We start from the raw sequence: 348,391 nt of genomic DNA, 5'->3' as shown, positions 1-348,391 counted from the left end.
CCCAACACATAAGCGATACGACCCGAGGCAACACTGGCCGCACCACCGGTCAACCCATAACCCTCCACCTGAGCACCGGCCTCACCCAACCGAGGACCATATTCCTGACTCATCACACCGACGAACACACCCGACGGCGAACCCCGCAGAGAGTCAGGGGCGATACCAGCCCGTTCCAGGGCCTCCCAGGAAACCTCCAACAAAATCCGCTGCTGCGGATCCATCGCCAGGGCCTCACGCGGCGAAATACCGAACAACTCCGCGTCGAAATCCGCGGCGCCGTCGAGAAAGCCACCCAGCCGGGCGAATGAGCCCTCCATTTCCCACCCGCGATCGACCGGAAAGTCCCCGACCACATCACGGCCCTCGACGACGACCCGCCACAAATCCTCAGGCGAATCCACCCCACCCGGAAAACGACACGCCATGCCCACGATCGCCAACGGCTCGATGGCCTCCAGTTCCTGGACACGGCGACGGGCCTTGCGCAGGTCGGCGGTGACGAGCTTGAGGTACTCGCGAAGCTTGTCCTCGTTGTTCATCGCGTTCACCTTCCTGAACCGTCGGTGAATGGGTCGTGCGTGATGCCGAGTTCGTGCTGGAGGAACTCGTAGAGCTCGTCGTCGGAGGCCTCCAGCAGGTCGGCGTCGAGGTCGTCGGGGTCGCCGTCGGTGCCTCCGTCGAGCCGCGACAGCAGCGTCCGCAGACGATGCGTCACGCGGTGCTCGATCAGGTCGGCGGCGTCGGCGTTGTCGAGGACTTCGGTGAGCCGCTCGAGGCTCTCCACGACCGGATGCGCGTTGTCGGCGGACCTGTTGCCGTTGCCGCCGCCGAGGCGGATGTCGAGGTGATCAGCGAGCGCTGCCGGGGTGGGATGATCGAAGACGACGGTGGCGGGCAGGGTCTTCCCCACCGCGGCGGCAAGCCGGTTGCGCAGGTCGACGGCAGTCAGCGAGTCGAAGCCGACCTCCTTGAACGGCCGGTCCAGGTCGACCGCCTCGGGGCTGCCGTGGCCGAGGACGCCGGCAACGTGGGCACGCACCAGGTCACGCAACCAGCGCTGGCGCTGGGCCGGCCTGAGCGTGGCCAACTCCTGCTCCGCCACACCGGCATCCGTAGGCGCGATGGCACGGCGCCGGGTTGGGCCGCTTCTGTGGGTGAGTCGCCGGAGCATGGGCGGTGCCGGGTCGGCCACCCGGCTGAGGTTCAGGGTCGCCGCGACGACGACGGGTTCGACGCCGCTGATGGCAGCGTCGAAGAGGGTGAGCGCCTCGCCGGTCGGCATGGCTTCGACCGCGGACCGCTTGAGGCGGCTGCGGTCGCGGTCCCGCATGCCACGGGTCATGCCGGTCTGGGTCTCCCACAGCCCCCACGCGATCGACGTGACCGGCAGACCCATACCCGCGCGCAGCAGGGCGAGCCCGTCCAGGCCGGCGTTGGCCGCCGCGTAACTGGCCTGACCGGCGTTGCCGAGCACTCCGGCGACGGAGGAGAAGACGACGAACATCGCCAGGTCCCGGTCCAGGGTGAGCTCGTGCAGCAGCAGGGCGCCGCCCAGCTTGCCGTTGAGGACGTCGGCGACGCGATCAGTCGACAGCCCTTCCAGCACGCCGTCGTCCAGCACTCCGGCGGCGTGGACGACCCCCACGAGCCTGTCGACGTCGTCGAGAACGCGCTGCAGCTGCGCCCGATCGCTCACGTCGCAGGCCACCACCCGCACCGTCGCGCCAAGGGCCTCGAGCCGGTCCACGAGCGCGGCCACACCGTCGGCGTTCGGACCGGAACGGCTCAACAGCAGAAGCCGCGTCACCGCGTGCCGGCACACGAGGTGTTCGGCCACCAGGGCGCCGACACCGCTGGTACCGCCCGTGACCAGCACCCACCCGTCACCGAGGGTGGGCGCCTCCGCCGCCACCGGGCGCGCGGGTTGGAGACGAGGCACCAGAACGCCCTCGGCACGTAGCACCGCCTGCTCTTCCGCCGTGGTGAGCAGAGCGTCGAGGTCAGGCTCGACGTCCGTGGGTACGTCGCGCAGCAGGAACCGGCCCGGGTGCTCCGACTGCGCCGAACGCACCAGGCCCCAGACCGCCGCGCCGAAGACGCCGGCCGGGTCGACCTGGCCCTCCGCGGGTGCGACGAGGGCGTCGCGGGTGAGGACGAGCAGCCGCCCGCCGGTCTGCTCGGTCGAGCCGAGGAACCGCTGCAACTCAGCAAGGGTGTCGGCCACGGCGTTCCCGGCCGGCGGCGAGTACACGACCACGGGCGGGGTCGACCCTGTGGTGTCTGTTGCCGGGGCACTCTCCGGCGGTACCCAGGAAACGGTTGCCAAGGACGCGGCCATGGGGACTGCGGGCAGCGCGCGGAGGCGGAGTTCGTCGATGTCGACGATGGGACGGCCGTCGTCGTCGGTGAGTCTGATCCGGGCGCTGTCCGGGCCGGTCGGGGTCACGGCGACGCGCGCGCGGCGAGCGCCGGTGGCATGAACCCGGATGCCGGTCCAGGCGAACGGCAGTCGAAGTTCGTCGGCTGTCAGTAGCGGGTGCAGCGCGGCGTCCAGCAGCGCCGGGTGGATGGCCACGCCGGTGGCCGGTTCCTCGGCGGGAAGGGCGACCTCGGCGTGGAGCGTGTCGCCGCGCCGCCACAGTTGCCGCATGCCCTGGAACGCCGGCCCGTACTGATAGCCGGCGGCCGCCACGTCGGTGTAGAACGTGTCGATGGGTGCGGGCTGAGCACCCTCGGGTGGCCAGGGGCCCACGACGTTGTCCGCGGGCTCGTCGGTCGTGTCGAGACGGCCTTCGGCGTGCAGGGTCCAGTTGTCGAAGCCGTGACGCCGAGCGTAGACGCGGGCGGTGTGCGCGGAGCCGTCAACCGGCACACAGACGATGTGGATGTCGTGGGCGATGTGCCCGTGGACGGTGAGGGGCGTGTGGATGATGACATCGGCAATGCGGTTGTGGCCGAGGTGGTCGCCGGTGTGGACGAGCCATTCGATGAAAGCGGTGCCGGGGAGCATGGTGGTGTCCCTGACGGCGTGGTCGGCCAGCCAGGGGAGGGTGCGCGGGTCGAGGCGCCCGGTGAGGATGGTGGGTTCGTCCGCGGTGGTGTGGGTGCTGGCGGCAAGGACGGGGTGGTCAGGGTTGTGCTGGCCGGCCGCGGTGGTGGGGGTCAGCCAGAAGCGCTGGTGCTGAAAGGCGTAGGTGGGCAGGTCGGTACGGATGGCGCCGGGGCTGTGGACGGTGGCCCAGTCGACCCGGACACCGGCGGCCCAGGCTTGGCCGAGGGCGGTCAGCAGGTGGTTCCACTGCGGGCGGTCGCGGCGCTGGGAGGAGATGACCACGCTGTCGGGGGCGCATTCGGACATGGCCAGTTCCAGCACGGGGTGAGCGCTGACCTCGACGAAGACGCGGGCGCCGCGGCTGGTGAGGGTCTGCATGGCGGTGTCGAACCGCACCGTCTGGCGGAGGTTGCGCAGCCAGTAGTCGGCGTCCATGCCGGTGGTGTCGAAGACGTCGCCGGTCACCGTCGAGATGACCGGGATCTGCGAGGAACGCGGTGTCAGGGCATCGAGTTGCTTCATCAGCCGGTCGGCGAGCGCATCGACGGCGGCGGAGTGGGAGGCGTAGTCGACGGGGACCATCCGGGCGCGCACCCCGCGCTCCGCCAGTTGCGCGGCGAGCGTCTCCAGGACGGCCACGGGTCCGGCGACCACGGTCGACGCAGCGCTGTTGACGACCGCGATCTCAACGCCCTCGGGCAGTTGCGGTTCGATCTCGGTGCGGCCGAGCCCCACCGACAGCATTCCACCGGTGCCGGCCAACTCCCGCACCAGCCGGGACCGGACCACCACCACCCAGGCGCCGTCGGCCAGTGACAGGCCGCCGGCCACACATGCCGCCGCGACCTCGCCCTGGGAGTGACCGATCACCCCGGTCACCGGGACGCCCCAGGACAACCAGACTGCGCCCAGGGACACCATCACCGCCCAGAGCACCGGCTGTACCACATCAACCCGGGACAGCCACATCTCGTCCTCGCCTTGGAGGATGTCGGTGACGGACCAGTCGACGTGGTCGGACAGGGCCAGGTCACACTCGGCCAGACGATCGGCGAACACCGTCGAGCTGGTGAGCAGTTCTCGGGCCATGCCCGCCCACTGCCAGCCCTGACCGGGGAACACCAGCACCACGCCGGTCGCCCCCGAGGGGACCGGCGTGAGCGCCGTGGCGGCACGCAACGACGCCGCGACGGACTCGTGGTCGTCGCCGACGACGGCCACGCGGTGCTCCAGGGCCGCCCGCGACAACGCCAACGTCCGGGCCACGTCCGGCAACGGCACGTCCCGGCCCTCGTGCTCCAGCCAGTCCGCCAGCCGACCGGCCTGCTCCCGCAGCGCAGCAGCGCCACGCGCCGACACCACCACAGGCGTCACAACAGACCCATCGACCGGGGACTCGGCGGGAAGCTCCGGCGCCAGCGGCGGGGCCTCGACGATGACGTGGGCGTTGGTGCCGCTGATACCGAAGGAGGAAACAGCGGCACGCCACGGCCGCCCGTCACGAACCAGCTGCACCGGCTCGGACAACAGCCGCACACCGCCGTCCCAATCCACCAACGGCGACGGCTCGTCCACATGCAACGTCCTCGGCAACGCCCCCGCCCGCAACGCCAACACCATCTTCATCACACCAGCCACCCCGGCAGCGGCCTGCGTGTGACCCACATTCGACTTCAACGAACCAAGCCACACAGGACCCCGACCATTACGGGCCGCCCCATAGGTGGCCACAAGCGCCTGCGCCTCGATCGGATCACCCAACCGAGTACCGGTGCCGTGCGCCTCCACCACATCAACATCCGCCGCATCCACGCGTGCGGCAGCCAACGCCTGCCGAATGACCCGCTGCTGTGAAACACCATTAGGAGCGGTCAAACCATTCGACGCACCGTCCTGGTTGACCGCCGAACCGCGCACCACACCCAACACCCGCCGACCATCCCGGATGGCGTCAGCCAACCGCTGCACCACCAGAACACCGACGCCCTCGGACCAACCCGTGCCGTCAGCGGCAGCCGAGAACGCCTTACACCGGCCGTCCCCCGCCAAACCACCCTGCCGATCGAACTCCACAAACAAACCCGGCGTGGACATCACCGTCGCCCCACCCACCAACGCCAGGTCACACTCCCCCACCCGAAGAGCCTGACCCGCCAGATGAAGCGCCACCAGAGACGACGAACAGGCCGTATCCACCGACACCGCCGGCCCCTCAAGACTTAACACATAAGCGATACGACCAGAGGCAACACTTATCGAGCCACCGGTCAGCCCATAGCCCTCCACCTGGGCATCGGCCTCTCCCAGCCGGGGCCCGTACTCCTGACTCATCAGACCGACGAACACACCCGCCGGCGAACCCCGCAGAGAGTCAGGGGCGATACCAGCCCGTTCGAGGGCCTCCCAGGAAACCTCCAGCAAAATCCGCTGCTGCGGATCCATTGCGAGGGCTTCGCGCGGCGAAATGCCGAACAACTCCGGATCGAAGTCCGCGGCGGAGTCAATGAACCCACCGACCCGGGCGAAGGAGCCGTCGACCGTCCAGCCACGGTCGACCGGGAAATCCCCGACGACATCGCGGCCCTCGACAACGACCCGCCACAAATCCTCAGGCGAGTCCACCCCACCCGGAAAACGACACGCCATTCCCACGATCGCCAACGGCTCGTCGGACGGCAGGACCGTCGTACCGGAGGCGACCGCGGGTGCTCCGCCGATCCGGTCGGTGAGGTGGGCGACGAGCGCCGTGACGGTGGGGTGGTTGAAGACCACCGATACGGGCAGGGTGGCTCCGACGGCCGCGCCGAGGCGTCTGCAGAGTTCGAGGGAAAGGCTGGAGTCGAACCCGAGGTCCTTGAACGGCCGGTCCACGTCGATGTCGTCGGGTCGTTCGTGGCCGAGAACGCGGGCGGCGACGGCGCGGGTCAGTTCACCCAGGTCACTCGTCTGCACGGTGATCTCGGCGCCGCCGTCGGCCGTCCCGTCGTTGGCGGGTTCTGCGGTGAACCAGTGCCGAGCGCGCTGGAAGGCGTACGTGGGCAGGTCGACGTGGGTGCGATCGGATCCGAGAACGGTTGTCCAGTCCACCGGCGCGCCGACGGCCCAGACCTGGCCGAGCGCATGGAGCAGAGTCTCGTACTGCGGGCGGTCGCGGCGTTGCGAGGCGACGACGACGCCCGGAACACCCGCGGCCTCGACGCACTCGGACATGGCGAGTTCGAGCACCGGATGGGCGCTGACCTCGACGAAGACCCGGGCGCCCAGACCGACGAGGGTCTGCATGGCGAGGTCGAACCGCACGGTGTGGCGGAGGTTGCGCAGCCAGTAGCGGCCATCCATGCCGGCGGTGTCGAGCACCTCGCCGGTCGCGGTGGACACCAGCGGCACCGGCGACGATCGGGGCGTCAGCCCGTCCAGCTCCGCGACCAACCGGTCGGCGACGCTGTCCACGGCGGCGGAGTGGGAGGCGTAGTCGACCGGAATCAGCCGCGCTCGTACCCCACGCTCGGTCCACCGGGCAGCGAGCGCCTCCAGCACCGGGACCGGACCGGCGACCACGGTGGAGGACCCGCTGTTGACGACCGCTGCCTCCACGCCGTCGGGAAGTTCCGGTTCGACGTCGGCCCGGCTTAGACCGACCGACAGCATCCCGCCCGTGCCGGCCAACTCGCGGATCAGGCGCGAGCGGACCACGACGATCCGGGCGCCGTCCTCCAGCGACAGCCCACCGGCGACGCAGGCCGCGGCGACCTCGCCCTGGGAGTGGCCGACCACGCCCGTCACGGGGACACCCGAGGACTGCCACACCGCCCCGAGGGAGACCATGACCGACCACAGCAGCGGTTGCAGCACGTCCACCCGCGACAGCCAGGAGTCGTCCTCGCTCCCGAGGACGTCGATGACGGACCAGTCGACGAGGCCAGACAGCGCGCGGTCGCAGGCGGCAAGCCGGTCGGCGAAGACCGGCGACGCCCCGATCAGCTCGCGGGCCATGCCAGCCCACTGCCAGCCCTGGCCGGGGAAGACGAGCACGACCCCGCCCGGCAGGGTCCCGGAAGCCTCGACGGCCACCGAGCGCAGATCCGCGACGATCGACTCGCGGTCGGCGCCGACCACCACCGCCCGGTGCTCCAGGCCGGTCCGGGAGGCCGCCAGGGCCCGCGCCACCGCCGGCACCGGGGTGGCCCGGCCCGGCCCCTCCCACCAGTCGGCCAGCCGGCGCGCCTGGGCTCGCACCGCCGCAGCGGACCGGCCCGAGATCAGCACGGGCACCGGGCCGACACCGGTCGCCGGGCCGACACCGGTCACCGGGGCAGCGCCGGTTCCCGCGGTGCCCCGGGGCGCCTCGGCGAGGACCAGATGACAGTTGGTGCCGCCCATGCCGAACGCGCTGACCCCGGCGAGCAGTGGCCCACCGGCACCGGGCCAGGGACCCAGTTCCGTGCCGACCCGCAGCCCCAGTTCGCCGAGCGGGATCGCGGGGCCGGCGGAACGAAAGTTGAGGCTGGCCGGCAGTTCCCGGTGCCGCAGCGCCAGCACCACCTTCAGCAGACCGGCGATGCCGGCGGCGCCCTCGAGGTGGCCGATGTTGGTCTTCACCGAGCCCACGACCAGCGGATCACCTGCCGGGCGGGCCCGGCCCAGGACGGCGCCCAGCGCGGCCGCCTCGACCGGGTCGCCGACGGGGGTGCCGGTGCCGTGCAGTTCGACATAGCCGACCTGTGCCGGCGGGACCCCAGCGCGCTCGTAGGCACGGCGTAGCACCTGCTCCTGGCCGGCCTGGCTCGGTGCGGTGAGCCGGTCGCCGCCGCCGTCGTGGTTGGTCGCGCCGCCACGGATGACGCAGTAGACGCGGTCGCCGTCGGCCACGGCCTGGTCAAGCGGTTTGAGAACCACCAGTGCGGCGCCCTCGCCGCGGACATAGCCGTTGGCCCGCTCGTCGAAGGTGTAGCACCGCCCGTCGGGTGAGAGCGCGCCGAAGTCGGCGGTGTATCGGGCGGTGTCGGCGAGGAGGTTCAGGTTGACCCCACCCGCCAGGGCGATCTCACACTCGCCCGAGCGCAGGCTCTCGGCCGCGACGTGCACGGCGAGCAGGGACGAGGACTGCCCGGCATCGACGGTCAGGCTGGGGCCGGAGAAGCCGAGCCGGTAGGAGATGCGGTTGGCCAGGACGCTGCGGTGCAGGCCGGTCAGGACGTGCGGCGCGTCGCCACCCGCTCCGTGACCGTACACCAGCTTGGCGTAGTCGTCGGCCATCGCACCGATGAAGACTCCGACCGGGCGGCCGGTCAGTTGGTCGGCGGGCACGCCGGTGTCCTCGATGCCCTCCCAGGCCAATTCGAGCAGGAGGCGCTGCTGAGGGTCCATCATGCGTGCCTCGCGCGGCGAGATCCCGAAGAATCCGGCGTCGAAGCCGTCGACGTCGGGCAGGAAGCAGCCCCAGCGGGTCGGGTCGTCCGGGCCGGCGGGCCGCCAGCGCGCCGGAGGCACCTCGGTGACGGCGTGCCGGCCGTCGCGCAGCAGGGCCCAGAACGCGGCCGGGTCGGGTGCGCCCGGCAGCCGGCAGGCCAGGCCGACGATGGCGATCGGTGCACCACCCGGGGGCGGTACGAGCAGGTCAACGCTTGGTGTGCTCGACAACGTCTCTCCCCGTGGTGTCGGCCGGATGCGCCGCATCGTCGAACTGGACGGCGCAGAGTTGGGCGTAGAGCCCGCCGTGGCGCAGCAACTCGTCGTGGCGGCCGCGTTCGACGACCCGGCCGCGTTCGAGAACGAGGATCTGGTCGGCGCTGCGCACGGTGGACAGCCGGTGCGCGATGACGAGGCAGGTGCGTACGGCCATGACGTGCTGCAGCGCGCGCTGGACGGCCACCTCGGACTCGGAGTCCAGGTGTGCGGTCGCCTCGTCGAGGATGACGATGGGCGGTGCCTTGACGAGCAGCCGGGCCAGGGCGAGCCGCTGCTTCTCGCCGCCGGAGAGCCGGTATCCGCGGTCACCGACGACGGTGTCGAGCCCGTCGGGCAGGCGCCGCATCAGATCGGTCAACTGGGCCGCCTCCAGCGCGGCGTGCATTTCGGCGTCCGTCACGCCCGGACGGGCGTACTCCAGGTTGGCGCGGATGGTGTCGTGGAACAGGTGGGAGTCCTGGGTGACCACGCCGATGGCCGCGCTGAGCGAGGCGAGCGTCAGGTCGCGGACGTCGTGGCCGTCGACGCTGACGCTGCCGGACTTCACGTCGTACAGCCGGGGCAACAGGTTCAGCAGGCTGCTCTTCCCGGCGCCGGACGGCCCGACCAGGGCGATCATCTGGCCGGGCTCGGCTCGGAAGGACACGTCACGGACCACGACCGGGTTGGGCGCCTCGGCCGGGCCGCTCGCCGTCGCCGCGGACAGGTTACCCTCGGCGCCGTCCGGGTAGGCGAAGGAGACGCCGCGGAACTCGACCCGTCCGGCGGCGTCGGTCAGGGTCACGGCGTCCGGCCGCTCGGCGACGTGCGGCGCGAGGTCGAGCACCTCGAAGACCCGGTCGAAGCTGACCAGTGCCGTCATCACGTCGACGTGCACGTTGGAGAGCCCGACCAGCGGGCGGTAGAGGCGGGTGAGCAACGCGGCGAGCGCCACGAGCGCGCCCAGCTGGATCGCGCCGTCGATCACCTGGTAGCCGCCCAAGCCGTACACCAGCGCGGTGGTGACGGCGGCGAGCACGGTCAGCGTGATGGCGAAGACCCGGCCGTACATGAAGACGACGACGCCGGCGTCACGTAGGTCCCTGGCGTTGGCGGCGAACCGGCCCGCGTCGTCGGCTCGCCGGCCGTACAGCTTGGACAGCACGGCGCCGGCCACGTTGAACCGCTCCGCCATGAAGCCGCCGAGTGCCGCGTCGGCCTCCATCTGCCGCCGGGTCACATGTTGCATGCGGCGGCCGACGATGCGGGCCGGCAGGTAGATGAACGTCGGCAGCAGGATCGCGATGACGAGGGTCAGCTGCCAGGAGAGGTAGGCCATCGTGACGAGCACCGCCGCCATGCTGATGACGCTGGAGACGACGGACGACAGGGTGGTGGTGAGCGCGCGCTGCGCGCCGTTCACGTCGGCGCCGAGCCGACTGAGCAGGGTGCCGGTGTGGTTGTGCGTGTAGAAGGCGACCGACATGCGCTGCAGGTGCTCGAAGACCTGGATCCGCAGGTCGCACACGACGCCCTGGCCGATACGCGCGGAGAACCAGTGCTGGGCGAGATTGACGACGCCGTTGACCAGTGCGGTGACCGCGACCAGCGCGGCGAGCCCGAGCACCACGCCCACGTCGCGGGGCAGGATGCCGCGGTCGATGATGAGCTTGAGCAGCAACGGATCCAGCACGACGGCGATCGCGTCCAGCGAAACCAGCAGCAGCAGGATCAGCAGGTGCCGCCGGTAGGGGCCGGCGTAGCGCACGACACGGCGCAGGGTGCCCGGCCGCACGCGCGTGCGGGCGGCCGGGCGTTCCTGAAGCAGGGAGTGGATGCCCGGGTTGGTCATGTCGCGGCGGTTCCGCCGGCGTCCGGGGCCTGGACCTCGGCGAGCACGTCGTCGGTGTGCTCGCCGAGTTCGGGGGCGCGGCGGCGGAACGTGTCCAGACCGGCGCCGAACCGCACGGGGAACCGCACCTGCGGCACTGTCGTGCCGCCGGGGTCGGAGGTGTCGCCGACGAGCCCGCGCGCCTGCACGTGCGGGTCGGCCTGGAACGCCGCAGCGTCGTCGAGCACCGGCGCCCACGGCACGTCTACTGCCGACAGCCGGTCGTTCCACCAGCCCAGCGTCCGGGCCGCCACGACCCTGGTGAGCAACGCGTGCACGTCGACCTTGTGCCGGGTGCGCTCGCGGCGAGTGTCGTAGGCGTCCGTCCCGAGTTCGGGAAACTCGCGTGTCAGTGCCGTGCGAAAGGTGAGCCAGAACCGGTCCTCGAACAGCACCAGCGACAGCCGCTTCCCGTCGGCGGTCTCGAACAGGTCGTAGTCGCCCATCACCAGCGGGCTGTCGGCCGGTGTCGCGAGGTGCCGCAACGGCAGCAGCATGGGCGCCGTCCAGGCCGACGCGGCCTCGTGCGCGGCGACGTCGATGTGCTGGCCGCGGCGGGTGGCTCGGGCACCGGGCAGGGCGACGGCGAGGGCCAGCGCGGCGTACATCGCGGCGGCCAGGTCGGCGACCCGGCTGCCGACCCGGTCCACCCGCTCACCTGCCCGGTGCGGCAGGGCGAAGAAGCCGGCCAGGGCCAGGAAGTTGAGGTCGTGGCCGGGCCGGTGCGCGTACGGGCCGTCCTGTCCGAAGCCGGACAGCGAACAGAGCACGATGCCGGGATTGACGGTGCGTAGGCGCTCGTAGCCCAGGCCCATCCGGTCGAGTACGCCCGGCCGAAAGCTCTCCACCACCGCGTCGGCCGTCGCCACGAGCCGGAGGAACGCGGCCACACCGTCGGCGGTGCGCAGATCGAGCGCGAGCGACCGCTTGTTGCGGTTGATGGCGGCGAATCCTTCGGCGTCGACCCGCCGGCTCGGGTCGCCGCCGTCGGGCGACTCCACCTTGATGACGTCGGCACCCAGATCCGCGAGCAGCATGGTGGCGAAGGCGCCCGGAAGCAGTCTCGTGAGATCCAGGATCCGCGCCCCGTCGACCGCCGACCACGTTACCGTCATGTCGTACCCCTCGTGATCTCTCGCCGCGCCAACGGGCGCGGTTCGGTCGGTCAGCCGCCCATCTGCTCGATGAGGCTCTTCGGCCGCAGATCGGTCCAGTTCTCCTCGACGTAGGCGAGGCAGGCGTCACGGCTGTCTTCGCCGTGTGCGACCGTCCACCCCGCGGGCACCTCGGCGAAGTGGGGCCACAGCGAGTGCTGGCCCTCGTCGTTGACCAGCACGTAGAAACGGCCGTCGGGGTCGTCGAACGGGTTCGTCACGGTTTCCTCCCATAGGTACGTCGGTCAGGGTCGGGCAGCACGCGTCGGATCGCGTGCAGCGGAGCAGGCTGTCAGGTCGCGGTGCGTCGCGCGGCGGATCGACCGTCAGCGCACGGGGTGCCGCCAGCCTCGGGGGTCCGGGCCGTCGCCTCGCTGCGCGGCCGTCAGGGCGACACGCAACCGCTCGGTGATCGGGGCGCCTGCGGCGGCCCCGGCGTTCCACGCGCCGTCAGCGGTGACGATGCGACGGATGCGCGTCACACCCGCGGCGGTGCCGCAGGCAAAGGCCTCCGTGATCTCGCCGCGCGCGGCGCCGTCACGCCATTCCTCCAGGGCCAGGGGCCTCTCGGTGGCGCGCAGCCCGGCGTCGCGGGCGAGGGTGAGGAGCGAGTCGCGGGTGACGCCCGGCAGGATCGTGCCGGTGAGCGACGGCGTGACGATTTCGGCGGCGGCACCGCTGCCACGGACGACGAAGACGTTCATGCCGCCCATCTCCTCGACCCAGCGCCGCTCGTTCGCGTCCAGATACAGGACCTGCTGGCACTCGTGGTCGGCGGCCTCCTGCTGGGCGAGGTAACCGGAGGCGTAGTTGCCGGCACACTTCGCCTCACCGGTGCCGCCGAGGACGGCCCGGGTGTAGGTGTCGGTGACCCACACGGACACACCGTCCTCCGCGGCGCCGAAGAAGTTCTCCGTCACGAAGGCCATCAGCAGGTAGCGGTAGGTGGCGGCCGGCCGCAACCCGAGGTGCGGGTCTTCCGCGTACAGGATGGGGCGCAGGTAGAGACTCTGGCCCTCGGCGGCAGGCACCCAGGCCCGGTCTATCCGCACCAGCTCCTCGATGGACTCGGCGAACAGCGACTCCGGCAGCTCGGGCATGCTGAACCGGCGCGCCGAGCGCCGCAGGCGACGGGCGTGGTCGGCCATCCGGAACACCGATGTCTGGCCGCCGGGTGACTGATATGCCTTGAGTCCTTCGAAGACGACCTGGCCGTAGTGCAGCCCGACCATTGCCGGGTCCAGCGGCAGGCTGCCGTACGGGCGCAGGGACGCGTGGTGCCAGCCGCGGTCGGCGGTCCAGCGGATTGTCACCATGTGCTCGGTGAACGCCTGCCCGAACGGGGAATCCCGCAGCCGGGCGGCTCTCGCAGATGGGCTCAGCAGCTCCGACGTCGCGACGCCGAAACGGCTCCAGTCGGTCGTCGTCTCGGTGTCTGCTTCAGTGCCGGCAGGGTCCAACTGATCCGCGCGACGGGACATGCGCATCACACCATGGGGGCGAAGAAGTACGTGTCGCGCCGGCTGAACAAGCCGTCCGGCGCGACTTCGAAGAAGTCGGCGAACCTCAGCCGCACGTGTTCCCCCGACTTGAGCACGCCTTCGAAGTCACCCTGAACTGCAATGGTGGTGCCGTCGCAGACCGTCGCGCGCAGGGTGTGCCGTCCGTCGGCGATCACCCGATCCGCGCGGTAGAACTCGTCGAGCGCCGCACGGCCCTTGAACGTGTCGTATCCAGGCCGGTCATAGACCGCGTCGGGCGTAAACAGTGCGACCATACCCGCAACGTCGCGCTTGTCGACTAATTCGTAATAGCGGCGGACACACGTCAACGCCTCTTCCGACATGACCATGCAGGAACCACTCCCCCGTAAGACCTGCTATTGGTATGGCCCGGGCGAATCTCGGCTGCCCGCTTCATGCGGCACCACAACACCGGGCCTTGGAGCTTATCGATGCATCTGAGTCTCTCGATTGCCTGCGTCGAACTATAACGGCTGTCCGTACCGACCGGAACCCTTCTGGCGCAACGAATATGGCTTACATCGCCCTACACCGCGCGTGACGAGCGCAGCCGTGCCACGACGTCACGCACCAGATCCTCGGTTTCCTCGTGCAGGAAAAAATGCCCACCGGGAAAGACCCGCAGCTCGCTCGGACCGGCGGTGAACTCACGCCAGGCGGCAACCTCGTCCACCTCGACATCGGCGTCGGCGGCACCGGCGTAGACGGTCATCGGCGCGCTCAGCAGCGCACCCGGACGGTGCCGGTACGTCTCGATCAACCGCAGGTCGCTGCGGAACGCCGGAAGCACCAGCTGGCGGATGTCCTCGTCGGCGAGCAGCCACATGTCCGCCGCGCCGAGCCGGTTCATCTCCGCGACGAGCTCGTCGTCGGGCGCGCGGTGCAGTTGCCGGGTGGGCCTCCGGTTCGGCGCGGCGTTCGCCGACACGAACACGTGCGCCACCTGCACGCCGTGCAGGATCTCCAGGCGGAGCGCGACTTCGAAGGCGATCGCCGCGCCCATGCTGTGCCCGAACACGGCCACATCACAACCGAACTCACCCTGCAGCGCGCCGGTGACCAGGTCCGCCATGCGCGACAGGTCGTCGACGCACGGCTCGGCGAGCCGGTCCTGACGGCCGGGATACTGGACGGCGAGCAGCTCGACGTCGTGCGGCAGCAGCGCGGCCCACTCGCGGTAGGCCGCCGCGCTGCCACCGGCGTAGGGGAGGCAGACCAGCCGCAGTCGCGGCGACGGAACCGGACGGTAACGGCGCAGCCACGCCTTACCGGGTGATCGTACGGCACTGTCTGACATGGACTCCCCCGCGTTGGCGACGGCGGGCGCCGCGCGGCACCACACCGTTCTCCGTGAATCGTGTGGGTCCGTGACGCATCTGGTGCGATCAGCGCCTGGGCGCCAGCCCGGCCTCGTAGGCGGCGATCACGGCCTGGGTGCGATCCCGGACCTGGAGCTTCGCCAGCACACTGCTGACATGTGTCTTCACGGTCTGCCGACCCAGCACGAGTCTTGCGGCGATCTCGGTGTTTGACAACCCCTGCGCCATGAGACGCAGCACCTCGCGCTCGCGGGCGGTCAACGCGGCGACCGCCGTCAGGTCACCGCCGGGCGCGGGATCGGACTGCTCAGCCGGCGGGAGGTAGGTTGCGGGGACCACCCGCGAGGAGCCGCCGGCCGCCAGCCGGATCGCGTGGGCGATCTCGCTCGCCGACGCCCGTTTGAGCAGCAGGCCGTGTGCCCCCGCCCGTAGCGCGGCGTGCACATACGCGTCCTGCTCCAGCGTGGTGAGCATCAGAATGCGCGGCGGCGAGACGAATGCTCGCCGCACCTCGGCCGTGGCCTGGATGCCGTCCATCACCGGCATGCGCACGTCGAGCAGCACCACATGCGGCCGCGTCGCCCTGACGGCCGCCACGACCTCGTTGCCGTCGGCGGCCTCGCCGACCACGCGCAGGTCGTCATTGGCCTCGATGAGGACCCGTAACCCGGCGCGGACCAGCTCCTCGTCGTCGACAAGAAGGACGTCGATGCCCACGGGATGACAGTCTAGTGCGTCGTCGCCGCCATCTCGTCCCGCGGCGCGTGAGGCAGCCGGATGTGCACCCGCCAGCGCTGGCCGACGGGCCCGGCGGCGAGCACCTCGCCACCGAGCAGCACGACCCGTTCGCGGATGCCGCGCAGCCCACCGGAGCGCGGCCCGGCGCCGCTCGCCCGGCGGGCCGCCGGCGGCGAGCCGGGGTGGCCCAGGGGGCTGTCGACACACAGGTCCAGCCGGTCGGCAGCGATCTCCACGCATACCGAGACCGGCGCCGTGCCGCCGTGTCGCAGCGCGTTGGTGAGACCCTCCTGCACGATGCGGTACGCCTCGCGGGAGATCACCGTGGACAGCACGCCGACCGGACCGCTCACGGTGGCGTCGACCCGCGCACCGGTGGTGCGGGCGCCGTTCACGAGCGTGCCCAGCTCGGCCAGCGTGGGAGCGGGAGCGGCGGCGGCCGGGTCACCGCGCACCAGCGTCAGCACCCGCTCGAGGTCCTCCATCGCGCCGCGGCCGGTCCGCTCGATCGCGCCGAGTGCCTCGCCGACGAAAACGCTGTCACGCTCGCGGACCTCGCGCGCCGCCATCGCCTGGAGCACGATGGTGGCCAGCGCGTGCCCGATCGCGTCGTGCAGCTCACGCGCGACCAGGTTCTGCTCCAGCAGCCGCTCGGCCCGCGCCTCGGCGGCGGCCACCCGCTCGGTGGGCGACGGGCCCAGCAGCCGCCGCGCACCCGCTGCCAGCAGCCGGCCGGAGAGCGCCACCGGCCAGACCGTCGCGACCGCCAGCAGGGGCACCAGCGCCAGCCAGAGCGGCGACCGGCCGGCAGGCAGGGAGACCCCGAAGAGCACCACGTCGGTGGCGTCGAGCGGGGCGGAGAGCAGCACCACCGTGGACTCCAGCATCGCGGCGGTGAAGTAGGCGACGGCCACCCCCACCTCGAGGCGCAGGAGCAGCCACGCGACGGTGCGTCCACGCGCGGACCACGACGGCTCGCCGCCGGGCAGCACGGCCGCGTCGCCACCGAACAGCAGCAGCCGCGCCTGTGCCCGCTCCGCGTCACGCACCCGCGGCAGCAGGCCGGCCACCAGCAGCACCGGGACCGGCACCACCAGCAGCAACGCGGCGGTCCGCAGCGGCGAACCCTCCAGCCCCGGGATGACGGCCGTGCAGGCGGCGGCGAAGACGGCGGCGATCAGCATGTGCAGCCACCGGGCGTAGGTGATCGGCGTGAACAGCGGTGTCACGAATGCGGGCACGCCTCCATCATGTCATCTCCGGCCGGGCCGCCGGCCTGCGAAAACCACCCCGTGGCGGGAGCAATCTCCATCCCCGGGGGGAGCCGCGCGGCGGGCCGCTTCGCGACCATGGTGGGCATGTCTACGAGAGGCAAGGCACATGATCGAGGTACGTGAGCTGAGCAAGAGGTACGGCAAGACCCTGGCCGTCGACCGGCTCACCTTCGACGTCACCCCGGGCCAGGTGACGGGTTTCCTCGGGCCCAACGGTGCCGGGAAGTCCACCACCATGCGGATGGTCCTCGGGCTGGACCGGCCCAGTCACGGCGACATCCGCATCGACGGCAAGCGCTACGTCGACCTCGCCGAGCCGCTGCGGCACGTGGGTGCGCTGCTCAACGCGAAGGACGCGCAGGAGGCCCGGACAGCCTACGACCACCTGCTCGCCATCGCGCAGACCAACCGCATCCCCCGGCGTCGGGTCGATGAGGTGCTGGCCATCGTGGGCCTGACCGATGTGGCCGGACGGCGTATCGGTGGGTTCTCACTCGGCATGTCGCAGCGTCTGGGCATCGCGGTGGCGCTGCTCGGCGACCCGCCGATCCTGATGTTCGACGAGCCGGTGAACGGCCTGGACCCCGAGGGCATCCTCTGGATCCGCAACCTGATGAAGGGCCTGGCCCATGAGGGCCGCACGGTCTTCGTCTCCAGCCACCTGATGAGCGAGATGGCGATCACCGCCGACCACCTCATCGTCATCGGTCGCGGCAAGCTGCTGGCCGACACCACGATGGCGGAGTTCATCAAGGTCAACGCCCGGGGCGTGGTGCGGATCCGATCTGCCGCGCAGGACCGGCTTGTGTCGTTGATGCGCGCAGAGGGCATGGAGGTCGTCGCGCACCCCGACGGCCTGATCGAGACCGACGAGCGGCACACCGCGCGGGTGGGACAGCTGGCCGCCAACGACGCCATCCCGCTGCTGGAGCTCAGCCCGCAGCGGCCGTCGCTGGAGGAGGCGTTCATGCGCATGACCGCGAACGCGGTGGAGTTCTCCGCCGCGCCCCCCGCCGGCCGGCTGGCCGAGCGGGCTCGGCAGTTGACCGGCAGTAGCCGGGACGAGGGAAGGTGAGGATGTCCGCGCAGGCGGTTCTCAGGTCGGAGTGGACGAAGGTTCGCTCCGTACGCAGCCACGCCTGGACCCTGGCGGCCACGTTTGTCGTGGTGCTCGGGATCAGCGCGGCGGTCAGCAGCTTCTACGGCGAGGGCGAGAGCCTGAGCCCGGACTTCGACGCTACGGCGCTGGCGTATTTCGGCGTGAACTTCGGTCAGCTGGCGGTGATCGCGTTCGGTGTGATCGTGGTGAGCGGCGAGTACGCCAGCGGCATGATCCGCACCTCGCTGGCCGCGGTGCCGCAGCGCGGGCTCTTCCTGGCCTGCAAGCTGGCCACGGCGACCGCGGTGATGCTCGTCGTGGGCATGCTCACCAGCGTGGTGACGTTCTTCGTCACCCAGGCGCTGATGCCCAACCCGGCGTCCCTCGGCGATCCGGGCGTCGCCAGAGCGATCGTCGGCGCCGGGCTCTACCTCGCGCTACTGGCGCTGTTCTCGATGGCGGTGACGTTCATGCTCCGCAACGCGGTGCTGGCGATGGGCGTGCTGATGCCGATGTTCTTCCTGATCTCGCCGTTCGTCGCCTCGATCGAGCAGGTCGAGCCGGTGGCGAAGTACATGCCCGACCGGGCGGGCATCCTGATCACGCAGAGCAAGCCCGCGGCGGACTCGCTCGGCCCGTGGGTCGGCCTGGGCCTCATGGCCGCCTGGGTGGCCGTCGCGATCGTCGGCGCCTGGATCGTGCTCCGCCGCCGGGACGCATAGCCCTGCGGGTCCTGGGCCGGCTCTGCCTTCGCGTCCGCGTGACGCGAAGGCAGAGCCGCGCGGAAAGCTAGCGACAGACGACTATGTCTTGCTAGGCTCGCCCCCACGTCATGAAATGACCAACGGGGGCTCCACCGAAGCATGGTCACAGGTTGCGACCATGTGCTTCTTCGGCGTGGACTCCGAATTGTCCACTCCACGTGGCCTGACCAGGATCTACCGCGCCGATCTGCGTTCTCGGGCGACCTCTGTCCGCCGAGTGTCGGCGCTTCCGACATGGCGGGGAGTCATTGCAGGCTGCGCATTCTTTAACGGCGGTGAAATGGTCGTCTCGCATTTTCCGGTCAGTTTCGACGAAGAATACTCGGTCGGTGGCACCCCGCTGGTTTCCATCGAGGTTCCGGTGCGTGGCCGGGTGCGCCGCATCTGGCTGAAGATCGAAGCTGGCAACCAGTTCGGCTCGATCAAGGCCCGTACCGCACACGGGCTGCTCAGCACGCTGGAGACGACCGGGCGCCTCAGCCCCGGGCAGCGAGTCGTCGAGTCGTCCTCGGGCAACCTCGGCGTGGCCCTGGCCGGGCTGTGCGCGGCGCGGGGCTACCGGTGCACCCTCGTCGTGGACGCCACCGCGCCGCCGGAGAGTGTGCGCCGGATCGCCGCGTACGGCGCTGACGTCGTACAGATCGGTGACGTCAGTGGTGGCAACGCCGTGCGGGCCCGGTTGAGCAAGGTGCAGGACATCCTCCGGGCGGACCCGTCGGCGGTCTGGACCGACCAGTACCACAGCCCCGCCAACCCCGACGTGCACTACCGTTGGACGGCGCCCGAGCTGGTCGGTGATCTGAGCGGCGGGCTGGACGCGGCGGCCGTCGCGGTCTCCACCGGCGGCACGCTCGCCGGGGTGTCGCGATACCTGCGCGAGCAGCACACGGGCACCCGGGTGATCGCCGTGGACGCCGTCGGCTCGGCGGCGACCGGTGGTGACCCGGCCCCGCGACCGTTCAAACTCGCCGGCTTCGGCTCCGGCGTACGGTCGTCGTTCCTGGCCCCGGCGGACTGGGACAGGCAGGTGAGGATCGGCGACCTGGACGGAGCCTGGGCGTGCCGCATCCTCCGGGAACGCACCGGGCTCGCGCTCGGCGGCTCCGGCGGCGCCGCGGTGCTCGGCGCCGTGGTCGCGACCCTCAGCGATCCGGAGCTGCGCGACATCGCCTGCATCTGCCCGGACGGCGGCGAGAAGTACGCCGCCACCGTCTACAGCAGCGCGCTGCCCGAGCCGGAAGACACACCGTCCGAACTCGCCGAGGCACTCGCCTGCCTGCGGTTGGCCCGGCCCAACTGAGGACCCGGACAACCGCCCACCACCACGATCTGGCCGCGCCCACGCTCGGCCTGGAGGGGCGACGCCGGCCACATCAACCGTGTCGAAGCCATGACCAGGCTGATTGCCGCCCGCCTCGCCGGCGAGGACGTCGGACCGCAAGGCCCCGACCGGGACGGCAGCCCGACTCCTCGACGACGAATCCCACCCGAAGTCGTTCTCCGGTGACCCGACACTCACCGACAGCTCTTCGGCGCGAACGCGGAACGGCCCGCCATGGCCCGTCCCGCGTCGCGCTGTTCAGCCTGTCTGCCCAGGTGCCGACGCACCGATCAGCACGGCCATGTTCCCCGGCTCGTGCCGGTTCTCGTACAGGGCCTGGTGCAGCGAACCGATCTCGCTGATCGGCTCGGCCACCGTCACGCACGGATCCAGCCGGCCCGCGCCGGCCAACTGGACCATCGCCGCCGTCTCACGGACGTTCGCCGCGTGCGAGCCCTGCAACCGCTTCTGGTGCATCCAGAGGAACCGCAGATCCAGGTCCCCGTTGTAGCCACTCGTTCCGGCGCAGGTCACCACCATGCCCGCGTTGTCGCACAGGTACACCGACGTCGGCAGCGTGTCGCGGCCCGGGTGCTCGAAGACGATCCGCGGGTTGCGGCGCTCACCGAGCACCTCCCAGAACCTGCGCCCGAAGGCCCGCACGCCGGCCATCCACCTCGCGTACTCCGGCGTGTCCTGGTCGGGCATCCGGCCCCAGTGGTCGAACTCGGACCGGTCGATCACCCCGACCGCGCCCAGCCGCCGGCAGTGCTCGGCCTTGGCCTCGCTGGACACCACAGCGACCGGCCGGCCACCGAACTGGCTCACCAACTGGATCGCCATCGACCCCAGACCGCCCGCGCCGCCCCACACCAGCACCGGGTCACCGGGTTGCACCGTGTGCGGATGCCACCCGAACAGCTGTCGGTAGGCGGTCGCCGCGCAGCCGATCATCGCGCCGGCGCCCTCCCACGTGAGAGCGGGCGGCTTGGCATAACACTGGTACTCGTCGACCAGGCAGTACTGCGAGAAGGCCCCGAAGTTGCTCTCGTAGCCCCAGGCGACCTGGGACCGCGATGCGGTCGGATCCACCCCGAGACGGATGTCGGGCGCGGACTCGTTCCACTGCAGGCCACCGAAGATGACATGGTCGCCCACGCGGAACTGGGTGACCTCGGAGCCGACGGCGTAGACCACACCGGAACCCTCGGTGCCGGCGATGTGGAAGTCGTGCGGGTCGCCCTTCTTCTGCCGAAGGGCGATCACGTCGGCGGGTGCGCCGAGCGCCGCCCACACGCCGTTGTAGTTGATGCCGGCCGCCATGACCGAGACCAGGACCTGCTTCGGGCCGACCGGCGGCACCTCGACGACCTCGATCTCGAACGCCTTCGCCGGCTGGCCGTACCGGCTGCGGCGGATCAGCGCCGCGTGCATGAATCGCGGGACCTCGCCCAACGGCGCGGTCGTACCCAGGTCATGAAGCTCCTGCATCGGTCACATCCCTTCTCGTACGGTGTGGAAGCCGGTCGCCGAGCCTCTCGACGACGACGGCGAGAGCTTCCGGGCGCAGCAGGTCGCTGTGCGCGAACGGCAGCGCGTGGCTGGTCGTCCGGCCGGTGACGAACGGCTTCCACCGGGCCACCGCCGCGCCCGGGTCGGTCCCGTCCGCGACGAACAGGTGCAGATCGCCGTCGAAGACCTCTGGTCGGTACGACCGGCGAAGGCGCAAGCCGGTGCGGAACGTCTTGAGCACGGTCTCCACCCGGTCGGCGAGCAGGTCGCCGAGCGGCCCGCCGCGCTCCCGGAGTTCCTCGGCGGCCCGGGCCACGGTCAGCCCTTCCGTCCCGGTGGGGTCGAGTGTGACGTCCGCGGCCTCCAGCAGCACCGGTAGGACATCTTCGGCAGCGGGCACGACGATGTCGTCGCCGTCGCGCGCCGGGAACGCGTCCAGCAGCGCCAGCAGCTCGACCCGCTCCCCCGTCGCCTGCAACGCCGTCGCCATGGCGTGTGCCACCAGGCCGCCGAAGGACCAGCCGATGAGGTGGTAGGGCCCGTGCGGCTGGACCGCCCGCAGCTGCGCCACGTAGTCGGCGGCCATCTCCGCCACGTCGGCCGGGTGGTACCCGGCAGTGCTGTAGGCGCGGGCCTGGAGCCCGTACACGGGCTGACCGGGCGGTAGGTGACGCAGCAGCCCGTAGTAGCGCCAGCTCAGGCCACCACCGGCGTGCACGCAGAACAGCGGCGGCCGGTCACCCGCGGCCCGTAGCGGAAGCAGCACGGCGAAGCTGTCGGCGGTGCCGGCCGCCGAGTCGTCCAGCGCCTCGGCGACCCGCGCCGGGGTGGGCCCGGCGAACAGCGCCTGGATGCTCAGCCCCGCGCCGAAGACCGTTCGCAGCCGGGTCAGCAGCGCGGCGGCGAGCAACGAGTTGCCGCCCAGCGCGAAGAAGTCGTCGTCCAGCCGCACCCGCTCGATGCCGAGGACCTCCGCGAAGACCGCGCACAACAGCACCTCGCGTGGGGTACGCGGTGACCGGCCAGCCCCGCTACCGGCCGACGGCAGCGGCAACGCGGCGCGGTCCAGCTTGGCGTTGCTGGTCAGCGGCAACCGGTGCAGCGTCACGAACGCCGAGGGCACCATGTAGTCGGGCAGCGACCCGCGCAGGTGCTCCACCAGCACCGGTGACTCCGGCACCGTGGCGCCGGGCGCCGCCACCAGGTAGGCCACGAGCCGCCGGTCGCCCGGCCGGTACTCCTGGGCCAGGACGGCGGCCTGCCCGATCGCGGGGTGGCCGGCCAGGGCGGTCTCGATCTCGCCGGTCTCGATCCGGAAACCGCGGATCTTCACCTGGTCGTCGACCCGGCCGACGAACTCGAGCCGCCCGTCCGACCGCCACCGGACCAGGTCGCCGGTCCGGTACATCCGGGTGCCGGGCGGCCCGAAAGGATCGGCCGGGAACCAGCGCGCCGTCGTGGCCGGATCCCGCTCGTAGCCCTGCGCCAGACCGGATCCGGCGAGGTACAGCTCTCCCGCGACGCCGACCGGCACCGGGCGGACGAACGCGTCGAGGACGTAGCCGCGCATGTTGTCCAGCAGCCGGCCGATCGGCACGGTGTCGCCCACCGGGTCGCCCTGGCGCATCGCGTGGTGTACCGCGAAGACCGTCGCCTCGGTCGGCCCGTAGCCGTTGGTCACCACGGTCTGCGGGCACGCCGCGAGCACCGCGCGTACCGCGTCGGCGGAGACCACGTCGCCACCGGTGCGGACCTCGCGCAGACCCGCGAAGCAGGCCGGATCCTCCTCGGCCAGCAGCCGGAACAGCCCGGCCGACAGCCACAGGCCGGTGATCCGCTCGCCGACGATCAGGTCGCGCAGCACCGCGGTGTCCAGCGCTTGTGGCGGGGCGACGACGACCTCGCCGCCGTTGAGCAGCGGCACCCACCATTCCAGCGTCGAGGCGTCCCAGGCGTGCGGTGAGTGGAACAGCACGCGTTCCTGGCTGCCGGTACGCCAGCACCGGTCGGTCGCCAGCTCGACGACGTCGCGGTGGGTGACCGCAGCCCCCTTCGGCAGCCCTGTCGAACCCGACGTGTACATGACGTAGGCGACCTGGTCCGGCGCGACCGGCGGCAGGGCGTCAGGACCGGACGTGTTGCCGGTGGCGGCGGGATCGTCGAGCGTCACCGGGACGACCGTCACCCGGCCGTTCAGCCCGGCGAGCCAGTCGTCTGTGCGGTCGGCGCCAGTGAGCAGGAACGGCGCCGCGGTCTCGCCCAGGATCAGCCGCTGCCGGGCGGCGGGGTGTTTCGGGTCGAGCGGGACGTAGGCACCGCCTGCCCGGCCGACCGCGAGCGCGGCGACCACCAGCTCGACCGAGCGCTCGAACAGCAGCCCCACCCGCTGGTCCGGCCGCAGGCCCAGGCCGACGAGGCGGCGAGCCAGCCGGGTGGCGGCCGAGTCGAGTTCCCGGTAGGTCAGGGCCTGCCCGCCCAGCTTCAGCGCGGGCGCGTCCGGCCGCTCTGCCGCCGCCCGTGCGAAGGCGTCGGTGATCGTCTGCGGGCCGTCGCCGGCCGGCTGTCGCGTGGCGTTCCACTCGACCAGCAGGGTGTGCCGTTCGGTCTCGTCGAGCAGGCCGAGACGGCCCACCGGCTGGTCCCAGTCGGCCGCGGTGGCCGCGAGCACTCGCTCCAGCCGTCCCAGCAGTTCTCTGGCGGTCTCCACAGAGAACAGGTCGCACCGGTAGTCCAGCCGCAGCCGCAGCCCGCCACGGGCCGGTGAGGCGGCCACGACGACCGGGTAGTGCGCGGAGTCACGGCCGTCGACCCGGGTGACCCGGAGGCCCTCCGGGGTGCCCGTGGCGTCGTCCCCCGCGGCGTCGATCGGGTAGTTCTCGAACACGAACGCCGTGTCGAACAGGTCACCGATGCCGGCCAGCCGCTGGATGTGCGCCAGGCCGAGGTACTGGTGCGGGGTCAGTTCCGACTGTTCGTCCTGCACCCGCCGCAGCGCCTGCGGCCACGGCGCGCCCGGGTCGAGGCGCACCCGGACCGGCACGGTGTTGATGAACAGACCGACCATCCTCTCGATGCCGGGCAGCTCCGGCGGCCGGCCGGACACGGTGGCGCCGAACACGACGTCCCGGCGGCCGGTCATCCCGCCCAGCACGACCGCCCAGGCGGTCTGGAGCACGGTGTTGAGGGTCACCCCGGTCGCGGCGGCCCGGCGTTGCACCGCCGTGGCGACGTCGGCCGGCAGGTCGGCGAGGAGCCGCTCGGGCAGCCGGTCGGCCGGGCCGGGATCGGGCCGGCTGAGCCGGGTCGCCTCGGTGACGCCGGACAGCGCCTGACGCCAGGCCGCCTCGGTGCCGGCTCGGTCCTGCCCGGCGAGCCAGCGCAGGTAGCGGCGGAAGTCCACGGCCGGCGGCAGACCGGCGGCCGACCCTCCAACGGCGTAGAGCCCGACCAGGTCGCGCAGCAGCAGCGGCGCCGACCAGCCGTCGAAGAGGATGTGGTGGTTGGTGAGGACCAGTCGGTACCGCCGGTCGGCGATCCGCGCGAGCAGCAGGCGCAGCAGCGGTGGACGGTCCGGGTCGAAACCGGCCGCGCGTTCGGCGGCCGCCAGCCGGTCCAGCGCGGCGTCGCGCTCCCCCTCGGGCAGGGATGTGACGTCGACCTCGGTCCACGGCAGCTCGACACGCTCGCGCACGTACTGCACCGCGGCGCCATCGATCAGGTATCGGAATCCGGCGCGCAGGTTCGGGTGGCGCTCCAGCAACGCCGCACCGGCCGCCCGCAGCGCCGCCGGGTCGAGGTCACCCTCGCAGTCCACGGCGAGCTGCACCAGGTACGGGTCCGGCCCGTCGCCGCGGTGGTGGAGGTGGAAGAGCAGGCCCTCCTGCAGCGGCGCGAGCGGCAGCACGTCGGCCAGCCCGGCCGGGTCTTCCTGCAGCGCGTCGAGGTCCTGCTGGGTGAGGTCGACGAGCGGGAAGTCCGATGGGGTGTGCCCACCGCCGCCGGGCCGGCCGGCGCACTCCACCAACGCGGTGAGCGCCGCGTGCCACAGCTCGGTCAGCTCCCGCACCTCGGCGGCGTTGAACATGCCCGCCGGCCAACTCCAGCGGGTGAGCAGCCGCGGACCGCCGGCCTCGTCGCGGGTGATGGCGCTGATGTCCAGTACGTGCGAGACGGCCAGGCCGGGATCGCTGCCGGGCAGTCGGAGTTCGTCGGCGGGGGCCGGCGACCAGCCGGTGTCGGTGCCGGTGCCGACGGACGCGGCACCGCCGGAACGGCCAAGGTAGTTGAAGCCGATCTGCGGCCCGGCGAGCGGGGCGAGCACCGCGGCGGTGTCCGGGTTGAGGTGGCGCAGCAACCCGTAGCCCAGGCCGTTGTCCGGCAGCGCACGCAGGGTCTCCTTGACGCGCTTGAGGAGCGTGCCGGCGTCGGGCGCACCATCCGGGTCGATGCCGCCAAGGTCCACCGCGACCGGGTACATCGTGGTGAACCAGCCCACGGTGCGGGTCACGTCCAGACCCGCACCCACACCCGCGTCCTCGCGGCCGTGGCCCTCGACGTCGACGACCACCGCCGACGCGACGGTGCCGCGCCGTTGCCGCCACCGGGCCACGGCCAGGGCGAGCCCGGTCAGCAGGACCTCGTTCGGCTGCGCGTGGAACGCGGCCGGGACGGACGTCAGCAACGCAGCGGTGACCTCGGCCGGCAGCTCGGCGGTGACGGCCTGCGCCGTGCCGCGCACGTCGCGGCCGGGATCGAGCGCCCGGGCACCGAGCGGCGGCTCCGGACAGGCCAGCATCCGCGACCACAGCGGCAGTTCGGCCACCCGTCGCGGATCGTGCGCCGCCTCGCGCAGCGCCAACGCCCAGCGGCGCAGCGAGGTGGGCACCGGCGGGAGCACGACGGGCTCGTCACCGGTCGCCGACCCCCACGCCGCAGCCAGGTCGGGCAGCAGGACGCTCCAGGAGACCCGGTCGACGACGAGGTGGTGCGCAACGATCAGCAGCCGGCCCGGCGTCTGCGGCCCGGCGTCGAACCAGACGACCTCGGCGACCGCTCCGGCGTCCGGGTCGAGCCGGCGGCGGGCCGCCTCGCCGTGGGTGCCGAGCGCCTCGCGCAGGGCCGCCGTGTCCAGGCCCGCCACGTCGACCCGGCGCACCCGGTCGGTGGCGGCCACGCTGCCGCGCGGCCCGACCGACAGTTCCCAGGCGTTCGGACGCCGGTGCAGGCGGATCCGCAGCGCGTCGTGGTTGTCCACGACGGCCTGCACCGCGCGGGTGAGCCGGTCCAGCCCGACACCGCCCGGAACCCGCAGCAGCCTCGACTGGTTCAGGCCCTCGATGGGGCCGGTGAGCCCGCGCAGCCACGACACGATCGGCGTCGGCGGCACCGTGCCGGTGCCGTCGTCGGCCGCCGCGTCCGGCGGGTCGGCCTCGGTGACGACAGCGGCGAGGGCGGCGACGGTCTGGTGCCGGAAGATGTCGCGCGGGGTGAACAGCAGTCCGGTGGCGCGCGCCCGGCTGACCAGCTGGATGGCGACGATGCTGTCGCCGCCGATCGCGAAGAAGTTGTCGTCCACGCCGACCCCGTCCAGCCCCAGCACGCCGGCGACGAGCGCGCAGAGCTGCGCCTCGCGACCGTCGGCGGGCTCCCGCCGGGGGCCGGAGGGGTCACGGGGCGCGGGCAGGGCGGCCCGGTCGACCTTGCCGTTGACCGTCAGCGGCAGTTCGGGCATGCGCACGAAGGCCGACGGGACCATGTAGTCGGGCAGCATTCCGGCCAGGTGGGCACGCAGCTCCGGCTCACCCGGGTCGGCGCCCGGGCGCGCGACGACGTAGGCGACCAGGCGCCGGTCGCCGGCAGCACCCGTTCGCACCAGCACGAGCGCCTGCGCCACACCCGGCGCGGTGGCCAGTGCCGCCTCGATCTCGCCCAACTCGATCCGGAAGCCGCGCAGCTTCACCTGGTGGTCGGCCCGGCCGAGAAAGTCCAGCTGGCCGTCGGCGCGCCGGCGGACCAGGTCGCCGGTGCGGTACATCCGCTCGCCCGGCCCGCCGAAGGGATCGGCGACGAACCGGTCCGCGGTGAGCCCGCTCTGTCCGAGGTAACCCCGGGCAAGGTTGATGCCGGAGAGGTACAGCTCGCCCGGGACCCCGGCCGGGACCGGGTTCAGCTGGGCGTCGAGGACGTACGCCCGGGTGTTGGGCAACGGCCGTCCGATCGGCGGCACCCCCACGCGCGCCTCGAGGGGTTCGGTCATCGTCGCGCAGACCGTCGCCTCGGTGGGTCCGTACGCGTTGAACATCCGCCGTTCCGTCGCCCAGCCGGCCGCCAGATCGGCCGGCGGTGCCTCGCCGACGACGGCCAGCGTGCGCACCGACGGCAGGCTGCCGACGGAGAGCCTGCTGAGCACCGCGGGCGGCAACGTCACGTGGCTGACCTGCCGCTCGGCGATCAGCTCCGGAAGGTTGGCCAACTGCACGAGCCGGTCGGCGATCCCGAGCACGATGCACGCGCCGGAGACCAGCGGCGCGCACAGCTCCGACAGCGCGGAGTCGAAGCTCAGGGATGCGAACTGGAGCAACCGTGCGCCGGGACCGAGGTCGTACGCGACCTTTCGGGTCAGGACCAGATTGGGAATGCCTCGATGGGTCAGCACGACCCCCTTGGGGCGACCGGTCGACCCGGAGGTGTAGATGACGTAGGCGGGATGGTCGGCAGTCAGCGGCGCCGTTCGGTCGGCGTCGGTCAGGTCGCTGTCCGCCCGGGCGGCGAGGTCGGCGCGCACGCCCGCGTCGTCGAGCAGGAGCCGGCGGGCGGCGGCGACGGGCAGCTGCCCCGCGACCGCTGAGGTGGTGACCAGCACGGCCGGCGTGGCGTCGGTGAGCATCAGTGCGATGCGCTCGGCCGGATAGTCCGGATCGATCGGCAGGTAGGCCGCACCGCTCTTGAGCACCGCCAGCACGGCGACGACCATGTCGACCGAGCGCGGCACGGCGAGCGCGACGAGCTGCTCCGGTCCGGCCCCGTGGTCGCGCAGCAGGCGGGCGAGGCGGTTGGCGCGGGCGTTGAGCTCGGCGTAGGAGACCACCTCGGTGCCGAACTCCACCGCCGGCGCGTCCGGCGTGCGGGCGGCCTGCGCCTGGACCAGGTCGGGCACGAGGACGTCCGGTGCCGGGCTGGCCTCGTGCTGCCACTCGGCGAGCAGTTCCCGGCGCTCGTCGGCGTCGAGCAGGTCCACCGCGCCGATCCGCTGATCGGGTTCCCGCAGGACGGCGTCGAGCAGGCGTACGAACCGGGAAGCGATCGTCTGTGCGGTGCCGCGTTCGAACAGGTCCTCGGCGTAGGCGAGGGTGCCGGTCATCCCGGCGGGCCGGCCGTCGGGGCCGGAGCTCTCGGCCAACCGCACCGACAGGTCGAACTTCGCCGACGTGGGTCCGGTTGCGGTGTCGAGCTGATCGCTCTCGGCCTTGAGGCCGGCGGAGTCGAGGCTGGGCGCGACGGCGGCGGGTGCGCTCGCCGGTTGCAGCGACAGCATGACCTGGAAGAGCGGATGCCGCGCCAGGGACCGCACCGGGTTGAGCACCTCCACCAGACGCTCGAACGGCAGATCCTGATACCCGTACGCCGCCAGGTCGGCCTCCCGCACCCGGCCCAACAACTCCCGGAACGACGGATCCCCACTCGTGTCCGTCCGCAACACCACCGTGTTGACGAAGAACCCCACCAACTCGTCGAGCGCGTCGTCGGACCGGCCCGCCACCGGCGTACCGATCGGCACGTCCGACCCCGCACCCAACCGGGTCAGCAACGCCGCCAGCGCCGCCTGCACCACCATGAACACACTCGTCCCCGTCGACCGCGCCACGGCGGTCACCCGGGCGTGCAGCCCGGCGTCGAGGACGAGCGGGACGGTGCCGCCGCGGTGGGACAGCGCCGCGGGCCGCGGGTGGTCGAAGGGCAGCGTCAGCTCCTCGGGCAGCGCGGCCAGGGTCTTGGTCCAGTAGGCCAGCTGCTGGGCGATCGGGCTGTCCGGGTCGCTTTCACTGCCCAGCCACCGGTGCTGCCAGAGCGCGTAGTCGGCGTACTGCACCGGCAACGGCTGCCATCCGGGGGCATTCCCGGTGCGCCGGGCGGCGTAGGCCTCCGCCAGGTCACGCGCGAGCGGCCCGGCCGACCAGCCGTCGGTGGCGATGTGGTGACAGGTCACGACGAGCAGGTGCTCGAGCGGGCCGAGGGCCACCACAGCGGCGCGCACCGGCGGTTCGGCCGCCAGGTCGAAGGCGCGGTCGAGTTGTTCGCGGACGCAACGATCGGCGTCGCCCGGCGCGGGGTGCAGCACCGGAAGGGCGGGGACGGCCGCCGTGGCAGGCAGGACCACCTGGAACGGCTCCTGATCGATCTCACGGAAGACCGTTCGCAGGCTCTCGTGCCGGCCCGCCACGTCGGCGAATGCCTGCCGCAGCGCGTCGGCGTCGAGGTCGCCGCGCAGCCGCAGCACCATCGGCACGTTGTAGGTGGCGCTCGGCCCCTCCAACTGGTTGATCAGCCAGAGCCGACGCTGGGCGTAGGACAGCGGGATCCGCTCCGGCCGCGCCACCACCTCCAGGGGCGGGCGGGCAGGCGCCCCACCGGTCAGCCTGCGGGCCAGCGCCGCCACCGTGGGGGTCTCGAAGACCTGACGGACCGGCACCTCCTCGCCGAAGGCCGAGCGGATCCGGCTCACCAGCCGGGTCGCCGCCAGGGAGTGACCGCCCGACTCGAAGAAGTTGTCGTCGACGCCGACCCGGGCCACACCCAGCACCTCGGCGAACAGCGTGCAGAGCAGGTCCTCGCGCGGATCGGACGGGCCCCGCCCGGCCGGTGCGGACGGCAGCTCGGGTACGGGCAGGGCCTTGCGGTCGAGCTTGCCGTTCGCGTTGAGCGGCAACGCGTCCAACCCCAGGAACACCGCGGGGACGAGCTGCTCCGGCAGCGTGCGCCGCAGGTGCCGGCGAAGCTCGGCCGGCGACGGCAGCGTGGCGCCGGCCGCCGGGACCGCGTAGCCGACGAGACGATCGGCGTGCACGGCGACGGCGGCCCGGTCCACCGCCGGGTGCGCGGCCAGAACCGTCTCGATCTCGCCCAGCTCGATCCGCACACCGCGGACCTTGACCTGGTCGTCGGCGCGGCCGGCGAAGAAGAGGTCACCCTCGGCGTCGCGTCGCGCCAGGTCCCCCGTGCGGTACATGCGGGCGCCGGGCGGACCGTAGGGGTCGGCGACGAACCGACCCGCGGTCAGACCGGGCCGCCGGTGGTAGCCACGGGCGACCCCGACGCCGCTGATGTACATCTCACCGACGACCCCGGCGGGTACCGGCTGGAGGCAGGCATCGAGCAGGCGTACGGTGACGCCGTCGTTGGGCCTGCCGATCGGCGTGCCGCCCGCGTTCGCCGGCGTCAGCCGGCCCAGCGTGCAGTGAATCGACGCCTCGGTCGGCCCGTAGGTGTTGAACATCCTCCGGCCGCCGGCCCACCGCTGCGCGAGCGCGGGCGGGAGGGCCTCGCCGCCGACGAGCAGCGTGTGCAGGCCCGGCACCCGGTCCCGGTCGACCAACGCCAGCACCGACGGCACCAGGACGGCCAGGTCGACGCCGTGACGCTGGATGAGCTCCGCCAGGTCCTCGCCGGAGACCATCGCCTGGGCCGGGCCGAGGCACAGGGTGGCACCGGACCCGAGGGCGATGAACGTCTCCCAGACGGAGTTGTCGAATCCGGCCGAGGCGTGCTGGAGCACGGTCCGGCCGGGACCCGCGCCGAACGCCCGCACGGACGCCTCGATGATCGGCACGACAGTGCGGTGCTCGACGACGACGCCCTTGGGGCGGCCGGTCGAACCGGACGTGTAGATCACGTACGCCGGGTTGGCGGGGTGCCGCGCGACCGGGGGTTCGGCGGTGGGCAGCCGGGTCAGATCCTCACGGTCGAGGACCAGGACCGCACGGTCCGCGATCCGCGGCCACCGGTCGGCGACTTCGGCGGCGGTGACCAGCAGGACGGGATCCGCGTCGGAGAGCAGATAGGCGATCCGCTCCGGCGGGTGCTCGGTGTCCAACGGCAGGTACGCGGCGCCGGTCTTCAGCGTGGCGAGGATGGCGACCACCAGGTCGACCGAGCGGGGCACGGCGACGGCGACGGTCTTCTCCGGCCCGGCGCCGCGGTCGGCAAGCGCGTGCGCCAGCCGGTTCGCCCGCCGCACCAGCTCGGCGTAGGTCACCTCGGTGTCGCCGTACACCACGGCGACCGCGTCGGGCGTGCGGCTGGCCTGCGCGGTGACGAGGCCGTCGAGGGTCGACGTCCGCTCACGCACCGCTTCGGCCGCGGCGGTGAGCAAGTCCCGCTCCGGTGCGGTGAGCACGTCCAGCGCGCCGATCCGGGCGGCCGGGTCGGCGACGAACGCGCGCAGCACCCGGACGTACCGCTGGAGCATGGTGTCCACGGTGGAGGCGTCGAAGAGGTCGGCGCTGTACTCCACGACGCCCTCGATCCCCTCGGCCTGCCCGCCGGCGCCCCGCCGCTCCCCCATCGCGAACGACAGGTCGAACTTCGCCACGTCGGCAGCTCCGGCCACCGCGCTGAGGCTCAGCCCGGGCAGCTGGATGCTCGCCTCGGGGGTGTTCTGCAACGACAGCATGACCTGGAACAACGGGTGCCGGGAGAGGGAGCGTGCCGGGTTGAGCACCTCGACGAGCCGTTCGAAGGGCAGGTCCTGGTGCTCGTACGCGGCCAGGTCGGTCTCCCGGACGCGGGCGATCAGCTCCTGCGCGCTCGGGTTGCCGGCGGTGCTCGTGCGCAGCACCAGGGTGTTGATGAAGAAGCCGACGAGGTCGTCGAGGGTGCTGTCGGTCCGCCCGGCGATCGGGCTGCCGACCGGGATGTCGGTGCCGGCGCCGAGCCGGGTCAGCAGCGCGGCGAGGCCCGCCTGCAACACCATGAAGAGGCTGGCCTTGTTCCGCCGGGCCAGGACGCCGAGCTGCTTGTGCAGCTCCGCGTCGAGGGTGAATCGGATCTTGCCTCCCTGGTACGACGACACGGCCGGACGGCGCCGGTCGACCGGCAGGTCCAGTTCCTCGGGGAGCCCGGCGAGGACGGTGGTCCAGTAATCGCGCTGCCGGGCGATCGGGCTGTCCGGATCGTCCTCGTCGCCGAGCCACTCCCGCTGCCAGGCCGCGTAGTCCGCGTACTGGGCAGGGAGCGCCGGCAGGTCGGGGACCCGGTCGTCGCGCCGCGCGGTGTAGGCGAGGGCGAGGTCGCGGGCCAGCGGCCGCATCGACCAGCCGTCGCCGGCGATGTGGTGCAGCACCGCGACGAGCACGTGCTCGCCGGGGCCCATGGCCAACAGCACCGCCCGCAGGGGCAGCTCCTCGGCGAGCCGGAACCCGCGCCGGATCAAGGCCTGCACCTCGGCCGCCACGCCGCCGGGCCCCGGCTCGGCCAGCGGAAGCGCCACCATCCCCGCCGCCCGTGCCGGGTCGAGGATGAGCTGCCGCGGCTCGCCGTCGGCCTCCGGGAACAGTGTGCGGAGACTCTCGTGCCGCACGACCACGTCGCGCAGCGCGGCGAGCAGGGCGTCGCGGTCGAGATCGCCGCGTAGCCGCAGCACCATCGGGATGCTGTACAGCGGGCTCGCGCTCTCCAGCTCGTTGAGGAACCACAGCCGGCGCTGCGCGAAGGACAACGGCACGGTGCCCGTGCGCGGCACGGCCACGACCGGCGCCCGACCCCGCCCGGCCGACTCGGCGAGCCGGCGGGCCACGCCCGCGGCCGTCGGCGTCTCGAACAGCGCCCGGATCGGCAGCTCCGCGCCGAACGTGGCCCGGACCCGGCCGACCAGCCGGGTCGCCGACAGCGAGTGCCCGCCCAGCTCGAAGAAGTTCTCGTCCACGCCGACCCGGCCGATGCCGAGCACCTCGGCGAACAGACCGCAGAGGATCTCCTCCTGCGGGTTGCGCGGCGGGCGCGCCTCGGCCAGCCCGCCCACGACCGGCACCGGCAGGGCCTGCCGGTCCACCTTGCCGTTGGGGGTCAGCGGCAGCTCGTCCAGGGCGACCACGGTCTGCGGCACCATGTACTCGGGAAGGCTCTCACCGACGAACCGGCGGACCTCGGCGGCCACCGGCCGGTGCCCGTCGCGCCCGACCACGTACGCCACCAGGCGCCGGTCGCCCGGCAGGTCCTCGCGCACGATCACGGCGGCGCGGGCGATGCGGGGATGGCGGCTCAGCGTGGCCTCGATCTCGCCCGGCTCGATCCGGAAGCCGCGCACCTTCACCTGGTCGTCGACGCGGCCGACGAAGTCGAGCGTGCCGTCGGCGTTCCACCGGACCAGGTCGCCGGTGCGGTACATCCGGGAGCCGGCCGGCCCGAACGGGTCGGCGACGAACCGTGCCGACGACAGGGCGGCGCGGCGCAGGTATCCGCGCGCGACCCGGTCTCCGGCGAGATAGAGCTCACCGACGGCGCCGGCGGGCAGCAGCCGAAGGCCGCTGTCGAGGACGTAGCAGCGGGTGTTCGGCAGCGGGCGGCCGATCGGCACGGCGCCCGCCGGGACCGGCGCACCGGCCGGGATGCGGTGCTCGGTGGCGCTGACGGTGGTCTCGGTCGGGCCGTAGACGTTGAGGACCGCGACGTCCGGGTGCCGCTGCCGCCAGTCGTCGAGCTGAGCGCCGGTCAGCGGTTCGCCGGCCAGCAGCAGCTCCTGCGTCGGCGCCAGGTCGACCGCCGCGGACTGCATCAGCGTCAGGTGGCTCGGGGTGCCCTTGAACAGCGTCCAGCCGGAGGGCAGGGTGGGGTGCGCGCGATCCGGGACCGCGTCCTCGATGGCGGCCAGGCGGACGCAGCCACCCGTCACCAGCGGGGTGTGCAGTGCGGTCACCGACATGTCGAACGACACCGACGAGTGCAGCAGCGCCACCCCGGCTGCCGACGGGTAGGCGGGGGCGGCGTGCCCGAGGTAGTCGGCCAGCATCCGGTGCTCCACGACGACGCCCTTGGGCCGACCCGTCGAGCCGGAGGTGTAGATCACGTACGCGGGGTGCCGGTCGAGCAGTGTGGCGGTGCGGTCGGCGTCGGTCAGGTCATCGTCGTCCGCGGCGTCCACCTCGGCCGCGACGGCGGGATCGTCGACGGCGACGACGGGCACGTCGGCCAGCCGCCAGCGGGCGGCGACCTCCCGCGTCGTGAGGAGCACGACCGGCGCGGCGTCGGCGGCCATGAACGCGACCCGCTCCGCCGGGTAGTCCGTGTCCAGGGGCAGGTACGCGGCGCCGGTCTGGGTGATCGCGTGCAGCGCCACCACGAGGTCGGTGCCACGGGGTACGGCGAGCGCGACGATCCGCTCCGGTTCGGCGCCGCGGGCGACGAGTACCCGCGCCAGCCGGTTCGCCCGGCGGCGTAGCGCGTCGTAGGTCACGGCCTCGGCCGCATCGACGAGCGCGATGGCGTCCGGGGTGCGGTGGGCCTGGGCGAGCAGCAGGCCAGGCAGGGTACGGCCCGGGCTGTCCACGCGCGACGGCCCGGCGCCGGCGTCGAGCATGCGGCGGCGTTCGACGGCGAGCAGCGGCTCGATGGCGGCGACCCGGGCGGCGGGATCGCCGGCGAAGCGGGACAGCACCCGCACCAGCCGGTCCAGCAGCCCGTCGACGGCCTCCGGTGTGAAGAGGTCGGGCCGGTAGTTCATCCGCAGGTGCAGCCGGGTGCCCGGTACGGCGGTGAGGCTGAGCGGGTAGTGCGAGACGGTACGGCCGGGCACCGCCTCGATCCGCAGTCCGGTGTCCGCGATGTCGGGAGCCGTCGGCAGGGCCGGATAGCTCTCGAACGCCACCGCGGTGTCGAAAAGCTCCTCGGCTCCGACCAGCTGCTGGATGTCGGCGAGGCTGAGGTGCTGGTGCGCCATCAGCGCCGACTGCTCCGCCTGCACCCGCCGCGCCAGATCGCCGAGGGTGTCCGCAGCGTGCGGCCGGATCCGGACCGGCACGGTGTTGATGAACAGGCCCACCATCCGCTCGACGCCGGGCACCTCCGGCGGGCGTCCGGCCACGGTGGCGCCGAAGCAGACGTCGTCGCGGCCGGTGGCCGAGCGCAGCAGCAGCGCCCAGGCGCTCTGCACGACGGTGTTGACGGTGACGCCGAGCCCGCGGGCGACCGACGCCAGCGCCTCGGTCTCCGCCTCGGGCACCTCGATCGAGGTCGACTCCGGGCGCAGTGGCCGACGGGCCCGGTCGGCGGGCGCGAGCAGGGTCGGCCCGTCGAGGCCGTCGAGGGCCTCCCGCCAGCGGGCTTCGGCCTCGGTGCGCTCGTGACGGGCGAGCCAGGCGAGGAAGTCGCGGTAGCGGCCGGCCGGCGGCAGTCGCCGCCCGTCGCCATGCCGGTACAGCAGGAAGAGTTCCTCCATCAGGATGGGGCGGGACCAGCCGTCGACCAGGATGTGGTGGGTGCTGACGATGAACCGGTGCTGCTGCGGGCCGGTGCGCAGCAGGGTGAACCGCAGCAGTGGCGCCCGCCCCAGGTCGAAGCGGGTCCGCCGGTCCTCCCGGGTGAGCCGGTCGGCCTCGGCCGCGATCTCCGCTTCGGGCAGGCCGGTCAGGTCGACCTCGCGCCAGGGCGTGTCCACCTCGGCGAGGATCACCTGCACAGGCTCGCGCAGACCCTCATGGCAGAAGGCAGCCCGCAGGTTGTCATGGCGGCGCAGCACCACGCCGGCGGCAGCGCGCAGGGCGGCGCTGTCCAGCGGCCCGGTGATGTCCAGGACCGTCTGCACCAGGTAGACGTCAGGCGCGTTCTCGTCGAAGAGCGTGTGGAACAGCAACCCCTTCTGTAGCGGCGCCAGCGGCAGCAGGTCGGCGGCGCCCGGGTGCTGGCCGAGCAGCTGGGCGATCTCGTCGGCGCCCAGCGTGACGAGCGGGAAGTCCGACGCGGCGCGGGCGGCGACGCCGACGCCCGGCGCGGCCGCCCGGTCCACCAGCGCGCGGGCCGCACGCTGCCAGAGTTCGCCCAGCTCGCGGACGTCCGCCTCGCCCAGCAGCGTCTGCGGCCAGGTCAACGAGGTGATCAGCCGGGGGCCGTCCGACCCGTCCTGGGCGAAGAGGTTCAGCTCGATCGCGTGCGCAGGAGGCAGCTCGCCGCCCCGGTCGGTGCCGAGCGCCGCGAGCGCCGGGTCGGGCTGCCATTCCCCGCCGCCGTCCGCGGGGCCGGAGCCGATGCGGCCGAGGTAGTTGAAGCCGATCTGCGGGCGCGGCGAACCGGCGAGCCGCGCGCCGGCGGCCGCGCCGCCATAGCGGAGAATGCCGTAGCCGAGGCCGTCGTCGGGCAGCCCGGCCAGCAGGTCCTTGACCGCGGCCACCGTACGGTCCAGCGCCTGCGGTGCCCACCGGCCGGTCGTGTCGGCCGGGGCGCCGGTGAGGCGGACGGGGTACAGCGAGGTGAACCAGCCGACCGTCCGGGACAGGTCGGCCCCGGGCAACAGCTCACCGCGTCCGTGCCCCTCCAGGTCGACCAGCACGCCGGCATGGCTGTCCTGGCCGCGGGAGCGGCGCCACTGCGTGACCGCGAGGGCGAGGGCCGCCAGCAGCACGTCGTTGACCCGGGCGTGGAGGGCGGCCGGCACCGAGCTGAGCAGCGGCCCGGCCACCGCCGGTGGCAGCTCCAGGTTGAGGGTGCGCAACGTCTGCGCCGTGTCGCGCGTGAAGTCCAGCGGCCGGCCACCGATCAGGGGCTCCGGTTCGCGGAGCATCGCCGCCCACCGCTCGGCCTCGGCCGCCCGCGCCGGATCGGCCGAGGCGGCCTGCAGCGCGGTGGCCCAGCGCCGGAACGAGGTGCCGCCGGGCGGCAGGACGACCGGCTCCCCCGCCGCGACCGCGGTCCACGCCTGTGCCAGGTCGGGCAGCAGCACCCGCCAGGAGACCCCGTCGACGACGAGGTGGTGCAGCACCAGCAGCAGCCGGCCGGGCCGGTCGGGGCCGGCGTCGAACCAGACCGCCCGGACCATCCGCCCGTGCGCCGGGTCCAGCTCGCCCTTGGCGGTCGCGGCCTGTCCGGCCAGGAGCGCGACGGCGTCCGCGTCGCCGAGGGCCGCGACGTCGACCCGGCGCAGCAGCCCGGCGGCGTCGACGCTGCCGGGCGGCCCGATCCGCAGCACCGGCCTGCCGTCCTGACCGTCGGCGAGCCGGGCGCGCAGCACGGGATGGTGGTCGAGCACCGCACGCAGGACGGCGGCGAGCCGGTCGGCGTCCAGGCCGGCCGGTACGCGCAACAGCATCGACTGGGCCAGCCGCTCGAACGGCCCGCCACGCTCGCGGAACGCGTGCATGATCGGGGTCAGCGGCGCGTCGCCCGTACCGTCGTCGGCGGGCTCCGTATCCGGGTGCGTCTGCTCGGCGGCGACCGCCGCCAGCGCGGCCGCGGTGGGGTTCTGGAAGATGTCGCGCGGGGTCAGCCGCACGCCGGCCTTACGCAGCCGGGCCACGAGCGCGATGGCGAGGATGCTGTCGCCGCCGAGGTCGAAGAAGTTGTCGTCCGGGCCGGCCTGCGGGACGCCGACGACGGCCGCGACGGCCGCGCAGATCACCGCCTCCTCGGGCGTGCGTGGTGCGCCGGTCGTGGCGGGACCGGACGTCGGCGCGGGCAGGGCCCGCCGGTCCAGCTTGCCGCTCGGGTTGAGCGGGAACTCGTCCAGCGTCACCAGCGCCGTCGGCACCATGTACTCCGGTAGCCGCCGCCGCAGGCGTTCCTGGAGGCCTGCGAGGGCCGGGGTCGGGCCGTCGGGAACCACGTAGGCGACCAGCCGTTGGCCGCCGGAGCGGTCGGCGCGGAACAGCACCACCGCGCGGGCCACTCCCGGGCACGCGGCGAGCGCCGCCTCGATCTCGCCGAGTTCGACCCGCTGACCGCGCACCTTCACCTGGCCGTCGGCCCGACCGAGGTAGTCGAGGATGCCGTCGGCGCGCCAGGACACGAGGTCGCCGGTGCGGTACATCCGTGCGCCGCCGCCCGCGAACGGATCGGCGACGAACCGGTCGGCGGTGAGGCCGGGCCGGCGCAGGTATCCGCGGCCCAGCTGCGCACCGGCCAGGTACAGCTCGCCGGTCACCCCCGGCGACACCGGCCGCAGCGCGGCGTCGAGCACGTACACCCGGCTGTTCCACACCGGGCGGCCGATCGGCACGGCCTGGCCGATCGCCTCCGCCGGGACCTCGCAGGCGATGATCTCCACAGCGGCCTCGGTGGGCCCGTAGAGATTGTGCAGCTCGGCGTCGACGGTGCGGTGGAACCGCTCGGCGACCTCGGCGGGCAGCGCCTCGCCGCTACACAGCACCCGGCGCAGCGTGCCGAGCCGGGCGGCGGCCGGTTCGCGGAGGAAGACGTCGAGCAGGACCGGCACGAAGTGGACGGTGGTGATCCGTTCCCGGTCGATGAGCTCGGCCAGGTAGGCCGCGTCGCGGTGACCGTCCGGCCGCGCTATCACCAGGGTCGCGCCGGCCTGGAGCGGCCAGAACAGTTCCCAGACCGACACGTCGAAGCTGACCGGGGTCTTCTGCACCACCCGGTCCTCGGCGGTGAGGGGGTAGCGGTCCTGACCCCACCGCAGGCGGTTCGCGACGGCCTCGTGCGCGACCACGACGCCCTTGGGCCGCCCGGTCGAGCCGGAGGTGTAGATGACGTACGCCGCATGGCCGGGCAGCAGCGCCGTGACCGGATCGGTGGCGGGCTGGGCGGCAAGGTGCTCGTGCAGCGCCGGGTCGTCCAGCACGACCGTAGGCGTGCCGCCCGGCAGCGCACCGGCGACGGACCCGACGGTGAGCACGCACACCGGTGCGGCGTCGGCGAGCATGAACGCCAGCCGCTCGGCCGGATAGCCGGTGTCCAGCGGCAGGTAGGCGCCACCGGCCTTGTGCACGGCGTACAGCGCGACGAGCAGGTCGATGCTGCGCGGCACGGCGACCGCGACGGTGCGCTCCGGCCCGACGCCGCGCGCGACGAGCAGGTGCGCCAGGCGGTTCGCCCGCTCGTTGAACTGCGCGTACGTGAGGGTCTCGCCCTCGAACACCAACGCCGGGTGCTCCGGGCTGCGCGAGACCTGGGCCTCGAACAGCGCCGGCAGGGTAGCCGGCGGCAGCGGGTGCGCGGTGTCGTTCCAGCCGGTCAGGATCCGCTCCCGTTCGGCCGGTTCGAGGGTGTCGATGCGGGCGAGGATCAGGTCCGGGTCGGCGGCCATCGCCGTCAGTGCGCGCGTCAGCCGGTCGAGGACTCCTTCCGCGACGTCCGCGCCGATCAGGTCCGCCCGGTGGTCCACCCGCAGGACGAGGTCGTCGCCGGCGTTGGCGGCGACCAGGGTGAGCGGGTAGTGCGTGGCGTCGCGCCCGTGCAGCCCGACCACCCGGAGGCCGGGAGCGACCTCCGCGTCGCGGTCGGAGACCGGGTAGTTCTCGTAGACGAACGCGGTGTCGAACAGTTCCCCGCCGACGACCTGTTGGATGCGCGCCAGCCCGAGGTGCTGGTGCTCGCGCAGGCCCGCCTGCTCGTCCTGCAGCCGCGCGGCGATCCGCGTCCAGGCCCGCGCCGGGTTCAGCCGGACCCGGACCGGGACGGTGTCCAGCAGCAGGCCGATCATCGTCTCGCTGCCCGGCAACTCCGCGGGCCGGCTCGCCACGATGGCACCGAAGACCACGTCGGTGCGCCCCGTGAGCCCGCCGAGTACCGTTGCCCACGCGGTCTGGAGCACGGTGCCTACCGTCAGCCCGGCCGCCGCGGCGCGCTCCCGCAGGGCGCTGCTCAGGTCGGCCGGCAGCGGCCGCACCAGCCGCTCCGGCATCGCGCTGCGCCGGCCCGGGTCCGTCGGCGCCAGGCGGGTCGGTTCGTCGACCCCGGCGAACGCCGTCCGCCAGGCCTGCGCCGCAGCGTCCCGGTCGCGACCCGCGAGCCAGCTCAGATATTCCCGGTACGGCGTGGCGGGCGGCAGCACAGCCAGGTCGCCGCGCGAACCGTAGAGCGCGAACAGCTCCCGCAGCAGCAAGGGCATCGACCAGCCGTCGAGCAGAATGTGGTGGATCGTGACGACCAGCCGGTGCCACCCGACGCCGCGGGCGGCGAGCACGAATCGCATGAGCGGCGGTGCACCGAGGTCGAAACGGTGCGCCCGCTCGTCGTCAGCCAGCCGCCGCAACTCCTCGTCGGCCTCGGCCTCCGTCAGTCCACCGAGGTCGCGTACGACCCACGGCAGCACCGCCTTCTTGGGTACCACCGCGAGCATGCGGTCCGCCCGCTGGTAACGGAACGCGGCGCGCAGGTGGGGATGCCGGTCCAGCAGGGCCTCCGCCGCCGTCCGCAGGCGCTCGGCGTCGAGCTCGCCGGCCAGGTCGAGGGCCATCTGCACCGTGTAGACGTCGGTCCCGTCGTCGTACACGCTGTGGAACAGCAGGCCTTCCTGCAACGGCGACAACGGCAGAATCTCCGAGATCCCTGACTGCATCGCGGTGGTGTGCCTTCCGGTCGATGGGTGGCGGCGGTGGGAGGGCGGCTCAGTCCGACATGGCGACGAGCACGCGGCGCTGGCCCGCGTACGGCCGGCGACCGTGCCCGACGAGCACGTTGTCGATGACCATGAGGTCGCCCTCGCGCCAGTCGACGTCGACCGCATGCTTCAGGCCGGCCTGCTGGATGTGGACGATCCATTCGGCGGGGATCGGACTGCCGTCGGCGAACTGGGCCGACTGGGGCGCCTCGTCCTCGCTCAGCAGCTCCATCAGGTCGGCGGCCTCCTCACCGAGACCCGCGACGTGCCACTGGTCGGCCTGGTTGAACCAGACCTCGAGGCCGCTGACGGGGTGGCGGATGGTGGCCGGACGGACCTGGCTGATCCAGAGCGCGTCGTCGGCCCGCCACTCCCACTCGGCGTCGGTGTCCTTGAGGAACGCCTCGACCTCATCCCGGTCGTCGGTCTCGAAGGTGGCCTGCCAGCTCTTGCCGAGCCCGAGGCCGCCGTGCAGATTCTGGACGTAGCGGACCCCGCCGGCGAACGCCTCGCGCACCTCTGGGCGGATGGCGTCCAGCCAGAGCCGGCCGTCGACGACCGGGGTGGCGCCGCCGCTGGTGGGCGCCTGCTGGCAGAAGAAGATGAGCCGGGCGGGCCAGCGCGCGGCGTACGACATCTCGTTGTGCATGGAGATGGTGAACTCCGGCGGGTAGTCCGTCGAGGTGTACAGGTTGTCACCGACCTTGGTGCGCGGCGAGTTGCCGTGCACGTAGGCCAACCGGTTGGGCAGCAGCATGTCGATCACCGGGTTCAGCGTCGCCGGGGCGACCCCGAATCCGCGGAACACCAGTGCCTTGTGCTCGACCAGCAGACCCCCGACGTCCTGAGCGGACAGCCAGGCGAGCAGGCCGTCGGCACCCGGCTGGGCTCCGATGTCGGACGGGCTGATCTCCAGCGGCTTCCACAGCTCGCTATCGGTCATGGCGGCACTCCTCTTCGTAGAGTCCGTGCGGACGGTGGTGGCGTCAGGCGCCCCATTCGGCTTCGAGCTCGTCCAGCTCCTCCTGGCTGAGCTGGACGAGGGGGTGGTCCGACGGCGTCGAGCCGCCGCTGCCGGGGCGGAGGGCGTGCGTGGCGATCGCGTCCAGCACGTTGACCCAGAGCTCGGCCAGTGCCCGCACCCGCTCCTCGTCGAAGAGCCCGTCCGGCCACACCCAGGTGGTGCTGAGCCTCGGGCCGTCCGCGCCGTCGTAGGTCGCCGCGCTGACTGCGAGCGCGTACGCCACCGGCTGGTCCGGGTCGGTCGCCGCGACGTAGGGCCCGCCGGCCACGCCGGTCCAGCCGGTCGCCTCCGGTCCGCCGTCGCCGCCGGTGCGCAACCGGCCGAGGTAGTTGAACGCGACCGGCGGTGGCGGTGCGGCCGCGAGCCGGGCCGAGGTCTCCGGGTTGAGGTACCGCAGGAGCCCGTAGCCGATGCCCTTGTCGGGGAACGCGCGCAGTTGCTCCTTGACCCGCTTGAGGGCTTCGCCGAGGTCGGGACCGGCCGTCTCGACCGCGTCCGGCGCCAGTGCTCCAGGGTCGATCCGCACGGGGTGCAGCGAGGTGAACCAGCCGACGGTGCGGCTCACGTCGAGCTCCGGGTCCACCGCCTCCCGGCCGTGTCCCTCCACCGCGACGACCACCGAGGTCTCGTCGCCGGCGTCGGGAACCATTCCGTTCCGCCATCGGGCGACCGCGATTCCCAGCGCGGTGAGCAGGACGTCGTCGATCCGGGCGTGGTAGGCCGCGGGCACACCGGTCAGCAGGTCCGCGGTGAGGTCGCCGGGCACCGGCACCGTCACCGACCGCACGCCGCCCGCCCGGTGGCGGGCCGGGTCGAGCGGATAGGCCACGGCGAGGGGGTCGGGTCGTTGCGTCACCCCGCTCCACAGCTCCAGCTCGGCGAGCCGCTCGGGGCGGTGGGCGTGCTCGGTGAGGGTCTGCGCCCAGCGGCGGAAGGAGGTGGCGACCGGTTCCAGCCGCACCGGCCGGTCGGCGGCAACGGCCTCCCAGGCCGCCGCCAGGTCCGGCCCGAGAATGCGCCAGGAGACCCCGTCGACCACCAGGTGGTGCATGACGAGCAACAGCCGGCCGGGCCGATCCGGGCCCGGGTCGAACCAGACGAACTGCGCCATCACCCCCGCGTCGGGATCGAGGCGGCACCGGGCGCGCTCGCCCTCGGCGGCCACCAGGTTGCGGAAGACCGAGCCTTCGACAGCTTGGACGGTGACGCGGCGCACCCAGTCGTCCACCCGCACCGCGCCGACCGGCGGCACAGCCAGGCGCCAGGCCGAACCGTCGCGCAGCAGCCGGGCGCGGAGCAGGTCGTGGTGATCCGCCAGCGCCTGCACCGCCACCGTCAGCCGCTGCAGCCCGAGCCCAGGGGGCACCGCCAGGAGAACGGACTGGTTGAACCCGGCGATCGGTCCACCGAGTTCGCGCAGCCAACCCATCACCGGTGTCTCGGGCACCTCGCCGACACCGTCGGCCGCGGCCGGACCGGTCCCCGCGGGGTTCTCGTCGACACGCGCGACCCGGGCGAGGTCGGCGACGGTCTGGTGCCGGAACACGTCCCGTGGGGTGATCACGATGCCGGCGGCGCGGGCCCGGCTCACCAGTTGGATGGCGACGATACTGTCGCCGCCGATGGCGAAGAAATTGTCGCTCGGCCACACCGTTGGCCGTTGCAGCAGCGTTGCGACGATGGCAATCAGCACCTCTTCGGTCTGAGTCTGTGGCTTGCGGCCCTCGGCGGTCGGCATCACCGTGGGGGCCGGCAGCGCCGCCCGGTCGGCCTTGCCGTTGGTGTTGAGCGGGATCCGGGGTACCGCGATCAGTACCGCCGGAACCATGTAGTCCGGCAGCGCCTCGGCGATTCGGTCGCGGATGACGGCGACGTCGGGCATCGTCGTGGCCCCGGCTCCGCGGGCCGGCGCCACGTAGCCCACCAGCGCCCGCTCACCCGGCCGGTCCTCGCGGACCAGCACGGCGGACTGCCCGACGCCCGGGCAGGCGGCGAGGGCCGCCTCCACCTCGCCCAGCTCGATCCGGAACCCGCGCACCTTCACCTGGTCGTCGGTGCGGCCGAGGAACTCCAGCTCGCCGTCGGACCGTTGCCGCACGGTGTCGCCGGTGCGGTACATCCTGGCGCCGACGGCACCTTCGATGGCGAAGGGGTCGGCGACGAAGCGTTCAGCGGTCAGCCCGGCGCGGCCCAGGTAGCCACGGGCGAGCCCCTCACCGGCCACGTAGAGCTCACCGGGCGTACCGGGCAGCGCGGGCGCGAGCCGGTCGTCCAGCACGTACAGCCGGGTGTTGTCCATCGCGCGGCCGATCGGCACCGGACGCTCGGCGGTCAGCGGCCGGGTCAGCTCGTGGTGCACGACGGCGAGCGTGGTTTCGGTCGGACCGTAACTGTTGGTCAGCCGCAGACCGGGGTGGGCGGCGAGCACGCGCGAGGCGATGGCCGGCGCCATCGCGTCACCGCCGACGTAGACATCGCGCACGCCGGCCAGCGCATCGGTGTGCTCGGTCGCGAGCAGACGGAACAGGCCTTCGGCCATGAGCAGCCGGGTGACGCCGTGCCGCACGATCGTGTCCGCCAGCGCCGCCAGGTCCATGCCGTCGCCGTCGGCCACGACGACCCGGCCGCCGGTGAGCAGCGGTCCCCACAGCTCGTAGGTCGAGGCGTCGAAGGCGTACGGCGAGTGCATGAGGACACGGTCGTCGGGTCCGTGCCGCCACCACCCGTCCGCGACCAGGTCGACAACGCTGCGGTGGGTGACCGCGACGCCCTTCGGGGTGCCGGTGGAACCTGAGGTGTAAAGCACGTAGGCGAGCTGCCCGGGCCGGACCTCGACCGGCAGTCCGTTGTGGGCGTCCGGACCGGACTCGTCGGCCAGCAGCGTCCGCGGGTGCAGCGGCGGCTCGTCGACCAGGTGTTCACGGTCGGTGATGAGCGCCACCGCACCGGTCTCGGCGATCATGCGGCGCAGCCGCGCGGACGGGTTCCGGGGGTCCAGCGGCAGGTAGCTCCCGCCGGCCTTCAACACGCCCAGTACGGCCACGGGGTACTGCCACGAACGGCTCATCAGCACCGCCACCCGGGCCTCGGGGGGCACTCCGCGTGCGGCCAGCGCGGCGGCCAGCCGGTCGGAGCGGCGGTCGAGTTCGGCGTAGGTGAGCGTCGTGTCGCCGTGTACGAGGGCGATCCGGTCGGGCTCACGGGCGGCCTGGGCGCGGAACAGCGAGGGCAGGGTGCCGTCGGGCACCGGCCGGGTGGCGCCGCTGCCGCTGACCAGCAACTCGTCCCGCCCCTCGGCGCCCAGCAGGTCGATGGCGCTGATGCGGGTCTCGGGCTGGGCCACGACGGCATCGAGCAGCCGGGCCAGCCGGGCCGCGACGGTCTCGACGGTCGCGCGGTCGAACAGGTCGGTGGCGTACTCCACGAGGCCGTGGACGCCGGCCGGGTTCGACTCGGCGTCACGCTGCTCGGTGAGGCTGAAGGACAGGTCGAACTTGGCGGTGGCGGCCTCGACGTGGATCGGTTCGATCTCGAACCCGTCGAGGTCGAAGCTGACGGGTGTGGCGCTGTGCAGGATCAGCATGACCTGGAAGAGCGGATGCCGCGCCAGGGACCGCACCGGGTTGAGCACCTCCACCAGACGCTCGAACGGCAGATCCTGATACCCGTACGCCGCCAGGTCGGCCTCCCGCACCCGGCCCAGCAACTCCCGGAACGACGGATCCCCACTCGTGTCCGTCCGCAACACCACCGTGTTGACGAAGAACCCCACCAACTCGTCGAGCGCGTCGTCGGACCGGCCCGCCACCGGCGTACCGATCGGCACGTCCGACCCCGCACCCAACCGGGTCAGCAACGCCGCCAGCGCCGCCTGCACCACCATGAACACACTCGTCCCCGTCGACCGCGCCAGGGCCAGGAGGCCGTGGTGGACCTGCGGGGAGAGGGCGAACGGCACCGAGTCACCGCGGTGGGTCGGTACGGCCGGCGGTACCCGGTCGGTCGGCAGAGACAGCTCCTGGGGTGCTCCGGCGAGCGCGATCGTCCAGTAGGCCAACTGCTGCGCGAGCGGGCTTTCCGGGTCGTCCTCGTCGCCCAGCCACCGGTGCTGCCACAGTGCGTAGTCGGCGTACTGGACCGGCAGCGGCGCCCAGGTCGGCACGCCACCGGCCCGCCGGGCCCCGTACGCGTGCGCCAGGTCGCGGCCGAACGGCCCGAGGGACCAGCCGTCGCCCGCCACGTGGTGCACGACCACGACGAGCACGTGTTCCCGCGGGCCGAGGGCGAGCAGCGTGGCACGCAGCGGGAGGTCGGTGGTCAGGTCGAAGCCACGGTTGACCAGCCCCGCGACGGTGGCGGCGAGTTCCTCGTCGGGGCAGTCGCGCACGGCCAGCTCGGTGGCGGCCGCGGCCGGCGACAGGACCACCTGCCGGGGAAGGCCGTCGACTTCCGGCAGGACGGTACGCAGGCTCTCGTGCCGGGCCACCACGTCGGCCAGCGCCGCGGTCAGGGCGAGCCGGTCCAGGGCTCCGGTGAGGCGCAGCACCAGCGGGATGTTGTACGTCGCGTTCGGCCCTTCGAGCCGGTTGAGGAACCACAGCCGGCGCTGCGCGTAGGACAGCGGCACGACCTCGGGCCGTTCGGCGGCCGTCACGGCGGGACGGGTGCGGCCACCGGCGGCCTTGAGCCGTTCGGCGAGCGCGACCACCGTCGGCGCGTCGAAGATCGCCCGGATCGACAGCTCCGCCCGGAACACCGAGCGGATCCGGCTGAGCAGTCGCATCGCCAGCAACGAGTGCCCGCCGAGGTCGAAGAAGTTCTCGTCGATGCCGACGTCGGCGACGTCGAGCAGCTCGGCGAAGATCCCGCACAGGATCTCCTCCTGCGGGCTGCGCGGCCGGCGCCGGTGGGCCCGGCCGGTGGCGACCGGCGCGGGTAGCGCCCGGCGGTCCAGCTTGCCGTTGGCGGTCAGCGGCAGTGCGTCGACCGGCACGACGACGGCCGGCACGAGGTACTCGGGCAGCCGTTCGGCCAGGTGCGCGCGCAGCTGCTCGGGATCGGCCGCCGTCACGGCGTAGCCGACGAGCCGCTTCTCCCCCGCCTGGTCCTCGCGCACGACCACCGCGGCGGCCGACACCGCCGGATGCGCGGTGAGCACGGCGGACACCTCACCGGGTTCGATCCGGAACCCGCGCACCTTGACCTGGTCGTCGGTGCGGCCCAGGTATTCAACGGTCCCGTCGGCACCGCGTCGTACCAGGTCGCCCGTGCGGTACATCCGTTCGCCGGGCGTGAACGGGTCGGGAACGAAGCGTTCGGCGGTCAGGCCGGGTCGCCGCAGGTAGCCGCGGGCGAGGCCGGTCCCGCCGAGGTACAGCTCACCGGCGACGCCGTCGGGCACCGGGTTGAGGAACGCGTCGAGGACGTAGGCGTCGGTGTTGGTCATCGGGCGGCCGATCGGCACCGGTCCCGGCCCGGGCGTGACGCCGGGCGGGATGTGATGGTCCAGGCAGCCGATGGTCGCCTCGGTCGGTCCGTAGTGGTTCACGACGGTGACGTCCGGGTGCCGTTCCCGCCACTGTCGCAGCAGCTCACCGGTGAGCGCCTCGCCGCCGAGCATCAGCGTCGCGGTGGGCGAGCAGGCCTCCGGCAGGGTGGCCAGCAGCGGCAGGTGGCTCGGGGTGGCCTTGAGGAACGTGTACCGGCCGGTCGGCGGCACGGCGGTGTCGTCCAGGTCGGCCACGTGCAGGCAGCCGCCGGCCAGCAGCGAGCCGTAGAGCGTCGTGGCGACCAGGTCGAAGGCGATCGGTGAGTGCAGCAGGGTCACGCCGTCGATTCCCGGGTACGAACCGGCGGCGCGCCTGGCGTAGTCCACGACGGAGCGATGCTCCACCACGACGCCCTTGGGTCGTCCGGTCGAGCCGGAGGTGTAGATGACGTACGCGGCGTGCCGGTCGCCGGGCGGCCCGGCCGGCCAGGGCGCGTCGCCGCCGTCGGCGTCGTCACCACCGAGGACCAGCGTGGGGAGGTCGGCTGCCCATCGGTCGGCCACCTCGCCGGTGGTGAGCAACAGGCACGGCGCCGCCTCGGTGAGCACGGCCGCCGCCCGTCCGGCCGGCAGCGCGGCGTCCAGCGGCAGGTACGCCGCGCCGCTGCGCAGCACCGCGAGCACCGCCACGACCTGCTCGGCCGAGCGGGGCACCGCCATCGCCACGACGCGCTCCGGTCCGGCTCCCCGCGCCACGAGGGCATGGGCCAGCCGCCCGGCCCGCTCGTCCAGCGCCGCGTACGTCAGGCTCTCGGTGCCGCAGACCACGGCCGGGGCGTCCGGCGTGCGCGCCACCTGGGCGGCGAACAGGTCGACGAGAGTCTCACCGGTCACCGGCTGCCGCGGACCGGCCGCCGCTGCCAGCGCGGCGCGGCGTTCCTCGTCCGACAGCAACGGCGCCGAACCGATCCGGGTCGCCGGGTCGGCCACGAACGCGCGCAGGAGCCGCAGGTAGCGCTCCAGCAGCAGCTCGACGGTGGCCTCGTCGAACAGGTCGGCGGCATAGCTCGCCGCGCCGTCGACGCCGAGCGGGGTGCCGTCCGGCGCGGCCCGCTCCACGGCGGTCAGCAGCAGGTCGAACTTCGCCATCTCCGGATCGACCGGGTCGAGTTCGACGTCGAGACCGGCCAGCTCGAAGCTGGACCGCACCACGTTCTGGAGGATCAGCTTCACCTGCACCAGCGGGTGGCGCGACAGGGTCCGGGCCGGGTTGAGCATCTCCACGAGGCGCTCGAACGGCAGGTCCTGGTGCTCGTAGGCGGCCAGGTCGGTCTCGCGAACGCGGGCCAGCAACTCGGTGAAGGCCGGGTCGCCGCCGGTGTCGGTGCGCAGGACGAGGGTGTTGACGAAGAACCCGATCAGGTCGTCGAGGGCCTCGTCGGTGCGGCCGGCGACCGACCCGCCGATCGGCACGTCGGTGCCCGCGCCGAGCCGCGTGAACAGCGCGGCGAGCGCCGCGTGGAGCACCATGAAGACCGTCGTGCCGGTCGACCGGGCGAGCGCGGTGACGTCGGCGTGCAGCTGCGCGTCGAGGGCGAAGCGGAGCAGGCCCGCGCGCTCCGACGGCACCGCCGGCCGGGACCGGTCGACCGGCAGGGCCAACTCCTCGGGCAGGTCCGCGAGGGCCCGCGTCCAGTACGCCGTCTGCCGGGCGATCGGGCTGTCCGGGTCCTGCTCACTGCCGAGCCACTCGCGCTGCCAGAGCGCGTAGTCGGCGTACTGCGCCGGCAGCGGCGTCCACCGGGGCGCGAGGCCGGAGCGGCGCGCCGCGTACGCGATGGAGAGGTCCCGGGCCAGCGGCCCGGTGGACCAACCGTCCCCGGCGATGTGGTGCAGCACCAGGACGAGGACGTGCCGGTCGGTGCCGGTGGCCAGCAGCCAGGCCCGCACCGGCGGTTCGGCGGTGAGGTCGTAGCCCGCGCCCACCAGTTCCGCGACCTCGGCCGTGACCCGGTCCGGTGCGCAGTCGCGCACGGGCAGGTCCGGCACACCGGCGCCGGGCGACAGCACCGCCTGCCGGGGTGCCCCGTCGACCTCGGGGTAGAGCGTCCGCAGGCTCTCGTGGCGACCCACGAGGTCGGCGAGCGCCGCCCGCAGCGCGGCCCGGTCGAGGGCGCCGTCGATCCGGACCACGAACGGGATGTTGTACGTGGCCTTGGCTCCTTCGAGCCGGTTGAGGAACCACAGCCGGCGCTGCGCGTACGACAGCGGCACCACGTCGGGGCGGGGCCGGGCGGTCAGCGCGGGCCGGGCTCGGTCGCGGGTCGTCGCGGTCCGGCCGGCCAGGGCGGCGGCGGTCGGCGCGTCGAACAGCGCCCGCACGGGCAGCTCCACGCCCAGCACCTGCCGGAGCCGGCTCATCACGCGGGTGGCCAACAGGGAGTGCCCGCCCAACTCGAAGAAGCTGTCGTCGACGCCGACCCGGGAGATCCCGAGGACGTCGGCGAAGACTCCGGCGATGATCTCCTCCACCGGCCCGCGACCGGACCGCCCGCTGGTCCCGGCCACGACGGGCACCGGCAGTGCCGCCCGGTCGAGCTTGCCGTTGGCGGTCAGCGGCAACGCGTCGAGCGTGACGAACACGCTCGGGACCATGTGCTCCGGCAGTTCCCTGGACAGCTCTTTGCGAACCTGCCCGTAATCACCGGGACCGACCAGGTAACCGGCCAGGCGGTCGCGCCCGTCGGCGTCGCGGACCACCGTCACCACGGCGTCGGTGACCTCCGGCAGCGCGCGCAGGTGACTCTCCACCTCACCGAGCTCGACCCGCTGGCCGCGGATCTTGACCTGGAAGTCGTCGCGGCCGAGGAACTCCAGCGCGCCGTCGGCCCGGTAGCGGGCCCGGTCGCCGGTGCGGTAGAGCCGGCCGCCTGGTTGCGTGGCGAACGGGTCGGCGACGAACGTTCGCGCCGTGGTCGCCGGGTCGCCGAGGTATCCCCGGCCGACGCCGACGCCGCCGACGTAGAGGTCACCGGGGATCCCGGCGGGCAGGACGTCGAGGCTCGGTCCCAACACGTACAGCCGAGTGTTGCGAATCGCGGTGCCGATCGGCACCGAAGCGTGTCCGTCGAGCGACGCCGAGGTGAGCCGCGCGTGCGTCACGTCGTCGGCGCACTCGGTGGGACCGTACGCGTTGACCAGGTCGATGGCCGGGTACCGGGCGAACCACCGGTCGCAGAGGTCGTAGGCGAGCTCCTCGCCGGTCACCATGAGCGCGCGCAGCGCCGGCAGTGCCGGCGCCGGGTCGCCGTCGTCCCAGGCGTCCAGCGCGACCCGCAGTACGGAGGGCACGACCTCCAGCACCGTCACCGCCTCGTCCGCGGTGAGCCGGAACAACGCGACCGGGTCGGTGACGGTGTCCCGGTCCGGCACGCGTACCCGGCCGCCGACGACCAGCGGCGCGAGCATCTGCCAGATCGAGATGTCGAAGGTGAGCGGGGCGTTCTGGATCACGATGTCGTGCCCGGTCAGCCCAAGCTCCTCGACTTTCGCCTCCAGGTGGTTGGCCATGCCGGCCCGGTGCACCATCGCACCCTTCGGACGGCCCGTGGATCCGGAGGTGAACAGGACATAGGCGAGACCGAGATCGTGCCGGGGCACCGCGTTCGCGGGGCCGCCGGCGGTCCGACCGTCGAGGTTCAGCACCCGCACGTCGCATCCGGACAGTGCCACCACGCGCTCGGCGTACTCACTCAGCGCCGGGTCGGCGAGCACGGTTCCGGCGCCGGTGTCGGCGAGCAGGGCGGCGTTGCGGGCCTCGGGTGCGGCCGGGTCGAGCGGCACGTACGCAGCACCCGCGCCGAGAGCGCCGAGCAGTGCGGTGATCACGCCGGTGCCACGGGGCGCGAGGACCGCGACCCGCCCCTCCGCAGGGGTACCGGCAGCGAGCAGCTGTCCGGTCACCGCGTCGGCCCGGCCTACCAGGTCGCGGTAGGTCACCGGTCCCGCCGCGTCCTCCACCGCCACCGTGTCGGGACTGCTCCGCGCGTGCGCCCGCACCGCCTCGACGACGTCGGTGAGCTCGGCCGGGCGGCCGGTGTCGTTCCAGGTGTGCACCAGGCGCTCGTGCTCGGCCGGCGCCAGCAGCGACAGCGCGCCGATCGGGCGGTCCGGTGCGGACGCCGCGGCGACGAGCAGCCGCACCAGCCGGTCGGCGAGTGCCTCGGCCGCGGCGGGTTCGAACAGGTCGAGGCTGTACTCGACGCCGATCGTGATCCCGCCCTCGGGCAGCTCCCGCGCGTTCAGGGACAGGTCGTACTTGGCCACGCCGGCGTCGATCACCGACACCTCGGCGGTGAGGTCCGGCAGGTCCGGCGGTGCCGCCGAGGAGCTGTCCAGGGCGAGCATAACCCGGAACAGCGGGTGCCCACCGGCCACCCGGGCCGGGTTGAGCAGGCTGACGAGCGTCTCGAACGGCAGCCGCTGGTGCGCCAGGGCGTCCCGGCCGGTGTCACGGACCCGCCGGAGCAGCTCGCGGAACGTCGGGTTGCCCGCGGTGTCCGCTCGCAGCACCACGGTGTTGACGAAGAGCCCGACCAGACCGGCGACGGCGTCCTCCGTGCGCCCGGCGACCGGGATACCGAAGGGGATGTCGGTGCCGGAGCCGAGACGGGTCAGCAGCGCCGCGAGACCGGCCTGCAACACCATGAACTGCGTGGCGCCCTCGGCGCGGCCCAGAACGAGCAGGTCGCCGTGCGCCGCCGGATCCAAGCGGACCATCGCGGTGGCGGCGCGACCGGTGGGTTCGGCGGGCAGCGTGCGGGCACCGGGCAGGTCGATCTGTTCGGGCAGCCCGGCGAGGGCCTTGCGCCAGTAGCCGGCATCCCGGGCCGCGATGCTGGCCGGGTCGGCCACGTCGCCGAGGATCTCGTGTTGCCAGGCTGCGAAGTCGATGTAGCGCACCGGAAGCGGCGGCCACGACGGCAGCGTGCCGCTCACCCGCGCCTGGTAGGCGTACGCCAGATCGGTGACGAGGGGCCCGATCGACCCGGCGTCCGCGGCGATGTGGTGCAGCAGCACCAGCAGCACGTGGTCGTCGTCGGCGACCGTGAACAGGCGCGGTCGCAGCGGCGGCTCCGTCGCCAGGTCGAAGGGGTGGGCGGCGGCCTCGGCCAGGGTGGCGGTCAGCTCGCCGTCCGGCACGGTCACCGCCTCGGGCAGCGCGACCGCGGAGGCCGGCAGCACCCGCATCCGCGGCTCGCCGCCGTCGTCCGGGAAGACCGTCCGCAGCGGCTCGTGTCGCTCGGCCACGTCGGTGACCGCAGCGCGCAGGGCGGCGACGTCGAGCCGACCCCGCAACCGCACCAGCAGCGGAATGTTGTACGCGGCGCTCGGCCCGTCGAGCTGGTAGATGAACCACAGCCGCCGTTGCGCGGACGAGACGATGCCGGCACCGCGCAGCGCCGCGACCGGCTTTCGAGAGGGCTGGCCGTCCAGACGCGCGGCGAGTCGGCGTACGGTCGGCGCGTCGAACACCGCCTCGATGCCGACGTCGACGCCGAACTCCTCGCTGATCCGCCGGACGAGCTGCGCGGCGAGCAACGAGTGCCCGCCGAGCCGGAAGAAGTCGCTGTCGACGCCGACCTCGGGCACCTGCAGCACGTCGGCGAAAACCGCGCACAGGGCCGCCTCCCGTTCCGTGCCGGGGGTGGCCGCCGCCGAGGCCGGGCGGTCCGCGTACGGCGCAGGGAGGGACTTGCGATCGACCTTTCCGCTGGGCGTCAGCGGGAAGCTGTCCAGCTCCACGAGTACGGCCGGCACGAGGTGGGTGGGAAGTTCCTCGGCGAGCGCGGCGCGCAGCGCGTCGGTGTCCAGCGGGCGGCCGTCGGCCGCGCGCAGGTAGCCGACGAGACGGGGGCCGGCGCTGCCCGGCCGGAGCGCGACGGCGGCCTGCCCGACTCCGTCCAGCCGGCTGAGGGCCGCCTCGATCTCGCCGAGTTCGATCCGGTGGCCGCGCACCTTGACCTGGTCGTCGACCCGGCCGAGGAATTCCAGTGTCCCGTCGGGGCGCCACTGCGCCAGGTCGCCGGTGCGGTACATCCGGGCGCCGCCCGCGGAGGCGGCCTGTTCCGCCGCACCCGCGAACGGGTCGGCGACGAAGCGCTCCGCGGTCAGGCCGTGGCGGCCCAGGTAACCGCGGGCCAGGCCGATGCCGCTGACGTACAGCTCGCCGGGGACGCCGTCGGGCACCGGCCGCAGCCGGGCGTCCAGGACGTAGACCGCGGCGTTCCAGATCGGGGCACCGATGGGCGCGTCGGCGCTCATCGGCTCGCTCATCGTGGCGCAGACCGTGGTCTCGGTCGGGCCGTACCCGTTGACCATGCGTCGGCCGGGCGCCCAGTGGGCGGCCAGGTCCGGCGGGCACGCCTCCCCCGCCACCAGGATGGTGACGCGGCCGGGGACCTCGGTCGGGCGCATCACGGTCAGCGCCGACGGCGGCAGGATGACGTGCGTGATGCCGCCGTCGGCGAGCAGGGACGTCAACGGTGCACCCGGCCGCAGCCGCTCCTGCGGTGCCAGGACGAACGTCGCCCCGGCCAGCAGGCCCATGCACATCTCGGGTACGACGGCGTCGAAGCTCGGCGAAGCGAACTGGAGCACCCGGTCGCCCGGCGTGACGACCAGCCGCTCGACGAACGCGCCGGCCAGGCTGGCCAGCCCGGCGTGCGAGACGACCACACCCTTGGGCAGGCCGGTCGAGCCGGATGTGTAGATGACGTATGCCGGGTGCGCGACGCCGGGCGGCGTGGGTGCCGGTGCGCCGGGAGCGGCGGCGAGCAGGCCGTCGGTGAGCGCCACGTGCGGCACGCCGACACGGTCGGCCAGCTCGCCCACCGGACCGGTGGTGGCCGCGGCGGTGATGACCGCGGCGGGTTTCGCGTCACGGAACAGGTACTGGATCCGCGGCGCCGGGTACTGCGGGTCGATCGGCAGGTAGGCGGCGCCGGCCTTCATCACGCCGAGGACCGCGACGACGAACTCCGCCGACCGGGGCGTGACGACGGCGACGACGTCCTCGGCACCGATGCCCTTGGCGGCCAGCAGTCCGGCGAGACGGTCGGTCCGCTCGGCCAGTTGCCGATAGGTCAGCCGCGTGCCCTCGTACTCGACCGCGGGCCGGTCACCGAACCTGTCCACCGCGTCGGCGAAGAGCTCAGGGAACGTCCGCGGTGGCGCGGGGCGGCGGGTGCGGTTACGACTCACCAGGATCTCGTGCCGCTCGGCGTCGTCGAGCAGCGGCACGTCACCGACGGCCGTGCCGTGCTGCTCCGGGTCGGCGACGGCGGCGGCGAACCGCTCCAGGAAACCGATCAGTTGCCGGTGCCGGACCACCAGCGTCGCCTCGTCGTACAGCGCCGGGTTGGCGTCGCACTCGACCTCGATCGGGCGTCCGTCGTCGCGGTCGTAGACGGTGACGACCAGGTCCTCGATGAGCCGCCGGGACATGTTGTACGCCGTGCTGGTGGCCGCGCCGAAGCGCAGGTCCGGCCCGAGGGGGATGACGTTGACCATCGGCCCGAAGTACCGGTGGTACCCGGTCGGCAGCGCCAACTCGCGGCGCAGTTCCTCACCACGGAAGCGCTGACGCTCGACCACCTCGCGGATGCGGATCCGGGCCTGCGCGACGAGGTCCGCCACCCCCGTCGACGGAGTGATCTCCAGTCGTAGCGGCAGCACGTTGGCGAGCATGCCCGGCGTCGTACGGCCGGCGCCGCCACGCCGCACGGCCACCGGAAACCCCAGCACCACGCTACGGGCGCCGGTCAGCCGGTGCAGATAGGCGCCGATGGCCGCGATCACGATGCGGGCCGCGCCGACACCCGCCGTCTCCGCCGCCCGGTCCAGAGCGGCCTGCCCCGGCGGGGAGAGCCGGTCGCGGTGCCGCACGAACTCCGCCGAGCGGTGCAGCTTGCGCGAGGTCAGCGCCAGCGGCGGCGGTGTGTCGGCGAGTTGCTCCAACCAGAACCTGCGATCGGCCAGGTATGCCTCGGAGCCTTCGTACTCCCGCTGTTCACGGTGCAGGTCGAGCACCGAGCCGAACGGCGACGGCGGCACCGGCCGCCCCTCGGCGAGCGCGGTGTAGACCTCCGCGACCCGTCGTTCGAGCAGTGCGCCACCGGCACCGTCGATGAGGATGTGGTGGTAGGCGTGGTACCAGAACCACCGGTCAGGCGCGACGGCGAACAGCGCCTGGGTGAACAGCGGCCCGCGGGTGAGGTCGACCGGCCGGGTCAGGTCGGCCCGCATCCATTCCTCGGCCGCCGCGCGCGGATCAGGGGCGTTGCTCACGTCGACCCGGTGCAGTGTCCACTGCGGACATCCGTCCACCGATTGTCTCGGCCCGTCGGTGGTCTCGGCGAAGCGCACGTGCAGCGCGTCCGCCTCGCCCACCACGGTACGCAGCGCCCGCTCGAAGACCTCGGGATCCACGGCGCCGTGCATCTCCAGGTACTCGCTGGCTCGGTAGATTGCGCTTTCCGGCTCCAGTCGTTGGGCGAACCAGATCCCGGACTGGGCCGAGGACAGCGGAAGGCTGGTCGCCGGCCGGCTGGCTGCCGCCGAATCCTCCATACGAAGCACTAATCTACCCCCGTAAATCTTCGAACCGTGGGTAATTGCCTTGCGGCAGGCATGCAGGGCACCCAGCCCCACGACCTGCGAAGGTCGGGGTCATTCAGCAATTTCGTCGACGAGCAGAGAACATTCCTGCGCCGGTCACATAACGGGCCGTTAACGCTGCGTGAAGAATGCAGAATCAGTGGTCAGAACCCGCGGGCAAGAAATCCCGCAGGCCGACGCGACCGATCAGACCAGGAGGACCTGACGTCGGTTGCGGACGACGCCATGCACAGCTGACAGCCCCAAGCAACTTCCCGCAGGCCGCCTCGAGGCAGAGTTTGCGCAGGCCAACACGACTCAGCGCGCATCCGTCGCACTGGAATCACACGCAGTTCGCGCCGACGGCGGCGACACCGACGCGACACGAAAAGCCCGGCGCCAGCCCGCCTGGGGCCCGCACCGGGCTGCAACAGCCATGTTGATCACGAACAACGTCCCCCGTTTCGTTGCCTGGCAGGCGGCCGGATGATCATGATCATGCGAGGACCGCCAATGTTCTGGAGAGCAGTACAACCGACGTCACTATGGAGCGTCAAGGCCCAATGACGCATCGGGACGCGTTTATTTCGAGCAACTCACTGAGACGTCCATCCATGCTTGACGCAGACCCGAGGCACACCTAGGGTTGTGCCCACACATCCTCCTGCGTCTATGGCGCTGCCGGCTGTTGCGGCTCGTTAAGCGTGGCGCCCGCAGGATTACCGGGTGTTTCGACCGCACTTCGTCATCCACGTCGGATGATGCGACCGGCTGACCGGCGACCGCATTCTGGTCCTGCCCCGCCCGCCGCGGCCTGCGACACCGCCCCCACCCCACGACACCCTTCCGGACAGGGCTTTGAGGAGGATCAGTGCAGAACGAAACAGCATCCGATCTGCTTGCGCGGCACGGCGTGGACACCGAGCGCGGCTTCCTGCCGACCGAGGATCCCGTGCGGCGACTCCCGGAGGCCTATCAGGCATGGGAGGACCTGGCCGTCGAGCTTCCGAAGCTGCTCAGCGCCGGCCGGGTGCACGAGTGGATCGAACGGCTGCCCGAGCTCGACATCGCCGATCTCGACCGCAACGAGCTCAACCGGGCGATGCTCCTGCTCTCCTATCTCGGACACGCCTACGTCTTCGGCGGCGAGGAACCCCGCCACCGACTGCCGGCCTGCGTCGCCAAACCGTGGTACGAGACGGCGACGAAGCTGGGCCGCCCGCCCGTGCTGTCCTACGCCTCGCACGCGCTCTACAACTGGCGCCGGCTGGATCCGGACGGCCCGATCGCACTCGGCAACATCGTGCGGCTGGAGAACTTCCGCGGCGGGCTCGACGAGGACTGGTTCGTCCTCGTGCACGTGGCCATCGAGGCGTCGGCGGGCCCCGGCATCTGCGCGGCCGCGCTGGCGCAGGACGCCGCGGCGGCCGGTGACGTGGCGGCCGTTGCCACGCACCTCGACACCGTCGGCCAGACGCTGGAGAACATGATCGCCATCCTGCGGCGGATGCCGGAGAAGTGCGACCCGTACGTCTACTACCACCGGGTACGCCAGTTCATCTTCGGGTGGATGGACAACCCCGGACTCCCCGACGGTGTGGTGTACGAGGGCGTCACCGCCTACGGCGACCAGGGACAGAAGTTCCGTGGCGAGACCGGCGCGCAGAGCTCCATCATCCCGGCGCTGGACGCCGTGCTGGGCATGGACTACAGCCAGGACACCCTCGGCGCGCACCTGATCCAGCTCCGCGACTACATGCCGCCGTCCCATCGTGCGCTGATCGAGGAGTTCGGCAAGCGGACGTCAGTACGCACCTTCGTCCTGGAGCATGCCGACGACGCGGCGCTCGTGGCCGCCTACGACCGCTGCATCGAGGGGGCCACCGAGTTCCGCCGTCAGCACATGGAGTACGCGGGAACGTACATCCGTGGCCAGCAGCAGAACTCTTCGGCCAACCCGGTCGAGACCGGCACCGGAGGCACCCCGTTCATGCGTTACCTGGCCCAGCACGTCACCGATGCGCACCAGTACCTCGTCGGCCCCTCGACGAACTGATCTCCCTTCCATCGGACACTACTGACCGGAGCCCATCACATGGTCCCTGGAACCCGTGTCGACGTCCGGGCCACCCCGGACACGGCGGCGGTCGCTGCTCGATGCGCGGCCGCCGCCGATGGCCTGACCGTGCCGGCGCTGGTGCAGCGCAACGCCGACGCGTTCGGTGACCTTCCCGCGCTCAGCTGCCTCGGGCAGGAGGAGACCCTCACCTGGGCCGAGCTCTACCAGCGGGTGACCGTACTGGCCCGGGGCTTCTCGGCCCTGGGCGTGCAACCAGGCGACCGGCTGCTGCTCATGATGGGCAATCGGCCGGAGCACTGGCTGGCCGACCTCGCGGCTGTACACGCCGGCGCGGTGCCGTGCAGCGTCTACCCGACGTCAAGCCCGGAACAGCTGCGCCACGTCGCCCGGCACAGCCGGGCCCGCGCCCTCGTCGTCGAGAACGCCGCCATGCTCGACAAGTGGAGGGACCTGCTGAGGGACCTGCCCGACCTGCGGCTGGTCGTCGTCGTGGACGCCCTTGCGGAAGAGCAGGGGGTCGTCACCCTCCGTCAGGTCGCCGCGGCGGGGGACCGGGCGCACCGCGCCGACCCCGCCGCGTTCCGGCGCACGTGGAGCGCCATCCGGCCGGAGGACCCGGTGACCCTGCTCTACACCTCGGGAGCCACCGGTGACCCCAAGGGCGTGGTGCTGAGCCACCACAACGTCATCTACCAGGCCGCCGTCCTGGAGGAGGCGGTCAGCCTCACCCCACACCCGCACACAGTCGCCTACCTTCCACTCGCGCACATCGCCGAGCGGATGCTGAGCATCTACCAACCCGTCTACCGCGGCGCACACGTCACCGCCTGTCCCGACCAGTCGCAGCTCACCGCCGCGCTGCGTGCGGTCCGTCCGGTCCAGTTCTTCGGCGTACCGAGGGTGTGGGAGAAGATCGCCGCCGGAGTGCAGGCGCAACTGGCGGCTGCCGACGCCCCGATCCGCGCGGCCTACGAAACCGCGAGCACGGCAGCCCGGGCTGCCTTCGAGCATCGCGCCGCCGGCCGCCCCGTGCCGCCCGACCTGGCGGCGCAACTGGCGGCCCTCGACGCGAAGGTGCTCAGCCCGATCCGCGCCAAGCTCGGCTTGGACCGGCTGCAATGGGCCACCAGCGGCGCCGCGCCCATCCCGGTCGACATTCTGTTCTCACTTGCCGGACTGGGCATCGACGTCCTCGAGGTCTGGGGCATGACCGAGACCACCGCGACCGCGACGGTCAACCTCCCCGAGGCCTTCCGACCCGGCACGGTCGGGCGGCCCAACCCCGGCATGGAGCTTCGACTGGCCGCCGACGGCGAGATCCTCGTACGCGGTCCGCTGATCTGCCTCGGCTACCTCGGCGACGACGGCGAGGTGGAGCCGCTGACGGACGCCGACGGCTGGTTCGCCACCGGCGACGTGGGCACTCTGGACGGCGACGGCTACCTCACCATCACCGACCGTAAGAAGGAACTCATCATCACCTCCACCGGCAAGAACGTCCCGCCGACCCGCGTGGAGAACCTGCTGCGCCTGCACCCGCTCATCGGGCACGCCATGGCCGTCGGCGACCGCCGCTCCCACATCACCGCCCTCGTCGCCCTCGACCCCGAAGCCCTCGCCGCCTGGGCCGTCCGTCACAACGCCGACCCGTCGGACGTCGCCGCCCTGTTCGAGGACGAGAGGGTCAGTTCGGAGATAGCGGCGGCGGTCGCGGCAGCGAACGCCAAGCTCGCCCGGCCCGAGCAGGTCAAGGCTTTCAGAGTCCTCCCATCCCCCTGGACCCCCGAGTCCGGCGAGCTCACCCCCACCCTCAAACTCCGCCGCCGCGTCATCGCCGACCGCTACGCCACCGACATAGAGGCGCTCTACGCCGACAGCCGGTGAAACGTACGAGACAGTCTTCACCGGGACCGGGTAGCACGCCGGCCGACCAGGCCACGAGGGACGCCGCGACGCACCACGTAGTCCTGTTGATCAGGCGGCGAGTGGTTTCCGCAGGCGCTCGGCTGGGGTCTCCCCGCCGAGCGTTCTGCGTGGGCGCAAGGCGACCGAGGCGCGGCAGCGAGCTCCGTAAGGAGGCGGCACACAAGATCCAACCGGTCGGATTGTGGCTCCAGCGGTTGAGTCGGTTGCCGCACTTCGGACTGTACGGCTCACCGCAACGGCCAGTCTGGTGAGGACGGTGTAACAGGTACCCACGTTCGTTGCGCTTGTGCTGGCAGGGGGTGGAAGCCGCGCCGGCCACACAGCCGGGGGCCAGACCTGCGTACCGGGCGGGATCTTCATCACGCGCCAGAGCGACACGTCCGGGTGGAAGGGGCTAACTGTGCATGATCTTTCTGCGATCGCCCGCGAGCGGGAGGTGCTTTCCGCCGTCGCCGATGCGATCGCAGCCGCGGCGGTCGGCAGGAGTTTGCGTGTGGCGGTCACATGCCCCGATTCGCACCTCACCTTCGTCGGTCAGCTCACGCGGGCGCTGCACGCTCGCGGTCTGGCGTGCCGCTGCGTGGTTTCGAAGCCGAATCCGTCCGTCGCCGGCTTGCCGCCCGAGGACGGAGAGCCTGAGTCGACGCTTGCCGTGATCACCAGCGAACCGTTTGCGCAGACCGACGCTGACGTGCAGCGCGTGAACATCGACGTGATCGCTGGCGCGTCACCGGCACCCGGACGGGTCGCCAGTCACGGCCAGGCAGGTGACGGGACCCCGGATGCCGACAAGCAGCCCGACGTCGTCCTCGAATATCACGAGCCAGCTCGGCTGATCCTCCGCCATATGGCGCCCCACCTGTCTCGTGCCGTGGCCGCATAGGTTCGCCGGGTTAGGCAAAACCCCTTCACCACGCAGGCCGATGGAGCCCTGAGCGCACACGCGGGGTGCCTGGGTGGCGGCCACACGCGGGAGTCACCGAGGGTCGGGCGAAGGACCGCTGTGTCGGGGACGGATCGGGCACGAGCCTCGGCCTGCCTGACCACGCTCAATCGCTGTCGGCGCCTCCTGACCGTCGCCGCTCCTCGCGCCACAACTCGTGTCCTCGCATCAGCCACCCAACCCAGAAGACCGCAAACAGGATCAGGAAACACGCGAACAGCACGATGGCGAGCACTGCCGCGATCGGCTGGATGCGGCCTCCGTCACCGTTCCATCCGCTCGCGGCGACCGTGCCGAGACCAGCGCACACGATCATGAGGAGGACAGGACCCGGCCGGTCGACCGGGTGCGGCTCACGGGGCAGGCGCAACTCCGACTCCTTGGTGGCACAAGAGGCGTCCATCACCGGCTATCGCCAGCAGTGTTGCAGCCGGCAACCGCTGGCGGGGTCCGCCGCAGCCCTCGACCTTGAACCGCCGAGCGAATGATTTCCATCTTTCGATGATGTTGGTACTGTGCTGCGGTGTCTCCCCCTCGCACCGTCAGCGCGCCACCGGGCGACCGCTCCCTGACCGTCAAATCCACGCGTTCCACCTCCCGACGCGTGCAGCTCGCACGCTTCGGCGAACCCGGTCTCGCGTGGCTGATGCTGGTGCCTTCAGTGGCGATATTCGCCCTGTTCGTGTTCTGGCCGCTCGGGCGAACCCTCTATCTGTCCGTGCACGGAAACGACATCTTCGGCGCCCCGTCCGAGTACGTCGGCGGGGAGCACTACCGGGAGATGCTGTCCGGGGAGTTCGGCAAGGTGCTGGCCACGACGGCGCTGTTCACGCTGTTCTCCGTGGTGCCGGCCGTGCTGGGCGCGCTCTTCGTGGTGCTGCTGCTCGAGGCGCGCATCCGCGGGGTACGGGCGCTGCGCACCGCGTTCGCGCTGCCGTTCGCGTTCTCGGTGGCGACCGCATCGGTTGTCTTCGCCGTCATCTACAACCCGGCGATCGGAGTGGCGAACGGCCTGCTCGGATATCTCGGGATCGACCGGGTCAACTGGCTCACCGACCCGTCGATCGCGCTGCCCGCCGTCTGCGTCGCCACGGTGTGGATGAACTTCGGCTACAACATCCTCGTGCTCTCCGCCGGAGTGTCGGCCATCTCGCCCGAGGTGATCGAGGCGGCGCGGCTGGACGGCGCGACCGGCTGGCGGCTGGCGTCGCGGATAACCGTGCCGCTGCTCTCCCCGCAACTGTTCTTCCTCGTCGTGGTGTCCACGATCCACGCGTTGCAGAGCTTCGGGCAGATCCACATCCTGACCAAGGGCGGGCCGGACCAGGCCACGACGACGCTGGTCTACTCGATCTACGAGAAGGCGTTCGCCTTCGGTTCCTCCGACTTCGGCGCGGCCAGTGCGCAGGCCGTCGTGCTGCTGGTCATCATGCTCGGCTGCACGGCCGTCCAATTCGGCATCCTCGAACGGCGGGTCCACTACCGATGAAGAAGCCCAGCCTCGGGCAGGCCACCGTCTACGTCGTGCTCGGCCTGGCCGCGATCCCCGTTCTGTTCCCGGTCTACTACGGCTTCGTCGGCGCCGTCATGGGCCCCGGTGACCTGGCGACCTACCCGCCCGCGCTGGTGCCGCAGGAACTGCACTGGCAGAACATCAGGGACGTGTTCCGCTCGGTGCCGCTCGGCCGTTTCTACGTGAACTCCGCCGTCCAGGCCGGGGTCATCACGGTGGCACAGGTCGTCACCAGCATCTTCGCCGCGTACGCCTTCGCGTTTCTTCGCCTGCCCGCGAAGGCGGCGACCTTCGGCCTGTTCCTCGCCACCCTCATGGTGCCGTGGGAAGCGATCATCATTCCCAACTACCTGGCTATCTCCGGCTGGGGCCTGACGCGGGGTGGGCTGACGTACCTCGGCCTGGTGCTGCCCTTCCTCGCCTCGGCGTTCGGCACGTTCCTGCTGCGTCAGGCGTTCCTGCAGTTCCCGACCGAGTTGCGGGACGCCGCGGTAATCGACGGGTGCGGTCACTGGCGCCTGTTGTGGCGGGTCGTCGTGCCCCTGTCCAAGCCCTCGATCGCGGCGGTCGGGGTCTACGTCTTCCTCTCGGCGTGGAACCAGTACTTCTGGCCGCTGATCCTGATCCGCGACACCGAATTCCAGACCCTTCAGATCGGCATCTCCCAGCTCAACGATGCCGAGGCGGCGCAGCCGGGTCTCGTCCTCGCCGGCGTCGCGCTCTCCCTGCTCCCCACGCTGGCCGTCGTGATTCTCGGTCAGCGCCACATCGTCCGCGGCCTGACCGCCGGCGCGCTGCGTTGAACCTTCGAGAAGGAGAGAACCAATGAGAAGACCTCGGCTCCGCCGGACCACAGCGGCGCTCGTCGCCCTCGTGGCCGCCGCCGCGCTCACGGCCTGCGGCGACTCCGGATCCGGCACCGACAGCGGCGGTGACGCGCTCGACGCCCCCGGTGCCGAGGTGCTGGAGAAGGCCACGGACAAGACCACGATCGAGTTCTGGCATGCGATGAAGGGGGCCAACGCCACCGCCGTCGACCAGCTCGTCGCCGACTTCAACGCGCAGAGTGGGGGCAAGGTCGAGGTCAAGGCGGTCTTCCAGGGAAGCTACGACGAGACGATCGCGAAGTACAAGGCCTCGGTCCAGCAGAAGAGCACACCGGCCCTGGTGCAGATCTACGACATCGGCAGCCGCTTCATGGTCGACTCCAAGCAGGTCGTGCCCATGCACAGGTTCATCGAGAAGGACGGCTTCAACGCGGCCGACATCGAGCCGAACATCGCCAGCTACTACTCCGTTGACGGCAAGATGTGGTCGATGCCGTTCAACTCCTCGACTCCCCTGCTCTACCTCAACAAGGAGGCGTTCGAGCGCGTCGGCCTCGACCCGACGAAGCCACCGAAGGACCTCACCGAGATCGGCGATCTGGCGAAGAAGCTGACGGTCAAGGACGCCAGCGGCAAGACGGTCCAGTACGGCTTCGGCGCCGCCATCTACGGGTGGCTGTTGGAGCAGTTGCTGGCCACCGACGGCAAGGAGTACTGCGACAACGGCAACGGGCGTACGGGCCTGGCCTCGAAGGTGCAGTTCGACCAGGAGACGGCCGTGCGTGTCGCGCAGTGGTGGACGGACCTGGTGAAGGGCGGCTACGCGACGAACACCGGCCGCAAGACCGACGACGCCCAGGCGGCGTTCAAGGCGGGCACGGTCGCCATGCACCTGGAGTCCACCAGCGTGTTGCGCGGCTACGTCGACGCCGCGAAGGGCAGGTTCACCGTCCTCACGGCCCCGTACCCGAAGGTGAGCAGCTCGTCCACGGGCGGGCCGATCATCGGTGGCGCCTCGCTGTGGATCAACGGCGTCGGCCACGGCGCGAAGGAGAAGCGTGCCGCGTGGGAGTTCGTGAAGTTCGCCTCCACCCCGGTCCAGCAGGCCAAGTGGCACACCAGCACCGGGTACGTGCCGATCAACGCCAAGGCGCTCGACGAGCAGATCGACAAGGACTGGATGGCGAAGTTCCCCCAGTTCCGCACCGCGGTCGACCAGCTTCACGCGCTGCCGCCGTCGGTCGCGTCGGCCGGGTGCCTGCTGGGCGTGATGCCGCAGGCCCGCAAGGCGTCCGAGGACGGCCTGGAGGCGGCGATCGTCGGTAGCAAGCCGGCCGACCAGGCCATGAAGGACGCCGCGACGAGCGTGCAGGGCGCCATCGACAGTTACAACAAGTCGGTCAGCTGATCATCGCGCCACCACCGGGGGTCACGGGGAAGGGCCAGCTCCGACGGCGCTGGCCCGTTCTCGGTGCCGGTCGCCTGCTCGGGCGGGGGCGCGGCGCCTCGCCACGTCCGGCACCGCCCGGGTCACCCCGGGTGCCGGCACCCGGCTGCGCTACCGCCCACGGCGCTCGCAGGCACGGGGAGTCGCCTCGACCAGACGCCGCGTGATCCACAGTGGTGAGGTGACGGCGTTGCCCATGACGACGGCGTGGGCCCCGGCCTCAAAGGCCTGCCGGACCTGCTGCGCCGTGCGGTAGCGACCCTCCGCGATCACCGGCACCTGCAGCCGCTCGGCGAGCTGGGCGACGAGCCGTAGGTCGGGGCCCTCCGTCGGCGGGCTGGTCGGCGTGTAGCCGGAGAGTGTCGTGGCCACCGCGTCGGCACCGGCGTCGACCGCGGCCAGGCCCTCGGCCAGGGTGGAGATGTCGGCCAGCACCAGTGCGGCGGTGCGCGAGTGCACCGCGCGTACCGTGTCGGCGAAGCTGCCCGCGTCCGGGCGGGGCCGGTCGGTGGCGTCGACGGCCACGACGTGCGCCCCGGCCGTGGCGGCCTGCACCGCGTGTGCCGGGGTCGGGGTGATCATCACTCCGGTGGTGCCGTGTTTGACCAGGCCGATCACGGGCGCGTCGACGGCGGCGCGGATCGCCCCGATGTCGTCCGGCCCGTTGGCGCGGATCGCCACCGCACCGCCCGCCGCGGCCGAGGCGGCCACCCGGGCCTGCACGTAGGCGTCCCGCATCGGGTCGTCGGGCTCGTCGGGCAGCGGCTGGCAGGACACCACCAGACCACCCCGCATGACGTCGAAGACCGTCACCTGTCCTCCATCGCCATTCGGGCTGCCCCGATCGCCACGGCGGTGTCACCGAGCGCCGACGGCAGCAGCGGTACGTGGGACCAGGCCGGTAGCACTTCCGCCTGGTAGGCGCGGGTCGCCGCGGACAGCACCGCCGGCGCCGCGCCGCCGGCCAAGACGACCGCCTCCGGGTCGAGCAGCGCGACGAGTCCGGCGAGGGCCGCGCCCAGCGTCTCGCCGGCGTGATCCAGCACCCGCTGGGCGGCGGCATCGCCGGCTGCGGCCCGGGCGGCGACCTCCCGCCCGCTCACCTGCTCACCGGCGGCCAGGGCGTAGGCGGCGGCGACCCCGCTGCCGGACGCCACGGCCTCCAGGTGCCCGCGGCGCCCGCAGCCGCAGCGCAGCTGCTCCGCGCCGGGTACCGGCAGGTGGGCGACCTCGCCTGCCGCCCCCTGGGCGCCACGTTCGAGGCTGCCGCGCCGGATCAGAGCCCCGCCGAGGCCGGTCCCGACGGCGAGCACGAGCAGGTGCTCCCGGCCGCGCCCCGCGCCCGTCCACGCTTCCGCGAGCGCGGCGGCGTTCACATCGTTGTCGACGTGCACCCGGCGGCCCAGTCGGGCGCCCAACTCGTCGGCGACCCTGGTGCCGGCCCAGCCGGGCAGGCTGTCCGTGGCGTACCGGACGGTGCCGGTGGCCGGATCCAGTGTGCCGGCGGCACCCACCCCGACACCCGCGACCCGGCCGCCGTCCAGGAGCCGCCCGGCCAGTTCGGCGGCCGTGTCGAGCACCATCGCCGGCCCGTGTCGGGCGGGTGTGGGGGCCTGGACCCGGGCGGCCACCTGCCCGTCGGGGGTGAGCAGCAGGGCGATCGTCTTCGTGCCCCCGATGTCGATGCCGAGATACGCGACGTCCGCGTTCCCCGTGGCGAAGCTGTCGATCATGGTTCCGTTTCTCGGGGTGACCGGTGATTGTCGTGTCGTCCTGGTTGAACTCTCGTAAGCCCTGGTTTCGGCCTAGACCGCAAGCTACGCTACGGCGGATCAGAGGCATGTACCGGGATCGGGTGCCCGCCGCCCGCCTGCTGCGACCCGCCCGCGTCCGGCAGGGCGTCGCGTCGCCGCCGGCGCTGGTCGAGGTTCTTGATCCGGGGCGGCCCTGGGCAAGTTACGGCCCTGGCCGCAACGTTTCGAGCCACACTCCATCGATCAGTGAAGGAGACCGATGAAACGGACAGGACTGCGCTCCGCCGCCCTGCTCACCGCCGGCGGGCTGCTCGCCGGCTTCCTCGTCGTCACCGCCGGCGGCGCGGTGAACGCCGCCCCGCCGCCCGCTCCCGCCCCGATCGTCGGTGCGGAACAGGACCTGGGCCACGCCATCAACTCGCGGGTGCTCTCGCAGTACCAGGCACAGGGCGTCGACCAGCAGGGGCGTCCACAGGCCTACTGGGTGACCGCCGGCAACAGCGAGGTCACGGCGATGTTCCAGGTCACGGACATCCGGTCGGGGAAGGTGGTCTTCGGCCAGCGACTGCCCTCCGGTACCGGTAGCTGGGCGGTCACCTTCGCCAGGCCGCAAGGCGCCGTCTACTTCGGCATGACCAACGGCGCCGTCTACACCTGGTCCCCCGGGGACACCTCGGTCACGTCGCTGGGCGTGCCGTACCCGGACGAGCAGATCTGGCGGATGGCTGCGGCGCCGGACGGCGTCGTCTACGGCGGGACGTACCCCAGCGGAAAGCTCTTCTCCTACGACCCCGCCACGAAGCGGTTCACCGATCACGGTCAGATCGCCCCCGGGGAGACCTACGGCCAGGCGCTCGCAATCGACGACCGGTACGTCTACTTCGGCACCAAACCGAACGCGAAGCTGGCCCGCTTCGACCGCGCCACCGGCGAGGTGCGGCCGATCGCGCTGCCCGCGCAGTACGCGGACGAGGAGGCCGTCTACGACCTCACCCTCGCCGGGGGATACCTGTTCATCCGGCTCGACCACTCCAGTGACCTGCTCGTCTACCGCCTCAGCGACGGGGTCGTCGTGAACATCGTCCCCGCGATCTCCGGTCGGATGGTCTCCGAGACCGATGCCACGGGCCGGTACGTCTACTTCCGCATGGTGGCCGACGGCATCGTCCGGTACGACCTCCAGACCCACGCCTACACGCCGGTCGGTTGGAAGCCGAACGCGCTGCCGGGCAGTTGGGAATGGGTCGACCTGGCCGACCCGGCGTGGCCCGGACCGACCCTGTCGATGACGTACTACTACGGCCGCGTCTACCTGTGGAACCCGCAGACCCGGCTGACCCGGTACATCGGCGAGCAGGACCTGGAGGGCGCCCCCAACCCGATCCAGGCGATGGGGGCCGGGCCGGACGGATCGGTCTACATCGGCGGGTTCCTGTCCCCGCCCGGCATGGCGCGCTTCGACCCGGCCGACGACTCCATGACCCTGCTGTCCGGCGCCGGACAGGTGGAGGGTTTCGGAATCCGCGGCGACCACCTGCTCTACGGTCGCTACCCGGACGGCAACCTGCTCTCCTACGACACCACCAGGCCGTGGGCGTACGGATCCAACCCGGCTCCCAGGGCAGTCCTCGGCGACGAGCAGCAGCGGGCGCAGGCCTTCGTCGACCTGGGTGACACGGTCGCCGTCGGCAGCATCCCCCGCGCGGGGCGCCTCGGCGGCGCACTGAGCTTCTGGACGCCGTCGACCGGTGCCGTGCAGACCTACCGGGACGTCGTGCCGCAGCAGAGCGTGGTCAGCCTGGTCGAGCACGACGGACTGCTCTACGGCGGCACCTCCGTCAACGGCGGGTACGGCATCGAGCCGACCGCCACCGAGGCCGAACTGTTCGTGTTCGATCCGCAGACCCGGCAGGTGGTCGAGCGCGTGGTTCCCGCGCCCGGCGGCTCGGCCGTGAACGCGCTGGTCGTCGACCCGGCCGGCACCATCTGGGGCCTGTCCGACGGCACGTTGTTCACCTTCGATCCGGCGACCCGCACGGTCACCAGGTCCGAGCGGCTCTTCCCGAACGAGACGACGATGTACGGCCACGAGCGGGGTCTCGTCCTCGCCGACGACGGCTTCTTCTACGCGTCGGTGTCCGACAGCCTCTGGCGGATCGACCCGGCGACGTGGAACGCCGTCGAGCTGGCCGCCGGCCGGGTGGCCTTCCTCACCAAGGGCGGCGACGGCAACCTCTACTACGGCCGGGTGTCCCGCCTGTACCGGTGGAACTTCGCGCTTCCCGCGGTGTGCAGCCGCGTCGTCAGTGGCAGGTACGCGGGGCCGCTCGACGTCACGACGGGGACCACCTGCCTGCGGGACGCCACGGTGTCCGGGCAGGTTTCGGTGGGCGACGGGGCGGCGCTGGTGGTCCGGGACAGCACCATCGAGGGACCGGTGGTGGCCCAGCGGGCCGCCGGCGTGACCGTACGGGACAGCTCGGTGGTCGGGCCGCTCTCCGCCACTGGCACCACCGGTGACTTCAGGCTGGTCGACTCGTCGGTGGCGGGGCCGGTGACCGTGGTCGACGGACGAGGGCCGTCGGTTCTGGCGGGCAACGTCATCGAGGGCCCCCTGCGCTGCACCGGCAACGATCCGGCGCCGCAGGACGACGGTCAGCCGAACGAGGTGACCGGCCCCGTGCAGGGGCAGTGCGCCCAGCTCTGATCTCGCATGGTCCCGCGGCGGCCGGCGGGCTGCCAGGATGGGCTGGACGCCCGCGAGGCTCGGGAGACGCGTCTCCTCCCCAGGGAGGAGACGCGCTCCGACCGTCGGCCGTAACCCGGGCTTGAGGTCGGGCGAAGTCAGCCAGGCCTCGCACCAGCATCTACCGGTATGACAACCACACTTCGTCGGGCCGCACAGTGGAACCGCCCACTGATGATCTTCGTCTGGGCGATGGCCGTCCTCGCCGTCGTCTCCGCGGTCGGCATCGTCGCCGATCCGCGGGTCCTCACCGGCGTGCCGATCTGGCTCAAGCCGTTCAAGTTCTCGGTGTCCTTCGTGCTCTACGGCACCACCCTGGCCTGGATGCTCTCCCTGCTGCCGCGCCGCAGCCGGATCGCGGAGTGGGCGGCCACCGTCGTCGTCGCCATGGGCGTGGTGGAGATGGCGATCATCGTCGGGCAGGTGCTGCGCGGCACGACCAGCCACTTCAACGAGACCAGTCCGCTGAACGCCACCCTGTGGCAGCTGATGGGTGCGACGATCATGGTGCTGTTCGCCGCCCACGTCGTCATCGGGATCGTGCTGCTCCGGCAGCCGATCGCGAACCGGGCCGGCAAGACCGCGATCGGGTGGGCACTCGGCCTTACGCTGCTCGGCATGCTGGTGGCGATACCGATGGCGCTGCCCGACCAGGCCCAGAGCATCGAGGGGGTCGCCGGGGCGCACAGCGTGGGCGTGCCGGACGGCGGGCCGGGGCTGCCGCTGGTCGGGTGGAGCACCACCGGTGGGGACCTGCGGATCGGGCACTTCGTGGGGCTGCACGCGTTGCAGGCGCTGCCGATCCTGGCCATGCTGCTGGCCCGGTTCGCCGGCACGCGACTCGACGAGCGCACCCGGGCGCGGCTGCTGGTCGTCGCCGCCGTCGCGTACGGCGCGCTCACGCTCCTGCTCACCTGGCAGGCGCTGCGCGGGCAGCCGCTGCTGCGGCCGGACGCGCTCACCCTGACCGCCGCGGCGGCCCTGGTGGTGGCCACCGCCTCCAGCGCCGGCGTGGTGGCGGCCCGTCGGCGCCGACCGGAGCTGGTGCTGGCCGCATGACCGGGACGCTGTTCACCCTGACGTTCGCGGTGGCCACGCCGTTCTGGGCGCTGATGATCCTGCTGCCGCACTGGTCCGTGACCGGCCGGGTCATCAGGTCGCCGCTGATCGTGGCGCCGGTCCTGGCGATCTACGCGATGCTGGTGATCCCGGCGCTCGCCGAGGTGCTGCCGGCCGTCGCGTCCCCGACCCTGGCCGGCATACGCGACCTGCTGGGCACCGACGACGGCGCGGCGGCGGCCTGGGCGCACATGATCGCTTTCGACCTGTTCGTCGGCCGGTGGGCGTGGCTCGACAGCCGGGAACGCGGTGTCCCGTCACTGGTCATGGCGCCGGTGCTGGTGCTGACGATCCTGCTCGGGCCGCTCGGCCTGGCCGCCTACCTGGGCGTCCGGACCAGGTGGGCGAGCAAGGTATCCCGCCCCGACCCGCAGCGCCTAGGCTGACGCCGTGAGGTGGGTGGGGCGGCTGTTCGACGCGCGCGACACGCTCGTGCGGATGGTGCTACTCGACCTGAGCGGCATCGGCTACCTGGTCCTCGGCAACCCGGCCAGCGGAAACACGCCGCCCGCCAGGCAATGGATCCTGGCCGTGGCCGCGTGCGCCGGCGCGCTGGTGCTGCACCGCCGGCCCCTGGTGAACCTGGTGGTGCAGGCCGCCCTGCTGGCGGTGGCGATCGGCCTGATCGACGACATCACGATCAACCAGGTGGGCGCCAGCTGGGCGTTGCTCGAGCTGACCATGCGGGCGCGCCGACCGCGGACCATCTGGCTGGCCGCCGGGCTGCTGACCGTGGTCGACCTGACCGACTCGATCGGCGACCCGTTCCGACGGGTCCTCTCCGGCGTCTTCGGGCTGCTGGTGGAGGTCGGCGTCCCGCTGCTGCTCGGCCTGGTCATCCGGACCACCCGGGAACTCGCCCGACAGGCGCAGGAGCGGGCGGCGGCGGAGCAGCGCCGGCGCGAGTCGGAGAGCCGCGCCGCGCGCGCCGACGAACGCAGCGCCATCGCCCGGGAACTGCACGACGTGGTCGCGCACCACGTGGCGTCGATGGTGCTGCGGGTCGGCGTCGCGCGGCACGTGCTGACCGACCTGGACCCACGGGTGCACGAGGTGTTCGACGACGTGCACGGCACGGGGAGCGCGGCCCTGGCCGAACTGCGCCGGCTGGTCGCGGTCCTGCGCGACCCCGACGGCGTACGCGGCGACGCGGCCCTGACCGCGATCGAGCCGTCGGCGCTTCCGGCCGCCCTCGGCGCGGCCGTCGACCGGGCCCGCCAGGCTGGCGTAACCGTGGAGGCCGACATCGACCCGGCGATCGGTTCGCTCGACGCGGTCCGGGGTCTGGCGGTGTTGCGCCTGACCCAGGAGGCGCTGACCAACGTGGCCAAGCACGCCGGCACGTCGGCGCTGGCCCGGCTGTCGGTCAGCGTGGTCGACGGGGCCGTCCACTGGGAGGTGTCGGACGACGGGGGCGGCGGGGTGCCGGCGCCGGTGCCGTCCATCGGGGGCCACGGCGTCACCGGCATGCGCGAACGCGTCGAGGTCCTCGGTGGGCAGTTGGAGGCCGGGCCGACGGGCGCGGGTTGGCGGGTGCGTACCGTCCTCCCGGCCGCGGCCACCGCGCCGGCGCCCGCTCCCCACTCCCCTGCCGCCACGCCGGCCTTGTCGGTGCCGCACGAACGCGAGGCCCCGGTGGGGCCGCGCACGGCCGAGCCGGCGTGATCCGCGTCCTGCTGGTCGACGACCAGCACCTCATCCGCGCGGGCCTGCGCATGCTCTGCGACGCCCAGACCGATATCGAGGTCGTCGGCGAGGCCGACAACGGCCGCGACGCGATCCTCCTCGCCGCGCGGCTCATTCCCGACGTCGTCGTCATGGACCTGCGCATGCCCGGCGTCGACGGGATCACCGCGACCAGCCGCATCCTCGCCGACCGCCCCGCCACCCGCGTCGTGGTACTGACCACGTTCGGCGACGACGACCACCTCTACCCGGCCCTGACCGCTGGCGCCTGCGGATTCCTGCTCAAGGACGCACCCCCCGCCGACCTGCTGGACGGCGTCCGCCGGGCTGCCGCCGGTGACAGCCCGTTCAGCCAGGAGGTGCTGCGGCGCCTCGTGCAACGCGCGGTGCACGCCCGCGCCGAGACGCCTCGGCCGGTCGAGGGGCTGACCGCCCGGGAGCAGGACGTGCTGAACCTGGTCGCCGAGGGTTTCTCCAACACGGAGATCGCCGAACGGCTCCACATCGGCGTCACCACGGTCAAGACCCACATCACCAGCCTGATGACCAAGACCGGCAGCCCCAACCGGGTACGCCTGGCCCTGTTCGCCCGCGATGCCTGAGTCAGGGCCGGCACGCCTTAGCGACACGCGTCGCCGTGCGGTCCGAGGGCCCACCACGGCGTGGACGACCTCATTCCCTGGTGAGGGCACGACCTGAAGCGACCTCGCCAGCCAGTGCGTCAGATGGTGATGACCACTTTGGCCCGCGCGTGTTCACCTTCGAGGTAGCGGATGGCTTGGGGCACCTCGTGGAGCGGATAGGTCCGGTCGATGACCGGGGTGAGACGGCCGGTCTCGGCGTGGGCGCGGAGCGTGTCGAGGTGCTGCCGGCTGGGTGCCGTTGTGAGGGTGACGATGCGGTGTCGAACGAAGGGCGCCAGCAGCCGCCCGCGCGCGAGGAGCCAGATCGGTCCGATGAGGCTGCCGCCGCGGTACACGCCGCCGCCGGAGAGCACCAGCGTCCCGGTCGGGGTCAGCGCCCGCCGGAGCGCGGTCAGTGAGCGGTTGCCGACCAGGTCGAACACGACGTCGTGGCGGCGGGCGTCGCGGGTGAAGTCGTCACGGGTGTAGTCGACGACGTGTTCGGCGCCGAGGGAGCGAACCAGGTCGATGTTGCGGGTGCTGCACACCCCGGTCACGGTCGCGCCGAGCGCCTTGGCCAGTTGGACAGCCAGGGTGCCGACGCCGCCGGAGGCGCCGTTGACGAGAACGCGGTGGCCGGGCTCGACCTGCCCGACGTCGCACAGTCCCATGAGCGCGGTGACACCGGCCAGCGGCAGGGCGGCTGCCTGCTGCGGCGTCAGGTTCGCCGGCTTCGGCGCGACCAGGGTCTCGGGCACGCATACGTACTCGGCGAACGCGCCGTTGGCGTCGCCGAGGTCACCGAAGACGGCGTCACCCGGGCGCACCTGTCGAACGTGGGTGCCGACGGCCTCGACCCGGCCGGCGAAGTCGCGGCCACGGATGCGCGCCCGGGGCCTCGATCGGCCCATGGCCAACCGCGCCATCCGTGGATCGCCACGCATGGCGTGCCAGTCGTACGCGTTGAGCGCGGCGGCCTCGACCCGCACGAGCACCTCGTCGGCGGCCGGCACCGGCGCGTCGACGTCCGCGAGCGTGAGCGTCTCCGGCGGGCCGTACCGGTCCTGGACGATCGCTTTCATCTTCCCTCCCCTCATGGTGTACGGCGTACACCCAATGGAAGCAGCGTAGGTGTACGCCGTACACCCGTCAAGGCGGTTATGGTTTCAACCGTCGCCGGAAGACGAGGACCGAGATGGCTGAGCAGGCTGACACGCTGCGCCGGACGCCGCTGAGCAGGACCCGCGTCCTGCGCGCCGCCGTCGCGCTCGCCGACGAGGCCGGGATCGAGTCCCTCAGCATGCGCAACCTCGCCCAAGATCTGGGCGTCGTGCCGATGGCCCTCTACAAGCACGTGGCCAACAAAGACGAACTGCTCGACGGCATGATCGACGTGGTCGTCGGCGAGATCGATCCGCCGGTGTCCGACGGCGACTGGAAGCACGTGGTCCGCGGGCGCATCCTCTCGGCGCGGCAGGTGCTGCGGCGCCACCCCTGGGCGCCGCTCGCGATCGAGTCGCGGAACATGGCGACGCCAGCCATCCTCGCCTACCTCGACTCGGTGGTCGGGACGTTGCGGGCCGGCGGGTTCTCCGCCGACCTCGCCCACCACGTGATGCACGCGATGGGCAGCCGGATCCTGGGGTTCAGCCAGGAACTGTTCGACGCCTCCCGGCGCGCCGGCCGGTCCGGCATCACCGACCCAGACCCGCCGGCTGGCCTACCACCGGAGGCCGCGGCCCGATTCCCGCACCTGGCCGAAATCGCCGGGGCGGCATCCCACGACGACGCGTCGGTCGTGGGGCAGGGCTGCGACGACCAGTTCGAGTTCGAGTTCGCGCTGGACCTGCTGCTGGACGGCATCGAACGGCTGCACCAGCAAGGCTGGACGTCGTCGCGCCGACCCCGGTGAGACGGTCAGCGGTTCTGGCTCGGCTGGCAAAGCCAGCAATTCACACATGGTTCTCGACTCGTTGGGCGTGGGCGTGACCCGCCGTCGATAGCGTGCTCGCGACTTGACGTGAGAGGAAGAACATCCATGACAGAGCACATCGATCCGGGTCTGGCCCGTCGCGGCCTTCTCAAGCGTAGCCTCGTGACCGCAGCCGCACTCGCCGCGCTCGGCCCCCTGGAAGCTCTCGGTGCGCGTACCGCCGGCGCGGCACCGATGAGCAAGCGCCCGTCCAGCCCCGACTACGGTCCGCTCTACCCGACCAAGGACCACACCACGGGTCTGGAGTTGCTGGCCCTGCCCAAGGGCTTCGAGTACATCACCTACGGCTGGACCGGCGACCTGATGTCGGACGGCGTGGCAACCCCGGGTTCGCACGACGGGATGGCCGCGTTCCGCCGCCCGGACGGCAAGATCGCGCTGGTCCGCAACCACGAGCGTGGCGGCTACACCGGCGCGTTCACGACACCGGCGTACAACCCGGCGGCCGGTGGCGGCACCTCCAACCTGGTGTTCGACCCGGAGAACGGCAAGTTCCTCGAGTCCTGGGGCAGCCTGTCCGGCACGATCCGCAACTGCGCTGGTGGGCCGACGCCCTGGGGCACCTGGCTGACCTGCGAGGAGACCACCGAGATCGCCCCGGACGGCACTCGCCACGGGTACGTCTTCGAGGTCCCCTACGACCGCAAGGGTGACCCCCGTCCCATCAGGGCGATGGGACGGTTCAGCCACGAGGCGGTCGCGGTCGACCCGAGGACGGGGATCGTCTACCTGACCGAGGACGCCACCCCGTCCGGCTTCTACCGCTACCTGCCCAACAAGGCCGGCGAGTTGTCCGCCGGCGGCGAACTGCAGATGCTCGTCGTGCAGACCCCGGACGGATCTTCGTACTCGACCTACGCCGACGGCACCGGCGTGGAGTACCGGACCTCCTGGGTCACGGTGCCCAACCCCGACTACGCCCCGGGCGAGACCCGCCCGGCGGTGCAGGGCGCCGCACTCGGCGCCGCCGTGTTCAAGCGGCTCGAGGGCGCCTGGTACGGCAACGACCGGGTCTACATCGTGTCCACCAGCGGCGGGCCGAAGGGCCAGGGCCAGGTCTTCGAGTACGACCCGCAGGCCGAGACGATGCGAGTGCTCTTCGCGTCGCCGGATGCCAGCGTGCTGAACAACCCCGACAACATCTGCGTCAGCCCGCGCGGTGGCATCGTGCTCTGCGAGGACGGCAGCGAGGGCGAATACCTGCACGGCCTGACCACCGACGGCGAGATCTTCCCGATCGCGCTGAACCAGGTCGTGATCCCGGCCGGCGGAGTCCCCGGCAAGTCGGTCGCCCCCGGCGACTACGCCGGTTCCGAGTGGGCCGGGTCGACCTTCGATCCGAAGAACGGCAACTGGATGTTCGTCAACGCGCAGAGTCCCGGTATCACGTTCGCCATCACGGGACCCTGGCGCAACGGTTCGCTCTGATGCGCTGATCGCGCCGGAAAGGCGGGTAGCCGCACGGGGGGTTGTCCGGGAACATCCCGGGCAACCCCCGCACGGATCACCCAAGCCCGGAATCCTGTGGCGTTCTGCGCGGTGCTGCTCTGCCTGCCCGTGCCGACCAGCCCCGCGCAGGCCCGTCGCCTCCTGCGCCCGCTGTGGGCAGCCACCGCCGGGGTGACCGTCCTGAGCCTCGGCTACGCCGCCCGGGCAGTACCCGAACTGACCAAGCGGGTCTCCGCGCTCGCCGCGCAGGGCCCCGTGGTCATCTCCGGGCACAGCCACGGCTCGGTCCTGGCCGCAGCCACCGTCCTGCAACTACCGCCGACCGCCCTGCCCAGGGTCTCCCTGCTGACCCACGGCTCCCCGCTGCGCCGCATCTACGCCCGCCTCTACCCGGCCTACCTCGGTCAGCAGGCGCTGTGCGACCTGGGCGAGCGACTCGACTGGCGGTGGCGCAACCTCTGGCGGGACACCGACCCGATCGGTGGACCCATCTTCGGCCGCTGGGGCACAGAGCCACCATGCGACACCCCGGCAGCCGAATCGGTGGACATGCGGCTCCGTGATCCCCACGCCGTGACCATCGACCCGGCCGACACCGTGCCACCGCCCCTCGAACGCCACTGGCCGTACCACATGCGACCGCAATACCAGGCGGCCGTACGTGACCTCGCCGACCGAGCTGCCAGCGGCAGCCGCTCGCTACGGTCACCCCCTTGAGTCGGCTCGGGTTCAGTCCGGCGCGAGCGAACGCCATATCCGGTCGGGCAGAACGCGCGCAGCCTGCCCGAGATCGATGCCCGGCACGCCGGCGAGCCACCGGCGCGCGGTCTCCGCCACCGGGCCGATCAGCAGCATCTCGATCAGGGGTTCCGGCAGGGTGGCGATCTCACCGGCCGCCATCCGTGGCCGCAGCCAGCCAGCGACGGCCGCCATGCGTGGCGCCTTGGCCGCCGTCACCTGTTCGGCGTGCCCGGCCAGGTATCCGGCGTAGGCCGAGGCGTGGATGAAGCGCGCCGCGGCCGGGTTGTCCTCCGTGAAGCGCAGGTAGGCCGCCACGATGGCGCGGACGCCGGTGCGGGCGGTCCGGGCCCGCCTCAGCGCCGTGATCAACTCGTCGAACAGCGCCGCCATGCACCGGCTGTACAGCGCCGCGGCCAGCCCGTCGAAACTGCCGAAATGGTGGTAGAGACTGCCGAGGCTGACCCCGCTGGCGGCAGTCACGGCGTTGACCGTGAAGCCGGGCTGGCCGGCCGAATCGAACACGTCCAGCGCCGAGGTCAGCAGCCGCTCCGCAGTCGCCTCACCCCGCTGCTGCTTAGGCGACATGAGCCATCCCCTGATCCCACAGCCGTCGAGCCAGGGCCGGATCGTCCGCCACGGGCGCGAGCGGTACCGGATGGTCACCGTCGAAGTAGCGGCCGGATCTCTCACCGGGCGCGAACGCCAGGCGCATCACCGGCGCTGCGCCGGCCTCCGGAGCGTCCCACCGGCGCTTGATCACCTTGAGCAGCAGGCCCTTCACGCCACCGGGGTCCCCCAATCCGGTCCTGACCACGCCGGGATGCACTGCGTCGATGGTCACCCCGGTATTCTCCCAGTGCTTCGCGAACAACGGCACGGTGAGCAGGTTCGCAAGCTTGGTGTCGCAATAGGTACGCATCCAGTGGAAGTCCTCGCCCCTGGGTGTCCGATCCGGGTCCACCCTGCCCTTGACGTAGAGGCCGGCGCTGACCTGGACCACCCTCCGCAGCCGCTTCTCGAGCAGGTGGTTGAGCAGGAACGGCGCCAAGTGGTTCACCACGAACGACTGCTCGTACCCGTCTTCAGTGCGTACCAGCCGGGTCGGCCAGACACCGGCGTTGTGCACCAGCACGTCGATTCGATCGCAGCGACTGTCGAGTTCGACCGCGACCGCCCGAATGGACGACAACACCGAAAGGTCGCCCACCACCAGTTCCGCCGAGCCACCCGCGCCGCCCGGCCACGCCCCCAGCGCCGCCACCGCCTGCTCGCCCCGCGCCCGGTTCCTGGTCACCAGCACCACCCGGCAGCCCCGCCGCACCAACTCGGTGGCCACCGCGAACCCGATGCCGCGATTGGCTCCGGTCACGACCGCCGTCACCGTTTCCGCCATGGCCGCCAGCCTAGACCAAACTAGAGCGACGTTCTAGAACAAGTTTCGGTGTCCATGAAACACATCCGCAAGGAAGTCGACTCGATCATCAACACCATGGAGCCGATCGGCTGGCAGTGTGTCAGCGTCGACCGACGCGGTGGCCCTGTTCCAGGACCGGGCCCGGGCGGTCGACCCGGACTTCGGCGCGGACCCAGCGCTCGTCGCCGAACTCTGCGCCCGGCTCGACGGGATGCCGCTGGCGATCGAGTTGGCCGCCGCTCGCAGCGCGTCGCTGGGCGCGGCGGGCCTGCTGGCCGCCCTGGACGACGTGCTGCGCCTGCTGGCCGGTGGGCGCGGGGCCGACGAACGGCATCGCTCGCTGCGCGCGGTGATCGGCTGGAGTCACGACCTGCTGGACGACGAGGAACGTGCAGTGCGTCGCGGTCTGGACCCGCTCGAACGGGAACACCGCAGCGTGGTTCGAGAAGGCGATCATCGCCACCGGGGAGGGGCTGCGTGCCTGAGGAGGTCGACTCGTCGCCCGGGGCACGGCACGCTCGCCGCCCCGCCCCCAGCGTCCCTCGCAACCGGTCTCGCGACCGCCATCGGGGTACTGATCGCGGTTCCACCGGCCTATCGACGATGTCGGTGGAACGATGGAAGGCGTGGGAACTGCGAAAACTGCCATGCCTGCTGTCTCGCCGCTTGCTGGTGAGCCGATCAAGCGTGCCGATGCCGAGCGGCTCGCGGGAGTGCTGAAGGCATTCGCCGACCCGGCCCGGCTGCGACTGCTCAGTCTGATCCAGTCCGCTCCGGAGGGCGAGGCGTCCGTCAGTGACCTCACCGCCCCGCTCGGTCTCTCCCAGCCGACCGTGAGCCATCACCTTCGGATCCTCACCGAGGCCGGCCTGCTCGAACGCGAGAAACGCGGCGTCTGGGCGTACTACCGCCTGGTGCCGTCCGCGATCGCGGCGATAGCCGACCTGTTGACGCCGCCCCGCAAGCGGGCGGCGAAGAAGGCCCGCTGAGCGGCGCTGTCGAGGACCGCGCCGTCGTGGAGCGCTCGCAGGACGATCCGGCGCGCGTCACCCCTCGCCCCGTGGCAGGGCACCGACTGAGGCCGTTTGCTCATGGCCGACCCGGGAAGACGACGAGCGGAGTGGCGCGCGGAGCCGCCCGCGCCACGCACCACGGGGAGGCCGACATGGGTGACCGGGAACGGCTGCACGAACTCCGCCAGCAGGCGCACAACGCGGGCATCGAGGGTAACTCCAAGATGACCGAGGAGCAGCTGCGCGAGGCACTGCGGAGAGTCGGCAGGGGCGAACAGCCGCAGATGGCCAAACACCAGGCCAAGCGGTGACAGACGCGAACGGTGCCGGCACCCGTTGAAAGGCGGGCCGGCACCGCTCGCCGTTCTCAACTGATCGTTTTCCGGGTTCCCTTCCGCCCTACCCGAAGACTCCCGACACACACCTCACCGGCCGCCCTCGGCCTGGTGCGGGCACGAGCGGGAACCGCCCCCGCTCGGTCAATACGGGCGTTCGAACAGGCATGACCCGCCCGGCGGGCCCCTGACCCAGCACCCGTCCCCCGCCCGGACGGCGCCCATCCGTCGCGGCAGGAACGTGAAGACGACGCCCGGCTCAACACCTGGCCCGCCCCGCGTGCCGCCTGCGGCACCGGCGTGGTCGCCGCCGCCGTCCGTGGCTCCCGTTCGGCCGGCTGCTCGCCGACCTCTGGTCCGGCTCGCCGTCGTCACCGTGACGACGGTTTTCCCCTCAGCCGAACGCGACAAGGATCGGGCCGGGCGACCCTGCGGTTTCGGACGCAGCCAGGCCACCTGGCCAGTAACTGGTCCGTGGAAGCCGGACCTGCGGAAGGCCCAGGACGGCCGGAGGCCGCCCGCAGGGCAGGCCACAAGCGCCGAGGAGTGGTTCACGGAGCCGGACCGTCCTCATGCCCGACTTCCGGTACGGTCCCGCCGTGGACCTTCTCGGCGAGCTGCCACCACGCGAGCAGTAGGCACTACCGCTCTGCTGTCGGGCCTGCTGATCTCCGTGCTCACGATCTCCAGCGACTCGGGGATGGCCGAGCCGCACTTCCTCGCCGGGCTCCTTGTCCTCGCAGGCATCGGACTGCGCATCGAAGCGGCGATCATGGCTCCCCGGGCGTAGCGCGAGCCCGGTTGGCCGCGAGCGACCGATGCCGCGGAGGGCGCCAGCGGGCCGAGTGCGGCCGGCTTGCGCCGCACTCGCGCGGCGCCTTGATCCCGAAAGATCGTGTCGGCGCTGGTGGGCGTGTGCCTCCTGTCGGTCTCCGAGACGCCGGGGAAGTTCCGTTGCATGAGCGACGCCGCGCTCCTGCGCGCGGCCCTGCGGCAGCTCCGGGGCACCCAGATCATGACCACCCGGTTGAGCTGCAACCACCACCCGATGATCACGTCTGAAGCCGACTTTCGCCTCTCCATCCAAAAGTTCCGATAGATCGATGGAAAGTGATAACGTCGTCCATCGATCTTTTGCTCGCGGGAGCATATCGACCGGTCCAGGGGAGAAAAGTTGCACGGCTCTTCCCGCATGGGAGCCGCACCACCAGGAGGAACCATGACCGCACCGAGACAACGGCGGCGTGCCGCGCTCGCGGCCGCAGCTGCCGCTGTGGCGACCCTGCTCGCCGCGGCCCCCGTCACTCCGGCCACTGCCGCACCCGCCACCGCCGATGTCCCGCCGCAGGAGCCAGGCGTCACCCTGCGCTCGTACGACATGGGTGTCCCGCTGTCGGCGCTGTGCACCCTGAAGCCCGCGCAGACGCCGAACGTCGACAAGCTCATGCCGCAGATCAACTGGACCGCTACGGACGAGTTCGGCCTGTCCGACCGGTTCATCAGCCACGTGATCGCCAACCTCGCCGTGCCCACCGGCGGTGACTACACGTTCCGGCTCACCAGCGACGACGGGTCACGCCTGACGATCGGCGACCAGCTCGTCGTCGACCACGACGGCCTGCACGGTGAGACCTCCCGGGAGGGAGTGATCACCTTGAGCGCCGGCCTGCACCCGTTGTTCGTCGAGTTCTTCGACAACGGCGGCGGCCAGGTGTTGCGGCTCGAGTGGCGGCGCCCCGGCGCCGACGGCTTCGAGCTCGTGCCGACCTCCGCGCTGAGCACCGACGCAGGCGTCGTACGTGTCACCGCCCCTGGGTGGAAGTACTGCGAGGGGGCAACCGACTCGGCCGGCGACGGCCTGCCCCTCGACCGGGTGCACCCGGGGTACACCCTCACCGACCTGCGTCCCGAGGGCTTCCGGCCGCAGGTCACCGGCATGGACTTCATGCCCGACGGGGACCTGGTCATCTCCACCTGGGGCGGCACCGACAACACGACCGGCGAGGTCTACGTGGTCGAGGGCGTCACCGGGAAGAGCGGCTCCGAGCAGGTGACCTACCGCAAGTTCGCGGAGGGGCTGCGCGAGCCCCAGGGGGTGGCGGTGGTCGACGGGACCGTCTACGTCAGCCAGAAGCACGAGCTGACGGCCCTGCGCGACACCGACGGCGACGGCGACGCGGATGACCACCGGACGGTTGCGACCTGGCCGTGGGGCCGCAACTTCCACGAGTTCGCGTTCGGCCTGCTCCACCGGGACGGGTACTTCTATCTCAACCTCTCGGTTGCCATCAACTACGGTGGCGCCACCACGGTGCCCCAGCCCGCGCCGGACCGCGGCACCTCGATCAAGGTGAACGCCGCGACGGGCGAGATCACGTATGTCGCCGGGGGGCTGCGCACTCCGAACGGGATCGGTTGGGGTCCACGCGGCGAGGTCTTCGTCACGGACAACCAGGGAGGCTGGCTGCCGGCGTCCAAGCTGGTCGAAATCCAGCAAGGAGCGTTCTACAACCACTACACGACGCCCACGGGTCGGTTCGACGACAAGCCGGTGACGCGTCCCGTCGTCTGGCTTCCGCAGAACGAGATCGGAAACTCACCGTCCACTCCCGTGCTGCTGAAGCAGGGCCCGTACGCGGGGCAGTTGGTCGTCGGTGACGTGACCTACGGCGGCCTACAGCGGGTGTTCCTCGAGAAAATCGAGGGGCAGTACCAGGGTGCGGTGTTCCGGCACACGCAGGGACTGGAGTCCGGCATCAACGAGGTGACCCTCGGCCCCGACGGCGCGCTCTACGTGGGAGGCCTGGGCGCCGGCGGCAACTGGGGTCAGGAGGGCAAGCTGACGTACGGCCTGCAGAAGCTCACGCCCAACGGCACCCCGGTCTTCGAGGTCAAGCGGATGCGCGCGTCGCATGTCGGGTTCGAGCTGGAGTACACCAAGCCGCTGTCGGCCGAGACCGCACAGAAGCTCGCCGACGCGTACCAGGTGACGCAGTGGCGCTACGGTGCGACGAGCCAGTACGGCGGGCCCAAGCTCGAACTGGAGACGCTCAAGGTGACCGAGGCCGAGCTGTCGGCCGACGGCCGCACCGTCAAGCTGCGGATCCCGGGCCTGAAGGAGAACCGCGTCGTGCACGTGCGCTCTCCGCGTCCGTTCTCCTCCACTGGTGGCGAGGAGCTGTGGAACACTGAGGCCTGGTACACGCTCAACGAGATTCCGGGCCGGGTGGTGCAGCCGCAGACCTTCTTCGAGGCCGAGGAGGGCCGCACGGTCGCTGTGGGCATGGCGACCGACCACGCCGCCTACTCCGGCGCCGGCTTCGCTGCCGGGTTCGCCCAGAACGGCTCGTCGACCAGCATCTCGGTCGACGTGCGGGAGAGCGGGACGTACGACCTGGCGATGCGTTACAGCAACGGCCCGAACCCCTACTCGGGTGAGAAGCAGCTGAGCCTGTACGTCAACGGTGAACGGGTGGGGCAGACGGTCTTCCCCTCCACGGTGACCTGGAAGGAGTGGGGCACCGTCACCACGACCGTGCATCTGAACAAGGGTCGCAACCTGGTCGAGTACCGCAAGGAGGCCGCGGACTCCGGGCACGTGAACCTCGACGTGCTCGCCGTCCGGCCGCACGGCGAGCGCATCACGCTGTTCAACGGCGGAGAGCTCACCGAGTGGCAACACAGCGACGGGCGCGAACCCGGATGGACGGTCTCCGACGGCGCCATGACGGTGCACAACGGGGACGTGCGCACGGTGCAGGCCTTCGGCGACTTCCGCCTGCACGTCGAGTTCAACCTGCCGCTGTACCCGCCGGACGTGACCGGCCAGGCACGCGCCAACAGCGGCGTGTACCTACAGGAGCGCTACGAGATCCAGGTGCTGGACTCGTTCGGCATCAACCCGCCGCAGATCAACGACGCCGCGGCCATCTACAACCAGAAAGCCCCCGACGTGAACGCGGCGCTGCCGCCACAGACCTGGCAGACGTACGACATCGTCTACCGGCAGGCCCGCTACGACGCGGCCGGCAACAAGGTCAAAAACGCGCGGGTCACCGTCGTGTGGAACGGCGTCACGGTGCACGACGACGTCGAGATCCTCGGCCCGACAGGGGGCAACCGGCCGGAGGGCCCGGCGACGGGCGCGATCCGGTTGCAGGACCACGGCAACCCCGTCCAATACCGCAACATCTGGATCGAGCCGCTCGACCTGTAGTTCCAGCGGCCAGAATGCGGACGGCCGGGACCGGTTCGCCGGCCCGGCCACCCGCCTGGCGGCCGCAGCAGCCACCCCGACGGCGCGGGTCGCCGTTCGTGTTGAAGCCCAGCGGCGGGCCGGTCCGACGACTCCGAGCCGTCGGACCGGCCCGCCACGCTCGGATCACCCGTCACGCGGACACGTGCGCCACCCCGGGCCGTCCGCTCTGCACGTAGACGCTCGCCCGCGTCGACACCGGCGCGCCCGGCGCGTTGACGAACGGCACCACCCGGTAGTCGGTGCGCATCTCGTCACGGCCCAAGTGGCACATCTGGTACCCACGCTGGGAGTTGTGGAACTTCATGTGCGGGTTCTCGGCCAGCCAGGTCACGCCGAGGCTGTCGTGGTCGGTCCCGTTGCCGCCCGAGCTGATCGACGTGCCGAGGAACTCGGTGCCGATCGTCCGCGACCCCGGGTCGGCGAAGTCCAGCTTGAGATCGGCGGCCACGCTGCGGTGGGCGTCACCGGTGACGACGAGGAAGTTCTCGACGTTCCGCTCCGCCACGCCGTCGAAGAGCCGCTGGCGCGCGGCGGCGTACCCGTCCCAGGTGTCCATGCCGTACCGCTCGCCCGGGCCGGCGGTGTGGTCGGCCTCCATGGCGAAGATCTGGTTGCCGAGCACGTTCCACCGTGCGGTGGACGCGGCGAGCCCGGCCAGCAGCCATGCCTCCTGCTCGGCGCCGAGCATCTGCCGTTTCGGGTCCCAGCGCAGCGACGCGTCGGTGAGCTGCCGGTCACGGAACCGCCGGGTGTCGAGCACGTCGAGCTGCAGCAGGTCGCCGAACTGCAGGCGCCGGTAGACCTGCATCTCCGGGCCCTGCGGCATCGACGACGCCCGCAGGGGCAGGTTCTCGTAGTACGCCTGGTACGCGGCGGCCCGGCGGAGCCGGAACACGGCTGGGTCCTGGTCCGGCTCGGTGTCCGGCTGGGAGTGGTCACCGGCCCAGTTGTTCTCCACGTCGTGGTCGTCCGGCGCCACCACCCAGGGCGCGGCGGCGTGCGCGGCCTGCAACGACGGGTCGAGCTTGTACTGGGCGTACCGGATCCGGTAGTCGGTCAGGGAGAACGTCTCGACGGCCGGGTAGTGGGCGCGGCCGATCGAGCCGGCGCCGCCGCCCTCATAGATGTAGTCGCCGAGGTGGACGACGAGGTCCAGGTTCTCGCGGGCCAGGTGGTCGAACGCGGTGAAGTAGCCATCGGTGTAGGCCTGGCAGCTCGCGAACGCGAAGCTCAGCGACTGGAGCGCAGTCCCGGGGCGCGGCGCCGTGCGGGTGCGGCCCACCGGGCTGGCCTGGTCGGCGATCCGGAACCGGTACCAGTACACGCGGTCCGGCCGCAGGCCGTGCACCTCGGCGTGCACCGAGTACCCCCAGTCGGCCGTGGCGCGTTCCACGCCGCGACGCACGACCCGGCGGAAGCTCTCGTCCTCCGCCATCTCCCACCGCACCAGGACGGGGCGATCGGGCATGCCGCCGAGCCCGTCGAGGGCGAGCGGGTCCGGTGCCAGGCGGGTCCAGAGCACAACACCGTCGGACGTCGGGTCGCCGGACGCCACGCCGAGTGTGAACACGTAGCCTGGCAGGGTGACCCGGCTCTCCGAGGCGGTGGACGTCGCCGAAGCGGGCTCGGCGGCGAGTACCGCCGCGCCCGCGGCGATACCGCCCAGAGCGAGAAAGCGACGTCGGGGCAGCATGAGTGGGGACTGTGACATGAGGCGTTGCCTTCCGGACGGGTCGGGCATCTGTTCCTCGACATCCCAACGGCCCGGCCTGACGCTCCCGGGAACGGGTGGTGAACGGAACGCATTCTGATGTGGGGTTTCTGATCACATCGCTCCCCGAGCGGTGACAGCCGACAACGGTCGTGCAACGTTCTCGTGTCGGTGGCCGGACGCCGCTGGAGGATCGAAGGATCGCTCCAAGCCGCGACGACCAGCCGCGGACCGGAATTCGGTTCCGCCGTTCGGCTCGCGGGGCGCGCCGATAGGGCCAGCGAGCCTCGGCCGATTTATGTATGGTGCCCGCCATGATCCGCACGCCCACATTTACCGCCGCCGCTGCCATACTGCTCGCCCTGACCGGATGCGGCGAAGACGGGGACAGCAGCACCTCTCCTGCGTCGGCACCGACCACACCCGCCCTGCTTGCGTGCAGCGACCTCTTCAAGCCAGGTCAGAAGATCGAACAGGCGGAGGCCGAACGCGGCTGTCTCGACCGTGCCGGCGGCGTCCAGGTCGTCGGGGGGTTCCGTTGCGACGACGGCCGCGACCTGTGGGTGATGGACTCCTCGACAGGCGCGCCGGCCGGGTGGGGGTTCGGTGACGGCGAGTTCGTTGCGGTGCAGGACGCGGCGAGCGAATCCGGCTTCCGGAAGGCATACCAGATCTGCAAGCCGTAGCACCGCAAGCAGCACCGTGCATCCGCTGACCGAGGGCGTCACCGTCACGGTGACGCCCTCGACACCTCTTCGGTCCTACTTGGTCGCGGTCCCTCGCGGGCTGCCACCACGGCATGGCGGGAAGACCTACAACCGCACCGTCAGCGGCCCTGTGCCGGCGCGGCGATGCCCTCCTCGATCGCCAGCCGGGTCAGCTCCGGCCGCCGACGACGCCCCGTCTTCTCCCGGATCCGGTCGAGGTGGGATCGGACGGTACGGACGCTGATCGCCAACGCCTCCGCGATGTCCTGGTCCCGTTCGCCGGCCGCCAGCAGCGACAGCACCTGACGTTCCCGGTCGGACAACGGCACCCGGTACAGCGGCTGCCGTCCCCGGGAGGAGTCCAGCAGGATCGAGGCCAGGGTCGGCGACACGTAGGTGTTGCCGGCGGCGATCTCCCGTACCGCCCGGAGGATCTCGTCGGCATCGGCGTCCTTGGTCAGGTAGCCACGGGCCCCGGCGGCGATCGCCCCGAGCACGTCGGACTGGTCGCCGTGCGCGGACACCACCAGCACCCGGTGGCCCATCCCGGTGACCGCGACCACCGCCGCCGCGTCGCGCACCCCCGGCAGCCGCAGATCGAGGATCGCCACTCCCCCGCCGGGCTGCCGGTACGCCGCGAACTCCTCCACCGACTTGGCGGTCACCCTGACCTGGACATCCGGTGCGTCCCCGAGCGCCCGGACCAGCGCGGCCCGATAGAGGGGATGGTCCTCCACCACCGACACCTCGATCGTCGGCACGCCGGTCACCGGGGCTCCCCCGCGCCGGTGACCGGGGTGGTGATGCCCGGCGTGGCTGGCCGTCGGGCGGCGGCCGGGTCCAGCACGGGGCCGACGGGAAACAGCGCCAGCACGGTCGGTGGCACCGGCGTGGGCCGAACCGTCCCGTACCCGAGCGCCTTGAGCGCGTCGCCGTCCGGTACCGGATACCGTACGCCCTGGTCGGTGAGGAGGAAGACGGTGCCGAGGGCGGCCTGCGGTGTCGGCCGCTCGCGCACCACCGCGGCCCGGCCGGCCGGTACGAACACTCTGTCGGCTCGCGTGCCGCCGCCGGCTGCCAACGGCTCCGCCCCGGCCGGCACACCGGTGGCGGCGCCTAGCCTGACCACCGCCCGATCGCCGTCCACCGTCGCACACACCGCGGCCCCTTCCTGGGGCGCCTCGGCCGGCGGGGCGAGCCGGGCCGGATAGTCGGCGGCCTTACCGGCCACCGGCCGCGACTGCGCCACGTCGGCCGGCGTCACCGGAAGCTCGCGCGCCGCGCCACCCGGGTAGGCCGCGCGGTTGGCCGGGTTGCCGAGCACCAGCGCCGCCTCGGTCTGTCCGATCGGCAGCAACCCGTCGGCGTGGACCAGGTAGTAGCGGGGTTCGGTGCCGACGGTCGTGGCGGCGAGCACCTGGCCGACCCGGGTGCTCCGGTCACCGATCCGGGGCCCGGCGGCGCCTACCCCCGCCACCGTGATCAGTCGCAGGTCCGGGCCAGCGATCACCGCGCTCAGCCAGGCCGCGCTGACCGGCAGCGGGCGTACCGCGTCGTAGCCGAGGGCCACCGCCGTGGCCGAGTCGGTGATTCGGTGCCGGCGACCGGCCACCAACGCGTGCTCGGTGCCGTCCGGGCCGGCGACCAGCAACGCGGTCGCCGCGTCCACCTCGCTGCCCACCGGCGAGACCCCGGCCAGCGCCGTGGTGACCGGCGCGGTGCCCGCCGGCCGACCGTCGGCGGTCTGCGCACAGACGGTGAACGGCCCGGTCGTCAGCCGATCCCGGCCCGGCAACGACGGCGGCGCGCCGGGTATCCCGAGCGGGACGCCGCGCGGCGCACGCGCCAGCGACTTGCTCGACACCCGGCTGGTGGCGGTGCCGTCACCGCCCGCGAGCAGCCGCGCGGAGGCGTAGTTGAGCATCGGGTGCAGCAGCCCGTCGGCGCCCATCACGTACGCCGCTCCGGTGTCCTTGTCGATCACCACCTGGCCGGGCTTGCGCCAGTCGGTGTTCGCCCCGGGCCGCAGAAAGCCGTACACACCGAAGCCGGCGGTCACCAGCAGGGCGACCGCCGCGCCGAGCGCACACCCGATGACCAGACGGCGACTCGGCGACACCGGGTGGTTGGCGTCACCGACCTGCAGCGCCGAGACGAGCCGACGGCGAAGGAACTGGTACGCCTGTAGTTGGTCCCGCTGTGTCCACATCAGTTCGTCCCCGCCATGGTGCAGTGCACGCCCGGTGCACTAGAACTACGGATATAAGGTACGGATCGCCGACGAGATCGAGCCCAAGGAGCCGAGCCATGCCGCCAGCCGCACCGGCCACCGCACCGCCCCTCGATTCCACACGGCAGCGGAGTGCGCCGCCGCTGCCCGTACCACCGGTGGGACCGCGCACACTGCGCGGGCTCGGCGTCGGCCGGCTGGTGCTCTGGCAGACCGCGGTGCTGGGTGCGGTCGCGGCCGGCGGGCCGTCCGGCGCGGTCGGCGGCACGCTCACCGGGGTGGCGGCAGGCGTGGTGCTCGCTACCGGGGTGCGCTGGCGCGGCCGGTGGCTGTCCGACTGGGTGGTGGTCCGGCACCGCTTCCGGCGCCGCGCCGGAAATGCCCTGCCCGCCCTGCCCGGCCTGCGAACCCGGACCGACGCGGACCGGGCGGGTAACCGGATCGGGTTGGCCGGTGACGGCACTTCGTGGAGCGCGCTGCTGCGCGTCGAACCCGACGGCGACCTCGACGACCTGCTGCGCCGGCTGCTGTCCCGCTACGACGACCCCGATCTGCCGCTGGCCGGCGCGCAGCTGGTCGACTGGACCTCGCCCGGCACCGGCAACGCGGCGCGCTGGATCGCCATCCGGCTCGACCCCGAGACGGCCACCCGGGCGGTACAGGCCCGCGGCGGCGGCCGGATCGGTGCGGTACGTGCCGCGGGCACCGCCGCGCTGCGGCTCGCCGCCGAGCTGCGCGCCGGCGGGCATCAGGTCACCGCGCTCGACGGCGGTCAACTGCGCGACGCATGGGCCGCCGTGCTCGGTGTCGATCCGCGGCGCGCCGCCGATCCGGGCACCGAGACCTGGCACTACTGGTCGCTGGGCATGCTGCACCAGGTCTGCTTCCGGCCACGCCGACCCGCCCGGAGCCTGAGCGAGGTGGCCACGCTGCTTCGCCGGCACGCCGTCGCACCGGCGCTGGTCAGTGCCGTGTCGGTACGGTGGGACCGGCAACGCGGCGGCGGTACCCGCAGCACGGCGCTGATCCGGCTCGCGGTGCCCGCCGGACCAGCCCGGGAGGCGGTCGCCGAGGCGGTCGGGAAGGCCACCGCCGGCTTCGACCGGGATCTGGTCCCACTGGACGGGGCGCATGCCGAGGCGGCCTGGGCCACGCTGCCGCTGGCTGGCCTGCCAGTGAGTTAGCCGCCCCATGCGCGTGCCGCGCCGTAGATGTCGAGCACCGCGCCCGCCACCGGCACCAGACTGACCAGCGCCAGGAACTCGACCACGTCGAGCAGCCGGCCCCAGTACGGCGACGGTGTCTTGGCGGCGGCCCGGACCGCGTACGTCCCGCAGACCACTCCGGTCACCAGGAGCAGCCCGGCGAGGAGCAACCGCGTTCCGGGTCCGCCGGCCAGGCTGGCCCGAGCCGTCAGGCCGAGCACCGACGCGGCACCGGCCAGCAACAGGGCGGCCCGCTGGCCGACGCCGACGTAGGCTCGGGCGCGGAGCAACAGCGCGACGCCGGCCAGACCAGCCAGCGCCCACGCCCAGCGACCACCGCTCCACAGGAGTATCCCGGCGCAACCGGCGACGATGACCGCCAGGCCGCAGAGCAGACCGCTCAGGATCCGTTCGGCGGCCTCGGTGTCCGCGACCACCTCGGGTCCGAGCGTGGGCCGCTCGTCCCCGCGGAACGCCTCGATGTCGGTGGGGACCCCGGGCAGCGGCAGCCGGCCGAGCCGAAGCGCGAGCATCGGCAGCGCCGGACTGGCCACCACGGCCACGCAACAGGTGACCGCCGCGACCGAGGCGGGCGAGGAGGCGGTGAGCAGGTCGGCGAGCGCGCCGAGACTACCCACCGCGGCAGCCACCGCGGCGGCGGCGAACCGCTGCTCCGCCACCACCACGGCGGCCACCGCCGTGTAGAGAGTGGCCGCCGCGCCGGCCAGCGCCAGTCGACCCGCGGTCAGCTCCATCGCCGCGCCCAGGCCACCGATCGCCGCCAGCCCGCCGATCATCGCGGCCGGTACGCCACCGGCGGCCACCGCCGCGCCTATGCCTCGCTCGCCGAACGCCCGCGACAACGCTCCGCTGGCGAGCAGCAGTATCAGGGCCAGGATGCCGGAAAACAGCGCCACGGTCGACGCGGCGAGCCCGCTGAAGCCGACCGCGACCGCGACCGCGGTGAAGGCCAGCGCGGCGACCGCACCGCCGACCTTCCGGGACGCCGCCGCGCGCCACACTCCGGGCCGGTCCGCGGCGGCGCTCGCGATGGCGTCCACCACGTCGTCGAAGAGCATCGGGGTGGCCCGCCGGTCGACCGTGTCCAGGTAGAGCACCTCGCCGTCGCGCACCCCGGCGCCGCTGACGGTGACCGCGCCGTCCAACGGCGGCCCACCGAAGCGACGCAGTTCCCAGCCGACCCCGCCGGCCCGATCGGCCCGGTCGGCGTTGGTGGCCAGCAACCGGACCAGTTGCGGAAGCAGCTCCGCCACCGTGCTCTGTATCGGCAACGACACGTCGAGACGGGCGTGGGGGGCTACCACGGTGACCCGCCGAGGGGCAACCGCAGTGGTCACTGCTGCGCCTCGCCGAGCAGCGGGGCGTACCTCGCCTCGTTGGCCGCCGCCAGCTTGGCCAGGCCGTCGTTCACCGCCTCCAGCACCAGTTGGCCGAGGGTCTGCGCGTCGTAGCGACGCAGCACCTGCGGGTCGATGGTCACCTCGGTGAACCGGCCGTCTCCCTTGAGCTTCACAGTGACGTCGCCGTTGCCGGCGTACGCGGTCAGCTCCATTGTCGCCACCGAGCGCTGGATCTCCTCGATCCGCTGCTGCTGCTCACGCACCTGGGCGAGCAGATCCTCGATCGCCGGTTCCATCTGTCGTCTTCCCTCCGGTGTCACCGCTACTCGCCCGTGCCGTGGCCCGCCAGTGGACTACGGCCGCCGCCCCTGCACGTCGTATTGGATCGACTCACGGGTATGAGTCGCAAGGTTTGCGAGATACACGTACTGCGCGGCGGTGGTGTAGGCGTCCATGTAGTCGGCCCGGCCCGGGTCAGCCCGGGCCCACCGTACGGCCTCCTCCTCCGCGGCCGCGCCATGCAGCGCGCCAACCGGTACGGCCGGGGCCGATCCGCCGTTGCGTAGCTCGAAACTGGCGAGGTCGCCCGCCGCCGTGTAGACGGTCCCGTTGCCGGTGAACTGCGGATGGTGGAACACATCGGTGGGCACGCTCTGTGGATGCACCGGGGCGGGTGCCTGCAGGGCACCGGTAACGACGTCGGCCGCCTGCCCGAAGGCGAAGCCGGCGAACTCGCCGACCTCTGGCAACTTGCCGACCCCGAACCCGACCACGTCCTTGACCGCGTTGGCGATCGCCACCTGCCGGGCGTACGCCTCCTGCGCCGTACGGGTGGCCTGCTCGGCGTCCTGCACGTTGGCGTACCAGATCGCGTTGGCGGCCGCGGCGTTGGTCAGGCCGTCGACGTTGCCGGCGTACCGGCCCGCCTGTTCCATCGGGATCGTGCCGGCGTCGGCCTGGCGCAGCAGGTACTCCTGGTACAGGTCCGCGGCCGCGCTGATCTCGTCACGACCGTCCTGGGTGACCTGACCGAGCATCAGCATGTGCCGGGCGTCGGTGCTGCCCAGGCGCTGCGCCGCCGGATCGGTGTCCAACCCGTCGAGCGGCTGGGCGTACAGATCCAGGTTCGGCACGGTGGCCCGGGCGATCGCCTCGGCGAAGTGCGGGTTCTCCCGCATCGCGGCCAAGGTCTGCGGGTACGACGCCGGGTCGGTCATCGTCTGCGTGAGGTTGACGTACGCACCGCGGGCCAGGTCGTGCTCGGCGGGATCGGCGGTTCCGGCACCGATCCAGTCGACGACCCGGCCCGCGGTGCTGCCGTCGTCCGCCCACGCGAAGCCGGCCAGTCGGCGCAGTGTCTCGCCGTCGCTGGCCAGCGCCGCGTCGGCGACGTGGTTCCGGGTGGACACGTCGAGCAGCGTGGTCATCGTCGCATCCACCCGGGGCTTGTCCCAGAGCACCGCGTCGTCGGTCGACACGTAGTACCCGGGCTGGTCGGGGCTGTGCCGGGAGAGGTCGTCCAGTCGCTGGGTGACGTCGGCCATCTCGCCGACCCGACGGGTCACCGCGGCGGAGTAGTCGGCTCCGGCGACGAGATCCCGGTCGGCCGCGCCGGTCAGCTGCGACAGCGCCTCCCACTGGGCGTAGCGGGGCACGTCGAGCCGGTTGGTGTAGACCGTCTCGCCGAGCACCCCGGTCAACGGTGCGCGACCCGGCGTCGCCGGCACCTCGTGGGTGAAGCCGAACGAGTTGGTGCCGATGTTGGTCTCGGTGGCCGCCCGGGTGTGCACGAGGTCGCGGACCGCGGCAGGCAGGTCGGCCGGGTCCTGCGACAGGGTGAGGATGCCGTTGCCGACAGTCCGCAGCATCTCCTGCCGGTCGGCGGGGGCGAAGCCCGGGGCGGTCTCGCCGAAAATGCCGAACAGACTGGTCTGGTAGCGGTGCTCGGTGGCGTTGACGTAGCCCGGCAGGTCGAACACCCGGTCGCCGAGTGCGCCGTAGAACGACGTCAGGAAGGCCTTGTCCGCAGCGGACGGTGGTTGGCCGGTGCGTACCCGGTCGGTGATCACGGCGAGTTGCGCCATGCTCTGGCGGAACTGCGTTGGCGAGGCGTCTCCGGCAAGCGCGGCCCGCACCGACTCTGCCGCGAGACGTCCGTCGGCGCCGGCCGCGGCGGCCGGACCGGCGGCCCCGACCGGGTGCGGCCCGCCGAGCTCGGTGGCGACCTGCGCCAGCACCACGCCAAGCCGGTCCCACACCCCGCGCATCGCATCCAACGCCTGCTCACCGATGTTCCGGGCGTGCCCGAGCAGAGCGGAGACCTGACTGCTCGGCACCGCCCCGGCCGCGGCCACCAGGAGCTGGGCGTTGGCTCGGAACCGGGCGATGACCGTGTCGGCGGTGCTCGCGGCGGCCTCCAGGCCGCCGGCTGCGCGTTCCAGCGCGGCGGCGTGCCGGCGCAGCCGCGCCTCGGTGCCGTCCAGCCCGGTGGTGACCCGGCCGGCGGCGACGCCGAACGCGTCGTACGCCGAGCCGTGCCACTGCGCCGAGAGCCCGGTCCGGCGCCGGACCAGCTCGCCGGAGACGCCCGCCGCCTGGTCGGCGATCGCCAGATAGGAGTGGGCCACGGCCCGCAGCCCGGCCGGGTCGCCGGTCATCTGCCGGCGGTATTCGGCGAGCACCGTGGCGTACCGGGAGAGCAGCCAGGACAGCGCGCCCGACAGATTGACGGTGTGGCCGACCAGAGCGGGAGAAACGCCGGTCACCGGTCAGTCCACCTTGATCGAGCCGTCGGCGCCGACGCTGATGTCGGCGTTGACGCTCTGCCCACCGGAGCTGGCGGTGACCTCGATGTCGAACGCGCGTCCGGTGTCCACCGGCACCTCGACGGTCAACGTCATGTCGCCCTTGCTGGCCGTGATCGTCACGTCGTCGTCGCCGTCGTCGCCGGGCCCGGACGGGGCGGACGACGCCGGCCCGTCAACCGGCGCGGCCGGTGGGATCGGCAGGGTCTGCACCGGGCCGTGCGGCGTCATCGTCACCGGCGCCGCACCGTTGGGGAGCGAGGGCTGACCGGGTTGCACCGCGATCCACTGGTCGGTGCCGAGCGCCGGCGGGATGTAGTTGCTCATCGAACCGCCGGCCGGGTAGCCCGCGCCGGTGAACGACGGCATGCCGTAGCCGCTGGTGCCGTAGCTGCCGCCCAGGGCCACCTGTCCCGCGCCGGTGGCGACGCTGGCCATCGGTGGTGGCGCGAGCACGGGGTTGCCCGCGCTCCCGGGCGGCAGCGCCGGAGCGGGCACCGAGCCACCGTCGTTGTTCTTCGAGAACAACTGCTCGACCTGGCCGACGATGGTGGCCAGACCGGTCAGGATCTGGCCGAGGTTGGTCACCCCGATGGCGGTGAGGATGCCACCGATACCGGTGAGGAACGCCTTGAGGATCCCGGTGGTGCTGACCGCCAGGGCCCGACCGGCCGCCCGGGTGTACGGATTGGACATCAGCGCGGCCACCGTCGGGTTGACCGCGCTGACCACTGCCCGGTAGGCCGCCTGCGCGGTGGTCAACTGCGCGGCGGCACCCTCGAGTTCCCGAACGCCGGCGTACACGGTCTCGATGATCTGCTGGAAGCTCGCGAAGGACTTGTTCAGCTTCTGCACCACGGAGTCGCTCGCCGACCCGGCGGACCACACCTCACGCAGTTGCTCGCGGGCCCGCTCCAGGTCGGCCAACAGAGTGACCAGCCGGGCCACCCGCGCGGTCAACGCCGCAGAGTGGGCAAGGATGGCTTGCGGGTTACCGCCCACGATCGTGGGCAGTGCGACTGCACCGGGCCCGCGACCGCCGGCGGCGGCGTCCATCGCGCCCGAGTTGGGGATGTCAAACACGACGCACCTCTCTCGGCTTCAGGCCGTCGGGGTTCACCACAGCGAGGTCGCATCCGTCATCGGGCGGTAGACGCGGACGCGTCCGAACTCCGCCGCCGAGCCGACCGCTCCGTGGTTGTAGAGCTGGCCGCCCGCGCCGGCGACACCGATGACCGGGCCACCGTCACCGGCGACGGGCTGTACGACCACCACGTCGCCGGGGTGCACCAGGCCGGACACGTCCCGCCCGCTGCCGGAGTAGACCGCCAACAGGCCGACCCGTTCCTGGTTGGCCGGGCTGCGGTCGAGCCAGTCGGCGAAGTCCCGCGCGTCGCGGAAGGTCACCTCGGTCAGGGGCCGGGCCGAAAGCTCACCGAGCCCCGCCCGGCCCAGGTAGTCCAGGATGTTGCCGACCGACCCGGGCTCCCCCGCCGCGCCCGCGCTGTCGTTGATCGCGTAGCCGGCGAGGGCGGCGCTGGGCGCCGCACCAGTGCCGGTGGGCGCCCCGCCCAGCGCGGCGGCGACCGCCCGGTCCGCGTCGTCGTAGTCGTTGGCGCTGCGGTGTACCAGGTCGTTGATCTCCTGCAGCAGTTGCAGCAGCGTCCGCATGGTGCCGACGACCTGCCCCTGCATCGCGATGTTCGCCGACGCGACCGGCGAGCCCAGCTTCGCGAACGACGTCGGCGCGAGGGTGAGCCGCTCCAACTCCATCACCGTGCTGTAAGCCTGGAGCAGAATGCCGACGACGTTGCCGACCACTCCACGTACGGCATCCGGCCGCACGTTGTACGACGAGCCTGTCGTCATCGTTCGCACCTTCCCGCCAGATCGCCCACGCCCCGGGGCCGGGCAACTCGACCGCGCTGAGGCGGTTCCCGGATGGTTGCGGGTCATCGTAGGTTGGTGCGCGCAAGCCGTTAAACGGCAAAACTACCCACGACCTGCTCTGTCAAAGTGACCACGGGTCCCGATTCTTCGGGCCGAGGAGGCACCGCCGGATGTCCGCCGACACCTTCCGCCGCCGGGCTGTACTGCCCGAACCACCACGCGGCGAGATCATGCTGCAGTCCCCGCCCGCCCTGCCCCGCGGGTCCGGCCAGGCCGGCATGCAACTGATGTTCATGCTGCCGATGATGCTCGGCATGGGCGCCATGTCGTTCGTCTACATCGGGCGGTCCGGCGGGGCGATGACCTGGATCTTCGGCGCCCTGTACATCAGCGCCATGGTCGGCATGCTGATCATGAGCCTGTCCCGTGGCGGCGCCTCGAAGAAGGCGCAGATCAACGACGAACGACGCGACTACCTGCGCTACCTCGGCGGCCTGCGCGGCCAGGTCCGTGAGGTGGCGGTCCGCCAACGGGAGACGGCCCTGGCGGCGCTGCCCGACCCGGCCGACCTGTGGTCGTTCGCCGGCACCGAGCGGCTCTGGGAACGGGCCCGCACCGATCCCGACTTCGGCCGGGTCCGGGTCGGCACCGGGCCGCAGCGGCTGGCCACCGCGCTGCGGGCGCCACAGACCGCCCCGCTGGAGGACCTCGATCCGGTGGCGTCCACCTCGCTGCGGCACTTCATCCGCACCTACGCGACCGTCGGAGGGCTGCCGGTGGCGGTGTCCCTTCGTTCCTTCCAGCGGGTCACCCTGGCCGGCGACCGCCCCGAGATCCTGGCCCTCGCCCGGGCCCTGCTGGCCCACCTGGTCACCTTCCACTCCCCGGACAACCTGCGCGTCGCCGCCTGCGTCGGGCCGGACCGGCAGGACGGCTGGGACTGGCTGAAGTGGCTGCCCCACGCGGTGCATCCGGGCCGGGCCGACGCGAGTGGACCGACCCGGTTGGTCGCGCCCACCCTCAGTGAGTTGGCCGCGCTACTGGCCGACGATCCGGCCGACCCGGCGGCCCGCGGCCCGTTCAGACCCGGTGCCCGGCCCGAGGCACCGCATTTGCTGATCGTGCTCGACGGGGCCGGCACGCTGCCCGATGCCGGGCTGGCCCCACCCGACGGCCTGGCCGGCACCACCATGCTGGAGATCGGCGGCGGGTCCGGTGGCGCTGACGCGCTCGATCTGGTGATCTCCGAAGGTCGGCTCGGCATGCGCACCCTGGACGGCGTCTCGCTGGTCGGTGTGCCCGACCGGCTCAGCGTCGCCGGCGCCGAGGTGGTCGCCCGGCAGCTCACCGCGCTGCACACCGGCACGGCGGCGGCCAGCGAGCAACCGCTGTCCACCACCTTCGGCCTGGCCGACCTGCTCGGCATCGGCGACCCGCGCCGGCTCGACCCGGTGGTCACCTGGCGCCCCCGGTCGGCCCGGGACCGGCTGCGCATCCCGATCGGGGTGGATCCCGACGGGCGCCCGGTCGACCTGGACCTCAAGGAGTCGGCCGAAGGGGGCATGGGCCCGCACGGGCTGGTCATCGGGGCCACCGGGTCCGGCAAGAGCGAGCTGCTGCGCACCCTGGTCACCGGGCTCGCCGCCACCCACTCCTCGGAGACGCTCAACCTCGCGTTGATCGACTTCAAGGGTGGCGCCACCTTCGCCGGCATGACCGGCCTGCCGCACACCTGCGCGGTGATCACCAACCTCGCGGCCGACCTGACCCTGGTCGACCGGATGGCCGACGCGCTCCGCGGCGAGCTGGTCCGCCGCCAGGAACTACTGCGGGCCGCCGGGAACTACGCCTCGGTACGCGACTACGAGCGGGCCCGAACCGAGGGCACGCCGCTGCAACCGCTGCCCTCGCTGCTGGTGATCATCGACGAGTTCAGCGAACTGCTGTCCAGCCGTCCCGAGTTCATCGACCTGTTCGTGATGATCGGTCGGCTCGGCCGCAGCCTCGGCGTACACCTGATGCTCGCCTCGCAACGGCTCGAGGAGGGGCGGCTACGCGGCCTGGACAGCCACCTGAGCTACCGGATCGGGCTGCGCACCTTCTCCGCGGCGGAGAGCCGGGCGGTGCTCGGGGTGTCCGACGCGTACGAACTGCCGCCGGTACCCGGCTCGGCGTACCTGAAGTGGGACACCACCACCCTGCAACGGTTCAAGGCCGCGTACGTCTCCGGCGAACTGCCGCCCGAGCAGGCCGCCGCCGTGGCCGAGGAGATCCCGTACGAGCGGCGGGTGCTGCCGTTCGGGCTCGCCCCGCTGGCGCCGGCCGAGCCGGTACGCGCGCCGGCACCGGCGAACGGCCCCGACACCGCGACGACCAAGGGCGAGACCGTGCTGAGCGCCATGATCGGCCGGCTGCTCGGCAACGGGCCCGCCGCGCACCAGATCTGGCTGCCGCCGCTGGCCGAACCGCCCGCCCTGGACCAGCTGCTGCCGCCTCTGGGCATCGACCCGCAGCGCGGTCTGACCCCGGTGGGCTGGGCCGGCAACGGGCAGCTCACCGTGCCACTGGCCATCGTGGACAAGCCGTTCGAGCAGCGCCGGGACCTGCTGTGGGCGGAGCTGTCCGGGGCGGCCGGGCACGCGCTCGTGCTCGGCGCACCGCAGAGCGGCAAGAGCACCCTGCTGCGTACCCTGGTGACCGCGCTGGCACTCACCCACACCCCGACCGAGGCGCAGTTCTTCCTGCTCGACTTCGGTGGCGGCGGCCTGGCCACCCTCGCCGGCCTGCCGCATGTCAGCGGCTACGCCAACCGGATGGACACCGAACGGGTCCGCCGGATCATCGCCGAGCTGACCGGCCTGCTGGCCGAGCGGGAGCAGTCGTTCGCCGCGCACGGCATCGACTCGATCTCCGACTTCCGGCGCCGCCCACCGCCCAGCCCGGACGGGCGGACGTTCGGCGACGTGTTCCTCGTCGTCGACGGCTGGATGACCCTGCGCCAGGAGTTCGAGCCGCTGGACGAGTCGGTCACCACGCTCGCCGCCCGCGGCCTCGGGTTCGGCCTGCACGTCGTACTGTCGGCCAACCGGGCGATGGAGATCCGACCGGCCCTGCGCGACCTGATCGGCACCCACGTCGAGCTGCGCCTCGGCGACCCGGCCGACTCGGCGTACGACCGGCGGGCCGCGGCCGACGTGCCGAAGGGGGCTCCGGGACGCGGGCTCACCGCCGACAAGCTGCACTTCCTCGGCGGGCTGCCCCGCATCGACGGCCGCACCACGGTCAGCGACCTGCCTGACGGCGCGAGCGACCTGGTCAAGCAGGTGGACGCGAGCTGGCACGGCCCGCGCGCTCCGCAGGTGCGGTTGCTGCCCAGGCTGGTGCCGGCCGCCGACCTGCCCGGTCCGGTTCCCGGTGACCGGCGGATCCCGATCGGGCTGGCCGAGGCGGATCTGGGACCGGCCTACCTGAACTTCGACGCCGACCCGCACTTCATCGCCTTCGGCGACGTGGAGTCCGGCAAGACCGGGCTGCTGCGGGTGCTCGCCCAGCAGATCGCGGCCCGCTATCCGGTGGCCGAGGCCGCGGTCATCGTCGCCGACTACCGGCGCGGGCTGGTGGACGCCCTCACCGGCCCGCACCTGCTCGGCTACGCCGGCAGTGAGCCGGTGCTCGAGCAACTCGTCGCCGAGGCCGCGGAGGGACTGCGGCGGCGCCTGCCCGGTCCGGAGGTGACCGCCACCGAGTTGCGCGAGCGCAGCTGGTGGAGCGGCCCCGAGCTGTTCGTCCTCGTCGACGACTACGACCTGGTGGTGTCACCGAGCCGCAACCCACTCGCGCCCCTGCTGGACTTCCTGCCCCAGGCCAAGGACGTCGGCCTGCATCTGGTGCTCACCCGCCGGTCCGGCGGCGCCAGCCGAAGCCTGTTCGAGCCGGTCGTGCAGCGGCTGCGCGACCTGGGCACACCGGGCCTGCTGCTCTCCGGTTCCCGCGACGAGGGCGCACTGCTGGGCGACGTCAAGCCCAGCAAACAGCCGCCCGGACGTGGGCAGTTGGTGGACCGGCGGACCGGGGTGTCGCTGGTGCAGCTCGCCTGGGCGCAGACCGACCCGGCCTGATCCGAACCGGTCGGCGCACGGACCCGGCGGCCCCGGCCGCCGGGTCCCTGTGGGTAATAGTGCCGTGTCGGCGACGGGTACTTGTGCCGTACTACCAAGGGTGACGGATGCATAGCATCCCCAGCGTGTACGGCGCCGCAAGTCGGCGCGCGACCCTGCCAAGAGGAGGTGACCCGACGTGGCCAGTCCTGGATACCAGAGTGATGCCGCCGCGATGACGCGAGCGGTCAGCGGGTTCGACGAAGCCGCCACCAACACGGCTCGGAGCATGGCGCAACTCGAGAGCGAACTCGTGTCGGTACTGAGCCGGTACGCCGGTAACCAGGCCACCGCTTTCTGGCAGCTGCAAGGCCGGCTGCAGGAGAGCATGCGGGTTGCGTCACGGGAACTGCAGACCATGTCCGGTCTGGTCAACGAGAGTTTCCGCAACTACAACACCGGTGACATGGCGGCCGCCGATTCCCTGCGGGGCCTCACCGGCGCCGTGGGCGAGGGCAGCCCCGTACTCAGCCGGCTGGCCGGTGCCTAATCTGCCCGGAAAGGGGTGATGTGAGATGACCGCCGATGTGATCAATGTGGAATTCGGCGCGCTGCGGGCCGCCGCCGACTCGCTGCAGGTGAAGGCCCAGGCGTTGAACGGCCACGTGGAACAGCTACAGAGCAGCCTGGCCCCCATCAAGCAGACCTGGTACGCCTCCGGCAGTGCCGCCGGTCAGGCCGCGGAGCAGTCCGAGACGCGGCTGCGCGCGGCACTGGCCGACATCATCGCGGTGATCGGTCAGTTCTCCGGCAAGGTGAACGAGGCGCACGACACCCAGTTGGCGCTGGAGAACAGGAACACCAGCTTCTTCGCCTGAGCCGGTGCGATCAGCGGCGGCGTGGGGTGGGGCGGGATCCGCCTCCACCCGACGCCGCCGCCCCGCTGGCCGGCGTTGTTCTCAGCCGAGCTCCGAGACAGGAGAGCGCGACGATGTCCCACGAGGAGTCGTTCCGGGTCCACCTCGAATCGCTGCTGGCGTTCGCCCGCGAGTTGGAGGACCAATTGGAGGCGATGCGCAAACCGACGGACGGCCTCGGCCAGTTGCGCATCCGGCCGGTCCGGCTCGGCGAGTTCGGCGAGGCGGCGTCGCTGGCCGAGCGGCACCGGGCCGCCGCCGAACAGATGCACGAACTGCTGCACACCGTGCGGGAGGCGATCGCTTTCGCCAACGACGTGACCCGCATGATCGCGGACGGGTACGCCGACTACGACATCGGCGTCGCCACGTCCTTCCGGGCACACGGAAGGGACTGACACGATGCCGCGTGGACACGGTCGGGCGCGTAGCGACTTCAGCCAGTACAGCCATCACGAGCTCATGCGAATGCTGCACGCCGGCGAACCGAAGTCGGTGACCGAGGCGGCGGAGGGCTGGGGAGCCGCCGGCACCGCGCTGCACGAGCGCGCCGGCGACATCGAACGCCAGCTCCGCGAGTTCGAGCAGTGGTGGGACGGCGGCGCCGCCCGGCAGTACAAGTTGATGATCAATGATCTGACCTCGGGTATCCGGCAGGTGGCCAGCACCGCGTTCACGGTGCGTGACCTGGCCTACTCCTCCGCCGAGGCGCTCACGACGGCCCAGAAGTCGATGCCCGCCCCGGTCGCCGTACCCGATCTCGCCCCCTCCGTCGTCGCCGCCGCGACCACGCCCCTGGTCGTACCCGCGGACACCCCGGCCAGCACGGTCGACACGCTCCGCCAGCACCAGGCCGAGGCGGTCGCCGAGGTCCACGCCCAGCAGCGGGCACAGGCCGCCTCGAACGCGGCCCACCAGCAGGCGGTGCAGGTGATGTCCACCCTCGCCACCGAGTACGTCACCACCGAGGACGCGATGCCGGTCACCCCGAGCGCCGCGTCCCGACCGGCCACCGGCGCACCGATCGAGGAGCCACCGCCGGTCACGCCAGCCCCACCGCTGTCTCCACAGCCCGGTGGCGACCCGCCGTCCGTACCGGCCGAGACACCGGTCGACCCGGACAAGGCACCCGTCGACCCGGACGCGGCACCGCCGGCGACCCAACCCCGGCCGCTGTTCGGCACGATGTTCACCGCCGGGTTGGCCGCGGCCGCCGCCGCGCTCGGCGGGCGGTTCGCCACCGTGCCGCCTGGCCTGGGGGCCAAGCCGAAGGACGAGAAGAAGGAAACCGCCCCGGTGGCCACGGCCAACGACAAGGCCACCGCCGGCGGCGCCCGGATCCCCGCCGGCGGCGCGGGTGGCGGTGTGGGTGGCGGTTTGGGTGGCGGCGGAGGCGGCGTCGACATGTCGCCCGTGGCGAACCAGTCCTTGACTGGTCAGGCCGGCGGCCCGACGGCGAGCGGGCTCGCCGGAGCCGCAGGGGCCGCCGCCGGGGTAGCCGCGGCGAAGGGTATGGCCGGCGGCTTCATGCCGGCGATGCCCTTCGCCCCGATGGGCGCGGGCGACGCCGCCGGCGGCCGGCGCATCCCGCCCTGGCTGGTCGAGACCGAAGACGTGTGGGGCGAGCAGTCGGTGGTGACGCCGGCGGTGATCGGCGAGGAGCCTGAGTCGGACCAGCCGGGGAGCCGGTCATGGAGGTGACCACCGCCGGATTCCGAGCCGTCCCGACCGCACTGGACGCCGCGGCGGCCGAACTCACCGGAAGCGCCGACCGGTTGAACACCATCCGCGGGCAGCTCACCACGCAAGCCATCGACGGCAAGGCGTTCGGGTTGGTGCCGCAGTCCCAACGCGCCATGCAGGCACACGGCAACAGCCTGCAGCTCAGCAGCACCGAGCTGGAGTCGGCGGCGACACAGACCCGGCGGTTGGCCACGGGGGTGACCGCGACGGTGACCAACTACCGGCGGGGCGACACCCAGGTCAGCCAGGCATTCCGACAGCTACTGGGTGGTCTGGCCGGTGGCACCACCCTGGCCGCCACCGGGGCCACCGGGGCCACCGCGCCCGCCGGCACCACCCCGTTCGGCACCCGGATCGCGGCCAACCGTTCGGCGATCACCGCCGAGTTGGCCGCCGAACGGCAGCGCCTCGCCGGCTATCAGGCCCAGCTCACCGGGGACCCGGCCGTCGACCACCGTCTGCAGGAGACCATCACCCGGTCGCAGGCGCGCATCGAACTGTACGAGAACGTCATCGCCGAAAACCGCAAGATCCTCTCGTTCGACCCGTCCGGTGACGGATCGATGGTCGAGCTGGTCGGCGACATCGACGCCGGCACCCGCAACGTCGCCGTGTTCGTTCCGGGCACCTTCTCCGAGCTGGCCAATTTCGAGCGGTACCGCGACGCGGCGGCCGGTTTCGTCGACGCCGCCCCCCGGCGGGACCTGGCCATGGTCACCTGGATGGACGGCGACCTGCCCTCCAACCTGTTCCCGCAGGCCCCGTCGGCCAGCTACGCCGACAACCTCGGGCCCCGGCTCGCCGACTTCTCCCGTGAGCTGCGTGCCGAGATCGCCGGTTCCGCCGCGGCCGGCAACGACGTGCAGGTCACCTTCGCCGGCCACTCGTATGGCGGCGCCGTGGTCGGCACCGCCGAGCAGCACGGGTTGGACGCCGACCGGGTCCTGCACATCGAGTCGGCGGGCATGGGTCACGACGTGGACGGCCCGGAGGACCTGCGCCCGGCCCAGCCCGATGTGCAGCGCTACTCGATGACCGCCCCGGGCGACCCGATCGCCTGGGTCCGGGACATCAACATCTTCAACTGGGGGCACGGGGCCGACCCCGACGAGTTCCCCGGTGTGGTCCGGCTGGAGACCGGCAACTACCCCGACGGCCGACCGCTGGAGGGCACCTCCGCGCACTCCGACGTGCTGACCTACCACAGTGACGCGTGGTGGAACATGTACCAGGTGTTCACCGGCGGCCCGGTGGTGACGGTACCGTCGACGCCATGACCAGCCCGATCGACTACGAGCCACTGGCCGCCGTGGCGGGGCCGCTGCGGGCCGTGCTGCACGCGGTCGCCGCGCGGTTCGGCGCCGACGCCCGGGTCAGCCGCGACGAGCAGCTCGACTGCGACCCGTTCCGGCCGGCCGGCGTACCGAGCGAGTCGGTGCGCTGGGAGTACAACCTCCGGGTTCCCGTCCCGCCCGGCGCCGCCGAGATCCTGTTGACCGAGGTGGTGCCGGAGCTGCGCGCGGACGGTTGGCGAGCCACCGACCGCAGCGGCGAGACCGAGGTGGCCTACCAGTTCCAGCGGGACGGGGCGAACCTCGGCGTACACATCTCCCGGGACGGCACCGGCGAGGTGGTGGTGGGCGGCTCCAGCCGCTGCGTACCGACCGAGGTGCCGTAGCGCCGGCCGCACCACGGGTGGGGCGGTCAGCCGCCGGGACGCCAACCGCGGGCCCGGCCTCGACGCGCCACGGCCGTGCCGATCCCGAGCAGCAGCGCCGCCCCGAGTCCCGCCGACGCCAGCGGCAGCACCAACGGATCCACACGGGAGCCAGGGTTCGCACGGGCCGCGGCGACCGGCTGCGCGCTCGCGCCCACGGCCCCCGGCGGATCCTCGACACCCTCGGCGGCCACCGCCCGGTACGGGTCCACCATTCCCCAGCCGAGCTGCGGGTGGTGCCCGTCAACCGCGGTCCGGTGCGCGGTCGACTCGATCCGCCGCACCACCTCGGCGGCGCTGAGCTCTGGCCGGTAGGACCGCAGCAGCGCCGCCGTGCCCGCCACGTACGCCGCCGCGTAGGCCGGATCGTCAACCGTGGGTGAGTGTCCCAGCCGACCGTCCGCCCCGGCGGAGAGGCTCAGCAATTGTCTTCCCGGGGCGGCCACCCCGATGTAGTCACCGGATTCGGTAGAGGCCACCGCGCCGTCCGGCCCGAACGCACCGACCGCCAGCACCCCGGGCAGGGCGGTCGGGTAGCTGGTCGCACCCTGGGTCCGCGCGCCGGAAGCGGCCGGCGACACCACCACGATGTCGGCCGCGATCGCCCGTGCGGTGGCGTCCCGCAGCTGGGCGCTGTTCCTGGTTGCCGGCAGTACCACGTAGATCACTCGGGCGCGGGCGGTGACCGCGTAGTCGATGGCGGCGGCGAGGCGGCCGGGGTCGACGGCCCCGTCGCCCTGCCTGGTGGTCTGGGTGTAGCGAACCGGGAGCACGGACACGCCGGGAGCCAGACCGGCGAAGGTGGTCTTGTCGTGTGGCCGGGCGGCGATCAGGCCGGCGGCGAAGGTGCCTCGGCCGTCACAGTCGTCGGTGGCCCCGGCGCTGTTGGCCAGGACGTCCCGACCTTGCTCGACCTGACCTGGGCGAAACTGTGCGTTACGGGCGTCGACGCCGGTGCCGAGCACCGCGGTCCGCACCCCGGAACCCGTGCTCAGTGGCCACACCCGGCGCGGCCCGAGCAGTTCCATCGCCCACGGGGTGCCGGCGGTGTGCACTCCCACCGGTTTGGCGCAGCCGGCCGGCGCGCCGTAGCTGGCCGGCGCGGCTACCGGCAGCGCCCCGATCAGCGCGCCGACGACGCCCGCCAGTGCGCCGAGAGCGGGTCGCGGGCCAGCCGGCCCCGGCCGGTCCGCGCCACGCCTGGGACTGCCCGACCGGATCATGCCGGCACCCGCAGGGTTACCCGGGTGCCGCGACCGGGCCAGGACTCCACGGTCGCTTTGCCGCCTACCTCGCGCAACCGGGCCACGATCGACTCCCGGATGCCGAACCCGGGTCGGCCGGCGACATCGAAGCCACAGCCGTGGTCACGGACCACCACGACCAGGGCGTTGCTCTCCTCGTCGGCGCGGACCACCACGTCCTTGATCCCGGCGTGCTTGGCCACGTTGCCCAGTGCCTCCCGCACGCCACCGAGGACCGCGTCCCGGTCCGGGCCGGACATCCGGCTGCCGGCGCCGGCGGCCACCGCCAGCTCCACCCGCAGCCCGCGTCCCGCGAGTTCCTCCACCAGCTCGGCCAGCCCGTCGGCGAGCGGGTTGTCTCTGCCGCCACCGGGATCGTCGAGCGTCCTACGCAGCCGAGCGGCCTGGACCCGGGCGGTGGCCCGCACCTGGGCGAGCTGCACCGCTGACGCCGTCTCATCCGCCGGGCTGTGCAGGGCGATCGCTTCCAGGGTCTGCAACACCGTGTCGTGCAGCGACCGCAGCCACCGGGCCCGCTCGGCCTCCCGACCGGCTCGGATTCCGTACGACATGGCCAGGTGCAGACTCAGCCCACAGATCACGAGCGCCACCAACGCGACCACCACCGCCAATCCGAGCCACCCGGCCCGGCCGGCGAGCGTTCCCCTGTCCGCGGCGGCGCCGAACGCGGCCGTCGCCATCTGGACCGGCATCGACAGCAGCACCGCGAGCACGCCACCGACCAGGCCGTACGCGCCGGTCACCAGGACCACGGCACCGGCCAGGTAGGACCAGAACACCTCGGTGTGGGGCACCACCGCACTTGCCACCACATCCACCCCGTACGCCACGGCGAGGTCGACCAGCACCGCCCCGCGTACCCGTTCGAGGTCCACCGTCGGCCGCCGGTAGACCGTGACGATCGCCGCGACGTTGGCGGCCAGCAACAGAGCCGCAACCGGCAGCAGAGTAACCATTGCCACCGGCTCCCCGCGCACCACGAGCAGGCCCATGGCAACGGGCAGGACGCACGCCCGGTATGCCAGAGCACCGAGCAGCAGGCAACGCGAGGTCTGGCGACGCAGCACGGCTGCGGCGGCGCCGCCGACCGGACCGAGACTCTCCGCGGCGGCCGCCGGCGTCCACATCGGACGTCGCCGCGGGGTTGCGACCCCCGCCACGGCGGCACGGGTCAGCAGCGCGAACACCATGGCCGGCATGGCGGCACTGTCGACTGTCACGGACCCTCCCGCGCTGCGCCGACCAATGCCCACGTGTCAGCTCCTTTGTCCACAACAAGGACCGCGCGTCGCGACTGGCCCCACGAGGATCATGGCCAGTTTTCCCGACATTTGACCTTCGAAGCAAGAGCTGGCCGCGCATTGATCCGGACCGACGTCGAATGGCGCCCGGGCCCGCGATCGGGCGAGATCAGCGAGCCGCGATCGCCGACCAGCCATGGGCATCTGAGCGTGTAGTGGCAGAACCCCGATGCAGCCCAATCGCTGATACTGGTGCACGTCACTTCAAGGTTGTCCCGTCTCCAACCGCCCCCCATCCCCCACGAGGTGCGTCACCATCCGCCGTCGAAGAAGGCCAAGAGTGCCGGCGCCGGGTCCGCTGCGGTGGTCACGTTCGCCACAACGACAACGATCACGACCAGCGACAACAACGCCGACAGAACACCGAAAGACCCCGACACGCGCCTCGTACGCCTGTCGGACGGCCCTGTTCTCGCAAACCTCTTCCACAACACCACGCTCGTGCCGACGAGGACGACCGCCACGATCCCAGCAACCACGGCCATCGCCACGTGATATCGCGAAAAGTCGCTGATCATCACCTCGAGGGCTGGCGGGGTCTGGTCACCCGCGCTCAGGGAGTCCGCCAGTCGCTGCCTGACGTGATCGAGCGTATCGGCGAACTCTCCGTCGGTTTCGCCGGCCGCCAGCATCGGCAACAGCGAGGCGAAGGGCGCTACTGCACCCTGGACGTTGGCCATCACCATCGCCAACGAGAACAGCGCGAGCATCGTGACAAGAACGCCGCCCGACGTGAGGGCGGCCCTCCTTCCCGCCCCGAGACCGCCTGCCCTCAGGAATTCCTTCCAGAGAAGGAGGCCGAGTGCAACGAGCACGACCAGCAAGAGCGCAGCGATCACGGCCTTGGCCAGGTGGTAACGGAACCAGTAATCGACAACCCTCTGCAAGCCCGGGGGAAAATCCCGGTCGCCGGAACTCCAGTACTTGACGAATTCTTCGCGGAGGGCTTCGACGAGATCGCGCCTGTCGACGAAGCCGCCGCCCGACCCGCTCGCCGCCAGCGTGGGCGGGGCGACGACGAACGCGGCGACGAGGGCCACGGCGAGGGCGACGAGCGTGGCGAGGATGCGACCGGAGATGCCTGCGGATCGCGACGGGGCTGCTGGACTGCGCAAGGAGGTTCCTTCGGCTCGATCGAGTGGGTAGACGGCGCGCCGACCTGTCGGTTCGCCGGTTGAGGGGTTGGTGCAGCAGGGTCCCAGGACCAGGGATGTTCGAGACGGTCCTGCCGAGCACGCTGGACCGCTTGGCCACGCGAACCGCTCCCGAACTGGAAGAGCTGATCGGTGGCCATGGGCAGGGCGAGGGAGCCGACGACAACGGGGCGGTGGCCGGCCGCAGCCCGGAGGGCCGCCGCCACCATGAGGCGGTTACGGCGTCGGCGGTGAGCAGATCGTGTTCGGGGTTGTTCGTGCGCGCTGGTGGGTTGTCATGCTGTCGTTCATTCCGATCACCATTCCGCACCGGCCGTCGCCCGGTCACGGGGGTGCGCCGGACACTTGGGGGTGGGGCCTGCCCCACCTCCCGGGGCAGGGCGGGCGGGCCTCGGGTCGCACGCGATGACGCCATCACCGCCGATCACGAGTCGACCGGCCGGGCCGCCGAACCACAGCCATGGCAGCGGCGAAGCAGCACGACGCGGGCTGGATCCCTTGCCAACGGCCCCTTCCTCGCGACGGTGACGTCTACGGCGCTGACCGCGGTCCGGCACGTGCACATGCTGTCGCCCGGGCTGACCTCGGCCTGTTGTGCGCGTATACGATGGATGCGCTCGCGGCCGGGGCCTGGGCGCTCACCTGCCGTGATGCCTGAACCGCCACGGCAGGACCACATGTCAGAACCGCTGCGCCAGAACAGGGACCAATGGGGCAAGAAAACGGTCCGGCGGGCCGGGCGACGATCCACTGCCTGCGCACGTCCACATCGGTGCTGTGCATCCTGGTCTTCGAGGACCACGGCCGGACCGGCACCGGATCACCTCCACCAGGCAGATGGTCGACCTGAAGGCGGATCGGCGTGCGCTCGATGGTGGGGAACCCGCCGTCGTGGTCGATCCAGGGCGTCGGTGGCGGTCGGGCGTCAGGTTCGTCCTCCGGATGGGGCGTCGCACGGTCGTGGAGTCGCTGTACCTGCTCACCGCGCCGGTGACCGCCGCGGCTGGCCTGCTGCTGGTGCTCACTGGTCTGTGTATCGGAGCGGTCGGTCTGCTGTTGCCGGGCCGGTCGCCGGTCGTGGCCGGCGGTTTGGCGCTGGTGCGGTGGTTCGCCGACGTGGAACGGTGGCGGATCGCGAAGGTGCGTTCCCCGGCCGTCGGCGTGGAGGGTGTGGGCCAGCGGCGGAGACCGAAGGAGACAGCCGCCGCGGCCGGCCCGGGGCTGTGGCTCGGCGTGGCGCACGCGGTGGCGGTGCTGCCTGTCGCCCTGGTCACCTCGGTGGTGACGGTGCTGTGGTGGTTCGTCGGACTCGGTGCCGGCACGTCCGCCCTGCGCAGCCCCTACTCGTCCGCGGGGCCGATGCGGCCCACGACCCTGACCGTGGGCAGCCCCCGGTCCCACATCGCCTTGACCCTGGGACTGACGTCGCCGGCCGAGCGGCTCGCCTTCGGGACCGCGGTCGGCCTGCTGTTGCTGTTCACCCTGCCGCTGGTGACCCGGGCGTGCGTCGCCGCCCAGGCCGGACTGGGACAGACGCTGCTGTCTGACGCGTCCGCGTCGCTCCGCAGGATCAACGGACTGGAGCAGGAGCGGGACACCGCCCGCGCGCAGACCGTCGCCGCGGTGACGGCCGAGGCGACCGCGCTGCGCCGGCTCGAACGCGACATCCACGACGGGCCCCAGCAGCGGCTGGTCCGCCTGGCGATGGAACTGGGCCGCGCCCAGCACCACCTCGACAGCAGGCCGGAGGCCGTCCGCGCGGCGCTCGCCGACGCGATCGTCCAGACCGAGGAGGCGCTGGACGAGCTGCGGGCCCTGTCGCGTGGCATCGCCCCGCCGATCCTCGTCGACCGCGGCCTGCGCGCGGCGCTCGCCGCCCTGGCCACGCGCTCGACCGTACCGGTTGAGGTCGATGCCGACCCCCTGAACGACCGGCTGGACGCTGCGGTCGAGACGGCCGCGTATTTCGTGATCGCCGAGGCCCTGACCAACGTGGCCAAGCACAGCCACGCCGACCGGTGTGCGATCGGACTGCGTCACAGTGCGGGAACCTTGCGGGTCTGGGTGACGGACGACGGGGTGGGCGGCGCCGCGCTGGACAAGGGACACGGGCTGCGCGGGTTGGAAGACCGGCTGCACGCGGTCGGCGGCCGGCTGTGGGTCACCAGTCCCTACGGCGGCCCGACGGCGATCACCGCGGAGCTGCCGTGCTGCTGAACCCGCACGAACCGCCACCGGACCGCGCGGCGCGCGGTCCGCTGCGGATCGTCCTGGCCGACGACGCGGTACTGCTGCGCGAGGGCCTGGTCCGCCTGCTCGCCGAGGACGGTCACCAGGTGGTGGCCGCGATCGGAGACGGCCCGGCCCTGGTCGAGGCGGTGCTCAGACACCGCCCGGACGTGTCGATTGTCGATGTGCGGATGCCGCCGACGTACACGGACGAGGGCTTGCGCGCGGCGATCACCGCCCGCTCGCAGTTGCCCGGCGCCCCCATGCTGGTGCTCAGCCAGTACGTGGAGGCGTCCTACGCCGGCGATCTGCTCGCGGACGGCTCCGGTGCGGTCGGGTACCTGCTGAAGAACCGGGTCGCCAGGGTCGAGGAGTTTCTGGATGCCCTGGATCGCGTCGCCCGGGGCGCGACGGTGCTCGACCCGCAGGTCGTTGCGCAGTTGCTGGCCGGGCAGCGCCGGGACAACGCACTGGGGGCGCTGACCACGCGGGAACGGCAGCTCCTGGCACTGATGGCCGAAGGGCATTCCAACACGGCCATCGCCGAGCGGCTGGTGGTCTCCGCCAGCACGGTGGAAAAGCACATCGGCAATGTCTTCGCCAAGCTCGGCCTGCCCCCTGACGACGCCCACCACCGTCGCGTGCTCGCTGTCCTCGCCTACCTCAGGGCCTGACGGCGGCCCGTCCGCACCCTCCCTCGGTGGGGCCCTGCCCCACCCCCGTACGCCGCCCGGGCCCGCGAGCGTCTCGGCGCCCTCAGAGGGTGCTGCGGTACGGCGGCATGAACCGCAGCCGGGGCATCTGGTCAGCGAGCACTCCCCCGTCGACGACCAGGTGGGTGCCGTTGATGTAACGGCCGGCCTCGGAGGCGAGCAACAGGAGCGCGCCGACGCAGTCGGCCGGCGTACCGTAGCCGCCGCGCAAGGGGATCCGCTCCTCCCAGGCGGCGTCGAATGCCTGCCGGTCCAGGGAGAACTCACCGTCGATCGGGGTGGCGATCATCCCAGGAGCGATCGTGTTGGCGGTGATGCCGTGCGGCCCCAGCTCGGCGGCGAGCGACCGGGTGAGTAGCTCGACGGCACCCTTGGAGGCGTTGTAGTGGGCCAGTCCGGCCTCGGCCATCAACCCGTTCTTCGAGGAGACGTTGACGATGCGGCCAGCCACCCCGTCGGCGATCATGTGCTCGGCGACGCGTTGCGCGAGGAAGAAGACGGCGTCCACGTTCACCCGCATCACCTCCCGCCAGTTGGCGACGGTGATCTCGTTGAAGTGCTCCAGCCGGGCCACCCCGGCGTTGTTGACCAGGACGTGCACCGGCCCGTGGGCGCGCCGCAGGTCGTCCACCCAGGGTGCGATCGCCTCGGTGTCGGCCAGGTCGAAGGCGTACGGGTGGCAGGCGCGGCCGCGGTCGGTGATCGCGGCGGCGACCGCGCCGAGGTCGACGCCGGGCCGGTCGACGGCCACGACGTCGGCGCCGGCGGCGGCGAGCCCGGTGGCGAAGGCCGCCCCGAGCCCGCGCGCCGCACCGGTCACCACGGCCAGCCGGCCGGACAGGTCGAAGGAGGGCGGGACGACGGTCATGTCAACCCCAGCAGGTCGAGCGACGGGCGGTGGATCAGCTGCTCGATCTGCCCGGTGTCGAGCGGGTCGAGGCCGGGAATGCCGGGCACCCGGCCCACCGCCCGCAGCCCCTCGATCGAGGCGTCGACGGTGGTGAAGGGGTAGTCGCTGCCGAACAGCAACTTGTGCCACACCCCGTAGTCCTGGACGAGCCGGAGGCTGTGCCAGAGCTGGAAGGGTCGGTAGTGCAGCGCGGAGACGTCGGCGTAGACGTGCCGGTGCTTGCGGATGACGGCGATGCACTCCCCCTCGTACGGGTGGCCGAGGTGGGCCAGCACCATCCGCAGCTCGGGGTGGCGGATCGCCACCTCGTCGAGGTGCACCGGCAGGGCGAAGCGCAGCGGTGCGGTGGAGACGAAGGTGGTCCCGGTGTGCACGAGCAGCGGCAGTCCGTGCCGGACGGCGTAGGCGTACAGGTCGTCGTAGGCCGGGTCGGCCGGGTCGAACCCGGCGTACATCGGCATCAGCTTGATGCCGCGCAGGCCGAGGTCGCGGTGCCCGTGCTCCAGCTCGTCGCGCCAGCCGGGCTGGGTGGGGTCCAGGGCGAGGTAGCCGACGAGCCGGTCGGGCCGGGCGGCGACGTACGCGGCCACGGCGGCGTCGTCGACCCAGAGCCCGGAGCGGCGGGCCTTGCCGCCGACCACGATCGTCTTCGTGTCCTCCGGTGCGGTGGCCGCGTACTCCGACCACCGCACCGTCAGGTCGACCTCGCCGCCGTGCGCCCGGGCCGCCTCGGCGGCGAACGGGTCGCCGACGTGGTCCGGGCAGTCGAACAGGTGCGAGTGCACGTCGACGATCATCGGCGGTCCCGTTTCTCCCACCCCTCGGCGAACATGTTCCAGAAGCCGTGGCTCGGCGGGTGCTCGGCGAACACCTCGTCGACCAGCTCGACGCCGAGGCCGGGTGCGGTGGGCAGGTCGATGTGCCCGTCGACCACGGGCAGGGCGCCGCGCACGGCGTCGAAGACGTACTCCTCCAACAGGCCGTCGAACGTCTCGAGGATCTTGAAGTTCGGCATCCCGAGGACCGCGTGCACCGAGGCGGTGGTGCACAGCGGCGAGTTGGAGTTGTGCGGGGCGACCACCATGGCGTGCTGGTCGGCGATGGCGGCGAGCTTGCGCACCTCGGTGAACCCGCCGGCCATGGACAGGTCGGGTTGGATGATGTCGACGGCGTCGGTGGCGAACAGCCGGGCGTACTCGTAACGGTTGTGGAAGTGCTCGCCGCCGGAGATCGGCATGGTGGCGCGGGCGCGCAGCTCGGCGTACCGCTCGATGTGGGTCCACGGCAGCGGTTCCTCGAACCAGCCGAGGTCGAACGGCTCCAGCTCCCGGACGAGCCGGGCGGCGGTGTGCATGGCGAAGCGGGCGTGGCCCTCGACGAACAGCTCGGTCTCGGGCCCGACGGCGTCGCGGACGGCGGCGACGATGTCGACCGAGCGGCGCAGCTCGGCGCGGGACAGCTCGCCGAGGCCGGCGCCGAACGGGTCGAACTTCAGCGCGGTGTACCCCTTGGCGACGGTGGCGACGGCCCGTTCGGCGAAGGCGGCGGGCTCCCGGTCGCCGGTGTACCAGCCGTTGGCGTAGACCCGGACGCGGTCGCGGCAGGCCCCGCCGGTGAGCCGGTACGCGGGCACGCCGAGGGCCTTGCCCATGATGTCGTAGAGGGCCTGGTCGACGCCGGAGACGACGATCCCGCCGACGTCGCCGCCGCGCAGGAAGTCGCCCTGGTACATGCGCAGCCAGATCTCCTCGACGTCGAACGGGTCGGCGCCGATCAGGTGCCGCCCGGCCATCGCCTCGGCGAGCTGGCAGGTCTCCCGGGCCCGGTACGGGTGGGTGATCTCGCCGACGCCGGAGAGCCCGGCGTCGGTGTGCACACGTACGTAGGAGAAGTCGCGCCAGGCGGTGCCGAGGGTGAGGGTCTCCACCCGGCTGATCCGCCCGGCCGGGCCGACCGGGCGCGTCTTGTCGACGGTCAGCATCACCGCCGCCCTCCCCCGGTGGGCGTCGCGCCGCCCATGGTGGCGGTGCCGGCCAGCTCGGTCACCCCGCCGGCGGCGAGGGTGTCGCGGACGGCCGCCCGGGTGGCGTCGACGAGGTGGTCGATGTCGGCGTCGGTGTGGGCGTACGAGATGTGGTTGCGCTTGAGGTTCAGCGGCAGCTCGAAGATGCCGTGCTCAGGCATCCGCCGACGGTAGCCGATGAACATGCCGGCATCGTTGCGCAGCAGGTCGTCGTAGCTACGCGGTGCCGGGCCGGGCATGAAGTACGTCACGAACACGGAGCCGTGGCCGGTGACCACGGCGGGGACGCCGAGGTCGGCGAGGACCTCGGTGATGCCGGTGCGGGCCCGCTCGCCGAGCCGGTAGACGTGCTCGTGCACGGGCTCGGCGCGCAGCTTGCCGAGGGTGGCGATGGCGGCGGCGACCACGGCCGGGTGGCCGTTGTAGGTGCCGGCGAAGAACGCGGGCGCGCCGGGGTGGGTGCTGAACAGGTCCATCAGGTCGGCCCGGCCGCCCAGGGCGCCGATCGGGTAGCCGTTCGCGATGGCCTTGCCCATGGTGGTCAGGTCCGGGGTGACCCCGCTGATCTTCTGCCAGCCGCCGAGGTCGTGCCGGAAGCCGGTGATCACCTCGTCGAAGACGAGCACGCTGCCGGCCCGGGTGCACTCCTCGCGCAGGGTGCGCAGGAACTCCTGGTCGGGCAGGAGGCAGCCGACGTTGTGCGGCACCGGCTCGACGATGACGGCGGCGATGTCGTCGCCGTGCGCGGCGAAGGCGGCCCGAACGGCGGCCACGTCGTTGAAGCGCAGCACGAGGGTGGCGTCGAGGACCTCGGGCAGGATGCCGGTGGAGATCGGGTCGGCCACACCCACCTTGTCCGGGGCGGAGATGACGTTGAGGCTGACCGAGTCGTGCCAGCCGTGGTAGCAGCCCTGGAACTTGACCACCAGGCGCCGGCCGGTGGCGGCGCGGGCGACCCGCAGGGCGTGGAAGGTGGCCTCGCTGCCGGTGCTGGTGAGCAGCACCTTCTCGATGCTGGGCACCAGCTCGGCGAGGGTCTCGGCGAGCTGGACCTCCCCGTCGGTGACGGCCACGCCGCACAGGTCCAGCCGCCTGCCGGCCTCGGTGACGGCGGCGTTGACGTCGGGGTCGTTGTGACCGAGCAGGGGTGGCCCGAAGGCCGCGTGGTAGTCGGTGTACTGGCGTCCGTCGGCGTCCCAGAAGTGCGCTCCGGAGGCCCGGGCGATCACCAGCTCGGTGAGGCCGGGGATGCTGCGCTGTCCGCTGTTGACGCCGCCGGGGATGACCCGGCGTGCCCGCTCGGCGAGCGTGGCGCCGGTCGGGGCCGATCGTGAATTCACACCTTCTCCTCATCGGTGCGGCGCGGCGACCCAGCCCGGTCGCGGCGCCGCGGGGTGTCCGCCGCAGGAGGAACATTTCGAAATTTCGGAACACTGTTCGGCATTGCCAAACGATGTTCGGCATACTAAGCACGCTTGTTCGCCACGGTCAACACGCCGGGATGCCAAATCTCGAACAGCTTTGTTACGCTGTTCGGCCTTGGCGAACAGATCGGCTTCCCCCTGCCCGAAAGAAGGACCATGACCACCACCGAAGACGGGGACAGCTCCCGCTACCTGGTGCGCAGCGTCAGCCGCGCGGCCGAGGTGCTGGAGGCGCTGTCCGTCGCCACCCCGGGCGAGGGGCTCAGCGTCACCGACGTCGCCCGCGCCTGCGGCCTGTCCAAGAGCGCCGCGTTCGCCACCCTGCACACCCTGTGCCACCACGGCCTGGCCGCCGACGACGGCGAGGGGATGAACCGGCGTTACCGGCTCGGGATGTCCCTGGCGCGCCTCGGCGTACGCGCCCAGGAGCAGCTCTCGCTGCGCGACATCGCCCGCCCGGTGCTGGCCCAACTGACCCGCGACACCGGGCTCAGCTCCCGGCTGGCCGTCCCCGAGGGGGCGCACGCGGTCGTCGTCGACCAGGTCAGCAACGGTGAGCGGATCCAGATCGAGCTGCGGATGGGCACCCGCGAGCTGCCGCACTGCACCGGGCTGGGCAAGGCCCTGCTGGCCGAGATGACCCCGCCGCAGGTCGCCGAGCTGATCGGCCGCGTCGGGCTGCCCCGGCGCACCGACCACACCATCTGCGACCTCGACTCCCTGCTGGCCCACCTGGCCGACGTCCGCCGCGCCGGGTACGCCCTCGACGACGAGGAGGACGCCGAGGGGGTGTTCTGCATCGGCAGCGCCCTGCGCGACCACACCGGCGCGTGCTGCGGAGCCATCAGCGTGACCGGGCTGAAGCTCGGCCTGCCCAGCTGGCGATACCAGGAGCTGGGACGACAGGTGCGCCAGGCCGCCGACGCCATCTCCGTCCGGCTCGGCCACGTCCCGGCGGAGCAGACCCCTTGACAGCGGGTTCACCTGCTGTTTAACGTTCCGCCAGCGTCGCGGCCCGGCCGCGACCGTCTCGGGCGAACCAGCTGACTCCCGACGTGCCGCAGCCCCGGCACCGGGCGTTCCGGTCAGCAGCTCCGCCGCCTGCGCGCCTCGCGCGTTTGCCCGACCTTCCCCCCACTCCTGCGGCGCCTCGCGGTGCCCGCAGACCCCCAGCACCGCCGTCCGGCGCCCGCCGGCCGGCGGGACCGCGAAGGTTGAGGCTCTCCATGGGTCTACTTGGCACGTCCGTTCCCACCCCCCACGACCAGGTCCTGCGCGTCGACACCGTCGCCGACCTGGCCGACCTCACCCCCACCGCGCTGACGACCCGCACGCTGGCACGGGTCGCCGGCTACCACACCCCCGGCGACGGCGGCGGCACGCTGCTGCGCTGGGACCCCACCAGCACCGCCGCCGGCAACGGCGGCACCGTGCACGACCCGTACCCGGGCGGACGCGGCGACCGGCGCGGCCGGTGGTTGGCCCTGCACGACGGGGTCGGCGACTTCCGGATGTTCGGGATCCTCGGCCGGGACACCCCCGCCGACGCCGCGCTGGACGCGATGGTCGCCGACCCGGCGATCCACCGGATCGAGGCCCACACCGACCTGCGCTTCGTCAAGCGGCACACGTTCGGCCGAAGCGACATCGAGCTGGACTTCGGCGGGCACACGGTGCACACCGACGGCATCGAGCGCAACACCCACGACAACCCGTTCGGCGCGGTGCTCTACTTCCGGGGCGCGGTGACCGACACGACGATCACCCACACCCTCACCGAGACCGTCCCCGAGCTGACCGACGTGTTTCCGGTGCCCGACTCGGGGCGCTTCACCGTCGGCCAGTGGTGGACCGCCACCAGCAACGCCCTCACCGGCGCCGACGAGCGCGAACTACAGAAGATGGTCCAGGTCACCCAGATCGTCGACGGCACCCACATCCGGGTGGGCTACCTCAACGGCTGGACGCTGGAGCCCGGGCGCACCATCACCTGGCGGCGGGTCGAGCCGGTCCAGCGCGCCCACGTACGCAACATGGTCTTCCTCGGCCACGTCGCCTTCACCGGCGAGTACCCCGGGTCCGGGCCGGACGACCGCGAGTACAGCGGCTCCCACCCGGTCGCCTACGAGTACGCGGTGCGCTGCGACGTCTCCGGCATCGACGCCACCGGCACCTGGTGGCCGGTGGTCATGCGCCGCTGGTGCACCCACTTCACCACCGCGAACTGCACCCTGAAGAACCCGCCGACCGTGATGTACGGCGGCGCCGGCTACCTCACCCAGCAGATCTACTGCCTGTACGGGCACGTCGTGGACTGCCGCAGCTCCAACGCCCGGCACCTCAACGACCTCACCGCCTCGGCGTACTGCACCGTGGAGAACTGCCACGGCGACGGCGACGACGCCGGAGGCAACCCGTTCACCACCCACGGCCAGTACGAACACGACCTCGTCTTCACCGGCAACTCCGGCCTGATGGACATCGCCAACAGCGGTGGCCAGTGGGGTATCAGCGCCAAGCGGATCACCGTCCGCCGACACGTCTGTTCCTGGTTCGTCGCCGGCACCAAGATCACCGACCTGACCCTGGAGGACGTGCGGGTCGTCGCCCGCTCCACCTTCGACCCGGCCGGCACGCTCCAGGTCAACGCCGACGGCGCGCAGCTGCGCGGCTGCTCGGCGCGGACGCTGAGCATCGCCCAGCGCTCGACCCGTTCCCGCCGGCCCACGGTCATCGCCGACTGCGACTTCGACCAGCCCGCCGGCACGGTGATCGTGCAGACCCCGGTGAGCAACCCGGTGCACTTCGTCCGGACCACCTTCCGCGGCCTGGACGGCGCGATCATGCGCGGCGCCGGCCCGGTCCACTTCACCGACTGCACGCTGACCGGGGCACCGGACGCGGCACCACTGCTGATCGGCGCGGCCGAGGTGGTGGTACGCGGCGGCACCCTGACCGACACCGGCATCGAACTGTCGGCCGTCCGCGACCAGCGCCTCGTCGTCGACGGCGGCGCGGTGGTCACCGGCAGCAACGCCCGCCGGGCGTTGCTGACCCGGGCCGGCGGCACCGGCGCGGTCCGGATCGAGCTGGGCGACTACCGCAGCGCGGCGGCCGACGCGGAGACCGCGCACGTGCGCATCGACACCGGCGTCAACCGGTACCGGGCCGTCGGCGCCCGCTTCTCCGGCGGGCGGCTGGCGCTCGCCGACGCGGCCTTCGGCACCGCCTCCACCCTGCTGCACACCGGATGCGTCGAGGAGGGGGTCGCCCGCGAACTGCCCGCCGACTCCGCCCGCGTCGCCACCGGCGACAACCTCACCCTCTGATCGCCCGCCCGCAAGAGGAGACACCCCCATGGACCGCTCCGAACCGACCTCCCGCCGCACCCTGCTGCGCGCCACCGGCGTCGGCGGGCTCGCCATCGCCGGCGCCGCCCTCGCACTCGCCCCCGCCACCGCCGCGTCCGCCGCCCCCGAGCCCGACAGCACGGCCGACCCCCTGGCGCCCGGCCTCGACGCGGTCCTGCACGTCGGCACCGTCGCCGCCCTGCTCGGCCTGAACCCCGACACCCTGCACGACGGGCAGGTCGTGCACGTCGACGGGCACTACGCCGCCGGCGACGGCGGCGCCCGCCTCGTTCGCTGGAACGCGGCCAGCACCGCCGCCGGCAACGGCGGTACCGTGCTCGACCCGCCGGGCGACCGGCCCGGCCGCTGGCTCCACCTGCACGACGGCGTCGTCGAGTTCCGGCACTTCGGCATCTTCGACGCGAAGACCCCCGCCGACGCCGCGCTGGACGCCATGGCGAACGACCCGTCGGTGCACCGCATCGAGGCCCACTCCGACCTGCACTTCGTCAAGCGACACCGGTTCACCCGCAGCGACCTCGTGCTCGACTTCGGCGGGCACACCATGTCCACCGACGGGATCGAGGACGCCGGCCGCGACGACCCGTTCGCCGCCGTGCTGTTCTTCCGTGGCAAGGTCACCGACGAGGTGCGCACCCACACCCTGACCGAGACTGTCCGGGAGGGCTGGGACTCCTTCCAGGTCGCCGACTCCGGCGCGTTCGCCGTCGGCCAGTGGTACGCCGTCGAGGTCAACCAGCTCGCCGGCCGCTGGGAGAAGGAGCTGCAGAAGCTCGTCCAGGTCACCCAGATCGTCGACGGCACCCACATCCGGGTCAACTACAAGAACGGCTGGGAGCTGGCCCCCGGGCGCACCCTCACCTGGACCCGGGTCGAGCCGGTCAGCCGGGTGCACGTACGCAACCTGCTGTTCACCGGCAACGGCGGCGACCAGTACACCGGCTCCCACCCGATCGCCTACGAGTACGCCGTGCACTGCGACGTCGCCGACGTCGACGCCACCGGCACGTTCTGGCCGGTGATCATGCGCCGCTGGTGCACGTACTTCCACACCACCCGGTGCACCCTGAAGAACCCCACCTCGGTCACCTGGGGCGGCGCGGGCTACCTGACCCAGCAGATCTACTGCCTGTACGGGCACGTCGAGGACTGCCGCACCTCCAACGCCCGGCACCTCAACGACTGGACCGCCTCGGCGTACTGCTACGTCACCAACTGTCACGGCGACGGCGACGACCAGGGCCCGTTCGTCACCCACGGCCAGTACGAGCACGACCTCGTCTACACCGGCAACTCCGGGCTGATGACCTTCGCCAACTCGGGAGCGGCCTGGGGCTCGGCGGCCAAGCGGATCACCGTGCGCAAACACGTCTGCTCCTGGTTCGTGGCCCGGGTGAAGGTCACCGACCTGACCCTGGAGGACGTGCAGGTCATCCGCAAGGCCGGACTGGCCGGTTCCGGGATGATGTGGGTCAACGCCGACGGCGTGCAACTGCGCGGCTGCTCCGCCGACGACACGCTGATCATCTCCCAGCAGTCCACCCGGTCGCAGCGGCCGAACGTCATCGAGGGCTGCTCCTTCACCCTCGCCACCGCCGGCACCGACGTGGTGCAGGCCAGCGTCACCACCCCGGTGCACCTGGTCCGCACCACGCTCCGGGGGGTCAACGGCCACACCTTCAGTGGCACCGGGCGGCTGCACCTGACCGACGTGACGTTCGTCGGCGCCCCCGACGCCGCGCCGGTCACCGTGAAGTCCGCCGACCTGCGCGTGTCCGGCGGCACGTTCACCGACACCGGCATCCGCCTCGCCGGCGCCGCCGACCAGCGGATCAGTGTCGGCTCCGGGGCGGTGTTCAGCGGGACGAACGCGGCGAAGGCGCTGCTGTCCCGCGGCGCGGCCACCGGCGTCGTGCGGTGGGAACTGGGCGGCTACCGCAGCAGCGCCGTCGACGCCGGCACCGCCCACGTCAGCGTCGACGCCGGCACCAACCGGTACTCCGCCGTCGGGGCGCAGTTCACCGGCGGGAAGCTGCGGCTGGCCGACGCCGGCTTCGGCGAGGGGTCATACCTGCACCACACCGGGTGCGTCGAGGAGGGCGTGGCCCGGGAGCTGCCGGCCGCCTCGCCCCGGGTGCGCGACGCCGGAAACCTGACGGTCTGAGCGCGGCGACGGCGAGCGAGAGAGAAAGCGAGGAACAGGTGGAACAGCAGGACCGGCCGGTGCGGGTGGCGCTGGTGGGCGCCGGGAACCGGGGACAGACGTACGCCCGGTGGGTGGCCGCCAACCCCGCACGCGCGCGGCTCGTCGCGGTCGCCGACCCGCGCCCCCACCAGCGGGGGCTGATCACCGCCGCCCACCCCGACGCGGCGGCGTACGCCGACTGGCGGGACCTGCTGGCGGCGGACGCGCCGGCCGACGCGGTCGTCGTGGCCACCCAGGACCGGATGCACGTGGAGCCGGCCGTCGCGTTCGCCAAGGCGGGCCGGCACCTGCTGGTGGAGAAGCCGCTCGCGCCGACGGCGGACCAGTGCCGGGAGATCGTCGACGCGGTCCGCGCCACCGGCGTGCTGTTCGCCGTCTGCCACGTGCTGCGCTACACCCCCTACACGGACCTGGTGAAGCGGGTGGTCGACAGCGGGGTGCTGGGCGAGATCGTCAGCGTCCAGCACCTCGAACCGGTCGGCTGGTGGCACTACGCCCACTCCTACGTGCGCGGCCCGTGGCGGCGGGAGGACCTGGCCACCCCGATGCTGCTGGCCAAGTCCAGCCACGACCTGGACTGGCTCGGCTACGTCACCGGGCGGCGCATCGAACGCGTCGCCAGCTTCGGCGGGCTGCGCCACTTCCGGCCCGACCAGGCCCCGGCCGGCGCCGCGCAGCGGTGCCTGGACTGCCCGGTCGAGCCAGGCTGCCCGTACTCGGCGCCGAAGCTGTACCTGCCGGTGCTGCGCGAGCACGGGCCGATCTGGCCGGTCAGCGTGGTCACCGACGGCACCGACGAGGCCGCGCTGGTCGAGGCGCTGCGCCACGGCCCGTACGGACGCTGCGTCTACGCCGGCGACAACGACGTCGTCGACCACCAGGTCGTGGCGATGGAGCTGACCGGCGGGGTCACCGCCACCTTCACCATGGCCGCCTTCACCGAACAGACCCACCGCCAGACCCAACTGTTCGGCACCCACGGCTCGCTCTCCGGCGACGGCGAGCGGGTCCGGGTGCACGACTTCCGCACCGACCGGATCGAGGTCCTCGACGCCGGCACGGTCGGCGGGTCCACCGCCGCCGACGACCACGGCGGCGGCGACACCGGGCTGATGGACGCCTTCGTCCGCGCCGTCGCCACCGGCGACGGCCGGCACATCCGGTCCGGACTGGACGAGACCCTCGCCAGCCACCTCGCGGTCTTCGCCGCCGAGGCGGCCCGGCACACCGGCACGGTCGTCACCGTGCCCGCGCAGTGAACCACTCAGAGAGGAACGGACAGATGCGAGTTCGCAGGTTCGCGCCGGTCGCGGTCGCCGCGCTGGCGGCCGGGCTGCTCACCGCGTGCGGCGGCGGGTCCGACGCCGGCGGCGACAAGCAGAACGTCACCATGTGGATCTACCCGGTGATCCCCGACGAGGCCACCCACCGGGGCTTCTGGGACAAGCAGGTCGCCGCGTTCGAGGCCGACCACCCGAACGTCGACGTGAAGGTCGAGATCTTCCCGTGGGCCAAGCGGGAGGAGTCGCTGACCGCCGCGATCGCCGGCGGCAAGGGCCCCGACGTGGTCTACCTGATCCCCGACCAGCTCGGGAAGTTCGGCAAGATGATCGAGCCGGTCGACGAGTACCTGCCGGCCGACGCGAAGGCCGACTACCTGGACAACCTCCGCGAGGCCGTCACCCAGGACGGCAAGATGCTCGGCGCGCCCATCCTGACCAGCGCCAACCCGCTGATGTGCAACGCGAAGGTGTTCGCCGCCGCCGGCGTCACCGAGTACCCGAAGACCTGGGCGGACCTGCTCGCCATCGCGCCGACGTTCAAGGCCAAGGGCTTCGACGTGACCAACTACTACGCCGACCCGAACGCCACCCTGAACCAGTCCTTCTACCCCCTGCTGTGGCAGGCCGGCGGGGACGTGTTCGGCGCCGACGGCAAGTCGGTGGCGTTCGACGGCCCCGAGGGCGTCAAGGCGCTGACCTTCCTCAAGCAGCTCGTCGACGGCGGCTACGTGGAGAAGGACCTGCTCACCAACATCCCCGCCTTCGAGCAGACCAACGTCGCCAAGAACAAGGTGGCCTGCACCTGGCAGCACGTCCCGGCCGACGTCGAGACGTTCTGGGGCAAGGAGAACATCAAGATCTTCCCGCCGCTGACCGACGTCAAGAGCGTCGGCTACGGCGCGGTGGGCAGCCTGTCGATGCTCAAGGGCAGCAAGGCCAAGAAGGCCGCCGGCGAGTGGATCACCTTCGCCACCCAACCGTCCGTGGCCACCGCGTACGACACGGCGGGCGGCTACTTCTCCACGAAGAAGTCCGCCGGCTCGCTCTACACGCAGGACCCGGTCAACGGCGAGTTGGAGAAGACCCTGCCGAGCATGACCGTCGGCTCGCTGAACGAGAAGAGCCGCGAGGTGATGGGCGTGCTCAGCCCCGAGATCCAGGCCGCGCTGATCGGCAAGAAGACCCCCGAGCAGGCCCTCGCCGACGCGGCCAAGGCCGCCGACGCGCTGCTCTGACCCACACCGGCCCGCCGTCGCCGCGTCGCGGCGGCGGGCCGGGCACCACCCGACCGGCCACCGCGGCCGGTCCGTACCCGCGAAGAGGATGGCGAGATGGCCGTACCTGCTCAGCTGCCGGCCCGCAGGGCCCGGCGGGTGATCGCCCGGCGCGAGGCACGATGGGGTCTGCTCTTCGTCCTCCCCGCGTTCCTGCTGTTCCTGGCGTTCCGCTTCGGCCCGGCCATCGCCGGGCTGGTGCTCGGCTTCATGGAGTACACGATCGGCGGCGACGCCGAGTGGACCGGGCTGGACAACGCCCGCCACCTGGTCGACGACCCGGTGTTCTGGCAGTCGCTGCGGGTCACCGTCGTCTACACCCTGCTGTACGTGCCGCTGACCGTGGCCGTGTCGGTCGGGCTGGCGCTGCTGGTCCGGCGCGGCTTCCGCGGCGTCGGCTTCTTCCGGTCGGTGTTCTTCCTGCCGGTGGTCACCAGCCTGGTCCTCGTCGCCACCGTCTTCTCCTGGGTGTTCTCCTCCGACGGCCCGTGGTCGCGGATCATGGGCTGGCTCGGCCTGCCCGACGACTCGTGGCTGGCCTCCAGCGCGCTGGTGGTGCCGGCGCTGGCGCTGGTCGGCGTGTGGTCACACTTCGGGTACGGCATGCTGATCGTGCTGGCCCGGCTCCAGGACCTGCCCCGCGAGCAGGAGGAGGCGGCGCTCACCGACGGCGCCGGCCCGTGGCAGCGGTTCCGCTGGATCGTGCTGCCCCAGCTCAAGCCGGTCCTGTTCTTCCTGCTGGTGATCGAGACCACCGCCTCCTTCCAGGTCTTCGACCTCGTGTACGCGATGACCGGCGGCGGCCCGGCCCGCGCCAGCTACACCCTCGTCATGGCCCTGTACGACCAGGGCTTCAAGTACTTCGACCTCGGCTACGCCAGCGCGATCGGGGTGGCCCTGTTCGTGATGACCCTGGTCGTCGCCCTGGTCCAGCGGCTGGCCCTCGGGAGGAACAAGTGACCGCCACGAGCACCGCCCCCACGCCCGCGCCCACCACGCCACCCCCGCCGGCGAAGCGGCGGCGTCGGTCGTACCGGGCGTTGCAGCCGGGTCCGGCCGGCACCGCGCTGCGGTACGTGCTGCTCGCCGTCGCCAGCGTGGTCACCCTGTTCCCGTTCTACGCGATGGTCGTGTTGAGCCTGAAGCCGACCGCTGCCGTCGAGTTCCCCGGCAGCCTGCTGCCCTGGCCGATCGACCTCGACGCGTACGCCACCGTGCTCGACTCGCGGAGCATCCTGCGGTGGCTGCTGAACACCACGATCTACTCGGTGGTCAGCGTCGTCGCGGTGCTCCTGCTCGCCGCGATGGCCGGGTACGCGTTCGCGAAGAAGCGCTTCCCCGGCCGGGAGACGATGTTCTGGTCGTTCCTGGCGATGGTGATGGTGCCCTACCACGTCACCCTCATCCCGACCTTCATCCTGATCGCGAAGGTCGGCGGGGTCGACACCTACTGGGGGCTGATCCTGCCGACGCTCGCGAACGCGCAGGCGGTCTTCCTGATGCGGCAGTTCATCCAGGGCCTGCCCGACGAACTCTTCGAGGCGGCGCGCATCGACGGCGCGTCGGAGTGGCGGATGTTCGTGCAGATCGTGCTGCCGCTGTGCAAGCCGATCCTGGCCACCCTCGGCGTGTTCGTCTTCCTGTGGCACTGGAACGACCTGCTCTGGCCGCTGATCATCGGGCAGAGCGGGGACATGCGCACGCTCACCGTCGGCATCGCCTCCCTCCAGCAGGAGAACGTGCCGCTCAACGTCATGCTCGCCGGCTCGGTCGTCGCGTTCGTGCCGATCTTCGCCGCCTACCTCGTCGGCCAGCGGTACTTCACCGAGGGCGTCACCATGTCCGGAATCAAGGGTTGACATCCTTCCCTCCCTGAAGGGGAGGGGATTCCCTGGGTCGCCCCAGAGGTTTCCTGCTTCACCGCCGGCTGCCCCGTTCGGGAGGACTCCCGTTGAGGTCTTACACCAGCTCCACAGGCAGACACCGCCAGCCCGGCGGCCAAAATGTTGCGCGCCGCGTTGATGTCACGGTCGTGGGCCGCGCCGCACTGGCACGCCCACGTCCGCACGTCCAGCGGCATCGTCTCGGCCAGCGCCCCGCAGGCCGAGCACAGCTTGGAGGACGGGAACCAGCGGTCAACCGTGATCAGCTCACGGCCGTACCAGTCGGCCTTGTACTCCAGCATGGTGCGGAACTGTCGCCACGCCGCGTCCGAGATGGCGCGGGCCAACGTGTGATTCTTGACCATGTTCCGCACGGTCAAATCCTCAATCACGATCGTTTGGTTCTCACGAGCGAGTCGAGTGGACAGCTTGTGCAGATGGTCCCGCCGCCGGTCGGCGATACGGGCGTGCGCCCGGGCCACCCTGAGCCGGGCTTTGGCCCGGTTCACCGAGCCCTTCTCCTTACGGGACAGGTTCCGCTGCGCGCGGGCGAGTCGGGCCCGGTCGGCGCGTTCGTGCCGGGGGTTGACGATCTTCTCTCCGGTGGAGAGAGTGAGCAGGCTGTCGAGTCCGGCGTCTACCCCGACGGCGGCGTTCGCGGCCGGGGCGTCTGGGATCACGTCGTCGCAGAGCAGCGACACGGACCACCGGCCAGCCGCGTCCTGCGAGACGGTCACCGTGGACGGCGTCGCACCCTCGGGCAGGGGGCGCGACCACACGATGTCCAGCGGTTCGGTCATCTTCGCCAGGGTGAGCTTCCCGTCTCGGTAGCGGAACGCGCTGGTGGTGTACTCCGCCGACCGACGAGATTTCTTCTTGCTCTTGAAGGTGGGGTAACCGGCCCGCTTGGCGAAGAAGTTCGTGAATGCCACCTGCAAGTGGCGCAGCGCCTGCTGCAACGGTACCGAGGAAACCTCGTTGAGGTAGGCCAGTTCCTCGGTCTTCTTCCAGGCGGTCAGCATCGCCGAGGTGGCGTTGTAATTGACTCGTTCCTGCCGCAACGTCCACGCCTCGGTACGCGCGGCCAGCGCCAGGTTGTAGACCTTCCGCACACAGCCGAACGTGCGCTCAAGCTCAGCGGCTTGCGCCCCGGTCGGATAGAAGCGGTACTTGAAAGCCCGCTTCACGCTCCTGGACACGGCTCATATATTCGCACATTTGTTTCGTGAGCCCTGCGGTGCCATGCGGGTAGACGCCGACCCACCTTGACGGTGGATCGACTTTCCTACCCGCTCCGCAGAGGTTTCGTTTCCTCTCGCCTGAGGGCGGGGGTATCCACGGAAGGAATCCGATGAGGAAACCAGCATTCAAGAGCGAGTCCGAGTTGGAGGACCGACTGACCCGGCCGTCGGCGGCGCTCGTCGCCGACCTGGCCGGCGACTCCGGCGACCTGGTGGTGCTCGGCGCCGGGGGCAAGATGGGCCCGTCGCTGTGCCGGCTGGCCCGCCGGGGGCTCGACGCCGCCGGCCGCACCGGCGACCGGGTGTACGCGGTGTCGCGCTGGTCGGACCGGGCGGCGGCCGACGCGCTGGCCGCCGACGGGGTGGAGCCGGTGGCGTTCGACCTGCTGGGCGACGGCGACCTGGGCGGCCTGCCCGACGCCCGCGACGTGATCTTCATGGTGGGCGCGAAGTTCGGCACCGCCACCGCCCCCTACCTGGCCTGGATGGTCAACGCGGTGCTGCCCGCCGCGGTGGCCCGCCGCTACCCGGCCGCCCGGATCGCCGCGTTCTCCACCGGCAACGTCTACCCGATGGTGCCGGTGGCCTCCGGCGGCTGCCTGGAGACCGACCCGACCGGCCCGCTCGGCGACTACGCGATGAGCTGCCTCGGGCGCGAGCAGGTCTTCGCGCACGCCGCCGCGACGCGGGGCACCCCGGTCGCGGTGCTCCGGCTCAACTACGCCGTCGACCTGCGCTACGGGGTGCTCGCCGACATCGGGCAGGCGGTGCTGGCCGGCGACCCGGTCGACGTCACCACCGGCCACGTCAACGTGGTGTGGCAGGGGTACGCCAACGAGGTCGCCCTGCGGGCGCTGCGGCACGCCTGCGCCGACGTGTGCACCCTGAACCTGACCGGCCCGGAGACCGCGCCGGTGCGCCGGATCGCCGCCCGGTTCGGCGCGCGGCTGGGCAGGCCGGTGACGTACGCCGGCACCGAGGCGCCCACGGCGCTGCTCAACGACGCCGGCCGTTGCCACGCGCTGTTCGGCTACCCGGACGTCCCGCTGGGCACCCTGGTCGACTGGCAGGCCGACTGGCTGGCCGCCGGGCTGCCCACCTCCGGCAAGCCCACCAAGTTCGCCGTCCGCGACGGGAGGTTCTGACCGTGTCCCTGGAACTGCTGCGCGAAGGCACCGTCATCCCGGCGCACCCGCTGGCGCTGACCGCCGACCGTCGCCTCGACGAGCGGCGGCAGCGGGCGCTGACCCGCTACTACCTGGCCGCCGGGGCGGGCGGACTCGCCGTCGGCGTGCACACCACGCAGTTCGCCGTCCGGGAGGCCGGACTGCTGCGGCCGGTGCTCGCCCTGGCCGCCGAGACCGTCGACGCCGAGGCCGGCCGGCCGGTGGTGAAGGTCGCCGGGGCGTGCGGCCCCACCGTCCAGGCCGTCGCCGAGGCCGAACTGGCGGCCGGGCTGGGCTACCACGCCGTGCTGCTGTCCCCCGTCGTGCCGGGTGCCAACGAGGCGTACCTGCTCCAGCGGGCGCGCGCGGTCGGCGACGTGCTGCCGGTGATCGGCTTCTACCTCCAGCCGGCCATCGGCGGCCCGCGCCTGTCCCCGGCGTTCTGGCGGGCGTTCGCCGACCTGCCGTCGGTGGTCGCGGTGAAGCTGGCCCCGTTCGACAGGTACCGCACCCTGGAGGCGGTGCGCGGGATCGCCGCCGCCGACCGGGCCGCGGAGGTGGCCCTGTACACCGGCAACGACGACCACATCCTCGGCGACCTGCTCGGCGAGTTCGCCGGCCGCCGGTTCGTCGGCGGGCTGCTCGGCCAGTGGGCGGTGTGGACCCGCGCGGCGGTGGCGATGTTCGACCGGGTGCGGGCGGCCCGCTCGGGCGACGCGGCGGCACTGGCGGAGCTGACCGCCCGCGCGGCGGCGCTCACGGACGCGAACGCGGCGGTGTTCGACGCGGCGAACGACTTCGACGGCTGCATCGCCGGCGTGCACGAGGTGCTGCGCCGGCAGGGGCTGCTCGACGGGGTGTGGTGCCTCGACCCGGCCGAGGGGCTGTCGCCCGGCCAGGCCGAGGAGCTGACCCGGGTCGCCACCGCGTACCCGTGGCTGACGGACGACGACTTCGTCGCGGAGCATCGCGATGACTGGCTCCGGTGAGCCGCCCGGGGCCGGCGCGGCCGGCAGGCCCGAGGCGCCGGACAGCCGGCCTGTGACCACGCTCCCCGGCCGGCACCGTCCGGTCACCGTGGTGTCCGTACCGGCCACCCTGCGGGCCCAGTTCTTCCCCGACCGGGTCGCCGACCGGCTGACCACCGTCACCGACGCCACGCTGGTCGACGACCACGCGGCACTCACCCGCACCGACCTGGCGCCGCTGCTGGCCCGGGCCGAGGTGCTGGTGACCTCCTGGAGCGTTCCCCGGCTCGACGCGCCCCTGCTGGACCGCGCCCCCGTGCTCCGGCTGATCGCGCACACCGGCGCGTCGGTCAAGCCGTTCGTGACCCCCGAGGTGTTCGCCCGCGGCATCACGGTCACCCAGGCGGGGCAGGGCATGGCCCGGTCGGTGGCCGAGGTCGCGCTCGCGTTCACCCTGGCCCTGCTGCACCAGACGCCCCGCTTCGACCACGCGCTGCGCGGCGGCACGAGCTGGAGCCGGGCGGAACAGGCGCCACCCAGGCACGAGATCCTCGGCTGCCCGGTCGGCGTCGTCGGCGCGTCCCGCACCGGTCGGGCGTACCTGGAGCTGGTCCGGGCCCTGGGGGCGCAGGTCAGCGTGTACGACCCGACCCTGACCGCGACGGACGCCACCACGCTCGGCGTCCGGCTGGTCGGCCTGGACGAGTTGCTCGCCGGTAGCCGGATCGTCGCGCTGCACGCGCCGACCCTGCCGGAGACCCGGCACCTGCTCGGTGCCCGCGAGCTGGCGCTGCTGCCCGACGGCGCCGGGCTGGTCAACACCGCCCGGTCCTGGCTGGTCGACGAGGCGGCGCTCGTCGCGGAGCTGGCCTGCGGCCGGATCGACGCCGCGCTGGACGTCTTCGACGAGGAGCCGCTGCCCACCGGCCACCCGCTGCGGGCGCTGCCCAACGTGCTGCTCACCCCGCACCAGGCCGCCGGGACCGTGCAGGGTCGCCGCCGGCAGGGCGAGATCGTCGTCGACGAGATCATCCGGCATGTGACCGGTCGACCCCTCGCCCACGCGGTGACGCCCGAGATGCTGTCCCGCACGGGCTGACCCGCCGTCCCCACCCGACCCGTACGCGCTGGACCCGGGCCCGCCCGCGGCCCCGCTTTCGGCAGAGAGGAAACCATGAAGTTCATGCGAGTCGGCCCGGTCGGCGCCGAGCGGCCGGTGCTGTTCGACGGCACCAACCACTTCGACCTGAGCGGGATCACCGCCGACATCGACGCGGCGTTCCTCGCCGCGGACCCCGTCGAGCGCGTCCGAGCGGCTGGGCCGCTGCCGCTGCTCGACGTGACCGGGGAGCGGATCGGCGCCCCGATCGCCCGGCCCGGGGCGGTGCTCTGCATCGGGCAGAACTACAGCGCGCACGCCGCCGAGTCCGGAGTCGCCCCGCCCGAGCGGCCGATCCTGTTCCACAAGTCGCCGAACACCGTGGTGGGTCCGTACGACCAGGTGCTGGTTCCGCGTGGCTCGACGAGGACCGACTGGGAGGTGGAACTGGCCGTGGTGATCGGGAGACGCGTCCGCTACCTGGACTCCCCGGCTGAGGCGCTGGCCCACGTGGCGGGGTACGCGGTCACCAACGACGTGTCCGAACGGGACTACCAGTTCGCGGACCCCGGCGGCCAGTGGTCCAAGGGCAAGTCGTGCGAGACCTTCAACCCGCTCGGCCCGTGGCTGGTCACGCCGGACGAGGTGGGCGACCCGCAGGCGCTGCGGCTACGTTCGTGGGTCAACGGCGAGCCTCGGCAGGACTCCCGCACCGTCGACATGATCTTCGACGTGGCGTACCTGATCTGGCACCTGTCCCAGTTCACCGTGCTGGAACCGGGCGACGTCCTCAACACCGGCACCCCGCAGGGGGTGGCGCTGTCCGGCCGGTTCCCCTACCTGGCGGCCGGCGACGTGATGGAGACGGAGATCGACGGGCTCGGCCGGCAGCGCAACGTGCTCGCGCCCGCGTGACCGCCCCCGTCGAGTACCGTCCGGCCACGCCGACGGACGTACCGTCGCTCTACGCCACGTGGGCCGAGGCGTTCACGGACGCGCACGTGACCCGTCTCTACGCCCACGACCGCGACCGCTTCCGACGCACGTTCGTCGCGGTGGAGGCCGGAGCGGTCGTCGCCGCCGTCTACTACCTGCCCCGCCGGGTACGCAACGCCACCGGCAGCATCGACCTGGTCGGCGGGGTCGCCAACGTCGCCACCCGGGTCCAGGCACGCGGTCGGGGTCACATCCGCCGCCTGCTCGACCTGGCCGTCGCGGCGATGGCGGCGGACGGCTGCGCCTGGTCGCTGCTGTTCACCGGCACACCGGGCGTCTACCTGAGCAGCGGCTACCGCACGTTCACCCTGCGCCATCCGAGCGGTCGACCGGCGGCGGGCGCCCCCCTGCCGCCGGGCTGGACCGTGCGGGCGCAATCCCCGGTGGACTGGGCGGAACTCGCCCCGGTGCACGAGTCGTTCAACGCCCACCGGCCGCTGAGCACCGTGCGGGACGCCGACGACTGGCGGCTCCGGGTGCCGGTCTGGTACGCCCCACCCACCGAGATGCTGGTGGCCCGGCACCACGGCCGGACGGCGGGTTACCTGGCCGCGCAGTGGTCTCCCGGGCGCGTCCGAGTGGTCGAGGCCGCTGCCCGCCCCGACCGGCCGGACGCCCTGCGCGCCCTGTTCAGCGCCGTCGCCCGCACCGCCGCCCGACGCGACGTACGACACTGTACGGCCCGGCTGCCGGCCGACCCGGCGATCCGGGCGGCACTACCGTGTCTCCTGACCGACTCGGCAACCGAGGCCGACACCACCGGCATGGTCCGGCCGATCCACGCGGCACCCGACCACCTGGCCGCGATCACCGGCGCGCCCGGGGCCTTCCACTGGCCCGCCGACTACCTGTGAACACCGGACGAGCTGCACCCCGCCGGCGACGGTGATATGGGGCAGCCCACGCCACGTAGGGCACACCAGGGAGGTTCGATGGTCGTCGCGGAACAGGTCACGCCGGCGGTCGCGGGACACGGCGAAGGGCCGGTGTGGTGCCCCGACGACCAGCGGCTGCGCTGGGTCGACATGCTGGTCGGGGACATCCTGGCGCTGGACCCGGCCACCGGGGCGGTCAGCCGCCGGCACGTCGCCCCGGTGGTCGCGGCCCTGCGCCCGCGATCCGGCGGTGGCCTCGTCGCCGCCGTCGAGCGGGGCTTCGCGCTGCTCGGGGACGACTCGGTGGAGTTGCTGCCCGAGCTCTGGTCGGACCCGTCGGTCCGGATGAACGACGGCGGATGCGACCCGCTCGGGCGCTTCTACTGCGGCTCGATGGCGTACGACGCCGCGCCGGGTCGGGCCGCGCTGCACCGGCTCAGCCCGAGCGGTGCCGTCGAGACGGTGCTCACCGGGCTCACCGTCTCCAACGGCCTGGCCTGGACCCGGGACGGCGGGACCGCCTGGTATGTCGACTCGGCCACCCACCGGATGGACGCCTTCGCCTTCGACCTGGCCACCGGCGAACTGCACGACCGACGGCCGGTGGTCGCGGTGCCGCCCGACGCGGGCACGCCGGACGGACTCTGCCTCGACGTCGAGGGCGGCGTCTGGGTCGCTCTGTGGGACGGGGGCGTCGTCCACCGGTACGCCCCGGACGGCCGCCTCACCGCCGTCGTGGCGCTGCCGGTTCGGCGCCCCACCGCATGCGCGTTCGGCGGCCCCGACCACGGTGACCTCTACATCACCACCTCCTGCCAGGGCCTGCCGGCCGACGACCGTTCCCCGGCCGGGGCGCTGTTCCGGATCCGCCCCGGTGTGCCGGGGTTCCCCGAGTACACCTTCGCGGGCTGACAGCGGCGCCGGACCTCGTCAGCCCGGCAACACCTTGGCTGCGCCACTCAGGTGGTGAACTGCCCCGCGATCGTGCGGAGCGCCCGGATCAGGTCCTGGGCGGACGGTGCGCTGTCCGGGTCGACCAGCCACTGAGCCGCCACACCGCCGAGCAGCGCCTGATGGAAGGAACCGAGCCTCAGCGCTTCCGCCTCGTCGGCAGCCGGGTCGAGGCGGTGGAAGATCTCGGCCAGCCCCAGCCGGGCCTCGTGGTTGGCAGTGGCGAACGCCTCGCGTAGTTCCGGGGTGCGGTCCATCTGGGCGATCAGCTCGAACTGGATGGCCCAGAGCGGCCGCAGCCGGGCGAAGGACTCGATGATCTCGTTCCAGGCCACCTCGAACCGTTGCTCCGGCGTGGCGTCCGGCCCGGCGTCGACCGCGAGGGCGCGCCGCAACTCCTCGCCCCACTCCGCCATCGCCTCGACGAGCGCCTGGTCGAGCAGCGCCCTCGTCGTACGGAAGTGGTAGCCGATGGCGGCCAGGCTGGTGCCCGAGGCGGCGGCGATGTCCCGTGCGGTGACGGCCGCATACCCCTTCTCCATCAGGCAGCGCTTCGCGCCCGCGAGCAGGTCCTCCCGATTGCCCATGCCGACAGCCTAGCCGATCTACTGGACAGACGTCTTGCACAAGCGTCTCACACGTTTGTACTATGACTCGCATGATGAGCATCCTGATCTCCGGTGCCGGCGTCGCCGGCCCTGCCCTGGCCTGGTGGCTGCGTCGTTACGGCTTCCGTCCGACCGTCGTCGAGCGCGCCCCCGCGCCCCGCGACGGCGGCTACAAGGTGGACATCCGGGGCGCCGGCCTCGAGGTGATCGACCGGATGGGCCTTCTGGAGCAGATGCGACGGCACGACACCGGCATGCGGCTGGCCCGGTTCGTGGACGCCGACGGCGCCCAGCTCGCCACCATGGATGCCCAGCTCTTCGGCGGTCGGGAGGGCGACGACGCCGAGATCATGCGCGGCGATCTGGCGCGAATCCTCACCGCCGCCACCGACGACGTGGAGTACGTCTTCGGAGACTCGATCGCTGCGACGACCCCGGTCCCCGACGGGATCGAGGTGACGTTCGAGCGTGGTCCGCGCCGGACGTTCGACCTGGTTATCGGAGCGGACGGGCTGCACTCCACGGTGCGCCGGCTGGCCTTCGGGCCCGAGCCGTCCCACCTGCGGCCGCTCGGGCACCACATCGCGGTCTTCTCGGTGCCGGCCGAGTTCGGTGTCGATCGCACCGAGCTCATGCACCCGGCCCCCGGGCGCACGGTCGGCGTCTACCGCACTGTCGGCGCTGACGACGCCAGGGCGCTCTTCCTCTTCCCCTCACCGCCGGCCGGGCACGACCACCGCGACTTGGCGGGGCAGAAGGCGCTGCTGGCGGAGGCGTTCGCCGGCATGGGGTGGCAGGTGCCGCGACTGCTGAACGCGATGTGGGACGCGCCGGACTTCTACCTCGACTCGATGAGCCAGGTACGGATGGACCGCTGGTCGACGGGCCGGATCGGGCTGATCGGCGACGCCGCGTACGGGGCGTCGCCCGCCTCGGGGCAGGGCACCAGCCTGGCCCTGGTCGGGGCGTACGTGCTGGCCACCTCGCTCGCCACGGCAGGCGACCCGGTGGTCGGGTACGCCGACTACGAGCAGCGGATGCGCCCGTTCGTCGAGGTGAACCAGCAGCTCGCCGAACGCAACCTCAAGGGCATGGTGCTGCGCTCGGCCGCCCAGATCCGGTTCCAGGTACTGATGCTGCGACTCATGCCGCACCTGCCCGGCCGGGAGCGTATGATCCGCCGGGTCACCGAGCCGATCCGTCAGGCCGCCACCGCGATCACCCTCCCGGACGCCCCAGTGCACGGGAACTGAGGGCGGCACGGGGCCGTACCGTGGGTCGGTCTCAATGGACCTGGCGCATCAGCCCGACTTCCGCACGCTCGTCCGGTGCCCGAGCGCTCCTGGGCATCCATCCACCGCCGCGCCTCTCGGGGTGGTTCAGCGTCGGCCCGTCTCTGCTCCGATCGCCGACAGCATGGCGTCACGAGCCGGCACGGGTGAGTCCTCGGTGATGCGGGTGAGCCCGGCGAGCCCGACTCCGAGCATGAGGATCCGCCAGGCGGCCGTTCGGGCGTGCGCGGCCTCGGAGTCCCCGGCCAAGACCGAGGCGAGGACGTCGGTCAGCCGCGAGAGCGTCTCGACGTAGCTCCTCGCGACGAGGGGACGCTGCTGCGCGTGTGCGCCCGCCTCGGCCCACCGCGCCAGCGCGTGCCCGTCCCCGTCGGCGCTCACGAGGTCGGCGAAGAAGAGCACGAGCGCGTCGTACGCATCGAGGCCGTCGACGTCGCGCTCGTACTCATCGATCTGCTGCGCGGCGTAGTGCTGCCAGGCCTCGGCGGCGAGCTCGTCGGTTGACGCGAAGTGGTGGTGGATCTGGCCCTGCGACCCACCAAGTTCGTCCGCCACGATTCTGGCCGTCACCGCGCTCAAGCCGTCGCGCTCGACCACGGCGGCCGCCGCCTCGACGATCGAGCGGCGCCGCTCCGCACGCGCCAGGTACGCCATCATCCCCTGCTTCCTACTCGTTGCTCATGGCTGAGCGGTTCGGATAGTTCGCTCTCCGTCCAGCGGTGGCCGGGCTGGAGTCCTGGACCGGCAGTCTGGTCCGGTGGCGATCGGTCCGGTCCTGCAGGATCTGCTTGTCGGACCTCTGACCCGACGACGAGACCCGGCAGTACACCACAACCTTCCGCCGCCCGGCGGCGAAGCCCGGCTGCAGCACCCTGCGCACATCCGAATCGTCGAAATACCGCTGACCCGACGGCAGACGACGGGCCGCGATCCGGCCCTCCGCCTCCCACCGACGCACCGTGCTCACCGAACGGCCCACCCGCTCGGCAAACTCACCGATCCGATAAACACTCCCCACAACAGTCAACTCTCGACAGATCTAGAAAGGAAAGCAACCACTAGTAGCTGCTCCCTCGTACGGTTCTCGGAGTGCTCGACACCGAGCGTAGGAACGCGACGGTACGCATCCGCAGCCCCTCCCTGCGCGCCCGGATGATTTCGTCAACCGGTGGGTCGAACGGTCCGAGGACGGGCGCGCTGTGTACCTTCGTGGCGCAGTCGAGGTCGGTGCACACGAGGATGCCGAGCGTGCTCAGCCGCTGGCGCTTGTCCGCGGAGGGGCGCGGCGCGGAGAAGAGGGCGACCTCGTTGAAGCGCCGCATGAAGTGGCACAGCGAGCACATGACCGCTCGTCCGCCGAGCTCAGCCCGGCTCGGACTCTGGCGGAGCAAGGCGCCCGACGCCGTGCCGTCGATGTCGGTGACCAGGTAGGCCCGCAGTGGCGCTCGGGGGTCTCGCCACCCGAGGTAGTCGAGCTTGCCCCACGCGACCTCGTCGAACCAGGCCGGCAGACGGACCTTGCTCTCGACCGCGTCCAGGTTCGCGATCGCACCGCGCACCTCGTCCCGGCTCATGACCCGCACGACGTCACCTCCTGGCCAATCCTGTACATGCTTACAACTTGTAACTCGATACAATTCCCCTGTCTACTCGATTTCCGGTGCGACGAGATGCGCAGGGCGTCGCGAGCCCAGGCGCCAGACGCCGGCGAAGCTGTGGAAGGGTCAGCGGCGCCGCAACGCGTAGAGCGCCGCGCTGGCGGCGAAGAGCGCCCCGCTGATCGCCAGCCAGCGGGCCAGCAGCGGTCGCGGGGCCAGGCCGGTCGCCGCTGTGTATGTCTCGTCGCCGAGGCCGAGAATGCCGGGAAGGTAGACGAGGAGCAGCAGCCCGGCGGCAAGCGCGGGCACCCGCACGTGGTTCAGCGCCGACGGTGCGCCTCGGTGCCCCGGGACGGCGCGCAGCCCCCGGTCGATCAACGCGTAGACCGGGAACAGGAACAGGTCGTGGGCGATGACCGCGCCGAGGAACCAGAGCAGCATCCGGCCTGCGGCGGGTTCCCCGGACAGCCGCAACGCGATCCAGCCCGTCACCGCGAAACAGCCGAGCAGGAGCAGCAGGTGCCAGGGCGCGGCGCCGTAGCCGCGCCGGAACTCAACCATCGGCACGTTCCCCGAAGGTGATCTCCCGGACCCACTTGGTGCAGTGCACACCGGGCAGTGCCGGCACGATGATCCGCGCCGGGTAGCCGTGGTCGAGGGACAGATCGACACCGTTGACCCGCAGGGCGAGCAACGACTCCGGGTCGCGGACCTGGTTGGGCTGCAACCGGGCCTGACGGAACAGGCCGCTCCGTTCCAGCGATCGGACCCGCGCCGGGGCGGACCCGGGCACGCCGACCAGGGCGGCGAGGTCGCGCAGCCGCACCCCGGTCCAGGTCTGCGCCGTCGACCAGCCCTCGACGCAGGCGATCGGCAGGTCCGCGGTGTGCTGGGCCATCGCGAGCAGGCCGTTCCGGTCCAACTCCACGCTGCGGCCGCCGCCCCGCACGCTGAGCCGCCAGTTCGCCCCGGTGTCGGCGGACTGGACGCCGGCTGCGGCAGCGCTGCGGTTCACCGGGAAGTCGTTCGGCCCGTCGCCGTGCCGCCGGCCCCGAGGCAGCAGCAGCGCGGTGCGGCGCAGCACGCCGTCCATGCTCTGCCCGACGGTCAGCGCCGCGAGCAGCAGCGCGCCGCCCCCGGTCAGGGCCAGAACACCGCGTCGGCTCATCGTCGCCGCACCGGGGCGCCGGGCAACCAGACCGTCCGGGTCCGCCGGCTCCGGTCGGGTCCCGGCCGACGGGGTACGCGCGAAGCCCGGACCGCGCAGCGCGGAGACCATCCGGGGCAACTTGATCGCCACGTGGGTGACCAGGGCGGTGGTGAAGACCCAGGCGCCGTACCAGTGCGCGGTGTAGAAGTCGAACCCGAACAGGTAGGCGTACTGGATGTCGAGCAGGCCGGTGGCCATCTCGAAGAGGATCCCGCCGACCAGCAGCAACAGCGACAGCCGCTCCAACGCCTGAGCCGTCGATCGAGCCGGCGGCCAGTCGAACAGCTTCGGCACCACCGACCAGAGTTTGGCCAGCACCACCGGCACCAGCACGATGCCGAGTGTCACGTGCAGGCCCTGTGTGACCCGGAACAGCCAGGCCGGGCGGGTCGGCCAGTCGAAGACGGGCGGGTGCAGCCAGCCCACGTCGCGCGGAAGCGCCTGGCCGAGGCGGGGACCGTAGGCGATCCAGTCCAACAGCCCGGTGATGACCACCAGCGGGAGAGCGGCAAGCAGGACGGCACCGAACACCGAGGTCAGCCACGGGCCGCGTACCGGGCTGCGCCAGGCGTCGGCGGCAGCCCCGGCACCCGGCGGGCGGTGCCGGTCCAGCGCCCGCCACAGCCGCGCCGGGTAGGCGTACCCCTGGCTGTCGGTTGTCCCGACGGCGGGCGGCCGGGGTGGCACGGCGGAGGGCTCGGGCCGGCCGGACGCCCGCGTCGGCCCGCCAGGGTCGGGCCCCGGAGGCGGGTCTGGCGGCGGGTCGATGGGCACGTTTCTCCTGGCGGCGAGTCGTCGAGCCCGGCGCGGCGGGCCCTCGTGCAGCACGCTAACCGGCAGCACCGCCCGCCGGCTGACTTTGCCGCATCACCGAAGGCTCACCGCCGGTCCTTACGGGAGGCTGACGTCCGACCGGAACCGGCCCGCGGGGCCACCGGTCTGATTTAGCGTGACGGGAATGCGGGTACTCGTCACCGGCGCCGCCGGATTCATCGGATCGCAGGTTGCGGACCTGCTCGTCGCCGAGGGGCACCACGTGGTGTGCCTGGACGCGCTGCTGCCACAGGCACACGGGGGCGCCCTACCCGAATGGTCCCGCCGGCACGACCCGGTGGTCGGGGACATCCGGGACCCGAGGCTCCTCGACGACCTGCTGAGCGGCGTCGACGCCGTCTGTCACCACGCGGCGATGGTCGGACACGGGCTGGACCCGTCGGACGCCCCCGACTACGCCAGCCACAACGACTACGGCACGGCGGTGCTGCTCGCCGCGATGCACCGGGCCGGAGTGTCCCGCCTGGTGCTGGCCAGCTCGATGGTGGTGTACGGCGAGGGGCGCTACGTGTGCGCCCGGCACGGCGTCGTCCGGCCCACCCCGCGGCATCCGGCCGACCTGGCCGCCGGCCGGTACGACCCCACCTGTCCGGAGTGCACCGGCACCCTCACCCCGGCGCTCGTGCCCGAGGATGCCCCGCTGGAGCCGCGCAGCACGTACGCGGCCAGCAAGCTGGCGCAGGAGCACCTGGCCGCCGCCTGGGGTCGGCAGACCGGGGGCGGGGTGTGGGCGCTGCGTTACCACAACGTCTACGGTCCCCGGATGCCCCGCGACACCCCGTACGCCGGGGTCGCGTCGATCTTCCGGTCGGCGCTGGCGGACGGCCGGCCGCCGCGCGTCTACGAGGACGGCCGGCAGCGGCGCGACTTCGTGCACGTCACCGACGTGGCGCGGGCGAACCTGCTGGCCCTGACCGCGCCGGCGCCGGACGGCCTGGTGCCGGTCAACGTCTGCTCCGGCGAGCCGCACACCGTCGGCGACCTGGCCGCCACCCTGGCCTCGGCGATGGGTGGTCCGGCGCCGGTGGTGGTCGGCGGGGCCCGGGCTGCGGACGTGCGGCACGTGGTGGCCGACCCCGCTCGCGCACGCGAACTGCTCGGCTATGTCGCCCGGGTCGGCTTCGTCGACGGGGTGACTGCCTTCGCCACCGACCCGCTGCGCGAGCCCGCCGCCGTGGCGGTCTGACCACACCACCGCACCCGGCGCCCGCTGGCCGCCCGGCGACTCCGCCGGCGGACCGTCCCCGGGTCGCAGCCCCACCCGCTCCCGCCCGGCGTCGGCTTCGGTCAGGAGACGGTGAACAGCAGGTGGTTCACGGCGAGGGCGGTCAGCGCCTGCCCCGCCAGCCACCAACGCCGAGCCGGCGCGGGCAGGTGCGCAACGGCGACCAGCAGCCAGACCGCGAACGGCAGCCAGATTCGCTCCACCTCGGCCTTGCTCATCCCGGACAGGTCGGCGGCGGCCACCGCCAGCGCGGCGGCGGCCGGCAGCAGCACGGTCGGTTCGCACCCCCGGACCCGCCGCGCGAGTGCGACGAGCCGGTGGTGCCGCACGAGGCCGCGCACCGCCGAACCACCCGGTTCCGGGCCGCCGGCCGACGGGACCGACGGACCACTTCCGACCCGTGTCACCGCCCCTCGGCCCGCCCGAGCCGCGAGCAGTGCGCGGCGCAGCGCCGGCCCGGCCACCGGTCCGGCAGCGAGCAGCAGCGCCGCCAGGTTCGCCCAGACCCAGTAACCGTACGGGCGGTCGGCCGCCCAGCCCTGGTAGTAGCGCTCCACCACCAGGTCGTACCCCCGCCACCACTGGAAGCCGGCGACGGTGAACATCACCACCACCGCGGCTACCCCGGCCGCGCCGGCGAACATCGCGCCGCGCCGGCGCGCCGGCCGCACCGCCAGCACCGCGAGGGCCAGTGGCGCAACCAGCACGAAGCCGTACGACAGGTACAGCGCGAAGCCGAGCAGCAGCCCGCCGGCCAGCGCGAACGCGGGCCCCCGCACCGCCAGCAGGGCCAAGCCGGCGGCGACCACACCGGTGAAGACACCGTCGGCGGAGGCGCCCACCCAGACCGCCCCCGGCAGCAGCACCAGGAACGGCAGCACCGCCCGAGCCGCCTCGCCCGCGCCCAGCGCCCGCAGCGCGACCGGCACGGACACCGCCACGGTCGCCCCGACCAGGACACAGGCCAACGCCGCCGCCGTCCCGCCGCCCAGGCCGATCCGGTCCAGCCCGACGAAGAGCAGCAGGGCTCCCGGCGGATGGCCGGCGGTGTGGGTGGACCACGAGTCCGGCTGGAAGTCGAGGATCCGGTCGGTGAAGCCGGCCAACATCCGCCCGACATCGGTGACCCGCGGTACCTCGTGCAGGTACTCCGCCTGCGGAGTGAGCCGCCGGGCGAGCCCGGCCGACCAGCCGTCCACCATTGCCAGGGCGAGCGTCCAGGCCACCGCCGCCAGGTAGCCGGCGAACAGCAGCGGGCCCCACCGGGCCGCTCGGGCCCACCGCAGCCCCGGCCCGAGCACGGCCACGGCGACCAGCAGCGCGACCGGGGTGCCCCAGCCCAGGTGCGGCCGCCAGGTGGCGTAGAGCGGCGCGGCCTCGGCGTGCAGGTCCACACCCCGATGGTTCAGCACCGCGCCGATCACCACGGCCGTGGCCAGCAGCGCCGCCTCGACGCCCAGCACGACCAGGTCGCCCCCGTCGCGGGCCGGGACGCGGTCGGACACGGGCGAGTGGGGAAGTGTGGCACCGGGTCTCATGTCGACCGGACGGTACGGTCTGCCCGCCCCCCTGTCAGCCGTGTCGCCGGTACGTCACGGGACGGTAAGAAGTGCCTGTTCGGTAGGCGTTCCGTAAGGCCGAACGCGGAACGGGTCGCCCCGCGCGGACTTAGCGTCGGGGTATGCCGACACCGATCGACGTGGTGCTGCCGTGCCTGGACGAGGCCGCCGCGCTGCCCGCCGTACTGACCGCGCTGCCGCCCGGATACCGGGCGATCGTGGTGGACAACGGGTCTCGGGACGCCTCGGCCGAGGTGGCCGCCCGGCACGGCGCCCGGGTGGTCCATGAGCGCCGTCGGGGGTACGGCGCGGCCGTGCACGCCGGGATCGAGGCCGCCGAGACCGAACTGGTGTGCGTCCTGGACGCCGACGGCTCGTTCTCCCCTCGGGAGCTGCCCGCCCTGGTCGCCCCGGTCGCCGGGGGGAGCGCCGACCTGGCCGTCGGCCGTCGCCGGCCGGTCCGGGTCGGGGTCTGGCCCTGGCACGCCCGGGCCGGAACGGCGCTGGTCGCCGCGCTGCTGCGGCACCGGGGGGTCCCGCTGCGTGACCTCAGCCCGATGCGGGTGGCCCGGCGGGAGGCGTTGCTCGGTCTCGGCGTCACCGACCGGGCCTTCGGCTACCCGCTGGAGCTGCTGATCCGGGCCGCCGCCGCGGGCTGGCGCATCCACGAACTCGACGTCGCGTACGCCCCGCGTGCCACGGGCACCCGCTCCAAGGTCTCCGGCTCGTTCCGGGGCACCCTGCGCGCCACCCGGGACTTCGCGGCCGTGCTGCGCACCGTGGAGCGCCCCCGGTGACCGTGCTGCTGGTGGTGGCCAAGGCCCCCGTGCCCGGCGTGGTCAAGACCCGGCTCTGCCCACCGGCGACCCCGGTCCAGGCCGCCCAGCTGGCCGCCGCCGCGCTGCGCGACACCCTGGACGCCGTCCGGGACACTCCCGGGGTGACGCCGGTGCTGGTGTTGGCCGGGCGCCTCACCGACGCCGAGGACGCCGCCGAACTGACCGCCGCCGTCGCCGGTTGGCCGGTCCTGCCGCAGCGGGGCGTGGATTTCGCGGCCCGACTCGCGAACGCCCACGTCGACGTCGCCGCCGCGTTCCCCGGCCGTCGGGTGCTCCAGATCGGGATGGACACCCCACAGCTGACCCCGGCGCGGCTGGCCGCCGCCGTACGCCGGCTGGCGGGCGCCGAGGCGGTGCTGGGACGGGCCGCCGACGGCGGCTGGTGGGCGCTGGGGCTACGCGACCCACGGCAGGCGGTCGCACTGCGCGGGGTGCCGATGTCCACTCCGCGCACCGGCCGGTCGACGTGGTCCGCGCTGACCGGGCGGGGGCTGCGCACGATGCCGCTGCCGGTGCTGCGGGACGTGGACGACTGGTCGGACGCGCGGGCGGTGGCCGCGGCGGCCCCGGGTGGCCGCTTCGCCCGTCAGGTCGCAGCGGTGCGCCGCGCCATGGTGGTGCGGGCGTGACCGGGGACGGTTTCGCCGCCGCCCTGCGCGACCGGGGCGACAACGCGCACTGGCTGGTGCCCGCCGGCGGACTGCGCCGCCGCCTGCCGGTGCACCGGTGGCACGGGCCGGCCGGGAAGGCAGAGGCGGCGGTGGCCACCCGCTGCACCGGTCCCACCCTCGACCTGGGTTGCGGCCCGGGCCGGGTGACCCTGGCGCTGACCGTGGCCGGGCTGACCACCCTCGGGGTGGACGTGTCGGCCCGGGCGGTGGCGCTGACCCGGGCCCGGGGCGCGGTCGCCGTGCGGGCCGACCTGTTCGGCCCGTTGCCGGCGGAGGGACGCTGGGCGCACGCGGTCCTGCTGGACGGGAACATCGGCATCGGGGGCGACCCGATCGCGCTGCTGCGCCGGTGCCGGGCGTTGCTGCGGCCGGCGGGAACAGTGCTGGTCGAGCTGGAGCCGCCCGGCTCCGGCACCTGGCGGGGACAGGTCCACGTGGCATCCGGCCGGCACCGGGGCCCGACCTTCCGCTGGGCGTGGCTCGACACGTGCGCGGTGGCGGGCACGGCGGCGGCAGCCGGGTTGGTGGTCGGCGAGGTGTTCCGCTCCGGCCGCCGCTGGTTCGCCGAGCTGACCCGCTCGGAGCGTCCGGGTGCGCCCCGACGCACGCCCATCGTGGCGCTGCCACAGCCGTAAGAACCTCGCATGTTCCGGCACTCGCCGCGAGGTGCTCACCGAGCAACTGCTCGCCACCCACTACCGGGCCAGCGTCCGCGTCGGCGACGGCGAGCACGGGCCGCCGGTGCGGCCGGATCCCGTACGGTCAGGGCGGAGTAGTCCCGAGGATCGAGAAGAACGCCCCCTGTGGATCGGTGAGCACCGCGAACCGGCCCCGCGGCAGGTCTGTCGGCTGGACGGCGAGCGTCGCGCCCATCCGTAGCGCCTCGGCGACGACCCTGTCGGTGTCGGTGACCGCGAAGTAGACCATCCAGTGGGACGGGAGGTCGCCCCAGTCTTCGCCGATCATGGGCATCATCCCGGCGACGGGACGACCGTCCAGCTGCCAGGTGGTGTAGGTGATCGGGCCCATCGGTTGGTCGTCCGCCGTCCAGCCGAACACCGACCCGTAGAACTCCCTGGCCCGGTCCGACTCCCGCGTGGTCAGCTCGGGCCAGGTCAGCGAGCCGGGTACGTCGAACACCTCGGCCCCCGGCATGCCGAGCGACTGCCACACCCCGAACGGCGCCCCGGCCGGGTCGGCGAAGAGCGCCGTCCGCCGGGAGCCGGGGACGTCGGAGGGCTCGGTCAGGATCCGGCCGCCGGCGGCGGTCACCCGCTGGCAGGCCCCCTCGACGTCGTCGGTCGCCAGGTAGGGCATCCAGGCAGGCGGCCGTTGCGGGCCGGCCCCCGGCCCGGCACCGGCCACCGGTTTGCCCTGCTGGTGGAAGACGAGGTGACCGTCAGCCGCGGGTTGCCGGTCCGCCTCGGCGACGGCCCAGCCGAACAAGGGCGCGTAGAAGCGCGCCGCGCCGGGGAGGTCGGTGGTGACCAGGTCGACCCAGGCGGGTGCCCCCGGTGGAATGTCTGTCATGGCTTCGGCTTCGCTTCCTCTGCTCGGGCGATTCTCGGCGGGATGGCGGCGGGCGGGCCCGACAGCCGACGGCTGTCAGCCGGCACCGGTGCGGGCGAGGGCGATGACGTCGATGGCCGGCGGGCCGGCCCCGGCCACCGCCCTGCTCTCGAGGAGGAAGACGACTCCGGCCCCGGCGTGATCCGCCCGGTCCAGCCGAACAGTTCCGGGTAGAAGCGCCGCGCGTCGGCGAGATCCGGGGTGGCCAGGTCGGCCCAGCGGGGCGTGCCCGTCGGGACGCTGCTCACGTCGACCCCTCTCGGCTGGGGGCGGCCACCGCCGGCACGCCCTGCCGGCATCGTGGCACCGTTCGCGCGTCGTACGGGGCGGATCGGACGAATCGTCAGCTGAACCGATGTCCTTCAGAGCGGGCCAGGCGAGTCTTGTCGACGAGGACGATCAGCAGCAGGAACGCGGTGACGGCGGTAGCGGTACGGATGTCGTGGTAGACCTCCCAGCGTTGCAGGAGCTCGGCGTGGTCAGGCGGAAGCGAGGACGTGGACCACGTCTTGATCTTTCCGTTGATGGGGACGTTTCCGAAGCGGGTGACGAGCAGGGAGGTGAGTGCGAGTACGCCCGCTGCGGCGGCGTACCAACGGGTCGCGACACGCAGTGTGATCGCGAGCCAGAACGAGGTCAGTAGGCTGACCGCCATCAGCGCCTGCATGAAGATGCCGTTCCTATACATGAGCGCTGTGCGGTATCGCAGGTGGACGTCCATGGGGACCGCGTCGAAGGTGGGAACGACGGAGACGAGGGCGTAGGCGAACGCGCCGGCGAGCAGCCCGGTGGACAGCACGGCCAGTGCCCGGGCGATTCGGCTACGCACTCTTCGCTCCAGGCGTCTGGGTTCCGGCGAGATCTTCTTCGATGTGGCCGACGGCGGTCATGGCGCCGTACGCGAGCAGGTAGACGGTGCAGTGGTCGGAGTACCGCCGGTCCGTTGCCCGCCAGGCGGCCAACTCGTCGTCCGTGAGGGCCTCCGGTACGAGTCCGGCGAGGATGGCCACGCGCGCTCCGGTCTGTTCCCGTTCGGGCAGCCTCGAGAGCGGCTCGTCCAGTTGGTCGATGTTGACGGTGCGGCGGCCTCGATGCGCGCTGATGACGCCACGTACGACGTCGCGGGCCGCCGGGGTGAGCAGCCCGGCTCCTTGCCCGGCGACGGCGACCAGGGTGGCGTACGCCCTGCCCGCAGGGGTGCCGGCGGCCCACTCCGGTAGATGCCCTTCGGGCAGGCCGTCCAGCAGGGACAGACTGGCTCCGGGCGCCCGGTCGGTTTGCCATTGCCGGAACACCGGGGCGCCCTCGAAGGCCGGCTCGTCGGCGGGGTTCAGGGTGCCGGGCGTGAGGCCGGCAGGCAGCATGGCGAGCACCATGCGGTTGATGAAGTGGCTGAACAGTGCCGTGCCGAAGTATTCGGCGACCGGTTCGCCGGGCAGGGTCGCGGGAGCGCCCGCGGTGGCGGTTGATCGGGCCCAGTCGAGCAGTGCCGCGAGCCGCGCGTCGGCAGGTGCTTCACCCCGGTCGACGGCGTCGGCCAGGTCCGGCCGGCCGAGTAGCCGCAGGGCGCCCAGCCATGCGAGCGTGTCGTAGTGGCAATGGTTCGCCTGTGACACACCGAGCGCCACCAGCGTCTTGTCAAGAACGGGCGCGGCTCCGACGAGTTGCGCTTCGCGGCTGAGGCTCCAGCCGGCGGCGAGGATCTCCGGCGCCGGTGAGGTCATCTGCACGGCGGGACCGATGCTGCTTGCCTCGGCGTTGACCTGCTCGTAGACCCTGGCCACCAGTCCGTTGGCCCGCTCGGGTGCGACGGGGGTGACGTGCCGTACGTACGTTGACATTGTTGGTCCTTTCCGGTGGTGGTGAGACCTACGGGCGACTGGCGATCCGTCGGCGGGTCTCGGCGGCCGGGGGGCACCCGCTGGGATGCGGCGTTCCGGCCGGTTCCTTACTGGCGGGGCTGTCAGCAGGCGGGCCAGCGGGGCGGGGAACCACCAGCTGGCGCGGCCGAGCAGCGCGACGAGCGCGGGCGTGAGCAGTCCTTGTACGAGGGTGGCGTCGAGGACGATGCCGCCGCAGCCGTGACCACCGCGGCCCGCAAGGCGTCTCGTCGAGTCAGTTCACGCACAGAAGCCCTCCCACGATCAGGTCGGCGGTCGCCGGTGCCTAGATCGTGGCCGCGATTCAGCCGTCGGTCGTCCCGCCGACGTGGGCACTCTCGGCTGCCACGCACGCGGCACGTGCCTACCATGTCCGCCGCACGCGGCGCCGTGTCTACCGCGTTCGCGGTACGCCGCTGCTCGTCCCCGCAGGCGACGTCGCCACCGACGCGAACCGGTTAGGGTGCCCGCATGAGCAAGATCGCGACCGGGGTCCGGCACTGGGGGCTCGCCGTGTGCGTAGCGGCGATGCTCCTGGTCGCCGGAGCCTCCGTCGCACCCGAGCGGACCGATCTGAGCCTGCTGGGCTACGTGCTGCTCGCGGTCGACGGGCTGGTCCTGGCCTTTCGCCGGCGGGCACCGGTCGGCGTGCTGGTCGTGACAGCCGCGTGCGTGCTGGCCTACCAGGCGCTCGGCTTCGAGGTGCCACCCGTGGCGTTGCTGTTCGCGGTGTACGCGGCGACCCGCTCCGGCCACCGTCGACCCATGCTGGTGGTGACCGCGATCGTATTGGCCGCGCAGCCGTTCGTGGCCCTGGCGTCTCCTGGCGACCCCCCGGTGGGTCAGGCGCTCGCCCAGGGCGTCCTCGGGCTGGGATGGGTACTCGCCTGCGGAGCGGCCGGCGAGGCGCTGCGGCAGGCCGAACAACGGGCGAAGGAAGCGGAGCGGACGCGGGAGGAGATCGCCAGCCGCCGCGCCAGCGAGGAGCGGCTGCGCATCGCGCGGGAACTGCACGACTCGCTCACCCACCAGATCTCAGTCATCAAGGTGCAGGCCGGCGTGGCCGTGCATCTCGCCCGAAAACGGGGGGAAGAGGCACCGCCAGCGCTGGCGGCGGTCGAGGAAGCCGCCCGCGAGGCGACCCGCGAACTGCGCGCCACGCTCGAAGCGCTGCGCGGCGACGAGCAACACTGCCCGCACGGGATCGAGCAGATCGACGAGCTGGTGCAACGGGCACGCTCCACCGGCGTGGCCGCGACCCTCACCGTCGATGGGAACCAGCGAAACCCGCCGAGTGCGGTGAGTCGGGCCGCGTACCGGATCACCCAGGAGGCACTGACCAACGTCGCCCGCCACGCCGGCCCGGCCACCGCATCGGTGAGCATCAGCTACGGCCCGGACACACTTACCGTAAGAATCGACGACGACGGCAAAGCCACCCCGAACACCGGTCCGGTGCCCGGTGTCGGGCTGCTCGGCATGCGCGAACGCGTCACCGCACTCGGCGGCCGGCTGCACGCCGGCCCTCGACGCGACGGTGGCTTCACCGTACAAGCCACCATGCCCGTGGACGGCGCGACATGATTCGAGTCCTGCTCGTCGACGACCAGCCACTGCTGCGGGGCGGATTCCGGGCACTGCTCGCCGCCGAGGACGACATTGAGGTCGTGGGTGAGGCCGCCGACGGTAGCGAAGCCGTCGCGCAGGTCGCTCGGCACAGGCCGGACGTCGCGCTGATCGACATCCAGATGCCCGTCATGGACGGCATCGAGGCGACCCGACAGATCGCCGCGAACCCCGACCTGACCGGCGTGCACGTGGTCATCCTGACCAACTACGGCTTCGACGAGTACGTCTTCAAGGCCCTGCGGGCCGGTGCCACCGGCTTCCTCGTCAAGACCATCGAACCCGCCGACCTGCTCCACGCCGTACGCGTCGCCGCCCGTGGCGACGCCCTGCTCGCGCCGTCCATCACCCGAAAACTGATCAGCGAGTACCTGGCCCGGCCGCTCCAAGCGCCCGCCGACTCGACCCTTGAGCAACTGACGAGCCGGGAGCGCGAGGTTGTCACGCTCGTCGCACGAGGGCTGTCCAACGAGGAGATCGCAGAGCACCTGGTGATCAGCCCGATGACCGCCAAGACTCACCTCAACCGCGCGATGACCAAGCTCCACGCCCGCAATCGCGCCCAACTGGTGATCTTCGCCTACGAGACCGGGCTGGTCACCGCATCGCAGCCCTGAGCCGGGTAGTGGTAAACGGGTCAAGCACGGCGTCGACCTATGGGTCGGTGGGGACGAAGCGGTGTTGGCGACGCTGTTGTGGGTCGCCGTCGCCACTATTGGGTTGGGCTGGTGGTATTCGCGGTCGCGGGCACCGATGGAATGCACCTGCGGTGGGCGGGGTGATGGCCGCGCCAGCCGCGATCTGCTCTCCGGCCTCGTACAGCGCGACGTACAGATCTTCGGCGGTTGCGCGGTCGAGCCGCAAGACGAGGTCGTCCCGCATGCGCCGGCCCTAATCGCACGTCTCGCAACGCCGGTCGACCAAGGTTGGGGTGCGCGGATCTGCTGCAGACCGCGCGTCGTGGAGCGCAGCCGGCTGACGGGTGGCGACGCGCGGACGTGCCGAAAGTCCGCAGGTCGACCGTGGTCGTCTGCCGCACCGCCTTTCTGCTCTGGAGAGAATGGCTCGATCGAAGCGCGCTGAAAGCCGATCATTACGCTGCTCTTGCACCACCCGCGCGTGAGCCACCGCCGCGTTCGACCCCTGCGGGCTCGGACACCTCCGCCGAGGGCGTCGTGGGGGCGAACGGCTTGGCGTCCTCGAACTGCCCCACGTTGCTGTTGTCCCGTTCCGGATGGAGGACTGATGCTGGCTCCGCTGCGGTATGGCGCGTTCCGTTACCTCGCTGCTGGCCGGCTGGTCAACATGCTGGGCAACGGTGTCGCTCCCATCGCGCTGGCCTTCGCCGTACTCGATCTGACCGGCTCGGTGCGCGACCTGGGCCTGGTGGTCGGCGCGAGATCGCTGATGACCGTGCTGTTCGTGCTCTTCGGTGGCGTGGTGGCCGACCGGATTCCGCGCCGGCTGGTGCTGGTCGGATCCAATGTGCTTGGTGCGCTGACCCAGGCGGCAGTGGCCGCCCTGGTGCTCACCGGCACGGCGACGATCCCGCTGTTGCTGGCGCTCGGTGCGGCCAACGGCATCGTCAGCGCGCTGTCCCAGCCAGCTTCGGCCGCCGCGACGCCGCAGACCGTGCCACCGGAGCTGATTCAGCCGGCCAACGCGCTCATCCGGCTCGGCATCAACGCGGGCATGATCGGCGGCGCTGCGCTCGGTGGCCTCCTGGTGGCCGCGGTCGGGCCGGGGTGGGGCCTCGCCATCGACGCGCTCACCTTCGCTATCGCGGCTCTCGCGTTTACCGGAGTCCGGGTCGCTGCCTCGCCGGCGAAGAGCACCCGCACGAGCATCGTCGCTGACCTCCGGGAGGGCTGGACGGAATTCACCGCGCGGACCTGGGTATGGGTGGTAGTGCTGGGCTTCATGATCCTCAACGCGGCCCTCGCTGGCGGCGTGAACGTGCTCGGCCCGGCCGTCGCGGACGAGACGATCGGCCGTAGCGCCTGGGGCGTGGTGCTGGCCGCGGAAACCGCCGGAATGGTCGTAGGTGGGTTGATCGCCCTGCGGATCCGGGTGCGTCGGCTATTGCTGCTCGGGGTGGCCTGCATGTTCGCCGAGTCGTTTCTGCTGTTGGGGCTGGCCCTGGCGCCCACCGTCGTCGTGCTGGTGTCGGCCGGAGTGGCGGTCGGGCTCGCCGTCGAACAGTTCGCGGTGGCCTGGGACACGTCGATGGCGCAGCACATACCGGCCGACCGACTGGCCCGCGTCTACTCCTACGACATGTTGGGGTCCTGGGTCGCCATCCCACTCGGCCAGATCGCGGTCGGGCCGGTCGCAGCGGCGATCGGCACCCGCGACACGCTGCTGATCCTGGCGGCATTGGTGGTGCTCTCGGTCCTCGGCATGCTGGCCAGCCGGGACGTCCGCCGGCTACAGGCGGTAGCCCCCGACCGCGCCGCCGACGCAGTGCAGACCGAGCCAGCTGACGGTGGGCCGAGCGACAGCCCTACCACGAAGCCCGCCGAACCAGCCGCCCGCGCCTGACCCGGCGGTGGACTTCCTCGATGCCAGCCGCACCCTCGGTTCGAAGAGCAGGATCAGCCGACGCGATGTACTGCGACTCACCCCGGTGAGCAGCCCGAAAGATCGACCATGACCACACTCACCGTCCGAGGCGCCAGCAAGAGCTACGGGCCGGTCCACGCACTCCGCGCAGCCGACCTGACGGTGGCGGCCGGCACCCTGACCGCGGTGCTCGGCCCCTCCGGCTGCGACAAGACCACGCTGCTGCGCTGCATCGCCGGGTTCGAGCGCCTCGACGGCGGGGAGGTCCGTGTCGGTGACACGCCGGTGGCCGGGCCAGGCCTGCACGTCGCCCACACCGGCGACGGGTCGCTGTGGTCGCCCAGGACGGCGCGCTCTTCCCGCACCTGGACGTGGCCGGCAACGTCGGCTACGGCCTCGACCGCGCCGCCCGGCGCAGCGGCCGTGTCGCGGAGGTGCTCGGCCTCGTCGGTCTCGCCGGGTACGGCAGGCGGATGCCCCACCAGCTGTCCGGCGGGCAACAGCAGCGGGTGGCTGTTGCCCGAGCCCTGGCGCCACGTCCACCGCTGATCCTGCTCGACGAACCGTGTCCGACCTCTACCGCAGCCCGGCGGACCCGTGGGTGGCAACCTTATCGGCGATGCCAACCTCCTCAGGGCCACCGCCAGCGGTGGGACTGCGGAAACCGGACTCGGCACCCTCCCGCGGGCAGTGCAGCATGAGCGTCAGCCCCGACACGGTGCCCGTAGAGCACCTCGACCTGTTGGCGGAGGTGCGACGCTGAAGCGGCGTCGGCACGGCGGGCCGGCTGCTGGCGGGCCCGGTTGACGCCACGGTGCCCGTACGCATGAAGGTGCGGTGGCGAGCGCGATGCAGACGTTCGCGCCGCCGGTCGTGGCCACCGCGGGCAGCACCGGTGCGGATGCCCCACTGGTGGTGCCGCCGCATGGCATCGTCGCCGGCGTCGTCGCCACCAGCCACGCGTGGGCCGCTGGGCAGCCGACGTAACGGCGGCAGCCCGCTCCGGCGTTGGTTCAGGGAGCCCTGAGTCGCCGGGGCCCTTCGGCACGACGGGCCCGCCACGGCCAGCGCGTTGACGGCCTCGGCTATCTGCCGTAGCCTTTTGGCTATGAACGTTAGCCTAGCCCTCTTTCAGACCCGCTCCGGCGGCCCCGAACGCGACCATGCCTAGGGCCGGGCTGTCCACCGCGGCCGTCGTCGACGCGGCTCTCGACCTCATCGATGATCGAGGCCTGGACGCCCTGACCTTGGCCGCGGTCGCCGAACGCACCGGAGTCGCCGCACCCTCGCTGTACAAACACGTCGGCAGCCTCGCTCAACTGCGGGCACTGATGGCCGTACGGATCATGGAAGAGCTGACCGAACGCTTCACCGCCGCGTTGGTCGGCCGCAGCGGCGACGACGCCGTCGCCACCCTGATGCGCACCTACCGTCACCATGCAGTCGAACATCCGGCCCGCCACGCCGCGATGCCGCCGGATCCCCTGCACGACCCGGCCCTGGCGAGCGCCGGTGCACGGCTGCTCGAGGTCTTCCTCGCGGTGCTGCGTGGCTACGGGCTCGAAGGCGAGGCCGCCATCCACGCCACCCGCTGCCTGCGGGCGATCGTGCACGGCTTCGCCTCGATCGAGGCGGCCGGCGGCTTCGGCCTGCCCGAGGACCTGGACACCACCCACGAGCAGCTGATCCACATGTTCGTCGCGAGCCTGCCCCGCACCTGATCTTGACGCCGGAGAACATGATGCCCATCTCCCCCGCCCGCACCCGGCTCGGCGCCCTTGCCCTCGCTGTCGCCGGCATCCTCTTCGTCCTCTACCCGGCGACCCGGCCATGGGCCGACGAATCCACAGTCGACGGCGCGACCCGGGCGATGAGTTCCGACTGGTGGGTCGCCTCCCACCTGTTCGCCATGATCGGCTTCATCCTGGTGACGCTGGGCCTGCTCGCCGTACGCGACGTGGTCAGGCACACCCGAGCCGAGCGGCTCGCCTTCGCCGCCGTCGCGACCGGTTGGATCGGCGTGGGACTCGTCCTGCCCTACTACGGCGCCGAGGACTTCGGCCTGCACGCCATCGCCAGCACGTACGCCGCGGGTCAGCCTCTCGACCTGCTCGACCTCGTCGACACGGTCCGTTACAACCCGGTCGCGATCACGACGTTCGGGCTCGGCCTGATCACGCTCGGGGTGTCGGCCGTCCTGGCCGCCGTCGCGATCTGGCGCTCCGGGGTGCTGCCGCGCCCCAGCGGAATCATCTTCGGACTCGGCTTCGCCCTCTTCCTGCCGCAGTTCTACACACCCGCGGCTGTCCGGGTCGCCCACGGCCTGCTCGTCGCGGTCGGCTCGGCCTGGCTGGCGCTGGCACTCTGGCGGGCGAAGGCTGATTCCTGACGTGCCGTCGCCTCGCCGGCGAGGCTGTGGCCCTCGGCGACCAGGGCCTGGACCTGCTGCCTTTCGCCAGGGGTCGGCGCCCGCCCAGGGTTCGGGCGGGCGCCGGGGCGCAGGTGGTCCGGGTCACGTTCCGCGATCACCTGGCCTGCCACCCACCGGCCCGGGAGCTCGATCGCCCCCGGATTCCGGCACGTCAGCCAACCGGTGGGCCGATCCAGGAGGACCGGATCAGCTCCCGCTCGGTGGCGGCGAGATGGGCGGTCGCGGCGAGCCAGGCCCAGGCGTACCGGTCCGGGTCGGGATCGGTGAGCCGGCCGAACGCGTCCCGGCCGCGCCGGTCGGACTCGTCGGCGAGCGCGGCGGCCACTGCGGCGGCGGTGGTGAAGCCGGCGCGGCGCAGCGGCCCAGCCAGCGCGGCACCCTCGCCGCGGGCCGCCTCGCCGACGGCGCGGCGACCGCCGGAGACAGCCAGCTCCACCAGCCGGCGGACCCGCCACAGCGGGGACTCCGCAACCGCGTCGGCACCGACGGCGAGAACCGGTTCGGTCATCGCGGCCGGGTCGCGCGGCGGCAGGTGGCCGCCCTGGATCTGGTCGTAGCCGAGGTCCGCCCGGCCGTGCCAGTCCGCCGGCAGCCGCAGCGTCGTGGCGGCACCGGGCACCGGGCCGACCGCGAGCGGGTGCAGCGTGCTGGCCCGGTCCGGGTCCAGCCGGCCGACCACCCGGATCCGCAGGCCCGGCCAGGAGGCGAGCCGCCGCAGGTTGGCCACGTGGGCCAGCACCGGGTGGGAGTTGGCCGGCACCAGCCGGATCACCGGCCCGTCCGGCACCGGCGCGCGATCCGGTCCGGCGTCGGTGGCGGGGGCCAACTCCCGGGCCAGCACCTGGTCACCGGCGGCACCGACCACCATCAGGTCACAGCCGACCAGCGCGATCCCGGCCCGGGCCGGGTCCTCCGGATCGTCGGCGGCGAGTTGGGCGGTCACCACCTCGGCGAGCGGACGGGCGAACAGTTCCGCCAGGGGCCCGGTGGACCAGTCGGTCCCGATGATCGGGGTGGCTCGGACCCCCTTGCCGGCGCCGAGCCGGCCGTCCGGGGAGACGGTGGTGCCGGTGATCCGCAGGCCGCCGCGGGCCAGCACCGCGTGGTTGACCGCGACCGCGCCCATCTCGGTGACCGCCCGGGCGCAGTCCTGTGCCCGGTCCGGGCCGCCCGGCTTCACGTCGCCGAAGGAGAGCCGGCGCCCGTCGGCGGCGACCAGGTGGGTGACCACCCCGGCGTACCCGGTCGCGCTGATCACCGGTTCCCGGCAGACGCCGTACACCTCCAGCGTGCCGTCCGGCTGGTAGGCCCGCCGGAGGGTGCCGACCAGCGCCGGGTCGGGATCGCCGGCGGCCAGCCGACCGGCCACGTACAGCAGGTCGTGCAGCACCTCGACCAGTTCCGCCAGCCGGTGGCCGGTCTGTCGTCCCCGGTGGGCGCGCAGGCCACGTACCGTGCGCAACGCGGCGCTCTCGGCCCGCGGCAGGCCGGCCAGCCGGGCGCTGTGGGCGGCCCGCAGCAGCTCGGCCTGCGGGACCGCGCCGGCGGCCGGGACACCGGCCGCGAGCACCGCGGCGGCTGCCCGCCACAGCGCGCCGGCGGCGGCCCGTTGCGCCTTCGTCGGTGCCGCACTCCGTCCGGCACGACCGGCGCCCGCGCCATCCGTCTTCCCGGTGCGCCCGGCCCTCCCGGTACGCCCGGTGGCCGCGCCGACAGCGTCCGAAGTGGACGACGCGGCGGTGGTGGACACCGGATCGGGGTGGGTAGCCGGATCGGCGACCGGGCAGGCGACCAGGACCGCGGTCCGGTGCAGGCAGCGGGGCGACAGCAGGCAGCTGCACCGCGCCTGGTGCGGGTCGGTGACCGCGCCGGTCGGTCCGGGCGTCAGGGTGACCAGGGCCTCGGCGCCACAGTCGACCGACACGCCGCCGTCGACCTGGCCGACCGGTACACCGGCCAGCCGTTCGACAGTGGCGTCCAGCCGCTTGTGCAGCCGGGGCGGCAGGGCCGCCACCGCCGCGGCGGCGACCCCCGGCAGCACCGGCGGCAACCGGTCGGTGTCCACGGTGGTGGATGTGCGGTCCGTCAACGTGATCCTCCGCGTACACGGTCGCCCACCCAGCGGGCGAGTTCGAGCGGGCTGAGAGCGGCGACCGGCATCCCCGCCGCGACGAGCTGCTCGGCGACCGGTACCGAGTAGCAGGGCACTCCCCTGTCGTTCAGCGCGGCGCAGCCGAGCAGATGCACGCCGGAACTGGCCAGCGTGCGGACCTCGCCGAGCAGCCCCGCCAGCGGGTAGCCCTCCTCGAAGTCGCTGACCACCGCGACGATGGTGCGGCTCGGCACGGTCACCAGCGAGCGGGCGTGGGCCAGCCCGGCGGCGATGTGCGTACCGCCGCCGACGCGCACCTCCAGCAGCAGCGACAGCGGGTCGTCGACCCGGTCGGTCAGGTCGACCACCTCGGTGGAGAAGGCGAGGAAGTGGGTGGACAGGGTGGGCACCCCGGCCAGTACGGCGGCGGTCAACGCCGACCACACCACCGACGCCTCCATCGAGCCGGACACGTCGACCACCAGCACGAGCCGCCAGTCGGCCTCCTTGCGGGTCCGGGTGTTGAAGACCGGGCGTTCCGGCACCACCACCGTCCGGCCGTCGCCGAGCCGCTGGGTGTGCGCCAGGTTCGCCCGCAGGGTACGGGCGAGGTTGATCCGGCCGCCGGGACGCCGGGACGGACGCGGGTTGGTCAGCCCGGTCAGCGCCGGACGCACCTGAGTGGCCAGCTGCCTGGTCAGCTCCTCGACCAGCCGCCTGACCAGTGGCCGCAGCTTGGCCAACTGCCCCTCGGGCAGGCCACCGGCCAGCGACAGCACCGAGGTCAGCAGCTCCATCGAGGGGCGTACCGCGGCCGGGTCGAGTTCGGTGAGCACGTCGGTACGGCCACTCTCGGCCGCCCGGGCGATGACCTCCTCGCGTACCGCGGTGCCGAACAGCGCCTCGAGTTCGTCGGCCCACTCACGCGCGGTCGGGAAGGAGGCCTCCTGGCCGCCGCCGGCCGCCTGGCCGAGGTCGGTGGCGCCCTCGCCCTGACCCGCCCCGTACAGCTCGTCCAAGGCGCGGGCGTAGCGGCGGGCGTCGGTCGGCAACCGGTCGGGTTGGCGGCCGAGCAGCAGCCGCCACCGGTCCGTGGCGGTGAGCCAGGCGGCCGGCGTGCCCGCCCCGGGTTCGACCTCGGCGGCGCCGGTCGGCGTGCCCGGCCCGGCTCCGGCGTCTGCGGCGCCGGTCGGCGTGCCCGGGATGGGGATGTCGCGGGCGACCAGGGCGGCCCGGCCGGCCGCGTCGGCGGCGGCCCAGCGGGCCAGCAGCTCGGGCGCGGCGGACAGGGCCAGATCGAGCCGGTCGCCCAGCCGTTCGGCGACGGTGTGCAGCAGCCGCTCCCGGGCCGCCGGGGTGAGCACGTCGAACCCGCCACGCAGCGCCGGCAGCCGGTCCAGGAACTCGGTGTCGCTGAGCCGCTCGATCCGCTCCAGCAACGGGTCCAGCGCGGCCGGGGCGGACTGTAGCAGCGGGTGCGCCGCGGTGAGCAGACCACCGAGCAGCCGGTGCAGGTGCCGACGGGTGTCCGGCCCGGTCGCCGCGTCGATCCAGCCGGCCACCCGCGTGCCCAGGGTTTCCAGATCGGTCAGGTCGAGCAGCACCCGGGCGGCCAGGGCGGCACCCTGGATCAGCGACGAACCGGCCCGGGCCAGGTAGGCGAGGGCCTCGTCCAGGCGCAGGCCGATCCGGTCCTCGCCGGCCCGGACCGCGAGGTCCACCAGCGCGGCGGCATCGGCCGCGGCGTCGCTGCCGGCCAGGCCGGGCAGCCCGCGGACCGCCGCGTCCAGCAGCACGACGGCCAGCTCGGCGGCCAGGGCACGACCGTCGGCGGTGGTGCCGGGCAGGTGTTCCCGGCGCAGCGCCTCCAGCAGGTCCAGTGCGGCCAGCAGCTCGGGCAGCGTGCCGGTGCCCGGCAGCACCGCGGCGGCCAGCTCGAGCCGATCGGTGACCAGTTCGGGCAGGTCGCACCGGGCGGCGTCGCGTAGCCCGGTGAGCAGCTGTGCGGCGGTGGGGCCACCGTCGGCAGCCTCCCGGCGGAACCGCTCCCGCAGGGTGCCGGCCGCGGCCAGCGCCGCAGTCACCCCGCGTACGCCGACCAGGTCCAGCCGGGCCGCCACGGACGGCGTCCAGGCCAGTTGCCAGCGGGTGGTCAGGGCGGCACCGTCGCCGGTGCCGGACACCGCGATCGGCTCGCTGTAGCCGACGCCGCAGACCTGGAGGCGTTGCAGCAGGATCTCCCGCCGCCCGTCCAGCTCGGTGCGCAGCGGGTCCAGCCGCACCTCGCGGGACTTCGGGCTGTCCGGGTTGGGCAGCCGCAGCGCGGTGAGTTCCGCCTCGACCGCGGGGCCGAGCCCGGACCGCGGCGTACCGGGGGCGACCCGTCCCCGGTCGGCACCGACCAGCACGGTCTCCAGCGCCTTCGCCAGCGCCCGGCCGCGGCCGAGCAGTTCACCCTGACCGAGCACGGTGGTCACCGCCTCCAGCACCTCGCCCCGGCCGGGGGCGGGCAGGTCCCGCAGCCGGGCCAGGTCGCCGGCCAGCCGTACCGTCTCGGCGGCCTCGCCGGTACCGGCGGTGTGACCGGCCGAGCGGAGTTCCCGGCACAGGTCGGTGACCGCCCGGGCGGCGGCGGCCCGGATCCGTTCCGGGTCGCCGGCGGCGGTGAAGACGGACTGCTGCCAGCGCGGGTCGCGGATCCCGGCCGGGTAGCCGGACCGGGAGTCGAGCAGGTCGAACGCGTACGGCACCAGCGAGGTGATCGCCGTGCCGCCGGTGGCGGTGGCCGACCCGGGTTGGGTCGGCACGGACCGGACCGGACCGGTCGGGGCGGCGACGGGCCGGGTGGAGGCGGCGGCGACACCGGCGGTCGACACCGGATCTCCGCCGACCGGGCCGGGCGTCGGGTCCCCGCCGTCATCCACGGTGGACGTCGGGGCGGCACCGCCGGCCGTCCAGGCCGGGCCGGCGTCGGCCGACGGGGCGGTGAGCAGGGCCGGGGCGTGGAAGGCGCCGATGACGGCGGCGACCCGCCGGCCGGCTGCGCCGGCCTCGGCCAGCACCCGGCGCATGTGCCGCTCGCGGGCCAGGTCCCGGGCCGGTACGCCGTCGCCGCTGGCGCTGTCGGCACGCATGGCCCAGCCGACGCCGAGGGCGGCCCGGCGGACCGCCTCGGGCGGGCAGCCGGGGGCACGCACCTCGACCACCCGGTCCCACAGGTCGTCGCCGTCCCGGCCGGTGCCGCTGGCGCTGAGCGCGACGGCGTAGCCGGACCGGCGCAGGCCGGGCATCGGCTCACCGGCGTCCGGGTCGGGGTCGGGGTCGGCGGTCGGCGCGGAACCGGCAGCCGGGTCGGAGTCGATGGCCGGGTCGGTGGTGTCGGCGGTCCAGCCGGGGTCGGCCAGCGGCAGGTCGCAGCAGACCACCTCGACGCCGCGCCGCCGGGCCCAACGGATCGCGGCCAGTTCCGGGGAGAAGTCGGCGAACGGGTAGAAGCCCATCGGCCCGTCCGTGCCGTGGCTGCCGACCAGGGCCAGCGGGGCCCGGGCGGCCGGGTCGGACAGGTACGGCAGCCAGCGCTGGAAGTCGGCCGGCAGCTCGATGCAGACCACCTCGGCGCCGGCGGCGTCCAGCAGTGCCGGGACCACCGCCGCGAGGGCCGGGCTGTGATGCCGCACCCCGATCAGGTACGGCCGGACCGAACCGGCGAGCGCGTCGACCACGGCTCGCGGGTCGGCCGTCGTCGGATCGACCGTCGACGGGCCGGCGCTCGGCGGCGCCGCACCGGTCGACGTGCTGGAAAGGGTCGTCACCGCAGGCTCTCCCGCAGGTCCCAGAGCCGGCGCCACATCGCCGAGCCGTCCTCGGCGCGGCGGCGGACCGGGCCGTCCCAGTAGCCGAGCAGTCGGGCGTGGTCGTTCTGGTCGTCCTTGCGGACCACGCCGAGCAGGTGCCCGGGCACCAGGTCGAGCGCGTCCCCGCCGGGCAGGTACGCGGCGGCCAGGCCGAGCGACGCCGCCACCTGCACCGCCTCGGCGGTGGACATCACCGTGCCGGGCCGTTCCACGTCCCAGCCCTCGCCCGACCGGCCGGTACGCAGGTCGCGGAACACGGTGACCAGGGCGTCCAGCACCGCGTCGTCCACCGTGTACGCCGCACCGGCACGGTGCACGGCGGCGGTGGCCTGCCGGCGGACCAGGTCGGTCTCGGTGTCCGCGTCCGAGATCGGGTGGACGGTCTCGAAGTTGAACCGGCGCTTGAGGGCCGAGGACATCTCCGACACGCCCCGGTCCCGCAGGTTGGCGGTGGCGATCACGGTGAACCCGGGCACGGCGCGGATCAGGCCGTCCTCGGTGCCGGCCAGCTCCGGCACGTTCATCCGCCGGTCGGACAGGATGGACACCAGCGCGTCCTGCACCTCGGGCAGGCAGCGGGTGACCTCCTCGATCCGGACCACCCGGCCGGTGCGCATCGCGGTCAGCACCGGCGAGTCGACCAGCGCCTGCGGGGTCGGGCCCTGGGCGAGCAGCAGGGCGTAGTTCCAGCCATACCGGAAGGCATCCTCGGTGGTGCCGGCGGTGCCCTGCACGGTCAGCGCGCTGGTGCCGCAGACCGCGGCGGCCAGCAGCTCGGACAGCATGGACTTGGCGGTACCGGGCTCGCCGACCAGCAGCAGGCCCCGCTCACCGGCCAGGGTGACCACGCACCGCTCGACCAGGCTCCGCTCACCGACGAACTTCGGCGGAATGGTCATGCTGGCCGGCAGTTCGGTGCCGTCCGGACCGGTGCGCCGTTCGGCGGGCAGCTTCAACGCCTCGCCGTCGCTGCCCCGGATGAAGGTGACCACGGCACGCGGGGTCAGCGCCCAGCCCGGCGGCCGGGCTCCGTCGTCGTACGCGGCCAGGAAGGCCAGCTCGTCGGCGTACCGCTGTTCGGCGGAGAGGACCTGGGCTGCGGTCTCCGGCGCCGCGGTGGGGCGGACGTGTTCCGTCACGGTCACGGATGTTCCTCGATCTCTCTGGTTCGGATGGGGTGTGCGGGACAGGGGTCGGCGGCGGGGTGGTGCCGCGACGGCCGTGTCGGTCGTCGCGGACGCCACCACCCTCCGGGTCGGGTCAGCGGCGGGTGCCGCGGGTGGGCAGGTTGTCGAACCGGGGCCGGTCGCCGTCGCGGAGGCGTTGCCAGGCCCGCCGGTAGAGGCCGGCGGCCGGTTCGAACGGCACGGTCACGCCGAGGCCGGCCGTACCGTCGGGCGCGAGGTCGAACAGGGCGACCTTCCAGCCCTCGATCGGTGCCTGCCCGCTGCCGCGCTCCAGCCACGGGCCGGGCAGGAACAGCGACCGGCCGGCCCGGGACCGACTGGCCTCGATGACCAGGTCGGTGCCGGCCAGTTCGGCGCGGGCCGCCTTCAGCCGCGCCGGCTTCCAACCGGTCCACTTCGCCGTGTTGCGGTCGGTCGGGTCCGGCATGGCCAGCAGCATCAGGTACACCGCCGCCGCGTCGGCGCCCAGGCCGTGTTCCCCGGCCGCCTCGGCGACCAGGTCGGGCACCGACCGGGTCGGATCCTGCGGCCACCAGGCCCCGTCCGCCGCCCGCGCGCCGCCGTCCGGCTCCCCCGCATCGCCGAGCAGCGCCGCGAACCGCGGGTCACGGACCAGGCGCAGCGCCACCTCCATCGGATACGGCTTGGCCGCGTCCCGCCGCAGCGCGGGCAGGTACGGGTCCGTCCCGTCGGCGTCGAGCAGATCCGGCCGCAACGCGGGCGACGGTTGGCTGTCGTAGGTGGCCAGGACGATGGCACCGTACCGCTCCCAGCCAGGGCCCGTCTCCGACGGGGTGCCCGCCACCTGTTGGAACTCGGGCAGGGAGACGTACTGGTCGAGGTCGAGCAGCAGGTCGGGGTTGGCCAGCCGGTCCCGGACCGCGGCCAGCGCGGCCGGCAGCGCGGCCCGGCACGGGTCGCCGGCCGGCGTGTGGTGGGCGACCCAGGCCGCCAGGGCGACCGTGGAGCGCAACACCTCGCCGGTGAAGCCCACTGCCCGGCCGTCGACCTGCCGGGCCCGGTCGCCCTTGATCTGGAAGGCCAGGTCGGTGCTCAGCTCGACCGAACGGGCCGGGTCGAGCAACGCCGGCAACGCCCTCGCGGGTCCCCAGCCGTGACGGATGGCGCGCACCGCTTCGGCGAGCAACTGTTCGGGCACCACCACCCGGCGCCCCAGGGCGGCGTTCCAGACCGCTGCGGCGGCGGCCACGTCCGGACCGTCGGCCCACAGCCGAGCCGGGTCGTCCGGCAGCAGCGCCGAGACCACGGCTCGCCGGACCTCCGGGCTGGCCTCGTCCAGCACCCCGAAGGCCAGCTTGACCTCGCCGACCTGCTTGACCCCGAGCGCCTTGCGCAGCTCGGTCGGCACGGTGTTCGACGAGTCCACGTACGGCAGGCCGGCCAGCACCAGCTTCGCGGCGGTGGGGGTGACACCCGTCAGCTCGGCGAACTGCTCGGCCGCTTCCGGCCGCCACGGCAGTGGGCCGCGCGCGGCCCACTCGGTGAGGAAACCGCCCAGCCAGCCGGCCGGCCGTTCGTCACCCACCGGCGCCGAGGACTGCACCGTGTACGGCTCGGGAACGGCGAACACGCCGGCCGGGTCGTGGTACAGCGCCTCGGAGAAGTAGCCGGTGGCCGTGCCGCTGGAGACGAAGACGGCGATGAACGCCCCGTCGGGCAACGGCAGGATGCCCGGCCGGGGGGACCGGCGCGTGCCGTCGGGGTTGTTCAGGTCGTCGTCCAGCAGGTGCAGCCTGAACCGGCGCCACCGGGCCGGTTCGGCCGCCGTGCTCAGGTCGAGCCGGTCCAGCTCCGTGAGCAGGGCGCGCAGCGTCTCCCGGTGCTCGTCGGGGGTGACCGCCGCGACGGCCCGGTAGGCGACGGCCGCGACACCGCCGAGCAGGGACCACCAGTCCAGCGCGGACGGCAGCGACGGTCCGTCGAGGTGCAGCCGTACGGCGGGTTCGCTCCCGGTGGTGCCGGACCGCTGGGCGGCGAACGCCTGGAACTGGGTGAAGGCGCGGACCGAGCGGGTCACCCCGTAGGTTGAGCCACGCAGACCGTCCAGCGCCATGTTGAGCTGCTCGTCGGTGGGCCCGGTCGCGGTGGCCACCGGCGCCACCGCCTTCGGCGCGGACAACGACCTGGTGAGCCGCTCGGTCACCGCGTCCAGGTCGGTGCGCACCCGGGCGGCCAGCCGCAGCAGCCCGGCCACCCCGGCCAGCACCGCGTCGTGGCTGACCGTCGGCAACGTCGAGCGGACCAGCTCGACCAGCGCGTCCTTGTCGTCCGCGTCGGCGGTGGATGGTCCGGTGCTGGAGGCGCCGGCCGGTGTGCCGACCATGGACGCCGGGACGGCGACGGGAAGGCCGGTGATGGCCTGCGTGGCAGCGGTCAACCGCGGTCCGTTCGCCGCCCGGGCTGCGGCCCGCGCGGCCTCCTCGGCCAGGGCGGCGCGGCGTTCGTCGAGGGCGACCTTGAGCAGCACGTCGGCGGTGTCCCGGTCCACCCGGCGCAGTGCGGTGGAGCCGGCCGGGTCCCGGGGCAGCATGTTGCCGAGGAACTTCTGTCCCGGCAGCGGGACCGCGTCGGGGTTGTAGCCCCCGCTGCCGGCGGCCGACACCACCCCGTCCGGGTCGACCAGGACGAAATCGTCGAGGACGGCCCGCGGCCGGTCGTCGCCGGGCAGCACCAGCGCCGCGACCGGCTCCTGTCCCGAGGCCACGGTGACCGTACGACCGGCCAGGTCCTCGCCGCGTACCGAGCCGTCCGGCAGAGTGACCACCCGCCAGCCGAGCAGACCGTCCACCGGAACGGCGGCCGGGGTGGCCCGGTCGGACAGGGCTGGCCGCAGCCAGCTCGCCGACTCCTGGAGGTGGCTTCCGTCGACCGGAAGGTCGGCCAGGAACCGGGGCAGGCTGCGCCGGCCGTGGGAGTTGCTGACCGCGTCGTACTCGCGCCAGCCGTAGGTGTCGTCATCCTCGCCGCGGAGGTAGACCCAGTGGGAGGTGCCGTCGGTGATGACCGGCAGCTCCGCCGGGACAACGGTGTCACCTGCGTGCAGCACTCCGCCGCCGGTGGTCCGCCCGCCGCCGGCCAGCGGCAGGGTGATCTCGTTCCGGCGCTCCTGGCTGCCGTGGCGACGGCCGTGGATGGGCTGCGGCTCGCCGGGCGACGAGTGCCAGTAGCCGCGCAGGTCGTAGCCGAGCGCCTCGGAACGCCAGTAGACCAGCAACTGGCCGTCGACGTAGTGGTAGGCGGGCTGGCCCCACATGTCGCCGGCCGGGATGCGCAGGTCGTGGCGGAGCACGATGCCCTCGGCGCCGAGCACGCGCACCGTCGTCGGCCCGCCCAGGATCACGTACGGCCAGGCTTCCTGCCGGGTCACCTCGACCTCGTGGTCTCCACCGGTCACCTCCTGCCAGGCCAGCTCCCAGTCCGGCCAGCCCAGCTCGTCGATGATCCCGCCGCGCAGGCTGCGGGCGACGTGTTCGGCGAGGTCAACGTCGAGGGCCTGCCTGAGGCCGCCGCCCTGACCGGGGTCACCGTCGAGGTCGTCGGACACCAGGCGCAGCGCCTCGACCGGGAGACTGCCCAACCAGTCCACCGACTTTGGCAGGTACGGCAGTCCGGTCGCGAACCGGTCGCGGATCCGGGCCCGCAGCCAGCCGGTCAGCGAAGGCCGGATACCCGGCGTCCCGGCCAGCCGGCGCAGGGCGGCCTGCTGGTTGTCGAGCTGGTCGAGGCCGCGGCGCAGGGCCCGGGTGAACCGGTCGTCGCCGGCCACGGCGAGCAGGTCCCGCTCTCCCCCAACCCTGACCCATTGCGCCAGGTCCAGGGCTTCGCGCTCCTTCGGCGGGGCCACCGGCAGGTCGAGGGCGAGCAGCAGGTCGAGCAGGTCCAGGTCGCCGTCGGCGGCGAGGGTCTCGCCGCTGTCGGTCAGTTCGGCGCGCAGCCGGTCGGCCATCCGCTCGACGAGCGGGTACAGCTCCGGCACCCGTCGGCGGTGGTAGCCGGATTCGGCCCGGTTCACGAAGCGGCGCAGCCAGCCGACGGAGCCGTCCTGCGGGCGGGCCGTGTCCGGCACGTCCGGTTCAAACAGTCCGGTGAGCGCACCGGTGTCGGTCAGCAGGGCCAGCCACGTGACCAGGTTGTCCCGGTCGGCGGGCATCAGGTCGAGCAGGCTGCCGCGGATCGCCGGGTCGCGGCCGGCCAGCGCCGCCACCGCCGGCAGGTGCGCCTTCCACCAGCCGGCCGGCGCCTCGGCGGCCACCGGCAGCCGGAGCAGCTCGGCCAGGTAGGCCGCCTCACGGTCGGCGACGGCGGCGCTGGCCTTGCCAGCGGCCTTGGTGGCGGTCCGGACCAGCCGGTTCACCGCGGTGGCCGACTGCGCGGACGGAACCACGCCGGCAGCCGCGGCCCGCAGCGCCAGCCGGCAGAACCGGTCCAGCGCCTCGTCGGCCGGCAACTGGGCGGACAGCTCTTTCGCGTAGCCGGCCAACGCGGTCGCGGACACCACCTTGGCCGACGCGAACTCCAGGTAGACCTCGTCCAGCCGGTTCAGGTCGACCGGCAGGCCGTGCTGCGCCTCCGCCTTGCGCGCCTTGTTGAACAGCTGCGTCGCGTAGGTGTCCTGCCCGGCGGCCAGGAACACCCGCGCCGCCTGCTCGAAGAACGTCGGCAGGAAGTGCGGCAGCGTACGGGCGAACCGGTCGGCGACGGTCTGGTGCCCGTCCAGGGCGGCCTTCGGCCGCGACCGTACCTGCTTGGCCAGCTTCTGCAACTCCGGCACCACCGCCAACGCGTGCCGGCCGTCCGCCGCGTGGTGCACCAGCACCCACTCCGGGAAGGCCAACGGGCGGCGCGGGCCCAGCCCGACGACGGCCGGCTCGGCACCCGGTGCCAGGCCGAGGAACCCGACGGCGATGTCCTCCCCCTCGCCGAGGGCGGCGTCGACCAGGCGGACCACCGGCCGGTCGTCGAGGGCCGGGTGCCGGTAGGTGCGGGCGGTGAGGGGCACCGCCCGGTCGCCGGCCCCGGCGGTGTCGATCGGCAGCACCGCGCCGGCGGTGAGCAGGCTCTCGGCCGAGTCCTCGCCCGACATGGTCGTCATCCCGGTCACGCCTTCTTCCCCGTTCCGGTCACGGCGCCGGACAGGGCCGTCGCCATCCGCATTCCTTCCGACCAGGCCACCGGCCCGACCTCGGTCAACCGCAGCGTCGGTCCGTCTACGACGGACCAGGAGAGGTTGCCCAGAGTCGCCTCGGAGTCCCAGTAGTCCTCGTCGAACCGCATGGCAGCCTCGACCGTGCGTCCGGCCTCCCAGACCCGGCACTTGACCTGCGAGCCGGAGACCCGGAAGCCGAGCGTGGCGGCCCGGGCGGCCAGCCGGTTGGGGACCGTGGTGCCGCGGAAGTCGGTGATCGTGGTGTCCCGGTCCTTCAGGTCGGCGGGCTTGCCCCAGGTGCCCCGGTGCAGTTGCTCGACCCGCTGGGTGACGTCCAGTTCGTCGGCGAACTCTCGCAGCTCTGCCAGGTCGGGCAGGCGCACCGGGTGGGGCAGCGTGGCGCTGGCCGGCGAGAGCCGGACGGTCTCCCCGTCGAGGTTGACCACGCGCAGGTCACCGGTGTCGGTGACGTCCCGCAGGAAGCCCGGCTCGGCCGGGTCGTCCCCGAGCACCACGAGGTCACGCAGCGCGTCCCGCCAGGCCGGGTCCGGCCAGACCCGGGCCAGCAGCCCGGTCGGCACCGGCAGCGAGGACACCACCCAGGTGTCGACCCGGGTCAGGCATTCCGCGGTGTGCCGGTCCAGCCACTGGGCGAGCTGGCGCAACCGGTCCACCTCGGGGGTGTCCCGCAGCACCTTCGGCAGAGTCTTCAGTGGACGGCCGGCGGCTCGCGGGCCTGTGGCCCGCGCCGTCACTTTTCCGTCCAGGAGAGAGATCTCGTACGAGTCTCCCACCGGTAGCCAGCCCATCAGGAATACCCTCCGCAGTGGCAAATTAGCCAGATTTCGTGAGGAATCGGCCACGATTGACAACGCAGGGCACGCTAACAGTAGTGACCGACACGACATCGGCCCGGCGGCGGGGTACTGGGGGCCAGGGCCGGGCGGGACGAGCAAGACGGACCTGCGGGACTCGCAGGTCCGTCCAGTCCGGGGGCACTGTGAAGGGTCAGGCGTGGCCCGAATGAAAGGCAAAACGGTGACTTAGGTCACAGTAGAGCGTCAGCGGCTGGGGTGGCCGGGGTCCTGCCGCCGAGGCCGGCGGCGGTTGATCGAAGCGGGCCGAATTGTCAGCCGAGGCCAGCCCAGTCCAGCAGCTTCGGTTTACGGCATACCGCTCCTCAACGCGGCGATCCGGAAGACCTGCTCATCGACAACGGCGGCCATCCCTGTCCATGCAACACGCCCATCGTGGGCAAGTCGTACACCGTTCCTGTGGACGCAACCCCGCCCGGTCGCGTCCTGCGGCGTGGGCAGGCGGGCCGCCACATCGGCGAGGATGCGTTCGTGGTCCAGGAGCAAGTTGGTTTGTTCCGGATTGGCAGGTATGGGGCGCTTCGGTGCGGTCTTGCCGGAGGGCGTGCGACAAAGCCTGCTCACCGCGTCGGGCTAGAAGCTGATCACGAGCGGTGGCGGGAACCCGGCGGCGGATCGGCGTGTGCGCGATGCGGGCGGGCGCTGCTGGCCCAGGCGCCCAGCACGCCTCCCGCTACGGAACAGCCTACGAGCAGGCAAAACAGAAACTTCAAAAAATCTTGAAGGCCTTTGTCGAATCCGGGTCACCGCGTTCGAGGCCTAGGTAGAGACCTCGAAAGAAGGAGACAGGACATGAACCCGCACTGCACCCCCGCCGTCCGGACCACCAGGTCGCTGCTCGGCTATGGCGTCGTCGCGGGCCCGCTCTTCGTCGTGGTGGCCCTGGCCCAAGCGCTGACCCGGGACGGCTTCGACCTGAGCAAGCACGCGTGGAGCCTGCTCGCCAACGGTGAACTCGGCTGGATACAGATCACCAACTTCATCCTCACCGGCCTGATGACTCTTGCTGCGGCGGTCGGCCTGCGTCGGGCGCTGATGTCCGGACGGGGCCGCACCTGGGCCCCGCTGCTGATCGCCATCTACGGTCTGAGCGTGATCGGGGCCGGCTTCTTCCGCGCCGACCCGGCGCAGGGTTTCCCCGATGGTACGCCGGAGACCACGACGATCAGCTGGCACGGCATGCTGCACTTCATGGTGGGCGGAGTCGGCTTCCTGTGCCTCATCGCGGCCTGCTTCGTGCTGGCCAGCCGCTTCGCCGGCGACGGGCGACACGGGCTGGCCTGGTTCTCCCGCATCACCGGGGTGGTCTTCCTCGCCGGGTTCGCCGGCATCGCCAGTGGCTCGCATGGCCCCACCACGCTGGCCTTCGTCGCAGCGGTTCTGACCACCTGGGCCTGGATGACCACGGTTTCCGTCCACCTCTACCGCACCGCTGCCTGACACCACCAGTAAACCCAGATACCGCCAGCAACAAGGAGGACTCGATCATGCGCTACATGGTTCTGCTCAAGGGAAACCAGCCCGCGACCCCGCCGCCGGCGGAACTGATGGACGCCATCATGAAGCTCGGCGCGGAAGCCTCCGCGGCCGGTGTGCTGCTGGACACCGCAGGCCTGGCCCCGAGTGTCGCCGGCGCCCAGGTGCGCCTCTACGGCGGCAAGCTGAGCGTCACCGACGGCCCGTTCGCCGAGGCGAAGGAGACCATCAGCTATGCCCTGTACGAGGTTCGGTCCAGAGAGGAGGCAGTGGAATGGACCTCCCGGTTCGTGAAGCTCCACCGCGACCTGTGGGAGGGCTGGGAAGGCGAGGCCGATGTGCTGAAGGTGTTCGGCCCCGAGGACTTCGGAAGCCCCGCCTGAGGTACGCCCAACGTTCCCGTTGAGTGCGAGGATCGGTAGCTATGACAGCTACCGATCCTCGTCGCGTCGTGGAGGCGGTCTGGCGCATCGAATCCGCCCGGATCATCGCCGGCCTGGCTCGCATCGTCCACGACGTCGGCCTGGCCGAGGAGTTGGCTCAGGACACGTTCGTCATCGCGCTCGAGCAGTGGCCGGTCACCGGCGTTCCGGACCACCCGGGCTCCTGGCTCATGGCGACGGCGAAGCATCGGGCTGTCGACGTGTTACGCCGGCAAAGACGGTACGGGCAGAAGCTTGCCGAAATCGGAAGGGCGACGCCGGACGCGGAGGACCCCGACATTGCCGCGGAGCTCGACGACTACGTCGGCGATGACCTGTTGCGGCTCATCTTCACCACCTGCCATCCGGTGCTGTCGGCCGAATCCCGGGCCGCGCTCACCCTCCGGCTGCTCGGCGGGCTCACCACCGACGAGATCGCCCGGGCCTACCTGGTCCCGGAACCCACCGTCGGCCAACGCATCACCAGGGCCAAGCGGACGCTCGCCGACAGGAAGGTGGCGATCGAACTGCCACCACCCGCGGAGGCCGCCGATCGGCTGGCCTCGGTGCTCGAGGTCATCTACCTGATTTTCAACGAGGGTTACGCGGCGACGGCCGGTGACGACTGGATGCGGCCCTCGCTCTGCGAGGAGGCGTTACGACTGGGCCGGATCCTGGCCACGCTGGCGCCGCAGGAGCCGGAGGTGCACGGCCTGGTGGCCCTGATGGAACTCCAGGCGTCGCGCACGCCGGCCCGTACCGGCCCGGACGGGGCCCCGATTCTGTTGCAGGAGCAGAACCGGCGGCGCTGGGATCGGCTACTGATCCGGCGGGGACTGGAGGCGCTCGCCCGTGCCGAAGGCACCTTCGGGCCGTACGTGCTGCAGGCCTCCATTGCGGCCTGCCACGCCCGCGCGACCCGCCCGGAGGAGACCGACTGGAAGCGGATCGCGGCGCTCTACGAGGTGCTGGCCCACGTCTCGCCGTCGCCGGTAGTGGATCTCAACCGGGCGGTGGCGGTCGGCAACGCCTACGGCCCCGCGCGGGGGCTGGAGATCGTCGACCGCTTGGTGTTGCCGAGCTATGCGCTGGTCCCGGCGGTCCGCGGCGACCTGCTAGCCAAACTAGGCCGCACCGCCGAGGCCCGCAACGAGTTCGAACGTGCTGCGGTAATGACCCGCAACGCCCGCCAGCGCAGCCTCTTTGAAGCCCGGGCCGCGGCGCTGGAGTGCGGGGCGCAGCGATCTGAGCCTGAGATTAACCCTTGAGCTGCTGCTCAACCTTCGCGTCGTATCCACTATTGATTTCCTGCCGACTGGATAGTGGGTTCGCGGGGGCCGGGTGCCACCCACGGGACGGCCGGGATCAGGGATGGTCATTTTCGGCCTACTGGCCGGAGTGCACAGATGTCGGCGCAGTATCGAATCCCGGCGGGCCCGACCGGGGTGATCGACCGCCCAGCAGGGATCGTCTTCTCCCGCGGGAGAAGTTGTCCTACCATCGACGCCACGTGAAACATCCGCGACCGTCGTGCAGCACCTGCCGACGTTGTTGCCCGGGATGGTGTTGCCGTGCGGATCGGCGGTCATTGCTGCCGGCGTAGCCGCAGGTAGAGTCGACGTTGTTCGGGCTCGAAATGTTCGATCGCGTACCGCAGCATCACGCGGGGCATCGTGGCGGCGTGCCGGTCCAGGAACGCGGCCAGCCCGGGCCGGTCGTGTTTGCCGGTCTCCCGGATCATCCCGCCGACGACCTTGCGGATGAGATCGTGCGGGTCGTGGACAAGGATCTCCGCGATCCGGTAGGTGTCGTCAAGATCGCCGGGGCGGATGAACGGCATCGTGGCGTAGACCGCGATCCGGCGTTCCCACCATCGCTCGGAGCGGGCCAGGTCATAGAGCACGTCACGGGGAAACACGACGCCGGGGACGCCCCATTGAAGACGTCATCGTCGCCGGGTCGGAACTGCCGCCGGGCCGCCTCCTGGTCGACTGGCGAGCCGTAGGCTGCAAGCCGGTCCAGGAAGCACGCCGCGGTCAGGCCGTCGGTCACGCGGGACGGATCGGCTGCACGATCTCGGTACTTCACTCGGTCGGGCTGGGCCAGGCGGACGGGTCCAGCGGTTCGGTCGGGTCGATCCACGTGTAGACCTCCCATGGCCAGGCCGTGATGATCGGCGACATCCCACGGGACCCGAGGCCGCCGGGCCGGTTCGGGCACAAGGACCCCGACCTGGACGCCCGGCTGCGTAGTGCGCCAGGGCCGACGCGCCGCGCGGCCCTCACGCTGGTCGCGCGGGCGCTCGCCGACCGGTTCACCTTCAGCGACCCGGAGGCAGTGGCCTCGGCGGTGGACTCGATCGAGCGAGGGGTGCCACTCGCCCCGGAGATGCGTACGCGGATGTTCCGCTCGCGGTCCACTGGCGACGGTGGGGCCCGCTCGGCCGTCCACGGGCTCTACGCCGCAACCGCCCTGCCGGGCCAGCACGCGGACGAACCGCTCGACCTGCTCGACGCGGCCACGTACGCGATTCCCGACGAATGGCCCCGCCTGCGCCGGGCGATCGACGGGCTGCTGCACGGCTGACCCTTCGAGAGTGCCGGCCGAGTCGACGGTGTCGATCAGCAGCTGTCCGGATCCGACGCTGTTGAGACGCTCGCTCGGCGGCATGCGGTGGGAAGATCAGGAGTTCGTGAGGATGACGAGCTGCTGGGTGGCTCGGGTCATCGCGACATAGCGGTCGACCGCTCCTTCGATGCCCTCGCCGAACGCCTCCGGGTCGACGAGGACCACCAGGTCGAACTCGAGCCCCTTCGACAGCTCCGGGCTCAGCGACCGGACGCGGGACGTCGCCTGGAACGTGGGATCGCCGATGACGCAGGCGATCCCCTCGGCGTGCGCGGCGAGCCAGGCGTCGAGGACCGAGTCCAGATCCGCAGCGGATCCGTGTACGACGGGGACGCCGCTGCTGCGGATGGAGGTCGGCACGTTGGCGTCCGACAGCGCGGCCCGGATGACCGGCTCGGCTTCCGCCATGACCTCTTCCGGCGTCCGGTAGTTGATGGTCAGGGAGGCCAGGTTGGTCCGGTCGAGCCCGATCCGCTCGAGCCGTTCCTGCCAGGACTCGGTGAATCCGTGCCGGGCCTGGGCGCGGTCCCCGACGATGGTGAAGCTGCGCGACGGGCAGCGCAGCAGCAGCATCTGCCACTCGGCGTCGGTCAGTTCCTGAGCCTCGTCGACGACGATGTGCGCGAACGGGCCGGCGAGCGGGTCCCGATCAGCGCCGGGCAGTCCGGTCTCGTCGACCAGGGCGTCCCGCAGGTCCTGCTGGTGCAGCATCGTCATGAGGCCTTCGCCGTCGTCGTACGCGGCGGATGCGATCAGGTCGTCGACGACCGTGGCCATGTGCTCGCGCTGGGCGGCGACGGCGGCGTCGCGCCGATGCCGGCGTCGTGACGCCTCCGGGTCGCCGAGCCGCTGCCGCGCCGCGTCCAGGAGCGGCAGGTCGGACATCGTCCAGGCCCGCGCGTCGCCGCGCTGCAACTTTCGTACGTCGTCGGGGCTGAGCCAGGGAGCGCACCTGCGCAGGTAGGCGGGGACCGACCACAGGTCTGCGACGAGGTCGGCCGGGTCGAGCAGCGGCCAGGCGCGGTAGAAGGTCGTGAGCAGCTCCCTGTTCCGCAGCAGCGACCTGCGGACCACGTCATCCGGCTCGTCGCCGTCGTACTTGTCCATCAGGATAGTGAGCAACTCCTCCCAGATCTCGTCACGCGCCTCGTTGTGCGGGGTAGCGGGCCCCGGCGCCTCGAACGCCTCGGCCCAGTCGTCGGCGCTCAGCCAGATGTCGGACTCGTCGGTCGTGACCGTCATCCCCTTGGCCGGCGGCTCCTCGTAGAACCTGACGGCCGCCTCGATCGCCTTCACCAGGTCCGCGGACGACTTCAGCAGGGCCACGGCCGGGTCGGTCTCGACGGTTGCCGTGGCGCCCTCGGGGACGAGGTCCCGCAGGGTGCAGGTCTGCACGTCCTCCTCACCGAGGCTGGGGAGGACGTCGGCGACGTAGGCCAGGTAGGGCTCGTGCGGACCGACGAACAGCACGCCGCCCCGGCGGTGACCGAGGCGAGGGTCGGCGTAGAGGAGGTAGGCGGTGCGGTGCAGAGCGACGACGGTCTTCCCGGTGCCCGGACCGCCGTCGACGACAAGCGCGCCGCTCGACCCCGCGCGGATGATGGCGTCCTGGTCGGCCTGGATGGTGCCGAGCACGTCGCGCATCCGGGGCGACCGGGTGCCGCCCAGGCTGGCGATGAAGGCGGACTGGTCGTCGAGCGCGGCGTGCCCGTCAAGCCCGTCCGAGGTGAACACCTCGTCCCAGTAGTCGCTGATCCGGCCACGGGTCCAGCGATACCTGCGGCGGCTTGCCAGACCCATCGGGTTGGCGTGGGTCGCCCCGAAGAACGGCTCCGCCGCCGGGGAACGCCAGTCGAGCAGCAGCCGGCGACCCGCGCCGTCCGTGAGGCCGAATCGTCCGACGTACACGGGCTCGGAGCTGTCCGCGCCGACCATGCGTCCGAGGCACAGGTCCAGACCGAAGCGGCGCAGGGCGCGTAGGCGAGCGGTCAGCCGGTAGATCTCCTCGTCGCGGTCCATCGCCCGCCGGCCCATCCCGCCGGGCGCCTTGCGCGCGGCATCGAGGCGGCCCGACAGGTCGGCGATCGACCGCTCGAGGCTCTCCGCGATGGCCGCGAAATGCTGCTCGTCGGCGGCGACCAGCTTCGGGTCGGCCTTGGCAGCGAGGCTGTCGGGAAGGTCAAACGCGCCGGTAGTCAGCGAGTTCACGTGATCAGCTCCGATCTGAGGCCGCTTGCATCGATTGCGCGGCAGGGCGTCTAAGCGGCGTGACGAACCTGGGGGCCGTGACGAGCAACGCTCCGCCGGACGCGGATCCGTGGCCGTTGTCGGTTCAGGTCGCCGGAGTTCGCAGGTTTTCGTGTTCCGGGTTCCGCTCGGCGATCCCGCGTGGTTCACGCGGACACCGGCGGCGTCTCTCAGCTGGCCGCGTCAAGCAGCAGCTTCGCGGCCACCGTCGCTCCGTCGGTGCGGATCGTCCGGGCCACGGCGGTCGCTCGTGGGCGGGTCTCGGGGGCCAGGGCCGTCCTGAGCGCGGCCGACAGGGACTCGAAGGTGGGAGTCGCACCGTCGTGTGCCGTGCCGATGCCCAGGTCGGCCACCCGGCCGGCCCAGTACGGCTGGTCCGCCGCCTGGGGTACCACCACCTGGGGCGCGCCGGCCCGGGTGGCCGTCGTGGTGGTGCCCGCGCCGCCGTGGTGCACGACGGCGGCCACCCGGCCGAACAGTGCCTGCTGGTTGACCTCGTCGACGACGAAGCAGTCGTCCCGGTCGTCAGGTCCCACAGCACCCCGTTGTCGGTCACCTCCGGCGGGAACGGCCGGCCCGGATATGCCAGCGGCGGGTGGTGCGGCGACGGCAGGGTGAGCTGCTGGAAGGTCACGGACACGGAGCGGATGCCCAGTTTTTCGGCCACCGACCGCGCGCCGGCCGCAGCCGGCATCAGGCCGGTCGCCACCAACGCATCGCATCCCTCGGCCGCCTCGGTGACCGCGTCGAACTGGCGGGCGATCAACTCGGCCGCGCGCCGGGGCAGGGATGACGGCGGCGGCGCTCCGCTCGTCAGCGCGCGCCGACAGACCGACCGGCACCAGCGGCACGCCGACACCGGCCAACCGCTGCGCGAAGTCCTCGTCCGGCGGCGCGCACACCCGCACCTCCGCGCCGAGTTCCCGCAACCGCACCGCGAGTCCCACCAACGGTTCGACGTCCCCGCGCGACCCATACGTTGACAACAACACACGCATTCCGCGAATCTCCCATTTCCGTAGGTTCTGGCCTCGGCCGGCAATTCTGCGGCACGACCCGGGTCTTGCCACAAGCCCCCGGGTGCGCTATACGTTGAGAGTGGCAGGGAGTGGAGACTCTCTCCTGGATCGCCGCTGTGGACAGACAAGCCTCTCGTGAAGCGACGGCGCGCCGCGTACGGCGGCGTGTTCGACCCGCACCAGCACGCCGAAACCCGGGTCGGGGTAGCCCGTGTCGCTCAACAGCCACGTTCTCGACGGCGCAGAATCCAGGTGCCGCTGGGGCGTGGCGGCGGATAGCTTACGCAAATGAGCGCAATCCCGATCACCGGACCGCACCTGCAGTTCCACACCGATCCAGCTGAGTTTCTTGCCGCGGCCGGCGACTACCTGGCCGCCGACCCGGTAGTCAGCACGGTCGTGACCACCGTTGCGCACCGACTGTCGTCGCAGCGCGCCGCTGGGATCGTGCAGCCCGACCGTAATTGGTGGCTGGTGATCAGGGACGAGTCCGGCGCCGTGGTCGGTGCCGGGATGCGGACGGCGCCGTTTGCACCCTATCCGCCGTTCCTGTTGCCGATGCCTGACGAAGCGGCCGTGGCCTTGGCCCACACGTTGCACGAGCGCGGGGAGCAGGTGCTCGCGGTCAACGGTGCCCTTCCTGCCGCTGAACTGTGCGCCGCTGAGCTGGCCCGACTCGGCGGAGACCGAGTCCAGGTCAATCTGCACACGCGGCTGCACGAACTCGGCGAGCTGGTGTGGCCGGCGAGTGTGCCCGGCGGCTTGGAGGTGGCGACCGAGGACGACTTGGAACTGGTTACGGAGTGGTTCGGCGCGTTCACGGGCGACGCCGACGAACAGGCCGGCCGCCAGCGCGGTGCCAGTGCCAACGAAATGCCCGACCGTGCGGAGATGCTGCGCCGGCTACAAGGCGGACAGTTCTGGTTCTGGGTCGACGAGACCGGGCAGCGGGTGCACCTCACCGGCGCCAACCCACCGTCGTTCGGGGTCGCGCGCGTGGGGCCGGTATACACGCCGCCGACCCAGCGCGGGCGCGGTTGGGCCAGCAACGCGGTCGCTGAGGTTTCCCGGCGGATCCAGGCCGAAGGTGCACGGGTGTGCCTGTTCACCGACCAGGCAAACCCAACCTCCAACAAGATCTACGCCGCCCTCGGCTACCGGCCGGTGGTCGACATGGCCAACCTGGCCATCATTCACTGACGTCGAACGTATCGCGGTGTGGACCAGCATCCGGCACGCCTCCACGCCGCGCCACAAAACGTCGCCGGTCTGCCGTCGTTCGCACTGCCGGTCGGTCGTCGCCCGGACGGCCTGCCGGTCGGCTCGGAGTTGCTGCTGCTCGACGTCGCCGCACAGTTCGGGAGGAAGGCCCCTTGTCCCGGCACGCGCCCGGCTGTCCCCGGGGCGACGCGGGGTCACCGTCCACCGCATGATCGTCTAGTCTGCGCGCGTCGCCTCTCGCCGCCTTTTCTGGACGGTCACCATGCAATGCCAGACCTGCGGGGACGCCACGTCCCCGGCTTTCAACGAGTGCCAGCGCTGCCGGACGCCGCTCGGTCAGCCGGCAATCACTCCAGGAGTGCCCACGTACCCCGTCCGGAGCCTGGGCACGGCCGCCGCGATAGCGGTCGGCGCGGCCAGCCTGCTCTACCTGCCGAGCGGGCTGTTCCCCTTGCTCGGCGTACGGATGGCCCGCACGGCCGCCGAGCGGAGTGACCGCGACCTGCTGCTGGGCGCGGCGGTCGCCGAGGGGCTACTCACCCTGGTCTACCTGCTGGCGATCCTGACCGCGGGGGTGCTGGTGATCATCTGGACGTGGCGGGTGCGGACGAACCTGGAGGCATTCCCGGGAGCCCTGCCGACGCTGAGCCCGGCCTGGGCGATCGCCGGTTGGCTGGTCCCGTTCGCCAACGTCGTCGTGCCGGCCCGTGTAGTGGCCAACGTGGCCCGGGACAGCCTCTGGCGGCGGAACACGCCGGTGCTGGTCGGGGTCTGGTGGACGACCTGGTTGGTGTTCATCGTCGGGGACCGGATCCTCGGTCTCCGCGACGAACAGCGGTACGGCCGGCTGACCGAGTGGCCCCGCAGCGAGACGGAGTTCGCCACGTACGTCCGCTACTACCAGGAGGCGCTGGGCCCTCGGGTGATCCCCACAGTCGCCTGTTTGGTCGCTGGCGCATCCTTCATCGTGCTGATCCGCCGGATCACCGCAGCTCAGCAGGACCGGATCGCGAAAGCAGCTCCGCTCTGGCCCGGGTACCCCGGCGGGGTCACGCCGGGCGCGCCCTACCCGCTGCCCGGGAGTGCGTCGGCGAACCCGGCGGGGTCGACGTCCGGCATGCCGGCCGTGCCGGGTCCGGCCTCAGCGTCGCCTGGCCAGTCGGTGGATGCTCGGCACGGACGTGGCGCTCCCTGATCCCGGCAGCGCACCCGCCGGGCCGCGGGCCGCCGTCACGCGTCGAGGAACTCGTCGATCATCGGGGCCAACCAATCCGCGCGCTGCGGCACGGTGGTGTGGGTGGTGCCGGGCAGGACCGCCAGCCGGCAGGCCGGCAAGCCCGTCAGGTCGCCGACCACCCCGCCGCCGAGCAGCCGGAACATCTCCACCGCGTGCTCGGGCCGGACGATGTCCGAGTCAGCCAGGACCAGCAGCGTCGGCGCGGCCAGCTCCCTGATCGCCGAGGGCGACCACCGGGGCGGGTCCGCGTCCAGTTGCTTGATCTTGCGTACGAGGGTGGGCCAGGCAGCCGGGTCGGGGGCGTTGCGCACGTACTCGTCGTGGAACTCCGAGCCGTGCAGGTGCTCCGGTTCGAGATGCTGGATGCCATCCAACAGCCCCGGATACAGACCGGTGGCGTCGAAGCTCACCGAGGCCAGCACCAGACGGCCGACGCGGTGCGCGTGACCGGTGCCCAGCCGCAGCGCCACCGCCGCGCCCAGGCTCCATCCGAACACGTCCGCCACGGCGACGTCCAGATGGTCGAGCAGGGCGACGACGTCGACCGCGAAACCGTCGACCGACAGCGGGCCATCGCTGTCCGCCGTGCGTGCGTGGGCCCGCAGCTCGACCGCGACCACGCGCCGGGTCTTCGCCAGCAGCGGCAGGATCGCGCCGAACGAGGTGCCGATGCCGGACAGGGCGCCGTGCAGCAGCACGAGCGCCCGGCCGGGCCCGTCGCCGTGCGACTCGTAGTACATGGACAGACCGTTCACGGGTGCGTACGCCATGGCGTCACCCTGCGCCGCGCCGCTTACGACCCGCTTACCGCAGGTAGGGTGGCCGCATGCGTTTCGGCGTCCTCGGGCCGCTCGCCATTGCCACGGACGCTGGCGCGCCGGTCACGGTGCCGGGCGCCAAGGTGCGGGCGCTGCTGGCCGACCTGCTCGCGCACCGCAACCAGGTGGTCTCCGCCGGCCGGCTCATCGACGACCTCTGGGGTGACGCCCCGCCCGCCAACGCAGCCGGCGCTCTCCAGGTGCGCGTGTCGCAGCTACGCAAGGCCCTCGACGACGCCGAACCGGGTGCCCGGGACCTGGTCGAGTCCCGGGCACCCGGGTACGTGCTGCGAACCGACGCGGTGGACGCCGACCGGTTCGTCGCGCTGGCCGCCGAGGACGACGTGGAGAGCCTCACCGAGGCCCTGGGATTGTGGCGGGGCGAGCCGTACGCGGACGTGGCGGACGAGGAGTGGGTGCGCGCCGAGGTCACCCGGCTCGCCGAAGCCCGACTGGTGGTGCACGAGAAGCTGGCGTCTGCGCGGTTGACCCGGGGCGAGCACGCGCTGGTCGCCGCCGACCTGGCCGAGCTGGTCACCCGCCACCCGCTGCGGGAGGGGCTGCGGGCGCTGCACATGCGGGCCCTGTACGCGTCAGGCCGGCAGTCCGAGGCCCTGGACAGCTACGCCGACCTGCGCCGCCGGCTCGCCGACGAGCTGGGCCTGGACCCCGGCCCGGACCTGGCCGCGCTGCACCGGCGGATCCTGGAGCAGGACGCGGCGTTGCGTCCGCCGCCGGCCGCCGCACAAATCCGCAACAGCATGCCGGCCCGGCTGGACGAGCTGGTCGGTCGCGCCGAGGCGCTCGCCGAGCTGCGTGCCCTCGTGCCGGGGCGGCGGCTGGTCACTCTGGTCGGTCCCGGTGGGGTCGGCAAAACCCGGCTGGCCACCGAGGTCGCCCGTGAGCAGGCGTTCCCCGACGGGGTGCACCTGGTCGACCTGACCGCGTTGCGCCCCGGTGAGACCGACATCGCCGACCTGGTGCTGGCCGCGCTCGACGTCCACGAGATCGCGGGAAGCCGCGTCACCGCCGACGACCATCTGGTGGCGGCGCTGCGGCATCGGCGGACCCTGCTGGTGCTGGACAACTGCGAGCACGTGGTCGAGCCGGCCGCCGCGCTGGTCGCCCGGCTGCTGCGGCAGGCACCGCAGGTGACCGTGCTGGCAACCAGCCGGGAACCGCTCGGCCTCGCCGGTGAGCTGCTGTGGGAGGTGGGGCCGCTGCCCGTGCCCGCCGAGGAGTCGGACCTCGACGCGGTCCGGCGGTCCGCGGCGGCCCGGCTGTTCGCGGCCCGGGCCGCCGCGCAGCAGCGCGGCTTCCACCTGGACGAACGGACCGCGCCGGCCGTCGCGCAGCTCTGCCGCCGCCTGGACGGCCTGCCGCTCGCGCTGGAGCTGGCCGCGAAGCGGGTACGCGCGTTCGGCCTGGCCGGTGTCGTCGAGCGGCTGGACGACCGGTTCCGGCTGCTCGGTACGACGCAGCGGGACGTCCCCGCCCGGCAGCGCACTCTGACCGCGGTGATCGGCTGGAGCTGGGACCTGCTCACCGACCACGAGCGGGCGGTCCTGTCCCGGCTCGCCGTGCACGCGGACGGCTGCCCGGCGGAAGCCGCCGAGGCGGTCTGCGACGCCGACGTCGACGTCCTGTCCGGTCTGGTCGACCGGTCGCTGCTGGTGCTGGACGAGTCCGGCGTGGTGCCGCGCTACCGCCTGCTGGAGTCGGTCGCCGCGTACGCCCTCCAGCGCCTGGACCCCGCCGACCCGGTCCGGGCGCGGCACGCCGCGTACTGGACGCGGTGGGCCGAGCGCGCCGACCCGCTGCTGCGCGGCCCCGGCCAGCGCGAGTGGCTGGCCCGCCTGGACGCCGAGAGCGGCAACCTGCGTGCGGCCCTAGCCCACGGCGGCGGCCTGCGCCTGGCCAACGCCCTGACCTGGTACTGGTTCCTCCGTGGACGGCTCACCGAAGCCCACCGAGCCCTGACGCTCGACGGCGACGCCGCGGCGCGCGCCGAGGCGGCCGTGTGGCGGGTCGGGTTCGCGCTGCTGAAGGGTGAGCCGGTCCCGCCCACCGAGGTCGACGCCGCTCTCGCCGGCCACGCCGACGGCCGCGCCACCTGGTTCGTCGCTGCCGCGCTGCTGGGGAACAGCAACCGGACGCGGAGCGCCGACCTGCTGGACCGGGCCGTCGCGGCCGGAGACGACCCCTGGGTCGAGGCGGCCGTGTGTCTGACCCGGGCCATGCTCGCCCACGCCGCCAGCGACGTCGCCGGACTGGAGAGCGCCGGTACCCGGGCCGCCACGCTCTTCGAGGAGCTGGGTGACGACTGGGGCCGGCTGCAGGCGACCGACTGGCTGGGCGGGCTGGCCGAGTTGACCGGCGACCACGAGCAGGCCGCCGCCCTGCACCGCCGGGGCCTGCGCTGGGCCGAGGAGCTGGGGCTGTGGCCGGAGGTAGGGTCCAAGCTGTCCTGGCTGGCCTGGCTCGCCGTACAGACCCGGGACCACAGCGCGGCGCGGGAACTGGCGGAGCGCGCGTACCGGCTTGCGGTCGAGCAGGACTCGCCGTCCGCGCAGGTCTTCGCCGAGCTCAGCCTCGGCATCGCCGCCCGCCGCGACGGCAAGCTCGACGTCGCCACCACCCACCTGGAACGCCTGGTCGCGCAGGGCGGAGAGGACGCGCTGTTCCTGCCGATGGTGCTCTCCGAGCTGGCGTACGCCGTCGCGGAGGAGGGCGACGGCGACCGCGCGCTGGCGCTGCACGCCCGGGCGTTCGACGTGTCCGTCGCCATCGACGCGCCGCGCGACGCCTGCGGCGCGTTGGAAGGGCTCGCGTCGGCGGCCCCGACCCCGCAGGTCGGGGCGCGGATCCTCGGGGCCGCCCATGCCGCCCGGGTCGCGGCGCAGGCGCCGGTCGCCCCGGCGGAGCAGGACGAGATCGACCGTACGACGGCGCGGCTGGTCGCGGCGCTCGGCGCGGACGGATTCGCCGCGGGGTACCGGGCCGGACACGACCTGGGCCCGGGCGAGGCCCGGGCTCTGGTCCAGCCGCTTCCTGCCTAGGCGGCGGCCGGCGTGTAGGTCGCGATGATCACGCCGCTCTTCATGACCTTCGTGTCGGTGAGGGTCAGTGTGGTCCGCGCGTCGGACAGCGGCGCCGACACCGAGGGGCCGCCCACGAGGACCGGGTGGATCCAGAACCGAACCTCGTCCACCAGGCCGGCCTTGACCAGGGTGTCGGTGACCACGCCGTAGCCGTACATCAGGATGTCCTTGCCGTCCTGGGCCTTCAGGGCGGTGACCGCCTCGATCAGGTCCCCCTGCAGCACCTCGCTGTTCTTCCACTCCGGGTCGGTGAGGGTGGTCGAGGCGACGTACTTCTTCACGTTGTTGAAGTAGGCGGCGCCGGTGCTCGGGTCGCTCTCGTCCATGTTCGGCCAGGCCGCCGCGAAGCCGTCGTAGGTGCGCCGGCCCATGAGCAGGGCGTCGGCCGCTTCGGTCTGCGCACCGGCGAAGGCGGCGGCCTCGTCGTCGAAGTACGGCATGGTCCACGCCGGGTCCTCGATGACGCCGTCGAGGGTGAGGTAGGTCGAGTTGATGATCCTGCGCATGTCGGGTTCCTCCTGGTTGTTGCGTGCCCCGTTCGACAACCAGGACTCTGCCCGAGGCCCCTTACGGTTCACTTCACGGGCCCTTACGGACCAACTGCCGCCGGCCGCCGCGCATCGGCGACGACCGACGCGCGCTCACAACTGGCGTCAGCTGCGGTCGGGAACGGCCATCTCGCCGAGCAGGGACCAGTCGTCCTGCGGGATCGTCACGTTGACGATGCGGGGCGTCTCGGCGAGGTGCGGCGGCAGGGTCTGCTGCGCCGCCCTGAAGTGCTCGGACTGGACGTGCGCCGCGCCGGCGTTCTCGTCGCGGAACGCCTCGACCAGGACATACTCCGTCGGGTCGTCGACGCTGCGGGACCAGTCGAACCACAGGCATCCCGGCTCACGGCGAGTGGCCTGGGTGAACTCGTCGGCGATCTCGGGCCACCGGTCGGCGTGTTCGGGCAGTACCCGGAACTTGGCGGTAATGAAGATCATTGACATCTCCCGTTCGTAGGTGCCTCGTCACCCGGCCGACGCTGGCCCGATTGCCGGCGTACCGGCTCGCCAGCGTGAATCGAGACGGTGAGGCCCGTGCACAGGTGGGACTGGCGGCGTCCACCCTATACGCCCGGAATCCGGTGCCCTTGGTCAGGTTCGCCACGAATCGCGGGGTGGTCCCGGCGGTCCCGGTCGTCGTGCTGGAGAGACCGACGTCGGCCGTTCTCCCCGGGCGGCGACCCGCAGGGGCGGGCGGCGAGCCCAGGTGGCCCACCGCCAGAGCCACTCGAGCGGGCCGTTGCGGTATCGGGTCAGCCAGAGGGTGGACCACAGCCATTGGACGACGAGGACAGGGCCGGCGATCAGGAGGACTGTCGTCACGGGCCAGTCCTCCGGCCGGCCGCCGACGAGCCTGGCGGCCACCAGCACCAGGATCGTGGCGGTCAGGTAGTTGGTCAGTGCCATCCGACCCAACGGCGCGAAGACGGTCCGCAGGGCCGGGCGGAGCGGCGTCCTGAGCAGAACCAGCAGGGCACACACGTAGGCCCCGGCGAGCAACAACCCGCCCAGGGACATCGAGAGGCTGGCGTCGCTGTCCTGGTCACTGCTCAGCGACTTGACCTGCGACCACAGGAACGGCGCGGCCGCTACCGCGAAGACCAGGCCGAGCACGGCCGGCACCGTCGCAGACTGCCCCATCCGGCCGACCACGCCGTACCGGGTGAGGGCTGAGCCCGCCAGAAACAGCCCGGCGATCAGAACGAAGTGGCTGTCTCCGATGATCAGCGCGGTGACGATGAGGAGGGTGCCGAGGATCGCCACCGTCCACCGGGGCAGCCAGGTCGAGGGGAGCAGGATCAACAGGCCGACGATGGCGTACGCGTGCAGGATGTCGCCCTGCCACAGCAGCAGATGCGCCACACCGATCGCGAGCAACAGCAGAAGCCGACGTAGCAGGAGCAGCCGTGGACAGGCAGCGCGCCCCTCGGCGGAGGCCAGCAGCAGCGAGAACCCGATACCGAACAGGAAAGCGAAGATCGGAAAGAAGCGCTGCTCGACAAGGAGCCCCATCCACGCGTGCCCGTCGTCCAGGCCTGCCAGTGGTCTCGCCTCGACGACGACCGACGGCAAACGGGTCCGCCCCCGACCCCACCACCTCAGCGGGTACGGCCTCGTCGGAATGCGCGAACGCGTCGAAGCCCTCGGCGGCACGCTGCGGGCCGGCCCGCGGGCGGGCACCGGCTGGCGCGTACACGCCACCCTGCCCGTCCCCACCCCGGAGCCGCGATGACCATCACCGTCCTGCTCGCCGACGACCAGGCGATGGTACGCAGCGGCCTGCGGCTCATCCTGGAGAATCAGCCCGACATCAGCGTGGTCGCGGAGGCCGCGGACGGTGTCGAGGCGCTCGCCGCGGCCCGACGACTCCGCCCGGACGTATGCCTCGTCGACATTCGGATGCCCCGCCTCGACGGCATCGAGGTGACCCGCGCGCTGGCGGGTCCCGGCGTCGTCGACCCGCTGCGGGTGGTCGTGGTCACCACCTTCGATCTCGACGAGTACGTCTACGGCGCGCTGCGTGGCGGGGCAGTCGGTTTCGTGCTCAAGGACGCCGGGCCCGCGCTGCTCGTCGAGGCCGTTCGGGCCGCCAGCGTCGGCGACGCGCTGATCTCCCCGTCGGTCACCCTGCGTCTGCTGCGCCACCTGGCGGTCACCGCATCACCCGCCGGGAGGTCGGGACGTCAACCGCTCCGGCCACTGTCCGAACGGGAGACCGAGGTGGTCAGGGCCATCGCCGCAGGCCGTACGAATCAGGAGATCGCCGCCCAGCTGTTCATCTCCCTCAGCACCGTCAAGAGCCACGTGTCCGGCATCCAGACCAAGCTCGGCGTCCGCAACCGGGTGGAGATCGCCGCCTGGGCCTGGGAGAACCGCATCGTGGGCGGCGGGCGGCAATCGGATCTCGGGTCAGGGTGACCGGACGGGAACCGAGACGGGCCACCGCGCGCTCACTACCCTGTTGGATGATCCTGGGCACAAGTCGACAGCGATAAGGGCTTCACATGACCGACAGTCACCCTCCATACGGAGGGCAGCCGGATCCGAACGTCACCTCCCGGAGCGGGCCGCCGGCCCCGCAGGGCGGGCACCCCGGATACGGCCAGCCACGGCAGGCACCGCGGTTCGAGGCCCCGGCCCCGCCGCCGCAGAAGCCGAAAAGGGCACTGGTCATCGGTCTGTCCGCCGCCGTGGTGGCCCTGCTCGTACTCGCCGGCGTCGGGTTGGCCCTCGTCAACGACGACGATCACACCCCGAGCGCAACCAGCAGCGAGCCGGGCGCGGACGCCACCCCCACCCCTGCGGGGTCCGAGTCGAAGGAGCCCGGCGACAACGCGGTGACCGCCCGCTCCGACAGCGACCTGGGCAACGTCTGCGAGGGCAGCCAGATCCTCAACGCGGCGCCCTACAACGGGCCGTCGGGCGCGAAGGCGTACACGTTCACGAACTCCCCCGACCGGCCGGCGCTCTGGTCGTCGACGTCGATCGCCTCGAACAAGCCGTACTACGCCGGGAGCACCGACTTCGCCTCGGTGTCGGTGGTCGGCTGCCTGGAGTTCGTGGGGGGCGAGGGCACGCCTCGCGAGTGCGAATACAACGACACCCTTCTCAAGCGGTTCACCATCGACTACGTCTCGTCGCGCTACAAGCTGACCTTCTACGCGGCGAGGACCGGCGAGAAGATCGGCGACGGCGGCACCGTGAGCACCCCGGCGGACCGGTGCCCGACCTTCCTCTCGCAATACAACAAGGACACCATGAGGGCGTACGCGTCGCCGGACACCGACACCATCGAGGCGGCCCTGGACAAGTTGCTGTCCTGAGGCCGACCGGGTCGACATCCTCACGTACTTGACCAAGGAGTGGGTCGCCAGCCTCGACAAACTGCAGGGGTACCTCCAGTGGCTGTGGAGCGACCACAAGAACCTCCTCACCAAGGCCCGGGTCGGAAACCGCAGGTCATAGGGCCGTCCCGCCAGCCTCGCGACGGTGACGCTTCGAGGAAGCAGGAGTCTGCGCACCGCCAATCGCGTCGATGTCGGTGCCGGGAGGCGGTCACGAAGGCCGAATCGGCCAGGGCGGGCGGACGGTGCAGTTGTGTCGATCTTTATGATCGGCGGATGTTCGGACTCTTCCGCAAGCCGCCCAACCCAGATACCGACTACGGCCAAGCCGATCTGGAGTTGCGCGCCGCGCGAGACCGGGCGCTCGCGGGTGACTGGGCAGCAGCCCGGGACCTGATCGAGGCCACTGGCCGGGACTGGGAGCTGCGCGGCCGCCGGCTCTCGGTGCTGGGTGGCGCCGCCGGTCAGTCCCCGCAGTGGCTGGACGCGTGGGAAGCCGCTGTGCTGGGCGACCCGACGGTCGCCATCCTGCGAGCTGACGCCCTGATGGACCTGGCTGGCGAGGCCCGGGGGGCCGCGTCTGCGCGCGAAACCAGCCGGGAGCAGTTCCAGGAGTTCCACCGACTCTCCACCCTCGCGGCCCGGGCCAGCCAGCGCGCGGTGGAGCTCAACCCCGACGACCCCTACCCATGGGTGGTCCGCCTGACCTCGATGCTCGCCAACGGCCACCGGCAGCGCGACGAGTTCCTCGCGGCGATGGGCGAGTCGGTCAAGCGCGACCCGTACAACTTCGAGACCCACCTCATGGCGGTGACCTTCCTCTGCCAGAAGTGGTACGGCTCGCACGAGCAGATGTTCGCCGCGGCCCGCGAGCCCGCCGCCGCCGCGCCCGTCGGCTCATCGGTGGCGATGCTGCCGCTGCTCGCCCACTTCGAGTACGCGCTGCGCGAATACGGCTTTGACACGCGGGCGGAGTCGCTGGCCGCGAAAGCGAGCTACTTCCGCCGGCCCGAGGTGATCCGGGAAATCGACGCGTGCGCCGCCAAGTGGCGCGGGGCCGGCGAGCCTCGCCTGATCGGTCGGGGCATCACGCTTCGGCACTGGCTGGCGCTGGCCAACTACCTGGCCGAGCATGACCGAAAGGGCACCCGGGCCCTGCTCGCACAGATCGGGCCCTACCTCGGAAGCACCGCGACGTACGGCTACTTCTGGCTGCGGCAGATCGAGGGCTTCCACGCCGTCTGGAAGTGGGCCAGTTGAATGAGCAGGCAGGACCGGGCGCTCGTGGTCAAAGTCGACTCAAGCCGCCATCGGCCTCGTCTGGCCGTCGATGGCCTCATTTGACGGGGCGGTGACCGGATCCAACAAGCTCCCGGTTCGCCGTTGCCCGGGTGCGCTCCGGCCCCGACGGTCTGTCGCGAATTCCGCTACCGCGGTCAACGCGCGGCCACCTACGCTCGCACCGTGGCCAGGATTCGCAAGCGGAGGATTCGCGTCGACGGCCTCGATTACCGATGGGTGGTCAGTCACGTCGACCCCGGTCACGTCGTAGTCAGGGTCTGGCACATCGCAACCAGGGGCAGCCAGTTGGAGGTCCGGGTGGCCTTCGACGACCCGTGGCTCAACTTCGGGCCGATCATCACCGCGCCTGCGGACCGGGTGGCCGAAGTGTTCGCCCTGACCCCGGTCACGCCACGGTTGGTCGCGGAACTGATCCAGGCGGCGCTCGCCGCAGGCTGGCCGGCTCATGGTGACGGCGGGCCGCTGCGCTTCACGCTCTCCCGAGACCGTGAGCGGCTGGAACCTGCGTCCAGGCGACTACCCACCTGACAGGCACGTGACGCGACCACGCGGAACCCGGCATGACCGGTCAGGCAGGTGCCCGGTTGCCACATGCGACAACCGCGACGGGGCACAGCACCGTTCGGTCGAGATTCGAGCCAGTTCGAATCACTTGGCCGGCGGGTGCGACAGATGTTGACTGTGCCGGTCCTGCACCGCCCCCGGACATCGGCGTACGCGGCCACGTCGCCACCCGCCGAGGTGCCGCGGGCCGTCAGGTGACCGTTCCCGCCGCTCACCGCGGTGTGGCACCGAGAAAACGGAGGCACCTTTGACCACCTCGCGATCGCGAATCCTGGCGATGCTCGCCGCGCTCGTCCTCATCACGACCGGGAGTACGTTTCTCCCCAGCCCGCCGGCGCAGGCCGCGACCGGCACCTGTTCGGGTTCCAGGGTCGGCGGCTTCGACCTGTACGGAGACGTAGCCATCAACGGCTCGACGAAGTACGGATACGTCGAGGTCTACTACAGCGGCGGCTACAACTGCGCCCGGACCGTGTCGAGCGCCAACACCTGGGGCGTCAGCAAGGTCATGTCGGTCGAGCTGTGGGTCTGCTCGTCCGGCACCAGCAACTGCCGGTTGCTGTCGGCGGACGACCGGGACCATGGCACCTACAGGTACTACGCCGGACCGGTGACCGCCTATGCCAGCGGCAAGTGCATCTGGGTCATCGGGAACATCTACTATCCCCCGACGGACTCCAACGCCGGGAACAACAAGGTGGGTTGGTGCGGCTGATGTCCACGTGGCGACGCTCGGTGTTGGTTCACGTCGTGGCCGCGGTTGTCGCGGGCCCGGCGTAGTAGCGGTAGTTGCCCGGGTCCTGGGCCACCCGCCCGCTCCGCGTCTCCACCTTGGCGTTCATCCAGGTCGCGGTGCCGACGAAGCTGGACTTCTCCGCGACGACGCAGTTCATCTTCGTCTGCGCGCTGTACGCCGTCTATCTCTACGCGCCGGGCGAGTGCGTCCGCTACTCCGGCGTCGCGTACAGCGGGCCGAACAAGACCGGCACGCTCAGCTCGTACACGTCCGGCTTCGGCTGGTGTGGCTGACGATCCGGGGATCATCGGGGGCCAGGGATTCGTCGATCATCGGGCTGGCCAGTCGGCCTGCGGCGGGATCGTGGTGTGCGTCGTGCCGGGTAGGAACCGCTACCCGGCACGACGGCCGCGCCTCCGGCCCGCCGGTATTCGGCCCGGTCGGTCACACCGTCACTCGGCGGGTCACGGCCAGCAGGTACTCCTTGCGGTGCAGGGGGTCGTGGTCGCTGCGTGGCCGCTCGGGCGCCGGTCCCCGCACCGGCTGGTGGTGGGAGAACCTCGACTCGAGTGTTCCCTCGCCCCGGGTCAGCGCCGGCAACCGCCGCTCCAGGTCGTGCACCCGGGCCGCGGGCACCTCGCCCTCGACCACGTACGCCGTGCCCTGCGGCTCGGTCCGCGTCGGCACCGCCCCGCACCGGGCCAGCACCGGCAGCACGGTTCCGAGCAGATCGGCCGGCACGTCGACCCGGAACGCGTGCACCGGCTCATGCACCCGGGTGCCGGCTCGGCGCAGCGCGTCCATCAGCACCAGCGGGGTGAGGCCCCGGAAGTCCGCGCCGGTCGAGGACATGCTCTTGTCGAACCGTGCGTGCATCGCGCTCTGCCGGGGACAGTAGCCGCTGTGCGTCATGGTGACCACGCAGTCCGGCACCTCCCAGCCGTGCACGCCCTGCCGCAGCGTCTCCCGCACCGTGGCCTCGACGGCGACGAAGAACGCGTACGGCATCGCTCCCGGCTCGACGGCGAGCCGGAACGTCACCCCGGCGTCGACCGGCGCCGGCTCCACCCGCAGGCCGACGGTGGCCAGGAACGGGTGCCCGGCGGAGACGAACTCGACGGCCTCGCCGGTGCCGACCAGCCGCTCCACGCAGATCACGGTGGACGGCTCGAAGGCGACGTCGAGCCCGTACCCCTCGGCGAGGGTGGCCTGGACGACTTCCTTCTGCACCTCGCCGTAGAGCGACACGGACAGCTCCTGCCGCAGCTCGTCCACCCGCAGATTGATCAGCGGGTCCTGCTCGGCCAGCTCGGTCAGCGCCGCGTGCAGCGCGCCCCGATCGCCCGCCCGAACGGGCACCACCACCGTCTCCAGGGTGGGTGGCGGGAACCGGTGCCGGGTGCCGGCCGGCGGCGTCCCGACCGGGTCGCCGATCCGGACGCCGGACAGCCCGGTTACCCTCCCGATCCGGCCCGCAATGAGGGCGTCCACGCGCTCGCACCCGCCGTGGTCGAACACGGCGAGGCCGCTGACCCGCCCCTCGCCGCCGCCCGGCAGCCGCAGCCGGTCCCGTACGCGCAGGGTGCCGGCGACCATCCGGACGTACGCGACGCGCTCCCCCGCCGGGCCGCGGTCCACCTTGAACACCGTGCCCGAGAGGGGGGCGATCGGGTCGGCGGCAGTCGCCGGCAGCAGCCGGGGCAGGACCGTGAGCAACTCGTCCACGCCGGCGCCGGTGACGGCCGAGCCGAAGAGCACCGGGTGGATCCGCCCCCGCCGGGTCAGCGCGACCAGCGCTCGCCGGCGACGGGCCCGGGACACGCGCCGCCCCTCGACGTACGCCGTGAGCAGGCCGTCGTCGTGGTCGGCGAGCCGGAGCAGGTCCGGCCCCTGCGGGTACGGGACGAAGCAGGCGGCCCGGGTGCCGAGCCCCGTCACCGACCCGGTCGGCACGACGGCCGGGGTGAGCCGGTCGGCCAGTTCGGTGATCAACGCCTCGGCCCGGGCACCGGTACGGTCGATCTTGTTGACGAACACCAGGGTGGGGATGCCGAGACGACGCAGCGTACGCATCAGCACCCGCGTCTGCGCCTGGACTCCCTCCACGGCGGAGACCACCAGCACCGCGCCGTCGAGTACGGCGAGGGCGCGTTCCACCTCGGCGATGAAGTCCGGGTGGCCCGGTGTGTCGATCAGGTTGACGGTGACGCCACCGACCTCGAACGACACGACGGCCGATCGGATGGTGATGCCGCGCCGGCGTTCCAGCTCGAGGGTGTCGGTCTGGGTGCTGCCCGCGTCGACGCTGCCGACGGTGTCGATGATCCCGGCGGCGTACAGCAGTCGCTCGGTCAGGCTCGTCTTACCGGCGTCGACATGCGCCACAATCCCCAGGTTGAGAGTCCGCTCCACGCGTCAGGTCCTTCGGGTCGATGGTCACTGCCAGCTGATCGATCCCGAAAGCTGCGCGCATGACCCTCTCCCTGTCTCCCGACGTGTCCTCTCCTTCCCCGCACTACACCAGATGCCTGACGCGTCCACAACCGAAATGGACTGGCCGCGCGACGCCACCGTCTAGACGGCGAGGTTGCCGTAGCTCGGGATGCCTGCCGTCTCGTAGCTCAGTTGCAGTGCGCCGTTGGAGCGGGTGATCGACTCGGAGAGCCGGAAGGCCGTGGGCACAGTGCCCCCCGCGAACAGCCGCTTGCCGCTACCGAGCACCAGCGGATAGAGCCACAGGTGCAGCCGGTCGACGAGGCCGAGGCGCAGCAGCGACTGCACCAGGTCGAGGCTGCCGATCACGTGGAGCTCGTCGTGGCGATCCTTCAGCCCGGCGACGCCCTCGGCGAGATCACCGCTGACGAGCGTCGATCCCTCCCACCCCAGCGGCTCGGCAAGCGTACGGCTCGCCACGTACTTGGGCACCCGGTTGAGCAGGCCGGTGAAGGGGATCTCCACGGGCGCCTTCGGCCAGTAGGCGGCAAAGATCTCGTACGTCTTGCGGCCCAGCAGCAGTGCGTCCATGGTCATGGCCTGCTCGAACATGGCGCTGCCGGACTCTTGGTCCACCAGCGGCGCCTGCCACCCGCCATGCGCGAAGCCGCCGTCGCGGTCCTCGTCGGGCGCCCCCGGCGCCTGCGCCACACCGTCCAGCGTCACGAACTCCGTCACGACGAGCTTGCCCATCTGACGCTCCCCTCACTCCCCGAACCCGTTCTTCGACCAGACCGCGCGACGGATCGAGAATCATCGGCCTGATCCGTGGTCAGCAGCCAGCACCACCGCCCACCGGCCACTCCTGGGAGCAACGAGCCGGCGCGCGGTCGGTTTCAGGAAGGTGGTCACCCACCGCTCGGGCGCTGCTGGGTCAGCGGATACCGACGAAGAAGCGGGTCTGGTCGCTGCGGTGCAATGCGTAGTAGGCCTCGAACCGGGTGCCGTCCGGCAGCCAGGCCACGGACTCGATGCCGAGCAGGGGCGTCGAGGTGGTGACCTCGAGCAGGGCAGCGTCCTCGGGTTCGGGGAAGACGGCTTCGATCCAACGGTCGGCCCCGACAGGTTCGAGCCCGTACCGGCGGCGCAGCACGTCGTAGAGGGACTGGTTCTCCAGGACGGCGCGGTCCAGGCCGGGCACCAGCCGGGCCGGCAGCGCGGTGTCGACGAGCAGCCAGGGCTGGCCGTCGACACCACGGAGCCGGCGCATCCGCACGACCGACTCGCCGACCGGAATCTGCAACAGGTCCGCCTCGCGCTGGTCCGCCGGACTGAGGCTCTGGCTGATCGTGTGGGTGGTGACCCGGCGTCCCGACTCCCGAAGGTCATCGGCGGAGCCGGACACGGAGCCGACGAAGCGCAGCTCGGTCTTGCGGGGAGCGACGAAGGCGCCCCGCCCCTTGACCTTGTAGATCATCCGTTGCTGAACGAGCTCACGCAGCGCCTCACGGACGACGGTGCGGGAGACGCCATAGAGGTCGGTCAGCTCCGCCTCCGACGGCAACGGCTGGTCCGGGGCTATCTCACCGGCCTCGATCTGGCCGCGCAGCTCCCGCATCAGCTGCATCCACAGCGGCTCGCTCCCATCGCGGGTGAGCCGCCGGTACGTCATCGTCATGGACTTCCTTCCCCATCGACCGGATACAGCATGCCATGACCGCGCAGCCCTGTCATGACAGGAAGCGGGGGTCGTTTGCCAGCCCAATCACCGAATTGGCACGTTAACGTAACCACCATCACTGTGACTTGAAACACGTTTGTCATCAAGCTCTAGCCAACCTGTCACTACAGGTCTGTAATGACTGGACCTCATCGCAGCCCCTCAGCTGCGGTCGGCTGACTGAGCACGTCCACTCCCGCTCCGACGGGTTTTCGCTCTCTCTGGAGGCCCCCACCATGCGTACCCATCCCTCGTCCCGACGGCGGCGCACCGCCGTCGTGGCCGCGCTCGTCGCGACCGTCGCGGTCGCCGCGACCGGCTGCGGCTCCGGCGCGAGCGGCGGCAACGCCAAGGACGGCGACAAGCCGTTCATCGCGCTGAGCAACGGCTTCATCGGCAACGGCTGGCGGCAGACGATGATCGCCAAGTTCGAGGCCGCCGCCACCCAGGCCCAGAAGGATGGGCTGATCAGCAAGTTCAAGGTCGTCAACGCCCCCGGCGAGAACTCGGCCACCGAGCAGGTCGCCCAGATCAAGAGCCTGCTGCTGCAGAAGCCGGACGCCCTGCTGATCGACCCGGCCTCGCCGACCGCCCTCAAGCCGGTCATCCAGCAGGCCTGCGACGCCGGCATCAAGGTCGTGGTCTTCGACTCGGCGATCGACGCCCCCTGCGCCCACGTGCTGCTCAACAGCTTCAAGGACTGGGCGACGGCCGCGGCCGAGCCGCTGGTGAAGGGCATCGGCGGCAAGGGCACGGTGATCGTCAGCCGGGGCGTGGTCGGCTCCCAGCCCGAGGCGGAGATGTACCAGACCACGCAGGACATCCTGGCCAAGAACCCGGACGTCAAGGTCGCCGCGACCGTCAACGGCATGTGCGACGGCGCCAAGGCGCAGAAGGCCGTGCTCGGTGTGCTGTCGAGCGTGCCGAAGGTCGACGGGGTCATCGGCTGTGGTGACGGCTACGGCGTCGCCCAGGCCTTCACCAGCGCGGGCAAGCCGGTCCCGGCGGTCACCTTCGAGACCAACGGCCGCGCGCTGAAGTACTGGCAGGACAGCAAGCTCGACAACGGCTCGGTCGCGGTCATGTCCGACCCGGGCCAGTCGGTCGCCGCCCTGTGGGAGGCGATCGACCTGCTCGACGGCAAGGACATCCCGAAGGAGATCACCTTCCCGATCGTGCTGGTGGAGCAGAAGGACGTCGCCGCGTGGGCCGGCGTCCTGAAGCCCGACGAGTACGCCGCCTGGCCGTGGACCCAGGAGCTCTTCCGCAAGCAGGTCGAGGCGGCGAAGAGCGGCGGGGCCCCGGTGCAGCCGCCGATCCCGACGGCCGCCGGCTGACCAAACAGCAACAGAGGAGCGCATGATGCACGTCGACAACCTGCCGGTGGGGTCGCACGCGGCCCCGCCGCAGGGCGACCGGAAGCCGTCCTCGGCGCCACCGGTCGTCACCGCGCGGCGGGTGACCAGGACGTACGGGCGCACCCGAGCCCTCACCGGGGTGGACCTCGACGTCCACGCCGGTGAGGTGCTCGGCCTCGTCGGCCACAACGGCGCAGGCAAGAGCACGCTGATGCGCGTCCTCGCCGGCCTCGAAGCGTGCGACGAGGGCACGGTCACCGTGGGTGGGCAGGACGCGCCGCGCGACGTCGCGCCGGGCTCCGAGCCGTTCCGTGCCGTCCGGATGGCCTACCAGGAAACGTCGCTCTGCCCCGACCTCACCGTCGCGGAGAACATCTGGGTCTCCTCCCGGCACTGCCTGCCCCGGCTGCGCTGGCGGCGGGCGGCCAGCGCCAAGGTCGCCCGCCGACTGGACGAGATGTTCCCGGGCCACGGGGTGTCGCCGCGGGACCGGGTCGAGGACCTGTCGCTGGCCCAGCGGCAGATGGTGGAGATCGCCCGGGCGAGCCTCGTCGATCGGCTCGATCTGCTGATCCTGGACGAGCCGACCGAGTCGCTCGGCCCGGACGCCGCGCGGTCGCTCTACGCGTACGTCCGGCGGCTCACCGCCCAGGGCACGGCCGTCCTGCTCATCTCGCACCGGATCCGCGAGGTGCTTTCCGTGGCCGACCGGGTCGCGGTGATGCGCGACGGCGCGGTCGTCGCGGAGCGGCCCGCGGCCGGCCTCAGCGAACAGGACGTGCTCACCCTGATGGGTGCGGAGGTGGCCGAGCCCGCCGCCGCGCCCGCCCCAGCCCGCGCGGCCGGCGACCGGCCGGTCGTCGGCGAACTGCGCGGCGCCACCGGCCACGGCCTGCACGACGTGTCGATCACGGTCGGCCGGGGCGAGGTCGTCGGGCTGGCCGGCCTCGCCGGCCAGGGCCAGCAGCAGGTGCTCGAACGGCTGTGGCGCCCCGTCCGGCGGGACACCACCGTCGAGGGCACCCGCGCCTACGTGCCCGGTGACCGGCAGCGCTCCGGGATCCTGCCGCTGTGGTCCGTGGCGGAGAACCTCATCGTCACCGCCATGCGCGGCCTGGCCCGGTACGGCGTACGCCGCACCGGCGCGGAGGACGCCGCGGTCCGCGACTGGGTGGACCGGTTGGCCATCCGCGGCGGCGCCGACGCGGGCATGACCGAGCTCAGCGGCGGCAACCAGCAGAAGGTCATCGTGGCCCGGGCGTTCGCCTCCACGGCGGACCTGGTCCTGCTCGACGACCCGTTCCGCGGGGTCGACGTGCACACGAAGACCGACCTCTACACGCTCATCCGGCAGGAGGCGGCGGACGGCCGCAGCGTGGTCTGGTACTCGAGCGAGAACGCCGAGATGGCGCACTGCGACCGGGTCTACGTGCTGCGCGCCGGCCGGGTCGTCGCCGAACTGACCGGCGCGGACATCTCCGAGGAACGGATCATCGCCGTCTCCTTCGCCGAATCCGAGCCCACGGGAGCACAGCGATGACGAATCTCGTCGCGACGGCGATGCCGTCGCGGGCCCTGCTGCGCCGCACCGGCCCCGCCATGGTCAGCGCGGTCGCCATGGTGGCCATGATCGCGGTCTGCGCGTCGCTGCAGTCCGACGTGCTGACCGTCCCCGGTCTCACCCTGGTCCTCTCGGCCACCGTGCCCCTGGTCATCGCGGCCCAGGCCCAGATGGTGCTCATGTCCGTGGGCGACATCGACCTCGGCATCGGCAACTTCGTCGGCCTGGTCACCGTCATCACCGCCACGAAGCTGGTCTCCTCCCCCGGCACCGGGGCGCTGATGCTGCTCGGCCTCGTGGCGGCCTACGCGGTGCTCGGCGCGCTGATCCACCTGCGCCGGGTGCCGTCGCTGATCGCCACTCTCGGCGCCTCGTTCGTCTGGCTGGGGCTGGGGATGTTCGTCCTGCCCACGCCGGGCGGCAGCACCCCCGAGTGGTTGGCGACCTTCGGCTCCTGGCAGCCGGGCGGCTTCCCCGCCCCGCTGCTGCCGATCCTCGTCGTCGCCGCGGTGGTCTGGTTGCTGTCCGCCCGCAGCTCCGTCGGGGTGCGGGTCCGCGCGCTGGGCAGCAACCCGGTCGCGCTGCAACGGGCCGGCCTGCGACCGCTGACCGCGCGGATCATCGCGTACGTCGTGGCCGGGGCGCTCGGCGTGCTCTCCGGGCTCGCCCTCGCGTCGCAGACCGGCGGCGGGGACGTCTCGTCCGCCACCAGCTACACCCTGATCACGGTCGCTGCGGTGATCCTCGGCGGCGGATCCTTCGCCGGCGGCACCGCCGTGCCGTGGGGCGTCGCCATCGGCGGCATCACCCTCGGCCTGGTCAGTGTCGTCCTCAGCCTGCTCGACGTGCCGTCGAACATGCAGTCGGCCGTACAGGGCGTGATCGTGCTGGCCGTGCTGGCCGGCCGCGCCGTGGTCGGAAAGGTGCTCCGATGACCCTCCGTACGCTCGCCCGCCCCTGGATCTGGGGCTTCGTCGCCGCCACGCTGGTCTGGGTCACCATCCTCGCCATCTCCAGTCAGGGCAGCGGGCAGACCGTCTCGCTCGCGCTGTCCCTGGCCCCGTACCTGGTCATCGTCGGCCTGGGCCAGATGCTGGTGATCACCGCGGGGCCGGGCAACATCGACGTGTCGGTGGCGCCGATCATCTCCCTCGCCGGCTTCGTCGCGGTCCAGGTGACCGCGTCGACCGGTTCGGTGCCGGTCGGCATCCTGGCCGGCATCGGGACCGGGCTGGCCGTCGCGGTGATCAGCGTGGTGGCGATCCTCGGGTTGTCCGTTCCGCCGATCATCGCCACCCTGGCCGCCGGGCTGATCGCCTCGTCGCTGACGCTGTCGCTGGCCGACGGCTTCACCGCGGTGCCCGACGACGGGCTGCGCAAGCTGCTCAACCTGCGCCCGGCCGGCGTACCCGTGCTCGCCGTCGCGGTGGCCGCGCTGACCGCGCTGGTCGTCGTCCTGCTCCGCCGCACGACGTACGGTCGCTCGCTGCTCGCGGTCGGGCAGAGCCGGCCGGCCGCGGAACGGGCCGGCATCCCGGTCACCCGGATCATCGGCACGACCTACCTGGCCAGTGGCGCCCTCGCCGGACTGGCGGGCGCGCTGCTCGCCGCCTACATCGCGCCGTCGCCCGACCTTGGCACGCGCTACCTGCTCGACTCGGTCGCCGTCGTCGTCATCGGCGGCACGCTCATCTCGGGCGGCCGGGCCGTGCCGGTCGGCATCTGGGGCAGCGCCCTCTTCTTCATCCTGCTCGACGGTCTCGTCAACCTCGTGGGCTGGAGCACGGCCGCGCAGAACCTGCTCAAGGGCGGCCTGGTGCTGTTCGTCCTCTTCCTCGCCGGTGGCGGAGCGCTCCGCAACGCCGGCGGGACCACCCGAACCCGTCGACGGCTGCGACCCGCGGCCGCGACAACCGCTGGAACTAGCACAGGAGAAAACAGCAATGGCTGACACCGACGGTCTGCTCGACGCCCGCGATTTCGGCGGGGCCGCCGCCACCGCCGCCGGCTTCCACGTCAAGGGAGCCCACGCCCAGGACTGGGGCCTGCAGAACCGGCTGTCCCGGATCTTCCGACCCGACAACGGCCGTACGGTGATGCTGGCCTTCGACCACGGCTACTTCCTCGGGCCGATGGCCGGCCTGGAGCGGCTGGACACCAACATCGCCCCGCTCGTGCCGGACGCCGACGCGATCATGATGACCCGCGGCGCCCTGCGCACCAGCATCCCGTCGCACAGCAACGCCGGTATCGTGCTGCGGGCCAGCGGCGGGCCCAGCGTGCTGCGGGACCTCTCGGACGAGCACATCGCCCTGGACATCGAGGACGCCGTCCGGCTCAACGCCGCGGCGCTGGCGATCCAGGTGTTCATCGGCGGCGAGCACGAGTCCCGGTCGGTGGCGAACCTCGCCGCCCTGGTGGACGCCGGGCAGCGGCACGGCATCGCCGTGCTCGGCGTGACCGCCGTGGGCAAGGACATGGTCCGCGACGCGCGCTACTTCCGGCTCGCCACCCGGATCAGCGCGGAGATGGGCGCCCACATCGTCAAGACGTACTACGTCAACGAGGGCTTCGAGACCGTGACCGCGGCCTGCCCGGTGCCGATCATCGTCGCCGGCGGCAAGAAGCTGCCCGAGCTCGACGCGCTGACCATGGCGTACCGGGCGATGCAGGAGGGCGCGGCGGGCGTCGACATGGGCCGCAACATCTTCCAGAGCGAGTACCCGGCCGCGATGCTGGCCGCGGTCCGCGCCGTGGTGCACGACGACGCCAAGCCCGAGGACGCCTACGAGCTGTTCCGGGAGCGGTCGGCCTCTTCCGCGTCCTGATCATCGCCAGGGGTGCGGGTCTCCCACCCGGCCCGCACCCCTCATCTCCGGGAGCTCCTCATGCCACACCCACAGACCGGCGCCGATGACATCGTCGACCTCGTGATCATCGGCGCCGGCATCAACGGCCTCGCCATCGCCCGAGACGCCGCCAGCCGGGGCCTCAGCGTCGTCGTGGTCGACCGCGGTGACGTCGGCGCCGGCACCACCGCCACCTCCAGCCGGCTCATCCACGGCGGCCTGAAGTACCTCGAGCGCTACGACTTCGCCCTGGTGCACGAGTCGATCCGGGAACGGCACCTGCTGTTCCGCACCGCGCCGCACCTGGTCCACGACTACCCCATGCTGATCCCGTTCTACGCCGGTGACAGCCGGCCGGGACCCCTGATCCGCCTCGGCCTGGCCGCGTTCGACGTCCTGGCCGCGGGCCGCGGGCGCGGACGCAGCCGGGGCATGTCCGCCCGGGCGATCGGCCGGCGCTGGCCCCACCTCTCGCGCAAGGGGCTGCGCGGCGGGGTGCTCTTCAACGACGCCCAGGTGCCGTGGGCCGAGCGGCTCTGCGTCGAGTTGCTGGTCGACGCCGAGCGGCTGGGCGCGCGGGTGCTGACCTACACGACGGTGACCGGTCTGCTCGTGACGGGCGGGCGGGTGGACGGGGTCCGGACCCGGGACAACCAGTCGGGGCTCGAGGGGGAGATCCGGGGACGGCTCACGATCAACGCGGCCGGGCCGTGGATCGACCGGATCCTCGACGGCCAGGTGGCGAGCGGGCGCCTCAACGGCGGCACCAAGGGCAGCCACGTCATCATCGACCCGTTCCCGGGCGCCCCGGACACCTGCATCTTCTTCGAGGCCGCCGCCGACCGGCGACCGATCTTCATCTTCCCCTGGGAGGGCCGCTACGTCCTCGGCAGCACCGACCTCACGTACGAGGGTGACCTGGACGAGGTCGTCGCCAGCGACGCCGAGATCGACTACCTGCTCACCGAGGCCAACCGGTTGTTCCCCCAGGCCGGCCTCACCCCGGACGACGTGCTCTACAGCGTCGCCGGAATCCGCCCGCTGCCCTACACGGCCGGCGTGTCGGACAACGCCAAGATCAGTCGTGGGCACACGGTGCTCAACCACGCGCCCGCGTACGAGGGGCTGCTCACGATCATCGGCGGCAAGCTGACCACCCACCGGGCCCTCGCCGAGGACGCCACCGACGAGGCGCTGAAGGTGCTCGGCCGGCCACGGCAACGGTGCACCACCCGTACCCGGCCGCTGCCCGGCGCCGACACGCCGGACTGGTACGCCTTCCGCGCGGACTTCGCGCGTTCGGCCACTCCGTTCACTCCGGCGCAGTCCGCCCGGCTGCTGGACATCTACGGCGTCCGGGCCCGCCGGGTACTCGAACTCGCCGTGGCCGACCCGGCACTGGCCGAAGTCGTCGACGATCGGACCGGGGCGGTCGCCGCCGAGGTTGTCATGGCTTTCCGCGAGGAACGGGCCGTGACGTTGGCGGACGTGCTGCTGCGCCGTACGCTGATCGGCCTCGGCCCGGACATGGCGGTGTCGGCGGCCGTGACCTGCGCGGACGTCGCCGTACGGCATCTCGGCTGGGACACCGGACGGGCCGACGCCGAGGTGGCCGCCTACCGGGCGGAGCTGCGGCGCTTCCGCCCGCGCGGGCTGAGCCTCGCCCCGGCGACCGGAACGAGCGACAGGAGGGCGTCGTGACGACTCCGCACACCTGCTACCTCGGGGTCGACGTCGGCCTCACCGCCACCAAGGTGGCCGCCTTCGACGTCGTCGGCAACGAGCTGGCCGTCGTGCACGCCCGCACTCCGCGCACCAGCGTCACCGCCCACCGCCACGACGTCGACATGACCGCCCTCGCCGACACGGTGCTGTCGCTGCTGGCGGACGTCGGCGGCAAGCTGGCCGCTGACGGGTACGCCCCGGCGGGCATCGGCGTGGCCGCACACGGCAACGGCATCTACCCGGTCGACGGGTCCCTGCGCCCGATCGGGCCGGCCATCGCCTCGTCGGACAGCCGGGCGCAGCACATCGTCCAGGCGATCCCGCCGGAGGGGGCCCGCCGGCTGGCCCGGGAGACCGGCTCGATCCCGTGGGCCGCCCAGCCCGCCGTCCTGCTGCGCTGGCTGCGGGACGCCGAACCGGCGACCTACGCCGCCACCCGGTGGGTGCTGTCCTGCAAAGACTGGGTCACCGCGCAGCTCACCGGCGTGGCCAGCGCGGACTACAGCGACGCCAGCGCGTTCGGCATGGTCGGGCTCGACACCCGCGAGTACACGCCCACGGCGCTCGAACTGGTGGGCCTGCCCGCCGCCGACCTGGACCGGTTCCCACCGCTGCGCAGGTCCAACGAGGTGGTCGCCGGTCTGAGCGCGGCGACGGCGGCCCGCACGGGGCTGCCCGAGGGCCTGCCGGTCATCGCCGGGTGCATGGACTGCGTGGCCGCCACACTCGGCGCCGGAGGTCGGGAGCTCGGGGACGGGACGATCATCGTCGGCACCTGGGCGATCAACGGGGTGGTGGTGCCCGCGCGCACCCCCGCCCCGGAGGTCACGCTCAGCGCGTTCATGCCCGATCCGGCCACGATGCTGGCCATGGAGGTGGCCCCCACGTCAGCCGCCAACCTCGACTGGCTCGCCTGCGCCGGGGTGCCCCACCAGCAGAGCGGCGGCGTCGCCGCGGCGGAACTGCTGCAGGAGGCCGCCGCGGTGCCGCCCGGCGCCGACGGCCTGCTGTTCCTGCCCTTCGTCAACGGCTCGCCCGAGCATCCGTCGGCGTCCGGCACCTTCCTCGGCATCTCCAGCAACCACCGCCGGGGCCACCTCACCCGGGCGGTCATCGAAGGTGTCGCGCAGTACCACCGGGTGCAGCTCGACCGGGTGCTGGCCAGCGGCGCGGACGTCGGTGACCGGCCCTGGCGGCTGGCCGGCGGCGGCGCGCGGTCGACGGTGTGGGCGCAGATCTTCGCCGACGTGCTCGGCCGCCCGGTCCGGCGGCAGCTCACCAGCGAACTCGGTGCCCGGGGCGTCGCCTCCCTGCTGCCCGGCGCCCTCGGCCACGACGTGCCGCCATGGACCGTCAACGACGAGGACGACCTTTGCGTGCACCCGGGGCCGGACCGCGCCGCCTACCGGGAACACGCCCAGGCGTTCGACCGTTGTCTCGCCGGGATGTCCGCCGTGTGGTGGGAGGTCGAGCGCTACCGCAGCGCTGGAGGGAACTCCTGACATCGGGTGGCGGGTGACATCCGGCGGACCTGAGGATAGTCCCGCCGGAATGTGCGACGGGTGAGCAGCCGCGGTGGATCGCCTCGGACGATTCGTGGGCCGAGATCGCACCGCTGCTGCTGCCCGACCGCCAACCGGGCCCCGCCGTCCCTTACTGATCGGCCACGTCAGGCGGCGGCGGTGCGCGGGCCACAGTCACACCGCGCGTGGCCGGCCCGTCTCAGGGGCATGAGAAGCCTTGGACGTGGGGTGGCCGCGCTGCTCGGCGCGGCGTCGGTGATCATCGGTGGGTGGGCCCTGTTGCGGCCCTTCTCCTTCAGTTCGGCGGTGAACTTCCCACCGCACGAGCACTTCGTGCACGACGTGGGGTCGTTCCAGCTCGGCATCGGGGTGACCCTGCTGCTGGCGCTGATCTGGGCCGACGCCCTGGCCGTCGCCCTCGCTGGATATTTGGTCGGCGGGGCGGCGCACACGGTCTCGCACCTGGTCGACGCGGACGCCGGCGGCAGCGCCGCGCAGACCTGGCTGGTCGGCCTGTCCGCCGTACTCGCCCTGGTCGCGCTGGTGGCCCGGCTGCGGCGGCTGGGCTGGGTGGTTGGGTACGTCGATCCCGCCCCGTCCGCCGCCTGGGCACCGCTGGCCCGCCAGAAGACGGTGGTGCTGACGACGTACAAGCGCGACGGCACGGCCGTGGCCGCGGCGGTGAGCATCGCGGTGGCGGGGGATCGGGCGTACGTGCGCAGTTTCGAGAAGGCGTGGAAGACCAGGCGGATCCGCAACAACCCGCGGGTAACCGTGGCCCCGTCGACCGGGCTGGGAAAGCCGACCGGGGCGGCGGTCGAGGCCGAGGCGCGGCGGTTGACCGGGGCCGAGCACCGGGCGGCCAGCCGGACGCTGGTGCGCAAGCACCCGCTGCTGCAAGGGGTGGTGGTGCCGTTGACGCACTGGCTCGGGCGGGCAAAGACCGGGCGTACGGTCCACTTCGCACTGACCCCGGTGGCGTCGGCCGGGCCCGTCGGTGCCACCGCCGTGGCAGGTCGGGCGCCCACGCCCGCGACCGACGGACGCTGATATACGCGCGAGGTATATACGCGAGGTATACGCTCGGGGTATGGTGGCCGCCATGAGCGTTCCCATGACCCTCCTCGGCCTGCTCGAACGCGAGCCCAGCCACGGCTACGACCTGAAGCGCGACTACGACTCCTTCTTCAACCGCGGCAAGCCGCTGCCGTTCGGCCAGGTCTACGCGACCCTCGGCCGGCTCGTCCGCGACGGCAAGATCGTGGTCGGTGAGGTCGAGCCGGGCGTCGGCCCCGAACGCAAGCGCTACGTCATCACCGACCGGGGCGCGACCGAGTTCGAGTCGTGGCTGACCGAGCCGGTCGAGGCCGAGCCCAACCTGCAGACCGTGCTGTTCACCAAGGTCGTGCTGGCGCTCATGCTCGACCGCCCCGCCGACGAATACCTCGACACGCAGCGCGCCACGCACCTGCGGCGGATGACGGAACTCACCGAGATCAAGCGCAACGGCAACCTGGTCGACACCATGCTGGCCGACCACGGCCTGTTCCACCTGGAAGCCGACCTGCACTGGATCGACACCACGGTCGCCCGGTTGGACGCCCTCAAGAAGGTGGTACGCGGATGAAGGCGATCGAGGCGCGCGACGTCCATTTGTCCTTCGGCGAGACGCCGGCGCTGCGAGGCGCCAGCGTCTCGGTGGCCCCGGGCGAGATCGTCGCCATCATGGGCCCGAGCGGTTCCGGCAAGTCCACCCTGCTGCACTGCCTGGCCGCGATCCTCGTGCCGGACGCCGGCGAGATCCACTTCGACGGCCGCCGGATCGACGCCCTGGGCGAGCAGGAGCGCAGCATCCTGCGCCGGGACCAGTTCGGGTTCGTGTTCCAGTTCGGACAGCTCGTACCGGAGCTGACCGCGGAGGAGAACGTCGCGCTGCCGCTGCTGCTGAACGGCGTCAAGCGGGCCGCGGCGCTCACGGAGGCGCGGCCCTGGTTCGAGCGGCTCGGCCTGGCCGGGCTGGAGCGGCGCCGCTCCGGTGAACTCTCCGGCGGCCAGGCGCAACGGGTCGCGCTGGCCCGCGGCCTGGTCGCCCGGCCCGGGGCGCTGTTCGCCGACGAGCCGACCGGGGCGCTCGACTCGCTGACCGGCGAGCAGGTCATGAACCTCCTGGTCGCCTCCGCCCGGGAGCAGGGCACGACCGTCGTGCTCGTCACCCACGAGGCCCGCGTCGCCGCGTACGCCGACCGGCAGGTCATCGTGCGCGACGGCAAGGTGAACGCGCTGGTGCCCGCATGATCCGGTTCGCGGTACGGCTGTCCGTGGCCGGCGGGCGGGAAGCCGCCACCCGGCTCGTCGTCATCGCCGCCGCGGTGGCGCTCGGCGTCGGCATGCTCCTGGCGACAGTCGCCGGTATGAACGCGGTCGGCGCACAGAACCAGCGGAACGCATGGCTCAACACCGCCGTCGCGCCGGCCTCCTCCGATCCCTCGGTCGACCCGCTGTGGTGGCTCATCCGGGAGGACTACTACCAGGGCACGTCCATCGGCCGGGTCGAGGTCGCGGCGACCGGCCCGGACGCGCCCCTGCCGCCGGGCATCCCGCGCCTGCCGGGGCCTGGCGAGTACTACGTCTCACCCGCCCTCGGCGAGCTGCTGCGGGCCACCCCGGCCGCGGAACTCGGTGACCGCTTCCCCGGCCACGAGGTCGGCACGATCGGCCGGGAGGCGTTGCCCTCTCCGGACTCGCTGCTGATCGTCATCGGCCGCCTGCCCGCCGACCTGGAGCACCTGGGTGCCCGCCAGGTCACCCAGATCATGACCACCTCACCGGAGGGCTGCGCCAACGGCTGCTATGTCGGCATCAACGGCGACGGCATGGCGCTCGTGCTGTCCGTGGTCGCGGCCGCACTGCTCTTCCCGGTGCTCATCTTCATCGGCACCGCAACCCGGCTGGCCGCCACCCGCCGGGAGCAGCGCTTCGCCGCGATGCGGCTGGTCGGCGCCACGCCACGGCAGATCTCGCTGATCTCGGCGGTCGAGTCGACACTCGCCGCCGTCGCCGGGACCGCCGCCGGGTTCGGCCTGTTCTTCGCGTTCCGGCCCGGCCTCGCGGCGATCCCGTTCACCGGCGAGCCGTTCTTCGCCGCCGACCTCTCTCTCACGATCGTCGACCTCCTGCTGGTCGCGCTCGGCATTCCGGTCGGCGCCGTCGTGGCCTCCTGGCTGGCCCTGCGGCGGGTGCAGATCTCGCCGCTGGGCGTGAGCCGGCGGGTGACGCCGAAGCCGCCGCGCGCCTGGCGGCTCATCCCGCTGGTCGCCGGGCTCGCCGAACTGACGTACTTCATCGGCCGGCGTCCCGCCACGACCAACGGCCAGCTCACCGCGTACCTCTCGGGGTTTCTGCTGATCCTGGTCGGGCTGGTGCTGGCCGGGCCGTGGCTGACCATGATCGCCGCGCGGCTGCTGGCCGGGCGGGCGAGCCGACCCGCCACGCTCATCGCCGCGCGCCGCCTGGCGGACAACCCACAGGCGGGGTTCCGGTCCGTGAGTGGGCTGATCGTGGCGCTGTTCGTGACCAGCGTGGCGACCGGCACGATCACCACGTACATCGCCAACCGCGGCGAGCCGCGCACCGACTCGGTGGCCGCCACGTCACTGTCGAAGATCTTCTGGCCCGAGGACGGTCCCGCCCCGGCCCCGGACCAGATCCCGGCCGGGCTCGCGGCGATCCCCGGGGTACGCAGCGTGACCGTGGTGCACCGCAACCCCGACCCGGACGGGTGGCACGGCATAATCACCTGCGCCGAGCTGGACCGCCTGGCGGCGTACGGCAGCTGCCCTGCGGGCGCGAGGGTCGCGGCCGTGAGCGCCGACCTCATCGGCTTGCGCGCGTTCGACCTGACCAACGACACGTACGTCTGGGAGGCCGCCGACATCGAACCCGCGCAGGTCGACCGGCAGCCGATCGTGTCCGTGGTCGTCGACACGACCAGCCGCTCCGCGTTCGAGCGGGCCCGGACGATGCTGATCGACGCGTTCCCGACGGATCGCTTCCCGACCAGCACCGCCGAATGGGAGTCGAGTTCCGCGCGGCTGCTGAGGCAGTTCCAGCAGCTGGCCAACGTGGTGATGCTGGCCAGCCTGCCGATCGCGGGTTGCAGCCTGGCGGTGAGCGTGGCCGGCGGGCTGAGCGACCGGCGGCGGCCGTTCAGCATGCTGCGGCTCACCGGGGTGCAACTGCGCACCCTGCGCCGGGTGGTCGCGCTGGAGACCGTCGCGCCGCTGCTGATCGTCGCGGCGGTGGCGATCGGGACCGGGTTCCTGGCCGCGCATCTGTTCCTGCGGGCGCAGCTGGGCTACACACTGCTGGCGCCGAAGCCGTCGTTCTACCTCATGGTGGTCGGTGGGTTGGCGGTGTCGCTGGGCATCGTCGCCTCGACGCTGCCGCTGCTGCGGCGGATCACCGGCCCGGAGACCGCCCGCAACGAGTGAGCCGTCCTCCGGCAGCGCGGTTGCATCTCAGGCCGACGGCCCTCGGTTCATGAGGTGCGACCGCGCTGCGGGAATGTGGCTCGGCTACCGACACATCGAGTAGCCCCAGCGACTGACACCTCTCCGCTGGCCGTCGATGTGGTGTCGGGTCAGCCGAGTGGGACCTGGACGGCGACGTCGTGCTTGGGGTACTGCGCCTCGACCTGGTCGGCGCCGTACTTCTGGCAGAACATCTCGACGACGTGGTTGACCCGGTCGGCGTCGGTGATGGGGGTGGCGCTCGAGCTCAGGGCCGTGCCGTTCGCGGCCAGCTGGACGAACGGGGTCCGCCGGACGTTCTTGTACCAGTCGCTGTCCGAGCCGGTGATCGGCACCAGGAAGACGCTGTCTTCCTCCTGCACGAACCACACCGGGTGCGAGATCTGCCGCCCGGTCTTCCGGCCGGTCACGGTGATCTCGACCTCCTGGACGCCCTGCAGAGCGTCCCTGATCACGTTGCCCACGATGCCCTCCGCCAGCCTCCCGACGTGCTCCCGATCGCCAGCCTATGAACCGGCGCGCATGCTCGTCCCGGATTCCGGCATCCAGCGGCAGACGGGGGCCGCCGTCAGCCGCCCAGGGCGAGATCCGCCACCTCGGCGGCGCACCCCCAGGACAGGGTGACCCCCGCCCCGCCGTGGCCGTACGCGTGCACGAGCCGGCTGCCGCGCGGGCCCGCCGGCTCCGGGTCCACCTCGACCCGCGGGCCGCCGTGCCGGGCCGGCCGCAGCCCGATCCGCTCGCCGAGCACCGGCGCCTCGGCCAACTCCGGCACCAGCGCGACGCAGCGGCGCCGGATCGCCGCCGCCGTGTCCGGGTCGGGCGCGGTGTGCCCCACCCCCGGCTGGTATGTGCCTCCGAGCACCACGTCGTGCCGGCGCGGGTGCACGTACGTGATCCCGGCCGGGTCGTCCTCGTCGCGCACCGAGACGGTCAGGCCCGGGTTCGCCACCAGCACCAGATGCCCGCGCACCGGGTGCACGGCCGGGTCGGCGGCGAGCTGGCCGGCGGCCAGACCCGTCGCGTTGACGACCGTCGGCGCGGTGTCGAACGCGTCGGCGAGCCGCCGCACCCGGCGACGCAGCACCCGCCCGCCGCCGGCCTCCAGCCGCTGCCGTAGCCAGGCCAGGTATGGCGTCATCTCCACCGTCGGCGCGGTGAACCGCAGCAGCGCCGTGTACGGCGGTCGCGCCGGCTCCGCCACCAGGTCCCCGCACGCCTCCGCCCACCAGGGCGGGCCGGCGTACGGGTGGCGCAGCAGCATCCGGGTCGGCCGCTCGACGACCCCCGGCACACCGTCCGCGGCCTGGCGGCCCAGCTCCGTGTGGGTCTCCCGCGCCCAGCGCAGCACCCGCGGGTCCTGGTCGGTGTGGCTTGGGTACCAGACGGCGGCGGCCACCGTGGACACCGTGTCCGCCGGGTCGTCGGCGGCCAGCACGGTCACCCGTGCCCCCCGCTGCTGGAGGGTGACTGCCGCCGTCATCCCGACGACCCCACCCCCGACCACCACCACGTCCGTCGATGCTGTCATCGTCCGCTCCCTCGCTCGTGCCGTTGGCCTCGGATCGTCGCCGTCCCGGCGGGCCGCCGTCCAAGACGGATCGGACAGCCGGCGATAAGCGGGGCTTATGATCGGTCCATGTCCGACGCGCCGACCCTGGACGCCTGGTTGGACGTGCGGCGGCTGCGTTACTTCGCCGTGCTCGCCGAAGAACTGCACTTCACCCGGGCCGCCGCCCGGCTGCGCGTCGCCCAGCCCGCGCTCAGCCAGCAGATCCGGGCCCTGGAACGCCAGCTCGGCGTGCCGCTCGTGCACCGCACCAGCCGGGGCTGCACGCTGACGGAGGTGGGGGCGCGGGTCGCCGACGAGGCCGCCCGGCTGCTCGCCGAGGTAGACGCGGGGACCGCCCGCATCCGGGACCTGGTACGCGGGCGGGGCGGCCGGCTCCGGCTTGCGTACACGCGGTCGGCGCGGGGCGGCCGGGTCGACGCGCTGGTCGCCCGGTTCCGGGCCGCCCACCCGGACATCGAGGTGGTCCCGGAGACGGCCTGGACGGCGCCGAACGTGGCCGGCCTGCTCGCCGGCCGGCTCGACGTGGCGTTCGTCCGCCCGCCTGTCGACGAACCGGCGTTGGCCTGCCGGACGGTCGACACCGAGGAGCTGCTGCTGGCCCTGCCCGCAGGTCACCCCCTCGCCGCCAGCCGCCGCCGGGTCAGTCGGGTCGAGGTGGTCGACCTGCCAGCCGTGATGTGGCCGCGCGAGAACGGCCCCGGCATGTTCGACCGTACGATTGCCCAGGTCTGGCCGCACGGCGGGTTCCGGCTCGTCCGGCAGGAGCCGGACGACGAGCAGCTGCTGCGGGCGGTGGCGCAGGGAGACGTGGTCGCGGCCGTCCCGGCCGGCCGCGCCCGCGCGCTGCGGCTGCGCGAGGTACGGCTGCGCCGGTTCACCGCCCCGACACCCACCGTGGACGTCGCCCTGGCCTGGCCACGCGACAGCACGAACCCCGCCCTCCGCCGGTTCCTCGCCCTGCTCGACTGAGGCCGGGCGAGAAGCTGGTAGGCGAAGATGTAGGACGTTTCGCCTCCTGCACAAGCGCCTTCATGAGCCGGAACAGGGAGGGTTGAAGGGCCGGCCTCCGCACGAGTGACGTCGCACGAGCAGGTGGTGAATCTGTGGCGCTATATCAACCTGGGCTGGGTCGACGAGCACCCCGGCCAGAACCTGTCGCCATCGGAAAGGGCTTACGCTGTGGCACGCGGCCACCGCCAGATCTGATGTTGTTTCCACAACGCACAGACGATCACGCGGTGGCGGCCTCGCGTCCACGGTGCTGACGCCGCATCGGTGGCGGTATTGGGAGGGCGAGCAGCACGACTACACCGGCCAGGCAGTAGGCTGCACCTTGCGTGACCAGGACCGGCAGGATGCCGATGCGTTCACCGAGGGTGCCCGCCGCGATCGTGCCGAGCAGCATCGCCGAGCCGTTCACGGCGGCCATCGCTCCGAAAACCCGCCCGCGGTGGTTGTCGGTTGTCGCGTTCTGAAAGACGGTCATGCCGCCAGCGGTCAGGAACGCGGCCGGCAGCCCCACGAGCGCGATGAGTACCGGCGCAGGCCAGAGCGTATGCGTAGCCAGCGGATACAGGAACAGCACCAAGTCCAGTGCGCCGAATGCGAGCGTTCCCCAGCCGAACATCGCCCGGGGTGCGAAGTGGTGCCCGATCAGCGTTGCGGCAAGGCCTCCCACGATGCCGCCGACCGCCTGGGCTGCCATGATCACACCGAAAGCGCGGGCGTCGCCGCCCAGTACGTCGCGTACGAACGGCGCAATTAGCGTGCCCATGATCGCCTCGCCGATACCGGTGATGACGGTGAACGCCAGGAAGACCTGCAGGACCCGGCTGGAAAGCCCGATACGCATGCCTTCAACCCATTCCTTCAGGACATGCGGACGTATCGCCGAGCCGGATCGAGGCCGGGTACGGATCCGCCACAGCAGCCCGGCCGCGAGCGCGAAGGTCATCATGTCCGCGAGGCCCAGCAGGGCAACGCCGCCGATTGCCGCGATCACCCCGCCCAGCGCGGCGCCGCCCAGGCGAGCGACGTCGCGGGCCTGGCCGTTGAGCGAGTTGACCGTGACGAGGTGGTGGTCCGCCACCAGGGACGGCACGAGCGCGGCCTCGGCGGAGGTGAAGAACGGCGCGAGGCAGCTTTGCACCGCGATCACCAGGTAGACCAGCCAAACCTGACCTGCGTGCTGCACGGCGAGCAGTGGGAGCAAGGCCACGACCATCAGCAGGTTGGTGACGACCATGGTGCGCCGGCGGTCCCATCGGTCGGCGTAGACGCCCGCGACCGATCCGAGCGCGATCTGCGGAAGCAGCGAGGCCAGGACCGAGCCCGCGGACGCGAGCGTGGAGCCGGTCATGACATAGACCTGGTAGGCGAGCCCGGTCCGCAGAATCCAGTCACCCGTCAGTGAGATCAGGTTCGCGGCCAGCAACAAACGCAAGTCTCCGTTGCTGGCGAGGATCCGCCAGAGCCGTCGCACGTCATCCTCCCGACGGCGTCGGACGTAGCGGCGCGGCCACGAGCGTCAGATTCACCGGTACCGCGTCGACAGGCCGGCTACCTGCATCGCCGGCCGGTCGACGGTGGGCGAGCGGTGCCACCAACTCGTCCCACCGCTGTTTGAGCTCGGCAAACTCTTCCACTGTGAGGTAGAGCAGACTCTGCGAGACGCCCGCGTGCTCAGCCCAGCGCGGATCTTCGTCAGCGCGGCGCTGCTGCCAGTCCTCAAGTTGGGCAGCGGCCTGTTCGACGAAATGGCGGTCGAGTAGCTCGACCGATTCCCATGCCTCGGCCGACCCGCCCGCCGCCTCGAACCGGTGCGAGACAGCGGTAATCCGCCAGGGCCGCTCGCGGTTGTCGCCGGCGTCGGCCTGTTCGACAAAGCCGTACTTGGCGAGCTGCCGGAGATGATGCGATGCGAGCGCCTGACTAATGCCGAGCTGCCGGGCGGCGGCCGCAGCGGTGAGCGATCCCTCACGACCGACGAGAGCACAGAGCTTGAGACGTAAGGGATGCGCAAGCGCCCGCAGTGCGAGCGGATCACTGACGACCCGCCGTCCGGGGTCCGATTCCAAAGACACGCTTGGAGTCTCAATGCGACAGTAGCTGCTTGTCAAGCAAGCGCTTGGAATGTGCGACCGACCAGCGACGCCTCGAACGGCGGCTGCCGTACTGGCGCGTCGACGTCGACGTCGACGTCGGCACCACCTTCGGAAGGGAAAGGCCTGTGGAACCGAAGGATGGAGAAAACCATGGCAAAGCCGAAGGTGTGGCTGGTGTGAATAGTTCCCAGCGAAGGAACAGGCGGGCCAGCCGAACCGTGACCCGCCTGCTCTTCGACCACCTCGTCCCGCGCGATCCAAGACCGTCAGATGTTCAGGTCTCGGCGTTGATGCATGCGCCCGTCCCTGTCGAGTTCGATGACCGCGTCGACGCCGATCCGCTCGAGGAACGCGAAGTCGTGGCTGACGATGAGGAGCGCTCCACGGTATGCGTCGAGAGCTTCCGCGAGCTGTTCGACGCTGGCGATGTCGAGGTTGTTCGTTGGCTCGTCCAAGACCAGCAGTTGAGCCGGCGGCTCCGCCAGGAGGAGCCGTGCGAGGGAAACACGGAACCGCTCGCCGCCAGAGAGCGTGCGAACCGGCCGATCGACACTGTCGCCACGTAGGAGTAGGCGGGCGAGCTGGTTACGGATCGTACCCGCCGGTGTCCCCGGCGCTACCGCTTGCACGTTCGACATAGCGCTGGCGTCGTCATCGAGCCCGTCGAGGCGCTGCGGGAGGTAGCCGACTAGCTCTGTCACCAGGAGCCCCTGCGGTCGATCGGGGGTAGGAGTCGTGCCCCGGAGAAGCTGTTCGATCAGGGTCGACTTTCCGGTGCCGTTCGCTCCGACGAGCGCGACTCGCTCCGGCCCTTGGATCACGATCGTGCGGTCCTGGTCCTCCAGCTCTGCAAGGCGCCTGCCACGCGGGACGTCGGGATCGGGCAGGACGAGATGGATGTGTTCCTCTTCGCGGACGCGAGCGTCCGCGGCGTCGACAGCGGCTTGGGCCGTCTGGACCTTGTCGTCGAGCGTTGAGCGCAACGAGCCCGCCGATGCTTGAGCCTTGCTGGCGCGGTTGCCGGCCAGGATCTTCGGGATGCCGCCGTCCTTCTGGGTCTTCTTCGCGGTGCGCTCCCTGCGCGCTAGCTTCGTCTCGGCCTCGACGCGCTGCCGCTTCTCCACCTTGAGCGCCTGCTGCGCCGACCGCGCAGCCTGGACCGCCGCCGCTTGCTCCTGCTCCTGATGTTCCTTCCATGCGCTGTAGGGGCCGCCGAAGGTGTCGAGCGTGCCGGCGTAGAGCTCGGTGGTGTTGTCCATATGCTCCAGCAGCTCGAAGTCGTGGCTGACCACCACGAGCGTCCCGGGCCACTGGTCGACGAACTCGGCGAGCTTGGCGCGCGTGGGGCGGTCGAGGTTGTTGGTGGGCTCGTCGAGGAGGGTGATCGGGGTACGGCGGATGCGCAAGCCGGTGATGGCGATGAGCATCGCCTCCCCGCCGGAGATCTCGGCCACGCGACGGTCGAGGTCCGCGGCGGCGAATCCGATCTGGTGGAGAGCCTCGTCTGCGCGGGACTCGATGTCCCAGTCGTCACCGATGGTGTCGAAGTGGCGCTCGTTGACGTCGCCGGACTCGATGGCCTTCATCGCGGCGATGATCCCGTCGATTCCGAGGAGTTCGGCGATCGTCGTCTCGTGCCGGAGCGTAAGCGTCTGCGGTAGGTATCCGACCTCGCCGATGGTATTGATCTGCCCGGCGGTCGGCTGCAAGATGCCTGCGACGAGCCGAAGCAGGGTCGACTTCCCGGCGCCGTTGCGGCCGATCAGGCCGGTGCGGCCGATGCCAAACGTGCCGTTGGCGCCGGAAAGCGCAACGGTCCCGTCCGGCCATTCGAAGGTCAGATCGCGGAGTGTGATCGCGGACTTCGTAGACATGGTTGGTGTATCTCTTCTTTCGTCCCGTCAGCTGTGGACGGGTGTGACTGGGATCAGTTCGGTGTCGATGGGAGCGGCGACCGAAGGGTTCGCGGCGAGGTACTTGCCGTGGAGCTGCCCGCAGGCGGCGTCGATGCCGGTGCCGAACTGTCGGCGTCTGGTCGCGTGCACACCCCGCACGGTGAGCCGGCGCACGAAGTCGTCCACTCGGGTGGAGGACGGGGCGCGGTAGTCCGGTGCCGCACCGATCGCCTCGTTGTAGCGGATGACGCTGACGTGGAACAGCTCGGGTCGGGACCGCTCGTGGACCAGTTCGGCGAGAGCGGCGAGGTGGTCGTCGCTGTCGTTGACATCGGCGATGAGCAGATAGGCGAGGTAGACCTTTCGGCGGCTCGTGGCGGCATGCCGGTCGAGGATGTCGAGGCTCCGCGCGAGCGGGAACCGTTCCTCGAGGGGGACGATGCGCGCCCGCTGCTGCGTGAACGGCGAGTGCACGGACAGGGTGATCGTCACCTGCGGATGCTCGTCGACCAGGCGTGCCAGGTTCGGCGCGAACCCCACGGTCGACACCGTGACCCGACGTGCGGACATCCCCGCGTATCCGGCGTCGGTCAGCAGGGTGAGCGCGTCGAAGACGTGGGGGTTGGCGAGCGCCTCCCCCATTCCCATGAACGCGACGCTCGCGGGCCTGGGCAGCCCTTCGCGGGTCCAGTGCGGGTGCATCACCTGCGCGACGATCTCGTCGGGGGTGAGATTGCGGACCAGGCCCACCGCGCCGGTCGCGCAGAAGGTGCAGCCCAGGCCGCACCCGGCCTGCGACGAGATGCACATGGAGTCCCATCCGGCTCGATAGTGCGAGACGACGGTCTCGATGCGGGCACCGGTGTCGGATGCGAAGAGCACCTTCTCGACCTGCTCGTCTCGTTGCACTTCCAACGGGGTCAGCGGATGCAGCCGCGGGCCAAACTGCTCTGCAAGATCGGCGCGCAGGCCGGCCGGCAGTGCGTGGACGTCGGCGAACGTCTCGGCCGTCGAACTCTGCCACGCGGTGATGAGCTGGCGGAATCGGAACGCCAGAGCGCCGGTCTGTGCAAGATGATCGCGAATGCGCATCCAGCGGCTCCTCGTGGTCAGGGCGGTGTTCACGAGTCGCCGCCCTTGGGAGGAAAGACCTCGCGACCCCGGTAGAAGCCGCAGTGCTGGCAGGCGCGGTGTGGCGACGTGGGCTTGCCGCAGGCGGGATTCGTGCAGGTGGTGAGCGCCGGAGCGCTGGTCTTCCAATGGGCGCGGCGGTGGCGGGTTCGGGAACGCGACGTACGGTGCTGCATGGCGATGGCCTTTCGTGAGTGGTTGTGGCTGCCAGCGGAGCTGGCGGGACAACCGACCACGGGCCGTGAGTCGATGCGGCGAGAGATTCGATCGGACCTGCCGAGGCACACCCGTCCGCGCCGTCAGGCCGCTGGCTGGGTGACGGGCGATGGACGGATGAGTACGGAGAGGATCGAAGTCGCGCGTTCGCAGGCACGCACTCTGGACCGAGGTCGGTGTGGTGCGAATGTGCCGGCGAGGTTCACGCAGGGGTATCGACGCCCGGGGTGGGCGGACTCACGCTGCGTCAGGGAACGATCATTCACCGGTGTGGGCGCTGCCCACATGAGTGAAAGCCACCGGCAGTTCGGTGGCTAGATTCTGTCGACCTCAATCAGTCCCATGCCACCCACCGTATCAGCCCATGGGTCCTCCGCCCAAGCGCACCGGGCGGCGGGGAGGGCTCTTCCGCCCCCCTCCCCGCACACATGGGCTACTGCGCATCCGTCGCGTGGCGGCGGTCGCGAACCGACGGGGCGATGAGCGCGAGCGCCACGAACACGGCCGCGGTGATGAATGCACCGGGCGTGCCCAAGCGCGCCTGCGCGAAGACGAGCAGGGCGAGGCCGAGGGACGCACCCAACTGGAGCGAAGTCTGCAGAACCCCGGAGGCGGCACCGACGACGCGGTGGTCGACGGCGGACATGACGGTGAGGTTGACACCGCCGTCAGGTCAGTTGCCCCTTCACGACGTCGACACGTGGACGTCGCCTCCGAAGAAACCTGCCACCTGGGCACCGCATGTCCGGGGTCCTGTCCCTCGGGACACCAGGCCCAGCCGGTCAGTGTGACGGGGGACGCTGCGGCGCCGGGGCTGTGTGCGCCGTGACCACCAACTCCGAGGTGCTGGCGATCACGGCGCGGCTGCTCATGTCATGCCTCTTGGTCCGGAGACGCACCCAGCAGCGGGATCGCCGCCAGATCCGGCTGGCTCGACGAGGTGAGGGCCGCCCTGGACACCTCATCCAGGGTCGGCAGCGCGCCTTGTGCGCCCCGGCCGCGTGTCGACAGCGCCGCCGCGACGGCCGCCCAGCGGGCGGCCTCGGCCACGGCCCGGCCGGGCCGCGCCACCAGGGCGGTCGCGAGGGCTCCGCAGAAGCAGTCGCCGGCGCCGGTCGTGTCCACGGCCTCGGTACGGAGCGCCGGAACGTGATCAACCCGGCCGTCCGGCTCTATCACGGCCGCGCCCTGCGACCCGAGCGTCACCACGACGGTCGCCGCTAGCCCGAGCTTGCCGACGGCGCTCGCCACGTCGTCCAGGCTCTCTGGCAGGGACGTGCCGGCCAGGACCGCCAACTCGGCCCGGTTGGGCACCAGCACATCCACCCGGCGGACGAGGACGTCGGGAAGCGGAGTCGCGGGCGCGGGATTCAGCACCAGAAGGCCGCCGGCCAGCGCTGCGGCCCGCTCCAGGGCGGGCGTCGCGACCTCGCACTGCATCAGGGTGAGCGCTGCCGAGGCGATCATGTCCCGGTGCCGTTCGACACGGGCCGCGTCCAGTGCGCCGTTCGCCCCGGGGTGTACCACGATCACGTTCTCGCCGGCGCCGTCCACCGTGATCAGCGCGGTCCCGGTGGGGACGTCATGGACGACCGCCAGCCCCGACACGTCCACGCCCCGGCCGGCGAGCCGCTGCCGCACCTGCTCACCAGCGGCGTCGGCGCCGACGCATCCGACGAAGCCGACGGACGTACCGAGGGTGGCGATGGTCATCGCCTGGTTCGCGCCCTTACCGCCGACACCCTCCCGGTACTCCCGGGCGGTCAGTGTCTCCCCCGGCCCGGGGAGCCGGTCGGTCACCACCATGCGGTCAAGGTTGGCGCTGCCCACCACCGCGATCTTCGGGCCGTTCAACGCACCGTCGCCTCTCTGTCCGTCGCCCATGCCAGGACGATCTCGCGCCACGCCGTGTCGTCGACGCGGCTGACCACCGTCACGGCCGCGTTCCCCTCGGGGGTCATGTCCGAGCGGCCGTACGCGTCGACGGCCACCGTGGCGGGCGTCTCGACCGCCACCACCTCCGGGCGCGCCACGACAGCTGCGGCCACCAGGTCGTGGCAGTGTCGGCTGGCTGTGCCGGACCAGTAGTGCGCCAGCAGTTGCGCGCGCACCCCGTGCCAGCCGCTGCCGCCGGCGAGCACCCGCCGGACGGCCTCCGGCGGGCAGCTCGCCCGGGTGGTCGCGTCCGTCGGCACGACCCGTACGCCCTGGCCGGGCGGCTCGGCGAACAGTCGCCGAGCGGCCCGGGGGTCGCGGGCGAAGTTCGGCTCGGCGCCCCGCACCACGCCGGGCAGGGAGAATGCCCCACCCATCACGGTCAACCGGACGTGCGCGGGCCAGTGGCTCACCTGCCCGGCGAGGCGCTCGGCGGTGGTCAACGGGCCGAGCACCAGGTAGTCGGTGTGCGCCGGCAGTGACCTGTCGACACGTACGTCGCCGTCGAACTCGGCGCCGTGCGTGGGGACGACCGGCCCGAGACCGTACTCGCCGTGCAGCCGCACGCCCGACGGGACCGCGGCCCGCGCGGCGGGGTCGATCTCGGCGCCCCGCAGCAGCAACGGCCGTTGGGCCGGAGCGAGCGCGCGAAGCGCATGGGTGACCGCCGCCCCGACGACATCGGCGGGCCGTGCCCCGCCGGTGGCGATGATCGCGGGTATCTCCACATCCGGCAGGCGCAGCAACCAGGCGAGTGCCACCAGGTCGTCCACGCCTCCGTCGGTGTCGACCACGATGCGCCGGGGTGGCCCGGTCATCGTCCCGGCCTCGGCCGGAAACGGCGGCTCCGCGGCGGCTCAGCCATCGGTCACACCGAACCGGGAACGGAGCCAGCCGGCGACGGCACCGATACCGGACCAGGAGAGCAGCCCGAGCATGCTCAGCAGCAGCAGCCCGACCATTGCCTGCGGGATGTTGTCGGTCTCCTGGCTCTGCGCGACCAGGTATCCGAGCCCACCCTGGGCGCCGATCAACTCGCCGATCACTGCGGCGGTGACCCCGGCCAGCGCACCGAGGCGGAGCCCGACCACGATGTGCGGCAGGGTCATCGGCAGTTCGAGCCGGAAGAACCGCCGTGGGCCGGAGAGCGCGAGCACCTGACACAGGTGGCGGTAGTTCGTACCGATGCCGCGCAGCCCGGCCAGCGTGTTGACCAGCACCGGGAAGAACGTGACCAGCGCGACCAGGGTGATCTTGCTGGTCACGCCGAGCCCGAGCCACAGCACCAGGAGCGGTGCGATCGCGATCTTCGGGGTGATCTGGATGAACACCAGCAGCGGCATGGCCGCTCGTTCCAGCCAGCGCCATCGGGACATCGCCACCCCGGCGAGCACGCCGACCGCCAGTCCGATCGCCACCCCCTGCAGCAGTTCGGCACCGGTCACCCGGAGGTGGACGAGCAACTGCTCGCCGGTGAGCATCCGCCAGGTGTACGTCACGATCTCGATCGGGCCGGGGAGGGTGTACGTGGGCACGTGCGCGAGGTGGACGTAGCCCTGCCAGGCCAGCAGGAAGGCCGCCACCGACGCCGTGCCGAGCACGGCGCGCGGTAGCTTGCCGAGTCGCTGCTCGGTCACGAGGAGGCCTTCACGAAGTCGGACGCCCGCACGTCGCCCTGGATCAGGCCGTACTTCTTCTGCGCGTCCACGGCGTTCTGCCAGGCCGTCGGGTCGCCGTAGCCGAGCCCGTGCGCCTTGGTGGTGTCGCTCTGCCACAGGTCCTTGACGAAGACTTCCTGCATCACCTGGGTGACCGACTTCTCCTGGCCGGCGAAGCTGGTGGCGTACTTCTGGATGGACATCTCGACCGCCTGCGGCAGCTTGCCGTCGATGAGGTCCTGCAGCGCGGCGTTCAGCGCGGTGGTGAATCCGGCGACGGCCTCGGGGTTCTCCTTGGCGAACTGCTGGCCGGTGATCACGACGTTGCCGAACGACGGGAGGTACTGGTTGGACAGGATCTGGGTGACCTGCACCCCGGCGGCCTGCAGGGTGTAGTAGCGCAGCCGCGAGAAGACGATCGCGTCCACCTGCTTGTTCTGCAGTGCCGAGACGATGGCGCCGGTACCGACGACCTTGACCGTCAGGTCCTTCTTCACGTCCAGGCCCGCCGAGGCGGCCATCGCCGTCAGTTGGACGTAGTTCGGGGAGCCGAGGCTGGTCACCGCGACCGTCTTGCCTTTCAGGTCGGCCGGGTTGGTGATGCCGGAGTCGGCGAGGGTGAGCAGTGCGCCGATGCCCTGCTGGTACGTGGTGTGCACGACGAGGTCCGGCACGCCGTTGGCCACCGCCTGGATCACGCTGTCGGCGTTCGGGAAGCCGAACTGGACGTTGTTGGCGGCCACGTTCTTGGTGATGGTCGCGGCGTCGGCGTACAGGAACTCGACGTCGAGGTTCTGCTTGGTGAAGTAGCCCTGTTCCTTGGCCCAGTACAGCGGCGCGTAGTAGGGGGCGGCGGCGCCGTCGATCTGGATGCTGACCTTGGTCGTGCCACCGTCGGTGCCGCCGCTGGGGGCCTCGACGCCGCCGCAGCCGGCGGTGAGGGCGATGACGGTGCTGGCGGCGATACCGGCGAGGAGGGATCTACGGGTCATGGAGCGCATGGGTGTACCTCGTATTCCAGTTCGGTGGGGGTTGGCCACGACGGACAGGTCGTGTGATCAGGCCGTGACGGGATCGCGCCACCGCAGGGCGCGGGCCTCGACGAAGGAGACCAGTTGGTAGAGGGCGAGTCCGACAGCCACGATCACGACGATCGAGGCCATCAGCATGGGGACCTGGTAGGAGGAGTTGGCCTCGACCAGGAGGTAGCCGAGTCCCTGGCTTGAAGAGATCCACTCGGCGAGGACCGCTCCGGTCATGGCGTCGACGGCGGCTACCCGGGCGGCGGCGAAGATCGACGGTGACGCTGCCCGGATGTCGATGCGGAACAGTCGGGCCACCGGGTTCAGCCCGACGATGGTGGCGAGGTCCCGGTAGCCCGGGTTCACCTGCCGCAGCCCAGTGGCGGTACCGACCAGGATGGGGAAGAAGGACAGGCTCACGATGAGCACGAACTGGCTGGTCAGGCCGAGGCCGAACCAGAGCACGAACATGGGCGCGAGCGCGATCTTCGGCATCGCCTGGAACACGATCAGGAACGGGGAGAGCATCGCGTCGACGACCTGTGACCGGGAGACGGCCACTCCCAGCGCGGCGCCGATCACCGCCCCGATCGCGAAGCCGACACCGATGTTGCGGACCGTGTACAGCAGGTGGGTCCACAGCGTTCCGGTCCGCGCGAGGTCCAGCAGTTGCGATCCGACCTCGGTCGGGCTGGCGAGCAGATACCGGGGGACGTCCGCCACCGCCTGGTACGCGCCCCAGGCGCCGACGATCACGAGGACGTACAGCAGCACTGCGAAGGGCTTGACCATGAGTCGCAGGAGGCCCCGTCGCGACGTACCAACCGGTGCCGGCGGCGGCGCGACGGGCGGTGCCGCCGGCTCGGGTGTCGAGGTCTGAACCGTCACAGTTCCCCCCGCAGCATGGCCTGGAACTCCGCGAAGCGGGGATCGAGCTTCGTCCGCGCGTCACGCGGCCGGGGCAGGGGCACGTCGTGGATCGCGCGTACCCGACCGGGGCGGGGTGAGAGCACGACCACCCGGTCGGCGAGGTAGGTGGCCTCGTCGACGCTGTGCGTCACGAACACGATGGTCTTGCCGGTCGCGGTCCAGATGTTGAGCAGATCGTCGTGCAGCTTCTCCCGGGTGATCTGGTCGAGTGCGCCGAAGGGCTCGTCCATCAGCAGCAGCATCGGATCGTGGGCCAGCGCCCGCACGATCGAGGTCCGCTGCCGCATCCCGCCGGAGAGTTCGCGCGGCAGCGCGTCGGCGAAGTCGGTCAGTCCTACCAGGCTCAGCAGTTCGCGTACCCGAGGCTCGTACCGCTGCCGCGGTTCCTTCAACGTCTCCGGCGCGATGCAGGCGTTACGCAGGACGCTGCGCCAGGGCAGCAGGACGGGCTCCTGGAAGACGTAACCGATGTCTCGGCCGGGTGTCGGCCGGCGTGACCACTCCGTCTGCCCGGAGGTGATGGTGTCGAGGCCCGCCATGATCCGCAGCAGGGTGGACTTGCCGCAGCCGGACGCGCCGATGATGGCGAGGATCTCGCCCTGCCGCACGTCGAGCGACACCTCGTGGAGCGCGCGCACCACCTTGCCCCGGTCGGACCGGTACTCCTTGGTGATCTGCGACAGCCGCAGCAGAGTTCCCTGCGCGGCCTGTGGGGAACGGCTTTCGGCGATGGGGTTTCCGGTTGGCACACTCATAGCTGTCCACATCCACAACTTGTTCGGAAGACGGGCTCGGCGGGCAGGGCGATGTGCCGCGCCGGTCGGTACGGGTCGCGTATTCGCTCCTCGAGAAGCGTTAGAGCGCCGGCCGCGAGTGCCGGCAGGGGCTGCCGCATGGTGGACAGCGGTGGCGTGGTGTAGGCGCTGACGTCCGTACCGTCGAAGGACACGATGGCGATGTCCCGCGGTACGTCGAGTCCCCGTTCGCGCACGGCGCGCAGCAGGCCGAGCGCCTGCCGGTCCGAGGCGACGAAGACGGCGGCCGGGAGGGTCAACCGGTCGAGCAGTTCGTTCCCGGCCGCCCGTCCGCCCTCCGGCGTGAAGTCCGCCGGTACCTCCCACACACCTTCGGTGATGCCGTGGTCGGCCAGCGCCTGCCGCCAACCGGACGTCCGGTCGCGCCCGACGATGGTCTCGCTCGGGCCGGACAGGCACGACACCTGCCGGAAGCCGTGCTCGATCAGATGGTTGGTGGCCAGCCGGGCACCCTGATGGTGATCCACCGCGACCGAGTCGTACCCGGTCGCCGCATCGGCCGGCACCCGGTCGAGGACCACCACCGGGCAGGGCGAGTTGGCCAGGGCGGATGCGGTCGACGGGCTCTCGTGGTGCGGCACCCACAGCACCCCCTCGGCCCGGACGTCCCCCATGGCGGCGAGTCGCTCGCCCTCCTCGCCGCCGTCGGAGTGCAGCAGGAACAGCAGCTTTCCGCGGCGTGCCGCCTCGGTCTCGATGGCGTTGGCCAGCTCGGCGAAGAAGGGGTTGCCGCCGTCCGGCATCAACAGGCCGAGGAAGCCGCTGCGGGTGCGGCGGAGCGCCTGGGCCACGCGGTTCGGGCGGTATCCGAGGTCCCGGATGGCTGCCTCGACCCGGGCCCGGGTGGCCGGTGCGACCGGGCGTGAACCGCCGTTGAGCACATAGCTGACCACCGACGGCGAGGTCTGCGCCCGCCTGGCCACATCGGCTCGAGTCACCTTCATGAACACCTCCGGGGGAAGGAGAGCCGAAGATACGTCCATCACACGGGGTAGTCAATACGTGTTGATAACCTTGGCCCGGCCAACGCTCGTTGGCGTCACGGGCACGCGTGACCGTCGCCCGGTGAAACAGAAACTTAACTTCGGCCAGTTGGAAGCTATCCCGGCCTACTAGGCACCCACGCACCCTGGAGCGCGCCCTCCAGACCGGGTCAGCGGTCCCGGAAACTGCGCTGAGTAGCCGGAGAGTGGAAGCCTTCCGGCGGGACGCCCGCATCGTTGCCAGCGGACAGCACGTGACCACACCGCTTTCCACATGCTGAAACGCGCCGGCTCTCAGGGCGATGCGAAAGCTCTGGCGCCTCCCGGGGCAGCGGCCCCACCCCTTGACGAACCACGGCCGGTGACGCATAGTCGACTCTTCCCAGACGGAAGAGGTACATCCGCGTCGTGGAAACGAGACTGCATGCCTCAACCGACAACTCGGGTATTTCAGTCGCCATCCCGGGCGGCGAGACCGACTCGAGAGCTCGGTTCTGGACCCAGGAACAACGAACCAGCATCGACTTATCTGTCACTCTCGGTGATATTCGGCTGAGCAACCCGGTCATGCCCGCGTCCGGCTGTTTCGGCCCGGAGCTCGGCACGCTGGTGCCGCTGGGCGAGCTGGGCGCGCTGGTTACGAAGACCGTCTTCGCCGCAGTGCGCTCCGGCAATCCCGCACACCGCATCACCGAGACTCCCGACGGAATGCTCAACAGCGTCGGCATCCCCAGTCCTGGTATCGACGAATTCCGCTCCCGCGTACTCCCCCGCTACCTCGCCACCAACGTGCCCACCATCATCAGCGTCGGCGGGCTGACCGTGGCGGAGTACTGGACGGCGACGGAGCAACTGGCCGGCCACGGCGCCGCAGCGCTCGAGGTGAACGTCTCCTGCCCCAACCTCGAACACGGCGGCCTGGCCATCGGCACCGACGCGGCCACGGTCGAACGGGTCGTGTCCGGTGTGGTGGCCCGCTCGCACGTACCGGTGTTCGTCAAACTCACCCCGAACGTGACGTCGATCGTGGACATCGCCCGCGCCGCGGAGCACGCCGGCGCCACGGCCATCACAGTGGCCAACACCTTCCCGGCAATGAGCGTGGACGCCGCCCGCCGGACGGCCGTACTCGGCAACGGCGTCGGCGGACTGTCCGGGCCCGCGGTGAAACCGATCGCGCTGCGCCTGGTCTGGCAGGCCGCCCGCGCGGTCGACATCCCGGTCATCGGCTGCGGCGGCATCAGCTCGGCGCGGGACGTCCTGGAATTCCTCCTCGCTGGGGCGAGCGCAGTCCAGGTCGGGACGGCCAACTTCGCCCGCCCGTACGCCATGGCGGAGATCGTGCGGGAGCTCGGGCCGCTGCTGGCCGCATCGGGCACCATGTCCGTCTCGGAAGTCGTCGGCTCACTACGGGTCTGAGCCCGCCGAGCCAATTCGAAGGAGACAGCGTGCAACCGGTCGTCAGAGCGCTGGAGATTCTGCGGACCCTCGCCCACCACGGCGACGGAATGAGCATGAAGGACCTACACGAGACGCTCGACATCCCGCTCGGCAGCGCGCACCGACTGCTGGCGGTCCTGGCCGAACAGGAGTTCGTCACCCGATCCCCGGTCAACCGCCGTTACTTCCTCGGCCCCGCCGCCCGTCAACTGGCCGAGCAGAACAGCCGCCGTACCTCCACACTGGTCGCCCCGCACCCTGCGGTGCTCGCCGCGGCCGCCGAGTCCGGCGAGACGGTGTTCCTCGCCGAACTGGTCGGCAACCGGGTGGTCTGCATCGCTCTCATCGAGAGCGTGCACCCGCTGCGACTGTTCGTCCGGATCGGCCAGGAAATGCCGCTGCACGCGGCGGCGTCCGCCCGCGCCCTCCTCGCCGATATGGACACCGACATCGTCCGTGCGCTGCTCGCGGAACGGCCGCTCACCGCGTTCACCCCGGACACCCCGGCCACCCCGGACGCCGTGATCGAACACCTCGCGGTCGTCCGGGACCGAGGCTACGACGTCTGCGACGACGAACTGGACCGAGGCGTGTGGGCGGTGGCCGCGCCCGTCCGCTCGTCCACCGGCGCGACCTGCGCGAGCATCACGCTCGCTGCGGCCGCCGACCGGATGCGTGATCCGGTCGCCCGGGCCCGGGCGACTCATCTGGTGCTCGCCACGGCGGCCCGGCTCAGCGCCGAACTCGGCTACAGCAGCGAGTTCACCCCGTCACCGCCGATCACCGAAGCCGACCAGACGGACAGCACCGCAACCTACCGAGGGACCTCATGAACAGAGCCGCACCCAGCACCATCGGCACCGGCGACACGACCGCCTTCCAGAACCGCCACCAACGTTGGCTGGAGCTTGCCCGTGATCTGCGCGCCGCGGCGTGCCTGCCCGGCGAGTTCACCCTCGCACCGGCCGGCCCGATCGACGTCTACATAGATGTCTTCCTGTTCGAGACCCGCCCGACGATCCTGCGGCGGATGGCCGCCCTGATGGCCGACCTGGTGGACGCCACAACGGACCGGCTGGCCGGCCGGGCAGAGGTGGCACCCCTCGTCACCGCCCTGTCCCTGGAGACCGGTCTGCCCTTCGCGGTGGTCCCCACCCCCGCTGCCGGCGACCGCCCGACGCAGATCGAGGGAGAACTGCACGCGGGCGAACGCGTCGTCCTCGTCGAGGACGTGATCATGTCCGGCTCACGCGCCACCACCGCCGTCCACGCGCTTCGCGACCGCGGCGCGGTGGTGCCCGCCGTGCTGGCGGCCGTCGACCGCAGCGGCGGCCGGGGCGAGGCTGCGGCCCGCTGCCCCGTCCGGGCCCTGTTCACCCCAGCGGACCTGCACATCCCCGATCAGCCGCGAGTCCGGGACCGCCAGGGCACAGTCGACGTACAACCAGCCTGACCCAGTTTCCACCGCTGCACCCGAACTCCGACCGCTGTCAGTCCACTGGTTCCTGAAAGGGGGACGGCGCTTCCTCCCACGGCCAACGCCGAGGGTCACCGCGCCACGAACGCCATGAACACTCACCCAACACCGGCGAGCCAGCTCGCCGCAGCTGTCGACGAACTCCACCAGGCGGTCACAGCCGACCGTGCCGGTGCCGCGGCGGCCGTCGAACTCGTCAGCACGGCGATCGCCGACGCGCTGCGGCCGTACGCCCCGACGGTGGTGGTCGTGCGGGACAACCTCGACGACGGCGTGCTGGCCCACGTCGTCTCCCGGGAGCTGGACCTCCCCACCGTACGCATCTACGAAGACTCCGGGCTGCTCTCGCTGAGCCCGCCCCCGGACCCCGGAGCACGCGTCGCGCTTCTCGCCGCCTCCTGGCACGACGTGTCGGCGCTGCCGGCGCTCCGGCTCCTGCTCGCCCACGTCCAAGCCGAGGTGGTGGCGGTCGCGGCGGCGCTACCCGTCACCGACGCGGTCCTGGCAGCGGTTGACGGCACCCCGGTCGTCACCGCCGCAGCCTCCTCGCGGACACCGCGATGAGCCTGGACACCGTCGACGTCGCCCTGCCCCTGGCCGACGCCAGCCGGTTGGCCGACCTGCTGGCGAAGTTCGCCGACATCAGCGAGAGCACCGACGGCGTGACGCGACTCGCGTACACCCCGTTGGAACGCGCGGCGCACCGGATGTTCACCGACCAGCTCTCCGCGCTGGGCCTGCGAACCTGGACCGACGCGGCGGGCAACAGCTACGCCGAACGGCCCGGCGATGCCGGGCCAGCCCCCGCCGTCGGCACCGGCTCCCACCTGGACAGCGTGCCGCGGGCCGGACGGTTCGACGGCATCGCCGGGGTGGTGGCCGCCATGGAGGTCGCCCGGCTTCTCGTCGAGGCGGACGTACGGCACACCCACCCGATCAGGTTCGTGGCGTTCGCCGGTGAGGAGGGCGCCCGGTTCGGCCAGGCGTGCACCGGTAGCCGGATCGCGGCGGGCCTGCTGAGCTCGTCCGATCTGGCCGACCGGCGGGATGTCCACGGAGTGAGTCTCGCCGAGGCCATGCGGGCCGTCGGTCTCGATCCGAGCCGCGTCGAGGAAGCGCGCTGGCGCGCGGACGACTGGGCAGCGTTCGTGGAGCTGCACATCGAGCAGGGTGGCGTGCTCGAAGCCCAGGGCGTGCCGATCGGCATCGTCGACCTCATCTCCGGCAGCACCCGGTTCCGCCTCGACCTGCACGGCCGCGCCTCGCACACCGGCGGGACGCCGATGCACCAGCGGGCCGACGCCATGACGGCCGCGGCGGAGATCACGCTCCTCGCCGAAAGCATCGCAACCGACCCCCGGCACCGCGGCACCCGGGCCACGGTCGGCCGACTGGAACTCGAACCGGGATCGATCACCACGATCCCCGGCGAGGCTCGGCTCTACGTGGACATCCGCGACGTGGACAGCGACCGGCAGCGGTCGACGGCGACCGAGCTGATCCACGGTGCCCGCGCCATCTGCGAGCGACGCGGGGTTGGCCTGGACATCGAGTTGCTCGGCGACGCATCCCCGGTGGTGCTGCCGATCTGGCTGCGCCGCCGGATCGCCGAGACCTGCACCGCCACGGGTACGGCGTACCGGGTCCTGCCCAGCGGCGCCAGCCACGACAGCCAGATGATCAACAAGGTGGTGCCCGCGGGGATGATCTTCGTGCCGAGCCGGGCCGGCCTGAGTCACGTCCCCGAGGAGTGGACAAGCAGCGCGGATCTCGCCGCCGGAACCGACCTGCTCGCCCGGAGCCTGCTCGCCCTCGATCGCGAACTGACCACGACATTCCTGGCGGAGAGGGCATGCTGAACACCACCAGCGGGCGGCTCGTCCCGCTCGACCTGCCGCCGGCGCACCGGCCCCCACCCACCTGGCACCACGCGCCGGTCCTGCGCCACGAACCGGTCGGCGACCGGTACCGGTTCCTCCGCCTACACGCCCCGACCATCGCCACCCGCGCCCAACCCGGCCAGTTCGTGATGCTCACGGCGGCGCGCGCCGACGAAACCGCCCCCGTCCTGCCGCGGCCGATGGCGATCTACGACACCGCACCCGAACACGGCACGTTCGACGTGGTGTACGGCGTCGTCGGCGGCGGTACGCGCCGGCTCGCCACCTTCGCCGTCGGCGAGACCATGCTCGCGACCGGTCCGCTCGGGCAGGGGTTTCACCTCTCCCCCGCGACCAGCCGGGTACTGCTGCTGGGCCGGGGCATCGGCACCTGTTCGCTGAGCATGGTCGCCGCGGTCAACGCCCGCCGTGGCGGTACGACCGTCGCCGTCATCAGTGCCCGCCATCCCGGCGTGCTGATCGGCGCCGACGTCCTGCGCCGGGGCGGTGTCGAGCACCTGCACCAGGTCACCGACGCGGACGGGACCAGTGAGCCGGATTTCCTGTCCACCCTGCTCACCTCGACGCTGGACGCCGATCCTCCGCAGCTCATCCTCACCTGCGGTTCGCAACGGCTGACCGATCTCGCCGCCGACCTCGGGAAACGGTGGGATGCGGAGGTGCAGGTGTCCGTCGAGGCGCACATGGCGTGCGGCCTCGGATACTGCCACGGTTGCTCCTCCGGGCAACGGAGCACGGGGACTGAGGCTCCCCTGGTGTGCCTGGACGGGCCGGTGTTCAGGTGGGGATCCGCGGATGACTGAGCCCGGCTGGAACCTGCGGCCGCTGTCCCGGCAACCGCTGCTGCCACCCACCGTGCTGCGGGGCGTACGACCCTACGGCGAGGAACCGGTGGACCTCCTGATCGACAGCGGCCGGATCGCCGCGCTCGATCCCGCCGGGCGGGGACCCGCCGTCCACAGCATCGACTGCCACGGCCTGATCGCTCTGCCTGCGTTCACCGACCTGCACACCCACCTGCGTCAGCCCGGTGCGGAGGACGCGGAGACGATCGCCACCGGCACTCTCGCGGCGGCCAAGGGCGGCTACGCGACGGTGTTCGCCATGGCGAACACCCAGCCGGTGGCGGATGATCCGCGACGCGTGGAGTACGTCGCCGAGGTGGCCGAACGCACCGCACACTGCCAGGTACGGCCCGTGGGCGCGGTCACCGTCGGGCTCGACGGCACCACGCTGGCACCGATCGAGGCGATGGCCGCCTCGGCCGCCCGCACCCGGATGTTCTCCGACGACGGCCGGTGTGTGGAGGACCCCGCGTTGATGCGACAGGCGCTGCGCCGGGCGGCCGACGTCGGCGGATTCATCGCCCAGCACGCCCAGTCCTCGCCGCTGAGCCCGAACGCCCAGGCCAACGACGGCGCGGTCGCCCGCGAGTTGGGCCTGCCCGGATGGCCCGCCGTCGCCGAAGAGGCGATCATCGCCCGGGACTGCGTGCTGGCGGGCGCGGACGACACCCCGCTGCACATCTGCCATGTCTCGACGCGAGGCAGCGTGGAGATAATCCGCTGGGCCAAATCGCGGGGCTGGCCGGTCACCGCGGAGGTCACCCCGCACCATCTCCTGCTCACCGACGAACTGGTACGCACCGGTGACACCCGCTACAAGGTCAACCCGCCGCTGCGGAGCGCCCAGGACGTGACGGCCCTGCGGGAAGCGCTCGCCGAGGGAGTCATCGACGTGGTCGCCACCGATCACGCGCCACACCCCGCCGCCACCAAGAACCGTCCCTGGTGCGAGGCGCCACCCGGCATGCTGGGACTGGAGACCGCGCTGCCGGTCGTCGCGGAGACCATGGTGCGCACGGGCCTCATGTCATGGCGCCGCCTGGCCGAGGCGATGGCCATCCGGCCCGCGGCGATCGGCGGAACAGCTGTCGGCGGCGGGGACCCGCTCCAGGTAGGCATGCCCGCCACGCTGTGCCTGGTCTCCACCGACGCCGACTGGACGGTCGACGCGGCCCGATTGGCTAGCCTGGCCCGGAACACACCGTTCTCCGGTCATCGGTTCTCGACTCGGGTTGCCGCCACGATCATCGGCGGCGGGCTCGCCTGGTCAGCCATCCCCGGTACGGACGGCTCAACCCGCGCCTGACCTATGAGGTCGGAGTCTCTGCTGATAGAGGCTCTTTCGGCGCGGCGCGTTGCCGGCACCGCCATCATGGCCGGTGCCTGATCTATGCGAGCAGCGGTTCCACGGTGCTGGCGTCCGTCGCCTCGGTATTGCTAGCCACCGAATCAGTCCCAGGCCGAGCGGCACCCCGGTGAGCAACCAGAAACCAGTACCATCGGGTGCCTCGACCGGGATCGGGGAACACCAGCACGGCCAGGATGCCGAGCAGGAGCAGCACCGGCAGCGCGAGCGCCGGCCACGGAACCCTCCCGCACCAGCGACGTCCTGCTGCGCGACGTCCCCCGCCATCGTGCGCATCGTGTCAGCACGACGCACGGCAGGACGCAGCCCGGCTAATCGCCTTGTTGCGCTGCTGGCTCCTGCCTACTGTGAGGCGATGATCCCGCGACTGCTGACGGTGACCTTCGATGCGCACGATGCGGCCCGCGTGGCGCAGTTCTGGGCCGGCATGCTCGGCCGGAAGGTCGTCGAGGACGCCGGTGGCGCGCTTCTGCCCGGCGAAGACGGCCAGCTCAGCCTCCGGTTCGTCCCGAGCCGCGCTGAAGAGGTGGGGCCGAACCGCCGCATGCACTTTCACCTGACCAGCGCCAGCCACGACGACCAGCAGCACACGGTGGCCACGGCGCTGAGGCTCGGCGCCAGCCACCTCGACGTCGGGCAACGCCCCGAGGAGGGGCACGTCGTTCTGGCCGACCCCGAGGGCAACGAGTTCTGCGTGATCGAGCCAGGCAACGCCTTCCTCGCCGGGTGCGGCCTGCTCGGGGAACTCGCCTGCGACGGCACCCGGGAGGTCGGCCTCTTCTGGAGCGAGGCGCTGGGCTGGCCGCTGGTGTGGGACCAGAACCAGGAGACCGCGATCCAGTCACCGCACGGCGGCACAAAGGTCGCGTGGGGAGGCCCGCCCGTGGCCCCGAAAGAGGTGCGGAACCGGCAGCGCTTCGACCTCGCCCCGGCCGGCGGTGACCAGCAAGCGGAAGTCGATCGGCTGGTCTCCCTCGGGGCCACCCGGCTCGAGGTCGGTGCGGACGGCACTGTCGTGCTGGCCGATCCCGACGGCAACGAGTTCTGCGTGAAAGGAAACTGACCACAGCGCGGCCGGCTACGCGCCTCGGCGGCGGCCCCGGGGGCCAGCGCGGCCGAAACATCCGCTCGTCGGCACGTCCGGGCGGCAACCGGGCCAGCTCGGCGTAACGCTGCGTCGTACGCGAATCACGGCAGATACGCGCACCCGGCCGAAGTCCGCAGGCAGGGCGTCCATCGACTGCTCGGTTGCGCTGGTCGTACGCCGAACCTCCAGCGACCGGCGGCACGCGAGGAGATCAAGCCGCACAGTTCACGGCCGAAGATCGGGCCTTCGGCGTGGTGACGAGCCCTGGCAGGAGCGCGGATGGCAGTTGCTTTCTCAGTAGACCAGCACGGCCTGGGGCACCCGGCTTCTGGCGCTTGGGCAACTCGCGTTCTGTCGGGCTCCGCCTCTGGGCCGGCCCTGACCGGCGTGGCCATCGCCGGTCAGGGCTCTCGTTCACAACACGCTGTCCGGTTCGGTTACACCCGGCCGCACAGAGCGTTCTGGATCAGTGTGTCGGCACCGCGTTGCTGCTGGAGGAGGCTGTCCAGCGAATCGCCGAGCGAGGCGGACATGGATACCAGGGCGCTGCGCCGGCCGTCGTCGGTGACGCCGGTGACCGTGATGTAGCCGCCGTCGCCGCCGTCGTGGCCCCAGTAGACGCCCCCGCAGGGCAGCGGGCGGCTGACCAGGCCGAGCCCGTAGAGACCGCCCGGCCAGATCGCGTTGATGTCCTCGTTGATCTCGACCGTTCGCTTCATGTCGGCCAGTTGTGCGGGGCGCAGCAGCCGGCCGCCCAGCAGCGCACGAAAGAACCGGTCGAGGTCCCGGGTGCTGGACACCACGGAGTCCGGGTCCACCAGAACCTGTCGTGGATGCCGCTGGTGTTCTGCAGGAGGTGACGGACGGTGATCCGGCGGCCGTCGTTGCCGTTGCCACGGACCACGCCGGGTAGCCACCGTTCGACGGTGTCGTCGAGGGACAGTCGGTGTTCCTCGACCAGTTGCAGGACGACGGTGGCTTCGAACGCCTTGCGGGTACTCGCGATCCGAAAGCGTCCATTGAATGGCACCGGGCGCCCGGTGGCACGGTCGGCGACGCCGCTGGTGGCGACGAGGTGCCGGCCGTCGGAGGTGGTCACCCGGGCTTGAACACCGGTCACCCCGAGGGCGTGGATCGCCTCGGTGTCCCGTTGCAACCGGCCGCCGGCGTGGCCGGAACCGGTCACCGATCCTTCGGCCGGGGCGAGCCCGGTGACCGTGAGCGTGAGGGCGACGAGTCCCGCCGCCGCCCCCTGCGCGACCCGCCGCCTCGATAGTTTTCTGCTGTTCGATCTCATGCCATTGACGTTAGGAGCCACGTCGACGCGGACCGATACCTCGTACCACCGGTTACGTGGTACAGCTGGCTGTAATGCCGCTGCCGTCACTCGCGAACGCCAATCGCGTCGACCGGCTGCGACCGCATGGCGATCCGAGTCGAGTTCATGATGGCGGCCCAGCCGAGCAGCGCGGCGACCGTGACGATTCCCAGGTAGGTGAGCGGTGGGACGGACGGAATCAGCGTCCTGGTCAGTCCGATGCTCGTGCCGATCAATGACGGGATCGCGGCCAGGGTACCGATGAGCACGGCTGCGACGACGATGATCCTCGTCTCGCTGCGCATCATCGCGAACACCTGGCGACGGGTGGCGCCGACCAGTTGGAGCAGGGCGAATTCGCGGAAGCGTGCGGCGGTCGCCATCACCAGGATGTTCACCACGGCGATCGCGAGGTAGCCGAGCAGGACCGCGTTGAGGATGAGGCCGACCGCCGACTCGCCGGCGGCCGCAGCGCTCTGCGCGGCGACGAACGACTCGCGGTTGTCGACCTGAACGGTCGGGAGGTGTTGGACAGCGGATCGCAACGCATCGGCGAGTGCCCCGACGCCGGTTCCCGTGGCCGCCGTGACCAGCACCGCGAAGTCCAGGCGGTCGGTGGTGTGTTCGAGGACGAGGTCGTGCGGCAGCGTGACGTCACCGAGGCCGAGTCCTCTCTCGTAAAGCGCGACCACCGTGGGTTTGATCGGCGTGCCGTCACCGAGATGAAGGTCGACGGTGTCGCCGAGAGCGACGCCGAGGGTGCCCGCCGCGATCCGGCTCAACGCCACCGTGTTGCCCTGCACATCCGCGACATCGCCCTCGAGAACGGCGAGATCCATGGTGTCGGCGAGCTGGTCACCGATGACCCCCTGTGCCGGGTAGGACCTGATCTGTGGGCTGTCCCTCGAGCCGAAGATCGCCAGCGTCCGCGTTCGGACGACCGGGGTCACCGCCGAGACGCCGGGCACGCCCCGGAGCACGTTCGCGACCTCGGGCGACACGCCGGCGGACGTGGACGTGACGACGTAGTCCGCGCGCAGTCCGTCTGCGGCCTGGTCCCGCGCGGCCGAACTCGCGGTCGTCCCGCTGAAGACCTGCCCGGCGGCCAGGGTGATACCCATGATCAGAGGAGTGGTCGCCGCGGCGAGCCGCCGCGAGTTGGCGTGCGCATTCGCGATCGCGAGGAACCCACTGACGCCCGATCTGCGGTTCAGCCCGAGGCCCACCAGGGTGACGGCACCGCCGAGCAACCGCGGCCCCAGCAGCGCGACGGCGAAGACGAGCAGGAACGCCGAGAAGGCCGCGCTTTCAGCGGCTCCTTCACCGGGTAGCACCCATGGCACCACGACCGCCATGGCGAGACCGGCGGGGACCAGCAGCAAGCCGACGGCCAACCGGAGCCATCCGAGTTCGGGTGCCTCCACCGCGGCCTCGCCGAGCGCGTCCACCGGCGTGAGCTTGGCCGCGCGCCGGGCGGCTATCCAGCCTCCCAAACGGGCGCCGATCAGGCACAGCACCACCGCCGCGAGTACCGGCAGCGGGCTGATCGACAGTTCGAAGTCGTCCGGAACCGCGCCGACCAGGGTGAAGACTTCGCGGAAGAGAAAGCTCAGCCCGACGCCCGGAATCACCCCGAGCACTGCTCCGAGCGTGCCCACCACCATGGTCTCGGCGGCGATCATGCCGAGCACCTGCTTCGGAGTCGCGCCGATCGCCCTCAGCAGCGCCAGTTCCCGCCGCCGCTGCCGAACGGACAGAGCGAGTGTGCTCGCCACGACGATCATGATCACCAGAACCATGCTGCCGCCGAACGCCAGGGACAGCTCGCTGATGAACGCACGCGTGCTGCTGATGTCGAGGAACTCGGCCTCGCTCCGGTCGCTGCCGGTGTAGACGACCACATCGGCGACTGCCACCTCGATGGCGCTTGCCAGCTCGTCGGCACTGACACCGGGTGCGGCCAGCACGCCGATCGCGTCCACCCGGTCCGGTTGGCCGGTCAGTTCCCGGGCCCGGTCATCGGTGAAGAACAATGCGGACTGCCGGGCGAGTTTGCCTCCTGGCAGGCTCACGATGCCTGTCACCCGGTAGGTCGACGTGTTTGAGCCGACCGCGAGTCGAACCGGCGCGCCGACGGTGACGCTGGCCCGCTCGGCCAGCGCGGAGTCCAGCACCACGTCGTCCGGCCCGGTCGGGGCCTGGCCGGCGCTCGTGGTGAACGGGCCGAGCGCGGCCGACTGCCAGCCATGCCCGAACGCGGGGGTGCTGTCCGGCGCGGCGAGCACATCGGCGTCCGCCGTCACGAGGCTGACCGGGACGTTGACGTCGGCGATCGCCGTGCGGACGCCAGGAACTCGCGCGATGTCACCGACCCGGCCGGCAGGCAGGGTGGCCCGCTCGCCGAACCTGGGATCCACGTCGTCGGCCATCGGCAGTGCCTGCGGGGCGCCCACCACCAGGTCGGCAGCCTGGTAGCGCTCGGTGGGCACGCCCGAGCGTTCGCTGCTCTCCAGCAGGATCCCGCAGGCCGTGATCACCGCCGAGCCGAACAGCACCGCGACGAATGCCGCGACGAACCCGCCCTTGCGTTCCTTGACCGTGCTCCAGGCCAGCGCCAGCATGCGCTCCGACATCAGGTGGCGGCTCAAGGCTCCCCCAGGTGAGTCATCCGCTCGGCGATCTGCTCGGCGGACGGTCGGGTCATCTCGCCGGCCAATCGGCCGTCGGCGAGGAACACCACAATGTCGGCCTGCGCGGCCGCGACCGGATCGTGCGTGACCATCAGCACGGTCTGCCCCAGGTCGTCGACGATCTTCCTGAGCAGCGCCAGGACCTGGCGGCCGCTGCGGCTGTCCAGCGCGCCGGTCGGCTCGTCGGCGCACACCAGGTCGGGCCGGTTGATGAGCGCTCGGGCGATCGCCACCCGCTGCTGCTGGCCACCGGAGAGCTGGATCGGGCGGCGGTCGTGGTGCTCGGCGAGCCCGACCGCGGCGAGGACACTCGCCAGTTGCTCAGGATCGACCGGCTTCTCGGCCAACCGGACAGGCAACGTGACGTTGTCCGCCACGGTCAGCGCACCGAGCAGGTTGTACGCCTGGAAGACGAACCCGATCCGGTCCCGCCGGAGCTCGGTCAACTCGGTCTCCGACAGGCTGGACAGCTCCGTGTCACCCAGCACGACCCGGCCCGATGTCGGCCGGTCCAGACCGGCCGCGCAGTTCAGAAACGTGCTCTTGCCGCACCCGGACGGGCCCATGACGGCGGTGAACGTACCGCGCGGGAATCCGGCTGTCACCCCGTCGAGAGCGCGTAGCGTGTTCTTCCCCGACCCGTACTCCTTCGACACCGAATCCAGTCGCACCGCGTACGATCGCATCGCAGATGTCGGCGTTGCACCCGGGTACAGCGAGTCGGTCGCGGTGGCCTCGACCGGCGCCACGCGTCGTCTCGATGGGTTTCTGCTGTTCAACCTCATGGTCCGACGCTAGATTCCGCGTCATCGGATACCGATACCCCGTACCACCCGATGCGAGGTACAGCTGGCTGTAGTGCCGCGGGCGGCGGCCACCGGGCAGACTCGACGCCGTGTCGGGAACGCGAAGGGACGCTGCCCCCGAGGAGGCTACGCAGAAAGGGCATCCTGTGACGTCGGGTCGACGGTGGGTGCAGGTGTGGCGTGGCGGGGCCTACCTCCTGGGATCGCTGGCCACCGGGATCGCCACGCTGCTCGCGCTGCCGCTGCTGTGCCATCCGAGGCTCGCCCGGCGGTGGGCGAACTGGCACCGTGACCGCGCCGGCCGGCTGCTCGGGACGCCGTTGGCATCGCGTCCTGCCCTGCGCACGACGGAACGCCGCGCATGGGCCGATCCGGCCACCCCCCGCGACCTTCTCTGGCTGCCGGTGAACGCCATCACCGGGGTAGCGCTCGGCCTGCTCACGCTGCTGTGCGTGGGCAACCTCCTGCCCGCCGCGGTCGCCACACCACTGTGGTGGACGTTCGCACCGGAGGATCGGCCCCGGCTGTTCATCGACATTCCGGTGACCAGCTGGGCGACAGCCCTCACCCTCGGTCCACTGCAGATCCTCCTACTCACCGCGCTGGCGTACCTGGCCTTCTCGCCGATCGCTCGCGCACACGCCCGGATCTGCCTGGTAGTGCTGTCGCACTCGACGGCCGAACAGCTCGCCGACCGGGTCGCCGTGTTGACCCGCACCCGGGCAGACGTGCTCGACGCACACGGCGCAGAGCTGCGCCGGATCGAACGCGACCTGCACGACGGCACCCAGGCCCGGCTGGTGGCCATCGCGATGCGGCTGGCCGTGGCCCGGCAGGCGTTGTCCGACAACCCGCGAAACGAGCAGTTCCTGGAAGAACTTCTTCGGGACGCACACGAAGGAACCGAGGAGGCGATGACCGAGCTCCGCGAGGTGATCCGGACCGTCTACCCGCCGATCCTCGCCGACCGCGGCCTCACCGGTGCACTGACCGCGGTGACGACCCGCTGCGGCGTGCCAACCCGACTGGACATCGGCAACCTCGAAAAGGTACCGGCGTCCGTGGAGGCCGTCGTCTACTTCGCCGTCGCCGAGGCACTCACCAACGTCGCCAAGCACAGCCAAGCGACCACGGCCGGCGTACGGGTGAGCCGAACGGCGGACCGGTTATCGGTGGTGATCACCGACAATGGCGCCGGCGGCGCCGACGATCGGCTGGGCACCGGCCTCGCCGGGATCCGTCGCCGGGTGCTCGCGCTCGACGGCACCATCGACATCGACAGCCCGGCCGGCGGGCCGACGACGATCACCATGGAGCTGCCGTGCGGGTGGTAATCGCCGAAGACAACGTGCTGCTGGCCACCGGACTGGAGCTACTGCTCAACCGCGTGGGGTTCGACATCGCCGCCATCGCGGGCGACGCGGCCGGCTACCTCACCGCCGTGCGGGAGCATCGGCCCGACGTCACCATCGTCGATGTCCGGCTGCCGCCGTCGTTTCGCGACGAGGGCATCCGCGCCGCCCTGCAGGCCCGTCGAGAGCACCCTGGCCTGCCGGTCCTGGTGCTGTCGCAGTACGTCGAGCAGCAGTACGCCGCCGAACTACTCGCCACCACCGGCGGCGGCGTCGGCTACCTCCTCAAGGATCGCGTCAGTCGGGTGGATGAGTTCGTCGACGCGCTGCGCCGAGTGGCCGCCGGTGGCACCGCCATGGACACCGAAGTCATCGCCCAAATCCTCGCCCACCGCAGGGACCCGATCGCCGTCCTCACCCCCCGCGAACGCGAGGTACTCGCGCTGATGGCCCAGGGACACGACAACAACACCATCGCTGACCGGCTTGTCATCACCGACAACGCCGTACACAAGCACATCGGCAACATCTTCACCAAGCTGGGCCTCGCCGTCACCGACAGCGGCCACCGCCGCGTCCTCGCCGTTCTCACCTACCTCAACGGCGCGGGCCAGATCGGCGGCGACTGAGTACGCCGGCGAATCGGCCAACCGCGGCGACCAGCGCCGCCGGGGCCCTGCTGGGCTCGCCACCTTCGTCTCGCTCGGCCGCCTGTAGATCGCGTCAGGGTCGCTTTCTGCGGGGGTTCTCAGGGTCTCGGACGGGGTTCCGCCGGAGGCACCGTGATCCGGTGCGCGACCATGATCTTCAGCATGACGAAGGCAGCAAAGTTCGCTCTGGTCGCCGGACCGCTCGCGATGGGCGGCTACGGCGTGGCCCGTAACATCGGCAGACTCGACAACGTGTACGGGCCGGGTTTCGACTGGCAGCTCGCCCACTTCCTCGGCTTGGCCGGCTTCCTCCTGTTCGTGCCGCTGGTCCTGGGGCTGCGGACGCTACTGCCCGCCGGGACGGTCCGCGAAGTGGTGGTCGGCGCGACTCTGCTCGGTCTGGCGACATCCGTGGTCCAGTTCGGAGTAGACATCGTGCAGGCATTCCTGGCTGCCGACAAGGAAGAGCTGCGGAGCCTGCAGCACGACTTCTCCGGCCTACCCGGCGTGCGACCCGCAATCTACGACGTCGGGCCACTGTTCTTCTTCGTCGGGATCGTGGTCGTCGCCGTGCTGGCCGCCAGGGCAGGCCGGCTGCCGTGGTGGAGCCCGGTGGTCATGCTCGTCGGGGTGCTGCTGCCCCCGGTGAACCTGGATCTGATGCCGTTGGCCGGGCTGTTGATGCTGGTGGCACTGCTGCCGCTGCGGCGTTCGTTTCGGCAGGTATCGGCGGCTGAGCGGGCAGAGCCCTTGGCATGAGGTCGGGGAGGTCGTATCGACCGCCCCGGCACGTTCGGCGATCACTACGCCAGCCGACCTTGCCCCGTTTCACCCCGACGACCTGGACGAGGCCTGGGTCCGCTGCGCAGGTTCATCGTGGCGGGGGCCGAACTCAGATAGCGCGTACGTGGTCCTGCAAAAGCGTTCTTGCGGTTTGGAAGGTGTCTGCGCGTGTGGCGCCGACGAGGCCGACGCAGCCGCGTTTGGCCCAGCCGGTGACGTAGAGTCCCGGCTCGCCGAGCACCGCCCCGGCGCGATGCGGAACAGTGCGGGTATCGGGGTCGAAGGGCACACCTGCCAGGGGTGAGGCGGCGTAGCCGATGGCGCGGTAGACGGCCTGGACCTTGTGGTCCTCGTAGTCACCGGAACCGGTGATGTGCCCGTAGCCGTCGGGAACGGCGCGTTCGGTGCGCAGCCCTTCCACCCGGTCGACGCCGAGAATGGCTGCGGGGATCCGGTAGAAGTGCAGGTGCACGCGCCGTGACGCGGCCCGTGCGGCGGCGGGGATCCGCGACCAGGCTCGCAGGATGTCGACGACCTTCCGGGTGGGCGCGAATTGCCGGGTCATGCGCTCCATGTGCAGATCGGGGGCCAGGTCGGCAGGGTCAACGATGACATCGACGTCGTCCTGGTCACCGAGCTCGCCCAGCTCGGTAGGGCTGAAGCGGGTGTCGGCCGGGCCGCGGCGCGCGAACAGATGGATGTCCCGGACCGGGCTGGCGGCGAACTCATTCAACACGTGCAACGGGATGCCGGTGCCGGCGAGGGCGTACGCGGGCTTGCTCAGCATCCGGATCACATCGAGGGCGACGTTGCCGGCGCCGATCACGGCGACGGACTCCGCTCGCAGCGCCCACGCCAGCGACGCGTCGGGGTGGCCGCCGTACCAGGCGACGAAGTCCGCCGCCCCGAAGGAGCCGGGCAGACCGAGGCCGGGCAGCTCGACGGGGACGTCCCGCCGGGCGCCGGTGGCGATGACGACCGCGTCGTAGCGGTTGCGCAGGTCGCGCACCGTGACGTCGGTGCCGATCTCGACACCGCAGAAAAGCTGGGCGCCGCTGCCGGCGAGCACGGCACGAAGCTCGCCGGTGAGCCGCTTCACCCGGGCGGGATGGTCCGGGGCGATGCCGTACCGGACCAGGCCATACGGGGCGGGCAACCGCTCGAAGATGTCGATCCGCGTCCCGGGTGCGAGCTCGCTCAAGGCACCGGCGGTGTGGACACCGGCCGGGCCGGCGCCGACGATCGCCACGGACAACGCGATCACGTAGGTCATGGCGTGAACGCTAAAACCTCAACCGCACTTCACCTCAAACGCTTGAACTCAACCGGGGTTCAAGTTTTACGGTCTCCGCGTGCCACCAGAGCAGCCTGCGGGCCCGGATGATCTGCTCACCATCGGCGAGGTCACTGCTCGTACCGGGCTGCCCGCCTCCGCACTACGGTTCTACGAGGACAAGGGGCTGATCGCCGCCGAGCGCAGCCCTGGCAATCAGCGCCTCTACCGGCGCCATATGCTGCGCCGCATCTCTCTTGTCCTCGCCGCCAAGCGGCTCGGCGTCTCGCTCGCCGACGTCGCTGCGATCCTCGCCACGCTGCCGGCCGGCCAACCGCCAAGCCAGCACGACTGGCACCGCGTGTCGCGTATGTGGAGAGGCGAACTGGAAGCCCGGCGGCGCTACATCGGGAACCTCGAGCGCCAGCTCACCGGCTGCATCGGGTGCGGTTGCCTCTCTATGCGGTCATGTGGGATGCGCAATCCCGGGGATCGGCTTCGCCATCAGGGCCAGGGACCGGTACGCCTCGACGAGAAGTGTGAGCAGGACAGCACCGACTTGACCTGAAGTCGGGTTGAATGTCTAGCGTCCTTGTTGTGGATCAACGAATCGGCGGCGCCGAGCTGATGAAGGGCGCCTTCCGCCGCTATCCGACGGGGGTACCGGTCATCAGCGCGACCGGACCGGACGGTCCGGTAGGGCTGACGGCGTCCAGCGTCGCCTCCGTATCGGTCGCGCCATCGGCGGTGTCCTTCTCCGTCATGGGGACGCAGTCCGCCCACCATCTGCTGTGCACCGGGTACCCGTCGCCGCCGCGACGCTCGTCGCGGCTTCTGTGCTCGAGGTGTTCCTCGGGCCGACGACGGTCCTCTCGTCTATCACGCCAGGGGTTCGTCACTACACCGCTGTTGTCGGAAGGAATCTGATGAGACTGTCATCTCTGCTGCGCCCGCGAACCACCGCGAGTGCCCACTGCGACCTGCCCTGCGGGGTCTACGATCCGGCCCAGGCCCGCATCGAGGCCGAGTCGATCCTCGCGATCAGCAAGAAGTACCAGGACAACACCGACCCGGAGTTCCGCACCCGTTCGCTGATCATCAAGGAGCAGCGCGCCGAACTGGTCAAGCACCACCTCTGGGTGCTGTGGACCGACTACTTCAAGGCGACACACTTCGAGAAGTACCCGCAGTTGCACGGCCTGTTCAACGAGGCCACCAAGCTGGCCGGTGCCAGCGGCACGAAGGGCTCCGCCGACCCGGCCGTCGCCGAGCAGCTCCTCGTCAAGATCGAGGAGATCGCGAATATCTTCTGGAAGACCAAGCAGAGCTGACACGTGGGTGATCGGGTGGCGCCCTGCCACCCGGTTTCCGCGCAACCCGTTCAGGAGGGCGTATGCAGTCTCGCACCGATCTCGTCGAGAACGTGATGAGCCGTTTCCCACAGGTACCGCACGAGGCGGTAATCAAGGAGGACCTGCTGCGCGGCGGGCTCGCCTTCGACGACTCGGCGCTGACTGACAACGAAAACGGCGACGTCAAACCAAAGTCGTACTTCATTTTCTCCTTCGACCATCGGACCCTGCCGGAGCTGGGCACGGCCGCGCTGCGCCGGCCGCCGGAGGAGATCGTGCTCACCGGCGGGCCGTACGGACTGCGGCGGACGATCGTGTCGGTCCGCACCAATCCCGCCTCGCCGTACCGCGTCAAGACCGGCGACGACGGACGGATGCAACTGTTCCTGGACGGCAAGCCGATCGCCGACGTCGGGCTGCCGCCAATGCCGGCGTACTACCAGCAAACGCTGGCCAACGGGAAATCGGTGATGGAGGTAGCCCCGACGATCCAGTGGGGCTACCTCGTCTACCTGACCGTCTTCCGCGTCTGCCAGTACTTTGGCGCCAAGGAGGAGTGCCAGTACTGCGACATCAACCACAACTGGCGGCAGCACAAGGCGGCCGGGCGCCCGTACACCGGGGTCAAACCCGTCGACGAGGTCCTCGAGGCCCTGGCGATCATCGACAAGTACGACACCGAGCGTGCGTCCCAGGCGTACACGCTTACCGGCGGCAGTATCACTTCGAAGGTCGACGGGCGCGCTGAGGCCGACTTCTACGGCCGGTACGCCCAGGCGATCGAGGAACGGTTCCCGGGTCGCTGGATCGGCAAGGTGGTCGCGCAGGCCCTGCCCCGCGCCGACGTGCAGCGGTTCAAGAACTATGGCATTCAGATCTACCACCCCAACTACGAGGTGTGGGACAAGCGCCTGTTCGAGCTCTACTGCCCCGGCAAGGAGCGCTACGTCGGCCGCGAGGAGTGGCACCGCCGCATCCTCGACTCGGCCGAAGTCTTCGGGCCGCGCAACGTGATCCCGAACTTCGTGGCCGGCGTCGAGATGGCCGCCCCGCACGGCTTCACGACCGTGGACGAGGCCATCGCGTCCACCGCCGAGGGCCTCCAGTACTTCATGTCGCGCGGCATCACCCCGCGCTTCACCACCTGGTGCCCCGAGCCGACCACGCCGCTCGGCCGCACCAACCCCGAGGGGGCGCCGCTGGAGTACCACGTCCGGCTGCTGGAGGTCTACCGCGCGACCATGGAAGGCAACGGCCTCTCCAGCCCGCCCGGATACGGGCCGGCCGGACCCGGCCAAGCTGTGTTCTCCGTCAGCTCCTTCATGGACAACCTCCCGACTGGGCGTTCGTGATGACAGACTCCCCGGTCGCGTTGAACGACCAGGAGCCGGCATTCCCGCAGGCCTTTGTCGCCCTGGAGGCCGCGCTATCCCGTGGCCGTCGAGCTCCATCGCCGCTGCTCGGACTACCACCCGGGCGCAGGCCGAGGCGATCCTCTCCAGGCAGGCCGCCGCTGAGAGCCTGCTTGACGGCGGGCAAGACCACGTCGCCCGGCGCCACATCGAGCCGGTCGAGCCAGCACCAGGTACCTTCGAGCCTGGATGGTCCACCCGGCGGCACACAGCGTTCCGCTGAGGCCGCCCTTCTGGTCGCTCTTACGCCCCTGTGGTGGTGTCGAACCGAATGCCGCTGGAGCCTTCGCCGCGGCCCGGGCCTTTGCGGCGTGCCCGCCACAGGTGACTCCGGCCATCCGCAGACCGGCCCAATGTCCACAGTCGGGTCAGCCTCACCCCTGTCCGTGGCACCTCCTCGTCATAGATTTCCAACGGGGTACCAGGTTCCAGGAGTCTTCCGCGTGGTGGGATGGCGGCGCCACCGACTGGTTCACGCATGGCGCCCCGCGCCAGCCATCGCCCGGTGACGCTACCGGTCCCGTCGCGGTCGAACCTGGGCAGCAGCGGAACCCAGTTGCGGGGTACCAGCGTCTGTAGCAGGTACCGCCGAAGGCCGTCGCCGTCGGGGCCTTGTTGCCCCGCCCGCCGGGTCACCTCTTCCTCGTACAGATCCAGCGGGCGGCCGGTGCGGCTCTGGACGGTCTTCTCCACCGCCCAGGCCATGTTCGCCATTTCGTCGCGTAGCAGCAGGACATCCTCCAGCGGACGGGATTCCTGCGTTGCCGGCAGCGCGTCGAGCAGCAGCATGGCATCGCCGGCGTCCGCTGTGCCGGCGTCGCTCGCGAGCTCGAACATCCGCCAATCGGTGCCGGCTCCGTCGCCGAACGGGCTGATCGTGATCGGTACCCCGAACGCGTCGGTCACGGTAACCGACGTCAGTTCACACAGTGTCCCCACGGTCAATGCGTCCAGGGGCACAGTGAACCAGTCGTTGCCGTACACGGTGGCGAACTCGACGAGGACGAGAGTCAGCAGGTCGCTCGGCGCGGCCGCGATCGAGCCGAAGTCCACGCGGCCGTCCTCCAGTTCCCACCATCGAGGCATCGGCATTCCGGGATAGCTGACGGGATTCGGTATGGCTACGCGGGTGAATTCCTCCGGTTCCCGCCCCGCCGCAGGTGCGCCCAGGGATGTCGCGGGTGTGGGGATTCGTCGGGAGAAGGAATACCAGTCGAGGTGCCCACCGTCGTGTTCTGGCGCGGTCAGCAGCAGATCGCCGGAGCCCGCGGCGAATGCGTACTCCATGCGCTGCCGGTCCCAGGCGGAGGTGTCCGCCACGGGTTCGCTGAACAGCTCGGCGCACCAGGCGTACCACTGCCGTACGGCGGTGAGGACGGCGGCGCGGTCGTTACCGTTGATCGGTGGCTGGTTCGGCAGGGTCGGGTTCGCGCCCAGCGCACCCTGGTAGGCGGCATAGATCCGTCCACCGTCGGGCGCTCGACCGGCGGTGACGGCGAGAAAGCGGCGGCTGCGCGTGTCCAGTGCCGCCGGATCGGCCGGTGGCTGCAGCGGGAAAGCGCGAAGGAACCGGGCGCGGTAGTCGTCGCTCTTGCGCGCGTCACGGAGGTTCGCGGTGATCAGACGCAGCAGGTGCAGACCCGCCTCAGCGGCCAGCCGCAGGTCGTCGAACGGGGCGGAGGCGGACCCCGTCGGGGGGATGACGCGCTCGCGTTCCACGACGGCTTCCAGGGGTACACCCGTTGGTGCGTCGTCGGGCTGGCCGTTGGCGGGCCGCCAGCGGGCCAGGGGGGTCGAGATGCCCTCCACCCGCACCGCGACCGGGGAGCCGGCGTCGCTACCGCGCAGTTCCCTCATCTGCCATTGCCTACCGAGCAGCCACAGGGCGTCGTACACCTGCGCTTGCAGCCCGAGCTGCAGCCCCTGCTGCAGGTCAGAGGTTCGGGCGTGCGGCTCGAGCCGGGTCCAGGAGGTGATCGAGGCACGGCTCTCGATCAGGATGCGGCTGGATTGGTTCGGGAGGCTTGGTCCCCATTCGCTGGTGACGATGACGTCGCGGGAACCAGTGGTGCGCAGACCGTGCAGGTCGGGCAGTTCCGCCCGGATCTCGGTGTCGGTCCAGGACAGGATCGTCGGGGCGGTGGCATGTGGCGGTCGGGGATCAGGCGTGGCGTAGACGGCGACCAGGTCGAGGCTGCCGGCGTCGGCAGGCCCGAACGCCCGACCCTGCACGGTGATCGTGGCGCCAGGTGCCGGGATGGACGGAACCACGCCGGTCACCTGGGGCAGTTCGCCGAGCAGGAAGGAGGCTGGTTCGGTACGCCCCCACGGGGTGGTCATCACCAGGGGGCGGTCACCGGCGCCGTCGAGCGCGTCGAGGGCGGGCACCCGCACGGTCACCGACGTCGGCGTCCACGCCTCGATGGGCGCCGGCACGTCCCGGGGGCCCGGCGCCCGGAACACGACCGCCGAGCCGGCGCTGCGCCGGCCGAAGCGTTCGCCGGTGACGGTGATGGTGGTGTGCTCGAGTCCGCGTGCCGGGTCGACGGTGGTGATCGCCGGTGGAGCCGCCTCCTCGATGAGAAACGGCGCGGGAGCGCTGTCGCCGGTGTCGGTGTGCACGACGACCTCGATGGGTCCGCCGGATCCGAACGACACCAGCGACGGGACGCGGACGACGATGCTGGTGGCGGACCAGCTGTCGACCGTTGCGATCACCGGCGCGGCTGTGTCGCCGGGGACGCGGAAGCGTACGGCTGAGGCTTCCGTACGGTCGCCGAACGCGGCCCCGGCCAGGGTGAGTGGGGCCCCGGCCGGTGCCGAGGCCGGGGTGACGGTGTCCAGCCGCGGCGCGTCAGGCATGTTGTGGTCCCTTTCAGGCATCGTGCGGGTGAGCGGATGGGGGGTTGCCGAGGCTCGACGCGCGGTCAGGCCAGCGGCACTCCCCTGCCGGCCAGGAAGTCGGTGGCAACGGTGACCCCCTTGCCGTTGTAGGCCAGGTATGTCGCCGGCAGGAACTGGCCCACCTCCTGCAGCGAGTCCAGGTCGACCATCCGCAGCTTCGCCAGGTCGAGGGTGTCGTCGACCGTCGCGCCCAGGGTCTGCAAGGTCCACTCCTCGCCGGGCCGCGGCGGCACGGCGACGACGATCGCCTGCGGGGGCGTGGCGTTGGGCTGGTCGTAGTGCAGTGCCAGACCGGTGGTCTTCGCCCGCGCGGGCAGCACCTCGCTGTACTGCTCGATCATCAGACCGGTCAGCGTCGCGGCCGGTCGCAGCTCGCCGGCGGGTAGCAGCGCCACGAGCGAGACCCGCCCCGCCGGTGGTGTGGTGCCGAACGGCAGGCCCAGCCAGCGGTCTCCCGGCGTGGCGGGAAGCTGGGCGACCGCGAAGGCGAGCGGGTCGACGCCGCCGAGCGCGTCGGCGTAGAGCATCAGATCGCCCAGACGCTGGGCACCGTCACGAACCCTGGCGAGTTGCTGGAACCAGCGGGTGGCGGCGAACGGGTCACCCGCCAGCAGCGCCTCGGTGGTGGGGAACCCGACGTCGACCTGGGCCGGGTCTGCGGCTGGCGGCGCGGTGTAGCGGGGCAGGGCCCGGAAGTCGCTGCCGAGAACCGCTCGCAGCCGGGCGAGTGCGTCGGCGACGCGGCCGGCCGTGTCGTCGGGTGCCGGTGTGGGCAGCCCGGCGAGCTGGTTGAGCCGGCGGCGCACCTCCGCGGCGACGACCGCGGCCTGCGCCAGCAGGTCCGCGCGAGCCGAGGGTGTGTCACCGGAGGCCGACACCGGCACCGCGCCCGGCACGCCCAGTGCGCTGGCCGTCAGCAGCGCCGCCCGCATCGGCTCGCCGGCGGGGGCTGCCATCGCGCTGGCCAAGGCGGTCTCCGCGGTCTGCAACGCGGCCACGACCGCGTCGGCTCGGGCCCGGACCTCGGCGAGATCGACGACGGCGGTGCCGGGCGCCTCGGGCAGGGACAGGTCGTCCGGGGTCATCGGACGCGCGCCGGCGATGGTTTCCCGCACCGCCTCGGCGAGCTCCATGAGTTCGAGCAAGCCGATCTTGTGTGGGAGTTCGGGTTCCCGGCTTGCCGTCACCTGGATGCGGGCGTCCGCCGGTACGGTGGCGGGTCGCGTGCGAGCCGCGTGGTAGACGATGCGCTGCTCCAGTTCGGAGAGCTGGTGTTTTTCGGCGGCCACGGCGGCGTACACCACGTCCAGCGGGGACAGCGCCGGCACGAGCTGGTCGAGCCGGCGTTCCTCTTCGTCGAGGACGTCGCCGCTGGCGGGGTCGAGGTAACGCACGCGGTAACGGACCCGCTTCGGGTCGCCGAGCAGCCGGCCGGCCCATGCGTCCAGCCGCGGCTCTGCGGCCGCTCGTCGGGCGTACCCGGCGTCCGGGGCCCAGCCCGGCGCGGCGGAGAGGTCGCCGGGCAGCAGCACGGCGAGTCGGTGGGTGGCGGCGGTCCCGGAGTGCGGAGTGTAGATGGCCTCCAGTTCCGGCAGTGCACCATCCGGGTGGGCGGCGGCGCGCAGGGCGGCGGCGGAACGGTCGGCGTTGCCCCGGCCCAGCTGGAACACGCCCTCGGTGAGAAGGATGTCGCCCAGGGCGTCCACGGCGTCGTCGAGTTGTTCGAAGACCGGCTGCAGGGTGTCGCTGGCCGGCCAGCCGGGGGCGGGGACGCGCCCGGCGGCCACCCACCGGCGGTGCAGGTCGAGGCCGTCGGCGACGTTGCGGGTTGCCACGGCCTCCGCGGCCGTCCCGGGCGGGGCGGTGCCGGTGACCGGCAGCGGGGCCAGGGTCCGGAAGTCGTCGATGAATCGGGCCAGGCCCCTGTCCTGCAACAGCCGTTCCAAGCGGTAGCCGAGCAGGGCGCCGAGTTGTTGGCCGGCGCGGACCCCGTCGAGGAGCGACAGGGCTGCCCGTACCCGTTCGGATGACAGGTCGATCCCGAAGGGGTGGCGGTGGCCGCTGCCGTCAGGGTGGGAACGGTAGCCGCTGGCGAGGATCGCCGCTGCGGTGGCGTGTGCCGGCGAGGGGGTGTGGACGTAGCCGGCGCTGGTACCGCCGTCGCCGCGGCGGATGTCCTCGACGATGCCGTACGCGCCCAGGTGCACTCCCCCGGCGCCGTGGTCGCCTCGGATTGTGTGCAGCCGGCGCTGCGCGAACGACGTGATCCAGGCGTCCAGGCGGTACGCGCACAGGTCGAGGGTCTCCGCGGCGACCTGTTCCAGGACGTGCACGGGCGTGCCGGCGAGCCCCTCGATCGCTGCCCGGACGGTGGCCAGCGGTGGTTGCGGGTCGGCGTCGAGCAGGTCACCTTTCGCGACGCCGGTCGTGGTGGTGGCGGTGAGCCGCTCCCAGACCATGCGGGGACGGGGTGCGGCGAGGTTGTCGTCGATCTCGTCGATGCCGTACATGCTCGGTTCGCCGCCGTGCCACGGCTCGGCCGGGTCGAGCTGCGCGGCGGCGAAGAGGTAGGCCACCAGCAGAGAGTGTCGCAGCAGCAGGTACAGCAGGGGCCGTTCGTCCAGCGGGAACGCGTCCTGGCGCAGGTCCCGCCAGTCGGCCTCGGCCAGCAGGGTGAGCCAGTCGGTGGTCGGCGGCTGGGCCCGGTCACCACCCGATTGCACCAGCGGGAAGGGCACCGGGAAGTAGTTCGCGGCGAACACCGTCTGCTCGAGGTTCGGCTGGGCGTCGGGCAGGCCGTGGGTGTCGAGGGCGGCGCGGGCCAGCGACGCCTGTTCGGTGCGCCATTGGGTGGACAGGCGGTTGCCGATGAACCGCCATGCGGCGTCGACGAAGGGCATGGCGAGTACGCTGCGGCCGCGGATGCTCACCGAGGTGGGCTGCATCGACAGCACCGTGAGCAGTGGGTTCTCGCTGGATGTTTCGCCGGGCGGCTGGTCGCCGATGCGGGGCACCGACGCCGCGGAGGCTCGCCAGACCGGACGCAGCGAGTCGCGCAGGAACGTGGCGAGGGTGGCGACGGGGCGCTCCTCGTCGCCTGGTGCCCACTGGTCCAGTGGCAGGACCGGCAGCACACCGTACGGCTGCTCGCCCACGCGCAGCACCGGCTGGGGGCCGGCGCCGCGTACCCAGTCGGTGAAGTGCTCGCGCACGGGTTCGACGGCGTCGGGTGGGACGACCGGCGCGAACATGTGCGCCAGGAAGTAGCCCAGGGTCGCCGGCCACAGGGCGGTGTTCATGTCGTGGCGGGCACGGCGCAGGGCGGCGCCGTCGTCGGCGGACGGCGTCGCGGCGAGCACTCCGACGTCGTCCGCGGCGAGTCCGAGGGTCCACGCGGCGGCGGCGGCGTTGCCGAGATCCGCCACCGGTGCCTGGGTGTCCGGTGGGCGGGGGGCGCCGGCGGGGCCGGTGTCGGTGTCGGTGTCGGGGGTGAGGTTCGTCGGGGTGCCGTCGTTGAGGAAACCGATGCCTCGGGTGTACCGGTGGGCGGCGAGGGTGTCGGCGAGTTCACGGGCGCCCTGCTCGGGGGTGAGTGCCGTTTCGGCGCCCACGACGACGAGTCGGGCGATCCGCTGCGGTGGCGGGTCGGGCAGCCGTAGCTTCATCGCCATGCCGCAGGCGTGGGCCTCTTCGAAGTCCACCATCCAGCGCATTCCCGGGTCGCGGCTGGGGTCGCCGGCGGTGGCGGCCAGGTCCGGACCGATGGGCAGTTCGAACGGAATCGGCTGGCCGTGCTGCTGCGCGATGACGTTGCCCGCGTCGTCGTATGCCGTCGCGTACAGCCGTCGGGGCAGGAGTCGGGTGCGGGCCGCCCGTGCCCACGGGCTGTCTCGCACCACGACCGTCCCGGACAGGGTGGCTCGCACGATCCATTCGGCGCGCGGCGCGCCGAAGCGGGTGGTCAGGTCCAGCCATATGTCGTCGCGGTCGCCGGCGGCGTCCCGGTAGCGGCGTCCGAGTTCGGCCTCCTCCGCGGTGAGCCGTTCGTCGTGGCTGTTCACGTGCACGGTGTCGGGCAGGACCCGTACCCACAGTTCCTGCCCGTCGGCCATGAACCGGGTCTGCACGCCCAGCGGCAGCAGCGCCACCGGCGCGGCGGAGAGCCGCAGGGTGTCCTCCAGCATCACGCTGATCGCGGCGCTCGTGCCGATGCTGGTGCGTACCCTCACCTGCTTGGGCCCTGGGGCGCCGGTGGCGTCGGGGAACGCGAACCGGATCTGCCCGTCGGTCCAGGTGATGATCCGTGCCGGCAGCATCGGGCCGCTGTCGGTGCTGACGAGCACGGCCGCCGCGGGGTCGGTGCCGGAGCCGAATCCGGTTCCGGTGGCGATGAGATGGTCGCCGGGCAGTGCCTGGGCGGGGTCGGTGGGACGGGCCGGCGCGCTGATCCCGGTGAGCGCCGGCGGTGGCGACGGCATGGGTTTGGTTGCCGGCGTCGGCTTCTGCGGCGGCCTGGTCACGGTGTCCTCGGCTTCTGCTGGCGGGCGTCGGCGGGCCGGGTCTCCCAGGAGTTGGCTGCCCCGGTGAGACGCGGCCCGACAGGCTCGATGATCATGGGTTGGGCAGGGCGGTACGGGCGTGGATCGCGACCCGCATGGGCCGCTGGTAGGTGATGGCGGCCATCTGTGCGGCGTCGGCGCCCCAGGTGGCGGTGGGCAGGGCGCGGCCGGACAGGACGGGCAGGGTCGTCGGTGTGGCCGCCAGCGGCCCGGCCACCGCAGCGTGGGTGACGGTGGAGCCGGCGGGGCTCACGTGGGACCAGTCCAGGTCGGACCAGCTGTTCGGTGTCGTCGGCGACGGGCCGGGTGGTTCGTCGAGCCCGAACCGCGGGGCGGTGGGCTGTTCCTGGATGACGAAGAACCAGCCGAGGTCGCCGTCACCGCCGCGTGCGGCCTCGACGGTGAGGTCGAAGCCCAGGTAGGTGACGTCGGGATCGATGGTGCCGCGGAACTGGGGGTAGCGCTGCAGCGGGCCCGGGGTGGGTATGGGACTGCCGTCAGGGCCGGGCACCGGCGCGCCGTTGGCGTCGATCTTCGGCACCGCCTTGGCGGCGTACACGACGGTGTGTGGGTAGCGCAGCAGCAGCCGGCCTCTGATCATCAGCACGAGCATGCCGGGACCGCCGACGGCGGTGGCGTTGTCGCCAAGGTCGGCGGTCCAGCTTCCGATCGGTGACAGTTGCGACGGTGGGCCGCCGGCCTGGTCGGGGTTTCCCCGAACGTCCCAGAACCGGTCGGCGAAGGTTGCGCCCGGGTCGGTGGGCAGTCCTCGCCACAGCAGTTCGCGGCTCAGTTCGTGGTTGAGCCCGGTCATGTACGCCTCGATGAAGCGGGCGTTGCCGACCAGCACCGCCACGCTGTCGTCGGCGATGCCGTCGATGCCGGGCAGCATCATCTGGCGGTCCACGGCGGAGAGTGGGCCGCTCATCGGCTGCGGGAACCGGGGCGCCGCCGCGCGGGGCCGCAGCGGGTCGCCGGTGGGCGGCGCAGCCGGTACGAGAGCGACCACCTCGCGGGCGACGCTCGTGTCCGGTTCCAGTTGTCCGCCCGCATCCACCATCGCCGAGGCGACCGCGGGGAGGCTGAGCTCGGGGCCTGCCGCTGCCAGTGTCTCCACGGTGGCGGGCAGGTGCTGCAGGAGGAACTCGGCGGCGGCTTGGAACCGGTTGTTGATGCCGCGGAGCCGGTCGCCACGCCGCCCCGGTTCGTCGATCTGCCACCGGTCGTCGACCGGCAGGAGCCCGGCCGCCCGCTCTGCCGCCTCGGCGGCCAGGGGTGCGGGCGGCCGCTCGATGTCCCCTGCGCCGTCGGTCGGGTCGGTGGCGGGTGGCGGGGGCGGGGGGTTGGGGTCACCGCCGACGTAGAAGCCGCCGGCGTCGGGGTCGTCTCCGGCGATCTTCCGCCAGCCGCCGCCGTGCGGCACGGTCTCGCGCAGGTGCAGCATCCGTGGCCGGTTCTGGCCACCGACCCGGTCGCCCACCTCGTCGAAGTCGGCGCCGCCGCGGGGTGGGCGGATCGGCACCCGCAGTCGGCCGCGCGACAATCCTGTGGCGAGTTCGGCGGTGGCGTCCTGGGCTGATCCGGGGAGCCGGCGGCCGAGCGGGCCCGCCGGCCGGATCGCGCGACGAAACGGCGCGGAGAGTGCCGCCGACGGGAAGACGCTGGCCTTCACGCTGGCTCGCAGGGTGTGTCGGGCGTCCGGGCCGGGCGGGGAGCCGTCGGGAGTGAGGCGGACCCGGCTGTGCACCGGCGCGGTGACCCGCACGGCCGCGTCGGGGGGCAGCCCGTCCAGGTGCTTGTCCCGGACCGCCGCGGCCGTCGCCCGGGCCAGTTGCGCCTGCCGCAGCAGGCTGTTGGCCCGTTCCAGTTCGCCGGCCTGTTCCCACGCCGAGGCCATCAACTGTTCCTGGTTGTCCTGCACCACCCGGGCTCCCAGGGCCGCTGCCGCCCGCCAGCCAGGGTCGAGGTTCAGCTCCCGCAGCCAAGGCCGGCCGGTCTCCGGCAGCGCGTCCGGCGTTGCGGCCTGGTACGCGCCGTAGATGGGTGGGCGCAGCACGGTGAGGTCGACGCCGGGCGGCGCCTCGATCAGGTCCTCCAGCCGCTGCGCGACCGGCAGCTGCACACCGGGCGGCCATTGCCGGGCCGGCAGGTCGGGTGAGGTGAGCGCGCCCTCGAACGGCAGCACGGTCGGTTCGGTCAACGCCAGGTCGGCGAAGTCGGGGCCGGCGGCGGCGATGTCGACCGGCATCGCGCCGACGTCCGCGCCGACCGGCCGGGGACGCAACCGGCGTACCAGGGCCTCGAAGTCGCCGGCTTCGGCCGTGGTGAACTCCCAGTGGTCGTACACCGGCAGTTCGATGGTCCCCGTCGCGTCCTGCCAGCCGCCCGGTGGCGGCCAGGCCAGTTCGGCGCTGGCGGTGACCGGCTGGCCGAGGCCCGCCTGCACACCGGCCCGGTACACCGGCACGAGGCAGGCCACGTATGCCGTGTGCGGCTGTAGCCGGCGGGGACACACCAGTCGGGACAGGGTCAACTCGGGTGAGCGTCCGTCCAGCGCCTGCTGTGGCGTGACGGCGCCCCCGGTGATCTGGGCGTGGGCCCACGCCCACGACTCGGTCAGGTCCGGCAGCTCGTCTCGGGCGTCGCCGGCGGTCAGGCGCAGCGACGGCAGCGGCCGGCACGGGTCCGCCACGATCTGCGTGACCTGCCGCCGCAGCACCACCAGCGCCAGCCAGGGGCGCAGCCGGTCGCCGCCGGGCTGCGGGCTGAGCAGCCACGGCAGCTCCGGGGCGTCGAATTCCACCAGCGGGAAGTAGTTGGGCTCGAAGTCGGTGGTTCCCGGTCGGGGTTCCCGGCGGATGATCTGGCTGGTGTCCAGTCCGACCACGTCGCCCGGGCCGTACAGGCGCACCGTTCGGGTGATGTCTTCGGTGCCGGACTGTCCTTTGGCGACGGTGAGGGTCACGGGCAGCCGCACCGCCGCGTCGTCGGCCGGCGGAGCGTTGTGGGTGGGGATGGCTGCGGCGAGCCCTTGCCGGGACCAGGCGAGGAATCGGTAGCTACCCGCGGGGTCCGTCATGCCAGCTCCAGTTCCTCGGCCCGTACGATCTGCAACTCGTCCCGGTCGGTCCGGCCACGCAGCCGTTCCGCAGCGGCGGTGTAGCTGCCGTCCAGCCCGTCCAGCGGCACCGGGGTGAGCGTGTCCCGGTCGACCACCACGTAGGTCGGGTCGGCCACGGCCGGTCCCGGTACCGGGGGTGCGAACTTCGCCCGCCCCTGCTCGCGGGACGGCGCCGTGCCGGCGGGTCCGTGCTGGGCCAGAGCGGCCACCTCCCCGTCACCGGGCGCGTAGCGCTCGTCGAGCCGTTCGGCGCTGGGCTGGTCGACGTCGAGGATGACCGACTGTTCGTAGTCCAGCGGCATGTCCTGGACGTATCCGACGGCGATTGCGGTGTCGGGGGCGAGGTGGACACCGGAGATCATCCGTTCGTACGCGGGGCTTGCCAGTTTCTCGGCGTCACTCATCTGCCGGAACTGCGCGGGTGCGAAGTACTCGGTGGCGACGCCGACGATGTCCAGTCCGTCGGCGGCCACGATCGCGAAGCGGTCGTGGCCCTTCGGGGGGACCGAGCCGAACAGGCCGAGGGTGCGCTGCAGCGGCACCAGTTGCTGGGAGACCGTCAGGGTGCCCAACGGATGCGCGGTCAGTTCGCCGTCACCGGCACCGTCGCGCAGGACCACCAGCCGGCCGCCCTGCGGTGGCAACTGCGCGCTCCAGTTGGCGTCGGCGGTGAGGCTGTCGCGCAGGATCGGCCACACCTGCTGCCGTTCGATGGCCGGTACGTCCTGCGTCCTGCCGAACTGTGCCCGGAACGGCAGCGAGAAGCTCACGAAGAAGATCTTGAAGGTGGCCTCGCCCCAGATCACCCAGGGTGATGGTCCGGTGAGGTACACGTGGATGTTCAGGCCCATCAGGGTGGTCGCGCCGCGCTTGAGGGCGAGTTGCGCGTAGATCTCCGCGAGCAGCCGGAACGGCGTGAACTGGATGAGGGTGTCGAATCCGAGGTTGCCTTCGAGGCTGAACCCGCCGACCTCCACAGCCAACTCGAGCCGGGCGCCCACCTGGACCGTGTTGGACGTCAGCGCGAAGTACGTCTCCATGCGGAGCCGCGGGTTCTTTCCCGTCGAGAGGGCCAGGGTCAGCCGGCGCAGCGCCGGGAAACCGGGCGGGGGCGTGTACGCGGGATGGAACCCGCCCAGCGCCATGGCGAAGTCCGGGTTGGTGCCCCAGTTCGCTCGCGCCGCCATGTCACCGGTCAGCGCGAACGGGCCGACCATCGAGTCGTACAGGGTGGCGTCGACGGAGAGTTCACCGCGGTCGAAGTCGACGACACCGACCACGTCGAGGTTGATGGCCACGATGGGGTGGTCGGGGTCGGGCAGCGCGGCCCGGATCCGGCCGAGGACGATCAGCCGCACCGGCGACGGTAGCTCCAGGATCAGCGCGAGTTCGATCGTGACCAGCGTGACCGGGGTGCCCCACCCGATCAGCGCCATCGGGCCGAACACGTGCTGACCGCTTGCGGGCGGGAACACCGACTGGAGGGCGGTGACGATCTGGGGGGCGCGCGGTGTCGGGTCGTCCGGGGAGAACAGGATCGCGTCCAGGGTGCGGTTGCGAACCCCGGCGCGCAGGACGTCCACGGCCACGGTGCGGTTGATGCCCAGCAGGCCGCCGACCCCGTTGAGGCTGAACCCGAAACCCAACTGGATCGGGGTGAAACCGGACGCCTGGACGATGACCAGCAGCGAGACGCCCGGCGATCCGTCCGGCAGGCGGGTGGTCAGCAGTCCGACCGCGTTGAGGGTGATCTTCTCGAACTGCAGGCGCAGTCCGCCGGCGTACTGCTCTTTGACCGGGTCGAAGAAGAGGAAGCCGCCGCCGGAGACGGCGGGAGCGTCGATGGCCACCACGATCTCGGTGGGCGGGACGAACACCAGCGCGCCGTCGGCGCCCACGGCGAGTCCGAAGCGGCCGGCCCCCAATGTCACCGGCCCGAGTCTCGCGACCAGCGTGTCCCGCACCCGGACGCCCCCGGCCGGCATGATCAGTGAGCCGTCGGAGCCGATGCCGAACTCGTCGAACTCGACCGTCGGCCAGGTGATCGCGGGTTCACCGAACCGTATGCTCACGACTCCGGAGAACAGGAAACGCACGACGCCGTCGGCGATCTCGATGCGCAGGGCCCGGAGTCCGAGCCTGGCCACGTCGGCCAACTCGACGGAGACGAGGTCGCGCGGATCGTCGGAGGCGCCGGGCGGCTGCGCGGCGGACAACACGCCGCTCAGCTGCCGGCCGGCGGCGAACCCCACGTCGACGGCGACCCACTTCTCCTCGCCGGCCTGCTCCAACGGCGTCAGCCGCAGGTCGACACCCAACCGCGCGGTCCGCACCGTGTTGCGGTGGATGTCGAGCTCGAAGGTACGGAAGCGGTACCGGAATCCGAACAAGGTGCCGGTGACGGGGTGCTGCGCGTCGGAGCTGGCGCTGAGCCGGCCGGTGAACCCGTCGGCGTCGATGGCGGCCTCGCTCAGCTCCAGGCGCAGTTCCGCCCCCGGGTCGCTGTGCAGGTACTCGTTGGGCAGGGTGACGGAGAGCACGTCGATCGCCAGGCCATGGAAGTCGGGGCGGTCGCTCAGCCAGCCCGGCGGGTCGATCCCACCGAAGACGGGTCGCACGTCGTGGGCCTCGACCACGATGTCGGTGTCGGCGACGTACGCCGGTGCCAGTGAGGCGCCCTCGAAGCGCTCGAGAGTGAAACCGTCGGCGGACACCCGCAGATCGGCGGTGATGGTGATCGAGGCGGGGTCGCCGGTTGCCACGTCACGCAGGATGTCGCCGCGCAGCCGCAGCCCCAGGGTCACTTCCTCGAGCAGGATCGACGGCTCGGCGCCGATGGTCACGGTGGCCCGCACCCCGGTCCAGCCGACTCCGGCCGAGCCCAGCACCAGGGCGATCGCGTCGGTGCCCGGCGGGGTGAGCGCCAACTCGCCCTCGAAGGCCAGCTCGAAGGCCACCACCAGCGCGGTGTCGTCGAACGCGGCGTCGGCGCTGAGATAGTAGATGCCCTCGAAGGCGTCGGCCGGCAGCATCGAGAGCAGCGGGAAGTCCGTGGCGGCGAGCGCCTCGCCGAGCGGGTACAGCGCCCGACCGTCCACCGATATGGCCATGCTCATTCCGTCCAGTTCGCGGTGGTCCAGATGGCCTGTTCGTCGCCGTGCCACTCGATCCGTCGGCTGCCGGCAGGTCCTCGGATGGCGCAGTTGCGCTCGCCACCCTGATCGATGATCCGGATGGCGGTGACATCACCGCCGGTGCGTACGTAGCGGAGGAAGACCGGCGAGTGGCCGTAGGCGTTCATGGCGTGGGCGGTGGCACTGGTCTGGGTGGCCTTGATGCCCTCGAAGTCGGCGTCGTCGTACCAGAACTGCAGCACCGCTCCCGGCTCCAGCCCGGTCAGCATGTCGCCGACGATCCGGTCGAAGTAGGCGTCGTCGGCCTCTCCCGCGTTGCGGGTCGGGTCGATGTGGTAGCCGGCGGCCAGGCCGGTGGCCACCAGCGCGCCCGCGCCACCGCGTCCGACATGGGCGGTGGGGAAGTTGCGCTTGGTGCCGGCGGCGTGGAACAGGTCGATTCGGCTCTGCCACAGGTGGTAGGCCAGTTCACCGCCGTCGAAGACGGTGGTGCGGTTGGTGCTGCCGCCGATGCTCTGCGCCGGCACCGGGTCGGGGAAGAACGCCTGCAGCACCGGGATCATCCGCGGCGCCCCGACAGCCGGGTCACTGTTCGGCAAGGGCTGGTTGTTGCGCAGGATATTGGCTCGGGCGGGCACCGCGGCCCAGGCATCGTTGATCAGCCGGACCGTGTCCGCGTTGGTGTCGCTGCGCCCGAAGTTCAACCGGCCACCACAGATGCGGTTGTCCACGAGCGCCCGCACGGAGCGCCGCATCGACATGAACGTGCAGCGGTACCCGCCGGGGCGGTCGCGGGGCTCGACCAGCATCGCCTCCCGCATCCGCAGCCGAAGCTGTATATGCGGGGCGGGCGTGGCGGCGAGGTCCACGGCGATCGGTGTGTCCCCCGCCGGCAACCGCCACACGTCGGGGGTGGCGCCGTCGATCCATCTCATACCGCCGACGATCGAGAGGCGGATGTCGGTCACCGGCGCGTCGGCGGGGTAGCTCCAGAAGAACATCCCGTGCGCCGGCAGCCGCTGGGTCGCCAGCTCGGTGTTGGCGGCGTCGGCCACGCGTACCCGTTGGGCGGGAAGGTGGACCGAGCAGTCGGCGACCGGTTTCCAGACCCGGGTGAAGCGAACCGCACGATAGACCGGTGTGGTGCCGCCGGTCGTCAGGACCGCATCCGGCACGGCCGCGCCCACGGCGCCGTCGGTGAGCTGCGGGCGCAGCACCCGCAGCACGTGGCGGGCGGGGATGGCGCCATTGGCGGCATGGGCGGGGTCGTCGAGGTCGGTGCCCGGGGTGAGCGCGTCGAACGCGCTCGACGAACCGTCCTTCGGGGCGGGCCGACTCGCCATCGTGATCCGCAGCGTGACATTCGACTGCGCGTCGACGGGATGCACGGTCGGCATCGCGTTGGCGATCCGGTCGTCGGCCGCAGCCGAGGCGCCGGGACGCAGGACCGGCTCGTAGCGCCCGGCGAGGAATCGCGCGACGGCGTGCTGCGCCCAGTTGGCGCGGGTCGGTGGGATGGACGGCGTGCCTCCGACGCGGCCCTGGCGCAGCGCCGTCCGTAGCGTGCCGAAGAGGAATTCCTCGGAGATGCGGACCGGCCCGTACCACACGACGGCCGGCAGGATCTCAAGACCGCCACGCACGGCGGGGTCGTTCATCGCGGTGGCGGCTTCGAGATCCACGGCGACCCGGATCGTGCCGACGGTACGCCACTTGGCGTACTCGGCGGAGGTGAACTGCACGGCGCTGGGCTCCGGCGTGATCCCCGGTGCCGCCGGATCGGGGATGAAGCGCAGGCGCCCCGGAAACAACGGCCGAACCTGCGGCAGTGGGGACCCGGCCGTCAGCCGGAACGCCAACTGCATCGCCTGTGGAAATGGGCCGCCGGCGACCGGGGCCGCGGCGAAGGCGACATCAGAGGCAGTGAGTGACGGCGCACTGATCCGTCCCTGATCGGCTGCGGAGAACGGGAACAGAAGGAAGCCGCTCCTGATCGGCATGCATGCCCCTTCCGTGCCACGCTGGCGTTAGGTGATCCCGTTCTACGATCGTTCAGGTGGCCGAGATCAGCTGTCAAGACAGCCGATCGTTCCGCAGATATCCGACGCAACGGTTGTGGTTGCGGCGCCTAAGAGCGGCTTCGTCTCTCCATCGTCGACACCCCGGACCTAAGCGGTCAGTCCCTCCCTCCGTCGACTGGCCATCTTGGAGGGACGCCGGGTTCGGTCGCGCAGGGTGTGTGCTTACGAAATAGTCATCGTTGCGTTTCCAAAAACTGCCACACTGTCCCTTAAACCATCGAACGCGGATCCAGGTACAGCGACCAAGGCGGCACGACAAGCAACTGCGCAACTTTTAGCGACTATGATCTACGTCAATCGGCGTCGACGCAACGGATCCGTCCAAAACCGCCAGGCAAAGCTCCGAGACCAATGGCCAAATGCCACTTCCTGCGAAACCGCTCGCATCGGCCCCGAGGGCGCCCGGCCCGGGACATCAGCAGCCGCCACACCGTCGTGCCTACCGGCACGCCCCGGCCAGCACCGCGTACACCGCGACCGCGAGGAGCCCGGCGAGCGGGTGACGCACTCCGCGCGGGTCACGCGGATCCGGGACAGCGGACAAGACCTGCGACAGCCCACCGTGTTCACCGTCGGCGACCCGGGAGTGACGCCTGGAAACCTCAGTCCCCGGTAGAACCGGCAGCCTCGACGATCGAGACGGGAGTGCCAAGTTCGACGGTACGAGAGACGGTGCAGAGCCGGTCGTGCGACTGCCGCAGCGACCGGGGCAGCGCCTCGCGCGCCCTGTCGCCGTCCGCGCCCACCGGGAACGTCACGGTGAACTCGACGGTAAGGTTCTCCATCCGGTTTCCCCCGGTCTCGTCCCGGCTCTTGTCGCCAGTGACTTCGACGGAGAACTGAGTTGGCTCGGCGCGACGGCTGGTGATGTGGTCCACATCTATCGAGGTGCAGCCGCCGATAGCTGCCAAGAGCAGTTCCACCGGCGTGAAGCTGCCGTCCTCGCCCGTGCCCATCGATATCGAACCACCGCGGACGTTCCGCACGACGTACTTCCCCACGCTGGTGCGCTCGATCTCCACGGAACGGAAGGTGTCCTCACCCATGACAGGCACCCTACCCAGGCATCCTGGCCCCCGAGCCACCGGGCTGACCGGCGGCCGGCCCATCCCTTACCCGATGCCGAGTTTCTGCGACACGGTCGAGGACCTCGAACGGGACCTACACGAGTCAGACTGAACAACCGGAGAGAGCAACAAGATGCGAGCCACGGGCGTAGGACGGTCACCAGCACGTGGGCCTCGGCGAGGGGACCATCCGGTCCTGGCTGCCGAAATCCCGGTGGCCGGTCCGACGCCACCTGGTGGGCGGGCGTGCAACCATGCCTGACCCGGTGGAAGACGCATTCCGACCGGTCCCCGCACGGTCGTGGCCGCGACCATGACCGCGAACGCCGCAGACCTCGCCGCCGCCCGGAACCATCGTGCGATCAGCGGCGGGTTGCCGCGTGTGGGTGACTCGTGCTGGGCCGCCCGGAGCGCCTGGGTGGAGTGGCCCTTGAGGATGCGGACCTCGATGGTCGACGGTGACGTGGTGTTGCGCCCGTGCAACGCTGAGCGGGACTCTCCAAACCTGTTCCGGGTGCTGGATGACCCGATCGTCTGGCTGCACATCCCCAAAGTGACTGTCCATTTCGGAGTATCGGGGCGACGGTGCCTGGCCTGGGCCCTGTACCGTGTGACGCACTCTGGCAGACCCGCCCGGCGCCCTCGGGCCCGGGCACATGACATCTGACGTGAGGGCGCGCATGACGGCCGCCGACTTCGGCGTCGACCCGACCACCGCGACCAGTCCGGAACAGTACGTCAGGCTGCTGCGTCGCGTCCGCGACCAGTCCGGCCTCGCCTATCGCGAGATCGCCCGCCGCGCGCAGCGCAACGGGGACGTGCTGCCGGCGAGCACCCTGGCGACGATGCTGGGCCGGTCGACGCTGCCCCGCCGTGATCTGGTGTCGGCGCTGCTGCGGGCCTGCGACGTGCCGGACGAGCGCGCGACAGCGTGGCTGGCCGTCTGGGGCCGGCTGGCCGCCGCCCGTACGGCGGAGACGCCCCCGGCGGCCACGCGGGCGCGCTCCTCGGGCCGAACCGGTCACTCCCCGATCGGTCCGGCCGCGCGCGTCACCGGTCCGCGCGGCCCGGTCGGCGGGCCGGACACCACGGGTGTCGGGCCGGCATCCCACACGCAGCGCTCCGCCGCGCTACGCCTGATCCCCGCAGGTGGCGGGACCGGGTCGGCCGGCCCGGAACGGGGGCGGGTCGCCGCGTCCGGCGGCGGCCGGGACCGGGCCGTACTACGGGGGCTGTCGTGGCCGGCGGCAAGCGAGCCGCCGCCGGTGGGGAGCGGGTCGGGGACACCGGTCCCCTATCAACTGCCACCTGCGCCCCCGTTGATGACGGGCCGCTCGGCGGAGGTCGGCCAACTGCTCACGGCCACGGAGACCGACGCCGCGGTGTGCCTCGTCGAAGGTGCCGGCGGGGTCGGCAAGTCCGCGCTCGCCCTGCACGTCGCGCACCGGATCGTGGGACGTTACGACGGCGGTTGCCTCTACGCGGACCTGCGCGGGGCCACCGGCGGCGTCGCGGCGGCCGAGCCCACGGACGTGTTGGGCCGGTTCCTGCGGGCGCTGGGCCTGCCCACCGTCCCCGCCTCGCTCGACGAGGCCTCGGCGTTGCTGCGCACGTGGACCGCCGGACGGGGCGTACTCGTGGTGCTGGACAACGCCGCATCGGCGGCGCAGGTCCGACCGCTCCTGGCCAGCGGGCCCGGATGCACCACGATCGTCACGAGCCGGTGGATGCTCTCCGACCTCGACACGACGGCGCGGATCCGCCTCGGCCCGCTACCCGACGACGCGGCGCTCGCCCTGCTCACCGGGCTCACCGGCGCCCACCGCGTGCAGGCGGAGCCCGCCGCGGCCGCGACCGTGGTCCGCCGGTGCGGCGGGTTGCCGCTGGCGTTGCGAATCGTCGGCGCCCGCGCCGCGGCCCGGCCAGACGCCTCGCTGACCGGCCTCGCCGAGCGGATGGACGACGAGGGCATGCGGTTGGACGTCATGGAGGTCGGTGACCTGTCCGTACGGGCCAGCCTGCACCTGGGCTACCAGGTGTTCGGGGACGCGCGGCAGGGCGGACGTCGGCAGGCGGCCCGGCTCTTCCGGCTCGCCGCGCTGCCCGACTGGACGCACCTCACGCCGTACGGCTGCGCGGCACTGGCCGACCTGCCGGTGACCGCCGCCGAGCAGGCCCTGGACGCGTTGGCCGACGCGCACCTGATCGAGTCGGCCGGTGGCGGCGGATACCGGTTCCACGACATCGTCCGGCTCTACGCCCGGGAGCGGGCGCAGGCGGTGGACGACCCACACCACCGCGAGGCGGCCCTCGGTAACCTCACCGCGTGGCTGCTCGCGGCCACCACCCGCGCGGCGCGGCTGCTCTACCCCGACGACCGGTTCGGCATCGACGAGCCGACCGGCCCGACTCGGCCCGGCCCGCCCCTCGCCGACGCGGCCGACGCGTTGACCTGGTTCGAACGGGAGCACACCAACCTGTTGCTGGTGGCCGGGCAGCAGGCGACGGCGGGACGGGCCCTCACCGAGGTCCGCGACCTGGCCCTTGTGGCGGCCAAGTTCCTCGACTACGCCGGGCACATCGCCGAGCAGCAACAGTTCGGCCACCTCGCCGCCTCGGCGGCGAGCCGATGTGGCGATCGCTCGGGCGAGGCCGCCGGGCTCAACATCGTCGCCGTCGCGCTCCTGCGCCAGAGCCGGCTCGACGAGGCGATCCCCATCCTCGAGCGGTGCCTGGCCGTCCAGCGCGAACTCGGCGACCGAAGCCGGGAGGCCGCCATCCTGAACAACCTCGGCAACGCCCTGCGCGACAGCGGCGACCTGACCGGCGCCCTGGACCACCTGCGGGCCGCGCTGGTCATCCGGCGGCAACTCGGCCACCGGCACAAGGAGGGGTTGGTGCTCGACAACCTGGCCCTGGTGTACCAGCGCCTCGGCGACCATGCCCGGGCCGTCGCCTGCCACGAAGCCGGACGCGCCGTCGCCGACGGCGGCACCGATCCGTTGCGCGAGGCCCAGGCGCTGGTCAACTTCGCCGAGACGCTACACGCTGGCGGTGAGCACCGGGAGGCGATCGCTCGCGCGACCGAGTCGCTGGAGATCTGCCGACGCTACGAGCACCGGCGGGGCATCGGCTTGGCGCTACAGGTGCTCGGCAACGCCCACGCGGGCCTCGGACACCGCGCCGTGGCGCGCCGGCACTGGCGGGAGGCCTTGGGCCGGCTCGACGGGCTGGACCCGCAGGCGTGCACCCGCCTCCGCGCCGCCCTGGCGGCGGACACGACTGCCTGACCGCCGCTGGCGGGCAGCGCGGTTCCGGGTGTCGACGCCATCCCGGGGCGCTCCCGCCCACGGCCTCACGACGCGCGTCTGGCGGCTGCCGGGCGGGCGCTCGCCGTGCTCAGCAGCGTATCCGTGGTGCCAGCCGGACGTCGGCGGGGCCGGCGCGGTCCAGGTAGGTCGACTCGGCGAAGGCCAGGAAGCGCTCCGCGTCGGCCGCGGTCGAGGCCAGACCGAAGGAGACGCGTACCGCTCCGCCGGTCGGCAGCCGCAGCGCGGCGAGATGCTGGTCGATTGTCCCGGCGTGGGCGAGGTTCGTACGGCGCAGCGAGCGGCGGCTGATCCCGAAGGCGGCCTCGGCCGCGCCCGGGTTGCAGAAGCAGCCCGTACGCAGGGCGAAGCCGGCCGCCGACGATTCGAGCGCGACGAGCCGCTCGTCGACCAGCGAGCCGTCCGGGTAGCGGAAGTTGAACGCCACGGTGCCACCCCGGGCATCGCCCGTCGACGGCCCGTAGACGTGGACGAGCGGCCGGCCGTTGCGGTGTCGCAACGCGGTCAGCCGCTCCAGCAGCCACCCGGTGAGCAGGCCGACCCGGGTGTGGACGAGGTCGACGCCGATCGAGTCGAGCCAGCGCAGCCCGAACTCCACGTCGGGGAGGCTGAGGAAGTTCAGCGTGCCGTCCTCGAACCCCGACTCGTCCCCCATCGGCTGGTGCCAGTCGCCCTGGACGCTGACCGCCCGGATGGTGCCACCGGCGAACCAGGGTCGGCGCAGCCGGGCCAGCGCCTCGCGCCGGGCCAGCAGCGCCCCCACCCCGGTGGGGTAGCCGAAGAGCTTGTACCAGCTCAGGCAGACGAAGTCCGGCTGCACGACGCTCAGGTCCAGCCGGTTCGTCGGGGCGAAGGCGGCGGCGTCGAGCAGCACGTCGTACCCGCGCTGCCGGGCCAGTTCCACCCATCCCAGCGGATGCTGCACCCCAGTGAAGTTGCTCTGTGCCGGGTACGCGAAGAGCCCCGACGCGCCGGACCTGCGCCACTGGGGACGGCCGGCCAGCCCGCCCCGGCCGGCGGCCAGCGCCGCGACCACGTCGGATTCGGCCACCCGCAGGTCGGGCCCGGCCAGCGGCACGTAGCGGACCGGCGCACGGGCCGCGCGGGCGTACTCCCGGATGCCGTTCACGGAGTTGTGGTTGTCCCAGGTCAGCACGAGCGGGCAGCCGCGACCGAAGCCGTACGCCTCGCCCACCAGCCGGCAGGCGCCGGTGGCGTTCGGGGTGAAGACGACCGCGTACTCGGTCGGGTCGGCGCGGAAGAAGTCGAGCACCGCGCGCCGGGCCGACTCGACCAACGAACCGGCCGCCTCGGAGGTGGGGTTCTCCGAGTGCGGGTTGCTGTACAGGCCCGAGAGCAGCCGGTCCTGATGGGCGACGACCTGTGCCCGTGCGGCCACCCCGGACCCCGCGTAGTCGAGGTAGGTCCGGCCGTCGCGGTCCAGGTGCCGGTACTCGGTGGCGCGCAGCTCGTCGATCCGGGCGGTGCTCGCGTACGCGTCGGTCGCGGCCACCCGTGCGCCCGGTGTCGCGGGCGCCCGCTTCTCAGTTGTCATGGAGTGCGGCCAATCCGGCTCAGGGCGCGCCTGTCGAGTTTGCCGTTGGGCAGGGTTGGCAGCCGCTCCAGCCGCTCGAAGGCGGTGGGTACAGCCACGGCGGGCAGCCGGTCGAGCAGATGCGCGCGCAGGGTCCGCTGAGGCACCGGTTCGGCGCAGACCACGTACGCGACGCCCTGGTAGGGGACGGCGACGCCGGCGAGGAGCACCGCCGGGTGGGACATCAGGGCGTGCTCGATCTCGGCCGGTTCGATGCGCATGCCGCCGACCTTGAGCTGCTCGTCGACGCGTCCGTGGTAGCGGAGCAGGCCGTCGGCGCCCAGGCTCACCCGGTCGCCGGTGCGGTAGACCGGCCCCTGGGACACCACGCCGGGCGAGGAGATGCACAGCTCGCCGTCGTCGATGGAGATCGTGGTGCCGGGGATCGGCCGGCCGATGGGGACGGGGTCCTCGCCCGGCGCACACCTGTGCACGGTGCTCCAGACGGTGCACTCGGTGGGACCGTACTCGTTGTAGAGCGTCGCGTGGGGCATCCGCTCGTGATGCAGGTCGACCAGGCCGGGCGGGCAGCTCTCCCCCGCCACTATCACGGTGGTCAGGCTGGGCACCGGCGAGCGCAGCACCAGCCGGTACAGGGACGGCACCATCAGGGTGTGGGTGGGCCGGTGCACGGCGCCGGCCCGGACCAGCGCCCGCACGTCGAACGGCCGGTCGCTCGGGATGACCAGTGTGCCCCCGGTGCACAGCGTCCAGTAGATGCCCGCCACGGAGCTGTCGAACGAGATGGACGAGCACAGCAGGAACCGCTGCGGCGCCCGGCCGTAGTACTCCAGTCGGGCGCCGGTCGAGTAGCTCAGCGCCGCCCGCGACACCGTGACCGCCTTCGGCACGCCGGTCGAGCCGCTGGTGAACAGCGTGTACGCGTCGGGCCCGTCCCGCCAGCCGGAGCGGGCCGGGCGCAGCGACGCCAGCAGGCTCTCGGTGAGTGTCACCCGGGCACCGCTGCCAGCGGCCATCAGCTCGCGGCGCGCCGCCGGGAGGGCCGCGTCGACGGGGACGTAACGTGCTCCCGCCCGCAGTACGCCGAGCATGGCCACGACGGCCCAGCACGACAGCCGGGTGTGCACGATCACCGGCTCCCCGACGGCCACGCCCCGCTGCTGGAGATGGAGGGCGACCGCGCCGGACAAGCCGTCCAGGTCCGCGTACGTCAGGGCCTGCTCGGGATCCGTCACGGCCGGCGTCTCCCGGCGGGAGCGCAGCTGAGCGGCCAGCGCCTCGGTGATCATCGCCGCCCGGCCACGACCGGCATCCGCTTGATCCCGCCCAGCCAGGTCGACCGTACGCGCTCGACCTCGCCGGCCGGCTCGAAGGACGCGAAGGTGGCGAAGAGTTCCTCGAAGAAGACGCGCAACGTCAGTCTGGCGACGGCCGCTCCCAGGCAGTAGTGCCGCCCGTCCCCAAAGGCCAGATGCCGGTTCGGGTGGCGGTCCGGGTCCAGCGTGTCGGGGTCGGGGAAGACGGTCTCGTCGCGGTTCGCCGACCCGAGCCACACCACGACGGCATCGCCCGCCGCGACGCGTACGCCGCCGACGGTGGTGTCCCGTGTCGCCAACCGCATGAAGTGCCCCGCGGGGGAGGTGAACCGCAGCGCCTCCTCCACCGCGCGGCCGACCCGCTCGGGTCGCCGGGCCCACTGCTCGTAGCGGTCGGTGCGGATCAGCTCGGCCAGGGCCGCACGGGGCACGTGCGGGATGGCGGCGCTGCCGCCGAGGAGCAGGCTGTAGCAGTTGGCGACGATCGCTCCGGGGCGCAGCGGCATGGCCCCCAGCAGGTCCACCAGGTCTCCGCGCGGGTGCCGACGGTGTTCGAGCACCAGGTGGAGCAGGTAGGCGAAAAGTTCCCGGTGCCCGCGGTCGAGGGTCGCCGACGGGCCGTCGGGCAGCGCGACATCCGGGTCGTGCTCGGCCACCGACATGGACACCCACCGGGCCAGGGCGGGCCAGTCCGCGGCCGGGATGCCCATCAGCGGCCCCAGGAAGGCCAGCGGCAGGGCGGAGGTGAGCTCGGCGAAGTCCAGGGCCCCGGCGGCGGGGCGGAGCATCTCCCGGACGAAGGAACGGATGGCCGGCGCGTGCCGCGCCACCGCACGCGCGGTCATCTCCCGTTGCAGCGGCCCCCGGATGAGGCCGTGCCGCGGCGGGTCGGTCGCCGCGAACTGCTGGTTCTGCGCCGGCTCCGCCCGGCCGAGCATGGTGAGCATCACCCCACCGGTGGAGGTGAACCTGGCGTGGTCGGCCAGGACGGTCCTGGCGTCGGCGTAGCGGGTGACCGCCCAGAAGCCCGACCTGCCCTCGACCGGCTGCCAGCCGACGGGATCCCACCGGCGCAGCGTCCGCCAGGCGGCGTGCGGGTCGCCGGCGCCGTGCAGGGCGGGGTCGGCGAGGTCGATCCGGCCCGGCGGCCGGGTCCGGAGGCAGGGCGCGGTCCTCATGCGGCCAGCACCTCGTCGACGAGTTCGGCGATGGTCGGCTTGAGGAACAGCACCGCGGCGTCGACCTCGACGCCGAGCTGCTCGTAGAGGTCCATCAGCAGGTCGGCGGCGAGCAGCGAGTCGCCGCCGAGGGCGAAGAAGTCGTCCTCGACGCCCACCGGCGTGACGTTCAGCTTCTCGCTCCAGAGCCGGGTCAGCATCGACTCAAGCTCGCTCCGCGTCGGCACGGACATCCTCCCAACTGTCGATGAATCGCCGGGTCAGGGCCTGCATTTCGGCCTCCCGGTAGGAGCGGCGGTACCGCAGGCAGGCGGTGTAGCCGCCACCCGCACCCGGCTCGAGCCAGAACGCCAGCCCGTTGACGGGCAGCACCGGCCCGCCCAGCCCGAGCCCGGCCGGGATCGTCAGCGGCTCGATCCCGGCGCCGTCGGGCACCTGGATGACCTCGAACTGGGCCAGGGCCGGTCCGCCTTCGGCGAACAGCGCGTCGGCCTGCGGCACCGCGTCCAGCAGCACCGGAAACGGAATCTCGTGGGCGTACGCCTCGGCGAACGCGCGGTGCACCGCGCCCACCGTCGGCGTGCCGAGCCGCACCGGCAGCACGTTCATGTACAGCCCCACGGTGTCCCAGTCGGACCGCTGCCGGCCGTGGGTCAGCACCGGGACGACCGCCTCGCCCGGGCACAGCGGGCCGAGGGCCCGCGCGAACGCGGTGAGCAGGACGACGAATGGCGTGCTGCGCACCGTCCGGGCGACCGCTGCCGCCTGCTGCTGGGTGATGCCGCTCGGCGTCCTGATCTCGGCCGTGCCGGTGTCGCCGCCGGTGTCCGGAGCCAGGGTCGGCACGTCGGCCAGCATCCGGCGCCAGAACGGCAGGGACCGGTTCACCCGCCTGGGCGCGGGGGAGGACGCGCTGGCGTGGTAGGCGGGGGCCGGGCCGGTCCCTGGTTTCATCACCTCGCGGAGCAGCAGCCGCATGGACCACGGGTCGGACACGGTGTGGTGCGCCACGAGAAGCAACTCACGGCCGGCCAGGTACGCCCAGAGCAGGCACCGCGCGTCGGGCGGGTACCGGCCGGCGGCGGCCGCCGCCCACACGTCGTCGACCGTTCGCAGCGGCACCGGCCCCTTACCGAGTACGGGATGCCGGGCCAGGAGCGCGTCCAGGGCTCGGCGCAGGGCTGCCGGGTCGGGCTCGGCGGGCAGCCGTGCCCCGCCCAGCGCGACGAACCGGTCGGTGTCCGCCGGCCCGCCCGCCCAGGACAGAATGTGCTGCGCGTATGGCTGGTCATCCACCTCGTACACCTCCCATGGCCTTTCCGGCCGGGTCGACCGGCGACCGCCCGTGCGGCGCCGGGAGTCTCGGCGGCGGCTGCTCGCCGTCCGGCGTGCCGGCCTCGTCCGGCGTGCCGGCCTCGTCCGGCAGGTCGCGCCACCGCCGCAGCGGCGAGAAGTAGAGCAACAGACCGGACGCCCACACTCCGGCGGCGGCGATCCACAGCGTCGGGCGCACCCCCAGCCAACTGCCCAGCAGTCCGCCCGTCAGTGCGCCGACCGGCATCACCCCGAAGATCACCCACCGGACCGACGCGGTCATCCTGCCCAGTAGGTCCGGCGGGCAGACCCGCTGCCGGTAGCTCACCGCCGCCGCGTTGTAGATGGCGAACACCGCACCCAGCCCCGCCATGCCGGCCGTGTAGGCGATCGGACCCCAACCGGGCTGGGCGACCGGTACGAGCAGCACCGTCCAGCCGAGCCCCAGTGGAGCGATCCAGATGATCCGGGCCGTGCCCACCAGGCGCGCCAGCCGCGCGGAGACCAGGCCGCCGCCGATCCCGCCCAGCGTGGTGAGCGCCAACACCACACCGACCATGTGCTCGCTCAGGTGGAGGTCACGCACGAGGTACAGGACCGCCAGCGCGAAGATCATCTGGCTGAAGAGGTTGAGCGACGCCGAGGCCGCCACCAGTCTGGGCATGATCGGGTGGCGGAACACGAAGGAGAGCCCGGCGCCCAGCTCCCGGCGGAAGTTCCGACGCCGCGCCACGGCCGGCGGTTGCTCTGGACGGCGCAGCAGCATGAGGGACACGGCGTTGACCACGTAGGCGAGCGCGTCGATGCCCGCGGTACGCGCCACGCCCAGCGCCGACACGAGTGCGCTGCCCACGCCGTATCCGGCGATCCGCGAGACCGAGTACGTGGTCGTCAGCTTGCCGTTGGCGTCGAGTAGCTGATTGCCGGCGACGACCGACGGCAGGAAGCTCTGGTGCGCGGTCTCGTACAGCACGGTGCAGACGCTGGACAGCAGCGCCACGATCCACAGCTGCGCCATCGTGACCCAGCCGGCCCACGCGCCGATGGCGACGGTGGCCACCAGCCCCGCCCGCACGAGGTGACAGGCCACCATGACCCGGCGTTTACGCATCCGGTCCACCCACACCCCGGCGGGCAGGGAGAGGAACAGGTAGGCGATCATCCGGGTGGCGGTGAGGACGCCGACCTCGACGGCGGAGGCGTCCAGCACGGTGACGGCCAGCAGCGGAATGGCCAGCATCGAGACGGCGTCGCCCACCTCGCTGAGGGTCCGGCCCGACCACAACACCATGAAGTCACGGTGTCGCCACAGACTGTCGCTCATGCCGGCTCCTCGACCGCGCGCAGCAGGAGGTCGGTCATGGTGGTCAGGAAGCGTTCCACCTCGGCGCGCCCGTACCCGCTGCGCATCACCCGCATGGTGAGCTGCACGCAGGGGTGTACCCAGGCGATCAGGTAGAAGCTGGCCCCACTGTAGGCGCGGGGCGGAAGGAACTCGACACGCCGGGGCGTCACCTCGGACGGCGCGGAGTCGGCGTCGGCGGGGGCCGGGATGAAGGTGAAGAAGCTGCCGTGGTCGAAGTCCATGGGCGCGACGGCGAACGGGTCGTACACGCCGTGCTGCATGGCGCGCACCGCCGCGACGTTGACCTCGCGGGCCATCGTGCGCAGCGGCCCGTCGGGGTCGCAGGCGGCGGGCATGGGCACCCACTGGGTCATCGACGACACCAGGTGCCGCACCGTGGGATCCAGCCGGTTCGCGGCCAACTGCCACAGCAGTTGGTCCGTCCGGCCCGTGGTCGCGGCCAGCGCCTGCGCGTAGACGGTGAGCAGCAGGGTGGGCACGGTGACCCGCAGGCGCCGCGCCGCGTGGCGAACCGCGCCGTACGGGATGCCGGTGTGCGCGCGAGCCCGCACCAGGGAACCCCGGGACACCGGAACCCGCGGTGCGGCGGCGACGATCCGCCGGCGGTACTCGCCGGCCGCGGTCAGCCTGGCCCGGAAGTCGTCGGCGCGCTGGAGTTCGGCCACCTCGCGGGGCGCGGGGGCGTCGGCGAGGCGGTCACCGCGCAGCAGGGCGCGCAGGTCGGACTCCAGGATCCGCACGGCGGCGCCGTCGGCCGCAAGGTGGTGGATCACCAGATGGACCCGCGGCCGTCCACCGTCGTCGGAATTACGCACCCAGGCCCGCCACGCCGGCTGGGCGGCCAGGTCGAACGGCTCCCGTACGGACGCCTCGGCGAAGCGCACGAGCGGGTCGCGCAGGACCACCTGCCGCACGGCGTCGGGCTCGTCCGCCGGCCGGTAGACGGTGCGCAGCGACTCGTGCCGCACCGCCAGCGCGGTGAGCGCCTGGCGTACCTGGTCCTCGGTGGTTCCGGCCGGAACCGGCCAGACCACGTCCTGGTTGGACTCCCAGAGTTGCTCCGGAGGGCGCACCGAGAGGGCTCGCCACATGGAGAGCTGACCCATGGTGAGCGGGTGGCCACCCTGACCGCGCATGACTCCTCCAGCGTCGAGGGGGGTGGGTGGTCACCCGCGGTGACCACCCACCGTGGTTCACGGATCTCAGGCAGTGCAGTCGTCCTTCCGCATCGCCCGCACCTCCTCTCGTGAGAACGGTCGGCATCCTCCGGCGAGTGAGGTCGGAGCCGGAGGCGCGTCGCCGACGTGATGGAACGTCAGGGTCAGGTCCAGCTGACGCCACGCTTGCGGATGCTGCGCATGCGCTTCTCCTCTCCCTTCGTGGCGGCCCCGTGCCCGCCCGTGATCTCAGCGTCGGCCGCCGCCCGCCTCGGCGGTAGGGCTGTCGGCGGTCGAGGTCGTTCGGCCTTGTTCGACCGGGACCTCGAACGTCGTCGGCGTGCAGGCAGACCGCCGCGGCCACAGTGGTACGAGGGCGAGGACCGCCGCCGCGCCCGACAGTCCGCTGAGCCCGATCACCGTGGTCGCCGGCCACCGGTCCGCGGCCAGGCCCGCCACGACCATCGCCGCACCCTGGAGCCCGCTCAGACCGGTGATGGCCACCCCGAACGCGCGTCCCCGGTACTGCGTCGGCACGGCCCGGCCGAACAACGCGTTCAGCGGAATGGCGAAGGCGCTCGCGGTGCCGGCCAGCACCAACAGCAGGAGGACGACCCACAGTGGAGGCACGAGCCAGGTCGCCGTCAGCACGCCGGCGGAGAGCGCCGCCAGGGGCAGGATCAGTCGTGGCCGGGCCGCCGGTGGACAAAGCCGGGTGAGGGCGACCCCGCCGACGGCCATCCCCGTCGGCGCCGCCGCCAGCAACAGCCCGACGGTGCCGGCGCCGCCTCCGTACTGTCGGGCCAGCGGCGCCATCAGTCCTTCGGCGGCGTAGGTGAAGGCGCTGGCCGCCCACAGGACGAGGACGTAGGCGCGCAGCCGGGGATCGGTGAAGATCACCCGCAGGCCGGCCGCCTGGCCGCGGCGGGCCGGGCGGCCGGGCGGCCGGGGCGCGGGGCGGGAACGAACGCCGATCATGATCAGAAGGGCGGAGACGAGGAACGTGCCGGCGTCCACCAGCAACGCACCGCGCAGCGACAGCAGCGCCACCAGGCTCCCCCCGACGGCGAAGCCGAGCACCTGCACGACCTGGGCGCAGATGTTGTCCACGCCGTTCGCCACCGCGTAACGGTCACCGTCGAGCACTTCGGGCATCAGCGCCGCCCGCGCGGCCACGAACGGCGGCCGCATCAGGTTGACCGCGAACAGCAGCGCCACCAGGGCGGGCGCGGGGAGCCCCGGCAGCGCCGCCGCCGGGACGAGCGCCGCCCGGGCAAGGTCGCACGCGACCAGGATCCGCCGCCGGGGGAAACGGTCGGCGAGGCCGGACAGCAGCGGCCCGCCCGCGAGCCAGGCGAGGTAGGAACTGGCGTAGGCGGCCGCCGCCAGCGCGGCCGAGCCGGTGCCGGTGTAGACGAGGTACGCCACGGTCACGGCCGTGAGCTGGTCACCCGCCAGGGACAGCAGGTACGCCACGAACAGGTAGCGGTACTCGCGCACCGCGAACACCTCGGCGTACGTCGCGGCGCGCTCGGTCACTCCGCCCCCGTCCTGTCCCACCGCCGGCTGCCCTCAGGGCACTGGGTCCAGAACGTATCCACGCCTGTGCCGTCGGGGCCGGGACCAGGCGTTCGGGGATGTTCGGATCCGTACGGGCGGGCTCGGGCGGCCGGCGGGCTCCGCTCGTGATCACGGGGCCCGAAGCGGCGGCCGGAACCGGCGGCCAGGTGGTGCGGGCGCAGCCGGCCCCCGCTGACGGTCTCCTCGGTGAGGGCGCCGGCCACGACGAGGAACGCGGCGCCCGAGCCGCCGTGGTCGTGCAGGTCGGTGCCCTGCCCGGGCAGCCAGCTCAGCGCCCAGACCTCGCGGTCGGCGGTCTGGTCGAGCCGGCGTACCACCGGGAGGCCGGGTCGAAGCGCAGCGGCACCGGCCACCCGGCCGGGTCGGCGGCCCACGCTCCGGCGACGGCGAGCAGGCCGGGCTGGCGACGGTCGGTCATGGCGGTCCTTCGGGTACGGCGACGTGCGGAGCCTCAGCTTAGGCTGTAAACCCTATGGGTTTAGTAGGTAGTTTCCGCATGCCGGGACACGAGCATCCACGGGCCGGTACGGGTCAGCGCCGGACCGGCGGCTCCACCCGGTAGCCGGGGACCGACGGCCAGCGGACGGTCAGTACGACCGCCTCGCACTCGGCGTACCAGGAGTGGTCCACCCCGCGCCCCCACACCACGTAGTCGCCGGGCTCGCGCAGCACCACCGTCCGGTCCGGCAACTCGACCCGGAAGCGCCCGCTGACCAGCACCAGCAGGGCGGTCCGCCGCTCGCCGGTCGCCCATCGGGAGCGCGCCTCACCGGCCGGGTGCACGCCCCACTTGACCTCGACGTCGGTGCTGCGCCGGACGTCGCCGGGCGGCATGAAGTGGCCGAGCAGCCAGCCGGCGTTCGTCGCACCGTCCACGCCCGCGTTGCCCACGTACACCGTGCCGTCCATCGACCCTCCCCAGCGCGCCGGCCGAGCAACCTACCAGGCTGCCGCGCGACTAACCTGGACCGGTGAGTGAGGAACTCGACGCCGAGACGCTGGCGTTCGCGCACCGGATGTTCGACCTGGCGCGCGACGGCGGCACCGACGAACTGGCCGACTACGTCGACGCGGGGCTGCCGGTCGACCTGACCAACGACAAGGGCGACACTCTGCTGATCCTGGCGGCGTACCACGCCCACCCGGAGACGGTCGCCGCGCTGCTCGCCCGGGGCGCCGACCACGCCCGCACCAACGACCGGGGGCAGACGGCGTTGGCCGCCGCGACGTTCCGCAGCAGCGCCGACGCGGTCCGGGCGCTGCTCGCCGCCGGGGCCGACCCGCACCACGGCAACCCGTCGGCGGTGGAGACGGCCCGCTTCTTCGACCTGCCCGAGATGCTCGCGCTGCTGACGACACCGACCGGCTGACGGCGACGGCGCCCGCGCCCGGGTCCCGGCCGGTATACAGAGGCGGTGGAAGATCCGCTGCCCGAGCAGATGCGCACCGCCGGCACGGCGCTGCTGGCCGCGCTGGACGAGCCCGCCCGCGCCCGCGCCGCCCTCCGGTTCGACGACGAGCAGGCCCGGCGCTGGCTGGAGTACCGGCCGCGACCCCGGCCCGGGGTGTGCCTGGCCGACCTGGACCGCGCCGGGCGCAAGGCCGCGCACCGGCTGCTGGCCACCGCGCTGAGCCCGCCGGCGTACGCCCAGGCGATGGCGATCGTCGCGCTGGAGGAGGTGCTGGACCGGGCGGAGGGATGGCGCCGGGGCCGGCACAGCGGCGACTACTGGGTGGCCGTCTTCGGCGACCCGTCCCGGGACGACGCGTGGGCGTGGCGGCTGGAGGGGCACCACCTCTCGGTGAGCATGACCGTGGTGGCCGACCAGGTCTCCCCCGCGCCGATCTTCCTCGGCGCCAACCCGGCCACCGTCCGGTACGCCGGCCGCCCCGTCTCCCGGCCCCTGGGCGTCGAGGAGGACCTGGGCCGCGCCCTGCTGGACGCCATCGGTCCGGCCGGCCGGGCCGCCGCGATCGTCGCCGACGAGGCGCCCGGCGACCTCATCAGCGCCACCCGCGCCCGCGTCGACGCGCCGCTGGAGCCGCTCGGCGTGCCCGCCGACCGGCTCGGCCCCACCGGGCGGGCGCTGCTGGACCAGCTCGTCGCGCTCTACCTGGACCGGCTCCCGCCCGAGCTGGCGATCCGGGAGGCACGCCGGCTGGCCTCGGGGCAGCTGCACTTCGCCTGGGCCGGCCCGACCCGCCCCGGCCAGCGCCACTACTACCGGGTGCAGGGCGACGACCTGCTGATCGAGTACGACAACACCACCGACGACGGCAACCACGCGCACACCGTGCTGCGCCGCCCGGCCAGCGACTTCGGCGCGGACGTCCTGGCCGCCCACCACGCCGAATCCCACCCGACCCGCTGACCCTCCCCCGCCCGCCGCCGCGATCTTGCACTTTCAGCCCTCGGATCGGGCGGAATTGCCACCTTCGTCCGGGCACCAAGTGCAAGATCGCGGGGGCGGGGGCGGCGTGGGGGTGGGGTGGGTCAGGGGCGGGAGCGGGCCAGGTCGACGGTGGAGCCGGAGACGCCGCCCAGCGCGTCGAAGGTGGTCGCCTCGGCCCGGCGGCCCGCGTCGAACAGCCGCACCAGCCGGGCGCCCAGCCGGACGCCGACCGCGCCGACGGCCAGGGCCACGACCTCGGTGAGCAGCAGCACGACGCCGGCGCCGCGCTGCGGCGCGTCCGCGCGGACGAGGCAGGACACCAGGAACAGCGCGGCCATCGCCACGTTCACCAGGTTGAAGGTCACCGCCGTGCGCCGGGTCCGTCCGCCCGGCACGTCCCACAGGTCGATCATGCCGGCCACGGCGGCCAGCGTGGCGGCGAACAGGGCCGCCACCGAACTCCAGTAGCCCACCTCGCCGAGGAAGGCCGGTCCCCCGAGCACGTCGGTCAGGTCGAACACGGTCGCGCTCACGAAGAGCCCGAACGGGAACGTCACCAGCATCGGTTGGATCGGGTGCCCCTGCACCCGAAGCCGGCTCTGCATCGTTCCTCCCCCAGGTCGGCTCACCCCACGAATCCAGAGTGCTACCCGGGCGCTCCCAGGGCGAAACGACACGCGCCCCATCGGCCCCAGATGTCAGGGCCGGGGGGGACGGCGGACGGGGTTCAGGTGTCCCGGGGGCGCGACACGGTGCTGACCAGCCGGTCGGCCACCTCGCGCAGCGGGATGTCCAGCGACGACGCGGCGCTGCGCAGCACGTCGAGAGCCTCCTCGGCCGGGCAGCCGCGCTGGGTCATGATGACCCCGATCGCCTGCCCCACCACCCCGTCGCCGAGCAGCGACGAGTCCAGCTCCCCGGCCCGGGCCGCCCGGCGCGCCCGGTCGCGGACCGCCGCGAGGAGCAGCCCGGCGTGCTCGGCGAGCAGCATCGCGGTGAGCTGGTGCCCGGGGGTGAGCACGTCGGCGGCACCGGCGTAGAGGTTGATCGCCCCGATCACCTGCTCGTCGACGTCGACGGGGGCGGAGATCACCCCGTGCACGCCCAGCTCCCGCGCGCGGGGCGTCCAGGCCGGCCAGCGCGGCTCGCGGCCCAGGTGCTCGGAGAGAATCATCTCCCGCCGCCGGATCGCGTCCATCGCCGGCGAGTCCGGGCCGTGCCCCAGGTCGTCCAGCCCCGCCAGCCGCTCGTCGGAGGCGGCCACGCCGGCCGGCTCCCCGGCCCGCAGCGCGGTGAAGCCGCACCAGCTCACGCCGTCCACCGCGTCCCGGCCGATGCGCACCAGCGCCGCCAGCGCCTCGTCGAAGTCGTCGACGGCGATCAGCCCGGCCGTCAGCTCCCGCAGCAGGGCGGCCGTCTCCAGGACGCCGATCCGCTCCACCGCGGGGTCCCGCATCTCCAGGTTCACCGCTGCACAGCCTCCACCGACCCCGCGCATGCCCCCGCACGCCCGACCGGCGCCGTCACCCGTTCCATCTTCTGATCTCTCCCGACTCTTCGGACCCGCCCTACTACCCTCGCAAACCGGGGTCGAAACGGCGCAAAAGGGGGCCCCTTTCGCGCCGCGTGGCGCGGAAGGGGCCCCGACGCGTCAGCGGGAGCCGGCGCTGAGCCGTCGACCCACGGAAGCGATCAGCCGGTCCAGCTCGGAGCCGAACGGGTTGTCGTGCACCAGGTACGTCCAGGTGGCGCTCGGCCGCACCAGCTTCGCCTCGTCCGGCTCCCAGTCCTCGCCGAACTCCGTCTCCTCGAAGGTCGCGATGGTCCGCTTCTCGATCTCCGGGATCAGGTTGTTGAACGCCGGCACCGCCGCCCGGTGGAACTCGTCCAGCGGGTCGAGCCGGCCGAGCGCGCGCAGGTGCACGCCCTCGCGCACCTCGGACAGCTCGGCGAGGTGCTCCGCCCAGAGCCGGTCGAGGTGGTAGAGGGCGATCGACCGGGCGACCCGGGCGAGCAGGTCCTCGTCCATCTCCCCGGCCTTCTCCGGCACCCGGTCCAGCAGCATCAGCGCCGCCACGTCGCTGGTCAGCAGCCGCTCCCGCCGCTCGGCGAGGGCGTTGCGCTGCTGCTCGATGACCACGCTGTAGCGCCAGGTGTTGCGGTGGATCTCGTGGTTGACGCCCTCGGCGACCCGCTGGGCGTGCTCGACGGCGTAGTCGACCTGCTCGTCGGTGACCAGGCCGTCGGCGTTCATCCGAGGCGACGGCGGGACGGCGTCGCCGGCGTGCCGGACGACCAGGTCGTCCTCGAGGCTGACGAAGAAGACCGAACCACCCGGGTCGCCCTGGCGGCCGGCCCGGCCGCGCAGCTGGTCGTCGACCCGCCGGCTGTCGTGCCGGCCGCTGCCGATCACGTAGAGGCCGCCCAGCTCGGCGACCCGCTCCCGGTCGGCCTGGTCGCTGCCGCCGAGCCGGATGTCCACACCCCGGCCGGCCATCTGGGTGGAGACGGTCACCGCGCCGTACGCACCGGCCTCGGCGATGATCGCCGCCTCCTCGTCGTCGTTCTTGGCGTTGAGCACCACGCAGGACACCCCGGCGGCGTTCAGGCCGGCCGCCAGCCCCTCGGACTCCTTCACGTCCAGCGTGCCGACCAGCACCGGCCGCCCCGCCGAGTGGCAGCGCGTGATCTCGTCGATCAGCGCCTCCTCCTTCTCGGCCCGGGTGGCGTAGATCCGGTCCGGCTCGTCCTCGCGGACGCACGGGGTGTTCGGCGGGATCACCGCCACCTCGAGGCCGAAGAACTCCCGGAGCTGGTCGCCCACCAGCACCGCGGTCGCCGTCATGCCGCACACCGTCGGGTAGAGCGCGATGTACGCCTGCACGGCGATGGTGCCGAGCACCTCGCCCTCGGCGGTGGCGTCCAGGCCCTCCTTGGCCTCCACCGCCGCCTGGAGCCCGTCCGGCCAGCGGCGGCGCTGGGCCACCCGGCCGCGCATCTCGTCGATCAGCTCGACGGTGCCGTCGCGGACGATGTAGTCGACGTCGCGGTGCAGCAGGGCGTGCGCGTGCAGCGCCACGTTCACCGCCGAGAGCTGCGCGACGTGCTCCTCGTCGTACAGGTCGATGCCGAGCTTGGCCTCGACGGCGGCCAGGCCGGCGGCGGTGAAGGCCACGCTGCGGCCGTCCTCGGCGACCGTGTAGTGCTTGCCCTTGCGCAGGCCGCGCACCAGGGCGGCAGCCGCGTGCACCGGGTCCTGCTCGCCGGCGACCGCGCCGGCGAGGACCATCGGCACCCGGGCCTCGTCGATGAGGATCGAGTCGGCCTCGTCGACGATCGCCGTGCGCAGCGGCGGCTGCACCCGGTCGTCGATGTCGGTCACGAGCTGGTCGCGCAGGTAGTCGAAGCCGGCCTCGCTGACGGAGACGTAGGTGACGTCGCAGGCGTACGCGTCGCGCCGCTCCTGGGGGGTCGATGCCTCGTTGACCCAGCCGACGGTCAGGCCGAGCAGGGTGTAGACGGGCTCCATCCACTGGGCGTCGCGGCGGGCCAGGTAGTCGTTGACGGTGAGCACGTGCACCGGGCCGTTGCCGAGCCGGACGTGCCCGTACGCGGCGATGGTGGCGGTGAGCGTCTTGCCCTCACCCGTGGCCATCTCGGCGACCTTGCCCGAGAGCAGGGCCATGGCGCCGAGCAGCTGCACGTCGTACGGCCGTTGGTCGATGCCGCGGCGGGCGGCCTCCCGGCCGATCGCGCAGATCTCCTCGTAGCCCGTGGCCGCGCCGGCGGCCTCGGTCAGCTCGGCGTCATCGAGGGCCGACAGCTTCTCCTCGCGCGCCTCGATGGCCGGCAGCAGCTTCTCCAGCGGCCCCAGGTCGACCGTCGTCCCCGGGCGCTGGAGGAACCGGCGGAACCTGCTCTTCAAGCGTTGCGACACACCCATGAGCGGCAACGGTACGCGACCGGGCCGGGTGGTGGCGGCCCGCCCGGCGCGGCGCCGCGCGGGTGTCGCCGCCGGGCGGGTCGGGCCGCCGGCCGCTCAGGTCACCAGGAGCTGGTGAGTGGCCAGCTCGCGGTAGAGCGGGCTGGTCACGGTCAGCTCGTCGTGGGTGCCGGTGGCGGCCACCCGCCCGCCGTCGAGCACCACGATCTGGTCGGCGTCGACGACCGTGGAGAGCCGGTGCGCCACGATCAACAAGGTCCGCCGGACGGCCACCGCGTCGATGGCCCGGCGCAGCGCGGCCTCGTTGCGGGCGTCGAGGTTGCTGGTCGGCTCGTCGAGCAGCAGCACCGGCGGCCCGGCCAGCAGGGCCCGGGCGATCGCCAGCCGCTGCCGCTCGCCGCCGGAGAGCAGCACCCCGCCCTCGCCCACCTGCACGGCCAGCCCCTCCGGGGCCCGCTCGGCGAGATGACCGAGGTTGACCTCGTCGAGCACCGCGCGCAGCCGGCCGTCGGTGGCGTCCGGCGCGCTGATCAGCAGGTTCTCCCGGAGCGTGCCGGCCAGCACCGGCGCGGACTGCTCGACGTAGCCGAGGCGGGCGCGCAGCGCGTCGCGGGGCAGGTCGCGCACGTCCACCCCGCCCAGCCGCAGGGTGCCCCCGGTCACGTCGTAGAAGCGCTCGACCAGGGCCAGCAGCGTCGACTTGCCGGCGCCGGAGGGGCCGACGAGCGCCGTGCGGGTGCCGGCCGGCACGGTGAAGCTGACCTCGCGCAGCACCGGCGGGCCGCCCGGGTAGTGGAAGTCGACCCGGTCGAACTCGACGGCCGCCGGGGCTCCGCCGGCGGTGCTCGGCCAGGTCGGGGCGGTGGTGTGACGGACGGGCGCGGGGCGGTCGGCCGCGCCCTCCACCGGCACCGCGAGCACCTCCTCGATCCGCTGCAACGCGCCCAGCCCGGTCTGCAACTGGGCGTAGGCGTGTACCGCCTGGCCGAGCGGCAGCACCAGGAAGAACAGCAGCATCACGAACGCGACCAGGTCACCCACGGTGATCACATCGGCCGCCACCCGCGCCCCGCCCACGCCCAGCACCAGCAGGAACGCGCCCTGGATCGTGACCGTGCTCACCGGGCCGACGAACGCCTGCACCCGGGCCACCCGCAGCCCCGCCGCGTACGCCTGCCCCGCGCTGGCGCCGATCGTGTCGGCCTCGCGCCGCTCCGCCCGGGCCGCGCGGATCGTCCGGACGGCGGAGATCGCCCGCTCCACCGCCGAGGTCATCTCCCCGATGCGCTCCTGGGCGGTCCGGGCCAGGTCGCGCATCCGGTGTGCGAAGGCGACCGCGAAGCCGACCCCGGCGGCCACCCCGAGCAGGGTCACCCCGAACAGCACCGGGTCGAGCAGCACCATCGCGCCGGCCGCGCCCAGCACCATCACCGCGCCGGTGACCACCTCGAACAGCCCGGAGGTGACCACCGCCCGCAGCAACGTGGTGTCCGAGCCGACCCGGGACAGCAGGTCGCCGGTTCGGCGGCGGTCGTACTCGGCGATCGGCAGCCGCAGCAGGTGCCCGGCCAGCCGCCGCCGGGTGCCCAGTACGACGCCTTCGGCGGTGCGTTGCAGCAGGTAGTCCCGCAGCCCGCCGAGCGCCGCGGCCCCCAGCACCAGGGCGACCAGTACCGCCACCAGGCCGGCCACCGGCCGGGCCGCCGACATGCCGTCGAGCACCGCGCGGGTGAGCAGCGGCTGCGCCAGCGACGCCGCCGCCCCGGCCAGCGACAGCGCGCCCACCACGGCGATGGTGCCGCGGTGGGCGCGCAGGTAGGGCAGCAGGGCGGCGAGGCCGACCCGACGCTGCCCGGGAGCGGTCGCGGGGTCGCCGGCGGGAGCCTCGGAAGCGGCGGAAGCGGCGGAAGCGGCGGAAGCGGCAGCGGCAGCGGCAGCGGGAGCCTCGGCGGCGGCTGCTGCGGGGGCGTCGGCGGTCACGACGCGGTCCTGGCGGTCATGCCCGCCAACGTAACCGGCCCCGGCATCCACCCCGGCCGGACGCGGATGTCAGACGGTCAGCACCACCTGGAGCTCCTGCCGGCGCCGCTCGGCCAGGTCGGTCAGCAACGTCGGCGCCTCCTCGAACGGCACCACCGCCGACACCAGGTGCTTGCGGACCACGTCCCCGTACGCCCGCAGCAGGTCGATCGTCTCGGCGGAGAGGCGCTCGCGGTCCCAGGTGGGGGCGAGCCCACGCGGCACCCGGCCGATCTGGGCGCAGCGCAGCGACAGCCCGTTGTGGTGGAACTCCTCGCCAAACCGCACCGCGTCCGCGCCGGCCTGGTAGAAGGCCAGGTCGACGACCGCGCCCTGGGGGCGCAGCAGGCGCAGCGCCAGCTGCAACGCCCACGCCTGCCCCCGGCACTGGAACACCACGTCGGCGCCCCGGTCGCCGGGGCCGTGCGCCCAGCGGGTTTTGAGGACCACCGCCGGGTCGTCGGCCTCCGGGTCGAGGGTCTCCAGGCCGAGCGCCTCGGCGACGGCCCGCCGCTGCGGGGTCGGGTCGAGCACCACCACCGAGGCGGCGCCGTGCCGCCTGGCGAACAGGGCGGTGAGCAGGGCCACCACCCCGCAGCCGACGACGGCCACGCGGCGGCCCCGGACGCCGTCGCCCAGCGACCGTACGTCGGCGCCGTGCAGGTCGGCGGCGGCGTGCAGCACCCCGTTGGCGCAGATCGGCCCCATGTGCGCCACGTAGACGCCGAGCAGTGGGTCGATGTCGTCGGGCAGCGGCACGAACCGCTCGGCGACCGGGTCGGCGACCCAGCCGGTGCGGTGACCGTACGTCATCGCGCCGACGGTGCCCACGGCGACGGCCGGGGTGCGGCTCTCCACCACCCGGCCGACCTGCATGTAGCCCAGCCGGGTCACCGGGTAGGGCATGCTCGCCCCGCCCGGTGCGAACAGGCCGAGGTCGGCGTTCCAGGTGACGTGCAGGTACGGGTTGGTGCCCTTGACGTAGCTCAGCTCGGTGCCGGCGGAGACGCCGCTGAACAGCGTCTCGACCCGGAACGTGCCGTCGGTCAGCTCGGCGGCGTCCTGCTCGACCAGTTTCACCCGGCCCGGTCCGCTGACCACCACCACCTTGTCACGCATCGACGGTCACCCCCGTGGCGAGCGGCGCGGCGGCCGGGCGGTCCAGGCGTACGGTCCGGCCGGTGCGGGCGGAGTCGGCCACCGCGAGGGCGAGCCGCTGGGTGCCGAGCGCCTCGGCGTACGGGACGCGGACGTCGTCGCCGATCCCGCGGACCGCGTCGACGAAGGCCCGGTCGACGGCCACCCGGGCGGCGTCGGGGTCGGCGTCGAAGCGACGTTCGCCGTCGGCGTCGCAGACCACCAGGCTGTCCTCGGTGAGCGACAGGGCCAGCCCGTCGGCGAGGATCTCCAGCCCGGCGCGGTGCTTCCAGCCGAGCACGCAGGCGGCGGTCAGCGTGCCGACCGCCCCGTTGGCGAAGCGCAGCGCCGCGGTGGTCACCGAGTCGATGTCGGCGCCGTCGACCGGCGGCGGCGTGCCGTTGCCGTACGCGGTGACCTCGGTCGCCTCCCCGACCAGCGACCGAACCAGGTCCAGCACGTGGGCGGCCTGCTCCACCACCGGGCCGCCGGAGCGGTCCCGGCTGCACCACCAGGCGACCGGCGGCACCTTGTCCCACCACGCCCCGCTGACCATCCGCACCGGGCGGCCGGCGAGCAGCTCCCGCGCCTGCCGCACCACCGGCAGGTACCGCCAGTGGTGCCCGACGCCGGTGAGCAGCCCCCGGCGGGCGACCAGGTCGGCGATCCGCTCGGCCGTGGCCAGGTCGACCGCGACGGGCTTCTCCACGAACATCGGCACCCCGGCCGCGATCACGAGCTCCTCCGCCGGCCCGTGCGCGAACGGCGGCACGCAGACATACACCGCGTCCGGCCCGGCGGCCAGCAGCTCCTCGACGTCGCCGAACGTCCGGGCGCCGTGCGCGTCGGCCAGCTCCGCCGCCGCCTCCGGCACCACGTCGGTCACCCCGAGCAGCTTCACGTCCGCGAAGCCGCCCAGCACCCGGGCGTGGCGTTGCGCCACCCCGCCGGCCCCTACCAGTCCCACCCGGCACGTGCGCATGTAAAAGCCCTTCCGCCACGGTTTCACGTTCCGCCGAGTGCTCTCCCCCCGCGTGGGCGCAATCAAACGTTCACCAGGGCGGAACCGGGCCGCGTGACCTGCGTGATCAAGCTGTTAGGCATGCTGCGGTTAGCGCGAGCGGAGTAGTGGGAAAAACAGGATGGGTTTTTCCGCCACGATCAGGGGGTGCCTGTGCGGAATACGGAGACGATGGTTTCACCGGTGGTGGAGGCCTGGGCCACCTACCGCACCACGTCCGCGGCCGACTGGCCGGCGCCACGGCTGCTGCGCGCGAAGGGGGGCAGCAGGGTCAGCGTGGTCCTGCCGGCCCACAACGAGGAGGCGACGGTCGGCGCGATCGTGTCGACGATCCGGGAGCACCTGATGGAGCGGGTGGCCCTGGTGGACGAACTGATCGTGGTGGACTCGCGCTCCACCGACCGCACGGCGCAGGTGGCCCGCGGCGCCGGCGCGGAGGTGGTCAGCCAGGACGCGATGACCCGGGGGCTGCCCCGGCTGACCGGCAAGGGCGACGCGCTCTGGGCCGGGCTGGCCGCGGCCGAGGGCGACGTCGTCGCGTTCGTCGACGCCGACCTGCGGGAGTTCCGGCCCCACTTCGTGACGGGGCTGATCGGCCCGCTGCTGACCGACCCGTCGGTCGACTTCGTCAAGGGCTTCTACCACCGCCCGCTGGTCGGGACGACCGGTGTGGAGGCCGACGGCGGGGGCCGGGTGACGGAACTGATGGCCCGGCCGCTGCTCAACCTGTTCTGGCCGGAGCTGGCGGGCTTCGTGCAGCCGCTCGCCGGTGAGTACGCCGGCCGCCGGGAGGTGCTGGAGCGGGTGCCGTTCGTCTCCGGTTACGGGGTGGAGACGGCGATGCTGATCGACCTGCTCGACCTCGTCGGGCTGGACGCGCTGGCCCAGGTGGACCTGGGCGAGCGCAAGCACCGCCACCAGGACACCGCCGCGCTGGGCCGGATGTCGGCCCAGATCATGCTCACCGCCTGGTCGCGGTTGCAGCGACGCGGCTGGGCGGCCCCGGGCGCGATGCCCGCCGCCCTGCTGACCCAGTTCCGGCGCGGCGGCTCCGACGCGCTGCCCAACCTGGACCGGGAGATCGTCGTCAGCGACGTCTCCATCGAGGAGCGACCGCCCCTGGCGGAGCTGCGGCACCGGATTCCCCGCCGACGGGTGGCCGCGGCGTGACCGCCCGGCCGCACCAGCGCGCAGGTGACCGGTCGCGGACGGCCCAGGGCCCCGCCGAGGGAAGGAACCCCGCACGATGAGCCTCACCGTCCTGATGAACGCCGGTCCGTGGCTGTCCGTGCCGCCGCCCGGCTACGGCGGCATCGAGAACGTGATCGCGACGCTGGTGCCGGAGCTGCGCCGCCTCGGCGTGCGGGTGGTGCTCGCGTCGGTCGACAGCAGCACCCTGCCGGTCGACGAGAAGCTGTCCGTCTTTCCCGACGGGCAGTTCCACGCGCTGCAACGGCCGTACAACCAGGTCTGCGGCATCTCCCAGGCGCACCTGAACGGGGTGGTGCGCGCGCTGCACTCCCGCGACGACATCGACCTGGTGCACGACCACGTGGAGGCGGTGGGCCTGGCCACCCTCGCCGCGATGGGCCCGGATGCCCCGCCGGCGCTGCACACGCTGCACTGGGACCTGGCCAAGCACCCGGCGCTCTACGGCAACCTGGACGGCGGCGACCGGGTCCGCGTCAACGGGGTGTCCGCCTCGCAACTGGCCCGCGCGCCCCGGGCGCTGCGGGAGCACTCCGTGGGGCACGTGCACCTGTCGACCCCCCTCGCCGTCGACGCCGACCGGCGGCCGGGCGCGGACAAGGGCGACTACCTGGTCGTCCTGGGTCGGATCAACCCCGGCAAGGGCCAGGACCTGGGGGCCCGCCTCGCGCACGGGGTGGGGGTACCGCTGGTGCTCGCCGGGCCCGTCGGGCCGTACCACCGGCCGGAGGACCTGGCCGCCGCCGGGGACGAGGCACGACAGAATCCGGACGTCCGGTTCTTCTACGACGAGGTGGCGCCGCACGTCGACGGCGACCTGGTCCGCTGGGTGGGCACCGTGGCCGGGCAGGAGCGCGACGACCTGCTGGCGGGTGCCCGCGCCTCGCTGTTCCCGCTGCGCTGGGAGGAGCCGGGCGGCACGGCGGTGGTCGAGTCGCTGGCCCTGGGCACGCCCGTGGTGGCGACGGCGCGGGGCTGCCTGCCCGAGCTGATCGAGCACGGCCGCACCGGCCTGCTCACCACAGACGAGGACGAGCTGGCCGACCTGCTGCTGGCCGCCAGCCTCCTCGACCCCGACGAGTGCCGGCGCGAGGCCGCGGCGCGCTTCACCCCCGCCGCGATGGCCGAGCAGTACGTGGGCCTCTACGAACGGGTCCGCCAGCTCGCCGCCGCACCGCGGCTGCAACCGGTCTGATCCCACGCTCCGCGCCCGTGCCCGGCCCGCCGGAGGGTAGCCGGGGCGACTCCGGTCGTCTCGTGCCCGGCACGAGAAGATCCACCGGCGGCGGGTTTGGCGGGACGAGGACCGGGAAGGCGCGGACGGCCCAGCATTTCCGCACAGTGAGGAGACGGCGGTGACCGGTCCCATGGCGCACTCCCGCGCTCGGCGCAACCCGGCCGACGGCAAGGCGCCCGTCCGGCGGGCCGCCACCGTCGTGGCGGTGGTCTTCCTCCTGGTCGGCGTACTCGGCTTCGTGCCGGGGATCACCAGCGACTTCGGCGACCTGCGGTTCGCCGGGCACGAGTCCGACGCCAAGCTGCTCGGCGTGTTCCAGGTTTCGGTGCTGCACAACATCGTCCACCTGCTCTTCGGGGTGGCGGGGCTGGCGCTGGCCCGGACGATCTCCGGCGCCCGCACGTTCCTGGTCGGCGGCGGCGCGGTCTATCTGGTGCTCTGGCTCTACGGCCTGGTCGTCGACCACGACAGCGGGGCCAACTTCGTCCCGGTCAACAACGCCGACAACTGGCTGCACCTGTTCCTCGGCGTCGGCATGATCGCGCTCGGCGTGCTGACCACGAGGGGGCAGCCCCGCCGGTGACGCACCGCGAGCCGCGGGCGGCCCTGACCGTCGTCGGGGTCGCCCGCGTTCCGGTTTGACTCCCCCGGCGCCCGGGTAGTTCGCAGGTCCCCGACCACGCGAAGCGAGGGCGCACATGTCGAGCCGGATCACCTGCGAGGTGCGCGACGCGTCGCCCGTGACCGTCGTACGGCTCCGCGGCGGCCTCGATGTCGGCACCATGCGCGCGGTGCACACCGTGCTGGCGGAGTGCCTGGCCGCCCAGCCCGACGCCCTCGTGGTCGACCTGACCGACGTCACCGTCCGCGACCGGCTCGCGCTCTCGGTCTTCGCGGCCGCCGCCCGGCGCGCCGCCGACTGGCCGGCGGTGCCGGTCGTGCTCTGCGCCCCGCCGTCGGAGGCGGCGGACTGGCTGGCGGAGTCGACCGCCTGCCGGGTGGTGCCGGTGCGCCGGGACTGCGAGGAGGCCACCCGGGTGGCGAACGCGGCGGTGGTGCCCCGGCTGCGGGCCCGGCTCGAACCGGTGGCGGAGGCCTGCCGGCGGGCCCGCGAGCTGGTCGCCGACGCGTGTGCCCGGTGGAACCTGCCGCAGGCGGCCGGCCCGGCCTCGCTGGTGCTCAGCGAGCTGGTCGGCAACGTGGTCCGGCACGCCGGGACCCCGATGCAGGTGACGCTCACCCTGCGCCGGCCGTACCTGCACCTCGCGGTGGTGGACGGCTGCCGGGCCTCGGCCCGGGCCGGCTCTCCCGAGCTGCTGGCGGAGGGCGGCCGTGGCCTGATGCTGGTCCGCGAGCTGGCCCAGCGGTGGGGCAGCGTGCCGGCCGGCGACGGGAAGGTCGTCTGGGCCGTACTGCCCGCCAATTGACCGAAATTACCGCTCTAGCCTGAATAGCCGCTGTCGCCTGGTTACATGGGCAGAGGGGCGGGTAGGCACGCCGTCCTTTCTGTCGTCATGGCGGGGTGAGAGTCACATGCCCAAGCGGGTAACCACGGAACCACCACGCGACCGGGGCCCGGCGATCCTGGCACCGGCACGCTTCGGCGGCTTCCCCGGGCCGCTGCGCAAGCCGGTACCCGGCGGGACCCTGATCCGGTTCCTGGCCACCACCGACCACAAGCAGATCGGCCTGCTCTACCTGCTCACCTCGTTCGGCTTCTTCCTGGTCGCCGGGATCGAGGCGATGCTGATGCGGGCCGAGCTGGCCCGACCCGGCCTGCAGTTCCTCGCCCCCGAGCAGTACAACCAGCTGTTCACCTCGCACGGCGCGGTGATGCTGCTGCTGTTCGCCACCCCGGCGGCGTTCGGGTTCGCCAACTACATCGTGCCCATCCAGATCGGCGCGCCCGACGTGTCGTTCCCCCGGCTCAACGCCCTCGCCTACTGGCTCTACCTGTTCGGCGGCCTGATGGTGATCGGCGGCTTCGCCACCCCCGGCGGCTCCGCCGACTTCGGCTGGACCGCGTACACGCCCCTGAGCAGCGCGGAGCACTCCCCGGGCGTCGGCGCGAACATGTGGGTGGTCGGCCTGGTCGTCTCCGGGCTGGGCACCATCCTCGGCGCGGTCAACCTGATCACCACGATCCTGACCCTGCGCGCGCCCGGCATGACCATGTTCCGGATGCCGATCTTCACCTGGAACATGCTGTTCACCAGCGTGCTGGTGCTCCTGGTCTTCCCGCTGCTCGCCGCGGCGCTGCTGGCGCTGGCCGCGGACCGGCTGCTCAACGCGCAGGTGTACACGCCGGAGAACAACGGCTCGATGCTCTTCCAGCACCTGTTCTGGTTCTTCGGCCATCCCGAGGTCTACATCATCGCGATACCGTTCTTCGGCATCATCACCGAGATCATCCCGGTCTTCGCCCGCAAGCCGATCTTCGGTTACACCGGTCTGGTGCTGGCCACCATGGCGATCACCGTGCTGTCGATGACGGTGTGGGCGCACCACATGTTCGCCACGGGCCAGGTGCTGCTGCCGTTCTTCAGCATCCTGAGCTACCTGATCGCGGTGCCCACCGGGGTGAAGTTCTTCAACTGGATCGGCACGATGTGGAAGGGACAGCTCACCTTCGAGACGCCGATGCTGTTCGCGATCGGCTTCCTGGTCACCTTCCTCTTCGGCGGCCTCACCGGGGTGCTGCTGGCCAGCCCGCCGGCCGACTGGCACACCCACGACACGTACTTCGCCGTCGGGCACTTCCACTACGTGCTCTTCGGCACCGTGGTCTTCGCCCTCTTCGGCGGCTTCTACTTCTGGTGGCCGAAGATGACCGGACGGTTGCTCGACGAGCGGCTCGGCAAGGCCCACTTCTGGACCATGTTCCTCGGCTTCCACGGCACCTTTCTCGTCCAGCACTGGCTGGGCAACGAGGGCTTCCCCCGCCGGTACGTCGACTACCTGCCGAGCGACGGCTTCACCGCGCTGAACACCATCTCCACCATCTCCGCGTTCGTGCTCGGCGCGTCCACGCTCTTCTTCATCTGGAACGCCTGGAAAACCTGGCGCTACGGCGCCATGGTGGCGGTCGACGACCCCTGGGGCTACGGCAACTCCCTGGAGTGGGCCACCACCTGCCCGCCACCGCTGCGCAACTTCGACCGGATGCCCCGGATCCGCTCCGAGCGGCCCGCGTTCGACGCCAAGTACGGCCCGCTGGTCGCCGACCTCGGCCGGGACCTGCCCCAGCGCACCACCAAACCGCCGCAGCAGTTCCGCGAGGAGCTGCACCGCGAGAAGCACCTGCCCGAGGCGCCGGCCGCCGAGGGGGCGCACGGCGCACGGGAAGCGGCCGGCTACCACCCCGCGCCGCAGTCCGGGGCCCGGCCGGTGGACGTGCCGGAGCCCGAGGAGGTGCGCCGGCCCAGCTTCGAGTACACCGAGCCGGAGGAGATCCGGCCCGGCGCCCAGCCGGAACCGCCGGAGAAAGACCGCTGGCGGCACCCGCGCGAGCCCGACGACACCCCGGAGCGCTGAGCGGGCGTACGCGAGAGGGGCCGGCGCCTGCGCCGACCCCTCTCCGTCGTCTGGCCGGCACGTGCCGGCGTGCGTCAGTTGTCGCGGGTCGGCGCGAGGCCCGCGGCGGTGAGCGAGCGGCGCACGGCCGGCTGGACCCGGGTCAGCCGCAGCGGCACCCCCGTGCGGGCGGCGGCCTCGCGGCCGGCCATCAGCGCGGCGATGCCGCCGGCGTCGAAGCCGCCCGCGCCGACCAGGTCCACCACCACCTCGGCGGGCTGGCCGGTCACCGCCTCCAGCATGGCCCTGCGGAGCTGGTCCGCGCCGTCCCGGTCGACCTCCCCGCCGACCTCCACGACCACCCGGTCGCCGTTCTGCTTCACGGAGATGCGGGTCTTCGTGCTGTCCGACTCGGCCGCGCCGTTCTGCCACGGCGGCGGGGCGTCGGCGAGCATCGCCTGGCGCAGCCAGGTCAGCGCCCGCGACAGCAGCCGCGAGACGTGCATCTGGGAGATGCCGAACCGGGCGGCGATCTCCGCCTGGGTCTGGTTGCCGTAGAAGCGCATGGCCAGGATGCGCCGCTCCCGCCAGGGCAGCCGGTGCAGCAGCCCACTGACGGTCACCCGGTCGTCGACGGACTCCAGCGCGTTGTCGGACTCGCCGACCAGGTCGCCGAACTCGGCCGAACTCTCCCCGCCGACGGGGGCGTTGAGCGAGGCCGGGCTGTAGCCGGCCGCCGACTCCAGCGCGGCCAGGATCTCCTCCTCCGGCGTCTCCAGCCGCGCCGCCAGCTCGGCGACCGACGGGGCCCGGGACAGCTCGCTGGTCAGCGCGGCGGTCGCCTGCCCCACCTCCAGGATCAGGTCGCGCAGCCGGCGGGGCACGTGCACGCCCCAGGTGCGGTCGCGGAAGTGGCGCTTGATCTCGCCGACGATGGTGATCGCGGCGTACGCGGTGAACGACCCCCGCTCGGGGTCGTACCGGTCGACGGCGTTGACCAGGCCGAGGCGGGCGACCTGCTCCAGGTCCTCCAGCGGCTCCCCCCGCCCCCGATACCGGCGGGCGAGTCGGCCGGCGAACGGCAGGGCGAACCGGACCAGGTCCTCACGCGCCTCCTGGCGTCGTTCGGGCGGAAGACCCTCGATCCGGGCCGCGTACGCCAGCGCGGCCGCGTCCAGGTCCTCCAGGCCCCGGTCGGTCGGAGGTGGTGTGGTTGTGGTGCTCTGTCCGAACATCCGCGCCTCCCTCAGGAAGGTCCCCCGCCCGGATTCAGGAAACCGGTCGTGCGCGCGCGTGGTCGCACCACGCACCGGGCCGGAAGTGGGTCACATGACTGGGATGCCAGCGGGCGACGACGCCGCGCCGGACGGCGTGATCAGGCCGTCGCAGCCAGCGGTGTTCCCGCTCCGTAGGTACTCAATCACGGGACCCCGGTTTCGCGAGGATGTTTCGACAGGGCTGGTTCAACAGATCAGCAACCCCTGGTGGGCGCCGCTGTCCCGCAAGGCCGCGAGTGCCTCGGCGACGGTCATCGGCGGCGGCGTCGGCAGGTCGTACGGCTGGGCCCGCAGCACCTCGGTGGCCCGGCGGGTGGGCACGGAGGTGACCGGGTAGCCCCGCGCCGAGGTGCGGTCCAGGGCCCGCCGGCGGCGGCCGAAGCCGGCGACGGCCAGCCACTGCGGCAACCCGGCCAACGCCGGCGACCGCAGGCCGGGCGGCTCGGGCAGGACGTCCACCGAGCTGAACGGCTCGCTGCCGGCGAGCCACCACTCCACCCCCTCCACGCTGCGCCGGGTGGCGTTCTCGCACCAGTACGGCACCATCCCGGCCCGCACCACCTGCCACGGGTCGAGCAGCCGGCCGCACTCCACCACCAGCCGGTTGCCGGTCTTGCCGGCCGCGCGCAGCCAGCGCCGGTACAGGTCGGCGGTCGCGGCGCTCAGCGCGCCCGGCCTCGGGACGAGCACGCGGTGCAGCGGATGCCGGTGCCGGGCGGTCCACTCCCGGACGCTGTCCTCGAAACCGGACTCCACGCCGTGTTCGGCCGGGGCGGGTGGCGCGCAGACCTCCGGCGGCTGCCAGTGCGCGCCGTCCCCGCCGGCGGAGCGGAGCACCTGGCGCAGGGCGTGGCTGTCCGGGTGGAAGTCCACCGGGTCCAGGCCGCTGCCCGGGCAGCCGACCTGGAAGCTGTGGCCGGGCGCGGAGTCGAACACCGGCCAGGTGCGGGCGTCGCGCAGCAGCAGCACCGGTGCGCCCGGCTCCAGCAGGTCGGCCAGGAACCGCGCGTACGCGGCCGGCAGGGACCGCCACCGGGCCGCGAGCGACACCGTGGCGCCGGCCAGCGCGCCCCGGCTGGCGGGGCAGTGCACCTGGCGTACGTGCAGGTCGGGGTTGCCGGCGAGCAGGCGGGCCGTCAGCGCCGCTCCGTGGTCGAGGGCGGACTGCGGCCTGTCCACGGCGCCCTGGGCCCAGTGCACGCTCATCTCGAACCCGGCGGGCAGCCAGGGCACGCCGAGCGCCGTCGCGAGGTGCGCGGCCGCCCCGTGCGGGGAGCCGAGCAGGGCGCCCGGGTAACGGCGACGGGGGTACTGGTCGGCGAACCAGCGGGCGATGCGCTCGGCGTCGACCTCGGCCGTCTGGCCGGGGGTGAGCGCCACCCGGCCGGCGGCCCGGACCACCGCCGCCCGCCGGACCGGCTCGGGCGCGCCGGTGAACCGCGACAGTGGGCCGGAGTGTCCGGGGTATCCCAGGTCGGCGCAGTCGGTGCCGCGCAGCGCCCGCGCGGTGGCGGCCACCAGGACCCGGGCCGCGCTGCCGGCGGCCACCACCCGGTCGCCCGCCAGTCCGGCACCGTCGGCCGCGAGCCCCTTGCGCACCTTGTGCACCGGCCCCACCTTGCCTCGTTCGCTCACCACGCGGCCCGGCTTCCCGTCCCGATGGGGTTCAAACGGGGCATCCCCCACCGGGCGGGAGTAATCAGAAGATCCGGGCGGTTGCCGCCGTCCCCGCCGCCAGCCCGGCACCCGAGCTGTGACCAGGGGTTTCGGCGCCGGGACGGCGGGCACATGAGCGCCCATGCGCGCAGACGACGACACGCCCGCCGCGGCGGCCACCATCACCCCGTACCAGGACGGCCCGCTGCTCGTCCGGGGCGACTTCGCCCTGATCACCCCGGACGGCGAGACCATCGACGCGCGGCGGGGCACGGTGGCGCTGTGCCGGTGCGGCAGGTCCGCGCTCAAGCCCTTCTGCGACGGCACGCACAAGGCGATCGGCTTCCGCGCCGGCACCACCCGCCAAACCTGACCCGCCCCACCCCCGCGATCTTGCGGTTGGCGCCTCGACGAACCGGGATGAACAGCCGTAACGGGGGCCGAAAGTGCAAGATCGACGAGCGGTGGACCGGGGGACGCGGAGGGCGGGTCGCAGGTCAGGCCAGGGCGGTGACCGGCGCGGCCATCCCGCCGGGCCGGGGGGACTCCCGCAGCGTGACCCGGGGCGGGCCGGGGGTCGGGCGCAGCGAGGTGCGGCCGGCGGCCCAGGCGTCGAGCAGGTGCGCGGCGAAGAGCCGGTCCACCGCCAGCGCGGCGCCGGCACCGAGGAGCACGTCGGGGGCGAGCCCCGGCTCCACCCGGACCAGGCCGCCGCACAGGTCGTGCGCGGCGATCTGCTCGTGCACCGCGTCGGCCTCCACGTGCTCGTCGTAGAAGCGGGTGGCCGCCTCGTCCAGGCCGAGCCGGCGCAGCCCGGTGCCGTACCGGCGGTTCGGCAGCGACGAGGTCATCTCGTACGCGGCGAGGTGCCCCAGCAGCGCCCCGCGCAGCCGCCGGTGCAGCCCGAACAGCGACATCAGGTTGTTGGTGGCCAGGGTGACCGCCGGCACCGCGTCCAGGTGGGCGGCGTATCCGGTGTCCAGCCCCAGGCGGTCCAGCGTCACCCGGAACAGCTCGGCGTGCATCCGGTCCAGCCGCCCGTTGCCGTACTCGTCCGTCTGGATCTCCACCAGGGCGGCCTTCGCCGGCCCGCCGAGGCGCGGCAGGGCCCAGCTGTGCGGATCCGCCTCCCGCAGGTGGTAGATCGAGCGGTGGGTGACGAACTCCCGGAACTGCGCCAGCGACGCCCGGCGTTGGAGGTGCCCCGCGAGCGACGGCCCGGCGTCCGCGGCGACCACGTCGGCGAGGGCGGCCGGCACGCCGTCGGGCAGCACCGCCGGCAGCGGCCCCACGAGCGCCCGCACCGCCGCCTCGAAGACCCGTTCGGCGTACGCGCGCAGCGCGAGCAGGGACGGCTGCCACTCCCAGTCGTCGTCGACGCCCCGCCAGCCCCGGTAGTGCAGCTCGTAGCAGCAGAAAAGGGTGAGCTGGAGGTCCTCGTCGGTGAGCGGGTCGACCGGGTCGAGCCGAGCACCGAGCCCGGCCGGCAGATCGTGCGGCTCCTGCCGCAGCGCGTCCAGCACCGCCGCCGAGACCGGTCCACGGGGCTCCGGCAGGCGCGCGGGCCCGTACCGGCGATCGGTGGGCTCGGACAAGGCGACCTCCCGCGTCTGACTGCCGGTCCTCATGCCCGCCCGCCGGGCGGCTAAACGAGGTCTTCGGCCTCCACGGCCACCCCGGTGGTCAGCATCCGGTCGCGGACCCGCCGGGCGGCGTCGCCATCGGCGAAGACGCCGCGCAGGTCCGCGAACGCGGGCTCGGGGGGCGACAGACGTACCGCCGGGTCGACCACCGCCTCCACCACGCACGGGCGGTCGGCGGCGAGCGCCTCGTCCCAGGCCGCCCCCACCAGCTCCGGCCGGTCGACCCGCACCCCGTGCAGCCCGAGCAGGCGGGCCCAGCCGGCGTACGGGACGTCGGGGCGGCGGCGCGCCGGGTCGGTGGACGGCGGGCGGCCCCCGCCCATGCCGGACTGGTCCCGGTTGTTGAGCACCAGCACGACCAGCCGGGGATCGCGCCACTCCCGCCAGTGGTGCGCCACGGTGACCAGCTCCGCCAGCCCGTTGAGCTGCATGGCGCCGTCGCCGAGCAGGGCGATCACCGGCTCGTCCGGAGCGGCGAGCTTGGCCGCCACCGCGTACGGCAGGGCGCAGCCCATCGAGCCGAGTGTGCCGCAGAGCTGCGCGTTCACTCCGGGGGGCAGTTCCAGGTGCCGGGCGTACCAGTAGATGACCGAGCCGACGTCCACCGCGACCGCCCCGCGCCGGGGCAGCCGGGTGGCGAGTTCCTGCACCACGAGCTGCGGGTTCACCGGCTCGGCGGGGGCGGCGGCCCGGTCCGCGCGCTCGGCCCGCCAGCGGTCGACGGAGCCCTCCACGGTCTCCCGCCAGCGGGCGTTGGGCCGGTCCGGCACCCTTGCCAGCAACGCCCGCAGCGTCTCCGCGGCGTCCCCCACCAGCGGCACGTCCACCGGGTAGCGGGTGCCGATCCGGCGCCCGTCGATGTCGATCTGCACGGAGTGGGCCTGCCCCGGCATCGGGAAGTAGTCCGTCCACGGGTCGTTCGTGCCGACCAGCAGCAGAGTGTCGCAGCCGCCCATCAGCTCGGCGGCGGCCGGGGTGCCGACCTCGCCGAGTACGCCCGCGTGGAACGGCAGCCGCTCGTCGAGCACCGGCTTGCCGAGCAGCGAGGTCGCCACCCCGGCGCCGAGCCGGTCGGCGAGGGCGACGATGTCCTCCGCCGCGCCCCGGGCGCCCTGCCCGACCAGGATGGCGGTGCGCTGGCCGTTGGCGAGCAGTTGGGCGGCCGCCTCCAGGTCGACGTCGTGCGGCAGCACCCGGGCCAGTGGCTCCCCGGGCGTCGCCGCGAGCACGCCCACCGCCTGGGGTTGCAGGTCGGGCACCGCGATCTCCTGCAACTGGCGCGGCAGCACCACGCAGACCGGGCTGCGGGTGGCCGCGGCGGTGCGGAACGCCTGGTCGAGCAGGGCCGGCACGCCGGCGGGGGTGCGGCCGTACCGGACGAACTGGTTGCACACGTCGCCGAACAGCCGGCTCAGGCCGATCTCCTGGTGGGCGCCGCCGAGCGGGCCGGAGACGTCCTCGCCGACGATGGCCACCACCGGCTTGCTGTCCAGCTTGGCGTCGTAGAGCCCGTTGAGCAGTTGGACGGCGCTCGGCCCCTGGGTGGCCAGGCAGACCCCGATCCCGCCGGTGAACTTGGCGTGCCCGGTGGCCATGTAGGAGGCGGTCTCCTCGTGCCGGGCGGGGACGAACGCCGGGTCCCCGCCCGAGGCGTCGAGCGCCTCGACCACGGGGGCGATGGCCTCCCCGGGGTAGCCGAAGGCCCGCGGCACCCGCCAGGCACGGAGCCTCTCGACCACCAGGTCGGCCACCGTCCGCTCAGGCATTGCCACGCCCCGGCGTGGCGACGTCGACGTACCGCAGCACCGCCCCGACACCGTCGGCCAGCTCCGGCGCCTCGTCCGGGCCGAGCACGGTCAGCTCGGCGTCGGTGCCGACCAGGGCGCGCACGAGCGCGGCGTCGGCACGGACCTTCTCCGGGTTGCGCACCGACATGTCGGCGAGCTGCCGCGGGTCGGTGGCGATCGCCGTCGGGTCCGGCCCGATCCACAGCTCCCCGGTCGCCGACGGGTCGTCGACGATGAGCATGGTGTCGACCTGGTTGCGTTGCAGCGCGGAGACCACGGCCTCCAGCCCGGCGCCGACGTCCTCCTGCATGCCGAACCGGTCGAGCGCGGCGGTGATCCGCTGGTCGGCCACCTCGGCGATGGTCTGCACGGTGAGGTCGTCCAGAAGCGTCTGGTCGGCGCCGCCGGCCCGGGAGCCGGCGTCGGTGCGGACCATGACATCCTGCCAGCGTTGCGGCATCTGGGCGGCGATCACGCCGGTGGCCCGCACGTCGCCGGCGACCACCACCACGTCCGCGCCGACCTTCTCGGCCAGCTCCACCGTCGCCGCGGTGACGTCGCCGGCGTTGTGGTGCCAGGCCTCCATGGCGGCGCGCTGGTACCGCGACTGGGACCAGCCGCCGGGTCGCACCCGACGCAACTGGAAGTCCTCCCGGCCGGTCACGTGGGCGCGGCGCGGCACGCCGCCGGCGCTGATCGCCATGGCATCGGCCCCGGTCCGGTCGGCCAGCACCCGCACCCACGCCACCTGCTCGCCGCGCTGCGCCAGCAGCGGCATCACGTGCGGCAGGGGGGTGAACGCGGCGAGGTCCCGCAGCGGCGGGGCGGAGAGGTACTCCGACAGCACCACCCGGCCCCGGGTGCCGAAGACCGCCAGGCCGTAGTCCCCCGGCATCGGGTCGTGCCCGCGGACGACCCGTTCGACCGCGTCGATCGTGTCCACGTCGGCGCGCTGTTCCTGGAGTTGGTTGCGCAGGCCTCGCCACCGCAGATCGAGCGCCGGGTGGGCGTCCTGGGTGTTGGCGGAGGCGTCCAGGTACACCGAGACCCACGGCCCCGGCCGGTCGTAGAGCGGGCGCAGGAAGGACAGCTGCATGCTCGACCCCTTTCCAGCTCGGCCCCCCGCTTACCCGCGCCGGTCCGGTTGTCACCTGGCCGCCGTGAGCGCGTGACCAGGATTCATTCACGTCGTTCAGGCCGGATGGCCGATACCATCGGTGAACGCAACCGGACTCTGGGTGGTGACCATGGACAGCGACCTCCATATCCGGCGGATCGTCCACCCCACCGACCGGATCGTCACCGGCCGGGTCGTCCGCCTGCTCGACGGCTACCCGCGCGAGGTGCGGATCGGCCAGCCGGTGCTGGTCGCGGTGCTCGCGGCGGCGGGGGTGGCCGGGCTGCTGGCGGCGGTGCTCCGGTCCCTGTTCTCCGCCGGCTCCGGCGCGGCCCGCCGGCGGTTCAAGGACCTGAAGAAGGGCCCGGAATACCTGGTCACCCCGGTGCGGCTGCGCGACTCCGCCGGGCAGCTCTGCGAGGTCGAGCTGCACGGGCACCTGCCGCAGAGCGCCCTGCACCCCGCCGACCACGTGCAGCTCACGCTGCGCCGGCAGGGCGACCCCGACCTGCCGCCGAAGATCGAGCGGATCGTCAACCTGACGACCGGGCAGCTGCTCACCCCCCGCACCGCCACGCTGTGGTCGCACCTCGGGCCGCCGCTGCTGCTCCAGGCGACACTGGGCGGGCTGCTGGTCGCCGCCCTGCTGGCCTGGGCCGCGCTCACCTGAGTCGCGCGCCCGACGACGGCCTGGCTCGCACGCCCGGCGCTGACCCGACGTCTCGCGCTCGGCGCCGGCCTGGCTCGCGCGCCGACGCTGATCCGACGTTTCACTCCCCGCGCGCCCGGGCACCGCAGGCGCCATGTTCGCCGGATTCACGCTCGACGAGATCGACCTCGGGCCGGTACGCCTGCGCGTACGCCACGGCGGGTCCGGGTCGCCGGTGGTGCTGCTGCACGGCCATCCCCGCACCCACGCCACCTGGCACCGGGTGGCGCCGCTGCTCGCCGAGCGGCACACGGTCATCTGCCCGGACCTGCGCGGCTACGGTGGCTCGTCGACGCCGCCGAGCACCCCCGACCACGCGCCGTACTCGAAGCGGGCGATGGCGGGCGACGTCGTGGCGCTGCTCGACGCCCTCGGCCACGACCGCGCGGCCGTGGTGGGGCACGACCGGGGCTGCTACGTGGCGATGCGCACCGCGCTGGACCACCCCGACCGGGTCAGCCGCCTCGGGGTGCTCGACGGGGTGCCGATCGGGGAGGCCCTGGCCCGCGCCGACGCCCGGTTCGCCGCCCGGTGGTGGCACTGGTTCTTTCTGGGCCAGCTCGACAAGCCCGCCGAGCGGGTGATCAACGCCGACCCGGACGCCTGGTACGGCGGCTCCCCCGCCGAGATGGGCGAGGAGGCGTACGCCGACTACCGCCGGGCCATCCACGACCCGGCGACCGTGCACGCCATGTGCGAGGACTACCGGGCGGGCCTCGGCCCGGACCGGGCGGCCGACGACGCCGACCGGGCCGCCGGCCGGCGGATCACCTGCCCGGTGCTCTTCCTGTGGTCCACCGGGGACGACATGATGGACCTCTACGGCGACCCCGCCGCGATCTGGCGCGAGTGGGCCGACGACGTGCGGGCCGCACCGGTCGAGTCGGGCCACCACATGGCCGAGGAGGCGCCGGAACAGCTCGCCGCCGAGCTGTCCGCCTTCCTCGCCGGGTAGCCGCCCGGGTCGGGCGGGTCAGCCGACCGGGGCGGCCTCGCGGGCGGGCTCGCGGGCGGTGTCGAGCATGCCGCGCCGCCGCGCCCAACGCTCGAAGGCGAGCGTGGCGAAGGGCGGCACGGCACAGGCCAGGGCCACCCCGGTGGCCAGCAGGCTCCACCGGCGCAGGCGGGCCACCGCGAGCACCAGCACGCCGTACGCGATGAACAGGCCGCCGTGGATCGGGCCGAAGACCTGCACGCCCAGCTCGTTGGCGGGCGGGCCGTACTTCACCGCCATGCCGGCCAGCAGGGCGGCCCAGGAGATCGCCTCGGCGATCGCCGCCACCACGAACAACCGGGTCACCTTCTCGCGCATCAGCACTCTCTCCACCTCTCGCCGCCGGCCATGTTATCGGTGACCCCGGTCGCTCCCGGGCGCGACCGGCACGCGGGCGACGGGGATCACCGGGAGCCCCGCTGGGTAGAGAAGAGGTCTCAGGTCTTCCCCGGCCCCGATGCGACGTGCGAGGTTTAGGGGACCAGCGGTGACAGGGTGGTGACCATGGGCGAGGAAGTCGGCGTGCGGACCTTCAGTCGCGAGGATCGGGCCCGCTACCGGGAGAAGGTGCGCCGCTGCCTCGACGTGTTCGCCGAGATGCTGCGCGAGTCGCGGTTCGACGTCGACCGGCCGATGACCGGGTTGGAGATCGAACTCAACCTGGTCGACGAGGACTCGATGCCCGCCATGCGCAACGCCGAGGTGCTGGCCGCCGTCGCCGACCCGAGCTTCCAGACCGAGCTGGGCCAGTTCAACGTGGAGATCAACGTGGCGCCCCGCCGGCTCACCGGCACGGGCACGGCCGAGTTCGAGGAGCACGTGCGGGCCAGCCTGAACGCCGCGGAGCAGAAGGCCCGCGCGATCGGCGCGCACATGGTGATGATCGGCATCCTGCCGACGCTGCGCCCCGAGCACCTGACCGCGGCGACGCTGTCGGCCAATCCCCGCTACGAGCTGCTCAACGAGCAGATCTTCGCGGCCCGGGGCGAGGACCTGCGGATCGCGATCAACGGGGTGGAGCGGCTCGCCGTCACCGCCGACACGATCACCCCGGAGGCGGCCTGCACCAGCACCCAGTTCCACCTGCAGGTCAGCCCCGCCCAGTTCGCCGACTACTGGAACGCCGCCCAGGCGATCGCCGGCATCCAGGTGGCGCTCGGCGCCAACGCGCCGCTGTTCTTCGGTCGGGAGCTGTGGCGGGAGACGCGCATCCCACTGTTCCAGCAGGCCACCGACACCCGCGCCGAGGAGATCAAGGCGCAGGGCGTACGCCCCCGGGTCTGGTTCGGGGAACGCTGGATCACCACCGTGTTCGACCTGTTCGAGGAGAACGTCCGCTACTTCCCGGCGCTGCTGCCGGTCTGCGACCCGGAGGACCCGGCCGAGGCCCTCGCCGCCGGCGGGGTGCCCAAGCTCGCCGAACTGCGCCTGCACAACGGCACCGTCTACCGGTGGAACCGGCCGGTCTACGACGTGCTCAAGGGACGGCCGCACCTACGGGTGGAGAACCGGGTGCTGCCGGCCGGGCCGACCGTGCTCGACACCGTCGCCAACGGCGCCTTCTACTTCGGCCTGGTCCGGGCGCTCGCCGAGGCCGACCGACCGCTGTGGTCGCAGATGTCGTTCAGCGCGGCGGAGGAGAACTTCACCAGCTGCGCCCGCCACGGCATCGACGCCCAGGTCTTCTGGCCCGGCCTGGGCTACCTCCCGGTCACCGAGCTGGTGCTGCGGCGGCTGCTGCCGCTGGCCCACCACGGGCTGGACCGGTGGGGCCTGGACCCGGGCGAACGCGACCGGCTGCTCGGCATCATCGAGCAGCGCTGCCTGACGGGGCGCAACGGCGCGAGCTGGCAGGTGGAGACCCTGCACCGGCTCGAGTCCACCGACCACCTCGACCGGCCGGAGGCACTGCGCGAGGTGGTGCGGCACTACGTGACGCTGATGCACAGCAACCGGCCGGTCCACGAGTGGCCGCTGCCCTGATCAGGGCGGGCCGGGCGACCCGGCGGGATCGGCACGGGCACTTCGGGGCACAGGCCGATCACCCAGCGCGATTGCGCAGGGCGGAAGAACCCCCGGGACCGGAAGCGTCCCATGATGAGACGCGGACATCGATCCCGCACGATTCATTGCTGGTAGGAGGGGTCGGGCGGGTGCGTCCAGGCCGACCGGTGGCTCCCGTTCGCCGGTCGCGGGCGGCGTCGCCGACGTCGGCGGTCACGCCCGGGTTCCACCCCCCACCCTGAGGAGCGCACGTGACGCAGACCCAGCGGTCCCCCCAGCAACCCGACGTACCCGTCCGGATCCGGCCCGACACCGCGCAGACGGGCACGTCCGCGTTCGTCACGGGGCACTTCCCCCGGCGGCGCGGGCTGATCATCCTGCTCAGCGTCCTCGGCGGCTTCCTGCTGACCGTGATCTGGTCGGCGGAGTTCGTCGACCGGACCATCGGCGACAACGTCGCCAACACCCTGCTCGGCCACGACGCCAAGGAGACCCCCATCCAGGGCGTCGCGGCCGGCGTGCTGTTCGCCTTCGTCTCCGGGATCGCCGGCACGTTCACCGCCTGCAACATCGCCGCGTTCGGTGCCCTCGCCCCGTTGACCGGCACCACCGGCAGCAGGCTCAGCAGGTTCGTGCAGCCGCTGAAGCCACTAGGCTGGATGTCGGTCGGCATGATCGCGGTGTCGGCCACGTACGGCGCGATCGTGGGCTTCGTCGGCACGTCGATGCCGCAGTTCTCCACCGCCAGCAACAGTCCCGGCAGCCTGTCGCCGCGGAGCATCCAGTCGATGGTGGTCTTCGGCCTGATCGGGCTCATCATGATCTACCTCGGTCTGGCCGCACTCGGCGTGGTGCCGGATCCGTTCGCCCGGATCGCCCAGCGGTACCCGAACGCGCCGATGATCTTCATGGGCGCGCTGATCGCCGGCTTCCTCATCGGCCGGCCGTTCGCGCTGTTCCGGCAGATGTTCCGCGACGCCGCCGAGAGCGGCAACCCGCTCTACGGGGCCGCCGCGTTCACCCTCCAGTCGATCGGCAACATCGTCATCATGGCGGTGCTGTTCCTGCTGCTGGCCTGGCTCGCCGGTTCCCGCCTGCAACGGTGGTTCAGCGCCCGGCCGACCCGACTGGCGACCCTGACCGCGGTCGCGTTCATCGTGGCCGGCGCCTTCACGTTCCTCTACTGGGACGTGCGGATCCTCGCCCGCCGCGAGATCATCCCCTGGTATCCGACGGCCCCCTGGTCCTGACCGACCCGGGCTCGGGCCGGGGCGGGCGCCCCGGTCCCGAGCCGCCGGCACAGATCGATCCCGGCTGGTCGGCCGCGCGGTCGAGGTCGCCGGCAAGCGCGCCGTGCCCTGGCGCCGGTGGCGCCCCGGTCCCCCGCCGGCCCCGCCTTGAGGGCCGGCGGCCCACGGCCCGCCCCCGCCGGACGCGCGGCCTCGGATCCGGGCGCGGGGCGGGCCGGCCGCGCCCGCTCAGCCCTGTCCCGCCGGTGCCCGATCCTCGGCAGGGTCGACGACGACGCCGGCGTGGAACACGACGCCGTCGAGCACCTCCCCGACCCCGCGCCACCGGTCCAGCCGCGCCCCGGCGAACGTGGCCTCGCCGTGGAACGACGCGCGCCCCTCGGGCCCACCCAGCCGGAAGGCGGCACCGTCGAACGTGCTGTCGTCGAACCGGGTGGCGCCGTGGAACTGGGCGGCCGCGAAGTCCGCGTACCCCGCGTGGCAGCCGTGCAGGTCGAGGTCGAGCAGCGTCGCGCCGCACAGCGACAGATTCATGCCCGGCCAGTGCATGGGCCCGTCGGGGGTGGCGGCCACCGGGCGCAGCCGCTCGGCGAGCAGCCGCTGCGCGTCGCGGCGCAGCGCCGACTCCCCGGCCTCGGCGGGGCCCAGGTCGCCGCGCACGTCGAACGGCAGCGGCCCGCGCAGGTATCCGCAGATGGTGTCGACCACCCGCTGGCGCAGCTCCGGTCGCGCGTCGCCCAGCTCGCCGAGGGCGCGCAGCCCGGCGTGGCGGACGGCGGGGTCGCCGTCGCCGAGCTGCCGCGCGTAGGGCGACACGGATTCGTCCGGCACGAGCACGTCCGTGCCGTCCGGCCCTGGTCGGGACGTCCAGCCGAGGGGCCAGCTCACCGGCTCGCCGGCCGCGCCAACCCACTGTGCGCCAGCGAGGTCCACCGTGGGCTGGTCGAGTCGCACCGCCGCGCCGAACCGGGCGTCCCGGAACGTCGCTTCCCCGCCGAACCGGGCCTTGCAGAACCAGGCCGGGCCGGCGAAGCGGGCCTGCCGGAACGACGCGGTCCCGGCGAAGCGTGCCCCGTCCCCGCCTTCCTCCCAGCTCTGGTAGTCCCCCATCAGCACCGCGACGGGCCAGCCCGGGTCGTCCTCGTTCGGCTCGTCCCACGGCGCGGGCCGGACGTCCTCGATCGCGTCCCAGGCCGGATCGTCCTCCCACAGCTCGTCCTCGCCCCGCCCGAACCACGCCATGCCGGCGAAGTCCGCCCGGTCGAAGCCGGCCGGTCCCCGGAACCGGGCACGCCCGAACGCCGCGTCGGCGGCGAACACCGCCCCGTCGAACCGGGCCCCGCCGTGGAAGAGCGCGCGGGTGAAGTCCGCGTCGCCGGTGAACCGGGCGCCGGCGAAAGAGGTCGTGCCGAGGAACCGCGTGTCGGCGAACCGGGCCCCGGCCAGCTCGCAGCCGCCGAGGTCCACGTCCGTCAGAGACGCCCCGGACAGGTCCACGGCGAGCCCCGTCGGCGTCGCCTCGCCCGCCCCGGCCGGGCGCAGCAGCCCGGCGAGCACCCGCAACGCCGCCCGCCGCGCGTCGGCGTCCCCGCCGTCGGCGGCACCCGGCGCCCGCAGCCAGGCGCAGATCGCGTCAGCCACGTCCTGGCGCAGCGTCGGGTCGGTCGCGCCGAGGTCGGCCAGCCGCCGCAGGGCTTCTTTGCGCGCCGCGCCCGTCCCCTCCGCCACCTGCCGTGCGGCGATCCGGCACGCCTCGACACCGGCCTCCTCGGTTGCCACGCGACCCTCCCAGCGGGGTGGCTGTCCCGCCACCCGGTACCCGCCGCCGGGACCGTCCCGGGGCGCGGGCGCAGGATAGCCGGGGGTGGTGACAAGTCGCCGCGGCCCGGGAGGCTCCTGGCCGGGTGCCCCGCCGGCCGGTATCGGACCCCGGCCGGCGCGACGCCGTGACCGGCGCGCACCGGTCGAGTTCGATCAGACGGGTGGGCCGCCGAATTCGATCTCGTTGCCCTCGTAATCCACGTACCTGGCCTTGCGTACGCCGTTCGAGTAGGTCTCCCGCCTCGCCGGTTCCAGTCCCCGCTCGGCGATCCCGGCCACACGGGTGTCGAAGTCGTCGACGAAGATCGTGCATGGCGTGCCCGGCGCGCTCCGGGCGGTGCTCGACGAGCAACGACCGGTGTTCGGCCAGTTCCCACACCGCCTCCGTGTCGCTGGCCACGAACGACGGCGGGCAGCCGAGCAGCCTCTCGTACCAGGCCAGCGCCGCCGGATAGTCCTCGACGGGTATGCCTGCGTACAGATCGAGGGCCATGCGGCCATGCTGGGTGGCAGGCGGGTCGGGCCGCTGGCCCAGGGCCGGCGCCTCTGGGATCAGGACGGACGTCCGCCGAACCTCCAGTCGTGCACCTCGATCTCGGCGTACCGGTCCGGGGCCAGCACGGCGCGCGCCTCGTCCGGGTCCGCCGCCCCGATCAGCACCGCCGTGCCCAGCCAGGTGGCGCCGTCGTCGGACAACAGCGGCCCGTACGCGATCAGGTCGTCCCGGTCGGGCGGCACGGCCCGGTCGGCGGCCTGCCCCGCGCCGAGGCCGAGCACCAGGTACCGGTTGCCACCGGTCCGGCCACCGGGAAAGTCCCACATGGTGCGCCCCAGCGTGTTGTGCCAGCGGCGCAGCAGCACGTCCCGGTACGCACCGGCCTGGTAGTTGGGCTCGTCGAAGGCGAATGCCCGGGCGGCGGCGGCATCGGGCAGGTCGACGATGTGCACGCTGCCGGTCGGCGTTTCCCCGTCGGGGGCGAAGGTCGGGCCGCGGGCGATCATCTCGGCCGCGTACCGGTCCATGTAGGACCAGTGCTCCTCCAGCAACTCGGTGCGCAGTGCCAGGGAATCACGCCGGTCGCGGTGGTAGCAGAAGAACTCCATGCCGCAGATCTTGATCTCCGCTTCGGGCCGGTGCAAGTGTCGGCACCTCCGCCGCATGCCCACCGAGGGCGGTGCCCCGACATCGGCTACGGGAACAGAGCACACGCGCAGAGCCCCGGCCGCGGGCCGGGGCTCTGCCGGTCATGTGCCTTTACGCCGGGGAAAGACCTTCCGCGAAGTCGTAGAGGCTCTTGATGTCATTGTCGAAGTACGGGCCGTCGAATTGTCCGTTGCCCGGATTGTCGCCGTGACTCACGACGCTGTTGACGTATCCGAGGCCGTTCTGGTCGTTGTATTCCTGAAGCCAAGGGCCGCCGCTGGAGCCGTAGGTCATGTTGCACCACATCCGGATCTGCTGACCGCCGGCGTACCACGTGCCGCTCTGGCAGTAGTACTGGCTCTCCCCGCCGCCGAGGTTCGACGGATAGCCGAGGGCGGTCATCAGGGAGATGTTGTAGCCCCAGTTCCAGCGCAGACCGTGGCCACCGACCGTGTCGACGACCTTCAGGCCCCAGTTACCGCCGTTGTGCATGATGGCGATGCCCATGTCCTCGTCGTAGCTGCTGTTGTTGATCCACGCGGTGCGGGCTGTGAGCTGGTAGGCCACGAACGTCCCGAACGGCCGCACCCCGTTGCGGTACCGCGGCACGAACTGCCAGTTGCTGTACCACTGCCCGCCGCTGCCCTGGTGCACGCAGTGACCGGCGGTCATGACCAGCCGGCGCTTGCCGCTGGCGACGGCGCTCGCCGAGCAGGAGGCGGTACCGCCGCCGGGCATGGTGAAGTAGACCTTGCCGACGACCGCTGATTCGTTGAGCTGGATGCTGACGTCGTCGCCGCTGGCGACGCTCGGTGCCAGGGGCGCGACCGTGCCCGCCGGCCCGTCGGGCTTCGGCGCCCGGTTGGTCGACTCGCTGGCGCCTGGACGCTTCGCGATGTCCAGGTCGACGGCGCTCGCCATCCGCTCCGGCGTCCAGAACGCCGCGACCTCCTTGGCGATCGCTGCGTTGGTGATCGCACGACCGTCACTGGTGCGGGCGGTGGTGGTGGTGTTGCCGTTCCTCTCGACTGTGGTCGGCTTCGCCTCGGCGGCCGCCGGGGCGGTCACGACCAGCGCGAGCGCCAGACTGGCCGCTGCGGACCAGCGTAGGGTTGTTTTCAAGAGTTCCCCCTTGTCCTGGGTGCTCCATTCGGGCCAGGGAAACGTATCGAGTGATTTGCATTGATCACAAGATAATGGAATGGCAGGTAATTGACACTGACTCGACAAGATGGAGGCGACCACGTCGCCGTCCACACTTTTCGCGAGCGACCGACCGATAACGCCAACAACACGACTGCGGCAGACAAACCGCCTCCAGTTTGAACAGAGACCTCGGTATTGCCCGCGCAAATCCCAGCGCCGCGAATCCGCGCTCTCCGCTTAAGGGCGCGCCGTTATCTATCGATTAGTGGGACTTGCGATTCCGGGAACCAATAGCATCCGCCCGCGAGCCGCGACGCCCGCACAACGTGCCGGCCGATCCGGTCAGCGGGTCAGGCCGACCAGCGTCGCCAGGCGCGCCACGCCGGCCGGCGCCGGGTGACCCCGGGCAAGTTCGGCGATCACCGTACGCGCCGGCGGTCGGCACCGGACCTCGGCCGGCGCGACGCCGTCCGCCTCGACCAACACCCGCCCGGCCCCGCGCAGGTCGCCGATCTGGAGGTACGCCCGCGCAACGTCCACCAGGTACGCGGCCCGGTACTCGGCCGGCAGCCACCGCCATCCCTCCCGCCGGATCGCCTGCTCGTGCCGGTGCACCGCCTCCCCGGCGTCCCCCGACTCGACCGCCGCGACCACCCGGGCCAACTCGACCGCGACCGGTCCGAAGCTGGTCCGGTACGGGTCGTCACCGGCCCCGACCCGGGCGGCGATGTCGGCGGCCCGAGCGGTCAACTCCCCGATCCGGCGGATGTCGCCGCATCCGGCGGCAGCCAAAGCGGCCTGGATCAGCAGGGCCCCGTGGACCGTCTCCGATCCGGGCGTGACGCGGCGCGCGGCGGCGACCGTCGCGGCCAGCGCCAGCCGGTGCCGACCCAGGCAGCGCAGCGCCTGCCCGACCGACACGGTCGCCACCCCCGCGAGCACCGGGTCGCCGCCCGCCACGGCCACCGCCCGGTCGGCAGCCAGCCAACCCAGGTCGGCCTCGCCGAACTTCACCAGCACCGACGAGGTGATCCGATACGCCTGCACCAGCAACTCCGGCGCCTCCGCGCGCACGCCCTGGGCAGCGTCGAGCAGCTCCGGCAGCAACCGCACCACCTGGGGGTAGTGCGCGTGCTGGTAGGTCAGCCAGGCGTGTGCCACATGCCGTTCGATCTCCGTTGCCCGCACCGGGCGGCCGGGCTCGCGGTCGTAGCGGGCGAGAGCGGCCCGTATCCCGTCCATCCCGTCCGGCGGGCCGGCGCCCGCCGACGGCGGCGTGCGATCCTCGCCGAGCAGCACCAGCGGATCGACCCGCAGCACCTCGGCGATCTCCTGGATGACCGGGTACCGGTCCAGCGCGCGGACGCCCCGCTCGACCTTGTCCATCCAGCTCTTGGACCTGCCGAGCCGGTCCGCGAGCATCTGCTGGGTCATCCGCCGCCGCACCCGCCAGCGGGCCACCCGACGACCGATCGGCTCGTCACCGCTGGTCACGCCGCCACCGCCGGTCCGGGACCGCCCGGGTGGTCTCCTCCACCGGTACGCGCTCCGCCTCGGCCTGCGCGAGCAGCCGCTTCTTGGCGGCCTCCCGCTCGGCGGCCTCGACCTGCTCGCCCCGACTCATCGCTGGCTCGTCGCCTTGGCCCTGCATCCGCACCTCCGTCGACCGAGGGCGCGGCGGTGGATCGGGAACACCGTCCTATCGCCATCACCCACGATCATCGTGTGGGCGGCGATGGGTGGCTGAGCAGCCAAAACGCGTCCGCTACGGCATCGCGGACAGGCCGAGTCGGTGGGCTGCCTCCGTCACTTCACGGGTGAGTTGTCGTGAGGCGGTGGCAACCGCGATGGTGTCGGCCGCCGCCAAAGTTTCACGAGAAGCCGTCGTGTCTCCGGCCTGCGCCTGCGCCATGGCCAGATGCACCATGTTGCGGCCGTGCCAATCGGCGCCGCCCGCCTCCTCGTTCACCCCCTCGACACCGATCGTCAGCAACTCCAGTGCCCGGTCGTTGGCGCGGCTGTCGGTCACGCCGAGATACCGCCACACGATGCCCTGCTGGACGGCAAAGAACGACGGCGTGTACCAGTAGCCCCATGGGGACAACGGTTCCTCCGCTGCCTGGGCCGACACGTCCGACGCCTCGGACAGGCAGGCGAGCACATCGGCAGCATCAGCTCCGGCCATGGCAAGACCTCTTGCCTCCTGCCCTGCACAGTAGGAGCGCAATGCCGCGTTCACGGTCTCGTCTCGGCGCGCAGACCGGGAAAGCCCGATCATCGCGCGCAGATCACGCCGCACTTCCGCCTGATGGCCTTGGAAGGACAGCACGGTGGCGACGAGATCCTTGTTACCGGCCTCGGTCGCCCAGTGCAGAGCCCTCGCGTGCCACACCGTGGCCGCACGGTCCTCGCCCCGCGCGATGCTCAGCCAGCCCGCGAACTGTGCCCACTGCGCAGCCACGTCCACGACTCCGGGCCGCACGTCGTACGGGGCGTCCCGCAGCAGGCAGGTAACGGTGTCGAGGTGGGCACGGATCGGTGCCATGATCGGCCCGGATCCGATGGCGTCCTCCAGCCGGCGGTAACCAGCGAGCAGGCCGGCGAGCGCTTGCGCAGCGGCAGCATCGACCCGGCGGGGATGCGCCGTCACGTACGCAAGGCGTTCACCGCCATCGGGGGCATCGGCGACCAGCCCCGCCAGCGCACCCTGCGCCGCCAGCGCGTCATCGAGCCGGAGCGCCACGTCCACGGTGGGCTTGGTCTGCCCGATCTCCAACTGGTGGACGAGGCTCTTGCCGTGGTTGACGGCGGCGGCGAGCTGCCGCAGCGACATGCCGCGCGCCTCACGAAGCCGTCGCAACTCAGCGGCAAACCGTGGGTCGACGATCGTCCTTGCACGTGGGGGCACGGCAGCACTCCTACGTCACGTCACGTCCGGCAATCACTACAGTGAGCAGCCCTGCGGTCATTGACCGTACTCCTACGCCGCGACCACTGGTCAACCGTTCCAATCGATGTGATGAGCGAAGCGCGTAACGCTTGATCGAACATGTCAACTAGTGCCACGGTCGTGACCTGGACGGAGCCCGCCATCCAGTACGACGGCCTTCCCGCCATTCACGCCACCGCAGCCGCCCTCCTCACCGACCCGCCAACTTCTATACGCTCCGCCGATCCGACTACTGCAGCCAGACACAGCCTTGTCGGAGTCGACGATCGCATCGCCTAGTCACAAATCCGACAGTTACTCGCGGACGACGAGGCGGGCATGGACGATGCTTGAGCGTTCGCCCGCCCAAGGAAGCGATTTATGATCGACCAACTGTCAACTCTTGCAGCCATAGCAGAGTCAAGTCCCACCAAGCAGCCAAGCGCACTGGAGAACGCCATTGCTGTCCTTTTCTTGCTTGCCTTTGGCGGCTTCATGCTGCGAAGGTGGGCCATAAATAATGGACAAGCAAGTGAAGCGTTGGCGCGCGCAAAGAATCTCGACCACAACGAACGCGACAAGATAGAAAGAGAAATTCTCGATGCAGCATACCGAGCCAAAAATCAATCCATGCGAATAAACGAGCTTGCCATATCCATCGGCGAGCATCAGCGACTCGTTCTGCATTTAGTCAGGCCGATGGTGAAATGGGGGCTACTTGAGGCTCTACCCCTTGCAGACGGCACCCCCGATGTCGACCTCAACGAGTATTCGAAAGTTGCCATATCCGCAGCAGGCGACAAAAGACTAAGAGAGCGGGATCCAGTAGTGAAGAAGACCTACCACGGCGACTACTTTCATGTGGGAGACAACTCGACTGGAGTGAACAAGAGTCGCGTCGTAAACTCGCACATCGGCACCTACCAAGAGCGGTACGACGGCGAGACGGTTGCCGCCCTGAAAGAATTGGAACGAGTTGTACGAGAAAGCGGCAACGATGACGCCATCGAAACACTTGATGGTTTTTTGTCAGAAGCACGCTCCGATAAGCCAAGCCGCGCCAGGATGCGGCTCCTATTTTCAGGAGTTCAACAACTGGTTCCCACAATATCAGGAATGACTGATCTCGTCGCCAAGGTAACTGCAATCTTCTCTTGATAGACGCGGCACTACATGGCAGGGCAAAGTGAAACGTCGTAACACGGGGCAGCTCGATCGGTACGTCCGTCGAGCAGGCAGGTCCACGCCAGCAAGCTGATCACACCCACGCGTACGTCTCCGAAGTCGCGCGACACTCAGAGCGCCACGACCGCCGCCGTCTCGGCCGGCAGTTCGATCCGGTCCCGCATCACCGTGACCCCCTCCCCCGTGGCCAGCAGCACCCGCCGCGCCACCCCTGGCAGGGTGATCGGCTGCGGCTTCGCGGCCAGGTTCGCCACCACCAGCGTCTCCCCCCGGCGCATGACCAGGAAGTGGTCGCCGTGGCGCACCTCCACCCGGTCCAGCCGCGGGTCGGACAGGTCGGGGCGGCTCCGGCGCAGCGCGATGAGCCGCCGGTGGAAGTCGTACATCTCGCGGTGTTCGGGCTTGTCCAGCTCGGCCCAGTCGAGCCGGGAGCGGACGAACGTCTGCGGGTCCTGCGGGTCCGGGACGTCCCCCTCCGGCCAGCCGTGCACGGCGAACTCCCGCTTGCGGCCGGTGGCCACGGCGGTCGCCAGCTCTGGCTCCGGGTGGCTGGTGAAGAACTGCCACGGGGTGCTGGCCGCCCACTCCTCCCCCATGAACAGCATCGGCGTGAAGGGCGCGGTGAACAGCAGCGTCGCGCCAACCCGCAGCAGCGCCGGGGAGAGCGTGGCGGAGATCCGGTCGCCGGTGGCCCGGTTGCCGATCTGGTCGTGGTTCTGCAGGTACGCTACGAACCGGTGCCCCGGCGTGCGCTGCCGGTCCACCGGCCGCCCGTGGTGCCGGTTGCGGAAGCTGGACCAGGTGCCGGCGTGGAAGAAGCCGCCGGTGAACACGTCGGTGAGGCACTCCAGGGAGCCGAAGTCGCCGAAGTAGCCCTGCCGCTCGCCGGTGAGCAGGGTGTGCAGGGCGTGGTGGGCGTCGTCGTTCCACTGGGCGTGCAGGCCGTAGCCGCCGGCCTCCCGAGGGGTGATGAGCCGCGGGTCGTTGAGGTCGGACTCGGCGATCAGCGACAGCGGCCGGCCGAGGTGGGTGGCCAGCGACTCCACCTCCACGGCCACCTCCTCCAGCAGGTGGGTGGCGCGCGAGTCGGGCATGGCGTGCACGGCGTCCAGCCGCAGCCCGTCGACGTGGTAGTCACGCAGCCACATCAGCACGCTGTCGACGATGTAGCGGCGGACGCCGTCGGAGTGCGGGCCGTCGAGGTTGACCGTGCGGCCCCAGGTGTTGCTCTGCTCGGTGAGGTACGGCGCGAACATCGGCGCGTAGGCCCCGGAGGGCCCGAAATGGTTGTAGACGACGTCGAGGATCACCCCCAGACCCTTGGCGTGGGCGGCGTCGACCAGCCGTTTCAGGCCGTCCGGCCCGCCGTAGGGCTGGTGCGGGGCATACCAGCAGACGCCGTCGTAGCCCCAGTTGTGCTCGCCGTTGAAGGCGTTGACCGGGAGCAGCTCGATCATGTCGACGCCGAGGTCGACCAGGTGGTCGAGGCGGCCGACGGCGGCGTCGAAGGTGCCCTCCGGGGTGAAGGTGCCGACGTGCAGCTCGTAGAGGACGCTGCCGGGCAGTTGCCGCCCGGTCCAGGCGTGGTCGGTCCACTCGAACGCCGCGTGGTCGTAGAGCCGGCTCGGCCCGTGCACCCCCGACGGCTGCCAGGCCGACCGGGGGTCGGGCAGCGCCCGCTCGTCGTCGTCGAGGAAGAAGGCGTAGTCGGTGCCGGGGCCGGTGGCGGGCACCTCGACCCGCCACCAGCCGCCGGGACCGGAACGCATCTCGTGGTCGGCGACGCCGGGCAGGCGCAGCCGGACCCGGGCGGCCTGCGGCGCCCACACCGCGAACTCGGTCATGACGCAGCCTCCACGGACTCGGGGGTGGGAGCCAGCAGCGCGACGGGATAGGTGGCCAGCAGGTCGGCCAGACGGGTCTCCCCGCCACTGTAGACCCGGCCGGTGAACAGGTCGGTCAGCTCGTGAACAGGAAGTGACACGCTGGCCAGCCGGGTCAGCTCGGCCCAGTGGTCGACCACGTCGTAGTCGAGGGGTGGTCGACATGTCAGGCCGTCCTCTCCAGCACCACCACGCACCGGTCCGGCACGCCGAGGACGCCGCCCGCCTCGACCACGGTGGTCTTCTCCGGTTCCGGCTGCGCCGTGCTGATCACCAGCTCCCAGCGTCGGCCGAACTCGGGCCCGGGCACGGTGAAGTCCAGCGGCGCGTCGTGGGCGTTGAAGCAGAGCAGGAAGGAGCTGTCCACGTGGCGCTGGCCGTACTGGCCGCGCTCGCGGATGCCCTCGCCGTTGACGAACAGCGCGACGGACCGGCCGAAGTCGTTGCCCCAGTCCTCGCCGGTCATCTCCCGCCCGCCGGGGGTGTACCAGGCCAGGTCGGGCAGGGGCTCGTCGACCAGCCGGGAACGCACCGGCAGGCCGGTGAAGAAGCGGCGGCGGCGGAACACCTGGTGGCGGCGGCGGAAGGCGACCAGCTTGCGGGTGAACTCCAGCAGGTCGTTGTCGGCCTGCTCCCAGTCGACCCACGCCAGCTCACTGTCCTGGCAGTACGCGTTGTTGTTGCCGTGCTGGGTGCGGCCCAGCTCGTCGCCGTGGCCGATCATCGGCACGCCCTGGGAGAGCACCAGGGTGGCCAGGAAGTTGCGCCGCTGCCGGGCCCGCAGGGCCAGCACCGCCGGGTCGTCGGTGTCCCCCTCGACCCCGCAGTTCCACGACCGGTTGTGGCTCTCGCCGTCCCGGTTCTCCTCCCCGTTGGCGTCGTTGTGCTTGTCGTCGTACGACACCAGGTCGGTGAGGGTGAACCCGTCGTGGCAGGTGACGAAGTTGATGCTGTGGAACGGTCGCCGCCCGTCGTCCTGGTAGAGGTCGGCGGAGCCGGAGATGCGGGACGCGAACTCGGCCAGGGTGGCCGGCTCGCCGCGCCAGAAGTCGCGCACGGTGTCGCGGTACTTGCCGTTCCACTCGGTCCACACCGGCGGGAAGTTGCCCACCTGGTAGCCGCCGGGGCCGACGTCCCACGGCTCGGCGATCAGCTTGACCTGGCTGACCACCGGGTCCTGCTGCACCACCTCGAAGAAGGTGGAGAGGCGGTCGACCTCGTAGAACTCGCGGGCCAGGGTCGCGGCGAGGTCGAAGCGGAAGCCGTCGACGTGCATCTCGGTCACCCAGTAGCGGAGCGAATCCATGATCAGCTGGAGCGAGTGCGGGCTGCGCACGTTGAGGCTGTTGCCGGTGCCGGTGTAGTCGACGTAGAGGCGCCGATCCTCCTCGCTCAGCCGGTAGTAGCTGGGGTTGTCGACGCCCTTGAAGCTCAGCGTCGGACCGAGGTGGTTGCCCTCTGCGGTGTGGTTGTAGACCACGTCGAGGATGACCTCGATCCCGGCGGCGTGCAGCGCCTTGACCATGCCCCGGAACTCCTGCACCTGCTGGCCCAGGCGGCCCAACGCGGAGTAGCCGTGGTGCGGGGCGAAGAAGCCGATGGTGTTGTAGCCCCAGTAGTTGCGCAGTCCCAGGTCCGCGAGGCGGTGGTCGTGCACGAACTGGTGCACGGGCATCAGCTCGACGGCGGTCACCCCGAGCGTCGTCAGGTGCTCGATCATCGGCGGGGAGGCCAGGCCGGCGTACGTGCCGCGCAGCTCCTCGGGGATGTCGGGGTGGCGCATGGTCAGGCCGCGTACGTGCGCCTCGTAGATCACCGAGTGGTGGTACGGGGTGCGCGGCGGCTTGTCGTTTCCCCAGTCGAAGTACGGGTTGACCACCACCGACTTCGGCACGAACGGCGCGGAGTCGGCGGTGTTCATCCGCTCCGGGTCGCCGTGCTCGTAGTCGTAGACCGCCGGGTCCCACCGCACGTCGCCGTCGACCGCCCTGGCGTACGGGTCGAGCAGCAGCTTGTGCGGGTTGCAGCGCAGCCCGTTCGCGGGGTCGTACGGCCCGTGCACGCGGTAGCCGTACCGCTGCCCCGGCTCGATGCCGGGGATGTACGCGTGCCAGACGTACGCGTCGACCTCGCGCAGCTCGACGCGCCGTTCCGCCCCGGTGTCCCCCTCGTCGAACAGGCACAGCTCGATCCGCTCGGCCACCTCCGAGAAGATCGCGAAGTTGGTGCCCATCCCGTCGTAGGTGGCCCCGAGGGGATACCGCTCACCCGGCCAGACCTGCATGTCGCTCCTTCGGTGCAAGATCATGAGCGCGCACCGCACCATGAGCGCACCACACGGCGGGGGCCGGGCGGCGCGCGTGCGGTACGGGTATTGCCCCACGGCTTCCGCCACCAATCCACCCGATCGGCGGATGACCGGAATCCACCCGACTGATAGCCGCCGGCGCACACCACCACACGGACCGGGCGCTGCGGTTACGATCTTGCATCCGCACTGGTCAGGGTGTTGATCATCGGACAGACTCGCAGGACCCGGCTGGGACGAGGTCCGAGGGGGATGTACGTGCGGATTCTCCTGGTGGAAGACGACCTACGCGTGGCGTCTGCCCTCACCAAGGCCCTGCGCCGCCGGGGACACGAGGTGGTGCCGGCGCTGACGGCCGCCGAGGCGATCCGGGCTGACCCGGTCGACCTGGTCCTGTTGGACCTCAACCTGCCCGACCGGGACGGCCTGGAGGTGTGCCGGCGGCTTCGCCAGGCCGACGAGGACGTCGCCATCATCGCGGTCAGCGCCCGTGCGGAGGAGTACGACCGGGTGGCCGGCCTGCGGGCCGGCGCCGACGACTACGTCGTCAAGCCGTTCTCGATGGTGGAGTTGCAGGCCCGCATCGAGGCGGTGATGCGGCGTGCCGTCCGCAGCGCCCGGACCACGAGCCAGTTGCGAGTCGGCACGCTGCGCATCGACGTCAACGCCCGGCGGGTCTGGGTGGGCGACCGGGAGGTCAGCCTGGCCCGCAAGGAGTTCGACCTGCTGGTGGCGCTGGCCCGGCAGGCCGGCGCGGTGGTGCCCCGGGACCGGTTGCAGTTGGACGTCTGGCAGACCACCTGGGGGACCCGGCACAACCTCGACGTGCACGTCGCGGCCCTGCGGGGCAAGCTCGACGACGCCGGCCTGGTCGAGACGGTCCGCGGAGTCGGCTACCGGCTGCGCGCGGGATGACGACGGCCGGGGCGCGACCAGGGTGCCCGCGACCGTCCGCCGCCGGTGACCAGGTCGGAAACCTCAGATGATCCTCAAGAAACGCAGGGTGTGGGCCAACGGTGGGCCGAGTGCGGGTGTGCTGGGCGCACCCCCAGCCATCCCTCCTGTTTGGAGATCCCTTTTGAGATACAGACGGACAACGGCCGGTGTGTTCTCCGCCCTGCTCGCCGCCACCCTCGTGGCGACGGCGGTGCCCGGGCAGGCGCAAGGGCAGCCGAGCGCGGCCCTGCAGCAGGCGGAGCCGAACCAGGTGCAGGGCCTCACGGTCGTGCAGGGCGACGGGTACGCCACGCTGGCGTGGACCCGGGTAGAAGGGGCCACCGACTACCAGATCGAGCGGACCCCGCTGGCCGGGGACGGCACGCCCGGCACGCCGGTGATCGTCGGTGTCTGGCGCCCGAACCGCCAGGTCAACAACACCGCGCCGACCTTCGCCGACGCCGGCTTCGTACCAGGTAACGGCTTCCGGTGGCGGGTCCGGGCCCGGTTCGACACCGAGGCCCAGCCCTACTCGGCGCCGGTCAGCGGCACCACCAGGGCCCACTGGGGCGACCCGGCCGTCCAGGGTGAGAACCTTCGCACCCAGTGGGAGGACACGCTGGGCGCCCAGTACACCAGCGACGTCAACGAGTACGCGTACACCGCCGCGATCGACAAGGCCAGCGACCGCGTTCGCGTGGTGGAGATCGGCCGCACCGTCCAGGACCGGCCGATCAACATGCTGGTCATCGGCTACCCCAAGCCGCCGGCGACGCCGGAGGCCGTGGCCGCGACCAACCCCCTGATGGTCAACTGCAACGTGCACGGCAACGAGCCGGGCGACCGCGAGGCCTGCCTGATCATGGCCCGGCAGTTGGCCTTCACCGAGGACAGCAAGACCCTCGACCTGCTGTCGAAGACCACCATGCTGATCGTGCCGACGCTCAACGGCGACGGGCGGGCCGCCAACACCCGGGGCAACTCCACCGGTCAGGACCTGAACCGGGACCACTCGCTGATCCGCCAACCGGAGACCCGCTCCCTCGCCGAGATGGTCCGCGACTACCGGCCGGTCGCCGGCTACGACGGCCACGAGTACGGCAACACCAACGCCGGTGACCTGCCGATGCTGCCGCCCCGGCACCAGAACGTGGCGCAGGGAATCTTCGACGAGTCGCAGGAGATGATCGAAGGCCACATGTACGCCCAGGGTGCCCAGGACGGCTGGTGGGCGTGCCCGTACGGCTGCACCTCCAACGCCACGGTGGGCCTGAGCGAAGAGACCATCCTGCGCAACACCCTCGGCCTGAAGAACGTCGTCAACTCCCTGCTGGAGCTGCGCAGCTCCGGTGGCCCGACGCGGCCCGACGAGAGCAACACCGCGAACAACCGCCGACGCAAGACGTACTCCGCGCTGTGGACGTTCAACGAGTTCTTCAAGTACCACGGCGCCAACATCAAGGACATCACCAAGGCCCGCGCCGAGGCGATCACGTTCCAGTCCGCCAACGAGGGACGGATCGTGTTCCGGGGCTCCCGGAAGATCGAGGCCTACCCCGCCCCGCACCCGGGTGAGGCCCCGCCGCCCGTGGACGCCCCCACCCCGGAGCGGATCCTCGAGCAGCCGCCGTGCGCGTACCGGCTGACCGAGGAGCAGTACCACGGTGAGCGTACCGACGGCCCGGCCGGCAAGCGCACCACGGCGGCCCAGCGCATCGCCGCCCACGGCTGGAAGGTGATCAAGGCCGCCGACGGCTACCTGGTTCCGCTGTCCCAGCCGCAGCGGGGCCTGATCCCGCTGCTGCTCGACGAGCAGGCCGTCGAGGGCCTGGTCGCCGGCGAGCGGATCGCCCCCACCCTGACCGGCACCCACAACGGCACGCTGGTCGTCTCCGGCGTCGCCTGCCTGGACGGGGCCACCGTCCGGGGTTCGATCCAGGTGCAGCCCGGCGCCACGCTGATCGTCAACGGCAGCTCGATCAACGGTCCGGTGAACGCCACCAGCGCCGCCGGGGTCGTCATGACCGACAGCACGGTCGAGGGTCCGGTGCGCGCCACCGGCACCAGCGGCCCGGTCGTCCTGGTCGGCAACGAGGTGACCGGGCCGGTCAGCGTGACCAGCAGCACGGGCGTGGCCCCGCTGGTGGCCGGCAACACCGTCGACGGTCCGCTGGCCTGCACCGGCAACTCCCCGGAGCCGACGAACATGGAGGTGACCAACTCCGTACGGGGTCCGAACCTCGGCCAGTGCGCACGTCTGTGACCTGCTGAGTTCCGCCCGAACACGGTGCCGGCAGGTCGGCCTCCCGCCGACCTGCCGGCGCCGCCCGTACCCGTTCCGAAGTGGAGAAGACCGTGCCCGACACCCTCACCCCGGGGCCGTGCTCCGGAAACCGGTCCCGGGTCGCCCGCCGCGGGCGGGCGGTGGCCGGGGCCGCTCTGGCCCTCCTGGTCGCGGTGACCGGGTGCACCAGCTCGCAGCAGGAGAGGCCCGCCGCGACGGACCGCACCGGCGACGCCACACCGGTCGCGGTCACCGGACCGCTGTGCGACGTGCTGCCCTCGGGGGCCGAGCCGGGTAGCCCGGGCTCGCTGGTGGGCCAGCCGCCCGACCAGGCCCTCACCTGGATTCCCGTGCTCACCACGTTCGAGGCGGCGGTCCGGGCCACCGGGATGGCCGAGGAGTTGTCCGCCGCCGGTGGGCTGACCATCCTCGCCCCGACCGACGACGCCTTCCGGGCCAAGTTCTCCACCGCCAACCTGGACCGCCTGCTGCTCAAGGACACCGACACGCTGCGGGGGTTGCTGAGGGAGCACCTTGTCGTCGGGGCGCGCTCGGCTGCCGAACTGGTGGCCGCGGGCTCCGTCACCACCCTCGCGGGCACCACCCTCGCCGTCACCGCCGCCGAGCCGGGGGCCCGGCTGGCCGACCGGGCCGAGACGGTCTGCGCGGACTACCGGGCCGCCGGCGCCCGGATACACGTGATCAACAAGGTGCTCGGCAGCCTGCCCGACACGGCCCGCGAGGAGGACGACAACCACTGAGCAGCCCGACGGCTTCCCAGCCGGCCCACGACACCGGCCGCCGACCCCGCACCCGGGGGTCGGCGGCCGGTGCCGTCGGTGGCGCCCGCGTCGACGCTCGCCGCACGGGCTCGGCTACCCGTCCACCCTTCGGCGGTTGCGTGTCCACCCTTCGGTGGCTGCCCGGAATCCACCCGACCGATACGGGTTGGAACTGCGGGTGTCCTCCGTCACCTTGGCCCCTTTCGAGATGCGGGATCGACCGCGATGCCCTTTGCTTGTTCGGGGGCGCGCACGCGCGTCTTCCCTCGGCCCCTCGGCCACCCCCACCACTGTCTCGCCGCCACCGCTGCCGGCGCGCACCTTCATGCATGGACGGAGATTGATGTGACGACCCTGCGGGTCGGCGAGCAGCCCACCACCTCCCCGGGTCGGGTCCACCGGCCCACCCTCACCTCCCGGCCCCAGGTCCCGGCGCACGCCGGGCCGGGCACGCCCCCGCAGACCCGCCGCATCCTGATGCTCTCCTGGGAGTACCCGCCCGTGCTCGTGGGCGGGCTCGGTCGGCACGTGCACGCGCTGTCGGTGGCCCTGGCCGCCGCCGGGCACGAGGTCACCGTCGTCACCCGGCACGCCGACGGCGCGCCCCTCGAGGAGTACGCCGACGGCGTCCGCATCCTGCGTGCCGCCGAGGACCCGGTGACCTTCCCGCTCGCCACCTCTTCCCTGCTGGCCTGGACGATGGCGTTCAACCACACGCTGACCCGGACGGCTCTGCGCGCCGCCGAGGCCGGCTCGTACGACGTGGTCCACGCCCACGACTGGCTCGTCGCGCACACCGCGATGACCCTGCGCGAGCACCTGGACATCCCGCTGGTCAGCACCATCCACGCCACCGAGGCCGGCCGGCACCAGGGCTGGCTGCCGGAGGAGATGAACCGCACCATCCACGGCGTCGAGCACTGGCTGGCCGGCGAGTCCGGCCGGGTGATCGTCTGCTCCGGCTACATGCGCGACGAGGTGACCGGGCTGTTCGGCGTGCCGGCCGGCCGGGTCGACGTGGTGCCCAACGGCGTGGAGCCGCACCGCTGGCAGGCGCCGGCGGCCGCGGTGGCGCAGGCCCGCGCCCGGTTCGCCGGGGACGGCCCACTGGTCACCTTCGCCGGCCGGCTGGTCTACGAGAAGGGCGTGCAGCACCTGATCGCCGGGCTCCCCCGGCTGCGCGAGCGGCACCCCGGGCTGCGCGCGGTCATCGTCGGCGACGGCCCGTACCGCGGCGAACTGGAGGCGGAGGTGCACCGCCTCGGCCTGGCCGGCACGGTCAGCCTCCCGGGCTTCCTCGGCGGCACCGACCTGCCCGCGGTGATGGCCGCGTCCGACTGCTTCGCGGTGCCGAGCATCTACGAGCCGTTCGGCATGGTGGCCCTGGAGGGTGCCGCCGCCGGCGCGCCCCTGGCGGTCGCCGCGACCGGCGGGCTGGCCGAGATCGTCGAGCCGGGCGTCACCGGGATGACCTTCCGGCCGCACGACCCGGACGGGCTGACCGACGCCGTGCACGCCCTGCTGTCGGACCGGGAGCGGGCCCGCGAGCTGGCCCGCCGCGCCCACGCCATGGTCCACGAGCGGTACGGCTGGACGGCGATCGCGCACCGCACGGCCGCCGCCTACGCCGCGGCGATCGCCACGGCGCCGGCATTCACCGCCGAGCGGGCCGCCGAGCGGATGACCCGGGGCCGCGCCCTGCCGGCCATCGTGGACGGCAACCTGCTGGCCGCCGCCGGCCTGCGCTGAGAAGTAAGGAAGGGCACCTTCCTAACGCTTTCGGTAGAGGAAGGGGCCCTTCCTAACCGGCGGGCGACGCGGCGGGGCCTGATGGGCGTGGAGACGGCGAAGGCCGCCGACCCGGTGCGGGTCGGCGGCCTTCGGCGTGGTACGGCGGAGGTCAGCGCTCCGAGAACGGGGCGTACGCCCGCTCCGGGGAGCCGGTGTAGATCTGCCGCGGACGGCCGATCTTGGTCTCCGGGTCGTTGATCATCTCGCGCCACTGGGCGATCCAGCCGGGGAGCCGGCCCAGCGCGAAGAGCACCGTGAACATCTTGGTCGGGAAGCCCATGGCCTTGTAGATCAGGCCGGTGTAGAAGTCCACGTTCGGGTAGAGCTTGCGGGACACGAAGAAGTCGTCGGCCAGCGCGATCTCCTCGAGCTGCATCGCGATGTCCAGCAGCGGGTCCGGCTTGGCCATCCGGCCGAGCACGTCCTGGGCCGCGTTCTTCACGATCGCCGCGCGCGGGTCGTAGTTCTTGTAGACCCGGTGGCCGAAGCCCATCAGCTTCACGCCGTCCTGTTTGTCCTTCACCTTGCGGACGAAGGAGTGGACGTCGCCGCCGTCGGCCTGGATCTTCTCCAGCATCTCCAGCACGGCCTGGTTGGCGCCGCCGTGCAGCGGGCCGAAGAGCGCGTTCACGCCGGCCGAGACCGAGGCGAAGAGGTTGGCGTTGCTGGAGCCGACCAGCCGCACGGTCGAGGTGGAGCAGTTCTGCTCGTGGTCGGCGTGCAGGATGAACAGCATGTCCAGCACCTTGGCCACCACCGGGTCGACCTCGTACGGCTCCGCCGGCACGCCGAAGGTCATCCGCAGGAAGTTCTCCACGTAGCCCAGCGAGTTGTCCGGGTACAGCAGCGGCTGGCCGATCGACTTCTTGTAGGCGTACGAGGCGATGGTGGGGACCTTCGCCATCAGCCGGACCGTGGACATCTCGACGTGCGAGGAGTCGAACGGGTCCAGGCTGTCCTGGTAGAAGGTCGAGATGGCGCTCACGGCCGAGGAGAGCACCGCCATCGGGTGCGCGTCGCGCGGGAAGCCGTCGAAGAAGCGGCGCATCTCCTCGTGCAGCAGGGAGTGCCGCCGGATCCGCTCGGAGAACTCGGTCAGCTGCTGCTGGCTCGGCAGCTCACCGTAGATCAGAAGGTAGGAGACCTCCAGGAACGAGGACTTCTCCGCGAGCTGCTCGATCGGGTACCCGCGGTAACGCAGGATCCCCGCGTCGCCGTCGATGTAGGTGATCGCGGACGAGCAGGCCGCGGTGTTGACGAAACCAGGGTCGTACGTCGTCATCCCGGTTTCCTTGAGCAGCTTGCCCACCCCGATGCCGGCGGGGCCCTCGACCGCGGATTGCACCGGCATCGAAAGCTGCCCACCGGGGTGATCGAGCTTGACTTCCGTCATGTGGTCCCTCGCTTCGCCGGCAGATCTGCATTGAATTGCCTTCGCTTTTACCGTAATCACGGTCGCGGGGATACCGCCCGCCGTGGTTCGGCGGTGAGGTCTGCGTCACCCGATTCCCGACCAGCGGGCCGGGAAACCCCGTCCATTTCGGGCACGGCGGGGCCGCCCGTGCCCGCGTGGGCATGGGAACGCTACCGGCCGGCCGCCCGTCACAGGCGGGCAGGACGCGCGCCGCGGTGGGCAGGGGCTCGCCCGCCCCGGTGGGCAGCGCGCCCGTCGCGGGCGGGCCGCAGCGCCTCAGGACAGGTCGAGGCGGCGCAGCGTCCCGTCGGCGGCGACGCGGTAGACGTCCAGCCGGTTCGCCCCGGCGTGGAAGAGCCGGTCGTCGGCGACCAGGGCGGCGAAGCGGCGACCGCCGGCGTCCCGGGGGACCACCGGGACGACGGCGCCGACCCGGCCGTTGACGGCGACCGCCAGCAGGGTGCCGGAGGGCACCTCGTCCGGCACGTCGCCCCAGACCGCCGCCGGCAGCCGGCCGGTGTCCGGGTCGACGGCCCGGAACCCGGACAGGCCGGCGACGCGGGCGGTGCCGCCGTTCGGACGGTCGCCGACGGCGGTGCCCACGAGCGGGTGGGGCGCGGGCGGCGCGGGCGGGGTCGGCACGCCGCCGGGGATGGGCGTCGGTTCCCCGGGGCGGTCGTAGAAGACCTTGCCCGTCTCGGCGCGCGGGGCCTCGCGGGCGGACCGGCCGTCGACCCGCCACGGCAGCCGGATGGCGGCCTCGTCGGCGATGGTGGGCAGCAGGTCGACGTGCTGCCAGTTCCGGTCGTCGACCCGCCCGGCGCGCTGCCCGGGGGTCTTGACGAACATCGGCACCCAGGCGACCTCGTCCGGAGCGGCCCGGAGGGCGTCCATCCCGCGCCCCTGGGCGCCCTTGGTGAAGCTGACCCCGTGGTCGGCGGTGACCACCAGCAGGGCCTCGTCGTAGAGGCCGCGCTCCCGCAGGGTGCGCAGGGTCTCCCCGATCAGCCGGTCGGTGTAGCCGAGCTGCGCGAGGTGGCGCCGGTGGGCCAGCTCCACCCAGCCGTCGCCGTCGTTCGGCAGGTCCTCCGGGGCGTCGTAGCGCGACCCGGACGGCAGGTACGCCCACGGGGAGTGCGGCATCAGCAGGTGCAGGAAGTGCAGCGTGGGCCGGGACGCCGGCCGCAGGCCGGCCAGGAAACTGGTGAACCGGGCCGGCTGGTTGGCGTTCAGGCTGTCCCAGCGGAACTTGGGGTCCGCCGGCACCGGCTCGGCGTCGTCGATGCCCGCCTCGGCTCGGGTGCGCTCCCGGTAGGAGTCCTCCGGGTCGACCCGGCTGTCCACGGGGCCGGCGAGGCGGCGCAGCAGCCCGCCGGTCTCCCGGACGAGCACGCCCATCCCCTGCTCCGGGGTGACCGGCGACTCGCACCGGCTGGGCGGGCAGAGCCGGGTGATGCTCTCCTCGGCGCGGATGTCGTACAGGCCGCCTAAGGCGGTGAAGAGGTTGTCCGGGTACTGCGAGTAGTGCGGCGCCGCCGCGCGCTGCGGGTACCGGCCGGTGAGCATCGCCGGCAGCGCGTACGGCGTCCAGCCGGCGACGCCGGTGGCGTTGCGGTACCAGGTGGAGCCGGCGGCCAACTCGGCGAAGTGCGGGTACCGGGTGGCGTCGACCCGCCCGTCCGGTCCGAGCAGGGAGACCAGCGGCAGCTCGTCGAGGACCAGCACCACGACCGGCGGGTGGTTGCCGGGCCCGGCCGCCCCGGCCGCGCCGCCCTCGCCGCGGGGCAGCACCACCGTGGAGGTGGGCGAGGCGAACAGGAACAGCCCCACGAACAGCAGCGGGCCGGCGGCGGCCAGCCGCAGCACCCGCCCGGGCGCGCGCCACCGCCGGTGCGCGACCGCCCCGGCGGCGCCGGCCACCGCCGCCACCAGCAGCAGCGGTACGCCCCGCAGCGGCGTACCGTGCCGGCCGACCTGCACGGCCAGGGCGGCGAGCAGCAGCCCGACCAGCAGGGTGTGCGTCACCGAGCGGGCGGCCCGCCCGGCCAGCCGGGACAGCGCGCCGAGCAGCGCCACGGCCGCCGTGGGAACCAGCACGACCAGCGCGACCAGCAGCAGGATCTCGCGCCGGTCCGCCCGGTGGAACAGGAAGAAGTCCGGGCTGCGGCCGAGGACGTCCAGCAGCGGCTGGGTCACCACGAGGCCGACGAGGGCGGCGACCTCCGCCAGCCGGCCGAGTTCCGCCCGCCGGCCCGGCGCCCGGCCGGCCCGCCCGGACGCCGGCGGCGGGTCGGCCGGGGCGGTGTGGTCCGCCGGAGCGGTGTCGTCGGCCCGGGCGGTCGGGGCCGCCGGTGCGGTGTGGGCCGCCGGGCCGGGCGGTAGGCCGCCTGCCGGCTCAGCCACCCGCGACCGCCGCGTAGAGGGTCCGGGTGCCCGAGGGCAGGTCGAGACGGCGCGCGATCCGGCACCGGACTCCCAGCAGCCGCTCGAACTCGGCGCGCCGGTAGTCCGGGAAGAGTCCCTCGGGCTTGTTGGCCAGCAGCCGGCGGGCCATCGGGTCCTCGGGGTGGACGAACTCCACCACGATCCGGCCACCGGGGGCGGCGAGGCCGACGAGCCAGTCCAGCACCTCGGTCAGCGGCACGTTGCGCCCGATCGCCAGGTGGTGCACCAGGGCTAGGGCGAGCACCACGTCCGCCCGGGCGCGGTCCGCGAACGAGGCCCGCTCGACGCCCCGCCAGCCGCCGCCGGGGGACGGGTCGGCGAGGTCCATCACCAGCGGCAGGATCCGCCGCTCGCCCTCGTCGCGCAGCGCCCGGTAGAGCCCGTCCACGACGGCCGGGTCCTGCTCCACCGCGACGACGTAGTCGGCCTGCCGGGCGGCGAGCCGGGCGTACCGGCCGTCGTTGGCGCCGAGGTCGAGCGCCAGGCGGGGACGCGGCGGGCCGGCCAGCGACTCGGTGACGAAACGTTCCTTCGCGGCCCGGTCGTCGGCCGTGTACGCGCAGGTGCGCTGGTAGTCGACCCAGTGGCTGGCGGCCGGGCGGTGCTCGAGCCGGCGGACCAGCTTCTCGATCCCGCGTACGGTGGCCAGCGCCAGCTCCCGGGAGTAGCCGGCCGCCCGTAGCTGCGACCGGACGTCGGCGGTGCTGGCCCGGGCGTTGCGGCGCTGCATCGCGTCGTGCAGGTGCACGTGGGTGGGCACGCCGGGCAGCAGCCGGCGCGCCCCGCCGAACAGCCGGCGCATCTGGTCGGGCTCGATCCCGTCGACCCGGGCGCGCAGCCACGGCTGAAAGTCCAGCCCGAGGTGGGCACCGAGCAGGAGCGGGTAGAGCAGGGTCTGGCAGAACTGCCGGTAGCCGGCCCAGGGCTCGCCGTCGCGCGCCGGGGTGAACGAGCCGACGTCGATGAAGACCGGTTCCGCCCCCCGCCACTGGAGGTTGTACGCCGAGCCGTCCTTGGTGGTGAAACCGGCCGGCAGCGCCGCCCGCAGGATCTCCAGGTGCAGCAGCGCCGCGTCCCGCAGCATGGCGAAGGACCACTCGTACGGGTGCGAGACGAACGGGATGCGCTCGTGGCGGAGCACGGCCGCCCACCGGGCGGCCGTGGGCACCCGCGCCGGCTCGACCGGCTCGGTGCCGCAGACCTTGCCGGCGGCGAGCAGCGGCGGGAAGAACTCGGTGGCGGCCAGTGCGCGCCACTCCCGGGCGGCCCGCTCGTCCAGCCCGCGCAGCACGTCGTCGCCGAGGTGGAAGACCCGGTTGGCCGGGTCGCGGAACGACCCGGGCTCGGCGCGCACGCCGGTGTGGGGGGTCACCATCGACGGGTCAGCGGTGGTCGGTGGGCTGGCGGCGGAAGCGGTCGACCAGCCGCCGCCAGTAGAGCTTGGCCGCCACCGCGGCGCCGGCCACCCCGCCGACCACCGCCTGCACGATCAGGCTGCCGGACCCCGCGTCCAGGTAGGCCAGGTGTTCCACCGACCGCTCCTTCCCTCGCCGTCTCGACCGCCGGCGCGCCCGGTCGCACCCTATGAGGGATATGGCCGGAAAGCCGGACTTGTCCCACACCGTACGCCGATCGTCCCCGCCGTGAAGGCCACACCGGGCACTCCGCCCGGCGTCCGTTTCGTTCAAGACACCCGCCCGGGGCCGCCCCTACCGTGGCAGCCATGACACCGACACTGGACCTCATCGGCATGGTCGCCAGCGACCTGCCACGCTCGCTCGCCTTCTACCGCCGGCTCGGCCTCGACATCCCGGCCGAGGCCGACACCGAGCCGCACGTGGAGGTCACCCTGCCGGGGGGCCTCCGGCTGGCCTGGGACACCGCCGACACCGTCCGCTCGTTCGACCCGCACCGGAAGCCCGGGGGCGGGGGCGGTGCCGGGCTCGCGTTCCGGTGCGCCGACCCGGCCGAAGTGGACCGGCTCTACGCCGAACTGGTGGCCGAGGGCCACCCGGGCCACCTGCCCCCGTGGGACGCCTACTGGGGCCAGCGGTACGCGGTGGTGCTCGACCCGGACGGCAACGGCGTGGACCTGTTCGCCCCGCTCGCACAGGGGTGAGCGCGGTCCGCCCGCGCAGGCCGGACCGGCCCGCCCTCGCGAGCCCGGACCGCAGGGCTGGACCGGAATCGCTCAGCGCGGCAGCAGGACGGTCGGCGGCACCCCGGCCAGGTCCCGCACGTCGCGGGTGAGGTGGGCCTGGTCGGCGTACCCGCAGCGGGAGGCCACCTCGGCCAGCGGGGTGCCGGCGCGGGCCAGCGCCAGGGCGCGCCCCATCCGCAGGATCCGGGCCAGGGTCTTCGGGCCGTACCCGAACAGGTGCCGGCTGCGACGGTGCAGGGCGCGCAGGTCGAGGCCGACCTCGGCGGCGGCCGCCGTCACGGTCGTGCCGGCGGCCAGCGCGGCGGCGACCCGGACGCCGAGCGGGTCCGGGCCCCCGGCCGCCCGCAGCCGCGCCGCGGCGATCTCCGTCAGCACGGCGGCCGGGGCGGCCTCGGCCCGCTCTGCCAGCCGGTCGACGTCGCGGTCGCCCCACAGTTCGGCCAGGGAGACCCGTCGGTCGCGCAGCTCGACGGCGGGCACGCCGAGCACCACCGGGCCGACGCCGGGCGGCAGCCGCAGCCCCACCCAGCGCTGCGCCGGCCCGCCGCCGCTCAGGTGCGCGGTGCGGTCGGGCCCGGCCACCAGCAGGCCGGCGCGGCTCGTCCAGAGCAGGTCGACGCAGCCGTCGGGGAGCACCCGGGTCGGCGCTGCGCCCGCCCTCGTCGTGCTGGTCCAGAGCACCGCGCCGGCAAATCCGGCGAGACGTTCCCGGTACATGCCGCCCAGCCTGCCACGACCGGACTAGCCTTCCGGTTGTGCGATGGTCGGTGCTGGACGCTCCGCTCGACTCCTCCGGCCGCGGCCGGGGCGAGCGGCGGTCACCCGCGGCGCTGCGGTCGGCGGGGCTGCTGGGCCGGCTGGGCGCGGCGGACGCCGGCGCGGTCGACGCCCTGGTCACCGACCCCGTCCGCGACCCGGAGACCGGCGTGATCGGCGTCGAACACCTGCGGCGGGCCACCCGGGCGATCGCCGCCCGGGTGACGGAGCTGCTCGACGCGGGGCACAGCCCTCTCGTGCTCGGGGGCGACTGCGCGATCCTGCTGGGCACGCTGCAGGGGTTGCCGGCCGGCTTCGACCTGTGGTTCCTCGACGCCCACCTCGACTTCGAGGACGGGCGCACCTCGCCCACCGGCGAGGCGGCGGACATGGACCTGTCGATCGTCACCGACCACGGCCCGGCCGGTGTCCTCGACCGGGAGGGGCCGCTGGTCGACCCCGACCAGGTGTACGTGCTCGGCCACCGCCCGCCGGACCCGGACGTGGCGGAGGGCATGGAAGCCGTCCGGGTCGACCCGGCCGTGCACCTGGTGCCGGCCGACCGGCTGCGCGGGCCCGACGCGGCGGCGGTGGGCCGGGACCTGGCCACCGGCACCACGCCGGCCTGGCTGCACCTCGACCTCGACGTGCTCGACCCGGTCGTGCTGCCGGCGGTCAGCTACCCCGAGCCGGGCGGCCTGGACTGGGCCGACCTCGCGGCGCTGGTCGCGCCGCTGGTGCGCTCGGGCCGGCTGATCGGGATGAGCGTCGCGGACTTCAACGCCGACGAGGACCCCGACGGGCGGCACGCGGAGCGGATCGCGGCCGTCCTCGCCGACCTGCTGGCCGACTGACCGGGGACCGACGTCAAGTCCCGGTCGCGGCGTGCGGCAGGCGGACGGTGAACACCGTCCGGCCCGGCCGGCTGTCCATCCCGACGCCCGGTTACCGACGGTCAGCCGCCCCGCCGGTGGGGTGAAGTCATTCCGTCATGCCCACGGGATAGGTGTGCACGAAACGCATCGTCCACGTGCCGCCGCCGGTGGCGTGCTCGCGCTCGTAGAGGTGGTCCGGCCCGCCGCCGGCCGCCCCCGCCCCGTCGGGATGGCGCAGGACCCAGCGCGCCGGCGGGGACCCGTCGGGCCCGGCGGGAAGCGCCCGGACCAGGTCGTGGGCCGGCCCGCCGACGAAGCGTACGGTCACCTCGCCCATCCGCGCACCTCCGGTCCGGGCCGACAGCGGCCTCGGCTCGCAAGCTACCGCAGCGCGGGCTGCCCCCGCCCGGAACCGACTGCGGTTTGCCCTGATCGGAGGCCGGGTAACGGCAGCGAAGGCGACACAGCGGACGCCCGGGGACGGGCGATGGCGGCAGACGAGGAGCGGTCGATGAGGACGCTGGGCGGGCGGTACCGGCTCGAACAGCGCATCGGCATCGGCGGCATGTCGGAGGTCTGGCGGGCCCACGACGCGGTGCTCGACCGGCCGGTGGCGGTGAAGGTGATGTCGCCCGGGCAGGAGGAGCCGGACACCTCGGTGGAGCGGATTCGTGCCGAGGCGCGCTCCGCGGCCCGGCTGGTGCACCCGAACGTGGCCAGCGTGCACGACTTCGGCACCTGTGCGACGCTGCCCGGCGGCCAGGTGCCCTACATCGTCATGGAGCTGGCCGAGGGCGAGACGCTCGCGGCGCACCTGCGGGCCGGGCCGCTGGACTGGCGCATCGCCGTCCGGGTCTGCGCCGAGGTCAGCGCCGCCCTGGCCGCGGCCCACGCGCACGGCATCGTGCACCGCGATGTCAAGCCGGCCAACGTCATCCTGACCCCGTCCGGCGTCAAGGTGCTCGACTTCGGCATCGCCACCCCCTCGGGCACCCCGGACCCGTCGCCGGAGGGGATCGTGGTGGGCACGCCGGCGTACCTCGCGCCCGAGCAACTGGAGCGGGCACCCGCCACCCCGGCCGCCGACATGTACGCCCTCGGCGTGCTGCTCTACTACTGCCTCACCGGGCGGCTGCCGTACCAGGCGGGCACGACGACGCAGCTGTTCGGCGTGCGGCGGCGGCAACCCCCGCAGCCGCTGCCCGAGATCGACGGGCTGCCCCCGGAGGTGGCCGACCTGTGCGCCCGCTGCCTGGCCGACGACCCGGCCGACCGGCCGACCAGCCTGGTGGCCGCGCTGCTGCTGGCCGAGGCGGTGGACGCCCGGGTGTACGTGCCGATGCGGCAGCCGGTGGCGCCCCGGCAGTGCGGCGGCCGGGTGTCCCCGTGGACGGAACGCGCGGCGGCCGAGGTGACCGAGGCGGCGGCCGTCCCCGACCGGTCCACCCGCGCCGGCTGAGCCGTCCAGGCGCGGCCACCTTCCAGGCCGGCTGAGCCGTCCGGGCGCGGCCACCTCCGCACCGGGCCGAGCCGTCCGCCGGCGCCGACTGCCGCCGTCACCCCGCAGCCCCGGGCACCACCTGCGGTTTCACGGCTCGGGGGCCGGGTAGCCGGGCGGGTGAGTGAACGGGAGGAACGCGATGCCGGAATCGAGCTCCTGGCTGAACGAGACGGCCACCGCGACCGCCGAGGGCGGCCACGTACGCACCGACGACGGGGGGCTCTCCACGGCCCTCGCGTCCCCACTGGCGCCGCACTGCTCGGGCCTGACCCCGGAGCAGCTGCTCGCCGCCGCCTTCGCGTCCTGCCTGCACCACGCGGCGGTGGAGGCAGCCGGTGAGATCACCGACGAGGCGCACACCGTGCAGGTGCGGGCGGAGGCGAAGCTCGGGCGCGACGACGACGGCCGGTATCGGGCCGACGTGCACGCCTCCATCTCGTCGGCCGGGCTCACCCGCCAGCAACTGGCCGAGCTCGTCGAGCATGCCGACCGGCTGTGGCCGTTCTCCAGCGGCGACGCCAGCCGGCACCGGCTCACCGTCACGCCTGCGGAGAACGGCCGGCACTGACCTCACCGTCGCCCGGGCGAACCAGGCCGCGGGGCCGCCGGCGCGTCATGGGCCCCGGCGGCACGCGCCGCGCGCGGCGACCGAGGCCAACCTCTGGCCCGTCCCGGCCGACGTGCGGGTCGCCCTCGCAGTCGACCGACGGCGGCCCGAACGGGTGGCTGCCGCATCGGTCCTTCGATGGAGGGCGAGCCGACGCCGAGACCTCTGCCCCAAGATCGACTCTTCGCCCCTTTCCTACGCCTTTATCGGGCATAAGCGAAAGACCCGACAGGCGAGTAACACGCGCTTGGTGACTGGCCGGGCGTAATGGGGAGGCGGATCACCGCAAATTGTGGCGCATGCCACCAACCAGGCCGATGGCAACTCGCGCTCGCCTTTCTAGCCTCGGCGGGTGAGTCCCGACGACCCCCTCGACCAGAAGCTGACCCAGGATCGACCGGCCACCGCTGCGGCCGATCCCGCCTCAACCGAACGGACGATCGGCCGTCATCGCGCCCCGGAGCGGCAGCGCCGCGGCGGCCGGGCCCTGCTCGCCTCGACCCCCGTCCGGGTGGCCCTCGCCACCGGCGTGACCTGCTGCCTCGGTGCCGCCGCGTTCGCCGGCACCCGCGGCGACACCGACACCCCTCGGGATCCCGTGGCCGAGGCGGTGGCCGAGCGGGCCGCCACCGACGAGCGCGCCTCCCGCGCCCTGGACCGGGCCGCCTCCCCCGCCCCCGCGGTCAGCGCCAGCGTGACGCCCAAGCCGACCCCCTCGGCCACCCGCAAGGCCCCGGCCAAACCGGCCAAGCCGGCCCGCCCCCGCCCCGTCGCCGGGCTCACCCAGGCCCAGATGGACAACGCCAAGATCATCGTCGACGTGGGCGAGGACCTGAAGATGCCCCGGCGGGCCCTGGTGGTCGCCGTGGCCACCGCCATGCAGGAGAGCAACCTCTACAACCTGGCCAGCGACGTGCTCCCGGAGTCCCGGCAGTACCCGCACCAGGGCAGCGGCTCGGACCACGACTCGGTCGGCCTGTTCCAGCAGCGCCCGAGCAGCGGCTGGGGCACGGTGCGGGAGCTGATGCGCCCCACGTACGCCGCCCGGGCGTTCTACGAGGCGCTGCGCGAGATCCCGGGCTGGCAGGAGATGAGCGTGGCCGGCGCGGCCCAGGCCGTGCAGGTGTCCGCCTTCCCCGACGCGTACGCCCAGCACGAGGATCGGGCCACGACGGTCGTCGCCGCGCTGACCTGACGCGGCGCGCGGGGTCAGCGGATCCCGGCGCGACCGCCCGGCGGCTCGCTGGACGCGTCGGCGCCACCACGCGCGGCGATCCGCGTCGCCGGCACGCCGCCACCGGTCAGCCCGGCCGCGGCGGTCGGGGTGTCGGCCGGCACCGGCTCGCCCGCGAGCCCGCCGAGGATCTGGTCCGCCCGGGCCTCGCGCCGCCGCCGGGCGTACAGCGCCGCCTCGAAGTCCCGGCGGGCCTGCACCGCCTCGGCATAGACCCGCTCGCGGACCTGCCGGGCCTCCTCGCGGGCCGCGTCGAGCTCGAAGCGTGCCTGGGCCAGGATGTCGGCCGCCTCCCGCTCGGCGCCCCCGACCCCGTACCGGCCCACCCCCCGGTCGCCGAGGTCCAGCCGCTGGAGCAGGCCGCACAGCGCCGACGCCTCGTCACGGATCTCGTCCCACTCCCGACCGGCCCCGGCGGCACCCTCGGCCCGGGCCGCGAGCCGGGTCAACCGGATGCCGAGCTGGTCGAGGCAGGAATCGACCTGCCGCTGGTCGTAACCGGTCTCAACGACGGAGAACCTCATACTGTCGCCCCCCAGGCAGCTGGTAATTCTTCCCCACCTGGATCCTCGGCGCTGGCGGCGACCGCCGAGGGGGTTCCGGAAAAATGTTCAGCATGCGAGCGCCGACGCGGGTCGAGCGCCTCGCGGGGTGTCGGTGGGCGGCCCGGCGTGGACAATGCGCCGGGCGCGCCCGGGCGGGCGGTGCGGCGTCAGGTCCGCTTCGGCAGCACGACCACCCGGCCGAAGAACTCGTCGATGCGGCGCACCACGTCGTTGAAGTCATCCAGGTCGATCGGCTTGGTCACGTAGGCGTTGGCCTGGAGCGTGTAGCTGCCCACGATGTCCGTGTCGGCGTTGGAGGTGGTCAGCACCACGATCGGGATCGTACGCAGATCCTCGTCGCCCTTGACCGCGCCGAGCACCTGCCGCCCGTCCATCCGCGGCATGTTCAGGTCGAGCAGGATGACGTCGGGGCGCCGGGCCTCGGTGTGCCGCCCCTCCTGGCGCAGGAACTCCATCGCCTCCTGGCCGTCGCCGACGACGTCGATGACCTTGTCGACGTCGGAGTCCGCGAGGGCCTCCTCGATCATCAGCACGTCGCCCGGGTCGTCGTCCACCACCAGGATGCGAACGGGACCCGGCCTGTCTGCGCGCATCGCTACCTGCTTCGTGTCAGTGGTACGGAAGACCGTGCGGTCCTCGATGCTGGCGGGGAAATGTAGCCGATCAACCGGCGGCCTGCGTGCTCGGGTCGGCCGTGTCGGGTTCATATCTCAGCACGTCGGCCAGCCCGGTCACCTGGAGCACCCGGTCGACCCGGCCGCTGGCGCCGGTCACCCGCAGCCAGCCGCCGTCGGCGGCGACACGATTGTCGCCCCGGACGAAGGCGGCGATCCCGGTCGAGTCGCAGAAGACCAGCTCGGTCAGGTCGACCAGCAGGCGCCGCTCACCGCCGTCGACCAGCCGGTCGATCGCGGCGTTCAGCTCGGGTGCGGTGCTCAGGTCGAGTTCGCCGGCCAGGCGCAGGCAGGCCCCGCCGCCCTGGCGATCGGCGTACGTGACGGTGAACGTCACCGTGGTCCCCCTCGCTCCACCGCAGGCGGATGCTTGCAGTGCGGCAAGTATAAGCAGGGGCGCCGGCCGGGGCCGCAACGCGCTCAGCGCGACCCTGCGCCGCCCCGCGCGGCCACGGACGAGCGGGCCGCCTCGAGGAACCGCGCGGCGCGGGGGAAGTCGTGCAGGACCCGCCCGTAGTTTTCCAGAGCCGACCCCAGCGCGGGGGCCGGCACGCCGCGACTGGTGAGGATGATCCGACCCCGGGTCGGGCGCGGGTTGGCGAACCCGGCGACCGCCGCCACCACCCGCTCGCTGACGTGCGTCGCGGCGTGCTCCTGGGCGACGCTCCACTCGTTGCGCACCCACCGCTCCCCCACCTCGGCCTGCGCCGGGGCGATCAGGTCGAGCAGGACGCGCTCGGCCGGAACGCCGGCCTCGAGCAGCCCGGTGGCCACCTCGATCGCGGCGTACTCGTCCGCCTCCTCGAGGCAGTGCAGGTATCCGGGCCAGACGCCCGCCGGGTTGGCCTGGGCGGTCAGGGTGGTCACGGTCGGGTCTCCCCGGTGTCGGCGCTGCCTGTCGGGACGGGCACCGCGTGCAGGTGCCGGGGCGTACGCTCGCCCGGGCCCGCCGCGCGCAGCGCGAGCACGGCGATGTCGTCGTGGTCGCCATGGGCCAGCCAGTCGCAGGTCACCTGCTCGACGCGCTCCGCCAGCGCGGGCGCGGGCATCCGGTGGCAGCCGGTGAGCGCGTGGACCAGCCGCTCGGTGCCGAACTGCTCGTCGCCGCGGCGGCCACCGCGCGCCTCGGTCACCCCGTCGCTGTAGAGCAGGCAGGTCTCGCCGGGCTCCAGCCGCACGGTCACCTCCCCGATCCGGGGATCGGAGACCACACCGACCAGCATGCCGGACAGCGGCACGGGCTCCACCTCGCCGGAGCCGCGCAGCACGAGCGGCGGCAGGTGGCCGCCGCCGGCCATGGTCAGGGTGAGGCCGCCCTCGCGATGCGGCCGGACCACCCCCAGCACCATCGTGGCGAAACGCCCCTGGCCCTGCGCCTGGGTGGTCTCCAGCAACGCGTCGTTGAGCAGCTTCAGCAGCCGCACCGGCTGCGACTCCACCCGGTACAGCGCCTGCAGGCACTGGCGCAGCTGGCCGGTGAAGACGGCCGCCTCGACACCCTTGCCGGAGACGTCGCCGAGGAAGAAGACCGAACCGCCGTCGGCCAGCCGGTGCGAGCCGTAGAAGTCACCGCCGATGCGCAGACCGGCCTGGGCCGGCCGGTAGGCGGTGCCCCACTGCACCCCGGCAGCCTCGGCCGGCTCCACCGGCACCAGGCTCGCCTGGAGGGTGTCGGCCACCTCGGCCTGGTCGCGGTAGAGCAACGCCGTGGTCAGGGCGGCACCGGCCCGCGCCGCGAACGCCCGGACCAGCGCGGTGTCGGCCTCGTCGTACCACCGGGTGGCGCGCCGCGCGACCAGCAGCACGCCGGCCGGGGCGTCCCGGCCGGGCAGCGGCACCACCCGGGCGCAGGCCTCGGCGGCAGTCAGGCCGGGCAGCCAGCCGGCCGACACCGCCTGCTCGACCAGCCAGTCGAGGGTGTGCGGTTCCCCGCCGTCCAACCCCTCGGCGATCGCCGCCGGCAGTTCGACGGCGGGCAGGACGCCGCTGTCCACGGCGGGGGCGTCGTCGGCGCGGGTGGCCCGCCACCAGCGCGCCCGCCCGGACCGGGGCGCCAGCACCAGCACCGCCACCTCCGCCAGGGCCGGCACGGCGAGCCGGACGACCGCCGCGGCGGCCCGGTCCGGGTGCAGCGGGTTGCCGAGCTTCTCGCCGACCACGGCCAGGAACGCCGAGCGGGCCCGCTCGGCGAGCAGCGCGTCGGCGCGCGTGACGCTCTCGGTGACGTCCTCCACGTACCAGCAGCAGCGGGCGGCCGACAGCGACACCTGCCGGGCGCGCAGGCGGCGGCCGCGATGGGTGAAGTCGCCGCCTGCGGTCAGCCCCGCGATGCCGGCCGCCGCGAGCAGCTCGCCGGGGGCGACCTCGGGCAGCAGCCGCTCCGCAACCGGGCTGACGTGCCGGACGACGCCGTGGGCGTCGCAGACGACAAGCCCCTCACGGAAGTGCTCGACGACCTCGGACCAGTCCGGGGCCGCGTGCGCCCGGTCGGGCGCGAGCGCGGGGAGCGGGAGTGCCGGAACGTCGGCGGCCCACGCCGGAGCCCGTGCGGCACTCGGCGTGGAGATCCGTCCGTCGCCGGGATCCCAGTCCCGGACGTCGGCAGCAGTCACCAGCTAAGCCCCACTCCTTGTCGACACCCGTGCCGCGCCGGACGCGGCGCTCGTGGTCACGTCTTTCCCGCCCACCCTACGCCGGGTGTCCGCACCGCCACCCCACGCCGTCGCCCGGTGGCGGGCGCGTGCCCGGCGGGACCGGGCGGGGATTGTTACGATCCCCTCGACCCTGCCGGACCGGCAGCCTGCGGAAAGGCGTGATCGTGCTGTCCCATGGGAGGCAACCGGCCGCGACCCCGTTGAGCATGACCGTCGACCGGTCGGATCCGGGGGCGCCGCTCATCCGGGTCGGCGGTGACCTCGCCTACACGACCGCCGCGCCCCTGCGGGCCGAGATCGACCGGGTGCTCGCGGACGCCCCGCCCGCGGTCGTGCTGGACTTCGGCGACCTGCTCTTCATCGACAGCACCGGCCTCGGGGTGATCGTGCACGCGTGGCGGGAGGGGCAGCAGGGCGGCACCGCCCTCCAGTTGCGCGGGGTGCCCCGCTTCCTGGAGTCGATCCTCGACATGACCGGCGTCACGGGCCTGCTCGCCCGACCGCTCGACGACCACCTGGCCGCGCACCCCGGCGCCGCCGACAGCCCCGCCGGCCCGGCCTGACGTCGATCCGCCCGGCCCCGGGCTGCGGCTGCGGCTGCGGCTGGAAGCATGGGCGACATGGCCGCGCAGCTGTTGACCATCGAGGTGACCCGGCTCGACGCCGGGCGCGCCCGGCTCCGGCTGGCCGGTGAGCTCGACTTCAGCTGCTGGACCGCACCGGGCTGGCCGAGCTGCTGGCCATGGACCGCCCCGCCGACGGCGACACCCGCCAGGCGGGCTGAGGTCGCCCCAGGCGCGGCCCGCCCCCTCACCGGGTGAAGGGGTCCTTCACGTCGCGTCCGGCGTCGGTTGTCCGCACGGCGCGGGGCTGGCCCCCCGACCCTGGGACCAGGGGTCGGGGGGCCGGAGTGAGGCTCAGGGCGCGGTGACCGGCTGGAGGCGGGGCCCGGTCGACCGCCGCTGCCGGGCCCCTGGCGGCTCGGCGTCCTCCGGTGGTCCGGAATCGGGAGTCTGGAAGAGATAGCGGACGAACTCCCCACCCGCCTCGTTGTCGTCCGCTCCGGGCCACTGCCCGATGCAGTCCACTCCGACGACCTCACGGCCCGAGCCGTCGGCCTCCTCCAACAGCGCCCACAGGCTCACCCGGTAGCAGCGGGTGTCCTCGGGCGAGAGACGCCAGCGGGCGTACCAGCCGGGTCGGGCGGGGACGATCTCGACGATCCTCTTCATCACGACCTGTCCTTCCGCGTCCGATCGGAAGTGCTCCGGTCCGCTGCGATCGTCGGGCCCCGCCGGGTGATCGCCCCTCACCCCCGCCGGATGAAGCTGCCGCCCCTGCCCCGCGGTCACCGGCCCGGCCGCCGACGTCCGTTTCGGTGACGGCGACGGCGGGAAGGCGACCGGCGGAAGCGAGGCACACCAGCGGAAGAGGTGTCACCATGCGCAAGCAGATGGAGGGCGACAACCAGCGCCGCCGCACGCTGGCCCGCCAGGCCCGCGAGCGCGGCATGCAGGCCAGCGAGACGGGGGCCAGCCTGAGCGCCTCCAAGCAGCTCACCCACCTGGACCGGGGCAAGCGCGCCGGGCCGCCGCCAGCCGGCCGGCGACACAAGCCCGACACCACCCGCGGCGGGCCGGCGCCGCCGCCGGCCGGCGTCCCCGAGTCACCCCGGCCCCGCCCGGAACCGGGCCTCAACGCGCCGGGCGTGACCCCGATGGGCTACCGCGCGCTGGTCGACGACGTCGTCCGCCGCACCGGGGCCGACTTCCGGACCGCCAAGGTGGGGGTCGAGTCGACGGTGCTGGTGCTGGCCTGGGCCCTGGACGAGGCGGAACGCCGGCGGCTGCTCGCGGCGGTGCCGACGAAGTTGCACGACGTGGTCCCGGTGGACGGCATCAGGCGGCACCAGGACCTGCCGGGCTTCCTGGCCGAGGTGGGCCGGATCAGTGGGCGCACCCCCGAGCAGGCCCGCTACCAGGCCGAGGCGACCGTGGCGGCGCTCGCCGACCACGACGGCGACCTGGTCGAGTCGCTGCACGTGCCCGACGGCCTGCGCGAGCTGCTGCAACCGCCGCCGGTCGGCGGCGGGGTGGTCGGCGCGGCCACCGCCACGCCCCCGCTGAGCGACGCGGACCTGCGGGAGGCGCTCGCCGGGCTGCCGTACTGGTCCGGCGACGGCAGCGCGCTGTCGCGCACGATCCAGCTGCCGGCCGACAACCTCGACCGGGTGCTGGACCTGATCGACCAGCTGCGGCAGGAGACCGGGCGCGGGCCGCGGATCGGCCGCCCCGACGCCACCACCGCCGTGGTGACCGTACGGTCCCGGCGGGCCGGCGCGGTGACCGTGGTGACCGCGATGGACGTGGACCTCGCCCACGCCGTGGACGACGCCATCGACGAGGCGGGCGCCGGGATGGCCACCGGCTGACCCGGCGCGGGCCGGCGGGCGACCACCCCGCCGGCCCGCCCCCGAGGCTCGGCTAGCGTGCCGGCATGGACGTCGACGCGCACCGGCTGGAGCTGGTCGTGGACCCGGCCCGACAAACCGGGCGCACACTGCTCGCCGCGGGCGTGGAACAGTCCTACGTCGACGTCGCCGACCCCCGCCACCTCCACTTCGAGTACGTACGGCGAATGGCCGCCGTGGCGGACCTGGCAGCGCCGCCCGGCCGGCCGCTGGACGCGCTGCACCTCGGCGGCGGCGCGATGACCCTGCCCCGCTACCTGGTCGCCACCCGGCCCGGCTCGGCACAACTGGTCGTCGAGCGGGACGCAGCCGTGGTCGACCTGGTGGCGCGGGAGCTGCCGGCCCTGCCCGCCGACGTCCGCGTGCGGGTGGCCGATGCCCGGGACGCGCTGACCGGCGCCCCGCGCGGCGGGTACGACCTGGTGCTCGCCGACATCTACCGGGCGGCCCGGATGCCCGGGCACGTGACGACCGTCGAGTTCGCCGCCGGGGTGGCCCGGGCCCTGCGCCCGGACGGTCTCTACATGGTCAACGTGACGGACCTGCCGCCGCTGGTCTTTACCCGGGTGCAGGCCGCCACCCTGCGGGCCGTCTTCGCCGACGTCTGCCTCGTCGCCGACCGGCGGATGCTGCGCGGCCGGCGGTACGGCAACCTCGTCCTCGTCGCCGCGCCGCGCGCCGGACGGCTGCCGGTGGTCCGGCTGGCGGCCCGCGCGGGGCGCGATCCGGTGCCCGGCGGGGTGCTGCACGCGGCGGCCCTGGACGCGTTCGTCGCCGGCGCCCGGCCCGCCACCGACGCCGCCCTCGCCGCCACCGACGAGCCACCACCCGGCCCGGCCTGACCGCCGCAGGCCTGCCCGCCCCCGTGCCCGGGACGCGGTCGAGTCGCCCGGTGACCCCGGGCAACGGCGGCCCCGGCGGGGTGCGGCGCTGGTCAGCGGGCCCGGACGGCCACCTCGGGCGAGGAGCTTTCCAGGGGCACCGCGTTGGCCGGAACCAGGCCGAGCTGCACCGCTGGGCGGGGCAGCGCCGCGTCCAGCATCCAGTCGGCGGCCACCCGGGCCCGGTTGCCCGGCATCGCCAGCAGGTGGTAGCCCCGGGTGACCACCTTGGCGGGCAGCCCCGACAGCGACACCTTCAACGGGTTCGCCGCCGCGTCCTTGCCGCCCAGGTCGACGACCCAGCCCAGGTCGTAGTGCTTGTACGGCTTGCGCCGCCCCTGCCCGTAGGAGGCGGCGATGTTGTGCGCGGCCAACTTGCCCTGCCGCTGGGCGTGCTGCGCGGTCATCGCGCAGATCTGTCCGGGCCGGGTCGGGTCCGGCACCGCGGCGGCGTCGCCGCAGGCGTACACCTCGGGGAAGCCGGGGACGCCGAGGTACTCGTCGACGACCAGGCGGCCCTTCTCCGTGCGCAGCCCCAGCTCGGCGACGAACGGGTCGGGGCGCACGCCGACGCACCAGACGAGGGTGCAGGTGGGGACGTACTCGCCGTCGGTGAGCTTGACCCCGTCGGCGGTGGCCTCGGCCACGGAGGTGCCCATCCGCACGTCGACGCCGCGCCGGCGCAGCACCCGGTCGGCGGTGTCGGACATCCGCTGGTCCAGCTCGGGCAGGACCCGGGGCGCGACGTCCAGCAGCATCCACCTCGGGCGGATCTTGAGTCGGGGACGCTGGGAGACCAGCTCGTCGGTGAAGAGCTGGCCGTGCGCGGCCACCTCCGTGCCGGTGTAGCCGGCGCCGACGACCACGAAGGTGGCACGCGCCTGCTGCTCGGCGGGGTCCTCGGCCTGCTCGGCCAGTTCGATCTGCCGGACCACGTGGTCGTGCAGGAAGAGCGCCTCGGGCAGGCCACGGAAGCCGTGCGCGTACTCGGTGACGCCGGGAATCGGCAGCAGCTTGTTGACGCTGCCGACGGCGAGGACCAGCCGGTCGTACGCGAGCCGGTTGCGGTCCCCCTCCGGCTGGGTGAAGCCGACCCAGCGGTTCTGCAGGTCGACGTGGTCGGCCTCGCCGATGACCACCCGCACCCCGTCGAGGGTCCCGGTCAGCGGCACGGAGATCCGGGTCGGCCCCACCACGCCGGCGGCCACCTCGGGCAGCAGCGGGAGGTAGAGGAAGTAGTCGGTGGAGTTCAGCAGCACGATCTCGGCCCGGTCCCTGGCCAACCGGCTCAACGTCTTCGCCGCGTGGTATCCGGCGAACCCGGCCCCCACGATCACCACACGAGGTTTCGTCATTGCGGCCCCGTTCCCACGCCACGCTCCGACAAACATGGCAGATGGGGCAAATCTCAGCACTCGCCCAGCCGGGCGTACCCCGTCCGGCCGACCGCTCCGGGCGAGACCGCCCCGGTGGTCGACGACCGACGACCCGGGCACACGCACGCGTACGTCGGATCACCCGGGCCGGGTGGGTTCGTCTCACCCGGCCCGGATGCACGGTGGTGGTCCACCACGGCGACGGGAGGACTGCGCCATGAGCATGCCGATGTCCAACGACCAGCGGCAGCCGATCTACCTGCGGCAGAGCGGCCGGAAACACCTCACGCCCCGGCAGCGGCGGCGCGTCGAGCACAAGCAGGGGCGGATCGAGCGCCTCGGCGGTCAGCGCCCCGAGGCGCGCCGGCCCGGGCGCTGACCGCCTACGGCCCGGCCGGAGCCGGGGCGGTGATCGCCCACCGCTCGTGGTCGCGCCACGCCCCGTCGATGAACAGGTACTCGGGTGAGTAGCCCTCCAGCCGGAAGCCGAGCCGGCGGGCCACCCGGCGGGACGGCTCGTTGCCCGGCTGGATGTTCGCCTCCAGCCGGTGCAGGCCGAGCGTGTCGAAGGCGTGTGCGACCACCAGGCCGATGCCGGCCGAGGCGTGCCCGGTGCCGCTGTACGGCAGGAAGGCGGCGTAGCCCAGGTACCCGCCGCGCAGCGCGCCCATGAGGATCCCGCTGATGTTCACGTACCCGGCGATGGCGCCGGAGGCCCGGTCGCAAATGAGGTAGCCGGCGTGGTCCCGCCGCCGGATCTTGGCCAGGTACGCGGCGTACCTCGCCGGGTCGTCGGGGGCGGAGAGCCAGGGGTGGTGCAGGTCCCGGCTGCGCCGGGCCGCCGCGACGAACTCGGCCTCGTCGGCGGGCCGGGGCCGGCGGATGCCGACCGGCCCGGCGGTACGCAGGTATCTCACGGCGGACAACTGTCGCCGCACCCACCGGCGATGTCCAGCGGATTGCGCCCTATCGCGCCGCGAGCCGTCACCCGCCGCCGGTGCGCTCGACGGTGTAGTGGATGGTCTGGGCGACGATCCAGCCCTGCTCGATCAGGAACGAGTCCGCCCCGTCGCGGACCCGCACGCCCTCGGCTTCCGCCGTCCACTCCAGGAACGCCATCCGGCCCTCGACCATCGTGTTGGTGTACGTGTAGCCGCCGCCGGACAGCTCCGCCTCCAGCAGCCGCACCAGCTCCCGGACCCCGGCGTGCCCCCGGAACACGCCCCGGCGTTCCAGCACCACGCAGGACGGCGACACGTTGCGCGCCAGGTCCTCCGCGAACCGCTGCTCGGCGGCCAGCCGCAGGTGGTCCTCGAACACCTCCCGCGCCGACCGCGCCCGCAGGGCCTCGTCCACGTTCGCGCCTCCGCCCGTCCCGGCTGCGAATCCCGCCGCGCCCGCGTCCGGGCCCGCCGTCACAGCGGGCCCGGGTGCGGCTGGTCCAGCGGCATCGGCACCTGGAGGAAGGTGGCCCCGCGCAGATCCAGCCAGGCCCGGTCGGGCGAGCGGACCAGCCGCAACATCACCTCGGCGCAGTTCGGGCAGCGGGCCACCAGCCCAGGAGCGTGCGAGTAGACGCGCAGGCCGGCCAGCGGGCCGAGCGTGCCGCAGTGCGCGCACCGCCCGCTCGCGGAGCTCAGGTCGACGGCGAACAGCTCCCGCAGCGGGCCGTCGAGCATGTTGCCGTCCAGGTACGACAGCTCGGTCATCGGACACTCCTCCTCGACGCTCAGCCGGTCGGGCCGAACCGCTCGGTCTTCACCCGCCGGCTCGCATGGCCGAGCCCGACGAGCAGGTCCGCCACGGTCTCCACGAAGCCGGTCGGGCCGCAGACGTAGCAGAGCGGCTCCAGCTCGGGCGGCCAGCCGTGGCTGCTGACGTCGGCCAGGCCGATCCGGTGCGGCTCCCCCCGCCAGCCCTCCGGCGCCTGGCGGGTGTACACGTACGTCACGTCCAGGCCCCGGTCGTCGCGGACGCGGGCGCGCAACTCGTCGGCGTAGAACACGTCGGCGGGGGTGCGCACCGAGTAGAGCAGCCGGAACGGCGCGCGGCTGCCGGCGGCGCGGCGCGCCCGCACCATCGCCATCAGCGGCACGACGCCCGAGCCGCCGGCCACCAGCAGCACCGACGCGGCCTCCTCCGGTCGCCAGACGAACCAGCCGCCGACCGGGCCGCGCACCTCCACCGGGTCGCCCCGGGCGTAGACGTCGATCAGGTACGGCGACACCTCGCCATCGGGCACCCGCTGCACGGTCAGCGCGATCCGGTCCCCGTCGGCCGGTCCGGCCAGCGAGTACGACCGCGCCGCCTGGTACCCGTCGGGGGCGGTCAGCCGCACGTCGACGTGCTGCCCGGGCAGGTGCCCCGGCCAGCCGGGCACCTCCAGCACCAGGGTGTGCGCGGTCGGCGTCTCCACCCGGCGCTCGGCGAGCCGGGCCACCCGCCACCGCAGCGGGGCGGTCAATCGCCCTGGTACCGCTGCTCACGCCACGGGTCACCGTAGTCGTGGTAGCCGGCGGTCTCCCAGAATCCGGGCTGGTCCTCCGTGGTGAGCCGGATGCCGCGCACCCACTTGGCGGACTTCCAGAAGTACACGTGCGGCACGAGCAGCCGGGCGGGGCCGCCGTGCTCGGCCGGCAGGGGGCCGCCGTCGTACGAGTGCGCCACCCAGGCCCGCCCGCCGCGCAGGTCGGCCAGCGGCAGGTTGGTGGTGTAGCCGCCGTACGAGTGGGCCTGCGCGTAGTGCGCGCCGGTGTCGATGCCCTCCAGCAGCGTGTCCAGGGAGACGCCCTGCCAGTCGGTGTCGCGCTTGGACCAGCGGGTGACGCAGTGGATGTCCACCGTCGGGGTCTCCTGGGGCAGCGCCATCAGCTCGTCCCAGGTCCAGCGGAACTCCGCGCCGGACTCGGTGGAGATGACGAACTCCCAGGTCTCCAGCGGCACCTTGGGCGTCGGGCCGGCGGAGAGGACCGGGAAGTCCTCCGTCAGGTACTGCCCCGGCGGCAGGGCCGGCTCCGCGGAGCGGGGCCGGCCCTGGAAGCCCGGTGACACGATTCCCACCCGTCAGTCGTACCACCCGGGGTGGGTCGGGCAGGCGCGGTCGGCCGGAACGGCACCGCGGCGGGTGACGCTCAGCGCCGCTCGACCACCACTTCCTTCTTGCCCGGCGCGGCGCCGCGGGTGGCCCGCAGGCTGGTGAGCGTGACGACCACCAGGACGCCGATGATGACGCCCAGCGAGGCGAGGGTGGGGATCTCCGGCACGCCCGCCCAGATGCCGTGCGCCCAGTGCAGGCCCAGCTTGACGCCGATGAACGCCAGGATGATCGCCAGACCGTAGCTGAGGTGGACCAGCCGGCTGAGCGCGGCGTGCAGCACGAAGTAGAGCGCGCGCAGCCCCAGCAGGGCGAACGCGTTGGTGGCGAAGACCAGGTACGGGTCCTCGGTGATGCCGTAGACGGCGGGCACCGAGTCGACGGCGAAGACCACGTCGGTGGCGAACAGGGCGACCACCACGAGGGCGAACGGGGTGAGCGTCCGCCGTCCGGCGAGGCGCACGGTCATCTTCGTGCCGTGGTAGTCCTCGGTGACCGGCATGAACCTGCGCAGCAGCTTCACCGAGCGCATCTTGTTGATGTCGACTTCCTGCTCGTGCCCGGAGAGGGCGTCACGCAGCAGCTTCACGGCGGTGACGATCAGGATGACCGCGAAGAGCAGGAAGGCGAAGTCCAGGGTCTGTAGGGCCGCCGCGCCGAGGGCGATGAAGACCGCGCGCAGCACCAGCGCCCCGACGATGCCGTAGAGCAGCACCCGCTGGGCGAGCACCGCCGGCACCGCGAACGCGGCCAGCAGCAGCATGAAGACGAACAGGTTGTCGACCGAGAGCGACTTCTCCACCAGGTAACCGGTGAGGTACTCCACGCCCTGCTGTGAGCCGTAGCGGGACCAGACCCACGCGCCGAAGGCGAGCGGCAGGGCGATGTAGAACGCCGACCAGCCCAGCGCCTCCCGGATCGACACCTCGTGCGGCCGGCGGGTGACCAGGAAGTCCAGCGCCAGCAGGGCGAGCACGGCGGCGATGGTGACGCCCCACAGCGTGGGCGTGCCGACCGACTGGATCTCGGTGACGGCAAGGTACGGCAAATCGGACATGAAGCCTCCTCGAACACCGTGTCATGTTCGAGGTCTCCTTCACCCACCGTTTGGGGGCAACCACCCGAGGCGTGCTCCGGGCACGCCGTACTGACCGGGATGGCTCGTGGGAAGTACTCCCCTCGTGGCGACAAGGTTATGGCAGGCTCGGCGGGCGCAGCAAACGGGGCACACGGGATCACTCGCGCCCCTCGAGCGGGCACGCGGGATCACGGCCCGGCGCCCGCACCGCCGGTCAGCCGACCGGCAGCCGGCGCAGGGCCGCCTTCTGGAGGGCCTCCAGCGGACCCTGCCCGTACCAGCGCAGGCACCAGCGCGCCCCGCCGGCCAGGGTCAGCCCGACGGCCGCCCAGAGCCCCAGCGCCCACCGCGGCGACGCGTCCTGCCAGGCCCGGGCCGGCGGACCCGGTCCAGCAGCACCCCGACCAGACCGAGGTAGCCCAGCGCCGGCACCGGCGCGCACACGTACCGGTCGAGCAGGAAGAACTCCGGCCCGGCGAGGGTGGTGGGCGGTCAGCGGGCGGCGACGGCGGCGAGCACGGCGTCCACGTCGAGGTCGGCCATGCACGCCGGGCCGGCCGCGTCGAGCGGGCAGCGCGCCTCCCACCAGCACGGCTGCTCGGTGATGGCGGTGGGGCGCCGGTGCGGGCACCCCGGCAACCCCTGGAGATCCGTGCCGCCCATCCCGTACCGCCGGGCGTCGGTGGGGCCGAACAGCGCGACCGTCGTGACGCCGGCGGCGGCGGCGAGCCGCACCGGCCCGGTGTCGGGCCCGACCACCACCCCACCGCGCCGGCCCAGCGCGGCGAGCTGGCCGGCGAGCGTGGGCAGGTCGGACCGGGGCAACGGCACCCCGAGCGGCGCGTCGGGGTCGACGGGGCCGACGGTGAGCACCGGGTGACCGCGCCGAGCCAGCTCCCCGGCCAGGGCCCGCCAGTGCCGCCCGGGCCACCGCTTCACCGCCATCCCGGCGTCGGTCACCAGCACCACGGGCGGCGCGAGCGGCTCCCCCACCAACCGGGCCACCGCCCGCTCCCCGGCGCGACGCGCGTCGTCGTCGACGTGCACACGCGGGCGGGCGGACCGGTCGGCGGCGTCCAGCAGCCCCTCGGCGTGCAGGATCTCCAGGTAGCGCGCGCCCACCGGCTGGTGCGGTGGCGGGCCACGCCACAGGTTCGTCACCGCCCGCGCGGCGGCGGCCTCCAGCAGCTCCGCGATGCCGTCGTAGCGGGTGGTGCTGACCGCCAGGTCCGGCCGCGCCGCCGCGAGCGCCTCGACCACCGCCTCCCGTTCCGCGCCCGGCCGGCCGTGGCGGGGGGTACGCACCTCGGCGACCGCCGGGTCGGCGCGCACCAGCTCCGCCCCCGGGTCGTGGGTGAGCACCCGCAGCCGCGCGCCCGGGTTGCGGCGGGCCAGGCCGTGCACCGCCGGCAGCAGCATCAGCAGGTCGCCGATCCCGCCGAGCAGGTCCACCACCAGGATGTCCGCGTACGCCTCAGGCACCGGCCCGCCCCAGCGTCCGCGCGTAGAGGTCGCGGTGCGCGGCGGCGACCCTCGGCCAGGAGTACGCGGCGGCGAAGGCCCGCCCCCGCTCGGCGAGCCGGCGGCGCAGCACCGGATCGGCCAGCAGCCTGCCCACGGTGCGCGCGATCGCGGCGCTGTCCCGGCGCCGCCCGATCACCGCCACCGCCCCGCCCCGGCGCAGCTCGTCGTCGGCGGGGTCGGGCACCGTCACCGCCCCGCCCCGGCGCAGCTCGTCGTCGGCGGGGTCGGGCACCGTCACCGCCGTCGGCACGCCGTGCGCCAGCGCGGCGAGCAGGGCGCCGCTCTTCGTGCTCACCCCGGCGGTGAACGGCAGCACCGCCACGTCGGCGGCGTGCAGCGCGGCGGAGACCCGCTCGGCGGGCAGATGCCCGGTGAATGTCACCGCCTCGGCCACCCCGCAGTGGCGGGCCAGCCCGGTCAGCTCGGCGCGGAACGCCCGCGCCTGCGGCTCCGGCAACGCCTGCGAGGTGAACCCGCCGACCACCAGCAGCCGCAGTTCGGGGTGGTCGCGCCGCAGGTCGGGCAGCGCCTCGACCAGGTGCCGCAGCCCCTTCACGGGGTGCACGAAGCCGAAGAAGGCCAGCAGCGGGGCGCCCTCGGGCAGACCCAGCTCGGCCCGCAGGCGCCACCCGGCGGTGGCCGCGCCGACGTGGTCGGCGACGTTCGGGGCGATCGGGATGTGCGTCGGGGCGCGACCGGTGCGCGCGCGTACCACGTCCCCGTGGCCGGGGTTCGTGACGATGACCGCGGCGCTGGCCGGCACCAGCCGGCCCGACTCCCGGTCCCAGCAGCGGGCCCGCTCCGCCGCCGACCAGAGCCGCCCCGGCAGCCAGCCTGGGCAGGCCCACCACCCGTACTCGTGCAGGGTGGTGACCAACGGCACCCGCCGGGGCAGCCGCCACGGCAGCAGGCCGGGCTGACCGGAGAACCGGTACGCCGACGGCGCGAACTGCACGTGCACCACGTCGGGGGCCAGCTCGCGGACCCGGCGCGCGGCCCGGACGGTGGCGGCCCGCCAGCCGCCCCGGTCCCCGTCGGGACGCACCGGCACCGGGGTCACCTCGACGCCCACGTCGTCCAGCGCCTCGACCAGGTGCGCCACGTAGTCGCTTACGCCGTCGGCGTCGGGCCGGCCGGGACCGTGCAGCATGGCCACCCTGATCCGGTCGTCGACCACGCCACCTCCCGCCTCTCGCCCGGCGGGTTCCCGGCCCCTTACGGCGCAAACGCGCAGCGCCTATCGTGTGCCGATGACCCCTATCGTGTACCGATGACCGAGGACGTGCCGGCCGGCCCGCTGGCCGGCGTACGGGTGGTCGAGCTGGCCGGCATCGGGCCCGGCCCGTTCGCCGCGATGATGCTGGCCGACCTGGGCGCGGACGTGGTCCGGGTGGACCGGGCCACCGATGTGGACCCGGGCGCGTTCGGCAGCCCGCACCCGGACCTGCTCAACCGGGGGCGCCGCTCGATCGGGGTGGACCTGAAGTCCCCCGGCGGCCGGGAGGTGGTGCTGGCCCTGGCCGGCGGCGCCGACGCGCTGATCGAGGGCTTCCGGCCGGGGGTGACCGAGCGGCTCGGTGTCGGCCCGGCGGACTGCCTGGCGGTGAACCCGCGACTGGTCTACGGGCGGATGACCGGCTGGGGGCAGGACGGCCCGGCCGCCCCGTACGCCGGGCACGACATCGGCTACGTGGCGCTGACCGGGGCGCTGCACGGGATCGGGCGGGCCGGGGAGCGCCCGGTGCCGCCGATGAACCTGCTCGGCGACTTCGGCGGCGGCGGGATGATGCTCGCCCTGGGCCTGGTCTCGGCCCTGTACGCGGTGCGCGGCGGCGCGCGCGGCCAGGTGGTCGACGCGGCCATCGTGGACGGCGTGGCGGTGCTCAGCACCCAGATCCATGCGCTGCGCCGGCTGGGCATGTGGCAGGACCCGCGTGGGGTGAATCTGCTCGACGGCGGCGCCCCGTTCTACGACACGTACGAGTGCGCCGATGGCCGGTATCTGGCCGTCGGCGCGCTGGAGCCGCAGTTCTACGACGAACTGGTCCGGCGCAGCGGCTTCCCGCTGCACCCGGACGAGGCGCTGGACCGCACCGACCCGGCGAACTGGCCGGCGCTGCGCCGGGCGTGGGCGCGTCTGTTCCGCACCCGTCCCCGCGACGAGTGGACGGCACTGCTGGGCCAGTCGGACGCCTGCGTGGCGCCGGTGCTGGACTGGCGGGAGGCACCCGAGCACCCCCACCTGGCCTCCCGGCGCACCTTCTTGGAGCAGGGCGGGGTCACCCAGCCGGCCCCGGCGCCCCGCTTCTCCGGCACGCCGACGGCGCTGCGCCGCCCGCCGCCGCAGCCCGGCGAGCACACCGACGAGCTGCTGGCCGAAGCGGGCTTCGATCCGGGCCGCGTCGCCGCCCTGCGCGCCGCCGGCGCGGTCGCCTGACCGTCGCCGGTCGTGCCGGGTCGGTCGGGGTGGGTCGCACCCCGACGTCCGGCCGCCGTGCCGGGTCGCGGGACGGACGGTCGGCGGGCAGGTCGGCCGGTCCGGTCAGGAGCGGCGCAGGGTGGCGCCGGGAGCCATCGCGGGTTCCACCAGCTTCCGGTAGTCGCGCGGCAGCTGGGTGGCCACGTCGTCGAACTCGCCGCCGGTGATCGCCTCGCGGAGCGTGATGAAGACCGCGCGGGCGGCGTCCCTGGCCGCCGACTCGTCGATGCCGGCCCGCACGGCGATCCGCGCGACGAACTCGGCCGCACCGAACCGGTCCGCCGACTCCGTGCGTGGCCTCGGCTTCATCACCACCTGCAACGGCTTGGGCAGCTGCGCCGCCAGGTCCAGCACCTCCCCGCCGGTCAGCCGCTCGGCGAGGGTCTCCAGCGTCGCCCGGGTCAGCGCCACCGCCTGCTCCGAGGACATGTGGGTGCGCCGGGCGACCTGGTCGACGAAGGTGTCGTAGTTCATCCGTGGCTCCTTCCGCGCCTGCGTCGGGCTGCGCGTACCCGATGCCCCGTCCAGGAAACGGCGGCGGATTTCCCCGCCGGACGGCGCGTGACGGGCCGCCGGGCGGGTAACCGCCGCCGGTCGTGACCGGATCGATGCCCGGAGGAGCCGACACCATGGCGAGTTACGCCGACGTGCTGCAGTACCTGTCGAGCCTGGACTACCCGGCCGGGAAGGACGACGTGGTACGCGAGGCCGAACGCGAGGGCGCCCCGCCGGACGTGTTGCGGGCCCTGCGGGCCCTGCCACCGGTCGACTACGCCAACGGCAACGAGGTGGCCCGCTCCGCACACATCGACGCCGCGCCCGAGGTCGGCCCGTCCCAGCGGGCGGCGCAGGCCCGGGAGCGGCACCAGCGGGTCTCGCAGCACCTGCGCGGCATCTGAGCCTTGCCCGCGCCTCGGCTGACCGGCGGCGGTGCCTCCGCAGGGCGGGACCGGTGACGGGTGACGGTGCGCGGCCGTACGGGCACACCCCGGCCGCCGTCCAGCTCACCGTGATGGGCGCGGTCGGGCTGCTGGCCGGCGGCCTCACCGCGCTGACGGCCTCGCTGGAACTCGCCCCCCTGGTCGGCTGGGACGCCGCCGCGCTGAGCTGGCTGGTGCTGGTCTGGCACAAGGTGTGGCCGATGGACGCGGGCCGGACGGCCCAGCTGGCGGTGTACGAGGACCCGAACCGGGCGGCCCGCGACTCCCTGCTGCTCGTCGCCTGCCTGACCAGCCTGCTGGCGGTCGGCGTCGTGGTGACCCGCGCCCACGAGGGTCCCGCCACGAGCCTCTGGAACGTCTACAGCGGGCTGGGCGTGCTCAGCGTGCTGCTGTCGTGGTTGGTGGTGCACACCGTGTTCGCCGCCCGGTACGCGCGGATCTACTACACCGGGCCGGACGGTGGGGTGGACTTCAACCAGCCGGAGCCGCCGCGCTACTCCGATTTCGCCTACCTGGCGTTCACCGTGGGGGCGACCTTCCAGGTCTCCGACACTCCGCTCACCAGCAACGAGATGCGCCGGACGGTGCTGCGGCACTCGATGCTGTCGTACCTGTTCGGGGCGTTCGTCATCGCGGTGACGGTGAACCTGCTGGCCGGCCTGGCCAAGTGAGTGGGTAGGTGGCGGCCGGACAGGCGGGCGCCCCCGCCGCGAACCGCGACCGGGGCGCCACGCAGAACCTGACCGACGGTCGACGAGGCCCGAACCGGGCCGCGACCACCAGGCGGTTGATGTACGCCCGAACCGGGCGGGCATCACTGCCGAGATCATCATACGATGCGCCATCCCCCGTTTGGGGGATTATCGGCGAACTGTGGGCCAGCGCACCCCGCACGTCAGGGGGTCAGCTCCGCGTACCGCTGCTCCAGGTCGACCCGGGCCAGCGCCCCGACCAGCCAGGCGAGCCGCTCGGACTCGCCGCTGCCGGCCAACCCGGCGAGGTCGTCGGCCGAGCGTCCCAACCCCAACCGGCGGGCCGCGACCAGCGCCCTGCGGTCCGCCACCGGCGCCACCTCCCGCCACAGCGCCTGCGCCTCGCGCAGGAACAGGTCGGCCACGGCGGCGTCCACGCCGGGCAGCTCGGTGAGCAGCTCGCGCTCCCGGGCCGGGTCGTGGTGCGCCACCGCGCGCAGCCGGCGCAGGTCGCCCCGGTAGCGCTCGACGACGGTACGGGCCAGGTCGCCCAGGGTGTCGGCGAGCGCGTCGACGTCGCCGCGCTGGCCACAGTCGCGCAGCACGCGCACCCGGTCGGCGTGCAGCGAGCGGGCCAGCCGGGCGGCGCTGTCCCAGCCCGCCTCGGGCAGCGCGTGCGCGCTGTCCAGGGCGCGCCTAAAGTCGCCACGCCGGGCCAGCAGCACGGCGAGGCAAAGCACCTGGAACAGACTCGACGGGTTGTTGATGACCCGGAAGCCGTACTGCTCCGCGAAGCCCCGCCCACCGCCGGCGAGCCGGCGCACCAGTCGCTTCTTGTCCTCAATGCGGGAGATGGTCGACATGCCGGCGACTACCCACGTCGGGCCCGACCACGCCTGCCCGGGTCAGCCGAGGACGCCGCCACTGCGGTCGCGCGCCTTGAGCCGGGTGGTGGGCAGTGCCGGGGCGGGCAGCGGCGGAGCCGGGTCGTCGGCGACGACGCCGAAGCGCCGCCCGGCCATCCAGTCCTCCCGGGCGGCGGCGACCTCCTCGTGCGAGCGGCCGACGAAGTTCCACCACATCACCAGCGGCTCCTCGAAGGGTGCCCCGCCGAGCAGCAGGAGGCGGCTGCCCACCTCGCCGGTCAGGGTGAGCCCGTCCCGGCCGGTGCCGAGGTAGAGCAACGCCCCGGGGGCGAGCGACACACCGTCGACCTCGGCGGCGCCGGACATGGCCAGCAACGCGTACTCGAAGTCGCGCCGCAGCGGCAGCGTGGCCGGCGCGGCCCCGCGCACCTCGAGCTGCGCGCCGAGCAGCGGGGTGTGCGTCACGGCCGGCGACCGCTCGCCCTCCAGCTCGCCGACCAGCAGCGTGACGTCCAGCTCGCCGTCGCGCCAGCGGGGCAGGTCGGCGTGGTGGGCGAAGTCGGCCGCACCGGCGCGGGCCGGGTCCGGCAGCGCCACCCAGAGCTGCACGCCGTGCATCAGCGGCGGATGCCGATCGGGCGACCGTTCGGAGTGCGCGATGCCGTGCCCGGAGGTCATCACGTTGAGCTGGCCGGGGCGGATCGGCTGCACGTTGCCGAGGCTGTCCCGGTGCAGGATCTCCCCGTCCAGCAGCCACGTCACCGTCTGGAGGCCGGTGTGCGGGTGCGGCGGCACCTCCATGCCGGGCCGCTCGGCCACGTCGTCCGGGCCGAAGTGGTCCACGAAGCACCAGGCCCCGACCATCCGCCGCTGGCGCTGCGGCAGCAGCCGCCGCACCGTCGTGTAGCGGCCCAGCGGCACGTCGTGGCCGGGCAGCAGGACGCTGCCGGGATCGGCCGTGGCCACGCCGGGCGGGCGGGTCTGCGCGGGCATTCTCTCGGTACGCTCCACCAGCCGACTGTACGCCCGGCATCGTGCCGGCTCCGGACGACCACGACCCTGGCCCCGGCGCGCCCGGAGGCGAGGACGCCGCTGGCCGGTACCCCGCGCGGGGTACCGGCCAGCGGCGTCATGCACTTGTCGTCAGCTGTTCCAGTGTTCGGCGACCAGGTCGGCGGCCTGCTGTTCCCACTGGGCGTAGTGGTCCGGGTACGCCGACACCTGCACCGTCTGCGCGGCCTCGGTCAGCGGCATGTCCTGCCACCCGTCAACCTGCTTCAGACCCTTCAGGAACGCCGTCGTCGAGTACTCCGGGTCGGTGATCTGCTCCACCGTGCCCCAACCGCTCGACGGGCGCTGCTGGAACAGACCCTGCGAGTCGTGGTCGTTGCGGTCACCCAGATGACCCAGGTTCTCCAGCTTCGACTCCTGCAACGCCGTCGCGATCGACACCACCGCGGCCCGCTCGTCCATCCCGGCCTTCTTCGTCGCCGCGATGATCGCCTTCGTGTTCGCAACCTGCTCGTCCGACAGGTCGATCCGCGACTGGACGCCCTGCACACCATGCGGAACCAGCTTCGCCCTGTCCACACCCGGCTTCTCAGCCCGCACCGCCACAGCCACAGCCACAGGCTTACCCGACTCGACAGCCGGAGCGGCATGAGCAGCAGCCGGACCAGCGAACACACCACCGGCAAAAGCCAGACCAGCAACACCAAGAACGCTCTTACGCATGATCGTGTTCATCAGACGCTCCATTCGGGGGTTGGCACCACGCTGAGGGGGTCAGCGGGGCGCAAGCACCGTCCGGCGCTCAACAAAACTCGGGGGATCCGGCGTCACGCGCCGGGAAGAATCAGACCGGCCATCCGGAGACGGGGAACAGCCCGTGTCGCGGGGCGAGGAGGTCGCCCCCTTCACCGGCCGGGACCATGTGTAACGACCGGCGACCCACCAACATTCCGGGGCCGGGGCCGGGGGCCAGCCCGCCCGGGGGCGGGAGTGGCCTTGCTCGGCCGTACGCAGGGTGTAACGACCCCGCCCCGCCCACGATTCCGCCCCCACGATGCCCCCGGTCACACCCCGAACCGGACCACGGGACGCTTCGCGGACGCCTCACGGCAGCCGTACCGCATAACCGACATCCAGGCACGGACGGCGCGCGACCACCGACGGGGTGTGGCCCGCCGTGCCCGGCGCAGGGATCAAGCCTGACCGCCCGGAGCCGGGCACGGCGGGCCACACCCCCACCACCACCA

274 protein-coding genes and 6 pseudogenes are annotated in these 348,391 nt (G+C 72.5%); 131 read left to right on the top strand and 149 right to left on the bottom strand.

What is annotated here, in order from left to right:
• From ACGF5C_RS05615 to ACGF5C_RS05570, 10 genes are all read right to left on the bottom strand, one after another.
• On the bottom strand, window positions 1–542 hold a 542-nt coding region (locus ACGF5C_RS05615), incomplete at its 3' end, for a beta-ketoacyl synthase N-terminal-like domain-containing protein (RefSeq protein WP_393296973.1).
• Between the two features lie 5 nt (window positions 543–547).
• Complete coding sequence (locus tag ACGF5C_RS05610; RefSeq protein WP_393296971.1) at window positions 548–8,695, bottom strand: SDR family NAD(P)-dependent oxidoreductase; 8,148 nt, start codon at window positions 8,693–8,695, stop codon at window positions 548–550.
• Window positions 8,673–10,574 (bottom strand): ABC transporter ATP-binding protein, encoded by a 1,902-nt coding sequence (locus ACGF5C_RS05605; protein ID WP_393296969.1) that lies wholly within the window; start codon window positions 10,572–10,574, stop codon window positions 8,673–8,675. The genes ACGF5C_RS05610 and ACGF5C_RS05605 overlap by 23 nt, the downstream gene beginning before the upstream one ends.
• A complete protein-coding gene (locus ACGF5C_RS05600) occupies window positions 10,571–11,728 on the bottom strand; it encodes a CaiB/BaiF CoA transferase family protein (protein WP_393296967.1) in 1,158 nt (385 codons plus the stop codon). The genes ACGF5C_RS05605 and ACGF5C_RS05600 overlap by 4 nt, the downstream gene beginning before the upstream one ends.
• 50 nt (window positions 11,729–11,778) lie before the next feature.
• Window positions 11,779–11,988: an MbtH family protein gene (locus ACGF5C_RS05595; protein WP_350684171.1), complete on the bottom strand. Its 210-nt coding sequence runs from the start codon at window positions 11,986–11,988 to the stop codon at window positions 11,779–11,781.
• 105 nt (window positions 11,989–12,093) lie between these two features.
• Window positions 12,094–13,227, bottom strand: coding sequence for a branched-chain amino acid aminotransferase (locus tag ACGF5C_RS05590; protein ID WP_393297001.1), 1,134 nt, complete (start codon window positions 13,225–13,227; stop codon window positions 12,094–12,096).
• A gap of 26 nt (window positions 13,228–13,253) precedes the next feature.
• The gene (locus ACGF5C_RS05585) at window positions 13,254–13,619 is read right to left on the bottom strand and encodes a nuclear transport factor 2 family protein (protein WP_393296965.1); all 366 of its coding nucleotides are present in this window, start codon (window positions 13,617–13,619) and stop codon (window positions 13,254–13,256) included.
• A 197-nt stretch (window positions 13,620–13,816) separates the two neighbouring features.
• Window positions 13,817–14,587 (bottom strand): thioesterase II family protein, encoded by a 771-nt coding sequence (locus ACGF5C_RS05580; RefSeq protein ID WP_393296963.1) that lies wholly within the window; start codon window positions 14,585–14,587, stop codon window positions 13,817–13,819.
• An 88-nt stretch (window positions 14,588–14,675) separates the two neighbouring features.
• Window positions 14,676–15,326: a response regulator gene (locus tag ACGF5C_RS05575; protein ID WP_393296961.1), complete on the bottom strand. Its 651-nt coding sequence runs from the start codon at window positions 15,324–15,326 to the stop codon at window positions 14,676–14,678.
• An 11-nt stretch (window positions 15,327–15,337) separates the two neighbouring features.
• On the bottom strand, window positions 15,338–16,588 hold the full coding sequence (locus ACGF5C_RS05570) for a sensor histidine kinase (RefSeq protein WP_393296959.1): 1,251 nt from the start codon (window positions 16,586–16,588) through the stop codon (window positions 15,338–15,340).
• A 139-nt stretch (window positions 16,589–16,727) separates the two neighbouring features.
• On the opposite strand from ACGF5C_RS05570, the gene ACGF5C_RS05565 reads away from it, so the two are divergent.
• The 3 genes from ACGF5C_RS05565 (at window position 16,728) to ACGF5C_RS05555 (ending at window position 19,784) form a co-directional block, all read left to right on the top strand.
• On the top strand, window positions 16,728–17,696 hold the full coding sequence (locus tag ACGF5C_RS05565; protein WP_393296957.1) for an ATP-binding cassette domain-containing protein: 969 nt from the start codon (window positions 16,728–16,730) through the stop codon (window positions 17,694–17,696).
• Between the two features lie 2 nt (window positions 17,697–17,698).
• Complete coding sequence (locus tag ACGF5C_RS05560; protein ID WP_393296955.1) at window positions 17,699–18,442, top strand: ABC transporter permease subunit; 744 nt, start codon at window positions 17,699–17,701, stop codon at window positions 18,440–18,442.
• A 322-nt stretch (window positions 18,443–18,764) separates the two neighbouring features.
• Window positions 18,765–19,784 carry a cysteine synthase family protein gene (locus ACGF5C_RS05555; protein WP_393296953.1) on the top strand — a complete coding sequence of 340 codons (1,020 nt, stop codon included), beginning with the start codon at window positions 18,765–18,767 and terminating at the stop codon, window positions 19,782–19,784.
• A gap of 279 nt (window positions 19,785–20,063) precedes the next feature.
• Here ACGF5C_RS05555 and ccrA read toward each other — a convergent pair whose 3' ends face one another.
• From ccrA to ACGF5C_RS05535, 4 genes are read right to left on the bottom strand one after another with little or no spacing between them, the layout of a single operon-like run.
• Window positions 20,064–21,296 carry a crotonyl-CoA carboxylase/reductase gene (ccrA, locus tag ACGF5C_RS05550; RefSeq protein ID WP_393296951.1) on the bottom strand — a complete coding sequence of 411 codons (1,233 nt, stop codon included), beginning with the start codon at window positions 21,294–21,296 and terminating at the stop codon, window positions 20,064–20,066.
• Window positions 21,280–40,818: a non-ribosomal peptide synthase/polyketide synthase gene (locus tag ACGF5C_RS05545; RefSeq protein WP_393296949.1), complete on the bottom strand. Its 19,539-nt coding sequence runs from the start codon at window positions 40,816–40,818 to the stop codon at window positions 21,280–21,282. Before ACGF5C_RS05545 ends, ccrA begins: the two co-directional genes overlap by 17 nt.
• A gap of 49 nt (window positions 40,819–40,867) precedes the next feature.
• On the bottom strand, window positions 40,868–41,803 hold the full coding sequence (locus ACGF5C_RS05540; RefSeq protein WP_393296947.1) for a TauD/TfdA family dioxygenase: 936 nt from the start codon (window positions 41,801–41,803) through the stop codon (window positions 40,868–40,870).
• A gap of 43 nt (window positions 41,804–41,846) precedes the next feature.
• A complete protein-coding gene (locus ACGF5C_RS05535; RefSeq protein WP_393296945.1) occupies window positions 41,847–56,003 on the bottom strand; it encodes an amino acid adenylation domain-containing protein in 14,157 nt (4,718 codons plus the stop codon).
• An 898-nt stretch (window positions 56,004–56,901) separates the two neighbouring features.
• On the opposite strand from ACGF5C_RS05535, the gene ACGF5C_RS05530 reads away from it, so the two are divergent.
• From ACGF5C_RS05530 to ACGF5C_RS05520, 3 genes are all read left to right on the top strand, one after another.
• Window positions 56,902–58,086, top strand: a complete 1,185-nt coding sequence (locus ACGF5C_RS05530; protein WP_393296943.1) for a hypothetical protein — start codon at window positions 56,902–56,904, stop codon at window positions 58,084–58,086.
• A 39-nt stretch (window positions 58,087–58,125) separates the two neighbouring features.
• Window positions 58,126–59,994, top strand: a complete 1,869-nt coding sequence (locus ACGF5C_RS05525; RefSeq protein WP_393296941.1) for an AMP-dependent synthetase/ligase — start codon at window positions 58,126–58,128, stop codon at window positions 59,992–59,994.
• Between the two features lie 442 nt (window positions 59,995–60,436).
• Window positions 60,437–60,919, top strand: a complete 483-nt coding sequence (locus ACGF5C_RS05520; protein WP_393296939.1) for a hypothetical protein — start codon at window positions 60,437–60,439, stop codon at window positions 60,917–60,919.
• Window positions 60,920–61,085: 166 nt separating this feature from the next.
• Here ACGF5C_RS05520 and ACGF5C_RS05515 read toward each other — a convergent pair whose 3' ends face one another.
• On the bottom strand, window positions 61,086–61,349 hold the full coding sequence (locus ACGF5C_RS05515) for a hypothetical protein (protein WP_393296938.1): 264 nt from the start codon (window positions 61,347–61,349) through the stop codon (window positions 61,086–61,088).
• 234 nt (window positions 61,350–61,583) lie between these two features.
• Between ACGF5C_RS05515 and ACGF5C_RS05510 the strand changes: the two genes are divergently transcribed.
• Genes ACGF5C_RS05510 through ACGF5C_RS05500 form a run of 3 tightly spaced genes read left to right on the top strand, consistent with a single transcriptional unit; the run spans window position 61,584 to window position 64,727 of the window.
• Window positions 61,584–62,468: a carbohydrate ABC transporter permease gene (locus ACGF5C_RS05510; RefSeq protein WP_393296936.1), complete on the top strand. Its 885-nt coding sequence runs from the start codon at window positions 61,584–61,586 to the stop codon at window positions 62,466–62,468.
• Complete coding sequence (locus tag ACGF5C_RS05505) at window positions 62,465–63,295, top strand: carbohydrate ABC transporter permease (RefSeq protein ID WP_393296934.1); 831 nt, start codon at window positions 62,465–62,467, stop codon at window positions 63,293–63,295. The genes ACGF5C_RS05510 and ACGF5C_RS05505 overlap by 4 nt, the downstream gene beginning before the upstream one ends.
• A 22-nt stretch (window positions 63,296–63,317) precedes the next feature.
• Window positions 63,318–64,727: an ABC transporter substrate-binding protein gene (locus ACGF5C_RS05500; protein ID WP_393296933.1), complete on the top strand. Its 1,410-nt coding sequence runs from the start codon at window positions 63,318–63,320 to the stop codon at window positions 64,725–64,727.
• Window positions 64,728–64,877: 150 nt separating this feature from the next.
• Here ACGF5C_RS05500 and ACGF5C_RS05495 read toward each other — a convergent pair whose 3' ends face one another.
• On the bottom strand, window positions 64,878–65,579 hold the full coding sequence (locus ACGF5C_RS05495) for an N-acetylmannosamine-6-phosphate 2-epimerase (RefSeq protein ID WP_393296931.1): 702 nt from the start codon (window positions 65,577–65,579) through the stop codon (window positions 64,878–64,880).
• Complete coding sequence (locus ACGF5C_RS05490) at window positions 65,576–66,499, bottom strand: ROK family protein (RefSeq protein ID WP_393296929.1); 924 nt, start codon at window positions 66,497–66,499, stop codon at window positions 65,576–65,578. The genes ACGF5C_RS05495 and ACGF5C_RS05490 overlap by 4 nt, the downstream gene beginning before the upstream one ends.
• Window positions 66,500–66,779: 280 nt before the next feature.
• Here ACGF5C_RS05490 and ACGF5C_RS05485 point away from each other — a divergent pair, with 280 nt between their 5' ends.
• The 5 genes from ACGF5C_RS05485 (at window position 66,780) to ACGF5C_RS05465 (ending at window position 72,673) form a co-directional block, all read left to right on the top strand.
• Window positions 66,780–69,227 carry a hypothetical protein gene (locus ACGF5C_RS05485; protein WP_393296927.1) on the top strand — a complete coding sequence of 816 codons (2,448 nt, stop codon included), beginning with the start codon at window positions 66,780–66,782 and terminating at the stop codon, window positions 69,225–69,227.
• 168 nt (window positions 69,228–69,395) lie between these two features.
• The gene (locus ACGF5C_RS05480) at window positions 69,396–70,325 is read left to right on the top strand and encodes a hypothetical protein (RefSeq protein WP_393296925.1); all 930 of its coding nucleotides are present in this window, start codon (window positions 69,396–69,398) and stop codon (window positions 70,323–70,325) included.
• Window positions 70,322–70,771 (top strand): ABA4-like family protein, encoded by a 450-nt coding sequence (locus tag ACGF5C_RS05475; protein WP_393296923.1) that lies wholly within the window; start codon window positions 70,322–70,324, stop codon window positions 70,769–70,771. The genes ACGF5C_RS05480 and ACGF5C_RS05475 overlap by 4 nt, the downstream gene beginning before the upstream one ends.
• Window positions 70,772–70,775: 4 nt before the next feature.
• The gene (locus ACGF5C_RS05470) at window positions 70,776–72,050 is read left to right on the top strand and encodes a sensor histidine kinase (RefSeq protein WP_393296921.1); all 1,275 of its coding nucleotides are present in this window, start codon (window positions 70,776–70,778) and stop codon (window positions 72,048–72,050) included.
• Entirely contained in the window at window positions 72,047–72,673 is a 627-nt protein-coding gene (locus ACGF5C_RS05465) for a response regulator (RefSeq protein ID WP_393296919.1), read from the top strand. Before ACGF5C_RS05470 ends, ACGF5C_RS05465 begins: the two co-directional genes overlap by 4 nt.
• Before the next feature lie 119 nt (window positions 72,674–72,792).
• On the opposite strand, the gene ACGF5C_RS05460 is transcribed toward ACGF5C_RS05465, so the two are convergent.
• Window positions 72,793–73,776 carry an NAD(P)-dependent alcohol dehydrogenase gene (locus tag ACGF5C_RS05460; protein WP_393296917.1) on the bottom strand — a complete coding sequence of 328 codons (984 nt, stop codon included), beginning with the start codon at window positions 73,774–73,776 and terminating at the stop codon, window positions 72,793–72,795.
• Between the two features lie 113 nt (window positions 73,777–73,889).
• On the opposite strand from ACGF5C_RS05460, the gene ACGF5C_RS05455 reads away from it, so the two are divergent.
• From ACGF5C_RS05455 to ACGF5C_RS05445, 3 genes are all read left to right on the top strand, one after another.
• The gene (locus tag ACGF5C_RS05455; RefSeq protein ID WP_393296915.1) at window positions 73,890–74,606 is read left to right on the top strand and encodes a TetR/AcrR family transcriptional regulator; all 717 of its coding nucleotides are present in this window, start codon (window positions 73,890–73,892) and stop codon (window positions 74,604–74,606) included.
• Window positions 74,607–74,789: 183 nt separating this feature from the next.
• Window positions 74,790–76,115 (top strand): alkaline phosphatase PhoX, encoded by a 1,326-nt coding sequence (locus ACGF5C_RS05450; protein WP_393296913.1) that lies wholly within the window; start codon window positions 74,790–74,792, stop codon window positions 76,113–76,115.
• Between the two features lie 96 nt (window positions 76,116–76,211).
• A complete protein-coding gene (locus ACGF5C_RS05445; RefSeq protein ID WP_393296911.1) occupies window positions 76,212–76,853 on the top strand; it encodes a hypothetical protein in 642 nt (213 codons plus the stop codon).
• Window positions 76,854–76,865: 12 nt separating this feature from the next.
• On the opposite strand, the gene ACGF5C_RS05440 is transcribed toward ACGF5C_RS05445, so the two are convergent.
• The 3 genes from ACGF5C_RS05440 to ACGF5C_RS05430 form a co-directional block, all read right to left on the bottom strand.
• Window positions 76,866–77,462, bottom strand: coding sequence for a TetR/AcrR family transcriptional regulator (locus ACGF5C_RS05440; RefSeq protein ID WP_393296909.1), 597 nt, complete (start codon window positions 77,460–77,462; stop codon window positions 76,866–76,868).
• The gene (locus ACGF5C_RS05435; RefSeq protein WP_393296907.1) at window positions 77,452–78,270 is read right to left on the bottom strand and encodes an SDR family NAD(P)-dependent oxidoreductase; all 819 of its coding nucleotides are present in this window, start codon (window positions 78,268–78,270) and stop codon (window positions 77,452–77,454) included. Before ACGF5C_RS05435 ends, ACGF5C_RS05440 begins: the two co-directional genes overlap by 11 nt.
• A 121-nt stretch (window positions 78,271–78,391) precedes the next feature.
• Window positions 78,392–78,754 carry a hypothetical protein gene (locus ACGF5C_RS05430; RefSeq protein ID WP_393296906.1) on the bottom strand — a complete coding sequence of 121 codons (363 nt, stop codon included), beginning with the start codon at window positions 78,752–78,754 and terminating at the stop codon, window positions 78,392–78,394.
• A gap of 154 nt (window positions 78,755–78,908) precedes the next feature.
• Between ACGF5C_RS05430 and ACGF5C_RS05425 the strand changes: the two genes are divergently transcribed.
• From ACGF5C_RS05425 to ACGF5C_RS05410, 4 genes are all read left to right on the top strand, one after another.
• Window positions 78,909–79,280 (top strand): ArsR/SmtB family transcription factor, encoded by a 372-nt coding sequence (locus tag ACGF5C_RS05425; protein WP_393296904.1) that lies wholly within the window; start codon window positions 78,909–78,911, stop codon window positions 79,278–79,280.
• 176 nt (window positions 79,281–79,456) lie between these two features.
• Complete coding sequence (locus ACGF5C_RS05420; protein ID WP_393296902.1) at window positions 79,457–79,615, top strand: hypothetical protein; 159 nt, start codon at window positions 79,457–79,459, stop codon at window positions 79,613–79,615.
• Between the two features lie 919 nt (window positions 79,616–80,534).
• On the top strand, window positions 80,535–80,738 hold the full coding sequence (locus ACGF5C_RS05415; protein ID WP_393296900.1) for a hypothetical protein: 204 nt from the start codon (window positions 80,535–80,537) through the stop codon (window positions 80,736–80,738).
• Window positions 80,739–80,858: 120 nt separating this feature from the next.
• Window positions 80,859–83,855: a family 16 glycoside hydrolase gene (locus ACGF5C_RS05410; RefSeq protein WP_393296898.1), complete on the top strand. Its 2,997-nt coding sequence runs from the start codon at window positions 80,859–80,861 to the stop codon at window positions 83,853–83,855.
• A gap of 172 nt (window positions 83,856–84,027) precedes the next feature.
• On the opposite strand, the gene ACGF5C_RS05405 is transcribed toward ACGF5C_RS05410, so the two are convergent.
• Window positions 84,028–85,590, bottom strand: coding sequence for an alkaline phosphatase D family protein (locus ACGF5C_RS05405; protein WP_393296897.1), 1,563 nt, complete (start codon window positions 85,588–85,590; stop codon window positions 84,028–84,030).
• A gap of 332 nt (window positions 85,591–85,922) precedes the next feature.
• On the opposite strand from ACGF5C_RS05405, the gene ACGF5C_RS05400 reads away from it, so the two are divergent.
• On the top strand, window positions 85,923–86,294 hold the full coding sequence (locus ACGF5C_RS05400) for a hypothetical protein (RefSeq protein ID WP_393296895.1): 372 nt from the start codon (window positions 85,923–85,925) through the stop codon (window positions 86,292–86,294).
• A gap of 140 nt (window positions 86,295–86,434) precedes the next feature.
• Here ACGF5C_RS05400 and ACGF5C_RS05395 read toward each other — a convergent pair whose 3' ends face one another.
• Together ACGF5C_RS05395 and eccB are read right to left on the bottom strand one after the other, a co-directional pair.
• A complete protein-coding gene (locus ACGF5C_RS05395) occupies window positions 86,435–87,085 on the bottom strand; it encodes a LuxR C-terminal-related transcriptional regulator (RefSeq protein WP_393296893.1) in 651 nt (216 codons plus the stop codon).
• Window positions 87,082–88,524: a type VII secretion protein EccB gene (gene eccB / locus ACGF5C_RS05390; RefSeq protein WP_393296891.1), complete on the bottom strand. Its 1,443-nt coding sequence runs from the start codon at window positions 88,522–88,524 to the stop codon at window positions 87,082–87,084. The genes ACGF5C_RS05395 and eccB overlap by 4 nt, the downstream gene beginning before the upstream one ends.
• A gap of 179 nt (window positions 88,525–88,703) precedes the next feature.
• On the opposite strand from eccB, the gene ACGF5C_RS05385 reads away from it, so the two are divergent.
• A complete protein-coding gene (locus tag ACGF5C_RS05385; RefSeq protein WP_393296889.1) occupies window positions 88,704–89,729 on the top strand; it encodes a type VII secretion protein EccE in 1,026 nt (341 codons plus the stop codon).
• On the opposite strand, the gene eccD is transcribed toward ACGF5C_RS05385, so the two are convergent.
• The 5 genes from eccD to ACGF5C_RS05360 are packed head-to-tail and all read right to left on the bottom strand — an operon-like array spanning window position 89,726 to window position 95,784.
• The gene (gene eccD, locus ACGF5C_RS05380; protein ID WP_393296999.1) at window positions 89,726–91,075 is read right to left on the bottom strand and encodes a type VII secretion integral membrane protein EccD; all 1,350 of its coding nucleotides are present in this window, start codon (window positions 91,073–91,075) and stop codon (window positions 89,726–89,728) included. The genes ACGF5C_RS05385 and eccD overlap by 4 nt on opposite strands.
• A 29-nt stretch (window positions 91,076–91,104) precedes the next feature.
• Entirely contained in the window at window positions 91,105–91,407 is a 303-nt protein-coding gene (locus ACGF5C_RS05375) for a YbaB/EbfC family nucleoid-associated protein (protein ID WP_393296887.1), read from the bottom strand.
• A 57-nt stretch (window positions 91,408–91,464) separates the two neighbouring features.
• Window positions 91,465–93,876, bottom strand: coding sequence for a WXG100 family type VII secretion target (locus ACGF5C_RS05370; RefSeq protein WP_393296885.1), 2,412 nt, complete (start codon window positions 93,874–93,876; stop codon window positions 91,465–91,467).
• Window positions 93,877–93,879: 3 nt separating this feature from the next.
• On the bottom strand, window positions 93,880–94,998 hold the full coding sequence (locus tag ACGF5C_RS05365; RefSeq protein ID WP_393296883.1) for a hypothetical protein: 1,119 nt from the start codon (window positions 94,996–94,998) through the stop codon (window positions 93,880–93,882).
• Between the two features lie 33 nt (window positions 94,999–95,031).
• Entirely contained in the window at window positions 95,032–95,784 is a 753-nt protein-coding gene (locus ACGF5C_RS05360; RefSeq protein WP_393296881.1) for a WXG100 family type VII secretion target, read from the bottom strand.
• Between the two features lie 191 nt (window positions 95,785–95,975).
• On the opposite strand from ACGF5C_RS05360, the gene eccCa reads away from it, so the two are divergent.
• The 7 genes from eccCa (at window position 95,976) to ACGF5C_RS05325 (ending at window position 104,240) form a co-directional block, all read left to right on the top strand.
• On the top strand, window positions 95,976–99,923 hold the full coding sequence (gene eccCa / locus ACGF5C_RS05355; RefSeq protein ID WP_393296879.1) for a type VII secretion protein EccCa: 3,948 nt from the start codon (window positions 95,976–95,978) through the stop codon (window positions 99,921–99,923).
• Window positions 99,924–100,101: 178 nt separating this feature from the next.
• Window positions 100,102–100,452, top strand: a complete 351-nt coding sequence (locus tag ACGF5C_RS05350) for a hypothetical protein (RefSeq protein WP_350705959.1) — start codon at window positions 100,102–100,104, stop codon at window positions 100,450–100,452.
• 25 nt (window positions 100,453–100,477) lie between these two features.
• Window positions 100,478–100,780, top strand: coding sequence for a WXG100 family type VII secretion target (locus tag ACGF5C_RS05345; protein ID WP_350705957.1), 303 nt, complete (start codon window positions 100,478–100,480; stop codon window positions 100,778–100,780).
• 113 nt (window positions 100,781–100,893) lie between these two features.
• Complete coding sequence (locus ACGF5C_RS05340) at window positions 100,894–101,217, top strand: hypothetical protein (RefSeq protein WP_350678828.1); 324 nt, start codon at window positions 100,894–100,896, stop codon at window positions 101,215–101,217.
• Between the two features lie 64 nt (window positions 101,218–101,281).
• A complete protein-coding gene (locus tag ACGF5C_RS05335) occupies window positions 101,282–102,520 on the top strand; it encodes a WXG100 family type VII secretion target (RefSeq protein WP_393296877.1) in 1,239 nt (412 codons plus the stop codon).
• Window positions 102,511–103,839, top strand: a complete 1,329-nt coding sequence (locus ACGF5C_RS05330) for an alpha/beta hydrolase (protein ID WP_393296876.1) — start codon at window positions 102,511–102,513, stop codon at window positions 103,837–103,839. The genes ACGF5C_RS05335 and ACGF5C_RS05330 overlap by 10 nt, the downstream gene beginning before the upstream one ends.
• Window positions 103,836–104,240 (top strand): hypothetical protein, encoded by a 405-nt coding sequence (locus tag ACGF5C_RS05325; RefSeq protein ID WP_393296874.1) that lies wholly within the window; start codon window positions 103,836–103,838, stop codon window positions 104,238–104,240. The genes ACGF5C_RS05330 and ACGF5C_RS05325 overlap by 4 nt, the downstream gene beginning before the upstream one ends.
• A 26-nt stretch (window positions 104,241–104,266) precedes the next feature.
• On the opposite strand, the gene ACGF5C_RS05320 is transcribed toward ACGF5C_RS05325, so the two are convergent.
• The 3 genes from ACGF5C_RS05320 to ACGF5C_RS05310 all read right to left on the bottom strand — a co-directional run bounded on the left by ACGF5C_RS05320 (window position 104,267) and on the right by ACGF5C_RS05310 (window position 107,960).
• Window positions 104,267–105,502 carry a S8 family serine peptidase gene (locus ACGF5C_RS05320; RefSeq protein WP_393296872.1) on the bottom strand — a complete coding sequence of 412 codons (1,236 nt, stop codon included), beginning with the start codon at window positions 105,500–105,502 and terminating at the stop codon, window positions 104,267–104,269.
• Window positions 105,499–106,764 (bottom strand): sensor histidine kinase, encoded by a 1,266-nt coding sequence (locus ACGF5C_RS05315; protein ID WP_393296870.1) that lies wholly within the window; start codon window positions 106,762–106,764, stop codon window positions 105,499–105,501. The genes ACGF5C_RS05320 and ACGF5C_RS05315 overlap by 4 nt, the downstream gene beginning before the upstream one ends.
• Before the next feature lie 332 nt (window positions 106,765–107,096).
• The gene (locus tag ACGF5C_RS05310; RefSeq protein ID WP_393296868.1) at window positions 107,097–107,960 is read right to left on the bottom strand and encodes a hypothetical protein; all 864 of its coding nucleotides are present in this window, start codon (window positions 107,958–107,960) and stop codon (window positions 107,097–107,099) included.
• Between the two features lie 981 nt (window positions 107,961–108,941).
• On the opposite strand from ACGF5C_RS05310, the gene ACGF5C_RS05305 reads away from it, so the two are divergent.
• Complete coding sequence (locus ACGF5C_RS05305; protein ID WP_393296866.1) at window positions 108,942–110,216, top strand: sensor domain-containing protein; 1,275 nt, start codon at window positions 108,942–108,944, stop codon at window positions 110,214–110,216.
• Window positions 110,217–110,257: 41 nt separating this feature from the next.
• Window positions 110,258–110,902, top strand: coding sequence for a LuxR C-terminal-related transcriptional regulator (locus ACGF5C_RS05300; protein ID WP_393296997.1), 645 nt, complete (start codon window positions 110,258–110,260; stop codon window positions 110,900–110,902).
• Window positions 110,903–110,984: 82 nt separating this feature from the next.
• Here the strand turns inward: ACGF5C_RS05300 and ACGF5C_RS05295 are convergent, their stop codons facing one another.
• From ACGF5C_RS05295 to ACGF5C_RS05280, 4 genes are read right to left on the bottom strand one after another with little or no spacing between them, the layout of a single operon-like run.
• Window positions 110,985–111,809, bottom strand: coding sequence for an SDR family NAD(P)-dependent oxidoreductase (locus ACGF5C_RS05295; protein ID WP_393296864.1), 825 nt, complete (start codon window positions 111,807–111,809; stop codon window positions 110,985–110,987).
• Window positions 111,806–112,648, bottom strand: coding sequence for an amidohydrolase family protein (locus ACGF5C_RS05290; protein WP_393296862.1), 843 nt, complete (start codon window positions 112,646–112,648; stop codon window positions 111,806–111,808). Before ACGF5C_RS05290 ends, ACGF5C_RS05295 begins: the two co-directional genes overlap by 4 nt.
• On the bottom strand, window positions 112,645–113,832 hold the full coding sequence (locus ACGF5C_RS05285; RefSeq protein ID WP_393296995.1) for a mandelate racemase/muconate lactonizing enzyme family protein: 1,188 nt from the start codon (window positions 113,830–113,832) through the stop codon (window positions 112,645–112,647). The genes ACGF5C_RS05290 and ACGF5C_RS05285 overlap by 4 nt, the downstream gene beginning before the upstream one ends.
• Complete coding sequence (locus ACGF5C_RS05280) at window positions 113,832–115,214, bottom strand: aspartate aminotransferase family protein (protein ID WP_393296860.1); 1,383 nt, start codon at window positions 115,212–115,214, stop codon at window positions 113,832–113,834. Before ACGF5C_RS05280 ends, ACGF5C_RS05285 begins: the two co-directional genes overlap by 1 nt.
• A gap of 240 nt (window positions 115,215–115,454) precedes the next feature.
• Here ACGF5C_RS05280 and ACGF5C_RS05275 point away from each other — a divergent pair, with 240 nt between their 5' ends.
• The 7 genes from ACGF5C_RS05275 to ACGF5C_RS05245 all read left to right on the top strand — a co-directional run bounded on the left by ACGF5C_RS05275 (window position 115,455) and on the right by ACGF5C_RS05245 (window position 125,291).
• On the top strand, window positions 115,455–116,270 hold the full coding sequence (locus tag ACGF5C_RS05275) for an IclR family transcriptional regulator (protein ID WP_393296859.1): 816 nt from the start codon (window positions 115,455–115,457) through the stop codon (window positions 116,268–116,270).
• A gap of 254 nt (window positions 116,271–116,524) precedes the next feature.
• Window positions 116,525–118,627: a hypothetical protein gene (locus tag ACGF5C_RS05270; RefSeq protein ID WP_393296857.1), complete on the top strand. Its 2,103-nt coding sequence runs from the start codon at window positions 116,525–116,527 to the stop codon at window positions 118,625–118,627.
• Between the two features lie 28 nt (window positions 118,628–118,655).
• The gene (locus ACGF5C_RS05265) at window positions 118,656–120,833 is read left to right on the top strand and encodes a hypothetical protein (RefSeq protein WP_393296855.1); all 2,178 of its coding nucleotides are present in this window, start codon (window positions 118,656–118,658) and stop codon (window positions 120,831–120,833) included.
• Window positions 120,834–120,871: 38 nt separating this feature from the next.
• Entirely contained in the window at window positions 120,872–122,134 is a 1,263-nt protein-coding gene (locus ACGF5C_RS05260) for a Gfo/Idh/MocA family protein (protein ID WP_393296853.1), read from the top strand.
• Between the two features lie 23 nt (window positions 122,135–122,157).
• Window positions 122,158–123,393, top strand: a complete 1,236-nt coding sequence (locus tag ACGF5C_RS05255; protein WP_393296851.1) for an ABC transporter substrate-binding protein — start codon at window positions 122,158–122,160, stop codon at window positions 123,391–123,393.
• 96 nt (window positions 123,394–123,489) lie between these two features.
• Window positions 123,490–124,392, top strand: coding sequence for a sugar ABC transporter permease (locus ACGF5C_RS05250; protein ID WP_357692896.1), 903 nt, complete (start codon window positions 123,490–123,492; stop codon window positions 124,390–124,392).
• Window positions 124,389–125,291: a carbohydrate ABC transporter permease gene (locus ACGF5C_RS05245; RefSeq protein ID WP_393296849.1), complete on the top strand. Its 903-nt coding sequence runs from the start codon at window positions 124,389–124,391 to the stop codon at window positions 125,289–125,291. Before ACGF5C_RS05250 ends, ACGF5C_RS05245 begins: the two co-directional genes overlap by 4 nt.
• On the opposite strand, the gene ACGF5C_RS05240 is transcribed toward ACGF5C_RS05245, so the two are convergent.
• Window positions 125,231–126,514 (bottom strand): RNA-guided endonuclease InsQ/TnpB family protein, encoded by a 1,284-nt coding sequence (locus tag ACGF5C_RS05240; protein ID WP_393296847.1) that lies wholly within the window; start codon window positions 126,512–126,514, stop codon window positions 125,231–125,233. The two genes, ACGF5C_RS05245 and ACGF5C_RS05240, sit on opposite strands and share 61 nt — an antisense overlap.
• A gap of 152 nt (window positions 126,515–126,666) precedes the next feature.
• Here ACGF5C_RS05240 and ACGF5C_RS05235 point away from each other — a divergent pair, with 152 nt between their 5' ends.
• From ACGF5C_RS05235 to ACGF5C_RS05210, 6 genes are all read left to right on the top strand, one after another.
• A complete protein-coding gene (locus ACGF5C_RS05235; protein WP_393296845.1) occupies window positions 126,667–127,701 on the top strand; it encodes an NAD-dependent epimerase/dehydratase family protein in 1,035 nt (344 codons plus the stop codon).
• A 2-nt stretch (window positions 127,702–127,703) separates the two neighbouring features.
• Entirely contained in the window at window positions 127,704–128,711 is a 1,008-nt protein-coding gene (locus tag ACGF5C_RS05230; protein ID WP_393296843.1) for a dihydrodipicolinate synthase family protein, read from the top strand.
• Complete coding sequence (locus ACGF5C_RS05225) at window positions 128,695–129,789, top strand: hydroxyacid dehydrogenase (RefSeq protein ID WP_393296841.1); 1,095 nt, start codon at window positions 128,695–128,697, stop codon at window positions 129,787–129,789. The genes ACGF5C_RS05230 and ACGF5C_RS05225 overlap by 17 nt, the downstream gene beginning before the upstream one ends.
• Before the next feature lie 75 nt (window positions 129,790–129,864).
• Entirely contained in the window at window positions 129,865–130,704 is an 840-nt protein-coding gene (locus ACGF5C_RS05220; protein WP_393296839.1) for a fumarylacetoacetate hydrolase family protein, read from the top strand.
• The gene (locus tag ACGF5C_RS05215) at window positions 130,701–131,639 is read left to right on the top strand and encodes a GNAT family N-acetyltransferase (protein WP_393296837.1); all 939 of its coding nucleotides are present in this window, start codon (window positions 130,701–130,703) and stop codon (window positions 131,637–131,639) included. The genes ACGF5C_RS05220 and ACGF5C_RS05215 overlap by 4 nt, the downstream gene beginning before the upstream one ends.
• Before the next feature lie 78 nt (window positions 131,640–131,717).
• Entirely contained in the window at window positions 131,718–132,572 is an 855-nt protein-coding gene (locus tag ACGF5C_RS05210; RefSeq protein WP_393296835.1) for an SMP-30/gluconolactonase/LRE family protein, read from the top strand.
• Between the two features lie 47 nt (window positions 132,573–132,619).
• On the opposite strand, the gene ACGF5C_RS05205 is transcribed toward ACGF5C_RS05210, so the two are convergent.
• Window positions 132,620–133,198: a TetR/AcrR family transcriptional regulator gene (locus ACGF5C_RS05205; RefSeq protein WP_393296833.1), complete on the bottom strand. Its 579-nt coding sequence runs from the start codon at window positions 133,196–133,198 to the stop codon at window positions 132,620–132,622.
• 71 nt (window positions 133,199–133,269) lie between these two features.
• Here ACGF5C_RS05205 and ACGF5C_RS05200 point away from each other — a divergent pair, with 71 nt between their 5' ends.
• Entirely contained in the window at window positions 133,270–134,472 is a 1,203-nt protein-coding gene (locus ACGF5C_RS05200; protein ID WP_393296831.1) for an FAD-dependent monooxygenase, read from the top strand.
• Between the two features lie 126 nt (window positions 134,473–134,598).
• Here the strand turns inward: ACGF5C_RS05200 and ACGF5C_RS05195 are convergent, their stop codons facing one another.
• From ACGF5C_RS05195 to ACGF5C_RS05175, 5 genes and pseudogenes are all read right to left on the bottom strand, one after another.
• Window positions 134,599–135,165 (bottom strand): TetR family transcriptional regulator, encoded by a 567-nt coding sequence (locus tag ACGF5C_RS05195; RefSeq protein ID WP_393296830.1) that lies wholly within the window; start codon window positions 135,163–135,165, stop codon window positions 134,599–134,601.
• Between the two features lie 136 nt (window positions 135,166–135,301).
• Window positions 135,302–135,529, bottom strand: a pseudogene (locus ACGF5C_RS05190) (recombinase family protein); the annotation flags it as partial.
• A gap of 40 nt (window positions 135,530–135,569) precedes the next feature.
• Window positions 135,570–136,085, bottom strand: a complete 516-nt coding sequence (locus ACGF5C_RS05185; protein ID WP_393296828.1) for an FBP domain-containing protein — start codon at window positions 136,083–136,085, stop codon at window positions 135,570–135,572.
• A 150-nt stretch (window positions 136,086–136,235) separates the two neighbouring features.
• On the bottom strand, window positions 136,236–136,670 hold the full coding sequence (locus ACGF5C_RS05180; RefSeq protein WP_393296826.1) for a hypothetical protein: 435 nt from the start codon (window positions 136,668–136,670) through the stop codon (window positions 136,236–136,238).
• Window positions 136,663–138,006, bottom strand: coding sequence for a molybdopterin-dependent oxidoreductase (locus ACGF5C_RS05175; protein WP_393296824.1), 1,344 nt, complete (start codon window positions 138,004–138,006; stop codon window positions 136,663–136,665). Before ACGF5C_RS05175 ends, ACGF5C_RS05180 begins: the two co-directional genes overlap by 8 nt.
• Before the next feature lie 271 nt (window positions 138,007–138,277).
• Between ACGF5C_RS05175 and ACGF5C_RS05170 the strand changes: the two genes are divergently transcribed.
• The gene (locus tag ACGF5C_RS05170) at window positions 138,278–139,339 is read left to right on the top strand and encodes an NAD-dependent epimerase/dehydratase family protein (protein WP_393296822.1); all 1,062 of its coding nucleotides are present in this window, start codon (window positions 138,278–138,280) and stop codon (window positions 139,337–139,339) included.
• A gap of 101 nt (window positions 139,340–139,440) precedes the next feature.
• Here ACGF5C_RS05170 and ACGF5C_RS05165 read toward each other — a convergent pair whose 3' ends face one another.
• A complete protein-coding gene (locus ACGF5C_RS05165; protein WP_393296820.1) occupies window positions 139,441–140,916 on the bottom strand; it encodes a hypothetical protein in 1,476 nt (491 codons plus the stop codon).
• A gap of 143 nt (window positions 140,917–141,059) precedes the next feature.
• Here ACGF5C_RS05165 and ACGF5C_RS05160 point away from each other — a divergent pair, with 143 nt between their 5' ends.
• The 4 genes and pseudogenes from ACGF5C_RS05160 to ACGF5C_RS05145 form a co-directional block, all read left to right on the top strand.
• Window positions 141,060–141,734 (top strand): glycosyltransferase family 2 protein, encoded by a 675-nt coding sequence (locus tag ACGF5C_RS05160; RefSeq protein ID WP_393265826.1) that lies wholly within the window; start codon window positions 141,060–141,062, stop codon window positions 141,732–141,734.
• A complete protein-coding gene (locus ACGF5C_RS05155; protein WP_393296818.1) occupies window positions 141,731–142,405 on the top strand; it encodes a DUF2064 domain-containing protein in 675 nt (224 codons plus the stop codon). The genes ACGF5C_RS05160 and ACGF5C_RS05155 overlap by 4 nt, the downstream gene beginning before the upstream one ends.
• Entirely contained in the window at window positions 142,402–143,082 is a 681-nt protein-coding gene (locus tag ACGF5C_RS05150; protein WP_393296816.1) for a methyltransferase domain-containing protein, read from the top strand. The genes ACGF5C_RS05155 and ACGF5C_RS05150 overlap by 4 nt, the downstream gene beginning before the upstream one ends.
• Window position 143,083: 1 nt before the next feature.
• Window positions 143,084–143,197, top strand: a pseudogene (locus tag ACGF5C_RS05145) (ABC transporter ATP-binding protein); the annotation flags it as partial.
• Between the two features lie 12 nt (window positions 143,198–143,209).
• On the opposite strand, the gene ACGF5C_RS05140 reads toward ACGF5C_RS05145, so the two are convergent.
• The 3 genes from ACGF5C_RS05140 to ACGF5C_RS05130 form a co-directional block, all read right to left on the bottom strand.
• Entirely contained in the window at window positions 143,210–143,977 is a 768-nt protein-coding gene (locus ACGF5C_RS05140; protein ID WP_393296814.1) for a VOC family protein, read from the bottom strand.
• A gap of 382 nt (window positions 143,978–144,359) precedes the next feature.
• On the bottom strand, window positions 144,360–144,845 hold the full coding sequence (locus ACGF5C_RS05135) for an anthrone oxygenase family protein (RefSeq protein ID WP_393296812.1): 486 nt from the start codon (window positions 144,843–144,845) through the stop codon (window positions 144,360–144,362).
• Window positions 144,838–145,857 (bottom strand): hypothetical protein, encoded by a 1,020-nt coding sequence (locus ACGF5C_RS05130; protein ID WP_393296810.1) that lies wholly within the window; start codon window positions 145,855–145,857, stop codon window positions 144,838–144,840. The genes ACGF5C_RS05135 and ACGF5C_RS05130 overlap by 8 nt, the downstream gene beginning before the upstream one ends.
• 510 nt (window positions 145,858–146,367) lie before the next feature.
• Between ACGF5C_RS05130 and ACGF5C_RS05125 the strand changes: the two genes are divergently transcribed.
• The 7 genes and pseudogenes from ACGF5C_RS05125 to ACGF5C_RS05095 all read left to right on the top strand — a co-directional run bounded on the left by ACGF5C_RS05125 (window position 146,368) and on the right by ACGF5C_RS05095 (window position 152,473).
• Window positions 146,368–147,480, top strand: a complete 1,113-nt coding sequence (locus ACGF5C_RS05125; protein ID WP_393296808.1) for a sensor histidine kinase — start codon at window positions 146,368–146,370, stop codon at window positions 147,478–147,480.
• Window positions 147,477–148,139 (top strand): response regulator, encoded by a 663-nt coding sequence (locus ACGF5C_RS05120; protein WP_393296806.1) that lies wholly within the window; start codon window positions 147,477–147,479, stop codon window positions 148,137–148,139. The genes ACGF5C_RS05125 and ACGF5C_RS05120 overlap by 4 nt, the downstream gene beginning before the upstream one ends.
• 628 nt (window positions 148,140–148,767) lie before the next feature.
• Window positions 148,768–150,063: an MFS transporter gene (locus tag ACGF5C_RS05115; RefSeq protein WP_393296804.1), complete on the top strand. Its 1,296-nt coding sequence runs from the start codon at window positions 148,768–148,770 to the stop codon at window positions 150,061–150,063.
• A gap of 108 nt (window positions 150,064–150,171) precedes the next feature.
• Window positions 150,172–150,650: pseudogene (locus ACGF5C_RS05110) on the top strand (ABC transporter ATP-binding protein); the annotation flags it as partial.
• Between the two features lie 271 nt (window positions 150,651–150,921).
• A complete protein-coding gene (locus ACGF5C_RS05105; RefSeq protein ID WP_393296802.1) occupies window positions 150,922–151,071 on the top strand; it encodes a hypothetical protein in 150 nt (49 codons plus the stop codon).
• Between the two features lie 176 nt (window positions 151,072–151,247).
• Window positions 151,248–151,805, top strand: a complete 558-nt coding sequence (locus ACGF5C_RS05100; RefSeq protein WP_393296800.1) for a TetR/AcrR family transcriptional regulator — start codon at window positions 151,248–151,250, stop codon at window positions 151,803–151,805.
• A 20-nt stretch (window positions 151,806–151,825) separates the two neighbouring features.
• Complete coding sequence (locus ACGF5C_RS05095; protein WP_393296798.1) at window positions 151,826–152,473, top strand: hypothetical protein; 648 nt, start codon at window positions 151,826–151,828, stop codon at window positions 152,471–152,473.
• Between the two features lie 193 nt (window positions 152,474–152,666).
• On the opposite strand, the gene ACGF5C_RS05090 is transcribed toward ACGF5C_RS05095, so the two are convergent.
• From ACGF5C_RS05090 to ACGF5C_RS05070, 5 genes are all read right to left on the bottom strand, one after another.
• Window positions 152,667–154,604 (bottom strand): hypothetical protein, encoded by a 1,938-nt coding sequence (locus tag ACGF5C_RS05090; RefSeq protein WP_393296796.1) that lies wholly within the window; start codon window positions 154,602–154,604, stop codon window positions 152,667–152,669.
• Window positions 154,601–158,419, bottom strand: a complete 3,819-nt coding sequence (locus ACGF5C_RS05085; RefSeq protein WP_393296794.1) for a DUF5682 family protein — start codon at window positions 158,417–158,419, stop codon at window positions 154,601–154,603. The genes ACGF5C_RS05090 and ACGF5C_RS05085 overlap by 4 nt, the downstream gene beginning before the upstream one ends.
• Window positions 158,416–159,606, bottom strand: coding sequence for an AAA family ATPase (locus tag ACGF5C_RS05080; protein WP_393296792.1), 1,191 nt, complete (start codon window positions 159,604–159,606; stop codon window positions 158,416–158,418). The genes ACGF5C_RS05085 and ACGF5C_RS05080 overlap by 4 nt, the downstream gene beginning before the upstream one ends.
• A gap of 115 nt (window positions 159,607–159,721) precedes the next feature.
• A complete protein-coding gene (locus ACGF5C_RS05075; protein ID WP_393296791.1) occupies window positions 159,722–164,770 on the bottom strand; it encodes a hypothetical protein in 5,049 nt (1,682 codons plus the stop codon).
• Window positions 164,767–165,624 (bottom strand): DUF4132 domain-containing protein, encoded by an 858-nt coding sequence (locus tag ACGF5C_RS05070; RefSeq protein ID WP_393296789.1) that lies wholly within the window; start codon window positions 165,622–165,624, stop codon window positions 164,767–164,769. Before ACGF5C_RS05070 ends, ACGF5C_RS05075 begins: the two co-directional genes overlap by 4 nt.
• An 858-nt stretch (window positions 165,625–166,482) precedes the next feature.
• Between ACGF5C_RS05070 and ACGF5C_RS05065 the strand changes: the two genes are divergently transcribed.
• From ACGF5C_RS05065 to ACGF5C_RS05055, 3 genes are read left to right on the top strand one after another with little or no spacing between them, the layout of a single operon-like run.
• Entirely contained in the window at window positions 166,483–167,130 is a 648-nt protein-coding gene (locus tag ACGF5C_RS05065; protein WP_393296787.1) for a DUF998 domain-containing protein, read from the top strand.
• A gap of 56 nt (window positions 167,131–167,186) precedes the next feature.
• Entirely contained in the window at window positions 167,187–167,549 is a 363-nt protein-coding gene (locus ACGF5C_RS05060; protein WP_393296785.1) for a YciI family protein, read from the top strand.
• A gap of 41 nt (window positions 167,550–167,590) precedes the next feature.
• Window positions 167,591–168,856, top strand: a complete 1,266-nt coding sequence (locus ACGF5C_RS05055) for an RNA polymerase sigma factor (protein WP_393296783.1) — start codon at window positions 167,591–167,593, stop codon at window positions 168,854–168,856.
• Between the two features lie 317 nt (window positions 168,857–169,173).
• On the opposite strand, the pseudogene ACGF5C_RS05050 reads toward ACGF5C_RS05055, so the two are convergent.
• Window positions 169,174–169,500 (bottom strand): annotated as a pseudogene (locus tag ACGF5C_RS05050) (DNA alkylation repair protein); the annotation flags it as partial.
• Window positions 169,501–169,757: 257 nt separating this feature from the next.
• Between ACGF5C_RS05050 and ACGF5C_RS05045 the strand changes: the two are divergent.
• The gene (locus tag ACGF5C_RS05045; RefSeq protein ID WP_393296781.1) at window positions 169,758–170,174 is read left to right on the top strand and encodes a hypothetical protein; all 417 of its coding nucleotides are present in this window, start codon (window positions 169,758–169,760) and stop codon (window positions 170,172–170,174) included.
• Window positions 170,175–170,270: 96 nt separating this feature from the next.
• Here ACGF5C_RS05045 and helR read toward each other — a convergent pair whose 3' ends face one another.
• A complete protein-coding gene (gene helR, locus ACGF5C_RS05040) occupies window positions 170,271–172,415 on the bottom strand; it encodes an RNA polymerase recycling motor ATPase HelR (RefSeq protein WP_393296993.1) in 2,145 nt (714 codons plus the stop codon).
• Window positions 172,416–172,633: 218 nt separating this feature from the next.
• Window positions 172,634–172,999, bottom strand: coding sequence for a glycosyltransferase (locus ACGF5C_RS05035; protein ID WP_393296779.1), 366 nt, complete (start codon window positions 172,997–172,999; stop codon window positions 172,634–172,636).
• 111 nt (window positions 173,000–173,110) lie between these two features.
• Here ACGF5C_RS05035 and ACGF5C_RS05030 point away from each other — a divergent pair, with 111 nt between their 5' ends.
• From ACGF5C_RS05030 to ACGF5C_RS05020, 3 genes are all read left to right on the top strand, one after another.
• On the top strand, window positions 173,111–173,446 hold the full coding sequence (locus tag ACGF5C_RS05030) for a hypothetical protein (RefSeq protein WP_393296777.1): 336 nt from the start codon (window positions 173,111–173,113) through the stop codon (window positions 173,444–173,446).
• Window positions 173,447–173,770: 324 nt separating this feature from the next.
• Window positions 173,771–174,682 carry a GNAT family N-acetyltransferase gene (locus tag ACGF5C_RS05025; protein WP_393296775.1) on the top strand — a complete coding sequence of 304 codons (912 nt, stop codon included), beginning with the start codon at window positions 173,771–173,773 and terminating at the stop codon, window positions 174,680–174,682.
• A gap of 379 nt (window positions 174,683–175,061) precedes the next feature.
• The gene (locus ACGF5C_RS05020; protein ID WP_393296773.1) at window positions 175,062–175,898 is read left to right on the top strand and encodes a DUF4328 domain-containing protein; all 837 of its coding nucleotides are present in this window, start codon (window positions 175,062–175,064) and stop codon (window positions 175,896–175,898) included.
• Window positions 175,899–175,933: 35 nt separating this feature from the next.
• Here ACGF5C_RS05020 and ACGF5C_RS05015 read toward each other — a convergent pair whose 3' ends face one another.
• Window positions 175,934–176,710 carry an alpha/beta fold hydrolase gene (locus tag ACGF5C_RS05015; protein WP_393296771.1) on the bottom strand — a complete coding sequence of 259 codons (777 nt, stop codon included), beginning with the start codon at window positions 176,708–176,710 and terminating at the stop codon, window positions 175,934–175,936.
• 56 nt (window positions 176,711–176,766) lie between these two features.
• On the opposite strand from ACGF5C_RS05015, the gene ACGF5C_RS05010 reads away from it, so the two are divergent.
• On the top strand, window positions 176,767–179,817 hold the full coding sequence (locus tag ACGF5C_RS05010; RefSeq protein WP_393296769.1) for a BTAD domain-containing putative transcriptional regulator: 3,051 nt from the start codon (window positions 176,767–176,769) through the stop codon (window positions 179,815–179,817).
• On the opposite strand, the gene ACGF5C_RS05005 is transcribed toward ACGF5C_RS05010, so the two are convergent.
• From ACGF5C_RS05005 to ACGF5C_RS04995, 3 genes are all read right to left on the bottom strand, one after another.
• A complete protein-coding gene (locus ACGF5C_RS05005; protein WP_393296767.1) occupies window positions 179,814–180,365 on the bottom strand; it encodes a dihydrofolate reductase family protein in 552 nt (183 codons plus the stop codon). The two genes, ACGF5C_RS05010 and ACGF5C_RS05005, sit on opposite strands and share 4 nt — an antisense overlap.
• A gap of 147 nt (window positions 180,366–180,512) precedes the next feature.
• Entirely contained in the window at window positions 180,513–180,845 is a 333-nt protein-coding gene (locus ACGF5C_RS05000; RefSeq protein WP_357461221.1) for a putative quinol monooxygenase, read from the bottom strand.
• Between the two features lie 153 nt (window positions 180,846–180,998).
• Window positions 180,999–181,919 carry a DUF418 domain-containing protein gene (locus ACGF5C_RS04995; protein WP_393296764.1) on the bottom strand — a complete coding sequence of 307 codons (921 nt, stop codon included), beginning with the start codon at window positions 181,917–181,919 and terminating at the stop codon, window positions 180,999–181,001.
• Between the two features lie 216 nt (window positions 181,920–182,135).
• Here ACGF5C_RS04995 and ACGF5C_RS04990 point away from each other — a divergent pair, with 216 nt between their 5' ends.
• The 6 genes from ACGF5C_RS04990 (at window position 182,136) to ACGF5C_RS04965 (ending at window position 186,646) form a co-directional block, all read left to right on the top strand.
• Entirely contained in the window at window positions 182,136–182,825 is a 690-nt protein-coding gene (locus ACGF5C_RS04990) for a response regulator (protein ID WP_393296762.1), read from the top strand.
• A gap of 86 nt (window positions 182,826–182,911) precedes the next feature.
• Window positions 182,912–183,730 (top strand): hypothetical protein, encoded by an 819-nt coding sequence (locus ACGF5C_RS04985; protein WP_393296760.1) that lies wholly within the window; start codon window positions 182,912–182,914, stop codon window positions 183,728–183,730.
• A 297-nt stretch (window positions 183,731–184,027) separates the two neighbouring features.
• A complete protein-coding gene (locus tag ACGF5C_RS04980) occupies window positions 184,028–185,011 on the top strand; it encodes a hypothetical protein (protein ID WP_393296758.1) in 984 nt (327 codons plus the stop codon).
• A gap of 339 nt (window positions 185,012–185,350) precedes the next feature.
• Complete coding sequence (locus tag ACGF5C_RS04975; protein ID WP_393296756.1) at window positions 185,351–185,581, top strand: hypothetical protein; 231 nt, start codon at window positions 185,351–185,353, stop codon at window positions 185,579–185,581.
• A 283-nt stretch (window positions 185,582–185,864) separates the two neighbouring features.
• Window positions 185,865–186,332, top strand: coding sequence for a hypothetical protein (locus ACGF5C_RS04970; RefSeq protein ID WP_393296754.1), 468 nt, complete (start codon window positions 185,865–185,867; stop codon window positions 186,330–186,332).
• 74 nt (window positions 186,333–186,406) lie between these two features.
• Window positions 186,407–186,646, top strand: a complete 240-nt coding sequence (locus ACGF5C_RS04965; protein ID WP_393296752.1) for a hypothetical protein — start codon at window positions 186,407–186,409, stop codon at window positions 186,644–186,646.
• Between the two features lie 151 nt (window positions 186,647–186,797).
• Here ACGF5C_RS04965 and ACGF5C_RS04960 read toward each other — a convergent pair whose 3' ends face one another.
• From ACGF5C_RS04960 to ACGF5C_RS04950, 3 genes are all read right to left on the bottom strand, one after another.
• Complete coding sequence (locus ACGF5C_RS04960) at window positions 186,798–188,765, bottom strand: GTP-binding protein (protein WP_393296750.1); 1,968 nt, start codon at window positions 188,763–188,765, stop codon at window positions 186,798–186,800.
• Between the two features lie 162 nt (window positions 188,766–188,927).
• Complete coding sequence (locus ACGF5C_RS04955) at window positions 188,928–189,539, bottom strand: dihydrofolate reductase family protein (RefSeq protein ID WP_393296748.1); 612 nt, start codon at window positions 189,537–189,539, stop codon at window positions 188,928–188,930.
• Window positions 189,540–189,720: 181 nt separating this feature from the next.
• Window positions 189,721–190,464: a GntR family transcriptional regulator gene (locus tag ACGF5C_RS04950; RefSeq protein ID WP_357703641.1), complete on the bottom strand. Its 744-nt coding sequence runs from the start codon at window positions 190,462–190,464 to the stop codon at window positions 189,721–189,723.
• 278 nt (window positions 190,465–190,742) lie between these two features.
• Between ACGF5C_RS04950 and ACGF5C_RS04945 the strand changes: the two genes are divergently transcribed.
• The 11 genes from ACGF5C_RS04945 (at window position 190,743) to ACGF5C_RS04895 (ending at window position 204,012) form a co-directional block, all read left to right on the top strand.
• Window positions 190,743–191,843, top strand: coding sequence for an ABC transporter substrate-binding protein (locus tag ACGF5C_RS04945; RefSeq protein WP_393296746.1), 1,101 nt, complete (start codon window positions 190,743–190,745; stop codon window positions 191,841–191,843).
• 25 nt (window positions 191,844–191,868) lie between these two features.
• Window positions 191,869–193,404, top strand: coding sequence for a sugar ABC transporter ATP-binding protein (locus tag ACGF5C_RS04940; protein ID WP_393296744.1), 1,536 nt, complete (start codon window positions 191,869–191,871; stop codon window positions 193,402–193,404).
• A complete protein-coding gene (locus ACGF5C_RS04935) occupies window positions 193,401–194,360 on the top strand; it encodes an ABC transporter permease (RefSeq protein ID WP_357461172.1) in 960 nt (319 codons plus the stop codon). Before ACGF5C_RS04940 ends, ACGF5C_RS04935 begins: the two co-directional genes overlap by 4 nt.
• Window positions 194,357–195,376 carry an ABC transporter permease gene (locus ACGF5C_RS04930; protein WP_350705787.1) on the top strand — a complete coding sequence of 340 codons (1,020 nt, stop codon included), beginning with the start codon at window positions 194,357–194,359 and terminating at the stop codon, window positions 195,374–195,376. Before ACGF5C_RS04935 ends, ACGF5C_RS04930 begins: the two co-directional genes overlap by 4 nt.
• The gene (gene lsrF, locus ACGF5C_RS04925) at window positions 195,369–196,253 is read left to right on the top strand and encodes a 3-hydroxy-5-phosphonooxypentane-2,4-dione thiolase (protein ID WP_393265683.1); all 885 of its coding nucleotides are present in this window, start codon (window positions 195,369–195,371) and stop codon (window positions 196,251–196,253) included. The genes ACGF5C_RS04930 and lsrF overlap by 8 nt, the downstream gene beginning before the upstream one ends.
• 60 nt (window positions 196,254–196,313) lie before the next feature.
• Window positions 196,314–197,975: a glycerol-3-phosphate dehydrogenase/oxidase gene (locus ACGF5C_RS04920; protein WP_393296742.1), complete on the top strand. Its 1,662-nt coding sequence runs from the start codon at window positions 196,314–196,316 to the stop codon at window positions 197,973–197,975.
• Window positions 197,972–199,501, top strand: coding sequence for an FGGY-family carbohydrate kinase (locus tag ACGF5C_RS04915; protein ID WP_393296740.1), 1,530 nt, complete (start codon window positions 197,972–197,974; stop codon window positions 199,499–199,501). Before ACGF5C_RS04920 ends, ACGF5C_RS04915 begins: the two co-directional genes overlap by 4 nt.
• A 228-nt stretch (window positions 199,502–199,729) precedes the next feature.
• Window positions 199,730–200,572, top strand: coding sequence for a PPOX class F420-dependent oxidoreductase (locus tag ACGF5C_RS04910; RefSeq protein ID WP_393296738.1), 843 nt, complete (start codon window positions 199,730–199,732; stop codon window positions 200,570–200,572).
• Window positions 200,573–200,624: 52 nt separating this feature from the next.
• Window positions 200,625–201,149: a PadR family transcriptional regulator gene (locus ACGF5C_RS04905; RefSeq protein WP_393296736.1), complete on the top strand. Its 525-nt coding sequence runs from the start codon at window positions 200,625–200,627 to the stop codon at window positions 201,147–201,149.
• The gene (locus ACGF5C_RS04900) at window positions 201,146–201,817 is read left to right on the top strand and encodes an ABC transporter ATP-binding protein (protein ID WP_393296734.1); all 672 of its coding nucleotides are present in this window, start codon (window positions 201,146–201,148) and stop codon (window positions 201,815–201,817) included. The genes ACGF5C_RS04905 and ACGF5C_RS04900 overlap by 4 nt, the downstream gene beginning before the upstream one ends.
• Window positions 201,814–204,012: an FtsX-like permease family protein gene (locus ACGF5C_RS04895; RefSeq protein WP_393296732.1), complete on the top strand. Its 2,199-nt coding sequence runs from the start codon at window positions 201,814–201,816 to the stop codon at window positions 204,010–204,012. Before ACGF5C_RS04900 ends, ACGF5C_RS04895 begins: the two co-directional genes overlap by 4 nt.
• A 149-nt stretch (window positions 204,013–204,161) precedes the next feature.
• Here ACGF5C_RS04895 and ACGF5C_RS04890 read toward each other — a convergent pair whose 3' ends face one another.
• Window positions 204,162–204,506, bottom strand: a complete 345-nt coding sequence (locus ACGF5C_RS04890; RefSeq protein ID WP_393296730.1) for a nitroreductase/quinone reductase family protein — start codon at window positions 204,504–204,506, stop codon at window positions 204,162–204,164.
• A 113-nt stretch (window positions 204,507–204,619) separates the two neighbouring features.
• On the bottom strand, window positions 204,620–205,582 hold the full coding sequence (locus ACGF5C_RS04885; RefSeq protein WP_393296728.1) for an FAD-dependent oxidoreductase: 963 nt from the start codon (window positions 205,580–205,582) through the stop codon (window positions 204,620–204,622).
• 108 nt (window positions 205,583–205,690) lie between these two features.
• Between ACGF5C_RS04885 and ACGF5C_RS04880 the strand changes: the two genes are divergently transcribed.
• Together ACGF5C_RS04880 and ACGF5C_RS04875 are read left to right on the top strand one after the other, a co-directional pair.
• Window positions 205,691–206,593: a LysR family transcriptional regulator gene (locus ACGF5C_RS04880; protein WP_393296726.1), complete on the top strand. Its 903-nt coding sequence runs from the start codon at window positions 205,691–205,693 to the stop codon at window positions 206,591–206,593.
• Between the two features lie 105 nt (window positions 206,594–206,698).
• A complete protein-coding gene (locus tag ACGF5C_RS04875) occupies window positions 206,699–206,830 on the top strand; it encodes a hypothetical protein (RefSeq protein ID WP_393296724.1) in 132 nt (43 codons plus the stop codon).
• A 25-nt stretch (window positions 206,831–206,855) separates the two neighbouring features.
• Here ACGF5C_RS04875 and ACGF5C_RS04870 read toward each other — a convergent pair whose 3' ends face one another.
• The 14 genes from ACGF5C_RS04870 to ACGF5C_RS04805 form a co-directional block, all read right to left on the bottom strand.
• A complete protein-coding gene (locus ACGF5C_RS04870) occupies window positions 206,856–208,106 on the bottom strand; it encodes an MFS transporter (protein WP_393296722.1) in 1,251 nt (416 codons plus the stop codon).
• Between the two features lies 1 nt (window position 208,107).
• The gene (locus ACGF5C_RS04865) at window positions 208,108–208,707 is read right to left on the bottom strand and encodes an ArsR/SmtB family transcription factor (RefSeq protein WP_393296720.1); all 600 of its coding nucleotides are present in this window, start codon (window positions 208,705–208,707) and stop codon (window positions 208,108–208,110) included.
• A 32-nt stretch (window positions 208,708–208,739) separates the two neighbouring features.
• Complete coding sequence (locus ACGF5C_RS04860; RefSeq protein ID WP_393296718.1) at window positions 208,740–208,970, bottom strand: hypothetical protein; 231 nt, start codon at window positions 208,968–208,970, stop codon at window positions 208,740–208,742.
• A gap of 24 nt (window positions 208,971–208,994) precedes the next feature.
• Window positions 208,995–210,602 (bottom strand): ABC-F family ATP-binding cassette domain-containing protein, encoded by a 1,608-nt coding sequence (locus ACGF5C_RS04855; RefSeq protein WP_393296716.1) that lies wholly within the window; start codon window positions 210,600–210,602, stop codon window positions 208,995–208,997.
• A 27-nt stretch (window positions 210,603–210,629) separates the two neighbouring features.
• Window positions 210,630–211,748, bottom strand: coding sequence for a radical SAM protein (locus tag ACGF5C_RS04850; RefSeq protein WP_393296714.1), 1,119 nt, complete (start codon window positions 211,746–211,748; stop codon window positions 210,630–210,632).
• Window positions 211,745–211,930 (bottom strand): 50S ribosomal protein L32, encoded by a 186-nt coding sequence (gene rpmF, locus ACGF5C_RS04845; RefSeq protein WP_393296712.1) that lies wholly within the window; start codon window positions 211,928–211,930, stop codon window positions 211,745–211,747. Before rpmF ends, ACGF5C_RS04850 begins: the two co-directional genes overlap by 4 nt.
• Before the next feature lie 473 nt (window positions 211,931–212,403).
• Window positions 212,404–212,616 carry a hypothetical protein gene (locus ACGF5C_RS04840; protein WP_393296710.1) on the bottom strand — a complete coding sequence of 71 codons (213 nt, stop codon included), beginning with the start codon at window positions 212,614–212,616 and terminating at the stop codon, window positions 212,404–212,406.
• Between the two features lie 227 nt (window positions 212,617–212,843).
• Entirely contained in the window at window positions 212,844–213,854 is a 1,011-nt protein-coding gene (locus ACGF5C_RS04835; RefSeq protein WP_393296708.1) for a ribokinase, read from the bottom strand.
• Window positions 213,821–214,723: a nucleoside hydrolase gene (locus ACGF5C_RS04830; protein ID WP_393296706.1), complete on the bottom strand. Its 903-nt coding sequence runs from the start codon at window positions 214,721–214,723 to the stop codon at window positions 213,821–213,823. Before ACGF5C_RS04830 ends, ACGF5C_RS04835 begins: the two co-directional genes overlap by 34 nt.
• Window positions 214,724–214,762: 39 nt before the next feature.
• Entirely contained in the window at window positions 214,763–215,542 is a 780-nt protein-coding gene (locus ACGF5C_RS04825) for an ABC transporter permease (protein ID WP_393296704.1), read from the bottom strand.
• Window positions 215,539–216,555: an ABC transporter substrate-binding protein gene (locus ACGF5C_RS04820; protein WP_393296702.1), complete on the bottom strand. Its 1,017-nt coding sequence runs from the start codon at window positions 216,553–216,555 to the stop codon at window positions 215,539–215,541. The genes ACGF5C_RS04825 and ACGF5C_RS04820 overlap by 4 nt, the downstream gene beginning before the upstream one ends.
• Window positions 216,556–216,621: 66 nt before the next feature.
• Complete coding sequence (locus tag ACGF5C_RS04815) at window positions 216,622–217,377, bottom strand: ABC transporter permease (RefSeq protein ID WP_393296700.1); 756 nt, start codon at window positions 217,375–217,377, stop codon at window positions 216,622–216,624.
• A gap of 92 nt (window positions 217,378–217,469) precedes the next feature.
• Window positions 217,470–218,270, bottom strand: coding sequence for an ABC transporter ATP-binding protein (locus ACGF5C_RS04810; RefSeq protein ID WP_393296699.1), 801 nt, complete (start codon window positions 218,268–218,270; stop codon window positions 217,470–217,472).
• On the bottom strand, window positions 218,267–219,274 hold the full coding sequence (locus ACGF5C_RS04805; protein ID WP_393296697.1) for a LacI family DNA-binding transcriptional regulator: 1,008 nt from the start codon (window positions 219,272–219,274) through the stop codon (window positions 218,267–218,269). Before ACGF5C_RS04805 ends, ACGF5C_RS04810 begins: the two co-directional genes overlap by 4 nt.
• 447 nt (window positions 219,275–219,721) lie before the next feature.
• Between ACGF5C_RS04805 and ACGF5C_RS04800 the strand changes: the two genes are divergently transcribed.
• From ACGF5C_RS04800 to ACGF5C_RS04765, 8 genes are all read left to right on the top strand, one after another.
• Complete coding sequence (locus tag ACGF5C_RS04800; RefSeq protein WP_393296695.1) at window positions 219,722–220,732, top strand: dihydroorotate dehydrogenase; 1,011 nt, start codon at window positions 219,722–219,724, stop codon at window positions 220,730–220,732.
• A 29-nt stretch (window positions 220,733–220,761) separates the two neighbouring features.
• On the top strand, window positions 220,762–221,586 hold the full coding sequence (locus tag ACGF5C_RS04795; RefSeq protein ID WP_393296693.1) for an IclR family transcriptional regulator: 825 nt from the start codon (window positions 220,762–220,764) through the stop codon (window positions 221,584–221,586).
• A complete protein-coding gene (locus ACGF5C_RS04790) occupies window positions 221,583–222,206 on the top strand; it encodes an orotate phosphoribosyltransferase (RefSeq protein WP_393296691.1) in 624 nt (207 codons plus the stop codon). The genes ACGF5C_RS04795 and ACGF5C_RS04790 overlap by 4 nt, the downstream gene beginning before the upstream one ends.
• Before the next feature lie 114 nt (window positions 222,207–222,320).
• Complete coding sequence (locus ACGF5C_RS04785; RefSeq protein ID WP_393296689.1) at window positions 222,321–222,794, top strand: hypothetical protein; 474 nt, start codon at window positions 222,321–222,323, stop codon at window positions 222,792–222,794.
• Window positions 222,791–224,089, top strand: a complete 1,299-nt coding sequence (locus ACGF5C_RS04780; RefSeq protein WP_393296687.1) for a Zn-dependent hydrolase — start codon at window positions 222,791–222,793, stop codon at window positions 224,087–224,089. The genes ACGF5C_RS04785 and ACGF5C_RS04780 overlap by 4 nt, the downstream gene beginning before the upstream one ends.
• Window positions 224,083–224,934 (top strand): hypothetical protein, encoded by an 852-nt coding sequence (locus ACGF5C_RS04775; protein ID WP_393296685.1) that lies wholly within the window; start codon window positions 224,083–224,085, stop codon window positions 224,932–224,934. Before ACGF5C_RS04780 ends, ACGF5C_RS04775 begins: the two co-directional genes overlap by 7 nt.
• A 40-nt stretch (window positions 224,935–224,974) precedes the next feature.
• Window positions 224,975–226,282, top strand: a complete 1,308-nt coding sequence (locus ACGF5C_RS04770) for a dihydroorotase (protein ID WP_393296991.1) — start codon at window positions 224,975–224,977, stop codon at window positions 226,280–226,282.
• 415 nt (window positions 226,283–226,697) lie between these two features.
• The gene (locus tag ACGF5C_RS04765; protein WP_393296683.1) at window positions 226,698–227,405 is read left to right on the top strand and encodes a VOC family protein; all 708 of its coding nucleotides are present in this window, start codon (window positions 226,698–226,700) and stop codon (window positions 227,403–227,405) included.
• 461 nt (window positions 227,406–227,866) lie between these two features.
• Here ACGF5C_RS04765 and ACGF5C_RS04760 read toward each other — a convergent pair whose 3' ends face one another.
• The 4 genes and pseudogenes from ACGF5C_RS04760 to ACGF5C_RS04745 form a co-directional block, all read right to left on the bottom strand.
• Window positions 227,867–228,346, bottom strand: a complete 480-nt coding sequence (locus ACGF5C_RS04760) for a serine hydrolase (RefSeq protein WP_393296681.1) — start codon at window positions 228,344–228,346, stop codon at window positions 227,867–227,869.
• Window positions 228,347–228,391: 45 nt separating this feature from the next.
• Window positions 228,392–228,726 (bottom strand): annotated as a pseudogene (locus ACGF5C_RS04755) (serine hydrolase); the annotation flags it as partial.
• Between the two features lie 86 nt (window positions 228,727–228,812).
• Window positions 228,813–231,050, bottom strand: coding sequence for an ABC transporter permease (locus ACGF5C_RS04750; protein WP_393296679.1), 2,238 nt, complete (start codon window positions 231,048–231,050; stop codon window positions 228,813–228,815).
• Window positions 231,051–231,391: 341 nt separating this feature from the next.
• Window positions 231,392–232,123 carry an ABC transporter ATP-binding protein gene (locus ACGF5C_RS04745; RefSeq protein ID WP_393296677.1) on the bottom strand — a complete coding sequence of 244 codons (732 nt, stop codon included), beginning with the start codon at window positions 232,121–232,123 and terminating at the stop codon, window positions 231,392–231,394.
• A gap of 293 nt (window positions 232,124–232,416) precedes the next feature.
• On the opposite strand from ACGF5C_RS04745, the gene ACGF5C_RS04740 reads away from it, so the two are divergent.
• The 3 genes from ACGF5C_RS04740 to ACGF5C_RS04730 all read left to right on the top strand — a co-directional run bounded on the left by ACGF5C_RS04740 (window position 232,417) and on the right by ACGF5C_RS04730 (window position 235,004).
• Window positions 232,417–233,577 (top strand): histidine kinase, encoded by a 1,161-nt coding sequence (locus tag ACGF5C_RS04740; protein ID WP_393296675.1) that lies wholly within the window; start codon window positions 232,417–232,419, stop codon window positions 233,575–233,577.
• A complete protein-coding gene (locus ACGF5C_RS04735; protein WP_393296673.1) occupies window positions 233,565–234,224 on the top strand; it encodes a LuxR C-terminal-related transcriptional regulator in 660 nt (219 codons plus the stop codon). Before ACGF5C_RS04740 ends, ACGF5C_RS04735 begins: the two co-directional genes overlap by 13 nt.
• Before the next feature lie 171 nt (window positions 234,225–234,395).
• Window positions 234,396–235,004, top strand: coding sequence for a hypothetical protein (locus ACGF5C_RS04730; RefSeq protein ID WP_393296671.1), 609 nt, complete (start codon window positions 234,396–234,398; stop codon window positions 235,002–235,004).
• A gap of 133 nt (window positions 235,005–235,137) precedes the next feature.
• On the opposite strand, the gene ACGF5C_RS04725 is transcribed toward ACGF5C_RS04730, so the two are convergent.
• Entirely contained in the window at window positions 235,138–236,301 is a 1,164-nt protein-coding gene (locus tag ACGF5C_RS04725; RefSeq protein WP_393296669.1) for an FAD-dependent oxidoreductase, read from the bottom strand.
• 79 nt (window positions 236,302–236,380) lie between these two features.
• Here ACGF5C_RS04725 and soxR point away from each other — a divergent pair, with 79 nt between their 5' ends.
• The 4 genes from soxR (at window position 236,381) to ACGF5C_RS04705 (ending at window position 239,005) form a co-directional block, all read left to right on the top strand.
• Complete coding sequence (gene soxR / locus ACGF5C_RS04720; RefSeq protein ID WP_393296667.1) at window positions 236,381–236,869, top strand: redox-sensitive transcriptional activator SoxR; 489 nt, start codon at window positions 236,381–236,383, stop codon at window positions 236,867–236,869.
• An 11-nt stretch (window positions 236,870–236,880) separates the two neighbouring features.
• Window positions 236,881–237,228, top strand: coding sequence for a flavin reductase (locus tag ACGF5C_RS04715; RefSeq protein WP_393296665.1), 348 nt, complete (start codon window positions 236,881–236,883; stop codon window positions 237,226–237,228).
• The gene (gene sodN, locus ACGF5C_RS04710) at window positions 237,228–237,632 is read left to right on the top strand and encodes a superoxide dismutase, Ni (protein ID WP_393296663.1); all 405 of its coding nucleotides are present in this window, start codon (window positions 237,228–237,230) and stop codon (window positions 237,630–237,632) included. Before ACGF5C_RS04715 ends, sodN begins: the two co-directional genes overlap by 1 nt.
• Window positions 237,633–237,694: 62 nt before the next feature.
• Window positions 237,695–239,005 (top strand): radical SAM protein, encoded by a 1,311-nt coding sequence (locus ACGF5C_RS04705; protein WP_393296662.1) that lies wholly within the window; start codon window positions 237,695–237,697, stop codon window positions 239,003–239,005.
• Window positions 239,006–239,308: 303 nt separating this feature from the next.
• On the opposite strand, the gene ACGF5C_RS04700 is transcribed toward ACGF5C_RS04705, so the two are convergent.
• The 8 genes and pseudogenes from ACGF5C_RS04700 to ACGF5C_RS04665 form a co-directional block, all read right to left on the bottom strand.
• A complete protein-coding gene (locus ACGF5C_RS04700; RefSeq protein ID WP_393297003.1) occupies window positions 239,309–241,465 on the bottom strand; it encodes a hypothetical protein in 2,157 nt (718 codons plus the stop codon).
• A gap of 207 nt (window positions 241,466–241,672) precedes the next feature.
• A pseudogene (locus ACGF5C_RS04695) lies at window positions 241,673–241,927 on the bottom strand (IPT/TIG domain-containing protein); the annotation flags it as partial.
• Window positions 241,928–241,992: 65 nt separating this feature from the next.
• Entirely contained in the window at window positions 241,993–246,447 is a 4,455-nt protein-coding gene (locus tag ACGF5C_RS04690; protein WP_393296660.1) for a hypothetical protein, read from the bottom strand.
• Between the two features lie 133 nt (window positions 246,448–246,580).
• Window positions 246,581–249,607, bottom strand: a complete 3,027-nt coding sequence (locus ACGF5C_RS04685) for a hypothetical protein (RefSeq protein WP_393296658.1) — start codon at window positions 249,605–249,607, stop codon at window positions 246,581–246,583.
• Window positions 249,604–252,759 (bottom strand): DUF6603 domain-containing protein, encoded by a 3,156-nt coding sequence (locus tag ACGF5C_RS04680; RefSeq protein WP_393296656.1) that lies wholly within the window; start codon window positions 252,757–252,759, stop codon window positions 249,604–249,606. The genes ACGF5C_RS04685 and ACGF5C_RS04680 overlap by 4 nt, the downstream gene beginning before the upstream one ends.
• Before the next feature lie 2 nt (window positions 252,760–252,761).
• Window positions 252,762–254,594 carry a hypothetical protein gene (locus ACGF5C_RS04675; RefSeq protein WP_393296654.1) on the bottom strand — a complete coding sequence of 611 codons (1,833 nt, stop codon included), beginning with the start codon at window positions 254,592–254,594 and terminating at the stop codon, window positions 252,762–252,764.
• A 709-nt stretch (window positions 254,595–255,303) separates the two neighbouring features.
• Window positions 255,304–255,372, bottom strand: coding sequence for a hypothetical protein (locus tag ACGF5C_RS04670; RefSeq protein WP_393296989.1), 69 nt, complete (start codon window positions 255,370–255,372; stop codon window positions 255,304–255,306).
• A 94-nt stretch (window positions 255,373–255,466) separates the two neighbouring features.
• Window positions 255,467–255,910: an OsmC family protein gene (locus ACGF5C_RS04665; RefSeq protein WP_393296652.1), complete on the bottom strand. Its 444-nt coding sequence runs from the start codon at window positions 255,908–255,910 to the stop codon at window positions 255,467–255,469.
• Window positions 255,911–256,599: 689 nt separating this feature from the next.
• Between ACGF5C_RS04665 and ACGF5C_RS04660 the strand changes: the two genes are divergently transcribed.
• On the top strand, window positions 256,600–259,221 hold the full coding sequence (locus tag ACGF5C_RS04660; protein ID WP_393296650.1) for an ATP-binding protein: 2,622 nt from the start codon (window positions 256,600–256,602) through the stop codon (window positions 259,219–259,221).
• A 109-nt stretch (window positions 259,222–259,330) separates the two neighbouring features.
• Here ACGF5C_RS04660 and ACGF5C_RS04655 read toward each other — a convergent pair whose 3' ends face one another.
• The 11 genes from ACGF5C_RS04655 to ACGF5C_RS04605 form a co-directional block, all read right to left on the bottom strand.
• Window positions 259,331–260,815 (bottom strand): aminotransferase class V-fold PLP-dependent enzyme, encoded by a 1,485-nt coding sequence (locus tag ACGF5C_RS04655; RefSeq protein WP_393296648.1) that lies wholly within the window; start codon window positions 260,813–260,815, stop codon window positions 259,331–259,333.
• On the bottom strand, window positions 260,812–262,104 hold the full coding sequence (locus ACGF5C_RS04650; protein ID WP_393296646.1) for an amino acid adenylation domain-containing protein: 1,293 nt from the start codon (window positions 262,102–262,104) through the stop codon (window positions 260,812–260,814). The genes ACGF5C_RS04655 and ACGF5C_RS04650 overlap by 4 nt, the downstream gene beginning before the upstream one ends.
• On the bottom strand, window positions 262,101–263,309 hold the full coding sequence (locus ACGF5C_RS04645; protein WP_393296644.1) for a cytochrome P450: 1,209 nt from the start codon (window positions 263,307–263,309) through the stop codon (window positions 262,101–262,103). Before ACGF5C_RS04645 ends, ACGF5C_RS04650 begins: the two co-directional genes overlap by 4 nt.
• Entirely contained in the window at window positions 263,306–263,542 is a 237-nt protein-coding gene (locus tag ACGF5C_RS04640) for a phosphopantetheine-binding protein (protein ID WP_350708107.1), read from the bottom strand. Before ACGF5C_RS04640 ends, ACGF5C_RS04645 begins: the two co-directional genes overlap by 4 nt.
• Window positions 263,514–264,605 carry a hypothetical protein gene (locus tag ACGF5C_RS04635; protein WP_393296642.1) on the bottom strand — a complete coding sequence of 364 codons (1,092 nt, stop codon included), beginning with the start codon at window positions 264,603–264,605 and terminating at the stop codon, window positions 263,514–263,516. The genes ACGF5C_RS04640 and ACGF5C_RS04635 overlap by 29 nt, the downstream gene beginning before the upstream one ends.
• Window positions 264,598–265,947, bottom strand: a complete 1,350-nt coding sequence (locus tag ACGF5C_RS04630) for an MFS transporter (protein ID WP_393296640.1) — start codon at window positions 265,945–265,947, stop codon at window positions 264,598–264,600. Before ACGF5C_RS04630 ends, ACGF5C_RS04635 begins: the two co-directional genes overlap by 8 nt.
• Window positions 265,944–267,125, bottom strand: a complete 1,182-nt coding sequence (locus tag ACGF5C_RS04625) for a condensation domain-containing protein (RefSeq protein WP_393296638.1) — start codon at window positions 267,123–267,125, stop codon at window positions 265,944–265,946. Before ACGF5C_RS04625 ends, ACGF5C_RS04630 begins: the two co-directional genes overlap by 4 nt.
• Before the next feature lie 270 nt (window positions 267,126–267,395).
• The gene (locus ACGF5C_RS04620; protein WP_393296636.1) at window positions 267,396–268,685 is read right to left on the bottom strand and encodes an MFS transporter; all 1,290 of its coding nucleotides are present in this window, start codon (window positions 268,683–268,685) and stop codon (window positions 267,396–267,398) included.
• Window positions 268,682–269,044, bottom strand: coding sequence for a hypothetical protein (locus ACGF5C_RS04615; RefSeq protein ID WP_393296634.1), 363 nt, complete (start codon window positions 269,042–269,044; stop codon window positions 268,682–268,684). Before ACGF5C_RS04615 ends, ACGF5C_RS04620 begins: the two co-directional genes overlap by 4 nt.
• Window positions 268,996–269,145, bottom strand: coding sequence for a hypothetical protein (locus tag ACGF5C_RS04610; RefSeq protein ID WP_393296632.1), 150 nt, complete (start codon window positions 269,143–269,145; stop codon window positions 268,996–268,998). Before ACGF5C_RS04610 ends, ACGF5C_RS04615 begins: the two co-directional genes overlap by 49 nt.
• Before the next feature lie 113 nt (window positions 269,146–269,258).
• On the bottom strand, window positions 269,259–269,636 hold the full coding sequence (locus ACGF5C_RS04605; protein WP_393296630.1) for a signal peptidase I: 378 nt from the start codon (window positions 269,634–269,636) through the stop codon (window positions 269,259–269,261).
• 107 nt (window positions 269,637–269,743) lie between these two features.
• Here ACGF5C_RS04605 and ACGF5C_RS04600 point away from each other — a divergent pair, with 107 nt between their 5' ends.
• Together ACGF5C_RS04600 and ACGF5C_RS04595 are read left to right on the top strand one after the other, a co-directional pair.
• Window positions 269,744–270,097 (top strand): ankyrin repeat domain-containing protein, encoded by a 354-nt coding sequence (locus ACGF5C_RS04600; RefSeq protein WP_393296987.1) that lies wholly within the window; start codon window positions 269,744–269,746, stop codon window positions 270,095–270,097.
• A gap of 45 nt (window positions 270,098–270,142) precedes the next feature.
• Entirely contained in the window at window positions 270,143–271,099 is a 957-nt protein-coding gene (locus ACGF5C_RS04595; protein ID WP_393296628.1) for a DUF3500 domain-containing protein, read from the top strand.
• 122 nt (window positions 271,100–271,221) lie between these two features.
• On the opposite strand, the gene ACGF5C_RS04590 is transcribed toward ACGF5C_RS04595, so the two are convergent.
• The 6 genes from ACGF5C_RS04590 to ACGF5C_RS04565 all read right to left on the bottom strand — a co-directional run bounded on the left by ACGF5C_RS04590 (window position 271,222) and on the right by ACGF5C_RS04565 (window position 279,201).
• Complete coding sequence (locus ACGF5C_RS04590) at window positions 271,222–271,725, bottom strand: DUF2231 domain-containing protein (RefSeq protein ID WP_393296626.1); 504 nt, start codon at window positions 271,723–271,725, stop codon at window positions 271,222–271,224.
• Window positions 271,726–271,847: 122 nt separating this feature from the next.
• The gene (locus ACGF5C_RS04585) at window positions 271,848–272,588 is read right to left on the bottom strand and encodes a GAF and ANTAR domain-containing protein (RefSeq protein ID WP_393296624.1); all 741 of its coding nucleotides are present in this window, start codon (window positions 272,586–272,588) and stop codon (window positions 271,848–271,850) included.
• A 183-nt stretch (window positions 272,589–272,771) separates the two neighbouring features.
• Window positions 272,772–275,063, bottom strand: a complete 2,292-nt coding sequence (secA2, locus tag ACGF5C_RS04580; protein ID WP_393296622.1) for an accessory Sec system translocase SecA2 — start codon at window positions 275,061–275,063, stop codon at window positions 272,772–272,774.
• A 96-nt stretch (window positions 275,064–275,159) separates the two neighbouring features.
• Window positions 275,160–277,043, bottom strand: coding sequence for an ABC transporter ATP-binding protein (locus ACGF5C_RS04575; RefSeq protein ID WP_393296620.1), 1,884 nt, complete (start codon window positions 277,041–277,043; stop codon window positions 275,160–275,162).
• Between the two features lie 69 nt (window positions 277,044–277,112).
• The gene (locus ACGF5C_RS04570) at window positions 277,113–278,201 is read right to left on the bottom strand and encodes a zinc-binding alcohol dehydrogenase (RefSeq protein ID WP_393296618.1); all 1,089 of its coding nucleotides are present in this window, start codon (window positions 278,199–278,201) and stop codon (window positions 277,113–277,115) included.
• Window positions 278,194–279,201, bottom strand: coding sequence for a Gfo/Idh/MocA family protein (locus ACGF5C_RS04565; RefSeq protein ID WP_393296616.1), 1,008 nt, complete (start codon window positions 279,199–279,201; stop codon window positions 278,194–278,196). Before ACGF5C_RS04565 ends, ACGF5C_RS04570 begins: the two co-directional genes overlap by 8 nt.
• Before the next feature lie 210 nt (window positions 279,202–279,411).
• On the opposite strand from ACGF5C_RS04565, the gene ACGF5C_RS04560 reads away from it, so the two are divergent.
• The 5 genes from ACGF5C_RS04560 (at window position 279,412) to ctaD (ending at window position 285,220) form a co-directional block, all read left to right on the top strand.
• Complete coding sequence (locus ACGF5C_RS04560; RefSeq protein WP_393296985.1) at window positions 279,412–280,410, top strand: glucosyl-3-phosphoglycerate synthase; 999 nt, start codon at window positions 279,412–279,414, stop codon at window positions 280,408–280,410.
• Between the two features lie 76 nt (window positions 280,411–280,486).
• Window positions 280,487–281,644: a glycosyltransferase gene (locus ACGF5C_RS04555; protein WP_393296614.1), complete on the top strand. Its 1,158-nt coding sequence runs from the start codon at window positions 280,487–280,489 to the stop codon at window positions 281,642–281,644.
• 172 nt (window positions 281,645–281,816) lie between these two features.
• Window positions 281,817–282,269 (top strand): DUF4383 domain-containing protein, encoded by a 453-nt coding sequence (locus tag ACGF5C_RS04550; RefSeq protein WP_393296983.1) that lies wholly within the window; start codon window positions 281,817–281,819, stop codon window positions 282,267–282,269.
• A 115-nt stretch (window positions 282,270–282,384) separates the two neighbouring features.
• On the top strand, window positions 282,385–283,113 hold the full coding sequence (locus tag ACGF5C_RS04545) for an ATP-binding protein (RefSeq protein ID WP_393296612.1): 729 nt from the start codon (window positions 282,385–282,387) through the stop codon (window positions 283,111–283,113).
• 106 nt (window positions 283,114–283,219) lie between these two features.
• Window positions 283,220–285,220, top strand: coding sequence for a cytochrome c oxidase subunit I (gene ctaD, locus ACGF5C_RS04540; protein WP_393296610.1), 2,001 nt, complete (start codon window positions 283,220–283,222; stop codon window positions 285,218–285,220).
• Window positions 285,221–285,294: 74 nt separating this feature from the next.
• Here the strand turns inward: ctaD and ACGF5C_RS04535 are convergent, their stop codons facing one another.
• Both ACGF5C_RS04535 and ACGF5C_RS04530 read right to left on the bottom strand, forming a co-directional pair.
• Window positions 285,295–286,434, bottom strand: a complete 1,140-nt coding sequence (locus ACGF5C_RS04535; RefSeq protein ID WP_393296608.1) for a SigB/SigF/SigG family RNA polymerase sigma factor — start codon at window positions 286,432–286,434, stop codon at window positions 285,295–285,297.
• 228 nt (window positions 286,435–286,662) lie between these two features.
• Entirely contained in the window at window positions 286,663–288,084 is a 1,422-nt protein-coding gene (locus tag ACGF5C_RS04530) for a hypothetical protein (protein ID WP_393296606.1), read from the bottom strand.
• A 190-nt stretch (window positions 288,085–288,274) separates the two neighbouring features.
• Here ACGF5C_RS04530 and ACGF5C_RS04525 point away from each other — a divergent pair, with 190 nt between their 5' ends.
• The gene (locus ACGF5C_RS04525; protein ID WP_393296604.1) at window positions 288,275–288,505 is read left to right on the top strand and encodes a CDGSH iron-sulfur domain-containing protein; all 231 of its coding nucleotides are present in this window, start codon (window positions 288,275–288,277) and stop codon (window positions 288,503–288,505) included.
• 124 nt (window positions 288,506–288,629) lie between these two features.
• On the opposite strand, the gene ACGF5C_RS04520 is transcribed toward ACGF5C_RS04525, so the two are convergent.
• The 3 genes from ACGF5C_RS04520 to ACGF5C_RS04510 are packed head-to-tail and all read right to left on the bottom strand — an operon-like array spanning window position 288,630 to window position 292,658.
• Complete coding sequence (locus ACGF5C_RS04520) at window positions 288,630–289,727, bottom strand: iron-containing redox enzyme family protein (protein ID WP_393296602.1); 1,098 nt, start codon at window positions 289,725–289,727, stop codon at window positions 288,630–288,632.
• Window positions 289,728–289,777: 50 nt separating this feature from the next.
• Window positions 289,778–291,541, bottom strand: a complete 1,764-nt coding sequence (locus ACGF5C_RS04515; RefSeq protein ID WP_393296600.1) for a thiamine pyrophosphate-binding protein — start codon at window positions 291,539–291,541, stop codon at window positions 289,778–289,780.
• Complete coding sequence (locus tag ACGF5C_RS04510; protein ID WP_393296598.1) at window positions 291,534–292,658, bottom strand: Vms1/Ankzf1 family peptidyl-tRNA hydrolase; 1,125 nt, start codon at window positions 292,656–292,658, stop codon at window positions 291,534–291,536. Before ACGF5C_RS04510 ends, ACGF5C_RS04515 begins: the two co-directional genes overlap by 8 nt.
• A 142-nt stretch (window positions 292,659–292,800) precedes the next feature.
• On the opposite strand from ACGF5C_RS04510, the gene ACGF5C_RS04505 reads away from it, so the two are divergent.
• A complete protein-coding gene (locus tag ACGF5C_RS04505; RefSeq protein ID WP_393296981.1) occupies window positions 292,801–293,349 on the top strand; it encodes a hypothetical protein in 549 nt (182 codons plus the stop codon).
• A gap of 133 nt (window positions 293,350–293,482) precedes the next feature.
• Window positions 293,483–294,343: an alpha/beta fold hydrolase gene (locus ACGF5C_RS04500; protein WP_393296596.1), complete on the top strand. Its 861-nt coding sequence runs from the start codon at window positions 293,483–293,485 to the stop codon at window positions 294,341–294,343.
• An 18-nt stretch (window positions 294,344–294,361) separates the two neighbouring features.
• Here ACGF5C_RS04500 and ACGF5C_RS04495 read toward each other — a convergent pair whose 3' ends face one another.
• Entirely contained in the window at window positions 294,362–294,700 is a 339-nt protein-coding gene (locus tag ACGF5C_RS04495; RefSeq protein ID WP_393296594.1) for a DUF3817 domain-containing protein, read from the bottom strand.
• A gap of 186 nt (window positions 294,701–294,886) precedes the next feature.
• Between ACGF5C_RS04495 and ACGF5C_RS04490 the strand changes: the two genes are divergently transcribed.
• Together ACGF5C_RS04490 and ACGF5C_RS04485 are read left to right on the top strand one after the other, a co-directional pair.
• On the top strand, window positions 294,887–296,365 hold the full coding sequence (locus tag ACGF5C_RS04490) for a glutamate--cysteine ligase (protein ID WP_393296592.1): 1,479 nt from the start codon (window positions 294,887–294,889) through the stop codon (window positions 296,363–296,365).
• Window positions 296,366–296,637: 272 nt separating this feature from the next.
• Window positions 296,638–297,636, top strand: a complete 999-nt coding sequence (locus ACGF5C_RS04485) for a hypothetical protein (RefSeq protein ID WP_393296590.1) — start codon at window positions 296,638–296,640, stop codon at window positions 297,634–297,636.
• A gap of 228 nt (window positions 297,637–297,864) precedes the next feature.
• Here ACGF5C_RS04485 and ACGF5C_RS04480 read toward each other — a convergent pair whose 3' ends face one another.
• The 6 genes from ACGF5C_RS04480 to ACGF5C_RS04455 form a co-directional block, all read right to left on the bottom strand.
• Complete coding sequence (locus tag ACGF5C_RS04480; RefSeq protein WP_393296588.1) at window positions 297,865–299,415, bottom strand: pentapeptide repeat-containing protein; 1,551 nt, start codon at window positions 299,413–299,415, stop codon at window positions 297,865–297,867.
• Between the two features lie 594 nt (window positions 299,416–300,009).
• Complete coding sequence (locus ACGF5C_RS04475; RefSeq protein WP_393296979.1) at window positions 300,010–300,561, bottom strand: YciI family protein; 552 nt, start codon at window positions 300,559–300,561, stop codon at window positions 300,010–300,012.
• 151 nt (window positions 300,562–300,712) lie between these two features.
• Window positions 300,713–301,723 (bottom strand): trypsin-like serine peptidase, encoded by a 1,011-nt coding sequence (locus ACGF5C_RS04470; protein ID WP_393296977.1) that lies wholly within the window; start codon window positions 301,721–301,723, stop codon window positions 300,713–300,715.
• A 366-nt stretch (window positions 301,724–302,089) separates the two neighbouring features.
• Entirely contained in the window at window positions 302,090–303,241 is a 1,152-nt protein-coding gene (locus ACGF5C_RS04465) for a helix-turn-helix domain-containing protein (protein ID WP_393296586.1), read from the bottom strand.
• Window positions 303,228–303,398, bottom strand: coding sequence for a hypothetical protein (locus ACGF5C_RS04460; protein WP_393296584.1), 171 nt, complete (start codon window positions 303,396–303,398; stop codon window positions 303,228–303,230). Before ACGF5C_RS04460 ends, ACGF5C_RS04465 begins: the two co-directional genes overlap by 14 nt.
• Before the next feature lie 114 nt (window positions 303,399–303,512).
• Window positions 303,513–304,655: a multiprotein-bridging factor 1 family protein gene (locus tag ACGF5C_RS04455; protein ID WP_393296582.1), complete on the bottom strand. Its 1,143-nt coding sequence runs from the start codon at window positions 304,653–304,655 to the stop codon at window positions 303,513–303,515.
• A gap of 402 nt (window positions 304,656–305,057) precedes the next feature.
• Between ACGF5C_RS04455 and ACGF5C_RS04450 the strand changes: the two genes are divergently transcribed.
• Window positions 305,058–305,834, top strand: a complete 777-nt coding sequence (locus tag ACGF5C_RS04450) for a hypothetical protein (protein ID WP_393296580.1) — start codon at window positions 305,058–305,060, stop codon at window positions 305,832–305,834.
• A 137-nt stretch (window positions 305,835–305,971) separates the two neighbouring features.
• Here ACGF5C_RS04450 and treZ read toward each other — a convergent pair whose 3' ends face one another.
• From treZ to glgX, 3 genes are read right to left on the bottom strand one after another with little or no spacing between them, the layout of a single operon-like run.
• Window positions 305,972–307,705 carry a malto-oligosyltrehalose trehalohydrolase gene (gene treZ / locus ACGF5C_RS04445; RefSeq protein WP_393296578.1) on the bottom strand — a complete coding sequence of 578 codons (1,734 nt, stop codon included), beginning with the start codon at window positions 307,703–307,705 and terminating at the stop codon, window positions 305,972–305,974.
• Window positions 307,702–307,941, bottom strand: a complete 240-nt coding sequence (locus ACGF5C_RS04440) for a hypothetical protein (protein WP_393296576.1) — start codon at window positions 307,939–307,941, stop codon at window positions 307,702–307,704. The genes treZ and ACGF5C_RS04440 overlap by 4 nt, the downstream gene beginning before the upstream one ends.
• Window positions 307,911–310,028, bottom strand: coding sequence for a glycogen debranching protein GlgX (gene glgX / locus ACGF5C_RS04435; protein WP_393296574.1), 2,118 nt, complete (start codon window positions 310,026–310,028; stop codon window positions 307,911–307,913). The genes ACGF5C_RS04440 and glgX overlap by 31 nt, the downstream gene beginning before the upstream one ends.
• Window positions 310,029–310,304: 276 nt before the next feature.
• Here glgX and ACGF5C_RS04430 point away from each other — a divergent pair, with 276 nt between their 5' ends.
• From ACGF5C_RS04430 to ACGF5C_RS04415, 4 genes are all read left to right on the top strand, one after another.
• Complete coding sequence (locus ACGF5C_RS04430; RefSeq protein ID WP_393296572.1) at window positions 310,305–310,967, top strand: response regulator transcription factor; 663 nt, start codon at window positions 310,305–310,307, stop codon at window positions 310,965–310,967.
• Window positions 310,968–311,157: 190 nt separating this feature from the next.
• Window positions 311,158–313,251 carry a M14 family zinc carboxypeptidase gene (locus tag ACGF5C_RS04425; protein ID WP_393296570.1) on the top strand — a complete coding sequence of 698 codons (2,094 nt, stop codon included), beginning with the start codon at window positions 311,158–311,160 and terminating at the stop codon, window positions 313,249–313,251.
• A gap of 80 nt (window positions 313,252–313,331) precedes the next feature.
• Window positions 313,332–314,033, top strand: a complete 702-nt coding sequence (locus tag ACGF5C_RS04420) for a fasciclin domain-containing protein (protein ID WP_393296568.1) — start codon at window positions 313,332–313,334, stop codon at window positions 314,031–314,033.
• A 366-nt stretch (window positions 314,034–314,399) separates the two neighbouring features.
• A complete protein-coding gene (locus ACGF5C_RS04415; protein ID WP_393296566.1) occupies window positions 314,400–315,803 on the top strand; it encodes a glycosyltransferase family 4 protein in 1,404 nt (467 codons plus the stop codon).
• 151 nt (window positions 315,804–315,954) lie between these two features.
• On the opposite strand, the gene ACGF5C_RS04410 is transcribed toward ACGF5C_RS04415, so the two are convergent.
• The 4 genes from ACGF5C_RS04410 to ACGF5C_RS04395 all read right to left on the bottom strand — a co-directional run bounded on the left by ACGF5C_RS04410 (window position 315,955) and on the right by ACGF5C_RS04395 (window position 321,236).
• The gene (locus tag ACGF5C_RS04410) at window positions 315,955–317,238 is read right to left on the bottom strand and encodes a citrate synthase (RefSeq protein ID WP_393296564.1); all 1,284 of its coding nucleotides are present in this window, start codon (window positions 317,236–317,238) and stop codon (window positions 315,955–315,957) included.
• A gap of 297 nt (window positions 317,239–317,535) precedes the next feature.
• Complete coding sequence (locus tag ACGF5C_RS04405) at window positions 317,536–319,662, bottom strand: sulfatase-like hydrolase/transferase (protein WP_393296562.1); 2,127 nt, start codon at window positions 319,660–319,662, stop codon at window positions 317,536–317,538.
• A complete protein-coding gene (locus ACGF5C_RS04400; RefSeq protein ID WP_357463788.1) occupies window positions 319,655–321,079 on the bottom strand; it encodes a class I SAM-dependent methyltransferase in 1,425 nt (474 codons plus the stop codon). The genes ACGF5C_RS04405 and ACGF5C_RS04400 overlap by 8 nt, the downstream gene beginning before the upstream one ends.
• Window positions 321,080–321,086: 7 nt before the next feature.
• Window positions 321,087–321,236, bottom strand: coding sequence for a hypothetical protein (locus tag ACGF5C_RS04395; protein ID WP_350685822.1), 150 nt, complete (start codon window positions 321,234–321,236; stop codon window positions 321,087–321,089).
• Window positions 321,237–321,427: 191 nt separating this feature from the next.
• Between ACGF5C_RS04395 and ACGF5C_RS04390 the strand changes: the two genes are divergently transcribed.
• The gene (locus ACGF5C_RS04390) at window positions 321,428–321,823 is read left to right on the top strand and encodes a VOC family protein (RefSeq protein WP_357463794.1); all 396 of its coding nucleotides are present in this window, start codon (window positions 321,428–321,430) and stop codon (window positions 321,821–321,823) included.
• Window positions 321,824–321,895: 72 nt separating this feature from the next.
• Here the strand turns inward: ACGF5C_RS04390 and ACGF5C_RS04385 are convergent, their stop codons facing one another.
• Window positions 321,896–322,582, bottom strand: coding sequence for a helix-turn-helix domain-containing protein (locus ACGF5C_RS04385; protein ID WP_393296560.1), 687 nt, complete (start codon window positions 322,580–322,582; stop codon window positions 321,896–321,898).
• Window positions 322,583–322,620: 38 nt separating this feature from the next.
• On the opposite strand from ACGF5C_RS04385, the gene ACGF5C_RS04380 reads away from it, so the two are divergent.
• Complete coding sequence (locus ACGF5C_RS04380; RefSeq protein WP_393296558.1) at window positions 322,621–323,475, top strand: arginase family protein; 855 nt, start codon at window positions 322,621–322,623, stop codon at window positions 323,473–323,475.
• Between the two features lie 127 nt (window positions 323,476–323,602).
• Here the strand turns inward: ACGF5C_RS04380 and ACGF5C_RS04375 are convergent, their stop codons facing one another.
• Complete coding sequence (locus ACGF5C_RS04375) at window positions 323,603–323,833, bottom strand: hypothetical protein (protein WP_393296556.1); 231 nt, start codon at window positions 323,831–323,833, stop codon at window positions 323,603–323,605.
• A gap of 174 nt (window positions 323,834–324,007) precedes the next feature.
• Between ACGF5C_RS04375 and ACGF5C_RS04370 the strand changes: the two genes are divergently transcribed.
• From ACGF5C_RS04370 to ACGF5C_RS04360, 3 genes are all read left to right on the top strand, one after another.
• Window positions 324,008–324,955, top strand: a complete 948-nt coding sequence (locus ACGF5C_RS04370) for a serine/threonine-protein kinase (protein WP_393296554.1) — start codon at window positions 324,008–324,010, stop codon at window positions 324,953–324,955.
• Window positions 324,956–325,136: 181 nt separating this feature from the next.
• Window positions 325,137–325,565: an OsmC family protein gene (locus tag ACGF5C_RS04365; RefSeq protein ID WP_091106530.1), complete on the top strand. Its 429-nt coding sequence runs from the start codon at window positions 325,137–325,139 to the stop codon at window positions 325,563–325,565.
• Window positions 325,566–325,956: 391 nt separating this feature from the next.
• Window positions 325,957–326,799: a hypothetical protein gene (locus ACGF5C_RS04360; RefSeq protein ID WP_393296553.1), complete on the top strand. Its 843-nt coding sequence runs from the start codon at window positions 325,957–325,959 to the stop codon at window positions 326,797–326,799.
• A gap of 14 nt (window positions 326,800–326,813) precedes the next feature.
• On the opposite strand, the gene ACGF5C_RS04355 is transcribed toward ACGF5C_RS04360, so the two are convergent.
• From ACGF5C_RS04355 to ACGF5C_RS04335, 5 genes are all read right to left on the bottom strand, one after another.
• The gene (locus tag ACGF5C_RS04355; RefSeq protein ID WP_357703029.1) at window positions 326,814–327,362 is read right to left on the bottom strand and encodes an ATPase; all 549 of its coding nucleotides are present in this window, start codon (window positions 327,360–327,362) and stop codon (window positions 326,814–326,816) included.
• 188 nt (window positions 327,363–327,550) lie between these two features.
• Complete coding sequence (locus ACGF5C_RS04350) at window positions 327,551–327,997, bottom strand: response regulator (protein WP_350712209.1); 447 nt, start codon at window positions 327,995–327,997, stop codon at window positions 327,551–327,553.
• A gap of 70 nt (window positions 327,998–328,067) precedes the next feature.
• On the bottom strand, window positions 328,068–328,415 hold the full coding sequence (locus ACGF5C_RS04345; protein WP_393296551.1) for an STAS domain-containing protein: 348 nt from the start codon (window positions 328,413–328,415) through the stop codon (window positions 328,068–328,070).
• 83 nt (window positions 328,416–328,498) lie between these two features.
• Complete coding sequence (locus ACGF5C_RS04340) at window positions 328,499–328,945, bottom strand: B12-binding domain-containing protein (RefSeq protein ID WP_393296549.1); 447 nt, start codon at window positions 328,943–328,945, stop codon at window positions 328,499–328,501.
• On the bottom strand, window positions 328,942–330,690 hold the full coding sequence (locus ACGF5C_RS04335) for a SpoIIE family protein phosphatase (RefSeq protein ID WP_393296547.1): 1,749 nt from the start codon (window positions 330,688–330,690) through the stop codon (window positions 328,942–328,944). The genes ACGF5C_RS04340 and ACGF5C_RS04335 overlap by 4 nt, the downstream gene beginning before the upstream one ends.
• A gap of 248 nt (window positions 330,691–330,938) precedes the next feature.
• Between ACGF5C_RS04335 and ACGF5C_RS04330 the strand changes: the two genes are divergently transcribed.
• Window positions 330,939–331,295, top strand: coding sequence for an STAS domain-containing protein (locus tag ACGF5C_RS04330; protein WP_393296544.1), 357 nt, complete (start codon window positions 330,939–330,941; stop codon window positions 331,293–331,295).
• 57 nt (window positions 331,296–331,352) lie between these two features.
• The gene (locus ACGF5C_RS04325; protein ID WP_393296542.1) at window positions 331,353–331,553 is read left to right on the top strand and encodes a hypothetical protein; all 201 of its coding nucleotides are present in this window, start codon (window positions 331,353–331,355) and stop codon (window positions 331,551–331,553) included.
• Between the two features lie 96 nt (window positions 331,554–331,649).
• On the opposite strand, the gene ACGF5C_RS04320 is transcribed toward ACGF5C_RS04325, so the two are convergent.
• Window positions 331,650–331,964: a hypothetical protein gene (locus tag ACGF5C_RS04320; protein ID WP_393296540.1), complete on the bottom strand. Its 315-nt coding sequence runs from the start codon at window positions 331,962–331,964 to the stop codon at window positions 331,650–331,652.
• Between the two features lie 209 nt (window positions 331,965–332,173).
• Here ACGF5C_RS04320 and ACGF5C_RS04315 point away from each other — a divergent pair, with 209 nt between their 5' ends.
• Entirely contained in the window at window positions 332,174–333,163 is a 990-nt protein-coding gene (locus ACGF5C_RS04315; RefSeq protein WP_393296538.1) for a DUF2267 domain-containing protein, read from the top strand.
• Window positions 333,164–333,228: 65 nt separating this feature from the next.
• Window positions 333,229–334,044 (top strand): spermidine synthase, encoded by an 816-nt coding sequence (locus ACGF5C_RS04310; protein WP_393296536.1) that lies wholly within the window; start codon window positions 333,229–333,231, stop codon window positions 334,042–334,044.
• Window positions 334,045–334,136: 92 nt separating this feature from the next.
• Here the strand turns inward: ACGF5C_RS04310 and ACGF5C_RS04305 are convergent, their stop codons facing one another.
• The gene (locus tag ACGF5C_RS04305) at window positions 334,137–335,438 is read right to left on the bottom strand and encodes an NAD(P)/FAD-dependent oxidoreductase (protein ID WP_393296534.1); all 1,302 of its coding nucleotides are present in this window, start codon (window positions 335,436–335,438) and stop codon (window positions 334,137–334,139) included.
• Between the two features lie 238 nt (window positions 335,439–335,676).
• Here ACGF5C_RS04305 and ACGF5C_RS04300 point away from each other — a divergent pair, with 238 nt between their 5' ends.
• Window positions 335,677–335,838, top strand: coding sequence for a hypothetical protein (locus ACGF5C_RS04300; RefSeq protein WP_350712201.1), 162 nt, complete (start codon window positions 335,677–335,679; stop codon window positions 335,836–335,838).
• 4 nt (window positions 335,839–335,842) lie between these two features.
• Here ACGF5C_RS04300 and ACGF5C_RS04295 read toward each other — a convergent pair whose 3' ends face one another.
• The 9 genes from ACGF5C_RS04295 to ACGF5C_RS04255 form a co-directional block, all read right to left on the bottom strand.
• Window positions 335,843–336,376: a GNAT family N-acetyltransferase gene (locus ACGF5C_RS04295; RefSeq protein ID WP_393296532.1), complete on the bottom strand. Its 534-nt coding sequence runs from the start codon at window positions 336,374–336,376 to the stop codon at window positions 335,843–335,845.
• A 67-nt stretch (window positions 336,377–336,443) separates the two neighbouring features.
• Window positions 336,444–336,815: a nuclear transport factor 2 family protein gene (locus tag ACGF5C_RS04290; protein WP_393296530.1), complete on the bottom strand. Its 372-nt coding sequence runs from the start codon at window positions 336,813–336,815 to the stop codon at window positions 336,444–336,446.
• A gap of 59 nt (window positions 336,816–336,874) precedes the next feature.
• Complete coding sequence (locus tag ACGF5C_RS04285) at window positions 336,875–337,168, bottom strand: DUF6510 family protein (RefSeq protein WP_393296528.1); 294 nt, start codon at window positions 337,166–337,168, stop codon at window positions 336,875–336,877.
• Window positions 337,169–337,188: 20 nt separating this feature from the next.
• Window positions 337,189–337,923 carry a ferredoxin reductase gene (locus tag ACGF5C_RS04280; RefSeq protein ID WP_393296526.1) on the bottom strand — a complete coding sequence of 245 codons (735 nt, stop codon included), beginning with the start codon at window positions 337,921–337,923 and terminating at the stop codon, window positions 337,189–337,191.
• The gene (locus tag ACGF5C_RS04275) at window positions 337,920–338,510 is read right to left on the bottom strand and encodes a sulfite oxidase-like oxidoreductase (RefSeq protein WP_393296975.1); all 591 of its coding nucleotides are present in this window, start codon (window positions 338,508–338,510) and stop codon (window positions 337,920–337,922) included. The genes ACGF5C_RS04280 and ACGF5C_RS04275 overlap by 4 nt, the downstream gene beginning before the upstream one ends.
• Before the next feature lie 80 nt (window positions 338,511–338,590).
• Window positions 338,591–339,610: a TerC/Alx family metal homeostasis membrane protein gene (locus ACGF5C_RS04270; RefSeq protein WP_393296524.1), complete on the bottom strand. Its 1,020-nt coding sequence runs from the start codon at window positions 339,608–339,610 to the stop codon at window positions 338,591–338,593.
• 235 nt (window positions 339,611–339,845) lie between these two features.
• Complete coding sequence (locus ACGF5C_RS04265) at window positions 339,846–340,073, bottom strand: hypothetical protein (protein WP_393296522.1); 228 nt, start codon at window positions 340,071–340,073, stop codon at window positions 339,846–339,848.
• A gap of 50 nt (window positions 340,074–340,123) precedes the next feature.
• Window positions 340,124–341,113 carry a glycosyltransferase family 9 protein gene (locus ACGF5C_RS04260; protein ID WP_393296520.1) on the bottom strand — a complete coding sequence of 330 codons (990 nt, stop codon included), beginning with the start codon at window positions 341,111–341,113 and terminating at the stop codon, window positions 340,124–340,126.
• Complete coding sequence (locus tag ACGF5C_RS04255; protein ID WP_393296518.1) at window positions 341,106–342,332, bottom strand: glycosyltransferase family 4 protein; 1,227 nt, start codon at window positions 342,330–342,332, stop codon at window positions 341,106–341,108. Before ACGF5C_RS04255 ends, ACGF5C_RS04260 begins: the two co-directional genes overlap by 8 nt.
• A 93-nt stretch (window positions 342,333–342,425) precedes the next feature.
• Here ACGF5C_RS04255 and ACGF5C_RS04250 point away from each other — a divergent pair, with 93 nt between their 5' ends.
• Window positions 342,426–343,592: a CaiB/BaiF CoA transferase family protein gene (locus ACGF5C_RS04250; RefSeq protein WP_393296516.1), complete on the top strand. Its 1,167-nt coding sequence runs from the start codon at window positions 342,426–342,428 to the stop codon at window positions 343,590–343,592.
• Window positions 343,593–343,697: 105 nt separating this feature from the next.
• Here ACGF5C_RS04250 and ACGF5C_RS04245 read toward each other — a convergent pair whose 3' ends face one another.
• Complete coding sequence (locus tag ACGF5C_RS04245) at window positions 343,698–344,108, bottom strand: DUF2267 domain-containing protein (protein WP_393296514.1); 411 nt, start codon at window positions 344,106–344,108, stop codon at window positions 343,698–343,700.
• A gap of 155 nt (window positions 344,109–344,263) precedes the next feature.
• Between ACGF5C_RS04245 and ACGF5C_RS04240 the strand changes: the two genes are divergently transcribed.
• Window positions 344,264–344,533, top strand: coding sequence for a DUF2795 domain-containing protein (locus tag ACGF5C_RS04240; RefSeq protein WP_393270980.1), 270 nt, complete (start codon window positions 344,264–344,266; stop codon window positions 344,531–344,533).
• A gap of 53 nt (window positions 344,534–344,586) precedes the next feature.
• Window positions 344,587–345,246 (top strand): DUF1345 domain-containing protein, encoded by a 660-nt coding sequence (locus ACGF5C_RS04235; RefSeq protein WP_393296512.1) that lies wholly within the window; start codon window positions 344,587–344,589, stop codon window positions 345,244–345,246.
• A 224-nt stretch (window positions 345,247–345,470) separates the two neighbouring features.
• Here the strand turns inward: ACGF5C_RS04235 and ACGF5C_RS04230 are convergent, their stop codons facing one another.
• From ACGF5C_RS04230 to ACGF5C_RS04220, 3 genes are all read right to left on the bottom strand, one after another.
• Window positions 345,471–346,130, bottom strand: coding sequence for a hypothetical protein (locus ACGF5C_RS04230; protein ID WP_393296510.1), 660 nt, complete (start codon window positions 346,128–346,130; stop codon window positions 345,471–345,473).
• Window positions 346,131–346,172: 42 nt separating this feature from the next.
• Entirely contained in the window at window positions 346,173–347,144 is a 972-nt protein-coding gene (locus ACGF5C_RS04225) for a pirin family protein (RefSeq protein ID WP_350712187.1), read from the bottom strand.
• Window positions 347,145–347,276: 132 nt separating this feature from the next.
• A complete protein-coding gene (locus ACGF5C_RS04220) occupies window positions 347,277–347,879 on the bottom strand; it encodes a hypothetical protein (protein WP_393296508.1) in 603 nt (200 codons plus the stop codon).
• Between the last annotated feature and the right edge of the window lie 512 nt (window positions 347,880–348,391).

This window comes from Micromonospora sp. NPDC047620, from assembly GCF_043205005.1.
Lineage (GTDB): Bacteria > Actinomycetota > Actinomycetes > Mycobacteriales > Micromonosporaceae > Micromonospora.
The sequence above is the reverse complement of the archived record's forward strand: the minus strand, read 5'-3'. Positions and strand labels throughout refer to the sequence as shown.

Coding starts and splice junctions, on each gene's coding strand:
- ACGF5C_RS05360 (WP_393296881.1), bottom strand. CDS start 95,784: ATGACGACAGGCTCGTCGTACAACGTGCGGCCGGATGCCGTACGTGGA.
- ACGF5C_RS05225 (WP_393296841.1), top strand. CDS start 128,695: ATGACTGGCTCCGGTGAGCCGCCCGGGGCCGGCGCGGCCGGCAGGCCC.
- ACGF5C_RS04855 (WP_393296716.1), bottom strand. CDS start 210,602: ATGTCTACGAAGTCCGCGATCACACTCCGCGATCTGACCTTCGAATGG.
- ACGF5C_RS04410 (WP_393296564.1), bottom strand. CDS start 317,238: ATGACGGAAGTCAAGCTCGATCACCCCGGTGGGCAGCTTTCGATGCCG.
- secA2 (WP_393296622.1), bottom strand. CDS start 275,063: ATGGGTGTGTCGCAACGCTTGAAGAGCAGGTTCCGCCGGTTCCTCCAG.
- sodN (WP_393296663.1), top strand. CDS start 237,228: ATGAGACTGTCATCTCTGCTGCGCCCGCGAACCACCGCGAGTGCCCAC.
- ACGF5C_RS04830 (WP_393296706.1), bottom strand. CDS start 214,723: ATGACCGGGCCACCCCGGCGCATCGTGGTCGACACCGACGGAGGCGTG.
- ACGF5C_RS05275 (WP_393296859.1), top strand. CDS start 115,455: ATGACCACCACCGAAGACGGGGACAGCTCCCGCTACCTGGTGCGCAGC.
- ACGF5C_RS04350 (WP_350712209.1), bottom strand. CDS start 327,997: ATGCGCGCAGACAGGCCGGGTCCCGTTCGCATCCTGGTGGTGGACGAC.
- ACGF5C_RS05120 (WP_393296806.1), top strand. CDS start 147,477: ATGATTCGAGTCCTGCTCGTCGACGACCAGCCACTGCTGCGGGGCGGA.
- ACGF5C_RS04745 (WP_393296677.1), bottom strand. CDS start 232,123: ATGCGATCGTACGCGGTGCGACTGGATTCGGTGTCGAAGGAGTACGGG.
- ACGF5C_RS05600 (WP_393296967.1), bottom strand. CDS start 11,728: ATGACGGTAACGTGGTCGGCGGTCGACGGGGCGCGGATCCTGGATCTC.
- ACGF5C_RS04515 (WP_393296600.1), bottom strand. CDS start 291,541: ATGCCTGAGCGGACGGTGGCCGACCTGGTGGTCGAGAGGCTCCGTGCC.
- ACGF5C_RS05030 (WP_393296777.1), top strand. CDS start 173,111: ATGCCCAGTTTTTCGGCCACCGACCGCGCGCCGGCCGCAGCCGGCATC.
- ACGF5C_RS04690 (WP_393296660.1), bottom strand. CDS start 246,447: ATGCCGTCGCCACCGCCGGCGCTCACCGGGATCAGCGCGCCGGCCCGT.
- eccB (WP_393296891.1), bottom strand. CDS start 88,524: ATGTGGACACAGCGGGACCAACTACAGGCGTACCAGTTCCTTCGCCGT.
- ACGF5C_RS04285 (WP_393296528.1), bottom strand. CDS start 337,168: ATGACCGAGCTGTCGTACCTGGACGGCAACATGCTCGACGGCCCGCTG.
- ACGF5C_RS04240 (WP_393270980.1), top strand. CDS start 344,264: ATGGCGAGTTACGCCGACGTGCTGCAGTACCTGTCGAGCCTGGACTAC.
- ACGF5C_RS05480 (WP_393296925.1), top strand. CDS start 69,396: ATGACAACCACACTTCGTCGGGCCGCACAGTGGAACCGCCCACTGATG.
- ACGF5C_RS04630 (WP_393296640.1), bottom strand. CDS start 265,947: ATGAGCGACAGTCTGTGGCGACACCGTGACTTCATGGTGTTGTGGTCG.
- ACGF5C_RS05405 (WP_393296897.1), bottom strand. CDS start 85,590: ATGCTGCCCCGACGTCGCTTTCTCGCTCTGGGCGGTATCGCCGCGGGC.
- ACGF5C_RS05500 (WP_393296933.1), top strand. CDS start 63,318: ATGAGAAGACCTCGGCTCCGCCGGACCACAGCGGCGCTCGTCGCCCTC.
- ACGF5C_RS05170 (WP_393296822.1), top strand. CDS start 138,278: ATGCGGGTACTCGTCACCGGCGCCGCCGGATTCATCGGATCGCAGGTT.
- ACGF5C_RS04900 (WP_393296734.1), top strand. CDS start 201,146: ATGAAGGCGATCGAGGCGCGCGACGTCCATTTGTCCTTCGGCGAGACG.
- ACGF5C_RS04880 (WP_393296726.1), top strand. CDS start 205,691: ATGTCCGACGCGCCGACCCTGGACGCCTGGTTGGACGTGCGGCGGCTG.
- ACGF5C_RS04300 (WP_350712201.1), top strand. CDS start 335,677: ATGAGCATGCCGATGTCCAACGACCAGCGGCAGCCGATCTACCTGCGG.
- ACGF5C_RS04370 (WP_393296554.1), top strand. CDS start 324,008: ATGAGGACGCTGGGCGGGCGGTACCGGCTCGAACAGCGCATCGGCATC.
- ACGF5C_RS05195 (WP_393296830.1), bottom strand. CDS start 135,165: ATGGCGTACCTGGCGCGTGCGGAGCGGCGCCGCTCGATCGTCGAGGCG.
- ACGF5C_RS05435 (WP_393296907.1), bottom strand. CDS start 78,270: ATGGCGGAAACGGTGACGGCGGTCGTGACCGGAGCCAATCGCGGCATC.
- ACGF5C_RS04600 (WP_393296987.1), top strand. CDS start 269,744: ATGTTCGACCTGGCGCGCGACGGCGGCACCGACGAACTGGCCGACTAC.
- ACGF5C_RS05160 (WP_393265826.1), top strand. CDS start 141,060: ATGCCGACACCGATCGACGTGGTGCTGCCGTGCCTGGACGAGGCCGCC.
- ACGF5C_RS04765 (WP_393296683.1), top strand. CDS start 226,698: ATGATCCCGCGACTGCTGACGGTGACCTTCGATGCGCACGATGCGGCC.
- ACGF5C_RS04730 (WP_393296671.1), top strand. CDS start 234,396: ATGATCTTCAGCATGACGAAGGCAGCAAAGTTCGCTCTGGTCGCCGGA.
- ACGF5C_RS05220 (WP_393296839.1), top strand. CDS start 129,865: ATGAAGTTCATGCGAGTCGGCCCGGTCGGCGCCGAGCGGCCGGTGCTG.
- ACGF5C_RS04980 (WP_393296758.1), top strand. CDS start 184,028: ATGTTCGGACTCTTCCGCAAGCCGCCCAACCCAGATACCGACTACGGC.
- ACGF5C_RS04905 (WP_393296736.1), top strand. CDS start 200,625: ATGAGCGTTCCCATGACCCTCCTCGGCCTGCTCGAACGCGAGCCCAGC.
- ACGF5C_RS04475 (WP_393296979.1), bottom strand. CDS start 300,561: ATGGAGTTCTTCTGCTACCACCGCGACCGGCGTGATTCCCTGGCACTG.
- ACGF5C_RS04315 (WP_393296538.1), top strand. CDS start 332,174: ATGCGCAAGCAGATGGAGGGCGACAACCAGCGCCGCCGCACGCTGGCC.
- ACGF5C_RS05180 (WP_393296826.1), bottom strand. CDS start 136,670: ATGGTTGAGTTCCGGCGCGGCTACGGCGCCGCGCCCTGGCACCTGCTG.
- ACGF5C_RS05205 (WP_393296833.1), bottom strand. CDS start 133,198: ATGGGCAATCGGGAGGACCTGCTCGCGGGCGCGAAGCGCTGCCTGATG.
- ACGF5C_RS05200 (WP_393296831.1), top strand. CDS start 133,270: ATGATGAGCATCCTGATCTCCGGTGCCGGCGTCGCCGGCCCTGCCCTG.
- ACGF5C_RS04550 (WP_393296983.1), top strand. CDS start 281,817: ATGGCGCACTCCCGCGCTCGGCGCAACCCGGCCGACGGCAAGGCGCCC.
- ACGF5C_RS04390 (WP_357463794.1), top strand. CDS start 321,428: ATGACACCGACACTGGACCTCATCGGCATGGTCGCCAGCGACCTGCCA.
- ACGF5C_RS05460 (WP_393296917.1), bottom strand. CDS start 73,776: ATGAAAGCGATCGTCCAGGACCGGTACGGCCCGCCGGAGACGCTCACG.
- ACGF5C_RS04920 (WP_393296742.1), top strand. CDS start 196,314: ATGCCACACCCACAGACCGGCGCCGATGACATCGTCGACCTCGTGATC.
- ACGF5C_RS05410 (WP_393296898.1), top strand. CDS start 80,859: ATGACCGCACCGAGACAACGGCGGCGTGCCGCGCTCGCGGCCGCAGCT.
- ACGF5C_RS05285 (WP_393296995.1), bottom strand. CDS start 113,832: ATGCTGACCGTCGACAAGACGCGCCCGGTCGGCCCGGCCGGGCGGATC.
- ACGF5C_RS05375 (WP_393296887.1), bottom strand. CDS start 91,407: ATGGAACCGGCGATCGAGGATCTGCTCGCCCAGGTGCGTGAGCAGCAG.
- ACGF5C_RS04555 (WP_393296614.1), top strand. CDS start 280,487: ATGAGCCTCACCGTCCTGATGAACGCCGGTCCGTGGCTGTCCGTGCCG.
- ACGF5C_RS04955 (WP_393296748.1), bottom strand. CDS start 189,539: ATGGGCAAGCTCGTCGTGACGGAGTTCGTGACGCTGGACGGTGTGGCG.
- ACGF5C_RS05455 (WP_393296915.1), top strand. CDS start 73,890: ATGGCTGAGCAGGCTGACACGCTGCGCCGGACGCCGCTGAGCAGGACC.
- ACGF5C_RS05420 (WP_393296902.1), top strand. CDS start 79,457: ATGGGTGACCGGGAACGGCTGCACGAACTCCGCCAGCAGGCGCACAAC.
- ACGF5C_RS05250 (WP_357692896.1), top strand. CDS start 123,490: ATGGCCGTACCTGCTCAGCTGCCGGCCCGCAGGGCCCGGCGGGTGATC.
- ACGF5C_RS04780 (WP_393296687.1), top strand. CDS start 222,791: ATGAGCCTGGACACCGTCGACGTCGCCCTGCCCCTGGCCGACGCCAGC.
- ACGF5C_RS05125 (WP_393296808.1), top strand. CDS start 146,368: ATGAGCAAGATCGCGACCGGGGTCCGGCACTGGGGGCTCGCCGTGTGC.
- ACGF5C_RS04715 (WP_393296665.1), top strand. CDS start 236,881: ATGTCTAGCGTCCTTGTTGTGGATCAACGAATCGGCGGCGCCGAGCTG.
- ACGF5C_RS05540 (WP_393296947.1), bottom strand. CDS start 41,803: ATGACCGATAGCGAGCTGTGGAAGCCGCTGGAGATCAGCCCGTCCGAC.
- ACGF5C_RS04305 (WP_393296534.1), bottom strand. CDS start 335,438: ATGACGAAACCTCGTGTGGTGATCGTGGGGGCCGGGTTCGCCGGATAC.
- ACGF5C_RS04310 (WP_393296536.1), top strand. CDS start 333,229: ATGGACGTCGACGCGCACCGGCTGGAGCTGGTCGTGGACCCGGCCCGA.
- ACGF5C_RS05055 (WP_393296783.1), top strand. CDS start 167,591: ATGACAGCTACCGATCCTCGTCGCGTCGTGGAGGCGGTCTGGCGCATC.
- ACGF5C_RS04570 (WP_393296618.1), bottom strand. CDS start 278,201: ATGCGTGACAAGGTGGTGGTGGTCAGCGGACCGGGCCGGGTGAAACTG.
- ACGF5C_RS05140 (WP_393296814.1), bottom strand. CDS start 143,977: ATGACAGACATTCCACCGGGGGCACCCGCCTGGGTCGACCTGGTCACC.
- ACGF5C_RS05265 (WP_393296855.1), top strand. CDS start 118,656: ATGGACCGCTCCGAACCGACCTCCCGCCGCACCCTGCTGCGCGCCACC.
- ACGF5C_RS05505 (WP_393296934.1), top strand. CDS start 62,465: ATGAAGAAGCCCAGCCTCGGGCAGGCCACCGTCTACGTCGTGCTCGGC.
- ACGF5C_RS04430 (WP_393296572.1), top strand. CDS start 310,305: ATGTACGTGCGGATTCTCCTGGTGGAAGACGACCTACGCGTGGCGTCT.
- ACGF5C_RS04705 (WP_393296662.1), top strand. CDS start 237,695: ATGCAGTCTCGCACCGATCTCGTCGAGAACGTGATGAGCCGTTTCCCA.
- ACGF5C_RS04645 (WP_393296644.1), bottom strand. CDS start 263,309: ATGAGGACCGCGCCCTGCCTCCGGACCCGGCCGCCGGGCCGGATCGAC.
- ACGF5C_RS05340 (WP_350678828.1), top strand. CDS start 100,894: ATGTCCCACGAGGAGTCGTTCCGGGTCCACCTCGAATCGCTGCTGGCG.
- ACGF5C_RS05320 (WP_393296872.1), bottom strand. CDS start 105,502: ATGATCCGGTCGGGCAGTCCCAGGCGTGGCGCGGACCGGCCGGGGCCG.
- ctaD (WP_393296610.1), top strand. CDS start 283,220: ATGCCCAAGCGGGTAACCACGGAACCACCACGCGACCGGGGCCCGGCG.
- ACGF5C_RS04775 (WP_393296685.1), top strand. CDS start 224,083: ATGCTGAACACCACCAGCGGGCGGCTCGTCCCGCTCGACCTGCCGCCG.
- ACGF5C_RS05210 (WP_393296835.1), top strand. CDS start 131,718: ATGGTCGTCGCGGAACAGGTCACGCCGGCGGTCGCGGGACACGGCGAA.
- ACGF5C_RS04605 (WP_393296630.1), bottom strand. CDS start 269,636: ATGGACGGCACGGTGTACGTGGGCAACGCGGGCGTGGACGGTGCGACG.
- ACGF5C_RS04510 (WP_393296598.1), bottom strand. CDS start 292,658: ATGCAGCTGTCCTTCCTGCGCCCGCTCTACGACCGGCCGGGGCCGTGG.
- ACGF5C_RS04500 (WP_393296596.1), top strand. CDS start 293,483: ATGTTCGCCGGATTCACGCTCGACGAGATCGACCTCGGGCCGGTACGC.
- ACGF5C_RS04985 (WP_393296760.1), top strand. CDS start 182,912: ATGACCGACAGTCACCCTCCATACGGAGGGCAGCCGGATCCGAACGTC.
- ACGF5C_RS04945 (WP_393296746.1), top strand. CDS start 190,743: ATGCGTACCCATCCCTCGTCCCGACGGCGGCGCACCGCCGTCGTGGCC.
- ACGF5C_RS05095 (WP_393296798.1), top strand. CDS start 151,826: ATGCCCATCTCCCCCGCCCGCACCCGGCTCGGCGCCCTTGCCCTCGCT.
- ACGF5C_RS04820 (WP_393296702.1), bottom strand. CDS start 216,555: ATGACCCGTAGATCCCTCCTCGCCGGTATCGCCGCCAGCACCGTCATC.
- ACGF5C_RS05325 (WP_393296874.1), top strand. CDS start 103,836: ATGACCAGCCCGATCGACTACGAGCCACTGGCCGCCGTGGCGGGGCCG.
- ACGF5C_RS04525 (WP_393296604.1), top strand. CDS start 288,275: ATGCGCGCAGACGACGACACGCCCGCCGCGGCGGCCACCATCACCCCG.
- ACGF5C_RS04220 (WP_393296508.1), bottom strand. CDS start 347,879: ATGAACACGATCATGCGTAAGAGCGTTCTTGGTGTTGCTGGTCTGGCT.
- ACGF5C_RS04895 (WP_393296732.1), top strand. CDS start 201,814: ATGATCCGGTTCGCGGTACGGCTGTCCGTGGCCGGCGGGCGGGAAGCC.
- ACGF5C_RS05295 (WP_393296864.1), bottom strand. CDS start 111,809: ATGACCGTCGTCCCGCCCTCCTTCGACCTGTCCGGCCGGCTGGCCGTG.
- ACGF5C_RS04650 (WP_393296646.1), bottom strand. CDS start 262,104: ATGATCACCGAGGCGCTGGCCGCTCAGCTGCGCTCCCGCCGGGAGACG.
- ACGF5C_RS04835 (WP_393296708.1), bottom strand. CDS start 213,854: ATGGGCGACGGACAGAGAGGCGACGGTGCGTTGAACGGCCCGAAGATC.
- ACGF5C_RS04885 (WP_393296728.1), bottom strand. CDS start 205,582: ATGACAGCATCGACGGACGTGGTGGTGGTCGGGGGTGGGGTCGTCGGG.
- glgX (WP_393296574.1), bottom strand. CDS start 310,028: ATGCAGGTCTGGCCGGGTGAGCGGTATCCCCTCGGGGCCACCTACGAC.
- ACGF5C_RS04625 (WP_393296638.1), bottom strand. CDS start 267,125: ATGCGCGGTCAGGGTGGCCACCCGCTCACCATGGGTCAGCTCTCCATG.
- ACGF5C_RS05060 (WP_393296785.1), top strand. CDS start 167,187: ATGGTTCTGCTCAAGGGAAACCAGCCCGCGACCCCGCCGCCGGCGGAA.
- ACGF5C_RS05005 (WP_393296767.1), bottom strand. CDS start 180,365: ATGCGCAGGATCATCAACTCGACCTACCTCACCCTCGACGGCGTCATC.
- ACGF5C_RS04460 (WP_393296584.1), bottom strand. CDS start 303,398: ATGCAGGGCCAAGGCGACGAGCCAGCGATGAGTCGGGGCGAGCAGGTC.
- ACGF5C_RS04665 (WP_393296652.1), bottom strand. CDS start 255,910: ATGGGTGAGGACACCTTCCGTTCCGTGGAGATCGAGCGCACCAGCGTG.
- ACGF5C_RS05525 (WP_393296941.1), top strand. CDS start 58,126: ATGGTCCCTGGAACCCGTGTCGACGTCCGGGCCACCCCGGACACGGCG.
- ACGF5C_RS05605 (WP_393296969.1), bottom strand. CDS start 10,574: ATGACCAACCCGGGCATCCACTCCCTGCTTCAGGAACGCCCGGCCGCC.
- ACGF5C_RS04535 (WP_393296608.1), bottom strand. CDS start 286,434: ATGTTCGGACAGAGCACCACAACCACACCACCTCCGACCGACCGGGGC.
- ACGF5C_RS05345 (WP_350705957.1), top strand. CDS start 100,478: ATGACCGCCGATGTGATCAATGTGGAATTCGGCGCGCTGCGGGCCGCC.
- ACGF5C_RS04610 (WP_393296632.1), bottom strand. CDS start 269,145: ATGACCGACCGTCGCCAGCCCGGCCTGCTCGCCGTCGCCGGAGCGTGG.
- ccrA (WP_393296951.1), bottom strand. CDS start 21,296: ATGCAGGAGCTTCATGACCTGGGTACGACCGCGCCGTTGGGCGAGGTC.
- ACGF5C_RS04320 (WP_393296540.1), bottom strand. CDS start 331,964: ATGAAGAGGATCGTCGAGATCGTCCCCGCCCGACCCGGCTGGTACGCC.
- ACGF5C_RS05100 (WP_393296800.1), top strand. CDS start 151,248: ATGCCTAGGGCCGGGCTGTCCACCGCGGCCGTCGTCGACGCGGCTCTC.
- ACGF5C_RS05165 (WP_393296820.1), bottom strand. CDS start 140,916: ATGAGACCCGGTGCCACACTTCCCCACTCGCCCGTGTCCGACCGCGTC.
- ACGF5C_RS04680 (WP_393296656.1), bottom strand. CDS start 252,759: ATGGCCATATCGGTGGACGGTCGGGCGCTGTACCCGCTCGGCGAGGCG.
- ACGF5C_RS04330 (WP_393296544.1), top strand. CDS start 330,939: ATGACCGTCGACCGGTCGGATCCGGGGGCGCCGCTCATCCGGGTCGGC.
- ACGF5C_RS04375 (WP_393296556.1), bottom strand. CDS start 323,833: ATGGGCGAGGTGACCGTACGCTTCGTCGGCGGGCCGGCCCACGACCTG.
- ACGF5C_RS04655 (WP_393296648.1), bottom strand. CDS start 260,815: ATGACAACTGAGAAGCGGGCGCCCGCGACACCGGGCGCACGGGTGGCC.
- ACGF5C_RS04385 (WP_393296560.1), bottom strand. CDS start 322,582: ATGTACCGGGAACGTCTCGCCGGATTTGCCGGCGCGGTGCTCTGGACC.
- ACGF5C_RS04790 (WP_393296691.1), top strand. CDS start 221,583: ATGAACAGAGCCGCACCCAGCACCATCGGCACCGGCGACACGACCGCC.
- ACGF5C_RS05580 (WP_393296963.1), bottom strand. CDS start 14,587: ATGTCAGACAGTGCCGTACGATCACCCGGTAAGGCGTGGCTGCGCCGT.
- ACGF5C_RS05545 (WP_393296949.1), bottom strand. CDS start 40,818: ATGCAGTCAGGGATCTCGGAGATTCTGCCGTTGTCGCCGTTGCAGGAA.
- ACGF5C_RS04490 (WP_393296592.1), top strand. CDS start 294,887: ATGGGCGAGGAAGTCGGCGTGCGGACCTTCAGTCGCGAGGATCGGGCC.
- ACGF5C_RS04815 (WP_393296700.1), bottom strand. CDS start 217,377: ATGGTCAAGCCCTTCGCAGTGCTGCTGTACGTCCTCGTGATCGTCGGC.
- ACGF5C_RS05485 (WP_393296927.1), top strand. CDS start 66,780: ATGAAACGGACAGGACTGCGCTCCGCCGCCCTGCTCACCGCCGGCGGG.
- ACGF5C_RS04725 (WP_393296669.1), bottom strand. CDS start 236,301: ATGACCTACGTGATCGCGTTGTCCGTGGCGATCGTCGGCGCCGGCCCG.
- ACGF5C_RS04325 (WP_393296542.1), top strand. CDS start 331,353: ATGGCCGCGCAGCTGTTGACCATCGAGGTGACCCGGCTCGACGCCGGG.
- ACGF5C_RS04565 (WP_393296616.1), bottom strand. CDS start 279,201: ATGCGCACGTGCCGGGTGGGACTGGTAGGGGCCGGCGGGGTGGCGCAA.
- ACGF5C_RS04230 (WP_393296510.1), bottom strand. CDS start 346,130: ATGTCGACCATCTCCCGCATTGAGGACAAGAAGCGACTGGTGCGCCGG.
- ACGF5C_RS05330 (WP_393296876.1), top strand. CDS start 102,511: ATGGAGGTGACCACCGCCGGATTCCGAGCCGTCCCGACCGCACTGGAC.
- ACGF5C_RS04805 (WP_393296697.1), bottom strand. CDS start 219,274: ATGAAGGTGACTCGAGCCGATGTGGCCAGGCGGGCGCAGACCTCGCCG.
- ACGF5C_RS05015 (WP_393296771.1), bottom strand. CDS start 176,710: ATGGCGTACGCACCCGTGAACGGTCTGTCCATGTACTACGAGTCGCAC.
- ACGF5C_RS05130 (WP_393296810.1), bottom strand. CDS start 145,857: ATGTCAACGTACGTACGGCACGTCACCCCCGTCGCACCCGAGCGGGCC.
- ACGF5C_RS04640 (WP_350708107.1), bottom strand. CDS start 263,542: ATGTCCGTGCCGACGCGGAGCGAGCTTGAGTCGATGCTGACCCGGCTC.
- ACGF5C_RS04810 (WP_393296699.1), bottom strand. CDS start 218,270: ATGAGTGTGCCAACCGGAAACCCCATCGCCGAAAGCCGTTCCCCACAG.
- ACGF5C_RS04495 (WP_393296594.1), bottom strand. CDS start 294,700: ATGCGCGAGAAGGTGACCCGGTTGTTCGTGGTGGCGGCGATCGCCGAG.
- ACGF5C_RS05535 (WP_393296945.1), bottom strand. CDS start 56,003: ATGGAGGATTCGGCGGCAGCCAGCCGGCCGGCGACCAGCCTTCCGCTG.
- eccCa (WP_393296879.1), top strand. CDS start 95,976: ATGTCCGCCGACACCTTCCGCCGCCGGGCTGTACTGCCCGAACCACCA.
- ACGF5C_RS04910 (WP_393296738.1), top strand. CDS start 199,730: ATGAGAAGCCTTGGACGTGGGGTGGCCGCGCTGCTCGGCGCGGCGTCG.
- ACGF5C_RS05490 (WP_393296929.1), bottom strand. CDS start 66,499: ATGATCGACAGCTTCGCCACGGGGAACGCGGACGTCGCGTATCTCGGC.
- ACGF5C_RS04400 (WP_357463788.1), bottom strand. CDS start 321,079: ATGGTGACCCCCCACACCGGCGTGCGCGCCGAGCCCGGGTCGTTCCGC.
- ACGF5C_RS04250 (WP_393296516.1), top strand. CDS start 342,426: ATGACCGAGGACGTGCCGGCCGGCCCGCTGGCCGGCGTACGGGTGGTC.
- ACGF5C_RS04935 (WP_357461172.1), top strand. CDS start 193,401: ATGACGAATCTCGTCGCGACGGCGATGCCGTCGCGGGCCCTGCTGCGC.
- ACGF5C_RS05305 (WP_393296866.1), top strand. CDS start 108,942: ATGGGGCGTCGCACGGTCGTGGAGTCGCTGTACCTGCTCACCGCGCCG.
- ACGF5C_RS05400 (WP_393296895.1), top strand. CDS start 85,923: ATGATCCGCACGCCCACATTTACCGCCGCCGCTGCCATACTGCTCGCC.
- ACGF5C_RS04560 (WP_393296985.1), top strand. CDS start 279,412: ATGGTTTCACCGGTGGTGGAGGCCTGGGCCACCTACCGCACCACGTCC.
- ACGF5C_RS05235 (WP_393296845.1), top strand. CDS start 126,667: ATGAGGAAACCAGCATTCAAGAGCGAGTCCGAGTTGGAGGACCGACTG.
- ACGF5C_RS04940 (WP_393296744.1), top strand. CDS start 191,869: ATGCACGTCGACAACCTGCCGGTGGGGTCGCACGCGGCCCCGCCGCAG.
- ACGF5C_RS04355 (WP_357703029.1), bottom strand. CDS start 327,362: ATGAGGTTCTCCGTCGTTGAGACCGGTTACGACCAGCGGCAGGTCGAT.
- ACGF5C_RS04990 (WP_393296762.1), top strand. CDS start 182,136: ATGACCATCACCGTCCTGCTCGCCGACGACCAGGCGATGGTACGCAGC.
- ACGF5C_RS04450 (WP_393296580.1), top strand. CDS start 305,058: ATGATCGACCAACTGTCAACTCTTGCAGCCATAGCAGAGTCAAGTCCC.
- ACGF5C_RS05010 (WP_393296769.1), top strand. CDS start 176,767: ATGCGTTTCGGCGTCCTCGGGCCGCTCGCCATTGCCACGGACGCTGGC.
- ACGF5C_RS04995 (WP_393296764.1), bottom strand. CDS start 181,919: ATGGGGCTCCTTGTCGAGCAGCGCTTCTTTCCGATCTTCGCTTTCCTG.
- ACGF5C_RS05065 (WP_393296787.1), top strand. CDS start 166,483: ATGAACCCGCACTGCACCCCCGCCGTCCGGACCACCAGGTCGCTGCTC.
- ACGF5C_RS04685 (WP_393296658.1), bottom strand. CDS start 249,607: ATGACGGACCCCGCGGGTAGCTACCGATTCCTCGCCTGGTCCCGGCAA.
- ACGF5C_RS04245 (WP_393296514.1), bottom strand. CDS start 344,108: ATGAACTACGACACCTTCGTCGACCAGGTCGCCCGGCGCACCCACATG.
- ACGF5C_RS05000 (WP_357461221.1), bottom strand. CDS start 180,845: ATGATCTTCATTACCGCCAAGTTCCGGGTACTGCCCGAACACGCCGAC.
- lsrF (WP_393265683.1), top strand. CDS start 195,369: ATGGCTGACACCGACGGTCTGCTCGACGCCCGCGATTTCGGCGGGGCC.
- ACGF5C_RS05045 (WP_393296781.1), top strand. CDS start 169,758: ATGATCGGCGACATCCCACGGGACCCGAGGCCGCCGGGCCGGTTCGGG.
- treZ (WP_393296578.1), bottom strand. CDS start 307,705: ATGACCGAGTTCGCGGTGTGGGCGCCGCAGGCCGCCCGGGTCCGGCTG.
- ACGF5C_RS04930 (WP_350705787.1), top strand. CDS start 194,357: ATGACCCTCCGTACGCTCGCCCGCCCCTGGATCTGGGGCTTCGTCGCC.
- ACGF5C_RS05425 (WP_393296904.1), top strand. CDS start 78,909: ATGGAAGGCGTGGGAACTGCGAAAACTGCCATGCCTGCTGTCTCGCCG.
- ACGF5C_RS05475 (WP_393296923.1), top strand. CDS start 70,322: ATGACCGGGACGCTGTTCACCCTGACGTTCGCGGTGGCCACGCCGTTC.
- ACGF5C_RS04590 (WP_393296626.1), bottom strand. CDS start 271,725: ATGCAGAGCCGGCTTCGGGTGCAGGGGCACCCGATCCAACCGATGCTG.
- ACGF5C_RS04950 (WP_357703641.1), bottom strand. CDS start 190,464: ATGACGATGACGTACCGGCGGCTCACCCGCGATGGGAGCGAGCCGCTG.
- ACGF5C_RS04365 (WP_091106530.1), top strand. CDS start 325,137: ATGCCGGAATCGAGCTCCTGGCTGAACGAGACGGCCACCGCGACCGCC.
- ACGF5C_RS04840 (WP_393296710.1), bottom strand. CDS start 212,616: ATGTCCGCCGTCGACCACCGCGTCGTCGGTGCCGCCTCCGGGGTTCTG.
- ACGF5C_RS05440 (WP_393296909.1), bottom strand. CDS start 77,462: ATGTCGCCTAAGCAGCAGCGGGGTGAGGCGACTGCGGAGCGGCTGCTG.
- ACGF5C_RS05115 (WP_393296804.1), top strand. CDS start 148,768: ATGCTGGCTCCGCTGCGGTATGGCGCGTTCCGTTACCTCGCTGCTGGC.
- ACGF5C_RS05555 (WP_393296953.1), top strand. CDS start 18,765: ATGGTCGTCTCGCATTTTCCGGTCAGTTTCGACGAAGAATACTCGGTC.
- ACGF5C_RS05290 (WP_393296862.1), bottom strand. CDS start 112,648: ATGATCGTCGACGTGCACTCGCACCTGTTCGACTGCCCGGACCACGTC.
- ACGF5C_RS05070 (WP_393296789.1), bottom strand. CDS start 165,624: ATGGGCTGGCTACCGGTGGGAGACTCGTACGAGATCTCTCTCCTGGAC.
- ACGF5C_RS04270 (WP_393296524.1), bottom strand. CDS start 339,610: ATGTCCGATTTGCCGTACCTTGCCGTCACCGAGATCCAGTCGGTCGGC.
- ACGF5C_RS05270 (WP_393296857.1), top strand. CDS start 116,525: ATGGGTCTACTTGGCACGTCCGTTCCCACCCCCCACGACCAGGTCCTG.
- ACGF5C_RS05560 (WP_393296955.1), top strand. CDS start 17,699: ATGTCCGCGCAGGCGGTTCTCAGGTCGGAGTGGACGAAGGTTCGCTCC.
- ACGF5C_RS05585 (WP_393296965.1), bottom strand. CDS start 13,619: ATGGTCATGTCGGAAGAGGCGTTGACGTGTGTCCGCCGCTATTACGAA.
- ACGF5C_RS05025 (WP_393296775.1), top strand. CDS start 173,771: ATGAGCGCAATCCCGATCACCGGACCGCACCTGCAGTTCCACACCGAT.
- rpmF (WP_393296712.1), bottom strand. CDS start 211,930: ATGCAGCACCGTACGTCGCGTTCCCGAACCCGCCACCGCCGCGCCCAT.
- ACGF5C_RS05185 (WP_393296828.1), bottom strand. CDS start 136,085: ATGAGCCGGGACGAGGTGCGCGGTGCGATCGCGAACCTGGACGCGGTC.
- ACGF5C_RS04785 (WP_393296689.1), top strand. CDS start 222,321: ATGAACACTCACCCAACACCGGCGAGCCAGCTCGCCGCAGCTGTCGAC.
- ACGF5C_RS05335 (WP_393296877.1), top strand. CDS start 101,282: ATGCGAATGCTGCACGCCGGCGAACCGAAGTCGGTGACCGAGGCGGCG.
- ACGF5C_RS04545 (WP_393296612.1), top strand. CDS start 282,385: ATGTCGAGCCGGATCACCTGCGAGGTGCGCGACGCGTCGCCCGTGACC.
- ACGF5C_RS05565 (WP_393296957.1), top strand. CDS start 16,728: ATGATCGAGGTACGTGAGCTGAGCAAGAGGTACGGCAAGACCCTGGCC.
- ACGF5C_RS05255 (WP_393296851.1), top strand. CDS start 122,158: ATGCGAGTTCGCAGGTTCGCGCCGGTCGCGGTCGCCGCGCTGGCGGCC.